The following is a 441,260-nucleotide window of genomic DNA, read 5'->3' as shown; positions in this document are numbered from 1 at the left end:
GTGATGGAAACACGCACGCCAAACCGCTTGCCTTTCCATCGCTGGGCGGTTTTTCCGGTACTGTTGGCTCAATGTGTCGTGTTTCTGCTGGCAACTTTGGCGTTGTGGCAGTGGCACGGGGCGGTCAGTGGATATTCAGCACTCTGCGGAGGACTGATTGCCTGGCTGCCAAATGTGTATTTCGCCTGGAAGGCTTTTCGTTACACGGGAGCCAGGGCAGCGCAGGCTATCGTCAAGTCGTTTTACGCTGGCGAAGCAGGCAAATTGATTTTGACGGCAGTGCTGTTCGCACTGACGTTTGCAGGAGTGAAGCCATTGGCGCCGTTAGCAGTCTTCGGTGTCTTTCTGCTGACCCAGTTGGTCAGCTGGTTCGCGCCCCTGCTGATGAATATAAGACTTTCGAGACCTTAGGGCGTTTGAGGCAACCATGGCAGCAGAAACCGCTTCGGGCTATATCCAGCACCACTTGCAGAACCTGACCTTCGGTCAACTACCAGACGGCGGTTGGGGCTTTGCCCATTCCGCAGCAGAAGCCAAAGCAATGGGCTTCTGGGCTTTCCACCTGGATACCCTGGGTTGGTCGGTCGCACTGGGTCTGCTTTTCGTATTCCTGTTCCGCATGGCAGCCAAGAAGGCGACTTCCGGCCAGCCTGGCGGCCTGCAGAACTTCGTTGAAGTGATGGTTGAGTTCGTCGACGGCAGCGTCAAGGACAGCTTCCACGGTCGCAGCCCGGTGATCGCCCCACTGGCGCTGACCATTTTCGTCTGGGTCTTCCTGATGAACGCCATCGACCTGATCCCGGTCGACTGGATTCCTCAGTTGGCCATGCTGATCTCCGGTGATCCGCACATTCCGTTCCGCGCGGTCTCGACCACCGACCCGAACGCGACCCTGGCCATGGCCTTCAGCGTGTTCGCTCTGATCATTTTCTACAGCATCAAGGTCAAGGGTATCGGCGGTTTCCTCGGCGAACTGACCCTGCACCCGTTCGGCAGCAAGAACATCTTCGTTCAGATCCTGCTGATTCCGGTCAACTTCCTGCTTGAATTCGTTACCCTGATCGCCAAGCCGATCTCGCTGGCACTGCGTCTGTTCGGCAACATGTATGCCGGCGAGCTGGTGTTCATCCTGATCGCAGTAATGTTCGGCAGCGGCCTGCTGTGGCTGAGCGGCCTGGGTGTGGTGCTGCAATGGGCGTGGGCTGTGTTCCACATCCTGATCATCACCCTGCAAGCGTTCATCTTCATGATGCTTACCATCGTCTACCTGTCGATGGCTCACGAAGATAACCATTAAGACCGCCTGGCGTGTCTGATGACCCTTCCGCGAGTACCGGGGAGGGTCGAAAAAGTCCGCAAGGGCAGCTGTACCAATCGATTTTGTTTTACCGCTTCAAACTAAAAAACCTAACCAATACGACGTAAAAGTCGGGAGGAAAGATGGAAACTGTAGTTGGTCTTACCGCTATCGCTGTTGCTCTGCTGATCGGCCTGGGTGCCCTGGGTACCGCCATTGGTTTCGGCCTGCTGGGCGGCAAGTTCCTGGAAGGCGCTGCTCGCCAGCCAGAGATGGTTCCAATGCTGCAAGTTAAAATGTTCATCGTTGCCGGTCTGCTCGACGCCGTAACCATGATCGGTGTTGGTATCGCTCTGTTCTTCACCTTCGCTAATCCCTTCGTTGGTCAAATCGCCGGCTAATCACTCGAATTCTCGAGTGGTTTGGTGTGATGGACAAAGAACGAGCGAGGTGTTGGCGTGAACATTAATGCAACCCTGATTGGTCAGTCCGTTGCGTTCTTCATTTTTGTGCTGTTCTGCATGAAGTTCGTGTGGCCTCCGGTCATCGCGGCATTGCAAGAACGTCAGAAGAAGATCGCGGATGGACTGGACGCTGCCAACCGAGCAGCTCGCGACCTGGAGTTGGCCCAAGATAAAGTGGGTCAGCAACTGCGCGAAGCGAAGGCTCAGGCAGCTGAAATCATTGAGCAAGCCAAGAAGCGCGGTGCTCAGATCGTCGAGGAAGCCCGTGATCAGGCCCGCGTCGAAGCTGACCGTGTGAAGGCTCAGGCTCAGGCCGAGATCGAACAGGAAATTAACGGCGTCAAAGACGCGCTGCGCGCCCAAGTGGGTAGCCTGGCCGTTGACGGTGCTGAAAAAATCCTTGGCGCCACAATCGATCAAAACGCGCATGCGGAGCTGGTTAACAAACTGGCCGCTGAAATTTAAGCGAGGGCGATCATGGCAGAACTGACCACGTTGGCCCGACCTTACGCTAAGGCTGCCTTTGAGCATGCCCAGGCCCATCAGCAACTGGCCAATTGGTCAGCCATGCTCGGCCTGGCTGCTGCGGTGTCGCAAGACGACACCATGCAGCGCCTGCTCAAGGCCCCGCGACTGACGAGCGCAGAAAAGGCCGCCACTTTTGTTGAAGTGTGCGGTGACAAGTTTGATGCACAGGCAAAGAGTTTCATCCAAGTTGCCGCGGAAAACGAACGTCTCCTGCTTTTGCCGGAGATTTCGGCGTTGTTCGAGCTGTACAAGGCCGAACAAGAGAAATCCGTGGACGTGGAAGTCACCAGTGCTTTTGCGTTGAACCAAGAACAGCAAGACAAACTCGCCAAGGTTCTCAGTGCACGGCTCGACCGGGAAGTGCGCCTGCAAGTGTCGGAGGATGCCAGCCTGATCGGTGGCGTCGTAATCCGCGCCGGCGACCTGGTTATCGATGGCTCAGTCCGCGGCAAAATCGCGAAACTGGCCGAAGCATTGAAATCTTGAGTTTGAAGGGGCAGCAGAGCAATGCAGCAACTCAATCCTTCCGAAATTAGTGAAATCATCAAGGGCCGCATCGAGAATCTCGATGTAGCCTCTCAAGCTCGCAACGAAGGTACTGTCGTCAGCGTTTCTGACGGCATCGTGCGGATTTACGGTCTGGCCGACGTCATGTACGGCGAAATGATCGAATTTCCAGGCGGCGTCTACGGTATGGCCCTCAACCTGGAGCAAGACTCCGTTGGTGCGGTAGTACTGGGCGCTTACGACACCCTCGCCGAAGGCATGAGCGCCAAGTGCACTGGCCGCATCCTCGAAGTTCCTGTTGGTAAGGAACTGCTGGGTCGCGTTGTCGACGCACTGGGCAACCCAATTGACGGCAAAGGCCCACTGGGCAACACCGAGACCGACGCGGTCGAGAAAGTTGCTCCGGGCGTGATCTGGCGTAAGTCGGTAGACCAGCCTGTACAGACTGGCTACAAATCCGTCGACGCCATGATCCCTGTCGGCCGTGGCCAGCGTGAGCTGATCATCGGTGACCGTCAGATCGGTAAGACCGCCATGGCGATCGACGCCATCATCAACCAGAAAGACTCCGGTATTTTCTGTGTTTATGTTGCTGTCGGCCAAAAGCGTTCCACCGTTGCCAACATCGTTCGCAAGCTGGAAGAAAACGGCGCCCTGGCCAACACCATCGTGGTGGTTGCCAGTGCTTCGGAATCCGCCGCACTGCAATTCCTGGCGCCATACGCCGGTTGCACCATGGGCGAGTTCTTCCGTGACCGCGGTGAAGACGCGCTGATCGTATACGATGACCTGTCCAAGCAGGCCGTTGCCTACCGTCAGATCTCCCTGCTGCTGCGCCGTCCACCAGGACGTGAAGCGTACCCAGGTGACGTGTTCTATCTCCACTCCCGTCTGCTGGAGCGTGCATCGCGCGTTTCCGAAGAGTACGTCGAGAAGTTCACCAACGGTGCTGTAACTGGCAAGACCGGTTCCCTGACCGCACTGCCGATCATCGAAACCCAGGCTGGCGACGTTTCCGCGTTCGTTCCGACCAACGTGATTTCCATCACCGACGGTCAGATCTTCCTGGAATCGGCCATGTTCAACTCGGGCATCCGCCCTGCAGTTAACGCCGGTGTTTCGGTATCCCGTGTGGGTGGTGCCGCTCAGACCAAGATCATCAAGAAGCTCTCCGGTGGTATCCGTACCGCTCTGGCTCAGTACCGTGAACTGGCGGCATTCGCCCAGTTCGCTTCTGACCTGGACGAAGCCACCCGTAAGCAACTCGAGCACGGTCAACGTGTTACCGAGCTGATGAAGCAGAAGCAATACGCTCCAATGTCCATCGCGGACATGGCGCTGTCGCTGTATGCCGCTGAGCGTGGGTTCCTGACCGACGTTGAAATCGCCAAAGTCGGCAGCTTTGAACAAGCGCTGATTTCCTACTTCAACCGTGATCACGCCGAACTGATGGCGAAGATCAACGTGAAGGGTGACTTCAACGACGAAATCGACGCTGGCATCAAAGCCGGTATCGAGAAGTTCAAGGCCACCCAAACCTGGTAAGCCGCAGCGGGGGCTTTGCAGCCCCCGCTTGCTAACCTGATAGGTGTTACATGGCAGGCGCAAAAGAGATTCGCAGTAAGATTGCGAGCATCAAAAGCACGCAAAAAATTACCAGCGCCATGGAAAAAGTGGCGGTCAGCAAAATGCGCAAGGCTCAAATGCGCATGGCTGCTAGCCGTCCTTATGCGGAGCGTATCCGCCAGGTTATTGGTCATCTGGCCAACGCCAACCCGGAATACCGCCACCCGTTCATGATCGACCGCCCTGTAAAGCGCGCCGGTTATGTTGTGGTGAGCAGTGACCGTGGTCTGTGTGGTGGCTTGAACACCAACCTGTTCAAGGCCCTGGTCAAGGACATGGCGGCCAACCGCGAGCAAGGGATCGAGATCGATCTCTGCGTAGTTGGTAGCAAGGGTGCGGCGTTTTTCCGCAGCTTCGGCGGCAACGTCGTTGCAGCAATCAGCCACCTGGGCGAAGAGCCGTCGATCAATGATCTGATCGGCAGCGTCAAGGTCATGCTGGATGCTTACCTGGACGGTCGTATCGATCGTCTGTCCGTGGTATCGAACAAGTTCATCAATACCATGACTCAAACTCCAACGGTCGAGCAGTTGATTCCGTTGGTGGCAACCCCGGATCAAGAACTCAAGCACCACTGGGACTACCTCTACGAACCTGACGCCAAAGAGCTGCTGGACGGCCTGATGGTGCGTTACGTGGAGTCGCAGGTCTACCAGGCGGTGGTCGAGAACAACGCAGCTGAACAAGCTGCCCGGATGATCGCGATGAAGAACGCCACCGACAACGCCGGTGATTTGATCAGCGAATTGCAGCTGATCTACAACAAGGCGCGTCAGGCTGCGATCACCCAAGAGATCTCGGAAATCGTCGGCGGCGCTGCCGCGGTTTAACGGTTCAAATATTCAGAGGATCCAGCTATGAGTAGCGGACGTATCGTTCAAATCATCGGCGCCGTCATCGACGTGGAATTTCCACGTGACAGCGTACCGAGTGTCTATAACGCGCTGAAAGTAGTTGGCGCGGAAACCACCCTGGAAGTTCAGCAGCAGCTGGGCGACGGCGTGGTTCGTACCATTGCGATGGGTTCCACCGAAGGCCTGAAACGTGGCCTGGACGTAAACGACACTGGCGCAGCGATCTCGGTACCGGTCGGTAAAGCGACCCTGGGCCGTATCATGGACGTCCTGGGTAACCCAATCGACGAAGCCGGTCCAATCGGTGAAGAAGAGCGTTGGGGCATCCACCGTGATGCACCGTCGTTCGCTGACCAGGCAGGCGGCAACGACCTGCTGGAAACCGGCATCAAGGTTATCGACCTGGTTTGCCCGTTCGCCAAGGGTGGTAAGGTTGGTCTGTTCGGTGGTGCCGGTGTAGGCAAAACCGTAAACATGATGGAACTGATCCGTAACATCGCCATCGAGCACAGCGGTTATTCCGTGTTCGCCGGTGTGGGTGAGCGTACTCGTGAGGGTAACGACTTCTACCACGAGATGAAGGATTCCAACGTACTGGACAAGGTTGCTCTGGTATACGGCCAAATGAACGAGCCACCAGGAAACCGTCTGCGCGTAGCGCTGACCGGCCTGACCATGGCTGAGAAGTTCCGTGACGAAGGTAACGACGTTCTGCTGTTCGTCGACAACATCTATCGTTACACCCTGGCCGGTACCGAAGTATCCGCACTGCTGGGCCGTATGCCTTCGGCAGTAGGTTACCAGCCGACCCTGGCTGAAGAGATGGGCGTTCTGCAAGAGCGTATCACTTCGACCAAGGAAGGTTCGATCACCTCGATCCAGGCCGTATACGTACCTGCGGACGACCTGACCGACCCGTCGCCAGCGACCACCTTCGCCCACTTGGACGCCACCGTCGTACTGTCCCGTGACATCGCCTCCCTGGGTATCTACCCAGCGGTCGATCCACTGGACTCGACTTCGCGCCAGCTGGACCCGAACGTCATTGGCAACGAGCACTACGACACCGCTCGCGGCGTCCAGTACGTGCTGCAGCGCTACAAAGAGCTGAAGGACATCATTGCGATCCTGGGTATGGACGAACTGTCCGAATCCGACAAGCAACTGGTATCCCGTGCTCGTAAGATCCAGCGCTTCCTGTCCCAGCCGTTCTTCGTGGCAGAAGTCTTCACTGGTTCTCCAGGCAAATACGTTTCCCTGAAAGACACCATTGCTGGCTTCAGCGGCATCCTCAAAGGTGACTACGACCACTTGCCAGAACAAGCGTTCTACATGGTCGGCAGCATCGAAGAAGCGGTCGAGAAAGCCAAGAAACTGTAATCCCGGCGCCCCGCAAGGGGCGCTAATCAGGTTGAGGCAAGCAGATGGCTATGACAGTCCATTGCGATATCGTCAGCGCGGAAGGAGAAATTTTCTCCGGCCTGGTCGAGATGGTGGTTGCGCACGGTAACCTGGGTGATCTTGGTATCGCTCCAGGCCACGCGCCGCTGATCACTAATCTGAAGCCAGGTCCGATCACGCTGACCAAGCAGGGTGGCGCCCAAGAGGTGTTCTACATCTCTGGTGGTTTCCTCGAGGTCCAGCCGAACATGGTCAAGGTGCTTGCCGATACCGTGCAACGTGCTGCCGACCTGGACGAAGCTCAGGCTCAGGAAGCCCTCAAGGCTGCTGAGAACGCCCTGCATGTAAAAAGCGCGGATTTCGACTACGGTGCCGCCGCTGCACGTCTGGCCGAGGCCGCAGCCCAGCTGCGTACCGTCCAGCAAATGCGCAAAGGCAAGTAATCGGCCCAGGTCGATCACTGCTGCTGCGATTGAGTTAAAGGGTAGCCTCGGCTACCCTTTTTCTTTTTCTGCGTTTTATATTCTGGTCATCTCGCTGACCCTCCAGGATTGGTAACCCGTCAATGTCTCTCGATATCGTTATCCTCGCCGCAGGCCAAGGTACCCGGATGCGCTCTGCGCTGCCCAAGGTACTGCATCCGGTCGCCGGCGACTCCATGCTTGGCCATGTTATCCACAGCGCCCGTCAGTTGCAGCCGCAGGGCATTCATGTGGTGATCGGGCACGGTGCCGAGCTGGTGCGTGAGCGTCTGGCGGCTGATGACCTGAATTTTGTTCTGCAAGACAAACAGCTGGGTACCGGCCATGCGGTAGCGCAAGCCTTGCCGGCCCTTACGGCTGATACGGTGCTGATCCTCTACGGCGATGTGCCGTTGATCGAAGTCGATACCCTCAAGCGCTTGCTGACCAAGGTCACCCCTGAGCAGCTGGGCCTGTTGACGGTCAATCTTGTTGACCCAACGGGTTACGGGCGCATTGTCCGTGATGCCCAGGGCCAAGTGGCAGCGATCGTTGAGCACAAGGATGCCAGCGACGCGCAAAAAGCCATCAAGGAAGGCAACACCGGCATTCTGGCGGTACCGGGTGCACGCCTGGCCGAGTGGCTGGGGCGCCTGTCGAACAACAACGCCCAAGGTGAGTACTACCTGACCGACGTGATTGCCATGGCCGTTGCCGATGGCCTGGTGGTCGCCACCGAGCAGCCGTTGGACCCAATGGAAGTGCAGGGCGCCAATGACCGTCGCCAACTGGCCGAACTGGAGCGTCACTACCAGCTGCGTGAGGCGCGTCGTTTGATGGCTCAAGGGGTAACCCTGCGCGACCCGGCGCGTTTTGACGTGCGTGGCGAAGTGACCGTTGGTCGCGATGTACTCATAGACATCAACGTCATTCTCGAAGGCCGTGTGGTCATTGAAGACGACGTGGTGATCGGTCCGAACTGCGTGATCAAGAACAGCACCCTGCGTAAGGGGGTCGTGGTCAAGGCCAACAGCCATATCGAAGGCGCGATCATGGGTGAAGGCAGCGATGCCGGCCCGTTTGCCCGCCTGCGTCCAGGCAGCGTGCTGGACGCCCGGGCCCATGTGGGTAACTTTGTCGAACTGAAGAACGCCCACCTCGGTGAAGGCGCCAAGGCCGGTCACCTGACCTACCTGGGCGATGCCGAGGTAGGTGCGCGGACCAACATTGGTGCCGGTACCATCACCTGCAATTACGATGGCGCAAACAAGTTCAAGACCATCCTCGGTGAGGACGTGTTCATCGGCTCCAACAACTCCCTGGTTGCGCCTGTGGATATCCTCGACGGTGCCACCACTGCTGCCGGTTCGACCATCACCCAGAATGTCGAGGCTGCCCAGCTAGCCGTTGGCCGTGCACGCCAGCGCAACATCGATGGCTGGAAACGGCCGGAGAAGATCAAGAAGAGCTGAAGTTATACACAGCGATGGATAAGAGCCGACTGGATTGTGCATAAGTCGGCTCTTTTTTGTTTGTGGATAAAAAATCGGATGAATGAAGTTATTCACAGGTGATTTTTTCATCTCTCTGCTTGACGCTTTTTGCCCTTTAGGTTTTGATTGGCATCACTAACTTTCGAAACGAAACTTAAAGACGCCATGTCGAAACGTAACACTCCACAGCGCCGTCACAATATCCTCGCCTTGCTCAACGAGCAGGGGGAGGTGAGCGTTGATGCGCTAGCCAAACGTTTCGAAACCTCGGAAGTCACCATCCGCAAGGATCTTGCTGCACTGGAAGCCAACGGCTTGCTGCTGCGTCGCTACGGTGGTGCGGTGACCATGCCTCAGGAACTGATCACAGATCAGGGCCAGCCGGTTTCGCTGTATAAGCAGGCGATTGCCCGGGCGGCGGTCGGACGTATCCGTGAACATGCACGCATCATCATCGACAGTGGCAGCACCACCGCAGCGATGATCCCCGAGCTGGGCCACCAGCCGGGCCTGGTGGTGATGACCAACTCGCTGAATGTCGCCCGTGCCCTGAGCGAGCTGGAACACGAGCCTGTGCTGTTGATGACCGGCGGCACCTGGGACCCGCATTCCGAGTCTTTCCAGGGGCAGGTCGCCGAGCAGGTACTACGCTCTTACGATTTCGACCAGCTGTTCATTGGCGCCGATGGCATCGACCTGGTGCGCGGAACCACCACTTTCAATGAGCTGCTCGGCCTGAGCCGGGTGATGGCCGAAGTGGCCCGGGAAGTGATCGTGATGGTCGAGTCCGACAAGGTCGGGCGCAAGATTCCCAACCTCGAGCTGCCCTGGGGCAGCGTCAACACCCTGATTACCGATGAGCGCCTGCCCGCTGAGGCGCGCGAACAAATTGAAGCCCGCGGCGTCCATGTGATTTGTGCCGCACTCTCCAAGGAGCATATCTAATGTGTGGAATCGTTGGCGCCGTCGCCGAGCGTAATATCACCACCATCCTCATCGAAGGCCTCAAGCGTCTGGAGTACCGCGGTTATGACAGCGCAGGTCTGGCGGTCTTCACCCAGCAGGGAACCCTGGAGCGTCGTCGTCGCATCGGCAAGGTCAGCGAACTGGAAGCCGCTGTAGCCGCCGATCCGCTGGCAGGCCAGCTGGGTATTGCCCATACCCGCTGGGCGACCCACGGCGCGCCCACCGAGCATAATGCACACCCGCATTTCTCTGGCCAGGAACTGGCGGTGGTGCACAACGGTATCATCGAGAATCACGAAGAACTGCGTGAAAAGCTCAAGGGCCTGGGCTACGTATTCAGCTCTGAGACCGACACCGAAGTCATCGTCCACCTGCTGCACCACACCCTGAAAACCGTCCCGGACCTGGCCGACGCCCTGAAAGCTGCAGTCAAGCAACTGCACGGTGCCTATGGCCTGGCAGTGATCAGTACGCGTCAGCCGGACCGCCTGCTGGCTGCGCGCAGCGGCAGTCCGCTGGTTATCGGTCTGGGCCACGGGGAGAACTTCCTGGCTTCCGACCAGTTGGCCCTGCGCCAGGTGACCGACCGCTTCATGTACCTGGAAGAAGGCGATATCGCCGAGATCCGCCGCGACCAGGTAACCATCTGGGATCTGGCCGGTCACCCGGTTCAGCGCGAAACCGTGCAATACCACGAAGGCGCCGAAGCCGCCGACAAGGGCACCTATCGCCACTTCATGCTCAAGGAAATCCACGAGCAACCAACCGTAGTACAGCGCACCCTGGAAGGGCGTCTGGGCAAGGACCACGTCATGGTTCAGGCCTTTGGCCCGCAAGCTGCCGAGCTGTTCGCCAAAGTCCGCAATGTGCAGATCGTCGCCTGTGGTACCAGCTATCACGCTGGCATGGTTGCGCGTTACTGGCTCGAAGAGCTGGCCGGGATTCCGTGCCAGGTAGAAGTGGCTAGCGAGTTCCGCTACCGCAAGGTAGTGGTGCAGCCCGACACCCTGTTCGTTTCGATCTCCCAGTCTGGCGAAACCGCCGATACCCTGGCCGCCTTGCGCAATGCCAAGGAACTCGGATTCCTCGGCAGCCTGGCGATCTGTAACGTTGGCATCAGCTCACTGGTACGCGAGTCGGACCTGACCCTGCTGACCCAGGCCGGCCCGGAAATCGGCGTGGCTTCGACCAAAGCATTCACCACCCAGCTGGTCTCGCTGATGTTGCTGACCCTGTCCCTGGGCCAGGTGCGTGGCACGTTGCAAGCCGGTGTCGAAGCTGAACTGGTCGAAGAACTGCGCCGCCTGCCGACACGTCTGGGCGAAGCGCTGGCCATGGATACCATCGTCGAGAAAACCGCCGAATTGTTCGCCGACAAGCACCACACCCTGTTCCTTGGTCGTGGCGCGCAGTTCCCGGTGGCGATGGAAGGAGCGCTCAAGCTCAAGGAAATTTCTTACATCCACGCCGAAGCCTACCCGGCCGGCGAGCTCAAGCACGGCCCGCTGGCGCTGGTCGACAGCGACATGCCGGTGGTCACCGTGGCGCCAAACAACGAACTGCTGGAGAAGCTCAAGTCCAACCTGCAGGAAGTACGCGCGCGTGGCGGTGAACTGATTGTCTTTGCCGACGAACACGCCGGTATGAGCAACGGCGAAGGCACCCATGTGATTGCTGTGCCGCACATCATTGATGCTCTGGCGCCGATTCTCTATACCATTCCGCTGCAACTTCTTTCGTACTATGTGGCCGTACTCAAAGGCACCGACGTCGACCAGCCGCGCAATTTGGCAAAATCGGTAACTGTCGAGTAGCGATCGCTGCAATTAACAGCAGAATTGTGGCATGGAAGTAAAGTCTCACATTGCCTTCCGATGAAACGCCGAGAGGCGTCCAGAGAAAACTTTGCTTAGGCGCGGGTTACAAGAGTTTTTCCGCGCCTTTTTCCTGCGTTAAAAGTTAGACTTTGGAAGGGCGAAGTTTTCAGTTAAAATTGTCGGTTACGTGGCTCTTTGAGGATGTACTGTGGGTTTCCTGCGTGGTGAAGGACACATCTGGTCGAATGTACAGATTTCGATGGAGCGAGCACGGCTGGGGCTAAAGTCAGAGTCGACCAGAACGCGCCTGGGATTTGTTTGGTGGATACTAGAACCACTGATTCTGCTGGTCATTTATTATTCAGTTTTTGGACACCTGCTGCGTATTCAGGTGGAGAATTTTGCCGTCTTCCTGATCATTGGCGTAACGTTTTGGACCTGGTTCAATAAAAGTGTAATGAACTGCACCGATGCAATTTATGAGAAGAAACACGTTCTCGAGCATTGCAAGGTTGATCCGCTTATTTTTCCGCTGACCTCAATCTTCAAGGATCTGGCCAAAGAGACACTGGTCGTTATCTTGTTGTTGGCATTGCTGTGCGCGATCGGTTTCACACCGACCTGGCTGTGGTTGTATCTGCCGCTGATCGCGCTGGTGCAATTGATCATCACCGCAGGCGTTGGCGTGTTGGTCGCTGGGCTGATTCCGTTTATGCCCGACCTGCGCATCCTGATTTCTTCGGCATTGCAATTCATGATGTTCGCCTCCGGGGTGTTCTATGCCAAGGACAACATTCCTGCCGAGTTCCGCTTCCTGCTGGATATCAATCCACTCGCATCCCTGATTTCCATGTATCGCGACGTGCTGATGTACGGCCGCGCCCCAGCGATCCCTGATCTGCTGATCCTGTTGGGCGGGGCATCGGTGGTTTTCGTATTGGCCGTGCTGTTCCTCGCGCGCAACAAGAATTCCTATGCTATGGCACTCAGCAAATGAACGAACAGATCGCTTTGACAGCCGAGCGCTTGTCGCTTTCGTTCCGCAACGGCCTACGGCTGTTCTCTTCCGCCAGTACTACAGTGCTGGATGATGTGTCCTTTACGGTGGCACGTGGCGAGACCTTCGGTGTCGTCGGTGGTAACGGTGCAGGCAAGAGTACGCTGCTCAAAGTGCTTGCAGGCATTTACCAGCCAACTCGCGGACGCATGACCAAATCAGTCCCGAATGTCTCCCTGCTCAATCTGCAGTTGGGCTTCGACGAAAACCTCGACGCACGCGACAACATTGTCCTTAGCGGCATGCTGATGGGACTGAGCCGCAAGCGCATGCGAGAACTTACCGACGAAATTCTCGACTACGCGGAGCTCGACAGCGCTGCATCGATGCCGGTACGCAGTTATTCCACCGGCATGAAAGCGCGCCTAGGGTTCGCAATATCCAAGTATTCACGCCCCGACGTCATTCTTCTGGATGAAGTGTTGAGCGTCGGTGATGGTCACTTCCGTGAGAAGGCTGAAGCCACCATGCGGGAAATGATGATGGGTAACCAGACCGTAGTGTTCGTCTCGCACGACTCGGGTCGAATTAGAGAACTGTGCAGCCGTGTGTGCTGGCTTAAAGACGGTCGAGTACAGATGCTCGGTCAAGCCAGTGAAGTCATGAATGCATACGACGAATACATTCTGCGTAAATGAAGGAGAAGCAGATGCTCAATATTGTAGTTCCCATGGCGGGTGCCGGTAGCCGTTTTGCAGTGGCGGGATACAAGGATCCGAAGCCACTGATTCCGGTGCATTCGGTTCCGATGATCAAGGTTGTAATCGACAATCTGACGCCTGCCTGCGAGCACCGCTTCATCTTTATCTGTCAGGCCGCGCACGTCGAGGCTTACGGTTTGAAAGACAAGTTGGAGGCGTGGGCGCCTGGGTGTGCCATCGTCGAGCTGAACGGTCTCACTGAGGGGGCTGCCTGCACGGTTTATGCGGCCAAAGAGCTGATCGATTCTGATGATCCGGTGATGATCGCCAACAGCGACCAGTACGTTGATATCGACATCAACGACTACCTCAACACCATGCAGGAGCAGAACGCTGACGGTCTGATCATGTGCATGAAGGCGGACGACCCGAAGTGGTCCTTCGTTGGCTTTGCTGACGACGGCCGAATCAATCGTGTTGTCGAGAAGGAGGTGATCTCCGACGAGGCCACGGTGGGTATCTACAACTTCCGCAGCGGTCGCCAGTTGCTCGCCGCCATCGAGTCGATGTTTGCCAAAGACCTGCGCGTCAACGGTGAGTTCTACGTCGCGCCGGCCTACAACGAAATGTTCGAGGACGACGCCCGCGTCATCCACTTCAACATTGGTTCGGAAGGGGCTGGCATGTACGGCCTGGGCATACCGGCGGATCTCGATCTGTTCCTCAGCCTGCCGGTCAGCCTGGCCGCGACTGCTGAGCGCTAACACATCATGCAGATCATAAGTCATCGCGGGTACTGGCTGGAGAAGCCAGAACGTAACCAGAAAATTGCCTTCGAACGTTCTTTCGACCTGGGTTTCGGCACTGAGACCGATGTCCGCGACGTTGCCGGACGTTTGGTGATTTCCCATGACATGCCCGACGGCAGCGAGATGTCCTTGAGCGACCTGCTGAAGATCATGGCCGGCCGCAATTTGCCTCTGGCCATGAATATCAAAGCGGATGGTTTGCTCGCTTCGCTCCAAGCAGAATTCGAACACCATGGGCACAGCAACTGGTTCGCGTTCGACATGGCTGTGCCGGACATGCGCAGCTACCTGGCCAGCGACGTCTGCACCTACACCCGCCTGAGTGAGGTGGAGTCCGTACCTGCCTGGCTGAACGAGGCGGACGGTATCTGGCTAGATAGCTTCGGTGCCGAGTGGTACTCGTCGGACCAACTGGCTGAACTACTGCAGCAGGACAAGCAGGTCTGTGTGGTCTCCTCGGAGCTGCACAGCCGTGATCACCTGCCCCTATGGCGCTTGCTCGGCGACTTCCAGGGCGCCGCCAACCTGACCTTGTGCACCGATCTGCCCGAGGCTGCTCGATCTTTCTTCAAGGAATGACCTCATGATTAAAGCTGTAATTTTCGACATGGATGGCGTGTTGATCGAAGCGAAGGATTGGCACTACGAGGCGCTGAACAAGTCGCTGAGATTGTTCGGCCACACCATCAGCCGACACGATCACCTGACTACCTACGACGGTCTGCCCACGTCGCGCAAATTGGACATGCTCAGTGTCGAACGCGACCTGCCGTTCGAACTGCACAACTTCATCAATGAGATGAAGCAGGCGTACACGATGGAAATCGTCTACGCACAATGCAAGCCGACCTTCGTTCACCAGTACGCGCTGTCGTCGCTGAAAAACCTCGGTTACAAGCTCGCAGTGGCTTCAAACTCAATCCGTAATACCGTCGAAGTGATGATGGAAAAAGCTCGTCTGGATCAGTATCTGGACTTGAAGCTGTCCAACGAGGACGTTGAGCACGCTAAGCCGGCTCCGGACATTTACACCAAAGCCATCCGTTCTTTCGGCCTGTCGCCTGATGAGTGCCTGGTCGTTGAAGACAACGAGAACGGCATTCGCGCGGCTCGCGCTTCCGGCGCCCATGTACTGGTAGTGGAGAGCGTCGAGGACGTGAACCTGGAAAACATCACCCGCCGTATCCAAGAAATTAACGCCCAGCGTCAGCAACGGCAGGAGGCCTGAACATGCGCAAATTGAATATCGTACTGCTTGCTGGTGGCGACAGTGCTTCGGTCAAAGCCGAGAGCCAGTATCCAGACTACCTGTCTGAACGCGACGGCATTCCACTGATCCAGCACCTGGTGGAAAAATGCCTGGAGTTGGACCCGGCGCGCATCGTCTGCATGCTGTCCAAAGCCGATGTCACCAAGTACCACCTGCGCAATATGCTGCAGCAGATGAGCCCGGTGGCCAGCGTTCACGCTGTGCCAGCGCTGACCATGGGCGCTGCATGTACTGCACTGTTGGCCGCCGAGAGCATCGATAACGATGACGAGTTGCTGATCCTCAACTGCAATGAGCTGCTGGATGTTTCCCTGCGCGATGTGGTTGGCGGCTTCCGCAACGACCAGTGCGATGCCGGTGTGGTGATTTTCAAATCGTTGCATCCGCGCTACTCCTTTGCGCGCCTGAACACGGAAGGTTACGTGGTAGAGGCAGCGGAGAAGAACCCGATCAGCAACCACGCTGTGGCCGGTCTGTACTGGTTCGACAAGGGCGCTATGTTTGTCGAGGCGGTCAAGGAGATGATCCGCAAGGACGCCAGGGTCAACGATGCGTTTTACATCGCCCCAGCACTCAACGAAATGGTGTTGCTGCACAGGAAGATCGGTACGCACCGGGTGGAACTGAACCAGTACCATCCGTTGAAGAACCCACATCAGCTCATGGCCTTTGAAAGCGTAGGTGCTCAATGAACACCGCCAACCTGAAAGACATGGTCAAGGGCTGGTTCGTCGGGGGGTTCACACCTACCGCGTTCAGCACGCAAGCTTGTGAAGTTGCCGTCAAGCCGTATCAGGCGGGCGACGCCGAAGCTGCGCACTATCACAAGATCGCCACTGAGGTGACGCTGGTGTTGTCCGGTGAAGTCGAAATGTGCGGGAAAACATGGGGCGCAGGGGAAATCATCGTGCTGGAACCAGGCGATATCACCTCCTTCAAGGCGCTTTCTGATGCAGTGACCGTTGTGGTCAAGGTTCCCGGCGCTCTGAACGACAAGTACCTCGTAGAAGCATGACGGGTCGATTTTGAGTTCAACGGCTCTGCATTAAGCATGAGGCGTACGCTCACCGCTGAGGCTGGCCATTTCGATTGCCAGCCTCAGCGGGTTCGTTTGCACCACCGTGCGGCGCGTGCTCCGGATTGAAGAAGTGCGCGATCTACGTAAATGGGTATTCGTACTGCCTCCTGCAGTATGCAAGAGCTCGAAGCTGAGATTGATAGCGACATGCTGATTCAACTTAAATATCTGAAACACCTTGGGTATCCAGCAGCTAAGCACCTGCCGGAGTTACCGGCTCAGGCAGTTGCCCGTTCCACGTCCGACAACGTGATGACATTTCGCGAGAATGAATCACGGGACGCTGATTGCGTCATCAAGAAGGTTAGCGGCTTGTCCCGACTGGAATGGCCGAAGGGAAACTCCCTGGTGCTGTGGGGTATCCAGACGGACTCCGCGCTCGCACCCTTGATACTGTGGGACCTGGCCCATGCGGCTCCCGTGGGGGCTGTCATCGAGCTCGTCGAGTCCATTGGGATCGACTGTTATTTCATGCGGGAGTATTTCCAGGGGGCGATGGTCCTGGAAGATACCGCCGATGGCTATCGTCGTTACCGGAAAGCGAGCTTGCTGGATGCGGAGCATGGCAGCCTAGATGAGTGGACGTTCGGCATTCCTGCAGGTCCCGATGATGCAACTCTGCTCAATGCATGCGTGGCTCGTATCCTTGAGCTTCCAATTCCCAAGAAAGAAATTCTGCTGTGCGGAAGACCAGCCAAGGACTTCCTGTACTGGGAGCACGTACGCATTGTCGGTGAGGATATTACTGCTCCTCCACTCAAGATCTGTTCGAAGAAGAACCGCCTAGCTCAGGAAGCACAGTATGAAAATCTTTGCATCGTGCATGACAGGGTTTTCCTGCCGGATGACTTTTACGACTCGATTCAACGTTTCGGCAATGCTTATCCGCTGACCGCATTCCAGTCCTTGTATTTTGACGATCGCACGAATTTCTGTATACGCCGTTATTCAGACTTCTTTATCTCCCAAGGATTGGCCTCGCACCGTACGGAAGCGCCGCGTCGCGACGATACCTCCAAGACCTCGCGATTTGCCCCCGCCATCTTTGAGCGGGTTGAGGATACGGCGTTCGCTTATGCAAACGGACATCGGTATTCAGCCAACACGTATCCCAGTGGCAGCCTGTATCTCGTAAAACGGCGCGTTTGGTCACGAATCCCTCAGGATGAATCGCTGTACTGGACTGAGTTCGAGGATGTCGAGCAGGGCGAACGGGCAGGGCGGCTTGGTATTCCGTCCCGTGTGAACCCTTATTCGTTCACGCAGTCGATGCTTTCGCGCAGTATGCTGAACTGGCTGGGCACCACGCTTTGCGAAACCCAGGGCGGCAACCTGAAACCCCATCGCACGCTGTTCGAACTGCTGTCGTTCCTGCCTCGAAAACCCGTCAATCGCAAGACTCAGGACCAGGCCGCGCGCGACCATGTGACCTTCATGAAGCGTTGGGGCATCGAGGCTGATGCTTCCTTGGAGTCTCCCGCAGCAGCAGCCAGCCAAACGAAGCGGCGATTGCGCTGGCTTGTGCAGGTCATTCATGCGGCGCGTGTGCCATTGCGTCCGACAGTGGTCAGAAATTTTATCAATGACCTTGAGAAGCTGGTCGTCAGCGAGCAGATTTCCTATCAAAGCAAGGAAAAAATTGCGCGGGACTTTGTTGCTGGATCGAGCAAGGCAAGAGAGTCGGTCATATTGAACTGTAGCGAAATCATCAATCAGTCTGCCCAGCGGCCAAATGGAAAAGTCTACGCTAACAGCCTTTCTGACTATTTGCCTAAACGGACACTACTGGCCCGCCTTGGCTCATTTTCCAGTGCCTGGTTCCTGTGGCGTAACCGAAAAGCAATGGTTGCAACGGATATGGGGTTCTATGCCCTGTACAAGGCTATCGTCGGATCCACTCCGTGGTCGAGTTATAAGGATAAACAGCTGTGAGCGATGTCCCATTAGTGGCGATTATTTCCGCTATGGCGGTTACATCACCAGAGCAGTTCCAACAGGTCAAAACGTGGCTTTCTGAGCAAAGAGCAGGTGCGAATCCTCCAGCGTCGCTGGTTGTCGACCATTGTGTATTGCCGATGCCTTCTGGTAATCATGCTACTGCACCCATCGAATGGGTCGACACGGTTGCAGACGACTTTCTACGTAAAAGTACCGAAAACTATAAGCCCGATGTACAAGCCATTCAGGAGATACTTTCGCGCGTAGAGGGGAAAGGCCTCTTGGTACGGCACGCGCTTGGTAGTGTCGCCAATCTGGTTCAGTTGCACGATGCCATGCGTGAGCTGCTTTACGCCTGCGCCAATCCGCCAGCCATTATCGCTTTTGAAGTTGCTCCGAAGGATATGACGGCGATGAGTATCAGCGCAGAGGCGATGGTTCAGGTTAATCCCAATCGTTTGACGTCATATCAGACGACTGTATGGGTAAAGACCATTCGATCTCGCGTATTCTTCGCTGTCCTGAAAACGCTGACTCCGGGGCCGGTGCATCTCCTATACAGGAGCGTGAAGCGAGTGGTTGAGCGGCTGACTACGACACTCAGCCATTGATCCAGCAGTTGGTGGTTTTCGGAGGCTATCTCCAGTTTTTAGCGCGCGCGGGTTCCGGATTTGCTGCGTGGGAAGTCTGATCGGGTGGGGTTTAGAGTGGTTATGTGTAAGGAAATGACTTGGCTTAATGTTACCGGTTGCCCGCGAAGTGGCACTACCGCGCTGGGTTCGGCCTTGAACAAGAGCAAAAGTATCGCGGTTCTGCACGAGCATTATCCCAAGGACTTCTTTGATACGCTCGAGTTGCTCTTCAAAAATCAGGACTTTCATACCTCTTTGGGTGGATACCCCATGTTTGCGGACTCGATCATTGTCCGGGAGCGTGACCTTCTCCCCATAGTCAACGCGATCTTCTCAATAGTCTTCGGGAAAGCCCCGGCGGTGATTGGTTCCAAATTTCCGGGGCTGCAAATGTGGGAGAAAACCACTTACCCACCAGGTGTGGCACTCCGTGAGATCAATATCATCCGTAATCCCGTCGACGTCGTTAATTCCTATGTCGCAAAAACCGACGGCACATTGTCGGGGGATGCTGAAAATGCGTTCTGCGATTGGTTGAATTCTTTCAACTACGCTATCAGCCAGCGGGATAATGGGGATTTTCTTTGGCTGCTTTATGAGGAGTTTCGCCTGAACGAAAACCAGGCTATCGCGAAGCGGGTGGCCGACTTCCTGAAGGTCGAGCAAGACTTCGACCTGGCGGAAATGGCTTCTAGCGGAAAGAAAGCTGAGCCAAATTTCCTGGAGAATAACTCGGGTCAGGTTGTTCTGGATGTCATCACCGAGCTATTCGACGTAGAGAATTGGGTTGACGATGCCGCGGAGAAAATCGCTGCGGGATGTCTTGTGGGATACCCCCTTCCCAGCAGTGGGAAAATTGATATGACGGCGACAGGAAATTCCTGGAAGTATGTCTTCAAGGGATTTTACCCGGCAGAAGATGATGGCTCTTGGACCAAGGGAGAGGTCGGTACGATCTGCTTTACGCCGGAGAAAAATATCTCTGGACGGTTATATACAACGCTCGATATCTCTTGGAGTCTCGGCATTCATGATGCAGGAACGACATTCAGTATCTATTTGGACGATGTTCTGATCGGCAAGACCACTCTGACACTCGGTGCATCCAATGGTGGATCGAATCTGGTTATCTTCGATTCGCCCGAGTTCGTGCAGCGTTCCAAATCCGTAACCTTGAGAGTTGTCGTGGGCAATCCGAGAAATCCTGCTGCCCTAGGTATTTCAGATGACAATCGGGATCTCGGTATCATGATCAGATCCATTTCTTTCGCCCATTGATCTGAGCGCGAGTTTACTTCTGGCAATGCAATTACTGTGGGTTTCGACTAGGCAACGGGTGGAGTTTCGGTTGCCCGAGGAATGGAGAAGTAAGTATGTCAACAGGATTAAGTAGTCAGGTGCGCTGGCACGAACAGCAAGTAACCACGCAGATGCGATCCGAACTCATGCGGCAGAAAGGTGCCTGTATTTGGTTTACAGGCCTGTCGGGTTCCGGAAAGTCGACACTTGCCAACGCGCTGGACTACGAACTTCATCGTGCTGGAAAAAGAACCTATCTGTTAGATGGCGACAACTTTCGTCATGGTCTGTGCCGGGATCTGGGCATGAATGAATCTGACAGGGTGGAAAATATTCGTCGTGCCGGTGAGGTTGCTAAACTCATGGTTGATGCAGGCCTGGTAGTGATATGCGCCTTCATCTCTCCATACCAACGAGATCGAGATCGAGTGCGGGCACTGTTTGGGCCTTCGCAATTTCTCGAGGTCTATGTTTCGACACCCCTGGCGCAATGTGAGCACCGCGATCCGAAAGGGCTTTACAACAAAGCTCGGCGTGGGCTGATCAATGGCTTCACGGGCATTGACTCCCCTTATGAAATCCCAACTACGGCAGAGTTCATAGTCGATACCAGTGTTGAGCCCCTGCAGGACTCCGTGCGTCGCCTGTTGGGCCACTCTGAACAGTTGGTTTCATGACTAACGCCTTCAGCTCGCGGGACATCTCGGTCATCATTCAGGGGCCGATATTCGATGGGCAATCGAATATCGCGCAGAGGGCAATCGACTCTGTTCTGCGATTCCTGCCCGATGCGCAGGTCATCCTCTGCAGCCATGATGATCAGCTGGAGATCAACGCTGAGGAAATCCTCATTGTCAGAGCTGAGCCTTCGTACCACATCGTGGACATTAATGGTAACAAGAACAACGTCAACAAACTGATCGCCTCAATGACCAGCGGACTCGAGTTGGCGACCCGCGAGTACTGTATAAAGCTCAGAACCGACCATGTGCTGGTCGATGGGTCGTTGCTTTGCTGTATCGCCGCAATGGCTAGCAATGCCGAGACGGCGGAGTTGTTTCATCGCAAGATTGGCGTGTCCAACCTGTTCCTGCGCGATCCTTTAAAGGTGCCTTATCTGTTCCACCTGACCGATACGCTCCAGTACGGCCGTACCGAGGATCTTCGCAAACTGTGGAGCATCGGACAGTTGCCCGAGAAGTTCCTGTACTTGCAGAACGGCCCGCGTACTAATCCAATCGGTACTTTTCAGGGCTTCACCTCGTTCCGTCTGTTGCCCGAACAGGCGATCTTCCTGCGATTTGTGCAGAAGAACGGTCTGGCACTTGATCTTGAACATATTTCCCACACAAGCTTCGAGTTGTTTAACGCTTGGGAAGATTTGCTGCTGAACAACTTTGAGGTCCACGACTGGCAGAGCCTTGGGGTGGCGCCACCTGCACGCTTCCTCAGTCGTCCTTACGCCTCCGAGTCCGTTATCGCAGAGCTCGATGTGGGCAAGAGGCGGGCACGCCGTTTGCCGCGACACAGGGCGCTGCGTTATGCCCATCTGCTTCTGAACAAATACGTACTGTGCTGGTTCAACTGTCGGTGGCTGGTTTCTGTGGCATCACTGCTGTTGTTTTCCTTCTCCCCGAAGATTGCTATTGCCTCACGCAATCTCTATCGCCGTTTTACCGGTGCAGGACGCACTTAAGTCCAAATGGACGATCCAGTAAAATAACTATTTGAAAATACCCTTAGGAGTATTGTTGCATGAACAGGCTGTTCGTCGTTGGTACTGTACTGTTAGCCCTTGCTGGTTGTGATAATCAAGCCACCTCCACCACTACGGCAGGCGCCAAGTCGCAACCGGCAACCGTGCCACAAGAGAACGGTCAGTACTTGCGTTTCACCCAGATGCCCGGTGGTGAAACTCGTCTGGAAGCCCACCGCATCAGTGGCGGGGAGCACAAGATGATCAGCGGTTATCCGGGCTTTAGCGCAGAACCTGGCAAGTTTCCGGAGGTAAGCCCGTTGGTAGTACGGGTCAAGGACTGTGGCCTGCTCACCTTCACCAAGGCAAATGACACCCCTGGAAGTATGTCGGCTGCACGTACCGACACCAGTGGCTTCAACGACCAGTGCCCGATCCAGAAACTCGACGGGCTGTGGTTCAAACTAGCGGTCAACAACTGAGCCACATCTGGATGCTCCAGGTCATCGTGCGCTAAAAGGTGCCGCTACAGATCTGGCGCACACTGAAATAGGCTTTTCTCGGACGGCTCGTAATCATTCTACGAGCCGTCCGAACTGCCTGGAACGGGTCAGAAGAACCCTCGTTTTCGCACAGATAGTTTTTACTTCATCGGTCAAGTACGTCCAAAGACTGGCCTGGGTCAATAGGCGCCGTGTCTGCTTCGCATAGTGTGAAAAGCCAAATTCCCTTTTCACGGATGAAAGGCGCTATGCAAACACTGGATCGAAAACTCGACATCCAGCCCCTGTCGCGGGCTGACATGACCATCCATCTCAACGGCCAGCCGGTCGAAGTCGCCGCCGGCGAGACGGTGCTCACCGTGCTCAACGCTGTGGGCCTGCGCCAGGTGGCGCGCAACGATCACGCACAGCTGACCGGTGCTTTTTGCGGCATGGGCGTATGCCATTGCTGCCTGGTTTCAATCAATGGCCGGCCCAAGCGCCGTGCCTGCCAGACCGTGGTCCAGCCCGGTATGCAGGTGGAAACCCTGAGCAACCGCTTTGCCGGGCAGGAGGCGCCATGAGTCTGCGTCCAGTGATTGTCGGTGGTGGTTCGGCAGGTATGGCGGCAGCCATTGAGTTGGCGCATCACGGTGTACCCAGTGTGTTGTTCGATGAGGCGTCGCGGCCGGGTGGGGTGGTGTATCGCGGACCGCTGCGCGCAGGCGTTGACCTGGGTTATCTGGGGGCGCGCTACAGCAAGGCCCTGAACACACTGCACAAGGAATTCGCTGCCTGCGCCGGGCACATCGACCTGCGCCTCAACAGCCGCGTGGTAGGCGGTGACGAACAGTGTTTGATGGTGCTCGATGGCGAAGAGCGTCTGCATCAGATTGACTACTCGCACCTGGTGCTGTCGGCCGGTTGCCATGAGCGCAACGTGCCGTTTCCTGGCTGGACGCTGCCCGGTGTGCTGTTGCTCGGTGGCTTGCAGTTGCAGATCAAGAGCGGCGTGGTCAAACCGCTGGGCAGCACGGTGATTGCCGGCACTGGTCCCTTGCTGCCTCTGGTGGCCTGCCAACTGCATGCAGCCGGGGCGAAAGTGGCCGGTGTCTATGAAGCTTGCGCTTTCGGCAAGATCGCCAAGGAAAGCCTGGCGCTGCTGAACAAGCCGCAGCTGTTTCTCGATGGCTTGAGCATGCTCGGTTACATGAAGCTCAACGGCATTCCGATGTATTACGGTTGGGGCGTGGTCGAGGCCAGGGGTGAGGGCGAACTCGCAGAAGTCGTCGTGGCGCCTTACGACAACAACTGGCAGCCCGACCACAGCCGTGCCCAGCGCGAACCCGCGCAAACCCTGGCGGTGGGCTACGGCTTCATACCGCGTACCCAGCTCAGCCAGCAGTTGGGGTTGGAGCACGGCTTTAGTGAAGATGGCTACCTGCGCGCCAAGAGCAATGTCTGGCAGCAGAGCAGCCAGCAGCACATTCATCTGGCCGGCGACATGGGCGGTATCCGTGGTGGTGAAGCGGCAATGCTGACCGGGCGGATTGCAGCGGTGTCGATCCTGCTGCAGCGCGAAGTGCTCAATGCCGAGCAGGCCATCGAACTGCGCGAGCAGTACCTGGGACAGTTGGCGGCAATCAAGCGCTTTCGCGCCGGGGTAGAGCGCTATACCCAACGTGGCACCCGGCAGATCGAATTACCGCAGGCCGATACGGTGATCTGCCGCTGTGAGCATGTGACCCGTGCGGATATCGACCTGGCCCTGGAGCAGGGCGTGGAAGACATGGCCGGACTGAAGATGCGTACGCGGGTGAGCATGGGCGACTGTCAGGGACGTATGTGCGTGGGCTACTGCAGCGACCGTCTGCGCGAAGCGACAGGTCGTGTTGACGTCGGTTGGCTGCGCCCGCGTTTTCCGGTCGACCCGATACCGTTCTCTGCATTCCAGCAACCTGGCACGGAAGCCTGAACCATGAACAGAACCTACGACGTAGTCATTGCTGGCGGTGGCGTCATTGGCGCCTCCTGCGCTTATCAGCTGTCCAAACGCAAGAACCTGAAGATCGCCCTGATTGATGCCAAGCGCCCCGGTAATGCCACCCGCGCTTCGGCCGGTGGCCTGTGGGCGATTGGCGAGTCGGTCGGCCTGGGCTGCGGGGTGATTTTCTTTCGCATGATGTCGGCCCAGCACAAGCGCCAGGCGCAAGGGGCTGCGGTGGTGGTGGATGCCAGCACGCCGCATATCCTGCCGCAGTCGTTCTTCGACTTTGCCCTGCAGTCCAACGCACTTTATCCACAGCTGCACCGTGAACTGATCGAGCGTCACGGCATGGACTTCAAGTTCGAGCGCACCGGCCTCAAGTATGTGATCTACGACGATGAAGACCAGCTGTACGCCGAGCATATCGTCGCGCAGATCCCGCACCTGGCCGAGCAGGTGCGCTGGCTCGACCGCGAGGCCCTGCGTCAGGCGGAACCGGCGGTCAGCCATCAGGCGCGTGGTGCCCTGGAGTTTCTTTGCGATCACCAGGTCAGTCCGTTCCGTCTGGCCGACGCCTATATGGAAGCGGCGCGACAGAACGGTGTCGATTTGTTCCACAACACCAACGTCACCGGTGTATTGCATCAGGGCTCACGGGTCAGCGGAGTGCAGACCGCCGAGGAAGGTACCTTCCATTGCCAGACCCTGATCAATGCCGCAGGTGCCTGGGCGGCCGACCTCAGCGAACAGGCCACCGGCCTGCGGATCCCGGTGAGCCCGGTGAAGGGCCAGATCATCCTCACCGAACGCATGCCCAAGCTGCTGAACGGCTGCATTACCACCAGTGATTGCTACATGGCGCAGAAGGACAACGGCGAGATCCTGATCGGCAGCACCACCGAAGACAAAGGTTTCGACGTCAGCAATACCTTCCCGGAAATCAACGGCCTGGTGCAGGGCGCAATTCGTTGTATTCCGGAGCTGGCGCAAATCAACCTCAAGCGTACCTGGGCCGGTTTACGTCCAGGGTCTCCGGATGAATTGCCGATCCTCGGGCCAGTACCGGAAGTCTCCGGTTACCTGAATGCCTGTGGACACTTTCGCACCGGCATCCTCACCTCGGCGATCACCGGGGTGATGATCGACAAGGTCCTGCATGAGGAACCTTCGCCTGTGGATATCACCCCGTTCCTCGCCGAGCGCTTTCATTCCGGGGCTGTGGATAAAACTCAGGCCAGCTTGGCCTGAGCGATGCGTGACCGGCCCTAGTGGCCGGTCATGCGTTCAATCAGACTCAGGCAATGCCGGACCTGTGGCGAGTTATCCCCAACCCGGCGACTGAGAATGATCGGTGAAACCGCCGCTGCCTCGCTCAGCGGTGCGTAAACGATATCGTCGCGGTGCTGGCGCTGCACCGAGGCGGGCACCAAAGTTATCCCCAGGCCGGCAGCCACCAGCCCGAGGGCGGTCTGCAGTTCGTTGGTCCACTGAATCACCTGCACGCTCAGGCCCTGACTGGAGAACAACGCCATGATGTGGTCGGCGTAGCTCGGGCGCGGGGTGGCGGGGTAAAGCACGAAGGGTTCAAAGGCCAGGCGCACCAGGTCGATGGGCTGGCCGATCAACGGATGGCCGCAGGGCAGGGCGACTACCAGCGGGTCTTCGCGCAGTACCTGCTGGTCAATGGCCGGGTCTTTGATGTGGATGCGGCCGAAGCCGATATCGATGCGTCCGGCTTTCAAGGCTTCGACCTGCTGTAGAGTAATCATTTCCTGCAGGCCAAGCTCCAGCTCCTGATTACTGCGCAGTTGGCGAATCAACTCGGGTAACAGGTCGTAAAGGGTCGAAGGCGCGAAGCCGATGCGCAGCCATTGGCGTTCGCTGTTGGCAATACGCCGGGTGCCTTCGGAAATTTGCTCGAGCTGGTCGAGCAACATTGCACTCTGTTCATAAAAGTAGCGCCCGGCCTCGGTCAGGCGCAGCGGACGGCTACGCTCAAGCAGATCGACTCCGAGGGTTTCCTCCAGCTGGCGGATTTGCCGGCTCAAAGGCGGCTGGGCAATGTGCAGCTGCTCGGCGGCGCGGGTGAAGTTCAGGGTCTGAGCGAGCACCCGGAAGTAACGCAGATGGCGCAGTTCCATGATACCTCCAGGGTATTGTTGCCTACCCAACAGATATTGGACTGCCTGCGGGTGCTGACGCAAGCTGGTGCCCTGTGGATAACCAGACCCTGTGGATATCGTCCAGCAAGAACAAGAAGAGGGCAGCCCATGAGCAGCCACCTGTTGAGCGAGCGCAGCTGTGTGTTTCAGCGCGCCGACCCTTATGCCGTGTCCGAATACGTTAACCAGCATGTCGGTGGCCATAGCCTGCGCCTGCCCAGAACCGGCGACCTGAAGGCGAGCATCAACCACCGCAAGTTCGCCAGCCTCGACCTGTGCCGCTTGAGCTATGGCGGCAAGGCGCGGATTACCTCGCCCGCCCTGGGTTCGCTGTATCACCTGCAGATTCTGCTCAAGGGCCATTGCCAGTCCAGTTTTCGTGGCAATGAACATCACTACGTGCCCGGCGAGCTGCTGTTGATCAACCCGGACGATCCGGTCGACCTGACCTATTCGGCCGACTGCGAGAAGTTCATCCTCAAGTTGCCGGTCAGCCTGCTCGAGCAAGCTTGCCTGGAACAGCGCTGGCAGTTGCCCGAGGGTGGCATTCGTTTCAACAGCGCGCGTCATGTCACCGGTGAGCTGGAAGGTTTTATCGGCTTGCTCGGGTTGATCTGCGAAGAGGCGGAGTCCACCGACTCGTTGCTGCAGGTCCAGGAACATTACGGGCGCATCGTTGCCAGCAAGTTGCTCAGCTTGCTCGGCAACAACGTTCAGCGTGCCGAGCCGGTGCAGCAGACCCACTCGTTCGAGCAGTTGGCAGCCTACATCGACGCCCATCTGGAGCAGGACATCAGTGTCGGCCAGTTGATGACTGTCGCGCGGGTCAGCGAACGCACCTTGTACTCACTGTTCGAGCGCCATGCCGGTTTGTCGCCCAAGGGCTATGTGCGCCAGCGCAAGCTTGAGCGCATTCATGCCGCCCTGCAGGACCCGGCAAGCGCGGTGCGCAACGTTACCGAGATCGCCCTGGACTACGGCTTCCTGCACCTTGGGCGCTTTGCCGAAAGCTATCGCCAGCGTTTTGGCGAACTGCCCTCGGCCACCTTCAAACGGCATCGCTGACTCCTGGTCAGCCGTTGCGCAAACTGGATAGCGATTCGCAGGAAACGGCTATTGGCCCTTTTGTACTGCTCCTAACCTGAGATCGCGAACACTGCACGGCAGGTTCGCCTTCGGGTTTCGATAACAACAACAAAAGAGACACGCCACATGCGAGCTATCGATATCAATGGCCTGATCGATCAGGCGAAGTTCAATACCTTCCACTGGCGTGTGCTGTTCTGGTGCGCGCTGATCATCATCTTCGACGGATACGACCTGGTCATTTACGGCGTGGTGTTGCCGGCCTTGATGCAGGAATGGGGGATGACCCCTTTGCAGGCCGGGGCCCTGGGCAGCTACGCGCTGTTCGGCATGATGTTCGGCGCGCTGGTGTTCGGGCCGTTGTCGGACCGTATCGGCCGCAAGAAGGCGATCATGATCTGCGTGATCCTCTTCAGTGGCTTCACCGTGCTCAACGGCTTCGCCCGCAACCCGACGGAATTCGGTATCTGCCGCTTCCTGGCGGGCTTGGGAATCGGTGGGGTAATGCCCAACGTCGTGGCGCTGATGAACGAATACGCTCCCAAGCGGATGCGCAGCACCCTGGTAGCGATCATGTTCAGCGGTTACTCGGTGGGCGGCATGCTCTCGGCCGGCCTGGGTATCGTGTTGTTGCCGGCGTTCGGTTGGCAGTCGGTGTTCTACGTCGCAGTCATCCCCTTGCTGCTGTTGCCGTTAATTCTGCGTTTTCTGCCGGAGTCCCTGGGTTTTCTGGTGCGTCAGGGACGCACCGAACAGGCCAGCCAGTTGCTGCAACGGGTCGAACCCAGCTACCAGCCACAGGCCGGCGACCGTCTGGAAGTGGTCACTGGTGTTGAGGCCGGTGGGTCGGTTCCGCAGCTGTTTCGTGAAGGCCGGGCGCTGAGTACGTTGATGCTCTGGGTCGCGTTCTTCTGCTGCCTGTTGATGGTCTACGCCCTCAACTCGTGGCTGCCAAAACTGATGAACAACGCCGGTTACGGCCTGGGATCGAGCCTGGCTTTCCTGCTGGTGCTCAACTTCGGGGCGATTTTCGGGGCTGTCGGTGGTGGTTGGATTGGCGATCGTTTCAAGCTCGACCGCGTGCTGGTGGTGTTCTTTGCGCTGGCGGCGTTGTCGATCAGCCTGCTGGGCTTCAAGAGCCCGACACCGGTGCTGTACCTGCTGATCGCGATTGCCGGGGCGACCACGATCGGTACGCAGATCCTGGCGTATGCCTGTGTTGCCCAGTTCTATCCGATGGGCATCCGTTCCACCGGCCTTGGCTGGGCCTCGGGAATCGGTCGTAGCGGGGCAATCGTCGGCCCGATCCTCGGCGGCCTGTTGCTGGGGATCCAGTTGCCGCTGGCGCTGAACTTCATGGCCTTTGCGGTGCCGGGTGCGGTGGCAGCGGTGGCGATGATGGTGTTTGCCAGCCGCAGCTCGGCGCGGGCCGGGGCAAGGCTGCCGTCGGCGGCTTAGCCTCATCGCGGGGCAAGCCCGCTCCCACAGGATTGTGTTGAACCGGTGGGAGCGGGCTTGCCCCGCGATACAAACGCCACACCTCTCAAGTTCAAAAACAACAATAAAAAGAGCACGTCATCATGAACAACCTCCGTCCAATCGGGTTGCTGTCTTTGTTCGCCCTGAGTTTCACCACCCAGGCCGCCGAACCTGACTTTTTCAAGGACGCCACGGCCACCCTGCAAGCGCGCAACTACTACTTCAGCCGTGATTTTTCCGGCATCGTTGGCGCCAATAAGCAGTCCAAGGCCGAGGAGTGGGGGCAGGGCTTCATCCTCAACTTCAAATCAGGCTACACCCCGGGACCAATTGGCGTTGGCGTCGATGCCATCGGCCTGCTCGGTCTCAAGCTCGACAGCAGCCCGGACCGCACCGGCACCGGCCTGCTGCCGGTTCAGGATGACGGCCGCGCGGCTGATGAATACAGCCGCGCCGGAGCGACCTTGAAGTTGCGTTATTCAAAGACCGAACTGAAAGTCGGTGAACTGCAAACCAACTTGCCGATCCTTCAGTACAACGACTCGCGTTTGCTGCCGCCGACCTATCAGGGCGCCAGCATCAGCTCGGCGGAAATCAGCGGCCTGACCCTGCAGGCGGGGCACCTGAGCTCTACCAGCCTGCGCAACGAGGCAGGCGATGAAAAACTGATCGCCATGCTCGGCCACCTGCCGCAGCGCCAGGCCGACAGCGATGCCTTCAACTTTGCCGGTGGCGACTACAGCTTCAACGCCAACCGCAGCACTTTCAGCCTCTGGTATGGCCGTCTGGAGGACATCTATCAACAGGGCTTTGTCGGCCTCAAACACAGCCAGCCGGTGGGTGATTGGGTGCTGGGTGCCAACCTTGGCTACTTCAGCGCCAAGGAGCAGGGCGAAAGCCGCATTGGCGATATCGACAACCAGGCGTTCTACTCACTGTTGTCGGCCAAGCGCGGCGGGCATACGTTCAGCGTCGGCTACCAGGGTATTTATGGTGAAGATGCCTTTCCCCGTGTATTTCCGAATATTTCGCCGCTGGGCAACGAAGTACCGACCTATGAGTTCTCTTTTGCCGATGAGCGCTCCTGGCAGGTGCGTTATGACTACGACTTTGTGGCCATGGGGGTTCCGGGGCTGACGGCAACGGTGCGCTATCTGAAGGGTAACAATGTCGATACCGGGAAAGGCTTCGAGGGCAAGGAACATGAACGCGATCTGGATATTGGTTACGCGGTGCAGAGCGGGGTGCTGAAGGGGCTGGGGGTGCGGCTGCGCAATGCCATGGCGCGGTCCAACTACCGTTCGGATATTGATGAGAACCGGGTGATCCTGACATACACCTGGACGTTGTTGTAAGGCTGACGAACTATCGCGGGGCAAGCCCGCTCCCACCGGCTTGTGCTGATCCTGTGGAAGCGGGCTTGCCCCGCGATGCTTTTGGAAACACACCGTCCATCCACGGATTGGTCGAAAACCCGTGCTATCGCTTAGACTCGCAGGATAACTACAACGAGTGTCCTGGTATGGAGAGTCCCCTGCTCAGTGAGCGCAGCCGGGTTTTCGATCGTGCCGATCCTTATGCCGTGTCGACCTACGTCAATCAGCATGTGGGGGTGCATAACATCCGCCTGCCGCGTTACGGGCATCCGGAGGCGTGCCTCGATCATCGCAAGTTCGCCAGCCTTGATCTGTGCCGGATCAGCTACGGTGGCGAAGTGCGGGTGATGTCGCCGGCCCTGGAAAACGTCTTTCACCTGCAGATCCTGCTGCGTGGCCACTGCCTGTGGCGGCGCGGTCGTGCCGAGCGTTTGCTCGGGCCCGGCGAGTTGCTGTTGATCAACCCGGACGAGCCGGTCGACCTTGCCTATTCGGCCGACTGCGAAAAATTCATTCTCAAGCTGCCCAACCGCTTGCTGGAAAGTGTCTGCGATGAACAACGCTGGCAGCGTCCCGGCGAAGGCGTGCGCTTCCTCCAGAGCCATTACCAGCTGCTGGCGCTGGAAGGTTTCTCCGGCTTGCTGGCCATGGTCTGTCATGAAGCCGAAGCCAGCGAGCCGCTGTTGCGGGTGCAGGAGCACTACAGTCAGATCGTCGCCAGCAAGATGCTGACCTTGATGCCGACCAACGTCAGTCGCGAGGCACTGACCAGCCAGGCGGTGACCTTCGACCGGATTGCCGGCTACATCGAGGGCAACCTCAAGCTGGATATCTGCAGTGAACAACTGGCGCGTCAGGCCAGCATGAGCCTGCGTTCGTTGTATGCGCTGTTCGAGCGCAACGCCGGCACCACGCCAAAAATCTACATCCGCCAGAAGAAGCTCGAACGCATCCACGCCAGCCTTGCCGACCCCAACTGCCCGGTGCGCAGCATCACCGAACTGGCCATGGACTATGGCTTCGTGCACTTGGGCCGCTTCTCGGAAAACTACAAGTCGCTGTTCGGCGAACTCCCCTCCGATACCCTCAAGCGTCGTTCCTGACACTTTGCAGAAAACGGATAAAGGTCTGCACAAAGCGGATATTTGCCGTGCCCCTCGCTCCCTAACCTGACATGGCCTGACCACAATAACAACGGAGGCCCCGGCCATGTCCCTGGGATTCGATTACCTTAATTCCCTGCTTGAAGAAGATCAGGAGAAGGGCGTCTTTCGCTGCAAGCGCGAGATGTTCACCGACCCCCGTCTGTTCGATCTTGAGATGAAACACATTTTCGAAGGCAACTGGCTGTACCTTGCCCACGAAAGCCAGATTCCTGAAAAGAACGACTTCCTCACCACCACCATGGGGCGCCAGCCGATTTTCATCGCGCGCAACAAGGACGGGGTGCTCAATGCTTTCCTCAATGCCTGCAGCCACCGCGGTGCGATGCTCTGCCGGCACAAGAGCGGTAACCGCTCGTCTTACACCTGCCCGTTTCACGGCTGGACCTTCAACAACTCCGGCAAGCTGCTCAAGGTCAAGGATCCGGTCGATGCCGGCTACCCGGCGAGCTTCAACTGTGAAGGCTCCCATGACCTGACCAAGGTTGCCCGTTTCGAGTCCTATCGCGGTTTCCTGTTTGGCAGCCTGAACCCGGACGTGGTCCCGCTGGTCGAGCATCTGGGCGAGTCGGCGAAGATCATCGACATGATCGTCGATCAGTCGCCAGAAGGCCTGGAAGTGCTGCGCGGTTCGTCCTCCTACATCTACGAAGGCAACTGGAAGCTGACCGCCGAGAACGGTGCCGACGGCTACCACGTCAGTGCCGTGCACTGGAACTACGCCGCTACCCAGAACCAGCGCAAGCAGCGCGAGGCGGGCAGCGAAGTGAAAACCATGAGCGCTGGCGGCTGGGCCAAGAGCGGTGGTGGTTTCTACTCCTTCGACAAAGGTCACCTGCTGCTCTGGACCCGTTGGGCCAACCCTGAGGACCGTCCGCTGTTCGAGCGCCGTGACGAGCTGGCCGCCGACTTCGGCCAGGCCCGCGCCAACTGGATGATCGAGAACTCGCGCAACCTGTGCCTGTACCCGAACGTGTACCTGATGGACCAGTTCAGCTCGCAGATCCGTATTGCCCGGCCGATCGCCGTGGACAAGACCGAGATCACCATCTACTGCATCGCGCCCAAGGGCGAGAGCGCCGAGGCCCGGTCCCAGCGCATCCGTCAGTACGAGGACTTCTTCAACGTCAGTGGCATGGCCACTCCGGACGACCTCGAAGAATTCCGTTCGTGCCAGATGGGTTACCAGGGCGGGCGTGGCTGGAACGACATGTCCCGCGGGGCAACCCACTGGGTCGACGGCGCCGATGCCGCTGCCCAGGAAATCGACCTGCATCCGCAAATGAGCGGTGTGCGTACCGAAGACGAAGGCCTGTTCGTGCTGCAACACAAGTACTGGCAGGAAACCATGCTCAAGGCCCTCGCCGACGAGCAACAGCTGATCCCGGTGGAGGCCGTGCAATGAGCATTTCCTTCGAGCAAGTGCGCGATTTCCTCTACGAAGAAGCGCGTTATCTGGACGACAGCCAGTGGGACAACTGGCTGGAGTGCTACGCCGCCGACGCCACCTTCTGGATGCCGGCCTGGGACGACAACGACCAGCTCACCGAAGATCCGCAACGGGAAATCTCGCTGATCTGGTACGGCAACCGTGGCGGTCTGGAAGACCGGGTGTTCCGGATCAAGACCGAACGCTCCAGTGCGACCATGCCCGACACCCGGACCTCGCACAACATCAGCAACATCGAACTGCTGGAACAGAACGATGGCGTCTGCAAGGTGCGCTTCAACTGGCACACCCTGAGCTTTCGCTACAAGACAGTGGACAGTCACTTCGGCACCAGTTTCTACACCCTTGATGTGCGCGGCGAACGGCCGCTGATCAAGGCCAAGAAGGTAGTGCTCAAGAACGACTACGTGCGTCAGGTCATCGACGTTTACCACATCTGAATCCAGCTTTTCTGCGAGGTGTGCCATGCACAAGATCGCCTTGAATTTCGAAGACGGGGTTACCCGTTTCATTGACGCCACTGCTGACGAAACCGTGGCTGACGCCGCCTACCGCCAGGGCATCAACATCCCGCTGGACTGCCGTGATGGCGCCTGCGGTACCTGCAAGTGTTTTGCCGAAGCCGGTCGTTACGACCTGGGCCAGGAATACATCGAAGACGCCTTGAGCGAGGAAGAAGCCGCCCAGGGTTATGTACTGACCTGCCAGATGCGCGCTGAAAGCGATTGCGTGGTACGCATTCCAGCCTCATCGCAAGTGTGCAAGACCGAGCAGTCCAGCTACCAGGCCAGCATCAGCGCGGTGCGCCAGCTGTCCGATAGCACCATTGCCCTGTCGATCAAGGGCGATGCCTTGAGCCGCCTGGCCTTCCTGCCCGGGCAGTACGTCAACCTCGGCGTGCCTGGCAGCGAACAGACCCGTGCTTACTCCTTCAGCTCGCTGCAAAAGGATGGCGAGGTCAGCTTCCTGATCCGCAACGTGCCGGGCGGCCTGATGAGCAGCTTCCTCACAGGTCTGGCCAAGGCTGGCGACAGCATGACCCTGGCTGGCCCGTTGGGCAGTTTCTACCTGCGTGAAATCCGCCGGCCATTGCTGCTGCTGGCAGGTGGCACCGGGCTCGCACCGTTCACCGCGATGCTGGAAAAGATCGCCGAGGAGGGCAGTGAGCATCCGCTGCACCTGATCTACGGCGTGACCAACGACTTTGACCTGGTTGAGCTTGACCGCCTGCAGGCGCTGGCTGCACGCATCCCCAACTTCAGTTACAGCGCCTGCGTGGCCAACCCCGAGAGCCAGCACCCGCTCAAGGGTTACGTCACCCAGCACATCGAGCCGCGCCACCTCAACGAAGGCGATGTCGATGTGTACCTGTGTGGCCCGCCGCCGATGGTCGAAGCGGTCAGCCAGTACATCCGCGAACAGGGCATTACTCCGGCGAACTTCTACTACGAAAAATTCGCCGCCGCCGCTGCCTGAAGCCGTTTTTATGGGGCCGGGCGCATCGTGCGGGTACGGTCGGTCCCTTTTTTATTCGAGGTTGTCATGAACAACAGATTCGACAACAAGGTCGCGCTGGTTACCGGCGCGGCGCAGGGCATCGGCCGCCGGCTGTGCGAGCGTTTGCTCGAAGAAGGCGCGACCCTGGTGGCGGTGGATCGCTCGGAACTGGTCCACGAGCTGCAAGGCGAAGGCGTACTGACCCTGACCGCAGACCTGGAGCAGTACGGCGATTGCAACCGGGTGATGGCGGCAGCGGTGGAGCGCTTTGGCCGCCTCGACGTGCTGGTCAACAACGTTGGCGGCACCATCTGGGCCAAACCTTTCGAGCACTACGAAGCAGCACAGATCGAAGCGGAAGTGCGTCGCTCGTTGTTCCCCACCCTGTGGTGCTGCCATGCGGCGCTGCCCTACATGCTTGAGCAAGGCAGCGGCGCCATCGTCAACGTTTCCTCGATCGCCACGCGCAGCGTCAACCGCGTGCCCTATGGCGCCGCCAAAGGAGGGGTGAATGCACTGACCGCCTGCCTGGCCTTCGAAACCGCCGGCCGCGGCGTGCGGGTCAATGCCACGGCACCCGGTGGCACCGAAGCACCGCCACGTCGGGTGCCGCGCAACAGCGCCGAGCAGAGCAGCGACGAGAAGGTCTGGTACCAGCAGATCGTTGACCAGACCCTCGACAGCAGCCTGATGAAACGCTACGGCAACCTCGATGAGCAGGTTGGCGCGATTCTCTTTCTGGCCTCCGACGAGGCTTCCTACATCACCGGCACGGTGTTGCCGGTTGGCGGCGGCGACCTCGGCTGAGCGCCCCTGGAGATCTCGATGAGTCATCCTTTGATTGAACGCATCTCGACGCTGATCGTCGACCTGCCCACCATTCGCCCGCACAAGCTGGCGATGCACACCATGCAAAAGCAGACCCTGGTGATCATCCGCCTGCAGTGCTCGGATGGCATCGAAGGCCTCGGTGAGTCCACCACTATCGGTGGTCTGGCCTACGGCAACGAAAGCCCGGAAAGCATCAAGCAGAACATCGACAGCTACTTTGCTCCGCTGTTGATCGGCCAGGATGCCAGCAACATCAATGCGGCAATGCAGCGTCTGGACAAGGTCATCAAGGGCAACACCTTCGCCCGCTCCGGGATCGAAAGCGCCTTGCTCGATGCCCAGAGCAAGCGCCAGGGCCTGGCCGTCAGCGAACTGCTTGGCGGGCGAGTACGCGACAGCCTGGAAGTGGCCTGGACCCTGGCCAGTGGCGACACCGCGCGCGACATCGCCGAGGCCGAGCAGATGCTCGACCTGCGTCGTCACCGTATCTTCAAGCTGAAGATCGGTTCCAACGAAGTCAGCCACGACCTCAACCATGTGATCGCGATCAAACGCGCACTGGGCGACCGCGCCAGCGTGCGGGTCGACGTCAATCAGTACTGGGACGAGTCCCAGGCGATTCGCGCCTGCCAGGTGCTGGGCGACAACGGTATCGACCTGGTCGAGCAGCCGATCTCGCGCATCAACCGCGCCGGCCAGGTACGCCTGAACCAGCGCAGCCCGGCACCGATCATGGCCGATGAATCGATCGAAAGCGTCGAGGACGCCTTCAGCCTGGCAGCCGACGGCGCCGCCAGCATCTTCGCTTTGAAGATCGCCAAGAACGGTGGACCGCGTGCCGTGTTGCGTACCGCGCAGATCGCAGAGGCCGCCGGCATCGCTCTGTACGGCGGGACCATGCTCGAAGGTTCGATCGGCACCCTGGCCGCTGCCCATGCCTTTGTCACCCTGAACAAACTGACCTGGCACACCGAACTGTTCGGCCCGCTGCTGCTGACCGAAGAGATCGTCAACGAAGCGCCGGTGTATCGCGACTTCGCCCTGCATGTACCACGCACCCCGGGCCTGGGCCTGACCCTGGACGAAGAGCGCCTGGCGTTCTTCAGCCGCAAGTAAGGAGAGATGCCATGTTGTTCCACGTGAAAATGACCGTGAACCTGCCCCTGGACATGGACCCGGCCAAAGCCGCAACGCTCAAGGCCGACGAAAAGGAACTGGCCCAGCGGCTGCAACGCGAAGGCAGCTGGCGTCACCTGTGGCGCATTGCCGGGCACTACGCCAACTACAGCGTGTTCGACCTGCCCAGCGTCGAGGCGCTGCACGACACCCTGATGCAGCTGCCGCTGTTCCCCTACATGGACATCGAAATCGATGGCCTGTGCCGCCACCCGTCGTCGATCCACAGCGACGACCGTTGAACGCGTAACGCCGATAACAACAATTCGAGGTACATATCATGACCGTGAAGATTGCTCACACTGCCGATGTCCAGAAATTCTTCGAAGAAGTCAGTGGCCTGAACAACGACCTGGGTAGCCCGCGCATGAAGCTGGTGACCAACCGGATCGTCAACGACGTGGCCCGCATCATCGAAGACCTGCAAGTCACCCCCGATGAATTCTGGAAGGCGGTGGACTACCTCAACCGCCTGGGTTCGCGCCAGGAAGCCGGCCTGCTGGTGGCCGGGCTGGGCGTCGAACACTATCTGGACCTGCAACTGGATGCCCAGGATGCCGAAGCCGGCATCAGCGGCGGTACTCCGCGTACCATCGAAGGGCCGCTGTATGTAGCCGGCGCACCGATGGCCGAAGGCGAAGTACGCATGGACGACGGCCTGGATCCGGGCACGGTGATGTTCCTCCAGGGTCGTGTCCTGGACGAGCAGGGCCAGCCGGTGGCTGGCGCCGTGGTGGACCTGTGGCATGCCAACACTCAGGGTACCTATTCGTACTTCGACAGCACCCAGTCGGACTACAACCTGCGCCGACGCATCGTCACCGATGCCGAAGGCCGCTACCGCGCGCGCAGCATCGTGCCGTCGGGTTATGGCTGCCCTGCGGACGGACCGACCCAGGAGCTGCTCGACCAGCTGGGTCGCCATGGCAATCGTCCGGCGCATATCCACTTCTTCATTTCCGCACCGGGTTATCGTCACCTGACTACCCAGATCAACCTGGCCGGTGATCAGTACCTGTGGGACGACTTTGCCTATGCCACCCGTGACGGCCTGATCGGCGAGCTGCGCTTTGTCGAGGATGCGGCCGCCGCCGATGCCCGTGGTGTAGAAGGGCGTTTTGCCGAAATGGACTTCGACTTCCAGTTGCTCAATGCACCCAAGCCTGCGAGTGAAGCACGCAGCAAGCGGCCGCGGGCGTTGCAAGACGTCTGAGGACCGGGTTGAATCCATCGCGGGGCAAGCCCGCTCCCACAGGTAATAAGACTGTGGGAGCGGGCTTGCCCCGCGCTGCTTTTCAGAAGCCACTCACTGGACAATCCAATGAAAACAATACTCCAGGACTTCTCCCTCTCTGCCTTGGTTGCCGGCTTCATCGCCACCCTGATTTCCTACGCAGGCCCCTTGGTGATCATCTTCCAGGCCGCCCACAGCGCACAGCTGTCGGCGGCTGAACTGTCTTCGTGGGTCTGGGCCATTTCCATCGGCAGCGGTGTGCTCGGCGTGGTGCTCAGCCTGCGCTTCAAGGTGCCGTTGGTGATTGCCTGGTCGGCACCGGGCTCGGCCCTGCTGGTGGCGCTGTTGCCGGACATCGCTTTTGCCGAGGCGGTCGGTGCCTACATTGTCGCCAACCTGGTGATCCTGCTCGTCGGCCTGTCGGGCGCCTTTGACCGCATTGTCGGCAAGCTGCCGCCAGCCATCTCCGCGGCGATGCTGGCGGGTATCCTGTTCAGTTTCGGTACCGGCTTGTTCACTTCATTGAAATCGCAACCGCTGCTGGTGCTGGCGATGTTCGTCAGTTACCTGGTGTTCAAGCGCATCGCCCCGCGCTATGCGGTGTTGGCGGTGCTGGTATGCGGGGTAAGCATTGCCGTGTTCAGCGGCGAAATGAACAGCTCGGCGCTGGTGGTGGGCCTGGCCACGCCGGTGTGGACCACGCCGGCATTCAGCTGGAATGCCTTGCTGAGCATCAGTCTGCCGCTGGTGATGGTGGCGTTGACCGGGCAGTTCGTGCCGGGTATCGCCGTGTTGCGTAACGATGGCTATCAAACCCCGGCCAGCCCGATCATTGCCAGTAACGCGCTGACCAGTCTGATGCTGGCGCCGTTCGGTTGCCATGGCCTGAACCTGGCAGCAATTACGGCGGCCATCTGCACTGGCCGCGAAGCACATGACGATCCGCGCAAACGCTATTGGGCGGGTGTCTGTGGTGGCGTGCTGTATTTGCTGCTGGGGGTGTTCGGGGCGACGCTGGTGTCACTGTTCACTGCGTTTCCCGCGGCCTTGATCGCGGCGCTGGCCGGGCTGGCCTTGTTTGGTGCGATTGGTGGAGCGCTGGCCGGGGCGATGAGTGTGCCGAGTGACCGCGAGGCGGCGTTGATCACCTTCCTGGTGACGGCTTCGGGGATGTCATTCCTCGGTTTGTCGGCGGCTTTCTGGGGGCTGATCTTCGGCTTGTTCGCGCACCTGCTGCTGCACCTGCGGCGACCAGCGCCACAGGTGAGCAGGGCAGGGGTGCAGGCTGACTGAAGTCAGATCTGCATGGCCATGCCTTCGACGTTCATCGCCGCCTGGCGCAAGGCTTCGGAACGGGTCGGGTGCGGGTGGCAGGTGAGGGCGATGTCTTCGGCCGAAGCCGAGAACTCCATGGCCACGCAGAACTCGCCGATCATCTCGCTGACGCTCGGGCCAACCAGGTGCACACCGAGCACCTCGTCGGTGTTGGCGTCGGCCAGGACCTTGGCGAAGCCTTCGGTCTCGTGGTTGATCTTCGCCCGGCTGTTGGCGGTGAAGGGAAACTTGCCGACCTTGTAGGCACGTCCTTCGGCCTTGAGCTGCTCTTCGGTCTTGCCGACGCTGGCCAGTTCCGGACGGGTGTAGATCACCCCGGGGATGAGGTTGTAGTTGACCTCATGGGCCTTGCCGGCGATCCGCTCGATGCAGGCCACCGCTTCGTCTTCGGCCTTGTGCGCGAGCATCGGGCCGGAGGTGACGTCACCGATAACCCAGATTCCCGGCACCGCTGAGCGGTGGTGCTCATTGGCAAGCATGCCGCGCTTGTCGGTTTCCAGGCCAACGTTTTCCAGGCCCAGGCCCTTGGTATATGGACGACGACCGATAGCGACCAGTACATAGTCCGCTTGCAGGTTTTCACTGGCACCACCTGCGGCAGGCTCCAGGCTCAGGCTGACACCCTCCGCCGAGGCGGTGGCCTGAGTGACCTTGCTGCCCAGCTTGAAACTGATGCCTTGCTTGGCCAGCGCGCGTTGCAGGGTTTTGGCGGTCTCTTCGTCGGTGCCCGGACAGATGCGGTCAAGGTATTCGATCACGGTGACCTGACTCCCCAGGCGCCGCCATACCGAACCCAGCTCCAGGCCGATCACGCCAGCACCGATCACCACCAGGTGCTTGGGCACGCTGGGCAGCGACAGGGCGCCAGTTGAGTCGATGATGCGTTGGTTGTCGATGGTCACACCCGGTAGTGGGGTTGGCTCGGAGCCGGTGGCGATGATGATGTCCTTGGCCTGCAGCTCAGTGATGCTGCCGTCCTCGGCACTGACATTGACCCGGCCTGTGCCTGCGATCTGGCCCCAGCCCTTGATCCAGTCGACCTTGTTCTTGCGGAACAGGAACTCGATGCCCTTGGTCAGGCCGGTCACGCTTTCGTCTTTCTGCTTCATCATCTGGGCGAGGTTCAAGGTCGGTTTGACCTCGATACCCAGGTTGGCGAACTCGCTGCCCACCGCCGCTTCATACAGCTCCGAGGCATGCAGCAGTGCCTTGGACGGCATGCAACCGACATTCAGGCAGGTACCGCCCAGGGTCGAGCGGCCTTCCACACAGGCCACGCTCATGCCCAGCTGACCGGCGCGGATTGCGGCGTTGTAGCCGCCCGGGCCGCCGCCGATGATCACCACATCATAGGTTTTCATTGTTGTACTCCAGGATGAAGAATCGACAATGGCGCCAAGATTAGTCTGCCAGGCAAGTGATTGTATACAATCAATCGTGCGCTTCGATTTCCCAAAAAGGGTCTGGAATGGGGGCGACAGCTTCAGACTATGGTCGCGATAGGCTGAAACTTCCGACAGATGAACTACCCTTTGGCGGTGACGTCCGATGAAAAAGGGAGGCTCATTTCATGCTTGCGCAACTTCCGCCCGTTCTGCAAAGCCTGCGATTACCCCTGCGCCTGAAGCTGTGGGATGGCCATGAGTTCGATCTGGGTCCTAAGCCCCAGGTCACTATCGTGGTAAAGGATCCGCAGCTGATCAGCCAATTTACCCATCCGAGCCTGGAAGAACTGGGTGCGGCCTTCGTCGAAGGCAAGCTGGAACTGGAGGGCACCATCGGTGAGGTGATCCGGGTTTGCGATGAGCTCAGCGAAGCCTTGCTCAAGCATGAAGTCGATGACCAGCCAGTACGCAGCGAGCATGACAAGGAAACTGACGCGGCGGCGATTTCCTATCACTACGACCTGTCCAACGATTTCTACCAGCTGTGGCTGGACCGCGACATGGCCTATTCCTGCGCCTACTTCAAAACCGAGCAGGACACCCTTGAGCAGGCCCAGCAGAACAAGTTCGAGCACCTGTGCCGCAAGCTGCGCTTGCAGAAGGGGGACTACCTGCTCGATGTCGGCTGTGGTTGGGGTGGGTTGTCGCGTTTTGCCGCCCGGGAGTTTGGCGCCAAGGTGTTAGGTATCACCCTGAGCAAAGAGCAGCTCAAGCTCGGCCGCCAACGGGTCAAGGACGAAGGTCTGCAAAACCAGGTGAAGCTGCAGATTCTCGACTACCGCGACATTCCTCAGGATGGCCGCTTCGACAAGGTGGTCAGTGTCGGCATGTTCGAGCATGTCGGCCATGCCAACCTGGCGCTGTACTCTGAGCGTCTGTTCGGTGCCGTGCGCGAAGGTGGTCTGGTGATGAACCACGGCATCACCGCCAAGCATGTGGACGGGCGTCCGGTAGGGCGGGGTGCCGGGAGTTTCATCGGACGCTATGTGTTCCCTCACGGCGAGCTGCCGCACTTGTCGATGATCGCTGCCAGCATCAGCCATGCCGGTCTTGAGATTGTCGATGTCGAGAGCCTGCGCCTGCACTACGCGCGCACGCTCAAGCACTGGAGCGACCGCCTGGAAAGCCAGTTACAAGCAGCCTCGACGCTGGTGCCGGAAAGGGCCCTGCGGATCTGGCGCCTGTACCTGGCTGGCTGTTCCTACGCCTTCGCCAAGGGCTGGATCAACCTGCACCAGATCCTCGCGGTCAAACCTTATGCCGACGGCCATCATGACCTGCCGCTGACCCGCGAGGACCTCTATCGCTGAGGTGATTAGAGAATCGGTGAAATCAGCCGGGCGATACGCATGCCCAATAGTTGTAGGCGGTGGGTGTCCTGGCTGTCCTCGGCACTGATCTCCCTGGCCTGGTCGAAGTCATGGATGAGCATGGCTTCGACCTGATCGGCGAAGTCGCGGTCGACCGTCAGCAGCATCACTTCGAAGTTCAGGCGGAACGAACGGTTGTCGAGGTTGGCGCTGCCGATGGCGCTGATCTCGTTGTCGATCAGCACCACCTTCTGGTGCAGGAAACCCGGACCATAGCGGAACATCCTTACCCCGGCGCGCACCGCTTCGAAGGCATAGAGGCTGGATGCCGCATAGACGATGCGATGGTCCGCACGCGACGGCAAAAGGATACGTACATCCACTCCGCGAAATACGGCCAGGCGTAGTGCGGCGGCCACCGCCTCATCAGGAATGAAGTAGGGGCTGGTAATCCACAGCCGCTCCCTTGCCGAATGGATGGCTTCGACGAAGAACAGCGAGCAGGTTTCCTGAGGGTCGGCCGGACCACTGGCCAGTACCTGACAGAGCACGCCATCTTCGGGGTAGGTGTCCGGCAGGATCAGCGGCGGCAGTTTGCGTGCGGCCCAGAACCAGTCCTCGGCAAAAGATTCCTGCAGGCAGGCCAGCACCGGGCCGCTGACTTGCACATGGGTATCGCGCCAGGGTGAGAGCCTGGGCTTTTCGCCCAGGTACTCGTCGCCGACGTTGTGCCCGCCGAGAAAACCCTGCACGCCATCGACCACGACGATCTTGCGGTGGTTGCGGAAGTTGACCTGAAAGCGGTTGAACCAACCACGGCGCGTGGCGAAGGCGCGGATGTTCACACCACCGTCGCGCAGTTTTTGACTGTAGCTGGCGGGCAGGGCGTGGCTGCCGACCCGGTCGTACAGCACATAGATGTTTACCCCTTCGGCGGCTTTCTTCAGCAGCAGGGCTTGCAAGGCGCGCCCCAGCTTGTCGTCATGGATGATGAAGAACTGCACCAGCACCGTGTCACGTGCTTGCTCGATGGCGGCGAAGATCGCGTCGAAAGTTGCCTTGCCGTCGATCAGCAGGCGCACCTGGTTGTTCGCCAGATACGGCATCCGCCCCAACCTGGGCATGGCCCGAAGTGCGCCATAGGATTCGGAGTTGCGTGCTGCCAGCGCTTCATCGACCCATGGTCGCCAGTTGAGGTCGGCCATGGCCACATGCATTTCGCGGTTGGCCTGGCGTCGCGCCTGGATGTAGGCGTCGAAGGTACGACTGCCAAATACCAGGTAAGGGATCAAGGTGAAGTAGGGGATAAACAGCAGCGACAAGGCCCAGGCAATTGCACCCTGGGCAGTGCGCACGGTGAGCACCGCATGCATGGCGGCGATGGCACCAAGCAAGTGCAGGGCACCGATCAGGTAACCGAAGAAGTAGGGGCTGTGGTAATCCATATGCATCCTGCTGTCCAAAGGCACTGCCTCTAACAGAGCATGTTCCACACGCTACTTGCAACCGAAAGGGCAAATTGACGTCTAAGCTGTGTTCCAGCTTGGGGCTGGAGTTTCGAGGAGTCATTACATGAAAAGTCGTCTGCCAATGCTGGCATTGGTCCTGGGTGTATCGAGCCCGTTGGTGCATGCGCAGATGTTGCAACCGGGGTTGTGGGAGCTGACCACCAGCAACATGCAGGTCGATGGCAAGGCGCTGCCGGACATGGGCTTCATGCTCGGCCAGTTGAAGAACCTGCCGCCCGAGCAGCGGGCGATGATTGAAGGCGGCCTGGCCAAGCAGGGGATCAGTGTCGCCGGTCAGGGCGTGCGCTCGTGCCTGACGCCTGAGCAGGTCAAGACCAACGATATCCCGCTGCAAGACCCGAAGTCCGGTTGTGCCCAGAAGATTACCGAGCGCACGGGCAATGTCTGGAAGTTCACTTTCAGCTGCCCGAAAGCGCAGGGTAATGGGGTAGCAACATTCCAGAGTGATAAAGAGTTCACCACCACGGTGAACGGCACCTTCAATGCTTCGGGTGTCCAGCAACAAGGCAGCATGAACACGCGTGCCGTTTGGCTGGGCGACGACTGCGGTAGCGTCAAGCCGCGAACCTAAAACACCTTGAACCGCGTTACCAGTGCCACTGGCTGTGAGCAACCGCATCGTGGGCATGCAGACTCTCTGCATGTTCCACGCGCAGGCTGAAGCCGCTCAGCCAGGTCAGGTGTTGCAGGGCCAGGTGCAGACGGCGAGCGGCGTCTTCACAGAACATCAGGTTCTGACCGTTGGCCAAGGCAAAGGCTTGTTCGTCTGCGCGCTTCACCGCAGTTTGCACGGCGGTGCCGAGTGCCGTCTCCGCCTGATCGATCAGTGCCTTGATCGGCAGCTCGCTGACCCCTTGCTTCAAGCGTATCTGCAATTGCGCCACACTGCGTTGGCTGTGAGGCGTTGCCACCACACCCTGGGCGCTGCCCAACCAGTCAAGTACAGCCTCATGGCTGAGGCTACGGTTGCCGAAATCGGTGAGGAATTGCTGTTGAATCAATTGCCTGGCCAGGGCAGCAGAGCAAGGGCAGGTGGAGGAGTAATCCAGCTGCACTTTTAGTTCCACGTGGAACACTTCGTCTTTTAGCTGTGCAGAAAGGCTGACTGGATAGGCTTTCCACCCCGCCAACGGGCTGATCAATGCCGGACGTTTGAGCATGAGTTCGAAGTGCAAATTCAAGTAAGCGCCTGCGGATATTCCTGCGTGGCTTTCCAGAAAAGTATCCAGCACCTGGTGAATGAGCAGAGGTGTTAAAGGCTGCTGTTCGAACACCTCCAGTGCCAGATACAAGCGTGACATGTGGATACCGCGTGAGCTGCCATCGTCCAGGCTGACGCCCGCGTCGGCACTTGCTCGCAAGGTGCTGCCATCAAACAACACCGGCAAAGCAATGTTGCACATGCCAACCCAGTCCAGGGGCAAGGAGGTGTGAATGGCTTGCGCGGCAATATCAGGAAGCGTCAGGGCAGTCATGGGCAGCTCGTATTCTGTTTGGCGAGAGTGATTACTGGCAGCCGCTCAGGCGATTGCAGTGCAGGTTGAAGCGCTGACCGCTGGAGCTGGACACCCGATTGAAAGTGGTCCAGCCGACTTTGCGGCTGTAACCCACCCAGGTTTCACCGTCACTGGCCAGGCCGGTGTAGAACGTCAGCTGCCCGTAACGGCTGTTGGTTTGTGTCCATAGCCGCCGTCCCTGCACTTCATAACCACGCAGATAAGTCGTGCTGCCCTCGCTGCGCACGCTGTAGTAATTGCCTTGCGCATCACCACACGCCAGCAAGGTGGCGCTACGGGTGCACAGCGCCAAGCCTTTGCTCAGTGGAACAGCCACGGCTGCAACAGGCAGGCACAGCAGCAATAGGGCAGTGGCAGACAGGCACAACAGTTTCATTTTTGGCGTCCTTCGAGGGGCCTTCGGTCGAGTTCAGGCAAAGCAGCTTGGCGAGATTGTATTGTTATAATATAACATTGTGCAATGCATCGTTCGAATGCGCCTGCCCCGATGAGGATCTGATCATGCCCAACCGCCTTCCCGTCACCGTGCTTTCCGGCTTTCTGGGTGCCGGCAAAAGCACCCTGCTCAACCATGTCCTGCGCAACCGCGAGAACCTGCGGGTGGCAGTGATCGTCAACGACATGAGTGAAATCAACATCGATGCCAGCGAGGTGCAACGCAATGTCAGCCTCAACCGCGCTGAAGAAAAACTGGTGGAGATGAGCAACGGCTGCATCTGCTGCACCCTGCGTGAGGACTTGCTTGAAGAGGTTGGCCGGCTGGCGCGCGAGGGCCGCTTTGACTACCTGCTGATCGAGTCCACCGGCATCTCCGAACCGTTACCGGTTGCCGAGACATTTACCTTCCGTGATGAGCAAGGCCGCAGCCTGGCCGATCAGGCGCGGCTGGACACCATGGTCACGGTTGTCGACGGGTTGAACTTCCTGCGTGATTACCAGGCGGCAGAAAGCCTGGCCAGTCATGGCGAAACCCTGGGCGAGGACGACCAGCGTTCGATCAGCGACCTGCTGATCGAACAAGTGGAGTTTGCCGATGTGATCCTGCTCAGCAAGATCGACCTGATCAGCAGCCATGAGCGCAAAGAACTCTGCGCCATCCTGCGCAGCCTCAATGCCCATGCGCGGATCGTACCGATGCTCATGGGCCAGGTGCCTTTGACGTCGATCCTCAATACCGGCCTGTTCGATTTCGAGCGTGCCGCCGAGGCCCCGGGATGGCTGCAGGAACTGCGCGGAGAGCATGTGCCGGAAACCGAGGAGTACGGTATCGCCGCCAGCACCTGGCAAGCCCGTCGTCCGCTGCATCCACAGCGCTTCTTCGACTTTATCCACAACGCGTGGAGTAATGGCCGCTTGCTGCGCTCGAAAGGGTTCTTCTGGCTGGCCAGCAAGCATCAGGAGGCCGGCAGCTGGTCGCAGGCCGGGGGCATGATGCGTTACGGTTTTGCCGGACGCTGGTGGCGCTTTGTGCCGCGTCAGCACTGGCCGCAAGATGAACAGAGTACGGCAGCAATCCTCAACAACTGGACGGCCGAATGCGGTGATTGCCGTCAGGAACTGGTGTTCATCGGTCAGAACATTGACTTCACCCAGCTGAAGACCGATCTGGACGCTTGCCTGCTGAGCGACGCGGAAATGGCTGAAGGCGCCGAAAGCTGGTGCCAACTGGCAGATCCTTTCGGCCCTTGGCATGACGAAGAGGCGGCTTGACGCAATGGACTGATTTCAAGGCATAGTGATGAAAATCCAGGACCGCTAACGTCATATGCTGCAGAACATCCCTACCCACGTTATTGCCGGACCTTTGGGGGCCGGCAAAACCAGCCTTATCCGTCAGCTAATGGCCCAGCGACCGGTAAACGAGCGCTGGGCCATTCTGATCAACGAGTTCGGTCAGATCGGCCTGGATGCGGCGTTGCTGAGTACCGATGATCAGGGTATCGCCATGGGCGAGGTGGCGGGTGGCTGTCTGTGTTGCGTCAACGGTGCGCCTTTTCAGGTCGGACTGGGGCGTTTACTGCGCAAAGCTAAACCGCACCGGTTGTTTATCGAACCTTCGGGGTTGGGGCATCCACTGCAATTGCTGGAGCAACTTCGGCAGCCGCCATGGCGTGGGGTATTGGCTGTACAACCAGCGGTCATGGTGCTGGATGCCGAGCAACTTGCAGCGGGCAGTGCTTTACCTGAGGCGCAGCAGGACGCGTTGGCCGACGCAGGCCTGCTGGTGCTGAATAAATCCCAAGGGCTTGATGATGAAAAGCGCTTGTGGATAACTTCACAGCTGCCCCGTCAGCCGCTGTACTGGACCGAACAGGGGCGATTGCCGTTATCGGAGTTGCCCACCCAGGTGTTTGCACCGGGTGAAACCGCGTCTGTGGATAAGCTGGTTTTGCCCAATACAACCGGGCCTACGGCGGCCCTGTGGATAAATCCACAGGAGCCAATCTGCAGCATTCAGGACGCTGCCGAGGGCTGGAGTATCGGCTGGCGCTGGCATCCGCAGCAGAGGTTCGAACGTTCGCGTCTCGAACAGTTGCTGCGTGACTTCGACTGGCGCCGGGCCAAACTGGTTATCCACAGCCCGCAAGGTTGGCAGTCGATCAACGCGGTAGGCGGGCAGGGCGATCTGCACTGGCAACCCAGCGAATGGCGTCGTGACTCGCGCATCGAGCTGATTTTCACCAGCGCACAGGATCAAAAGCTGCTGCAGCAAGCCATGCAGGCTTGCCGGCTCTAGTTACGCCAGCGGTTATGGTCCTGGCGCCACTGATTCATTTCGATGACGTTGTCAGCATGCTGTGCCGGTTTGATTTCGAACGGGTAGGGCGCCAGTTCGATCTGCATGCTATGGGCGCCAAACTGGGTGACAGTGCCCGGGTGGCGCTGCTCACCGGTGACGGTGAACTCGAAGTTATACACACGGGCCAGGCGCTTGCGACCCTGGGCGTCGCGGACAAAACCGATGCGCTTGAGCGCCACGTTGCCATCGAGCAGTTCCAGATCGAGTTTTGCACAGTGCTGCTTGACCCGTTCCAGGGCCTTTTCACGCAATCCGTGGTTGTGCCACAGCCAGGCGCCAGCTGTAGCCAGCAGCATCAGCACGGAGAGATTACCCAGGGTCAGCATTTACATTTACTCCAACGAAGTACGCTCAGCTTAACTGCCTCCCCGCTCTGTCGTACAGGTGGCATTTGACGCCATACTGCGCGTCTTGTCTTTCAATTCACTGCTTCGGAAGTCTTGCATGAAACGTACGCCGCATCTGCTCGCCATCCAGTCCCATGTAGTTTTCGGCCATGCCGGTAATGGCGCGGCAGTGTTCCCGATGCAGCGGGTCGGTGTGAATGTCTGGGCACTCAATACCGTGCAGTTCTCCAATCACACTCAGTATGGCCAGTGGACGGGAGAAGTGCTTGCGCCTGCTCAAATTCCCGCACTGGTCGAGGGCATTGCCGCGATCGGCGAGTTGGGTAATTGCGATGCGGTGTTGTCCGGCTATATGGGCAGCGCCGAGCAGGGACGCGCGATCCTCAGTGGCGTAGCGCGGATCAAGGCGGCCAACCCCAAGGCCTTGTACCTGTGTGACCCGGTCATGGGGCATCCGGAAAAGGGCTGCATCGTACCGGCCGAAGTCAGCCGCTTTCTGCTTGAAGAAGCGTTGGCCGCCGCTGATGTGTTATGCCCGAATCAGCTGGAACTGGACAGTTTCTGTGATCGCCGGCCGGAGTCCCTGGAAGATTGTGTGACCATGGCTCGCAGCCTGCTGGAACGTGGGCCGAAAGCGGTACTGGTCAAGCACCTGGCTTATCCAGGCCGCGGGGCGGATGATTTCGAGATGCTGTTGGTCACTGCCGAAGGCAGCTGGCACCTACGCCGGCCGCTGCTGGCCTTCCCGCGTCAACCCGTGGGCGTGGGCGACCTGACGTCAGGGCTGTTCCTGGCGCGCCTGCTGCTGGGCGATAGCTGCCTGGCAGCGTTCGAATTCACCGCCGCCGCCGTCCATGAAGTACTGCTCGAAACCCAGGCCTGCGCCAGCTACGAACTCGAGCTGGTGCGGGCCCAGGACCGCATCGTGCATCCACGGGTGCGCTTCGAGGCTCGGCGCCTGAGCTGTTAAAGCGTGTCGCCCTTGAGCTCCTGGTAGCGTTTTTCCAGCTCCTGGCGAATCTGCCGGCGCTGCTTGCCTTGCAGGAAGCGGCGCTTTTCTTCGCTGCTTTCCGGCTGGCGCGGCGGTACCGCTACAGGCTTGCGGTCGTCATCGACGGCGACCATGGTGAAAAAACAGCTGTTGCTGTGGCGTACCGAACGCTCGCGAATGTTTTCGGTGACCACCTTGATGCCGACTTCCATCGAGGTGTTGCCGGTGTAGTTGACCGAGGCAAGAAAGGTCACCAGCTCGCCGACATGTACCGGCTCGCGAAAGACCACCTGGTCTACCGACAGGGTCACCACGTAACGCCCGGCATAGCGGCTGGCGCAGGCATAGGCGACTTCATCGAGGTATTTCAGCAGTGTGCCGCCATGAACGTTGCCAGAAAAGTTGGCCATGTCCGGGGTCATCAGGACGGTCATCGACAGCTGGGCGTTTCCAGGTTCCATAGTGTGCTCACGGTTAGGTTGCGCTGAGGCGGGGTGGCGACTGGTATTCACGCTTCTTTCCCCTATTACGATTCCCATCTAAAGACGGGACGCTGACAGCGGCCTTGCCGTCACGCTGTTTGTGCCATTTACGGCGTTGATTTGGTCGATCTGTTTCCACTTATTGCACCGGCTTTTCGCGAAAGGCGGCAGTGTTAACCTGAGGAGGCCCATGCAAGGTGGGTTTTCTACATTAAAAACACTATGTACCCGCAACTCAATCAGTCTATTCCTGGGATGAGTAGCGGTTTGTCCTTCGTCTCAAGGTAAGGAGTACCACGCCGTGCATGCCATCAGCTTTATCCAGGATTTGGCAGTGATCATGCTGGTTGCGGGTGTGGTCACCATCCTCTTTCACCGTTTCAAACAGCCGGTGGTGCTGGGTTACATCGTCGCCGGCTTTATCATCGGCCCGCACACCCCACCGTTTGGCCTGATCCACGACGAAGATACGATCAAGACCCTCGCCGAGCTCGGGGTAATCTTCCTGATGTTCTGCCTGGGCCTGGAGTTCAGCCTGCGAAAGCTGTTCAAGGTCGGCGCCACGGCGTTTATCGCGGCGTTCCTGGAGATCGTGCTGATGATCTGGATCGGCTTCGAGATCGGCCGCTGGTTCGGTTGGAGCACCATGGATTCGCTGTTCCTGGGAGCGATTCTGGCGATTTCCTCGACCACCATCATCGTCAAGGCGCTCAACGACCTGAAGATGAAGAACGAGCGCTTTGCCCAACTGATCTTCGGCGTACTGATCGTCGAGGATATTCTCGGTATCGGTATCATCGCCTTGCTTTCGGGGATCGCCGTCAGTGGCTCGGTCAGTTCCGGCGAAGTGTTTTCCACTGTCGGCAAGCTGTCGCTGTTCATGATTGTGGCGCTGGTCATCGGCATTCTGCTGGTGCCGCGGCTGCTGGCCTACGTCGCACGTTTCGAAAGCAACGAGATGCTGCTGATCACCGTGCTGGGCCTGTGTTTCGGCTTCTGCCTGCTGGTGGTCAAACTCGAGTACAGCATGGTGCTGGGGGCTTTCCTGATCGGTGCAATCATGGCCGAATCGCGACAGTTGCTGAAAATCGAGCGGCTGATCGAACCGGTTCGCGACCTGTTCAGTGCGATTTTCTTTGTCGCCATCGGCATGATGATCGACCCGCTGGTGCTGGTCGAATATGCCTGGCCGATCGTGGTCATCACCGTGGCCGTGGTGCTGGGCAAGATGCTGTCATGTGGCATGGGGGCATTTATCGCCGGCAATGACGGACGCACCTCGCTACGGGTAGGGATGGGGCTGTCTCAAATTGGCGAGTTCTCCTTCATCATCGCGGCGCTGGGCATGACCCTGCAGGTCACCAGCGACTTCCTTTATCCGGTCGCGGTAGCCGTATCGGCCATCACCACGCTGCTCACGCCTTATCTGATCCGTGGTGCCGACCCTTTGTCGCTGAAGCTTGCCAAGGTCGTCCCGCGCCGCCTGGCACGGGTGTTATCGCTGTACGGCGAGTGGCTGCGCAGTATCCAGCCCCACGGCGAGGGCGCGTTACTGGCTTCGATGATCCGGCGCATCCTGCTGCAGGTGGGGGTGAACCTGGCACTGGTGGTGGCGATCTTTTTCAGTGGCGGCTATTTCGCTGCGCGCATCGGTGAATACCTGGGGGCATGGATCAGCGACGTAGGTCAGCAGAAGGCACTGATCTGGGGTGCAGCATTACTGCTGTCGCTGCCGTTCCTGATTGCCGCCTATCGCAAGCTCAAGGCACTGTCGATGCTGTTGGCCGAGATGGGCGTCAAGCCGGAAATGGCCGGGCGCCATACCCAACGGGTGCGCCGGGTGATTGCCGAGGTCATTCCGCTGTTGTCGCTGCTGGTGATCTTTCTGCTGTTGTCGGCACTTTCGGCGAGCATTCTGCCGACCAGCGAATTGCTGGTGCTGATTGTGGTGGTGGCGGCGGGTGTGGCGGCGTTGCTCTGGCGCTGGCTCATCCGCGTGCACACGCGCATGCAGATCGCGTTGCTGGAGACGCTGGACAATCATCAGGAGAATCACCCCTAGGGTGACGGGGAAAGACGCTTCCTGCACGAGACGATTCGAATGTCCGAGGGGATGGAGCGGTAGCAAATCGCCACGCACAGGAAGGCATGGCGATTCTACGAACATTAATGGCTAAGGGCCATTAATTTATGAGGATATTTCTCATTCAGCTTTCCAGCCAGACATCCCGTGCCCAGTGCCAGACCGACTCCCAGCTTTCTTCGGTGACAATCTCTTCTTCGCCGGACCACAGCACGACAGTGCCGTCTTCTTCGACGCAGTAGTAATCGTCGCCATCCTGGCAAATCGGAATCAGGTCTCGCGGCACACCCGCATCCCAGGCGTTGGCCGCCACCTCCGGCAGGTAGGTGTGCGACTGCGGATCGGTGACAGTGACGGGCTCAAGGCTACCGTAGACCACGTCGCTGACCGTCAGCAGGAACTCCTTGAAGACGAATGGAATATTGATGAACAACTCTTCTTCGATTTCGACCAGCTGGTCTTCGTCCGGCAACTCAAGCGGCACCGGTACCGGTTCATTGGCTTCTCGGAGCTGTTCGATGACTTCTTCCACGGTTCTATCCTCTAACCTTTACGACACGCTGCGCGTTATACCCTAGTAGCCCGCTGCGCTAAAAGCAAAACCCCGGGACAAGCCCGGGGTTTTTTTGTGCAATGCCTCAAGATCAGCCGTTCTGGCGGATCCCGGCGACCAGCCAAGGCTGGTTTTCGCCCTGGGCGCGTTCCATGTTCCAGCTTTCGCTGAACACTTCACCCTGGTCGAAGCGCGAGGTTTTCGACACACCGCTGAAGGTCAGGGTGGCGATGGTCTTGTCGGCGCGATCATCGACACCTTCAAGCTGCACATCCAGGTTGTCGATGTAGGTGGACTGGAAGCCATCACCCAGCTCAGCACGCTCCTGCTTGAGGAACTGCAGCATTTGCGGGGTAACGAATTCGGCGATCTTGTCCATTTCGTTGGCGTCCCAGTGCTGCTGCAGCGTCTGGAAGTGGTTACGGGCAGCGGCCAGGAAGCTTTGCTCGTTGAACCAGGCCGGTGCGTTGATGACCGGACGGGCGGCAGCGGCTGGCGCAGCGGAACCACCGAAGATCGACGGCTGAGCCGTTGGCTGATGGGCTTCACGCTGGAATGGCGCGTGACCGGCGGCGGCCATTTGTGGCTGCTGCTTGCGGCGACGGGCGGCGATGAAGCGGAACACCAGGAAGGCGATCAGCGCCATGATCAGGATGTCGAAGATCTGCATGCCATCGAAGCCATCGCCCATGAACATCGAGGCCAGCAGGCCACCGGCGGCGATACCGGCCAGAGGGCCGAGCCATTTCGATGCGCCGCTGGCGGCTGCAGGTGCGCGACCTGGCGCGGTTGGCGAGGCACCCGGGGTGGTCGGGGCTGCCTGGCGGGTCTGGTGCATTGGCGCGGCGCCTGAGCTTTTACCGCCGCCCATGCGTTTGGCGTTGGCGTCGAGGCTCATCGTCAGGCCGATGCACAACGCCAGGGCGATGCTAAGAAAACGTTGCATAGAAGGGTATTCCCGTTTTGTGGATTGCACGCGCGTCATGGTGCACAGGTTGTAGGACACATGACCAGCGCCAAGATGTTTCCATCTTTTGCCTGCAGTCAGGGCCGCTGTTCTGTGGGAGCGGGCTTGCCCCGCGATTGCAATATCGCGGGGCAAGCCCGCTCCCACCATTCCTACCTACAGCGCTTCGAGCTTGGCGTAGCCGAGCATCAGCCACTTGCTGCCTTCGGCGAAGTTGACCTGCACCCGGGCCTGGGCACCGGAGCCTTCGAAATTGAGGATCACGCCCTCGCCGAACACAGCGTGTTGCACGCGCTGGCCAAGATTGAAGGCAGTTTGCGGAATGTTCGCGTTGGCGAACAGGCTGCTGGTGTTCTGCTTTTGACCTGAGCCGAAAGGGCGGCTGACGCTGTTGGACAAGCGTACTTCCTGAATCAGCCCCGCCGGTATCTCGCGTACGAAACGGGAAACCTTGTTGTAGGTTTCACTGCCATACAGGCGTCGGGTTTCAGCGTAGGTCATCACCAGCTGCTGCATCGCCCGGGTGATGCCGACGTAGGCCAGCCGGCGTTCTTCCGCCAGACGGCCAGGCTCTTCCAGGCTCATCTTGTGCGGGAACAGGCCTTCTTCCATGCCGACCAGAAACACATGCGGGAATTCCAGGCCTTTGGCGCTGTGCAGGGTCATCAGCTGGATGCTGTCTTCGTGTTCGTCGGCCTGGGCATCGCCAGCTTCCAGCGAAGCATGACCGAGGAACGCGGCCAGGGGCGAGAGTTCGGCATCTTCTTCGCTGGTTTCGAAGTTGCGCGCGGCGCTGACCAGTTCCTCAAGGTTTTCTACCCGTGCCTGACCCTTTTCACCTTTTTCTTCCTGGTGATAGATGATCAGCCCGGACTGCTCGATGACTGTCTGGGTCATCAGGTGCAGCGGCATCTCCATGACCTTGGCGGCAAGGTTTTCGATCAGCTCGATGAACGCGGCCAGGGCACTGGCCGCGCGGCCCTTGAGCGCCTTGTTGGCGATCAGCAGGTTCATCGATTCCCACATCGACACCTCGCTGTGCCGGGCGTGGTCGCGAATCGCTTCGACGGTTTTTTCGCCGATGCCCCGCGGCGGTACGTTGATCACCCGCTCCAGTGCCGCGTCGTTACCGCGACCTTCTAGCAGGCGCAGGTAAGCCATGGCGTTCTTGATCTCGGCGCGTTCGAAGAAGCGCTGACCACCGTAGATGCGGTAGGGGATGCGTTCACGCAACAAGGCTTCTTCAAGCACCCGCGACTGGGCGTTGGAGCGATACAGGATGGCAATGTCGCTACGGGCCAGGCCGGTCTTGAGCACGCTCTCGATGGTTTCGACCACGTAGCGCGCTTCATCGTGTTCGTTGAAGGCTGCGTACAGGCTCAAGGGCTCGCCATCGCCGCCGTCGGTCCACAGTTCCTTGCCCAGGCGATCGCTGTTGTTGGCGATCAGGGCGTTGGCGGCCTTGAGGATGCCGGCCGTGGAGCGGTAGTTCTGCTCCAGACGGATCATCTCGGCGTCGGGGAAGTCGGCGCTGTACTGGTGGATGTTCTCGATCTTGGCGCCGCGCCAGCCATAAATCGACTGGTCGTCGTCGCCAACCACCATCAGGCTGTCGCCACCTTTGCACAGCAGACGCAACCAGGCGTACTGCACGGCGTTGGTATCCTGGAATTCGTCCACCAGCACATGGCGGAAGCGCCGCTGGTAATGTTCGAGCAGGCCCGGGTGGTCGCGCCACAGGTCCAGGGCGCGCAACAGCAGCTCGGAGAAGTCGATGACCCCGGCGCGCTGGCAAGCGGACTCGTAGGCTTCATAGATGCTGCGCATGGTGCCCAGGTACAGGTCGCCACTGGCCTGGATGTGTTGCGGGCGCAAGCCTTCGTCTTTCTGCCCGTTGATGAACCATTGGGCCTGGCGCGCTGGCCAGCGCTGCTCATCGAGGCCCAGCTCGCGGATCACGCGCTTGACCAGGCGTTGCTGGTCATCGCTGTCGAGGATCTGGAAGTTCTGGTTCAGCCCGGCTTCCTGCCAGTGTGCCCGCAACAAGCGATGGGCCAGGCCGTGGAAGGTGCCTACCCACATACCGGCCGGGTTGATACCCATCAACTGCTCGATACGCTGGCGCATCTCGGCAGCGGCCTTGTTGGTGAAGGTCACCGACAGGATCGAGTGCGGCGAGGCCTGCTCGACCTGGATCAACCAGGCGATGCGGTGCACCAGCACACGGGTCTTGCCGGAGCCGGCACCGGCCAGGACCAACTGACGACCAACGGGGGCCGCTACGGCCTGGCGTTGGGCGTCGTTGAGGGAGTTCAACAGGAGAGAGAGATCATCGCGCATCCGACCATTTTAGGGGCGCGGGCAACCCTTGGGCAAATATACAGTAGAAAAACTTCGTCCTCCCGACTGGCCGGTCATCGGGCTCCAGCCCAAGGCCTGCGCGCTTGAGCGCTTTTCGTCGGAAAACCGCAGAGCAGAATAATGATCCAGAGCAGTTTGGCGCAGGCGTTTGCTTGTGTATGCTCCGTGCACGTTTAGGGCTAACCATTACAAGAACACTGCCTATGACATCTGGTTCCGGCTCCGTCGGCGTACCTCTGGGGACGCGCGGGAGTATTCGTAAGCAATTCGCTACGCAACTGGCCGTAGAGCGCACCCGCCTGCTCTATCAAGGCTCGTTGCTGCCCACCCTGTTCATGCTGCTCAACGGTTTGGTCTGTGCCTGGTTGCTCTGGAGCCCGGCGCGCTACCTGCAGGTCAGCGTCTGGGTGGTCTGGTTAATGGCGCTGGTGGCCCTGCGGGTTATCCAGGTGGCCGCGTTTGATTCGGCCATGCCCGATCGCCAGGCTCAGCCGACCTGGTGGCGCATGTTTTTGCTGGGCTCGGCGTTCAGTGGCCTGACCCTGGCCAGCGCCGCGATTGCCCTGGTCCCTGTGGATAACTTTGTGCAGCAGGCCTGGGTGTTTGGCCTGCTGGGGGCGGCGACGCTGTCTGCCAGTATTGCCTATGCCGTCAGCCTGCCGGCTTTCCTCAGCTTCACCTTGCCTTGTCTGCTGCCGCCGATCGCCTTCTTGTTCTGGAGTGGTGACGAACAGCATCGAGGCTGGGGCTGGCTTGGCCTGATTTTGTTGGGGGCCTTGCTGGTGGTGGCCTGGCAGGTCAATCGACTGATCGAAGTTGGGCTACTCAAACGTTTTCAGAACCAGGCCTTGATTGAACACCTGCAGACCGCCCAGCGTCACAGCGAGCAGCTCAATCAGGCGCTGGCCGGCGAAGTTGAGCAGCGGCGCCTGATCGAGGAGCAATTGCGTGAGGCTCAGGTCGGCCTGGAATCCCGAGTTGATCAAGCCAACCATGCGCTAAGCAAAAGCGAACAGCGCCTGGCCCTGGCTCTGGAGGCCAGTGAGTTGGGTTTGTGGGACTGGAACCTGGAGACCGATGAGGTCCACCATACCCAGCTACGCGAATTGTTCGGCCTGGAACCGGCCCAGGTACGCAGCGTGCGCAATGACCTCAAGCCACGCCTGCATCCAGACGATTTACCGCTGTTGCGCCGGACACTGGTCGAGCACCTCAAAGGGCGCAGCGAGGATTACCGGGTCGAGTACCGGGTGCGCCACAGCCAGGGGCATTGGTGCTGGATCGAAGACCGCGGCCGGGCGGTCGAGCACGGCGCCAATGGCAAGGTCGTGCGCATGCTTGGCACGCGCCGCGATGTTTCTGCGCAGAAGGCTCAGGAGGAACAGCAACGTCTGGCAGCCACGGTATTCGAGGCGGCCAGCGAAGGCATTGCCATTCTTGACCCGGATTTCGTGCTGCTGGCGGTCAATCAGGCGTACTGCGAAGTCACCGGCTATTCCCGTGAAGAACTGCTCTCACGCAACGCCCTGGAGCTGCCCAGCAGCCGTGATGCGCGACGGCACAGCCTGGCCATTGAACAGGCTCTGGATCAGCAGGGGCGCTGGCAGGGGGAGTTGGTTGAAGCACGCAAGAATGGCGATTTGTATCCGCAATGGCTGCAACTGAACGGGGTCCGTGATGCCCGTGGCACTATCAGCAATATTGTCGGCTTCTATACCGACCTGTCGGCCCGCCGTGAGTCGGAGGAGCGCCTGCGCTACCTGGCGCATTACGACGAGCTGACCGGGTTGGCCAACCGCGCGCTGTTCCGCTTGCGCCTGCACGATGCCGGGCAGCGGGTAAGGCTTAACGGCCGCAGCCTGGCATTGCTGCACATCGACCTGGACCGCTTCAAGTTGCTCAATGAAAGCCTCGGGCATGAGCTGGCTGACCAACTGTTGAAAAAGATGGCCCAACGCATCGCCAACGCCGTGCCGGAGGCCGATACCGTGGCGCGTTTGTCCGGCGATGAGTTTGCCGTGCTGTTCGATGGCTACAACAACCTGTCCAGCCTGGTACGGGTGACCACGCGCCTGCTGGACAAACTGCGGGTACCGCAGCGTCTGGATGGCCATGAAGTGGTGATCAGTGCTTCGGTAGGCATCAGCTTGTTGTCCGATGCCACCTTTGACCTGGGCGCGCTGGTCAGCCAGGCCGACATGGCCAAGCAGCATGCCAAGCATCTGGGCGGCGACAGCTTTCAGTTCTACACCGAGAACCTGCGTGCCAGCACCCTTGAGCGTCTGCAACTGGAGAACCACTTGCGCAAGGCCATCGAGGAGCGGCAGTTGCTGGTCTACTACCAGCCCAAGCTGTGCCTGCGTCAGGGGCGCTTGCTGGCGGCCGAAGCGTTGGTGCGCTGGCAGCATCCGCAATGGGGCATGGTCCCACCCAGTGAATTCATCGGCCTGGCCGAAGAGACCGGAATGATCGCGCCCATTGGTGAGTTCGTTCTGCGCCAGGCCTGCTGGCAGGCTTGCGAATGGCAGCGCCAGGGGCTGGCGCCGATCCGTGTTTCGGTGAATCTGTCGGTGTATCAATTGCGTCAGGGCAAGCTGGTCAGCCTGGTGCGCCAGGTCCTGGAGGAGAGCGGCCTGGCCCCGCACCTGCTGGAGCTGGAGCTGACCGAGAGCCAGTTACTCGACAGCGTCGAGCACATCATCACCACCTTTCAGCAGCTGCATGAACTCGGGGTCAAGCTGGCGATCGACGATTTCGGCACGGGCTATTCATCGCTCAGCTACCTCAAGCGTTTCCCGGTGGACTACGTCAAGATCGACCAGGCTTTTATTCGTGGCCTACACGAAGGCAGCGAAGACGCCGCGATCACCCGGGCGATCATTGCCATGGCCAAGAGCCTGGATCTGAAAGTGGTTGCCGAGGGCGTGGAAACCCCGGAGCAGTTGGCGTTGCTGCGCGAGCAGGGGTGTGACGAAGTGCAGGGTTACCTGATCAGCAAGCCGGTGGATGCCAGTGCATTCGGTGCGCTGCTGGAGCGTAGCATGACTCGCCTTATCAGCTAGCAGGCCGTGCTTGAACACAGGCCTGCTGCTGGACACGTCAGTTGGTGGTGATGATCTCGTCGACGATGGCCAGAATCTCACCCTCATGTAGCACCCTCACGCAAGGGATGTAGCTGTGATCGCCAGACATCTCGAAGCAGACTTCTTTGTCGGTCTGTACCTGGGTAAAGATGCCTTCTTCCTGTACCAGCTCCAGCTTCAGGTTCAACGCTAAGGATCGGTCCTGAAGATCGGGCTTTACCAATACGGGGGTGATGCCAGGGTGGGCGACCGTGACGGTGCCGCGCACGCGGAAACTTCCCCCGCCGATGCCTGGCATCAGGTCGTTTTGAATGGTCCAGTCCTTGGTTGCGATGGTCATGCCTTGATTCCTCGATGATGGGTTGCAACACATGTTGCAAGCCCATCTTCTGGTTATCGAGGTGCTCAATGGAGCAGGAAGGTTTTCAGTCGTGCCAGGCGCTACCTTGGCGCGCCAGCAGGCTATGGGCTTGCTCCGGGCCGTTGGAACCGGCCGGGTAGGGCCTGGGCGCCTGGAAGTGTTCCTGCCAGCCGTTAAGGATCGGATCGATCCAGGCCCAGGCCGCTTCGACCTCGTCACGGCGCATGAACAGCGTCGAGTCGCCTTCGAGTACATCCAGCAGCAGGCGCTCATAGGCGTCCCAGCGCCGGGTCTGGCCGAATACCTGAGCAAGGTTCAGGTTCAGCTCGACGGGCTCCAGGCGCATCCCCTTGCCGGGCGTCTTGGTCATCATCTGCAGGCTGATGCGCTCGTCTGGCTGCAGCTGGATCAGCAGCTGGTTGGCCTGATCGCCCTCGAACAGGCGATGGGGTACGGGCTTGAACTGGATGACGATCTGCGACGAGCGTTTGGCCAGGCGCTTGCCGGTGCGCAGATAGAAGGGCACACCCGCCCAGCGCCAATTGTCGATATGCGCTTCAACGGCGACGAAGGTCTCGGTATCGCTGTCGTTGTCGACATCTTTCTCGAAATAGTAGGCAGGGACTTCCTGGCCGCCGATCTTGCCGGCGCTGTACTGACCGCGCACGGTTTTGTCCTGCACGTCCTGGCCGTCGATGGGTTTGAGGGCCTTGAGGATTTTCACCTTCTCGTCGCGCACCGCTTCCGCCTCGAATTGCGCGGGCGGCTCCATCGCCACCAGACAGAGCAGTTGCAGCAGGTGGTTCTGCAGCATGTCGCGGGTCGCCCCGGCGCGGTCGTAGTAAGCGCCGCGGTTCTCTACGCCGAGGCTTTCACAGACGCTGATCTGTACATGATCGATCTGGTTGTTGCGCCACACCGGTTCCAGCAGGGCATTGGCAAAGCGCAAGGCCATGAGATTCTGCACGGTTTCCTTACCCAGGTAGTGGTCGATGCGAAACACCTGCGACTCGTCGAACACTGCGCCGATGGCCTGGTTGATCGCAGTAGCCGATTCCAGTGAATGACCGATGGGTTTTTCCAGGACAATGCGTGCTTCGCTTTCGGCCAGGCCGGCAACTTTCAGGTGGTTGGCGATGGGCACGAACAGATTCGGTGCGGTCGCCAGGTAGTAGACGCGGGTCAGCCCGCCCGGTTCGCCGAGAAAGCGCGCCAGGCGACCGAAGTCGGCACTTTGCGCGGCATCCATGGCGAAGTAGTCCAGACGTGCGCAGAAACGCGCCCAGACATCCTCGTCGAAGTCGTTGCGGGCAATCTGCGCCCGGCAGCGGCGTTCGGCGAGCTTGAGATACTCACTGCGCGGCAGGTTGCGCCGGGCCAGGGCAATGATGCGCACGGCGATGTGCAGGCGGCCCTCGCGATACAGGTGATAGAGCGCCGGAAGCAGTTTATGCAGGGCCAGATCACCGGTGCCGCCGAACACCATAATGTCGCAAGGGATAGTCAATACCACCACTCTCCTGGTTCGTTTAGCTGGGCGGGTCGCCGGTCATGTAGTATAACTACAAGAAAGCTACAACCCGGTCAGTCGATCATAACCGAGTCCTGCCCTTGAATCTGTTGCAACACATCGCCCAGTCGCGCCATCTGTTACGCAAATCGGAACTCAAAGTTGCCGATCACGTACTGCTGGATCCCGCAGCCGTCATGCACAGCTCCATGGCCGATCTTGCCCACAGCGTTGGTATCAGCGAGCCGACCATCGTGCGCTTTTGCCGAGCCATCGGTTGTTCCGGGTTCCAGGACCTCAAGCTCAAGCTGGCCCAGAGCTTGGCGGCCGGTGCCAGCTTTGGCCAGTTCGCCATTCATGAAGACGACTCGGTCGCCGATTACAGCCTGAAGATTTTCGACACCACCCTGCATACCCTGATGGAAGTGCGCGAGCACCTCGACCCTCAGGCCCTGCAGCGTGCGGTTTCGGCCATGGCCCAGGCCCAGCGCGTCGAGTTCTATGGTTTTGGCGCGTCCGGCGCAGTGGCGGCTGACGCCCAGCACAAGTTCTTCCGTCTGCTGCTCACGGCGGCGGCGTATTCCGACCCGCATATGCAGGCAATGTCGGCGGTGACCCTGAAGCCGGGTGATGTGGCCATCTGCATTTCCCAGTCAGGGCGTTCCAAGGACCTGCTGATCACCGCCAACCTGGTGCGTGAAAGCGGTGCCACCCTGATTACCCTGTGCCCGAGCCAGACCCCATTGGCCGAGCTGTCGACCGTGAATCTGGCGATCGACGTACACGAAGACACGGAAATCTACACCCCGCTGACCTCGCGTATTGCCCACCTGGTGGTGATCGATGTGCTCGCCATGGGCGTGGCCATGGCGCGTGGTCCGAGCCTGGTCAATCACCTCAAGAGCGTCAAACGCAGCTTGCGCAGCCTGCGCCTGTCGCCCAAGTCGATCAAGGCGATGGACGACTGATACAGCCCTGGCTGCACCTATGTATGGCTGTGGGAGCGGGCTTGCCCCGCGATTGCGGTCTTTCAGCCACATCGCATCGCGGGGCAAGCCCGCTCCCACAGGGATGTCTGTCCTTTCATCGATTTGTCATTGGCACGCCGCCAAATCGTAACGCCGCGTAGTCAGGCTGAAACTCCCGCACTCGATCAGGGAGATATGCAATGGCTCGTGAACTCGATGGCTCGTATCAACCCAACGCCAAGTCCCGCAAGCAGCAGGAGAAAGATCAGCGCCGCATGGAGTACCGCCGCGCGATCGAAAGCTACTCCGAACAACGCCGCCTGCTCCAGGAAATCGCCGATTACCCCGAGTTGCAAGCCATCAGCGTATGGCAGGTATCGGCGGCAAACTCCCCGAAAAACGCTCAACAAGCCCGCTGATTTGCGTTCGTTCGCTACGGATGAATGCAAGAAAGGCCAAAGCCACCGGCGACTGCCGCTTGGCCTTGGCCTGTACCACGCACCAGCTGCGGTACAGCGGCAGTTCTTCGACCGGTAGCTCGCGCAGCATCCCGGTAGCCAGTTCCAGGTTCAGCGCATGCCGGGTCAGCAGGGCAATGCCCAGGCCGGCAATCACACATTCGCGCTGGGCATCGGCCGAGGCGACCTCAAGGGTCTGGGTGAAGTGCACGCGCTTGTCCTTGAAGTACTCCTCGCAGGCCTTGCGGGTACCCGAACCTTGTTCGCGAACCAGCAGGGTGTGCGGTTCAAGATCTTGCAAGCGCAGCTTTTCCAGCTTGCACAAGGGATGATCCGGCGGTGCCACGGCGACAATCGGATTGTTGAGAAACGGCAGGAATTCCAGGCCCATGTCCTGGGGCACCATGGACATGATGATCAGGTCGTCACGGTTGTCCGAGAGGCGACGGATGGCCTGGGCCCGGTTGACCACGGTAAGGGTAAGATTGACTTCAGGGTGCAGGCGCTTGAAGGCGGCAAACAGATGCGGGACGAAGTATTTGGCACTGGATTCCACTGCCAGCTTCAGCTGCCCTTGCAACGAGCCCTGCATGTCGGAGAGCTGCATGTCGAGGCTTTCCAGGCGGCCGAAGATGTCCCGGCTGGCGCGCTGCAGGGCTTCGGCAGCCTCGGTCAGGTAGAGTTTTTTGCCGACGTACTCGAACAGCGGCTGACCCACCAGTTCTTCGAGCTGGCGGATCTGTAGACTAACGGCGGGTTGCGTGAGGTTCATCTCCTCGGCCGCGCGGCTGTAGGAACGCAAATCACAGACCTCATTGAAGATCTGCAACTGACGCAATGTCATACGCATCAATGACTTACGCATTTTTTCCACATCCCGGCAAAACCTTGTAACAGCACTATAAGCTTTTGCTAATGCACGCCCTAATAAATATTGATTTTTGTTTATCCAGAGACAGCGCTAGGGTAAAGATGCGACTGGCCAGCGACGATTGGTCACGCGCCGACCGGCGGTGCCGGCTCGTTTGTTCTAGCGGCCTTGGGAATACTCCAGTGATAAAAAAAATCCTGATCGCCAACAGGGGTGAAATCGCAGTTCGGATCGTGCGTGCCTGCGCCGAGATGGGCATTCGCTCCGTGGCGATCTACTCCGACGCCGACCGCCATGCCTTGCACGTCAAGCGTGCAGACGAGGCCCACAGCATTGGTGCCGAGCCCCTGGCCGGCTACCTGAACCCGCGCAAGCTGGTGAACCTGGCCGTGGAAACCGGTTGTGATGCGCTGCATCCCGGTTATGGTTTTCTGTCGGAGAACGCTGAACTTGCGGACATCTGCGCTGAACGTGGGATCAAGTTCATTGGTCCGGCAGCTGAAGTCATTCGCCGCATGGGCGACAAGACCGAAGCCCGGCGCAGCATGATCAAAGCCGGTGTGCCGGTGACTCCGGGCACCGAAGGCAATGTTGCCGACATTCACGAGGCGCTTGAGGACGGTGACCGCATCGGTTACCCGGTGATGCTCAAGGCCACCTCCGGTGGTGGCGGCCGCGGTATTCGTCGCTGCAACAGCCGCGAGGAGCTGGAACAGGCATTCCCGCGAGTCATTTCCGAAGCGACCAAGGCCTTTGGTTCGGCGGAAGTGTTCCTGGAAAAATGCATCGTCAACCCGAAACACATCGAGGCGCAGATCCTCGGTGACAGCTTCGGCAACGTTGTGCACCTGTTCGAGCGCGATTGCTCGATCCAGCGCCGCAACCAGAAACTGATCGAAATCGCCCCAAGCCCGCAACTGACCCCTGAACAGCGCGCCTATATCGGCGACCTGTCGGTGCGTGCAGCCAAAGCGGTGGGCTACGAGAACGCCGGTACCGTGGAGTTCCTGCTCGCCGATGGCGAGGTGTACTTCATGGAGATGAACACCCGGGTGCAGGTGGAACACACCATCACCGAAGAAATCACCGGTATCGACATCGTTCGCGAGCAGATCCGTATTGCTTCCGGCCTGCCGCTGTCGGTGAAGCAGGAAGACATCCAGCACCGCGGCTTTGCCCTGCAGTTCCGGATCAATGCTGAAGATCCGAAGAACAACTTCCTGCCCAGCTTCGGCAAGATCACCCGTTACTACGCACCCGGCGGCCCTGGCGTGCGGACCGACACGGCGATCTATACCGGTTACACCATCCCACCGTTCTACGACTCGATGTGTCTGAAACTGGTGGTCTGGGCGCTGACCTGGGAAGAAGCCATGGACCGCGGCCTGCGGGCTCTGGACGACATGCGCGTGCAAGGGGTGAAGACCACTGCCGCCTACTACCAGGAAATCCTGCGCAATCCGGAATTCCGCAGCGGTCAGTTCAATACCAGCTTCGTTGAAAGCCATCCGGAACTGACCAACTACTCGATCAAGCGCAAACCCGAAGAGCTGGCCCTGGCCATCGCTGCCGCCATTGCCGCCCACGCAGGCCTGTGAGGAATCCCATAATGTCCAAGAAAATCTTTGTAACCGACACAATCCTGCGCGACGCCCACCAGTCCCTGCTGGCCACCCGCATGCGTACCGAAGACATGCTGCCGATCTGCGACAAGCTCGACAAAGTCGGCTACTGGTCGCTGGAAGTCTGGGGCGGCGCGACCTTCGACGCCTGCGTGCGCTTCCTCAAGGAAGACCCGTGGGAGCGTCTGCGCAAACTGCGCGCAGCGCTGCCTAACACCCGCCTGCAGATGCTCCTGCGCGGCCAGAACCTGCTCGGCTACCGCCACTACAGCGACGATGTGGTCAAAGCCTTCGTGGCCAAGGCCGCGGTCAACGGTATCGACGTGTTCCGCATCTTCGATGCCATGAACGACGTGCGTAACCTGCGCGTGGCCATTGAAGCGGTCAAGGCTGCCGGCAAGCACGCCCAGGGCACCATTGCCTACACCACCAGCCCGGTGCACACCATCGACGCTTTCGTGGCTCAGGCCAAACAGATGGAAGCCATGGGTTGCGACTCGGTGGCGATCAAGGACATGGCCGGCCTGCTGACCCCATTCGCCACCGGCGAGCTGGTCAAGGCGCTGAAGGCTGAGCAATCGCTGCCGGTGTTTGTGCACTCCCACGACACCGCCGGCCTGGCCGCCATGTGCCAGCTCAAGGCCATCGAGAACGGCGCTGATCACATCGACACCGCGATCTCCAGCTTTGCCTGGGGTACCAGCCATCCGGGTACCGAGTCGATGGTTGCAGCGCTCAAGGGCAGCGAGTTCGACACCGGCCTGGACCTGGAACTGCTGCAGGAAATCGGCCTGTACTTCTACGCCGTGCGCAAGAAGTACCACCAGTTCGAAAGCGAGTTCACTTCCGTGGATACCCGCGTGCAAGTGAACCAGGTACCGGGCGGGATGATTTCCAACCTGGCCAACCAGCTCAAGGAGCAAGGCGCGCTCAACCGCATGAACGAAGTGCTGGCCGAGATCCCGCGCGTGCGTGAAGACCTCGGCTTCCCGCCGCTGGTGACCCCGACCTCGCAGATCGTCGGCACTCAGGCGTTCTTCAACGTCCTCGCCGGCGAGCGCTACAAAACCATCACCAACGAGGTGAAGCTGTACCTGCAAGGCGGTTACGGCAAGGCGCCGGGCGTGGTCGACGAGAACCTGCGTCGTCAGGCCATCGGTAGCGAAGAAGTCATCGACGTGCGCCCGGCCGACCTGCTCAAGCCGGAAATGACCAAGCTGCGTGCCGATATCGGCAACCTGGCCAAGTCCGAAGAAGACGTACTGACCTTCGCCATGTTCCCGGATATCGGGCGCAAGTTCCTCGAAGAGCGCGAAGCCGGCACCCTGACCCCTGAAGTGCTGCTGCCGATTCCGGAAGCTGGCAAGGTGGCCTCGGCTGGCGGCGAAGGCGTGCCGACCGAGTTCGTCATCGACGTCCACGGCGAAACCTACCGCGTCGACATCACCGGTGTCGGCGTCAAGTCCGAAGGCAAGCGTCACTTCTACCTGTCTATCGACGGCATGCCGGAAGAAGTGGTGTTCGAACCGCTCAACGAATTCGTCGGCGGTGGCAGCAGCAAGCGCAAGCAGGCCAGTGCACCGGGCCACGTCAGCACCACCATGCCGGGCAACATCGTCGATGTGCTGGTCAAGGAAGGTGACATGGTCAAGGCCGGCCAGCCGGTGCTGATCACCGAAGCCATGAAAATGGAAACCGAAGTCCAGGCGGACATCGCCGGCAAGGTCACCGCCATTCATGTAGCCAAGGGCGACCGGGTCAACCCGGGCGAGATCCTGATCGAGATCGAGGGCTGACTTTCAGGCCTTCATCTACAAGCGGTTAACCTCTGGGGAGCAAATGCTCCCCTTTTTTTGCGCTCTGTAGGAGCGGATTCATCCGCGAAGGACTGCATAGCAGTCCCGGGTTTGGGGCCGCGCTGCGCCCCTTCGCGGATAAATCCGCTCCTACCGGCACGCTTCGAGGGTTTGCACCTGGCCGCCAGGCATTTGGTTATCGCTGCTCAGCCAGCGCTCAAACCCCGCCGCAATCGCCGGCCATTCATCATCGATAATCGAGAACCAGGCGGTATCGCGATTTCTGTCCTTGATCACCATATGCTTGCGAAACACCCCTTCGAAGTGGAAGCCGAAGCGTTCGGCTGCACGTTTGGAGCGGGCGTTGTCGTTGTTGCACTTCCACTCCAGGCGGCGGTTGCCCAGTTCGAACGCCAACTTGCCCAGCAAGTAGACCGCCTCGGTGCCTTTGGGCGTACGCTGCATAGCGGCGCCAAAGGCAATATGGCCGATCTCGATACGGCCCTGCTCGGGCACGATCGACATCAGGCTGAGGATGCCCTGGGTCTGGCCGCTGGCGCTGTCGATGACGCTGTAGAACAACGGATCGCTGCTGGCCGCGTTGCTGTCGAGCCAGTGGTCGAAGTCTTCACGCTCGGTGAACGGCCCGTAGGCCAGGTAATCCCAGAGTTTCGGGTCGGCGTCGGGGCCCTGGAACACCTGCCAGAGGTCTTCGCGGTCACGACGCGGATCGAGCTTTTCCAGGCGAATGAAGCGCCCGACCAGGGTTTTCGGTTGCGGGCGTTTTGCCGGGTGCCAGTTCAACGATGCATTCATGTAAAGGCTCCAGGGCTTACAGCGGTTTGCGAAACTGGATGAAGCCGGGCCGCTCGGCGACCTGCTCGTACAGGCTGATGGCGGTGGCGTTGGTTTCATGAGTCAACCAGTGAACCTTGGCGCAACCTGCTTCCTTCGCCGTAGCGTAGACGTATTCGATCAACTGGCGGCCGACACCCAGGCCACGTTGCTCACTCTGAACATAGAGATCCTGCAGGTAGCAAGAGTTCTCAATGCTCCAGTTCGAGCGATGGTAGATCCAGTGGACCATGCCTACCGCTTTGCCGTCGACCCAGGCCAGCGCGGCATTGGTCGGCTCATTCGGGTCGAGCATGCGCTGCCAGGCCACGGCGGTCACCTCGTCGCCAATACGGGTCTCGTAGAAGCGTTGGTAGGCCTGCCACAGGGGCAGCCAGGCGCTGTGGTCATCGGCAGTAACCGGGCGGATCGTAACGATAGGCATGAGAGAGTCCTTCAAGAGTGGCGCATCACTGCGGCCAGTTGGTTGTCCAGGGGATCGCTGCTGTTGGCCAGACTCGTACGCACACCTTCGATATCGATGGCCGAACGGTTCTGGCTGAGTTTGCGGGTGCCTTGCAGGCGCTCGATGGGCAGGGCAAAGCCGACAATCGCCTTGAGCATTCCAGTCATGTAGTCGGCGGGCGCTTCATCCACCGACCACGGCTTGGCTTGAGTCTGCTCATGGTGGTCGCTCAGGCGCCGGACGATGTCCAGTAGATGCTCGGCATCGTGGTAAACCTCGGCTTTACCCCAGGCGTGTACGGCCAGGTAGTTCCAGGTTGGTACGGTGCGCGGATCCTCGGCCTTGCTCGGATAGTAGCCGGCACTGACATAGGCGTCGGGCCCAGAAAACACCACCAGGGCTTCGGCACCGTTTTCCAGCGCTTGCCATTGCCGGTTGGCGCGGGCGAAGTGGCCGTAGAGGGTGCCGTTGCTGCCTTGGCTGCGATCCAGCAGCAGCGGCAGGTGGCTGGCCTGCAGGCCTTGTTCGCCCTGGGTAACCAGCACGGCCAGGCGGGTCTGCTCAATCTGCCGGTGCAGCTGGCTGAGGTCGGTTTCCTTGTAGCTCGAAGGTGTGAACATGAGGATTGTCCTTGGCGAATGGTTCAATCCTAGGCAGGCTATTGGTCTATGGTAAGAGCCATTTCCAGCTAATTTGATAGGTCCATTGTCATGAGCGTGCGTCCTTTCGCGTTGCCGTTCGACCCTACGGGTATCGTCCTTGACCGGCGCCAGGGGTTGAGCCGACAGCTTTACCAGGCGCTGCGCCTGCGCGTGCTGGATGGCCGTTTGAGCAGCGGCACGCGCTTGCCGGCCAGCCGTGACATGGCCGCAGCATTGGCACTGTCGCGCAACAGCGTGGTGCGTGCCTACGACCAGCTGTATGCCGAAGGCTTTATCGAGAGCCGGGTTGGCGACGGCACCTATGTGAGTCAGCTGCCAAAACTATCCACAAAAGTATCCACAGGGTTATCCCTGGGTTTTTCCACAGAGTTATCCACAAAAACGCCGGAAGATACTGAGATTATATCCAGTAATGTTATCCACAATGGCCCCTTGGAACGGCTGGAAAAGCACCATTTACCCGCGCCGAAAAGCGGTCCGCCGCGGGCGTTTCGTGTCGGATTACCGGCGCTCGATCTGTTTCCGTTCGACGTCTGGGCCAAGCTGCAGGCCGGATTCTGGCGCAATCCGGATCCTGCCGCTTTGGGCTACGGCGATCCGGCGGGGGAGACCGAGCTGCGTGAGCTGATTGCCACCTATTTGCGTCGATCACGCGGGCTTTCCTGCACGGCTGAACAAATTGTGATCACCAGTGGTGCGCAGCAGGCGATAAGCCTTTGTGCACAGTTGCTGCTGGAGTCGGGTGACGTGGTGGCTGTGGAAAACCCCGGCTATCGTGCCGCCGGTAATGCCTTCGCCCTGACCGGTGCGCAAGTGCGCGGTATTGCTGTCGACAACGAAGGGCTGGACTGCGCTGCACTCTATGACGTGGCGTATTGCCGCCTGAGTTATGTGACCCCCTCGCACCAGTATCCCACCGGGGTCACCATGAGCCTGGCCCGGCGCCTGGAACTGCTGGACTGGGCGCAGCGCAAGGACGCCTGGATCATCGAGGACGATTACGACGGCGAGTACCGCTACAGCGGGGCGCCGTTGGCCCCGCTGGCGGCGCTGGATCGTAGCGGGCGGGTGTTGTATGTCGGCACGTTCGGCAAGATAGCCTTTCCCGCGTTGCGCCTGGGTTATCTGGTGCTGCCGCAACAGCTGGTGCAAGCCTTCTCCTGGTGCCGGGCGCTGGCGGTCAGGCATTCGGAGGTCGGCACGCAGGCGGTGATGGCGCAGTTCATGGCCCAGGGGCATTTTCAGCGGCACATTCGCCGGGTGCGGCGCGCTGCGCTGAGCCGGCGCAATGCATTGCAAGCAGGCTGGCCTGTGGATATCTCCGGCCTCGGGGTGATGCCCGAGGTGGCGGCGGGATTACACGTGAAGATTGATGTCGAAAGTCATGCCCGCGAGCAGCAGCTGATCGCCCAGGCCGAAGCCGTCGGCGTCGAACTCAATGCCCTGAGCGATTACTGGTTGCCTGATTCGCTTACCCCTGTGGATAACCGCGCAGGGCTGGTGCTGGGCTTCGCCGCGGTGGACGAAGCGAAGATTGCCGACGCCCTGGCACGCTTGCGGCGTGCCTGGCGTGGTTGACGATCATCGAACCGCTTCGAAACCTTCAAGTACGTTTACGGCATTGATGCCGATCTCTTCGACCGCATAACCGCCTTCCATGACGAACAGGGTCGGTTTGCCGAGGCGGGCAATACGCTCGCCCATCTTCAGGTAATCAGGGCAGTCCAGTTTGAACTGGGAGATCGGATCGTCCTTGAAGGTATCGACGCCGAGCGACACCACCACCACGTCCGGTGCATAGGCGGCGATACGCTCGCAAGCCTGATCCAGGGCGTTGCTCCAGGTTGCCCAGTCACTGCCTGCGGGCAGCGGGTAGTTGACGTTGTAGCCCAGGCCTTCGCCTTCGCCCTGTTCGTCGGCATAGCCGAGGAAGAACGGGAACTCGGCTTGTGGATCGCCATGAATCGAGGCGAAGAACACGTCGCTGCGCTGGTAGAAAATTTCCTGGGTGCCGTTGCCATGGTGGTAATCCACATCAAGGATCGCGACTTTACGCTGGCCCTGGTCGAGGAATGCCTGGGCTGCAATAGCGGCATTGTTCAGGTAGCAGTAGCCGCCCATGACATCGCTGGCGGCGTGGTGTCCCGGTGGACGGCACAGGGCAAAGGCACTGCGGGCACCGGCTTGCACGGCGGCCTGGGCGGTGAGTGCGACCTGCGCTGCGCTGTAGGCAGCCTGCCAGGTCCCGGCGGTGATAGGCGCGCCGGCGTCGAAGCTGTAATAGCCCAGTTCTCCATGCAGGCCTTTGGGTTTGATGCTGCGCAAGGTGCGCGCAGGCCAGGTGAAGGGCAGCAGGTCGCCATCGTGGCCGAGGCTGGCCCAGCGCTGCCAGGCGCCCTCGAAGAAGTTCAGGTAATCGGCGCTGTGCACGCGCAACAGCGGTGCCCGGCCAAAATCTGCAGGGCCTTGTACCGGGCCCAGTTCACGGGTCTTGACCCGTTCCAGCACATGGTCGGCACGTGAAGGCATTTCGAAGCAGGGCATCAGCTGTCCGTCGATCAACTCGCAGCGGCCGTGATGAAGGTGATGGTCATCGGAATAGATTGTCAGCATTTGTTGTTCTCCGGGGTCACTGGCATGGGTCCATTGTTGATGGATCGGCCCCGGTGCAGAACGGCGGAAACGGCCAAAAGGGGATCGATATGGCCAGCCTGGCTGTCCGGATATCGCCCCCACGCGGCGAGCTGAGCGCCTGTCAGGCGCGGAAATGGCTTGGCGCTACGCCGCTCCAGCGTAGAAATGCATGGCGGAAACTGGCGGTTTCGCTGAAGCCCAGCGCTTCGGCAATTTGATAGATCGGCAGCTGGTCTTCGGCCAGCAGCTGTTTGGCTCGCTCGAATCGTAGCTCGTCGAGCAACTGCTGGTAGCTGCTGCCCAGCTCCTGCAGATGCCGGCGCAGGGTGCGTGATGAGCAGTTCATCTGTTTTGCCAGGCCTTCCAGTCCGGGTGCGGCATCCAGCTGATCGAGCAACAACTGACGGATGCGCCCCAGCCACGCCTGGCGACCGGTGAACTCCAGGTTCTGCCGGCGGCAGCGTTCGCTCATGGCCCGGTGAGTGATCTGGTCGGCCAATGGCAAGGGCATATCCAGCCAGCGGCGCTCGAAGGCAAAGGCGTTGTCGCTGGCCTCGAAGTGCAGTGGGCAGTTGAAGGTTTCAGCGTACAGCGCCTGGTAATCGGGAGCGGCGTGGACAAAGCGCGACGCCAGCAGCGGCAGCGATTGCCCGAGCAGGTCATCACAGATGACTTTCAACGAGGTCAGGCAGAACTCGGCGTTGAACGCCGCCAGGTGAGGGTCTTCGCGATAATTGCTGGCGCTGAACCAGATACGCTCGCCGTCGTCGATCAGGCGCAGCTGGAAAAGTGTTCCCAGCAGCGCCGGATATTGCATGGCCAGGCGCAAAGCGTCACCTAAGGTGGCACTGGAGAGCAGGGCGTAACCGAGCATGCCGTAGCAGGAAACATGCATGCGCCGACCCAGTTCCAGGCCCACTTCACGGCGCCGCGCCACGGCGTTGGCGCACACCAGCAACTCCTGGCGGGTGGTGATGCGCGAATCGGCGCGGCCCAGGTCGGCCGGGCTGATGCCGCTACCGTCGAGCAGCGCCGCAGCGTCTACGTCGTCATCCTTGAAGGCCTGTAGCACCAGCGACACGGCGTTGAGGGTGGTGAGGTGTGAGTGGAGCATGTCTGGCTTCCTGCTGAAGGGCTACCTGCAAGCGAGCAATATGCGTGCCTTGCCGGGGTCAGCGCAGTTCGCCACACAGGTCGAGCTCGATCAGGCGGCGTACATCTGCCATCGGCAAGCCGGCGCCGAGCAGCAGTTGCAACTTGCCGAACGCCGCTTCGCGGGTCATCCCGCCCCCCGACAACACCCCGGTCTGACGCAGGCGGCTGCCGGCTTCGTACACATTCAGCTCGACCCCGCCTTCATGGCACTGGGTGATTGCCAGCACCACGACCCCGCGCGCTTGCGCTTGCGCCAGGGCATCGAGAAAGTCCGTATTGTCAGCCGGTCCGGTACCGCTGCCGAAGCATTCCAGGATCAAGCCCTGCGCACCGCTGTCGAGCGCCGCGTGCAACAGCGCGGCGCCGAAGCCTGGTACCAGCGGCAGGACGGCGACCGTGGCGGTTTGTTTGGGCTGCCGATAGTCGAGTTCAGTTGGCAAAGGCTGCACTGTGGCGGCACCACCGAAGCGCTTGAGCGTGACGAACGGGTGCCGGCCAAAGCTGCGCACCTTGGCGGTGCGGTTGGGTTCGAGCAGTTCGCCATGAAAATACAGCTGCACACCTGCAGCGACCCCTTGGGCCAGCGCCAGCAGGGCGCCGACCAGGTTTTCCCAGGCATCGCTGTCGGCAACCCCGGCCGGCAGCATGGAGCCGGTGAACAGCACAGGTGCTTGCAGGCCGAGGAGCTGAAAGCTCATGGCGGCGGCGCTGTAGGCGAGGGTATCGGTACCGTGCAGGATCAGTACGGCATCGCAGCCTTGCGCATCGACGGCCTCGATCACCGCCGCGCGCAGGCGCTGCCAGTACTCGGGCGTCATGTTGGCGCTGTCGATCAGTGGCTGCATTTCGCGGAACTGCCAGTGCGGGATATCGGCACGTCCGGCCAGTTGCTCACGCATCCGCTGCTCGAAACCCGGAGCCGGGGCCAGGCCGTTGGCGCTGGCCTGCATGCCGATGGTGCCACCGGTATACAGCACCATGATGTTGCGAGCGGGGTGTGCGGTTGTCATGGGCCTGTCTCCGTGGTCGGCTTGTCTTTAGCTGCCCACAGTACGCCATGCCATCAATGATGTGCCACCTGTTGTAGGAGCGGGCTTGCCCCGCGATGCGATGTGGCTGACAGCCCGCAATCGCGGGGCAAGCCCGCTCTCACATCAGGCATAAAAAAAGGGCCCGGGGAATGATCCCTGGGCCCTCAAAAGGTGAGAGGTGTCTAGTCCCTCGACCTGGTGAGCGGTGTTACAGCATCGGTTACGCCTTCAGCGGCACCAGACGCGGAGCAATCATGTTTTCCGGACGCAGGATGTCGTTGAGCATCTCTTCGTCCAGCAGGCCTTCCTCGCGGACCAGTTCCAGCACACCACGGCCGCTTTCCAGGGCGATGGCAGCGATACGGGTGGCGTTTTCGTAGCCGATGTACGGGTTCAGGGCGGTGACCAGGCCGATCGAGTGTTCGACCAGTTCACGGCAGCGCTGTTCGTTGGCGGTGATGCCGACGATGCAGTGCTCGCGCAGCATGTCCATGGCGCGTTGCAGCAGGCGGATCGAATCGAAGATCTTGTAGGCGATCAGCGGTTCCATCACGTTCAGTTGCAGCTGGCCGCCTTCGGCAGCGACAGTCAGGGCCAGGTCGTTGCCCATGATGGCGAAGGCCACCTGGTTAACGGCTTCCGGGATTACCGGGTTGACCTTGCCTGGCATGATCGAGCTGCCTGGCTGACGCGCTGGCAGGTTGATCTCGTTGATACCGGTACGCGGGCCGCTGGACAGCAGGCGCAGGTCGTTGCAGATCTTCGACAGCTTGACCGCGGTACGCTTGAGCATGCCCGAGAACAGGACGAAGGCGCCCATGTCCGAGGTGGCTTCGATCAGGTCGGCAGCCGGTACCAGCGGCTGGCCGCTGATGGTTGCCAGGCGCTGGACGGCCAGCATCTGGTAGCCCGGGTCGGCGTTGATGCCGGTACCGATGGCGGTACCGCCCAGGTTGATTTCGGTCAGCAGCTCTGGCGCCAGGGAACGCAGACGGTTGAGGTCTTCGGTCATGGTGGTGGCGAAGGCACGGAATTCCTGGCCCAGGGTCATCGGCACGGCGTCCTGCAGCTGGGTGCGGCCCATCTTCAGTACGTGGTCGAATTCCTTGCCTTTGGCGGCGAAGGCCTGAATCAGGCTGTCGAGGCTGGCCAGCAGCGCATCGTGACCGAGCAGCAGACCCAGACGGATCGCAGTCGGGTAGGCGTCGTTGGTCGACTGCGCCATGTTCACGTCGTTGTTCGGGTGCAGGTACTTGTACTCGCCCTTCTGGTGACCCATGGCCTCCAGCGCAATGTTGGCGATGACTTCGTTGGCGTTCATGTTGGTAGAAGTACCAGCACCGCCTTGAATCATGTCGACCACGAACTGCTCGTGGTAGTCACCGCGGATCAGACGGGCGCAAGCCTCGCTGATGGCGGCGTGCTTGGCATCGCTCAGGTGACCCAGCTCACGGTTGGCGTCGGCAGCCGCCTGCTTGACCATCGCCAGGGCGACAACCAGCTTGGGGTAGTGCGACAGCGGAACACCGGAGAGGTGGAAGTTGTTGGCAGCGCGCAGGGTCTGGATGCCGTAGTAGGCATCAGCTGGGACTTCAAGGGTGCCAAGCAGGTCTTTTTCGACGCGGAACGATGCAGCAGCGGACATGATAAATATCATCTCGTGTTAGGCCCGGCACATGCCGGAATGGCGCCAATCCTAGGCCTGCGCCGATTTTGCGGCCAATGCTGTTGCACGCTAACCTATGCACAAACGGCATAATGGTTGATGTGACGCCAACCGACATTCGAGCGTGTGCCATTTTGGTGCATGCCTGGAGAGACAGATGAACCTCGAAAGCAAATGGCTGGAAGACTTCAGTGCCCTGGCGGCGACCCGTAGCTTTTCCCAGGCGGCCGAGCGCCGCTTTGTGACCCAGCCGGCCTTCAGCCGCCGTATTCGCAGCCTTGAGGCCGCGCTGGGGCTGACCCTGGTCAACCGCTCGCGCACGCCGATCGAACTGACGGCGGCCGGCCAATTGTTCCTGGTGACGGCGCGCACCGTGGTCGATCAGTTGGGCGAAGTGTTGCGCCATCTGCATCATCTGGAAGGCGGGCAGGGCGAGGTGATTCAGGTGTCGGCCGCTCACTCCCTGGCGCTGGGGTTCTTCCCGCGCTGGATCGCCCAGTTGCGCAACGATGGCCTGAACATCGCCACGCGGCTGGTGGCCACCAACGTTGGCGACGCGGTGCACGCCCTGCGTGAAGGCGGTTGCGACTTGATGCTGGCGTTCTACGACCCGGATGCCGCGCTGCAGATGGACGCGGAAATCTTCCCGTCGCTGCATATGGGCAACACCGAAATGCTCCCGGTGTGCGCCGCCGACGCTGAAGGCAAGCCGTTGTTCGATCTCGAAGGTGACGGCAGTGTGCCGTTGCTGGCCTATAGCGCCGGGGCGTTTCTCGGCCGCTCGGTCAATCTGCTGCTGCGCCAGCGCAATCTGCGTTTTACCACGGTGTACGAGACGGCCATGGCCGACAGCCTCAAGAGCATGGCGCTGGAAGGCCTGGGCATCGCCTGGGTGCCGCGGCTGTCGGCGCGCGCCGAGCTTGAGCGGGGTGAGCTGGTGATCTGTGGCGGCAGCCAGTGGCACGTGCCGCTGGAAATTCGTCTGTACCGCTGTGCGCTGGTGCGCAAAGCCAACGTACGCTTGCTCTGGCGCAAGCTGGAGGGCGGGCCGGCGACAGCTTGACTCAAAAGTCAGCCAAAGCCCCGAAAAATAAGGCCGACAGTTGGTCGTCAGGGTGCATTAAACGCACTGCTTTGCGGTATACTGCGCGGCCTTCGGTCGGCTTCCCCCGACCCTAATTCGTATAACAAGCCACGCCGGTTGTCCCGCGTGGCTTGTTGTTTTTTGACGCGCCTGCGGGCGCCCAAGAGAAGAGGCTCGACGATGAGTGCACTGGTTGGCGTGATCATGGGCTCCAAGTCCGATTGGTCCACCCTTAGCCACACCGCCGATATGCTGGAAAAACTCGGCATTCCCTACGAGGTCAAGGTGGTTTCCGCCCACCGCACCCCGGACTTGCTGTTCCAGTATGCCGAAGAGGCTGAAGGCCGTGGCATTGAGGTGATCATCGCCGGAGCCGGTGGCGCTGCCCACTTGCCAGGCATGTGTGCGGCCAAGACCCACCTGCCTGTTCTGGGCGTACCGGTGCAGTCGTCGATGCTCTCCGGTGTCGATTCGCTGCTGTCGATCGTACAGATGCCAGCCGGTATTCCGGTTGCCACCCTGGCCATCGGCAAGGCCGGTGCGATCAACGCCGCGCTGCTCTCGGCGAGCATCCTCGGGGCCAAGCACCCGCAGTTCCACACGGTGCTGAAGCAGTTCCGCGCTGAGCAGACAGACAACGTTCTGGACAATCCAGATCCGCGCCAGGCCTGAGGTCAAAAGCATGAAAATCGGTGTAATCGGTGGCGGCCAGTTGGGTCGCATGTTGGCCCTGGCAGGAACGCCGCTGGGCATGAACTTCGCCTTCCTCGACCCGGCTCCGGACGCTTGCGCCGCGCCACTGGGCGAGCACCTGCGTGCCGATTACGGCGACCAGGATCACCTGCGCCAGTTGGCCGACGAAGTCGATCTGGTCACCTTCGAGTTCGAAAGCGTCCCGGCTGAAACCGTGGCCTTCCTGTCGCAGTTCGTTCCGGTCTACCCGAGTGCCGAATCGCTGCGCATCGCCCGCGATCGCTGGTTCGAAAAGAGCATGTTCAAGGACCTGGGCATTCCGACCCCGTCGTTCGCCGACATCCAGTCGCAAGCCGACCTGGATGCTGCGGTGGCCAGCATCGGCCTGCCGGCTGTGCTCAAGACCCGCACCCTGGGTTATGACGGTAAAGGCCAGAAAGTGCTGCGAACTGCCGAGGATGTTGTAGGCACCTTCGCCGAACTCGGCAGCGTGCCATGCCTGCTGGAAGGCTTCGTGCCGTTCACCGGTGAAGTCTCGTTGATCGCCGTGCGTGCCCGTGATGGCGAAACCCGTTTCTACCCGTTGGTGCACAACACCCACGAGAACGGCATCCTGCGCCTGTCGGTCGCCAGTGAAGACCACATGCTGCAGAACCTGGCCGAGGACTACGCCGGTCGCGTGCTCAAGCAGCTCGACTATGTCGGCGTGCTGGCCTTCGAGTTCTTTGAAGTCGACGGTGGCCTGAAGGCCAACGAGATCGCCCCACGGGTGCACAACTCCGGGCATTGGACCATCGAAGGCGCCGAGTGCAGCCAGTTCGAAAACCACCTGCGCGCCGTGGCCGGCCTGCCGCTGGGTTCGACCGCCAAGGTCGGCGAAAGCGCCATGCTCAACTTCATCGGCGAAGTGCCGGCGGTCGACAAGGTGGTTGCCATCGACGAATGCCACCTGCATCACTACGGCAAGGCCTTCAAGGTCGGGCGCAAGGTTGGTCATGCCACCCTGCGTTGTGACGACATGGCCACCCTGGAACAGAAGATCCAGCAGGTCGAAGCCCTGATCCAGGGCTGAAGGGAACCTTCCTTCTTCGCGATCCCTCTGATGGCGGGATGCCAAAGCGCTGACTAGGCTTTGGCATGCGCCATTTCACTCAGAGGGATTGCCATGGGTATCATCGGAACCATCTTCATCGGCCTGATCGTCGGCCTGCTGGCACGCTTCATCAAGCCCGGCGACGACAGCATGGGCTGGATCATGACCATTCTCCTCGGCATTGCCGGTTCGCTCGCAGCGACCTACGGCGGCCAGGCGCTGGGCATCTACCGGGCCGGCGAGGGCACAGGTTTTCTCGGTGCGCTGGTGGGCGCGGTCGTCCTTCTGGTGATCTACGGTATGGTCAAAAAGAACTGACAGCAGGCTAGAATGCTCGGCAATTTCCGTTGCCGAGCATTCTCATGCGCCGTGTATTACTGCTTTCACTGTTGCTCATCAGCAGCCTGGCCCGCGCTGAACTGGCGGAAACAGACTGGCTGGAGCTGATGCCCAAGTCGGACCAGAAAGCCCTTGAGCTGATGCCCGAGATCGACCACAACACCCCGGAAGCCACGGGTACCTTCACCGAGAAGGGTGGCATGAAGCAGGCCAAAGGCTTGCCGGCGGTGATGTATTCGAACAAAACCGTCGCTGCCATGAACGGCAAGCAGATCCGTTTGGGTGGCTATCCGGTGCCGCTGGAAACCGATGCCAAGGGCAACAGCACGCTGTTTTTCCTCGTGCCCTATCCGGGTGCCTGCATCCACGTACCGCCACCGCCACCCAATCAGTTGGTGCTGGTGCGTTATCCCAAAGGTTTGAAGCTCGACGATATCTATACGCCGTTGTGGGTCAACGGCACGTTGAAGATCGAGAAAGTCAGCAATGATCTGGCCGACGCCGCCTATGCCATGGATGCGGCCAAGGTGCGGGTAGTGGAAGACGCCGATCTTTGAATGATCGCGGGGCAAGCCCGCTCCCACTGGCCTCTGAACTGATCCCTAAGGTTGAATGGTGCAGTTCTCCCTGTGGGAGCGGGCTTGCCCCGCGATAGCGGCCTAGAGCGGTTCGCTGCCGATAGTCAGGCTCAGCGAATGCGTTGCCCCAGGTGCCAGCGTCACCACATCGTCCCAGACGTTCGCAGTCTCGATACACAGCATGCGCTGCCAGCCATCATCGGCCATGTCCGGCAGTTCGGCCGCGCGCGCGATCCACGGGTTCCAGATCACCGCCGAGCGTGAACCGCTGCTGTTCAGGCAAATGCGCCGGTTCCAGTTCGGGTCGACAATGCTCAACTGCTCAGGCGTCTGCAGGTAGATGCGATCAGTCTCACCGGCAAAACCAAGATCGCCTTGTTGCGTGCGTTGTTCCCAGTCAGCCAGGGTTTCGATGTAGCTCAGGCCATCAACGCCTTCTACCACCACCTCACGCACATCGCTGACTGCAAAGTAGCTGTGCAGTGCCTGGCTGATGGTGACCGGGACGTTGTCGAGGTTGTAGCTGGAGAGCGTGATAGTCAGCTGTTTGCCCATGACGATGCTCAGCTTGAGCTCGACATTATGCGGCCAGTCGGGGAGTTCGCTCTGGGTTTCGGGCAAGGTGAATTCAACCCGGACACTGTCGCCGCTGCCTTCGATGCCCAGCAGTTGCCAGTCGCGACCACGCACCAGGCCATGGGCCGGTGCGTCTTCACCGCGGTACATGGCCTGCACAGCTGCGGGATTGCGCTTGAGGTTGCCAAACCAGGGCCAGCACACCGGGACCCCGGCGCGCACGGATTTGCCCTGCTTGAAGATGGCCTGCTCGCTGAGCCACAGCAAAGGCGGCTCGCCGATCCGCTGATAACTCAGGACCTGCGCGCCCTGCTGGGCTACCAGCAGTTCGGCAGAGTCGCTGGTGATGCGCCAGCAATTGAGCTCGCCGTGCTGTTCGGATTCGACCTTGGGTGTGGACATGCGCTTGATCTCGTTGGTTTGCCGTACGGTTTTCGACCGCTTGCATACCTTCGAGTTTACCGCGCAGGCGTGTCAGCGACGAGGAGGAACCGAACGGGTGCGGCCGCTGCCATCAATGGCAACGAACACGAACACAGCCTCGGTGACCTTGCGCCATTCGCTGGACAGCGGATCGTCGCTCCACACCTCGACCATCATCTGGATCGAGCTGCGGCCGATTTCCAGGGTCTGGGTATAAAAGGACAACTGCGCGCCAACGGCCACAGGGACCAGGAAGGCCATACGGTCGATGGCCACGGTTGCCACCCGGCCACCGGCGACACGACTGGCCATGGCGGTGCCGGCCAGGTCCATCTGCGCGACTAGCCAGCCGCCGAAAATGTCGCCGAAACCGTTGGTTTCACGCGGTAATGCAGTGATCTGCAAGGCCAGGTCGCCTTGCGGGATAGGATCTTCTTGTTCGAGTTCAATCATGCCGGGGGTGCCTCTGACCCGTGACGCTTCGTTGGTTGGCGCTATGACAGACGCCTCGAAAAACGATTCAGCACAACTATTCTACGCTGCTTTCGCTTTGCCAGGCGGCGAAGGGAAACTCTGCGAAACCGACTAAGCATATCTAGCGGCGTTTTCGCACAACATCCTTCAGAAGACGCAACCTTTCCTACAGGCGGCCAGTATATAGAGCGAAAAGCGCAGCGACGACCATGCAGTCATGAATAGTTGTATTGAATATGTACTGCTATGTGCTTTTTTCGGCAATTTGCTATGGTTTGGGGCTTCCCAGGCCGTAACCCGCGTCACAGGCGGCCTGCAGTATCAATAAAGCAATACCAATAAGAGATACCTATGACCTCCGTGCCCGGCAGTATCGCGCAGCCTTCGCGGCCGCTCACCCGCAGTGACTACAAAACTCTGTCGCTTTCCGCCCTGGGCGGTGCGCTGGAGTTCTACGATTTCATCATTTTCGTGTTCTTCGCCACCGTGGTCGGCAAGCTGTTCTTTCCCGCCGACATGCCGGAATGGCTACGGTTGATGCAAACGTTTGGTATTTTCGCCGCCGGCTACCTGGCGCGGCCGCTGGGCGGGATCGTCATGGCCCACTTTGGCGACCTGCTGGGACGCAAGAAGATGTTCACCCTGAGCATCTTCATGATGGCCGTGCCGACCCTGATCATGGGCCTGCTGCCGACCTACGCCCAGATCGGCATGTGGGCACCGATCCTGCTGTTGCTGATGCGGGTGATCCAGGGCGCGGCGATTGGCGGAGAGGTGCCGGGCGCCTGGGTGTTTGTTTCCGAGCATGTGCCGGCACGCAACACCGGCTACGCCTGTGGCACCCTGACGGCCGGGCTGACCTCCGGGATCTTGCTCGGCTCGCTGGTGGCAACCTTGATCAACAGCATCTACAGCCCGCAGGAAGTTGCCGACTACGCCTGGCGTATTCCTTTCCTGCTGGGTGGGGTGTTCGGCTTCTTCGCTGTGTACTTGCGCCGCTGGCTGCACGAAACCCCGGTGTTTGCCGAGATGCAGGCGCGCAAGGCGCTGGCTGAAGAAGTCCCCCTGCGCGCGGTGTTGCGTGACCACCGTGGCGCCATCGTCATCTCGATGTTGCTGACCTGGCTGCTGTCGGCCGGCATCGTGGTGGTGATCCTGATGACTCCGGCCCTGCTGCAGAGCCTGTATCAGGTCAGCCCGACCGATTCGCTGAAGGCCAACAGCCTGGCCATCGTCCTGCTCAGCTTTGGTTGCATCGCCACGGGCGCGCTGGCTGATCGCCTTGGAGCAGGTCGGGTGTTCATCGTCGGCAGCCTGTTGTTGCTGGCGTCGTCCTGGACCTTCTACCACAGCCTGCCAACCCACCCTGAATGGATGTTCCCGCTGTATGCCCTGACTGGCCTGTGCGTGGGTATTGTCGGTGCGGTGCCGTATGTCATGGTCAAGGCGTTCCCGCCGGTGGTGCGTTTCAGCGGTTTGTCCTTTTCCTACAACCTGGCCTACGCAATCTTCGGTGGTCTGACGCCGATGGTGGTCACCGCACTGCTCAAGTTCAGCCCGATGGCACCGGCCTACTACGTCGCTGGCATCTGCACCATTGGTCTGCTGGTGGGTATCTATCTGCTGGCGAAAAAACGCTGAAACCGCTCTAAGCCAACCCTCGCAACATTTTGAAAAGGCCATCCCCGGATTTCGGTGATGGCCTTTCATCTAATTGTCACATTCGGTTCATAGAGTAGTCATGCGGCCTGCAGATACTTGGGCCCGATCCATCTCAACCCAAATTCTGCTAGGAGCAAGGCATGAAACTGAAGCGTTTGATGGCGGCCCTGACTTTCGTCGCCGCTGGCGTTGCCACCGCCAATGCGGTGGCCGCTGTTGACCCTGCTATTCCGACCTACACCAAGACCACCGGTGTGTCGGGCAACCTCTCCAGCGTCGGTTCCGATACCCTGGCGAACCTTATGACTCTGTGGGCTGAGGCCTACAAGAAGGAATACCCGAACGTAAACATCCAGATTCAGGCTGCCGGTTCCTCCACCGCGCCACCGGCGCTGACCGAAGGCACCGCCAACCTCGGCCCGATGAGCCGCAAGATGAAGGACGTCGAGCTGCAGGCGTTCGAACAGAAGTACGGCTACAAGCCAACCGCCATCCCGGTTGCCGTCGACGCCCTGGCCGTATTCGTGCACAAGGACAACCCGATCAAAGGCCTGACCATGGCCCAGGTCGATGCGATCTTCTCCTCGACCCGTCTGTGCGGCGCCAAAGCCGATGTGAAAACCTGGGGTGATCTGGGTGTGACCGGCGACCTGGCCAACAAGCCGGTGCAACTGTTCGGTCGTAACTCGGTATCCGGCACCTACGGCTACTTCAAGGAAGAAGCCCTGTGCAAAGGTGACTTCAAGCCTAACGTCAACGAACAACCTGGCTCGGCTTCGGTCGTGCAGTCGATCAGCAGCTCGCTGAACGGCATCGGTTACTCGGGCATCGGCTACAAGACCGCCAGCGTCAAGACCGTACCTCTGGCCAAGAAGGAAGGTGGCGCATTCGTTGAAGACAACGAAGCCAACGCCCTGAACGGCACCTACCCGCTGTCGCGTTTCCTCTACGTCTACGTCAACAAGGCGCCGAACAAGCCTCTGGCCCCGCTGGAAGCCGAGTTCGTCAAACTGGTTCTGTCGCAAGCAGGCCAGCAGGTTGTCGTGAAGGACGGTTACATCCCGCTGCCTGCCAAAGTGGCTGAAAAAGCCCTGGCAGACCTGGGTCTGAACCACAACGGCAACGTTGCAAAGAAGTAACTGAAGGTTCGGCGGAGCCCGGTCAATGACCCGGTTTCGCCACTAATTGCGAGTCCGCTGCCAGGACCACTGAGCGGCGGGCTTTTTTGCGTCACTGCATTGTCATGTTTTTGTCATACGGGACCGCTAGGGTGTGCGCATGAATGATCTGGCCAACTCCACAATGACCCAAAATTCTCCCCCCGTGCGGATTGACTTCAATACGCCCGAACTGCAACGCAAGCGCCGCATGCGTGCGCTCAAGGATCGCCTGACCCGCTGGTATGTACTGGTGGGCGGGCTTGCCGTGCTGGCAGCGATCACCTTGATCTTCTTCTACCTGGCCTATGTGGTCGTGCCGCTGTTCCAGGGCGCCACGCTGACCAGCAAGAAAGCGCTGGAGCCGACCTGGCTGAGTCAGGATGCCGGTAAACCGCTGATGATTGCCCTGGAAGAGCAGAACCTGGTGGGGATGCGGGTTTCCGACAAGGGTCAAGCACTGTTCTTCGACACCAAGAGCGGTGCCGAGCTCAAACGCGTTGACCTGCCAGTACCGGCAGGTACCCAGGTGACCTCTATTGGCGCCGATCAGCCGGGTAACCCGCTGGTGGTGCTGGGCTTGTCCAACGGTCAGGCGCTGGCGTTCAGCCACAGCTACAAGATCACCTACCCGGACAACAAGAAAACCATCACCCCAGCCATCGACTTCCCTTATGGCCAGGAGCCGTTCGTGCTCGATGAGCAGGGCCGCGCGCTGGAGCATGTCAGCCTCAATGTGAATGGCGAGACCCTGGTGGTTGCCGGTTCCACTGGCGCGCACCTGCAGGTGGTATCGCTGAGCCGCGAAGAAAACATGATGACCGGTGAGGTCACCAGCGAGCAGAACCGCATTGACCTGCCGCAGATGACTGAACCGGTCAAAGCGATCTTCATCGATCCGCGTCAGCAGTGGCTGTATGTGATCAACGGTCGGGCTCAGGCGGATGTCTTCAGCCTGCGTGAAAAGAGCCTCAATGGCCGTTACAAACTGCTCGACGACGGCAATGCCGAAGTCACCGCCAGCACCCAGCTGGTCGGCGGTATCTCGCTGATCATTGGCGACTCCAAAGGCGGCCTGGCCCAGTGGTTCATGGCCCGCGATCCGGACGGCGAGCAGCGCTTCAAGCGCATTCGCGAGTTCCAGATGGGCACAGCGCCGATCGTGCAGATCGATGCCGAAGAGCGCCGCAAGGGCTTCGTTGCCCTGGATGCTGCCGGCAAGCTTGGCGTGTTCCACAGTACTGCGCACCGTACCCTGCTGGTCGAGCCGGTAGCCGAAGGCGCAGGCATTCTGGCACTGTCGCCGCGGGCCAACCGCATCATCGTCGAAGAGGGCGGCAAGCTGCTGCCACTAACGCTGAAGAACCCGCACCCGGAAGTGTCCTGGAGCGCGTTGTGGAGCAAGGTCTGGTACGAGAACTATGACGAGCCGAAGTACGTCTGGCAGTCCACCGCCTCGAACACCGACTTCGAACCCAAGCTGAGCCTCTCGCCGCTGACCTTCGGTACCCTGAAAGCTGCGTTCTACGCGATGATTCTGGCGGCTCCGCTGGCCATTGCCGCAGCCATCTACACCGCTTACTTCATGGCCCCGGGCATGCGCCGCAAGGTCAAGCCGGTGATCGAGCTGATGGAGGCGATGCCGACAGTAATCCTCGGTTTCTTCGCCGGCCTGTTCCTGGCGCCGTACCTGGAAGGCCACCTGCCGGGTGTATTCAGCCTGTTCCTGCTGATGCCGATCGGCATCCTGGTCGCCGGCTTCGCCTGGAGCCGCCTGCCTGAGTCGATTCGCCTGCGGGTTCCGGATGGCTGGGAATCGGCGATCCTGATCCCGGTCATCCTGCTGACCGGCTGGTTCGCCTTGTACATGAGCCCACTTCTGGAGACCTGGTTCTTCGGTGGTGACATGCGCCTGTGGATCACCAATGACCTGGGCATCACCTACGATCAGCGCAACGCCCTGGTCGTCGGTATCGCCATGGGCTTCGCGGTGATTCCGAACATCTATTCGATTGCCGAAGACGCCGTGTTCAGCGTGCCGCGCAGCCTGACCCTGGGCTCCCTGGCACTCGGTGCAACGCCATGGCAGACCCTGACCCGCGTGGTCATCCTGACCGCCAGCCCGGGTATTTTCTCGGCGCTGATGATCGGTATGGGCCGTGCGGTGGGTGAAACCATGATTGTGCTGATGGCCACCGGCAACACCCCTGTCATGGAAATGAACCTGTTCGAAGGTATGCGCACCCTGGCCGCCAACGTTGCGGTGGAGATGCCGGAATCGGAAGTCGGTGGCAGCCATTACCGCGTGCTGTTCCTCGCCGCGCTGGTGCTGTTGATGTTCACCTTCGTGATGAACACCTTGGCCGAGCTGATTCGCCAGCGTCTGCGCAAGAAATACTCGTCGCTTTGATAGAAAGGTAGAGATCCGTGAAAAAGGATTCCCTCAAAAGCTGGTTCAAGAGCGGCGCCCCCGGCGTCTGGATCAGCGGTGGCGCCGTCGCCATCGCGGTGATCATGACCATCGGTCTGCTCTCTGTGATCGCTGTGCGCGGCCTCGGCCACTTCTGGCCAGCCGACCTGGTCCAGGCCACCTACAAGGTGCCTGGCCAGGCCGACCACGTCGTTATCGGCGAAGTGGTGCAGAAAGAAGAAGTGCCGCTGGCACGTCTGAAAGGGGCCGGCCTGCCGGTCCCGGAGAACGGCCCGGAGTTTATGACCCGTGAGCTGATCAAGGTCGGCAACCGTGACCTCAACGGCAGCGACTTCACCTGGGTGGTCGGCGATTGGCTGACCGACCTGCAGACGCCGGTCGAGCTGATTGCCCTGGAACGTCGTGAGTGGGGCAACTTCTACGGCTACCTGGTCAGCGTCAAGGAAAACGGCAAGGTCGTCGCCGAAGGCCAGGCGGCCTGGTCCGAGCTGCAAGCGCGCCTCAAGCGTGCCGACAAGCTGGCTGGCGAGCTGCAGAAGCTTGAGAAGAAGGACATCGGTGCCATCAACTACGGCCTTGAGCGTCTGCGTCTGCACGCTCGCAAGCTGGAACTCGACGGCAAACTGGATGCCGCCGCCCAGGCTGACATGGACGCCGAACGCGCCGAGCTGAACAACCGCTACAAGGCCATCGAAGAGCGTCTGAGCAACCTGCATCAGGATTTTGGTCGCGACAGCCTGGTTGCAAAGGATGGCAACGGTCGTGAAGTCGAGATCAACCTGAGCAAGGTGGTTCACGCTTACCAGCCGAACGGCATGGGCTTCTTCACCAAGATGGGCGTGTATTTCGCCAAGGTCTGGGAGTTTCTTAGCGACGACCCGCGTGAAGCCAACACCGAAGGCGGGATCTTTCCTGCAATCTTCGGTACCGTGATGATGACCCTGATCATGGCCGTGATCGTCACCCCGTTCGGCGTGCTGGCGGCGGTGTACCTGCGTGAATATGCGCGTCAGGGGCCGGTGACCCGCCTGATCCGTATCGCCGTGAACAACCTCGCCGGTGTTCCGGCCATCGTCTACGGTGTGTTCGGTCTGGGCTTCTTCGTCTATGTACTGGGTGGCTCGCTCGACCGCCTGTTCTTTCCTGAAGCACTGCCAGCGCCAACCCTGGGTACGCCGGGTCTGCTCTGGGCCTCGCTGACCCTGGCACTGCTGGCGGTACCGGTGGTGATCGTGGCCACTGAAGAAGGCCTGGCGCGTATCCCGCGTACGGTTCGCGAAGGTTCGCTGGCGCTCGGTGCAACCAAGGCCGAGACCCTGTGGAAGATCGTCCTGCCGATGGCCAGCCCGGCGATGATGACCGGGATGATCCTCGCCGTTGCCCGCGCCGCGGGTGAAGTGGCACCGCTGATGCTGGTGGGTGTGGTGAAGCTGGCGCCATCGCTGCCGGTGGACGGCAACTACCCGTACCTGCACCTGGACCAGAAGATCATGCACCTGGGCTTCCATATTTATGACGTCGGCTTCCAGAGCCCGAACGTCGAGGCCGCGCGGCCACTGGTATACGCCACTGCATTGCTGCTGGTGCTGGTGATCGCCACGCTCAACCTGTCGGCCGTATGGATTCGTAACCACCTGCGCGAGAAGTACAAGGCGCTGGACAGCTGATCGAAACACCCTTTTTGCAAGTGCCGCCCGTGTGTTGTGCCGGGCGGTTCGATGAAACGAAATTGATAGCGTATGGAGTCTGACCATGCAGCAAGAATCCCACGCCCACGGCATCGATATGTCGGCCCTGGGTCGTACCAAGCAGAGCCTGCAACTGGCTGATGAAACCGTGGCCATCGAAGTGCCTGGCCTGAGCCTGTACTACGGCGAGAAACAAGCCCTGTTCGACGTCAGCATGAACATCCCGAAACAGCGCGTGACCGCCTTCATCGGCCCGTCCGGCTGCGGTAAGTCGACCTTGCTGCGCACCTTCAACCGCATGAACGACCTGGTTGACGGTTGCCGCGTCGAGGGTGCGATCAACCTGTACGGCAACAACATCTACCGCAAGGGCGAGGACGTGGCCGAACTGCGTCGCCGAGTCGGCATGGTGTTCCAGAAACCCAACCCGTTCCCCAAGACCATCTACGAAAACGTGGTCTACGGCCTGCGCATCCAGGGCATCAACAAGAAGCGCGTGCTCGATGAGGCCGTGGAATGGGCACTCAAGGGCGCGGCCCTGTGGGAGGAGGTCAAGGACCGCCTGCACGAGTCGGCCCTGGGCCTGTCCGGTGGTCAACAGCAGCGTCTGGTGATTGCCCGCACCATCGCCGTGGAACCAGAAGTGCTGCTACTCGACGAACCATGCTCGGCTCTGGACCCGATCTCGACGCTGAAGGTCGAAGAGCTGATTTACGAACTGAAGTCCAAGTACACCATCGTCATCGTTACCCACAACATGCAGCAGGCGGCGCGGGTTTCCGATTACACCGCCTTCATGTACATGGGCAAGCTGATCGAGTTCGGTGACACTGACACGCTGTTCACCAATCCGGCGAAGAAGCAGACCGAAGACTACATCACCGGTCGGTATGGCTAGGATTCAACGACTGAACGCCGCCTGACAGCACTTACCGGACGCTCCAAGGATTTCTCATGATCAACAAAGACAGCCTTACCCACCACATCTCCCAGCAGTTCAACGCCGAACTCGAGGAGGTCCGCAGTCACCTCCTGGCGATGGGCGGTCTGGTCGAGAAACAGGTCAATGACGCGGTTACCGCGCTGATCGAGGCCGACTCGGGCCTGGCCCAGCAAGTGCGCGAAGTCGACGAGCAGATCAACCAGATGGAGCGCAACATCGACGAGGAATGCGTGCGCATTCTCGCCCGTCGTCAGCCGGCCGCTTCCGACCTGCGTCTGATCATCAGCATTTCCAAGTCGGTGATCGACCTGGAGCGCATCGGTGACGAATCGACCAAGATCGCCCGCCGCGCCATTCAGTTGTGCGAAGAAGGTGAGTCGCCGCGTGGCTACGTCGAAGTCCGGCACATCGGCGACCAGGTGCGCAACATGGTCCGCGATGCGCTGGATGCCTTTGCCCGTTTCGATGCCGACCTGGCACTGTCGGTGGCCCAGTATGACAAGACCATCGACCGCGAGTACAAGACCGCACTGCGCGAGCTGGTGACCTACATGATGGAAGATCCGCGTTCGATCTCGCGGGTACTCAGCGTGATCTGGGCCTTGCGTTCACTGGAGCGGATCGGCGACCACGCGCGCAACATCTCCGAGCTGGTGATCTACCTGGTGCGCGGTACCGATGTGCGTCACCTGGGCCTCAAGCGCATGAAAGAAGAGGTCGAGGGCGGCAGCGAAAAGGCTAATGTTCCGGCTGAAACTGACGATAAGTAAGACTGCCCCGAGAACGAACGCCCGGCCCTGGCCGGGCGTTTTCGTTTGCGGTCGAGCACCTCAAGGCAGCCGCGAACGAAACCACGAGTCCCGGCGTGAGCCAATGTTTGGCAAATGGCCATTAGTCAGCGTTATGCTAGTCGGGATTCAATAGGAGTGGCGATGAGTAAAGTCAGTGTGTTGGTTGTGGATGATGCGCCGTTCATTCGCGACCTGGTGAAGAAGTGTCTGCGCAACTATTTCCCGGGGATTGTCATCGAAGACGCGGTCAACGGTCGCAAGGCCCAGACATTGCTGGCGCGTGAAGCTTTCGACCTGGTCCTGTGCGACTGGGAAATGCCGGAAATGTCCGGGTTGGAGCTGCTGACCTGGTGCCGTCAGCAGGAGTCGATGAAGACGTTGCCGTTCATCATGGTGACCAGCCGCGGCGACAAGGAAAACGTGGTCCAGGCGATCCAGGCCGGTGTTTCTGACTTCGTCGGCAAGCCGTTCACCAATGAGCAATTGCTGACCAAGGTGAAGAAGGCCCTGACCAAGGTTGGCAAGCTCGATACCTTGCTGGCCAGCGCCCCGACGCGTGCCAATTCAGCTTTTGCCAATGACTCGCTGAGCGCCCTCACCGGTGGCCGTGCCGAAACGGTAAAACCGACAGCACCGGCTGCTCCGGTGGCGGCGGCCAAGCCCCTGATCAACGCGCCCAAGCCCACTGCTGCCGCTGCCGCACCTGCGGGGCGTGGCCAAGGGCAACTGCGTCTGCCAAGCGGTGTGCAGCCGTGCGTGATCAAGGCCCTGAGCCTCAAGGAGGCGCTGCTGGTGGTCCGCCGTGGCGAGACCCTGCCACAGGTGCTCGAAGGTGCTGTGCTCGATCTGGAGCAGGGTGAGAACGCCGAAGTCGCCCGCCTCAATGGTTACCTGCATGCGGTGGCGGCGCTGGAGCCCAAGCCGGACAGCGACTGGTTGCAACTGACCTTCAAGTTCGTCGATCAGGATGCCCAGAAGCTGGACTACCTGTCGCGGCTGATTGCCCGTGGTACGGCGCAGAAGCATTTCGTGCCGGGAGCTTGATAAAACCTATCGCGGGGCAAGCCCGCTCCCACAGGGGGAGTTGAATCCCCTGTGGGAGCGGGCTTGCCCCGCGATGAATACACCGCTCGTCCACTGGCACACCCCTGAAACACTCCCATCCTCTCTCCGGCAAAATCCCCTGCTAGTCTTCGACAGACTTCAACTGTCAAAAAGCCACTAACCATGCAGGCACATTCGCTGCTGTTCTGCGCCTTGCTCGTGGCTTGCAGCCCGACCCTGGCCTCGACTTTCTACAAAAGCACCGATACCAACGGTGTGGTCTCGTATTCCGACCGGCCACTGCCTGGCGCAAAGGCCTTTGTCTTTCGCGACCAGATGGTCGAGCAGCTGGAAGGTCAGGTGAAACTGCACGCTATCAAGTTCGCCAGCGGCGTGAGCTTCAGCGCCCGCAACGACACCCATGCGCCGGTGGAGGTGGAGCTGCGCCTGGAGCGTCTGGGTAACGCCAAGGGCGCAGGTACGCGGCTTGTCCGGCGTGTGGTGCCTGCGCGTGCGGCAGTGCTGCTGACCGTGGTCAACGCACTGCAAGCGGACCTGCCGGTGAGTTATCAGGAGAAGTTCACCTATGCCCTGGGCAACCCGGCACAGCGCCAGCAGGCCTTTAAATATCCGCTGCCATGGCGCGGCGGGCCTTTTCGCGTGACCCAGGGGGCCAACGGCAGTTACAGCCATTTCGGCCCCAAAAGCCGCTACGCCATGGATATCGCCATGCCTGAAGGTACGCCGATCATTGCTTCACGGGCGGGCACTGTGATCAAGACCGAGAACAACCAGAGCGGGCGCGGCACGCACCCGGCCGGCAATTTCGTGCGGATTCTGCATGACGACGGCACCATGGGTGTCTATCTGCACCTGATGCGTGGTTCTGTGGTGGTTCGCGAGGGACAGCGGGTGGTGTACGGGAGCGCGCTGGCAAAATCCGGCAACACCGGCAACAGCACTGGCCCGCACCTGCATTTTGTCGTGCAGCGCAACGTCGGGCTGGCGCTGGAGTCGATTCCTTACCAGTTCAACCAGCCTGTCGGCGGGTTGCCGGACTTTACCGCCGGCAATCCTTGATCGCGGGGCAAGCCCGCTCCCACAGGCTGGAATGACCTGTGGGAGCGGGCTTGCCCCGCGATGCGGTGTTGCAGCTCAATCGAGCTTGAGCACCTTGGCCAGAACAATCTTCGGGCCTTTCATCTTCTTGATGATGATGCGCAGGCCTTCGACTTCCAGCTGCTCCTCTTCTTCCGGTACCCGCTTGAGGGTCTCGTAGACCAGACCGGCGAGGGTTTCCGCCTCGATATGGTCCAGGTCCACGCCGAGCAGGCGCTCGACCTTGAACAGCGGCGTGTCGCCACGTACCAGCAGCTTGCCTGGCTGGTAGGCAAGGATGCCGCGCTCGGCCTTGCGGTGTTCGTCCTGGATGTCACCGACCAGCACTTCCAGCACGTCTTCCATGGTCAGGTAGCCAATGACCTTGCCATCGGCTTCCTCGACCAGGGCGAAGTGCGCGCCGCCTTTGCGGAACTCTTCGAGCAGGTGGGCCAGAGGCATGTGGCGGGACACGCGCTCCAGCGGCCGGGTCAATTCGGCAAGGTTGAAGGATTCGGGGATGTGCTCCAGATCGGCCAGTTCCAGCAGCAGATCCTTGATATGCAGCAGGCCGATGAACTCACCACGCTTGGCATCGAACACCGGGTAACGGCTGAATTTGTGCCGGCGGAACATCGCCAGGATTTCCTTGAGCGGCGCATGGGCGTCGAGGCAGACCATGTCTTCACGGGAGTTGGCCCAGTCGACCACCTCCAGTTCACCCATTTCCACTGCCGACGCCAGTACGCGCATGCCCTGGTCGCTGGGGTCCTGGCCACGGCTGGAGTGCAGGATCAGCTTCAGTTCGTCGCGGCTGTAATGGTGCTCATGATGCGGGCCGGGTTCACCCTGGCCGGCGATACGCAAAATGGCGTTGGCACTGGCGTTGAGCAGGTAGATGGCCGGGTACATCAGCCAGTAGAACAGGTACAGCGGTACCGCAGTCCACAGCGACAGCAGTTCGGGTTTGCGGATCGCCCAGGACTTGGGCGCCAGTTCACCGACCACGATGTGCAGGTAGGAAATCACGAAGAAGGCGCTGAAGAACGACACCGCTTTGATCACCTCCGGCGACTCTACGCCGACAGCGGCCAGCAGCGGTTCGAGCAGATGCGCAAAGGCCGGTTCACCGACCCAGCCCAGGCCCAGCGAGGCGAGGGTAATGCCCAGCTGGCAGGCCGAAAGGTAGGCGTCCAGCTGGTTGTGCACGGTGCGCAGGATTTGCCCGCGCCAGCCATGCTGCACGGCAATCGACTCGACCTTGGTCGAGCGCAATTTGACCATGGCGAACTCGGCGGCAACGAAAAAGCCGTTGAGCAGCACCAGCAGCAGAGCAAAAAGAATCATGCCGAAATCGGCGAAAAGTGAGGCGAAGCTGATACCAGGGGAAGGGTCCATGATGGGGTTTTACGGGGTCCGTCATCTGAAAAAAGAAAGAAATGCCGTGCCAGCATTCGCTGGCACAAGTCCGCCAATGTAGCGGGTGAGGGCGCGGTTGCCTAGGGGAAGGCCCTCAGGAGGCCTGGCGCTGGGCAATCTGCACGGGAGCGAAATGGCAGGTAAAGGTGCTGCCGTGGCCGGGTACGCTGCTGATTTCCAGGCGTGCGCGATGACGCAACAGTACGTGCTTGACGATTGCCAGGCCAAGGCCGGTGCCGCCGGTATTGGAGGCGCGGCTGGAGTCGACCCGGTAGAAACGCTCGGTCAGGCGTGGCAGGTGTTTGGCGTCAATGCCGATACCCGAGTCCTGAACGCTGAGGTGCGCGCCCTGTTCGTCGGCCCACCAGCGAATGCGGATCTGTCCTTCGTCCTGGGTGTATTTGACCGCGTTGAAAATCAGATTGGAGAACGCGCTGCGCAGCTCGGCCTCACTGCCCTTGAGGAAAATACCGGGTGTGGTTTCCAGGCTGATGCGCTGGTTACGCTGGCCTGACAGCGCCTGGGCATCGCCCTTGATCGATTGCAGCAAGGCTTCAACCGCCACCGGCTGGTTGTCCGAGGGGTAATCGGTGGCTTCCAGCTTGGCCAGCAACAGCAGGTCATTGAGCAGGGTCTGCATGCGCCCGCCTTGTTGCTGCATTTGCTGCAGGGCGCGGACCCAGCGCGGATTCACGTCCTCGACGTTGTCGAGCAGGGTTTCCAGGTAGCCGGCGATCACCGTCAGCGGCGTGCGCAGTTCATGCGAGACGTTGGCAACGAAATCCTTGCGCATCTGTTCGAGCTGGTGGATACGGGTGACGTCGCGTACCAGCATCAGGTGCTCGTTGTTGCCATAGCGGGTGATATGCAGCTGTACGCGCAGGCGGTCGTTGATCGGCGAAGGGATCTCCAGCGGTTCGAGGTAGTTCTCCTGTTCGAAGTACTCCTTGAAGCGCGGGTGGCGCACCAGATTGGTGACTGGTTGGCCGCTGTCCTGTGGGGTTTTCAGGCCCAGCAGGGTTTCGGCGGCGCGGTTCCACCACTCCAGGTTGCCGTCGCTGTCGAGCATGATCACCGCGTCCTTGAGCGCGGCGGTGGACTCCTGCACGCGGTCGATCACCGCCTGCAGACGGCCACGCACGCGCTGGTCGCGGCGTTGCAGGTGATAGATGCTGTCGAACACCTCGCCCCACAGGCCATAGCCATCAGGCGGTGCTTCGTCGGGTTTGTGCAGGCGCAACCACTCATGCAGGCGCAGCAATTGCTTGAGGGTCCAGCCCAGGTAGAGCGCCAGGCCCAGGGCCAGGCTCCAGCCGTAATAGCCGCTGATCAGGCCGACCAGCAGGCAGGCGCTGATCAATAGCAGCATGTGGCGAATCAGGGTGCCATGCCAGTTCTGGTTCAATTAACGACGCGTCCTTTCCAATACCTTGGGCCTGATATAGCGGTTCAGCTCTTGGTGGAGAAGCGATAACCGGTACCGCGTACGGTTTGTACCAGATTCTCGTAGGCATCACCCAGCGCCTTGCGCAGGCGGCGGATGTGCACGTCGACGGTGCGTTCTTCAACATAGACGTTGCCGCCCCAGACCTGATCGAGCAGTTGGCCGCGGGTGTAGGCGCGCTCCTGGTGGGTCATGAAGAACTGCAGCAGGCGGTATTCGGTCGGGCCCATTTCGGCTGGCTTGCCATCAATGGTCACACGGTGGCTGATCGGATCGAGCAGCAGCCCACCGACTTCTATGGGCGCTTCGCCATCGCTTGGGCCGGCGCGGCGCAGCACGGCCTTGAGCCGGGCGACCAGCTCGCGGGGCGAGAAGGGTTTGGTGATGTAGTCGTCGGCACCGACTTCAAGACCCTGGATCTTGTTGTCTTCCTCACCTTTGGCGGTCAGCATGATGATCGGGATATCGCCGGTCAGCTCGTCGCGCTTCAGGCGTCGGGCCAGTTCGATACCCGAAGTGCCCGGGAGCATCCAGTCGAGCAGGATCAGGTCCGGCTTGCGGTCGACGATCATGGCGTGGGCCTGCTGCGAGTTTTCTGCTTCCAGGCAGTCATAGCCGGCCATTTCCAATGCAACGGCGATCATCTCGCGGATTGGCGCTTCGTCGTCAACGATCAGAATGTTTCTGCCAACCATGTTCAAACCTCTTCCCGTTCAGGTGTCTTGGCCCGCATTAGATAACGGAATTATTGCAGTCGTGTGACAAGTCGTGGGCGTTTCAGCAACATTCGGTTACTGGGCTAGGCTTAAATTCCCTCTCCCGAGAAACACGGTGGATCCAATGACACGACATACGCTGAACTGGATGGCGCTTTTCACTGCGGTGGCACTGGCGTTGCCAGGAATGGCGTCGGCGCATCATGCCATGATGAAAGACGGTGTGATGGTCGACCATGCTGGCATGACGCTCTACACCTTTGACAAGGATTCGGGCGGCAAGTCCATGTGCAACGATGAGTGTGCCAAGAACTGGCCGCCGCTGATGGTCAAAGACGGCGACATGGCCGAGGAGGGCTGGACACAGATCAAGCGTGACGATGGCTCGATGCAATGGGCCTACAAAGGCAAGCCGGTGTACACCTTCATCAAGGACAAGAAAGCCGGTGACATGACCGGTGACGGCATGAAGGATGTCTGGCATGTGATCAAGTAGTCGTGCCGTAATCGCGGGGCAAGCCCGCTCCCACTGCTCTGTGGGAGCGGGCTTGCCCCGCGACGAATCAGAAGCTGTAATCCAGCACGATCCCGACAAATACCAGCAACCCGGCCCAGTGGTTATGCAGGAAGGCCTTGAAACACGACTCGCGGTCCAGCTTGCGGGTGGTCCAGAATTCCCAGACGAAGCACGCCAGGGCGGCTATCAGCCCAAGGTGGAACCAGCCCCCCAGTTCGAAGCGATTACCGGCCATCAACAAGCAGCCCAGCGACAGCACTTGCAGGGTCAGGATAATCATCCGGTCGGCTTCACCGAACAGGATCGCGGTAGATTTGACCCCGATCTTCAGATCATCGTCGCGATCGACCATGGCGTAGTAGGTGTCATAGCCCACCGTCCACAGCAGGTTGGCGATGTACAGCAGCCAGGCGATGGCCGGCAGCTCGCCGTTGGCTGCGGTGAAGGCCATGGGAATGCCCCAGGAATAGGCCGCTCCAAGCACCACCTGCGGGTAGTAGGTGTAGCGCTTCATGAAGGGATAGCAGGCCGCCAACGCCACCGCGCCGAACGATAACCATACCGTCTGGGTATTGGTGCACAGCACCAGCAGGAAGCTCACGCCCACCAGCACGGCAAACAGCACCAGTGCTTCGCGGGCATTGATCCGGCCGGCTGCCAACGGGCGGTCGGCGGTGCGTTTGACGTGGCCATCGACCTTGCGGTCGGCGAAGTCGTTGATGGCGCAACCGGCCGCACGCATCAGCACCACGCCGAGGGTGAAAATCAGCACGTTGGCCAAGGTCGGCGTACCCTTGGCGGCGATCCACACCGCTGACAGCGTCGGCCACAACAGCAGGTAGATACCGATCGGCCGGTCCATGCGGCTCAACTGGATGAAGTCCCAGGCGCGCGGATGCAGACGATTGAGCGACTTGAGCAGCTGCAGGTACATCAGCGGATCTCCCCGGAAATCTCGGTGGCCTGCCACAGCGACGGCAGGAAGACTTCGGCAACCAGCACGCTCAGTGTGGCCCGATCAAAGCGCGAGCGACGCCCCCAGAGCTTGTCGCTGGCGTCGATCGCCGGCAGCCAGGCCTTGGGGTAATGACAGACCTCAATGGCGCGGCGCGTAAAGGCCTGGTCGCAGAACAACAGTTCGCCCAGCGAGCGGCTGCCCAGTGCTTCCATGTCCAGCCCGCCACTTTCGAGGGCACTGCGTGAGGCGACACTGCGGGCGAACACCCAGGCCTGGCCGTGGCCGCGCAAGTACACTTCGCGGACCCAGCCTTCGCTGCCAGGCGCCAGATCCAGTGCCTGGCACTCGTCATCACGCAGGGGCTGCCAACCCTCGTAAAGGGGTGTAACAGAAAAGTGATCGGCGGATAATCGAGTCAGGCGACGGGTCAGTGATCCTTGATCGAACAACCAGTCAAGGAGCGCAGGCGTTGCGCTGTCTGCTACCTGAGAGTACTGCAACCATTCTGCAGCGGGCGCTTGCGATGTTTCGTACGGCACGATGGTATGGGTTAACAGGCCAAAGAGACCGCGAGCTTAGCATGATTGCCCGATCCGGCTTGCATGCTGGCACCTGGCTCCAGTACAAAGCCCCTCCTTGAGAAGGTCGCCACTGTAATGTTCCCGAGAGCGACCACTCCAATGCCTGGGTTTGTTGAGGAAGTAAGTAATGAAAAAGTGGCAGTGTATTGTTTGTGGCCTGATCTACGACGAGGCCGAGGGTTGGCCGGATGATGGCATCGCCCCGGGTACTCGTTGGGAAGATGTCCCGGCAGACTGGCTGTGCCCGGACTGCGGTGTGGGCAAGATGGATTTCGAAATGATCGCCATCGGCTGATCACAATTTAATCAGGAAGCAAGGAAACAGGGCATGACGGCACCGGTGGTAATTGTGGGTACTGGCTTGGCGGGTTACAACCTGGCCCGCGAATTTCGCAAGCTCGACGGCGAGACGCCGTTGCTGTTGATTACCGCCGACGACGGCCGTTCCTATTCCAAGCCAATGTTGTCCACCGGCTTTGCCAAGCACAAGGATGCCGACGGCCTGAGCATGGCCGAGCCGGGGGCCATGGCTGAGCAGCTCAAGGCCGAAGTGCGTACCCATACCCGCATCAGCGGCATCGATCCGGGCCATAAGCGCCTGTGGATCGGCGAAGAGCAGGTGGCCTACCGCGACCTGATCCTGGCCTGGGGCGCGCAAACCGTGCAGGTGCCGGTCGAAGGCGATGCCGGTGAGGCGATCTTCCCGATCAACGATCTGGAGGATTACGCCCGCTTCCGTGCGGCGGCGGCGGGCAAGCAGCGGGTGTTGATCCTCGGGGCCGGCCTGATCGGCTGTGAATTCGCCAACGACATGAGCCTGGGCGGTTTCCAGGTCGAGCTGGTGGCGCCGTGCGAGCAGGTCATGCCGACCTTGCTGCACCCGGCGGCTGCCGCTGCCGTGCAGACTGGCCTGGAGGCGCTTGGCGTGCGCTTTCATCTCGGGCCGGTGCTGACGCGTCTGCAACGGGTTGCCGAAGGGCTGGAGGCGCACCTCTCGGACGGTACGGTGATCGCGTGTGACCTGGTGGTTTCGGCGGTTGGCCTGCGTCCACGCATCGACCTGGCTTCTGCGGCCGGCTTGCAGGTTAACCGTGGTGTGGTGGTCGACCGGCACCTGCGTACTTCGCATGCCAATATCTACGCTTTGGGTGATTGCGCCGAAGTCGATGGCCTCAACCTGCTCTATGTCATGCCGTTGATGAGCTGCGCGCGCGCGCTGGCACAAACCCTGGCTGGCAACCCGACAGCAGTTGCCTACGGCCCTATGCCGGTTACGGTGAAGACACCGGCTTGTCCGCTGGTGGTCTCGCCGCCACCTCATGGCCGCGAAGGTACATGGCAGGTCGAAGGTCAGGGCCTTGACCTCAAGGTGCTCTGTCATGACGTCGATGGCAACCTGTTGGGCTACGCCCTGACGGGCTCGGCAGTGATGGAGAAACTGGCTCTAAATCGGCAGCTTCCGGCGCTCATGGCGTAAATAGCGGGCGTTCTGTCGGATTTCCCCTGTTATTGCCGCAACAATGGCCGTCCAGAGACTGGCGCGGCCCCTGACAGCATGCCATCCTCACTCCCGTCTGCCGCAGTTTAGAGCCTGCGGTGCCTTGGGCGCTGTTCTTGAAGAGCAGCACGGCATAACAACAAAAAACCGTCTAAGAGGCTTCACTATGCGCAAACCAGAACTCGCCGCAGCTATTGCTGAAAAGGCCGACCTCACCAAAGAGCAAGCCAATCGCGTGCTCAACGCCGTGCTCGAAGAAATCACTGGCGCCCTGCACCGCAAGGACAGCGTGACGCTGGTCGGATTCGGTACATTCCTGCAGCGTCATCGTGGCGCTCGCACTGGCAAGAACCCGCAAACCGGTGAGCCAGTCAAAATCAAAGCCAGCAACACGGTTGCCTTCAAACCAGGTAAATCCCTGAAGGACAGCGTCAATCCGTGATGCCTCGCACAGATTGATTGCGTTGAAAAACGGGCACCCGACACGGTGCCCGTTTTTTATTGCCCCGCCCGGAGCTTGTGACTAGCATACGGCGCCCCTGCCGCGATGGCAGCGGGACACGTCCAGGGAGGGGCGCAGGATGCACTGCAAAGGTATGTCATTGACCGCCGTGGCGGTCGCTCGCGATTCAGGTGCCGCATGATCCGGCGCCGTCTTCTGCTCAATTTCGCCTTGCATGCATTGGCCTGCGTGCTCTTCGTGCTGCTCAACGATTACGCCGTGAGCTACTACAAACAGCAGTTCGGTGGCTTCACTGCCCGGGGCGTGGCAGCCGGCATGGTTGCCTGGGGGGCCTGGTACCTGCTGATGATATTCAGCGTGCCGATTGCGTTGTTCCTGCGCCTCAGGGTTCGTTTGCTGCTGACCCTGGTGCAAGCCTTGCTCATCCTCTATTGGCTGTTGCCGGAGCACCCGGTACGCGCCCTGTTCTATAGCAGCCTCAATGCTGGCCTGACACTGCTGGCGGTGCTTTTGAGTGACGGGATGGGGCGTCGCTTGAAGCCGGCCGCCAGCTCGCAGGTGCATGCATGAGGCGCCTGCTGGCAGTGATCTGTGGCCTGGGTGTTGCGCAGGCCTTGGCCGACACTCGCACCTTCACGTTGACGCCGGACTTTAGTGGCGCCTCGCAAGTGCAGTTGACGCTGCAGGACAATCGTTGGCAGGCGCAGCTGACGGGAGGCGATGGGCAGTCTCAGTCGCTGGCCGATGTCTGCCAGCCCGAGCAGGGCCAGGTGCAGGTGCGTGACGTCTTCACGGTGCGCGGCGACAAGGATTACCTCGTGGTGCAATGCGCGGCGGTGGTCGCTCATCCGGGCTTTGAGTACTACGCGCTCAACGGCCTGGTATTTCAGGCCGGCGTGTACTTCTGGGACAACGGCGCACTGCTCCGTGACGCCCGCGCCTCGCTGGCGTTGTCCGGTTACGAAGGGAGCATGACGGAAAACTGGAGCCAGCATCACTGGTACCACACGCAGTCGCTGGCCAGGCAGAAGTTGCTGGAGCAGGTGCGAGGGCATGGGCGGGATTCGTTGAAACTGGCGCGGGAAATCGTCCTTGCTCGGCTTGCAATCGAGGACCGCGATGCGGTGTATACCTACCTCGATATCGAGCTGCCACGGCTGCTGCGAGAGGAGCCGCTGAGCGCGCAGACCGCGGCACTGTACAACGACCTCGGTTACGCCCTGCAGCAGGGCGAGTGGCACAGCGCGGCCTATGAGCTGTTTGCCAAAGTCGAAGGGGTCGTGCCGCAGCGGGTCGTACTCAAGCTCAACATCGCCGACAGCCTCTGGGCGTTGTACAAGCGCAAACAGGCTGCCGAGTACTACCGCAGCTATGTCCAGGCCATGAACAGCGCCGGTAAGCCGGGGATCATCCCGGAGCGGGCACGGTCGCGCAGCCAGGAGCCACAATCGTGATCAGGGTTTTATTGTGTCTGCTGCTATTGAGCGTGCTGGTCCCTCCAGCCATGGCCGAGACTTCATGCGTGGCTGAGTTCGACAGCTTCCTGCACGAGTTTGCCAACGATCCTCAGGTGCAACGCCAAGCCGGCAGCGGACGAGTCCTCTACAGCCAGTTACAGGGGCTGCAGGATAACGTCTATCCATTGGTCCGGGCGATGCAGGGCGCGCAGCTTGCATTGCCATTGATCGCACCCTTGACGGCGGGTCTCAAGGGCCTGGAGGTGCAGCACTTGACTGATGGCCATGTTCGGGTGCTGGACAAACGCGGCGGTCTCGATCGGCTCAGGGGCTATCAGTTCGAACGCAAGGCGTGCTGGGCGTTGGTCTCCGTCGATGACTGGTCGGTGGATGAGTCACGCCTGCTGCTGACAGGGCTGCCAAAGATGAACCCGGCCGAAGAAGTCTGCTACCGCAAAGCCAACATCTTCCTGGCCCTGGGCGGGGTGGAGAAGTATCCAGCTACTGCAGAGTTTTTCGACGTAGGCATGCAGTTTCTGCTGTGCGCTGCGGCTTCGGGCAACCCGGACGCCAGCCTGGCCGCTGCGAGCCTGGGTTATTCCGGAATGGCGCCTGCTTTGAGCGCCGCGGTGACCGAGAAGCTGTTCCTCGCCGCTGCGCAGAGCTTGCCTGCGGGTGCGGCTGCCTTGTACGGGTTTTATTGCTCAGGTACTGACCAGAGCTACGATGGCCCGTGCATGGACCCTGAACGTGCCCGTTCATGGCTGATCAAGTCGATCGACATGGGCAACTGGGAGTCGCTGACAACCTTGGCGTCTGATTGGGAGAGTGGCCGTTTGGGCGGCGCCATCGACCTGTCTCGTGCGCTGGCCTGCTATGAGCTGGCGCGACAAAAAGGGGTTGTGGAGTACGTGGACAGCGTAAAACGCTTGCAACAAGCAGGGGCGCAGCCCGGGGGACATTGCTACTAAGCCTAAGCCGCGAATTACCCGGTTACAGAGCAAATTACCCTGATCTTCGCGAAATGTGCAGCAAAGTATGGTGTTTTTATAGCGAGACTATAAACTGCTTCGCCAGTCACTTTTTAGCCGAGGCGTGCACATGAAGTTTCGCTTTATCCTTTGGGCCATGGGGTTGTTGATGGCCAAGGCCAGTCGCAAGAACCCGGCTTTCCAGCAACAACTGGCCGACAAAGATCTGGTGTTCCAGTTGCAGACCCTCGACGGCAAGGTCGCGCGCCATTTCATCGTCAAGGATCTGCGTATCAGCAGCCAGTCCGGCACCCATCCACAACCGGCGTTTGCCATTGCCTTCAAGGATGCAGCCTTCGGCTTTGCCACCTTGCAAGCGAAGAACAAGCAATTGGCATTCATGCAGGGGATTCAGGACAAGAGCATCCAGATCAAGGGCAATCCGGCGCTGGTGATCTGGTTCCAGGGCCTGATGAAGTACCTGAAACCGAAGAAAAAGGCCTGACCCCATAAGGGCAGGCCATCTGCTTAGTGCTGCTGATTGAACTGCGAGGCCAACTCGCGCAGCAGCACTTCTGCCTCCAGCACCTTGTTGACCACATCGGCTGCTTTTTCGCGGCTGATGTTCAAGCGCTCCAGCAATTCATCCGGGATCGACTCGTCGGGCCCCGAACCGATGCCGCGGGCACGCAGCAGGCGTATTGCCAGGCACACAAGGTTCGGGAAGGCCGCATGGTCACCTTCGTACAGCGGGTCGTGCTGGAAACGCAGAGCGGTGGACAGTTCTTCCGGCATATCCCAGTAGCGCATCAACCAGGCACCGATCTGCTCGCGGCTGATGCCCAGCAGATGCTGCTCGACATAGCTGTGGCACAGGTGCGGGTTGACCTCCAGATGGCGGCAGATCAGCGAAAAGTGCGGCGGGAAGACGTGCGCCAGCAGCAGGTAGCCGAAGTTGTGCAGCAGTCCGGCCAGGTAGGTCAAGCCGGCCTCTGGGCGTTCTGCACGCGGCATGGCGCGGGTCAGGCCTTCGATCACGGCGGCGGTATAGATCGACTGCTGCCAGTACGGCGTGGTGTGTTGTGGATGGTCTTTGGGCAGGCTCAAGGTTTTGCCCAGTGCCAGGCCAAGGGCCAGGTTGATCACCAGATCGAAGCCCAGTACGCGGACGATGGCATCTTCTACCGAACGAATTTTGCCGGGTGAGGCGTAATAGGGCGAGGCGGCCCAACTGACTACTTGAGCAGCCAGCGCAGGATCGGTCTCGACTACGCCGGTGATGTCGTCGATGGTCGCGTTGGGGTCGACGCGCAGCTTGATGATCTTTTGCGCAGTTTCAGCCAACGGTGGAATTTCGATGGTGCTTTCCAGGCGCTGCTGGATGCGCCGGGCGGTGAAGGCCTGAACTGCCTGGGTAATTTCTTCGCGGTCGTCGGTCGGGCGGTCGAGGTTCGGCCGGATGCTGCTCAGCGGCTCGCCAAAATTACCGGCGCTGGCCTTGCTCAGCATCTTCTTGAAGTCGTCGCGTTCGATTTCCAGCAGCAGGCCTGCCTCACCGGAGTGAATCAGCAGCCTTTCAGGCTTGAGCAGGCTCTCATCATAAAGGCAAGGCGAGCTGGTCAGTGCCGGAAGGCCGGGGAGGATTTTCAGACCATGCTTGTCGAGCATGGTTTTCAGGCGATCCAGGGGCACTGCGGCCAGCTTGCGACCGGTCAGCTCGGTCAAGCGGTTGAGGTCGAGCAATTGGTTTTGCGGGAACAGCACCATCAGCGCGCCGACTTCGTCATCGAGCAACACCGCCTGGATCTTGCGCTCGGGCAACAGCTGCGGACGATCCTGCACTTCACGATAGGCAATGCCAAGCTTTTCCAGCAGCAACCGGATAACAGACGGAGCGTGGGGGGTTGCGGTATCCAGGGCAACTTCAGTCATGGTCTGTATCCAGAAATTTTACGATCGCAAGAGTATAACCAGCTTGGACCTTCAGCTGGATCCATTCTGAGACGGACGTCACACCTGTCCATATTGCTGGCCATGACGCAGCCAGCGCTCCAGCAGCGGGCTGACATGCTCGGGCCAGCGCGCCAGCAGGGCTTGGGCGGCATCACGCACGGCGGGGAGCAGGTCGGCATCGCGCATCAGGTCGGCGACCTTGAACTGCAACAGGCCGGTCTGGCGGGTGCCAAGCATTTCACCGGGGCCGCGCAGCTCCAGGTCTTTCTCGGCAATGATGAAGCCATCATTGGTTTCACGCATGATCCCCAGTCGTTCGCGACCGATCTGCGACAGCGGCGGGTGATAGAGCAGTACGCAATGGCTCACCGCGCTGCCCCGGCCGACTCGCCCGCGCAACTGGTGCAGCTGGGCCAGGCCCAGGCGTTCGGGGTTCTCGATGATCATCAGGCTGGCGTTGGGGACATCGACGCCGACCTCGATCACCGTGGTCGCCACCAGTAGCTGCAGGTGGCCTTGCTTGAACTCGGCCATGACGGCGGCCTTTTCGGCAGGCTTCATGCGCCCGTGGATCAAGCCGACACGCAGCTCACCCAGGGCGCTGCCCAGCTCCTCGAAGGTGGTTTCGGCGGCCTGGCAGGTCAGCTCTTCGGATTCTTCGATCAGCGTACAGACCCAGTAGGCTTGGCGGCCTTCGGCGCAGGCGGCGCGGACCCGCTCGACCACTTCGAAGCGGCGGCTGTCGGCGACCAATACCGTGTTGACGGGTGTGCGCCCGGGCGGCAGCTCGTCGAGGATCGAGGTGTCGAGATCGGCGTAGGCACTCATCGCCAAGGTCCGCGGGATAGGTGTTGCGGTCATGATCAGCTGATGCGGGCAGAGCTGGCCGCCCACGCCTTTCTGGCGTAGCGCCAAGCGCTGCTGTACGCCGAAACGGTGCTGTTCGTCGATTATCGCCAGGGCCAGGTTCTTGAACTTCACCTCGTCCTGGAACAGGGCATGGGTGCCGACCACCATCGGTGCACCAGCGGCGATCTGTTCCAGGGCGCTGACGCGAGCCTTGCCCTTGAGCTTGCCGGCCAACCAGGCCACTTCGATGCCCAGCGGCTCCAGCCAGCGTTTGAAGGTCACGAAGTGCTGTTCGGCGAGAATCTCGGTCGGGGCCATCAGCGCGACCTGATAGCCAGCCTCCAGAGCCTGCAGGGCGGCAAGGGCGGCAACCACGGTCTTGCCGGCGCCGACGTCGCCTTGGACCAGGCGCAGCATTGGCTCGGGCTGGCTGAGGTCGTAGGCAATCTCGTTGCCGACCCGTTGCTGGGCACCAGTCGGCGCAAAGCCGAGGTTGGCCAGGTACTGCTGTGGCAAACGCGTAGCCTTGGGTAGCACCGGTGCCCGTTGCGCCCGCAGGCTTTCGCGCAGGCGCTGCTGGGACAGCTGGTGGGTCAGCAGCTCTTCAAAGGCCAGGCGGTGCTGGGCCCAGTGCTGGCCTTCGGCAAGTTCGTCGACGTCGGCATCGGCCGGCGGGTGATGCAGGTAACGGATGGCATCGTCCAGCGGCGCGAGCTGGTAGTCCCGGGCCAGCTCCACTGGCAGCCAGTCCGGCAGGCTGCGCGGGCCTAGCATGGCCAGGCTTTGCTGGCACAGCTGGCGCAAGCGCTGTTGGGTCAGGCCTTCGGTGGTCGGGTAGATTGGCGTCAGGGTCTGTTCCACCGGCGCCGGTTCGTCGCCAGTCAGGGCGCGGTATTCCGGGTGGTAGATCTCCAGCCCCGAGGCGCCGGGACGGGCTTCGCCGTAGCAACGCAGGTGGGTGCCGCGCTTGAGGCCTTCCTTCTGCGCATTGCTGAAGTGGTAGAAACGCAGGCTCAGCACACCAGTGCCGTCACCCAGGCGCACCAACAGGCTGCGACGCTTGCCCATGACCACATCGGTGCCGCTGACCACCCCTTCGATCACCGCATCCTGGCCAGGGCGCAGCGCGCCGATCGGAACCACACGGGTGCGGTCCTGATAGCGCAGGGGCAGGTGGAAAAGCACATCCTGAAGGTTCTCCAGGCCGACCTTGGCGAGTTTCTCGGCCATGGCCTCGCCAACGCCCTTCAATGCAGTTACCGATACCTGGGACAACTCCGGCATGGCGACTTCCTACGCGCTCGCAGGTGGCTTGGCCACCGAGCACAGGCGGATGGAGTCGGCGAGGATCTCGATTGCCTTGGGCCGCGGGAAGCTCGCGCGCCAGGCGATCGCCACCGTGCGAAACGGTGCCGGCGGGCTCAACGGACGCACTTCGATAACCCCGGGAGCGTAGTGATGGCTGTGTACCGCCGACAACGGCAGGATCGACACGCCAAGACCCGACGCAACCATGTGGCGAATGGTTTCCAGCGAGCTGGACTCGACCGTGGTGTGCTTGGTGCCGTCGCTGCCCTTGGTCAGGGTCGGGCAGGCTTCGAGTACCTGGTCGCGGAAGCAATGGCCCTCGCCGAGCAGCAGCAGGCTCTTGTCGTTGAGCAGGCTGGCGTCGATGGTTTGCTTCTTGGTCCAGGGGTGCTCGCTGGGCATCAGCACATAGAAAGGTTCATCGTACAGCGGCAGGGTCAGGACATCGGCCTCGTTGAACGGCAGGGCAATGATCACCGCGTCCAGCTCACCGTTGCGCAGCTTGTCGCGCAGGATGTGGGTGAAGTTTTCTTCGATGTACAACGGCATCTGCGGGGCAACCCGATGCAGTTGTGGAATCAGGTGCGGGAACAGGTAAGGGCCAACTGTGTAGATCGCCCCGACTTTCAGCGGTGCGGTCAGCTGGTTCTTGCCGGCCTGGGCCAGTTCGCGGATGCCTTGGGCCTGCTCGAGGACTTTCTGCGCCTGGGCGACAATGCCTTCGCCAACCGGGGTCAGGCGTACAGCGCTTTTGCTGCGCTCGAAGATCAGTACACCCAGCTCGTCCTCAAGCTTTTTCACGCCGACCGACAGAGTCGGCTGGCTGACATGGCAACGCTCGGCGGCATGGCCGAAGTGCTGTTCCTGGGCGAGGGTGACGATGTAGCGCAATTCTGTGAGGGTCATAACGTGCGTCCATGAAGTTGCGGCCCCAGCATAGCGGCTGCAATCGATAGACGCACGTTATCAGAGTTGCTTGTTTGTGACAGAAACAATGCGTCAGCGCTTGTCCAGCGAGTAGACGAATGGCGCGATCACTTCGATGCTGCCGTTATTCAGCAATTCCTTGGGTGGTGGTGGCACCGGCTGGGCGCGACGGATCATCTCCAGGGTTGCCCGATCCAGTGCCGCACTGCCCGAGCCACCGGCCAGGGTGTAAGACAGAATCTTGCCCTCGCCATCGACTACAAAGCGCAACCGGTTGATGCCTTCCATGCGCATGCGCCGGGCGTTTTCCGGGTAGCGCTTGTACTTGGCCAGGTGGCGTAACAGATCGCTCTGCCAGGTTGGCAGGGCATTGCTGTTGGTGGCGATGCTCGGTGTCGGCGCTGCGGATTTCTGCGCAGGCGCGTTGCTCGGCGGCGTATCGACCACTTGCTCGTCGGTAGGCTTGTCTTGCGGCGGCTCAGGCTTTTTCTCAGGCTTGGGCGGCTGCGGTTTAGCCTTCGGCTTGACCTGCTTGGCGATGGCGATTTTCGGTTTCGGTGCCTCGGCCAGTTTCGGCAGCGGCAGTTCTTCAACCGGCGCTGGCGGCTGTGGCGGGGTCACTACCTTGGGCGGCGGTGGAGGCGCCGGTACCGGCATCGGGGCCATCTCGATCATCATTGCCGCAGGCGGCAACTCGATCGCTTGGGGTACCGACCAATTGAGCGTCAGCAGCACGGCGACAGCATGGATACCCAACACAATCGCCAGACTAGTGCCGTAACGCGCGAACTTATGCCGCGTCTTGATCATTTCTTGGCTGCCGTCTCAAGCCCGACCAGACCGACTTTCAGGTAACCGGCCGCGCGCAGCGAATTCATGACTTCCATCAGATCGCCGTAATCCACGCCTTTGTCGGCCTGGAAGAAGATCGTGGTGTCCTTGTCGCCCTTGGTCTTGGCGTCGAGTACCGCGCCGAGCTGGTCGCGCTGAACCTGCTCTTCGCCGACATAGACGTTCTGGTCTGCCTTGACGCTGAGGAAGATCGGCTTCTCCGGCCTCGGTGCCGGTTTGGCAGTCGAGGCGGGCAAGTCAACCTTGATATCGACGGTGGCCAGAGGCGCTGCCACCATGAAGATGATCAGCAGGACCAACATCACGTCGATGAACGGCGTGACGTTGATTTCGTGGTTCTCGGCGAGGTCGTCGCCACCTTCGTTAAGATGCAGGCCCATGGATTACCCCACTTTCACCATGTGAGGTGCAGTGACGCGATCACCTGGCTGGTGGTCCAGGTCGCGGCTGACCAGCAGCAGGACTTCTGCCGAGGCGTCGGCAACCTGAGCCTTGTAACCGGCGATGGAGCGGGCGAAGACGTTGTAGATGACCACTGCCGGGATTGCGGCAACCAGACCCAGTGCAGTGGCCAGCAAGGCCTCGGCGATGCCGGGGGCGACCACAGCCAGGTTGGTGGTCTGGGTTTTGGCGATGCCGATGAAGCTGTTCATGATGCCCCACACGGTACCGAACAGACCGACGAACGGTGCAGTGGAGCCGATGGTGGCCAATACGCCGGTGCCGCTGCTCATGTTGCGGCCGCTGGCGGCTACCAGGCGCTCAAGGCGGAAGCTGACGCGTTCCTTGATGCCTTCTTTCTCGCGGGCGTTGGCCGACAGGCGCATTTCATCCAGGGCATCGTGAACCAGCAGGTGGGCCAGGGTGCCTTCCTTGTTGGCGCCATCGCTGGCTTCCTTGAGGGTGGTGGATTTTTTCAGCAGGGCAATTTCACCGCGCAGACGACGCTTGGCGCCCATCAGCTCGAAGCCCTTGGCGATCCAGATGGTCCAGGTGATGATCGAGGCAATGGCCAGGCCGATCATGACGATCTTGACCACGATGTCGGCGTTTTTGTACATGCCCCATGGGGACAGGTCATGGGCCATGCCCAGGCTGGTGTCTTCAACCAGCGCTTCGACTTCTTCGGCTTCGGTAACAGCCTGGCCATCAACCGGCGCTGCGGCAGCGGCGGCCGGCGCAGCAGCTGGCTCGGTGCCTGGCGCGGCAGGCGCTGCAGCCGGGGCTACGGCAGCGGCGGGGGCGGCAGCGGGAGTGGTCGGCTCATCGGCCAGTGCAGCTGGGGCCACTGCCAGGCTGAACATCAGCGCGGCAATGGCGCGCCATACGCGCGGCGTGGTTGGCGAAGCGGAAGGTTGGATACGTGTCATGCTGGCCGGACCTGATGAAGAAGAAAGAGGTGGTTGTCCTTCTAGGCCTCGAGACAGGCCGAGAACAAAAAATCGGCGGCCATTATTGCAAGTAATTCTTGTTAGCAGAAGCAATAAAGTTACTTTTTTTCCATCATCGCTAGCCGCCTATCGATTTATTTGGATAGGCTGGGCCTTTGATTTGCGGAGTTTCGGGATGTCTGCGTGTTCTGTTCTGATCGTCGGTTGTGGGGATGTCGGTAGCCGTCTGGCCAAGCAAATGCTGGCGTGCAACTGGCAGGTGAGCGGCCTGCGTCGCAGCGTCGAGCAGTTGCCGGCCGGGGTCACGGGCGTGGCAGCGGACCTGTTCGACGCGCAATGTCCGGCCACCTGGCCATCAGCGGCGCCGGACTATCTGGTCTACTGCGCAGCGGCCAGTCAGCATGACGAGGCCGGTTATCGAGCCGCGTATGTCGATGGCTTGAAGCATGTCCTGAGCTGGTTGGCTGAGCGTGGACAGGCGCCGAAGCGCTTGCTGTTCGTTTCCAGCAGCGGCGTCTATGCCCAGCAGGGCGGTGAATGGATCGACGAGACATCGGTGGCCGAGCCGCAGAACTACAGCGGTACGGTGATGCTGGAGGCGGAAAAGCTGGCGCTGGCCAGCGGCATACCGGCTTCCATCGTGCGTCTGACCGGTATCTATGGCCCGGGACGGGAATGGCTGCTCAGCCAGGTGCGTCAGGGTTACCGGGTCACAGAGGAGCCGCCGCTGTATGCCAACCGCATCCATGCCGAGGATGCCGCCGGCTTGCTGGCTTTTCTGCTCAAGGCCGACGCTGGTGGGCAGGTGCTGGAGGATTGTTACATCGGCGTGGATGACGCCCCGGCACCGCTGGCCGAAGTGGTGGCCTGGCTGCGCCAGTACATGGGCGTTACCGAGTGGTCGGAACAGGATCGGGTACGTCGTACCGGCAGCAAGCGTTGCAGCAACGCCCGTGCCCGGGCACTGGGCTGGGCGCCGCAGTACCCAAGCTACAAGGAAGGCTATGCAGCCATCCTTGAAGGGCGCGCTTAGTTCACCAGCGGATCAGTCGCGCTCGAGCAACCACTGGCGAGCGCCAGGTTGCAGTTGCGGCTTTTCGTCAGGCTGCGCGCTGTTGAGGGCGCGCAGAATTTCCAGCTGATCGCCGTTGCGCTTGAAGATCCACGGCGCGCCTTTTTGGTTGCGCTCCAGCCAGAGGCTGTCGTTGTTGCCGCTCATGTCGGCACAGTCGCCGGCCAGGCACAGCGCGTAGCGGTCCAGGTTGGGTAAACCCTCGACGCTGCCGTTGTCGCGAAAATGCACCAGGGCGCCCTGGCCCGGGCCTTCGACGATCTTCCACTCGCCACCGAGGTAGGCGTTGTACAGGGCCTGTTCAAACGTGGTGCCGGTGCGAGCGCCCATAGGTGCTGGCGTACGGGCTTTCTCGAAACTCTGTTGCGGTGCCCAGTCGCTGGTGTTCTGCACCAGCTCGTCACCGTCCAGGACCAGGGTTGCGACCTGGTTGCCGGAGAATTCCACCTGGTATTGCTTGTCGCCAGCCTTGAGCTGGCCTTCGGCAATTTCAAAGCCGTTGTCGAAACTGGCCTGCGCAGCGGCGACATTGACCTTCCATTCGAAGTTCGGGCCGTTGTCGTGCAGGGCCTGGCGCAGGCTGACGCCTTTGGCGGCAGTATCGATGGCTTTCTGGTTGATCCAGATGCCGTTGTAGTCTTCAGGTTTGTGGCTGGCGCATCCGCTCAGCAGTGCGGCAGCCAGGGTCAGGGCAAGCGCGTGGCGCATGGCGGGATCCTTCCGGGGCAGAGCGAGGGCGAGCCGGGCGGCTCGCCGCGCGGGGTATTACTCGAGGACCAGAATCGCGTCCATTTCAACTTGCGAGCCACGTGGCAGGGCGGCAACACCGATGGCGGCGCGCGCTGGGTACGGCTGTTCGAAGTACTTGCCCATGATCTCGTTGACCTTGGCGAAGTGGCTCAGGTCGGTCAGGAAGATGTTCAGCTTGACGATGTCCTTGAACGAACCGCCGGCAGCCTCAGCAACCGCCTTGAGGTTTTCGAAGACCTGAACGGTCTGGGCTTCGAAGCCTTCGACCAGTTCCATGGTTTTCGGGTCCAGTGGGATCTGGCCGGACATGTACACCGTGTTACCGGCCTTGATCGCCTGGGAGTAGGTGCCGATGGCGGCGGGGGCCTTGTCACTGGTGATGACGGTCTTGGTCATGATGACTCCTTGCTGTTATTGGGCTACGTGCGCATGCGGGTGATGCGGATCACCCCGGTCAGGGCACGCAGTTTCTTGATCACGCGGGCCAGATGCACGCGGTCGTGCACGCTGACCACCAGTTGGACCACGCTGATGCGACCATCGCGCTCATCCATGCTGATTTTTTCGATGTTGCCGTCGGCGGCGTTGACGCTGCTGGCCAGCAGCGCGATCAGGCCGCGTTGGTGCTCCAGCTCGACGCGCAGTTCGACGTTGAACTCACCGGTGACATCCTTGGCCCAGGACAGCTGCACGCACTTTTCCGGGTTGTGGCGGATTTCACTGATGTTTCGGCAATTTTCCAGGTGCACGACCATGCCTTTGCCGGCCGACAGGTGGCCGACGATCGGATCGCCCGGGATCGGTGTGCAGCATTTCGCATAGCTGAGCACCAGGCCTTCGGTACCGCGGATCGCCAACGGACCTTCGGGGGTCGGCAACTGCTCGCCTTCGCTGGACAGCAAGCGGCGGGCGACCACATAGGCCATGCGGTTGCCCAGACCGATGTCTTCGAGCATGTCCTCGAGCTGCTCCAAGCGGTACTCGCTGAGCATGGCCTGGACGCGCTCCTGGGGAATCTTGTCCAGGGCGCTGTCGAAACCATTGAGCACTTTGTTCAGCAGGCGTTCGCCGAGGCTGATGGACTCGGAACGGCGCTGCAGCTTGAGGGCGTGGCGGATGTGCGTGCGGGCTTTACCGGTGACGACGAAATTCAGCCAGGCTGGGTTCGGTCGCGCGCCCGGAGCGCTGACGATCTCGACCGTCGAGCCGCTCTGCAGCGGTTCGGACAGTGGCGCCAGGCGCCGGTTGATCCGGCAGGCGATACAGCTGTTGCCGACGTCGGTGTGCACCGCGTAAGCGAAATCGACCGCCGTGGAGCCTTTGGGCAGCTCCATGATGCGGCCTTTGGGCGTGAACACGTAGACCTCGTCCGGGAACAGGTCGATCTTCACGCTTTCAATGAATTCCAGGGAGTTGCCTGCGCGTTGCTGCATCTCCAGCACGCCTTTGACCCACTGACGGGCGCGGGCGTGGGTGCCTTTGGGCTGTTCGTCGTCGCTGGACTTGTACAGCCAGTGGGCGGCAATGCCGTTGTTGGCCATCTCCTCCATTTCGCGGGTGCGAATCTGGATCTCGATAGGCACTCCGTGCATGCCGAACAGCGTGGTATGCAGCGACTGGTAGCCGTTGGCCTTGGGAATTGCGATGTAGTCCTTGAAGCGTCCGGGCAGCGGCTTGTACAGGTTGTGCACGGCGCCGAGCACGCGGTAGCAGGTGTCTACCTTGTCGACGATGATGCGAAACGCATAGACATCCATGATCTCGTTGAAGGCGCGGCGCTTGCCGCGCATCTTCTTGTAGATGCCGTACAGGTGCTTCTGGCGGCCGCTGACTTCGCCTTCGATGCCGTCGACGGCCAGGCAGTGGGCCAGCGACTCTTCGATCTTGTTGACGATTTCCTTGCGGTTGCCGCGGGCGCGCTTGACTGCCTGGTAGATGCGCGCGGAGCGCATCGGGTGCATGGCCTTGAAACCCAGGTCTTCGAATTCCACGCGCACACTGTGCATCCCCAGACGGTTGGCGATGGGGGCGTAGATTTCCAGGGTTTCTTTGGCGATGCGCCGGCGTTTTTCGCCTGATAGCACTTCAAGCGTGCGCATGTTGTGCAGGCGGTCGGCCAGTTTGACCAGGATCACGCGGATATCCCGGGCCATGGCCATGGCCATTTTCTGGAAGTTTTCCGCCTGGGCTTCGGCTTTGGTCTCGAAGTTCATCTGGGTCAGTTTGCTGACCCCATCGACCAGTTCGGCCACGGTCTCGCCAAATTGCGAGCTGAGGGCTTCCTTGGCGATGCCGGTGTCTTCGATCACGTCATGGAGCATGGCCGCCATCAGGCTCTGATGGTCCATGTGCATGTCGGCGAGGATGCTTGCCACCGCCAGCGGATGCGTGACGTAGGCTTCACCGCTACGACGGCGTTGGCCATCGTGGGCTTGTTCGGCGTAGAAGTACGCTCGGCGCACCAGGTTGACCTGGTCAGCGCCGAGGTAGGTCGACAGACGATCGGCGAGGGCGTCTATGCTCGGCACAGGATTACCTCCTGTCGAGGAAAGGGGACCTGCGCCGTACTACGTCGACCAGGCATAGGCTTAGACCGCCTCGTTGGCCTCTTCCTCGCTACCAAATGCAAAGGCAGGCTCGACTTCGACAATGGATTCGGCAGCGATGAATTCAGGGGTGCAGATGCCTTCAGCGATTTCACGCAGGGCAACGACGGTAGGCTTGTCGTTTTCCCATGCCACTTTCGGCTCTTTGCCGCCGGTGGCCAGCTGACGGGCACGCTTGGTAGAGAGCATGACCAGCTCAAAACGGTTATCCACGTGTTCTAGGCAGTCTTCAACGGTTACGCGGGCCATGGTCTTCCTCAAGTAGCAAATGCGGTGTTCAGCCCGAATGGGCGAGCGGACTCGATAGTTTAAAAAATCACCAGCCTTTAGGGAAGCTTTGATTTTGTTTCGGGTCCTTGATAGCGCTGACGATAACCACTTCAGGGGCTCTGGCACAACTGTTTGTCGTGTTGTCGGAATTAAAGCATCGCGGGGCAAGCCCGCTCCCACAGGCCGCCCTGTGGGAGCGGGCTTGCCCCGCGATAGCGATTTTATTGGCGCCCCAAGGCATCGCGCAGCCGCGGCGTCAGCTCATCGAACAAGGTCTGTACCGAGCGCAACGCCCGGCAATCCGGGCGGGTCAGCAGCCAGAGTTCGGTGTCGCAGCCGGGCAGGGCGTCGCTCAACGGCTCGACGCCCGGCAGCGTGTGGGCCATGTAATCGGGCAGGGCCGCTACGCCAAGCCCGGCAGTCACCAGCTGAGCAATCGCCGAGATACTGCTGCAGCGATAACGCGGCATGACGCCGGGCAGGTGCTCGCTGCGCCAGACCACGGTGGGGTGGTCTTGCATGGTGTCGTCGGGGGCGATCCACGGCAGGCTGGTCGGGGCTTGCTTGAGCTTTTCGCGATACTCCTCGCGGCCGCAGACCACATAAGAAGCCGAGCCCAGGCAGCGGCCAACCAGGTGCTCCGGTGGCGCGTTGGTCAGGCGCAGGGCGAGGTCGGCATCGCGGCGGCTCAGGTTGGCGAAGGTGTTGGAGGTCGCCAGTTCAAGCGACAGGGCCGGATAGGCCGGCATGAACTCGGCCAGTGCCGGCAGCAACAGGCTGTGCAGCACCGCATCGGTACACGTCAGACGAACGGTACCGCTGACTACCTGCTCACCGTGCTCCAGCGCCACCCGCGCGGCATCCAGGGCCTGTTCGGCGCGCTCGGCCTGCTCGGCCAGGGCCTGGGCGGTGCCGGTGGGGATGTAGCCTTTGCGGCTCTTTACGAACAACGCGGTACCGAGGGCAGCTTCCATGCGCCGAATCGAGCGGAACACCGTCGAAACATCAACCCGCAGCAGCTCTGCGGCCTTTGCCAGTGAGCGTCCGCGTACCAGGGCGAGTACCAGTGAGAGGTCGGCGTGACTGATCTGATATTGCATGGGTGCACTCTTTGCTTGCCTAAATGCCAATGTCTGTTGCGCTAGGGCCATTCTATAGTGCGGCAGCAGTCGTGAATCAACTCGCGACGTTGTCAGCATGTGGAACGAAAGTCCTATATGACAACGTTCTGCAGTTCCCCACGATGGGACTACTTAAAAGAACAAATGAAACCATCGCCGCTCCCGTTAGCGCCGCAGTACCTCCTCCACAGTCGTTCGATAAAAAATCAAAGGATGCCTAGCCATGACGTCGGTCTCTCCGCGCGCCATCCCTCTCGACGAGATGGGTGAATTTCTCCAGGCCCACCCTGAGGTGCAGTTTGTCGATCTGTTGATTGCCGACATGAACGGCGTGGTACGTGGCAAGCGCATCGAGCGTGCGAGCCTGGTCAAGGTCTACGAAAAAGGCATCAACCTGCCGGCCTCGCTGTTCGCCCTGGATATCAACGGTTCCACCGTGGAAAGCACCGGCCTGGGCCTGGATATCGGTGACGCCGACCGCATCTGTTTCCCGATCCCTGGCACCCTGAGCTACGAACCCTGGCAGAAGCGCCCGACTGCGCAGTTGCTGATGACCATGCACGAGCTGGACGGCGCGCCGTTCTTCGCCGACCCGCGTGAGGTTTTGCGTGGCGTCGTGGAGAAATTCGACGCATTGGGCCTGGATATCTGCGCGGCGTTTGAGCTGGAGTTCTACCTGATCGACCAGGACAACCTAAACGGCCGTCCACAACCGCCGCGCTCGCCGATCTCCGGCAAGCGCCCGCAGTCGACCCAGGTGTACCTGATCGACGATCTTGACGAGTACGTCGACTGCCTGCAGGACATGCTCGAAGCGGCGAAAGAGCAGGGCATTCCTGCCGATGCCATCGTCAAGGAAAGCGCGCCTGCGCAGTTCGAGGTCAACCTGCATCACGTCGCCGACGCGATCAAGGCCTGCGACTATGCGGTACTGCTCAAGCGCCTGATCAAGAACATCGCCTACGACCATGAGATGGATTCCACCTTCATGGCCAAGCCTTACCCGGGCCAGGCGGGCAACGGTCTGCATGTGCATATCTCGTTGCTGGACAAGAAAACCGGCAAGAACATTTTCACCAGCGATGACCCCGAGCAGAGCGAGACCCTGCGTCACGCCATCGGTGGCGTCCTGGAAACCATGCCGGCATCGATGGCCTTCCTCTGCCCGAACATCAACTCCTACCGCCGTTTCGGTGCCCAGTTCTATGTGCCCAATGCGCCAAGCTGGGGCCTGGACAACCGCACCGTGGCGGTCCGCGTACCGACCGGCAGCAGCGATGCGGTGCGCATCGAACACCGCGTAGCCGGTGCCGATGCCAACCCGTACCTGATGATGGCGGCGATTCTGGCCGGTATTCACCACGGCCTGACCAACCAGATCGAGCCGGGCGCGCCGATTGAAGGCAACTCCTACGAGCAGTTGGAGCAGAGCCTGCCGAACAACCTGCGCGATGCGTTGCGTGAACTCGATGACAGCGAAGTGCTGAACAAGTACATCAGCCCGGATTACATCGACATTTTTGTCGCCTGCAAGGAAAGCGAAATGGCCGAATTCGAGGTGTCGATTTCCGACCTCGAATACAACTGGTACCTGCATACCGTGTGATGCCCGGAGAAAACAACAATGACAATTGCACCACGTGAACACTGGGAACAGCTGTTCCAGACCCTGAAGATCGAAGGCCGTGCCTTTGTCGACGGGCAGTACTGCGCCAGTGTTGCTGGTGACATTTTCGATTGTTCCAGCCCGGTCGATGGCCGCCAGCTGGCGCAGGTTGCCAGCTGTGACAGCGCCGACGCCGAGCGCGCCGTGGCCGCCGCCCGCCGCAGCTTTGACAGTGGCGTCTGGGCACAGCAGGCGCCGGCACAGCGCAAACGGGTGCTGATTGCCTTCGCCGATCTGCTGCTGGCCAACGCCGAGGAACTGGCGTTGCTGGAAACCCTGGACATGGGCAAGCCGATTGCCGATTCCCTGAGCATTGATATTCCGGCTGCGGCCAATGCCATTCGCTGGCATGCCGAAGCCATCGACAAGATTTATGACGAAGTTGCTGCAACCGCGTCCGACCAGTTGGGTCTGGTCACCCGCGAGCCGGTCGGCGTGGTTGCGGCCATTGTTCCGTGGAACTTTCCACTGATGATGGCCTGTTGGAAGCTCGGCCCGGCCCTGGCCACCGGTAACTCGGTGATCCTCAAGCCGTCCGAAAAATCACCGCTGACGGCGATCCGTATCGCCCAGTTGGCACTCGACGCCGGTATTCCGGCCGGTGTACTGAACGTGCTGCCTGGGTACGGTCACACGGTCGGCAAGGCCCTGGCCCTGCACATGGATGTCGACACCCTGGTGTTCACCGGCTCCACGCGCATTGCCAAGCAGCTGATGGTCTATGCCGGTGAGTCGAACATGAAGCGGGTCTGGCTGGAAGCCGGCGGCAAGAGCCCGAACATCGTCTTTGCCGACGCCCCTGACCTGCAAGCGGCTGCCGATGCGGCCGCGGCGGCCATCGCCTTCAACCAGGGCGAAGTGTGCATTGCCGGCTCGCGCCTGCTGGTCGAGCGCAGCATCAAGGAGCGCTTCCTGCCGATGGTGGTCGAGGCGCTCAAGACCTGGAAGCCGGGGCACGCCCTGGATCCCGAGACCCGCGTCGGCGCGCTGGTGGACAGCACCCAGCTGGATACCGTGCTCGGCTACATCGAAGCCGGCAAAGCCGATGGCGCTACGTTGCTGACTGGCGGCGAGCGTGTGCTGGAAGACACCTGTGGCGTGTACCTGCAACCGGCGATCTTCGATGGCGTGACCAACGCCATGCGCATTGCCCGCGAGGAAATCTTCGGGCCGGTGCTATCGGTGATCACCTTCGACAGCGCCGAAGAGGCCGTTGCTATCGCCAACGATTCACCGTTCGGCCTGGCCGCGGCGGTCTGGACCAACGACATTTCCCGCGCCCACAAGACTGCCCGTGCCCTGCGTGCTGGCAGCGTCTGGGTCAACCAGTACGACGGCGGCGACATGACCGCGCCGTTTGGCGGCTTCAAGCAGTCGGGTAATGGCCGCGACAAGTCGCTGCACGCTTTTGACAAATACACCGAACTCAAGGCGACCTGGATCAAGCTGTAAGGGAGGGTGAACCCATGCAAACTACCAATGACCTGCCGCCTTTGATTGGCATTTCCGCCTGTCGTCAGCAGTTGGGCAATAATTCGTCGCACACCGTTGGCGACAAGTATGTCGAAGCGGCAGGTTTCGCCGGGATCCCGCTGATCCTGCCGGCGCGTGCCGAGCCGGTTGACCCGCAACGCGTGCTAGAGCGCCTCGATGGCATTCTTTTTACCGGTTCGCCTTCAAATGTCGAGCCGCATCATTACAATGGCGCCCCCAGCGTGGAAGGTACGAAGCACGATGTGTTTCGCGACCGGCTGACCCTGCCGTTACTGCAGGCCGCCATTGCCACCGGTGTGCCGGTGTTCTGCATCTGCCGTGGATTCCAGGAATTGAACGTTGCCTTGGGCGGCACCCTGCACCAGCGGGTGCAGGAGCTGCCAGGTTTCCTTGATCACCGCGAGCCGCAGGATGCGCCGCTGGAAGAGCAATACAGCCCACGTCATAGCGTTACCGTACAGCCTGGCGGGCTGTTCGAACGGCTGGGGCTGGAACAGAGCTTCATGGTCAATTCGCTTCACAGCCAAGGCATCGATCGCCTGGCTGACAGCCTGCGGGCCGAGGCCCTGGCGCCGGACGGATTGATTGAAGCAGTGTCCATGGAGGACGCCCCGGGCTTTGTGGTCGGTGTGCAATGGCACCCGGAGTACCGCTTGGCCGAAAACCCGGTTTCGTTGCGTCTGTTCCAGGCGTTTCGTGAGGCATGCCTGGCCCGTGCAAGGGGCGAGCGTCACCGGGAGAAGACCCTATGAGGTCATCCGGATAATCCGGAATTCACGCAACAGCAACAAGTTTCATTGAGTGCAAGCGGACGCGCTGCGGGGCGTCCTGAAAAACAATAGTAAAAGCGGCGGCAACTACTCATGAGCGAATACGAAGCAGGCCTGTCCCCGGGTATGGGACAGGCTCGCACCCAGGAAAAAAGTGTATCGAAAGCATCCAAAGGGCTGGCCTCGGGCCGGCTTGGACTGCTGGCGAGCATTGTCCTGGGTATCTCCACCATTGCACCGGTCTACACCCTCACTGGCGCCCTCGGCCCAACCGTGCGTGAAGTCGGTGCTCACCTGCCGGCGGTGTTCATCGTCGGTTTCCTGCCAATGTTGCTGGTTGCGCTGGGCTATCGCGAGCTGAACTCGGCCGAACCTGACAGCGGCACATCCTTTACCTGGTCGGCGCGGGCGTTCGGCCCGATGATCGGCTGGATCGGCGGTTGGGGGTTGGTTACGGCCACCACCATTGTGCTGTCCAACCTTGCGGGGGTGGCGGTCGACTTCTTCTATCTGTTCCTCGGGCAGATAACCGGCAACCACGAGGTGGCGGCGCTGGCCGATAACCTGTTGATCAACGTCGTCACCTGTTGCGTGTTCATCGCCATGGCAGTGTGGATCTGCTGCCGCGGGATTACCACCACGATGACCGTGCAGTACGGCCTGGTGGCACTGCAGCTGGTGGTACTGATCGGTTTCGCCATGGCGGCATTTGGCGAGTCGTCGGCGATGCCGCCTCTGGAGTTTGATTTCGACTGGTTCAACCCCTTTGGCGTTGAGTCGTTCTCGGCGTTTACGGCCGGCCTGTCGCTGTCGATCTTCATCTTCTGGGGCTGGGATGTCTGCCTGAGCATCAGCGAAGAGTCGGTGGGCAGCGGTGACACCCCTGGCCGTGCGGCAACCCTGACGGTCCTGCTGATTCTGGGGCTGTACCTGGTGACGGCAATCGCCACGCTGCAGTTTGCCGGTATCAGTGATGTTGGCCTGGGCCTGAACAACCCGCGCATCCAGGAAAACGTCTTCGCCCACCTGGCGGGCCCGGTCATGGGGCCGCTGGCGATCCTGATGTCGATCGCGGTGCTGGCCAGTACGGCAGCGTCGCTGCAGTCGACCTTCGTTTCGCCCGCGCGGACCTTGTTGGCCATGGGTTACTACGGTGCGGTGCCGGAGCGCTTCGCCAACATCTGTCCGCGTTCGAAAACCCCGCGCTACGCGACGATCTGTGCCGGTGTGGCGGCAGGTGTGTTCTACGTCACCATGCGCACCCTGAGCGAGAACGTACTGGCCGACACCATCACCGCCCTGGGCATGATGATCTGTTTCTACTATTCGCTGACTGCCTTTGCCTGTGTCTGGTACTTCCGCCACAGTCTGTTCGACAGCGTGCGCCACTTCCTGATGCGTGGCCTTTGCCCGCTGCTCGGCGGCGGCATTCTCTCGGTGATCTTCCTGCAGACAGCCTACGACAGCGCTTCGCCGTCGTTTGGCAGCGGTTCGCATGTAGGTGGCTTGGGCTTGGTGTTCGTGATCGCAATGATCATCACACTGCTGGGGCTGGGGCTGATGATCCTGTCACGCCTGCGGGCGCCGGCGTTCTTCCTGGGCATGACCCTGCAACGTCACGCCACTGTCTCCAGCCGCCGCTAAGCGGCTGGAGTGTCCGGTTGCTCAGGCAAGCAATTGCTTGAGCAACTGGCCATGACGCTGCTGCTGGTTAGCCTGCAGCAAGCGGTTGGCGCGGAACACCGCCTTGAGGTCTTCCAGCGCAGTGGCGAAGTCATCGTTGATGATGACGAAGTCATACTCGTCGTAGTGACTCATCTCGCTGACCGCTTCACGCATACGTCCCTCGATGATCTCATCGCTGTCCTGGCCACGGTTGGTCAGGCGCTGGCGCAGGGCTTCCTGGGTCGGCGGCAGGATGAAGATCGAACGCGCCTCAGGCATCAGCTTGCGCACCTGCTGGGCACCTTGCCAGTCGATTTCCAGGATCAGGTCGTGGCCCTGGTCGAGCGTCTGCTGCAGCGCGCTGCGCGATGTCCCGTAGAAGTTACCGAACACTTCGGCCTGTTCGAGGAAGTCGCCTTGCTCGATCATCAGCTTGAACTCGGCGTGCTCGACGAAGTGGTAGTTCACGCTGTGCACTTCGCCCGGGCGCATGGCCCGGGTGGTGTGCGAGACCGACACCTGGATGCTGTTGTCGGCGTCGATCAGGGCCTTGACCAGGCTGGTCTTGCCGGCGCCGGACGGGGCGGAAACGATATAAAGGGTGCCGCTGCTGTGATTCATGGTCGGGGTGGCCTTACTCAATGTTCTGTACTTGTTCACGCATCTGCTCGATCAGTACCTTGAGGTTGACCGCGGACTGGGTGCTGCGTGGGTCGAAGGCTTTGGAGCCCAGGGTGTTGGCTTCGCGATTGAGCTCCTGCATCAGGAAGTCCAGGCGTCGGCCAGCGGCGCCGCCGGACTTGAGCACCCGGCGTACTTCGTTGATGTGGGTGCTCAGGCGGTCGAGCTCTTCAGCGACGTCGCTCTTTTGCGCCAGCAGGACCATTTCCTGCTCCAGGCGCTGCGGGTCGAGTTCGGCCTGCATGTCGGTGAAACGGTCGAGAATCTTCTGCCGCTGGGCTGCCAGCATCTGCGGCACCAGGGCGCGCAGGGTGGTGACTTCGCTGGCCATGCCGTCGAGGCGCTCGTGGATCAGGCGGGCCAGTTCGGTACCCTCGCGGTTGCGGCCGTTCTTGAGCTCCTTGAGAGCCTCTTCGAACAGCTCCAGCGCTTCGTGGTTCAGCGCCTGTGGATCGCTGGCATCAGCGACCAGCACGCCTGGCCAGGCCAGCACTTCCAGCGGGTTCAGCGGTGCCGGCTGCTTGATCAGGCTGGCCACGGTCTCGGCGGCGGCGACCAGTTGCGCAGCGCGCTCGCGGTCGACCTGCAAGGGCTTGCCGGCGTTCTCTTCGTTGAAGCGCAAGGTGCATTCGACCTTGCCCCGCGACAGACCCTGGCGCAGCGCTTCACGCACTGCACCTTCGAGGTCGCGCAGCGCTTCGGGCAAACGCAGGTGCGGCTCCAGGTAGCGATGGTTGACCGAGCGTAGTTCCCAGATCAGGGTGCCCTGGCTACCGGCGCGCTCGACACGAGCAAAAGCGGTCATGCTGTGCACCATGGGAAGTACCTCGCAAAAAAGGGTCAAGGAAAAGCCAACCGGCTGCAAAGGCGCAAGATTGTAGCGCAGTGCGGCGCTGGCTCCCAATGCACTGATGTTACAAACAGTCAGGCAACGCCCGGAAAAAACCGACCAGCGCCTCTGGGCCCATTGTTTTCGGGGCTGCGACAATAGACGTGTCCTCCGGGCTCGGTGCGCTCTATAATGCTGGGCAGATTCAAACCCAGTACAGGTATCCCAAATGAAACGTCCAAGTGGTCGCGCTGCCGATCAGCTCCGCTCGATCCGCATCACCCGCAACTACACCAAACACGCCGAGGGATCAGTACTGGTCGAGTTCGGTGACACCAAAGTCGTCTGCACTGTCAGCGTCGAGAACAGTGTGCCGCGCTTCCTCAAAGGTCAGGGCCAAGGCTGGCTGACCGCCGAGTACGGCATGCTGCCGCGCTCCACCGGCGAGCGTAACCAGCGTGAAGCCGCTCGCGGCAAGCAGGGTGGCCGTACCCTCGAAATCCAGCGCCTGATCGGCCGTTCGCTGCGCGCCGCGCTGGACATGAAAAAACTCGGCGACATCACCCTGTATGTCGACTGTGACGTGATCCAGGCCGATGGCGGTACCCGCACTGCCTCGATCACCGGTGCCATGGTTGCCCTGGTCGATGCCCTGCGCGTGGTCAAGAAACGTGGCGGCCTGAAAGGCGGCGACCCGCTCAAGCACATGATCGCTGCCGTTTCGGTTGGTATGTACCAGGGCGAAGCAGTGCTCGACCTGGACTACCTGGAAGACTCGGCTGCCGAGACTGACCTGAACGTGGTCATGACCAGCCAGGGTGGCTTCATCGAAGTCCAGGGCACTGCCGAAGGCGCGCCGTTCCAGCCGGAAGAGCTCAACGCCATGCTGGCGCTGGCGCAGAAAGGCATGGTTGATCTGTTCGAACTGCAGCAAGCCTCGCTGGCTGACTGATTTCGACACGGCAAGGAGCAGAACATGACCGAGCAACCGTTACAGTTGCCCACCCCCAATGCCGAGATTCGACAGTGGGCGATGTTCTGTCACCTGGCCGCCCTGCTGGGGCTGGTGGTGCCGTTTGGCAACCTGCTGGGTCCGCTGGTGATGTGGATCTGGAAAAAGGACCTGGACCCGTTCATCGATGCCCAGGGCAAGGAAGCGCTGAATTTTCAGCTCACCGTGTTCCTGGCCTCGATCATCTGCTTTGCGCTGATGTTCGTGCTGGTGGGGATCGTGTTGTTCGGCATGTTGATGGTTGCCGTGCTGGTTCTCACGATCGTTGCCGGGGTCAAGGCCAATGACGGGCAGCCCTATCGCTACCCCTTAACTTGGCGGCCGATCAAATAGGCCCGGTAGGAGCGGGCTTGTCCCGCGATTGCGGTTTGTCAGCCCCATCGCATCGCGGGGCAAGCCCGCTCCCACTGGGGTCACTCAGCCGTCAGGCACAAAAAAACCGACGTGATGTCGGTTTTTTTGTGCCTGAACGAATCAGATCGTCAGCGTCCAGTCGTAGTCCACGATCAGTGGCGCGTGCTGGGAGAAGCGCGGTTGACGCGGCAGGCGTGCGCTTCGTACGAAGCGGCGCAGGCCCGGGGTCAGCAGCTGGTAGTCGAAACGCCAGCCCAGGTTGAGCATCTCGGCCTGTTCGTTGTCCGGCCACCAGCTGTACTGGTCGCCTTCACGGCTGACTTCGCGCAGGGCGTCGACATAACCCATGTCACCGACGACGGTGTCCATCCAGGCCCGCTCCGGCGCCAGGAAGCCCGGCGACTGCTGGCCATCGCGCCAGTTCTTGACGTCGAGCTTCTGCTGCGCCACGTACAACGAGCCGCAATAGATGTACTCGCGACGTTTGCGTCGCTGCTTGTCCAGGTACTTGGCGAAGTCGTCCATCAACTTGAACTTCTGGTTCAAGTCTTCGTCGCCGTTCATTCCCGAAGGCAGCAGCAGCGTTGCGATGCTTACCTTGTCGAAATCGGCCTGCAGGTAACGTCCGTAGCGGTCGGCTGTCTCGAAGCCCAGGCCGCTGATGACTGCCTTGGGCTGCAACCGCGAATAAAGCGCCACGCCGCCTTGGGCGGGAACTTCTGCGTCGCAGGCATAAAGGAAGTAGCCATCAAGCTGGAAAGCTGGGTCGTCGAGTTCAAAGGCCGAGGCGCGGGTATCCTGAAGGCAGATGACGTCAGCATTCTGGGCTTGTAGCCAGCTGAGCAAACCACGCTCAACGGCAGCCTGAATGCCATTAACGTTCACACTGATGATCCGCATAAATGGCCCCAAAAATCTCGTGCGTGTATGATACCCGAGCTGTACTCATTTAGCTAAATCCGTGGTATCCGGGACTCTTCATGCAGCCGTATCAGCGCGACTTCATTCGTTTTGCCATCGACCGCGGGGTTCTGCGCTTCGGTGAATTCACCCTCAAATCCGGGCGCACCAGCCCGTATTTCTTCAATGCCGGCCTGTTCAACAGTGGTTCGGCCCTGGCTCAGCTCGGGCGTTTCTATGCAGCGGCGATCGTCGACAGCAAGATTCCGTTCGATGTGCTGTTCGGCCCGGCCTACAAGGGTATCCCCCTGGCGGCAGCCACTGCCGTGGCGCTGGCCGAGCATCATGACCTCGACCTGCCATGGTGCTTCAACCGTAAAGAAGCCAAGGCACACGGCGAAGGTGGCAGCCTGGTCGGCGCACCGCTGACCGGCGACGTGCTGATCATCGACGACGTGATCACCGCTGGCACCGCGATCCGCGAAGTCATGCAGATCATCCAGGGTCAGCAGGCCAAGGCTGCTGGTGTCCTGATCGCGTTGAACCGCCAGGAACGCGGTAACGGCGAGCTGTCGGCGATCCAGGAAGTGGAGCGCGACTTCGGTATTCCGGTGGTCAGCATCGTTTCGCTGACCCAGGTGCTGGAGTTCCTCGCTGATGACCCGGCGCTCAAGCAGCATTTGCCGGCCGTTGAGGCGTATCGGGCCCAGTACGGGATCTGAAGCAAATAAAAAGGCGACCCTGAGGTCGCCTTTTTTGTGCCCTATCGCGGGGCAAGCCCGCTCCCACAAGTCCGGTAGGAGCGGGCTTGCCCCGCGATTGCTGCCTTAACGAGGCTTATGATTGGTGATCAAAGTACCAACACCACTGTCAGTAAAGATCTCCAGCAGCACCGCATTCGGCACCCGGCCGTCGATGATGTGCGAGCTGTTGACGCCGCCCTGTACTGCTTCCAGTGCGCAGCGGATCTTCGGCAGCATGCCGCCGTAGATGGTGCCGTCAGCGATCAGCTCGTTGACCTGCTCGGTGGTCAGGCCGGTGAGCACGGTGCCTTGCTTGTCCATCAGGCCGGCGATGTTGGTCAGCAGCATCAGCTTTTCAGCCTTCAGCGCTTCGGCCACCTTGCCTGCGACCAGATCGGCGTTGATGTTGTACGACTCGCCGTTGGCACCGACGCCGATCGGCGCGATGACCGGGATGAAGTCACCTTTGACCAGCATGTTCAGCAGGTCGGTGTTGACGCTGGTGACTTCGCCGACATGACCGATATCGATGATTTCCGGGGTGGTCATCTCTGGCGTCTGGCGGGTAACGGTCAGTTTTTTCGCACGGATCAGCTGGGCGTCTTTACCGGTCAGGCCAATGGCGCTGCCGCCATGGCTGTTGATCAGGTTGACGATGTCCTTGTTCACCTGGCCGCCGAGGACCATCTCGACCACGTCCATGGTCTGTGCGTCGGTGACGCGCATGCCATCGATGAAGTGGCTTTCGATTGACAGACGCTTGAGCAGATCACCGATCTGCGGGCCGCCGCCATGCACGACCACCGGGTTGATGCCGACGGCTTTCATCAGCACCACATCGCGGGCAAAACCGGTTTTGAGCTCTTCGCTCTCCATCGCGTTGCCGCCGTATTTGATCACCAGGGTCTTGCCGACAAAACGGCGGATGTAAGGCAGCGCTTCGGACAAAACCTGGGCGACATGGGTGGCGGCATCGCGATCGAGGGTCATGCAGGGCTCCAGTTGGAACAGATAGTCAGTCAGAACTTGGGTTGCAGATCAGGAGCAACGCGCTTCAACTGGGCGCGGAAGACTTCCTGGATACGCTGCAGTTCGGCGTCATTGTCGGCCTCGAAGCGCAGTACCAGCACCGGTGTGGTGTTGGAGGCGCGAACCAGACCCCAGCCATGGGGATAGTCGACCCGCACACCGTCAATGGTGGTCAGGTTGGCGTCTTGGCCCCAGTCGGCTTCGCGTTGCAGTGCATCAATGATGCTGAATTTACCCTCGTCGGTCACATCAATATTGATTTCCGGGGTGGAAATATCATTCGGGAACGCGGCGAACAGCTGCTCGGCATCGGTTTTGGCCTTGCTGAGGATCTCCAGCAGGCGCGCGGCACTGTAGATGCCGTCGTCGAAACCGTACCAGCGTTCCTTGATGAAAATGTGTCCGCTCATCTCGCCGGCCAGCAAGGCGCCGGTTTGCTTCATCTTCTTCTTGATCAACGAATGACCAGTCTTCCACATTAGCGCGCGGCCACCGTATTGCTCGATCAGCGGGGTCAGGCGGCGCGTGCATTTGACGTCGAAGATAATCTCGGCGCCCGGGTTGCGCTCAAGCACGTCCTGGGCAAACAGCATCAGCAGGCGATCGGGGTAGACGATGCTGCCGGTGTTGGTCACCACGCCGACACGGTCGCCATCGCCATCGAAGGCCAGGCCGAGGTCGGCACCGCTTTCCCTGACCTTGGCAATCAGGTCGACCAGGTTCTCGGGTTTGCCCGGATCCGGGTGATGATTGGGGAAGTTGCCGTCAACTTCGCAGAACAACGGGATCATTTCGCAGCCCAGGGCTTCGATCAGTTGCGGGGCAATCACGCCGGCCGCACCGTTGCCGCAGTCGACGACGACTTTGAGTTTTTTCGCCAGCTTGATGTCGCCAGTGATCTGCTGGAAATAGCGATCAAGGATTTCGACTTTCTCGACGCTGCCTTCGCCGCGGCTCAGGTCGTTGGTCTTCAGGCGGGTCAACAGGGCCTGGATCTGTTCGTTGGCCAGGGTGTCGCCAGCAATGACGATCTTGAAACCGTTGTAGTTCGACGGGTTGTGGCTGCCGGTGAGCATCACACCGGACTTGCCAGCCAGGACGTTGGCGGCGTAGTACAGGGCAGGGGTTGGCACCAGGCCGACATCGCTGACCTGGCAGCCGGCTTCGACCAGGCCTTTGATCAGTTGCTCGACCAGCACCGGGCCGGACAGGCGGCCGTCACGGCCTACCGAAATGTTCGGTTCACCCTGGGCCAGGGTTTGTGCACCGATGGCACGGCCGATCCAGTAGGCGGTTTCGGCGGACAGGGTGTCACCAACCACGCCACGGATGTCGTAGGCGCGGAAGATGCTTTCTGGAAGTGCGGGTACCGGGTGTGCCATGTCGTTCATCTCTGGGGAGCTCCAATATCGAGGGCGTGCAGGGCAGGCTAAAACTGAACGCTTTGACGGTGTTTTCGCCAGAGAGTTCGCCATCCTTGACGCGCAGAGGGCTGCGTGTGGATCAATTGCTGCCGGAATGACCGAAGCCACCAGTGCCACGCTGGCTCTCGTCGAAAGCTTCGACGATGTCGAAATGAGCCTGCACCACAGGTACCAGGACCAGTTGTGCAATGCGCTCGCCGATGGCGATGGTGAACGGGGTCTGGCCGCGGTTCCAGCAGGAAACCATCAGTTCGCCCTGGTAGTCGGAGTCGATCAGGCCGACCAGGTTACCCAGTACGATGCCGTGCTTGTGGCCCAGGCCCGAGCGCGGCAGGATCAGTGCGGCAAGGCCCGGGTCGCCGATGTAGACCGAAAGGCCGGTAGGGATCAGTACCGTCTGCCCCGGCTCCAGCACGGTGTCTTCTTTGAGCATGGCGCGCAGGTCAAGACCGGCGGAGCCTGGAGTAGCGTACTGCGGCAGCGGGAATTCGCCGCCGATGCGTGGATCGAGAATCTTGGCTTGTAGAGCGTGCATGCAGAATTAAACCTGGTTGAGACGTTCGGCGATGAAAGCGACCAGCTGACGGGCGATCTTGCCCTTGCTGGTCTGTGCGAAGAGTGTTTCGTGAAGCTGGCGATCGATCACGCTGCAGGCGTTTTCCTCGCTGTTGAAGCCGATGCTGGGGTTGGCCACATCGTTGGCGACAATCAGGTCGAGGTTCTTGTCTTTGAGTTTGCGCGCAGCGTAGTCGAGCAGGTGTTCGGTCTCGGCAGCGAAGCCGACGCTGAACGGGCGATCGGGGCGGGTGGCGATGCTGGCGAGAATGTCCGGGTTGCGGACCATCTGCAGCAGCAGGCCGTCACCTGTCGTAGGGTCTTTCTTGAGTTTCTGCGGTGCAACCACCTCTGGGCGGTAGTCTGCGACTGCGGCCGAGGCGATGAAAATGTCGCAGGGCATCGCCGCTTCGCAGGCCGCGAGCATGTCGCGGGCGCTGACCACGTCGATACGGGTAACCCGGTCGGGCGTTGGCAGGTGCACCGGGCCACTGATCAGGGTCACCTTGGCGCCGGCTTCCACAGCCGCTTCGGCCAGGGCAAAGCCCATTTTCCCGGAACTGTGGTTGGTGATGTAGCGCACCGGATCGATGTTTTCCTGGGTCGGTCCGGCAGTGATCACGATGTGTTTGCCGGTCAGCGATTCGCGCTTGAAGCTTTCGGCAGCGCACCAGGCCAGGTCGGTGGCCTCGAGCATGCGGCCGAGGCCAACATCGCCACAGGCCTGACTGCCGGAGGCCGGGCCGAACACCTTGATGTCGCGGCTTTGCAGCAGTTCGAGGTTGGCCTGGGTGGCCGGGTCGCGCCACATGGCCTGGTTCATCGCCGGCGCGACGGCCACGGTAGCGTCGGTGGCCAGCACCAGGGTGGTCAGCAGGTCGTCGGCGACGCCCTGGGCCATACGCGCCAGCAGGTCGGCGGTGGCCGGGGCAATCAGTACCAGATCGGCCCACTTGGCCAGTTCGATATGGCCCATCGCCGCTTCGGCAGCAGGGTCCAATAGATCCATGTGCACCGGGTGACCGGAGAGTGCTTGCAGGGTGAGCGGGGTGATGAACTCCGCGCCGCCGCGGGTCATGACGACACGCACCTGCGCACCGTGTTCCAGGAGTCGGCGGACCAGTTCGGCACTCTTGTAGGCGGCGATGCCGCCGCCGACGCCGAGAACGATGCGCTTACGATACAGCCGCTGCATAGGCTTGCCTTTTGCTCAATGATTACACGCGGCGACGACGCCTCCCCAGGCCGAATCGTCGCGTAAAAAAGAGCGGGTAATGTAGCACAGGGCTGAAACACAGGAGCAGTAACCGATGGACAGGGAGGTGAGGATGAGTATCAGGGATTGGCCTGCGGCGGAACGGCCGCGGGAAAAGTTGCTGGAGCGTGGGGCCGCAAGCCTTTCAGACGCAGAATTGCTGGCGGTTTTCTTGCGCACCGGGGTTGCGGGTAAAAGCGCTGTCGATCTTGCCCGTCATCTATTGGAAAAATTTGGTGGATTGAGGCAGTTGCTCGAAGCGGACATGCCGATTTTTCTTGCCGAAATGGGACTGGGGCCCGCCAAGTACACACAGTTACAGGCTGTTATGGAGATCGGGCGAAGGCACTTGGCTGAAACCATAGCGCGAGACTCCGTCATACAAAGTCCGAGAGCCGTACGACGGTATTTGAAGTCGATGCTGCGTCATGAGCAAAGTGAGGCTTTTGGTTGCCTGTTTCTTGATACCAAGCACCGTCCGTTGGGGTTTGAGGTGCTGTTTAGAGGAACAATCGATAGTGCCAGCGTTTATCCGCGAGAGGTCGTCAGGCGATCTTTGGCCAAAAATGCGGCAGCCCTGATCTTGTGTCACAACCATCCTTCCGGCATACCAGAGCCCAGCCAGGCAGACCTGCACATGACGCTGCGGCTCAAAGATGCCCTGAGTCTGGTTGAAGTGCGTGTGCTTGACCACATCATCGTCGGCGATGGCGAGCCCCTGTCGATGGTCGAGCAGGGGTGGTTCGCGGCGTGATGCGCTAGATCGCGGGGCAAGCCCGCTCCCACCGGTGTGGTGCAGAGCCGGTGGGAGCGGGCTTGCCCCGCGATTGGCGTCAGCGCGAAACATCCACCTTGGTAAAGTCCTGGCGCCCGAACGGGCTCACCTGGTAGCCCTCAACGTTCTGGCGCACCAACGCTGCAGCAGTAGGATGCGCCAGCGGCAGCCACAGCGCCTGCTGCTGGATCTGCGTCTGGGCCTGTTGGTACAAACGGCTACGCACGCTCTGGTCGCTGGTGGTCTTGCCAGCACTGATCAACTGGTCAAGGCGCTGGTCGCAATAGCGGGCAAAGTTGGTCCCGGACTTCACCGCCGCGCAGGCGAACTGCGGGCTGAGGAAGTTATCCGGGTCGCCGTTGTCACCGGCCCAACCCATGAACAGCAGGTCATGCTCGCCAGCCTTGGCGCGGCGGATCAGCTCGCCCCATTCGATCACCCGGATCTCGGCCTTGATGCCGATCTTGGCCAGGTCTGCCTGGAGCAACTGCGCGCCGAGGCTCGGGTTGGGGTTGAGCAGGCTGCCCTGCGGACGGGTCCAGATGGTGGTGCTGAAGCCGTCTTTAAGGCCAGCCTTGCCCAGTAGCGCACGGGCTTTGTCCAGGTCGGTGGGGTAGCCCGGCAGGTCCTTGGCATAACTCCAGGTATTGGGCGGGTAGGGGCCATTGGCGGCAACCGCAGTGTCTTCGAACACCGCTTTGAGGTAGCTGGCCTTGTCGAACGCCAGGTTGATGGCCTGGCGCACCTCGGGCTTGTCCAGCGGTGCATGCTGGCTATTGATAGCGACGAAAGCCGTCATGAAGGCTTCGGTCTTTTCTACCTTCAGTGCCGGATCTTCGCTGGCGGCGGCGATATCCAGCGGTTTGGGCGACAAGGCGATCTGGCACTCGTTGCGCTTGAGCTTCTGCAGGCGCACGTTGGCGTCCGGGGTAATGGCGAAGATCAGCGGATCGACTGCAGGCTTGCCGGCAAAGTAGTCCGGGTTGGCCCGGTAGCGGATCACCGCATCCTTCTGGAAGCGGTTGAACACGAACGGGCCGGTGCCGATCGGTTGGCTGTTGAGCTTCTCCGGCGTACCGGCCTTGAGCAGCTGGTCGGCATATTCGGCGGAATAGATCGAGGCGAAGCCCATGCTCAGGGTGGCCAGGAAGGTCGCGTCCGCGTGGTCAAGGGTGAAGCGCACGGTCAGCGGGTCGACAGCGTCGATCTGCTTGATCAGGCTCGGTAGCTGCAGCGATTGGGCGTGCGGGTAGCCGCTCTGAGCAATCTTGTGCCAGGAGTGCGCGGGGTAGAGCATGCGCTGGAAGCTGAACAGGACGTCGTCGGCGTCCAGGGTGCGGCTGGGCTTGAAGTAGCCGGTGCTGTGGAACTTCACCTCGGGGCGCAGCTTGAACTCGTAGATCAGGCCATCGGGCGAAACTGTCCAGCGCTCGGCCAGGCTTGGCACCACCTGGCCTTTGGCGGCATCGAACTCGACCAGGCGGTTCATCAGCACATCGGCCGAGGCATTGGTGGTGGTCAGCGAGTTGTACTGAACCACATCGAAGCCTTCAGGGCTGGCTTCGGTACACACACTCAACGCGGCCGCCTGGGCGAGTGCCGGGCCGAGCAGGGTAGCGAACAACAGGGGTAGAGCGGCAGCACGCATGAGGAATCCTTGGCTGATCGATGGCCCATCTGCCAGTGCAGTCTGGAAAAGTCTTACCCTAGTGTGCCAAGCCGGAAATGACCATAGCCTTTTTTGCCAATCGTGCGACGAGTGGTCGACACCTTGCCGGGCCAGTCGTTATGCTGCTCCGGCGTGTCGCCCAGCAAGGCAAAACACATCTTCTGTTGTTGTGCTTTGGTCTTTCTGGTATAAAGCAGCGCTCTTTTCTAGGGGCTCGGCTTGTCGCATCTGTTGATTGAGTCGATAAGACCCTGAAGAAACACGGCGCCTGGCGCCAAAGACTGAGAGATTAAGCGGCCAACCCATGCCGGGTTGGGCATGTGGTTTTAGAGGGCTGAGGCATGTCGAGAGTCTGTCAAGTTACCGGTAAGGGTCCGGTAACCGGGAATAACATTTCCCACGCAAACAACAAAACCCGTCGTCGTTTCCTGCCGAACCTGCAGCATCATCGCTTCTGGGTCGAGTCCGAGAAGCGTTTCGTGCGTCTGCGCGTATCTGCCAAAGGCATGCGCATCATCGACAAGCGCGGCATCGATGCCGTTCTGGTCGACATTCGCCGTAACGGCGCTAAGGTCTAAGGGAGAGAATCATGCGTGAATTGATCCGTCTGGTGTCGACCGCTAATACCGGCCACTTCTACACCACCGACAAGAACAAGCGCACCACTCCGGACAAAATCGAAATCAAAAAATTCGATCCGGTTGTTCGCAAGCACGTGATCTACAAGGAAGCCAAGATCAAGTAATTGATCCGGCTGACGAAAAAAGGGCCCGTATCTCACGATACGGGCCCTTTTTTTATGGGCTGTGGGGCATACCACTGTGGGAGCGGGCCTTGCCCCGCGATCTGCCGCAAAGCGGCAGCAAAACCGGTGAATGCGGTGTATCAGCAGCATTGTGGTCTTGAGTTTTACGACCGCTTCGCGGTCGATCGCAGGCTATCGCCAGCTCCCACAGTGGTTTCCCACACGCCTGCGATGCCGTTATTTCTGTTCGAACATCACATAGATCTTGCGGCACGGCTCCAGCACTTCCCAGGTACCCTTGAAGCCTGCCGGGATCACAAAGCGATCGCCAGCGCGCAAGGTTTTCGCGCCGCCGTCTGCATCGCGCAGTACCGAAACGCCCTGAACGATCTCGCAGTACTCGTGTTCAGTGTAATTGACGGTCCATTGGCCTACGGCGCCTTCCCAGACCCCGGCTGCAAACTGGCCGCAGGGGCTGGAGTAGTGGTTGTAGACCGCTTGCTCAGGATCGCCCTTGAGGATTTTTTCTGCTGCCGGGCGATAACGTTCGGCCTCGGTGAGCACCTGGGCGAAGTCGATGATCTGGTCTATGCGCATGGCTATGTCTCTTGTTTGTTTAATAAAATGAACATCAGTAGGCGTTTGGTGCAATTATGTCAAATATATTGATAATTGGGTCGCCAGTGGTTTAGGGTGGCAGGTGCCTGTGCGCGTAGCTCGCCCAAGCCAGAATTTTTGACAGTGCCGGTGATCCCTCGTGCGGCACTGCACCTTAACAAGAGGAGGAGTTTCGTATGACCACCCTGACTCGTGCGGATTGGGAACAGCGTGCCCAACAACTGAAAATCGAAGGCCGCGCTTTCATCAATGGTGAATACACCGCCGCCGTTTCCGGCGCGACGTTCGAATGCCTCAGCCCGGTCGACGGCCGCCTGCTGGCGCAGGTCGCCAGCTGTGATGAAGCCGATGCCCAGCGTGCCGTAGAAAACGCCCGCGCTACTTTCGCTTCCGGCGTCTGGTCGCGTCTGGCCCCGGCCAAGCGCAAAGCCACCATGATCCGTTTCGCTGCCCTGCTCAACGCGAACGTCGAAGAGCTGGCGCTGCTGGAAACCCTGGACATGGGTAAGCCAATCAACGATTCGCTGACCATCGACGTACCGGGTGCCGCCCAGGCCCTGAGCTGGAACGGTGAAGCGATCGACAAGATCTACGACGAAGTCGCAGCTACCCCGCACGATCAGCTGGGTCTGGTGACCCGCGAGCCTGTGGGTGTGGTTGCCGCTATCGTGCCGTGGAACTTCCCGCTGCTGATGGCCTGCTGGAAACTCGGCCCGGCCCTGGCCACCGGTAACTCGGTGGTGCTCAAACCTTCGGAAAAGTCGCCGCTGACCGCCATTCGTATCGCCCAGCTGGCGATCGAAGCCGGTATTCCGGCTGGCGTGCTCAACGTACTGCCAGGCTACGGCCACACCGTCGGCAAGGCCCTGGCCTTGCACATGGACGTCGACACCCTGGTGTTCACCGGTTCGACCAAGATCGCCAAGCAATTGATGATCTACGCCGGTGAGTCGAACATGAAGCGCGTCTGGCTGGAAGCCGGTGGCAAGAGCCCTAACATCGTCTTCGCTGACGCCCCGGACCTCAACGCCGCTGCCGAAGCTGCCGCCAGCGCCATCGCCTTCAACCAGGGCGAAGTCTGCACCGCCGGTTCCCGTCTGCTGGTCGAGCGCTCGATCAAGGACAAGTTCCTGCCGCTGGTACTCGAGGCCCTCAAGGCCTGGAAACCGGGCAACCCGCTGGACCCTGCCACCACCGTCGGCGCGCTGGTCGATAGCCAGCAGATGAACACCGTGCTGTCGTACATCGAAGCCGGTCACAGTGACGGCGCCAAACTGCTGGTCGGTGGTAAGCGTATCCTCGAAGAAACCGGTGGCACCTACGTCGAGCCGACCATTTTCGACGGCGTCAGCAACGCCATGCGCATTGCCAAGGAAGAAATCTTCGGCCCAGTACTGTCGGTCATTACCTTCGACAGCGTTGAAGAAGCGATCAACATCGCCAACGACACCCCGTACGGCCTGGCTGCCGGTGTGTGGACTGCCGATATCTCCAAGGCTCACCTGACCGCCAAGGCACTGCGTGCAGGTAGCGTCTGGGTCAACCAGTACGACGGCGGCGACATGACCGCACCGTTCGGTGGCTTCAAGCAGTCGGGCAACGGCCGTGACAAGTCCTTGCACGCACTGGACAAGTACACCGAGCTGAAGGCGACCTGGATCAAGCTGTAACCGCAACCGCGCGATCCCGTTCACAGCCGGACCTTGCTCCAAGCAGGTCCGGCTGTGTTGTTTCTGCAGAACCACGACAGCCTGGGAGGCTGCAATGCGTTGGGGAACCTATTTCGCCGTGCTGACGGCGGTGCTCAGTGTCGGCCTGGCGCTGGGCGTGAGCATGCCGCTGGTGTCCTTGCGTCTGGAAAGCTGGGGCTACGGCAGCTTTGCCATTGGCGTGATGGCGGCGATGCCGGCGATCGGCGTTTTGCTCGGTGCCAGCCTGTCCAGCCGGCTCGCTGCCCGCTTTGGCACGCCGGGGTTGATGCGTCTGTGCCTGTGGGCTGGGGCATTGTCGATCGGCCTGCTGGCGCTGTTGCCCAGCTACCCGTTGTGGCTGGTGCTGCGCCTGCTGATCGGCATGATCCTGACCATCGTGTTCATCCTCGGCGAAAGCTGGATCAACCAGTTGGTGGTCGAGCAGTGGCGTGGGCGCTTGGTGGCCTTGTACGGCAGTAGTTATGCCTTGAGCCAGCTGGCCGGGCCGTTGCTGCTGGGGGTAATGGGTTCGGAGGATGACCTCGGTTTCTGGATCGGTGCCGGCTTGCTGCTGTTGGCACCGTTGGTGCTGTTGGGGCGTGACGGCGCGCCGAGTGCAGAAGCGTGCAGCGTGACCTTGCTGGACCTGATCGGTTTCTGCCGGCGTTTGCCGGTCATTGCCTGGGCAATTGCCCTGTTCGCTGCGTTCGAGGCGATGATCCTGACCCTGTTGCCGGTGTATTGCCTGCAGCAAGGGTTCAGCACCGAGGTTGCCCTGTTCATGGTCAGCACGGTAGTGGTCGGTGATGCGCTGCTGCAGCTGCCGATTGGCGCGCTGGCCGATCGCATGTCGCGGCGCACGCTGTTCAGCGGTTGCGCGTTGATGCTGCTGTTGTCGAGCCTTGCGATCCCGCTGATGTTGCAAACCTGGGCGATCTGGCCGTTGTGGGTGTTGTTCGGCGCCAGTGCCGGTGGTTTGTTTACTTTGTCGCTGGTGCTTATTGGCGAGCGTTACCGCGATGATGCGCTGGTGCGCGCCAACGCTCATGTGGCGCAGCTTTGGGGCATCGGTTGCCTGATCGGGCCACTGGTTGCCGGTGCCGGCAGCCAGTGGGTCAGTGGTCATGCCTTGCCGCTGCTGATGGCTGCCGGTGCTGCCGGCCTGGTGCTGCTCGCGCGGCGCCCAAATGCCTTCGAGCCGGCGCCGGTCTAGAGCATCCGCTCCAGGCCTACAGCCTTGCTGATCCAGGCGTTGAAGCGGCGCCACAGGCCTCCGGGCTCAGTGGTCAGGGTGTGCAGCTGGTGATTGTCTTCGGTCACCCAGACCAGTTCGCCGTTGACCAGCTGCGGCTGGTAACTCAGCGCTGCGGCCATGCCCTGGACCGCCAGGTCGCGGGTGTACTCGGCGAGTTCGGGGCTGTCGACCAGCACGCCGACCTCGGTGTTCCACAGCACCGAGCGGGGGTCGAAGTTGAACGAGCCGATGAAGGTCTTGCGCCGGTCGAAGATGATCGCCTTGCTGTGCAGGCTTGAGTCGGAGCTGCCGTAGATGTGCAGGGCGCGCTTGGAGCCGGGGTCGCCCGGTTGCCGACGCAGTTCATACAGATGCACGCCATGTTCCAGCAATGCCCTGCGATAAGGCGCGTAACCACCATGTACCGCCGGCACATCGGTGGCCTCCAGGGAGTTGGTCAGCAGCTTGACCGAGACGCCGGCATCGGCGCGGCTGGTCAGGTACAGCAGGCCGGGCTCGCCAGGCACGAAGTAGGCCGAGATCAGGATCAGTTCGTGCTGGACGCCGTTCATGTCAGGTGCCAGCTGGTGGGTCATCAGTAGTTGCTGGTCCGGCTCATCGCGGGCCAGGACCTTGCTCGGTGCATCCCACAGCGCCTGGTTGTGGGCCCAGATCAATTCATTGCGCCAGACGCCCAAGCGCGGGTTGGTTTTGTACGACATCAGGCGGTCATACAGCGCCTTGCGCTCGACTTCGGCTTCGGCCAGCGACGCTTCCAGGCGCTGGCGGCTGGCGCGCAGGTCATTGGCGTCAGGCTGGGTCATGAGGAAGTCGCCGATCGGCCGGCTCAGGGCGCTGTTCCAGTATTGATCGAAGCTGTGCCCGAGTTGCTCGGCAACCGGCCCCACCCCTAACAGGTCGATATCGGTGAAATTCAGGTTGGGCTCGGCGTCGAAGTACTCATCGCCAATATTTCGGCCGCCGACGATGGCCATGCTGTTGTCCACCAGCCACAGCTTGTTGTGCATGCGCCGGTGTTGCAGGTTGAGGTTGAACAGACGGCCCACCGCCCGGGTCACGCCAGTGCTGCGCCCCAGGTGCAGCGGGTTGAACACGCGGATGTGGATGTTCGGGTGCGCGGCGAGGGTGGCCATCTTGTCGTCGATGCCGTCGCTGGTGGTGTCATCGAGCAGGATGCGAACCCGCACGCCGCGGTCGGCAGCCTGCAGCAGCTCGTGGACCAGGGCGCGGGTACTGAGACCGTCGTGGACGATGTAGTACTGCAGGTCGATACTCGACTGGGCGTTGCGGATCAGCTCGGCCCGCGCTCGAAATGCTTCATTGCTGTTGGGCAGCAGGCGAAAACCCGAGCGTCCTTCGTAGGCGGAGGCCTGACGCTGCACGGAGCGCCCGAATGCCGAGTCACTGGCCGGCAGCGCCTGAGTGACTTGCCGAGGCTGGCTGACACTGGCGCATCCGCTCAGGCCGAGCATCAGCGACAGCAGCAAGGGCAGCGCACGCGAGCTTATCAAGGCAATGAATCCTTCACGACAGGGGCTTATGGATATCGACCGCGAACGGCGGCGGAAAGTTACCCGTCGCTTGCGGCTTCGGCCAGTAGACGAATGGCGGTCTCGCCAACCTTGCGCACTGCCGCTTCGATTTCGGTGGTAGGGCGGGCGGCGAAATTCATTCGCAGGCAGTTACGGTACTTGCCCGAGGCGGAAAAAATACTGCCCACGGCAATCTGTACGCCTTGCCCCAGTAAAGCCCGGTTCAGGCGCAGGGTGTCGAAACTTTCCGGCAATTCTATCCACAGCATGAAACCACCCTGCGGCCGGCTGGCACGGGTGCCGGGGGGAAAGTAGCGAGTGACCCAGTCGCTCATCTGGTCGCGGCTGCGCTGATACTGACTGCGCATGCGCCGCAGATGCGGCTGGTAGTGCCCGGCTTCGATGAAATCGGCGATGGCCAGCTGCGGTTGCGTCGCGGTGCAGCCGGTGCTGATGTACTTCATGTGCAGCACTCGCTCCAGGTAGCGCCCGGGGGCGACCCAGCCGATGCGCAGGCCCGGTGCCAGGGTCTTGGAAAACGAACTGCAGAGCAGCACCCGGCCGTCTTCGTCGAACGATTTGATCGTGCGCGGGCGTGGGTAGGTGTAGGCCAGGTCGCCGTATACGTCGTCTTCAAGGATTGCCACGTCAAAGCGCTGGGCGAGGGTCAGCAAGGCCTTCTTGCGTGCCTCGGGCATGATGTAACCCAGCGGATTGTTGCAGCTCGGGGTGATCTGGATGAGCTTGATCGGCCATTGTTCCAGGGCCAGCTCCAGGGCTTCGAGGCTGATGCCGGTGAGCGGGTCGGTGGGGATTTCCAGGGCTTTCATGCCCAGGCCCTTGAGGGTCTGCATGGCGCCGTGAAAGCTCGGTGAGTCCACTGCGACGATATCGCCGGGCTGGCACACCGCGCGGATGCTGGTCGACAGCGCTTCGTGGCAACCGGTGGTGACCACCAGGTCGGCCGGGCCGAGGCTGCAGCCGGAGTCGAGCATCAGCCGGGCGATCTGTTCGCGCAGGGCCAGGGTGCCGGAAATGGTGTCGTAGTACAGGCCGGGCATGTCCTGGCGGCGGCTGAGCTGGGCCAGGCTGCGCAGCAGGGGTTTGAGCGTCGGGCTGTCGACATCGGGCATGCCGCGGCCCAGTTGCACCACATCCTTGCTCGGTACGCTGCGGATCAGCTCGATGACCTGTTCCCACTGGGATATTTCCACCGGCCGTTGTGCCGGCCGGCTTACCGCGGGCAGGGCTGGCAGGCTACGGTCTGTGGGTACGAAGTAGCCGGACTTGGGGCGTGGCGCGGCCAGGCCATTGTCTTCCAGCAGGCGATAGGCCTGCTGCACCGTGCTCAGGCTGACGCCATGTTCCACGCTCAGGGCGCGTACCGACGGCAAGCGGTCGCCAGGGCGGTACAGGCCTTGTTCGATGCGGGCGCTGAGCAGCTCGGCAAGGTTGACATAGAGGGTCACGGCATACTCCCGTAGAAGGCTACAGCTAATCACCAATACAGATGGCAAAAAAATACAGCATTCAGTAGGAAAACTGCCAATTCTGTATGGAAATAATAACCAGGTTTTGAATCTGTAATGCTTTTGCTCAGGCGCGCAAGCTTTTCCTACGGTTATCCAAACCCGGAGGAGTCAAGCAATGAGCGGTATGAGCGATGTGCGCCTGAAATTACACGCGGAGGAACTGAGCCGGGAACAGCGACTGCAGCTGTTTGATGTACCGGCCGGGCTCGGGCGGTGGGGGCTGATGGCACACCGTTGGCACAGCCGCCGCGCCTTGCTGGAACTGACGCCCGAGCAACTGCGTGATGTTGGCCTGACGCCGGAACAGGCGCGCGAGGAAGGGCTCAAGCCGTTCTGGCGTGGCTGAAAGGGAGCGGCCTTAACCTGGTGGGAGCGGGCTTGCCCCGCGATTGCGAGCTATCAGGCACATCGCATCGCGGGGCAAGCCCGCTCCCACCGGAGGCGTCATCCTCCGAGGGTTTCTATCTCAGACCAGCTCTTTCAACCGGTGCCAGAGCATGCCCAGGGCCAGCAACGGCGAGCGCAGATGTTTGCCACCCGGGAAGGTGATGTGCGGCACCTTGGCGAACAGGTCGAAGCGCCCGCTGTGCTGGCCGCTGATGGCTTCACCGAGCAATTTGCCCGCCAGGTGAGTGGCGTTGAGGCCGTGGCCGGAGTAGGCCTGGGCAAAGTACACGTTCGGCTGACCTGGCAGGCGGCCGATCTGCGGCAGGCGATTGGCGCCGATGCCGATCATGCCGCCCCACTGGTAGTCGATGCGTACGTCGGCCAGTTGCGGGAATACTTTGAGCATCTTCGGCCGCATGTACGCGGCGATATCCTGGGGATCGCGTCCGGAATAATGGCAGGCACCGCCGAACAGCAGGCGCCGGTCGGCGGAAAGGCGGTAGTAGTCCAGGGCCACGCGCTGATCGCAGACCGCCATGTTCTGTGGCAGCAGGTCGTGCGCCTGCGCTTCGCTCAAGGGTTCGGTGGCGATGATGTAGCTACCGGCGGGCAGTACCTTGCCGCCCAGTTCGGCATTCAGGTCATTGAGGTAGGCGTTGCAGCCCAGCACCAGCGTGCTGGCTTGCACCGAACCTTGTGCGGTATGCACCCGTACCTGCGAGCCATAGTCGATGCGGGTAACCGCCGATTGCTCGAACAGGCGAACCCCCAGCTTGTTGGCTACCGCCGCTTCGCCCAAGGCCAGGTTCAGCGGGTGCAAATGTCCCGAGCCCATGTCGATCAGGCCGCCAACATAGCGGTCCGAGCCAACCACCGTGTGCATCTGATCAGGTGGCACCAGACGCAGCTCATGGCGGTAGCCCAGGCTGCGCAATTCCTCGGCGTCTTCGGCGAAGCCCTGCAGGTCTTTCGGTTTGTTGGCCAGGTCGCAATAGCCCCAGGTCAGATCGCAGCTGATGGCGTGGCGTTCGATGCGCTGGCGGACGATATCCACCGCTTCCAGGCCCATCAGTTTCAGCTCACGCACGCCATCGCTGCCCAGCACTGGACTGAACTGATCAAGGCCGTGGCCAACGCCACGAATCAGTTGCCCGCCATTACGCCCGCTGGCGCCCCAGCCGATCTTACGGGCTTCAAGGAGGATCACGTTGAGGCCGCGTTCGGCCAGCTCGATCGCGGTGTTCAACCCGGAAAAACCGCCACCGACCACACAGACGTCGCAGCTCAATTCGCCCTGCAGCGGCGGGTACTCCGGTTGTGGCAGGCTGCTGGCGGCGTAGTAGGAAGCGACGTGAGAAGCGGGTGATTGAACAGGGGCGCTCATGGATGAGTCCTGGTTTTAAGTGTTTGGAAAAATTGACGCAGGATAAGCTGCACTTTCGGCACCGGGCAACCATGGGGCAAAATAGCGCCTTTCCCGTTCTTCGCCGCAGGCCGCCATGAGTTGCAACAGCCACAAGATCCGTTTCCTGCGCGATCAGATCCCGTCGTTCGAGTGCGTCCCCGGTTGCCATGACTGCTGTGGGCCGGTTACTACGTCCTCGGAAGAAATGGCCCGGCTGCCACGCAAAAGCGCCGCCGAACAGGAGGCCGCCCTGGCCGAGCTCAACTGTGTGCACCTGGGGCCCAATGGCTGCACGGTGTACGAAGAGCGGCCGCTGATCTGCCGGCTGTTCGGTACCACCCCGCGCCTGCCATGCCCCAACGGTCGCGGCCCGGCCGAAATGATCGATCCCCAGGCCGAAAAGCTGGTGCACCAGTACATTGCCAGCACCCGCCAGGTGCTGGTCTGAACCTCAGTCCGGAATCGGCAGGCTGAGGCTCTCTTTGACCTCTTCCATGACAATGTAACTCTTCGATTCGCGCACGTGCGGCAACTTCAGCAGGATGTCGCCGAGCAGCTTGCGGTACGAGGCCATCTCCGAGATCCGCGCCTTGACCAGGTAATCGAAGTCGCCCGAAACCAGGTGGCATTCCAGTACGTGAGGCAGTTTCAGCACCGCGCGGCGGAACTCTTCGAAGGTGTCGCCCGACTTGTAGTCCAGGCTGATTTCGACGAATACCAGCAGGCTACCCTTGAGGTGCTGCGGGTTGAGCCGGGCGTTGTAGCCCATGATGATGCCTTCGCGCTCTAGACGCCGGACCCGTTCGGTGCAGGGTGTCGTCGACAAGCCGACTTTTTCGCCCAGTTCAGTAAACGAGATCCGTCCATCTGCCTGCAGGATCCGCAGGATGTTGCGGTCGATCTTATCCAGTTCACGTTTGCTTTGGTGCTGGGTTCTCATAGTGGATGCCCCTCCGTGAAAGCGTACATTGCCGAGAATTCTCGCCAAATATAGGCTTTTATATAGTGAAATGCACTGGTCATACCTTCCTATACTGCGCGCATCTATGCCATTAACAACAAATGTCAGCGGTACGCTGCGTCGAGGGTAATCAACATGCGAGTTCTGGTACTTGGTAGCGGTGTGATCGGAACCGCCAGTGCCTACTATCTGGCACGGCAGGGTTTTGAAGTCGTCGTGGTCGACCGCCAACCGGCCGTCGCCATGGAAACCAGCTTTGCCAACGCCGGCCAGGTCTCGCCAGGCTACGCCTCGCCCTGGGCTGCGCCGGGCGTGCCGCTCAAGGCCATCAAATGGCTGCTCGAGCGCCATGCGCCTCTGGCGATCAAGGCCACTGCTGACATCGACCAATACCTGTGGATGGCGCAGATGCTGCGCAACTGCACTGCCAACCGCTATGCCGTGAACAAAGAGCGCATGGTCCGCCTGTCCGAGTACAGCCGCGACTGCCTCGACGAGCTGCGCGCCGAAACCGGCATTGCCTACGAAGGCCGCACCCTGGGTACCACCCAGCTGTTCCGCACCCAGGCGCAACTGGACAACGCCGCCAAGGACATCGCCGTCCTCGAGCAGTCCGGTGTGCCGTATGAGGTCCTCGACCGCGCAGGCATCGCCCGCGTCGAGCCGGCCCTGGCCAACGTTACCGACATTCTCGCCGGCGCCCTGCGCCTGCCTAACGACCAGACCGGCGACTGCCAGCTGTTCACCACCCGCCTGGCGGAAATGGCCATCAAGCTCGGTGTCGAATTCCGCTTCGGTCAGGACATTCAGCGCCTGGACTACGCCGGTGACCGTATCAACGGCGTGTGGATCGACGGCAAGCTGGAAACCGCCGACCGCTACGTGCTGGCGCTGGGCAGCTACTCGCCGCAATTGCTCAAGCCGCTGGGCATCAAGGCCCCGGTCTATCCGCTCAAGGGCTACTCGCTGACCGTGCCGATCACCGACCCGGCCATGGCCCCGACCTCGACCATTCTCGACGAGACCTACAAGGTCGCGATCACCCGTTTCGACAACCGCATCCGCGTTGGCGGCATGGCTGAAATCGCCGGTTTTGACCTGTCGCTGAACCCGCGTCGACGCGAAACCCTGGAGATGATCGTCAACGATCTTTATCCTCGTGGCGGCGACCTCAGCCAGGCCAGTTTCTGGACCGGCCTGCGTCCGACCACTCCGGACGGCACGCCGATCGTCGGTGCCACGCCGTTCCGCAACCTGTTCCTCAACACCGGTCACGGTACACTGGGCTGGACCATGGCCTGCGGTTCCGGCCGCTTGCTGGCCGATTTGATCGCGCGCAAAAAGCCGCAGATCAGTGCCGAAGGTCTCGATATCTCTCGTTACGGAAAACATCAGGAGCCTGCAAAACATGGCAATCCAGCGCCAGCTCACCAATGAACGCATGAGTCAGATCGTTACCCACAACGGCACCGTCTACCTGGCGGGCCAGGTGGGCGACGACATGAATGCCGGGATTGAGCAGCAGACCCGTGAAACCCTGGCCAATATCGAGCGTCTGCTGGATCTGGCGGGCACCGACAAGAGCCGTTTGCTCTCGGTGACCATCTATCTGAAGGACATCGATGCGCATTTCCAGGGCATGAACAGTGTCTGGGACAGCTGGCTGCCGAAAGGCGTCGCACCTGCCCGCGCCACCGTTGAAGCCAAGCTGTGCGAGCCGGAAATCCTCGTAGAGCTGTCGGTGGTCGCCGCACTGCCGTAACCGCAATCCCTCACCCGGTGCCGCTGGCGGCCGATCAGCTGCGATTGAGCACCGGGCTTTTTACTTCTAACCAGACTGCCCAGAAGGCTGCCGTCATGCGTCCTGCCCGTGCCCTTATCGATCTACAAGCCCTGCGTCACAACTATCAACTTGCCCGCGAACTGACCGGTGCCAAAGCCCTGGCCGTGATCAAGGCCGATGCCTATGGTCATGGCGCCGTGCGTTGCGCCCTGGCGCTTGAGCAGCAAGCCGATGGTTTTGCCGTGGCTTGCATCGAAGAGGCACTGGAGTTGCGCGCGGCCGGAATCAAGGCGCCGGTGTTGCTGCTCGAAGGCTTTTTCGAAGCCAGCGAACTGCCGCTGATCGTCCAGCATGATCTGTGGTGCGTGGTGCATTCGTTGTGGCAGCTCGAGGCCATCGAGCAGGCGCAGCTGAGTAAACCGATCACCGTGTGGCTCAAGCTCGACTCGGGCATGCACCGGGTTGGCCTGCACGCCAAGGATTATCAGGCGGCCTACCAGCGTCTGCTGGCCAGCGGCAAGGTCGCGCGCATCGTGCTGATGAGCCACTTCGCCCGTGCCGACGAACTCGACAGTGCAGCCAGCAACGAGCAACTCGCGGTATTCCAGAGCGCCCGCCAGGGCCTGAGCGCCGAGGTCAGTCTGCGCAACTCGCCGGCGGTGCTCGGTTGGCCGAACATGCCCAGCGACTGGGTGCGTCCAGGTCTGATGTTGTACGGCGCCACGCCGTTCGAAGTGCCACAGGCAGAGGCCGCCCGGCTGCAGCCGGTGATGACCGTGCAATCGCGGGTAATCAGCGTGCGTGAGCTGCCGGCCGGCGAGCCGGTGGGCTATGGCGCCAAGTTCATCAGTCCGCGGCCGACCCGGGTCGGTGTAGTGGCCATGGGTTATGCCGATGGCTATCCACGTCAGGCACCCAACGGCACCCCGGTGCTGGTGGCCGGCAAGCGCACCCAGCTGATCGGCCGGGTGTCGATGGACATGCTCTGCATCGACCTCACCGACGTGCCGGAAGCCGGCCTGGGCAGCCCGGTCGAACTGTGGGGCAAAAACGTGCTGGCCAGCGAAGTGGCCATGCATGCCGGCAACATCCCCTACCAGATTTTCTGCAACCTCAAACGCGTGCCGCTGGACTATATCGGCGATTGAGACGCGAAAGCGGACAGGCTGCGGGTCGAAGTGTTGTAAATACTGAACGCTGTTGCGATGATAACGTTCAATTTCGACCCCACTCGTTCGTTTAGGAGGGCTCCAGCATTGGACGTCGGTGAACGACTGCAAGCCATTCGCAAGCTCAAGGGCCTGTCCCAGCGTGAACTCGCCAAACGTGCGGGCGTCACCAACAGCACGATCTCGATGATCGAGAAGAACAGCGTCAGCCCTTCAATCAGCTCGTTGCGTAAAGTGCTGGGCGGTATTCCTATGTCCATGGTCGAGTTCTTCTCTGAAGAACTGCAGCCGGAAAACCCCACGCAGATCGTCTACAAGGCCCACGAGCTGATCGATATTTCCGACGGCGCGGTGACCATGAAGCTGGTCGGCAAGGCGCACCCGAGCCGGGCGATTGCGTTTCTCAACGAGGTCTATCCGCCGGGCGCCGATACTGGCGAAGAAATGCTCACCCATGACGGTGAAGAGACCGGCATTCTTCTCGAAGGTCGCCTGGAACTGGTGGTCGGCCTGGAAACTTTTATCCTCGAAGCGGGCGACAGCTACTATTTTGAAAGTACCAAGCCGCACCGTTTCCGTAATCCGTACGATGAGCCGGCCCGGCTGATCAGTGCGGCGACCCCGGCCAACTTCTAAGGCGTACAGCGCGGCGGATTGTCGCGGCTAAGACCCTTTGGACATTAGGGTTGTTTCGGTATGGCAGGGTTCCCGTTATACTTGCGCCGCCTGCGAATCCGTGGCCGCGGGCGTGACTAGCCACCATGAGGGTGTACGTGTGAATCTAATCAAGAAAATGCTGGCCGTACCAGCTGCCGTATTGGCCCTTTGGGCAGTCAGCGCAACAGCTGCGACCAACGACGACATCGCCAAGCGACTGGAACCGGTCGGCCAGGTGTGTGTACAAGGGCAGGAATGCAAGGGAATGGAAGTGGCTGCCTCCGCAGGTGGTGGCGGTGCCAAGACCCCGGACGAAATCATCGCCAAGCACTGCAATGCTTGCCACGGCAGTGGACTGCTCGGCGCGCCGAAGATCGGCGACACTGCAGCCTGGAAAGAGCGTTCCGACCACCAGGGTGGTCTGGACGGTATCCTGGCCAAGGCCATCACTGGTATCAACGCCATGCCGCCTAAAGGCACCTGCGCCGACTGCTCGGATGACGACCTGAAGGCCGCCATCAAGAAGATGTCCGGCCTGTAAGCCTGCGCTTCGCCAACAAAGCCCGCCACGTGCGGGCTTTGTCGTTTTTGGCCCTCTGTGGGAGCGGGCTTGCCCCGCGATTGCGAGCTGTCAGTCACATCGCATCGCGGGGCAAGCCCGCTCCCACACGGTTGGTGTGGACTGTGGAGCATTCTCGGGCCATGCTCGGTCGAACCTGCAAGGATGACCGGGAGGCGCAGATGGCGCAAAGCTGCTCGATCGAAAAGGCCGTAGACGAAGTGCTGGCGCGCTTGCCAGCGCATATCCACATGGGCTTGCCATTGGGCCTGGGCAAACCCAACGCCTTCGTCAATGCACTGTACGTGCGCATCCGCCAGTTGCCGGAGCGGCGCCTGACAATCTATACCGCCCTGAGCCTGGGTAGGCCCGATCTGGGCGACGGCCTGCAGCGGCGCTTTCTCGAACCCTTTATCGAGCGCGTGTTCGCCGACTATGAAGAGCTCGAATACCTGAATGACCTGCGCAAGGACCGATTGCCGGCGAACATTCGCGTCGAGCAGTTCTTCATGCAGCCCGGCAGTCTGCTGCACAGTGCTACGGCCCAGCAGGATTACGTCAGCAGCAACTACAGCCACGCCGCGCGGGACATCAACGCCAAAGGCCTGAACCTGGTGGCCCAGCTGGTGGCTGAAGATCCGCAACACTCGGATCACCTGAGCTTGAGTTGCAATCCGGACATCACCCTCGACCTGTTGCCGATGATCGAGCGTCGCCGGGCCGCCGGGGAGACCATCCTCCTGCTCGGCCAGGTGCATGCCGAATTGCCCTATATGCCGGGCGCCTCCGAGTTGCCTCGGCAGGCTTTCGATGTGCTGATTGATGTGGTCGAGCAGCGACGCCTGTTCTCGACGCCGAACATGCCGGTCACCACCCAGGATCACTTCATTGGTTTACACGCCAGCACCCTCGTGCGCGATGGCGGTACTTTGCAGATCGGCATTGGCGCCATGGGCGATGCGCTGACCGCTGCGCTCCTGGCCCGACAGACTGAAAGCGAAGCCTACCAGGCACTACTCGCGGATATGGATCTTCAGCCATGGCAGCAGATGATCGACCGTGAAGGCGGCACCCAGCCCTTTGTCCACGGTCTGTATGGTTGCAGCGAAATGTTCGTCAACGGCCTGTTGGCACTGCTTGAGGCCGGGATAATCCGGCGCCCGGTCGATGGCGGGGTGTTGGTGCATGGTGGCTTCTTCCTCGGCCCCCAGGCGTTTTACCAGCGCTTGCGCGACATGCCATTGGAAGCCCGCCAATGCATTGATATGCGTGCAATCAGCTACATCAACGAACTGTACGGTCAGGAGTCGCTCAAGCGCTCGCAACGCCGCGATGCACGCTTTATCAACACGGTGTTCACCATGACCCTGATGGGCGCCGGGGTTGCTGATCAGCTGGAAGATGGGCGGGTGCTCAGCGGTGTCGGCGGGCAATACAACTTTGTTGCCCAAGGGCATGCCCTGGAGGGCGCGCGCTCGATTCTGCTGCTGCGCAGCTGGCGCGAAGCGGGCGGTGAGGTCAGCTCCAACCTGGTCTGGAGTTATGGCCATTGCACCATTCCCCGGCACCTGCGTGATGTGGTTGTCACCGAGTACGGCATTGCCGATTTGCGTGGGCAAACCGACGCCGAAACCATTCAACGATTACTGGCGATCTGTGATTCGCGTTTTCAGCCCGGGCTGATCGAGCAAGCGCAGAAAGCTGGAAAACTGCCGTCCGGATTCCAGCTGGAGGCGCGTTTTACCAACAACACGCCGCAACGGCTGCAGCAGTTGCGCAACGCCCATGCACGGCTGTTTCCCGAGTATCCGCTGGGCAGCGATTTCACCGATGAAGAGCGCGATTTGTTGCGGGCGTTGAACTGGCTCAAGAGCAAGTTCAAGTTGAGCGAGGTGCTGGAGCTGGGCAGGGCGGCGCTGGACGCACCGGCGCCCGAGGCTTATCCACAACAGCTGGCGCGGATGAGGCTGGCGCAGCCGCAGGGGCTCAAGGAGGAGTTGTATCAGCGGCTGTTGCTGGCGGGGTTGCAGGCTACAGCGTCGTTTTGAGGTGACGCTATCGCGGGGTAAGTCGGGTCGCCGCACCGCCGCTCCCACAGGGGCAGCACAATACCTGTGGGAGCGGGCTTGCCCCGCGATCAAATGTTACTCGATGAAAGTAACCACGCCATCCTTCAGCGACTTGACCCGAGCCAGCGATTCAACGCGGTAGCCCTGGCTGTCCAGCTCGGCACGGCCACCCTGGAACGACTTCTCGATGACGATACCCAGGCCGGCAACGGTGGCGCCCGCTTGCTTGATGATCGAGATCAGCGCCTGGGAGGCTTTGCCGTTGGCCAGGAAGTCGTCGATCACCAGCACGCGGTCGCTGCTGTTCAGGTGGCGCGGGGAGATCGCCACGGTGTTTTCGGTCTGCTTGGTGAAGGAGTACACCGAGGCGGTCAGCAGGTTCTCGGTCAGGGTCAGCGACTGGTGCTTGCGCGCGAAAATCACCGGGACACCCAGCTTCAGGCCGGTCATCACTGCCGGGGCGATACCCGAGGCTTCGATGGTGACGATCTTGGTGACGCCGGAGTCGGCGTACAGCCGGGCGAACTCGTCGCCAATCAGTTGCATCAGCGCAGGGTCGATCTGATGGTTGAGAAACGCATCGACTTTGAGAACCTGATCGGAAAGCACGATGCCTTCTTCGCGAATCTTCTGGTGCAGTGCTTCCACTGTGGTATTTCCTCGATGTAGCAAGAGTGGCTACGGCAGTGCGCCGCAGCAAAGGTTGATTATCTAACGTTTCAGCATGGCGCGGATATCGGCCAGTGCATTATTGCCGCGCGCCGCCTTCACTTCGGTGGGCGCATCGTCCAGGCCTTCCCAGGCCAGGTCATCGTCGGGCAGCTCGTCAAGGAAGCGGCTCGGCGCGCAATCGATGATCTCGCCGTACTGCTTGCGCTTGGCCGCAAAGGTGAAGGCCAGGGTCTGGCGTGCGCGGGTAATGCCCACGTAGGCCAGACGCCGTTCTTCTTCGATGGTGTCGGCTTCGATGCTGGAACGGTGCGGAAGAATCTCTTCCTCCATGCCCATGATGAACACGTAGGGGAATTCCAGGCCCTTGGAGGCATGCAGGGTCATCATCTGCACGCCCTCGGCACCGTCTTCTTCCTCCTGCTGACGTTCGAGCATGTCACGCAGGACCAGCTTGCCGATGGCTTCCTCGATGGTCATCTCACCGTCTTCGTCCTTCTCCAGGGTGTTTTTCAACGCCTCGATCAGGAACCAGACGTTACCCATGCGAAAGTCCGCGGCCTTGTCGCTGGAACTGTTGGTGCGAATCCAGTTTTCGTAGTCGATGTCGGTGACCATGCCACGCAGGGCGGCAATCGGATCTTCCAGGGCAACCTGCTCGCGGACCTTGTCCATCCAGCGCTTGAAGCGCTGCAGACGGTCGGTGAAGCGGCTGTCCAGATGCTCGCCCAGGCCCAGCTCCTCGCTGGCGGCGTACATCGAGATCTTGCGTTCGGTGGCGTAGTTGCCGAGCTTTTCCAGGGTGGTCGAGCCGATTTCCCGGCGCGGTACGTTGATCACCCGCAGGTAAGCGTTATCGTCGTCCGGGTTCACCAGCAAGCGGAAGTAGGCCATCAGGTCTTTTACTTCCTGGCGTCCGAAGAAGCTGTTGCCGCCGGACAGACGGTACGGCACCTGATGGTGCTGCAGCTTCAGTTCGATCAGCTTGGCCTGGTAGTTGCCGCGGTAGAGGATGGCGAAATCGCTGTAAGGGCGGTCGGTGCGCAGGTGCAGGCTGAGGATTTCCATGGCCACCCGTTCGGCCTCGGACTCCTCGTTCTTGCAGCGGATCACACGGATCTCGTCACCGTGGCCCATCTCGCTCCACAGCTGCTTCTCGAACGCATGCGGGTTGTTCGAGATCAGCACGTTGGCGCAGCGCAGGATGCGGCTGGTGGAGCGGTAGTTCTGCTCGAGCATCACCACCTTCAGCGACGGGTAATCCTCTTTGAGCAACATCAGGTTTTCCGGGCGCGCGCCACGCCAGGCGTAGATCGACTGGTCGTCGTCACCGACCACGGTGAACTGGTTGCGCGTGCCGATCAGCATTTTCACCAGCAAATACTGGCTGGCGTTGGTGTCCTGGTATTCGTCCACCAGCAGGTAGCGCACCTTGTTCTGCCATTTTTCCAGGATGTCGGCGTGTTCCTCGAACAGCTTCACCGGCAGCAGGATCAGGTCGTCGAAGTCCACCGCGTTGAACGCCTTGAGCGTGCGCTGGTAGTGGGCGTAAACGATGGCAGCGGTCTGCTCCTTGGGATTGCGCGCCTTTTCCAGGGCCTCGGGCGGCAGGATCAGGTCGTTTTTCCAGGCGCCGATCATGTTCTTGATCTCGTCGACACCGTCGTCGCCCGAGTATTCCTTTTGCATGATGTCGGTCATCAGCGCTTTGACGTCGGTCTCGTCGAAGATCGAGAAACCCGGCTTGTAGCCCAGTCGCTGATGTTCCTTGCGGATGATGTTCAGGCCCAGGTTGTGAAAGGTCGACACGGTCAGGCCGCGCCCCTCGCCTTTGCGCAACAGGGTGCCGACCCGCTCTTTCATCTCCCGTGCGGCCTTGTTGGTGAAGGTCATGGCCACGATGTACTGCGCACGGATGCCGCAATTCTGGATCAGGTGCGCGATTTTGCGGGTGATCACGCTGGTCTTGCCGGAACCGGCACCGGCGAGCACCAAAAGAGGGCCGCCGACGTAGTTCACGGCTTCTTGTTGCCGGGGATTGAGTCGGGACATGACGAAAACCGGGGTCGCTAGAAAAATAGCCGCGCATTTTAGCAGGGGTGGAGAGATTCTGCCGCGACCGTCTGACAGTGTGACGTACCACGCGATCTAAATTTGCCGCTTTTGTTACTTTCCCGCAGGATGCGTGGCGAAACCTGCGGGATGTCGGCAATGGAATGGCTCGATGTTAAGTGAAAATCATTTTCACTAATGGTTTAGGATGAGCCTCTCGCTGCCCATTGTCATTTGACTGTGTCCACGTCCTAAGGAGCCAGCTTGTCTACGCCTGTCGAACCCTTGCGTTTGCTCTTGCTGGCTGACGAGCCCGAATGGGCCGCCGCCTTGCGTGATTGCCTGACGCCGTTGGCGGGCAGTGCGGTGCTGTTGACCGCACCGAACTGGGACGCAGTCGACAGCCTGTTTGCCAATGACCGCAATGCCCTGGTGCTGGCCACCCCGCAACTGCAGCCAGCGCCTGGCCGCTGCATCTTGCCGATGGTGTTGCTGCTTGAGCATGAACCGCAGGTGCCACCGCCGGGTGTCAGCGACTGGCTGGTACTTGACCAGCTCGGCCCCGATACCTTGCGCCGCAGCCTGCGCCATGTGCGCGAGCGCGGAGTGCTGGAGGCCACCCTGATGCGCCTGGCCGAACAGGATCCGCTGACCGGTATCGCCAACCGCCAGGGCTTTCAGACCCTGCTGGCCGCACGCCTGGCCGACAATGACGGGCGTGGGGTGGCCCTCGGTCACCTGGACCTGGATAACTTTCGCCGGGCCAACGATGCGCTTGGCCATCAGGCCGGTGACCGGTTGATCCTGCAGGTGGTCGGGCGCCTGAAAAGCCAGCTTGAGGCCGGCGACCAGGTGGCCCGTCTGGGTAGCGATGAATTCGCTCTGCTGATCGACACGCGCCGCGAGCCACAACGCGCTGAATGGATGGCTGAACGTATTACCGAGGCCCTGGCCGAACCCTACTGGGTCGATGGCGAGAGCCTGTTGATCGGCTGCAGCCTGGGTGTCGCCCATGCCCGTGCCCAAGGCGGTGCGGACCCGCTGATGTGGCACGCGCACATTGCCATGCAACAGGCCAAGGGTACTCAGGGCTGCACCTTCCATGTCTTCAACGAACGCATCAACCGCAACGCGCGCAGCCTCGCCGATCTGGAAAGCGAGTTACGCCGCGCCTTGCGTCGCGACGAACTGGAGTTGCACTACCAGCCACGCCTGGACATGGCCGACGGACGTATTGTCGGCCTGGAGGCACTGGTGCGCTGGCGTCACGCCGAGCGCGGTTTGCTGCCGCCCAGCGAGTTTGTCCCGCTGGCCGAGCAGAGCGGGTTGATCGTGCCGTTGGGCTACTGGGTGATTTCCCGCGCCTTGCGCGACATGCAGGCACTGCGTGAACAGGGCCTGGAGCCGCTGCACATGGCGGTGAACCTGTCGTTCCGCCAGTTTCAGGACAGTCAACTGCTGGCCACCTTGAGCCGCTTGATCATCGAGCATGGCGTCGATGCCCGCTGGCTGGAGTTCGAGCTCACCGAAACCGCGGTGATGCGCCGCAACGATCTGGTCGAGAAGACCATGGACGCCCTGGGTCGCCTGGGGGTGCGGTTTTCTCTCGATGACTTCGGTACCGGTTTTTCCTCCTTCGTCCACCTCAACAGCCTGCCGATCACCTTGCTCAAGGTCGATCGCAGCTTTGTCGGTGGCATGGAAAAGCGTGAAGAGAACCGCAAGCTGGTCCACGCCATGATCAACCTGGCGCACAACCTCAACCTGGAGGTGGTGGCTGAAGGGGTGGAAACGCCGGAGCAGATGGACCTGCTGCGCAGCTTCAACTGTGATCAGGTACAGGGTTTCCTGATCAGTCGGCCGCTGCCGGTTGATGAGTTGATAGTGTTTTTGCAGAGCGGGTCGGCGCAGCGGTCGGTGGCTTTGTAGAAAGTCATCGCGGGGCAAGCCCGCTCCCACAGAGATAAGCTGCCCTGTGGGAGCGGGCTTGCCCCGCGAAAAGTCCTTCAAATCACCGAAATAGTGGCCTTGTTCACACCACCTGAGTTACCCAGCAAGCGCTTCATCCGCCACTCGAACGCCAGCGTCAGGGTCACCGCCGCACACGCCAGGCCCAGTGCCAGACCCCACCAGACGCCAACTGCGCCCATGCCCAAGGTGAAGGCCAGCAGCCAGGCCGCCGGGGCGCCGATCACCCAGTAGCAGAACAGCCCGACCAGGAAAGTGGTCTTGGCATCCTTGAGCCCGCGAATCGAGCCCATGGCGATGGTCTGCACGCCGTCAAACAGCTCGAACCACGCCGCGACCATCAACAGGCTCACCGCCAACTGGATGATGTCGGCAAAGGCCGGGTCATCGTGGTCGAGGAACAGCCCTACCAGCGGGTCCGGCAGCAGCCAGAACAGGATGGCGAACATCAGCATCATCGCCGCGCCAAAACCGATCCCGACGCGGCCGGCGTGCCGTGCGCCAAGCAGGTTGCCGGCACCGTAATACAGCCCCACACGCATGGTCACGGCATACGACAGGCCCGCCGGAATCATGAACGCCGTGGAGACGATCTGCAGGGCGATCTGGTGCGCCGCAAGCTCGGTGCTACCGAGCACACCCATGCACAGCGCGGCGAAGGCGAACAGGCCGACTTCGACGGTGTAGGTGCCGCCGATCGGCAGACCCAGGCGCCACAGTTCGCGCAAGGCTGGCCAGGACGGACGGCTCAGGCCCTTGGCAATCGGGTAGGGCGCATAAGCCGGGTGCCAGCGGATATACAGGGCCATGGCCACGGCCATGCAGTTGGCCACGATGGCGGTGACCAGACCGATACCCACCAGTCCCAGTTTCGGCAGGCCGAACATGCCCTCGATCAGCGCATAGTTGAGCAGGAAGTTGGCCACGGTGCCGACCAGGCTGATGACCATCACCGGTGTTGAGCGGCCGATGGCGCTGGTAAAGCCGCGCAGGGCCATGAAGCTCAGGTAGCCGGGCAAGGCGAAGGGCAGCAACAGCAGGAACTGGGCGGCCGCTTCGACGTTGTCAGGGCTTTGGCCGAGCAGCAACAGCACCGGCTCCAGGTTCCACAGCGCCAGCGTCGCCACCAGGGCCATGGCCCAGGCCAGCCACAACCCGGCCTGGGTCAGGCGGGTGGCACCGACGGTGTCACCGGCACCCTTGCGAATCGCCACCAGGGTACCGACGGCCGCGATAACACCCAGACAGAAAATCGACACGAACGAATAGCTCGCCGCGCCCAGACCACCGCCAGCCAGGGCCTGCGGGCTGATGCGGGCCATCATCAGGGTGTCGGTCAGCACCATCAGCATGTGCGCCAGTTGCGAGGCGATCAGAGGACCGGCCAGGCGCAACAGGGCCTTGAGTTCATGAGTGGGTGCGGCCTGCATTGAATCGTCCTTTTCTAGCATTGCTGTGGGAAAGCGGGAAATTCTCATCCTTTATACGGTTATTCGCAAAAGGATAAAAACGATCAGTGGCATGATTAAAACTCATGCAAGTATGATCCTGTGGATTACCCAGGGCTCATGCGGAGGATTCGTCCATGCCCCGTCGTTTACCGCCGTTGTATGCCTTGCGGGCCTTTGAGGCGGCTGCCCGGCACAGCTCCTTCACCCGCGCCGGGGATGAGTTATCGATCACCCAAAGCGCAGTCAGCCGTCATATCCGCACGCTGGAAGAGCATTTCGCCTGCCGTTTGTTCGTGCGCAATGGCCGCAGCCTGCAACTGAGCGAAGCGGCGCGGCTGTTGCTGCCAGGCGTACGTGAAGGCTTCGCGGCACTGGAGCGTGCCTGTAATACGCTGCGCAGCGAGGACGACATCCTGCGCATGAAAGCGCCCTCGACGCTGACCATGCGCTGGTTGCTGGCGCGCCTCAGTCGCTTTCGTCATCTACAGCCGGGCAATGAGGTGCAACTGACCAGCGCCTGGATGGATGTCGATCATGTCGATTTCAACCATGAGCCCTTTGATTGTGCGGTATTGCTTGGCGATGGGCACTTTCCGCCGGACTGGGAAGTGGTGCGGCTGTTTTCCGAGCTGCTGATTCCGGTGGGGGCCCCCGAGCTGCTGACTGAAGGGCCTTGGGACGCCAGGCGCCTGGCCGCTATCGAGCTGCTGCACCCGACACCTGACAAGCGTGACTGGCGCAGTTGGCTGGCGCGCATGGGGTTGACGGACAAGGTCTCGCTCAAGGGCGGTCAGGTGTTCGATACCCTGGAGCTTGGGATGATCGCTGCCGCGCGGGGTTACGGGGTGTCCATGGGCGATTTGCTGATGGTGGCCGAGGATGTGGCCCAGGGGCGTTTGAGCCTGCCCTGGCCGACAGCGGTGGCCAGTGGCCTGGACTATTACCTGGTGTGGCCGAAAACCCGCCCGGGGGGTGAACGGTTGCGTCGCTTGAGTGATTTTCTGCAGGGCGAGGCCGATGCGATGGACCTGCCGAAGGTGGAGGTCCTCAGGTAGCTATCGCGGGGCAAGCCCGCTCCCACCGGGATCATTGCAACCTCGGTGGGAGCGGGCTTGCCCCGCGAAGAGGCCCTTACAGCCCCGGCAAATCCAGCGCCTTGGCACAGGCCTGCAACGACCGCTGCTGACTCTGCGCATACAGCGCGAGCTCATCCTGCACCGGCTTGCCCAGCGCCTGTTCAAAGGCATCGCGGTTGGCATTGCTGCCGTACTCGCTCTGCGCCTCATCCCCCAGGTTGGACTGGAAGATCCCCGCAGCACTGACCGGCAAAAAGTCCTCATACACCAACGCTTCGAAATGCACGTGGCCGGCATCGATAAGGCCGTCCAGTGACGTCGGACGCCCCGCGTCGCCCCGTGCAGCCAGGCCGCGCTCGGTGGGGAAATAACGGAAGTACGCCAGGCCCTGCTCACGCATCTGCGCGAGGTCATCCGGGAACGCCTGGAAGCTGTCTTTGAGCAACTGCATGTAGCGCTCGGCGTTGGCTTCTGCCGGTACGCCGCCCAATGCATCGCGGGCGGCGTCGAGCAGTTGGTCATACAGCTGGCGCCCTTTGGGCGTCAGCGCCGCACCACGCTGCTCGATCTCGCCAAAGCGTGCGGTGTGACTGCCGCCCGCAGCACCTTGCTGATCACTGAACGCGACCTTTTCCTGCAGGGCTTTGAAGCTGGTTTGACGCAGCAGGATCGGGCAGCGCCGTGGTGGCGGGCCTTCGATCACCGCCTTGGGTGGAATGCCTTTGGCCGGCATGCCCAGCTGGATCGCATCGATGTCCAGGGTGCGCGGCGTCAGATGGTTGATGTGCGGGCCTTTGAAGGCCACCACATCGGCGATCAGACGGTGTTGATCATGCAGCTGTTGATACTGCTCGGCAGTCACCGTGGCATCGTGGTGCCAACGGAAGGTGTGCAGGGCTTCGTCAACAAAAGTGCGGGCATCATCAGCATTCAGGCCGCCATCACGCTCGAACTGCTGGGTCAGCTCCAGAGCGCGCGGAGTGAAGATCTGCCGCTTGGCGAGGATCTGCCGGGCTAGCTCGCGCAAAGCCGGGTTGTCGATCAGCTCCAGGCGCAACAGCGAAGTGAAAACCCGGAACGGGCTGATATGCAGCGATTGTTCGTGAACGGCGCGAAAAGCGGTGGAATGCACCGGTACGCCGGCCGAGCTGAGGTCGTAATAACCCACCGGTTGCATGCCCATCACCGCAAACAGGCGGGCGATGGTCGCCAGCTCTTCGGCAGTACCGACACGGATGGCGCCATGACGCTCCTGGTCCAGGCGTTCGATTTCGCCGGTCCAGCGCAGGGCCTGGGCCACCTCTGGCTGCTCGGCCATGACCTGCTGGTTGATTTCGCTCACCAGCGACAGCAGGGTGCCGTACAGCGGCACTTCCTGTTTGTACATGAGCGACATGGCGGCGGAGAACTGCGCGCGAATGCTGTCCGGGCTGACGAAATCTTGAGCGGGCATCGAAAGCTTCCTGGTGAGGTGGGCACCCCTACATGAAAGCGAGGAATGCAGTACTCCCGCAAGCGAAAAAAAGTCGATCTGTCATTCCGTGGATTCTTGATCTTCTGACGCCAGCTCGGCAGCGATCCAGTCGACCAGCGCTCGTACCTTGGGCACTTCTGCTGCATGCTCGGCAAACGCCAGAAAATGCGCGCCATTGCTGCGCATGCTGTGTTGCCAGGGCACGATCAGTTTGCCTTCGGCCAGCTCCTGCGCCACCAGGTAACGTGGCACCAGGGCCACGCCACAACCGGACTGCGCGGCACTGAGGCTCATATAGAAGGTGTCGAAGCGCGGCCCGTGGTAGCTGTGGGCCGAATGCAGGCCTTGTTCGAGGAACCACTCATGCCAGGCTTCCGGGCGCGAAGTGCTTTGCAGCAGCACCAGCTCGGCCAGTTCGCTGGCGTCGTTCAAGGTTCGGCCCTGCAACAATTCCGCTGCGCAGACCGGCACCACCTCTTCACCGAACAGTTCTATACAGGTCGCACCGGGCCAGGTGCCCTGGCCGTAGAAGAACACCACGTCGGCCTTGCCCTGCAGCAAGGCGAAAGGCTCCATCTCATTGCGGATATCCAGGTGGATGTTGGGGTGGCGCTTACCGAAGCCTTTAAGGTGCGGAATCAACCAGCGCACACCAAAGCTCGGTTGAGTGGCTACCTTCAATACTTCGGTTTGCTCGCCATAAGAGAGGATGTAGCGGCTGGACATGTCGACCTGGGTGAGGATCTTGTTGACCTCAGCCAGGTAAAGCGCGCCGGCGGGTGTCAGCTGCAGGCGGCGGCGGATGCGCAGGAACAGGTGATGGCGGAGCATCTCCTCAAGCTGCGCGACCTGTTTGCTCACCGCGCTCTGGGTCAGGTGCAGTTCTTCGGCGGCGCGGGTGAAGCTCAGGTGCCGGGCAGCAGCCTCGAAACACTGCAGGGCGGCCATCGATGGCACCAGACGTTTGGACATAGCGGCCTCAGTAGCGGGTAGATCATTACCTGGCGGAATGATATGCAGAATAAAGGTCGTTTGTTGCGCCAGAGTGATCGGATTAATACTGATCCCGATCACTAATTCAACCACTCATCGCATGCAGGAGAAGAAAATGGTTGATGGACTGCTTGACCGCCTCGGTGTCCCGGCCAGTGCCTACACCCACGGCAACCATCCCGTTCACACCCCTATCGATGGCAGCGCGATTGCCTCGGTGCACCTGGAAAGCAAAGCCCAGGTCGTGGCCAAGATCGACAAGGCCGAGCAGGCCTTCCAGGCCTGGCGCAACGTGCCGGCGCCGCGTCGCGGTGAGTTGATTCGCCTGTTTGGCGAAGTCCTGCGGGAAAACAAGGCGGCGCTGGGCGAACTGGTTTCCGTCGAAGCCGGCAAGATCACCCAGGAAGGCCTGGGTGAAGTGCAGGAAATGATCGACATCTGCGACTTCGCCGTTGGCCTGTCGCGTCAGCTGTACGGTCTGACCATCGCCTCCGAGCGTCCTGGCCACCACATGCGTGAAACCTGGCACCCGCTGGGTGTGGTCGGGGTCATCAGCGCCTTCAACTTCCCGGTTGCGGTCTGGGCCTGGAACACCTCGCTGGCGCTGGTCTGCGGCAACGCTGTGGTCTGGAAACCTTCGGAGAAGACTCCGCTCACCGCGCTGGCCTGCCAGGCGCTGTTCGAGAAAGCCCTGAAAGCCTTTGGTGATGCACCAGAAGGCCTGAGCCAGCTGATCATCGGTGATCGTGAAGCTGGTGAAGCGCTGGTCGATGACCCGCGCGTGCCGCTGGTCAGTGCCACCGGTAGCACCCGCATGGGCCGTGAAGTCGGTCCGCGGGTTGCCGCACGCTTTGGTCGCAGCATCCTCGAACTGGGTGGCAACAATGCCATGATCCTGGCGCCGAGCGCCGATCTGGACCTGGCCGTGCGCGGCATCCTGTTCAGCGCCGTCGGTACTGCCGGCCAGCGTTGCACCACCCTGCGCCGCCTGATCGTCCATCGTTCGATCAAGGACGAAGTGGTGGCGCGGGTCAAAGCCGCTTACGCCAAGGTGCGTATCGGCGATCCACGCAAAGACAACCTGGTCGGTCCGCTGATCGACAAACAGGCCTTCAGCGCCATGCAGGACGCCCTGGCCCGTGCCCGCGACGAAGGCGGCCAGGTGTTCGGTGGCGAGCGCCAGTTGCAGGAGCAATATCCGAACGCTTACTACGTGTCGCCAGCCATTGCCGAGATGCCGGCGCAAAGCGCCGTAGTGCGTCACGAGACCTTCGCGCCGATCCTTTACGTGCTGGCCTATGACGACTTCGACGAGGCCCTGCGCCTGAACAACGAAGTGCCACAAGGCCTGTCCTCGTGCATCTTCACCACTGACCTGCGTGAAGCTGAGCGCTTCCAGAGTGCGGCGGGCAGCGACTGTGGTATCGCCAACGTCAACATCGGTACCAGCGGTGCAGAAATTGGCGGTGCCTTTGGTGGCGAGAAAGAAACCGGTGGCGGCCGTGAGTCGGGCTCCGATTCGTGGAAAGCCTACATGCGTCGGCAGACCAACACGGTGAACTATTCGCGTGAGCTGCCGTTGGCTCAGGGGATTGTGTTCGACTGAACACGGTAATCGCGGGGCAAGCCCGCTCCCACAGGGGGATCATCCGAACCTGTGGGAGCGGGCTTGCCCCGCGATCGCTTCACCACCGAACAAGAACAATCAAGGAAGCCGGCCATGCCAGAGCTGCGCCAACAATGTCTGTGGGAACACGTAACCAGGCTCGCGACGCCGGTCGATAAACTGGCCAGCGAACTCAAGGCCGACGTCTGCGTCATTGGCGGTGGTATCACCGGCCTTAGCGCCGCGCTGCACCTGCTGGAGGCGGGCAAGTCGGTTGTTCTGCTGGAGGCCTGGAAAATCGGCCACGGCGGCTCCGGGCGCAACGTCGGTCTGGTCAACGCCGGTACCTGGATTCGTCCCGACGATGTCGAAGCCACCCTTGGCCATGAGCAAGGCAGCCGCCTGAACAAGGTGCTGGGTGAAGCGCCTGCTGAAGTCTTCGCCACCATCAAACGCCTGGGCATCGATTGCCAGGCACACAACAGCGGCACCCTGCACATGGCGCATAACGCCAGCGGCGTTGCCGACCTCGAAGCGCGTCATCAGCAGTGGAGCCGTCGCGGTGCCGACGTCGAGCTGCTCACCGGTGCACGCTGCGAGGAGTACTGCGGTACCGACAAGATTTCCGCCGCGCTGCTCGATCGCCGCGCCGGCACCATCAACCCCATGGCTTACACCCAAGGCCTGGCTGCGGCTGTCACCCGTCTGGGCGGGCAGATATTTCAGCAGTCGGCAGTCGAGGGGCTGGAGCGCGAAGGTCGTGGCTGGCGGGTTAAGACCGGCCAGGGCTCGGTCAGTGCCGACAAGGTGGTGATCTCGACCGGCGCCTACACCGAAGGCGACTGGACGACCCTGCAGAAGCACTTCTTCCGTGGTTACTACTACCAGGTCGCCTCTGTGCCGCTGCAAGGCGAAGCCGCCGATAACGTGCTCAAGCACGGCCAGGGTTCCTGGGATACCCGCACGGTGCTGAGCAGCATTCGTCGCGACGATGAAGGCCGCCTGCTGCTCGGTAGCCTGGGACGGGTCGACAACAAGCCGAGCTGGTTCATCCGCAGCTGGGCCGACCGTATCCAGAATCACTACTTCCCGCAGTTGGGCAAGGTCGAGTGGCAAATGCACTGGACCGGCTGCATCGACTTCACCCCTGACCACCTGATGCGCCTGTTCGAACCGGCCCCGGGCCTGGTTGCGGTGACTGGCTACAATGGCCGAGGCAACACCACCGGCACGGTGATCGGTAAAGCCTTCGCCCGGTTCCTGCTGCAGGACAACCCGGATGCCTTGCCGATTCCGTTCTCGCCGATGAAACCGGTATCGGCCCCGGCGCTGCGCACCGGCTTCTACGAAACCGGGTTCTCGCTGTATCACGCCGGGCAGTGCTTGCGCGTGGTGCTGTAACCGCTACTTGTGCAGCCAGCTGAGAAAGCCGCCTTTCTTGATGGCTGCCGGTTTCTGCTCCAACAGCGACTGGCGGGTTTGCTGGCGAATGCGTTGCAGCTTGATCAACGCCGTCTTGACCTCACCGCGTTGCTCCAGGCAACTGCGCACTTCAGCCTTGTCGATACGGTAGAGGATGCAGCTGGTCAGGGTGCGGAATTCGGCGGTGGAATCGTCCGTCTCCAGCAAGCCTTCCAGGCCCAGCACCTCACCTGGCCCCATGCGTCCGGCCTCGATCAGCTTGTCGCCATCGCGGATGCCCGCAGACACCACGCCTGTGCCGATCACCAACAGGTAATCCGAGCTATCGCCAACCCCGAGGATCACCTGATCGGCCAGGTATTCCACCGCAGTCATACGCTGGCTGAGACTGTCTTTTTCCTCGCTGCTCAGTGAGCGGAAGATCCGCACATCCTCAAGCAATGCACGTTGCCGATTCCAGGTTTGCGGCGTCAAGGTGTCGCTGTTCCAGACCACACCTGCCGCTTCAAGGTGGCGGTGGGCGAGGTCGAACATATGGTTGCGCACTTCGACTTTCTGGCTCATGGCGCTGACGAAACCACTCGCTTCGTACTCCACCGACTCCAGGGTCGAGTTCTTGATCGTCGCTTTGGGCGGCGGTGTGGCGAGCAGCGTGCGCGTGCCCTGCAGGGTTTTTTCCAGGGCATCAAGCACTCGCCGCGGGCGCACCTTGGCAGGTACCACGACGCTGATGGAGACACCGTGTACATCGTTGGGCTGGCTGAAATTGAGCAGCTTGGCTTTGGCTGCGACCGAGTTGGGGATCACCGCCATGCTGCCGTTGCTTGTGAGCAGGCGGGTGGCGCGCCAGTCGATGTCGATTACTTTGCCTTCGGTGCCGTCGATGCTGATCGAGTCACCGACCTGATAGGGGCGGGTAGTGTTGAGAACGATGCCGGAGAACACATCGCTGAGTGTGCTCTGCAGCGCCAGACCGATAACGATTGCCATCACCCCGGACGTCGCCAGCAGGCCTTTGACTGGCAGCTGCAGTACATACGCGGCGGCGGCAACAACCGCGACCAGGAAGATCACGGCACCCAGTACATCCTGCAACAGTCGCCCGGTATGGCCGCTGCGTGAGCCCAGAATGACCCCGATCACCACCGTAACGGTGCGCGCCGCGAACAGCCACCAACCGATCCCCAGCACTGTCGCGAGCAAATTGCGCGGTACATCCTCGACCCAGGGCGCGGCTTGCAGGGGGCTGACCCCGGCGCTGATCAGCACCCAGGTGAACAGCAGGAACACCCCCAGCCGCAGACCGATGCGCAAGGGGCGCCGGCTGACCGGGATCACCTGCCAGAGCAGAAGATCAAGTGCGATCAAGGTGATGCCGATCAGCAGGGGGTAACTCTGGGCAAAAGCGAACATACCTGTCTCACGACGCGGGGATGTTGCTAGTAAAGAGCAGGTTGGCGGCAATTACTACTGGCGCGTGGGCTCAGAACATCACGTAGGCGCTGGCGCTGGTCTGGTCCAGGTCGATATTGCCAACCTTCAGCACTTCCTGTTCCAGGCGCACGCCGATGTTACGGAACACGTCCACTTCGACACCGAGGCCGTAGGTCATGTCCAGGTCGCTGCTGTCGCCGGCGATATCGTTGTCAGCGTCCCAGGCATGCACGCCGGCGCTGGCGAACAGGCGCACGCGCTTACCGACCGGGATACCGAAGTGGGCGGCGGCCTGTAGCGAGTGGCCTTCGAAGTCGCCGTCCTTGCCGCTGAAGTTGCCCAGGTCTACCCAGGCGCCTTCCACTGCCAGATACGGATTCAGCCGGTAGCCGACAAAGGCCTTGTAGGCGTTGTCGTCGTCACTGAGCTGGTGCTCGTCGGTTTCCACCTTGGTCAGGCCGCCGCCCAGATAGAGGCCACGGTCATCTGCCACGGCGTTCACAGAGCTGAGTACAAGGAGGGCGGCTGCAAGCTGTTTTGCGAAGTTCATCGTTCGTCCAATGGAGTTTGGTTAATGGGAGAAAGGGCCGATCAAGCCGGTTTCTTGGGCAGGAACTCTCTGTCCAGGCGTTCACGGATCATCTGCGCGGCGGAATCCATGGCCGGGTAGATGTCCTCGATCACAGGTGCCTTGTCCTGGCCAATGTTCCGGCCACTGGCCCGGTCTACGGCGCGGGCCAGGGTTTCACCGCTCAGGCTGTCGCTGACTTCGCTCTGGAAGAACAGATAAAGGGTTTCATCGCGTACACCGGTGGCGTGTAGGGAAAGGCCGACCAGCATGCCGATGGGAATGTATTCGGTGACATTAGGATCACGCGGTTTGCGTTCAATATCGGCAACCGATACTTGTAGTGACAGCGCACCCTTGGTGGGTTTGTCGACCAGGCGATAACCGCCAGCGGTGAGTTGTTTTACCAACTGGGTTCGGAAGTGTTGGCGCAGTTTGTCTGCATCGCCATTAAACTTGGCAAGGCGCGGATCAGTACTGTCGAAAGAAATACTTCTCGGCAGGTTGAGGAAAATTGCTTTGTCATGGTTTTTCGACAAAGGCGCATCAGATTTCTTCCACGCAAGAGTGCCGTCATCGTGTTCGATAACGTGCAGAGGTGCGTTGGTTTTTTGTTGTTCCGGGGTGATCGCAGTGTCGATGCTTGGCGCCATCGAACAACCAAACAGGCTCATCGAGAGCAACAGCAGCGAAAGGGTTTTAACGTGCATGGGAATTCCTGTTGACGTCACGTTGAGGTGACAGAGCTATCCCCACTCTAGGGTCGCGAGTGAGGAAAACAGGAATCAAAAATTGTTATTTATGGCCTTCGCGCCGGTTCACACGCCGTGCGCCGCGGCCTGGCGTCAGTTGTCCATGCAGCGCATCCGGTCAAGCTCAAGGAAGTAGTAGCACAGCGCATCGCTGTCGGTAGGGATGATGACCAGGCTGAGGATGGAGCCGAGCCTGAAGTACTGGCGGGCAAACAACAGATCGGAATGACGGCTGACGTCGAACAGTTCTGTCTGGCTACTGGCCTGGATATCTTCAACCTTTATCTTTACTCGCCAGCGCGAGGTATCAACGAGCGAGGCGCCGACGGCAACATGCCGCTCTTTATCGCCCAGGCGTTCAAGTACACTGATGACCGCGCTGGGTTCACTGATAGTCAACGCTTCCTTGGACTCCATGACTTCGTGTTCTATGAAGTTTCGGCCCTCTGTACGATAAGGCTGACTATTAATGTAGGGGCGCGGCAGTGTAATCAATAGCATCACCAAGCCTGCCAGAAAAATAGCGGCGATAACCAACCAGTGGCGCCAAGCAACTCGATTGTTTTTCATTATTCGCCCACGCATTTTTTTAACATAGTGATGAGTTGCTCATTCTGGAGCTGGAACTCAAGATTGTAAGTGCGTCCTGTTGTGCGGATGCAGGACATGTTCATGCGTGATCCTTTACGGCTGATAAAGACCTGGCCTTTAATGTTCTCTGTGGGCAAGTTTAAAGCGGATAGTTCAGTTTTGAACGTATTTACTTCTTGCTCGTTCTTGCCGACTGCTGAAATTGAAAGTTCACCTTGCTTGATAACTGCAACATGCAATTCTCGGGTCGGCTCATACCAGGCAACCAGACGCCAAATGGACAAGACAGCAAATACCGTCGCCGCCAGGTAGCCGAGAATCACCGCCGTGCCAATGCCTTGCCTGCTGTCAGGCGAGGTGGCGGGCGCAATCGTATTGGCCTGTTGAGGCTCCTCTGCAGGCGCCTCAACAGCCTCGGAATGGTCGACCATATGGTCGCTGTTGAAGCGATAGCCGCGCCGTGGCACGGTGATCACTATTTCGTGATCCTTGCCGTCGCCGAGGACGTTTCTGAGCATGAAAATGGATTGGTTGAGGCTGCCTGCCGAGACGACGCGGTCGTCCCAGGCGAACTCGAGAATCGCTTCACGCGAACAGATCGCGCCGGGTTCCATCAGCAGAAGTTCGAGAATTCGCGACTCTGCGCGCGCCAGTGTTAATTCCTCTGGCGCACCTTGGTTTTTGCTGATAATAATCTTGCAGTGCTCGGAATTAAACTCCACAAGGTCGCTGTTCTTAAGTCGAAAATTGTAGATCATCAAGCATTACGCGCGTTGTGAAATTCCTTACTATTATAATGGTCGTTATCAGCGAAGCAAGTCGATGAAGGGCGCTTGCTATTGTGTGAGTGCATTAATAAAATACCGGGGACTGTATATTTCAATGTTGAAATAATTGCTCATGCTGTAGTTGTCGGCCGGTACTGCAATGCTTCGGCAAGATGGGGGCGGTCAATGTCCCTGGCTTGCTCAAGATCCGCCAGGGTACGGGCCACCTTCAACAAACGATGTGCCGCACGCAGGGACAGGCTGAGGCGTTCACAGGCGCTTTCCAGCCAGTGCTGGTCGGCTGTGGATAACGTGCAGTGCTGGCGCAGGCCCGGCAGGTCGAGAAAAGCATTGGCGCAGCCCTGACGCTGTTGCTGAAGCTCCCGGGCGCTGGCGACGTGCGCCGCGATGCTGGCGCTGCTTTCGCCATTGCCGGCAACCGGGGACAGGGCCGTGGCCTCGCGGGCAACGGTCAGGTGCAGGTCGATGCGGTCGAGCAAGGGGCCGGAGAGCTTGTTGCGGTAGCGCTGGATCTGATCGCTGCCACAACGGCAGCGTCCGCTGGGGTCGCCGAGATATCCACAGGGGCAGGGGTTCATCGCTGCGACCAGCTGGAAGCGTGCCGGAAAGCGGATCTTGTCCTTGGCCCGGGCGATGACGATTTCACCGGACTCCAATGGCTCGCGCAGCACTTCCAGTACCCGCCGTTCAAATTCCGGCAATTCATCGAGAAACAGTACACCGTGATGGGCGAGGGTGATCTCGCCGGGCTGCGGGCGGCTGCCGCCACCTACCAAGGCAGCCCCGGACGCCGAGTGATGAGGATGCCTGAACGGTCGCTGCGGCCAGCTGCTCAGCGGCACATGGCTGGCTACCGATTGAATCGCCGCCACCTCCAGGGCCTCGCGTTCATCCAGCGGCGGCAAGAGGCCGGGTAGACGGCTGGCGAGCAGGGTTTTGCCGGTGCCCGGTGGGCCGCTGAACAGCAGATTGTGCGCCCCGGCGGCGGCGACCAGCAGCGCGCGCTTGGCCGCTTGCTGGCCCTGGACTTCATTCAGATCGGGATACGGACGGACCTGCAAAAGCAAACCATTGGCGGCGTAGGGGTTGAGTGGTGTCTGCCCGTTGAGGTGGGCTACCAGCTCCAGCAGATGCCCGACCGCAAAGACCACCAGACCTGATGCCAGGCAGGCTTCCTCGGCATTCTCTTGAGGGACTACCAGGGCCCGGCCGGCCGCTCTGGCTGCCAGGGCTGCCGGTAGCACACCTTGTACCGGGCGTATGGCGCCGGACAGTGCCAGTTCTCCCAGGCATTCCAGTTCGCCCAGGGCAGTGACCGGGAACTGGCCATTGGCGGCAAGAATCCCCAAGGCAATCGCCAGATCGAAGCGTCCGCCATCTTTGGGCAAGTCTGCCGGGGCGAGGTTGAGGGTGATGCGCCGGGCGGGGAACTCCAGGCCGGAATTGAGGATCGCGCTGCGCACGCGGTCTTTGCTCTCCTTGACGGTCGCTTCAGGCAAACCGACCAGGGTTAGCGCCGGCAGGCCGTTGGCCAGATGGGCTTCGACACTGACCGCCGGGGCTGATACACCGACCTGGGCGCGGCTGTGGACAAGGGCGAGGGACATGAACACTCCATGATCAATACGGGACCGCGTCCTGCGGCTTTGCAAGGATAGTGGGGTGGGGAGGGTGAGGGCGGGGAAGAGTGAGTCTGGTTTTTACAGGCTTGGCCTGAAGAATCCGATGCCAGAGGACTGGCACCGGATTCTCGTTTTGTCAGCGCAACTGGGGCTCAGGAAAAACTGATGTTCGCGCGCTGCTGCCCGCTGATCACTTTCGCGGCAGAAATCAGCTGGTACGGAATTTCCACGAACGGGATGTCGGAGTTGGTCAGCGCCATATCGACGAGCTGCACCATGACCGAGTTCTTGCGCACCAGGATGACATCGGACCAATCGGTGTTGGTCATGGCGAGCGGAATGAAGTCGCTGCGCTTGAGGAAGCTGCTCAATGCTTCGAGCACGCCAAGGTTCTGCTTGGTGCCGTTCAGGCTGTGGCAGCAGTCGTTGAGCAGGATGAAACCGTCGTCGGCTACCAGGTCCTGGTAGTACATCAAGTCACGCAGGATGTATTCGTACTGGTGGTTGGCATCGATGTAGACCAGGTCGAACTTGTCGATGCCGGTTTTCGGCTTGATCTGTTCAATGGCGCTGATGGTGTCGGCGCGGATCGTGGTGACATTATCCTTGTCGACAAACCTGCTCAGGCATTCATGGTAGAGGCGATCCCAGGTCGCTGGATCGTACATCGAGCCGCCGTAGTAGTAAGCATAGGTGTCGATCGGCTCAACCCATGCCGGCAACGGATCGAACGGGCTGTACTGGTCGTTTGCCACTGGGCTCCAGCTGTCGATCAGCACCATCTTTTCCGGCGTTAGCGCGTTGTACAGCTTGAGCGCGTTTTCTCCCCGCAGAACGCCGAGTTCGGCGATCACTGGCTGCTTGTCGCACGCCTGAAAGACGGCGTTAAGAACGTGATAGAAAATCTCTCGGTGGGTGATGCAGACTTTCATGGGGTACCTGCTTTCTTGAAGGGAGAGGCCGCAGCGCTCGAGTCCTCGGTTATCGGCAGCGAGGGGATTTTCCTTAAGGTACAGGGGGGGGGCTGATCAGGTTGTAGCTGTTTTCTGTCAGACCATTCTGAATCATACTCCCGGCGCCGCTGCTCTGTTGCGCCTGCCCAGGTGCATGTCTACCCTGCGTCTGTCGTTGCTTAGCAGCCCAGGTGCGTGTGCTTAATGGTTTATGTTCATGAATTTAGAAAATGTCCGCTATTATATTGCTTTAATTTGTGTCGTTTTCGGTCCTTCTATTTTATACACGGGGCTGATTACATGGCCAATAAGGGTCGTGTATGATTTTGAAGGTAGGCAGCTACAAGTTCTTTATGCGGTAACATATATAGTAATTGTTGTGTTGGGGTTTATTTTTTATAGAAAAAGGCTGCGCGGCGTAATTTGATCGGAATTTTGCGTTGTATATTATTTTTGCGATTCTACTTGCGTCATTGATTTTATGGAGTAGTAATCGATCAGTGCCTCGAAAGCTAGGGTTATTTTGCCAGCTTGCTGATAAGATCTTTTGTAGTTAATTGGATCTTTTAAAAATATTTCAAATGACTCGGGTGTGCGTACTTTTTTTGTCATGCCTAGAACCGATAAAAACAAGTCTGCTGAGTAGTACGCCATATCCCCGTCAGAAGTGTCGCTGAAGACATGTCGATAAGCATGCCTTGTTGGGCCAATCACCCCCGGCGCATCGGGGCCATTATATATATTGCCCACGCCTTCATATATATTATTTGTTCCATGTGCGACTAGCAGGCCGCCGATTGGCGCGCCGGCTGCGGTCGCGGTCATGGCAGCTCCCGCTTCAATCTGCAAGGCGCCCCCCAGAATGCCTACCGCATTCTGGGCATAAAAAGACGCTTTTCAGACAGTTCGAAGTATTCCTGTGTTATTTCCTGTATTCCTTGCCATGCACTTATTACACCGTCTTCAACTGCCCTGACAATGTCATCTGCGTAAGAGGCGACAAGGGAATTGAACTGGAGCTGGATCATGCCGTCATTAAAGTGCATGGCCCCGAGCGTGCAACTGAATGATATTAAGTCACTGGCGGATTTGGCTACATCATGAATGTCACATGATTCTTCATCCATTTTGATTTTCTCCATGTGTTAAATCCGGTTTTGTTTGCATGATGATGCATTCAAGTGCGGTTCTGTTCAATGTTACAGTGGTGGGTGATTGAATAATCAGAAGCTTCCTACAACTTCAACTTGTAGCTGGTGTTGGTATTAAACGTTCAGTTTGTCGGTTTTTTCTTTCGGACTTTGTCGTTGAACGTGGCGGACTTTAACGCTGACTGCGAGTGCAGGCACTCTTACTTGGGTGCGGAGGGTGACGGAGGAGCAGGCATACTTCGCGATTGCGCTCATTCAGGCACATCGTATCGCGGGGCAAGTCGGGTCGCCGCACCGCCGCTCCTACCGGTTGTAGTGGTTTTCTGTCAGACCATTCTGAATCATACTCCCGGCGCCACTGCTCTGTTGCGCCTGCCCAGGTGCATGCCTACCCTGTGAGGGTCGTTGCCAATTCAACGACCGGATTTAGCAGTCCAGGGCATAAGCAGAGCTCCATTTCCCTGATACAGGTTTTCCCCAGCCTGTATTTCTGGTCAATGGTGGCTGTGCGTGGGGCACCTTCGGGTGCGCCGGTTCCTATGCCCGGTCTGCTAACCCGCGTACAGCTGCCACCCTATTCGTTTAGCAGCGAACGGTGGTTGCTCCATCTGCATAGGAGTTACCAATGAAAAAGCCCGTTCCTGATCCACCCGATCTGCCCTTTGTGCGCACCATCGAAAGGCCTGTTGCCAGTTGTCCCGAGCATCCGCCGTTGTTCAACGTGTGCGCGGGAGTCAGTGCCGAGGACGCGTTGGTGCACGCTTCTCTCTATCTCAAGTGCGCCAGCGTCAATATCGAAGAGGCGGTGCGATACACCGCTGAGCCCGGGAAAAGCTATGTCTGGTCGACCCAGCATTCACTGGAGTTTGCGCGGGCGTTGATTGATGCGTTGATCGACGGGATCGAGTTGCAACGCTTTCCCGACTGAAATATTGCCCCCCCGGTGGGAGCGGGCTTGCCCCGCGATGCGATGTGACTGACACACCGCTATCGCGGGGCAAGCCCGCTCCCACCGGTTAATTGCATTTGCAGGGGAATTAGCTGGCTACGCCGAGAATGATATGCGAGGCCTTGATCACCACGGTCGCCGACACGCCGGGCTTCAGGCCCAGCTCGTCGACCGCCTCGCGGGTAACGATGGAGAACACCTCGGTGCCACCGGCCAGTTGCACCACCACCTCGGAATTCACCGCGCCTTCGCTCACCCGCACAACTTTGCCTTCGAGGCAGTTGCGGGCCGAGAACCTGTAACCGCCGCTGTCGGTCATCAGCACCACCCACGGTGCCTTGACCAGCGCGACGGCATCCTTGCCCACGGCAATGCCGAGGCTCTGCAGGCTGGCCATGGTCACGACGGCCACCAACTGCTCACCGCCAGACAGCTTCAGGGTGACTTCGGCATTGACCGCGCCGGCCTGGACATTGCTGACGGTACCTTTGAACACGTTACGTGCACTGACTTTCATCGGGGAACCTCTGCTGGCTGTGATGTGTGATGGCGGCGCTGACTTATTCCGCCGCAGGCGGGTTCAGGCGTGCTTCCATTTCGGCGACCTTGGCCTCCAGCGCTTCAAGACGGGCGCGGGTGCGGGCCAGGACGACCATCTGGCTGTCGAATTCTTCCCGGCTGACCAATTCCAGTTTGCTGAAGCCGCTTTGCAGCAGGGCTTTGAACTGGCTTTCGAGTTCGGCGCGAGGTTGCGAGGTGTCGCCGCTGAACAGGCGCGAGGCTTGGTCGCTCAGGGCATCGAGAAAGGCTTTGGGCGCGAGCATGTTCGGCTATCCGCTGTATCCAAGTGGGGCGCCAGTGTAGCACGCAGTATTACTGGCCTTGAGCTGCACGCTTTTTGCGCATCGCGGTCAATCGTCACGCACCGTAATTGTGCAGCGAAACGCTGATGGCGACTGGCCAAGCAACAGCGGCCAACGCAAGTGTCTGTAATTGGACGATTTAGCGGATATGGCAAGGTTTCTGCTAAGACCTTGGTGACCCATGCACTGATGCAGTCACCGTGACGAAACGGGGTGCAGGCGGAGCATCAAGCGGTTTCGGTCGACGACGCGTTACAAAGCCAGGCGCTGCGCTTAGACTTGAGTCGGGTTTGTTTTCCTGGGGCAAGTCCACCAATTCGGGAGAGAGTTTCATGAAGCTAGTCACTGCCATCATCAAGCCGTTCAAGTTGGACGACGTGCGCGAGTCGCTGTCTGAAATCGGCGTGCAGGGTATTACTGTTACTGAAGTCAAAGGCTTCGGTCGGCAGAAGGGCCACACCGAGCTGTATCGCGGTGCTGAGTATGTGGTTGATTTCCTGCCCAAGGTGAAGATCGACGTCGCCATCGACGACAAGGATCTGGACCGGGTCATCGAAGCGATCACCAAGGCGGCCAACACCGGCAAGATCGGTGACGGGAAAATTTTCGTGGTCAATCTGGAGCAGGCGATTCGCATCCGTACCGGCGAAACCGATACCGACGCGATCTAAAAAAGCCTCACCAAACCCCAACGCCCCAGGAGAAAACAACATGACTCTGCGTCAATTCGCAGGGCTAGGAGCCCTTTTGCCTCTCGTAATGCCCGGCCTGGCCCTGGCAGAGGAGGCAGCCCCCGTACTCAACTCCGGCGACACCGCCTGGATGTTGACCGCCACAGCCCTGGTGCTGTTCATGACCATCCCGGGCCTTGCCCTGTTCTACGGCGGTATGGTGCGTTCCAAGAACGTGCTCTCGGTGATGATGCAGTGCTTTGCGATCACCGGCCTGATCAGCGTTCTGTGGGTGGTTTACGGTTATAGCCTGGCGTTCGATACCACCGGTATGGAGCAGGGTGTAGTCAACTTCAATTCCTTCGTCGGCGGCCTGTCCAAAGCCTTCCTGGCTGGCGTGACGCCTGCGAGCCTGACCTCTTCGGCGGCGTTGTTCCCCGAGGCGGTGTTCATTACCTTCCAGATGACCTTCGCGATCATCACCCCGGCGCTGATCGTCGGTGCCTTTGCCGAGCGTATGAAGTTCTCGGCGATGCTGATCTTCATGGCCATCTGGTTCACCCTGGTCTACGCACCGATTGCCCACATGGTCTGGAGCGGCAACGGCGGCCTGATGTGGGACTGGGGCGTGCTCGACTTTGCGGGCGGCACCGTGGTGCACATCAACGCCGGTATTGCAGGTCTGGTCGCCTGCCTGGTGCTGGGCAAGCGCAAGGGCTTCCCGACCACGCCGATGGCCCCGCACAACCTCGGTTACACCCTGATGGGCGCGGCCATGCTGTGGATCGGCTGGTTCGGTTTCAACGCCGGCTCCGCCGCGGCCGCCAACGGCACTGCGGGCATGGCCATGCTGGTGACCCAGATCGCCACCGCCGCTGCGGCGCTGGGCTGGATGTTCGCCGAATGGCTGACCCACGGTAAACCAAGTGCTCTGGGTATTGCCTCGGGTGTGGTCGCCGGCCTGGTCGCCATCACCCCGGCTGCCGGTACCGTCGGCCCGATGGGCGCCCTGGTGATCGGCCTGGTTGCCGGTGTGATCTGCTACTTCTGCGCCACCAGCCTCAAGCGCAAGCTCGGCTACGACGACTCGCTGGACGCCTTCGGGGTGCACGGTATCGGCGGTATCGTCGGCGCGATCCTCACGGGTGTGTTCGCTGCCCCGGCACTGGGTGGCTTCGGCACCGTCGAAGACATCGGCGCGCAAGTCTGGATTCAGGCCAAAGGCGTCGGCTTTACCGTGATTTACACCGCGATCGTCACCTACGTGATTCTCAAGGTGCTGGATCTGGTCATGGGCCTGCGGGTTAACGAAGAAGAAGAGTCGGTCGGTCTCGACCTGGCGCAACACAACGAGCGCGGCTACAACCTGTAACCGTCTCGAAAAATCTTGCCCGGCTTGCCGGGCATTTTTTTTGCCTGCAGTTTGTCGCTTTCAGGCAACGCAAACGGTTTCTTTCGGCGCTTTTGCCGCCACTTTTTCGGCTGGCTGCAGATAGGCAGAAAACTTACAGACCAGAGTGATAGTTAGGCACTTTGCTTTTTCTCTGAGCACGCTAGAATGCGCGCCGAAGGGAGCTGACAAGCTGTCCGCAAACTTCGCTACCCTTTGCTAGGCTTGCCAATGAGCAGGCTGATCACGCCAGGGTAGGCCGACGGTTCACTATCGGCAGCTCTTTAATTTTGTCAGGCCCTGCCAAGAGCGGGACCTGCACGGTGTTCGCCAGGCTCTTTGGCGCACACCCGAGGTGGCGGCAAACCCGCGACCCTTTGAATTTTTCCGGCGGCTGTCGATTTACGGCGCTGCTGGACTATAACTAATGTGCTTTTCGCAAGTCATGAGGTAGAACATGAGCGACGACGATCTGGAAAATGACGACCTCGAAGTAGGCGACGAAGACGAAGGTGATGAAGGCCTCGAAGCGGCAGCCGATGATGTGGCTGACGACAGCGGCGACGACAGCCCGGTACCTGTTGCCAAGGGCAAGTCCAAGTCGGCAGCTGTCTCGGTAGACGAGATGCCGAGCATGGAAGCCAAGCAGAAGGAGCGTGATGCCCTGGCCAAAGCTATGGAAGAGTTCCTCTCCCGTGGTGGCAAGGTGCAGGAAGTGGAGGCCAACGTGGTCGCCGATCCGCCCAAGAAGCCGGACAACAAGTACGGTAGCCGCCCTATCTGAGTGGTTCCGTCAGCAAGAAAGCCCGCCGTCGCTGCGGGCTTTTTTGTGCCTGTTGTCCTGTTTACACCTCCGGTGGGAGCGGGCTTGACCCGCGATTGCGGTGTATCAGTCGCATCGCATCGCGGGGCAAGCCCGCTCCCACCGGGAGGGATCAGCGCCAGCTGTTGAGCAGCTCGGGCAGCTGCGAAAGGCGCTGGATTTCGGCGTCGGGCTGGTTGTCAGCCTCCCAGGTCTTGCCCTGCGGGTTGAACCAGATGGCCCGCAGGCCCGCGCGCTGGGCGCCGGCAATATCATCGCCGGGATGGTCGCCGATATGCACCGCCGCATGGGCTTCGACCTGGCCCTGGCGCAGCGCTTCAAGGAAGGGCTGAGGGTCGGGCTTGCCAATCCCCAGATCCTCTGCGCACAGGGCGAACTTGAAGTAGTCGGCCAGACCCAGGCGGCGCACATCGGCATTGCCGTTGGTGACCACGCCGAGGGTGTAGCTGTGGCGGAGGATCTCCAGCACAGGCTGGACCTCGGGAAAAATATCGATCTGGTGACGCGCGTGGAGGAACACCTCGAAGCCTTCGTTGGCAAGCTCGCGGGCTTTGTTCTCGCTGTAACCGACGTCCTCGAGGGCGCGGAACAGTACCTTGCGGCGCAGGGCACTGATGCGGTGCTTGAGCCCGGGCTCAGCCTGCACCAGGCGCTCACGGATGGCGTACAGGTGCTCCACGGGTACTGCGCCAAGGTCCGGCGCATTGGCGGCCAGCCAGTCGCGCAGGATGGCTTCGGCGCTAACGATCACGGGGGCGGTGTCCCACAGGGTGTCGTCGAGGTCAAAGGTGATCAGCTTGATGCTCATGAATCGCTGCCCTTACTGCGTTTAGCCCGAGGATGGGCGCTGTCATAGACGGCGGCCAGGTGCTGGAAATCAAGGTGAGTGTAGATCTGCGTGGTGGCGATGTCGGCATGGCCGAGCATCTCTTGCACGGCGCGCAGGTCCTGGGACGATTCGAGCAGGTGGCTGGCAAAAGAGTGCCGCAACATGTGCGGGTGCAGGTTCTGGCCCAGCTCACGTTCGCCGGCAGCCTGTACGCGTAGCTGGATAGCGCGTGGGCCGAGGCGACGGCCCTGGCGACTGACGAACACGGCGTTGTCCTGTGGTGCGCTGATACCGCGCAACGCGAGCCATTGTTCGAGGGCTTCGCGCGCCTTGCGGCCGACCGGCAATACCCGCGTCTTGCTGCCCTTGCCGTGTACCTGCACCAGGCCTGCGGGCAGGTCGAGCTGGTCGGTATTGAGGCTGGTCAGCTCCGACAGGCGCAAGCCGGAGGAATAAAACAGCTCAAGCATGGCCTGGTCACGACGGGCGAGGAAGTCGTCTTCCACGGCGCCTTCGAGCAACTGCAAGGCACGATCGGTATCGAGGGTTTTCGGCAGGCGCCGTTCACCCTTGGGCGCCGACAGGCCGTTGGCCGGATCATGGCTGCACAGGCCTTCGCGGTTGAGGTAGCGGTAGAACCCGCGCACTGCCGAAAGCAGCCGGGCCAGGCTACGGGACGACTGGCCGTGATGATGCTGGCGGGCGATAAACTGGCGCAGGTGCTGGATCTGCAGGGCATTCCAGCTGTCGATACCGGACTTGGCACAGAAGGCCAGGACGCTGTCGAGGTCGCGGCGGTAAGCCAGCTGGGTGTGCCCGGACACCTGGCGCTCATTGCGCAGGTGCGCGCAGAAGGCCTGTAGCTGGCGTTCCATCAGCGCACCGGGCGCAGGGTCTGGGTAAAGCGCGGCACTACGCGGCCGAGCACTTCAGCGATGTAGCTGAGGAACAGGGTGCCGACCGTGCTTTTGTAGTGTTGCGGGTCACGGCTGGCGATGGCCAGTACGCCGTGCAGGCCCTGGTGGTTCAGGGTGGCTACGGCGGTGGAGCCGACTTCCTTGCGCTGGTCTTCACCGAACAGGAAGTCCAGCTCATGGTCGCGCAGATTGCCGCTGACCGTCTTGCCGCTGCACAACAGGCCACCGATGGCTTGCTGAGCGTCGGCGCTATTGACCCAGCGCCCGACTGGCGCGACGGTTTCACCGAACAGGATCAGGCTGACAAAGGGCACCTTGAACTCCTGGCGCAGGCTGTCTTCGACGGCCATGACCACGGCTTCCAGGCTGTCGGCATCGAGCAGGTCGAGAATCAGCCGGCGGGTCTTGTCGAACAGCCGGTCGTTGTCTCGGGCCACGTCCATCAACTGCGAGAGACGGTGGCGCATCTCGATGTTGCGGTCGCGCAGCAGCTTGAGCTGACGCTCCACCAGCGAAACGCTGTCGCCGCGCTGATGGGGAATGTGCAGCTCGCTGAGCAACTCGTCGTGTTCGGCGAAGAACGTTGGGTTGTCACGTAGAAAGGCAACCACGGCCTCAGCCCCGAAGGCGGGCGTCGAGCCCTCGGCGCTAAGGTCGGTGGGCTGTTCGGCAGGAGCCTGGGGCTGATCGGTCATGGTTGGCACTCACTCATAGACGAACCTGTCCTTCAAAGACGCGTACGGCAGGGCCGGTCATCAACACCGGCTGGCCAGGGCCGGCCCATTCGATGGACAGGCGTCCACCAGGAAGGTCGATCAGCAAAGGCGAGTCCATCCAGCCCTGGCTGATCGCGGCCACGGCAGCGGCGCAGGCACCGGTACCGCAGGCCTGGGTTTCCCCGGCGCCGCGTTCCCAGACACGCAATTGCGCGCGATGGCGGTCAATGACCTGGATGAAGCCGACGTTGACCCGCTGCGGGAAGCGCGGATGGTGCTCGATCTGTGGACCCAGTTCGTGCACCGGGGCACTGTTGATGTCGTTGACGCGCAGCACGGCATGGGGGTTGCCCATCGACACCGCGGCCAGTTCGACCTGTTGCCCGGCGACCTCCAGCGGGTAGCTCAGGGCCTGGGCCGGGGCATCGAACGGAATCTCGGCCGGCACCAGGCGTGGCGGGCCCATGTCGACGCAGATCTGCCCGTCGTTGCGCACGTCCAGCTCGATGATGCCGCCCTTGGTTTCAACGCGGATGCGCTTTTTCGCGGTCAGGCGCTTGTCCAGCACGAAGCGGGCGAAGCAGCGCGCACCGTTGCCGCACTGCTCGACCTCGGAGCCGTCGGAGTTGAAGATCCGGTAGCGGAAATCCACCTCCGGATTGCTCGGCGCTTCGACGATCAGCAGCTGGTCGAAGCCGATACCGGTGTGGCGATCGCCCCATTGCTTGGCGTGCTTGGGCAGGATGTGCGCATGCTGGCTGACCAGGTCGAGGACCATGAAGTCGTTGCCCAGCCCATGCATTTTGGTAAAACGCAGCAGCATGGGTTTACTCCGGCAGCAGGCTTTCGCCGGCGAACAACTCGGCTACGGTTTCCCGGCGGCGTACTTCGAACGCCTGGTCGCCATCGACCAGGACCTCGGCGCAGCGCCCACGGGTGTTGTAGTTCGAACTCATGACAAAACCATAGGCGCCCGCCGAATGCACCGCCAGCAGATCGCCTTCGGCCAGATTGAGCGTACGCTCCTTGGCCAGGAAATCGCCGGTTTCGCAGATCGGTCCGACCACGTCGTAGGTGCGCCCTTCGCCTGCGCGCGGCTGCACCGCGGTGACGTTCATCCAGGCCTGGTACAGGGCTGGGCGAATCAGGTCGTTCATGGCCGCATCAACGATGGCGAAGTCTTTGTGTTCGGTGTGCTTGAGGTATTCGACGCGGGTCAGCAGGACGCCAGCGTTGGCCACGATGTAGCGGCCCGGTTCGAACACCAGGGCCAGGTCGCGCTCGCCGAGGCGTTCGCGGATGGCTTTGATGTAGTCGCCGGCCAACGGCGGCTCTTCGTCACGGTAACGCACGCCAACACCGCCACCCAGATCCAGGTGACGCAGGTGGATACCGCAGTCGCTGAGGCGGTCGATCAGCGCCAGCAGGCGGTCGAGGGCGTCGAGGAAGGGTTCCAGCGTGGTCAGTTGCGAGCCGATGTGGCAGTCGACACCGACCACTTCCAGGTTAGGCAACTGGGCGGCGCGAATGTACACCTCTTCGGCATCGGCGATGGCGATACCGAACTTGTTTTCTTTCAGACCCGTGGAGATGTACGGGTGGGTGCCAGCATCGACGTCCGGGTTGACCCGCAGCGAAATCGGCGCGCGCAGGCCCATCTCGGCGGCAACCACTTGCAGGCGTTCCAGCTCGTCGGTGGACTCGACGTTGAAGCAGTGCACGCCGACTTCCAGGGCGCGACGCATGTCTTCACGGGTCTTGCCGACACCGGAGAAAACCACGCGATCGGCGCGGCCACCGGCGGCCAGGACACGCTCCAGCTCACCGCCGGAAACGATGTCGAAACCTGCACCCAGACGGGCCAGCAGGTTCAGCACACCGAGGTTGGAGTTGGCTTTGACGGCAAAGCACACCAGGTGCGAAACACCCTGCAAAGCGTCGGCATAGCTACGGTACTGGGCCTCGATGTGGGCACGCGAGTAGACGTAGGTTGGTGTGCCGAAACGTTCGGCGATGGCCGACAGGGCCACGCCTTCCGCGAACAGTTGACCGTCGCGGTAGTTGAAAGCGTCCATGGGTTACCCTTACTGGTGCTTGTGCGATTGCGACTTTTGACCGTCTTTGCCGTCTTCTGGCAGGTACAGCGGGCCCTTCTGGCCGCAGGCGGAAACGAGGCAGGCAACCGCGACGAGCGCCGCGAGGGTGGAGATCAGGCGCTTCATGGCGTAATCCTTTGTAATAAGCAGTATTGCGCCCGAGTATACCGAGCACCTGCCGCCTTGCCTATGCGGGCGGCCCGCCGTCGGGCGGGGGCTGCCGGGGGAGGCGGCGGGCGTTATCCTTTGCATTCGGCGCGCCGCGCTCGTATCTTGCCCGGCTTGCGTGTGTGCAGACATTTTTGAGGTTCTTGCAATGAGTTTGACCGAAGCGCGTTTTCACGACCTGGTCGACGCGACCCAACAGGCCCTGGAAGACCTGTTCGACGAAGCTGATCTGGATCTGGACATGGAGAACTCGGCAGGGATCCTGACCATCAAGTTCGAAGACGGCGCCCAGCTGATCTTCAGCCGCCAGGAGCCGCTGCGTCAGCTGTGGCTGGCCGACAAGTCCGGTGGTTTCCACTTCGACTATGACGAGCAGAGCGGCAAGTGGACCTGCGAAAAAACCGAAGAGTTGCTGGGCGAGATGCTTGAGCGCATCGTCTGGGAGCGGGTCGGCGAAAAGCTCGACTTCGAAGAGATCTGAGATGAGCAACGCGCCAAAGCCGGCCAAGCCGCTCTACAGCAATGTCAGCCCGGCGGTGCCGTCGCCTTGCATCAGCACCTGCCGGCTGGATGAGCACAAGGTCTGCATTGGCTGCTTTCGCCATGTCGAAGATATTCGTCAGTGGCGATCCGCCGATGACCAGCGTCGCCGGCAGATCTGCGAGGAAGCCTGGGCGCGTCGGCAACTGACAGGATCGGCCTAAACCCTGCGGGTATTGTGTATTTACTTGGCTGTGGTAGTGTCGAGCTTGTTTCGGCTGTGCCGAATTCCTGCAAACCCCGCCCTTGGGCGGGGTTTTGCTTTATATCGTTCAAAAAAAGGAGTCTGACTGGATCATGAGCACCAAGCCTTCCATTATCGTCACCCGATTGGACGTTCAGCGTCTCGAGCGTCTGATCGACAGCCTCGATGAGAAGATGCAGGACTCTCCGGGTGTGCTCGCCTTGCAGGACGAGCTGGACCGCGCCGAGCAGGTCGGTCACGAGGAAGTTCCGGCCGGTGTCGTGACCATGAACTCCCGGGTTCATTGCCGCGAAGAAGCCAGCGGCAAGGACTACCACCTGACTCTGGTCTATCCGAAGGATGCCAATGCCGACGAGGGCAAGATCTCTATCCTCGCGCCGGTTGGCAGCGCGCTGCTGGGCCTTTCGGTGGGCGCCAAAATTGATTGGTCACTCCCGGGCGGCAAGACTCTGAAGCTTGAGCTGCTGGCGGTCGAGTATCAGCCAGAAGCCGCGGGCGACTTCGACCTCTGAGCCTTATGCCTGCGCCAGGGCTTCGTTGAGCGCCCGCTCCAGCTCGCCTTTGTAGCGCAGGTAGAGAATGCTCGAACCCAGACCGTCGGCGAGCAAGCCGGATAGGTCCAGGTCGGTGATGTAGCAACGGTAGCGCTCGGTCTCGCGGCGCTGCCCGATGATTTCGCGGGCGACCACGGCATACAGCTGGTCGCCATGTTCAAGCTCGGAAAACTCCCGCTGATTGCAGTACAAGGTGACCTGCACGTCATCGCTGGCGCCTGCCTGCAGAATCGCCTGCACTTCGTAATAGGGCGTGTCGATGGCGGTGATCGTAACCTGCCGCGTTTCCACCTGACGGACCTTGCCAGTGCCTGATGGCAACAACTGGTAATAAAGAATATCCAGCGAGCCCTGGGCCTGCAGGCTGTCCAGCGGCAGGCGGGCTTCGCGGCGAAACACGATCGACTGCAGGAAGCGCTGCAGCGGCAGCAACAGGCTGTTTTCATCATGAAACGGCAGGCGTTGTTGCCATAGCGCGTTGTGCTCATCCAGTACATAGACATCCGCCCAGGCATCTTGCACCCGGTAGAACAGCTGGATGCACTGCGGCTGGCCCAAGGGCAGGATCTGGGCCAGGTCCAGCTCCTGCAGGGCGTTGGCGTCCAGGTGCAGCGGGCTGTAGTCGCTGCGCTCTTCGCTGAGGTAACGCAGCACGGCGTGCTGATCGTCAAGCGTGACCAGGTTCACCGCCCCGGCCTGCAACTCCAGTACATGAGTGTGCTGCTGGACTTGCAGCAGATAGCGATGGTTGAGGTTCTGCGCCAGCAGCGTCTGAGCGCTGGTGAATACTTCCTCTACCCGCTGGGCTATAGCCTGGGCGCGGTTATGGCAGAAGCAACGTACGCGCAATCTGGGCAGGTGGGTGGTGCCGAGATTGCCGAGGTAATCTCGCAGGCAGCGTAGCAAGGCATGTTCGCCGTCGTAGCGGTGTACCTGGACCTCGTTCCAGCTGTTGAGGGTGACCTGGTCCAGGGTCAGCACCAGGTTCTCGCGCACCCCGGCATAGCTCAGCGAGTCGGTGCGCTCGGTGGTCATCAGGATGTTCAGGTCGCGATGGTGACGCAGCGGATCGACGCCGACGTTGACCAGCAAGAGAATTTCGTCAGCCTCGCTTGGCTGCAGCAGGCGTTGTTCGCTGACCGCCGGCAAGGGCAGGGCGACGCTCTGTTGCAGGCTGCCGAGCAGGTTGAACAGCTCGTACTCGCTCAGGTCGCTGCTACCCGGGTGCAAGGCCAGGCGCGTGCTGCTGTCGATCACGCCGTTGCGGTGGGCCCAGGTCAGCAGCTCAAGCAATTCGCGGCAGCGTTTGATCGGGGCGAAATGCTCCCACTCGTGCACGCCAAGATTGCCGTTGTACAGGCCCCAGTGGAGTTGCCCGGGCTCTTTGCGGTTGGGCGACTGGACCAGGGTCAGGGTGTCTTCGGCGAGGTCCGGGGCGATTCCCGGGTTGATGAATTCGACTTTGCCGGCGCGGCGTTCGAAGGCTGCATACAGGCGTCGGCCAAGGACGCTGAGGTCGCGTTGGTCGATGCGGCTGCTGGCGTTCTGGCCACGGGCGAACTGGCACAGGAAGCGGTAGCTGTAGTTGAGCTCGGCCACCAGCTCGCGGCGCTCGACCTCGACCTGGCGCACCTTCCACTGGCTGCGGCTGTCGAGCAGGGACAGCTGGCGTTCGTCCCAGCCCCATTCCTGGCTCAGCCGTTGCAGCAGGTCGCGTTGCCAGCTGGCGCTGCGTTGGCGGGCCAGGCCACTGAGTTTCTTGTTCACTTTCAGGTACAGGCTGCGGCGCACCAGCTCCAGGCGCTGGCGTTCGCCGCGCCCTAGCAGATACTGCTCGATGCGCCGGTAAACCATCATGTACGGGTCGAGCTCGTCGAGGTCGAGGCGATTGGCGAACACTGCCTGTTTGAACTGCAGGCTCAGGCACTGCACCTGCGGGTGTTCGCTGGCATAGACCTCGGTCAGCAGCAGCTTGAGCACCGACTTGTATGGCGACTCGATGCCCTTGAACAGTTGCCAGAGCCCGGCGCCGACGAACTCGCCGGGCGGGATATGCGCCAGATGGCCGAGGTCGAGGTGCTCCTCGGCGCGCACGAAGCGCTTGGACAGCAGGGTTTCGATGTAGCGGTGGTAGCGCGGTTCTTCGTAGACCGGCACCAGCCACCACAAAGGAGTACGTCCGGCGAGCCAGATGGCGGTGCGGTAAAACTCGTCGAGCAGCAGGTAGTGTTGGGTGGTACCGCAGTCATCGGAGCTCAGTTTGCCGTCGCGTTCGCCTTTGGCGAAGCTCTCCGGCTCGATCAGGAACAGGTGGGCTTCGGCACCCTGACTGGCGGCCCAGCTCTCCAGGAGCTGGCACTTTTTGCGCAGCTCCTCCCGTTCGCTGTCATTGAGGTCGGCGGCGTGGCAGACCCAGACGTCCATGTCGCTCTGCTCGGCCTGGGCCAGGGTGCCCAGGCTGCCCATCAGGAACAGGCCGTGGATCGGCTGGGGCGGGTTGCCGCGGCGCGCCTTGTAGGCGAACGAACGGGTCAGGCGCTGGGCTTCGGCCAACAGCTGGGCATCGGGTTCGAAATTGGCGACCCCCGCCGGTGTAGCGCCGGACACATAGCCGGGCAACAGCGGATGATTGACGTGGAAGAACAGCGGCAGCAGGGTCATGACCTGCTGTTGACGGCTCGACAGTCCGTCCATGGCACGCTCCAGGCGCCCCCGATTGAGCGTCAGGAAGCGTTGGCGCAGCTGGCTGAGCACCTTGCGGTCAATGCCCTGATCAAGGTCGGGGCGGATTTCGTGGGGGTGGTTCATCGCGGGCTACAACCGGCCGTCTGGGGGAAGCTGTGGCGAGTTTAAGTGTTAATTTAATTTTGACGCCATTTTATTAGCGCTCAATGCATCGCGGGGCAAGCCCGCTCCCACAGGTGGTGATTAACCCTGTAGGAGCGGGCTTGCCCCGCGATGATCATTGTTCTCAGGCAGGCTGGGCGACGTTCAGGATGGTCAGCAGCTGCTGCGCGTGCTCGGCAGCGTCATGCCCCAGACTGGTCAGATAACCGCCATCAGGCTGGTCGGTCAGTTGCTTGTCGTACAGGCGTTGAGCTGCAGCGATGAGTTCTTTGGAGGCAGTGTTATGGACCTTGATGCCTTCCTGGCTGCTATCCAGGTTGAACAGGGCAAGGACTTCCAGCTCGGCGATCAGTTCGGGGGTAAACGACATAGAGACTCCGACTTCCAGACAAGGAGGGCAGCACCGTCGCCGGTGCCTAGTTTTGCAGTGTAGTCAGGGAAATCCTGCTTTGCTTCAGTCCTTTTCCGGCGGCAGCTCGGGCAGGGCGCGCAAAGCGGTTTCATACCATTCGGTGTTGAACGCACGGTCTTCTTCGAGCATCGCGTCAATCTCGTGGGCCAGCACATGGGCCATGAGGTTGAGGATGTCTTCGCGCTCGTAACCCACCAGGGTCAGCTTGTTGAACGTGGCTTTGGCCGCTGGCGGGTTGTCGCTTTCAATCTGGTTCTCGATCGCTTCGATCAGGGTCGACTCGGCGAACTCTTCTTCGTCGCTGTCGATGTCGGTTGGCTCGCTCATGGGCGATCTCCTCTGAAGGGGCACCCAGTTTGCCATGAGCCAAGCGTCAATGCCCGGCTATCGACAATCTCCATGATGCTGGTCAGTACCCGGTCATGGGTCTATAACAATCCGGCCAACCCCTTTACGGCCTGGAGGCTGTTTTCATGCTTAAGCTTTATGGATTTGCCGTCAGCAACTACTACAACATGGTCAAGCTGGCGCTGCTGGAAAAGGGTGTACCGTTTGAAGAAGTGCCGTTTTTCGGCGGCCAGAGCCCCGAAGCACTGCAGAAAAGCCCGCGCGGCAAGGTGCCGACGCTGGAGACCGAGCACGGTTTTCTCAGTGAAACCAACCTGATCCTCGATTACATCGAGCGGACCCAGGCGGGTAAGGCGCTGTTGCCTGAAGGGGTTTTCGCTCAGGCCAAGGTGCACGAACTGGCCAAGGAGATCGAGCTGTACATCGAGTTGCCTGCCCGCGCCTGCTACCCCGAAGCCTTCTTCGGCGCCCAGGTCGACCCGGCCATCAAGGACAAGGCCAAAGCCGAGCTGCTGGCAGGTATTGCCACCCTCAAGCGCAACGGCAAATTCAGCCCGTATGTCGCTGGCGACAGCCTGACCATCGCCGACGTGATGTTCTGCTTCAGCGTCGATCTGGCTTATGCGGTGGGCAAAAAGATCTTCGGTATCGATGTGCTGGAAGACTTCCCGCAAGCACGCGAGCTGCTTGAACGTTTCAAGAACAATCCGAATGTGCAGAAAATCGCGGCTGACAAGGAGGCGCAGATGCCTGCGTTCCTTGAAATGGTGCGCGGCGGCAAGCGCTGACAGTGGATGCAGCAGGCTCGCGGCAGGATGCCGGCGAGCCTGTGCGCAGGGCTTAGCGGCTGGCCAGCAACGCCTTGCCGCGGGCTGCGGCGGCGCGTACTTGAGCCGGGGCGGTACCGCCGATGTGGTCACGGGCGTTGACCGAACCTTCGAGGGTCAGCACGGCGAATACATCCTGTTCGATCTGGTCGCTGAACTGGCGCAGCTCCTCCAGACTCATCTCGGCCAGGTCCTTGCCGGTATCGACACCGTACTTGACTGCGTGGCCGACGATTTCGTGGCAATCACGGAACGGCAGGCCACGACGTACCAGGTAGTCAGCCAGGTCGGTCGCGGTGGAGAAACCACGCAGGGCGGCTTCGCGCATGATCGCGTGGCGCGGCTTGATCGCCGGGATCATGTCGGCAAAGGCACGTAGCGAATCGCGCAGGGTGTCGGCGGCGTCGAACAGCGGCTCTTTGTCTTCCTGGTTGTCCTTGTTGTAGGCCAGCGGTTGGCCTTTCATCAGGGTCAGCAGGCCGGTCAGGGCGCCGAACACACGGCCGGTCTTGCCGCGAACCAGCTCGGGAACGTCCGGGTTCTTTTTCTGCGGCATGATCGAGCTGCCGGTGCAGAAGCGGTCAGGCAGGTCGATGAACTGGAACTGCGCGCTGGTCCACAGCACCAGCTCTTCGGAGAAGCGCGACAGGTGCATCATCGCCACGCTGGCCGCGGCGCAGAATTCAATCGCGAAGTCGCGGTCGGAGACGCCGTCCAGCGAGTTGCCGCCTACGGCTTCGAAGCCCAGCAACTGGCAGGTCAGTTCGCGATCGATCGGGTAGGTGGTGCCCGCCAGCGCGGCGCTGCCCAGGGGCATGCGGTTGGTGCGCTTGCGGCAGTCGACCAGACGCTCGTAGTCGCGGCTGAGCATCTCGAACCAGGCCAGCAGGTGGTGGCCGAAGGTCACTGGCTGGGCGGTCTGCAGGTGGGTGAAGCCGGGCATGATGGTTTCGGCTTCGCGCTCGGCCTGCTCCAGCAGGCCCTGCTGCAGGCGGGTGATCTCGGCCAGGATCAGGTCGATTTCGTCACGCAGCCACAGGCGGATGTCGGTGGCGACCTGGTCGTTGCGGCTGCGGCCGGTGTGCAGCTTTTTACCGGTGATGCCGATGCGGTCGGTCAGGCGTGCTTCGATGTTCATGTGCACGTCTTCAAGGTCGACGCGCCAGTCGAAGTTGCCGGCCTCGATTTCAGCCTGGATGGTTTTCAGGCCATCGATGATGGTGTCGCGCTCGGCGTCTGTGAGCACGCCGACCTTCGCCAGCATGGTGGCGTGGGCGATCGAACCCATGATGTCGTGGCGGTACAGGCGCTGGTCAAAATTGACGGAGGCGGTGAAACGGGCGACGAAGGCGTCGACGGGCTCACTGAAGCGGCCGCCCCAGGACTGATTGGTCTTGTCGGTGCTCATGGATTCACTCGTTGAAGGCGTGAACGGAAAAGTGGCGTCGATGATAACAGGGTTGAGGCGCGTGCCGCAGGACGGCGGTCGGGGCAAATGCGTGATTATGTCGCGGTAAAGGCAGGCGACAGGGCGTTCGCAACAGGATATTTATCGAATGAACGGCAGCGTTCCGGCAACCGTCTACAGTTGGACAGAGGCTCGGCATGTTTCATGCTGAACCAGTGAATCTTTAGCCATCGTGCGAGTCTGAGCGTGGATCGCCGTGACGGTCGTCACCTCACCCGTCTACGCTACCCTTGTGCGAGACTCACGCAGGAATCCAGCGCAATATGAATGTCCTGATCGTTGATGACGAACCCCAAGCCCGGGAACGCCTGAGCCGACTGCTTGGCGAACTGGGGGGCTATACAGTGCTGGAGCCCAGCGCCACCAATGGCGAAGAGGCTCTGGCCCTTATTGACAGCCTCAAACCCGAGGTGGTCCTGCTCGACATCCGCATGCCGGGTCTGGATGGTCTCCAGGTCGCTGCCCGCTTGTGTGAGCGCGAAGCTCCGCCTGCCGTGGTGTTCTGTGCGGCGGATGGCGAATTCACCGTAGAATCCTTCAAGGAGAGCACGCTTGGTTATGTGCTCAAGCCGGTGACCGCCGATGCCTTGCGTGAGGCGTTGCGCAAGGCCGAGCGCCCCAGCCGGGTGCAGCTGGCGGCGCTGACGCGTCCGGCAGCCGAGAGCGGCAGTGGCCCGCGCAGCCATATCAGCGCGCGGACCCGCAAAGGCATCGAGCTGATTCCCCTGGACCAGGTGATTTATTTTATCGCCGACCACAAGTACGTGACCTTGCGCCATGAATCCGGCGAAGTGCTCCTGGATGAGCCACTCAAGGCACTGGAAGACGAGTTTGGTGATCGTTTTGTACGTATTCACCGCAATGCCCTGGTGGCCCGCAACCGCATCGAGCGTTTGCAGCGCACGCCGCTGGGGCATTTTCAGCTGTTTCTCAAAGGCCTCAATGGCGATGCGCTGATTGTCAGCCGCCGGCATGTGGCGGGCGTGCGCAAGATGATGCAGCACCTCTAGGCCGGGATTGGAGAATATTCCTACCAGGGATGGTTAATTTCTCCTGTGACATAGATCTGCAAGCGGGTCTGAATGAACTGGTATCATCCGTTACATCTATCTTTGTACGGATCGATCCATGTCCACTCGCGAAATCCGCATTGCCACGCGTAAAAGTGCCCTTGCCCTGTGGCAGGCCGAATACGTCAAAGCCCGTCTGGAGCAGGCCCACCCTGGTCTGCTGGTAACCTTGGTGCCTATGGTCAGTCGCGGCGACAAGCTGCTCGACTCGCCGTTGTCGAAGATCGGTGGCAAGGGCCTGTTCGTCAAGGAACTGGAAACCGCGTTGCTGGAAAACCAGGCCGACATCGCCGTGCACTCGATGAAAGACGTGCCGATGGACTTCCCCGAGGGGCTGGGCCTGTATTGCATCTGTGAGCGCGAAGACCCGCGTGACGCCTTTGTTTCCAATACCTTCAAGAGCCTCGATGAGCTGCCTGCCGGCAGTATCGTCGGCACCTCCAGCCTGCGTCGTCAGGCCCAGCTGCTGAGCCGTCGCCCAGACCTCGAGATCCGTTTTCTGCGCGGCAACGTCAACACCCGTCTGGCCAAGCTCGACGCCGGCGAGTACGACGCGATTATCCTCGCTGCCGCCGGCCTGATTCGTCTCGGCTTTGAAGATCGCATCACCTCCGGCATCAGTGTCGATGACAGCCTGCCTGCCGGTGGCCAGGGCGCGGTGGGTATCGAATGCCGTAGCGCCGACCGCGAAATCCATGCGCTGCTGGCGCCTTTGCACCATCAGGACACGGCTGACCGCGTGACTGCCGAGCGAGCGCTGAACAAGCACCTCAATGGCGGCTGCCAGGTGCCGATCGCCTGTTACGCCGTGCTGGAGGGCGACCAGCTGTGGCTGCGAGGCCTGGTCGGCGAACCGAGCGGTGGCAAGCTGCTGACCGCTCAGGCCCGTGCGCCGCGTGGCGATGCTGAGGCCCTGGGCGTCCAGGTTGCCGAAGACCTGCTCAAGCAAGGCGCCGAAGACATCCTCAAAGCCGTGTATGGCGAGGCCGGTCACCCGTGAGCGGCTGGCGCCTGCTCCTGACCCGGCCGGCGGAAGAATGCAGCGCGCTGGCACAGGTGCTGGCTGAGCAAGGGGTTGCCAGCAGCAGTCTGCCGCTGCTGGAGATCGAGGCGGTGAGCCTGGATGGGTCCCAGCTCGGCCTGCTGCGCGCGTTTGATCGTTACGCTGCGATCATCGTGGTCAGCAAGCCGGCTGCGCGCCTGGGGCTGGCGGAACTGTCCCGCTATTGGCCGCAGCTGCCTCCGTCAGCCTGGTTTACCGTGGGGGCTGCGTCTGCGCAGATTCTTCAGGACCAGGGCTGTCAGGTCAGCTTCCCGCCGGCCGGCGATGACAGCGAAGCACTCCTGCAACTGCCCGCGTTGCACCAGGCGATTGCCGGCCCGGCACCGCGGGTGCTGATCATGCGAGGTGAAGGCGGGCGCGAATTGCTCGCCGAGCGTCTCACCGAGCAAGGTGCTAGTGTCGATTATCTGCAACTCTACCGCCGCTACCTGCCGGCCTACCCGGACGGCGCGTTATCCGCGCGAGTTGCCGAGGAACGCCTGAACGGCCTGGTGGTCAGCAGTGGGCAGGGTTTTGAACACTTGCGGCAACTGGCCGGGGAGAAGTGGCCGCAGCTGGCGCAGTTGCCGCTGTTCGTGCCCAGCCCGCGTGTTGCCGCGCAAGCCCGGGAAGCCGGGGCACAGAATGTAGTGGACTGTCGCGGTGCCAGCGCCGCGGCGTTGTTGGCAGCCCTGCAGCAATTGCCTGCACCTGCCCTCTGAAGCGCTAAGCTGATTGGCGACGAGCCCAATGCAAAGGATGGATACGTGAGCGAAACTGTCTTGCCCAACGATGACTTGCAATCGACGCCTGACGCGTCCGAACCCTCCACCACCCCGCCGGCCAAACGTTCGGGCAACGGCCTGGCAATCCTGGCCTTGCTGCTCGGTGCTGCGGGCGTTGCCGTTGGCGGTTGGGGGGTATGGCAGGTGCGCCAGCTCCAGGGCGCCGAACAAGGCCAGGGCCAGTACCTGCAAGCCTTGAGCGAAAAGACCCAGGCGCTGCAATTGCGTGAGCAGCAGATGTCGGCGCAACTGGCGGGTTTGCCTGCGGCGACCGAACTTGAAGATCGCCGTCGTCTGGTGGCGCAACTGCAGGGTGATCAGCAACGCCTCAGCCAGCGCCTGGAAAGTATTCTCGGTGCCAGCCGCAAAGACTGGCGCCTGGCCGAAGCCGAGCACTTGCTGCGTCTGGCCAGTCTGCGCTTGTCGGCCCTGCAGGACATCGTCAGTGCCCGCGCCCTGGTCCAGGGTGCCGATGACATTCTGCGCGAGCAGAGCGACCCGGGTGCCTTTGCCGCCCGTGAGCAGCTGGCGAAAAGCCTGGCCACCCTCAGCAGCGTCCAGCAACCGGACCGTACCGGCTTGTTCCTGAAGCTGGCGGCCCAGCGTGAACTGGTACAGCAGCTCAGTGCGGTGTCGCCGGAATTCAACAGCGATGCCAATGCCCTGGGCGCCTTGACCGCCGATGGCGATGGCGCCAGTCGCTGGTCGCAGTGGTGGGCGGAGCTGTCCAAGTACTTCCAGATTGATTTCAACGCTGACGAAAATGTTCGCCCATTGCTTGCCGGGCAGTCGCTCAATCAACTGCGTCTGGCGCTCAGCCTGACCATCGAGCAGGCCCAGTGGGCTGCGCTGAACGGTGAAGCCAAGGTGTATACCCAGGCCCTGGATGATGCGCGCAGCGTTCTGCTGGCCAACTTCAACCCGGACAACCCGCAAAGCAAGGCAATGCTCGACAGCCTCAATGCCCTGGCCGAAGAGCCGGTGTCGGTTGTGGTCCCGGACCTTGCCGACAGCCTTAGCGCGGTTCAAGCCTACCTCGAGCGCCGGCACTTGCCGGCCGAGGAGGGCAAACCATGAAGCGCGTCTACCTGTTGGCGGTGGTGGCCATTGCGGCGGCTGCCGCACTCGGGATCGCGATCGCCAAGCACAGCGGTTATGTGCTGATTTCCTACGGCAGCTTTCGCTATCAATCCGGGCTCTGGGCGGCACTGGCGGTGTTGGCCGGCATCATTCTCGCCGTGCTGCTGGTGCGCTATCTGGTCGGCCTGGTGCTGACCTCCAGCGGTGTGGTCAATCCCTGGTCGCGCCGCAACCGCAGTCGTCGTACCCGTCTGGCCATCGAGCAGGGCCAGCTGGACCTTGCCGAGGGTCGCTGGGCCAGCGCTCAGCGCCACCTGCAACGCGCCGCCGAAGCGGAGCGTCAACCGCTGCTGTACTACCTGGGCGCTGCACGCGCCGCGAACGAACTGGGGCGTACCGAGGACCGTGACAACCTGCTCGAACGCGCCCTGGAGCGCCAGCCGCAAGCGGAGCTGGCGATTGCCTTGAGCCACGCCCAGCTGCAGATGGATCACGGTGAGAGCGATGCCGCTCTGGTCACCCTGCAGGCCATGCAAGAGCGTCATCCGCATAACGCCCAGGTGCTGCGCTTGTTGCAGCGGCTGTACCGTGAGCGCGGTGACTGGTCGGCGCTGATCCGGTTGTTGCCTGAGTTGCGCAAGGACAAGGTCCTGCCCGCCACTGAACTGGCGGAGCTGGAGCGACGCGCCTGGGGCGAGAACCTCAGCCTGGCCGCCAGCCGTGAAGGTGAGGAGCAAAGTGCCCGTCAGTCCCTGGAGCGGGCCTGGCAGCAGCTGACTACCGCCCAGCGTCAGGAGCCGCAACTGGTGTTGGCCTATGCCGAGCAGTTGCGTCAGCTGGGGGCGGAGAGCGACGCGGAAGAGGTGCTGCGCACAGCGCTCAAGCGCCAGTATGAGAGCCACCTGGCGCGGCTCTACGGCCTGGTGCGCGGCACTGATCTGGCGCGCCAGCTGCAGACCGCCGAAGGCTGGTTGAAGCAGCACGGCGATGACCCTGGCCTGTTGCTCACCCTGGGGCGGTTGAGCCTGCAGAATCGCTTGTGGGGCAAGGCGCGTGACTACCTGGAAAGCAGCTTGCGCCTGCAACGCAATCCCGAGGCCTGCGCCGAACTGGCACGCCTGCTGGCCGGGCTGGGTGATACCGAGCGCAGCAACCAGCTGTTCCAGGAGGGGCTGGGCCTGCTGGACGAACGCCTGCTGGCGCTGCCCTTGCCAGAAGCTGTTCGAGCTTGAGCTACCCTTGGGCTTGCGCTAAACCGCAAGCCCAAGCCTTAGACGAAAACGCCTACAAATCCCTACGCCCTCGTCCGACAATAGCTGAATATATTTCTAGCTTGTTTCGCGACCATTCCCTTTGTAGTCAACGACTTATCCTATTTGTCGCGCCTTGAAACAAGATGCGGCAATCCTCTACCGTTGAAGTCTGCCCATCTCGATTGCGGAACTACCATGCCGTTGGCTCGCTTGCGTTCAATGTTCCTTCCGGCCTTGCTGGCCTCGGTACTGATGCTGGCTGCTGCGTTCTATCTTGAATGGGGCATGGCGCTGGAACCGTGTCCGCTGTGCTACAGCCAGCGGCTGTTTCTGGGGGGCTTTGCACTGGTCTGCCTGTGTGCGGTGGTGCACGCTCCCGGGCGCCTTGGGGCGCGCCTTTATGCGGCGCTGGCGCTGTTCTTCGCCACGGGTGGAGCGCTGCTCGCAGCCAGGCATGTGTGGTTGCAAGGCACGCCGCTGGCGAACATGGGGTGCCAGCCATCGATGAGCTATTTCTTCGAAAGCCTGCCCCTGAGCCAGTCGCTCAAAATCATGGTGCTCGGCAGCCCTGAATGCACGCCCATCAACTGGAGTTTTCTCGACTTGACGGTCCCCGAGTGGAGCTTGCTGTCGTTTGTACTGTTGGCCGCACTGCTGCTTTTGCGCCTGTGTGCGCACAAGCGTTCGCTCATCAGCCATCCGGCAAAAAACTGAAGCAATCGATTGCAGATGCAAACGACCGGCGGCAGCTTCAGAAAGTATTAAACACTTGTATGAACTTTGTCGTCTGCGTACCTTGAAGCCAAGGGCGCACGGGAATAATCTCCCTGCACGCATACCGAAAACACAGCTGCTCGATGCCGTCTGCTGATTTCACCATTGCTGCGCACACTTGCGAGCGGGGGCAGGCGCATTACCCAGAAGGGAAGAGATCGCCATGCTAGATAGTTGTCAGAATGCTCAGGAACGCTGGGGTGGGGTTCACAAGCTCATTGACCGCTGGTTGGATGAGCGTGCAGAGCTGGTAACGGCCTTTCGTGAGTTGCGCGATGCCAAGCCGGCATTCGCCGACAAGGACAAGAGCCGGGACTTCTGTGCGGTGCTGATCGATTATGTGTCAGCCTGGCATTTCGAAGTGAGCGAGCAACTGGTCAGCGAAGCCAAGGCTTTTGGCGATACGCGAGGCCTGGAGCTGGCGAAGCAGATCAGCCCCCGAATCGATGCGACCACCGAAATTGCCTCGGCTTTCAACGATCATTGCGACAAGGGTGACTGCAACGACCCTGAGCGCTTTGCGAAGAAATTGACCGAACTCGGCAGCCTGCTGCATGAGCGCTTCGAACTCGAAGACTGCCTGATCGAAGTACTGCACAACGCGCACAGCGAAGAGGGCGCGGTACAGGCCTGATGGGTGTGCCGACTTCAGTCGGCGACCCCAAGCAGCTCGATCTCGAACACCAGTGGCGTATAGGGCGCAATAAGGTCGCCCGCGCCTTCGGCGCCATATGCCTGGGCTGAAGGAATCACCAGACGCCACTTGGACCCTGTCGCCATCTCCGGCAATGCTACTTGCCACCCCTCGATCACACTGTCCAGATTGAACCATTGCGCTTGCTGGTTCTGATCGAAGATAGTGCCGTCTGGCAACTTGCCGACATAGCGAACCTGGACTTTGCCCTTGGCGCCGGGTTTGGCTCCGCTGCCTTTGATCAGTTCTGTCACCAGAATGCCTGCGGCTAATTCGCGCACACCTGCGCGGGCCCGCTCATTGGCCATGAAGCGTTTTTCTGCGCCCAGTAACTGTTCACTTTGCGCATGTAGCGCTGCTTCGTTGGCGCGGGTTTCATGTTCGCCGAGTATTGCCGCCATGCGCTCTTTGCTCAGGGCCAGCGGCTTGTTCTGATAGGCCTGGCGTAACCCCTCAAGCAAGGCATCCAGTTGCAGGTCAGGAACTTCTGTACGCAGCCGTTCACCAAGGCTTGCGCCCAGGCTGTAGGCCAGGTCGTGATCATTTGTCGTGGTTTCGGCGGGCGCTGCCAAGAGCGCTGCCGGTAATAGAAAAACAGCTAACACTAGATAGCGCGACACTGGCGTACTCCTGCTTCAGCGGAAGTAAAGTATGCCAGCCTTGCTCTGCGACTTCGTGCAAATATCAGCAACACGTTGCGAAGCATCTACACTTGTTCCCAGCTGCAGCGATAACAACTTTGCCCAGGCATGCAACGCGGCGCCTTCGATACTGTCAACATGCCCTAGCGGCGGTAGCAGCAGAAGCATAGTATGAGCCGCACTCTCGTCAGCCAGGAGGTAAACCATGTCGGCCAATAAGAAGCCAGTAAGTACGCCGTTGCACCTGCTCCAGCAACTCTCGGGCAGCCTGCTCGATCATTTGGAAAATGCCTGCTCGCAAGCGCTGGCTGATGCTGAAAAACTGCTCGCCAAGTTGGAAAAACAACGCGGCAAGGCACAAGAAAAACTGCACAAATCTCGTCTCAAATTGCAAGACGCAGCCAAGTCCGGAAAAGCCAAGGCACAGGCCAAAGCCAAGTCGGCAGCGGCTGAACTGGAAGAGCTGCTCGACTCGCTGAAAGAGCGCCAGTCGCAGACTCGCACCTACATTCTGCAGCTCAAGCGCGATGCCCAGGAAAGCCTGAAACTGGCCCAGGGTGTTGGCAAGGTCAAGGAAGCGGCTGCCAAGGCGCTGACTCAGCGCGAGGCAAAACCTGCTGCTGCCGCGGCCAAGCCGGCCGCCAAGGCACCGGTAAAAGCTGCGAGCAAGCCTGCCGCCAAACCTGCGGTCAAAGCCGCTGCCAAGCTAGCAGTAAAAGCACCTGCACGTACCGCTGCTGCCAAACCAGCCGCCAAGCCTGCTGCAGTAAAAGCACCCGCTAAACCTGCGGCCAAAACTGCCGCAGCTAAACCCGCTGCGGCGAAAGCGCCTGCCAAACCTGCAGCGGCAAAACCGGCAGCCAGGCCTGCAACCAGAGCGGCGGCAAAACCCGCCACCAGAACCGCTGCTGCAAAACCTGCCGCCAAGCCAGCGGCTAAACCTGCAGTTGCCAAACCCGCAGTGAAAGCAGCGGCCAAACCAGCAGCCAAGCCTGTTGCGGCGAAAGCACCTGCCAGGCCTGCGGCCAAACCGGCAGCGGCGAAAGCACCCGCCAAGCCAGCAGCGGCCAAGCCTGTTGCCGCGAAAACAGCGGCCAAACCTGCGGCCCGTCCTGCTGCAAAAGCACCTGCCAAACCGGCCGCACAGCCTGTTGCCGCCAAGCCTGCCAGCGCACCTGCGCCAGCAGCTTCCGCACCCGCTCCTGCGGTCAGTGCACCGGCGAGCAGCGCACCGACTGCACCTGCATCCTCGGTAACGCCAACTCAGACGCCATCTTCGGCATCCTGAGTCGACTGCATCACGGCGCGCAGCGTATGCAGTGCGTCGTGATGCACACCACCGTCCAATGACGTCAGGCATTGCAGCCAATCGATGTCAGCTTCGGGTGTTGCTGCCCAGCCCTCACAGGCCTCCTGCAAGCGCTCCAGCACAATGCGCTCCGCCTTCAGTTCCAGTCCCTTCACGTGCTCGCGCAAATTCGCCAGCTGCGGATCCTGCATCGCCGCATTGCGCCATTGCTGACGCAAACTGCGTAGCGGTTTGACCACGTTGCTCTGCCAGGTCTCGGCCACTTCCCGTAATGCTTGCAGACGTTGCTCGTTCGGCATCACGCCACGCGTGTCGAGCCAGGCCGCGCACAGCAGCAGGCAGACATCGCCGCCTTGATCCTGCCACTGCAGGCAGGCCGCCTCGGCACCTGGGCGGGCGTAAAGATTCAGGGCAAAATTCCACAGGTCGGTGTGCATGGTCCCACTCGCGCCAGTTGCCGACGAAGCTGGTAGACTCCGCGGCCATTATGATCAGACTATCGAACCTCACTTTACAGCGTGGTCCCCAGCGCCTGCTAGAAGGCGCTGAGTTGACCCTGCACGCCGGTCACAAAGCCGGCCTGATCGGCGCCAATGGCGCCGGTAAATCCAGCCTGTTCGCCTTGTTGCGCGGTGAGCTGACGCCCGACTCCGGCGACTGTCAGCTGCCGGCCGACTGGCGTATCGCACACATGCGCCAGGAGGTCGATACCCTCGACCGCCTGGCAGTCGACTATGTGCTCGATGGCGACATCCGCCTGCGCAAGGTCCAGGCCGATCTGGCTGCCGCCGAAGCCGCCCATGACGGTACGGCGCTGGCGCGTCTGCATATCGAGCTCGACAGCGCCGACGGCTACACCGCCGATGCCCGTGCCCGCAAGCTGCTGGCCGGTCTGGGTTTCACCAACGAGCAGATGGACCGCCGCGTCGGCGACTTCTCCGGTGGCTGGCGAATGCGCCTGAACCTGGCCCAGGCGCTGATGTGCCCCTCCGACCTGCTGTTGCTCGACGAACCGACCAACCACCTCGATCTCGATGCGATCCTCTGGCTGGAAGATTGGCTCAAGGGCTACCCGGGCACGCTGTTGCTGATTTCCCACGACCGCGATTTTCTCGATGCGGTGGTCGATCATGTCGCCCATGTCGAGCAGTGCAAGCTGACGCTCTACCGTGGTGGCTACACCGCGTTCGAGCGTACCCGTGCCGAGCGTCTGGCCCAGCAGCAACAGGCCTACGAGAAGCAGCAGGCGCAGCGCGCGCACATGGAAAAGTACATCGCCCGGTTCAAGGCCCAGGCCACCAAGGCACGTCAGGCGCAGAGCCGGATCAAGGCCCTGGAACGCATGGAAGAGCTTTCGGCCGCGCATGTGGACTCGCCGTTTGACTTCGTCTTCCGTGAATCGGAAAAGATTTCCAGCCCTTTGCTCGACCTGTCCGAAGGTCGCCTGGGTTACGGCGACAAGACCATCCTTGAGAAGGTCAAGCTGCAGCTCACTCCTGGTGCGCGTATCGGCTTGCTCGGCCCCAACGGGGCGGGCAAGTCGACCCTGATCAAGAACCTGGCCGGCGAGCTGGAGCCATTGAGCGGTCGTCTGGTGCGCGGTGAGAACCTGTCGGTGGGCTACTTCGCCCAGCATCAGCTCGACTCGCTGGACAACAAGGCCAGCCCGTTGCTGCACCTGCAGCGTCTGGCGCCGACCGAGCGCGAGCAAACGCTGCGTGACTTCCTCGGTGGCTTTGACTTCCGCGGCGGCCGGATCGACGAGCCGGTGCTGAATTTCTCCGGTGGTGAAAAGGCCCGCCTGGCCTTGGCGTTGATCGCCTGGGAACGACCGAACCTGCTGCTGCTCGATGAACCGACCAACCACCTGGACCTGGAAATGCGCCTGGCACTGACCATGGCACTGCAGGAGTTCAGCGGTGCGGTGCTGGTGGTTTCCCACGATCGCCATCTGCTCAAAAGCACCACCGACGACTTCCTGTTGGTGGCCGATGGCAAGGTTGAAACCTTCGACGGCGACCTCGACGACTACAGCCGCTGGCTGGTCGAGTATCGCCAGCGCAATGCGCCGGTCAGTACCGCGCCAGTCAATGCCGACAAGACTGACAAGAAAGCCCAGCGTCAGGCTGCGGCAGCGCTGCGTCAGCAGCTGGCCCCGCACAAGCGTGAGGCCGACAAGCTGGAGCGCGAACTGGGCACCCTGCATGAGCAACTGGCAAAGATCGATGCCAGCCTCGGTGACAGTGCTATCTACGAAGCTGCACGCAAGGATGAGCTGCGCGACTTACTGGCCCAACAGGCCAAGCTCAAAGTCCGCGAGGCAGAACTGGAAGAAGCCTGGATGGCCGCCCTTGAGCAGCTGGAGACCATGCAGGCGGAGTTGGAGGCGTTGTCTTGATCGCGTCGTTGCAGTTGCCCGTGCCGCCGGAGTGGATCGCACCGTTCTGGCTGGGCTTGCAGATTCTCCTGATCCTCTGCGCTGCATTTGTCCTGCAGCGTCTGGTCGGGCGCTGCCTGAAGCGCTTGGGCGAACGTTATCCGTTGCCCCCGGAGCTGATGATGCCGGTACGCGGTGGCCTGCGCTGGCTGATCATGGGCAGCGCGCTGGTGTTCGTACTCGAGCGCCTGGGCGTTTCCGCCACGGTGTTGTGGACGGCCTTGTCCGGCTTTGTCGCCGTCGCGGCGGTGGCGTTCTTCGCCATGTGGAGTGTGTTGTCGAACCTGCTGTGTGCGGTGCTGATCTTCACCGTCGGGCCGTTTCGCATCGGCGACGTGGTGGAGCTGGTCGAGACCATCGACAAGCCTGGAGTGAAAGGGCGGGTGGTGGCCATCAACCTGCTGTTCACGACCCTGATCGAAATGCCGGAGGCCGGTGGCGCGACTGTCCAGGTGCCCAACAGCCAGTTTTTCCAGAAGTCGGTCAGGCGCTGGCGTGGCGCTGAGATTGTGCCGCTGGTGGGTGAAGACAAAATCGTCGGCAAATGATCGGCCGCTGAAAAAAACCGTGGTTATTTTTTCGCCAGCGCACTAGTTTAGAGCTTTGTAACAAGCTATGGCCGAGGTGCGTGATGTCGTTGGAAACGTGGTTGGCATTTTTTGCCGCATGCTGGGTGATCAGTCTCTCACCGGGCGCCGGGGCGATTGCCTCGATGTCCTGTGGTCTGCAGTACGGCTTCTGGCGCGGCTACTGGAACGCCCTGGGCCTGCAGCTGGGCCTGGTGCTGCAGATTGCGATCATTGCCGCCGGCGTTGGCGCCATCCTCGCCGCCTCGGCTACAGCGTTCCAGGTGATCAAATGGTTCGGCGTTGCCTACCTGGTCTACCTGGCCGTCAAACAGTGGCGCGCCTTGCCGGCCGACCTCAGCGACGAGTCTGCCGTGCGACCGATCGGCAAGCCGCTGGGGCTGGTGTTCCGTGGCTTTCTGGTCAACGTCAGCAACCCCAAGGCGCTGATCTTCATGCTGGCGGTACTGCCGCAGTTCATCAATCCGCATGCGCCGTTGCTGCCCCAGTACCTGATCATCACGGCGACCATGGTGACTGTGGATCTGCTGGTCATGGCCGGATACACCGGCCTGGCGGCACGGGTACTGCGCTTGCTGCGCACGCCCAAGCAGCAGCGGCGGATGAACCGCACGTTTGCCGGGTTGTTCCTCGGGGCTGCGACCTTACTGGCGACGATTCGCCGGGCGCCAGTCTGAGTTTTAGGCTGTTCTCGGTGGGAGCGGGCTTGCCCCGCGAAGCGATGTGACTGACCGATCGCTATCGCGGGGCAAGTCGAGTCGTCGCACCGCCGCTCCCACAGTGAGAAAAAGGCGACCTCAGGGTCGCCTTTTTTGTGCACGAGATGAAATTGTCACTAAATTTTACCGAGATTGCCGCGCAAACCTTGAGCGATCGCCATTGGAAGTGAACAATGCAATACCTCGCATTGTTATTTGAGATTGGCTCATGATTCCCCGTTCCCGCTTGCTTGCCTGGTTGCTTTGGCCGCTGCTGGCACTGAGCAGTACCGCCCTGCTGGCCGACCCTGTCGAAAACGCCGCCAAGGCTTTGCACCTGCTCGACTACATCGGTGCCGACTACCCGGCGACGGTCGAGGCGGGCAAGGTGGTGGACGACGGCGAATACCGCGAGCAGCTGGAATTCACTGACGTGCTGCAAGGCCTGATCAGTGGCTTGCCGGCCCGTGCCGAGCGGCAAGCGCTGGAGCAAGGCGTGGTCAGCCTGCGCCAGGCAATCAATCAGCGCCAGGACGGTGCCAGCGTCGCGCGTCAGGCCCGTCAGCTCGGCGCGCAGCTGGCGGTTGCCTATGAAGTCAGCCAGGCCCCTGTCATCACCCCAGACCCCTCTCGCGGGGCGCCGCTATATGCCCAGCACTGCTCGGTCTGCCATGGCGACAGCGGTGCCGGTGACGGCCCGGCGGGGGTCGGCCTGGAACCACCGCCGGCCAACTTGCGCAGCAGCGAGCGCCTGGCCCGGCTGAGCCTGTATGACCTCTACAACACCTTGGGGCAAGGCATCGAAGGCACCGACATGCCGTCCTTTGCCGATCAGCTCGACGAGCGTCAGCGCTGGGACCTGGCCACCTACATCGCCAGCTTCACCGCAGATCCGGTCAAGGCCAAGGGCGCAACGACCTACAACCTCGCTGATCTGGCGCGCCAGACGCCGCTGGAGGTTGAAGCATCGCAAGGGCTGGAAGCGGCGGCAGTGTTCCGCGCCCAGCGCGCCCAACCTCCGCAGGTACAACGTGGCCCGGCGCAGCTGCTGGACTACACCGCCAACACCCTGGACAAGAGCCTGGCGGCCTACCAGAACGGTGACCATGAACAGGCTTACGACCTGTCGGTGGCGGCCTACCTGGAAGGCTTCGAGCTGATCGAAAGCTCCCTCGACAACGTCGATGCCAACGTGCGCAAGGACACTGAAAAGTCGCTCATGGCCTACCGCCAGTCGCTCCAGGACGGTCTGCCGCTTGAGCAGGTCAGCCAGCGTCTGCAGGCTGCCAAGGCGAAACTCAAGGAAGCCGCCGACTTGCTCGGCGGTGATGGCCTGAGCTGGTCGCTGAGCTACATTTCCGGCCTGCTGATCCTGCTGCGCGAAGGCCTGGAAGCCATTCTGGTGCTGGCGGCAATTCTCGCTTTCCTGCGCAACACCGGCCAGCAGTCGGCGGTACATAGCGTCAACATCGGTTGGTGCCTGGCGTTGCTGGCCGGTTTCGGCACCTGGGCATTGGCGGCCTATGTCATCGATGTCGGTGGCGCTCAGCGCGAACTGCTGGAAGGCTGCACGGCGCTGTTCGCCAGTGTCATGGTGCTCTGGCTGGGCGTGTGGATGCATGATCGCCGGCACGCGGCGGCCTGGCAGAACTACATCAAGAGCAGCCTGGTCAGCGGTGGCGGACGCTTCGGCTTTGCCTTGCTGGCGTTCTTCTCGGTTTACCGCGAGCTGTTCGAAGTGATTCTGTTCTACGAAACGCTGTGGTTGCAGGCCGGGCCTGCCGGGCATCAGGCAGTACTGGCCGGTGGCGCCACGGCGCTGGTGCTGCTGGTAGGGCTGGCCTGGGTGATCCTGCGCGGTTCGGCGAAGCTGCCGCTGGCGCTGTTCTTCAGCATCAACGCCGCACTGCTGTGTGCATTGTCGGTGGTGTTTGCCGGTCACGGGGTCAAGGCATTGCAGGAAGCCGGAGTGTTCGGTACCCGCCCGGTGGCCTTCTTTGACTTCGACTGGCTGGGCATCCACGCCGATGCCTACTCGCTGGCGGCGCAAGTGGTGGCCTTGCTGGCCATTGCGATTCTGTACGGACGCAGCCGTCTGGCCGAGAAGCGCCGGGTGTCAGCGAGCTGATTTGAAGCCGAGCGGGCGAGCAGGGATACTGTTCGCCCGTATTTGTTGGAATCTGTTGTCATGCGTATCTGGATCGATGCCGACGCCTGCCCCAAGGCGGCCAAGGATCAGGTCGTCAAATTTGCCCTGAAGCGTCAGCTGGAAGTGGTGCTGGTGGCCGGGCAAAGCCAGATCAAACCGGCGTTCACCTGCGTCAGGTTGATCGTCGTACCCAGCGGGCCGGATGCTGCCGACGATTACCTGGTCGAGCATGCCGTGCCGGGTGAGCTGGTGATCTGCAGTGATGTGCCGTTGGCCGACAGGCTGGTCAAGAAAGGCGTGGCCTGTCTCGATCCGCGTGGGCGAGAGTTCGACGAGCGCAACATGGGCGAACGTCTGGCGGTGCGTAACTTGTTCACCGACCTGCGCGAGCAGGGGCAGGTCGGTGGTGGGCAGGCGCCTTATGGCGATCGTGAGAAGCAGGCCTTCGCCAATTCCCTGGACCGCATCCTCACGCGGCTGGCGCGTGATTTTCCCGACTGATCGCGGGGCAAGCCCGCTCCCACCGGGGAACTCTGACTAATTATTAGGGGCAGCCCACCCTGTGGGAGCGGGCTTGCCCCGCGATGGCGGGCTCAATCGTTCTCGTGAGTCAGTTCCAGCACGCGGTCTACCAGCTTGTAGATGCCGCCAGCAGCTTCGCTGATCGACTGCGCGAGCATGTAGGCCGGGGTGCTGACCAGCTTGCGCTGGGTATCTTCGACGATGTCATGCACATCGCACTCTTCGTGGGTGCCGCCCATCTTGACGATGGCTGCACTGGCGTCGGCATCGTTGCCGATGGTGCAGACCACGCCAGGGCCATAGATTTTCGCCGCCAGGGCAGGGGAGATGCAGATCAGGCCGACCGGTTTGCCGGCCTCGGCAAAGGCTTCTGCCAGGGCGAGAACATCCGGGTGGACGCTGCAGCCTGAGCCTTCAACGGCAAAATTCGAGAGGTTCTTGGCCGCACCGAAACCGCCGGGCACGATCAGGGCATCGAATTCCTTGGCATCGGCCTCACGCAGATCCTTGATGTTGCCGCGGGCGATGCGCGCCGATTCCACCAGCACGTTGCGCGATTCGGGCATTTCTTCGCCGGTCAGGTGGTTGAGCACATGCATCTGCGCAATGTTTGGCGCAAAGCACTGCACCTCGGCGCCGCGCTGGTCGAGGCGCAGGAGGGTGATCACGCTCTCGTGGATTTCGGCGCCGTCAAAGACACCACAGCCGGAAAGGATCACTGCAACTTTTTTTTTGGTCATGCTCACTACTCCCGAGTCGAGGCGTTAGATCGCCTCTAAATTGGCAGATGTCCAATCACCGCGTCCATCTTCTCAAAATCCTTTGTAGTTGGATTCTGCAAATGGCGCAGTGTTCATTGTTCAGGGTGAGGACGACAACGGGGATTGCCTGGCTCAGGGCCGGTCGCTGTCCTGGTCCGCGGTACGCTGTTCGGCCTGCATGGCCGCAGCTTCCTTGCGCGCGACACGCGCCGCCTTGAAGCGCCGGCGCAACCACAGCAAGCCGCCGAAGGCCAGCAGGCCACCGAGCACCCATAGCTCGTACTTCTTCACGTTGCCCAGCAGGCCTTCGAGAATGGCGCCGAAGTGATAGGCGGCAGCGCCCAGGGCCAGGGCCCAGACCGCCGCACCGATGCCGTTGAGCAGCAGGTAGCGGCGTGGCGGGTAGCCGGACAGGCCAATGGCCACCGGCATGACCGTGCGCAAGCCGTAGACGAAACGGAAACTCAGGACCCAGATATCCGGGTGGCGGCGGATGTGCTCCAGCGCCCGGTCGCCCATCAGCTGCCAGCGCGGTTTGCGCGCCAGTAGTTTGCGCCCGTGCTTGCGCCCCATGAAGTACCACAGCTGGTCACCGGCATAGCTGCCGAAGAAGGCCACCAGGCACACCATGTTGATATCCATGTATCCGCGGAACGCAAGGAAGCCTGCGAGAACCAGGATGGTCTCACCTTCGAAAAACGTGCCGAGAAAAAGGGCAAAGTAACCAAAATCCTGCAGGAATTGTTGGAGCATTTTCTGGGTGCTGGCGAAATGAACGCGAAGCCTAACCCTTCGTGGCCGTTGGGGAAAGTATCCAAATGTGTCTCGACGTTAACATTTCCTACAAGGACAATGACTGCGTCCTCAAGTCGCAGGGTTGTCCCTGGCTGTCATTCAAGCGTCATAATGGCCGCTTATAACTGTCGCGCTCGCCCGCCTGCGCGGGCTCAGGAGTCTGCCGTGAGCTTTACCCCCGCTAACCGTTTGTTTCCTGCCACCCGTCTGCGTCGCAACCGTCGTGACGATTTCTCCCGTCGTCTGGTGCGCGAAAACGTGCTGACCGTCGATGACCTGATCTACCCGGTGTTTGTCCTCGATGGCGAAAACCGCCGTGAGGAAGTTGCCTCGATGCCGGGTGTCGAGCGTCTGAGCATCGACCTGTTGCTGGAAGCGGCGCAAGAGTGGGTGAAGCTGGGGATTCCAGCCCTGGCCCTGTTCCCGGTGACGCCAACCGAGAAAAAATCCCTCGACGGTGCCGAAGCCTGGAACCCGGACGGTATTGCCCAGCGCGCCACCCGCGCCCTGCGTGAGCGTTTCCCGGAGCTGGGCGTGATCACCGACGTCGCCCTGGACCCGTTCACCACCCATGGTCAGGACGGCATTCTCGACGAAGAAGGCTACGTACAGAACGACATTACCGTCGATGCCCTGGTGCGACAGGCCTTGTCCCATGCCGAAGCCGGTGCCCAGGTGGTAGCCCCTTCGGACATGATGGACGGCCGCATCCAGGCCATTCGTGAAGCCCTGGAGCTGGCGGGCCACGTCAACGTGCGTATCATGGCTTACTCGGCCAAGTACGCCAGCGCTTATTACGGCCCGTTCCGCGATGCGGTCGGCTCGGCCCTGAACCTGGGCAAGGCCAACAAGGCCTCCTACCAGATGGACCCGGCCAACAGCCACGAAGCCCTGCATGAAGTGGCTGCGGACCTGGCCGAAGGCGCCGACATGGTCATGGTCAAGCCGGGTATGCCGTATCTGGATATCCTTTTTCGGGTCAAGGATGAATTCAAGGTCCCGACCTTTGTCTATCAAGTCAGTGGCGAGTACGCCATGCACATGGCCGCGATCCAGAACGGCTGGCTCAGTGAAGGAGTGATCCTGGAATCCCTCACGGCCTTCAAACGGGCAGGAGCTGATGGCATCCTGACCTATTTCGCTGTTCGCGCTGCTCAATTGATGAGAGGGCAGTAACGCCCTTCAGGAACGCCAGATGAATAACGAAGTACTCAGTGATATCGAGATGAAGCAAGCCCAGCCGGTACCGGAGCAACTGCTCGAAACGCCGCCGGAGCCTGCTGCGCTGCCTGAGCCTGTGGTCGAGGTCGAGGCGCCTGTGCCTGCGCCCGCCCCGGTGGCGGCGGCACCGGCCATCGCGATCCCCGGTCTGGATGACAGCAGTCTGTACATTCACCGCGAGTTGTCCCAGCTGCAGTTCAATATCCGCGTGCTGGAACAGGCGCTGGATGAGAACTATCCGCTGCTGGAGCGGCTGAAGTTCCTGCTGATCTTTTCCAGCAACCTGGATGAGTTCTTCGAAATTCGTGTGGCGGGCCTGAAGAAACAGATCACCTTTGCCCGTGAACAGGCCGGCGCTGACGGCCTGCAGCCGCACCAGGCGCTGGCGCGGATCAGTGAAGTGGTGCACAGCGAGGTCCATCGTCAGTACGCGATCCTCAACGATGTGCTGCTGCCGGAGCTGGAGAAACACCAGATCCGCTTTATCCGCCGCCGTCACTGGAACACCAAGCTCAAGACCTGGGTGCGGCGCTTCTTCCGCGACGAGATCGCCCCGATCATCACCCCGATCGGCCTCGATCCGACGCACCCGTTCCCGTTGCTGGTGAACAAGAGCCTTAACTTCATCGTCGAGCTGGAAGGCGTCGATGCCTTTGGCCGTGATTCCGGTCTGGCGATCATTCCGGCGCCACGCCTGTTGCCACGGGTGATCAAGGTGCCGGAGGAGGTGGGCGGTCCGGGAGACAACTACGTCTTCCTGTCCTCGATGATCCATGCCCACGCCGATGACCTGTTCCAGGGTATGAAGGTCAAGGGTTGCTACCAGTTCCGCCTGACCCGTAACGCCGACCTGGCGCTGGACTCCGAAGACGTCGAAGACCTGGCCCGGGCCCTGCGTGGCGAGTTGTTCTCGCGCCGTTATGGCGATGCCGTGCGCCTGGAAGTGGCCGACACCTGCCCCAAACACCTCTCGGACTACCTGCTCAAGCAGTTCAGCCTGAGTGAAAGCGAGCTGTACCAGGTCAACGGTCCGGTCAACCTGACCCGGCTGTTCAGCATTACCAGCCTGGACAGTCACCCGGAATTGCAATACACGCCGTTCACACCAGCGATTCCCAAGCTGTTGCAGAACGCCGAGAACATTTTCAGCGTGGTCGGCAAGCAGGACATCCTGCTCATGCACCCCTTCGAGTCGTTCACGCCGGTAGTCGATCTGCTGCGCCAGGCCGCCAAGGACCCGCATGTCCTGGCCGTGCGCCAAACCCTGTACCGCAGTGGCGCCAACTCGGAGATTGTCGACGCGCTGGTCGATGCCGCGCGTAACGGTAAGGAGGTCACCGCGGTGATCGAATTGCGTGCGCGCTTCGACGAAGAGTCCAACCTGCAGCTGGCCAGCCGTCTGCAGGCCGCTGGTGCGGTGGTGATCTACGGTGTGGTCGGTTTCAAGACCCACGCCAAGATGATGCTGATCCTGCGTCGCGAAGCCGGCGAGATCGTTCGCTATGCGCACCTGGGTACCGGTAACTACCACGCCGGCAACGCCCGCCTGTACACCGACTACAGCCTGCTGACCTCGGACGACGCCTTGTGTGAAGACGTCGGCAAGCTGTTCAGTCAGTTGATCGGCATGGGCAAGACCCTGCGCATGAAGAAGCTGCTGCACGCGCCGTTCACCCTGAAGAAGGGCATGCTCGACATGATCGCGCGGGAAACCCAGTTCGCCCTTGAGGGCAAGCCTGCGCACATCATCGCCAAATTCAACTCGCTGACCGATCCGAAGATCATCCGCGCCTTGTACAAGGCCAGTCAGTCAGGGGTGCGTATCGATCTGGTGGTGCGCGGCATGTGCTGCCTGCGTCCGGGGATTGCCGGGGTGTCGCACAACATTCAGGTGCGTTCGATCATTGGCCGCTTCCTCGAGCACACGCGGGTGTTCTACTTCCTCAACGGCGGCGAGGAGCAGATGTTCCTGTCCAGTGCCGACTGGATGGAGCGCAACCTCGACAAGCGGGTCGAGACCTGCTTCCCGGTCGAGGGCAAGAAGCTGATCCTGCGGGTCAAGAAGGAACTGGAAGGGTACCTGACCGACAACACCCACGCCTGGATCCTGCAGCCGGACGGCCGCTATGTGCGCAGCACGCCTACCGGCAACCAGAACGCGCGCAGTGCCCAGGCGGCTCTGCTCGAGCGCCTGAGCAACCCGGTCCTCATCGTACGCTGAGGACGAAGCCGACCCGGGTCAGCCACTCAGCCTCCAGGCCGAAGTCGGCCTGGGTCAGCTGATTCTCTTCCAGCCAGCCGGCCGGGAACTCGACATCCAGGCTATCGCCCTTGGCATGCAGGGTCACCGTCGGCATCTGCTGGGTGCCGCGGATGTGATGGAACAGAATCGCAAAGCGCAGCAGCACGCACAGGCGAATCAGCTTGACGCCTTCGTCGCCGAATTCGGCGAACTTGTCCTTGGGAATGTTGCGGCGATGGCCGCGCACCAGCAGGGCGAGCATCTGCTGGTCTTCGCGGGAGAAGCCGGCCAGGTCGGAGTGTTCGATCAGGTAGGCGCCGTGCTTGTGGTAGTGGTAGTGGGCGATATCCAGGCCCACTTCATGCACTTTGGCCGCCCAGCCGAGCAGCTCACGCCAGATACCGTCTTCCAGGTCCCAGGCCTTGGCCACCTGGTCGAAGGCGTGCAGGGCTTTGCGCTCGACCCGGGCCGCCTGGCCCTGATCGACGTGATAACGCTCCATCAGCGACGACAGGGTGCGCTCGCGCACGTCTTCATGGTGATGGCGGCCGAGCAGGTCGTAGAGCACGCCTTCGCGCAGGGCACCATCGCAGTGGTCCATGCGCTGCAGTTCCAGCGCATCGAAAATTGCTTCCATGATCGCCAGGCCGGCCGGGAAGATCGCCCGGCGGTCCGGTTTGACGCCGTCGAAGTCGATCTTGTCGGTTTCGCCCAGTTTGAACAGCTTGCGCTTGAGCCAGGCCAGGCCCTCGGCATTGACCTCGCCGCTGCCCATGCCGCCTGATTTGAGGGCCAGGCCGATGGCGCGGATGGTCCCGGAGGAGCCGATGGCTTCGTCCCAGGTCAGGCGGTGCAGGGCGTTTTCGATGCTCATCAGCTCCAGGCGCGCCGCTGTATAGGCCTGGGCGTAGCGTGCCGGGGTGATTTTGCCGTCACGGAAGTAGCGTTGGGTGTAGCTGACGCAGCCCATTTGCAGGCTTTCGCGCAGCAGCGGCTCGAATCGCTGGCCGATGATGAACTCGGTACTGCCACCGCCGATGTCGGCGACCAGGCGTTTACCGGGGGTGTCGGCCAGGGTGTGGGAAACGCCGAGGTAGATCAGGCGGGCTTCTTCACGGCCGGAAATCACTTCGACCGGATGCCCGAGGATTTCTTCGGCGCGGCGGATGAACTCGCCGCGGTTGCGCGCCTCGCGCAGGGCGTTGGTGCCGACGATACGCACGGCGCCGTCCGGCATGCCGCTGATCAGCTGGGCGAAGCGCTTGAGGCAGTCCAGACCGCGCTGCATCGATTCTTCGTTGAGCTGGCGCTCTTCGTTGATCCCGGCGGCCAGCTGAACCTTCTCCCCGAGTCGCTCAAGAATACGGATCTCGGTATGGTGGGCCTTGGCCACTACCATATGGAAACTGTTGGAGCCCAAGTCAATGGCAGCGATCAAGGACAGATTCTTGGCTGTGGTTTGCGGCATGGTCATGGTTTCTCGGTCGATAACCCGGCAATCCTGCCACGATCCAGGGCTGACGCCAACGCGCAGCTTATCAAGGCTTGATGTGGGGCAGGTTGATGGAGGAAATATGACTTTCCTGTGACCGCACCGATATGCGCGGTCATGCACAACTATAGTTACACTCAATCGTCCGTGACTTCCTGTAAGTCGCCGGTGCGGCTATGATGGGCCACGTTTTTTTGCTTACGACCTTGGAGACTTCCATGAGCAGCGATCTTATCAAACACGTCACTGACGCCACCTTCGAAGCCGAAGTCCTGAAAGCTGAAGGCCCGGTGCTGGTCGACTACTGGGCTGAATGGTGCGGCCCTTGCAAAATGATCGCTCCGGTTCTGGACGAAATCGCCGCTACCTACCAGGGCAAACTGACCGTCGCCAAGCTGAACATCGACGAGAACCAGGAAACCCCGGCCAAGCACGGCGTGCGTGGCATCCCGACGCTGATGCTGTTCAAGAACGGCAACGTCGAGGCCACCAAGGTCGGCGCGCTGTCCAAGTCTCAGCTGGCAGCCTTCCTGGACGCCAATATCTGAGTGAAAAAAGCCCCGCATTCGCCGGGGCTTTTCTTTGTCTGGTGACTAGACGCCAGAAAAAGCAGGTGTTACATTCGGCCTCGCACTGTTTCTCCGGTGCCCTCTGCACGCCGTCGCCGACGCATCCCTAATTCGAATCAGTACGCGATCCTGTCGCCTTCTCTGCGGCGCGGCTTCATTAAGCCAGAAGCTTAATTTCCCCTTCTTACATGATTACGTCACTCCCCTTATGAACCTGACTGAACTCAAGCAAAAGCCGATTACCGATCTGCTCGAAATGGCCGAACAGATGGGCATAGAAAATATGGCCCGTTCGCGCAAGCAAGATGTGATTTTCTCTCTGTTGAAAAAGCATGCGAAAAGCGGCGAGGAAATCTCCGGTGACGGCGTGCTGGAGATTCTCCAGGACGGCTTCGGCTTCTTGCGCTCGGCGGATGCCTCCTATCTGGCAGGCCCGGACGACATCTACGTCTCGCCAAGCCAGATCCGTCGCTTCAACCTGCGCACCGGCGACACCATCGTCGGCAAGATCCGCCCGCCAAAAGAAGGCGAGCGTTACTTCGCCCTGCTGAAAGTCGACACCATCAACTTCGACCGGCCGGAAAACGCGAAGAACAAGATTCTGTTCGAAAACCTGACGCCGCTGTTCCCTAACAAGCGCCTGAAGATGGAAGCCGGTAACGGTTCCACCGAAGACCTCACCGGCCGGGTTATCGACCTCTGTGCCCCGATCGGTAAAGGTCAGCGTGGTTTGATCGTTGCTCCGCCAAAAGCGGGCAAGACCATCATGCTGCAGAACATCGCGGCCAACATTACCCGTAACAATCCCGAGTGCCACCTGATCGTCCTGCTGATCGACGAGCGCCCGGAAGAAGTAACCGAAATGCAGCGCACCGTGCGCGGCGAAGTGGTTGCCTCGACCTTCGACGAACCACCAACCCGCCACGTGCAGGTTGCCGAAATGGTCATCGAGAAGGCCAAGCGCCTGGTTGAACACAAGAAAGACGTGGTCATCCTGCTCGACTCGATCACCCGTCTGGCACGTGCCTACAACACCGTGATCCCGAGCTCAGGCAAGGTCCTGACCGGTGGTGTCGATGCTCACGCCCTGGAGAAGCCAAAGCGTTTCTTCGGTGCTGCGCGTAACATCGAAGAAGGCGGCTCGCTGACCATCATCGCCACCGCACTGGTTGAAACCGGTTCGAAGATGGACGAAGTGATCTACGAAGAGTTCAAGGGCACCGGCAACATGGAGCTGCCGCTGGACCGCAAGATCGCCGAGAAGCGTGTATTCCCGGCCATCAACATCAACCGTTCGGGTACCCGTCGTGAAGAGCTGCTGACCGCCGACGACGAGCTGCAGCGCATGTGGATCCTGCGCAAGCTGCTGCACCCGATGGATGAAGTAGCGGCCATCGAGTTCCTGATCGACAAGCTCAAGCAGACCAAGACCAACGACGAGTTCTTCTTGTCGATGAAACGCAAGTAAGGTTTCTGCGAGACCGACTGGGGCTGCTGCGCAGCCCATCGCGGCTAAAGCCGCTCCCACTGTGGGAGCGGCTTTAGCCGCGATGGGTCGCGCAGCGGCCCCAAATCATTTTTGCCATCTGTGATTTGGCTATTCCGGCCCGTTAGGCGATACACTTTGCACCCCGACCGGTACGGCGAATACGAGGCTTTTGCATGCAGTATCGCGATTTGCGCGACTTTATCCGTGGCCTGGAACAGCGCGGCGAACTCAAGCGCATCCAGGTTCCGATCTCTCCAGTCCTGGAAATGACCGAAGTCTGCGACCGCACTCTGCGCGCCAAAGGCCCGGCGCTATTGTTCGAAAAGCCCACGGGCTTCGACATTCCGGTACTCGGCAACCTGTTTGGCACTCCGGAGCGGGTAGCCATGGGCATGGGCGCCGAGTCGGTCAGCGAGCTGCGCGAAATCGGCAAGCTGCTGGCCTTCCTCAAGGAACCTGAGCCGCCCAAGGGCCTCAAGGATGCCTGGTCGAAGCTGCCGATCTTCAAAAAGGTCGTGTCGATGGCGCCGAAAGTGGTCAAGGATGCTGCCTGCCACGAAGTGGTCATCGAAGGCGATGACGTCGACCTCGGCATGCTGCCGGTGCAGCACTGCTGGCCGGGCGATGTCGCGCCGCTGATTACCTGGGGTCTGACCGTGACCCGCGGGCCGAACAAAGAGCGTCAGAACCTGGGGATCTATCGCCAGCAGGTGATTGGCCGTAACAAGGTGATCATGCGCTGGCTCAGCCATCGCGGCGGCGCCCTGGATTACCGCGAGTGGTGCGAGAAGCACCCGGGCCAGCCGTTCCCGGTCTCCGTGGCCCTCGGCGCGGATCCGGCGACCATCCTTGGCGCAGTGACCCCGGTACCCGACACCTTGTCCGAATACGCCTTCGCCGGCCTGTTGCGCGGCAACCGCACCGAGCTGGTCAAGTGCCGTGGCAACGACCTGCAGGTGCCGGCCACCGCCGAGATCATCCTCGAGGGTGTGATTCATCCGGGCGAGATGGCGCCGGAAGGTCCGTACGGCGATCACACCGGCTACTACAACGAAGTCGACAGCTTCCCGGTGTTCACCGTCGAGCGCATCACGCACCGCAAGAATCCGATTTATCACAGCACCTACACGGGCCGTCCGCCTGATGAGCCGGCGATCCTCGGTGTGGCGCTCAACGAAGTCTTCGTGCCGATCCTGCAAAAGCAGTTCCCGGAAATCACCGACTTCTACCTGCCGCCTGAAGGCTGTTCCTACCGCATGGCGGTGGTGACCATGAAGAAGCAGTATCCGGGGCACGCCAAGCGCGTCATGCTCGGGGTCTGGTCGTTTTTGCGACAGTTCATGTACACCAAGTTCGTTATTGTCACCGATGACGACATCAATGCCCGGGACTGGAATGATGTGATCTGGGCGATTACCACGCGCATGGACCCCAAGCGCGATACGGTGATGATCGACAACACCCCGATCGACTATCTGGACTTCGCTTCGCCGATTTCCGGTCTGGGTTCGAAGATGGGCCTGGATGCGACGAACAAGTGGCCGGGAGAAACCAGCCGTGAATGGGGACGGGTCATCGTCAAGGATGAAGCGGTCACCCGGCGGATCGATGAGCTGTGGAACCAGTTGGGAATAGACTAAATGCAGGTAACCTTGCAGCCGTCCGGGGCGGTGTTGGCGCTCAACCCCGGAGAACGGATTCTGGATGGGGCGCGGCGTCTTGGCTACGACTGCCCGCAGAGCTGCCGCAATGGCAACTGCCATGTCTGCGCTGCGTTGCTGGTGGAAGGCCGCGTGCGTCAGGACGGGCAAGAGCGTGACCATGGCGAGCTGTTCACCTGTATCGCCGAACCGCTGGAGGACTGCGTCTTGTTATGGGATGGCGTGCTCGCGTTAGGCGAGTTGCCGGTACGGACACTGGCCTGTCAGTTGAGTGAGTGCGTTGAGGTCGGTGGCGACGTCTGGCGGGTGCGCCTGCGGGCGCCGGCGGGCAAACCGCCGCGTTACCACGCCGGGCAGTACCTGATGATCGAGCGCGAAGCGGGCGACAAGGCTGCCTTCTCCCTGGCCTCGGCCCCTCATAGCGGACGCGAGCTTGAGCTGCATGTGCTGGCCCGCGAGAACAGTGCGGTGGCATTGATTGCGCAGTTGCAGCGCAACGGTATGGCGCGGCTCGAAATGCCGTTTGGCGATGCTCACCTGGCTGAGCTGCCCGATGGTCCGCTGGTACTGATCGCCGCAGGCACCGGCATGGCGCAAATGCACAGCCTGATCGAGCATTGCCGGGCCCAGGGCTTCAAGCATCCGGTTCATCTGTACTGGGGTGTGCGCCTGCCAGAGGACTTCTACCAGATCGAGCATTGGGCCGAATGGGAACAGTTGCCGAACCTGTTCCTGCACAAGGTGGTGAGCGATCTGTGTGGCTGGGAAGGGCGTTGTGGCCTGCTGCACGAGGCCATTTGTGAAGACATGCAGGATCTGGCCGGTATCCATGTTTACGCCAGCGGCTCGCCGAACATGGTCTATGCCACCCTCGATGCGCTGGTCGAAGCGGGTATGGATGCTCATCAGATGCGTGCTGATGTATTCGCTTATGCCCCTCGCGGTTGAATGACCAAACAAGGCACGCTGCAATAGCGTGCCGGTTTAATAACCACCGTTGTTTGTAGCGGGCATAAGGCAATTATTATTGCCAGCAGCGTAAATAACTTTCGCTACACTTGGAATAACACCCGGTGGGTTGCTCAAAGCCTTGCTACAGGGCACTTCCGGGGCGAGGTGAGGCTTGTGTTCAATACACAATCTGCCGTACGGTAAGTACGCGGATAACGTATTCGTTTACAGTGACTCACTTCAGTAGTTCACGGGGAATTCTGGCGGCAGCTATGTCGGCGATTGAAACTGCATCTTTGCCTGTGGCTTATCCTCCGTTGCTCGACTTCGGACAACAACTGTCCCATGAGCAACTTAAACTTTCGGTTCAGCACACCATGTCCCGCCATCAGGGTGGTCCGGTCTGGCTGTTTGCCTACGGTTCGCTGATCTGGCGCCCGGAATGCAACGCCGCCGAGCGTCGGCGCGCCAGGGTGCATGGTTACCATCGCGGGCTATACCTGTGGTCGCACGAGCACCGGGGGACTCCAGAGTGCCCGGGGCTGGTCTTCGGCCTTGACCGTGGCGGCTCCTGCAGCGGCTTTGCCTACCGCCTGCCAGACGAATGCCTGGAAGACTCCCTGCTGGCCCTGTGGCAGCGCGAGATGCCTTACCCGGCTTACCGGCCGCACTGGCTGACCTGCCGCCTGGACGATGGCAGCAAGGTCCAGGCCCTGGGTTTTGTGCTGGAGCGGCACTTGCCGTGCTACGCCGGTAACCTGCCCGACGATCTGCTCAGTCAGATTTTCGCCAACGCCAAGGGGCGTTATGGCAGTACCCGTGACTACGTCGAGCAGACCCTCAACGCCTTGCGCATTCATGCCATGCCGGACCGTAACCTGGAGGCCCGGTTCCGGCGTTGCCACCTGCCGCTGTAACAATAATGAGAATTGTTATTTTGTCCGCAGGGCTCTGGCACGCTACTATCGCGCCCTTATATTCATTGGACAGGCAGGATCAAGGATGAAGTGGTTGGCAGCATTGCTGTTAATGGGGGCAACTGGATTCGCCCATGCCGATATCAAAGTGGAGTTTGTCGAGAAAACCATTCCGACCTATCCGGCCGAGCTGCGCAAGGCGGCTATCACCGGCTCCGTCAAAATCGGCTTTGAGGTTCGGGCCGACGGCTCGGTTGCGGATGTGAAGGTGATTCAGAGCAGTGAGCCGGCGTTCGCCGACGCTGCACTTGAGGCGGCCAGGCAATGGCGCTTCAAGCCCTGGGCGGTGACCAAAGAAAATCCCGCAAAGCTCGATGTGCGTACAGACCTGCATTTTCGTCTTAACGACAAAAAGGAATGGTGGGATATCTACGAGCGGGCCGGGTTGATCCTGATGACCTGCAAGAAGTTCAACGAAGAAGTGGCGCAGTTCCGCAAAGATGACTCGGCCAGACCACTCGACGACATGAACACCACACTGTTGTCGATCCGCATGATTTCGCGCTTTGAAGAAGACGGCGTCACCAGCTACAAGCAATCGATGGCCACCTCCAAGTCCTTCAAGAAGGCGCTGCCAGGGATAATCAAAAAGTGCCAGACCTACCCGGGCATCGACTTCGTCGATGTCTGGCCTGCATATTTGCGTGAGCGCCTGGTCCCGCAGAGCTGATGCGCTGCGGGCAGGATTGGCTCAGCGCAGGGTCACCACCAGCTTGCCCAGCGCTTTACGCTGACCGAGCAGGTTGATGGCAGCTCCAGCCTCGGCCAGCGGGAAGGTTTGCGACACCAGTGGCTTGAGCTTGCCCTCGGCGTACCAGGCAAACAGTTGCTTGAAGTTCGCCGCGTTGTCAGCTGGCTGACGCTGGGCGAAGGCGCCCCAGAATACGCCAAGCACTGCCGCCCCCTTGAGCAGCGCCAGGTTTACCGGTAGCTGCGGGATGCGCCCGCTGGCAAAGCCTACCACCAGCAGCCGGCCGTTCCAGGCGATGCCGCGCACGGCCTGGTCGAACAGATCGCCGCCGACCGGGTCGTAGATCACATCGACACCGTTGCCGGCGGTCAGGCGTTTGATCTCGTCCTTGAGGCTGTGCTCGCTGTAGTTGATCAGTTCATCGGCACCGGCGGCCTTGGCCACGGCGAGCTTCTCGGCGCTGCTGGCCGCGGCGATGACCCGTGCGCCCATGGCCTTGCCGATTTCCACCGCCGCCAGCCCGACACCGCCCGAGGCGCCGAGCACCAACAGGGTCTCGCCGGCCTTGAGCTGACCGCGTTGCTGCAGGGCATGCATCGAGGTGCCGTAGGTCATGCCAAAGGCGGCGGCGTGGGTGAAGTCCATTTGCTCAGGGATCGGCAGTACGTTATAGCCTGGCACTGCCACCTGCTCGGCAAAGCTGCCCCAGCCGGTCAGGGCCATGACCCGGTCGCCGACCTTGAGATCAGTGACTTTCTCGCCCACCGCGCTGATGACCCCCGCCGCCTCGCCACCGGGAGAGAAGGGCAGGGGCGGCTGGAACTGGTACTTGCCCTCGATGATCAGGGTGTCGGGAAAGTTGACCCCGGCCGCATGCACATCCAGGAGGATTTCGTTCTTCTTCGGTACGGGGTTTGCGACCTCTTCCAGGACCAGACCCTGAGCCGGGCCCAGGGTTTTGCACAACACTGCTTTCATCGGGACTATTCCTTTGCGCGTAGTGGCCGATAAGTGTAGGTGGGGCACGTTGAGGGTCAACGAGCATGCCCCACCCTGATAGGCCAACATAAGCCGCTATGCGGCTGCCGGTGGGAGCGGGCTTGCCCCGCGATCGCGGTGTGTCAGTAACATTGCATCGGGGGACAAGCCCCCTCCCACTGGTATGCTGGCGCCAACTGTTTGAGGAGCGAATTCGTGAAAGCGTGGATCTTGATGGTAATGGCGCTGATGCTGCCGATGGCGGCCATGGCCGAAGAAGCCAAGGAAGGGGAACCGAAGGTCTCGTACATCTCCCTGAGCCCACCCTTCGTGGGCAATTACGCCCTGGATGGCGGTCCTAAGCTGCGTGTGTACAAAGCCGACGTCGCCCTGCGGGTCAACAGTGACGCTGCTGCGACGGCGGTGAAGCATCACGAGCCATTGATCCGCAATCAGCTGGTGGCGCTCTTCACTCAGCAGAACCTGGAAAGCATGAGCAATGTCGAGGCCAAGGAAAAGCTGCGCCAGGAAGCCCTGAAGCAGGTCCAGCAGGTGCTGGAGAATGAAGAAGGCAAGCCGCTGGTTGATGATCTGCTGTTCAACAACCTGATCGTGCAGTAACCCGCCCGGCCCTCAGGACGTCAGGCTGCGGCGAAAACGTCCCAGGGCAACGGCGAAAAACGCCAGGCCGATGGCAGCCAGGGCCAGCAGGTCGGGCCAGACCACCGCCAGCCCGGCGTCACGGAACAGGATGGCGGCGCTGAGGCTGACGAAGTGGGTCGAGGGCGAAAGCTGCATGACCCACTGCAGCCACTGCGGCATGCTGTCCAGCGGCGTACTGCCCCCGGACAGCAAGAGCATGGGGATGATCACCGGAATCGCCAGCAAGCCGAATTGCGGGGTCGAGCGGGCCAGGGTGGCGAGGAAGATCCCCAGCGCGGTACTGGCAAACAGATACAGCGCGGTCACCGCCAGGAACAAGCCCAGCGACCCGGCCAACGGCACGCCCAGTGCCCCTTTGACCACCACTTCCAGCGACACCCAGGTGCACAGCACCACCACCAGGGCGTTGCTGCCGATCTTCGCCAGCATGATTTCCAGCGCCGTCAGCGGCAGCACCAGCAGGTGATCGAGGGTGCCGTGTTCGCGTTCGCGCAGCAGTGCGGTGCCAGTCAGGACAATTGCCAGAATGGTGATGTTGTTGACGATCTGGATCACCGCCAGAAACCAGCCACCTTCCAGGTTCGGATTGAACAGCGCCCTGGGGCTGATCAGCGCCGGGCTGCTGGTTGTCGCCGAGCCCTGGTTGGCGTAGTCCAGCAGTTCGCGTTCGAAGATCCGCCCGATGTAGCCGGCGCCCATGAACGCCTGGCTCATGGCCGTGGCATCGACATTGACCTGCAGCTCCGGCGAGCGCCCGGCGAGCAGGTCTGTCTGGAAATTGACCGGTACGTTGATGACGAAGGTGTACAGGCCACTGTCCATGGCCTGGTCAAGCCGGTCGTAGGCCAGCGGCACGGCGGTCTGGAATTCGGGTGGTTGCAGGGCCTCGGCCAGCTTGCGTGAAAGCAGGCTGTGGTCTTCGTCGATCACCGCCACGCTGGCGTTGTGCACGCCGATGATCGATCCCGCGGCCGGCATGTAGATCGCCACGCTGAAGGCATACAGCAGGAACAGCAGCAGTACGCTGTCGTGGCGCAGGCTGGTCAGCTCTTTGAGGCCCAGGCGCAGGGTGTGTGCCAAGCGATGCATCAGACCTCCTGCTTCTTCAGCATGGCCAGGCTCAGGCCGGTGAAACCGAGGAAGAAGCCCAGCAACGCCAGGCACTGTGGCCACAGCTCGCGCAGGCTCAGGGCCTTGGTGAACGTGCCGACGGCGATGTCGAGAAAGTAGCCGGCCGGGAACAGTTGGCCCATCAGCGCCGCCGAGCCGTCGAGCGAGGAGCGCGGCACGATCAGCCCGGAGAACTGGATGGTCGGCAGGCTGGTGATGATCATGGTGCCGAGGATCGCGGCAATCTGGGTGCGGGTGAAGGCCGAGATCAGCAGGCCCAGGCTGGTGGTTGCCAGCAGGTACAGCAGACCGCCACAGGCCAGGGCCAGGGCGCTGCCTTTGAACGGCACATTGAACAGCCAGCGGTTCATGGCCACTAGCAGCGCCAGGTTGATCAGGCTGATTGCCAGGTACGGCGCCTGTTTGCCGAGGAGGAATTCCAGGCGGGTCAGCGGCGTGGCGTAGAAGTTGGTGATCGAGCCCAGCTCTTTCTCGCGGACAATCCCCAGCGCCGTGAGCATGGCCGGAATGAAGGCCAGGATCAGCGCCATCACCCCGGGGCCGATGGCATTCACGCTGACCACATCCTGGTTGTAGCGAAAGCGGGTTTCCAGGCGCACCGGCGATTGTCCGGGCTGCGCCTTGCTGCTCAGCGCTGCCAGTTGTTCAAGGTTGGCCTGGTGCACCGCTTCGACGTAGTTGCGGCTGGTCTCGGCGCGAAACGGCATGCCACCGTCGAGCCAGGCGGCCACCACCGGTTGGCGCCCGGCGTGCAGGTCGCGACCGAATCCGGGTGGGATCTCCAGAGCCAGTTTGATTTCCGAGCGCTGCAGGCGTTGGTGCAACTGTTTCGAGTCGCGAATCGGTGCTTGCTCGGCGAAGTAGCGCGAGCCGCGGAAGGCTTCGAGGTAGGCGCGGCTTTGCGGGCTCTGGTCCTGGTCATAGACGGCGAAGGCCAGGTTCTCCACGTCCAGCGAGATGCCGTAGCCGAAAATCACCATCATGAACACGGCGCCGAGCAGGGCGAATGCCAGGCGTACCTTGTCGCGCAGCAGTTCTTTGCCTTCGCGTGTGGCCACGGCAAACAGGCGGCGGATGCTGAAACCTTGCGACATGACCATTGGCGTTGTCGAGGCGGGCGCATCCAGCTGGGCGGTGGCCGCAGGCGTTTCGCTCGGCTCCTGGGCCTGTTCCAGGCAAGTGACGAAAGCGTCTTCGAGGGTTTCACCGGCGAACTGTTGTTGCAGCGCCGCCGGCGTATCGCAGGCCAGTACCTTGCCGGCGTGCATCAGGGAAATGCGGTCGCAGCGCAGCGCTTCGTTCATGAAGTGGGTGGACAGGAAGATGGTCACGCCCTGATCGCGCGACAGTTCGATCAGCAAGCGCCAGAAGTCATCGCGGGCGGCCGGGTCGACCCCTGAAGTGGGTTCGTCGAGGATCAGTACCTCGGGGCGATGCAGTACCGCGACCGCCAATGACAGGCGCTGGCGCAGGCCCAGGGGCAGGGCGCCGGATTGCTGGTCGGCGATGGCGCCGAGGTCGAAACGCTCGATCAGCTCGACGATGCGCGGCGCGCTTTCGGCTTTGGGCAGGTCGAAAAGCCGCGCGTGCAGATCGAGGTTCTGCCGCACGCTAAGCTCGCCATACAGCGAGAAGCTCTGGGACATGAAGCCAACCCGCTTGCGCGTGGCCAGGTCCTTGGCGTCCACCGGGCGGCCCAACAGCATGGCGCTGCCTTCACTGGCCGGCATCAAGCCGGTGAGCACTTTCATGGTGGTGGTCTTGCCGCAGCCGTTGGAGCCGAGAAAACCGAAAATCTCACCACGGCCAATGGCGAAGCTGACCTTGTTCACCGCAGTGAAGTCACCGAAGCGCAGAGTCAGCTCATGGGCTTCGATGGCAATCGTCGTGTCGCCGTCAGCGCGCGGTGGAATCTGCAGCGGCTGTGCGTTGTGTGCGCTGTCGCCTTGATAGTGGGTGAAGGCATCATCCAGCTTGCCGCTGGCGGTGACATTGGCCAGCTCGTGGCTGAGCCCCGCGGCAATCAATCTGCCGCGATCGAGCATCAGGCAATGTTCGAACTGTTCGGCCTCTTCCATGTAGGCGGTGGCCACCAGCAGGGTCAGTTGCGGCCGCTCCTGGCGCACCTGTTCGACCAGTTCCCAGAAGCGCCTGCGCGACAGCGGATCGACGCCGGTGGTCGGCTCGTCGAGGATCAACAGGTCCGGTTCGTGGATCAACGCACAACATAAACCGAGCTTTTGCTTCATGCCGCCGGACAGCTTGCCCGCCGGCCGTTCGGCAAAGCGGGCGAGGTCGGTGGCCAGCAGCAGGTTGTGCATGCGCTGCTCGCACTCGGCGGCGCTGAGGCCGAACAGGGTGGCGAAGAAGCGGATGTTTTCGCTGATCGACAGTTCCGGGTAGAGGTTATTGCCCAGGCCCTGCGGCATGAAAGCGATGCGCGGGTACAGGCTGTTGCGGTGACGGCGCTTGCGGATCGAACCGCCGAGTACCGACAGCTCACCGTGTTGCAGCTTTTTCACCCCGGCAATCAGCCCGAGCAGGCTGGACTTGCCGGCACCGTCCGGGCCGATCAGGCCGCAGCGGGTGCCGGCCGGCAGGTTGAAGGTGATGTCCTGCAGGGCATCCAGCTTGCCGTAGCGGTGGCGGATGCCCTCGGCCTGCAGCGCCAGTGCGTTCATTGCAGGTTGGCCGGCCAGTCCACTTCAGCGGTGCGCACATAGCCCGCACCGGGCATGCCGGGTTTGGCCTGTGGCACGGCACTGGGCTCGGTCAGGCGCAGCTTGACCCGGAACACCAGCTTCTGGCGTTCGTCGCGGGTTTCCACCTGCTTCGGGGTGAACTGGGCCTTGGCGGCGACAAAGGCAATTTTCGCCGGCAGGGCCTTTTCCGGCAGGGCGTCGAGTACCACCCGGGCCTGATCGCCGACGGTCAGGCGACCGGTAGTCGAAGCCGGCAGGTAGAGGTTCATGTACTGGTCGTTAGGGTCGATCAGCAGCAATACCCGGCCACCGGCACCGAGCACTTCGCCAGGCTCGGCCAGGCGTAACTGGATGACGCCGTCGATGGGCGCACGCAGGCTGCTGTCGTCGATCTCGCTGGTGAGTTGCGCAACCTGGGCCTGGGCGGCGCCGATCGCGGCCTTGATCGCGGCCAATTGAGCACGCGCCGCGACCACTGCGGAACAGGCGGTGTCGTAGCGCGCCTGCTGTTGGTCGAGCAACTGCTGGCTGGCGTATTTGCGCTGGAAAATTTCCCGTACCCGCTTGAGCTCCTGGCTGGCCAGCAGCTGCTCGCTCTGGCGCAATTGCACATTGGCCTGGGCCGCCGCGTAGTTTTCCTGGGCCCGCAGCACTTCGGCTTCAGCCTGATTGCGTTGGGCCTCGAGGGTGCGGGTGTCGATACGCGCCAGCAGCTGGCCTTGGCGAACTTTGTCGCCTTCGTCGACCAGCACTTCGGCCAGGCGCCCTGGGATCTTGCTGGCGATCTGCACTTCAGTGGCTTCGAGGCGGCCGTTACCCATGCTCAGACCATCGGGCAGACGATCGTGCAGGGATTTCCAGTAACCCAGGCCACCTGCGGCCACAAGCAGGGCGATCAAGGCGCCGGCGAAAAATTTCGGGGTATGTTGGCTCATCAGTCTGCATCCTGCTGCATTCACGTCAGAGTGTGACGCGGCACCGATCCTGGTGCGTTGATGTTGGTCAAATAGATAGCATCCTACCCGGTTTAGCGCAGAGCGAGTACTGCGGCCCATTGTTCAGGGGTCACCGGCATGACCGACAGGCGGCTGCCTTTCTGCACCAGTGGCAATTCGGCGAGGGCGGTCTGTTGTTTGAGGTAGCCCAGGCCCAGCACCTTGCTGAAGGTTTCGACGTGGGCAACGTCGACAGCGCTCCAGGGGTTTTTCTCGGCATTGGCCTTGGCGTCGAAGTAATGGCTTTGCGGATCGAGGGCGGTCGGGTCGGGGTAGGCGGCGGCACTGATCCGGGCGATACCGGCGATGCCCGGCTCAGGGCAGCTGGAGTGGTAGAAAAAAAACTGATCGCCCACTGCCATGCTGCGCAGGAAATTGCGTGCCTGATAGTTGCGAACGCCGTCCCAGCGCGCTTGCTGCAAGCGTGCCAGATCCTTGATCGAGAGTTCATCGGGCTCGGATTTCATCAGCCAATAGGCCATGGGGCTGCTCCTGGTAAAAATTTGAAATAACCTGTTGCATGAAACCGACAGTCGGTTGGCGTCAAGGTTTGCGTGTCGTCTCAGGTTGTCGGAGAATGCGCCACTTTCAAGCTTGACGCTGCCGCAACCATTAAAAAACGTTGCTGACAACGTGATCAGTTTGCCTGAGGGGGGCAATCAATGAATCGCAAACCGGACTTGCTCTGGATTCTGGTGTTTCTGTTCGGTTTGGGTGTGGTCACTACCGGTTATGCGCAAAGCCTGTGGGAGCGCAAACTCGACGCTCCGTACGAGATGCCGGTCAATCCGCAACAGCGTTAATCGCCTGCTGGCGCCTTTTCAGACGGGCGCCAGGTACCAGCCACGGTCCGAGACCGTTCCTTGCAGTGGTACATCCCAACTGGCCTGGGCCAGTCGCTCGACTTTTTGACACTCATGGGCCAAGCCTAACAACAAGGGCTTTTTCCATGCCTTGCGCCGTGCCTGATAGGCCAGGCTTCGATCATAGAAGCCACCGCCCATGCCCAGCCGGCCACCGACTTCATCAAACCCCACCAGTGGCAGCAGGATGAGGTCCAGCGCCCAGATCGGCCGTTGCCGTGCCAGATTGATGTGCGGCTCGGCGATGCGAAAACGGTTGGGCCGCAGCTTTTCGCCGTGCTCGATACGCTGAAAGACCATTTTGCTTCTCGGCCAGGCGTGCAGCACCGGAAGATAGGTGCGCTTGCCGCGCCGCTGGGCTTCGCGCAGCAGCAGACGTGGATCGATCTCGCAATCATTGGGCAGGTACAGGGCGATGTGGCGGGCGCGGCGGAACAGCGGATGCTGGGCCAGTTGCCGGTACAGTCCAAGCGCGGCCTGACGTTGCTCGGCCGGGCTCAAGGCGCGGCGGGCATCACGTAACAGGCGGCGAAGTTGGGGGCGGGTGAGCGGCGCGGTGTCGGTCATGGCACGGGCGTTCCCAGAGAGGGCTGCCTGGCGCAGGGCGGCAGCTCGATTTGCCCGCGCAACAACGCGAGCAAAGGTAATTCAGGCTCCCCGACGAACCGCTGTCGGTGTAGCCCTTGAACCCGAAAGTTCAAGGTGGAGATTGCAGGAGGCGTTAAGGCTTTCCGTCAAGCGGACATGCACACCGGCCCCACGTGCAACCCCCGTGGTTGTGCGTATCGGCTCAGGGACATGACCGACTGGCAAGCACTCCAGGGAGTGGCGCCAGTATACCGATACTCAGCCCTTATTTGAATCTTGATCGTCGGCCAGTGCCTGATCGACCCGTTCGAGCAGGTCACGCACCTGTTCACGGCTGGCGCCGCCTGCTGGCGCTTCAGGGCGTTCCTGGTTGTGCAGCAGGTCGTGGGTGATGTTCAGCGCGGCCATCACGGCGATCCGGTCGGCACCGATGACTTTGCCGCTGCTGCGGATTTCGCGCATCTTGCCGTCCAGGTAGCGTGCGGCGCTGACCAGGTTGCTGCGCTCTTCGGGCGGACAGATGATCGAATATTCTTTGTCGAGGATCTGAACGGTGACGCTATTGCTTGAACTCATGAGTCTTGCTCCAGGGCCTTGAGTCGCAAAATCATCGATTCGACCTTACGCCGGGCGATTTCGTTTTTTTCGATGAGGTGGGCGCGCTCCTCGCGCCAGGACTTTTCCTGAGCTAATAGGAGTGCGTTTTGCCGTTTTAGTTGCTCGACTCGCTCAATCAGCAGTTCGAATCGGCCCATCAGCGCTTGCAGATCGTTCTCTTGCATTGGTTGCCCACTCGATTCGCTCTGGGGGTGGTTGCCCGGTTTATGCCCCGGCCTGCCCCGAGTTGGCCACGTCGATGGTCTTGGCGCGCCTGCCGGTGCTAGGATACAAGGTCTTCATTCTAGTCATTGCGCCGTCTGGCGCCTAGTTGCCCATGCCCAATACCAATTCGCCGTACACCGCTTTCGCCACCTTGCTCAGCAGCAACGGGCATCCTGTTTCCCCTGCCGAACTGCACGGGCTGTTGCTCGGCCGCAGCTGCGCCGGTGCCGGCTTCGATGCCGAGGCCTGGCTGGCCGACGCCGCCCACCTGCTGGAAAACGATCCGGCAGACAACGTTCGTAACGCTTTGATCGGCCTGCAGGAGATGGTCAAAGGCGAACTCACCGGCGACGATATCACTGTTGTCTTGCTGCTGCCGGGCGATGACGCCACGCTGACCGACCGGGCTGCGGCCCTGGGTGAGTGGTGCAAAGGTTTCCTTTATGGCTTTGGCTTGAACTCGGGTGGCTTGACCCTGAGCGTCGAGGCCAACGAAATCTTGCAGGATCTGGACGCGATTTCCCAGGTCCAGGACGCCCTGGAAGAATCCGAAGACGGAGAAAGCGACTACATGGAAGTGATGGAATACCTGCGCGTCGCGCCGCTGCTGCTGTACACGGAGCTGGCCAAGCCGGTCGAGCCTGCCGCCAAACCTTCGCTGCACTGATTGCTGAGGGACTCCACTGCCCATGAGCCATATCCCCAAGTCGGAATACGCCCGTCGACGCAAGGCGCTGATGGCGCAGATGGAACCCAACAGTATTGCCATCCTGCCCGCCGCCGCAGTTGCCATCCGCAACCGCGACGTCGAGCATGTGTACCGCCAGGACAGCGATTTCCAGTACCTCAGCGGCTTCCCCGAGCCTGAAGCGGTCATCGCCCTGATTCCCGGCCGTGAGCACGGCGAATACGTGCTGTTCTGCCGTGAACGCAACCCCGAGCGCGAGCTATGGGATGGCTTGCGCGCCGGCCAGGAAGGCGCGATCCGCGACTTTGGCGCCGATGACGCCTTCCCCATCACCGATATCGACGACATCCTGCCCGGCCTGATCGAAGGCCGCGACCGGGTTTACTCGGCCATGGGCAGCAATCCGGAATTCGACCGCCACCTGATGGAATGGATCAACGTGATCCGCTCCAAGGCGCGTCTTGGCGCCCAGCCGCCGAACGAGTTCGTTGCCCTGGATCATCTGCTGCATGACATGCGCCTGTATAAATCGGCGGCAGAAGTGAAAGTCATGCGCGAGGCCGCGGCAATTTCCGCGCGGGCTCACGTGCGGGCCATGCAGGCCTGCCGTGCGGGCTTGCGCGAGTACAGCCTGGAAGCCGAGCTGGATTACGAGTTCCGCAAAGGCGGGGCGAAGATGCCGGCTTACGGCTCGATCGTCGCCGCCGGACGCAACAGTTGCATCCTGCATTACCAGGAGAACGATGCACTGCTCAAGGACGGTGATCTGGTATTGATCGACGCCGGTTGCGAGATCGACTGCTACGCCAGCGACATCACCCGAACCTTCCCGGTCAGCGGGCAGTTCTCGCCGGAGCAGAAGGCGATCTACGAGCTGGTGCTCAAGGCCCAGGAAGCGGCGTTTGCCGCCATCGCGCCGGGCAAGCACTGGAACCACGCCCATGAGGCGACGGTTCAGGTGATCACTGAAGGGCTGGTGGCGCTGGGGCTGCTCAAGGGCAAGGTCCAGGAGCTGATCGAAAGCGAAGCCTACCGGGCCTTCTACATGCACCGCGCCGGACACTGGCTGGGCATGGATGTGCACGATGTCGGCGAGTACAAGGTCGGTGGCCAGTGGCGCGTACTTGAGCCCGGCATGGCGCTGACGGTGGAACCTGGCATCTATATCGGTGCCGACAACCAGAGTGTCGCGAAAAAGTGGCGCGGCATTGGTGTACGTATCGAGGATGACGTAGTGGTAACTAAGCAGGGCTGTGAAATCCTGACCTCAGGTGTGCCGAAGACGGTCGCTGAAATCGAAGCCTTGATGGCTGCTGCGCGCAGTGCCGCGGCATGAACCGGGTGAACCTGGCAATCATTGGCGGTGGCCTGGTCGGCGCCAGTCTGGCGCTTGCTTTGCAAGCGGGCGCCAAGGCGCGCGGCTGGAAGATCCTGCTGATCGAACCCTTCGCACCGGGCGACAGTTATCAGCCGAGCTATGACGCACGCTCCTCGGCGTTGTCCTTCGGTACCCGGCAGATTTATGAGCGCCTGGGCCTGTGGCAGCAGATCAGCCGCCGGGCCGAACCGATTCGCCAGATCCAGGTTTCCGACCGTGGCCGCTTTGGCGCCACGCGCCTGGATGCGCTGGAGGAAGGGGTTCCCGCTCTGGGTTATGTAGTGGAAAACGCCTGGCTGGGGCAGTGCCTGTGGAAAGGCCTGGATGCCGAGGTGGTGAGCTGGCGTTGCCCGGCTGAAGTGACCGCCATGCAGGCGCTGGAAGACGGTTATCGCCTGTCGCTCAATGACGATACCCAGGTTGAGTGCGACCTGGCAGTGCTCGCCGACGGCGGCCGCTCCGGCCTGCGCGAGCAACTGGGCATCCATGTCAGCCAGCGCCCGTACAACCAGAGCGCGCTGATTGCCAACATCACTCCGAGCGAAGCTCACTGTGGTCAGGCGTTCGAGCGCTTCACCGACGAAGGCCCGATGGCCTTGCTGCCCCTGCCGGAAAACCGTTGTGCGCTGGTCTGGACCCGCGCCGGGATGGACGCCAAACGCCTGGCCGAGCTGGATGAACGCAGCTTCCTGAGCGAGTTGCAGGAGGTGTTCGGCTACCGTCTGGGCCTGTTGCGCCAGGTCGGCGCACGGCATCTGTACCCCTTGTCGCTGATTGAAGCCCAGGAGCAGGTACGTCCGCACCTGGTGGTGCTGGGCAATGCCGCCCACAGCCTGCACCCGATTGCCGGGCAGGGCTTCAACCTGTCGCTGCGCGATGTGCAGTCGCTGGCCGAAGACCTGCTGGCAGGCCCTGCCGTGCCGGGCGACTTTGCCACGCTGCAGGCCTATCGCGAGCGTCAGCGCCTCGACCAGGACCTGACCGTCGGCTTCTCCGACCGGGTCACCCGCCTGTTCGGCAGTGCGCAACCGCTGGTTGCCACCGGACGTAACCTGGGGTTGCTCGGGCTCGACCTGTTGCCGCCGGCCAAGCGTTGGTTTGCCCGCCAGGCCATGGGCCTGGGAACCCGTCCGGACCCACGGAGCTGAGCATGGACGATCCGCGCAAACTGGCACGGCGTGCGCGCAGGCTGCGCTGGCGGCTGAACTTTTATCCGCCCTATATCGGTGCCGGCATTCACGTGCAAAGCATCAGTCCGGACTTGCGCCAGATAAAGGTGCGCCTGGGCCTGGGCTGGTTCAATCGCAACTACGTCGGCACCCAGTTCGGCGGCAGCCTGTATTCGATGGTCGATCCGTTCTACATGCTGATGCTGATGGAACTGCTCGGCCGCGATTACATTGTCTGGGACAAGGCCGCCAGTATCGATTTCATCACTCCGGGCAAAGGCCCGGTGTTCGCTGAACTGCGCATCGACGATCAGCTGCTGGCGGATATCCGCGAGCACACGGCGGGCGGCAAGAAATACCTGCCACGACTTCAGGTCGATATCCGTGACGCTGCCGGCGAGCTGGTGGCGCAGGTCGACAAAACCCTTTACGTGCGGCTCAAGCCGCAAGCGAGACAGGCTTAAGGCATGGAAATGCGCGCAGATCTGTTGATTGTCGGTGCCGGTATGGTCGGCAGCGCCCTGGCCCTGGCATTGCAGCACAGTGGCCTGGAGATTCTCCTGCTCGACGGCAGTCCGCTGTCGATCAAACCCTTCGATGAGCAGGCCGCCTTCGAACCGCGGGTCAGTGCCCTGTCGATGGCCAGCCAGCGCATCCTCGAACGCCTGGGTGCCTGGCAGGGGATTGAGCAGCGGCGTGTCAGTCCCTATTCGGACATGCGTGTCTGGGACGGCAGCGGCACCGGTCAGATCCATTTCTCGGCGGCCAGCGTGCATGCCGAGGTGCTGGGGCATATCGTCGAGAACCGGGTGATACAGGATGGCCTGCTGGAACGTCTGCATGACAGTGAAGTCGGTCTGCTGGCCAACGCACGCCTGGAGCAGATGCGTCGTTCCGGTGACGAGTGGCTGCTGACCCTCGCCGATGGCCGCACGTTGCGTGCGCCGCTGGTCATCGCCGCTGACGGCGCGAATTCGGCGGTGCGGCGCCTGACCGGCTGCGAGACCCGCGAGTGGGACTACCTGCACCACGCCATTGTCACCAGCGTGCGCTGCGCCGAGCCGCATCAGGCGACCGCCTGGCAACGCTTTACCGACGACGGACCGCTGGCCTTCCTGCCGCTGATCCGCGATGGCCAGCAGGATTGGTGCTCGATTGTCTGGTCGACCACCCCGGAACAGGCCGAGCGCTTGATGAAGCTCGACGATGCTGATTTCTGCGCGCAACTCGAACGCGCCTTCGAAGGGCGCCTGGGCGCTGTGTTGCAGGCCGATCCACGGCTTTGCGTGCCGCTACGCCAGCGTCATGCCAAACGCTATGTGGCCGAAGGCCTGGCCTTGATCGGTGACGCCGCGCACACCATTCACCCGTTGGCCGGGCAGGGGGTCAACCTGGGCTTTCTCGATGCCGCGGTATTGGCCGAAGAACTGCTGCATGCCTATGAGCGTGGTGAGCGACTGGCGGATGAGCGCGTATTGAGCCGCTTCGAGCGTCGTCGCATGCCGCACAACCTGGCGCTGATGGCGGCCATGGAAGGCTTCGAGCGCCTGTTCCAGGCCGACCCGCTGCCACTGCGCTGGTTGCGCAACAGTGGCCTGAAATGGGTTGAGCAACTGCCTGAAGCCAAGGCGCTGTTCGTTCGTCAGGCCTTGGGGCTCAGTGGTGATTTGCCAGAACTGGCGAAGGCCTGAAGCCGGTTCTTCGGTTGCCGTAACATCTGGTAACTCCTCCCCGGTGAGTTCGGTTGAGAAGGCAAATGGGATTAACTACCATTTGCGCCTCTATTTGAACTCCGAGGACTGCACCATGTTGCCACGCAAGCACGTATTGGCCGCCCTGGCTCTGACCCTGTTGGGCGGTACCGCCCAGGCGGCGGACGAGGTGGTGGTGTATTCCTCGCGCATCGACGAGCTGATCAAGCCGGTGTTCGACGCCTATACCGCCAAGACCGGGGTCAAGGTCAAGTTCATCACCGACAAGGAAGCGCCGCTGATGCAGCGGATCAAGGCCGAGGGGCAGAACGCCACCGCCGACCTGCTGCTGACCGTCGATGCCGGTAACCTCTGGCAAGCCGAGCAGATGGGCATCCTGCAGCCGATCAAATCGGAAGTCATCGATGCCAACATTCCCAAGCAGTATCGCGCCTCGTCCCACGACTGGACCGGCCTGAGCCTGCGCGCGCGGACCATCGCCTACTCCACCGAGCGGGTCAAGCCCGAAGAGCTGAGCACCTACGAAGCCCTGGCCGACAAGAACTGGGAAGGGCGCCTGTGCTTGCGTACGGCGAAGAAGGTCTACAACCAGTCGCTGACCGCGACCCTGATCGAAACCCACGGCGAGAAGAAAACCGAGGAAATCATCAAGGGCTGGGTCAACAACCTGTCCACCGACGTGTTCTCCGATGACACCGCCCTGCTGCAAGCCATCAACGCCGGTCAGTGCGACGTCGGTATCGTCAACACCTACTACTACGGTCGCCTGCACAAGGAAAACCCGAACCTGGCGGTCAAGCTGTTCTGGCCGAACCAGGCCGACCGTGGCGTGCACGTCAACCTGTCGGGCATCGGCCTGACCAAGTACGCGCCGCATCCTGAAGCCGCGACAAAACTGGTCGAGTGGATGACCGGTGAAGAAGCGCAGAAGATTTTCGCTGGCGTGAACCAGGAATTCCCGGCCAACCCGAAAGTCGCACCGTCGGAAGAAGTGGCGGCCTGGGGTACGTTCAAGGCTGACACCATCCCGGTTGAAATCGCAGGCAAGCGTCAGGCTGAGGCAATTCGCTTGATGGATCGGGCTGGCTGGAACTAAGTCGGGGCCCTGATGGGCCCCTGTGGGAGCGGGCTTGCCCCGAGATTGCACTATGACTGACATAATGCAATCGCGGGGCAAGCCCGCTCCCACCCACATAGAGATTTCTTCTTTTGGCTCACCCCGCCCAACGCCGTTGGTATCCCCTGGTTTTCGCCATTGCCGCCCTGGTGCTGCTGCCGCTGAGCGTGCTGCTGTTGTCCTGGCAGTCGGTCGACATGCAGATCTGGTCGCACCTGCTCGATACCCAGATGAGCCGCCTGTTGGGCAACACCCTGACCCTGATTGCCGGCGTCGGCATCGGCGTCACTTTGCTCGGCGTGAGCCTGGCCTGGCTCACCAGCCTGTGCGAATTCCCCGGACGGCGCTGGCTGGACTGGGCGTTGATGCTGCCGTTCGCCATTCCGGCCTATGTGCTGGCATTCGTCTTCGTCGGCCTGCTGGACTTTGCCGGGCCGGTGCAAACCCTGCTGCGTGAATGGTTCGGGCCGATGCGCCTGCCGCGGGTACGCTCCACCGGCGGGGTGATCATCGTTCTGGTGCTGGTGTTCTACCCCTACGTTTACCTGCTTGCACGCACCGCCTTCCTGGCCCAGGGCAAAGGCCTGATGGAAGCGGCGCGGGTGCTTGGGCATTCGCCGTTGCAAGCGTTCTGGCGGGTGGCGTTGCCGATGGCCCGTCCGGCTATCGGCGCCGGTGTCGCCCTGGCCTTGATGGAAACCCTGGCCGATTTCGGTGCGGTGTCGGTGTTCAACTTCGACACCTTCACCACGGCGATCTACAAGACCTGGTATGGCTTCTTCAGCCTGTCGAGTGCGGCGCAGCTGGCCAGTTTGCTGCTGCTGGCGGTGATGCTGGTGCTCTACGGCGAGCGCCGTGCCCGTGGCGCCGTGCGTGGCAGCAATGAGCGTCCGCGCGGCAAGGCGCTGTACCACCTGCGCGGGATCAAGGCGCTGGCGGCCAGTGGCTGGTGCCTGCTGGTGTTTGCCTGTGCCTTCGTCATCCCGCTGCTGCAATTGCTGGTGTGGTTCTGGCAACGCGGACGTTTCGACCTGGATGAGCGTTACACCAGCCTGATCCTGCACACCCTTTATCTGGGGGCCATGGCCGCGCTGATCACTGTCTGTGTCGCCCTGGTGCTGGCGTTCGCCCGCCGGCAATCGTCCGCGCCGGGCATCCGCGCCGGGGTCGGGCTGGCCAACCTGGGGTATGCCTTGCCTGGCTCGGTGCTGGCGGTGTCGATCATGCTGGCGTTCAGTTACCTGGACAACCAGGTGGTGGTGCCGCTGTCCAACTGGCTCGGCGGTGCCGGCAGGCCACTGTTGCTGGGTAGCCTGTATGCCCTGCTGCTGGCCTACCTGGTGCGTTTCATTGCCGTGGCGTACGGACCGCTGGAGAACAGCCTGGGACGGATTCGCCCCTCGCTGCCGGAAGCTTCGCGCAGTCTTGGTGTCAGTGGCCCGAGATTGTTTTTCAAGGTGTATCTGCCGCTGTTGGTGCCGGGTGCCTTGAGTGCGGCCTTGCTGGTGTTTGTCGATGTGCTCAAGGAAATGCCGGCGACCTTGCTGATGCGTCCGTTCGGCTGGGACACCCTGGCTGTGCGCGTGTTTGAAATGACCAGCGAAGGCGAGTGGGCACGGGCCTCGTTGCCGGCCCTGACGCTGATCCTGGTCGGTCTGTTGCCGGTCATCGGCCTGATTCGACGTTCAGCCCGACACGTCGGTCAAACGCGCTGAGGATGTCAGCCATCAAGCTTGCAGCTACAATGCGCGGCATTCGCTGCGGCCGGTCCTACAGACCGGGTAGCTGAAATGCTGCCAACAGCCGTAGCTTCGCCACGCCCGGAAGGAGAAACCCATGGGACTGCGCACGCCTCTGTATGACCTGCACCTGGCGCTAGGCGCCAAGATGGTCGATTTTGGCGGTTGGGACATGCCCTTGCATTATGGCTCGCAGGTCGAGGAGCACCATCAGGTGCGCCGTGACTGCGGGGTGTTTGATGTTTCCCATATGACCGTGATCGATGTCCATGGCGCGCAGGCAACTGTCTGGCTGCAGCGCCTGTTGGCCAATGATGTTGCTCGTCTGACTGAAACCGGCAAGGCCCTGTACAGCACCATGCTCGACGAGCAGGGCAAGGTCATCGACGACATGATCGCCTACCGCTGCGAAGACGGTTACCGCCTGGTGGTCAACGCTTCGACCCGCGACAAGGACCTGGCCTGGTTAAACGCCTGCAAGGGCGATTTTGACGTCAAGATCCATGAGCGTCCGGAGCTTGCGATACTCGCCATCCAGGGGCCTGAAGCCCGCACCAAGGTCGCCGAACTGCTATCGGCGCCGCGCGCCGCACTGATCCGCGAGCTCAAGCCGTTCGAAGGCCACGCCGAGGGCGACTGGTTTATCGCCCGCACCGGGTATACCGGCGAAGACGGCCTGGAGATCATCTTCCCGGCTGTACAGGCCCCCGCATTCTTCAACGATCTGGTCGGTGCAGGTATTGCCCCGAGCGGTCTCGGCGCGCGTGACACCCTGCGCCTTGAGGCCGGCATGAACCTGTATGGCCAGGACATCGACGAAGCGCATACCCCGCTGACCTCCAACCTGGGCTGGAGCGTGGCCTGGGAGCCGGCCGGGCGTGACTTCATCGGCCGTAGCGGTCTGCTGGCGGAAATCGAACACGGCGTTGAGCAGAAACTGGTCGGCCTGGTGCTGGAAGAGCGCGGTGTTCTGCGCGCCCACCAGGTGGTTCGCGTCGCCGGGATTGGCGAAGGAGAGATCACCAGTGGTAGTTTCTCTCCTACGCTGAGCAAGTCGATTGCGCTGGCGCGGGTGCCGATGGCAACCGCCGATCGTGCCGAGGTGGAGATTCGCGGCAAGTGGTACCCGGTGCGGGTGGTCAAGCCGACCTTCGTGCGCCATGGCAAGATTCTGATCTGAACCAATTCTGGCGGGCCTACCGCTGACCCTATCGAGGACAACAAGATGAGCAATATCCCCGCCGACCTGCGTTTTGCCGAGAGTCACGAGTGGGCCAAACTGGAAGCTGACGGCACGGTGACCGTCGGTATTAGCGACCACGCTCAGGAAGCCCTGGGTGACGTGGTGTTTGTCGAACTGGCGGAAGTCGGCAAGGTCTTCGCCGCAGGCGATGCTGCCGGCGTGGTCGAGTCGGTCAAGGCCGCTTCGGACATCTACGCACCGGTCAGCGGTGAAGTGATCGCGGTCAACGAAGCGTTGGCCGACAGCCCTGAGTCGCTGAACAGCGATCCGTACGGCAGCTGGATCTTCAAGCTCAAGCCAAGCGACAAGGCCGAGCTGGACAAACTGCTCGACGCCGCCGGTTACCAAGCCGCCATCGGCGAATAGTTTTCACACAAAGCGGCAATCTCTTCCTAGACTCAATATGCCTCGACTGGTCGAGGCTTGGTCTAGGAAGAGAGAGCCGCTATGTCCCAGTCGCCGTCCCTGAGCCAACTGCACGACCCCAATCCGTTCCTGCGTCGCCACCTGGGCCCAGATGCCCCGGAGCAGCAGGTGATGCTTCAGGCCCTTAGCCTGGGTAGTCGCCGTGAGCTGATCGAGCAGACCGTGCCGCCGGGCATTCGTCTGAACCGTCCGTTGGACCTGCCCCCCGCCCTGGATGAACAGGCCGCCCTGAACAAGCTCAGGGGCTATGCCGAGCAGAACCAGGTGTGGACCAGCCTGATCGGCATGGGTTATCACGGTACCGTCACGCCGAACGTCATCCTGCGTAACGTCCTGGAAAACCCGGGTTGGTACACCGCCTACACGCCTTATCAGCCGGAAATTGCCCAGGGCCGCCTGGAAGCCTTGCTGAATTTCCAGCAGATGATCATCGACCTCACCGGCCTGGACCTGGCTAACGCCTCCTTGCTTGATGAAGCCACTGCGGCCGCTGAAGCCATGGCCCTGGCCAAACGCATGGCCAAGTCGAAAAGCAACGTGTTCTTTGCCGATCAGCACTGCCATCCACAGACCCTCTCGGTGCTAAAGACCCGCGCCGAAGGTTTCGGCTTCGAACTGGTCGTCGATGCTGTGGATAACCTCGGCAATTACCAGGTATTCGGGGCTTTGCTGCAGTACCCCGACACCCACGGCGAGATCCGCGACCTGCGGCCGTTGATCGCACAGCTGCATAACCAGCACGCCTTGGCCTGCGTAGCCGCCGACTTGCTCAGCCTGTTGATGTTGACCCCACCGGGTGAGCAGGGCGCCGACGTTGTTTTGGGCACGACCCAACGCTTTGGCGTGCCGATGGGCTATGGCGGTCCGCATGCCGCCTACTTTGCCTGTCGTGACGCTTTCAAGCGGGCCATGCCCGGGCGCATCATCGGTGTGTCCAAGGATGCCCGCGGCAACGTCGCGTTGCGCATGGCCCTGCAGACCCGCGAGCAGCATATCCGCCGCGAGAAGGCCAACTCCAACATCTGCACGGCGCAGGTGCTGCTGGCCAACATCGCTGCTTTTTACGCGGTGTACCACGGTCCGGAAGGCCTGCAGCGCATCGCCCAGCGCGTGCACGCGCTGACTTTTGTGCTTGCTGCGGGGCTGGAGAGCAAGGGCATCAAGCGCCTCAACGAGCACTTCTTCGACACCTTGACCCTGGAGGTCGGCGGCAGTCAGACGGCGATCATCGAAAGCGCCGAAGCGGCGCAGATCAACCTGCGCATTCTTGGTCGCGGTCAGTTGGGCGTGAGTCTCGACGAGACCTGTGACGAATCCACGGTACTGCGTCTGTTCGATATCTTCCTCGGCGTCGACCACGGCCTGGATATCGCCAGCCTCGATGCCCTGGCCTTGCCGGAAGGTATTCCGGCGGCCCTGGTGCGGCACTCGACCTTCCTTACGCATCCGGTGTTCAACCTGCACCACAGCGAAACCGAGATGCTGCGTTACCTCAAGCAGCTGGAGAACAAGGACCTGGCGCTGAACCAGTCGATGATCCCGCTGGGATCCTGCACCATGAAACTCAATGCCAGCAGCGAGATGATCCCGATTACCTGGCCAGGCTTCGCCTTGTTGCATCCGTTTGCCCCGGCGGCGCAGGTGCAGGGTTACAAGGCGATGATCGATGAGCTGGAAGCCTGGCTGTGTGCGATCACCGGCTTCGACGCCATCTGCATGCAGCCCAACTCCGGCGCCCAGGGCGAGTACGCCGGGCTGATGGCCATTGCCAAGTATCACCGTAGTCGCCATCAGCCTCAGCGCGACATCTGCCTGATTCCCTCGTCAGCCCACGGCACCAACCCGGCGTCGGCGCAGATGGCGGGGATGCAGGTGGTAATCGTCGAGTGTGACGAGGCCGGTAACGTCGATCTGGCCGACCTCAAGGCCAAGGCGCAGGCGGCAGGTGAGCGCCTGTCGTGCCTGATGGCGACCTATCCGTCGACCCATGGTGTGTACGAAGAAGGCATCAGCGAAATCTGCGAGGTTATCCACAACCAGGGTGGCCAGGTGTACATGGACGGCGCCAACCTCAATGCCCAGGTCGGCCTGACCCGACCAGCCGATATCGGTGCCGATGTCTCGCACATGAACCTGCACAAGACCTTCTGCATTCCCCACGGCGGTGGCGGCCCGGGCATGGGCCCGATTGGCGTGCGCGCCCATCTGGCGCCGTTCGTTGCCAGCCACCCGGTGATCCCCATCCCCGGGCCGGACCCGCAGAACACGGCGGTGAGTGCCGCGCCCTGGGGCAGCGCAAGCATTCTGCCGATCAGCTGGATGTACATCGCCATGATGGGCCCGCAACTGGCCGACGCCAGCGAGGTGGCGATCCTCTCGGCCAACTACCTGGCCGAACGGCTGGGTGGCGCATTCCCGGTGCTGTACCGGGGGCGCAACGGGCGCGTGGCGCATGAATGCATCCTCGACCTGCGGCCGTTGAAAGCCTTGACCGGGATCAGTGAGGAGGATGTGGCCAAGCGTCTGATGGATTACGGCTTTCATGCCCCGACCATGTCGTTCCCGGTGCCGGGTACCCTGATGGTCGAGCCGACCGAGAGTGAGCCGAAGGCCGAACTGGATCGCTTTATCGAGGCGATGCTGAGCATTCGCGCGGAAATCCGTGAGGTGCAGGACGGCAACTGGCCGGCGGAAGACAACCCGCTCAAGCATGCGCCGCATACCTTGGCGGATGTACTAGGGGTGTGGGAGCGGCCTTACAGCATTGCCCAGGGCATTGCGCCCAGTGAGCATGTACGCCTGCACAAGTACTGGCCGGCGGTTAATCGGGTGGACAACGTGTTTGGTGACCGGAATCTGTTCTGTGCCTGTGTGCCGGTGGAGGATTACCGGACCTGATCGCGGGGCAAGCCCGCTCCCACAGGCAAGGCCGGTGGGAGCGGGCTTGCCCCGCGATGAATTACTGCGCTACCGCATTCTTGGCCAGGATCGCCTGCGCCAGGTCCATATCGCTGACCTCAAGCCCAGGATTGTCAGCCCGGACTTTCTGCATGGCCGATTCCAGGTACGGACCACGAATTGCGCCTTCGCTGGCAACGAAGCTGCCCGCATCATCCTGAGCTGCAACCACCAGTTTGTGATCCTTGGACGTCAGGTAGGAAGACGCGGTGGTCGCGCCGGAGGAAATGACATTGCGCCAGAACGTATCGGCCATGGCTGAACCGACTGGCAGGGAGAGCAGGGCAAGGGTCGCGACTGCAAATTTGAGACGCATCTACGGGTGACTCCAACTGAGGTTAACTGGCAGCTTGGATCGGTTCCCCCGCATCTAGTTCCCTGGGGCGACACGCAGTACTTCCGCCGCCGTGGTCAGGCCATTCACTACCTTCTGCGCGCCGCGCTGTTGCAGGCTTTTCAGGCCTTCGTCGCGGGCTTGACGACGCAGGATTGCCAGGTCGGTATCGCTACGGATCTGGCTGATCAGCGTTTCGCTCAGGTACAGCAGTTCGTGGATACCGGTGCGCCCGTGATAGCCCGTCTGCCGGCACTCATTGCAGCCTCTGGCTTGATAGCCGGCTTCACCTGCGGGCGCTGGCGCTTTACAGGCCCGGCACAGCGTACGTACCAGGCGCTGGGCCATGACCCCGATCAATCCGGCCTTGATCAAGTGCGGCGCAACACCTAGCTCAAGCAGGCGGTTAATGGCGCTGCAGGCGTCGTTGGTGTGCAGGGTGGATAGCACCAGGTGGCCGGTCAGCGCGGCCTGGAAGGCCACCTGGGCAGTCTCCAGGTCGCGGATCTCACCGATCATGATGATGTCCGGGTCCTGGCGCAGCAGGGCGCGGGCGCCTTCGGCAAAGCCCAGGTCTATGGCCGGATGGACCTGCAGCTGGTTGAACCCGGGTTCGACCATTTCGATCGGGTCTTCGACGGTACACAGGTTGACCTGAGGTGTGGCCAGGTACTTGAGGGTCGCGTACAGGGTGCTGGTCTTGCCCGACCCGGTCGGACCTGTGACCAGGATCAGGCCGTGGCGTTGCCCGATCAGCGCTTGCCAGCGCAGCAGGTCGTCATCCTCCAGCCCTAACTGGCGCAAGTCCTGCTGCAGCAGGGCGGGGTCGAAGATGCGCAACACCAGCTTTTCGCCGAAGGTGGTGGGCAGCGTCGACAGGCGCAGCTCGACTTCGTTGCCAGCCGCCAGGCGGGTCTTGATCCGGCCATCCTGGGGGCGGCGCTTTTCAGCGACGTTCATGCGCCCGAGGGTTTTCAGGCGGCTGATGATCGCCAGGGTGACCTCGGCGGGGAACTGATAGACCGGGTGCAGCAAACCGTCGATGCGAAAGCGCAAATGGCCCTGGTCGCGTCGTGGCTCCAGATGAATATCGCTGGCGCGTTGATCGAAGGCGTACTGCAGCAGCCAGTCGACGATGGTGACGATATGGGCATCATCCCCTTCATGTTGCTGGCCGTTTGTACCCAGTTCGAGCAATTGTTCAAGATTGGCCGGTGCAGGCGCGGGGACTGGCTGGCGGCTGGCGCCGTTGACCGAGCGGGCGAGGTGGAAGAACGCCTGGCTGAACTGGCGGATCTGCACCGGGCTGGCCAGCACGTGTTTGATCGGGCGCCGCAGCACCTGGGCCAGATCGGCTTCCCAGGACCTGACATAGGGCTCGGCACTGGCCACGGTAACGCCAAGGTTATCCACAGCAATCGCCAGAATGCCGTGACGCCGGGCAAAGGCCGCGGACATCAGGCCGGTGGTTGCGTTGAGGTCGAGCTGCAGCGGGTCGATGTACAGATAGGGCAATCCGGCCTGCTTGGCCAGCCACTGGCACAGGGTTTCCAGATTCAGGCGCTGGCCGGGTTGGCGTGGGTCAGGCAGAGCCTGGCGGGCGATGTGTTCGAGGGGGTGGACGTCGCTGGCCAGGTGCTGGGTTCGCAGTAGCTGAGCGGCGTCCGGATTGATGAGTCGAGCGTCGAGCAGGTCGGTCAGGAGGCCGTCCAGGCTCAGCCTGCGATCCTCGTCGCTGACAGTCATGTGGCGTCCTTGCCTTGCTGCCTGAAGGGGTGGCAATCACAAGCGTAGTTGACTCTGGGCAATAGCAAGGACGATCTGCGTTTCCAGGCATTTCCACACTCAGCCCGGACGCTGGGCAGGCCGCAGGCGAACGTCATCGACGCAGATCAGGTTGCGCATTTTTTGTGCAATGAGTTCGGCCCGGTGCCAGCTCAAACCGGCAATCTCGATCTCGATTTCCAGCAGATCGTCCTCTTGTTTCATCAGCACTTTATGCGGCGTGAGGAACTGCAGGGCGAACAGATTCAAAACACGACACAGGCTGTCCGGCTCGGCTTCGACCTGCAGCTGATAGTGCACGCAGCTGTGTGTGTTGCCGACGGCCCAGACGTCGTCACGCAGTGGGGTTAGCGGGCTGTCGAAGCGTTCAAGTGCGCTCATGGGATTCTCCGGTTCAATGCGAGAAATTTTCACATGCGCAAGCCGGTATTTTTTCTCTATGATCGGTGAATATGGCGAGTTGAAGACTTGTTCAATTCGCACAAGCGCACAATTGGAGAGAAATTATGCAAAGCGAGCTGGACGCTTACGATCGCCGCATTCTGGCCTTGCTACAGGAGGATGCTTCGCTGTCCAGCGCGCAGATTGCCGAGCGCGTCGGTCTTTCCCAGTCGCCCTGCTGGCGACGGATTCAGCGCTTGAAAGAGGAGGGGGTGATTCGCGGCCAGGTGACCTTGCTCGATCGCAAGAAGATTGGCCTCAACACGCAGATTTTCGCCGAGGTCAAACTCAACGCCCACGGACGCTCCAACTTCACCGAGTTCACCGAGGCGATTCGCGGTTTCCCGGAAGTGCTGGAATGCTATGTGCTGATGGGCGCAGTGGATTTTCTGCTGCGCATTGTCACCCCGGACATCGAAGCCTACGAACGGTTTTTCTTCGAGAAGCTGTCGATGGTGCCGGGGATCCAGGAGGTCAACTCGATCGTGGCCTTGTCCGAAATCAAGTCCACGACCAGTCTACCGGTGCTGCGCTAAGGCTTACTTGCGCAGCAGGTGCTTCCAGCCGCGGCTCTGGAACACGGCCATGGCCTGATCGGCACGGGCTTGCAGAACTTCGCTGCGAACGTCGGTTTCCACTTCGTCGCTGATCGACTGGTTGGCCAGCTCGTGCAGCTTGTTCAGTTCACCGAACAGGCGGTCCAGGTCCGGGCTCTCCAGCACCTGACGGGCATGGTGCAGCCAGGCCAGCAGGCGCTCGATACGCGGCAGCTGTTCGGCCAGGTCTTCCGGCTGACGATGGTACAGCGGCAGGTTCAGGGCCTTGGCCTCGTCGGCCAGCAGCACGTTGAGCCAGTTGGCCAGTTGGGCGGCACCCTGACGGTCGCCGCGCTTGTTACGCTCGACGGTCCAGCCGCGGGCCAGCAGCCAGCGCGAGGTTTCCAGGGAGAACTGACCCCAGCGGGTGTCCAGCAGTTCTTCGGCGAACTGCTCAGGGGCCGCACGGCGCACGTCTTCGTCGTCGTTGCCGGCCAGTACCAGTGGGCGCCAGTCTTCCAGCAGGGCATCGAGGCTGCTGCGCAAAGCCGCAGTGGTCGTACGCGGCGCGGCCTGACCCAGGCTGCTGGCCAGGGCGCGCAGTTCGGCCAGGGCCTGCACCCAGTCCTGCAGCAGGCGCCAGTGGCCATTGAAACGGTACTGTTCGGCCAGGCGCTGGCTGGCACCAAGCAGTTGCCAGGCGAGGGCGGCGAAGGCGTCGTCGAGGGACATTTCGGCACTCAGTTCGGCAGCCGGCAGGCTCAGCGCGTAGCTGGTCGGGTCGAGCAGGCGATATCCGCGTTCAGCCTTGCTGATGTCGCACGGGAACAGCGGCAGGGCGGCGGACAGCTCGGCAGCCAATTCCAGCAGCGCTTCTGGCTCGCCTTCACGCAGCTCCAGTTCCAGCTCGCAGATTTCTTCTTTCTGCTTGCCCGCAACCACGGTACCCAGGTCCAAAGCGGCTTCGATAACCACCTTGGCTTTACCACGGCCCCAGGCGATTTCCGCGTATTCACGGGTGAAATCGGTGGTGAACAGCGCTTTGATAGACTTTTTGTCGACCTCGGCGAGTTCTGCCGGCCAGCATTCGTCGTCGAGCTTCTTCAGGTCCAGCTTGGCCTTGGGCAGTTGCCACTCGTGTTCATTGCGCTGCGACAGACCGGCGACGCTCTGGCCGCGGGTCTTGAGGGTCTGGATGACCACGTCGCCGTCGCGGCGCAGGCGCAGCGCTACCTTGGCGGCGGCCAGGTCACGCTCAGGGGTGTCGAAGTACTGATTCAGCAGCTCGCGCTGCTGCCAGCCAGACTTGTTACGCTTCTTCAGCAATGGGTGTTCGCGCAGGGCGGCGAGGGTCTCGCGGCTGACCCGCAGTTTGATTTCGGTTTCTTTGTGCATTGCTGAGTAATCCAGGCTCGGATGACAGGGAGCGTCTTGGCCGTGCAGTGTACAGGACTCGGCCGCTGACGGTTTATTCCAGGTGCCCGAAGGCCCTATGATGGGATTCGCCTCAAGGAGAAAGCGCATGCCACTGCCATCGCTCAAAGACCAGTTCGCCGCGTTGATTGCCGCGCCTTCGGTCAGCTGTACCCAACCTGCGCTGGACCAGTCCAACCGTGCCGTAATCGACTTGCTGGCGGGCTGGCTGGGTGATCTGGGGTTTGCCTGCGATATCCAGCAGGTGACACCGGGCAAGTTCAATCTGCTCGCCAGTTACGGCAGTGGCCCGGGCGGGCTGGTGCTGGCCGGGCATAGCGATACTGTGCCCTATGATCCCGGGCTGTGGCAGACCGATCCGCTGAAGCTGACCGAAGTCGACGGTCGCTGGGTCGGTCTTGGCAGTTGCGACATGAAAGGCTTCTTCGCCTTGATCATCGAGGCGGTGCAGCCATTGCTGGCCCATGATTTCAAGCAGCCGCTACTGATTCTCGCCACCTGCGACGAAGAAAGCTCCATGTCCGGCGCTCGCGCCCTGGCCGAAGCCGGTCGCCCGCTGGGCCGCGCGGCAGTAATCGGCGAGCCGACCGGACTGAAGCCGATCCGCCTGCACAAGGGGGTGATGATGGAGCGCATCGACATCCTTGGCCGCAGCGGCCATTCGTCGGATCCGAGCCTGGGCCGTAGTGCGCTGGAGGCGATGCATCAGGTGATGGCTGAACTGATGGGCTTGCGCCGGCAATGGCAGAAAGAATTCAACAACGCCCAGTTCAGTGTGCCGCATCCGACCCTGAACTTCGGCTGCATCCATGGCGGTGACAACCCCAACCGGATCTGCGGCCAGTGCGCCCTGGAGTTCGATCTGCGGCCGTTGCCGGGCATGGACCCAGAGGCGCTGCGTGCGGCCATCCGGCAGAAACTGGCGCCGTTGGCCGAGCAGCACCAGGTGAAAATCGACTATGCCCCGTTGTTCCCCGAAGTGCCGCCGTTCGAGCAGGCCGCCGATACGGAACTGGTGCGCCTGGCCGAACGTCTTACCGGACATCGCGCCGAAGCGGTAGCCTTTGGCACCGAAGCGCCTTATCTTCAGCGCCTGGGCTGCGAAACCTTGGTACTGGGCCCGGGCGATATCGCGTGCGCCCATCAACCGGGCGAATACCTTGAAATGTCACGCTTGCAGCCTACCGTGCGTCTATTGCGTGAATTGATCGAACATTATTGCCTGAGCCCGGTAATTGCCCGCTGAGTTCAGCCGTTTTCCCAAAGGAGATTGCGCGTGACGCCAAGCCTGTTCCGACGATAACCCTTCGAGCGCTGTGTGCTTTCCCGTTCTTGTCCCTTTTTCTACAGGCTCTGTGGTTATGCCCGATTACGTCAACTGGCTGCGTCATGCTTCGCCTTACATCAACGCCCACCGGGAATGCACCTTCGTGGTCATGCTGCCCGGTGACGGGGTCGAACACCCCAACTTCGGCAATATCGTCCACGACCTGGTGCTGCTGCACAGCCTCGGGGTACGCCTGGTGCTGGTGCATGGTTCGCGCCCGCAGATCGAAACCCGCCTGGCCAGTCGCGGCCTGACCCCGCACTACCATCGCGGCATGCGCATCACCGATGCGGCCACCCTGGAGTGCGTGATCGATGCCGTAGGGCACCTGCGTATTGCGATCGAAGCGCGCCTGTCGATGGACATGGCCGCGTCGCCGATGCAGGGTTCGCGCTTGCGCGTGGCCTCCGGCAACCTGGTGACCGCGCGTCCTATCGGCGTGCTTGAAGGCGTGGATTATCACCACACCGGTGAAGTGCGCCGGGTCGATCGCAAAGGCATCAACCGCCTGCTCGATGAGCGTTCGATCGTCTTGTTGTCGCCGCTGGGGTACTCACCGACGGGCGAAATCTTCAACCTGGCCTGCGAAGACGTCGCGACCCGTGCCGCCATCGAGCTTGAGGCCGACAAGTTGCTGCTGTTCGGTGCCGAGCGCGGTCTGATCGACGAGCAAGGGCGGCTGGTGCGGGAACTGCGTCCGCAACAGGTGCCTGCGCATCTGCAGCGTCTTGGCAGTGATTATCAGGGCGAGTTGCTCGATGCCGCCGCCGAGGCCTGCCGTGGCGGCGTGGCGCGTAGCCATATCGTCAGCTATGCCGAAGACGGCGCCTTGCTGACCGAGCTGTTCACCCGTGACGGTGGCGGAACCCTGGTGGCCCAGGAGCAGTTCGAGAAGGTCCGTGAGGCGGCGATCGAGGATGTCGGTGGTTTGCTGGATCTGATCAGCCCGCTGGAAGAGCAGGGCATTCTGGTGCGGCGTTCGCGTGAGGTGCTGGAGCGCGAGATCGAGCAGTTCAGCGTGGTCGAGCGCGAAGGCATGATCATCGCCTGTGCGGCGTTGTATCCGATTGCCGATTCCGAGGCCGGGGAGTTGGCGTGTCTGGCGGTCAATCCCGAGTATCGCCATGGCGGTCGCGGTGATGAGCTGCTTGAGCGCATCGAAACGCGGGCGCGGGAAATGGGGCTCAATACCCTGTTTGTGCTGACGACGCGGACTGCGCACTGGTTCAGAGAGCGGGGCTTTGTGCCCAGTGAGGTCGAGCGGCTGCCGGCGGCGCGGGCTTCACTGTACAACTACCAGCGTAATTCGAAGATTTTCGAGAAGGCTTTGTAAGGCATCGCGGGGCAAGCCCGCTCCCACCGGGTTGTAATAAACCTGTGGGAGCGGGCTTGCCCCGCGATAAGTCCATCAAACGGTATGCAGGTACCAGTTGTACTCAAGATCGGAGATGGAGTGTTCGAACTCCTCCAGCTCGCTCTCTTTACAGGCCACGAAGATATCGATGTATTTCGGATCGATGTACTTGGCCAGGATCTCGCTGTCGTCCAGCTCGCGCAGGGCATCACGCAGGTTGTTCGGCAGGCTTTGCTCGTTCTGCTCGTAGGAGTTGCCTTCGGTTGGCTCGCCCGGTTCGACCTTGTTGGTCAAGCCATGGTGAACACCGGCCAGGACAGCAGCCATCAGCAGGTACGGGTTGGCGTCGGCACCGGCGACACGGTGTTCGATGCGTACTGCATCGGGTGAACCGGTCGGCACGCGCAAGGCCACGGTACGGTTGTCCAGGCCCCAACTTGGCGAGTTCGGCACGTAGAACTGGGCACCGAAACGGCGGTACGAGTTGACGTTCGGGCAGAGGAACGCCATCGACGCCGGTAGGGTCTCGAGCACACCGCCGATCGCGTGACGCAGTGCGGCGTTCTGCTCGGGATCCTCGCTGGTGAAGATGTTCTTGCCATCTTTGTCCAGCACCGAGATATGGACGTGCAGACCATTACCCGCCTGACCCGGATAGGGCTTGGCCATGAAGGTGGTATCCATCTCATGGTCGTAGGCGATGTTCTTGATCAGGCGCTTGAGCAGTACCGCGTAGTCGCAGGCCTTCATCGGGTCGGCAACGTGGTGCAGGTTGACTTCGAACTGCGCCGGGGCGCTTTCCTTGACGATCGCGTCGGCAGGGATGCCCTGCTCTTTGGCGCCTTCGAGGATGTCCTGCAGGCAGTCGACGTACTCGTCGAGGTCATCGATCAGGTAAACCTGGGTCGACATCGGACGTTTGCCGGAAATCGGCGAGCGTGGCGGCTGTGGACGGCCGTTCACGTTTTCCTGGTCGATCAGGTAGAACTCCAGCTCGAACGCGGCGCAGATGGTCAGGCCCATCTCGTCGAACTTGCTCACTACCTGGCGCAGGACTTCCCGCGGGTCGGCAAAGAACGGCTCGCCTTCAAGTTCGTGCATGGTCATCAGCAGTTGCGCGGTAGGGCGCTTCTGCCAAGGCTCGTTGGACAGGGTGTCGGGGATTGGATAGCAGATGCGGTCGGCATCGCCGATGTCCAGGCCCAGGCCGGTGCTTTCGACCGTGGAGCCGTTGATATCCAATGCGAAGAGGGAGGCCGGCAGGTTGATGCCTTTCTCGTAAACCTTGTGGAGGCTGGTGCGCTCGATGCGCTTGCCACGCACCACACCATTCATATCTGCAATCAGAAGGTCAACGTAGAGAACCTCAGGATGTTCCTTAAGGAACGCGTTCGCTTCGTTAAGCTGAACGGCACGCGGGGGTACCGACATGATGCAACACCTTTGTTGTTAAAAATATCAATCAATGGGGGCTTGCAGCTCCAGTCAATCGGAAAGCCCTACTGAAGTCAAGCCAAGCCCATGATGCCCTAAAACGGCCCTTGAGCGGCATTTTTGCTGCAATAGAGGGCGCGGACAATCGCTGCTTTCGTACGATATGAGCGATCTTGAGCGGGCCGTGTTCTATTTTTTACGGGGGTGTTGTGTAAAAAAATGAACAAGGCTAAGCTCGGTGGCAACCCATAACATCAATAATACCGGGGGTTACATGTCACGCCTGCCGACAACCGGCATCACCCTCTGCCGCGCGCAGATCGGTTTGCACGCATTTTACGCGAGCGGCTATTGCTACGCGTCAGCACGCAGTACCCCGGCTGAAATAATTGACGGCACGGGCGGCCTGCCTGTTGTCGATGCCTCTTCGAATATCCTCTGCCTTCACTATAGCGGCCCTCGTCGCGGTGTGCCCCTGCGCGGCTTTTGCTTTACCCGGGCGCGGCATCCAGAATGTCTGGGACGGCCCACTCCGGGTGTCCTGACGACTGTCCAGACATTTACCTCCTGAGGTATTTATGAGTAGCAACCTCGACCAGCTCACCGATTGGTTGAAAGAACACAAGATCACCGAAGTCGAGTGCTTGATCAGCGACCTCACCGGTATCACCCGTGGCAAGATTTCTCCAACCAACAAGTTCATTGCCGAAAAAGGCATGCGCCTGCCCGAGAGTGTCCTGCTGCAGACCGTTACCGGCGACTACGTCGATGACGACATCTATTACGAACTGCTGGACCCGGCCGACATCGACATGATCTGCCGGCCCGACGAGAACGCGGTGTTTCTCGTGCCTTGGGCCATCGAGCCGACGGCTCAGGTGATCCACGATACTTATGACAAGCAGGGCAACCCGGTTGAGCTGTCGCCGCGTAACGTGCTCAAGAAGGTACTGAAACTCTATGCCGACAAGGGCTGGCAGCCGATCGTGGCGCCAGAGATGGAGTTCTACCTGACCAAACGCTGCGAAGACCCGGACTTCCCGCTGCAGCCGCCGATTGGCCGCTCCGGCCGTCCGGAAACCGGCCGTCAGTCGTTCTCCATTGAAGCTGCCAACGAATTCGATCCGCTGTTCGAGGACGTCTACGACTGGTGCGAGCTGCAGAACCTGGACCTGGACACGCTGATCCACGAAGACGGCACCGCGCAGATGGAAATCAACTTCCGTCACGGTAACGCCCTGGCCCTGGCCGACCAGATCCTGGTGTTCAAGCGGACCATGCGTGAAGCGGCGCTCAAGCACAACGTCGCCGCCACCTTCATGGCCAAGCCGATGACCGGTGAGCCGGGCAGCGCCATGCACCTGCACCAGAGCATCATCGACGTGCATACCGGCAAGAACATCTTCTCTGATGCCGATGGACAAATGAGCGAGCTGTTCCTCAACCATGTCGGCGGTCTGCAGAAGTTCATCCCGGTGGTGCTGCCGCTGTTTGCTCCTAACGTCAACTCGTTCCGCCGCTTCCTGCCCGATACCTCGGCGCCGGTGAACGTCGAATGGGGCGAAGAGAACCGTACCGTCGGTCTGCGTGTACCGGATGCCGGACCGCAGAACCGCCGGGTCGAGAACCGTCTGCCAGGCGCCGACGCCAACCCGTACCTGGCGATCGCCGCCAGTCTGCTGTGTGGCTATATCGGCATGGTCGAAGGCCTCAAGCCAAGCGCGCCGGTACAGGGCCGTGGTTACGAGCGGCGCAACCTGCGCCTGCCGCTGACCATCGAGGACGCTCTGGAGCGCATGGAGAACTGCCAGGCGCTGGAACCGTACCTGGGCAAGAAATTCATTGCCGGTTACGTCGCCACCAAGCGCGCCGAACATGAAAACTTCAAACGCGTAATCAGCTCCTGGGAACGTGAGTTCCTGCTGTTTGCGGTCTGATCAACCCGGAGCCGCAGGACCGCGGCCGTCAGAAAACGGAGAAGCACATGAGCGTCAACAACCCGCAAACCCGTGAGTGGCAAACCCTTAGCAGTGAGCATCACCTGGCGCCTTTCAGTGACTATAAACAGCTGAAAGAGAAGGGCCCGCGGATCATCACCAAAGCTGAAGGCGTGCACTTGTGGGACAGCGAGGGCAACAAGATCCTCGACGGTATGGCTGGTCTGTGGTGTGTGGCGGTCGGCTACGGTCGTGAAGAGCTGGTGGAAAAGGCTGCCGCGCAGATGCGTGAACTGCCGTACTACAACCTGTTCTTCCAGACTGCGCACCCACCGGCACTGGAACTGGCCAAGGCGGTGACTGACGTCGCGCCAGAAGGCATGACCCATGTGTTCTTCACCGGTTCCGGCTCCGAAGGCAACGACACCAACCTGCGTATGGTCCGCCACTACTGGGCGGTCAAGGGCAAGCCGCAGAAGCAGGTGATCATCGGCCGCATCAACGGCTATCACGGCTCCACCGTGGCTGGCGCCGCGCTGGGTGGCATGAGCGGCATGCATGCGCAGAGCGGCACGCTGCCGGGCATCGTGCACATTCCGCAGCCGTATTGGTTCGGCGAAGGCGGTGACATGACCCCGGACGAGTTCGGCATCTGGGCTGCTGAACAGCTGGAAAAGAAAATCCTCGAAGTCGGCGAAGACAATGTCGCCGCCTTTATCGCCGAGCCGATCCAGGGCGCTGGCGGCGTGATCATTCCGCCAGACACCTACTGGCCGAAGATCAAGGAGATCCTCGCCAAGTACGAGATTCTGTTCATCGCCGACGAGGTGATCTGCGGTTTCGGGCGTACCGGTGAGTGGTTCGGCTCCGATTACTACGGCCTCAAGCCCGACCTGATGACCATCGCCAAAGGCCTGACCTCCGGTTACATCCCCATGGGCGGTGTGATCGTGCGTGACGAAGTGGCCAAGGTGGTCAGCGAAGGCGGTGACTTCAACCACGGCTTCACCTACTCCGGTCACCCGGTGGCCGCCGCTGTGGGCCTGGAAAACCTGCGAATCCTGCGCGACGAGAAAATTATCGAGCGGGTTAAAGAGGAAACGGCACCGTATTTGCAGAAACGTCTGCGTGAGCTCAACGATCACCCGTTGGTGGGTGAAGTGCGTGGCCTGGGCATGCTCGGTGCCATCGAGCTGGTCAAGGACAAGGCGACCCGCGCCCGTTACGAAGGTCAGGGCGCAGGCATGATCTGCCGCCAGCACTGCTTCGACAATGGCCTGATCATGCGTGCCGTGGGCGACACCATGATCATTGCCCCACCGCTGGTGATCAGCCGTGAAGAGATCGACGAGCTGGTGGAAAAGGCGCGCAAATGCCTGGACTTGACACTTGAGGCGCTGAAATAGCCAAGTGCTAGGCTAGCGTAATGGCATCATCGTTTTTCAAGGCGCGCTTTCCTTGAAAGTGCGCCTTGGAACTTGCCAGACTAGCGACTGTTTCAGTCGCCCGAAGCTTGCGCCGTAAAGAGCCGGCCACTGAACAGATGGCTAAATAAAAAATTCTGGAGCATTACGCATGAAGAAATTGGGCAAGACGTTGTTGGCTATGTCCCTGATGGGCGCCATGGCCAGTGCTGTTCAGGCGGATGACAAAGTGCTGCACGTCTACAACTGGTCCGATTACATCGCACCGGACACCGTCGCCAACTTCGAGAAGCAGACCGGCATCAAGGTCGTCTACGACGTCTTCGACAGTAACGAAACCCTCGAAGCCAAGTTGCTGGCGGGCAAGTCCGGTTACGACATCGTCGTACCGTCGAACAACTTCCTGGCCAAACAGATCAAGGCGGGTGTCTATCAGGAGCTGGATCGTTCCAAGCTTGCGAACTGGAAGAACCTCGACGAAGACCTGCTCAAGGCTGTTGGCGATGCCAGCGACCCGGGTAACAAATATGCGTTCCCCTACATGTGGGGCTCCATCGGTATCGGTTACAACCCAGAGAAGGTCAAGGCTGCGCTGGGCGTCGACAAGATCGATTCCTGGGACGTGGTGTTCAAGCCCGAGAACATCGAAAAGCTCAAGAGCTGCGGCGTAAGCTTCCTCGATGCTCCGACCGAGATGATCCCGGCGGCCCTGCATTACCTGGGCAAGCCGACCAACAGCACGGACAAAGCTGACCTGAAGGCAGCCGAAGACCTGTTCCTGAAGATCCGTCCGTCGATCGGCTACTTCCACTCCTCCAAGTACATCTCGGACCTGGCCAACGGCAACATTTGCGTCGCCGTGGGTTATTCGGGTGACCTGGAGCAGTCCAAGGCCCGTGCTCACGAGGCCGGTGACAAGGTCAAGCTGGACTACGTGATTCCGAAAGAAGGCGCCGGTACCTTCTACGACATGGTTGCCATCCCTAAAGATGCCGTCAATGTCGACGCCGCCTACAAGTTCATGGACTTCCTGATGCAGCCGGAAGTCATGGCCGGTATCACCAACGCCGTACGTTTCCCGAACGGCAACAAGGCGGCCACCCCGCTGGTGGACAAGGACATCTCGGGCGATCCGAGCATCTATCCACCGGCTGACGTGAAGAAGCAGCTGTACGCAATTGCTGACCCAGGTGCGAAAGCTCAACGCGAGATCACTCGTAGCTGGACCAAGATCAAATCGGGCAAATAAGCCTGATTGACCCTGGGCGTGGTGCAAATCACGCCCAGGATCGCAAAAAGTGGCAAATTGTTTTTGCGACATGCGTGTATCGAAGGTAAGTTGCGCGCCGGTTTGCTTGTCCGGCAGGGATTTCTGCCGTATGACTCGGGCACTTTTGTAGAGGACCTCCCACTTGTCTATTTCTGTATTTCGCAAGGCCATGTTGGCTGGAGCGGGTCTGACGCTGGCGATCAGCGTCCAAGCGGCGCCCACGGTGCACATTTACAACTGGTCGGACTACATCGGCCAGACGACACTCGCGGATTTTGAAAAAGCCACCGGGATCAAACCGGTGCAGGATGTCTTTGACTCCAATGAAACCCTGGAAGGCAAACTGCTGGCCGGTCGTACCGGTTATGACGTAGTGGTGCCGTCCAACCATTTCCTCGGCAAGCAGATCAAGGCGGGCGCCTTCCAGAAGCTCGACAAGTCGCTGCTGCCGAACTATTCGAACCTCGACCCGGCGCTGATGAAGCGCCTGGAGAAGAACGATCCGGGTAACCAGTACGCCGTCCCCTACCTGTGGGGCACCAATGGCATCGGCTACAACGTCGAGAAGGTCAAGGCGGCGCTGGGCACCGACAAGATCGATTCCTGGGCCATGCTGTTCGAGCCGGAAAACATCAAGAAGCTCTCCAAGTGCGGCGTCGCCTTCCTCGACTCGGCCGACGAGATGCTCCCGGCAGTGCTGAACTACATGCGGCGCGACCCCAACAGCACCAACCCCAAGGACTACGCCGACGCCGAGAAGAAGCTGCTGGCGGTGCGTCCTTATGTGACTTATTTCCACTCGTCCAAGTACATCTCGGATCTGGCCAATGGTGATATCTGCGTAGCCGCAGGATTCTCCGGTGATGTGTTCCAGGCCAAGACCCGTGCCGAAGAAGCCGGCAAGGGTGTGGACGTGGCTTATGTGATTCCAAAGGAAGGCGGCAACCTCTGGTTCGACATGCTGGCAATCCCCAAGGATTCGACCAATGTCAAAGAGGCCCATGCTTTCATCAACTATTTGCTGCAGCCTGAGGTCATTGCCCAGGTCAGCGATTACGTCGGTTATGCCAACCCGAACCCCAAGGCTGGCGATCTGATGGATCAGAGCGTGCGAACCGACGCAGCGGTTTATCCACCGCAAGAAGTGCTGGACAAGTTGTACGTCAACTCGGAGCTACCTCCCAAGGTGCAACGTTTGATGACCCGTAGCTGGACCAAGATCAAGTCGGGCAAGTAAAAATCCAGAGTCCGTCACGGCAGGGGCGGACGCAAAAAATCTTGTTGGGAGTTTCACAAATGGCTGTTGCCTCCGGTGCCTATAAGAAAGCCCTCGAGGGCGACCAGCAACCTAAACAGGTGCTGGTCAAAATCGACCGGGTCACGAAAAAGTTCGACGAAACCATCGCCGTGGACGATGTGTCCCTGGAAATCAAGAAGGGTGAGATCTTCGCCCTGCTCGGTGGCTCCGGTTCGGGCAAGTCCACCTTGCTGCGCATGCTGGCCGGTTTCGAGCGGCCGACCGAGGGGCGCATCTTCCTCGATGGCGTAGACATCACCGACATGCCGCCCTACGAGCGGCCGATCAACATGATGTTCCAGTCCTATGCGCTGTTCCCGCACATGACCGTGGCGCAGAACATCGCCTTCGGCCTGCAGCAAGACCGCATGCCCAAGGCCGAGATCGACGCACGTGTCGGCGAGATGCTCAAGCTGGTGCACATGACCCAGTACGCCAAGCGCAAGCCGCACCAGCTTTCCGGTGGTCAGCGTCAGCGTGTGGCGCTGGCCCGCTCCCTGGCCAAACGCCCGAAGCTGTTGCTGCTCGATGAGCCGATGGGCGCGCTGGACAAGAAACTGCGTTCGCAGATGCAGCTTGAGCTGGTTGAGATCATCGAGCGGGTCGGTGTTACCTGCGTCATGGTGACCCACGACCAGGAAGAGGCCATGACCATGGCCCAGCGCATCGCCATCATGCACCTGGGCTGGATCGCCCAGATCGGCAGCCCGATCGACATCTACGAGACCCCGACCAGCCGCCTGGTCTGCGAGTTCATCGGCAACGTCAACCTGTTCGAGGGTGAAGTGGTCGAAGATGCCGAAGGCCACGCGGTCATTGCCAGCTCGGAACTCGAGCGCAAGATCTACGTCGGCCACGGTGTTACCACCTCGGTGGAAGACAAGCGCATCACCTATGCATTGCGTCCGGAAAAACTGCTGGTCACCACCCAGCAGCCGACCTGTGAACACAACTGGTCGCGCGGCAAGGTCCACGACATCGCCTACCTCGGTGGCCACTCGGTGTTCTACGTCGAGCTGCCTGGCGGCAAGATCGTCCAGTCGTTCGTTGCCAACGCTGAACGCCAGGGCACCCGACCGACCTGGGACGACCAGGTTTACGTCTGGTGGGAAGACGACAGCGGCGTGGTACTGCGGTCATGAACATGCGCAAGCTCAAGCGAGCCTTCAACCGAATAAAGCCTGAAGGGCGCCATCTGGTGATCGGCGTGCCGTTCATCTGGCTGTTCCTGTTCTTCATGCTGCCGTTCTTCATCGTCCTGAAGATCAGCTTCGCTGAAGCGGACGTGGCGATCCCGCCGTACACCGAAATCTACAGCTACGTCGAAGACAAAGTGCAGCTGGTGCTGAACATGGCCAACTACGGCCTGTTGACCGAGGATGAGCTGTACATCTCGGCGTACCTGGGCTCGTTGAAGATGGCCTTCTTCAGCACACTGCTGTGCCTGCTGATCGGCTATCCGATGGCCTATGCCATCGCCAACGCACGCAAGGAGACCCAGACGGTCCTGTTGCTGCTGATCATGATGCCGACCTGGACGGCGATCCTGATCCGCGTTTATGCCTGGATGGGCATTCTCAGCAACAATGGCCTGCTCAACAGTTTCCTGATGTGGCTGGGCCTGATCGATCAACCGCTGCAGATCCTCAACACCAACATGGCGGTCTACATCGGTGTGGTCTATTCGTACCTGCCGTTCATGATCCTGCCGCTCTACGCCAACCTGGTCAAACACGACCAGAGCCTGCTTGAGGCCGCGTCGGACCTGGGGTCGAGCACCTTCAACAGCTTCTGGAAGATCACCGTGCCGTTGTCGAAGAACGGCATCATCGCCGGCTGCATGCTGGTGTTCATTCCGGTGGTCGGTGAGTTCGTTATCCCGGAACTGCTTGGCGGTCCGGAAACCTTGATGATCGGTAAAGTGCTCTGGCAAGAGTTCTTCAACAACCGTGACTGGCCGGTGGCTTCTGCCCTGGCGGTGGTGATGCTGGCGATCCTGATCGTGCCGATTCTGCTCTTCAACCGTAGTCAGGCCAAAGAGATGGAGGGCAGGGCATGAAGCGTTTCAGTTTCTCCAAGCTGATGTTGATTGTGGGCTTGCTGTTCATCTACCTGCCCATGCTGATCCTGGTGATCTACTCGTTCAACGCTTCCAAGCTGGTGACGGTTTGGGGCGGCTGGTCGGTCAAGTGGTACGTCGGCTTGCTCGACAACAGCCAGTTGATGGGCTCGGTGATGCGCTCGCTGGAGATCGCCTGCTACACCGCGATCGCCGCGGTGGCGTTGGGTACCCTGGCGGCCTTCGTGCTGACCCGGGTGACGCGCTTCAAGGGTCGTACCCTGTTCGGTGGCCTGGTCACCGCGCCGCTGGTAATGCCTGAGGTGATTACCGGTCTGTCGCTGTTGCTGCTGTTCGTGGCCATGGCACAGATGATCGGCTGGCCGCAGGAACGCGGTATCGTGACCATCTGGATCGCGCATACCACCTTCTGTGCCGCCTATGTGGCGGTGGTGGTGTCGGCACGTCTGCGCGAGCTGGACCTGTCGATCGAGGAAGCGGCGATGGACCTGGGTGCCAAGCCGTGGAAGGTGTTCTTCCTGATCACCATCCCGATGATCGCGCCCTCGCTGGCGGCAGGTGGCATGATGTCCTTCGCGCTGTCGCTGGACGACCTGGTACTGGCCAGCTTCGTGTCGGGTCCGGGTTCGACCACCTTGCCGATGGAAGTCTTCTCGGCAGTACGTCTGGGCGTGAAACCGGAAATCAACGCCGTCGCCAGCCTGATCCTGCTGTCGGTATCGTTGGTGACCTTCATGGTCTGGTACGTCAGCCGTCGCGGCGAAGAGCGTCGTCGTCGGGCGATCCAGCAGGCCATCGAAGAAAGCGCTGCCGACTCCTGGAAGCAGCCGGACGTGGGTCGCACCGCGGCGCCTGTTTCGGCCTGACCTGAAAAACATCGCGGGGCAAGCCCGCTCCCACAGAGGCAGCACCAAACCTCTGTGGGAGCGGGCTTGCCCCGCGATTGCATCCCCTATCGCGAGGCAAGCTCGCTCCAGCCGGCCAACTGATCGAACTCAAAGGAATTGCATTAGTTACAGCGCCCGCCCATTCCCTGATCTACGCTAACACTCGCATCTCTGTATCGATCTGACACATGCAAGGAGCCTGCATGACGGTGTTGCGTACTGTATTGGTCGTCAGCCTGGGCTCGGCGCTCGTGTTAACGGGCTGTGGCGAGAAGAGCACTTCCGAAATCGAGTTGCCCAGAGTGGGCGTACAACGTGTTCAACCCAGCGATTTTGCTGCTTCCGTGACCCTCACCGGTGATGTCCAGGCGCGGGTGCAGGCGGATCAGTCGTTTCGCGTGGGCGGCAAGATCATCTCCCGCAGTGTCGATGTCGGCGACCATGTGAAGGCCAATCAGGTCCTGGCCCGGCTCGACCCCAAAGACCTGCAGGCCACTGTCGATTCGGCCAAGGCCGAAGTGTTCGCCGAACAGGCGCGGGTGACCCAGAGTGCCGCCGCATTTGTCCGTCAGCAAAAACTGTTGCCCAAGAGTTATACCAGCCAGAGTGAGTACGACTCCGCCCAGGCGGCCCTGCGCAGTAGCCAGAGCGCGTTAAAGGCCGCCCAGGCGCAACTGGCCAATGCCCGTGATCAGCTGAGCTACACCGCACTGGTGGCCGATGCGGCCGGGATCATCACCAATCGCCAGGCTGAAGTCGGCCAGGTGGTGCAGGCCACGGCACCGATATTCACCCTGGCCCACGATGGCGACCGTGATGCGGTGTTCAATGTCTATGAATCCTTGCTGGTCGCGTCGCCGAGCAGCGATACGATCATGGTCAGTCTGGTGGACGACCCGAAAGTCCAGGCCCCGGGCCATGTACGTGAGATCACCCCAACTGTTTCGACGCAGAGTGGCACGGTGCAGGTCAAGGTTGCGTTGCGCGATGTGCCGCCTGGTATGGAGCTGGGTTCGGCAGTCACCGCCACTGGCCATGCCCAGGGCAAGCCTAGTATCGAACTGCCCTGGTCGGCGTTGACCAAGGCCCTGCACGATCCGGCCGTGTGGCTGGTGGGTGAGGACAACAAGGTCAGACTGCAGCAGGTCAAAGTCGCTCGCTATCTCACCGGCAAGGTGGTGATAAGCGAAGGTCTCAAGGGTGGAGAGACCGTGGTGGTGACAGGTGGGCAGTTGCTCAACCCGGGCATGCAGGTGGAGATCGCGCCGCTCAAGGACAGTGGGGTGGCAGAATGAAAGCAATCGCACTGAGCCTGTGCAGCATTCTCTTTCTTGCCGGTTGCGAAAAGGATTCCGCGGAGTCCGAGCCGATCCGTCCGGTGCTGTCGGTGATTGTTCAGCCGCAGGTGCAAGCCAGTCTCGGGAGGTTCGCCGGCACTATCCAGGCGCGTTACGAGAGCACCCTGGGCTTTCGCGTGGCTGGTCGTATTGCGCGGCGCTGGGTCGATGTCGGTCGCGAGGTGAAACCGGGCGATACACTGGCCAGCCTTGATCCGGCCGATCAGCGCAACCAATTGCGTGCTGCCGAGGGCGACCTGGCCAAGGTCCAGGCGCAGTGGATCAATGCCCAGGCCGAAGCACGTCGCCAGCAACAGTTGTTCGATAGCGGCGTGGGCGCCCAGGCGCAACTGGACATCGCCCAGACCAATCTGAAAACCACCGGCGCTTCCCTGGAGCAGGCACGGGCCGCTGTCGTCCAGGCGCGTGATCAGCTTGGCTACAGCGAACTCAAGACCGATCACGCTGCCGTGGTCACCAACTGGCAGGCGGAAGCGGGGCAGACCGTCAGTGCCGGCCAGCCGGTGGTCACCCTGGCCCGTCCGGATATCAAGGAAGCGGTGATCGACTTGCCGACCTACCTGGCTGAACAGTTGTCCACAGACCTGAAGTTCGTCGTGGCTTCGCAACTCGATGCAACCATCAACACCTCCGCGACCTTGCGCGTGCTTGAGCCGCAGGCCGATGCCGCCACGCGAACCCGCCGTGCGCGCCTGACCCTGGCCAGTACCCCCGAGGCGTTCTATCTGGGAACAGCGATCAGCGTCACCCTGACCTCGGCGGTGTCGCCGCGCAGCGAATTACCCGCTACGGCGTTGCTGGAAAGTGAGGGCCAGCCCCAGGTTTGGGTGGTCGATCCGCAACAGAACACCGTTGCCACCCGCGAGGTGAAAGTGCTTGAGCGCACGCCCTATAGCGTGGTGCTGAGCGCCGGCGTACAGGCCGGGGAACGCGTGGTAACAGCCGGTGTGAACAGCCTGAAACCAGGCCAGAAAGTCAAAGTCGATGAGGAAGACCCACGATGAAAGGAAGCTTCAACCTGTCGGAGTGGGCTCTGAAGCACCAATCCTTTGTCTGGTACCTGATGTTCGTCGGCTTGCTGATGGGCGTTTTCTCCTACATGAACCTGGGGCGTGAGGAAGACCCTTCATTCACCATCAAGACCATGGTCATCCAGACGCGCTGGCCGGGAGCAACCCAGGACGAGATGCTCAACCAGGTCACCGACCGCATCGAGAAAAAACTCGAGGAGCTCGATTCGCTCGACTATGTGAAGAGCTACACCCGTCCGGGTGAGTCGACGGTCTATGTCAACCTGCTGGATACCACCCCGGCCAAGGACATCCCCGAGATCTGGTATCAGGTACGCAAGAAGATCCAGGACATTCGTGGCCAGTTTCCCCAGGGAATCCAGGGGCCGGGGTTCAACGACGAGTTCGGTGACGTCTACGGTTCGATCTATGCTTTTACCGCCGATGGGCTGACCATGCGCCAGCTGCGCGACTACGTCGAGCAGGTACGTGCCGAGATCCGCGAAGTGCCCGGGTTGGGCAAGGTGGAGATGATCGGCACCCAGGACGAAGTGCTGTACCTCAACTTCTCCACACGCAAGCTGGCCTCGTTCGGTATCGATCAGCGCCAGGTGCTGCAGGCCTTGCAAGCGCAGAACGCGGTGACCCCGGCCGGGGTGATCGAAGCCGGACCTGAGCGTGTGTCGGTACGTACTTCCGGCCAGTTCGCTTCGGAGAAAGACCTGGAGGCGGTCAACCTGCGCATCAATGACCGCTTCTTCCGCCTGGCCGATATCGCCGAGATCCAGCGCGGCTATGTCGACCCGCCTGCGCCGCAGTTTCGCTACAACGGACAGCCTGCCATTGGCTTGGGTATCGGCATGAAGGCGGGTGGCAACATCCAGGTGTTTGGTGCTGATCTGCACAAGATGATGGACCGTGTCATCTCTGAACTACCGGTTGGCGTCGGCGTGCATACGGTGTCCGACCAGGCTGTGGTGGTGGAAGAAGCCGTCGGTGGCTTTACCAGCGCATTGTTCGAGGCGGTGATCATCGTACTGGTGGTGAGTTTCGTCAGCCTCGGTATTCGCGCCGGCCTGGTGGTGGCCTGTTCGATTCCGCTGGTACTGGCCATGGTGTTCATCTTCATGGAGTACAGCGGCATCACCATGCAGCGGATCTCCCTGGGGGCGTTGATCATTGCCCTGGGCCTGTTGGTGGACGATGCGATGATTACCGTGGAGGTGATGGTCACGCGCCTGGAAATGGGCGAGACCAAGGAGCAAGCAGCGACCTTCGCTTACACCTCGACGGCCTTCCCGATGCTCACCGGTACCCTGGTGACCGTGGCCGGCTTCATGCCAATCGGTCTGAACGCCAGTTCGGCGGGGGAATACACCTATACCTTGTTTGCGGTGATCGCTGCGGCGTTGCTGGTGTCCTGGGTGGTGGCGGTGGTGTTTGCACCGGTGCTCGGTGTGCATATCCTCAACGCCAAGGTCAAAGCTCATGACGAGGAAACCGGCCGGGTCGGCAAGGCCTTCGAACACAGCCTGCTGTGGTGCATGCGCCATCGCTGGCTGACCATCATCGGCACCATTTTGCTGTTCGTGCTGGCGTTGTTCTGCATGCGTTTCGTGCAGAACCAATTCTTCCCCTCTTCGGACCGCCCGGAGATTCTCGTTGACCTCAATCTGCCGCAGAACTCCTCGATCGAGGAAACCCGCAAGGCGGTGGACCGGCTTGAGGCAACGCTCAAGGGTGACCCGGACATCGAGCGCTGGAGCACCTATATCGGCCAGGGCGCCATTCGTTTCTACCTGCCACTGGACCAGCAACTGCAGAACCCGTACTACGCCCAGCTGGTGATCGTCAGTAAAGGTTTCGAGGAGCGCGAAGGGTTGATCAAACGCTTGAAGCAGCGTTTGCGCGAAGACTTTGTCGGTATCGGCAGCAACGTCCAGTCGCTGGAAATGGGTCCGCCGGTAGGCTTGCCGATCCAGTACCGGGTGATGGGCAAGGATATCGATGAGGTGCGCAAATACGCGGTTGCCCTGGCGACCTTGCTCGACAGCAACGACCACATCGGCCAGATGATTTACGACTGGAACGAACCGGGCAAAGTCCTGCGCGTCGAAATCGCCCAGGACAAGGCGCGCCAGCTTGGCCTGTCGTCCGAGGACGTGGCCAATGTCATGAACAGCATTGTCAGCGGCACGCAGATCACCCAGGTGAACGACAGTATCTACCTGATCAACGTCGTCGCCCGTGCCGTGGACAGTGAGCGCAGTTCGCCGCAGACCTTGCAGAACCTGCAGATCGTCACCCCCAACGGCACCTCGATTCCGCTGCTGGCCTTCGCCACCGTGCGCTACGAGCTGGAGCAGCCGCTGGTCTGGCGTCGCGACCGCAAACCGACCATCACCATCAAGGCTGCGGTGCGTGGTGATATCCAGCCGACTGACCTGGTGCGTGAACTCAAACCGCAGATCGACGATTTCGTCAGCAAACTGCCGGTGGGCTACACGGTCGAAACCGGCGGTACGGTAGAAGCAAGTGGCAAGGCCCAGGGGCCGATTGCCAAAGTGTTGCCGCTGATGCTGTTCCTGATGGGCACCTTTCTGATGATCCAGCTGCACAGCGTGCAGAAACTGTTCCTGGTGGCCAGCGTGGCGCCGCTGGGCTTGATCGGTGTGGTCCTGGCGCTGGTGCCAACGGGTACACCGATGGGCTTCGTGGCCATCCTCGGGATTCTCGCGCTGATCGGTATCATCATCCGCAACTCGGTGATTCTGGTGACCCAGATCGATGAGTACGAGGGGCAGGGATTGTCGCCGTGGGCAGCGGTGCTGGAAGCGACCAACCACCGCCGACGGCCGATTCTATTGACGGCGGCAGCGGCCAGCCTGGGCATGATCCCCATCGCCCGTGAGGTGTTCTGGGGGCCAATGGCCTACGCAATGATCGGCGGGATTATCATCGCAACCCTGCTGACCTTGTTGTTCCTGCCGGCCTTGTATGTGGCCTGGTACAAGATCAGGGAGCCGCTGGGGAGCGAGCGCGTATAAAAATAGATATCAATTGCGAATATGTCTCATCTTCTGCTAGCGTGCGCTCACCTTGAGATTCACTGCCAGGAAGTGCCGTGTCTTCGTGGAATTCGCAGATTGCCCGGTTGTTCGCCGAGCACAAAAAAGCCCTGGAGGCCTTTGTTGCTCGGCGCACCGGCAATACTCAGGTCGCAGCCGATCTGACCCAGGAGTCGTTCTTGCGCCTGGCGCGGCTGCCTGCCGACAAAAAAATCGATAATCTGCCAGCCTTTCTGTTCACGATCGCCAGCAACCTGATTCGCGACCATCAGCGCCAGATGATTCGCCGCGAGCATCGGGAAGTGGGTGAGCCCAGCGATGAATTGCCCTGCGATTCGCCGGGGGCCGAAGAGCAGCTGGCGGCCATGCAGGAGCAAGCGCTGATGCATGACGCCATTCAGGCCTTGCCCGAGGCGACTCGACACATCTTCCTGCTTTACCATGTCGACGAATGTTCCTACCGGGAGATTGGCGAGCGGTTAAAGGTCTCCCCGCGTAGTGTCGAATACCAATTGCGTCGTGCGCTGATCGATTGCCGGGCCTTCATCAAGGCACGACTGCTCAGTGACACGCAGGGGCCGCATTTGTGAACCGGCCCTTTGCAGCTACGGATGCCCCGATGATCGAGCCGAATGTCACCGATGCTGACGACGACCTGTTCGCCGAAGCCAGTGGCTGGTACTACCGCCTGCAGGCCGAGGACCTCACCCCGACTGAGCGGGAAGCCTTTGCGGCCTGGCTGGCGCAGGGGCCGAGCGAGGTTCAGGCCTGGAATGAAGTGCTCGACCTGCTCGGTGCCTTGCGCGAGCCTGCCCAACAGCTTCGCCAGGCTCAGCGTGCCCGTTGGCACAAGCCGCGGGCGCGGGTCTGGGCCAGTGCTGCTGCGGTTCTGTTGATGATCGGTCTGCTGATCGCCAGCCCCTGGCCCGACCGCTGGCGTGCTGACTACGCGACGGTTACGGGCGAGTCGCGCACGCTGGCCCTGGCCGATGGTTCACAGCTGCAACTCAATACCGACACCGCTGTGCAGGTCGAGTTGGGTGACGGGGAGCGGCGGGTGCGCCTGCTGCGTGGCGAGGCGTGGTTCGATGTCAGCCATGATCCGTCGCGGCCCTTTCTGATTCGCTCCGGTGACGGCTGGGTGAAGGTCGTCGGCACGCGCTTCAGCGTCGCACAGCAGGGTAACCAGACCCTTGTGCGGGTTGCCCAGGGCAGGGTTCAGGTCAGTGTCGACGAGGGGCAATCGGTGCTGCTCGATCCAGGGCGCGGCGTCGAGTACAGCGGTTTGCAGCTGGGTAGCGAACACGGCTTTGATATTGCCGCCGAGTTCGCCTGGCGCCAGCGTCAGCTGGTGTTCCGCCAACAGCCTCTGGCCGAGGTGGTCGAAGCGTTGAACCGCTACTGGCCAGGGCAGACCCTGGTGCTCGGCGATACCCTGCGCCAGCGCAAGGTCTCCGGGGTGTTTGAAATCGACAAGCCCGACGCCGTACTCAAAGCGTTGACGCACACCTTGGGTCTGCGTGCTGAGCAGTACACGCCCTACCTGCGTGTGCTGCGCGAAGGTTAGCGAAAAAATTTTAAAAAATTTCAGGGTTTCCCCGAAGCCTGACGTCCTTGAACTCGTAAGCGCAAATAATAAGCACTCTCAGAAAGTGCGGCGCGATTAAACGACTTCGACGATTTGGGGGAGCTTCACTGATGGATAACACCACCGCCACCCGGCGCCTGCCGACCCTGCTGAGCCTGGCCATTGCCCTGGGCTGCGGCACGCTGACCATGCCGGTCCTCGCCGCACCCGCTGTGCAGGCCCAGGCCTATCAGTTCCAGATTCCGGCGCAATCGCTGGACGGGGCGTTGGCGGCCTTCAGTGCGGTGACCCGGGTGCAGGTGCTGGTTGGCGCCGAGGTGACCCAAGGTTTGCGTTCCCCTGGCCTCAGCGGCAGTTACCCACAGAATCAGGCGCTGGCCCGGCTGCTGGCCGGCACCGGCCTGAGCGCAACCTACATCGACAGTGACAGCGTCACGCTCGAACGGCGCCAGGCGGATGAACAGGCCCTGCAGCTGGGCGCGACCATGGTCGGTGGCAAGGTGCTGGGCGCCACCACCGAGGGCAGTCAGTCCTACACCACCGGTGCGCTGACCATTGGCAAAGGCGAGCAGAAACTCAAGGACATCCCGCAATCGGTGTCGGTCGTCACGCGCCAGCGAATGGACGACCAGAACATGAACAGCCTGCAGGACGCGATGCGCCAGGTCACCGGTGCGACCATCAAGAGTTACAACGCTGGCTCAAGCCTGAACGATGTCTACATGCGCGGATTCCTTGTCGACCAGGTGCAGGTTGACGGGGTTTCGCAGATGACTGGCCAGGGCGACCTGATGACCAGCTTTGACCTGGCAATGTTCGACCGGGTCGAGGTGTTGCGCGGACCTTCCGGCCTGTACCAGAGCTCGGGTGAACCGGGTGGCACCATTAACCTGGTACGCAAGCGTGCCTTGGGCCAGTTTGCCCTCAGCGGCGAGCTGTCTGCCGGTTCCTATGACCACTATCACTCGACCGTGGACATCACCGGTCCGCTGAACAGCGACGGTAGTCTGCGCGGACGCTTTGTCACCGCCTATGAAGACAACAAATCCTTTGTCGACTATGCCCAGAACGAACGGCCGATGGTTTACGGGCGCCTGGAGTACGACGTGACCCCGGACACCACGCTGTCCCTGGGTGGCGCCTACCAGAACAACCATTCCACCCCGGCCTTTGGCCTGCCGGCGTATGCCAATGGCAAGTTGCTGGATGTCAGCCGCTCGACCTTCGTCGATGCCAAGTGGAACGGACTGGACGAGCACGTCTGGGAAAGCTTCTTTGAAGTCGACCACGCCCTGGAGAATGGCGGTCAGTTCAAGACCTCGTTGACCTACCGCGATGCTGAAACCCCGACCCGCAACTTCACCTGGAGCGATGGCGCGGTAGACCCGGCGACCGGCGCCAGTTCGGCCGTGGCCTATTCCTACTACACCCACATCAAAACTCTGGGCCTGGACAGCTTTGTCACCCTGCCGGTGGAGGCTTTTGGCCGCACCCACGAATTTACCGCAGGGGTCGAGTACCAGCACCTGGACAAGGACTTCACCTACGGTGGTGGCGAGTACTTCGACACCAATGTGTTCGATCCGGGCAGCATCAACATACCCAAGCGAAAGTACGAAATGGATAACGGCAACTGGTCGAAATCTCACCAGTACGGCCTTTATGCCCGCAGCAAAATCAGCGCCACCGACTGGCTGGACGTCATCCTCGGCAGCCGGGTGACCTGGTTCGAGAGTGAGGCGCACAATGCCAACGCCTTCTTCAACAACTTCAGCAACACCGAAACCAACATCGACCGCAAAGTCATTCCCTACGGTGCGCTGGTGGCCAAGCTGACGCCCGAACTGTCTGCTTACGCCAGCTACACCAGCGTGTTCAAACCGCAGACCGAGGTCGATGCCGATAACCAGACCATCGCCCCGCGCAAGGGCAAACAGTACGAACTGGGCCTCAAGCGTGAGTTCTTCGACGGTCGTCTGAACGGCAGTGTCGCGGTGTTCCGTATCTACGACGAAAACCGTGCGGAACTGGTAGCCAACAATCAGTACTACGAGCCACAGGGCAAGATCCGCAGCCAGGGCTGGGAAACCGAACTGAGCGGTAACCTGACCGACAACTGGAGCATCAGCACCGGTTACGCGTTCACCATGCTCAAGTCGCTGAGCGGCGCAGACACCAACCAGGGCACCACCATCACGCCGAAACACAACTACAACCTGTGGACCAACTACGAGTTTACCGATGGGCCACTGAAGGACTTCAACGTTGGCGGTGGGGTGCGTGCGGTAAGTGCCACCTACTACAAGCGTGACGTCGACTTTGTTCAGGGCGGCTATGCGATTACCACGGCTCAGGTCGGCTACAAGTTCAACGAGCACCTGTCGGCGAAGCTGACGGCCAACAACCTGTTTGACCGCACTTACTATGAGCGGGTGGACAGCTCCTGGGGTTCGAACTTCTATGGCGAGCCGCGTAACCTGACGTTGACCTTGCGCGCCAAGTATTGAGCCGGACGGCTTTGTAGCCATCGCGGGGCAAGCCCGCTCCCACAAGGGGTTTCTGTGGGAGCGGGCTTGCCCCGCGATTATTGCGTTACAGCCCGTCGAGCATCGCCTTGTTGCGTACCGCACCCTTGTCGGCACTAGTGGCCAGCAGGGCGTAGGCTTTCAGTGCGGTGGTCACTTTACGTGGACGCACTTCCACCGGCTTCCAGCCTTTCTTGTCCTGTTCGACGCGACGTGCCGCCAACTCTTCATCGCTGACCAGCAGGTTGATCGAGCGGTTAGGAATGTCGATCAGCACCTTGTCGCCATCCTGCACCAGGCCGATGGCGCCGCCGGCAGCCGCTTCAGGCGAAGCGTGGCCGATGGACAGGCCCGAGGTACCGCCGGAGAAGCGGCCGTCGGTGAGCAGGGCGCAGGCTTTGCCCAGGCCTTTGGACTTCAGGTAGGAGGTCGGGTAGAGCATTTCCTGCATGCCCGGGCCGCCTTTCGGACCTTCGTAGCGAATGATGACGATATCGCCCTCTTTCACTTCGTCGGCAAGGATGCCGCGTACGGCGCTGTCCTGGCTTTCGAAGATTTTCGCGTTGCCTTCGAACACATGGATGGATTCGTCGACACCTGCGGTCTTCACCACGCAACCGTCCAGGGCGATGTTGCCGTACAGCACGGCCAGGCCGCCTTCTTGCGAATAGGCGTGCTCGACACTGCGGATGCAGCCGTTTTCACGGTCGTCGTCCAGGGTGTCCCAACGGGTCGACTGGCTGAACGCGGTCTGGGTCGGAATACCGGCAGGGCCGGCCTTGAAGAAGTGGTGCACCGCTGCGTCGTCGGTCTGGGTGATGTCCCACTTGGCGATGGCTTCTTCCATGCTCGGGCTGTGCACGGTCGGCAGGTCGGTGTGCAGCAGACCGCCACGGGCCAGCGAACCGAGGATGCTGAAGATGCCGCCAGCGCGGTGGACGTCTTCCATGTGGTACTTCTGGATGTTCGGCGCAACCTTGCACAGCTGCGGCACTTTGCGCGACAGACGATCGATATCGCGCAGGTCGAAATTGATCTCGGCTTCCTGGGCGGCGGCCAGCAGGTGGAGGATGGTGTTGGTCGAACCGCCCATGGCGATGTCGAGCATCATGGCGTTCTCGAACGCCTTGAAGTTGGCAATGTTACGCGGCAGGACGCTCTGGTCGTTGTCGCCGTAGTAACGCTTGCACAGCTCGACGATGGTCCGTCCGGCCTGCAGGAACAGCTGTTCGCGGTCGCTGTGGGTGGCCAGGGTCGAACCGTTGCCCGGCAGGGCCAGGCCCAGTGCTTCGGTCAGGCAGTTCATCGAGTTGGCGGTGAACATGCCGGAGCAGGAACCGCAGGTCGGGCAGGCGCTGCGCTCGTATTCGGCGACCTTTTCATCGGAAGCGGTCGAGTCGGCGGCGATGACCATGGCATCGACCAGGTCCAGGCCATGGCTGGCCAGCTTGGTCTTGCCGGCTTCCATCGGCCCGCCGGAAACGAAGATCACCGGAATGTTCAGGCGCAGGGCAGCCATGAGCATGCCGGGGGTGATCTTGTCGCAGTTGGAGATGCACACGATGGCGTCGGCGCAGTGGGCGTTGACCATGTACTCCACCGAGTCGGCGATGATCTCGCGGCTCGGCAGCGAATAGAGCATGCCGTCGTGGCCCATGGCGATGCCATCGTCGACCGCGATGGTGTTGAATTCCTTGGCCACGCCACCGGCGCGTTCGATCTCGCGGGCGACCAGTTGACCCAGGTCCTTCAGGTGCACGTGCCCCGGGACAAACTGGGTGAACGAGTTGGCGATGGCGATGATCGGTTTTTTGAAGTCTTCGTCTTTCATCCCGGTGGCGCGCCACAAAGCGCGTGCGCCGGCCATATTGCGGCCGTGGGTGGACGTTTTCGAGCGGTAATCAGGCATGAAGCACTCCTGGCGGCTAATCAGGTAACAAAAAGGGGAGTGAGCTTCTCTTGTCCTTTGCACCGAAGGCAGGTGGCCGCTGGTACGGATGAAGCCGAGATCGCCGCGGGATCGCCGTGCGCTCGGCCAGAGCTCATAAACCCGCCGGGGATGACTGGCGATGAATAGCCCGATTCTACACCGCTGGCGCCGCGAAGGAATGGCGTTGTAGATGGTTGGTGGCGATCGGCGGCGCTGTTGCTCTGCGAATGGTCTGTCAGACCGCTTGTAAGTCCGCCTGTAGGATCATTCTGAAATGCCGCAAAAGCCCGGAAAAGCGGCTGTTCCCGCCTGCCGGACTGGCTATTATCCCCGCGCCGCATGTGCGGCTTATGAGACGACACCCTTAATGGACCTTCCCAGTTTCAGTTCATCGCGAACCTACATTCTGGCACTGAACGCAGTGGCGTCAGGGCTGCCCGTTAGCTGACCGACAGCCTTGCCGGTCGGCCTCCAGGTAGCTGCGCTGCTGCCTGGAGATCGATATGACCACAATCCACGAAGCAAACCCGGGCGGACTGGCCCTGCCCCGTGAGCAAGCCCAGGCTCGCCGCGACGACCTGCTGCAGGCCGGCCGCTACCCTGCCGGTACCGCAGGGGCGCTGATGAGCAGCCATTACTCCTGCATCTGCAGCGGCCTGAGCGCGAGCCAGGCCATCGACATGCTGCGCCGCGAAGCCGCTGATGCCGAAACCATCTACCAGTCCTACGTGCTCGACGAGCAGGGCAACCTGCTCGGCACGCTGTCCCTGCGCGAGCTGATTCTTGCCACACCCGAATTGCCGGTAGAGCAACTGATGGTGCGCCCGGTGCTCAGTGTCAGCACTGCCACCTCCCAGGAAGAAGTGGCCAGACTGATCAGCGAGCACGATCTGCTGGCCTTGCCGGTGCTGGACAGCGGCGGGCGTCTGGTGGGCATCGTCACCTGTGACGATGCCATGGATGTGGTGGTCGAGGAGGCCACCGAGGACTTTCATAAAGGCGCGCTGATCGGTACCCACCTGGGCAACTTGAAGACTGCCACCGTGGGTTTGCTCTATCGCAAACGCGTGCTCTGGCTGGTGCTGCTGGTGTTCGGCAACCTGTTTTCCGGAGCGGGTATTGCCGCTTTCGAAGACACCATCGCTGCGCATATTGCCCTGGTGTTCTTCCTGCCGCTGCTGGTCGATAGCGGCGGCAATGCCGGTGCCCAGTCGGCAACGCTGATGGTCCGCGCCCTGGCCACGGGTGAAGTGGTCATGCGTGACTGGTTGAGCTTGCTCGGGCGGGAGTGTGGGGTGGCCCTGGCCCTGGGTGGCACCATGGCTGTCGCGGTGGCGTCGTTGGGGGTATTGCGTGGCGGTCCTGATATTGCCCTGATCGTCGCCAGCAGCATGCTGGTGATTGTCCTGCTGGGCAGCTTGATCGGCATGAGCCTGCCGTTCCTGCTCAGCCGCATGAAGCTCGACCCGGCCACCGCCAGCGGGCCCTTGGTGACGTCGATTGCCGATGCTGCCGGGGTACTGGTGTACTTCGGAATTGCTTCGCAGGTACTGGATATCTGAGAGCCGATCGCGGGGCAAGCCCGCTCCCACAGAGGACACGGTGGGAGCGGGCTTGCCCCGCGATGTACCTTAGCTGTTAGGCAGCAACCGGCAGGTAATGCTCTTGATGTAACGGGTTTCCGGGATCGCCGGGTGCACCGGATGATCCGGGCCCTGGCCGCCGCGTTCGAGCAGCTGGATGTTGCGGTCCAGATGGCGGGCGCTGGTCAGCAGGATGTTCTGCAGGTCGTCCTCGGGCAGGTGCATCGAGCACGAAGCGCTGACCAGAATGCCGTCCTTGGTCAGCAGGCGCATGGCCTGTTCGTTCAGGCGACGGTAGGCGCCTTCGCCGTTTTTCAGATCTTTCTTGCGCTTGATGAAGGCGGGCGGGTCGGCAACGATCACGTCGAAACGTTCTTCGGAGGCCTTGAGCTCCTTCAGTGCTTCGAACACATCGCCTTCAATGCAGGTGAGCTTCTCGGCAATGCCGTTGAGCGCGGCGTTGCGCTCAACGCCATCGAGGGCAAAGCCCGAGGCGTCGACACAGAATACTTCGCTGGCGCCGAAAGCACCGGCCTGCACACCCCAGCCACCGATGTAGCTGAACAGGTCGAGCACACGCTTGCCCTGTACGTACGGCGCCAGGCGCGCGCGGTTCATGCGGTGGTCGTAGAACCAGCCGGTCTTCTGGCCTTCCATCACCGGGGCCTCGAACTTCACCCCGTTCTCTTCCAGGGCAACCCACTCCGGCACCAGGCCGAATACGGTTTCGACGTAGCGGTTCAGACCTTCGGCGTCGCGGGCGGCCGAGTCGTTCTTGAACAGGATGCCGCTTGGCTTGAGGACCTGGACCAGGGCGGCGATGACGTCGTCCTTGTGCTGTTCCATGGTGGCCGAAGCCAGCTGAACGACCAGAATATCGCCAAAGCGATCGACTACCAGACCCGGCAGCAGGTCGGAATCGCCGTACACCAGACGGTAGAACGGCTTGTCGAACAGGCGCTCACGCAGCGACAGGGCAACATTGATGCGGTGCACCAGCAGCGACTTGTCCAGCGCAAGCTTGGCATCACGCGACAGCAGGCGGGCGCAGATCAGGTTGTTCGGGCTCATGGCAACGACGCCCAGGGCCTTGCCACCGGCGGTTTCCAGAATCGCCTGGTCACCGGCCTTGAAGCCATGCAGCGGGGTCGCGGCGACGTCGATTTCGTTGCTGTAAACCCACAGGTGGCCGGCGCGCAGGCGGCGGTCGGCATTGGCTTTGAGACGAAGGCTGGGCAGGGACATGACGTCGCTCCGGGAAAAAAGAGCGGGAGTATAACCTGATGCCTGTGGCGCTGATGTGAATAGCGACAAATTGCAACAGAGCAGTGGCCTTTCGCTTCACCCCGGGCCGGTACGATCGGGTTAGAATCGCCGCTCAGCCCCGAGTGTGTACTTATGTCCCAGGAACTCTCCGCCGAACAGATCCAGCACGCCTTGCAAGGCATCAGCGTGCCGCCACAGCCGCAGATCATGGTCGATCTTCAATTCGAGCAATACATGCCTGATCCCGACCTTGAGGTGATCGCCAAACTGATCGCCCAGGACCCGGGCCTGTCTGGCGCCTTGCTCAAGCTGGTCAACTCGCCGTATTACGGCCTGACCAACAAGATTGCTTCGATCCAGCGCGCGGTGAGCCTGCTCGGCAGTCGTTCGATCATCAACCTGATCAACGCCCAGTCGATCAAGGGCGAGATGAGCGACGACACCATCGTCACCCTCAACCGTTTCTGGGACACCGCCCAGGACGTGGCCGTGACCTGCCTGACCCTGGCCAAGCGCATCGGCTCGCAGGCGGTTGACGAGGCCTATGCCCTGGGCCTGTTCCACGACTGCGGCGTGCCGCTGATGCTCAAACGCTTCCCCGAGTACATGGGCGTGCTTGAAGACGCCTACGCCAATGCGGGTGCCGACAAGCGAGTGGTCGACACCGAGAACCAGGCGTTCAACACCAACCACGCGGTGGTCGGTTACTACACCGCCAAGTCCTGGCGCCTGCCCGAGCACCTGAGCAATGCCATCGCCAACCACCACAACGCCCTGGCGGTGTTCAGCGATGATTCGGCGCGTAACAGCCAACTGAAGAACCTGCTGGCAATCCTCAAGATGGCCGAGCACATCTGCTCGTCGTACCGGGTGCTGGGCAATCAGAGTGTCGATCACGAGTGGAATGCCGTTGGGCACCTGGTGCTCGACTATGTGGGGCTTTCCGAGTACGACTTTGAGAACCTCAAGCAGACCATTCGCGAATTGGGCAGTCACTGATCCATGCCGGAACTACCAGAAGTCGAGACCACCCGGCGCGGTATTGCGCCTTACCTGGAAGGCCAGCGCGTCAATCGGGTGATCGTGCGCGACCGGCGCCTGCGCTGGCCGATCCCCGAGGACCTCGATATCCGCCTGTCCGGGCAGCGTTTCGTCAAGATCGAGCGCCGTGCCAAATACCTGCTGCTCAATGCCGAGGTCGGGACGCTGATCAGTCACTTGGGGATGTCCGGCAACCTGCGTCTGGTCGAGATCGGCTTGCCGGCTGCCAAGCATGAGCATGTGGATATCGAACTGGAGTCGGGCCTGGCCTTGCGCTATACCGACCCGCGCCGCTTTGGCGCGATGCTCTGGAGCCTCGATCCGCTCAATCATGAGCTGCTGATCAAGCTTGGCCCTGAGCCGTTGACCGACCTGTTCGACGGCGAGCGCCTGTTCCAGCTGTCGCGTGGCAAGGCCATGGCGGTCAAACCATTCATCATGGATAACGCGGTGGTGGTCGGGGTCGGCAACATTTATGCGACCGAGGCCCTGTTCGCTGCCGGTATCGATCCGCGCCGCGAAGCCGGGAGCATCTCGCGGGCGCGTTACCTGAAGCTGGCGATCGAGATCAAACGCATCCTCGCCTGCGCGATCGAGCGCGGCGGCACCACCTTGCGCGACTTTGTCGGCGGTGATGGCCAACCGGGCTATTTCCAGCAGGAGCTTTTTGTCTACGGACGCCGGGAAGAGCCCTGCAAGGTCTGCGGCAGTATCCTGCGCGAGGTCAAGCTCGGCCAGCGCGCCAGCGTGTTCTGCCCGCGCTGTCAGAAGTGAGGGTGCTCAGCGTGGGCTGAGCACTTCAGCGGCACCCACGCCACGCGGGTCGCTGGCGGCTTCCAGGGTCTGCCTGGATTTATCCCAGTACAACACTTGCTGGTTACCGTAAGTGCGACCCAGATCCTTGAGCTGGTAGCCGCGTGCATTTAGCGCGCGCTGCTGTTCGGCGCTGAACGCGCCCGGTTCGTGCTCGACCACATCCGGCAGGTACTGGTGGTGATAACGCGGCACTGCGGGCCAGTTGGCGACCGGCTTGCCTTCGAGAAACCCCAGCATCGACAACAGCACCATGCTCGGAATCCGGCTGCCGCCCGGTGTGCCGAAGGCGGCGAACTGCGTAGGGCTCTCGATGAAACTCGGGCTCATGCTCGACAGTGGCCGCTTGCCTGCTGCCACGGCATTGGCCTGGCTGCCGGCCAGGCCATAGCTGTTGCTGCCGCGCGGGTCGGCGGCGAAGTCGTCCATCTCGTTGTTCAACACCACGCCGGTACCGGGCGCGCTGAAGGCTGCGCCGAAGGGCAGGTTGACCGACAGCGTCGCGGCTACGGCGTTGCCTTCGGCGTCGATCACCGCGAAGTGGGTGGTGTGGTCGCCTTCGCGCCAGGCCGGGGCGGGCGGCAGGCTGCTGCTGGGCGTGGCCTGGTGCACGTCGATGCTGTCGGCAAGGCTGGTCAGGTAATTGCGCGCCAGCAGTTGCGGCAGCGGGTTGGCGACGTAATCCGGATCGCCGAGCAGACCGCGGTCGCGGTAGGCACGGCGCAGTACTTCCAGTACGTAATGGCTACGTTGCACCGGATCGGCACTCTGCCAGGGCAGGCGCTGCAGCATCGCCAGGCTCTGGGCCAGGGCTACGCCGCCGGCTGACGGCGGCGGGGCGCTGATCAGTTCGCGCTGGTCGGCCAACTGGTAGCGCAACGGCTCGCGCTTGGCGGTGCGGTAGTTGGCCAGGTCATCCAGGCTCCAGATTCCGCCTGCGGCCTGAACGCCCTGGACCATGGCCTGGGCGGTCGGGCCGCGGTAGAAACCCTCGCGGCCCTGGTTGGCCAGGCGCTCAAGGGTGACGGCCAGTTCTGGTTGGCGGATCTGTGCGCCAAGGGCCGGTACTTCACCGTTCTTGAGGAACAGCCGGGCGCTTTCCGGATCGTCGCGCAGGGCGCTCAAGCGCATCTTGGCCCGATCGCGGTAAATGCGGTCGACGGCAAAACCCTGGTTGGCCAGGCGAATGGCCGGGGCCAGGGTGTTTTTCAGGGGCAGTTTGCCGTAGTGCGCAGCAAGGTCTGCCAGTGCCGCCGGCAAGCCGGGAATCGCGGCTGCCAATGGGCCGTTGATGGACAGGCCAGGCTGAACCTTGCCGTCCTTCAGGTACATGGCCTCGCTGGCTTTGCCTGGCGCGCGTTCGCGGGCGTCGATAAACGCGTAGCGTGCCGGCGTGTCGCCTTCGCGCAAGAGGAAGAACCCACCGCCACCGAGGCCGGAGCCATAAGGCTCGACGACCGCCAGCGCTGCGCTGACCGCAATCGCCGCATCGAAGGCGTTACCGCCTTGGTCGAGGACTTCCCGTGCAGCGGCAGTGGCTTCGGCATGCGGGCTGGCAATCGCGGCACGCCCCGGGCCCTGTGCCTGGGCACCGGCAACCCCCAGCGCCAGGGTGGCGCCAAGAATGAACGGAGCGAGCCTGGCGACGAACGGCATCAGGCCTTGCCGGTGATTTTGCGGTACTTGGCCATCAGTTCTTCTTCGGTCTCCGGATGGGCTTCATCCAGCGGGATGCAGTCAACCGGGCAGACCTGTTGGCACTGTGGCTCGTCATAGTGGCCGACGCACTGGGTGCACAGGTTCGGGTCGATCACGTAGATCTCTTCGCCCTGGGAGATAGCGGCGTTCGGGCACTCGGGTTCGCAGACGTCGCAGTTGATGCAATCGTCGGTGATGATCAGGGACATGGGGACTCCGGCCCGGGCTCAGAACCCGGGCATTTGAAAACCAATGGACACAATTGTGCCGCATTAGCGCCCGCAGTGCACGCGGGCGCCGTGGTCAAATCGCCGATGTCACTTCTTGAAGCGTTCGGTCAGGGCGTCGGCCACGATCGGATGGACGAATTTGCTGATGTCGCCACCCAGTGCCGCAATTTCCCGGACCAGGGTCGAGGAAATGAACGAATAACGCTCGGAAGGGGTCAGGAACAGGCTTTCGACGTCCGGTGCCAGCTGGCGGTTCATGTTCGCCAGCTGGAACTCGTACTCGAAGTCCGAGACAGCACGCAGGCCGCGCAGGAACACATTGGCCTGCTGTTCCTTGGCAAAGTGCGCGAGCAAGGAGGAGAAGCCGATGACTTCGACATTGGGCAGGTGCTTGGTGACCTCACGAGCCAGTTCCACCCGTTGTTCCAGCGGGAACAGCGGGTTTTTCTTGGGGCTGGCGGCGACCGCAATGATCACCTGATCGAACAGCCGCGAGGCTCGCTCGACCAGATCGCCATGGCCCTTGGTAATAGGGTCGAAAGTACCTGGGTACAACACTCGGTTCATCGCGTCGTCCTGGCAGGAGTGCGTTGGGGAGTCGGATGGTATCGCAGCAGTGGCAGTCGGCCAAGTCGCCTGCGCACGCTGAAGGCACTATAGACAGGCTGCCTATTTGTTGTCATCTCCCGGCAACCAGGCGTTCAATCAGGCCATCGGTGAGTCGCGCACTGAGGCCGTACACCGATAGCTGCGGGTTGGCGCCGATGCTGGTGGGGAACAATGAGCCGTCGTGGATCGACAGGTTGGCCAGCTGATGATGCCGTCCGAGACTGTCGCAGACAGCCTGGCGCGGGTCTTCGCCCATGGCGCAACCGCCCATGACGTGGGCGCTGCCAAGGCGCGTGCGAAACAGCTCAAGACTCAGGCCGTCGATCATCTGCCGGGCCTCGCCCAGGGTTTTCACGTAGCGACCATCGCTGTGCAGCGGCAACACCGCCTCGGCACCTGCGGCGAACTGGATCTCGGCCATGCTGTGGAAGGCGCGGCGCACGCCGTCCCAGGCGTAGGGCGAAACCTGATAATCAAGTACCGGCGAGCCGTCGCCGCGCAGCTGGACTTCACCGCCACTACTGTCCGGGTGGAAGCCGTCACGCAGCAGGGCAAGCATCACGTGGGTATTGGGCAGTTGTTCCATGCGCATGGCATTTTCACTGCCGAAGCTGCCCAGCAGGGTGCTGGCCAGCGCCGGGTGCAGCGGCGGCACTTCGAGTTTGTAACCGATCGGCCCGCTGACGCCGTCGCGCCACTGAAAGTGGTCGGAGTAGATCGATTGCGGCGCGCCGTAGAACGGATTGACCTTGTCCTTGAACAGCCCGGCACTGAAGTTGACCAGGTGCAGGAACGTGCGCTTGCCCAGGCGCTCATGCGGGTCTGGGGCATCCGAACGCAGCAGCAGGGCCGGGCTGTTGATCCCGCCACCGGCGAGGATGTAGTGGCGCGCCTTGACCTGAATCTTGCGCCCGGTCGGGTTCACACAGCGGTCATCCATAGCCAGGCATTGCAGGCCGCTGATGCGCTCGCCGTCGTGGATCAAGCGTTCGGCGCGGGCCAGGTAGAGTAACTCGCCGCCTTTTTCCAGGGTGGCGGGAATGCTGGTGACTAACATCGATTGTTTGGCATTGACCGGGCAGCCCATGCCGCAGTAACCCAGGTTCCAGCAGCCGCGCACGTTGCGTGGAATGACCTTCCAGCTGTAATCGAGGGCTGCGCAGCCGCGCTTGAGCACCTCGTTGTTGGCATTCGGTGGCATGAGCCAGGGGGCGATGCCCAGGCGCTGTTCCATGCGTTCGAACCAGGGGGCCAGTTCGCCGCTGCTCAGGCCTTTGACGCCGTGTTCGCTGGCCCAGTGTTGCAGGGTCGGCTCGGGGGTGCGAAAGCTCGAGGTCCAGTTGATCAAGGTGGTGCCACCCACCGCGCGGCCTTGAAGGATGGTGATGGCGCCATCCTTGCTCATCCGGCCGATGCCTTCTTGATAGAGGTTGGCGTAGGCCTGGTCTTCAAGCAGATGGAAGTCGCTGCTGGTCTTGAGCGGGCCTTCTTCGATCAGCAGCACCTTGAAACCGGCAGCGCTGAGCAGTTCGGCGCTGGTGGCACCGCCGGCGCCGCTGCCGATGATGACGATATCGGTTTCCAGGCTCAGGTCGTGGTCCAGGCGCGAGGCGTCACGGGCTTTCCAGCCGCGGCCAAGGCCTTCGCGAAACAGGTCGGGTACGGGCATCTTCAGCCTCTTGTCGTTATCGGGTGATTCAGATCTTGGGCGGACCCGGGTAGCCGCAACGGGCCCAGGACTCTGGCATCTCGTACCAGGCCATCTGCAACAGCTGCAGCAGCGAGGCGTGGCCCATGCGCAACAGATTCAGCGAACTGTTCTCCCAGCGCTGCAAAAAGGCCTGGATCTGCTCGATGCTTGCGTTCTCCCAGCGGCCCCAGATGCCGGTCAGCGGCCCTCGGGTCACCGGCAGGGCGAGAACGTCGAACAGTTGCAGGGTCAGCTTGAGCATGGCCGGGGACAAGCTGGCGAGTTTGTTGTCCAGGCGCTGCAGCAGGGTTTCAAGGTTTTCGGCGGCTGACGTACCGGCAAGGATTACCGGGATCAGTGTCCGCAGAATCGGCAGATCGCTCTGGCGCAGGCTGATGAAGCCGCTGGCCGGGGTCTGTGCCGAGCACCCTGTAAGGCTGGCGCCCAACCCGGCGGTGGCCAGGAAGGCGCTGGCGCCGAGGCCGAACTTGAGTAACCCGCGGCGGCTCAAGGCGGGTGTTGCAGGCAGACTTGTGGTCATTGTTGTTGTGCCTGGTCGTGGTGTTAGCGGATGAAGAGTTTGTACACCAGCTTGATCAAGGACTTGCCGTAGGGCGGGTAGATCAAGCGGGCGGCGTTGAAGCGCTGCTTGGCGAACACCGCCTTGGCCTTGCTGAAGGTCAGGAAGCCCTCGTGGCCGTGGTAGTGGCCCATGCCCGAGGGGCCGACACCACCAAATGGCAGATCGTCCTGGGCCACATGCAGCAAGGTGTCGTTGAGGCAGACGCCACCGGAGTGGGTCTGTTCCAGAACCCTCTGCTGCTCGGCCCGGTCGTAGCCAAAGTAGTAGAGCGCCAGGGGACGGGGGCGCTGATTGATGTATGAAAGTGCCTGATCGAGGCTGTCGTAGGGCACCAGCGGCAACAGCGGACCGAAGATCTCGTCTTGCATCACGCGCATCTGGTCATTGACCTGCAGCAGCAAGTGAGGCGGCAAACGCCGGCCTTGTCGTGCTTCTTGCGGGTACAGGTCAACGATCTTCGCGCCCTTGTCGCGGGCATCGCTCAGGTAACTTTCCAGGCGTGCCAGGTGACGCGGGTTGATGATCGCGCTGTAGTCCGGGTTGTCAGCCACGCGCGGGTAAAAGCGATGAACAACGTTGCGGTAGGCCGTGGCGAAGTCGTCCAGGCGTTCGCGCGGCACCAGCACGTAGTCCGGTGCTACGCAGGTCTGTCCGGCATTCAGGGTTTTGCCGAAGGCAATGCGCTCTGCGGCGTCGGCCAGGGGCACACTGGCCGAGACAATGGCTGGCGATTTACCGCCCAGTTCCAGGGTTACCGGGGTCAGGTTCTGTGCTGCCGCCAGCATCACATGGCGGCCGACACTGGTGGCACCGGTGAATAGCAGGTGATCGAAGGGCAGGCGCGAGAAGGCTTCGCCGACATCCGCTTCGCCCAGCGCCACACTGACCAGGTCTTCGGGGAATACCGTTTGCAGCAATTGCTTGAGCAGCAGGCCGGTGGCCGGCGTGGCTTCGCTGAGCTTGAGCATGACCCGGTTGCCAGCGGCCAGGGCGCAGGTCAAAGGGCCGATGGCCAGAAACAGCGGGTAGTTCCACGGCACGATGATCCCGACCACGCCCAGCGGCTGGTACAGCACCTTGGCGCTGGCCGGCTGAAAGGCCAGGCCGACCTTGCGCGGTGAGGCCTTCATCCACTGCTTTAGATGACCCTCGGCATGATGCAGGCCCTGGACGCTGGGCATCAGCTCGGCCAGGCGGGTTTCGTCGGCACTGCGGCCGCTGAAGTCTTCGCTGATGGCTGCAACCAGTGCGTCCTGATGGGCGAGCAGTAGTTGGCGCAGGCTTTTCAGCCATTGCCGGCGTTGCGCCAGCGGCGGCATCGGGTTGCCAGCAAACGCCTGGCGCTGGGCGTTGAACTGGTTGGCAAGGTCTTCAACGGCAGTCGCAGGCAAAAGACGAGCAGCATCGGCAGTCATGCGAAACTCCACGGCATTGTTTTTCTAGAGCTTATACTCTAACTGGAGCGTTTTGCGATCCTTTTTTCACGACAGGCAGGTACATCCACATTCGGATAAACCGTAAGATGGACCTATTCAATCAAAGCTCGGCCTCTGGAGCTGATCATGGCCCCGCGTATCAAGACCCGCGAACGCATCGTGCAGAACAGCCTGGAGCTGTTCAACCAGCAGGGCGAGCGCAGTGTCAGCACCAACCACATCGCCGCCCATATGGAGATTTCCCCGGGCAATCTGTACTACCACTTCGCCAACAAGCAGGAAATCATCGCTGTACTCTTCACCCAGTATGAAGAGCAGGTCGAAAGCTTTCTGCGCCCGCCGCAAGGGCGCCCCTCGACTGTCGAAGACAAACGCTTCTACCTCAAGGAGCTGCTGGCGGCGATGTGGGACTACCGCTTTTTGCATCGCGACCTTGAACACCTGCTCGACAGTGACAAGGAACTGGCGGCGCGTTACCGGCGTTTTTCCCAGCGCTGCCTGATCCAGGGTCAGTCCATTTACCGCGGATTCGTCGAAGCCGGGATCGTGCAGATGGACGCCGTGCAGATCGAGTCGCTGACCCTCAACGCCTGGATCGTGCTGACCTCCTGGGTACGCTTTCTGTGCACCACCCGGGAGAATTCGGCGCACCTGAGTGAAGATGCCTTCAAGCGCGGTATCTATCAGGTGTTGGTCCTTGAGCTCGGCTTTGTTACTGCCCAGGCCCGCCCGGCGGTGGATGCCCTGTGCCAGGAATTCTACGTTTCGCTCAACCAGGCACTGGAGCAATAAGCGCCCAGGCCCTATCCGTTCAATCGTTCAGGAGACTGTCATGCCCCTCGCGCAACTGATCACCGCCCAGCAATTGGCCGAACGCCTGGAGGCGCCGGCGCTGGTGATACTGGATTGCCGCTTTGCCCTGGAAGATATCGACTATGGCCAGCGCAGCTATGCCGAGGGGCATATTGCCGGTGCGCATTTCGCCGACCTTGAACGCGACCTGAGCGGTCCGGTCATCAAGGGCGTGACCGGGCGTCACCCTTTGCCGGATCCGCAGCACCTGATCGAGCGTCTGCGTGCCTGGGGGATCAACAACGACAGCGAGATCGTGCTCTATGACGATGGCCCTGGTGCTTTCGCCGCCCGCGCCTGGTGGCTGCTGGCCTGGCTTGGCAAGCGTAGCGGTGTGTCGATTCTCGATGGTGGCCTGAAGGCCTGGCATGCGGCAAAGTTACCGTTGAGTCTCGACGCCCCGGAAAAACGTGTAGGTACCTTCAAGGGCGAGCCTGATACTGCGCTGGTGCTTGACGCCAAACAGCTGTGCGACCGACTTGGCCAGCCCGACCTGACCCTGATCGATGCCCGCGGCCTGCCACGTTTTCGCGGTGAGGTAGAGCCCATCGACCCGGTGGCCGGACATATTCCGGGGGCGCAATGTGCAGCGTTCACCGACAACCTGGGGGCTGACGGGCGATTTCTGCCGGCGGCTCAACTGAAGAAACGCTTTGCCGAGAAGCTGGGCAAGCGTTCGCCAGAGCAACTCGTGGCGTATTGCGGCTCTGGGGTGACGGCGTGCCATAACCTGTTTGCCTTGTCGCTGGCGGGATATCCGCTGGGCAAGCTGTATGCAGGGTCGTGGAGCGAGTGGATTACCGATCCACAGCGCCAGGTTGCCAAGGGCGACTGAAAGCATCGCGGGGCAAGCCCGCTCCCACAGAGGTATAGGCTTCCTGTGGGAGCGGGCTTGCCCCGCGATGAGGCCTCAACCTTCACCCAGCCACTGCGGGATCCGCCGTTCCAGGTAATACCCCGGCTCCCGCACACTGCCGTCGACAAAACCGACATGGCCACCGCGTGAATGCAGCTCGAAGGTGGTCTGGCTCGCCAGTTCATTGGCTTCAGGCAGGCTATGGCTGAACACGAACGGGTCATCGCTGGAATGGATGATCAGCGTCGGTGTGCGGTTTTCCCCGAGGAAGTACCGGCTCGATGCCCGGCGGTAATAGTCCTTGGCATCGGCAAAGCCATTGAGCGGAGCGGTCACTCGACCATCAAAATCCCAGAACGTACGCAGGTTCTCCAGGGGCCCAAGACGCTCCAGTGCGGCGAGGCCTTCATGGTGGCCGTGATGCTGGAAGTGGCGCTGTTTCTCTTTCACATAGGCGAGCATGGCGCGCATGAAATGCGCCTGATAGACCCGTGAAAACCCCAGGCCGATACGATCAGCGCACTGGTCCAGACGAAACGGCACCGATACCGCCACCGCAGCCTGCAACTGACTTGCCGAGCCCGCCTCACCAAGGTGCTTGAGCAGCACATTGCCGCCCAGCGAGTAGCCGACGGCATACAGCGGCGCTTGTGGGCGTTGCGCACGCAGGTGGTCGATGGCTTCGGCGAGGTCCTCGCTGGCGCCGGAGTGGTAGCTGCGCGGCAGCAGGTTTGGTTCGCCCGAGCAACCGCGCCAGTTCAGTGCGACGCTGGCCCAGCCGCGGTCAGCCAAGGCCTGTTGCATACCAATGACGTAGGGCGAGCTGGACGAACCTGTCAGCCCGTGCAGCACCAGCACCAGCGGGGTGTTGGCCTGGTGCGGACCGTGCCAGTCGAGGTCGAGGAAATCACCATCGGCCAGCCACAGGCGCTCGCGTTGGCGGTGCAGGGCTGCCGACTTGCGCCAGAGCGGCCCCCAAAGCGTCTGCAGATGCGGATTGCCCAGCCCCAGGGCGGGTTTGAAGGGGCTGGGGGGGATGGGATACATCGTGGTGTGCTCGCAGATTGCTTTCAGGCAAGTGTAAATCCGGTTACCGACACTTGCCCGGGTCGATCATCCGTTAGCGGGAGCGAATGCGGGCAAGTCGTGCTGTTCGACCGACGGGCCGACACTGATCTGCACCAGCTTGTCGAGCTTCAGGTGATTTTTCAACACGACCTTCAGCTGATCCAGGGTCAATGCCTGCACTTGATCGAGAAAGCTCTGGCGGTTGTCCAGCGGTAACTGGTTGAAGCCGATGGTGCTCAGAATGCCGCTGATCTGCTGGTTGCTCACCGATCCCAGCAGGTAGCTGCCGCGTAACTTCTGTTTCGCGTCATCGAATTCCTTCTGGCTTGGTCCTTGTTCGGCATAGTCCTCGAGCAGTTGCTCCAGCAATGTCATTGCGGCGTCGCGGTATTTGCCCTGGACCTGGGTGGTGAACGTCCAGAGGCCGTTGACAGGGTGCTGCCTCAGCTTTGATCCGGCGCCATAGGTCAAACCGCGGCGAGTGCGCAGCTCATCGAACAGCCGCGAGGTGCCACCGGGGCCGCCCAGTATCAGGTTGGCCAGGGTCAAGGCAGGTGCATCGGGATGTTGAACGCTGATGCCGGGGATGGCGAACAACAGCAGCGCCTGGCTGCCAGGATGATCCAGATGGTAGATCTCGGGTTCGAAGCTGGCGGCTACCGGTAGCGGCGGAAGTGCCGGGCCTGCGGGCAACGCCGCTGACACCTGCGCGGCAATGGCCCGGGCCTGCTCCAGCGACAGATCACCGACCAGGGTAATCACCGCATTGCCTGCGCTGAAGGCTCGTTGGTGAAAGGCACGAAGATCAGTGACGGTCAGGGCATTGATGGTCTGCTCTGTGCCATAACTGTTGGTGGCGTAGGGATGATTGGCGAACACATGCTCGTAGAGCCGGTCGCTGGCCTTGTAGGTTGCGTAGTGTTGCCGCTGCGCTACCAGGCCGTTGAGCTGGTCCTTGATCTGCTGCAGTTTGTCTTCGGCAAACTGTGGTTGACCCAGTACTTCACTCAGCAACCCCACCGCTTTGGTCCGTTGCTGTTCATCACTCAGGCTGCGTAGCTTCACCGTAGCGCTGTCATGCACTACCGCTTTGCTGAACTGCGCACCGATTTCGTCGAAGCCTTCGGCGATCTGCATGGCATCGCGCTGCTGGGTGCCCTCATCGAGCATACCCAGGGTGAGCTGTGCCAGGCCGGCGGCGCCGTCATCCCTGGCACTGCCAGCGGCAAAATCAACCTGAAGATCAAACATCGGCAATTGCCTGCGTTGTACAAACAGGACCTTACTGCCTTGTGGCGTCTGCCATGACTCGATCGCTAACTGCAGCCGGGCGGGAACGGGTACTGTGACTTTCAGCGACTCCAGCTCAAGCGGCTGGGGTTGCGCCTGGGCCTGCGAAGCAGCGCCTGCCAGTAGCAGCAAGAGAGGGAGGAATGTTTGGGTGAGTTTATTCATCGTCGGCCTCCTTGGCCTGCAGGTAGGCGACCGCCAGGCGCTCAGCGGTGAAGTAGTCGCTGGCGGCCTGCTGTACTTGTTCGGGTGTTACGCCCTCAAGGTTGCTTCGGTCGTTGTCCAGTTGAGACGCTGGCAGGCCACTGCCCAGCATGGCCGCAATATCACTGGCCTGGCCGCTTAGAGAGTCCTGAAAAAAGGTGTTTTCGGCCAGCAGCAGGGCACGCGCACGCGCTAGCTCGGCAGTGCTTGGCGGCGTGCTTTTGATCGCTTGCAGTTGTGCCCAGATAGCCGCCTGCAGGTCGGCCAATGGTTTGGGTTGGGCAGTATTGATCGATGCCGAAATTTCGAACAACGTATCGCCCCTGGCCAGCGCCCCATAGCTGACCTTGGGGCTGAACAGCAGCGCTTGCTGGCGCTCCAGCCGGGTACTGAGCCGGGCACTCAAGCCTTTGCCCAGCAGTGCGTCGAGCAGACGCAAGGCATGTACGTCGGTCGCCGACTCCGCTGTGGCGTAGGTCGGTACGTTGAACGCCATGACCAGCCTTGGCCTGTTGACCGCATCGTAGACTGTCACCCGTCGTGGCCCTGTCGCAGCCGATTGCAGGGGGAGCTTGGTGCGCGGGAGGATTTGCCGGGTGAAACCGGCGAAGTACTGCTCAACCTCACGTCTTACCGCATCGAGCTGAACGTCGCCGACAATGATCAACGTGGCATTGTTGGGCGCGTACCAGGTGCGATACCAGGCTTGCAGCTCATCGTTGTGCATGCGCTCAAGGTCGCTCATCCAGCCAATCACCGGGGTGCGATAGCTGCTTTGTGGATAGGCGATGGCTTGCAGCTGCTCGTCGAGCCTGGCCGCCGGATATTCATCGACTCTTTCGCGGCGCTCGGACCTCACGGCCTCGATTTCACGAACGAATTCGCTATCACTGAGGTGGGCGCCCTTCAGCAGGTCGGCACTCAGCTCCAGGGCTACCGCCAGTCGTTCACTGGGCAGGGTCTGGTGATGAACGGTGAAATCGCGATTGGTGTAAGCATTGTCAGTGCCGCCCAGGCGTTCGATGACTTTCGAAAACTCCCCGGGTGCGGTCTTGGCGCTACCCCGGTAGAGCAGGTGTTCGAGGGCATGGGACAACCCGGATTGCCCAGGGTACTCATGGCTTGAGCCCACCTTGATCAACAGGTGGGTGGTGACTACCGGTGCCCGGCGGTCCTCGCTGACGACCACATGCAGGCCGTTTTCCAGGGTGAATTCATGGCGATCAGGGGGATCGGCCAGGGCCTGGCCAGATACCAGCAACAGGCCGAGCAGGCCGCTGGTGAAGGAAATACGTCGATCCATGACAGTGCTCCTTGTGGTTGATGACCAGAAGCACGATCAGGCAAAAAGGCGAGCGAAAGGGGATAGATATCTATTGCACCGTGTGACGACCCTGCCGTAGCAGGGTCGTCGTTGCAACTCAGCTGCGCTGCCAGAGGGCGTAGTACACCTGGCCAGCCTTCTTCTCGCGGTGCAGGCGCCAGTTGCCGGGTAGCTGCAAGGTCGAAGGCGGGGTTTCGCTCTCGGTGTAGATCCAGGCGTTTTCGGCCAGCCACTGGCGCTCTTCAAGCAGGGCGCAGGTGGTGGCCAGCAGGTTCTGGTGGAACGGCGGATCAAGGAACACCAGGTCGAAAGTCTGCTTCGGTTCACCCTGCAGGTAGCGCTGGGCATCGCTCTGGATGACCTGGCCGCGAGGGCAGCGCAGGGTTTCCAGGTTCTGCCGCAGGCTGGCAATGGCCGCCGGGTTGCTGTCCAGCGCCACGGCCTCGGCGGCACCGCGCGAGAGTGCTTCCAGGTACAAGGCGCCACTTCCGGTATAGGCATCGAGTACCTTGGCCCCTTCGATATGCGGCGCCAGCCAGTTGAACAGGGTTTCGCGTACCCGGTCTGGCGTCGGGCGCAGGCCGGGGGCGTCAGGGAAGCTCAGGCGACGGCTGCGCCATTCGCCGGCAATGATGCGCAGCTGGCCCTGGCCGTTGTGTGGCTTGGCCGATTTGGCGGATGGACTGGCCATTAATGCTCCGGTACACCAAGCGGCTGCTCGGCGGGTTTGTCAGTGGGTGGCGGCAGAGGTTTCTGCGGCACGCTCGGGCCTGCAGTGACGATGACCATCTTGTCGGCGGCGAGGTGCTTGTTCAGGGCGGTCTTGACCTGTTCGGTGGTCAGCGCCTGGGATTGTTGCATGTAATCTTCCAGCCAGGTCAGCGGCAGGCCGTAGAAGCCGATGGCGCCCAACTGGCCGACGATGCTGGCGTTGCTGGCATTGGACAGTGGGAAGCTGCCGGCCAGCTCGCGCTTGGCATCATCCAGTTCCTGCTGGCTCGGGCCGCTCTTGAGGTAGTCGGTGAGGATGTCCTGAACCAGTTTCAGGGTGCCTTCGCTGAGTTCGGCACGGGTCTGCAGGTTGATCATGAACGGCCCGCGCACCTGCATCGGGCTGAACACCGAGTAGACGCCGTAGGTCAGGCCGCGCTTTTCGCGTACTTCGCTCATCAGGCGGGTACCGAAGGTGCCGCCACCGAGGATCTGGTTGCCCAGCGACAGTGCTGCGTAGTCCGGGTCGTTGCGGTCGATGCCCAGCTGGGCCAGCATCAGGTGGGTCTGCTTGGACGGGAAGTCGATATGCGTGGTGCCAGGCTTGGGCTCGGCAGGCTGAGGCAGCTTGGCCAGCGCCGGGCCTTTGGGCAGGGCGGCCGAGACCTGGGCAGCAATGGCTTCGGCGTCGCCGCGGCTCAGGTCGCCGACCAGGGCGATGACGGTATTGCCCGCGGCATAGGCCTTGGCGTGGAAGGCCCGCAATTGCTCGAGGGTGATCGGTGGAATGCTCTTGGCATCGCCATCACTTGGATGGGCATACGGGTGGCTGCCATACAGTTTCTCGAACAGCGCGATGCTGGCCAGCTTGCCCGGGTTCTGCTTCTGGTACTCGAAACCGGCCTGCATCTGGTTCTTGATGCGTGTCAGGGCATCCTGCGGGAAGGTCGGCTTGCCGACTACCTCGGCGAACAGCTTCAGCGCCGGCTCACGCTTGTCCGCTGCACTCAGGCTGCGCAGGGTGGCCACGGCCATGTCGCGGTAGGCACCGTTGCCAAAGTCGGCACCGAGGCCTTCGAAGCCTTCGGCAATCGCGGTAACGTCCTTGCCGGCCACGCCTTCGTTGAGCATGGCGTTGGTCAGGGTGGCCAGGCCCGGGGCATCACCGTCCTGGCTGCTGCCGGCGGCGAAGGTCAGGCGCAGGTCGAACATCGGCAGCTCGCGCGCTTCGACGAACAGCACCTTGGCGCCTTCAGTGGTGTTCCAGGTCTGAATGTTCAGTTGCCGGCGGCTCGGCGCCTTGCCGTCCAGCTCCGCCAGCGTCTGCAGGGTGTTGGCCGGTTTGGCTGCGGTGCTATTGACCGGTTGAGCGGTGTTGTCCGACTGGGCCGGCTTGGCCAGGACAAACGCCAGCACGCCAACCAGCGACAGGATGCCGAGACCGATCAGGGTGTAGCGGGGTGCGCTGCGTTCACTCATGAGCGTTCTCCTCGGGCAGTACATGGGCAACGCTCAGGCGTTCGCGGGTGAAATAGGTGCGCGCAGCGTTCTGGATGTCGGCCGGGGTTACGCTTTTCAGTTCGTCGAGCTCGCTGTCGATCAGCTTCCACGACAGACCGACGGTCTCGAGCATGCCGATGGCAGTGGCCTGGCTGCTGATCGAGTCGCGGTCGTAGACCAGCCCGGCGATGACCTGGGCGCGCACGCGCTCAAGCTCTTCAGCCGAAGGCGGGGTGGTCTTGAGTTCGTCGAGCAGCTTCCAGATACCGCTTTCAACATCGGCCAGAGTCTTGTTCTTCTGCTGGTTCGGCGTGGCCGAGATCAGGAACAGGCTGTCGCCGCGGGTGAACGGGTTGTAGTTGGACGAGGCGCTGGAGACCAGCTCCTGGCCGCGCTCAAGCCGGCTCGGCAGACGGGCGCTATAGCCGCCGTCCAGCAGTGCCGAGATCAGGCGCAGGGCGTTTACGGTACGCGGGTCTTTGGCGGTGGCCAGGCCCGGCACGTTGAAGCCGTAGATCAGGCTTGGCAGCTGGGTGCGTACATGCAGGGTGGTTTCGCGCAGGCCGGGCTCGGCCAGCTCCAGTGGCAGCTTGGCCGGTGGAATCGCACGTTTGGGGATGGCGCCGAAGAAACGCTGGGCCAGGCCTTTGACCTCGTCGACCGTCACGTCACCGACCACCACCAGGGTGGCGTTGTTCGGCGTGTACCAGGATTCGTACCAGTGGCGCAGTTCCTCGACCTTCATGCGATCGAGGTCAGCCATCCAGCCGATGGTCGGGGTACGGTAGCTGCTGGCCGGGAAGGCCATGGCGCTGAACAGCTCGAAGGCCTTGGCATTGGGTTGATCGTCGGTGCGCAGGCGGCGCTCTTCCTTAATTACCTCGATTTCGCGGCTGAACTCGTCGGCGGGCAGGCGCAGGCTGTTCATGCGGTCAGCCTCCAGCTCCAGGGCCACCGGCAGGCGGTCGCGGGCCAGCACCTGGTAATAAGCGGTGTAGTCGTCGCTGGTGAAGGCGTTCTCTTCGGCCCCCAGGTCGCGCAGGATGCGCGAAGCTTCGCCGGGGCCGAGTTTTTCGCTGCCCTTGAACATCATGTGTTCCAGCGCGTGGGACAGACCGGTCTGGCCCGGGGACTCATACGTGGAGCCGACCTTGTACCAGATTTGCGAGACCACCACTGGCGCGCGGTGGTCTTCGCGCACGACCACTTTCAGGCCGTTGTCGAGAATGAACTCGTGGGTGGGCTGCGGATCGGCGGCAAAGGCGGCGAACGGCAGACAAACTGTGCTGAGCAACAGGCCAGCGGCGCGGCGGGCTAGAGCATTCATACGTTGTTTAACCTGTAGGACTGCCCGCGTGGTCTTAGCGTCAGCGGGCTAGGAGGTGCTAGGATACTGATCCGGTTGCCTGACGACCATGCCTGTTGCGGATCTGACCCGCGGGCTTGATGACAAAATGCTGCGCATGAACGAGCCGGAATAAAAGTAGTCTGTTCTGCGTTAAAAGAATTTTCGAGGCGCCGCAGTGGCGCATCGCTACCCTGAGATAGCCGTCTTCCATGTTTGGTTCCAACGACGACAAAAAGACGCCGGCCGCGGCTGGTGAAAAGAAAGGCCTGTTCGGCTGGCTGCGCAAAAAGCCCCAGCCACCCGTTGCCGAACAGCCACAAGCCCCTGCACCGGTTGAGCCTGAGCAGCCTGCAGCGCTGACCAGCGAAGCGCCGGTCGCCCCGGCGCCAATCGACGGTGCCCACACGCCTGTACCCGCACCTGCCGTTGCGCCGGAGCCTGCTGTCGTCGCGCCAGCGGTGGTTGCAGTCGAGACGCCACCCGCGCCGTCCGTCGGTTTGGTCCTGCCGGTACCTGAAGAGCCGGTTGCCCTGGTGGCAGACCTTGAGCCGCACACCCCGCCACCGATCCCGGAGCGTCCGGCACCTGTCGCGGCACCTGTGGTAGAGCCTGCGCCGGTGGTTGTCCAGCCTGAACCGGTTGCAGCACCAGTCGTTGAGCCCGAGCCTGCTCCAGTGGCTCCAGTGGCTCCAGTGGCTCCAGTGGCTCCAGTGGCTCCAGTGGCTCCAGTGGCCGCCGTTGCGCCTGTAGCCCCTGTTGTAGAGCCCGCGCCTGTCGAGGCGCCTGCCCCGGCCCGTAGCGAAGAGAACAAGGCAGGCTTCTTCGCCCGCCTCAAACAGGGCTTGTCGAAGACCAGCGCCAGCATCGGCGAGGGCATGGCCAGCCTGTTCCTGGGCAAGAAAGCCATCGACGACGACTTGCTCGACGAGATCGAGACCCGCCTGCTGACCGCCGACGTTGGCGTTGAAGCCACCTCGGTGATCGTCCAGAGCCTGACCCAGAAGGTTGCGCGCAAGCAGCTGGCCGACAGCGATGCCCTGTACAAATCCCTGCAAGGCGAGCTGGCCGACCTGCTCAAACCGGTCGAACAGCCACTGCGCATCCAGTCTCAAACCAAGCCTTTCGTGATTCTGGTGGTTGGCGTCAACGGCGCCGGTAAAACCACGACCATCGGCAAACTGGCGAAAAAGCTGCAGTTGGAAGGCAAGAAAGTCATGCTGGCTGCTGGCGACACCTTCCGTGCCGCAGCCGTCGAGCAGTTGCAGGTCTGGGGCGAGCGCAACCAGATTCCGGTCATTGCCCAGCACACCGGCGCCGACTCCGCTTCGGTGATCTTCGATGCCGTCCAGGCCGCCAAGGCGCGCGGCGTCGATGTGCTGATCGCCGATACCGCCGGTCGCCTGCACACCAAAGACAACCTGATGGAAGAGTTGAAAAAGGTCCGTCGGGTGATCGGCAAACTCGATGCCGACGCGCCGCATGAAGTCCTGCTGGTGCTGGACGCCGGCACCGGACAGAACGCGATCAACCAGGCCAAACACTTCAACCAGAGCGTTGAACTCACCGGCCTGGCCCTGACCAAGCTCGACGGCACCGCCAAGGGTGGGGTGATCTTCGCCCTGGCCAAGCAGTTCGGTCTGCCGATCCGCTATATTGGCGTAGGCGAAGGCATCGACGATCTGCGCACTTTCGAAGCCGAACCCTTCGTGAAAGCACTGTTTGCCGAGCGGGAGCATCCATGATTCGATTCGAACAGGTCGCCAAGCGCTACCCCAATGGCCACGTAGGCCTGCATGAGTTGAGTTTTCGGGTGCGTCGGGGCGAATTCCTGTTCGTCACCGGCCATTCCGGCGCCGGCAAAAGCACCTTGCTGCGCCTGCTGCTGGCCATGGAGCGACCGACCAGCGGCAAGCTGCTGCTGGCCGGGCAGGACCTGGGGCAAATCAGCAACGCGCAGATTCCGTTCCTGCGTCGGCAGATCGGCGTGGTGTTCCAGAATCACCAACTGCTGTTCGACCGTACCGTGTTCAACAACGTTGCCTTGCCGCTGCAGATCCTTGGCCTGTCCAAGGCCGAAGTGGCCAAGCGCGTCGACTCGGCGCTCGAGCGGGTAGCCCTGTCGGACAAGGCCGAGCTGTTTCCCGGCGACCTGTCCACCGGCCAGCAACAACGGGTCGGTATTGCCCGCGCCATCGTGCACCGTCCGGCCTTGCTGCTGGCGGATGAGCCCACCGGTAACCTCGACCCGCGCCTGGCTGCGGAGATCATGGGGGTATTCGAAGACATCAACCGCCTCGGTACCAGCGTGCTGATCGCCAGTCACGACCTGGCACTGATCGCGCGTATGCGCCATCGCATGCTGACCCTGCAGCGCGGCCGCTTGATCGGCGACGGGGAGGCCGGGCAATGAGTGCGACACGCAGTCCAAAGGTTTCCGAACGGGTCGCGCCGAAAGCCGCCGATCCGGCACCGGAAAAGAACAAACGCAACAGCCATGACGACGATGGTCCGGATTTTCGCACCTTGTTGCATGCCTGGCTGGAAAGCCACCGCTCCAGCCTGCTCGACAGCTTGCGGCGCCTGGCCAAGCAGCCGATCGGCAGCTTTTTCACCTGCCTGGTGATGGCTGTGGCCCTGAGCCTGCCCATGGGCCTGTCGTTGCTGCTCAGCAACGTCGAGCGACTGGGTGGTTCGTGGCAGCGCGCGGCGCAGATTTCCCTGTACCTCAAGCTCGACGCCAGCAGCCGTGACGGCGAAGCCCTGCGTGAGCAGATCAAGGGTTTGCCGGGTGTCGCCGAGGCGGAGTACGTCAGCCGCGAGAAGGCGCTGGAAGAGTTCCAGCAGCAGTCCGGGCTCGGTGATGCGCTGCGCGAACTGCCGGAAAACCCGCTACCCGGCGTGGTCGTGGTGACCCCGGCGGAAGTCGACAAACCAGCCCTTGAAGCCTTGCGCCAGCGCCTTGCGGAACTGCCCAAGGTGGATGCGGCGCAGCTGGACCTGGTCTGGGTCGAGCGCCTGGCCGCGATCCTCAAGCTGGGTGACCGTTTTGTCTTCGGTCTGACGGTTTTGCTGGTTTCGGCGCTGCTTTTGGTAATTGGTAACACAATTCGCCTGCACATCGAGAACCGCCGTACCGAAATCGAAGTGATCAAGCTGGTAGGCGGCACCGACAGCTATGTGCGCCGGCCTTTCCTGTACATGGGCGCCTTGTACGGCCTGGGGGCCGGGGTGTTGGCCTGGGGCGTGCTGGCATTCGGCCTGAACTGGCTGAATGACGCGGTAATCGGGCTTTCCGGGCTATATGGCAGTGATTTTGCCCTGGCCGGGGTTCCGCCTGCCGATGGTCTGTCGCTCTTGCTTGGTGCGGTACTGTTAGGGTATATCGGTGCTTGGATTGCGGTCGCCCGTCACCTGAGCGAGCTTGCACCGCGATAGTGTCTTTTTGCTGCTATTGACTCTTTTTATTTTTAGGGAACTTGTTTCGCGGTTCCCGGTCAATGTTGGCAGTGCCTGCGGGCACGAGTTTAGTGAGTCGGAGGTTTTTTCGTATGACCACTTCGTTGCAACCTGCCTATGCCCTGGTTCCCGGCGCAAACCTGGAAGCCTATGTGCACACGGTCAACAGCATTCCATTGCTGACGCCGGAGCAGGAGCGTGAACTGGCCGAGAGTCTCTACTATGAGCAGAATCTTGAGGCGGCTCGGCAAATGGTGCTCGCCCACCTGCGGTTTGTCGTACATATCGCTCGCAGCTATTCCGGCTACGGGCTGGCCCAGGCTGACCTGATTCAGGAAGGCAATGTTGGCCTGATGAAAGCGGTCAAGCGTTTCAACCCGGAAATGGGTGTGCGCCTGGTGTCCTTTGCCGTGCACTGGATCAAGGCCGAGATTCACGAGTTCATCCTGCGCAACTGGCGCATCGTCAAAGTCGCGACCACCAAGGCCCAGCGCAAGCTGTTCTTCAACCTGCGTAGCCAGAAGAAGCGTCTGGCCTGGCTGAACAACGATGAAGTGCATCGTGTAGCCGAAAGCCTGGGGGTCGAGCCACGTGAAGTGCGCGAGATGGAGAGCCGCCTGACCGGTCAGGACATGGCCTTCGATCCAGCGTCCGAAGCTGACGACGACAGTGCCTTCCAGTCGCCGGCCAACTACCTGGAAGACCATCGCTACGACCCGGCGCTTCAGCTTGAAGATGCCGACTGGAGCGACAACTCCACCAGCAACCTGCACGAAGCCTTGCAGGGTCTGGACGACCGTAGCCGCGACATCCTCTACCAGCGCTGGCTGGCCGAGGAAAAGGCCACGCTTCACGACCTGGCCGAGAAATACAGCGTATCCGCCGAGCGGATTCGTCAGCTGGAGAAGAATGCGATGAACAAGGTGAAAGCCCTTATCGCGATCTGAGGCTGAAACTATCGCGGGGCAAGCCCGCTCCCACCGCAGGTCTCGGTGGGAGCGGGCTTGCCCCGCGATTTTTTATGGTGCCAGGTCTTTCAGGCGGCAGCGTAAGTCTATAATCGCGCCACGCTGGCCCCGTCACTTTTTCCGCCACCCCTGTCGAGACTGCTATGACCATTTCCTTGTATGCCGCTTCTGTTCCTGTTTTCAAGCAAATGCTCAACGCCTTGAGTGATGTTCTGAACAAGGCCGAAGCTCACGCCACGGCGAAAAACATTGATCCGAGCGTGTTCCTGCAGGCTCGCCTGTACCCGGATATGTTCCCACTGGTTCGTCAGGTGCAAATTGCTGTTGATTTCGCCAAAGGTGTATCGGCGCGCCTGGCTGAGGTCGAGCTGCCGAAATACGATGACAACGAAACCACCTTTGCTGAACTGCAAGCGCTGATCAGTAAGGTTCTGGCTTTCCTGGACGGCGTTGCGCCGGCGCAGATCGATGGCAAGGAAGGCATCGAAATCGTGACCCGTCCGGGCACGCCGAAAGAGAAGCGCTTCAGTGGCCAGGCCTATTTGCTGACCTACGGCCTGCCGCAGTTCTTCTTCCACGTCACCACCACTTACGCAATCTTGCGTCACAATGGTGTGGAAGTCGGCAAGCGTGACTACATGGGCGCGTTCTAAGGCGTTTACCGCGTAATCGGCAAGCAGTAAAAACCCGGCAAGGCGTGCGCTTTGCCGGGTTTTTTATTGGTTCCAGGGCGCCTTGCGCGGGCTGTCCAGCTGCGCAAGGTAGCCGCTGCCACCCAACTGGCGCATCTGCTGACGGATCCAGCCGGCACGCCGTGCCACGTAACTGCTGGGGCGGCTGGCGCTCCAGTTCAGCGGGCTGGGCAGCACGGCGGCCAACAGGCTGGCCTGCTGACGGCTCAGGCGGCTGGCATCGACACCGAAATGATGCTGCGCGGCGGCTTGGGCGCCGAACACGCCTTCGCCCCATTCGGCACTGTTGAGGTACACCTCAAGTATCCGCTCCTTGGACCACAGCAGCTCGATCAGGGCGGTGAACCAGGCCTCCAGGCCCTTGCGCAGCCAGCTACGCCCCGACCAGAGAAACTGGTTCTTGGCCACCTGCTGGCTCAGGGTGCTGGCACCGCGGATGCTGCCACCGCGTTCGTTATGGGCCAGGGCGGCCTGGATGGCGATGAAGTCGAAGCCCCAGTGATTGGCGAATTTCTGGTCTTCACCGGCGATCACCGCCACCTTGAGCTCATCGGAAATGCGCTCCCAGGGCTCCCAGTCACGCTGCAGGTCAATCGGCTGGCCGTTGAACCAGGACTCGACCTTGCGCTCGACCATCAGCGCCGTACCCGGCGGCGGAACCCAGCGCAACACCAGCACCAGCAAAGCGCTGCCAGCGGCGAACCAGAGCAGGGCGCGGACAAGACGGCGGATAATGGACGACAACATAGAGATGGCTTGGCCGAACCGAATGAGCGGGCCATTATACAGACCCTGTGATGACTAGGAGTCGCCTCATGTTGCGTAGTTTTCTCTTGCTCGCTGCCTTTTTCGGGTTCACCGGGGTCGCCCTGGGCGCCTTTGCCGCGCATGGCCTGAAGGGCAAACTGACACCTGAATACCTGGCGATCTTCCATACCGGGGTGACCTATCAGTTGGTCCATGCCTTGGCCTTGTTCGGCGTTGCCGTGCTGGCAACGCAATTGCCCGGTCGCCTGGTCGGTTGGGCCGGTGGCTTGTTCGCTCTGGGGATCGTGCTGTTCTCCGGCAGCCTGTACCTGTTGACCCTCAGCGGCATCGGCAAACTGGGCATGATCACCCCAATCGGCGGCCTGGCCTTCCTTGGCGGCTGGCTGTGTCTGGGGCTCGCCGCCTGGCGCCTGGGTTGACTCGGCGGTCCGAATCGAGACGAATGGCGATGCTTGGCCTTGGTCGCAGCACCTGATCAGGGCTAGAATGCGGGCCCCTAAAAATAATGGTGGCCGTGCGCATGCGCATTCAATTGAACGGTGAACCCTTCGAGTTGCCCGATGGCGAAAGCGTCGAGGCCCTGCTGACCCGCCTGGACCTTGTCGGGCGCCGTGTCGCGGTAGAGCTCAACCTGGATATCGTGCCACGTAGTCAGCACGCAGCCACAGCGCTGTGTGAAGGCGATCAGGTCGAAGTCGTGCATGCCATCGGCGGCGGCTAGGGCCCCAGGAACACCTTGCAAGTCCCTCAACCATTCAGAGGATTTCCGATGAGCAACCTTCGCAGCGACAAGCCCTTCACCCTGGCCGGCCGTACCTTCCAGTCGCGCCTGCTGGTCGGCACCGGCAAATACCGTGACCTTGAAGAAACCCGCTTGGCCATCGAAGCCTCGGGTGCCGAGATCGTCACCGTAGCCGTGCGCCGTACCAACATCGGCCAGAACCCGGGCGAACCGAACCTGCTCGATGTGCTGCCGCCGGATCGCTACACCATCCTGCCGAACACCGCAGGCTGCTACGACGCGGTCGAAGCCGTGCGTACCTGCCGCCTGGCCCGTGAGCTGCTCGATGGCCACAACCTGGTCAAGCTGGAAGTTCTGGCCGACCAGAAAACCCTGTTCCCCAACGTGATCGAAACCCTCAAGGCCGCCGAAGTGCTGGTCAAGGACGGTTTCGACGTGATGGTCTACACCAGCGACGACCCGATCATCGCCCGCCAGCTGGCCGAAGCCGGCTGCATCGCGGTGATGCCGCTGGCAGGCCTGATCGGCACCGGCCTGGGCATCTGCAATCCGTACAACCTGCAGATCATCCTCGAAGAATCGAAAGTGCCTGTGCTGGTCGACGCCGGTGTCGGTACCGCGTCCGACGCCACCATCGCCATGGAAATGGGCTGTGAGGCGGTGCTGATGAACTCGGCAATCGCCAATGCCCAGCAGCCGATCATGATGGCCGAAGCCATGAAACACGCCATTGTCGCCGGTCGTCTGGCGTACCTCGCCGGGCGTATGCCGAAAAAACTCTATGCCAGCGCCTCGTCGCCGCTGGATGGTCTGATCAAGTAAGAGCCCCTGATGACTGAATCGCAAGAAACGCCGATCTCCGCCGAAGGCGAAGAGCGCCAACACCGCCGCATCAAGAGTTTCGTGATGCGTGCCGGGCGCATGACCGAAGGCCAGCAACGTGGTCTGGAGCAGGGTGGGCCACTGTTCATCCTGCCACTGGCCGACAGCCCGGTGGATTATGACCAGGTGTTCGGCCGTTCGGCGCCGCGCACCCTGGAGATCGGTTTCGGCATGGGCCATTCCCTGCTGGAAATGGCCGCTGCCGCGCCGGATCAGGACTTCATCGGTGTCGAAGTGCACCGTCCGGGTGTTGGTGCGCTGCTCAACGGCGTACTGACCCAGGGCCTGAAGAACCTGCGGGTGTACGACTGCGACGCGATCGAAGTGCTGAACAAGTGCGTGGCTGACAACAGCCTCGATCGCCTGATGTTGTTCTTCCCCGATCCGTGGCACAAGAGCCGTCACCACAAGCGTCGTATCGTTCAGCCCGAATTCGCTGAGCTGGTGCGCAGCAAGCTGAAGGTCGGCGGGGTGTTCCATATGGCTACCGACTGGGAGCCCTATGCCGAGTACATGCTGGAAGTGATGAATGTCGCCCCGGGTTACCGCAACTTGGCAGCCGACGGCAAGTGCGTAGAGCGTCCGGCCGAACGCCCGATCACCAAGTTCGAACGCCGTGGCGAGCGACTTGGGCATGGGGTGTGGGATCTGAAGTTCGAAAAACTGGCTTAAGACCTATCGCGGGGCAAGCCCGCTCCCACAGAGGACTCAACATCCCTGTGGGAGCGGCGGTGCGGCGACCCGACTTGCCCCGCGATGCTTTCAGCGCCGATCAGCAACTACGCCAATCAATACCAGCACAATCAGCAGCACCGGCGCCAACGCATAGTTGTTGAACTGCGCCAGGCCCTTCACCACCCACGGCGTGGCATAGATCAGCGCCGCACCGCTGCCGATCATCACCAACAAGGCCATGAACGGTACGCGCAAGGCACCTGCCAGGCCGCCCAGGCGTTGTTCCACCCAGCCTTTGATGTCGGTGCCGAACAGCACCAGCAAACAGCCCACAAGCGCCAGTGAGATCTCCGACAAATTACTGCGACTCCAGCGGGAAACAGTCGAGAGCAGGTCGAGTACCAAGTCCATTCGTAATCCTTAGGTCAAGAAATACTGCAGCAGGTCGTTGAGGAACAACTGGCCTCGCGGGGTAGCGACCAGTCGCGTCGATTCGACCTGCAAAAGGCCCTTTTGTTCGGCCTCGCGGCGGGCTGCAGTCAGTTGTTCCAGCGGCAGTCCGGTGCGCTGGCTGAACAGCTCGGCGTCGACGCCCTGGGTCAGGCGCAAGGCGTTCATCAGGAACTCGAACGGCAGCTCGTCCACCGGCAGCAGCTTTTCGCCAGCCTTGAAGGCTTTGGCCGGGTTCAGGTAGTCCTTGGGCAGGCGGGTCTTCCAGGTGCGCAGGATGCGCCCGTCTGGATGGCTGAGCTTGCCGTGGGCACCGGCACCGATGCCGATGAAGTCACCAAAGCTCCAGTAATTGAGGTTGTGACGCGCCGCGCGACCCGGCTGGGCGTAGGCCGAGACTTCATACTGGGTGTAACCGTGGCTGGCCAGCAGGGCCTGGCCGGCTTCCTGGATGTCCCAGAGGATGTCGTCCTCGGGCAGCAGCGGTGGCTGGTTCCAGAACACCGTGTTCGGTTCCAGGGTCAGCTGATACCAGGACAGGTGCGTAGGGTTCAGCGCGATAGCCTGGCGCAGGTCACCCAGGGCGTCGTCCAGCGACTGGTCGGGCAGGCCGTGCATCAGGTCGAGGTTGAAGTTGTCGAACCCGGCATTGCGCGCCATGTCGGCGGCGCGGATCGCTTCGTCACCGTTGTGAATGCGCCCCAGGGCCTCAAGCTTGGCCTGCTGGAAGCTCTGGATGCCGATCGACAGGCGATTGATGCCCAGTTGCCGGTAGGCCTTGAACTTCTCCTGCTCGAACGTCCCGGGGTTGGCTTCCAGAGTGATTTCGATATCGCTGGCAAACGGGATGCGTTGCTCCACACCCTGTAACAGCCGGCCCAAAGCGCGGGCGCTGAACAGGCTGGGGGTGCCGCCACCAAAGAAGATCGAGCTGATCGGCCGGCCATAGACTGCGCCCAGTTCCTGGTCGAGGTCGGCCAGCAGGGCATCGACGTACGCCTCTTCCGGCAGCTCAGGCGTAGCCGCGTGGGAGTTGAAGTCGCAGTACGGGCATTTACGCACGCACCAGGGAATATGGATGTACAGCGCCAGGGGCGGCAGCTGTGGCAGGGCCGCCCGCGGTGCTTGGGAAGTAAAGCCAGCCTCGCCCAGGTGCAGTGGCTGTGCCGGCGAATGATCGGTCATGCCAGGCCCAGACGTTGACGCAACAGGCTCATGGCGCGGGCACGGTGGCTGATCTGGTTCTTGTCGGCGGGGCTCAGCTCGGCGCTCGAGCAGTTACGCTCCGGCACCCAGAACAGCGGGTCGTAGCCAAAGCCATGCTCGCCGCTGGCTTCGCTCAGGATGCGGCCATGCCACAGGCCTTCGCAGAGGATCGGCAGCGGATCGTCGGCATGCCGGACCAGCGCCAGGACGCAGACGAATTGGGCTCCACGTTGCTCCTGCGGGACGTCCTTGAGTACATCGAGCAACTTGGCGTTGTTGGCCGCGTCACCCTTGCCATCGGCGTAGCGCGCCGAGTAGATGCCGGGTGCGCCACCGAGGAAATCCACGGCCAGCCCCGAGTCGTCGGCCAGCGCCGGCATGCCGGAAATGCGTGCGGCGTTGCGCGCCTTGAGGATGGCGTTCTCGACGAACGACAGGCCGGTTTCTTCCGGCTCGACGCTGCTGAATTCGCCAATCGAGCGCAACTGCACGGTATCACCGAGCATCGCTTGCAGTTCTTTGAGTTTGCCGGCGTTGTGGCTGGCCAATACGATTTGCTGAAAAGTCATCATTCGCCTGGGAAAAGCTCTTGGTTGAAACTGATGGTTTCGGTCTTGCCACCAATGCTAACGTCGATGGTGAAGGTCCGGGTTTCCTGTTGTTCCACAGGGAACTGGGCAATGTAATAGATCGCGCCTTGCTCGGTGATCTGCTTGAACTTCAACGGGACCGAGGCGCTGGTAAGGTCTTTGACGGTGCCGCTGACCTGGGTGACTACCGGCTGCCCGGCCTTGATCACCGACACGTTGATCACGCCCTGGTTCTTGCTGCGTACCAGCTCTGCGGCCTTGGCAATATCCGGCTGCAGGAAGGTCGAGATGAAGGTGCTGTAGTGCACGGTGGTATCACCGAAGACTTCCTGACGTTCGCCCTTGATGGCGTCGGCGGCGACTGCGCTCATGCTCAGGCAGGCAGTCAGTAAAAAGCTCAACAAGCGACCCATGATCGTTCTCCTCCAGTGTGCGGGTTATACCGCGACCTTGTGTTCGGCAAGGCCGGGGCTGCTGACACGGTAAATGCCGATCTCCCCTAGAAGATTAGGCCATAGCTTGCTCGCCCACCCGTGGCGGTGCAAATGGTCGACCGCCAGACGGTCGAGGACCTGGGCGCGACGTTCGCTGCACAGCGCCTCGAAGTCTTCAAAGGTGCAGAAGTGGATGTTCGGCGTGTTGTACCAGGTATACGGCATGAAGTCCGAGACCGGCATGCGACCTTTGGTCGCCAGGTACCAGCGGCAACGCCAGTGGCCGAAGTTGGGGAAGGTGATGATGCACTGGCGGCCCACACGCAGCATTTCGTCGAGGATCCGGTCCGGGTACTCCACGGCCTGCAGGGCCTGGGTCATGACCACCACGTCGAAGCTGTTGCTGGCGAAATTGCCCAGGCCTTTGTCGAGGTCCTGCTCAATGACGTTGACGCCCTTGGCCACGCACTGGGCGATGTTGTCGGGGTCGATTTCCAGGCCGTAGCCGGCGACCTGCTTGTGGTCGCGCAGCGACGCCAGCAGTTCACCGGTACCGCAACCGAGGTCGAGTACCCGGCTGCCGGCGGGGATCCAGTCTTGGATGATTTCCAGGTCGGCTCTCATAGCTTCCTCAGCAGACGATGCGGTTCATGTAGTTCGTGAATCCCGTGATGTAACGCGGGGTCGGGATCAGGAAGGCATCGTGGCCATAGGGCGAGTCGATATCCAGGTAGCAGACGTTCTTGCGCGCGGCGATCAGGGCGTCGACGATCTCCCGCGAGCGCGCTGGCGAGAAGCGCCAGTCGGTGGTGAAGGACATCACGCAGTAGTCCGCGGTGACATTGGCCAGGGTCGCCGCCAGGTCGCCACCGTGGGCCGCGGCCGGGTCGAAGTAGTCCAGGGCCTTGGTCATCAGCAGGTAGGTGTTGGCATCGAAGCGGCCGGAGAACTCCTCGCCCTGATAGCGCAGGTAGCTTTCGACCTGGAACTCGACACTGTGGAAGTCGTAGTTGAGCTTGTCGCTTTTCAGCTCGCGGCCGAATTTCTCGCCCATGGAGTCATCGGACAGGTAGGTGATGTGCCCGACCATGCGCGCCAGCATCAGGCCGCGCTTGGGGATCACGCCCTGGTCCTGGAACGAGCCGCCGTGGAACTCGGGGTCGGTGAGGATCGCTTGGCGGGCTACTTCGTTGAAAGCGATGTTCTGTGCCGAGAGCTTGGGTGCCGAGGCAATGTCCAGGCAGTGACGCACGCGATCAGGGTAGGTGATGGTCCACTGCAGCGCCTGCATGCCGCCGAGGCTGCCACCGACGACGGCGGCCCACTGCTGGATGCCGAGACGGTCGGCCAGGCGGGCCTGGCTGTGTACCCAGTCTTGCACGGTGAGCACCGGGAAGTCGGCGCCATAAGGCTTGCCGGTCAGCGGATTGATACTGCTGGGGCCGGTGCTGCCGTTGCAGCCGCCGAGGTTGTTCAGGCTGACCACGAAGAAGCGATTGGTGTCGATCGGCTTGCCCGGGCCGATGCAGCTGTCCCACCAGCCCGGTTTGCGGTCGTCGGGGCTGTGATAGCCCGCGGCATGGTGGTGGCCGGACAACGCATGGCAGATCAGCACCGCGTTGCTGGCCGCGCTGTTGAGGGTGCCGTAGGTTTCGTAGATCAGTTCATAGGTGGCCAGCGAGCGACCGCAGGCCAGCGCCAGAGGCTCGCTGAACTGTGCCAGTTGCGGTGTTACCAGACCGACCGAATCTTCGGGAAAGACAGTGGACATCGACCCTGCTCACGCTTAAATGAGGCGTAAGTCTAAAGACCACCGGGGTAGGGGGCAAGGAGCGTATCGCGGGGCAAGCCCGCTCCCACAGTGCTCCTGTGGGGGCAGCTGTTGCCACCCGGTGGGAGCGGGCTTGCCCCGCGATCGGGCGCGTAGCGGCCGTAGATCCTGAGCTTGCGATACTCCAGTTACGCCGCGTGGTTTGGGTTTACTGCCGCTTTGCGGCAGATCGCAGGGCAAGCCTGCTCCCACCGGGAGGGGGCAGTCACCTTCAAACCTGGTGTTATCACCGGAGAACTCCCAGGCTTGCCCCGCGAGATATCAGACCAGCAAGCGCAGCATTTCCGGCATCCCGGTCATCGCCGCCAGGTTGTTGATCACCAGCATATCGATCAGTTTCAGCGCCATGAACGCCAGGATCGGCGAGATATCCAGGCCACCGAGGTTCGGCAGCAGGCGGCGGAACGGCGCCAGGAACGGGTCGCAGATCTGGTTGATCAGCTCGGCACCCGGATTGTGGCTGCCCGGAGCAACCCAGGAGAGGATCACGCTGATGATCAGGGCGAAGAAGAAAATCTTCAGGAACAGCGCGGTCACGCCAATCATCGACCAGACCAGCAACTGCAGCGGATTACCGGTGGTGCCATAGGCCAGCAGCAGGGTCAGGCCCATGATCAGCAACTGGACGATGATCGCCAGCAGCAGCGACGACATATCCAGGCCGAACAGGCTCGGGATGACCCGGCGCATTGGCTTGAGCAGCGGCTGGGTGGCGCGCACGGCGAACTGGCTGAGCGGGTTGTAGAAGTCGGCGCGAACCAGCTGCAGGATGAAGCGCAGCATGATGATCAGCAGGTAAAGGCTGCCCAGGGTTTGCAGGATATAGATGGCAGCGGTGTTCAATCCGATCATGTTCGGCTCCTTAGTTGCCCAGTTGTTCGGCCATTTCGGCCGAGCGATGCGCGGCGGCGCTCAGCGCTTTTTCCACCAGCGCTTCGAATCCATCGGCCTGGAACGACTTGATCGCCGCTTCAGTGGTGCCGGCAGGGGAGGTAACGCGGCGGCGCAGTTCGGCGGCGTCGACATCACTGCTGACGGCCATGTGCGCAGCGCCCAGGGCGGTTTGCAGGGTCAGTTTGGCGGCGGTTTCGCGTGGCAGCCCAAGTTTTTCGCCAGCGGCGGTCATGGCTTCGATCAACAGGAAGAAGTACGCCGGGCCGCTGCCGGAAACGGCGGTGACGGCATCCAGTTGCTGTTCGTTGTCCAGCCACAGGGCGATGCCCACCGCCGACAGCAGTTGCTCAGCCTGCTGGCGCTGCGCTGCGGAGACTTCGGCAGTAGCGTATAGGCCACTCACGCCCTGGCGCAGCAGCGCCGGGGTGTTGGGCATGCAGCGTACGATCGGTTGTGCACCGAGCCAGTTGTTCATGCTGGCGCATGTGATCCCGGCGGCAATCGAAACCACCAGCTGCTCGGGCTTGAGGCTGGGTTTGAGCGCTTGGCACACGGCTTTCATGGCCTGGGGCTTGACCGCCAGGACGACAACGTCGGCGCCCTCGACGGCGTCGGCGTTGTCGGCGAACAGTTCAATGCCGTGCTCGGCGTGGATTCTCGCCCGCTGCTCGGCACCCGGATCACTGGCGCGGATCTGCGAGGCATCCAGGCCCTGGGCGCGCAGGCCGCCGATCAGGCTGGCGGCCATGTTGCCGGCGCCGATAAAGGCAATACGAGTCTTGCTCATGTCAGGTCCTTTAGGAAAAAGTTGAAAAAGGCATAGGTCTAAGGCTGGCCATAGTCGCGGGCGCCGAACAGCGCGGTGCCGATACGCACCCAGGTCGCGCCCTGGGCAATGGCTGCTTCCAGGTCGTGGCTCATGCCCATGGAAAGGGTGTCCAGGCTCAGGCCGAGACTGTCTTGCAGTTGGCGAACCCGGGCAAAAGCGGCTTCCTGAGCGGCGCGATCGTCGGTCGGCTCGGGAATCGCCATCAGTCCGCGCAGCCGCAGTCGCGGCAATGCAGCGATGGTGCTGGCCAGCGCCGGTAATTCTTCAGGCGTGCAGCCGGATTTGCTGGCCTCGCCACTGACATTCACCTGCAGGCAGATGTTCAGCGGCTCAAGGCCCTCGGGGCGTTGCTCGGACAGACGTTGGGCGATTTTCAGGCGGTCCACGGAATGTACCCAGTCAAAATGCTCGGCAATCGCACGAGTCTTGTTCGACTGAATGGGGCCGATGAAGTGCCAGGTCAAGGGCAGGTCGGTCAATTCGCCCTGTTTGTTCAAGGCTTCCTGCAGGTAGTTCTCACCGACATCGCGAACCCCGGCGGCAAAGGCCTCACGCACGGCGGCGGCGGGTTTGGTCTTGCTCACCGCCAGCAGGCGGATGTCGGACGGCGCGCGTCCAGCGGCCTCGGCGGCAGCGCTGATGCGGGCGGCGAGCGTGGAAAGGTTGTCTGCTATGGTGGACATTGATCGATGCCGGCGGCTCTTTGGGTCTGCGGCATTCTACCTGCTTGGCAGCCTTTGGGGAGTCTCATGGATGTGACTGAACTGCTGGCCCTGGCAACAAGGGCCGGGGCCTCGGACCTGCACCTGGCGGCAGCAGAGGCGCCGGCCATACGCCTGGATGGACGGCTTTGCCGTCTGGATCAGCCGATCCTGAGCGCTGAACAGGTGCTTGAGTTGCTAGGGCAACTGATGACGGAGGCGCAGAAAAAGGATTTCGAAACGCTTCTGGAAACCGATTTCTCCGTCGCCTTGCCTGGTCTGGCGCGGTTTCGGGTCAATGCGTTCACCCAGTGCCGAGGGCCGGCGGCGGTACTGCGGGTGATTCCGAGTCGGGTGTGCAGCCTTGCCGAGCTGGGCCTGGGCAGCATGTTCCGGCAGATTGCCGAGTTGCCTGCGGGGCTGGTGCTGGTCACCGGCCCTACCGGTTCCGGCAAGTCCACCACCTTGGCTGCTTTGCTTGATCACCTGAACCGGGAGCGGCAACTGCATATCCTCACCTTGGAAGACCCCATCGAGTTTATCCACACGCCACAATGCAGCCTGATCAGCCAGCGTGAAATCGGCCGGCATAGCCATGGCTTTGCCCAAGCCTTGCGCGCGGGGCTGCGTCAGGACCCGGATGTGATCATGCTCGGCGAGCTGCGTGACGCGCAGACGATCCGGCTGGCGCTGACCGCCGCGGAAACCGGGCATCTGGTGCTGGCGACGGTACACGCCGGGTCAGCGGCAAAAACCATCGACCGGCTGGTGGATGTCTTTGCCGCCGAGGAAAAACAGCTGGTTCGCGCCATGCTCGCCGAAGCCCTGCAGGCGGTGGTGTCACAGGTGCTGGTGGAGAAAGTCGACGGTGGGCGCGTGGCGGCGCACGAGATCCTGCTGGCTACACCAGCGGTGCGCAACCTGGTGCGCGAGGGCAAGGTGGCGCAGCTGTATTCGACGATACAAACGGGCGGGGCGTCAGGTATGCAGACCCTGGACAGTTGCCTGCAGGGCCTGGTGACACGTGGCGTGATCAACCTTGAAAGCGCCCGCGTGCGGACGCATGAATGGCGTTAACGCTTGGCCAGGGCCAATTGCTGGCTTTTCGGCAGGACGCGCTTGGCAACTACATAGCGGCTGCGCCAGTAGGGCTTGTTCAGCGTGTCGATGCTGACGCGCTTGCCGGTACGTGGAGCGTGGATGAAGCGGTCGTTGCCCAGATAAATGGCAACATGGTTGACCCGGCGGCTCTTGATGTTGAAGAAGATCAGATCGCCAGGCTTGAGGTCATTGCGATCGACCTTCACACCGTGACCCTGGGCCATGGCATTGGAGGTGCGAGGCAGGTCGATTTCTTCGATGTCGTTGAAGGCGTACTTGACCAGGCCACTGCAGTCGAAGCCCTTGCTCGGGCTGCTGCCGCCCCAGCGGTACGGGGTGCCCAGCACATTGACGGCACGGCTGAGCACGTCGCTGCTTTGTTGCGGCGACATCGACGCGACCGGCAGGCTTGGCTTGCTGGAGCGGGTGCGCAGCTGGGCCTTGGTGCTGACGTTCTTGTTCGAACGCGCAGCCGCAGAATAAGTGGACGGGGTGGAGAAGCCGTTGGGTAAACGTTGCTCACGGTTGGTGGCGTGGGCGGCCAGTGGCAATAATAGGCAAAGGGTCAGCCATGTCTTGAAAAGATGACGCATGGGCAGGGCTCTTGTTGGTTAGCGCGCAACTTTATAACAGCTTTCTGATCACTTTTTGATCCACTGGTCGATTGGTTCCCTCCGTACGTCGCCCTAACACAAAAAAGTCACATTTTTTCTTAGAAAATTTACCGATAACCCTCAGAGGCTATGAATGAACAGTTATCAACAGGATGGACAGCTGCACGACACGCACAGCAAGGTGATCGGTTACCTGCTGTGGATTTTCGGTTTCACCGGGGCACACCGCTTCTATTACGGCAAGCCGGTCACCGGCACGATCTGGTTTTTCACCCTGGGCCTGCTGGGCATCGGCTGGCTGATCGACCTGTTCCTGATTCCGGCCATGGACCGTGAGGCTGACCTGCGCTTTCACGCCGGCCCTCTGGACTACAGCCTGAGCTGGATCCTGCTGACCTTCCTCGGCATTTTCGGCGTACACCGCATGTACCAGGGCAAATGGATCACCGGGATCATCTACCTGTGCACGGGTGGTTTGTTCCTGGTGGGGGTCTTGTATGACTTCTGGACGTTGAACACCCAGGTGTCGCTGGCCAACGCCCAGCGGCGTTGAAAGTGGCGGCCTTGTCGTGATCGACAAGGCCGCCGGCGGGATTACTGGCGGGTCTGGCGCTGCTGCAGCAACAGGTTGCTGAAGCCGCTGCCGGCCAGTTGTTTCTGGGCTACGGTCAGCTGTTCGCGATTGCTGAACGGGCCGACCAGGACCCGGTACCAGGTTTCTTCTTTGACGGTGCCGGACTCCACCTTGACCGCCTGGCCGAGCAGGATGATTTGTGCACGGACCTTGTCGGCATCGGCCTGCTTGCGGAACGAACCGGCCTGCAGGAAGAACTGGGTGGTTGCCGCTGGCTTGATCACCGGTGGTGCCGGTGGTGGCGTCTGCCCCATCAGCGCCGCCTGAGCCCGTGCGGTATCGATCTTCGCCGCTTCCGCTGGGGTAACCGGCGGTTGCGCCGGTACCGGCGGGGTCTTCTCCGGTACCGCTTCAGGCGGCACGATCACTTCCGACTCGGGCAGCAAGGTATAGAAGTCGTACTTGGGCTTGACCGGCTGTTGCGGGCTTGGTGCGGTCTTGTTGGCTTCGGCGGCCTTCTCGGCTTTCTGCTGCTCCGGCTTGCTGCGCTTGACCTCTTCGTTACCCGGCTCGAGCTTCATCAGAAAAACGACGAAGGCGCCGACGGTCAAGCCAATAGCCAGCCACAACCAGCCCGGAATCGGTTGCTTTGCCGGGGCCTGGTTGCGGCTGGCGCCGCGCTTGGGTGCGGGTTTTTTCTTGGCAGCCAACTTACATACGCTCCAGGGTTTCCAGGCCGAGCAGCTCCAGACCTTGCTTGAGGGTACGGCCAGTCAGGGCTGCCAGGCGCAGGCGGCTCTGCTGTTGTTCAGGGGATTCAGCACCCAGGATCGGGCAGTTCTCGTAGAAGCTGGAGAACAGGCCGGCGACGTCGTACAGGTAGGCGCAGAGGACGTGCGGGGTGCCTTTTTCGGCGACGTTGTTCAGGATTTCGCCGAACTGTGCCAGGCGCGCGGCCAGGTCTTGTTCCTGAGCGGCCTGCAGGACGATCTGCCCATCCACTTCATCGAAGCTTTTGCCCAGCTTGCGGAATACACCGGCAACGCGGGTGTAGGCGTAAAGCAGGTACGGCGCAGTGTTGCCTTCAAAGTTGAGCATCAGCTCGAAGTTGAAGCTGTAGTCGCTGGTACGGTGCTTGGACAGGTCGGCGTATTTCACCGCATCGATGCCGACCACCTGGCCGATAGCGCGCAGTTCGTCTTCCGGCAGCTCCGGGTTTTTCTCTTTGACCAGGGCGTAGGCGCGCTCCTTGGCTTCGGTGAGCAGGTCGATCAGTTTCACCGTGCCGCCGTCGCGGGTCTTGAACGGGCGGCCATCGGCGCCGTTCATGGTGCCGAAGCCCATGTGTTCCATCTGCATCGGATGGCCGACGAAGCCGGCCAGGCGGGCCACTTCGAACACCTGGTTGAAGTGCAGGGCCTGGCGTTGGTCGACGAAGTACAGGGCGCGATCAGCGTTGAGTACGTTGCTGCGGTAGCGGATGGCAGCCAGGTCGGTGGTGGCATACAGATAGCCGCCGTCGGCTTTCTGCACGATCACTGGCAAAGGTTCGCCTTCAGCGGTCTTGAACTCTTCGAGGAACACGCACTGGGCGCCCTTGCTCTCAACCAGCAGGCCCTTGGCCTTGAGGTCGGAGATCACGTTGGCCAGGTCGTCGTTATAGGCGCTTTCACCCATCACGTCGGCCATGGTCAGTTTGACGTTGAGCAGGTCGTAGGTTTTCTGGCAGTGCGACAGCGAAATGTCCTTGAAGCGGGTCCACAGCTTCAGGCATTCCTCGTCACCGGCTTGCAGCTTGACCACCAGGCCGCGGGCACGGTCGGCGAACTCTTGCGACTCGTCGAAGCGCTTTTTCGCCGCGCGGTAGAAGTTTTCCAGGTCCGACAGCTCGTCGCTGGTGATCGGGTTTTCCTGCAGGTAGGCCATCAGCATGCCGAACTGGGTGCCCCAGTCGCCGACGTGGTTCTGACGAATCACGGTGTCGCCGAGGAACTCCAGGACGCGCGACACGGCGTCGCCGATGATGGTCGAGCGCAGGTGGCCGACGTGCATCTCTTTGGCCAGGTTAGGCGCCGACAGGTCGACCACCACCTTCTGCTGCGGGCCGGCCTTGCTGACGCCGAGCTTGGCGTCGGCCAGCGCGGCATCCAGGCGGGCGGCCAGGGCCTGGGTATTCTGGAAGAAGTTGAGAAAGCCGGGACCGGCGATCTCGACCTTGCTGACCTGCTCGTCGGCAGGCAGCGCGGCGATGATTTTTTCCGCCAGATCACGCGGCTTCATGCCGGCCGGCTTGGCCAGCATCATCGCGATATTGCTGGCGAAGTCGCCGTGGGTTTTGTCCCGGGCGTTTTCCACCTGGATCGCCGGCGTCAGCCCTTCAGGCAACACACCGTCGGTGACGAGTTGGGTGAGGGCTTGCTGGATAAGCTGGCGAATGGTGTCTTTCATGGGCTTCTCTTTCGACCGCAAGCGCGGCGGCGCTTCGATGCGCAGGTGGAAAAACTGGACATTATCCGTTGCCGGGGCGAGGTTGCCAACCTTTGGGGGATTTGTGGTGACTTTAATCGCGGGGCAAGCCCGCTCCCACAGACCCTCTGTGGGAGCGGGCTTGCCCCGCGATCAGTACAGATCCACCGGATCTACATCCAAAGACCAACGTACCTGGCGCCCGGACGGCATTTGTTCCAACAGTAGCAACCAGGCACTGATCAGTCGATGCAAAGGCGCCCGCGCATTGGCCTGGAGCAATAGTTGTGCACGAAAACGCCCCGCACGTCGTTCCATCGGTGCCGGTACCGGGCCCAACAGCTCGATGCCCTGCAGCTTGTGTTCCGCGAGCAGTTGTTCGGCTGCGCTGCAGGCTTCGTCGAGGAAACTCTCGGCCTGCCCCGGCTTGTGCGCTTCGGCGCGCAGCAGGGCGAGGTGGGCAAAGGGTGGCAGTCCCGCCGCGCGGCGCTCGCTCAGGGCCTGCTCGGCAAAGGCGAAGTAACCCTGTTCGGTCAATTGCACCAGCAGCGGGTGGTCGGCCAGGTGGGTCTGGATAATCACCTTGCCTGGCTCCTCGGCGCGTCCCGCCCGACCGGCAACCTGCACGATCAGCTGGGCCATGCGCTCGCTGGCGCGGAAATCGCCGGAGAACAGGCCGCCATCGGCATCGAGAATCGCCACCAGGGTCACCCGCGGGAAGTGGTGCCCTTTGGCGAGCATCTGGGTGCCGACCAGGATGCACGGCTGGCCGCGCTGGATGGTGTTGAACAATTGGTTCATGGCGTCTTTGCGCGAGGTGCTGTCACGGTCCACGCGTAGCACCGGGAAGTCGGGGAACAGAATGCTCAGGCGTTCTTCGGCCCGCTCAGTGCCGGCGCCCACCGGGCGCAGGTCGACTTTGTTGCATTGCGGGCACTGGCGCGGCACACGTTCGTCGTAGCCGCAGTGGTGGCAGCGCAGTTCGTTGGAGCGTTGGTGGACGGTCATGCGTGCGTCGCAACGCGGGCACTCGGACATCCAGCCGCAATCGTGGCACAGCAGGGTCGGGGCAAAGCCGCGGCGATTGAGGAACACCAGCACTTGCTGGCCGGCGGCCAGGGTCTGGCCGATGGCCTGCTGCATGGGGCCGCTGATACCGCTGTCCAGCGGCCGGCTTTTGACGTCCAGGCGCAGAAAACGTGGCTGCTGGGCGCCGCCGGCGCGCTGATTGAGGCGCAGCAGGCCATAGCGGCCGCTGTGGGCGTTGTGCAGGCTTTCCAGTGACGGCGTCGCCGAGCCGAGCAGGATCGGGATGTTTTCCTGGCGCGCCCGCACCAGGGCCAGATCGCGGGCATGGTAGCGCAAGCCTTCTTGCTGCTTATATGAGCCGTCGTGCTCCTCGTCGATGATGATCAGGCCGGGGTGCTTCATCGGCGTGAACAGTGCCGAGCGGGTGCCGATGATGATATCGGCCTCGCCGTCGCGGGCCGCCAGCCAGGCGTCCAGGCGCTCGCGGTCGTTGACTGCCGAGTGCAGCAGGGCGATACGGGCATTGAAACGCTGTTCGAAGCGCGCCAGGGTCTGCGGCCCGAGGTTGATTTCCGGAATCAGGATCAGCGCCTGCTTGCCGGCTTCAAGGGTTTCGCGGATCAGCTGTAGGTAGACCTCGGTCTTGCCGCTGCCGGTGACGCCGGCAAGCAGGAAGGCATGAAAGCTGTCAAAGCCCGAACGCACGGCATTGAAGGCTGCGCGTTGTTCGTCGTTGAGTGGCAGCTCGGGTTGCGCCAGCCAGTGCTCATGGCGTTCCTGGGGCAGGTGGCGGCGCACTTCGACCTGAACCAGCTCTTTGGCCAGCAACAGGTCGAGGCTGTCCTTGCTCAGCATCAGTTTGCTTAACAAGGTATGTGCGACCCCGTGAGGGTGTTGCGCCAGTGTCGCCAGGGCTTCGCGTTGGCGAGGTGCACGGGCGATGCGCGGATCGTCCTGGCGGGCGCCCGGCGCGACTTGCCAGAAACGTTCCTGGCGGGCTTCGGCCGGTTCGCCCTGGCGCAATAGCACCGGCAGGGCCCAGCTCAACGTGTCGCCAAGGCTGTGTTGATAGTACTGGGCTGTCCACAGGCAGAGTTTGAACAGTGCCGGGGGCAGCGGCGAAACCGGGTCGAGCAGGGCGATCGCAGGCTTGAGTTTGTCTGCCGGGACCTCGCTCTTGTCGGTGATTTCGATCAGGATGCCGATCATTTCCCGTCGCCCGAACGGCACGCGAATACGCATGCCGGGGCTCAGCGCCTGGCGCGCCATGCTCGCCGGGGCCCTGTAGTCGAACAGCCGCCGCAGGGGCGAGGGCAGGGCGAGGCGCAGAATGACGTCGGACACGCGATGAGTTCTCTGAAGGGGATTTCCAAGACCCGGCGAGCCTAGCAGACGACAGCCGGTGCAAGCGACAACTTGCGTTGCCTGGATGCTCTGGTATTATTCGCCGCCTAATTACGTGCGGTATTCAACAATGGTGTTGGGTGGCGGCACGCAGTCGAGGAAGTGACCATGAAGCCAGAAATTCACCCGAATTATGAAGTAATCGCAGTCACCTGCAGCTGCGGTAACAAGTTCGAAACTCGTTCGACCCTGTGCTCCCCGCTGGGTACCGACGTATGCAACGAGTGCCACCCGTTCTACACCGGTAAGCAGAAGACTCTGGATACCGGCGGCCGTGTCAAGCGCTTCGAAGATCGCTTCGCAGCGTTCGGCAAGAAGTAAGATTGCGCGTAGCCGGCCCGATGGGTCTGGCAATGCTGCTGAAAAAGGCGTCCCTTGTGGGCGCCTTTTTTGTGGGCGCAATCTGGCAGTTGCCGGCACTGGCCTTTTGCCCGCTGCCGGTCGATCCCCAGCAGGTTGCCGTGCGCCAAGTGGTCGATGGCGATACCTTGCGTCTGAATGATGGCCGCAGCGTTCGCCTGATTGGCATCAATACCCCGGAAATCGGCCGCAAGGGCCGAACCAGCGAGCCCTTCGCCGAGGCTGCTCGCCAGCGTTTGCAGGCCCTGGTCAAGGCCAATGGGAGTGAGGTCGGGCTGGTGCCGGGCGTCGAGTCCAAGGACAAGTACGGGCGCACCCTGGCGCACATCTATGGCAGCTCTGGCGACAATTTCGAAGCACAACTGCTCAGCGAGGGCTTTGGCTATCGGGTTGCCGTAGCGCCGAACGTGTCGCTGAGCGACTGTCAGCAGCAGGCCGAGCGTGCCGCCCGTCAGCTGAAGGCTGGGGTATGGCGGCAATCCCCGGTGATCCCTGCGACCCAGATACGGCAATCCGGTTTTGCCTTGATCGGCGGTCAAGTCACGGCTATCGAGCGCAATCGCGGTGGTATCTGGATCGAAATCGACGATGCGCTGGTGCTTCAGGTCCCGGCGCGCCTGCAGCGTAATTTTCCTCCAGCCATCGTTGATGGGCTCAAAGGCCGGAGCGTCGAAGCGCGAGGTTGGGTGCTGGATCGTTCCCGCAAAGGCGGCCTGAAAGCCGGGCAGAAGCGTTGGTTGCTGCCTTTGACTGATCCTTCAATGCTGGAACGGGTCGAAAGATAAAAAATTGTGGACATTTTTTTCTTCGATTGTACACATTGAAACCCTTGCGGGCTGCGGCTCTTGGCGGAAAGTCGTAGGTTAAAGGCCTTGACACAAGTGACCGACCAGTCTTGTCGGCCCTTTGCTCTTTGCGTATCCTCGGCGGTCCGTCAGAACAGTAAATAGCGGAATGCCCACCATGTCAGATTTGAAAACCGCCGCTCTCGAATATCATGCTCAGCCTCGTCCGGGGAAACTGAGCGTCGAGCTCACCAAACCTACCGCGACTGCTCGCGACCTGGCGCTGGCCTACAGCCCTGGCGTGGCCGAGCCGGTACGCGAAATTGCTCGCGACGCAGAGCTGGCGTACCAGTACACCGGCAAGGGCAATCTGGTAGCAGTCATTTCCGACGGCACCGCCATCCTTGGCCTGGGTAACCTCGGCCCACTGGCGTCCAAGCCAGTCATGGAAGGCAAGGGTGTTCTGTTCAAGCGTTTCGCCGGCATCGACGTTTTCGACATCGAAGTCGAGTCGGAGAGCCCGCAGGCTTTCATCGACACCGTCCGCCGCATCTCCATCACCTTCGGTGGCATCAACCTGGAAGACATCAAGGCGCCAGAGTGCTTTGAGATCGAGCGCACCCTGATCGAACAGTGCGACATCCCGGTATTCCACGATGACCAGCACGGCACCGCGATCGTTACCGCCGCCGGCATGATCAACGCCCTGGAAATCGCTGGCAAAACCCTGGCTGATGCCAAGATCGTCTGCCTGGGCGCCGGCGCTGCCGCCATCTCCTGCATGAAGTTGCTGGTGAGCATGGGTGCGCAGATCGAGAACATTTTCATGGTTGACCGTACTGGCGTGATCCACGCTGGCCGTGACGACCTGAACCAGTACAAGGCGGTGTTCGCCCACGCGACCGACAAGCGCACGCTGGCTGATGCCCTGGACGGCGCTGACGTGTTCGTGGGGCTGTCCGGCCCGAACCTGCTGAGCGCTGAAGGTCTGAAGTCGATGGCGCCAAACCCGATCGTCTTCGCCTGCTCCAACCCGGATCCGGAAATCGCTCCAGAGCTGGCGCACGCCACCCGTAGCGACGTGATCATGGCCACCGGTCGTTCCGACTATCCGAACCAGGTCAACAACGTGCTGGGCTTCCCGTTCATCTTCCGTGGTGCTCTGGACGTTCGCGCCAAGCGCATCAACGAAGAGATGAAGATCGCTGCCGCCAACGCCCTGAAGGATCTGGCCAAGCTGCCAGTGCCGAAGGAAGTCTGCGCAGCCTACGGCGTCGACGCGCTGGAGTTCGGTCGTGAGTACATCATTCCGAAGCCAATGGATGCCCGTCTGATCACCGTCGTTTCCGACGCCGTGGCCAAGGCTGCGATCGAAACCGGCGTGGCAACCCTGCCGTATCCGAAGAACTACCCGCTGAAAAGCGTGGATGACGTGTTCAACGGCTAATGTGGGGGCGGGCTTGACCCGCGATTAGCTGCAACCCGCATAAAAAAGCCGCCCGTGAGAGTCGGGCTTTTTGTTTCTGATGTCGCGTTTACACCTCGGGTGGGAGCGGGCTTGACCCGCGATTGCGGTGTATCAGTCGCATCGCATCGCGGGGCAAGCCCGCTCCCACCGATGGCCGGTCAGAACAGGTCGATTGGCGCCGCTTCGTCCGCTGGCAGCGGGCTGCCCGGCGCCGAGCCATTCAGCTCGTTGACCGATGGCGGTGTGTCCTCGGCTTTGAACAGCTCGAAGTAGGCGTTCGGCGTGCTCGGCGTTGCTGCCCGGCCACTGACCGGATCAACCCGCAGGCTGAGGATGCCTTCCGGTTCGGCCGGAGCGTGGTTAGGTTTGTCTTTGAGCGCCGGGCCCATGAAGTTCATCCAGATTGGCAACGCCACGGTGCCACCGTACTCACGGCGGCCCAGGGTTTCAGGCTGGTCGAAACCGCTCCAGACGGTGGTCACCAGATCGGCGTTGTAGCCGGAGAACCAGGCATCCTTGGATTCGTTGGTGGTGCCGGTCTTGCCCGCAAGGTCAGTGCGGCCCAGGGCCAGGGCGCGCCGCCCGGTACCGCGCTTGATCACGTCCTGGAGCATGCTGGTGAGGATGTAGGTGGTGCGACCGTCGATGATGCGTTCGGCCACTGCTGGCGCCTGCGGGAAGGCAGGCTGGTTGCTGGCAGGCGTGGCCGCCGCTTCGCCGGGGAGCTGGGTGCTGATCGGCGCTTCTGGCGCGGCGATACCGGATTCGACCTGTTCCGCTTGCGGCACCCGTGGCGGGTTGGCGGTAAACAGGGTTTCACCGTTACGGCTTTCGATGCGTTCGATCAGGTATGGCGTGATCTTGTAACCGCCGTTGGCAAAGGTGCTCCAGCCGGTGGCGATTTCCATCGGGGTCAGGGTGGCGGTGCCCAGAGCCAGGGACAGGTTGGGTGGCAGGTCCTGCTTGTTGAAGCCGAACTTGCTGATGTAGTCGATGGTCGGACCGACACCCATGGCCTGCAGCAAGCGGATCGACACCAGGTTGCGCGACTTGTACAGCGCTTCACGCATGCGGATCGGGCCGAGGAAGGTGTTGGTGTCGTTCTTCGGACGCCAGACCTTGTCCAGGTATTCGTCGACGAACACGATCGGCGCGTCGTTGACCAGGCTGGCGGCGGTGTAGCCGTTGTCCAGCGCTGCGCTGTAGACGAAAGGCTTGAAGCTCGAGCCCGGCTGACGCTTGGCCTGCATGGCGCGGTTGTAGTTGCTCTGTTCGAAGGAGAAACCGCCAACCAGGGCGCGGATGGCGCCGCTGTTGGGATCGAGCGAGACCAGCGCACTTTGCGCGCCCGGCACCTGGCTGAACTTTAGGTTGCCGTTGTCCAGACGCTGGACGCGGATCAGGTCGCCGACCTGGGCAACGTCAGAAGGCTGTTGCGGCGCACGCCCCTGGCTGTTGGTGTTGAGGAACGGGCGGGCCCATTTCATGGTGTCCCAGGCCACATGCTCCAGGCTGTCGGCACGGGTCAGTACCTGCAGGCCGGTCTTGTCGACCTGAGTGACAATCACTGGCTCCAGGCCGCCCAGCGGGCGCTGTTTGCCGAGTTCCTGCAGCCAGGCGGCGCGGGTCTTGCCCGGGAAGCGGGCTTCAGGGCCGCGATAGCCATGACGCTCATCGTAGGCGCTGAGGCCATCGAGGACGGCTTTGTTGGCGATTTCCTGTAGGTCGCTCGGTACCGTGGTGGTAACCCGGAAACCTTCGGTGTAGGCGTCGCTGCCGTACCGGCCAACCATTTCGGCGCGGGCCATCTCGGCGATGTAAGGGGCGCGGACTTCTGGCGTCGGCACGTGGTAGCTGGCGTTGATCGGCTCGGCCAGGGCGGCCTGGTAGCTCGCCTCATCAATTTTGCCCAGCTTGTACATGCGCCCGAGGATCCAGTCGCGGCGCTCTTTAGCACGCACCGGGTTGGCCAGCGGGTTGAAGCGCGACGGCGCCTTGGGCAGGCCGGCGATCATGGCCATCTGCGCCAGGCTGATGTCGCGGATCGACTTGCCGTAGTACACCTGTGCCGCAGCTTCGATGCCGTAGGCGCGGTTGCCCAGGTAGATCTTGTTGACGTACAGCTCGAGGATCTCGTCCTTGGTCAGCTCGCGTTCGATCTGCAAGGCCAGGAGGATTTCGTTGGTTTTGCGCGAGAAGCTGCGCTCACTGCTGAGGAAGAAGTTCTTCGCCACCTGCATGGTGATGGTGCTGCCGCCGGTTTGAATGTGCCCGGACTTGAGCAATTGTGTTGCAGCACGCATCAAGCTACTGGGGTCGACCCCATAGTGATTGGCGAAATTGTCGTCTTCGGCCGAGAGCAAAGCCTGGATGAAATGGGGTGGAATGTCGGCGAAACGGATGGGAGAACGGCGCATCTCGCCAAACTCGGCGATCAATTTTCCGTCGCTGCTGTAGACCCGCAAAGGGATCTGCAACTGGATGCTTCTGAGGGCCTCTACCGAGGGCAAGCTGGGGCTAAGATACAGAAACGCGCCGCTCAGACCGAGCACGATTGCGCAAATGACTGCGACGAAAGACCACCAGAAGAACTTCAGCAGGCGTATCAAGGCTTTTGGGCGTCCAGATAAAAGAGTGGGTTGCGCGCAGGGCCAGCGGACAAGGAAAGTCGGGTGGGAGCCAGCCATTCCTGGCTGACTCCCCCCTAAGAACCGTACGTGCGCCTTTCAGCGCATACGGCTCAAGCCTTCGCTAAGCTTCCGATGGAAGCCGGTTTGTTCACGTGCAGGCCACGAGTATGCAGTTGGTTGTGGCAGTTAGGGTGTAAGAGTACCCGATTGGCCAGTTCGTCTCCACCGCCGAGGGAGCGGTGTACGACGTGGTGGTCATGCCACCCTGTCTCTCTGGTAATCGGTTGCTTACACAGCAGACACAGTCCATTTTGACTGGCAAAGAGGCTGCCGATTTGTTTCCGGTATTTGAGCTTGCTCAGCATCCGGTCCATCCGCAGTTTCTCGCCTTGAGCCTCCATGGCGGGATCGTAGGGGTTGTAATCCCCACTCACCTTTTTGTGTCGCTCGATCGGAGTACTCGCGAGCGAGTACAGCTCGACCTCCCTTTTACCTCCGTCTGCATCTACCACTGTGGTGGCAAACACCCAGCTCCTGTCTCCTGAGGTCCGGAAATACTTCTTCCTTACCCAGTCGAGGGACTTGTTAGGGTGTCGCCTCTTCGCCCAACGCCAGAGTTTGATAAACACTCTGTGGTCCATTCGGCTGTAAGCCTGTTTCGCGACGACTGGTTGATGGTACAGCGCCCAGCCCCTCAGTTTCGGGTTGAGCAGTCGGATCAGATCCTCCTGCTTGACCGTCTTGTGAGAGTCGATTGCCTCTCTGATCTTGCTGTAGAACGCCTTGACGTTCTTCTTGTTCGGCTTGATCAGTAACGTTCCGTCGTACTTCCGGAAATTCCAGCCAAGGAAGTCAAAGCCTTCGTCGATGTGGACGATGCGCGTTTTCTTGAGTGACAACCGTAGCCCGCGCGTTGCGAGGAACTGCTCTACCCAAGGTTTTACTTCATTCTCCAGCACCTCCGGAGAGGCCCCTGTGATCACGAAGTCGTCGGCGTATCGCACCACGTTCACCTTCAGCTTTTTCGCCCTTGTCACTCCCAGGTATTCCTTGAGGAGCGTTTCCAGACCATCCAGTGCCAGATTTGCCAGCGTCGGGGAGATAATCCCCCCTTGCGGCGTACCTGCATCCGTTGCGTGTAGCTGCCCCTTGTGGATGACCCCGGCCTTTAACCATTGCCGCAGCACCCGTGTTTCCGTTGGGGCATTTCTTAACAGCCAGTCGTGGTTGATGTTGTCGAAGAACCCTTCGATGTCTGCGTCCAATACCCAGCAGGCCGAAGCCCGTTTGGATAGACACAAGAACAACTGCGCCATCGCATCCGCCGTGGAACGTTCGATCCTGAAGCCGTAGCTATTCGGGTCGCCTCGGGTTTCAGCGATGGGGGACAGAGCCAGCATATACAGCGCTTGCATGGCTCTGTCCGTCATGGTCGGTATACCCAGTGGGCGTTCCCGTCCATCCGACTTCGGGATGTAGACTCGCCGTAGTGGCCGAGCCTTGTATCCCCGCGTCTTCAACTGACCAACCGCATTCCATTTTGCGTTGGGTGTATCCCAGAGTTGCTTATCGACTCCCGCCGTGCGGCTCCCCTGATTTTCCGTGACTCTCCGTACAGCCAAGTATCTGGCCGACTTCGAGCGGGTGAGCATCCGTTGCAGAGATTTGACTCTGCGCCATTTGCCTTCCCGACAAGCCTTCGCAATTCGCATCTGCATTCCCCGGACATTCCGCTGGGCTCGGCGCCAATCGACGTCGTGCCACTGTTGCGGAGTGCCGGAAAGCGCAGACTCACCTTGCTGGCTGAGCTCTATCATGCTGCTTTCCTCTCAAAGTGAAACCACCCGAGCGGAAGGCGCACGTACCCCCTGAGGGGTGCATGCACCCCGTCAGGGTAGGGTTATCAAGGGCCAATTGGAGCTAGGCCCTGAAGTTAATGAGACGGTCTCAGTCAGAGTTATTGCGATGGAAGACCACGCAGAAGTCTGCCCGGTTTTCCCGTGGGGTGATGTTCCAACCCCTATCCAGGCCATTACAGCCTGGCATTCGCTTTCTCTGCGATCCCATACCCGCACCGCTAACAGTGTCCCTTACGGTTCACCTGCCCAAGGGCAGCGATACGGGCTTACCACGTTCCCTATCTGTCACACGACTGGGTTAGGACCTGCCTTTTCACCGGCGATCATATGAGGCGACGTATCCCCAAGCGCCACGGAGATAACCGACCGCGTACCTTTTGGTTCAAGCCTAACAGCAGTTTTGGCTTGGTAATGCTTACGGTGTTTATTAGCAGTTCACGTATGTTGTCCATACCAGTCAGCCTAGCGCCTCAACCCGGTACTGCTCCGAGTATCTACCGCCTCCCTCGCAGGAGAGCGGCACCCCTTGAAGGGGGGCTACATTGTCGGACGGGCTTCGAACACCACCATTACTAGTGATGCACGCCGTCGTAGGCTACCGTTGGTCGCACAACGAGTCCGCTGCCATCCTGTATTAGCGATGGTTGGACAATGACAGACAGAGCTTTCGCTCATGTCTCCGTTTGGAAGAAGTGGGGACCGCTGTGGCGGCTCACTTAGGTTGGGTTACTCCTGTTTTGAGGCAGGAGAAACCCCAGCGGGGATTTCTCCCGCGAGGGTTGAAGCCGCAAGGGCTTGAGTTAGTGTCGTGGAGGTGACCGTTTGAAAAGTTTCTTGACCTCTGACCAGTTGGCCCACGTTGCCAGCCCTAAGCAAAAGATTAGGAGGCTAGTGAGGCAAATGATGCCAAATGTGTCATGACTCATTTCGTACATATCACTTTCCGACGAATGGCACTCCAAGACCGATGAAATCGGTCCGCAGTCGCGCTTCCGAGTGCTCAGCGACCTAGGGGTTTTGCCACCGCCGCTGCGGCAAGTCCTTTAAGGCGAGGGACCTCTGGGCGGGTTTTGGTTCAAGGGGATGGATACCCAAGTATTTGATTCCTTTGGGAATCTCTCAAGCTGACCCTACAGCTTGGGACGGGAGACACGTTACACGTGTCGCACAACGCTGGGCATTATAAGCATTTTTCGCACGGGCGCGTTATTGCCGCGCCCGTCAGGGAATCAGCCAGGTTTGACGGGGCATAGCCCCTGTTGACCTGCAGCGATCAAAGGAAAACCGATGCTTGGACGCCTTGGCAAGGATGCCGGTTCACTTCTGGGGATAGAAATTACCCCTCCGTTCATCAGGCTGGTGCGTCTGCGCCGCCACCGTGGCCGCTACAGCGTACAGGCCTGGGCGCTCGAGCCCTTGCCGGCGACGGCCATGCACAATGGCTGGATTGCAGATCCCGAGCAGGTCGGGGCAGCCCTGCTTCAGGCTGTTCGGCGTAGCGCTGGATCGGTGCGCAGAGCGGCCGTTGCGCTGCCAGCCGGGCTGGTGATCGAAAAGCTGCTGTCGATGTCGGCTGATCTGGACGACGAAGCGATTATCGAGCGTCTGCCAGCCGATGCCGGTCAGTTCGTTCCGTTTGCACTTGAGGATGCGGCAATCGACTTTCAGGTCATGGGTCTCGATCCTGACGCGTCGCAGCGCCAGCGGGTTGTCGTTGCCGCTTGTCATCTGGCGTTGCTGGATGTTCTCCAGGCCAGTCTTGAAACCGCGGGTGTGCGGGCCTGTGTGGTTGAGCCCGACAGTCACGCCTTGCAGCGTGCGTTACAGGTCGATGGCCTGTTACTGCAGGCCGAAACCGATGTTCTGGCCATTCACGAGCGGGGCGAAGGGCCTGTGTCGATGCGTCGCGAAGTTCGTATGCCTGCTCCGGGGGACTTTGTGCAGTGCTTGGCAACGGCTGTGGATAACTACCTGTTGTCCAGTCCGGGGAGGGCATTACCAGATCAGTTGCTGCTCGCGGGGGCCGCTACGGTGGATCCGGGCTTGCCTCGGCAACTGCAGCAGCGCCTCGGCCTTAAGGTGCGTCATGCCGATCCATTCAAGCATCTGCTGCTGGCGTCGGGTCTGCAATCCTCTGCTTTGACGGCGCAGGCCTCGTGTCTTGCAGTCGCTTGCGGGTTGGCAATGCGCGAGGGCGATCGATGCCTGGCTTGAATCTGCTGCCCTGGCGGGAGCAACAGCTTCAGGCCGGTATCCGGCGCATGCAGCTGGCGCTGTTCGGCGTAGGGCTGATGGCGGTACTTGTTACCGTGCTGACGGATTATCTGGGGCGCCAGGTGCAGCAGCGCCACGTCGTTGAACACGCCGCGATCCGGCTGATTATCGACGGCCTCGATAGCCAGCTGGCACAGGTGGCGCAGCACAAAATTGAGCAGGAGCAGATCCAGGACAGGCTGCAGGCGCTGGAGTCTCTGCAGGGCAAGCGCGTATTCCTGGTGGATCTTCTTGAGCAGCTTGAGCGCGTTGTGCCCCCTGGGGTGCAGCTCACGGCGCTGACGCGGCAAGGTGCGCGCCTGCATGTCCATGGGCTGGCGCACTCCGGTTCATTGGTCGCGCAACTGCTGCGCAACCTTTCTTGTGCGCTCGTTAAGGCCGAGCTGCAGCACATGAAGGCAGTGGATGAGGGGGAGATGTTCGAGCTGAGCGTGACCTTGAGGGGCGAGCCTTGAACTTCCCGGCCATCGCTCGATGGCAGCAGTGGGCGTCGGGCTCAACGATCAGGCAAGCGCTATTGCTGGCGGGGTGTCTGGCGCTGTTGCTGGGGCTTGCTTACAGCGTTCATCTGCGGGCGCTTTTCATCGAGATAGAGCAGGGCGCCGAACAGTCGCAGTTCTTGCGGATCGAGCAGGCAGAGAAGGCCGCAGGTGCGCAGGCGCTTGCCGCCCATGAGGCACAACTGGCTGTGGCATACCAGCGCCTTGATGAGGCGCGCTGGAGGTTGGCCGCAGGTGGTGAGTTGGCTGATTTGCTGGAAAGCATTGCCTATCAGGGGCAATCGAGTGGAGTGTTCGTCGAGCAGGTGGAGCTGTTGGCGGAAATCCACCATGACCAACACATCGAACAGCCCATGCAGCTTCAGTTGCAGGGTACATACCCGGCCTTGCTTGCCTTTGTCCATGGCCTTGCGTACCTGCCTCGACTCATTACTTTGCAGGATTTCTCTTTGCTGCCGACGCAGACTGGCCTGCGTTTAAAGGTGCAGCTCAGCGCCTACCGCAGCCAGCTGGCGAGTGCGGTCTCTGGCCTTTCCGGGCTGGAGTCAGGGCCTGTACCTGCGGCGCCGGACGTTTCGCGAAGTCCGTTCGAGCCTTCCTCCCAGATGCAGCACCGCCAGTACCTGGAAGCCTTGCCACTCGACCAGTTCGAGATGATTGGCAGTCTTGCCCGTGGTTCGGTGCGGTTTGCCTTGTTGCAAGTCGCTGGCGTCGTCCATCGCCTGCAGCTGGGTGATCGCCTGGGGCGGGATCAGGGGCAGGTCGTGGGCATTGAGGAACAGCAGATCGAAGTAGCCGAGCAGGTATTTGAGGTGGGCAAGGGCTGGGTCGAGCGGCGTCGAACGCTGCGCCTGAAGCAGCCTGCAGGCGCGGGATAAAGCAGTGGACCAGGGAGGTCGCAGATGAAGGCAGGATGGAGTATGGCGCTGTTCGCCGGGTTGTTTACCCTGCAGGCTGCTTGCGCGGTGTCGGCCAGTAGCGCGCCGCCGGGCGAGCCTCTGTCGTTGAACTTCCAGGATGTCGAGGTGCGTTCGGTGTTGCAGGTGCTGGCTGATTTTTCCAGGATCAACCTGGTCGCCAGCGATGCGGTGCAGGGCCGGGTCACCCTGCGCCTGCAGGATGTGCCCTGGGAGCAGGCACTGGACCTGGTGTTGCGCAGCAAGGGGCTGGAGCGGCGTACCGAAGGCAATGTCCTGCTGGTGGCGCCCATTGGCGAGCTTGGCGGTCAGGAGCGGCAGCTGCTGGAAGGTCGTCAGCAGGTGGCCGGCCTGGTGCCGACGCGCCGGGAGCTGCTGCCGATTCACTATGCCCAGGCGGCAGACATCGCGGCAGTGTTCCAGTCGCTGACGGATAACGATCCATTCGACGCCGCTGCGGGGGCGCTGGGTGTCGATGAGCGAACCAACACCCTGATCGCGCGCCAGACCCCGGAGCGGCTGGAGGAATTACGCCAGTTGATCGCTCGCCTGGATATACCGGTGCGCCAGGTGATGATCGAAGCGCGGATCGTTGAAGCGAATGTCGACTACGAAAGGAGCCTGGGCGTGCGCTGGGGCGGGGAGCTGGATTTGGGCAGTGGTCTGGTCCTGGGTGGCGCCGACACCTTTGTCGACCTGGGGGCGGAGCGGGCTGGCTCGGCCATCGGCCTGGGACTGGTGCGCGACAACATCCTGCTCGACCTGGAACTCAGTGCCATGGAGAAATCCGGCAATGGTGAAATCATCTCCCAGCCCAAAGTGGTCACCGCCGACAAGGAAACCGCGCGAATCCTCAAGGGCACCGAAGTACCGTATCAGGAAACCAGTGGCAGTGGCGCTACCTCTGTGACCTTCCGCGAGGCGTCGCTGTCGTTGGAGGTGACGCCGCAGATCACCCCGGACAACCGGGTGATCATGGCCGTGAAGGTGACCAAGGATGAGCCGGACTACCTCAATGCCCTGGCCCAGGTGCCGCCGATCCGCAAGAACGAGGTCAATGCCAAGGTCCGCGTGAAGGACGGCGAGACCATCGTGATCGGTGGCGTGTACTCGACGGTGCAAAGTAAAGTTGTCGACAAGGTGCCATTTTTCGGCGATGTGCCGTATGTTGGGCGGCTGTTTCGTCGCGATGTTCTACAAGAGAAAAAATCCGAGCTGCTGGTCTTCCTGACTCCGCGTATCATGAGTGACCAGGCGATTGCTGTGAGTCGTTGATTCTGTGCGAAATTTGATACTTGTGGGGCCCATGGGTGCTGGTAAAAGCACCATCGGTCGCCTGTTAGCCAAAGAGCTGCGCCTGCCGTTCAAGGATTCCGACAAGGAAATTGAACTGCGTACCGGCGCCAATATCCCGTGGATCTTCGACAAGGAAGGCGAACCGGGCTTTCGTGACCGTGAGCAGGCGATGATCGCCGAGCTCTGCGCGTTCGATGGCGTGGTCCTGGCCACCGGTGGAGGCGCGGTGATGCGCGATGCCAATCGTCAGGCCCTGCATGCCGGAGGGCGGGTGGTGTACCTGCACGCCTCGGTCGAGCAGCAGGTCGGGCGCACCTCGCGTGACCGCAATCGGCCATTGCTGCGCACCGCCAACCCAGAGGCGACCTTGCGTGCCCTGCTGGAGATCCGTGATCCGCTCTACCGCGAGATCGCAGACCTGGTAGTGGAAACCGACGAACGGCCGCCGCGAATGGTTGTGCAGGATATTCTCGAGCGCTTGCAGAAGTTGCCGCCCCGTTAAGCCAGGACTATCCTCGGCGGCCAGTCATGCCATGACAGGGCACACCGTTATCGCGCGGGTCGAGCCATCGATGCCGCGCCTCGTTCATTGTGGGGACACATGCAGACACTAAAGGTCGAATTGGGCGAACGTAGCTACCCGATCTACATTGGCGAAGGCCTGCTGGATCAACCTGAACTGCTGGTGCCGCATATTGCCGGCCGGCAGGTCGCCATTATCTCCAATGAGACTGTCGCGCCCCTTTATCTTGAACGTCTGAGCAAGACCCTGGGTGCCTATTCGGTACTGCCGGTGGTGTTGCCTGATGGCGAGGCGTTCAAGAACTGGGAAACCCTGCAGCTGATTTTCGATGCCTTGCTCACTGCCCGCCACGACCGTCGCACCACGGTGGTCGCTCTGGGCGGCGGGGTGATCGGCGACATGGCCGGGTTTGCCGCTGCTTGCTACCAGCGTGGCGTGGACTTCATTCAGGTGCCGACGACCTTGCTGTCCCAGGTCGACTCTTCGGTGGGCGGCAAGACCGGCATCAACCATCCGCTGGGCAAGAACATGGTCGGCGCCTTCTATCAGCCCAATGCGGTGCTGATCGACACCCGCAGCCTCAATACCCTGCCGCCACGCGAGTTGTCGGCCGGTCTTGCTGAAGTGATCAAGTACGGCCTGATTTGTGACGAACCGTTCCTGGGCTGGCTCGAAGCGAACATGGAAGCCTTGCGCGGCCTGGATCAGGTTGCCCTGACCGAGGCGATTGCGCGCTCCTGCGCAGCCAAGGCCGCCGTTGTCGGTGCTGATGAGTGCGAGTCGGGCGTGCGCGCCACCCTCAACCTCGGCCATACCTTCGGCCACGCCATCGAAACCCACATGGGCTATGGTGTCTGGTTGCATGGCGAGGCCGTGGCAGCGGGTACCGTGATGGCCCTGGAAATGTCCATGCGCCTGGGCTGGATCAGCCAGCAGGAGCGTGATCGTGGCATCCGTCTGTTCCAGCAGGCAGGCTTGCCGGTGGTGCCGCCGGAGGAAATGACCCCGGCGCAGTTCATGGAACACATGGCAGTAGATAAAAAGGTACTCGACGGTCGTCTGCGTCTGGTCCTGCTGAGCCGTATGGGCGAAGCGGTGGTCACCGACGACTATCCGAAAGAGATTCTTCAGGCCACGCTGGCCGCGGATTACCGCGCGATCGTGGCCCAGCTTTGAGGTTGATGAGCGTCCGATGACTAGTTTGCATGCCGACGAGGCCTTTCTCGGCCATTACCAGTTGAACCACGACCCTTTCGCTGCACGGGTACCGGGTTTCAAATTCTTCCCGGCCCAGCGCAAGCCGGTGCTTGGCCAACTGCACCACCTGGCCCGCTACAGCCAGCTGCTGCTGGTGGTAACCGGCCCTCAGGGCAGCGGCAAGACCCTGCTGCGCCAGGCACTGGTTGCCAGCACCAACAAACAGTCGGTGCAAAGCGTGGTGGTTTCCGCACGTGGTGCCAGCGATGCCGCCAGCGTGCTCGGCCAGGTCGCCCAGGCGCTGGGTGTTGCCCAGCCTGAGGTCCCCGAGCTGCTTGCCCAGGTGGTGCAACTGGCGTTGACCGGCCAGGAAGTCTACTTGTTGGTGGACGATGCGGAACAACTCGACGAGTCGGCACTCCAAGCCTTGCTGGAGCTGGCGGCGGGCACTCCGGAAGGGCGTCCGCATGTATTTCTGTTCGGCGAGCCGTCACTGATCGCCGGGCTGGAAGAGCTCAGTGCTGATCTGGAGCGTTTCCATGTCATCGAGCTTGCGCCGTACAGCGAAGAAGAGACCCGGGAATACCTCGAGCAGCGCCTGGAAGGTGCCGGGCGAGGGATCGAGGTGTTCACCAGTGAACAGATTGTCGATATTCACCAAAACTCGGATGGCTGGCCTGGGGCAATCAACCAGGTCGCCCGCGATACCTTGATCGAAGCCATGATCGCCAGCCGGACCACGGCCAAGCGACCATCAATGGGGTTCAATATGCCTAAGAAACACGTGCTGGCACTGTCTGCTGTCGTTGTGGTCGCCGTTGCCGCGGCGGTGCTGATGCCGAAGAAAGGCGATCAGGCGCCAACCGCGCCTGCAGAGCAAGCGCAATTGCCACTGGGCCAGGGCCAGCCAGGTAATGCACAGTCGAACAATGGCGGCCCGGCGATCGAGTTCGCCGGTAACTCGCAACCCATGCCACTGCCGTTGGTAGGTCAGTCGCAGCCGGTGATGCGCGGCCCGCTGGCCGAGTCCACCGGTATGGGTGATGGCGAAGAGGGAGGCCCGGCCGGTGATACCGCGCTGCAGCCGCCGACCGTCACCACCATTGCCCCGCCAGCTGGCGTTGCTGCCGGCCCTGCACCTGCTCCAGCTCAACCAGTGGCCCAGGCCCAGGCTGTCGCTCCGGCGCCGCAACCGGTTGCACCGGTCGCCAGCAAGCCGGTTGCGCCTGCTGCCAAGCCTGCGCCTACCCAGGTTGCGACGGCCAAGCCTGCGGCAAAACCTGCCGAGAAGCCTGCAGCCAAGCCGGCCGCAGGTGGCAGCTGGTACGCCGGGCAGAAGCCGGGCAATTATGTCGTGCAAATCCTCGGCACCAGCTCCGAGGCTTCCGCCCAGGCCTACGTGAAAGCCCAGGGTGGCGACTATCGCTACTTCAAGAAAAACCTGCAGGGCAAGCCGCTGTACGTGATCACTTACGGCAACTTCGCCAGCCGTGATGCCGCCCTGGCTGCAATCAAAGCCTTGCCAGCCAAGGTCCAGGCTGGTAAACCTTGGCCACGTACCGTCGCCAGCGTCCAACAAGAACTGGCCGCGACCCGCTGATATAGCCTGGTGGCACTACCCCGCCACCTGCTGAGCGACTCCTGAATTACGGTCAAGCCTGCTGCGTACTGCGCGGCAGGCTTTTCTGTCCCAGACTGCCGGCCACAAGCCCATCTTGCAGTCCAGGCTGAAACGCTTCAGACTCAAGCCATGCCGTTACCACGGCGCATGCTTAAAAACATTCAAAAATGCGACATGGACTTACGACTATTCGTCGTAAATTTGTGGGCTTCCCTGTCGCTGTGCAACAATGGCTCCCCTATTGCCCCCGCAAAGCTGGCATTCGTTCGGCGTGGATGGTAAGTGGTTGTACTAAAAAGAGATTTGCCTTGGTGAGAGGCGAACCTGGTGAGAAAGTGTCTATGAAAACAGGTCTGTACCATCCCGAAGAATTCAAGGATAACTGTGGTTTCGGCCTGATCGCCCATATGACGGGCGAACCCAGCCACCACCTTCTGCAAACAGCCATGCAGGCATTGACCTGCATGACCCACCGCGGTGGTATCAACGCTGACGGCAAGACCGGCGACGGTTGCGGTCTGTTGATGCAAAAACCTGATCAGTTCCTGCGCGCAGTGGCCCTGGAACAGTTCGGCACCGAGCTGCCCAAGCAATACGCGGTGGGCATGGTGTTCTTCAATCAGGACACCACCAAAGCAGAAGCCGCCCGCGAAAACATGAACCGCGAGATCCTCGCCGCCGGCCTGCAGCTGGTCGGTTGGCGCAAGGTGCCGATCGACACCAGCGTCCTCGGCCGCCTGGCCCTGGAGCGCCTGCCGCAGATCGAGCAGGTGTTCGTCGGTGGTGAAGGCCTGAGCGATCAGGAATTCGCCATCAAGCTGTTCAGCGCCCGTCGTCGCTCGTCCGTGGCCAACGCCGCCGATACCGACCACTACATCTGCAGCTTTTCGCACAAGACCATTATCTATAAAGGCCTGATGATGCCGGCGGACCTCGCCGCTTTCTATCCGGACCTGGATGACGAGCGCCTGCAGACCGCCATTTGCGTGTTCCACCAGCGCTTCTCCACCAACACCCTGCCGAAATGGCCGCTGGCGCAGCCGTTCCGCTTCCTCGCCCACAACGGCGAGATCAACACCATCACCGGCAACCGCAACTGGGCCCAGGCCCGTCGCACCAAGTTCGCCAACGACCTGATCCCGGACCTGGAAGAACTCGGTCCGCTGGTCAACCGTGTCGGCTCCGACTCATCGAGCATGGACAACATGCTCGAGCTGATGGTGACTGGCGGCATCGACCTGTTCCGTGGCGTGCGCATGCTGGTTCCGCCGGCGTGGCAGAACGTCGAGACTATGGACGCCGACCTGCGTGCCTTCTACGAATACAACTCCATGCACATGGAAGCGTGGGACGGCCCTGCGGGCATCGTGCTGACCGAAGGTCGCCACGCGGTCTGCCTGCTCGACCGCAACGGCCTGCGCCCGGCGCGCTGGGTCACCACCAAGAACGGCTACATCACCCTGGCGTCGGAAATCGGCGTGTGGGACTACAAGCCTGAAGACGTGATCGCCAAAGGCCGTGTGGGCCCGGGCCAGATCTTCGCCGTGGACACCGAGACCGGCCAGATCCTCGACACCGACGCCATCGACAACCGTCTGAAGTCACGCCACCCGTACAAGCGCTGGCTGCGCCAGAATGCCCTGCGCATCCAGGCCGACCTCAGCGATGACCAGGGCGTGGCCAGCTACGACGCTGACCAGCTCAAGCAGTACATGAAGATGTTCCAGGTCACCTTCGAAGAGCGTGACCAGGTCCTGCGTCCGCTCGGCGAGCAAGGCCAGGAAGCGGTCGGTTCGATGGGCGACGATACGCCGATGGCGATCCTCTCCCAGCGCGTGCGCTCGACCTATGACTACTTCCGCCAGCAGTTCGCCCAGGTCACCAACCCGCCGATCGACCCGCTGCGTGAAGCGATCGTCATGTCGCTGGAGATCTGCCTGGGTGCCGAACGCAACATCTTCCAGGAATCCCCCGAGCACGCCTCGCGGGTAATCCTCAGCTCGCCGGTGATTTCGCCCGCCAAGTGGCGTTCACTGATGAACCTCGACCGTCCGGGTTTCGAGCGTCAGCTGATTGATCTCAACTACGAAGAAGGCGTTGGTCTGGAAGCTGCGGTGCGCAATATCGCCGACCAGGCCGAAGAGGCCGTGCGCAGCGGCAAGACCCAGCTGGTGCTGAGCGACCGCCATATCGCCCCGGGCAAACTGCCGGTGCATGCGTCGCTGGCGGTGGGCGCCGTGCATCACCGCCTGACCGAACTGGGCCTGCGTTGCGACAGCAACATCCTGGTTGAAACTGCCACCGCCCGCGACCCGCATCACTTCGCTGTGCTGATCGGTTTCGGTGCTTCGGCGGTGTACCCGTACCTGGCCTACGAAGTGCTGGCTGACCTGATCCGCACCGGTGAAGTGCTCGGTGACCTGGACGAAGTCTTCAAGTACTACCGCAAGGGCATCTCCAAGGGCCTGCTGAAGATCCTCTCGAAGATGGGTATCTCGACCATCGGTTCCTACCGTGGTGCGCAGCTGTTCGAGGCGGTCGGCCTGTCCGAGGAAGTCGTCGAGCTGAGCTTCCGTGGCGTTGCCAGCCGCCTCAAAGGCGCACGTTTCGTCGACATCGAGAACGAGCAGAAACTGCTCGCCGCCGAAGCCTGGAGTGCGCGCAAGCCGATCCAGCAGGGCGGTTTGCTGAAGTTCGTCCACGGTGGCGAATACCATGCTTACAACCCGGATGTGGTCAACACCCTGCAGGCCGCTGTGCAGCAGGGCGACTACGCCAAGTTCAAGGAATACACCACGCTGGTTGACCAGCGTCCGGTATCGATGATCCGTGACCTGCTCAAGGTCAAGGTCGCCGAGCAGCCGCTGGCGCTGGAGGAAGTCGAGCCACTGGATGCCATCCTCAAGCGCTTCGACTCTGCCGGTATCTCCCTCGGCGCGCTGTCGCCGGAGGCGCATGAAGCCCTGGCCGAAGCGATGAACCGCCTGGGCGCGCGTTCCAACTCCGGTGAGGGCGGCGAAGACCCGGCGCGCTACGGCACCATCAAGAGCTCCAAGATCAAGCAGGTGGCCACCGGTCGTTTCGGTGTAACCCCCGAGTACCTGGTCAACGCCGAAGTGCTGCAGATCAAGGTGGCCCAGGGCGCCAAGCCCGGTGAAGGCGGGCAACTGCCTGGCGGCAAGGTCAACGGCCTGATCGCCAAGCTGCGTTATGCCGTGCCTGGCGTAACCCTGATCTCGCCACCGCCGCACCATGACATCTACTCGATCGAAGACCTGTCGCAGCTGATTTTCGACCTCAAGCAGGTCAACCCGCAGGCGCTGGTCTCGGTCAAGCTGGTGGCGGAAGCGGGCGTCGGCACCATCGCCGCCGGTGTGGCCAAGGCCTATGCCGACCTGATCACCATCTCCGGTTACGACGGTGGTACCGGTGCTTCGCCGCTGACCTCGATCAAGTACGCCGGTGCCCCGTGGGAACTGGGCCTGGCTGAAACCCACCAGACCCTGCGCGGCAACGATTTGCGCGGCAAGGTCCGGGTGCAGACCGACGGCGGCCTGAAAACCGGCCTGGATGTGATCAAGGCGGCCATCCTCGGCGCCGAAAGCTTTGGCTTCGGTACCGCGCCAATGATCGCCCTGGGCTGCAAATACCTGCGTATCTGTCACCTGAACAACTGCGCCACCGGCGTAGCAACGCAGAACGACAAGCTGCGCAAGGACCACTACATCGGTACCGTCGACATGGTGGTGAACTTCTTCACCTACGTCGCCGAAGAAACCCGTGAGTGGCTGGCCAAGCTCGGCGTGCGCAGCCTCGGCGAGCTGATCGGGCGTACCGACCTGCTGGAAATGCTCCCCGGCGAAACCGAGAAGCAGAAACACCTGGACCTCAGCCCGTTGCTGGGCAGCCCGCACGTGCCGGCCGACAAGCCGCAGTTCTGCGAAGTCGACCGCAACCCGCCGTTCGACAAGGGTGTGCTGGCCGAGAAGATGGTCGACATGGCCCTGCCGGCCATTCGCGACCTGTCCGGTGCCGAGTTCGAACTGGATATCTGCAACTGCGACCGTTCCATCGGTGCACGGATTTCCGGCGAGATCGCGCGTCTGCACGGCAACCAGGGCATGGCCAAGGCACCGATCACCTTCCGCTTCAAGGGCACTGCCGGGCAGAGCTTCGGGGTGTGGAACGCCGGTGGCCTGAACATGTACCTCGAAGGTGATGCCAACGACTACGTCGGTAAAGGCATGACCGGTGGCAAGCTGGTGATCGTGCCGCCTGCGGGCAGCCCGTTCGCCACCCAGCACAGTGCCATTGTCGGCAACACCTGCCTGTACGGCGCCACCGGCGGCAAGCTGTTCGCCGCCGGCACCGCGGGCGAGCGTTTTGCCGTGCGTAACTCCGGTGCCCATGCGATTGTCGAGGGCACAGGCGATCACTGCTGTGAATACATGACCGGTGGTTTTGTCTGCGTACTGGGCAAGACCGGCTACAACTTCGGCTCTGGCATGACCGGCGGTTTCGCCTACGTGCTGGACATGGACAACAGCTTCGTCGACAAGCTCAACCATGAGCTGGTGGAAATCCAGCGCATCAGCGGCGAAGCGATGGAGGCTTACCGTAGCCACCTGTCGCGCGTGCTCGGTGAGTACGTCGAAGAAACCGGCAGCGAATGGGGGCGTGAGCTCTGGGAAAACCTGGACGACTACGTGCGGCGCTTCTGGCTGGTCAAGCCGAAGGCGGCGAACCTGAAGAACCTGCTGTCCAGCACCCGTGCCAACCCGCAGTGATATGCGCCTGAAGAGTTTGATGAGGTTTTGAACATGGCTGAACGTCTGAGTAATGACTTCCAGTTCATCGAGGTCGGGCGCAAGGATCCGAAGAAGAAACTGTTGCGTCAACGCAAGAAAGAGTTCGTGGAAATCTACGAGCCCTTCAAACCCCAGCAGTCGGCCGAGCAGGCCCACCGCTGCCTGGGCTGTGGCAACCCGTACTGCGAGTGGAAGTGCCCGGTGCACAACTTCATCCCCAACTGGTTGAAGCTGGTCTCCGAAGGCAACATCCTCGCGGCCGCGGAGCTGTCGCACCAGACCAACACCCTGCCGGAAGTCTGCGGCCGGGTGTGCCCGCAGGATCGCCTGTGCGAGGGTGCCTGCACCCTTAACGACGGTTTTGGCGCGGTGACCATCGGTTCGGTGGAGAAGTACATCACCGACACCGCCTTTGCCATGGGCTGGCGCCCGGACATGTCCAAGGTCAAGCCGACCGGCAAGCGTGTCGCCATCATCGGCGCCGGTCCGGCCGGCCTGGGCTGCGCCGACGTGCTGGTGCGCGGCGGGGTGACCCCGGTGGTGTTCGACCGCAACCCGGAAATCGGTGGCTTGCTGACCTTTGGCATCCCCGAGTTCAAGCTGGAAAAGACCGTGTTGAGCAATCGCCGCGAAGTCTTCACCGGCATGGGTATCGAGTTCCGCCTCAATACCGAGGTGGGCAAGGACATCAGCATGGAACAACTGCTCGAAGAGTTCGATGCAGTGTTCATGGGCATGGGCACTTACACCTACATGAAAGGCGGCTTCCCGGGTGAAGACCTGCCTGGCGTGCACGATGCCCTGGATTTCCTGGTGGCCAACGTCAACCGCAACCTGGGCTTTGAAAAGTCGCCGGAAGATTTCGTCGACATGAAGGGCAAGAAGGTCGTGGTACTCGGTGGTGGCGACACGGCGATGGACTGCAACCGCACCTCGATCCGCCAGGGCGCGAAGGCTGTGACCTGTGCCTACCGTCGTGACGAAGCGAACATGCCGGGCTCGCGCAAAGAGGTGAAGAACGCCAAGGAAGAAGGCGTGAAGTTCCTCTACAACCGCCAGCCGATCGCGATTGTCGGTGAAGACAAGGTGGAAGGCGTGAAGGTGGTCGAGACCCGTCTCGGCGAGCCGGATGCCCGTGGCCGTCGCAGCCCCGAGCCGATTCCGGGCTCCGAAGAGATCATCCCGGCTGATGCCGTGGTCATCGCCTTCGGTTTCCGTCCGAGCCCGGCACCGTGGTTCGAGCAGTTCGGCATCCAGACTGACAGCCAGGGTCGCGTTGTGGCACCGGAGAAGAACACCTTCAAGCACCAGACCAGCAATCCGAAGATCTTCGCCGGTGGCGATATGGTTCGCGGTTCTGACCTGGTGGTGACGGCGATCTTTGAAGGGCGTAATGCTGCCGAGGGGATCCTGGATTACCTGGAAGTCTGAATCGCGGGGCAAGCTCGCTCCCACAGAGATTACCGGTGGGAGCGGGCTTGCCCCGCGATGAATTCAACAAATCTATTGATCTGTCACAAGTCGATAGACAAAAGGCACGGTACTTACCGTGCCTTTTCCGTTGGTGTCTGAGAAAATGCCCGCACTTTTTTTCCGGATGCCGACATGACTGCCTTGAAGAACGATCGTTTTCTGCGCGCCCTGCTCAAGCAACCTGTAGACGTTACCCCAGTGTGGATGATGCGCCAGGCCGGCCGCTACCTGCCGGAGTACCGCGCCAGCCGCGCCAAGGCCGGTGACTTCATGAGCCTGTGCATGAACCCGCAGTTCGCCTGCGAGGTCACCCTGCAGCCGCTGGACCGCTACCCGCTGGACGCCGCGATCCTGTTCTCCGATATCCTCACCATCCCCGACGCCATGGGCCAGGGCCTGTACTTTGAAACCGGCGAAGGCCCGCGTTTCAAGAAGGTCATCAGCACCCTGGCCGACATCGAAGCACTGCCGATCCCTGATCCGCAGAAAGACCTCGGCTACGTGATGGACGCGGTCAGCACCATCCGCCGCGAGCTCAACGGCCGTGTGCCGCTGATCGGCTTCTCCGGCAGCCCGTGGACCCTGGCCACCTACATGGTCGAAGGCGGCTCGTCGAAAGACTTCCGCAAGACCAAGGCCATGCTCTACGACAACCCGCAGGCCATGCACCTGCTGCTCGACAAGCTGGCGCAGTCGGTCATCAGCTATCTCAACGGTCAGATCCTCGCCGGTGCGCAAGCCGTGCAGATCTTCGACACCTGGGGTGGCAACCTGTCGGCAGCGGCCTACCAGGAGTTCTCCCTGGCCTATATGCGCAAGATCGTCAGCGGCCTGATTCGCGAGCATGAAGGACGCAAGGTACCGGTCATCCTGTTCACCAAGAATGGTGGCCTGTGGCTGGAAAGCATCGCCGACGCCGGCGCCGACGCGCTGGGCCTGGACTGGACCTGCGACATCGGCGAAGCCCGCCAGCGTGTCGGCAACAAGGTCGCCCTGCAGGGCAACATGGACCCGACCGTGCTCTACGCCAAGCCTGAAGCCATCCGTGGCGAAGTCGGGCGCATCCTGGCCAGCTATGGCCATGGCACCGGTCATGTCTTCAACCTCGGCCACGGCATTACTCCGGAAGTCGATCCGGAGCACGCAGGCGCGTTCATCAACGCCGTGCACGAGCTGTCGGCGCAGTATCACGTCTGAGAGTGAGTGATGTAAGAAAACGCCCGACTTTGTGTCGGGCGTTTTTGTTTGTGCGCCGTAAAGGCAAGCGCTTTGGGGATTTGCAGGGCTTGGGGGAAATCGCTCCGGCTGGGCCAGTTTGACGATTCCCATACCCTCTTGTTCATCCGCCGGTGGCGGCTCAGGAGCGAGAGGACGAGTCATTCATGCAATATGATTTTCAGGCGTGTACACAGCGGTATCCGGGGATGCAGGTGCTGCTGCACTGGCTGTCGGCCGGGGTCATCCTATGGACCCTGCTTAGCGCTGGCTATGTACTGCTGTTTGCAATGCATACCCCGTTGAGCCAGGCGATTGCCGACTTCAATGTGGCGCTGACCACGTTGTTCATTCCGCTGTTCGTGATGCGCTGCTGGTTGCGTTGGACGGCCCCACCAAGGGTAGGGGAGCCCGCTGGACTGGCGCGTATCGTCCATCTTCTGCTGTATGGCGTAACCGCGTTGGTGCTGCTGACCGGCGTGCTGATGATGACGCGGCCCATCGATCTGTTCGGTTGGGTACAGATTCCGCAACTCCTGCACGCGCCTGAATGGTTGGAAGGGTTCAACCTGCTGCACCGGCTTTCCTCGCTTGTGCTGGCGTTGTTGGTTGCGGGGCATATCCTGGCGGTCATCTGGCATGAGTGTTGCGGTCGCCGGGTGCTGCGGCGTATGCAGATCAACATCAAGGGCTGGGGCGATTAAGTTTGAATTCAGTTGCGATGGTTATGCTGGGCCCATCAAAACTTGAAATGGACAAGACTCATGAAAACCCGCTACCTCGCTCTGCTGCTTGCCCCTTTGTTCAGTACCGCTGCTCTGGCAGCCGGTTATACCGGTCCAGGTGCTCAGCCGGTGACCACCGTATCCGCAGCCAACGATGCTGCCGACGACACCCCGGTGGTGCTGCAAGGCTTCGTGGTGAAGAAGCTGAACAACGATGACAAGTACGAATTCAAGGACAGCACCGGCACCATCAAAGTCGAAATCGACAATGAAGACATGCCGCCAGTGGCCTTCAGCGAGAAGACCAAGGTCAAGCTGACCGGTGAAGTCGAGAAGCACTTGATGAGCCGTGAAGTGGATGTTGATCTGGTTGAGGTAGTTAACTAATAGAGCATCGCGGGGCAAGCCCGCTCCCACCGGTGGGAGCGGGCTTGCCCCGCGATGGCATTCAGGCTTTGACCGGCAACCGGCTCAAGTGCAGTGCCACCAGCAACGCCACCACCAGCAAGCTGCCAATGAACAGCCCGATCCCGTTCCACCCACCCAGGTGCCAGAACACCCCACCGGCCGTCCCGGCCACACTCGATCCCGCGTAGTAACTGAACAGGTACAACGATGACGCCTGGCCTTTGGCTTTGGTCGCGCGCCGGCCAATCCAGCTACTGGCCACCGAGTGCGCGCCGAAGAAGCCGAAGGTGAACACCAGCATGCCGACGATCACCAGCAGCAAGGGGCTGAACAAGGTCAGCAGCAGGCCGCTGAACATCAGCAGGATGGTGCCCCAGAACACTTTGCGCCGCCCCAGTTTGTCGGCCAGGGCACCGATCTGCGCCGAGCTGTAGATGCCCGACAGGTAGACCACCGACAGCAAGCCGACCAACACCTGGCTCATGTGATAAGGCTCGGCCAGCAGGCGATAGCCGATGTAGTTGAACAGGGTGACGAAGGCGCCCATCAGCAGGAAGGCTTCGAGGAACAGCCAGGGCAGTCCGGCATCGCGAAAGTGCAGGGTAAAACCCTCCAGCAGGCTGCGCGGGTGCAGTGAGCGCGGGCGAAAGTTTCGCGACTCGGGCAGCACTTTCCAGAACACTACTGCCGCGATCAGGGCCAGGCTGCCAATCACCAGCAGTGCCGTGTGCCAGCTGACGAAATCGATCAGAACCCCGGTGATCAGGCGACCGCTCATGCCGCCAATGGCGTTGCCACCGATATACAGGCCCATGGCCAGGCCAATGTGCTGTGGATGGATCTCTTCGCTCAGATACGTCATCGCCACGGCCGCCAGGCCGCTCAGCGACAGCCCCAGCAGCGCACGGCTCAGCAGCACGCCGTGCCAGCTGGGCATCAGCGCGCTGACGAGGGTGCACAGGGCCGCGCAGAACAGGGCAAACACCATCACCGGCTTGCGCCCGATGCGATCCGAGATGGGCCCGGTGATCAGCAGGCCGACCGCCAGCATGCCGGTCGAGACCGAGAGAATCAGGCTGCTTTGCGCAGCGCTGATGGAGAATTCCTGGGACAGCAGCGGCATCATCGGCTGCACGCAGTAGAGCAGGGCAAAGGTGGCAAAGCCGCCGCAGAACAGCGCCAGTACGGTACGCAAAAAGGCCGGGGTGCCCTTTTCGATCCAGCGTTCGTTCAGGCTTGCGACGCTCTCGTCGAGCGGGGCGGGGGGCAGTTCGTGGACGTGTGGAGCAACAGCAGTTTTCACGGATGACCTCGGGGGCGCTACGGCCTGTCAGGCAGTGAAAAAAGCATATAGCTGGCTAATGATCATTTCCAATATATTGTTCGACATGTTTAAGAGGTTTTACGACCTATTGGAGTTGCCATGGAATTGCGCCACCTGCGTTACTTCATTGCTGTCGCCGAAGAGCTGCATTTTGGCCGGGCGGCGCAGAACCTGGGGATTTCTCAACCGCCCTTGAGCCAGCAAATCCAGGCCCTGGAGCAGGAGCTTGGGGCGCGTCTGTTCGAGCGGACCAATCGTCGTGTCGAACTCAGTGAGGCGGGGCGCCTGTTTCTCGAAGAGGCACGCCTGGTGCTGGCCCAGGTCGACAAGGCCGCCGATGTCGCCCGCCGTGCGCAGCTGGGTGAGCTGGGCGAGATGAAGATTGGCTTCACCTCATCGGCGCCTTTCAACTCCACGATCCCTAAAGCGATCTACGCCTTTCGCCAACGGTTTCCGGCCGTGCACCTGAATCTCAAGGAGATGAGCAGTCAGGCGGTGGCCGACGCGGTGCTCGATGAAAGTATTGAAGTCGGCCTGATACGGCCCTTGGCTCTGCCGGAAAGCCTGGTGGCCACGGAGTTGTTCCGTGAGCCCTTGGTCGCGGTAATCAACGCTGCGCATCCGCTGGCCCAGGGTAGTGAAGGCGGGTTGTACATGGCGGCGCTGGCCGAGCAGCCGTTCGTGTTCTTTCCGCGCAGTTACGGCAGCGGCCTGTACGCGCAGTTGTTGAGCCTGGCCCGGCAGGCGGGCTTCAGTCCGCACTTTGCCCAGGAGGCTGGCGAGGCGATGACCATCATCGGTTTGGTGTCAGCGGGCCTGGGGGTGTCGGTATTGCCGGCCTCGTTCCAGCGCATGCGCATCGATGGCGTGGTGTACCGCGAACTGCTCGACGAGGGCGCGGACACGGCGGTATGGCTGGTGCAGCGGCGTGAATCGTCGTCGGTGATGGCCGACACCTTTGCAGCATTGTTGTGCGGTAAGCCGATTCATTGATTTGAGGGGCTGGATGGTGCTGGCTAAACCGGCGCTGCGCCGACATACTCGGTCATTCCCAGATACACGGAGGTCTTTCCATGCGGCGCGTGGTGTTCAATCAGAAAGGTGGTGTGGGCAAATCGAGCATTGCCTGCAACCTGGCGGCAGTGAGTGCCAATGAAGGCTATCGAACCTTGCTGATCGACCTGGATGCCCAGGCCAACTCGACCCAGTACCTCACCGGGCTGACCGGCGAGGACATTCCCATGGGCATTGCCGATTTCTTCAAGCAGACCCTGTCATCCGGGCCGTTTGCCAAGAAGAACAAGGTCGATATCTACGAAACCCCCTTCGACAACCTGCATGTGGTGACCGCCACCGCCGAGCTGGCCGACCTGCAGCCCAAGCTTGAGGCCAAGCACAAGATCAACAAGCTGCGCAAACTGCTCGACGAGCTGGAAGAGGACTACGACCGGATCTATCTGGATACCCCGCCAGCCCTGAATTTTTACGCGGTTTCTGCGCTGATCGCTGCTGATCGCGTGTTGATTCCCTTCGATTGCGACAGCTTTTCCCGCCAGGCGCTGTACGGCCTGCTGGCCGAAATCGAAGAGCTCAAGGAAGACCACAATGAAGACCTGCAAGTCGAAGGCATTGTCGTCAACCAGTTCCAGGCCCGGGCCAGCCTGCCGCAGCAGATGCTCGACGAGCTGCTGGCTGAAGGTCTGCCGGTGCTACCGGTGTACCTCAACAGTTCGGTGAAGATGCGCGAGTCGCACCAGGCCAACCTGCCGTTGATCCACCTGGAGCCCCGGCACAAGCTGACCCAGCAGTTTGTCGAGTTGCACGCACTGCTGGAAGAAAACGCCTAGATCCCCTGGCTGCGTAACCACTCCAGTAGCTGCTGGAGTGGAAATGCACCGCTCTGGCGCGCCACTTCCCTACCGTTCTTGAACAGGATCAGGCTGGGAATCGAACGAATTGCCAGTTGCCCCGCCAGTTGCTGATTGGCCTCGCTGTCCAGCTTGGCCAGGCGGCAGCGCCCGCTCAACTGGCTGGCAGCCTGTTCGAAGATTGGCGCGAAGGATTTGCATGGCCCGCACCAGTCGGCCCAGACGTCGATCAACAACGGCAGGTCGCCTTTGATCTGGCTGGCATAGTCGCCTTGCTTGAGGTCGAAGGGCTTGCTCAGTAGCACCGGGTTCTTGCAGCGGCCGCATTTTGGCGTATCGCCGAGGCGCTCAGCGGGGATGCGGTTCAGGCCGTTGCAGTGCGGGCAGGGTATTAGCAGTGGATCGGTCATCGGTACTCCAGGATTTGGCTGTGGGGCGGCTGTCTGTGGGAGCGGGCTTGCCCCGCGATTGCGGTTTGTCAGTTACAGAGCATCGCGGGGCAAGCCCGCTCCCACAACAAGCCCGCTCCTACCGGGTCAGGACGAGCAACTGATCTCCAGATGCTTGCCCCACTCCGGCGGTCGTTCGGCATAGGCCTGCATTCCCGGCTGCTCCTCGAACGGCTTGCACAGCACCTGATGCAGGCGCCGCACTTCTTCGTAGTCACCGCCTTCAGCGGCCTCGATGGCGCGCTGGGCCAGATAATTGCGCAGGATGTACAGCGGATTGACCGCGTGCATACGCTCGCGACGGCCTTCGGCGTTGTCGGGTTCACGAGCGATGCGGGCCAGGTAATCCACGGCCCAGCGGTCGAAACCGGCCAGGTCGACAAAGTCATCGCGTACCACCTGCAGCGCCTGTTCGGCGGGCTGGTCGCCCAGCTTGCGGAAGAACAGGGTGTAATCCACCGCGCCGGGCTGCATCAGTTGCAGCAGGCGCTCGATCAGTGCCTTGTCGTCCTCCTCTGCGCGCAGCAAGCCCAGGCGTCGGCGCATCAGGTGCAGGTAATGGGCTTCGTACAATGGCAGGAACAGCGCCAGGGTTTCCTGCAGCGCCGGGACACTGATGAACGGCGTCAGCGCCTGCGCCAGGGCGCTGAGGTTCCAGTGGGCGATGGGTACCTGGTTGCTGTAGCTGTAGCGGCCTTGGTCATCGGAATGATTGCAGATGAAGTTGGCGTCGAAGTCGTCGAGGAAGGCGAACGGGCCGAAGTCGAAGGTGATGCCGAGGATCGACATGTTGTCGGTGTTCATCACCCCGTGGCAGAAGCCATAGGCCTGCCACAGGGCGATCAGTTCGGCGTTGCGCTCGACGATGCTGCGAAACATCGCCAGGTACGGTTCGGGTTCGGTCTGGCACTCGGGAAAATGCAGGCTCAGCACATGCTCGGCGAGGATCCGCTGCTGTTCAGGCTGGCGGGTGTAATAGAAATACTCGAAATGCCCGAAGCGCACATGGCTCGGCGCCAGGCGCAGGAGCATCGCCGCGCGCTCCTGGGTTTCACGCCAGACCGGTGTGCTTGAGCCGATCACGCACAAGGCGCGGCTGCTGGGGATGCCCAGGGCGTGCAGAGCTTCGCTGGCGAGGAACTCGCGGATCGACGAGCGCAGTACCGCACGGCCGTCGCCCATGCGCGAGTAGGGCGTTTCTCCCGCGCCCTTGAGGTGCAGGTCCCAATGCTCGCCAGCGTCGTTGTAGACCTCGCCCAGCAGCAGGCCGCGGCCATCGCCCAGGCGCGGGTTATAGCCGCCGAACTGGTGTCCGGAATAAACCATCGCCCGCGGCTCGGCCTCGCTCCACAGCTTGTGGCCGCCAAACAGCTCGGCGAACATCGGCGAGTGCGCCTCGGTCGGCTCCAGGTCCAGCAAGGCCATGGCGGCCTCGCTGGCCACCACCAGGCGTGGCTCGGCAATCGGGTCAGGTAGCACCGAGGTAGAAAAGGCGTCGCCGAGGCGAGCAAAACGGTTGTCGAAGGTCAGTTCGTCGAGGGCTTTCAACGGCCATCTCCAGCAGAATATCCGATCATTCTGCAAGGGTATGGCCGTCGGCGTCCAGTCAGGTGGTTTTACCGGATGCCGCGTCGTTCGGTTTGTCGCCGTCAACCAGCGGTTTGGTCACGCTCACGGTCTTGTCCATGCTCTCCACCGGGACCATTTTGTACTCCTGGCCTTGCATGTTCTTCAGGTAGATCTCCATCTGCCGGAACGAGATGTTGATCTTCTGCTTCTTGAATTCCTTGTTGATGAAGCGGTTGATCTCATCGAGTACCGGGTTGCGGTCACCGAGGTCGCGCACGTGCATGCGCAGTTCATGGTCCAGGGTGCTTTCACCGAAGTTCAGGAAGTAGACAATCGGTTCCGGTTCCTTGAGCACCCGCGGGTTGTCGTTGGCGGCCTTGAGCAGCAGGGTGCGCACCAGGTCCAGGTCCGAGCCATAGTCGACACCGAGCTTGAGGGTGACGCGGGTGATGGTGTCGGTCAGCGACCAGTTGATCAGTTGCCCGGTGATGAAGGTCTTGTTCGGGACAATGATGTCCTTGCGGTCGAAGTCGGTAATGGTCGTGGCACGGATACGGATCTTGCTTACCGTGCCGGACAGGTTGCCGATGGTGATGGTGTCGCCGATCCGTACCGGACGTTCGAACAGGATCATGATGCCGGAGATGAAGTTGGCGAAGATCTCCTGCATGCCGAAGCCCAGGCCCACCGACAGCGCAGCCACCAGCCACTGCAGTTTGTCCCAGCTGACGCCGAGGGCCGAGAGCGTGGAGACGAAGCCGACCCCGGCAATCACATAGGACAGCAGGGTGGTGGTGGCGTAGGCGCTGCCCTGGGCCAGGTTCAGGCGCGACAGCACCAGTACTTCGAGCAGGCCCGGCAAGTTGCGCGCCAGCGCGAAGGTAATGCCGATGATCACCAAGGCGCCGAGCATATCGCTGAGGCTGATCGGCACCATGCTCATGGCTGCGCCGGTGCCGCTGGTGTACTCGTACAGGGTGATGTTGTCGAGGTAGGCCACCACGCTGATCAGGTCGGACCAGACCCAGTACAGCGCACCGATGAAGCCGCCGAGCAGCGCCAGGCGGATCAGGCGCAGGGACTGCTGGTTGACCTGTTCGATGTCCAGGGTCGGCTCTTCGACAATCACTTCGCCATCGAGGCCTTCCTTGGTGGTTGCCTGACGCTTGCTCAGCGCCCGCTGGTAAGCCAGGCGTCGGGCGGCAACGGCCAGACCACGAACGAACGCGGCCTCGATCACCAGCCAGAACATCAGCAGGTAGAGGGTATCGATCAGGCGGTCGGTGAGCTTCAGCGCGGTGTAGTAGTAGCCGAAGCACACGGCGATGAACAAGGCGACCGGCAGGGCGGTGAAGGCCACGCCCACAGCCTGGCGGAACAGCGAGGTATTGCGATGTGCCGGGCTGCTGAGCAGCAGGCGGCTGAGCAGCCAGGTCATCAGGGCATAGCAGGTCAGCACCACGCCAATGCCGAGCACGTCGTCGGCCAGCGCCGAGGGTTGATGCTCTGCCACCGCGACAACGCCGACCAGCGCCAGTACTACCGCACCCAGGCGGCGAATCCAGCGGCGCAGGAACTCGACTTGCGGCTTGTCCCAGCGGAAATGCAGTTCAGCCACGCCGCCTGGCGCCAGTATCCGGTACGCGGTGTAGAACACCAGCCAGGCCTGGGCGATCTGAAACAGCGCGGCACCGAGGTTGGCGTTCTGCCCGCGGGCATCGATCTGCAGGGCCAGGCCGCAGAGGGCCAGGCCCAGGCTCAGGGGCATGGCCAGGAGAATGTTGATTAGAATGGCCTGAGGCGTGTGCCACTGGCTGTCACGCTTGAAGTGGCCGACGTCCTGGTGAACCTTGTTCAATCGGCCATACAGGTACTTGCGCCGCCACAGCAGAGCGCCGATCAACAGCAGCAAGGGCAGGAACAGCAGCGGGCGCTGGGTCAGGCCGTCGCCGAGCTCCTTGATTCCGGAACCCCAGGGCAGGCTGATCAGTTGCTTTTTCAGGCGCTCAGGCACCGTACCCAGCCATTCCAGGTCCAGTGGCTTGTTGCTCGGGATCCAGAACATCTGCTCGTCGAGGGTGGTGCGCAAGCTCTGCGAGGTGCTCAGCAACTGTTTCTGGTTCAGTTGCAGGGTGATGGATTCGTTGAGCAGGGCGCTCAGTTCGCGATTCAGCCGCTCCAGCAGGTCACTGCGGGTGATCGCCACTTCCAGCAAGGCTTTGCGCAGCTGCGGAGTGACGTTTTCCTCAGGCTGATTGGCCAGCAGTTTGTCGACGTAGCTGCTCGGGCTGGTGATCTGTTCGCGCTGCTGGTTGATCTCGAACTGGTACAGGCGGATATCGGCGATCTGGTCGGCGAGGTTGCGGTCGACTTTCAGGTGCGGTAGTGCCTGTTTCTGCTTGTAGAGGATCTTTGACAGCAACAGGCTGCCCTTGAGCACGCTGATCTGCTCATCCAGGGCCTGGTCGGCCTGGGTCAGGCTGTCCAGTTGTTGTTTGGTCTTGAGGTTCTGCTGGGTCAGCTCGTTGAGGCGGTCGGTGCTGCGCAGCAGGTAATCGGAGAGCTTCAGGTTGGCGGCGCTTTCGGTGGCCAGCAAGGTGCTGCCGCCGGCCTTCTGCGCTTCGATGGACTGCTCGGTAACGGTCTGTTGCGACTGGGCCAGGCGTTTCTGGTTGATCAGCGTCTGCATGTCCTGGATTTCTTGTTCCAGGCGCGTGGCGCGTTCGATCAGCAGGTCGTGCTGACTGTTGCCCAGGTCTTGCAGCAGGCTGTTGCCGGCCAGTTCCTGGCGGCGCAGCAGGGTTACGGCATTGATCGCCGCCAGTTCGGCATTGAGCTGGTTGCGCAGGTCGGCGGTCAGCGGTTTACCTCCATCCTTGCCGAGCTTGAGGCTGGTGTTGATTTGCTGGGCGCGGGTCTGGTTGGCGCTGATTTCAGCCTGGGCCCGCTCCGGGCGGGTCTGCGAGGTGATGGTCAGGCTGTTGGCTTCAGACAGGGCTTTTTGCAGTTCGCCTTGCTCGGTGGTGCGCTCGGCCAGCAACTGTTCCAGTTGCGGTACGCTCAGCGCGGCATAGCGCTGGGCGACGGCGACCACCTTGCTTTCATTGAGCTTGACCAGCTCGCGCTGATTTTCGCTGGTCTGGCGCGGCGCATCGCTGAGCTGCTGCTTGAGGGCGACGAGCTTTTTCTCGCTGTCTTCCTTGGTGCTGAGGAAGGTCAAGGTCTGTTCGAGGACCTGCTGCAGGGCCTTTTGCTCGGCCTCCGGCAGTTTGCGCTCGGCGATCTTGTCCAGGCTGTGTTGGATGGACGCACGGGTTGGCGGTTCTGCCGCCCAGGCGTAGGAGAGTGACAGACACAGCCCGAGCAGGGCTGCGCATATGGAGGTGCGCAGAGACATAGGCAGAAAATTCTTGCAACCAGGGGCGAAGTTTTGAGTTTAAAGGAACAAGCCGGGGCCCGGTCGAGTTCCTTCGGGGAATTTGACGCCCACTTTGCTGATCTTGTTCCCCTCCATCACAGCCACCGTCCACAGGGTGTTGTTCCAATCGATCTGGTCACCGACCACCGGCGCACCGCCAACCTTCTGGGCGATGAAGCGGCTGAGCGGCATATGCGGGTCCTGGCCGTCGAGCTGCAAACCGTACAACGCCGCTACAGCCCCCAGTTCTGCGTCACCTTCGAGCACGAAGTCACCAAAGAAGCGCAAATCCAGACCGCGTTGCGGGGCCTGGCTGAACAGCTTGCCGAGGGCCGGCAGGTTGTGTTCGTGGCCGATCACGCACAGCAGATCGTCGACTTCCAGGGTGGTACTTCCCGACGGATGGAGCAGTTGCTGGCCACGAAACAGGGCGGCGATACGCGTGCCTTCGGGCATTTTCAGCTCACGCAGGGCGGCGCCGATGCACCATTTTTCCGCACCGAGGCGGTAGACGAACAGTTCCCACTCGCTGGTGATGTGCACTTCCAGGGCCGAGCGCGAGATCGGCGCCGGGTCGGGTGGCACCGTGACCTTGAGCAGCTTGGCCATCCACGGCAGGCTGGTGCCTTGCACCAACAGCGAGACCAGGACGATAAAGAACGCCAGGTTGAAGAACAGCTGGGCATCGGGCAGGCCGGCCATCAACGGGAACACCGCGAGAATGATCGGTACCGCGCCGCGCAGGCCGACCCAGGAGATAAAGGCTTTCTCACGACCGTGGAAGGCCTTGAACGGCAGCAGGCTGGCAATCACCGACAGCGGCCGGGCAAAGATGATCATCCACAGCGCCAGGCCCAGGGCGGGCAGGGCGATGGGCAGCAGGTCATGCGGGGTGACCAGCAGGCCGAGGACCAGGAACATGCCGATCTGTGCCAGCCAGGCCATGCCGTCGAGCATGTGCAGAATGCCGTGGCGGCTGCGGATCGGCCGGTTGCCCAGCACCAGGCCGCACAGGTACACGGCGAGGAAGCCGCTGCCGTGCAAGGCGTTGGTCAGGGAGAACACTACCAGGCCACCGGCAATCACCAGGATCGGATAGAGGCCGCCCGCCAGGTTGATGCGGTTGACCAACTGCAGCATCAGCCAGCCGCCACCGAGGCCCATCAGGCCGCCGATACCGAACTCGCGCAGCAGGTGGGTGAGCAGGCTCCAGTGCAGGCCGGTCTGGCCGCTGGCGATCATGTCGATGAGGGTGACGGTAAGGAACACCGCCATCGGGTCGTTGCTGCCCGATTCGATCTCCAGGGTCGCGGTTACCCGTTCGTTCAGCCCTTTGCCGCCGAGCAGCGAGAACACCGCGGCGGCGTCGGTGGAGCCGACAATGGCACCGATCAGCAGGCCCTGGATCAGGCTCAGGTCGAACAGCCAGGCGGCGACCATGCCGGTCAACCCGGTGGTAATAAGCACGCCGACCGTGGCCAGCGATAGCGCCGGCCACAGGGCCACGCGGAAACTCGCCACGCGCGTGCGCAAGCCGCCGTCGAGGAGGATCACCGCCAGCGCCAGGTTGCCCACCAGATAGGCGGTCGGGTAATTGTTGAAGATGATGCCGCCGCCATCCACGCCGGCGAGCATGCCGACGGCGAGGATGATGACCAGGATCGGGATGCCCAGCCGTGATGACAGTGAGCTGACCAGAATACTTGCACCTACCAGCAATGCGCCGATCAAGAACAGGCTATTGATGGTGGACGCATCCAAAGGCAGTACTCCGGGGAAAAGCAGGAAGGGGGCGGTTTGCTGTGGATAAGCAGGTCGCGTGCCAAGGATTCTAACCTGAGGAGTTGGCGGGCTGTAAAGGGTTAATCGCAGGCACAAAAAAGGCACCCATCGGGTGCCTGATTTGTGTTGCTTTGGCGGGCCTTATCGCGGGGCAAGCCCGCTCCCACAGGTTAAACACAACCATGGTGGGAGCGGGCTTGCCCCGCGATGCATCAGGCCTGCTTCACTTCACGCATCGCTTTGCCTTTGACCGGTGCGTCATTGGCAACGTAGTACTTGGCAGTGCTACGCGGCAGCGGCTGGCGGCCACGGATCTTGTCGGAGATTTTCTCGGCGATCATGATCGTGGTGGCGTTGAGGTTGCCGGTGATGATGATCGGCATGATCGAGGCATCGACCACACGCAGACCCTGCATGCCATGCACGCGACCCTGGCCATCGACCACCGCCATGTCGTCGGTACCCATCTTGCACGAGCAGGACGGGTGGAACGCGGTTTCGGCGTGCTCGCGGATGAACGTGTCCAGTTCTTCGTCGGTCTGCACGTCGGCACCCGGGCTGATCTCGCGACCACGGTAAGGGTCCAGCGCCGGCTGGGCCATGATTTCGCGGGTCAGGCGGATGCCGTCACGGAATTCCTGCCAGTCCTGCTCGGTAGCCATGTAGTTGAACAGGATGCTCGGGTGCTGGCGCGGGTCTTTCGACTTGGCCTGGATACGACCGCGGCTAGGCGAACGCATCGAACCCATGTGCGCCTGGAAGCCGTGTTCCTGTACGCCGTTGCTGCCGTTGTAGTTAATCGCAACCGGCAGGAAGTGGTACTGGATGTTCGGCCATTTGAATTCTGGACGGGTACGGATGAAACCACCGGCCTCGAACTGGTTGCTGGCGCCGATGCCAGTACCGTTGAACAGCCACTCGGCACCGATGGCCGGCTGGTTGTACCAGAGCAGCGACGGGTACAGAGACACCGGCTGGGTGCAAGCGTACTGCAGGTACAGTTCCAGGTGGTCCTGGAGGTTTTCGCCGACGCCCGGCAGGTCGTGGACCACCGGAATGTCCAGGCTTTTCAGCAGTTCGGCCGGGCCGACGCCGGAGCGTTGCAGCAGTTGCGGCGAGGCAATGGCGCCGCTGCAGACGATGACTTCTTTACGCGCACGGGCTTCCACGCGCTCTTCGCTGGCACCGACCAGGTAGGTCACGCCAATCGCTCGCTTGCCGTCGAACACGACGCGATCGGTCAGGGCGTGGGTGACGATGGTCAGGGTCGAGCGCTTCTTGGCGGTGTCCAGGTAGCCGCGGGCGGTGCTGGAGCGACGGCCTTTAGGCGTCACGGTACGGTCCATCGGACCGAAGCCTTCTTGCTGGTAGCCGTTGAGGTCTTCGGTGCGCGGGTAACCGGCCTGCACGCCGGCTTCGACCATGGCGTGGAACAGCGGGTTGTTGCCGGCTTTGGGCGTGGTCACGCTGACCGGGCCTTCGCCACCGTGGTAGTCGTTGGCGCCGATGTCGCGGGTTTCCGCTTTGCGGAAGTACGGCAGGCAGTCCAGGTAGGTCCAGTCCTGCAGGCCTGGCAGTTCTGCCCAGCCGTCGAAGTCCATGGCGTTGCCACGGATGTAGCACATACCGTTGATCAGCGACGAGCCACCCAGGCCCTTGCCGCGACCGCATTCCATCCGGCGGCCGTCCATGTGCGGCTCGGGATCGGTCTCGTAGGCCCAGTTGTAGCGGCGACCCTGCAGTGGGAAGGCCAGGGCAGCCGGCATCTGGGTGCGGAAGTCGGCGCGGTAGTCCGGGCCACCGGCTTCGAGCAGCAGGACGGTAACGCCTTCGTCTTCGGTCAGGCGGGTCGCCAGTGTGTTACCGGCAGAGCCAGCACCGACGATGATGTAATCGAATTCATGGGACATTTCTGTTCCCTCATTTTGGCGGTAGACAGGAAAGCGGGAGCGCCCGGGCCTTGCGGACCGGGCGCGGCTACAGGGGTGCTTAGAACACCGAGTTGTAGTTGCCCAGCTCGACCTGTACCGACTTGATGCGAGTGTACTGAGCCAGCGAGCTCACGCCGTTTTCACGGCCGACACCGGACTGCTTGTAGCCGCCAACCGGCATTTCAGCAGGCGACTCGCCCCAGGCGTTGATCCAGCAGATACCGGCTTCCAGCTGGTGGATGATGCGGTGGGCGCGGCTGATGTCGTTGGTGCAGACACCGGCGGCCAGGCCGTACTCGGTATCGTTGGCGCGACGGATGACTTCTTCTTCGCTCTCGTAGGAGAGGATGCTCATTACTGGGCCGAAGATTTCTTCCTTGACGATAGTCATGTCGTCACGGCAATCGGTGAACACGGTCGGAGCCACGAACGCGCCCTTGGCGAATTCACCGTCGGTCAGACGCTCGCCGCCGCACAGTACGCGTGCGCCTTCTTCCTTGCCCTTGGCGATGTAGCCCAGCACGCTTTCCATGTGGGCGAAGCTGACCAGCGGGCCGAAGTTGGTGTTTTCGTCTTCAGGGTTACCAACGCGGATACGGGCAACACGCTCGGCGATCTTGGCTTCGAAGGCCGCTTTCATCGAGGCAGGGATGAAGACGCGGGTGCCGTTGGTGCAGACCTGACCCGAGCTGTAGAAGTTGGCCATCATGGCGATGTCGGCGGCGCGATCGAGGTCGGCGTCGTCGCAGATGATCAGTGGCGACTTGCCGCCCAGTTCCATGGTGACTTCCTTGAGCGTCGAGCTCGAGGCGCTGGCCATGACCTTCTTGCCGGTGGTGGTGCCGCCGGTGAAGGAGATTTTTTCGATGCGTGGGTGCTCGGTCAGCCAGGTGCCGACTTCACGGCCGCTGCCGGTCAGAACGTTGAACACGCCGTCTGGCAGGCCGGCTTCGGTGTAGATTTCGGCCAGTTTCAGGGTGGTCAGCGAGGTGACTTCCGACGGTTTGAAGATCATCGCGTTACCGGCCGCCAGGGCGGGTGCGGATTTCCACAGGGCGATCTGGATCGGGTAGTTCCAGGCGCCGATACCGACGGTCACGCCCAGCGGCTCGCGGCGGGTGTAGACGAACGAGCTGTCGCGCAGCGGGATCTGCTCGCCTTCGATGGCGGGCACCAGGCCTGCGTAGTATTCCAGTACGTCAGCACCGGTGACGATGTCGACGTAGCGGGTTTCCGAGTAGGACTTACCGGTGTCCAGGGTTTCCAGGGCGGCCAGCTCATCGTTGCGCTCGCGCAGGATGTCGACGGCGCGGCGCAGGATGCGCGAACGCTGCATGGCAGTCATCGCCGCCCAGACTTTCTGGCCACGCTCGGCGCTTTCTACTGCGCGCTCGACGTCTGCTTGAGTGGCACGTTGCACCTGAGCGAGGACTTCGCCGTTGGCCGGGTTGATGGCGTCGAAGGTAGCGTCGCTGGAAGCGTCGACATAACCACCATCAATGTAGAGTTTTTGCAGTTCGAAACGGGCCATAGTGTCCTCGCAAGTGCATTGTGTTTTTGGCTATCCGAGCGACGCTCCTGCCTGTTTGGCAATTGCGGCGCGTAGTGGTTCAGAGGCCTGGGTGTATGTGTCCAGGCTCGTCTGCTTCGCCAGTTGTAGATCCATGTATTCGTAAGCGATTTGTTTCGCCTGGTCGGTGTCGAAGGCGTCTCCGGACAACGCACCGCGCAGCCACAGACCGTCGATCAACGCTGCCAGCCCGCGGGCCGCGCTGCGTGCTTCAGGCAACGGCAGGGCGCGGCGGAACTGGCAGCACAGGTTGGAATACAAGCGGTGATCGTTGATCCGCTGCAACCTGTGCAAAGACGGCTGGTGCATGCTGGAGGCCCAGAAGGCCAACCAGGTTTTCATTGCCGGGCCGTTGACCTGGCTGGCGTCGAAGTTGCCTTCGATGATCACCTGCAGGTGGGCACGCGGGGTGTTGTCCTTGAGCGCCTGCCGGTTGGCGACGACGTTCTCGTTCAGCACGCTCATCAAATACCGCATGGTCGCTGCGATCAGGCCGTTCTTGTCCTGAAAGTAGTGACTGATGATGCCATTCGACACACCGGCCAAACGGGCGATCAGCGCAATGCTGGCGTCACCCATGCCGACCTGGTCGATGGCCAGCAAAGTGGCTTCGATCAACTGCTGGCGGCGGATGGGTTGCATACCGACCTTGGGCATCTTGCAAATCTCCTCAGGCCTGCGAGCAGTCGACGAGCGGCTGCCTCGGCGAAGGCCAGTCTATTTTGTTTTGATTGAACGTTCAATCAACAAAGAATAAGCTCTGCGACAATCTGTGCCATTGACAGGTTTTTCCTGCCGTCAGCTGGCCCAAATTGGCACCCCAAAAAGGCGTGGAACCCCCGAAATACAAGGTGTTGACGGGTGTAAGCGGCGCGTTGAACAGATCTGCCGAGCGGTCGAGGACTGCACGGTCAACCCTCGGAGCGGGGTTTTCGTTCTGTTTTTTTTCAACGCAATCGATTCGGGATCACGGTTTTCCAAGGTGCTTTTATAACACCTGACGCAGTGGGGCTATTGCACCATTTGCTCAGGCAAAGGTCGTTTCGTTTCTCTCGCACTGCCCGGAGCCTACGTGCAATGAGTTCTGCCTCCCTTACCAAGACCCCTACTGAGAGGGTCCGGGTCAACCGCGTGGTGTTCATCACCTCCGCGTTGCTGATCCTCGTGTTGACTGCCTTGCTTATCGCGGTACCGGAAAAAGCCGGCGAAGTGCTCAACGTTGCCCAGACCTGGCTGACACGCAGCTTCGGCTGGTATTACATGCTGGTGATCGGCGGCTACCTGGTATTCGTGGTCGTCCTGGCCTTCTCCAGCTTCGGCAAGCTCAAGCTTGGCGGCAAGGACGACAAACCCGACTTCAGCTACGGCGCTTGGGCCGGCATGCTGTTCTCCTCGGGTATCGGCATCTCGCTGTTGTACTTCGGCGCTTCTGAGCCGCTGGACCACTACTTCAACCCGCCAGAAGGCACCTCGGCCAGCGCCGAGGCTGCGCGCCAGGGCCTGCAGCTGACCTTCCTGCACTGGGGCCTGCACGGCTGGGCGATCTACGCCCTGGTCGGTCTGGCCGTGGGTTACTTCGCCTACCGTCACAACCAGCCGCTGGCACTGCGCTCGGCGCTGTATCCGCTGATGGGTGAGCGCTGGGTCAAGGGTGGCGCCGGTCACGCGGTGGACATCTTCGGCATGTTCGTGACGCTGCTGGGGCTGGTGACCAACCTCGGTATCGGTTCGATGCAGGTGGCCTCGGGCCTGGAATACCTGTTCGGCATGGACCACAGCAAGACCAACCTGCTGATCGTGATCCTGGTCATGGCCACCGTGGCCACTGTGGCCGCAGTGTCCGGCGTGGAGAACGGCATTCGCCGCCTGTCGAACCTGAACATCATCCTGTTCAGCGGTCTGCTTATCTTCGTCCTGCTGGCCGGTGACACCCTGCACCTGCTCAACGGTTTCGTGCAGAACATCGGCGACTACCTCAACGGCATCGTGCTGAAGACTTTCGATCTCTATGTCTACGAAAGCGAGGCGGGCAAGTCCGAGCGCTGGCTGGGGCTGTGGACCGTCTTCTACTGGGCCTGGTGGATTTCCTGGGGCCCGTTCGTCGGCATGTTCATCGCCCGTATCTCCAAGGGCCGCACCGTGCGTGAACTGGTGGCCGGGGTCCTGCTGATCCCGCTGGGCTTCACCCTGGCCTGGCTGTCGATCTTCGGCAACACCGCGCTGGACCTGGTGATGAACCATGGCGCCGTGGAGCTGGGCAAGACCGCCCTCGAGCAGCCGTCGATGTCGATCTACCAACTGCTGGAATTCTTCCCGGCGGCCAAGATTGTCATTGGTGTAGCGGTATTCGTCGGCTTCGTGCTGTTCCTCACCCCGGCCGACTCTGGCGCGGTGATGATGGCCAACCTGTCGTGCAAAGGCGGCCAGGTCGACGAGGACGCGCCGCACTGGATGGTGGTGTTCTGGTCGGTGGTGATCACCCTGGTGACCATCGGTCTGCTGTTCGCCGGCAACTTCGCTGCCATGCAGACCATGGTGGTACTGGCTGGCTTGCCGTTCTCGGTGGTGCTGGTGCTGTTCATGTTCGGCCTGTACAAGGCCATGAAGCAGGACAGCCAGATCGAGCAGGAACAAGCCGAGCTTGCAGCCCGCGGTCGCCGCGGCTTCAGCGAGCGCCTGAGCCAGCTCGACCTGCAGCCGACCCAGGCGATGGTTCAGCGCTTCATGGACAAGCAGGTCAGCCCGGCACTGAAGGAAGCTGCCGTGCAGCTGCGCAACCTGGGCGTTGAGGTGGAGACCCGCGTCGGTCAGTCGCGCTCGACCATGGGCCTGCGGGTGATGATGGAAGAGGGTAACCCTTTCGTCTACGAAGTGAGCCTGGACGGCTACCTGGCCGCGCCAAGCGAGGCACCGGTCGAAGGTGAAAGCGAAGTGCGCCAGCGCTTCTACCGTGCCGAGGTGTACTTGCACAACGGCAGCCAGGAATACGACCTGATGGGCTTCACGCCCGACCAGATCACCCGTGATGTACTCGACCAGTTCGAGAGCCATCGCCAATTGCTGGGCCGTGTGTACAGCTGATAACAGCTGATTCACCGCAAGGGGTCCTGCTCGTGAGAGCAGGGCCCCTTTTTCGTTTCGGTACCGCTCATCGCTGACGCGGACCGGAGCAATATATAACACCGGTGCACATGGACGGCTGGGTAGCGTGGGCTCCTGTCAATTTGCCAGGAGTCATATGTTCATGAGCAGCCAAGCAACACAAAACCCTACCCTGGATTTCAAGCACGCCGTGGCACTGCAGTTCGCCAGCCGTCCTACCCTGCGCCAGGTCGCCGGGCAAAAGCTCCTGCAGCTTTTACTCGAATACTATCCCAGGCTCGCCAATGTCCGGCCGCAACTAATCGATGCAACACCACTTCGCCTGTTGGTTCCCCAGCCCGGGCCAGGACACTACCAGTCGTCAGAGCCGTTGCTGGAGGTCCTGCTGCAGGCCGTACTGGACGGAAAGGCGCTGGATCTGGAGGAGGCCTATGGCCGGCAGCACGGGCTGACCTTCCCTGAACCCTACCGCTTCGAGGGTAGTGATGGTCATGAGTACATTGCGTTGAAAGGCGTCACTGAGGCCATCAACGATCTGGTGCTCGAATTGCCATACCATTTCCAGCAAGCTCAGGTCGAACACTGGCAAGCAGAGTCAGGCTCGGGAGTCAGTCGCGATCGTTGGCTGCAGCAGACACTGAAGTCGGCATTGCTGCGCAATCTGCCCTGGCAAAAGCTCGATGCTCAGCAGGAAGCCTGCATCCGTGGGCTGCTTGAGGGGGGCTCGCACGGTCCGAGTGTATTCACTGTAGAGGTAGAGCTCGAAGTAGACGGTGAGCGTTTCTTGCAAACACTGCCGAACCTGCTGGTGAGTGGTGAATGGGATGAGCGCACAGTGGTGTTGTGGTGCTCACCTTCAAGTGTGGTGAGGTCATTTGCCTCGCTCGATGATTTTGCCTTGGCACTGCGAGACGAGCTGGCTGAGCAGTACCGCTTCGATGCAATGAGCTGGAACCGCTATGAGCTGGAAGGTGACGTTTACGCTCAGCAGGCTGCATTGCTGCTGGAAGTCATGCTCGATTCAGTGCAGCGCTTGCGCTACTCGCGGATGGCAGACGTTGCACAGATGGAGCAGGTCTTTGCAGCCCTGAGCGACCCGTCGCAATGGTTCATCGCAGGTTACACCGTCCAAAGTGCTGCGAGCATCACACTGCCGCCAGGCATATTGCGGGCTTCGCCAGGGGACAGCTTCGCCTACCAGTGCGCATTGTTCGAACTTGCCTTGGCCCAGGCCAAATCGCAGGGCGCTGCGGCGCTCGACGGTGTGTTGGACCTACACAGCTATGCCAGCCAGCGCTTGCGAACGCAGCTGCTCGCCGATCATCCGGTTGATGCCAACTACTTTCCTGATGACTTGAACCTGACGCTCACGGTTGCCAGGGGTATACCGGGTGGCGCGGGAGCGGGGGTCGGAGGCGGTGTGGTGGAAACCAGGACCATGACCCTGACGGAATTTGCCGTCGGTAATCTCAGCGCCCTGCAGGGGGCGACATTGACCGCCATCGAGCACCGTGAAGGGCAACTGATCATGCCCTGGATGACCCTCGACTATGTCCAATCCCTGGTCGAGCAGGTCGACATTGGCGGCCACTATCCGAACTACGTAGCACAAAAACTCGACGACCCAGCGACCCGTGAACAGCGGGTGACCTGTTTCGCCCGGGAGTGGCGCTGCTCACTGCTGTTCAGTGCGCTCAAGGCAAAGCTGGGAGGGACCTTGAGTGAGGCGGGCCTGCAGTGTGTCGCTGACTACTGTCGCGGCGATGTCGACCGGGATCTGCCCGCCACCACCCTGATGCCCCTGGCGTTCAAGCGTGAACCGGGCGCCAGCGAGTCCGATCTGGTCAGCGGTATGTATGTGCTGTTCTCGGCGCAGCCTGCGTTAGTGCTGTTGTACCGGCCTTTATATGCATCTTTGTCTATCAAGGAATTCGCCAGCCTTGAGGCGATGATGGTCGCGATTCGTCAGGAAGGAGCACTGCAGGACAGCATCCTCGACTGGTTGATGCCGCAAGTGCGAAGTGTCTATGACCACGGCGGGTTCAGCGAGCCGCATCTGGGGCGACCGATCCTCGATACTTCGTTGCTGCCGGAATCAGTACAGCCGGCAAGTCTTGCCACGCAATTCTGGCGGATCGACGTCGATGCGAAGCTCTACAAGGCAAACCGCGATCTATTGGTCGAACTGGCCGACCGTCAGTCAGTATCAAATGCCGAGAGCCGTTGGGCAATCCTTGCCGAAGGTGCCTGGTTGCTGTTCGACGTGGTCACCTTGTTGCTGCGTGGACCCGCAGCTACCGTGGCCTGGCTGGTGCAGGGCATCCACGGGTTGAAAAGCGATCTGTCGGCACTTACTCAGGGCAGTGCGTTCGAGCGCTCGGCCGCGGTGGTCGATCTGCTCCTGAATCTGGGCATGGTCCTGTTCCATAGCCGATTGCCTCAGGGGGAAGTGTCTGTGATCGGTCGCTTGCCCGATGTTTCCGGACTTGAAGGGCCTCTGGCCCAAAAACGGGAGTTCGGGGAAATAGAGCTGGTGCCGGTGCTGGAGAAACAAGGCTTGCCCGGTTCGCTCGGAGAACGCCTGGGCATGCAGCTGGACTTTACCTGGCGTGGAAGGCATGGGGTCAATGTTCTCCCGGGCGAGCAGCGCAAGACGCTACTCACTATGCGCTCAGATGTTTCTCTGAACGGCCTGCAGCCGCTCGAATCCGGGGCTACCCACGGTTTGTACAGCATTGGCGGGCATTACTATGCAGCGTTGGCTGCTGATGTTTATCGGGTCGATGTGTCAGAGCAAGGTGTGCGAGTGGTCAGCGCTAAGGGAACCTTGGGGCCCTGGTTGTTTTTAGAGCATGGACAATGGCGTGTCGACTCCGGGTTGCGTCTGCTGGCTGGCGGGCCGAGACGGCGAGTTGACCTGGTCAGGGAGGAGAACCAGAAGGCGTTTGATGGATTTAACACTCAGCAGGAGGCCGTCCTCGTCGAGCGAAACCGCGTCGCTGAAGGTTTCAACCTGAGTAATGCAGCATTGGGCGATCGAGAGAGCCATATTGAAAAGCTGCAGGCCCAGAGGGCTAAAGTGCCTGCAAATATGGACGGTCTCACCTTGACTCTAGCGTTCGACAGGAAGATCGCGTTAGCCAAAGCCGATGCCCTGGCAGCCAAGTATCAGGTGTTTGAGGATCTGAAAGAACTGATCAAAGTGGACCTGAAGTTAGACAAAGTCCTGTCGAACATGGTCCAGCCAAAGTTTGCCCGACAAGAGTTGATGCCATCTGTAAAGCGCCAGCGAGGCGCGATCCGTCAGGAGCTGATCGATCACTGCGTGGTTATCTACAACGATTTAGCGGCCACAATCAACCATCTCAATGTGCAAACGCTCATCAATGAAATGGTAGCGCAACCTATCAGCGACACTGAGCTTGAGCACTATGACTTCGTGCGATCTTTAGTTGATAAAGCTGTGACGCTGCGTTTTGACCTTCTCTGGGCATCGGAACGTCTGGACTGGCTGCTGACTGACACGTTGAAGGATGATGAAATCGTTTTCCTGGACGAGAGCGAGGCACGCCAGAGCAAGCAGGTCCAGTTAGAGGGAATGATCGAGCAGCGTCGGCTTACCTACAACGATCTACTCATGGGCTTGCTCGAAGACCTGGCGGAATTGTGTCTTGATCGCAAGGCGGAGATTGATGAAGAGATACTCATCCAGTTTCACCAGAAACTGTGGAATGAGGAGTTGAAAAGCGCAGGAAGCGCCCATGGTGAGTTGGCGGCGCTTGACCTGTCAGTGACGGACAGGATCAGTGTATTGACGGGGGCGTTGAAGAGTTACCGCGCCGCCCAGTGGAACGCGGCGTATCTTGCCGAAACCGGTGGTGTTGCGATCAAGAGTGACTCACTCCGGCAGTATCAGGGCGTCCTCGACACCCTGATTGGTTCAGCGGAGGACGAATTGGCTCAGATGATCCGTGAGTCAGAGCTTTCCGAACCTGTTCTACCCAAGCCTCGTTTGTACCAGCGCCGAAACGGCAAGCATCGTGTAGTTCAGACACACAGTGGGCGCAGCGTTATTGGTGAAGAAGTGGAGGTCAATGGCGTTAACGTCGTGCAGCAACGGGACTCCTCTGGGGCCAAGGTGTTGAAGACGTTCAACAGGCAAGATAATCATTGGGTGGAGCAAGTCGAAGAGCCGGCGAGCGAAGTCCAGCCATTACCCAGCTCCAGGGATGTTGGAGCCGCCAGGTCGAATGCGCGCGCAGCGCTTGGACAGCTTGAGTCGATCATCAGACTGGCCAGGCAATATATCGGGAAAGATGAGCCGATTGGCATGCAATCGGTGATTGAAGGGCATGTCGAGAAACTTAATGAAGCCTCAAAAGCCCTGGAAAGCACAGGCGTCGCTAGCGATCTTGAGACGCAGCTGAAGGATGCTATCGCGCGTCTGGAGGACACGCAGCAGGATCTGTTGACCAGTTACTACCTGACGACTAGCCATCCGACGGCTGCCAGTCTTCGATTCCTGTTCAATGAGAAACAGATTTCCATTAGGCGTACCGTCAGGCGAAAAGTGCTTTCGCCTAACGATTATCTGGATATCTATGAAATCCAGCGTTTGCCATCTCGGGGCAATGAAAGAGGCGCAGGCCTTTGGGAGGCACATTTCCATTATCGAGATGCCATGACTCCGGCGCATCAGTTTTCTAAAGGACACTTGAAAATCTGGTCGCAGCGCACGATGGGCTGGAAAACGCAGATGGAGGCTGTGCGTGGCAGCTCGCACGAGTTGCTGGCGGTCTATCGAGGTAATCTGACGTTAAGTGACGTCATTGGGGTAATACCTTTCGAGTGAGCCGCTTTAGCGATTGCGATACACGCCATGGCTGCCATGGGCAGGCATGGCCTGGTTACCCCGTTCGGCAATCATCTGCCGAAGGTTGATCAATTCGATGCCCTGGCTCCTGAGCCGGGGCATTTCACGTTCCAGTACTTCGAGGGTTTGCGGGTAAGGGTGACCGATCAGTACGGCTGATCCCTGTTTACGCGCCAGCTCGACGCCAAGCCGCAATTGCCCGGCAATCGCCTCGGCTGTACGTACATCATCGAGGAACACATCGCGCGAAACATGCGCCAGGTCAACTGACTGAGCCTTGGCGGCGGCGACGGTGGCGGCGCTGGTGCGGCTGTCGACAAAGAACAGGTGGCGGCGCTGCAGTTCGCCCATCAGCCAGGCCATTGGCTCGGCTTGCGAGGTCATGCGGCTGCCCATGTGATTGTTGATCCCGGCGGCGTAGGGCACCTTGGCCAAGGCCGCATCCAGACGTTGCGCCAGTTCCGCTATCGGCGTGCCGGGGTGCCAGGCATAGGGGCCGGTGGCCGGGTCCATGGGCATGTGCAGGATCACCGTTTTGCCCGCCTTGTGGGCCTGGCGGGCAAATTCAGTGGCGTGAGGGGTGTCGGGCATGATCGCCATGGTCACCGGGCCGGGTAGCGCCAGGGTGCGGCTATCGCGGGCGCTGCTCTGGCCAAGATCGTCGATGATCAGGCTCATATAGGCCTTGCCCTGTTGGGCAGGCGCCGCGAACACGGCCCCGCTCAACAGGTACAGCAGAAGACACAACAGGTAACGCATGCAGGGGATCACTTGCTGTGAGTAATGCTCAAGCCCTTGAGCAGGCTGAGGGCCTGGCTCAGCTGGAAGTCATTGTCCTGCGGACGATCCTTGCGTTTGGCACTGCTCGATGGTCGGTCGGCGCCGCCGTTGCCGTTGCCCAGGTGGCCCTGCAGGTCGGCTTCCTTGAAGTTGTCGTTGTCCACCTCGGCGGTCAGTTTGGCCTGACGCACTTCGATGTCCGGGACAATGCCCTGGGCCTGGATCGAGCGGCCGTTCGGGGTGTAGTACAAGGCGGTGGTGAGTTTGAGGGCGCGGTCGTTGTTCAGCGGCAGTACGGTTTGTACCGAACCTTTGCCGAAACTGTCGGTGCCCATCAGCACGCCACGTTTATAGTCCTGCAGGGCGCCGGCGACAATTTCCGAGGCCGAAGCACTGCCACCGTTGATCAGTACCACCAATGGCACGCCTTCGCTGGCGTCGGCCGGGTCGGCAGAGAAGCGCAGCTCGGAGTTGGCAATGCGGCCCTTGGTGTAGACGATCAGGCCTTTGGTCAGGAAGTGGTCAGCCACTTCCACCGCCGACTGCAGCACGCCACCGGGGTTGTTGCGCAGGTCGAGGACCAGGCCGCGCAGCTTCTTGCCGTTATCCTTACGCAGCTTGGCCAGGGCCTTGCCGACTTCTTCACCGGTCTTGACCTGGAACTGGGTGATGCGGATATAGCCGTAGCCGTCTTCAAGCAGCTGGCTCTTGACGCTCTTGACCTGAATCACCGCACGGGCAAGGGTCACGTCGAAAGGCGTGCCGCCGTCGCGCACCAGAGTCAGGGTGATTTTCTCGCCGATCTTGCCGCGCATCTTGTCGACTGCTTCGGTCATGGTCTGGCCGCGGGTCGGCTGGCCGTTGATCTTGACGATCAGGTCACCGGCCTCGATGCCGGCGCGCGAGGCCGGGGTGTCATCGATCGGCGATACCACTTTGACGAAGCCGTCTTCCATGCCGACTTCGATGCCCAGGCCGCCGAACTCGCCGCTGGTGCTTTCCTGCAGCTCCTGGAAGTCTTCCGGGCCGAGGTAGGCGGAATGCGGGTCGAGGTTGCTGAGCATGCCCTTGATGGCGTTCTCCAGCAGGGTTTTGTCGTCCACCGGCTCCACATAGGCCGCCTTGATCCGGTCCATGACTTCGGCGAAGGTGCGCAGCTCGTCCAGCGGCAGTGGCGCCTTGGCAGGGGCCGATACCGTCGTGGCCGGCACCGAGGTCGGCTTGACGGGCTCGGCCGCACGGGCCAGGGGCGCGCCGAGGACCAGGGCGATGGTCAGGGCCAGCGAGGTGAGGCGAGGCGAATGCAGCATGTCGAACGAACTCCTGATCCTGGTAGCGCTCCGGCTGGAGCCTCGGCGTAGCCCGATATCGCGCTACGCCGTCAAATACGGGTGGTGGTACCTATCCCTGGGCACGGCACCATTGTGCGGGATCGCTTGGGCGACCTTGCTGGCGGATGGCGAAGTACAGCCCCGAGCTGTCCTGGCCGCCGCTGTTGCCGACGGTGGAAATGGCCTCGCCGGCCTTGACGACGTCTCCGGCGCTCTTGAGCAGGCTCTGGTTATGGCCGTAGAGGCTCAGGTAACCATTACCATGGTCGAGAATGACCAGAAGTCCAGCGCCGCGCAACCAGTCGGCGAACACCACCCGGCCACCGTGCACGGCACGCACCTGGCTGCCTGGGGAGGCGCTGATCATCACGCCGTCCCATTTGGTCCGCGAATCACCGCCGCGGGTTTCGCCAAAGCGTGCCAGCAATCGACCATTGACTGGCCATGGAAGTTTGCCCCGGGCTGAAGAAAAAGCGCCGCCGAAGGTTTCGCCGCTGCTGGAAACCAGCGGGCCGGGGATGCTCTTGGGCTTGCTCGGCGCATCTTCCTTGGCTGCCAGGGCTTCGCGCTGGCGCTGCTTTTCCGCCTCCTGAGCCGCTAGCAGCGCCTTTTGCCGCGCTTCTTCGGCTTCACGGGCCTGACGGGCGAGGGTTTCCTCGATGGTCTTGAGGACCTTGCTCAGGTCGGCCTGGTCTTGCTCACGAGCTTGCAGCTTCTGGTCACGGGCCTTGACGTCGTTGTTCAGCTTGGCCAGCACCTGCTGGCGTTCGGTGCGGACTTTTTCCAGTTCCTGGCGCTGGGCATCGAGGTTACCTTGCTGGGCCAGCAACTGGGCCTGCTGCAGGCTGATGTCCTGCTCGACGTTGGCCAGCTGGCGCAAGGTTTCATTGAAGCTGCGCAACTGCTCCAGGCGCGCCTGGCTCAGGTAATCGTAATAGGTCAGGGTGCGCGCGAATTTCTCCGGGTTCTGCTGGTTGAGCAGCAGCTTGAGGTATTCCTCGCGACCGTTCTGGTAAGCCGAACGGGCCTGGATGGCAATCAGGCGTTGTTGTTCAACGCGGGCGCTCTGGAGTTTTTTTTTCTCGTGATCAAGGCGCTCCAGCTCGCCCTGAGTCTTTTTTAGTTCCTGTTGCAGGGCCTCCACCTGCTTTTCCAGCTTGCCGATGTCGGTTTCTGTGCTGCGCAGGTCTTTCTGCACACCGGATTTTTCCTGCTGCAACTGGCCGAGCATTTTCTTCAGCTCGGCAATGTCCTGACGCGTGGCGTCGAGTTGCTGCTGGGTTTGCGCGCGCTCGTCGGCAAACGCCGGGCTGAGCAGGCAAGACAGGGCTAGAACAATCAGGGCGCGAAACATGGAGTGGGCGACACCAGGGATAGAGACTGGCCTAGTATGCCCGCCGCGGCTTGCAAAAAAAACGCCTCAAGGCAACTGCATTGAGGCGTTTGTCCGGAAAACCGACCGTTGCGGCCGGTTTAGCGGCTTCAGGCGTCGATCAGAATCGACGTACCGGTCATTTCTGTCGGCTTTTCCAGGCCCAGCAGCTTGAGCATGGTCGGCGCCACGTCAGCCAGCACGCCGCCTTCGCGGACCTGCAGGTTGCGCTTGCCAACATAGATGAACGGCACCGGCTCGGTGGTATGCGCGGTGTGCGCTTGACCTGTGCAGGCGTCTTCCATCTGCTCGACGTTACCGTGGTCGGCAGTGATCAGGGCTTCGCCACCGACCTTGTCCAGCGCCTCGACGATACGGCCGACACACAAGTCCAGGGCTTCGACAGCCTTGACTGCGGCTTCGAACACGCCGCTGTGGCCGACCATGTCGCCGTTGGCGTAGTTGACCACGATCACGTCGTAGCGCTGCTGCTCGATGGCTTCGACAATGCGGTCGGTGACTTCCGGAGCGCTCATCTCCGGCTGCAGGTCATAGGTGGCGACCTTCGGCGACGGGATCAGGATGCGCTCTTCGCCTTCGAACGGCTCTTCACGGCCGCCGGAGAAGAAGAAAGTGACGTGGGCGTACTTCTCGGTTTCGGCAATACGCAGCTGGGTCTTGCCGTTTTTCGCCAGGTATTCGCCGAGCACGTTGTCCAGGCTGCCCGGTGCGAACGCGGCAGGCGCCGGGATCTTGGCCGAGTACTGGGTCAGGCCGATATAGGCGGCCAGTTTCGGCAGGCGCGCGCGTGGGAACTCGTTGAAGTCGGCTTCGACGAACACCCGCGACAGTTCGCGGGCGCGGTCGGCGCGGAAGTTCATGAAGATCACCGCATCGCCGTCTTCGACCGTGACCGCTTCGCCAACGCGCGTGGCTTTGACGAACTCATCGCTTTCGCCACGGGCATAGGCCGCTTCCAGGCCGGCCAGGGCGCTGTCGGCGGTGTATTCGGCGGCGCTGTCGACGATCAGGTTGTAGGCAGCCGATACGCGGTCCCAGCGGTTGTCGCGGTCCATGGCGAAGTAGCGGCCGATCAGGCTGGCGATGCGGCCCTTGCCGAGCTTGGCGAAGGTGGCGTCGAGCAGCTCGATGGACGATTGCGCGCTTTTCGGCGGCGTGTCGCGACCGTCGAGGAAGGCGTGCAGGTAGATTTTCTCGGCACCACGCTGAGCAGCCAGTTCGGCCATGGCGATCAGGTGATCCTGGTGACTGTGCACGCCGCCATCGGACAGCAGGCCGAGGATGTGCACGGCCTTGCCGGCAGCCACGGCCTTGTCGACTGCGCCGCAGAGTACGGCGTTGTCGAAGAACTCGCCGTCCTTGATGGCCTTGGTGACCCGGGTAAAGTCCTGGTACACCACGCGACCGGCACCGAGGTTCATGTGGCCGACCTCGGAGTTGCCCATCTGTCCGTCAGGCAAACCGACGTCCATGCCGGAGCCGGAGATCAAGCCGTGCGGCTGGGTAGCGCGCAGGCGATCGTAGACCGGCGTGTTGGCCGAATAGATGGCGTTGTATTCGTGGCTTTCGCTGTGACCGAAACCATCCAGGATGATCAGGACCAAAGGTTTTGGCGTGCTCGTCATCAATCCCACTCACGGTTGTTCAGATGATAAAGACACGCATTTTAGGGCAAATTGGCCATGAATGACGAATTAACCTTGTTCGCCACCGGCTGCTGGCCGACGGACTGCAGGGGTTAGCTGAGAATTACTGCCGACAAGCCGGTCGGGCGGGCTTTGGCCGACCTTGGGGGCTGTGTATACTGGCCAACATTTTTAATGGCCTGGAACACCCTCCGATGGTTGCTCACCTGATTGAATTCGCAACAAATCACTATCTGCTGGTTGGTATCTTCGTCGTTCTGCTGGTGCTGCTGATCATCACCGAAGCGCGCAAAGGCGGACGCAGCCTGAGCACTGGCGAGCTGACCGCGCTGGTCAACAGCGATAAAGGCCTGGTGATCGACATTCGTTCGACCAAGGATTACGCCGCTGGCCATATCGTCGGTGCCCTGAACATTCCGCAGGACAAGTTCGCCGCGCGTATCGGCGAGCTGGAAAAGCACAAGGCCAACAAGACCCTGATCGTCGTCGACGCCATGGGCCAGCACGCTGGCACCACCGCCCGCGAACTGCTCAAAGCCGGTTTCACCGCTGCCAAGCTGTCTGGCGGTGTGTCGAGCTGGAAAGCCGACAACCTGCCATTGGTGAAGTGAAATGAGCGACGTCATCGTCTATTCCAGCGATTACTGCCCTTATTGCTCGCAGGCCAAGCGCCTGCTGCAGAGCAAAGGTGTGGCCTTCGAAGAGATCAAGGTCGATGGCAAGCCGCAGGTGCGCGCCGAAATGAGCCAGAAGGCCGGCCGTACCTCGGTGCCGCAGATCTGGATCGGCAGTACCCACGTCGGCGGTTGCGACGACCTGTATGCCCTTGAGCGCGCCGGTAAACTCGACGGCTTGCTCAAGGCCTGAACCAGAACCCCTATTAAAGACCCTGGAAAGAAGGATCTGTCATGACTGATCAACAGAACAACGACGCAGCAGCAGCCGACGAAAGCACCCCGCAATTCTCCCTGCAGCGCATCTATGTGCGTGACCTGTCGTTCGAAGCGCCGAAAAGCCCGGCGATCTTCCGTCAGCAGTGGGAGCCGAGTGTTGCCCTGGACCTGAACACCAAGCAGAAAGGTCTGGAAGGCGATTTCCACGAAGTCGTACTGACCCTGTCGGTAACCGTCAAGAACGCTGACGAAGTGGCCTTCATCGCTGAAGTCCAGCAGGCCGGTATCTTCCTGATCAAGAATCTCGATGCGGCTTCGATGAGCCACACTCTGGGTGCGTTCTGCCCGAACATCCTGTTCCCGTACGCGCGCGAAGCACTGGACAGCCTGGTGACCCGTGGTTCGTTCCCGGCGCTGATGCTGTCGCCAGTCAACTTCGACGCCCTGTACGCCCAGGAAATGCAACGCATGCAGGAAGCTGGCGAAGCCCCTTCGCTGCAATAAGCCTGTTGCGATGTAGCGAAAAAGCGCCCTGATGGGCGCTTTTTTCTTGGGCTCTTTCGCGGGGCAAGCCCGCTCCCACAGTGTTCAGTTAACCTCTGTGGGAGCGGGCTTGCCCCGCGATAGCATTCAGGCAAAACCTTGCTGGCGCCAGGCCTCATACACCGTCACTGCCACGGTATTGGACAGGTTCAGGCTTCGGCATCCCGGCCGCATCGGCAGGCGCAGGCGCTGCTCGGCGGGCAGGCTGTCCAGCACCTCGGCAGGCAGGCCACGGCTTTCCGGACCGAACAGGAAGGCGTCGCCAGGCTGGAATGCCGTCTCGTGGTAGGGGTGCGAGGCCTTGGTGGTGAAGGCGAACAGGCGCGGCTGGCCGAGGCTTTCCAGGCAGCTGGGCAGGTCGGCGTGGCGCTTGAGGGTGGCATACTCGTGGTAGTCCAGCCCGGCGCGGCGCAGACGCTTGTCGTCCAGCTCGAAGCCGATCGGCTCGATCAGGTGCAAGTGACAGCCGCTGTTGGCGCACAGCCTTATAATATTGCCAGTATTCGGCGGAATCTCTGGTTGAAAGAGGATGACGTGAAACATGCACGGCTCCGAGCATAAAGATGGCGAGCATTCTACTCCTGAACCGGACCCGCGTTCGCAGCAATGGCCGCGCGTGCTGTTTTCCCTGGCGATTTTCGGCATGTTGGTGGGCTTGATGATCGGCCGGTTGACCGCGCCCGAGCCGCGGGTGCTGGAGCAGGTGCAGGTGGTCGAGGGTGGGCTGGACCTGTGGTTCAACGAAGAACCCAAGCTGCACGGCGAAGAAGTCGATGGCACCCTGGCCTTACTGTTCGAGGCTGAAGGCAAGGTTGCCCGGGGTCAGTTGCGCCAGCAGGGCAAACCGGTCAGTTGGCGGGTGCAGAAAAGTGATGGCGGGTTGCTGGTGACCCTGGTCGCGGCCCGTCCTCTGCACGGCAACTGGGCCGGTGCAGAGGATGAGGGGCGCTGGCGTGTGCAGGTGAGACTGCACGAATAAAAGAGGGGAATCCCCGGCCTGCCTGTACCAAGGCCCCCAAAACTGGAAGTACTGATACTAATGCAGGGTGTGTGCCAGTTTTATTGCAGCCCGCAGATTAGTGGGTTTAGCGGGCTGGGACGGGGGTTTTACCGGGGGTTTGTGCCTTGCTGCGGTGCGTCGGGCACAGGTTCGGTGCATGTGGGGGCGGTGGGAGCGGGCTTGCCCCGCGATACGATGGGGCTGACAAACCGCTATCGCGGGGCAAGCCCGCTCCCACCAGTCGCCCGGATCACGCCTCGTCGTCGCCGTCCTCTTCGCCACCGGCGACCTTCATCCCCAACTCCTTGATCTTGCGCGTCAGGGTATTGCGCCCCCAGCCGAGCAATACCGCGGCATCGCGACGGCGGCCAGCGGTGTGCTTGAGGGCGATTTCGATCATGATCCGTTCGAAGCTCGGCACGGCGCTGTCGAGCAGGCTGGTTTGACCACGGGCCAAGGCCTGGTCGGCCCATTGGCGCAGCGCCTGCTCCCAGTTGGTCACCGGCGTGCTGTCCTGCGGCAGATTGAGCAGCTCTGGCGGCAGGTCGCCGATATGCACTTCGCGGCCCGAAGCCATTACCGTGATCCAGCGGCAGGTGTTCTCCAGCTGGCGCACGTTACCGGGCCATGGCAGGTTGCGCATGAACTCTTCGGTCTCGGGTTTGAGCAGCTTGGGTTCAACCGCCAGCTCTTGAGCGGCGCGGCCGAGGAAGTGCCGGGCCAGGGTCGGGATGTCCTCGCGACGGTCGGCCAGGCGCGGGATATGGATGCGGATCACGTTGAGGCGATGGAACAGGTCTTCACGGAACTTGCCGGCCTGCACCAGGGTTTCCAGGTTCTGGTGGGTCGCGGCGATGATACGCACGTCGACTTTCACCGGCACATGACCACCGACCCGGTAGAACTCGCCATCGGCCAGTACCCGCAGCAGACGGGTCTGGGTATCGGCCGGCATATCGCCGATTTCGTCGAGGAACAGGGTGCCGCCATCGGCCTGTTCGAAACGCCCGCGACGCAGATTGGCGGCACCGGTAAACGCGCCTTTTTCATGACCGAACAGCTCGGACTCCATCAGGTCCTTGGGAATTGCCGCCATGTTCAGGGCGATGAACGGTGAGGCCGCCCGTGGGCTGTGGCGGTGCAGAGCGTGAGCCACCAGTTCTTTACCGGTACCTGACTCGCCGTTGATCAGCACGGTGATGTTGGAGTGGCTCAGGCGACCGATGGCGCGGAACACCTCCTGCATCGCCGGCGCCTCGCCGATGATTTCCGGGGTACGGGTCAGGCTTGGGGCGATATCCAGGCCCTGTTGCTCCTGGGCGTGCTGGTTGGCGCGCTTGACCAGCGACACCGCCTCATCGACGTCGAACGGTTTGGGCAGGTATTCGAATGCGCCGCCCTGATAGGACGCCACCGCGCTGTCCAGGTCCGAGTGGGCGGTCATGATGATCACCGGCAGGCGCGGGTGCTGCTCGCGAATCTGCGCCAGCAGGTCCAGGCCGCTGGCCCCGGGCATGCGGATATCGGAGATGATCACGTCCGGCTGCTGCCGGGCCAGGCGGCTCATGACGCCGTCGGCACTGTCGAAACTCTGGGTGGTCATGCCTTCCTGTTGCAGGGCTTTTTCCAGGACCCAGCGGATGGAGCGATCATCGTCGACGATCCAGACGGTTTCACTTCGGCTCATGAGGCGGTGGCTCCTTGTTCCAGCGGCAGAAAGATCGAGAAGGTGGTGTGGCCTGGATGGCTGTCACATTCGATCAGGCCCTGGTGCTGGCTGATGATGTTCTGGGTAATGGCCAGGCCCAGCCCGGTACCGTCCGGACGGCCGCTGACCATGGGGTAGAAGATGGTTTCCTGTAGCTCGCCAGGGATACCCGGGCCGTTGTCGATGATCTCGACCTTGGCCACCAGGCGATGGCGGGTGTGGCCGATGGTGAACTGTCGCATGGCCCGGGTGCGCAGGCTGATGCGGCCCAGGCGCAGTTCGTTCTGGCCGCTGATGGCCTGCATGGCGTTGCGCACGATATTGAGCACGGCCTGGATCATCTGCTCGCGGTCGATCAGTACGTCCGGCAGGCTCGGGTCGTAATCACGCACCAGGGTGATGCCGCCCTGGCTTTCGGCTTCGACCAGGCTGCAGACCCGTTCGAGTACTTCGTGGATGTTGGTCATGGCCAGCGACGGCAGCTTGTTCGAGCCGAGCATCCGATCGACCAGGTTGCGCAGGCGGTCCGCCTCTTCAATGATCACGTTGGTGTAATCCTTGAGACTTTCCTCGGGCAATTCCCGCGAGAGCAGCTGTGCGGCGCCGCGAATCCCGCCCAGCGGGTTCTTGATCTCGTGGGCCAGGCCGCGCACCAGCAGCTTGGTGGTTTCCTGCTTGGACAGCTGGGCCTCTTCCTTGGTGATGCGCAGCAGCCGGTCGCGGGGGTGGACCTCAAGCAGCAACAAGGTCCGGCCACTGCTGAGGATCGGCGTTACCGCATAGTCGACGGTCTGGGTCTGCCCGGTCAGCGAGGTCAGCTGTGCTTCGCGCTTGGTGAATGGGTGCGCGTGTTCCACCGCCTGGCGCAGGGAATTGAGCGCTTCAGGGGATTCGGTGAACAACTCGCTGATGAATTGCCCATGGCTGCGCTGGCCGCTGATGGCCAGGAGCATTTCCGCTGCCGGGTTCATGTACTCAAGGCGCAATTCGGCATTGAGCAGAATGGTGGCAGTGGTCAGGTTGTCCAGTAGCAGTCGGTGCAGGGCATCGCTGATGGTCATGGGGCGTCGGTGACCTCTTTTGGCTCATGACGACCCCGGCTGGGCCAGGGTCGCGGGCGCTGGTTGTCTGCTGGTGAGAAGAAAATGCAAAAAACAAACCAAGGCTCCGAAAAGAAGCGGATTTGCCGGATAAAGACCTGTATTTGCGCTAAATATGGCTACAAAGCCCTGATCTGGCGGTTTTCTTGAACCAAAATGGGCTGATTCGCTTAGGTGCAGGCTATTGCGTGCACCAATATAGAGCATAGAGGAGTTCTGCAGTGGGAGCGGGCTTGCCCCGCGATTGCGGTGTGTTAGGCAAATCGCTTCGCGGGGCAAGCCCGCTCCCACCGGGGGAGTGAAAAAAAAGGCCTCCCGAAGGAGGCCTCTCTTTGATGGCGTTACACCGTCACGGAATCAGCAGCTGTAGTACAGCTCGTATTCCAGTGGGTGTACGAAGGTGCGGACCTTGATCTCTTCTTCGCTCTTCAGCTCGATGAAGGCATCGATGAAGTCGTCGGAGAACACGCCGCCTTTGGTCAGGAACGCACGGCCCTTGTCCAGCTCTTCCAGGGCTTCCTTCAGGCTACCGCAAACCTGCGGAATGTCCTTGGCCTCTTCAGGCGGCAGGTCGTACAGGTTCTTGTCGGCGGCATCGCCTGGGTGGATCTTGTTCTGGATACCGTCCAGACCGGCCATCAGCAGTGCGGCGAAGGCCAGGTACGGGTTGGCCGACGGGTCCGGGAAGCGCGCTTCGATACGGCGGGCTTTCGGGCTGGAAACGTAAGGGATACGGATCGAAGCGGAACGGTTGCGAGCCGAGTAGGCCAGCATTACCGGAGCTTCGAAGCCTGGCACCAGACGCTTGTAGGAGTTGGTCGACGGGTTGGTGAAGCCGTTCAGGGCCTTACCGTGCTTGATGATACCGCCGATGAAGTACAGGGCAGTGTCGGACAGACCGGCATAGCCTTCGCCTGCGAAGGTGTTCTTGCCTTCTTTCCAGATCGACATGTGAACGTGCATGCCCGAGCCGTTGTCGCCGTACAGTGGCTTCGGCATGAAGGTGGCAGTGCGGCCATAAGCGTCGGCAACGTTGTGCACGACGTATTTCAAGGCCATGACTTCGTCAGCTTTCTTCACCAGGGTGTTGAACTTGACGCCGATTTCGTTCTGGCCGGCAGTCGCCACTTCGTGGTGGTGAACTTCGACGGTCTGACCCATTTCTTCCAGTGCGTTGCACATGGCAGTACGGATTTCGTGGTCGTGGTCGAACGGCGGAACCGGGAAGTAGCCACCTTTGACGCCTGGACGGTGGCCTTTGTTGCCGCCTTCAACGTCCTGGTCGGACATCCACGAGCCTTGCTCGGAGAAGATCTTGAACATCGAGCCGGAAATGTCCGACTTGAACTTCACTTCGTCGAAGATGAAGAACTCAGGCTCTGGACCGGCGAACACGGTGTCACCGATGCCGGTGCTCTTGAGGTACTCTTCGGCACGCTTGGCGATCGCGCGCGGGTCACGGTCGTAACCCTGCATGCTCGAAGGGTCGACGATGTCGCAGGTCAGGATCAGGGTCGGCTCTTCGGTGAACGGGTCCAGCACGGCGGTCTCGTCGACCGGCATCAGGATCATGTCCGAGGCTTCGATGCCTTTCCAGCCAGCGATGGAGGAACCGTCGAACATCTTGCCGACTTCGAAGAAGTCTTCCTCCAGCGCATCACGGGCCGGCATGGTCACGTGGTGCTGTACGCCCTTGGTGTCAGTGAAGCGCAGATCAATCCATTTAACGTCATGATCTTTGATGAGTTGAACCGACTTCGACATAGTGTCCTCCGGGTGGGGTAGAGCTAGCCTGTGCAGCCCTGGAATTTGGGTGATGCCGGGCGCGAATAGTCGGCCAAGGCAACCTGCATCACAAGGGAGCAAATTGCATGCCAGTGCCCCGGTTTGGATTTTTTGCCCGATTGCCAAGCATTTCAGGGGTGCCGGGCTGAAATTCGGGCAGTTTTCTGCACTCTTAAGAGGCGTAAATGAAGTGGCACGCCTCATTTTGGTGCGCGGAAAACCTTCTGTAGATTAATTGGTTAAACCTTGAGCAATTTCCGCTATAATCCGCGCCCCACTTTTTTAGTCGGCAGCTCGCGCACAGTTTTTCATGAAACTAATCGTAAAAGTCTTCCCAGAGATCACCATCAAGAGCCGCCCGGTTCGCAAGCGCTTCATCCGTCAACTGGGCCGCAACATCCGTACCGTGCTCAAGGACCTCGATCCTGCGCTCGCGGTCAACGGTGTCTGGGACAACCTCGAGGTGGTCACCCACATCGAGGACGAGAAAGTCCTGCGCGAGATGACCGAGCGTCTGACCTGCATGCCGGGCATTGCCCACTTCCTGCAGGTCGATGAGTACCCGCTGGGTGACTTCGACGATATCGTTGCCAAGTGCAAGGCGCACTTCGGTCACCTGCTGGCCGGCAAGCGCTTCGCCGTACGCTGCAAGCGTGGCGGCCACCACGACTTCACTTCGATGGACGTCGACCGTTATGTCGGCAGCCAGCTGCGTCAGCAGTGCGGTGCCGCCGGTATCGACCTGCGCAACCCCGAGGTCGAAGTGCGCATCGAAGTGCGTGACAAGCGTCTGTACGTGATCCACAACCAGCACAAGGGCATCGGCGGCTACCCGCTGGGCGCGCTGGAGCAGACCCTGGTGCTGATGTCCGGTGGTTTCGACTCCACCGTGGCGGCCTACCAGATGATGCGCCGCGGCCTGATGACCCACTTCTGCTTCTTCAACCTTGGCGGCCGTGCCCACGAGCTGGGGGTGATGGAAGTCGCCCACTTCCTGTGGAAGAAATACGGCAGCAGCCAGCGCGTGCTGTTCGTCAGCGTGCCGTTCGAAGAAGTGGTCGGCGAGATTCTCGGCAAGGTCGACAACAGCTACATGGGGGTGACCCTCAAGCGCATGATGCTGCGCGCGGCGACCAATATTGCCGACCGTCTCGAGATCGATGCGCTGGTCACCGGCGAAGCGATCTCCCAGGTGTCGAGCCAGACCCTGCCGAACCTGGCAGTGATCGACTCGGCCACCGAGAAGCTGGTGCTGCGCCCGCTGCTGGCCAGCCACAAGCAGGACATCATCGACCAGGCCAACCAGATCGGCACTGCCGAGTTCGCCAAGCACATGCCCGAGTACTGCGGCGTGATTTCGGTGAACCCGACTACCTGTGCCAAGCGTCACCGCGTTGACCATGAAGAGAAGCAGTTCGACATGGCCGTGCTCGAGCGCGCCCTGGAGCGCGCTCGCCTGATCTCCATCGACCACGTGATCGATGAACTCAGCCAGGATATTCAGATCGAAGAAGTCAGCCAGGCGCTGGCCGGGCAGGTGGTGATCGACATTCGTCACCCCGACGCCCAGGAAGACCAGCCCCTGGAACTGGACGGCATCGAGGTCAAGGCCTTGCCGTTCTACGCCCTGAACAGTCGCTTCAAGGAGCTGGACGCTACGCGCCAGTACCTGCTGTATTGCGACAAGGGTGTGATGAGTCGCCTGCATGCCCATCATTTGCTCAGTGAGGGACATGCCAATGTGCGCGTTTATCGTCCGACATAAAACGCCGGGGCTATATGGCGGGAGCATCCGCCATCGCCCCCCCGACCTGCGGGCCCGTTGAGCGCCATTCATTCATATTCGCCGCCTAGACTGGGCGGCAACCCGAATCCTCTGATCGAGATACACACGTGATCGAAAATCTGCGTAACATCGCCATCATCGCCCACGTTGACCATGGTAAAACCACCCTGGTCGACAAACTCCTGCGTCAGTCCGGCACTCTGGAGCGTAACGAGCTCAACGACGAGCGCGTCATGGACTCCAACGACCAGGAAAAAGAGCGCGGTATTACCATTCTGGCGAAAAACACCGCCATCAACTGGAACGGCTACCACATCAACATCGTCGACACCCCCGGCCACGCCGACTTCGGTGGCGAGGTTGAGCGTGTAATGTCGATGGTTGACTCGGTGCTGCTGCTGGTCGACGCCCAAGACGGCCCTATGCCGCAAACCCGTTTCGTGACCAAGAAGGCTTTCGAAGCCGGCCTGCGTCCAATCGTGGTAATCAACAAGGTTGACCGTCCGGGCGCGCGTCCTGACTGGGTTCTGGACCAGATCTTCGACCTGTTCGACAACCTCGGTGCCACCGAAGAACAGCTGGACTTCAAAGTCGTCTACGCCTCGGCCCTGAACGGCATTGCCGGTCTGGACCACACCGAAATGGCCGAAGACATGACCCCGCTGTACCAGTCGATCATCGACAACGTACCAGCGCCTGCCGTTGACCGTGACGGTCCGTTCCAGATGCAAATCTCGGCACTGGACTACAACAGCTTCCTCGGTGTTATCGGCGTTGGCCGTATCGCCCGTGGTCGCGTCAAGCCGAACACCCCGGTTGTCGCTATCGACGTCGACGGCAAGAAGCGCAACGGCCGTATCCTCAAGCTGATGGGTCACCACGGTCTGCACCGCGTTGACGTCGAAGAAGCCCAGGCTGGCGACATCGTCTGCATCAGCGGTTTCGACGAGCTGTTCATCTCCGACACCCTGTGCTCCCCGGACGCAGTCGAAGCGATGAAGCCGCTGACCGTTGACGAGCCAACCGTTTCGATGACCTTCCAGGTCAACGACTCGCCGTTCTGCGGTAAAGAAGGCAAGTTCGTGACTTCCCGTAACATCAAGGAACGTCTGGACAAAGAGCTGCTGTACAACGTTGCACTGCGCGTTGAAGAAGGCGACTCGGCTGACAAGTTCAAGGTTTCCGGTCGTGGTGAGCTGCACCTGTCGGTTCTGATCGAAACCATGCGTCGCGAAGGCTTCGAAATGGGCGTTGGTCGTCCAGAAGTGATCATCCGCGAAATCGACGGCGTCAAGCACGAGCCGTTCGAAAACGTCACCATCGACATCCCTGAAGATTCGCAGGGCAAGGTCATGGAAGAAATGGGTCTGCGTAAAGGCGACCTGACCAACATGGTTCCGGATGGCAAGGGCCGTGTACGTCTGGAATACAACATTCCAGCCCGTGGTCTGATCGGTTTCCGTAACCAGTTCCTGACCCTGACCAACGGTGCAGGCATCCTGACCTCGATCTTCGATCGCTACGCGCCGATGAAGTCCGGTCACATGTCCGGCCGTCAGAACGGTGTACTGGTATCGGTAGAAACCGGTAAGGCACTGACCTACTCGCTGGAAACCCTGCAGGCTCGCGGCAAGCTGTTCGTTGAGCACGGTCAGGAGATCTACAACGGTCAGATCGTTGGTCTGAACAGCCGTGACAACGACCTGGGCGTCAACCCTACCAAGGGCAAGAAGCTCGACAACATGCGTGCTTCGGGTAAAGACGAAACCATCGCTCTGGTTCCACCTGTTCGCTTCACCCTGGAACAGGCTCTGGAATTCATCCAGGACGACGAGCTGTGCGAAGTGACTCCTAAGTCGATCCGTCTGCGTAAGAAGATCCTCGACGAAGGCGAGCGTACCCGCGCTGCCAAGAAAGCCAAGGCTAACTAAGCCCGGCTGAAACGAAAACGCCCCCGGTCGCAAGGCCGGGGGCGTTTTTGTTTGTCTGCAGTAAATGTGGGAGGCAACCAGTGGGAGCGGGCTTGCCCCGCGAAGCGATGTTGCTGAAAGAACGCCATCGCGGGGCAAGCCCGCTCCCACAGCAAAGCCTTTCCGTGGCCTGCAGTGTTTAGCGGCGTGCTGCAGGTTTTGGAATGTACGCGCAGTAGCCCGGACGCGGTCCGATCCGCGGGTGGTTGCGGCAGGTGTCCGGGCGCTTGTCATAAATGGTGCACATGCGGCTTTTACGATCCAGATAGAGGCAATCGTCATTGCTCATCTGCGCCAGGGTGAAGATCCCCGACTTCTGGTTGAAGCGCTGGATGATCCCGTCCTTCTGCAAACGCTTGGCAATGTTCTTCGGCGGCTCGCCCACCTCGAACTCATCCACCACGCCCATGCGGATCAGGTCTTTGATTTTCACTTCCGTCGGCAAGGTGCAGCAGGTCGAGTTGCAGCCTCCGCACATATGGCTTTGGTACTTCTGCCAGGTTTCCAGGCGGTCGACTTCGGCGGCGGCAATCAGGGTCGGTTTCATCAGGTTCAGGTTTTAGATGTTCGGGTGGGCGCGCGATCATACCGGAGTTGGTCAAAATGTGAACAACCATTTGCCGGTTCCGCCAGCCATGGCCGCTGTTTTTACGCAGAAACTCCCGAACCTGCGCTTTCGCTCTGTGTCGAACGGTCTAGGCTGAGAAATCTCCATCCGCATTCGTCAACCTGGTCGAGGACGTCGCATGTCTCAGGAACCACTCGCTCGTGACGCAGAGGTGGCCGCTTTTCGCACCGCTGTACTGGACAAATTGACCTACGCGGTCGGCAAAGACCCGGAACACGCCTTCGACCATGACTGGTTCGAAGCCATTGCCCTGGCAGCCCGTGATCACATGGTCGATCACTGGATGGACCACACCCGGCAGATTTATCGCAAGAGCCAGAAGCGGGTGTACTACCTGTCGCTGGAATTTCTCATCGGCCGCTTGCTGTACGACAGCTTGAGCAATCTGGGCTTGCTGGACATCGCCCGCGAGGCGCTCAGTGGCCTGGATGTCGATCTGGAGCGCATTCGCCTGCTGGAGCCCGATGCGGCCCTGGGTAATGGGGGGCTGGGGCGCCTGGCCGCCTGTTTCATGGAGAGCATGTCGACGCTGGGGATCGCCGCCCACGGTTACGGCATTCGCTACGAGCACGGCCTGTTCCGCCAGGCGGTGGTCGATGGCTGGCAGCAGGAGCAGACCGAGAACTGGCTGGATTTCGGCAACCCCTGGGAATTCGAACGGGCCGAGGTGATCTATCCGATCAGTTTCGGTGGCAGCGTCGAAACCGTGCATGACGCCAATGGCCAGCAACGCCAGGTGTGGTCGCCGGCCGAGACCGTACGGGCGGTCGCTTATGACACGCCGGTGGTCGGCTGGCGTGGCGCCAGCGTCAACACCTTGCGCCTGTGGCGGGCACGGGCGCTGGAAGAACTGCATCTGGAGCGCTTCAACGCCGGTGACCACCTGGGCGCGGTAGCCGAGGTGGCCCGCGCCGAAAGTATCTCGCGGGTGCTGTACCCGGCCGACAGCACCGAGGCCGGCCAGGAACTGCGTCTGCGTCAGGAGTATTTCTTCGTCTGCGCCTCGCTGCAGGATCTGCTGCGTCGCCACCTGAACATGCACGACAGTCTGCTCAACCTGCATGAGTCTGCGGCGATCCAGCTCAATGACACCCATCCCTCGATTGCCGTGGCCGAGTTGATGCGTCTGCTGGTCGATCAGCACGAAGTGCCCTGGGACACCGCCTGGCAACTGACCGTCGATACCCTGGCATACACCAATCACACCCTGCTGCCCGAGGCCCTGGAAACCTGGCCGGTCAGCCTGATGGAGCGCATGCTGCCGCGGCACATGCAGATCATCTACCTGATCAACGCGTTTCACATTGACGCTCTGCGGGCCAAGGGCATCCATGATTTTGACGTGCTGCGCGCAGTGTCGCTGATCGAGGAAGACAACGGCCGGCGCGTGCGCATGGGCAATCTGGCGTTTCTCGGCTCGCACAGCGTCAATGGCGTGTCGGCGTTGCACAGCAAGCTGATGCGCAGCACGGTATTCGCTGAACTGCACAAGCTCTATCCGGAGCGGATCAACAACAAGACCAACGGCATCACCTTCCGCCGCTGGCTGTATCAGGCCAACCCGCAGCTGACCGGCATGCTGGTCGAGGCCCTGGGTAAAGACGTGCTCGACAACCCGCAAGGGCGTCTGCGCGATCTCGACCCGTTTGCCGACAAGGCAGCGTTCCGCAAACAGTTTGCCGAACAACGGCTGCACAGCAAGAAAGCCCTGGCCAGCCTGATCCAGGAGCGCCTGGGTATTACCGTCAACCCGGAAGCGATGTTCGATGTGCAGGTCAAACGCATCCACGAGTACAAGCGCCAGTTGCTCAACCTGCTGCACACCGTGGCCTTGTACCAGGCGATACGTGCCGAGCCCGGCACCAACTGGGCGCCGCGGGTGAAGATTTTCGCCGGCAAGGCGGCGGCCAGCTACCACCAGGCCAAGTTGATCATCAAACTGAGCAACGACATCGCCCGGGTGGTGAACAACGACCCGACCGTGCGCGGCCTGCTCAAGGTGGTGTTTCTGCCCAACTACAACGTCAGCCTGGCGGAGAGCATCATCCCGGCGGCCGATCTTTCCGAACAGATCTCCACCGCCGGTTACGAAGCCTCTGGCACCAGCAATATGAAATTCGGTCTCAATGGCGCGCTGACCATCGGCACCCTGGACGGTGCCAACGTCGAGATGTGCGAGCAGGTTGGGGCCGAGAACATGTTCATCTTCGGCCTCACCGCGCAGCAGGTGGAGGCGCGCAAGCGCAGTGGCGACTTTGGTGCCCATACCGCGATCAGCGCCTCGTACCGGCTCAACGACGTGCTCCAGGCCATTCGCAGCGGCGTGTTCTCCCCGGATGACCCTGCCCGTTACGTAGGGCTGGTGGACTCGCTGGTGGCCCATGACCGCTTCCTGGTCTGCGCCGACTTCGATGCCTACTGGGACGCTCAGTTGCGCGTCGAAGCGCTCTGGCACGATCCCAAGCAGTGGTGGCGCATCGCAGTGCTCAACACTGCGCGCATGGGCTGGTTTTCCTCGGACCGGACCATTCGCGAGTACGCCACGCAGATCTGGAAAGCCCTCGACTAAGCTGTGCATGACGGCCCGGGAGCGGTGAACTCTCGGGCCAAACTGCCGTCTGATCGGGCAAGCGTGTCGGATAGCTCGCTAGCGCTGCACTCTCCCTGTAAACTGCGGGGGTTTTTACTACCCCCCATCCTTCGGAGCCATACATGTCCCGCGTTACCCTGAGTCGCTATTTGATTGAGCAGACCCGCAGCAACAGTACCCCTGCCGATCTGCGCTTCCTGATCGAAGTGGTGGCGCGTGCGTGCAAGGAGATCAGCCATAACGTTTCCAAGGGCGCCCTGGGCGGTGTTCTGGGCAGCATGGGCACTGAAAACGTGCAGGGCGAAGTCCAGAAGAAACTGGACGTGATTTCCAACGACATCCTGCTCGAAGCCAACGAGTGGGGCGGTCACCTGGCCGGTATGGCGTCCGAAGAAATGGACAACGCCTACCAGATCCCGGGCAAATACCCGAAAGGCGCCTACCTGCTGGTATTCGACCCGCTGGACGGTTCGTCGAACATCGACGTCAACGTGTCGGTCGGCACCATCTTCTCGGTACTGCGTTGCCCTAACGAGTACCTGAGCCAGAACGAAAGCCTCAACGAACAGGCCTTCCTGCAGCCAGGCACCAAGCAGGTTGCCGCCGGTTACGCGATCTATGGTCCGCAGACCATGCTGATCCTGACCCTGGGCAACGGCGTCAAGGGCTTCACCCTGGACCGCGAACTGGGCAGCTTCGTCCTGACCCACGAGAACATCCAGGTACCGGAGGCGACCGCCGAGTTCGCCATCAACATGTCCAACCAGCGTCACTGGGAAGAGCCGGTAACCCGCTATGTGGGCGAGCTGCTGGCCGGTGAGACCGGTCCGCTGAAAAAGAACTACAACATGCGCTGGATCGCCTCGATGGTTGCCGACGTGCATCGCATCCTGACCCGTGGCGGCCTGTTCATGTACCCGCGTGACGCGCGCGAGCCGTCCAAGCCGGGCAAACTGCGTCTGATGTACGAAGCCAACCCGATGTCGTTCATCATCGAACAGGCTGGCGGTGCTTCCACCGACGGCAAACAGCGCATCCTCGACATCCAGCCCGAGAGCCTGCACCAGCGCGTGGCAGTGTTCCTCGGCTCCAAGCAGGAAGTCGAGCGCGTTACCGGTTATCACCAGGAGTAAGTCATGCTCGCACCTTGGCAGCCGTTACTGGAGTGGTGGTTCGGATGGGGCACCAGCCCTCAGGACGTCGCTGACGAGAAGAGCACGCTGTGGTTCGGCAAGCACCACGACGTCGAGGCGCAAGAGCGCTTCGGTGATCTGGTTGCCCAGGCACTGGCGGGCGGTCTGGACGAGTGGCTGCAAAGCCCGCAGGGCTGGTTGGGCCTGGTCCTGCTGCTCGACCAGTTGCCACGCATGATCCACCGCGACACGCCGCATGCCTTCGATGGCGACCGGCGTGCCCAGGTCCTGGTGATGCAAGGCCTGGACAAGAAGTGGGATTACCAGTTGCTGCCGATCCAGCGGGTGTTCATCCTGTTGGTGCTCGAGCATGCCGAAGTGCTCGACTGGCAGAACATCAGTGTCGAACGCTATCAGCTGTTGCTCGATGCGCAGCCGGACAGCGACCGGCGTCTGTTCGAAGGCTTCCTCGACTATGCCGAGCAGCATCAGCGGGTGATTGCCCGTTTTGGCCGTTTTCCGCATCGCAATCTGCTTCTGAATCGGCCGAGTACCGATGAAGAGATGGATTTTCTGCTGGAACCCGGCTCGCGGTTTTGAGTTGAATTCAATCGCGGGGCAAGCCCGCTCCCACCGATCCTGTGGGAGCGGGCTTGCCCCGCGATAAATTTCAGATCAGATCCTGAAACTCCCCACCAATTGCTTCAAGCGACTGGCCTGATTCTCCAGGTCATTGCAGGCCCGCAAGGTCGCTTGCAGGTTCTCCACGCCTTCCTGATTCAGCGTATTGATCTCGGTGATGTCGACATTGATCGACTCGACCACGGCCGTCTGCTCTTCGGTAGCGGTGGCCACCGACTGGTTCATGCCGTCGATCTCACCGATACGCTGGGTCACGCTGCCCAGGCGTTCACCGGCCTGGTTGGCAATGCCAACGCTGTGCTGGCTGTGGCTCTGGCTTTCGGTCATGGTGCTGACCGCGACGCGGGCGCCGGCCTGGAGCTCTTCGATGATGCGCTGCACCTGTTGCGCCGAGTCCTGGGTGCGGTGGGCCAGGTTGCGCACCTCATCGGCCACCACTGCGAAGCCGCGCCCGGCCTCACCGGCACGCGCCGCTTCGATGGCGGCGTTGAGCGCCAGCAGGTTGGTCTGTTGGGAAATGCCGCTGATCACTTCGAGGATCTGACCAATGTTCACCGTGTTGGCATTCAGTGTCTCGATGTTGTCGCACGAGTCGCTGATCCTGGTCGACAGCTGGTTCATCACCTCGATGGTCTGCTCGACCACCTGCTGACCTTCTGCAGCCAGATTGCGCGCGTCGCTGGAGTGCTGCGAGGCGAGGGCGGCGTTCTGGGCGATTTCCTGGGCGGCGGCACCGAGCTGGTTGATGGCTGCGGCAACACTGCTGGTGCGGCTCGACTGCTGGTCGGCGTTATGGATCGAGGCATTCGAGGCGCTGATCACGCGCAAGGCCACTTCGTTGACCTGGCCGGTGGCCGAGGACACCTCACGGATCGACTCGTGAATGCGTTCGACGAAGCGGTTGAACGACTGGCCAAGGCTGCCGAATTCGTCCTGGGCGTGAATGCGCAGGCGCCGGGTCAGGTCGCCTTCACCTTCGGCGATGTCATGCATCGCCCGGCCCATGACGTGCAGCGGTTCCATCAGCACGCGGATCAGCAGGCCCAGCAAGGCGATGATGATCAGTACCGCAATCACCGTGGCGACAATCGCCGAGGTGCGCAGTTCGCTGAGCATGGCGAAGGCAAAATCCTGGTCGAGCACCAGCGCCACATACCAGTCGGCCGAGGGCACGCCGTTGACCTTGGTGAAGGTGATGAACTGCTGCTGCCCCCCCTGTTCAGCCTCCTTGAGGCCGCTGCCGATCTGCGGGGTGTTGCTGGGGTAGGCTTCGCTGAGGTTTTTCAGTACCAGCTTGCTGTCGGGGTGGACCAGGATCTTGCCGTCGCCGTTGACGATGAAGGCCTGGCCGTGACCGTCGAAGTTCAGCGCATTGATGATTGCGCTGATGCTGTCCAGGTCGGTGTCGGCACCGTTGACGCCGATCAGTCGGCCTTGATGCTGCACTGGCGTGGCCAGGGTGATCACCAGCTTGTTGGCGGAAGTCGAAATGTACGGTTCGGTGACGATGGTCTGGCCGGCGCTGCTGGCAGCCTTGTACCAGCCGCGCACGCGTGGATCGTAATCGGCAGGGCGGCTGCCCAGGGGGACAGACTGCATGTAGCCATCCTGGCCGCCGAAATAGGTCAGGAGGAAATTGTTGCCGTACACCGGCAGGTTGAGGCTGCGGGTCAGGCTGTCCTTGCCGGCGCCATCGACGGCCACTTGCTGGGACAGCGACTGCAGGATCTGGATGCGGCTTTGCAGCCAGGTCTGGATGTTGCTGCTGGTCAGGTTGCCGAGCTCCTGCATGGAGGCCTCGGTATTGCTGCGCAGGGTCTGGCGCTGGCGGTAATCGTTGAACAGGACAAAGCAGGTAAAGGCGACAGCGACCACCAGGGCGGCGGCGAGCAGAATCTTGTGGCTGAACTTCAGGTTTTTTGTCATTGCGGGGTCTGTCTGCACAAGGCGGGTAAACGGGGAGGGCGCGGCAATACGTCGCAGCGCGCCCCTGTGTCGTCCGCTTTGGGCAAAAGATTAATGCGCAAGTGGCGTAATACGACCAAAGGCAGTGATTTGACGTCAGGAAAGCGCTGAAGCCGGGGAACCAGACGCGGTTTTCTCCTTCTAAGCTGTCGGTAGGCCATCGCGCCTGCCCCCCCTTGTCCAGGAGTGATCTTTCATGTCGTTGCGTTCCCTCGCCTTGTTGTCCTTGTGCGTTTTTCTGACTGCGTGCAACAAAATCAACCAGGAAAACTATTCACAGCTCAAGGCTGGCATGGCCAAGGCCGAGGTCGAAAAACTGCTCGGCACGCCCAAGGAGTGCTCCGGCGCACTGGGCATGTCCAGTTGCACCTGGGGTGACGAGAAGAGCTTTATCAGCGTGCAATACGCCGCCGACAAGGTGCTGATGTACTCAGGGCAGGGGCTCAAATGAAACCGCTACACCTGCTGCTGGCCCTGTGTATCGGCCTGATCCTGGGCGGCTGCGCCAGCTCGGGCACCGGGCCGATCCCGCCGAAGACGGTCGATAGCGTCGACTTCAAGCGTTACCAGGGCAAGTGGTTTGAACTGGCGCGCCTGCCGATGTTTTTCCAGCGCGACTGCGCCCAGTCCGAAGCCCATTACAACCTCAAGCCTGATGGTTCAGTCGGCGTACTGAACCGCTGCCAGACCCTTGAAGGTGAGTGGCAGGAAGCCAGCGGCAACGCCTCGCCACAGGTGCCCGGCAAGACCGACAAGCTCTGGGTGGAGTTCGACAACTGGTTCTCGACAGTGCTGCCGGGGGTAGCCAAGGGCGAATACTGGGTGCTGTATGTCGGCGACGACTACCAGACCGCGCTGGTTGGCAACCCGGATCGCAAATACCTGTGGATACTTTCGCGCAAGCCGACGGTGCCGGCCTGGCAGCGCGAGAGCCTGCTGGCCAAAGCGCGTCAGCAGGGCTATGACACCAATCGCCTGATCTGGCGGGTGGCGGACAAGGATATGCTTGCGCATAAGCCTTGAGGGCTTTTTCGCGGGGCAAGCCCGCTCCCACAGGATATGTGTGTGCCTGTGGGAGCGGGCTTGCCCCGCGATAGCTCAGCCCAGCAAGGCCCGCAGTACCCCGGCAAATTCCCGCGCGCTGTCTTCTTCCTGGGCATGGCGCCCCTGACGTACCACCCACTGGCCGTTGACCATCACATCCCGTACCTGACGATCGCCTCCCGCAAACAACCAGCGGTTGAGAATGCCGTCCTCGCTGGCGGTCGCCAGATACGGATCGTTGCCATCGAGCACCAGCCAATCCGCCCGTTTGCCTACCGCCAGCTCGCCAATCGGCTGCCCCAGTGCCTGTGCGCCGCCGCTTAACGCCGCGTCATACAAGGTCCGCCCAACCATCGGCTGGTCACCGCGATACAGACGATTACGCCGCTGGTCACGCAGGCGCTGGCCGTATTCCAGCCAGCGCAGCTCCTCGACCACGCTCAACGACACATGGCTGTCGGAGCCAATCCCCAGGCGACCGCCCTGGGCCAAATAGTCCACCGCCGGGAAGATACCGTCGCCGAGGTTGGCTTCGGTGGTCAGGCACAGGCCGGCGATTGCGCCACTACGGGCCATCAGCTCGACTTCATCGGGCTCGGCATGGGTGGCGTGGACCAGGCACCAGCGTTGGTCTACTTCGGTGTTTTCGTACAGCCATTGCAGCGGACGGCGTCCGCTCCAGGCCAGGCAGTCGTCGACTTCCTTCTGTTGCTCGGCGATGTGGATATGCACCGGGCAGGCCTTGTCGCTGGCGGCCATCACCTCGGCGATCTGCTCCGGGGTCACCGCGCGCAGGGAGTGGAAGCACAGGCCCAGTGCTTGCGCCGGCTGCCTGGCCAGTTGCGGCGCCAAGCGCGACTGCAGATTCAGGTACTGTTCGGTGCTGTTGATAAAGCGGCGCTGGCCTTCATTGGGCGTCTGGCCACCAAAGCCGGAGTGGCTGTACAGCACCGGCAACAAGGTCAGGCCGATACCACTGGCACTGGCGGCCTGGCTGATACGTAATGACAACTCGGCCGGATCGGCATAGGCCTGGCCCTCGGTGTCATGATGCACATAGTGGAATTCGGCCACCGAGGTGTAACCGGCCTTGAGCATTTCGATGTACAGCTGACGGGCGATGACCTGCAACTGCTCGGGGCTGATCTTGCCGACCAGGCGGTACATCAGCTCGCGCCAGGTCCAGAAGCTGTCATTGGGATTGCCAGCCACTTCGGCCAGCCCGGCCATGGCGCGCTGGAACGCATGCGAGTGCAGGTTGGGCATGCCTGGCAGCAGCGGACCGGCCAGACGCTCGGCGCCTTCGGCCGAGCCACCGGCCTGGATACTGGCCAGCAGGCCATCGGCGCCGACCTCGATTCGGACGTTTTCGGCCCAGCCCGTAGGCAGCAGAGCGCGCTCGGCAAAGAAGACGGACATCGACGCAACACCTCATTGTGATTATTTGTATATACATATACAGACGTTTGCCTGCTGGGTAAACTCCGGCAAGCTACCGTTCATTCAACCGAACAAGGACATTTTCCGTGCCGACACCTCCTGTCTCCGCGCTGGTTGCCCAGATGGGCGAGGGGCCGGCGCCGCTGTATGCCCGGGTCAAGCAGATGATTGCCCAGCAGATCCAGAATGGCAGCTGGCCGCCGCACCATCGGGTGCCGTCGGAAAGCGAGCTGGTCAGCCAGCTGGGCTTCAGCCGCATGACCATCAACCGCGCCTTGCGCGAACTGACCGCCGAGGGGCTGTTGGTGCGCATGCAGGGCGTCGGTACCTTCGTTGCCGAGCCCAAGACCCGCTCGGCGCTGTTCGAAGTCAACAACATTGCCGATGAGATCGCCGCCCGCGGCCATCAACACACGTGCAAGGTGATCACCCTCGCCGAGGAAACTGCCGGCTCCGAGCGCGCCCTGGCCCTGGACATGCGCGAAGGCCAGCGGGTGTTCCATTCGCTGATCGTGCATTACGAAAACGGTATTGCCGTGCAGATCGAAGACCGCTTCGTCAACGCGCAGATCGCCCCGGACTACCTTAAGCAGGACTTCACCCAACAGACGCCATACGCCTATCTGTCCCAGGTGGCGCCACTGACCGAAGGCGAGCATGTGGTCGAGGCGATCCTCGCCGAGCCTGAAGAGTGCCGTCTGTTGCAAATCGAACAAGGCGAGCCCTGCCTGCTGATCCGTCGCCGCACCTGGTCGGGACGCCAGCCAGTGACTGCCGCTCGTCTGATTCATCCCGGTTCCCGTCATCGTCTGGAAGGACGCTTCAGCAAATGAGCCAGTTGCAGGTTTTACGCGCCAAAGACTACCCCCGCATGCCGTGGAAGAACGGCGGCGGCAGTACCGAAGAAATCACCCGCGATGCCGGTGAAGGCCTGGACGGCTTCGGCTGGCGGCTGTCGATTGCCGATATCGCCGAGTCGGGCGGATTTTCCAGTTTCGCCGGGTATCAGCGGATCATCACCGTGCTTGAAGGCGAGGGCATGCGTTTGCAGGTCGATGGCCAGGCCACCCGGCCGCTGTTGCCTTACGATGCCTTTGCCTTCAATGGCGAAAGCCAGGTCAGCTGCACCTTGCTCGGTGGTTCGATTCGCGATTTCAACCTGATCTATGCTCCCGAACGTTACCGTGCGCGCCTGCAGTGGCTGGATGGCAGCCAGCGGGTGTTCAGCTCGGCCTCGACGTTGTTGCTGTTCGCTGCCGCCTCCCAGGTGGAGGTAACGCTGGCCGGGCAGGGCGAGCATCACCTCAGCCGCTACGACTGCTTGCAGTTGCAAGGCAACGACAGCCTGCAGACCTTGAATGTGCAGGGCCGTTGCTGCCTGATCGAGCTGACGCCGAACTGAAATCGTTACGCCTCGGCCGGGCACTTCGGCCGAGGCTGTTACCGATTGTCCCAAAGTGGTGCAACGCCACTGGTCGGCTTCACTTCACCGTTTATCCCCTGAGAAATATTTTCTGCTGATCAAAGCCAGGCGCTGCGGGGCTCTGGCGCCTGCGTTTCAGCTTGGGTGGTGGCTGCTTCGGCGAGTTGGCATTTCAATTGCCTATGCTTGTACATACAAGTAAATATGTGTTTGTATAAGCACCATCACACACCCAATGCCTGGGTTGGTTTGGACTGATCGCTTAGGAGCCATTTCCGTGACTGACAACAACTTCAAAAAATTCCGTGACGTCGAAATCCGCGCTGCACGCGGCAACAAGCTCACTGCCAAGAGCTGGCTGACTGAAGCGCCGCTGCGCATGCTGATGAACAATCTCGACCCGGAAGTCGCAGAAAACCCGAAAGAACTGGTGGTTTACGGCGGTATCGGCCGTGCCGCGCGTAACTGGGAGTGCTACGACAAGATCGTCGAGAGCCTGACCAACCTCAACGAAGACGAAACCCTGCTGGTGCAGTCGGGCAAGCCGGTCGGCGTGTTCAAGACCCACAGCAACGCCCCGCGCGTGCTGATCGCCAACTCCAACCTGGTGCCACACTGGGCCAACTGGGAACACTTCAACGAACTGGATGCCAAGGGCCTGGCCATGTACGGCCAGATGACCGCCGGCAGCTGGATCTACATCGGCAGCCAGGGCATCGTTCAGGGCACCTACGAAACCTTCGTCGAAGCCGGCCGCCAGCACTACAACGGCAGCCTCAAGGGTAAGTGGGTGCTGACCGCCGGCCTCGGGGGCATGGGCGGCGCCCAGCCACTGGCCGCGACCCTGGCCGGTGCCTGCTCGCTGAACATCGAATGCCAGCAGAGCCGCATCGACTTCCGCCTGAGCAGCCGTTATGTCGACGAGCAAGCCAAGGACCTGGATGACGCCCTGGCCCGTATCGCCAAGTACACCGCCGAAGGCAAAGCCATCTCCATCGCCCTGCTGGGCAACGCCGCAGAAATCCTGCCTGAGCTGATCAAGCGTGGCGTGCGTCCTGACATGGTCACCGACCAGACCAGCGCCCACGACCCGCTCAACGGTTACCTGCCAGCCGGCTGGACCTGGGAGCAGTACCGCGATCGTGCGCAGACCGAGCCGGCTGCAGTGGTCAAAGCCGCCAAGCAATCGATGGCCGTACACGTCAAAGCCATGCTCGAGTTCCAGAAGCAGGGCGTGCCGACTTTCGACTACGGCAACAACATCCGTCAGATGGCCAAGGAAGAGGGCGTAAGCAATGCCTTCGACTTCCCGGGCTTCGTACCGGCCTACATCCGTCCGCTGTTCTGCCGCGGTATCGGTCCGTTCCGCTGGGCGGCGCTGTCGGGCAATGCCGAAGACATCTACAAAACTGACGCCAAGGTCAAGGAACTGATCCCGGACGACGCGCACCTGCACAACTGGCTGGACATGGCCCGCGAGCGCATCAGCTTCCAGGGTCTGCCGGCTCGTATCTGCTGGGTAGGCCTGGGCTTGCGCGCCAAGCTCGGCCTGGCGTTCAACGAAATGGTCCGCAGCGGCGAGCTGTCGGCGCCGATCGTGATCGGCCGCGACCACCTCGATTCGGGCTCGGTCTCCAGCCCTAACCGCGAAACCGAGTCGATGCAGGATGGCTCCGACGCCGTCTCCGACTGGCCGCTGCTCAACGCCCTGCTCAACACCGCCAGCGGCGCGACCTGGGTCTCGCTGCACCACGGTGGTGGCGTTGGCATGGGCTTCTCGCAGCACTCGGGCATGGTCATCGTCTGCGACGGTACCGACGAGGCTGCCGAGCGTATCGCCCGCGTCCTGCACAACGACCCGGCCACCGGTGTCATGCGTCACGCCGATGCCGGTTACCAGATCGCCATCGACTGCGCCAAAGAACAAGGCTTGAACCTGCCGATGATCACAGGCTGATCTGCGGTAAATGGTTGATACTGATATCTATGCAGGCGCATACGCCTCACGAGTACGGAGCATTAACGTGACTGAATTGACCCTGAAGCCCGGCACCCTGACCCTGGCTCAGCTGCGTGCGATCTACCAGCAGCCGGTAAAACTCAAGCTGGATGCCAGCGCCGATCAGCAGATCGACGACAGCGTCGCTTGTGTCGAGCAGATCCTGGCGGAAAACCGCACCGCTTACGGCATCAACACCGGTTTTGGCCTGCTGGCGTCGACCCGCATCGCCAGCCATGACCTGGAAAACCTGCAGCGTTCGCTGGTGCTGTCGCACGCCGCCGGCGTTGGCCAGCCTATCGACGACGCCCTGGTACGGCTGATCATGGTGCTCAAGGTCAACAGCCTGAGCCGTGGCTTCTCCGGCATCCGCCGCAAGGTGATCGACGCGCTGATCGCGTTGATCAACGCCGAGGTCTACCCGCACATCCCGCTCAAAGGGTCGGTGGGCGCATCCGGCGACCTGGCACCGCTGGCGCATATGTCGCTGGTACTGCTCGGTGAAGGCAAGGCGCGTCACAACGGCCAATGGCTGTCGGCCACCGAAGCCCTGGCGGTCGCCGGTCTTGAGCCGCTGACCCTGGCGGCCAAGGAAGGTCTGGCGCTGCTCAACGGCACCCAGGCATCCACCGCCTATGCCCTGCGCGGCCTGTTCGAAGGCGAGGATCTGTTCGCTGCAGCGACCTCGATCGGTGCCCTGACGGTCGAAGCGGTGCTGGGTTCGCGTTCGCCGTTCGATGCGCGTATCCATGCCGCCCGTGGTCAGCGCGGCCAGATCGATGCCGCCGCCTGCTACCGCGATCTGCTCGGTGATGGCAGCGAAGTCTCGGCCTCCCACGAAAACTGCGGCAAGGTCCAGGACCCGTACTCGCTGCGCTGCCAGCCACAGGTCATGGGCGCCTGCCTGACCCAGTTCCGTCAAGCTGCCGAAGTACTGGTGATCGAAGCCAACGCCGTGTCCGATAACCCGCTGGTATTCGCCAGCGAAGGTGACGTGATCTCCGGTGGTAACTTCCACGCTGAGCCGGTGGCCATGGCCGCTGACAACATGGCCCTGGCGATTGCCGAGATCGGCTCGCTGAGCGAACGCCGTATCTCGCTGATGATGGACAAACACATGTCCCAGCTGCCGCCGTTCCTGGTGGCCAATGGTGGGGTCAACTCCGGCTTCATGATCGCCCAGGTGACTGCGGCCGCGCTGGCCAGCGAGAACAAGGCGCTGGCGCATCCGCACAGTGTCGACAGCCTGCCGACCTCGGCCAACCAGGAAGACCATGTGTCGATGGCCCCGGCTGCCGGCAAGCGTCTGTGGGAAATGGCTGAAAACACCCGCGGTGTGCTTGCCGTGGAGTGGCTGGCTGCCGCCCAGGGCCTGGACCTGCGCGAAGGCCTGAAAACCTCGCCGAAGCTGGAGCAGGCGCGTAAGGCCCTGCGTGGCAAGGTCGCCTTCTACGAGAAGGACCGTTTCTTCGCGCCAGACATCGAGGCGGCCATCGCCCTGCTGGCCGAAGGTTCCCTGACTGGTCTGTTGCCAGCCAAGGTCCTGCCTAGCCTGTAATGCCTCTGGGGCCGTTGCCTGATCCAATCGCGGGGCAAGCCCGCTCCCACAGTGTGGGAGCGGGCTTGCCCCGCGATGCTCGACGAAACGCCCCGACCATTCTCACGACCAGAACAAAAATAAGGACGTGACATGCAAGAAGCTCAAGGTCTCAAGCGCGGGCTGACCGCGCGACACATTCGTTTTATGGCACTAGGCTCGGCAATCGGTACCGGGTTGTTTTATGGCTCTGCCGCAGCGATCCAGATGGCCGGCCCGGCCGTGTTGCTGGCCTACCTGATCGGCGGTGCCGCGGTGTTCATGGTCATGCGCGCCCTGGGCGAGATGGCTGTGCACAACCCGGTCTCCGGCTCGTTCGGCAGCTATGCCACCACCTATCTGGGACCGATGTCGGGTTTCATCCTGGGCTGGACCTATGCCTTTGAAATGATCATCGTCTGTATTGCCGACGTGACCGCTTTCGGCATCTATATGGGCTTCTGGTTTCCCGAAGTTGCCCGCTGGATCTGGGTGCTGGGCATCGTCTTCCTCATTGGCGGCCTGAACCTGTGTAACGTCAAAGTCTTCGGCGAGATGGAGTTCTGGCTGTCGCTGCTCAAGGTCGGTGCCATCGTCGCGATGATCCTGGCCGGCTTCGGCATCATGATTTTCGGCCTGAACAACGCCAGTGCCGACAACGCCGTGGGCATCAGCAACCTGTTCGAGCATGGCGGCTTCATGCCCAATGGCATTGGTGGCCTGATCGCGTCCTTCGCCGTGGTGATGTTTGCCTTTGGTGGCATCGAAATCATCGGTATCACCGCTGGTGAGGCCAAGGACCCGCAGCGCGTGCTGCCCAAGGCGATCAACGCCGTGCCGATGCGCATCCTGCTGTTCTATGTACTGACCCTGTTCGTGCTGATGTGCCTGTACCCATGGCCGCAGATCGGCAGCCAGGGCAGCCCGTTCGTGCAGATCTTCAGTAACCTCGGGATCGGCTCGGCGGCGACTGTGCTGAACATCGTGGTGATCTCGGCAGCCGTGTCGGCCATCAACAGCGATATCTTTGGTGCCGGTCGCATGATGTACGGCCTGGCCCAGCAGGGGCATGCGCCCAAGGGCTTCGCGAAAATCTCCCGTCACGGCGTGCCGTGGATGACCGTGCTGGTCATGGGTGCAGCGTTGCTCGGTGGTGTGGTACTCAACTACCTGATCCCGGAAAACGTGTTCCTGCTGATCGCCTCGATCGCCACCTTTGCGACCGTCTGGGTGTGGCTGATGATCCTGGTGACCCAGGTTGCCATGCGTCGCAGCATGAGCCGCGAAGAAGTTGCCGAGCTGAAGTTCCCGGTACCGTTCTGGCCTTATGGTCCGGCGGCGGCGATTGCCTTCATGCTGTTCGTGTTCGGCGTGCTCGGTTACTTCCCTGATACTCAGGCAGCGCTGCTGGTCGGCGTGGTCTGGGTGCTGTTCCTGGTCGCCTCCTACCTGCTGTGGTGCAAGCCGCGGGCAGCGAAAGGCGAGGCGCCGCTGGCCCAGGATCCGTCCCAACTTCACCGCTAGAAACGGAGACATTGCATGAGAACCCTCTGGCAGCACTGCCATGTGGCGAGCATGGCCCAAGGCACGTACTCGATCATCGAGGACGCGGCGATCATCACCAGCGCCGGCCACATCGAGTGGATCGGCCCGCGCCAGTCGCTGCCGACCCTGAGCGCTGACAGAACCGTGGACCTGGGCGGCGCCTGGGTCACTCCGGGGCTGGTCGACTGCCACACTCACGCGGTGTTCGGTGGCAATCGCAGCGGCGAATTCGAGCAGCGCCTGCAAGGGGTCAGCTATGCCGAGATCGCCGCCCAGGGTGGTGGCATTGCCAGCACCGTGCGGGCGACCCGCGCGGCCAGCGAAGATGAGCTGTTCAGCAGTGCCCGCCAGCGGGTCCAGGCGTTGATGCGTGATGGCGTCACCACCCTGGAGATCAAGTCCGGCTACGGCCTGGACCTGGCCAGCGAACGCAAGCTGCTCAAGGTCATCCGCCGCCTCGGTGAAGAGTTGCCGCTGACCGTGCGCAGTACCTGCCTGGCTGCCCATGCCTTGCCGCCGGAGTACAAGGATCGGGCTGACGATTACATCAGCCATATCTGCGAGGTGATGCTTCCGGCACTGGCGGCCGAAGGGCTGGTCGATGCCGTGGATGCATTCTGTGAATACCTGGCGTTCTCCCCGGCTCAGGTCGAGCGGGTGTTCATCAAGGCCCGCGAGCTGGGCCTGCCGGTCAAGCTGCATGCCGAGCAACTATCGTCTCTGGCCGGCTCCAGCCTGGCGGCGCGCTACCAGGCGCTGTCGGCCGATCACCTGGAGTTCATGACCGAGGACGATGCCATCGCCATGGCCGCGGCCGGCACCGTGGCGGTGCTGTTGCCTGGCGCGTTCTACTTTTTGCGCGAGACCCAACTGCCGCCGATGGATGCCTTGCGCAAACACGCGGTGAAGATTGCCATCGCCACCGACCTCAACCCTGGCACCTCGCCGGCGCTGTCGCTACGGCTGATGCTGAACATGGCCTGCACCCTGTTCCGCATGACCCCGGAAGAGGCTCTGGCCGGCGTCACCACCCATGCCGCAACGGCATTGGGACTGGGCGACAGCCATGGCACGCTGGAGGTGGGTAAAGTGGCGGACTTTATTGCCTGGCAGATCGAGCGTCCGGCGGACCTGTGCTATTGGCTGGGCGGCGACCTGTCCAAGCGGGTGGTACGTCTGGGCCGCGAAGTTTTCAATTGAAGGAGGGCCTATGGACAAGGTACTGAGTTTTCACCAAGGCGACCTGCCGCTGCTGATCAGCATGCCGCACGCCGGCCTGCGTTTGACGCCGGTGGTCAAGGCCGGGCTGGTGGCGCAGGCGCAGAGCTTGCCCGATACCGACTGGCATATACCGCAGCTTTACGATTTTGCCCGTGAGCTGGGGGCCAGCGTGGTGGCCGCCGAGTACTCACGCTTTGTCATCGACCTGAACCGTCCAGATGACGACAAACCGTTGTATGCCGGTGCTACCACGGGCCTGTACCCGGCTACCCTGTTCGAGGGCGAGCCGTTGTTCCAGGCTGGCAAGGAGCCGTCGGCAGAAGAGCGGGCGGAGTACCTGGAGGGCATCTGGCGCCCTTATCACGACACGATTCGTCGTGAGCTGGCGCGCCTGCGCGAGCAATTTGGCTACGCCCTGTTGTGGGATGCGCACTCGATCCGCTCGCACATTCCGCACCTGTTCGAAGGCAAGCTGCCGGACTTCAACCTCGGCACCTTCAATGGCGCCAGTTGCGATCCACAGCTGGCTGAGCGCCTGCAGGGTGTCTGTGCTGAGGCCGGGCAGTACAGCCATGTGCTCAACGGCCGCTTCAAGGGCGGGCATATCACCCGTCACTATGGCGATCCGGCCAACAACATCCATGCAGTGCAGCTGGAGCTGGCGCAAAGTACCTATATGGAAGAGGTCGAGCCGTTCAGGTATCGCGAGGATCTGGCGCAGCCGACCCAGGTGGTGTTGAAGAAATTGCTGGAGACAGTGTTGGCGTGGGGGCAGGAGCGCTACTCGCGTTGAAGCTATCGCGGGGCAAGCCCGCTCCCACAGACGTCATCACCACCTCTGTGGGAGCGGGCTTGCCCCGCGATGAGGCCCGCAAGACCAACACAGGTACATGCTCAAAGCGCAATTCAGGTTTATGATGCCCAACGGCAGAATAATTCCCACACGGAGTGCGTAATGCAGACCTTGTACCCGCAGATCAAACCCTACGCCCGGCACGATCTGGCCGTGGAAGCACCGCATGTGCTGTACGTCGACGAGAGCGGTTCGCCGGAAGGTCTGCCGGTGCTGTTCATCCATGGTGGCCCGGGCGCTGGCTGCGATGCCCAGAGCCGTTGCTACTTTGATCCCAACCTGTACCGGATCATCACCTTCGATCAGCGCGGCTGCGGTCGCTCGATTCCGCATGCCAGCCTGGAAAACAACACCACCTGGCACCTGATCGAAGACATGGAGCGTATCCGCAAGCACCTGGGGATCGAAAAGTGGCTGCTGTTCGGCGGCTCCTGGGGCTCGACCCTGGCCCTGGCCTACGCCCAGACCCACCCCGAGCGCGTCCATGGCCTGATCCTGCGCGGTATTTTCCTGTGCCGTCCGCAAGAGATCGAGTGGTTCTACCAGGCCGGCGCCAGTCGCCTGTTCCCGGACTACTGGCAGGACTACATCGCGCCGATTCCGGCTGAAGAGCGCGGTGACCTGGTCAAGGCCTTCCACAAACGCCTGACCGGCAACGACCAGATCGCCCAGATGCATGCGGCCAAGGCCTGGTCGACCTGGGAAGGGCGCACTGCAACCCTGCGCCCCAACCCGCTGGTGGTCGATCGCTTCTCCGAGCCGCAGCGCGCGCTGTCGATCGCCCGCATCGAATGCCACTACTTCACCAACAATGCTTTCCTTGAGCCGGACCAGCTGATCCGCGACATGCCGAAGATCGCCCACCTGCCGGCGGTCATCGTGCATGGCCGCTACGACGTGATCTGCCCGCTGGACAATGCCTGGGAACTGCATCAGGCCTGGCCGAACAGTGAGCTGAAGGTGATTCGCGACGCCGGTCACGCCGCCTCGGAGCCTGGTATCACCGACGCCCTGGTGCGTGCCGCCGACCAGATGGCCCGGCGCTTGCTCGACCTGCCTCTGGAAGAAGCATGAAGGGGCTGCTGCAACGTGTGCGTGGCGCACGGGTGGATGTCGAGGGCAAAACGGTAGGGGCAATCGACCAGGGCCTGTTGGTGCTGGTCGCGGTGGAACCCGGTGATACCCGGGCGCACGCCGACAAATTGCTGCACAAGCTGCTCAACTACCGGGTGTTCAGCGATCCCCAGGGCAAGATGAACCTGTCGCTCAAGGATATTGGCGGCGGTCTGCTGCTGGTGTCGCAGTTCACCCTGGCCGCCGATACCCAGAGCGGCCTGCGCCCGAGCTTTTCCACTGCGGCGCCGCCAGCCCTCGGCGCGGAGCTCTTCGACTATTTACTGGCCCAGGCCCAGACGCTACATGGCACGGTTGCCAGTGGTCAGTTCGGGGCTGACATGCAGGTGCACCTGGTCAATGATGGCCCCGTAACATTTATGTTACAAATCTGATGGCAAAAAACCCCTGTTTGCAGGAAAACAAGGGGTTTTGTAGCATAAATAGTTTGTTTGGCCTGATGCGTTGTAACGCGGCCTGCTGGATAATCGCGCGCTATTGTGAACCTGCGTTCGTGGGTTCGTTTTACTCTGACTTGAGACTGTCCGGAACCGTTTGGGGAATCATTGCGCCCTTTCGGAGTCCGAACAGTGCTCGCCAACCTGGCATATGTCGCTGGCCGTTGGTTTATTGATCTGTTTTCGGCGAGGGTTGCTCGTGATTGTTAGTCCCTGTAATGCACCAAGAACCCCTGGCAATCGGCTGCGCAAGGCCTTTTTGGCAGGCGCAACGCTGGTAGGCCTGTTCAGCGCAGGTCAGCTCTGGGCGTTCAACCTTGACGATGTTGCGGCCAAGGCGAAGGATCTTGCCGGACAGAAGTACGAAGCGCCGAAAAGCAATCTGCCAGCTGTGTTCCGTGACATGAAGTACGCTGACTACCAGCAGATTCGTTTCTTGCCGGAGAAGGCCGAGTGGGCCAAGGACAAGACCCCGTTCAAGCTGTCCTTCTATCACCAGGGCATGCATTTCGACACGCCGGTGAAAATCAACGAAGTCACCTCGACCAAGGTCGAGGAGATCAAGTACGACCCGAGCCGCTTCGATTTCGGCAGCGTGCAGTTTGATCCAAAAGCCACCGAGAACCTCGGCTACGCCGGTTTCCGTGTGCTGTACCCGATCAACAAGGCCGACAAGCAGGATGAAATCATGACCCTGCTTGGCGCCAGCTATTTCCGCGTGGTCGGCAAGGGCCATGTCTATGGCCTGTCCGCCCGTGGCCTGGCCATCGACACCGCGCTGCCGTCCGGCGAAGAATTCCCGCGGTTCACCGAGTTCTGGATTGAAAAGCCGAAGGCCACCGACAAACACCTGGTGATCTACGCGCTGCTCGACTCGCCGCGCTCCACCGGTGCCTACAAACTGACCCTGCGTCCGGGCAGCGACACCATTGTCGACGTCAAATCCAAGGTGTTCCTGCGTGACCACGTCAGCCGTCTGGGCATTGCCCCGCTGACCAGCATGTTCCTGTTCGGCGGCAACCAGCCTTCGAAAGTGCTCAACTACCGTCCGGCCCTGCACGATTCCGAGGGTCTGTCGATCCATGCCGGTAACGGCGAGTGGCTGTGGCGTCCGCTGAACAACCCGAAACACCTGGCCGTGAGCAACTTCAGCGTCGAGAACCCGCGTGGTTTCGGCTTGCTGCAGCGCCAGCGCGAGTTCAGCCAGTTCGAAGACCTCGATGACAACTACCAGAAGCGTCCAAGCGCCTGGATCGAGCCGGTCGGCGACTGGGGCAAAGGTACTGTCGACCTGGTCGAGATTCCGACCGCCGATGAAACCAACGACAACATCGTTGCCTTCTGGAGCCCGGAAAAGCTGCCGGAGCCGGGTACGCCGTTCGAGTACGCCTACCGCCTGCACTGGACCATCGACGAGTCCGAGTTCCACTCGCCGAACCTCGGCTGGGTCAAGCAGACCCTGCGCTCGACCGGTGACGTCAAGCAGTCCAACCTGATCCGTCAGCCGGACGGCAGCGTGGCCTTCCTGGTCGACTTCGAAGGCCCGGTGCTGGCTAAACTGCCAGAAGACACCGCTGTGCGTAGTCAGGTCAGTGTTGGTGACAACGCCGAGCTGGTCGAGAACAACCTGCGTTACAACCCGGAAATCAAAGGCTGGCGCTTGACCTTGCGGATGAAGGTCAAAGACCCGAGCAAGTCCGTGGAAATGCGTGCAGCGCTGCTGCGTGACGTCCCGGTCGAGCCTGCCAAGCCAGCCAAACCGGCTAAACAGGACAAGGCAGCTGCCAAGGCTGCCAAGGCCGAGAAGCCTGCCGAGCAACCCGCCGCCGACGCGGCATCCACCACCGGGGCACCGGCCACCACCGAACAGGTGCTGACCGAGACCTGGAGCTATCAGTTGCCTGCCGATGAGTAACTCTCAAGCACGGCCAGAATCGCTTGGCGAATACCTGGCCCATTTACCACTGAGCGATGAGCAGCGGGCAGAACTTGCCAGCTGCACCTCGTTCAGCGAGCTGCATCAACGTCTGTCGGCTCAGCCGGGCACTCGCGATGCCGAAGCCGTGCAGGCTTCGGTGGGTGAGCGGCTGACCCTGAACAGCGCCCAGGACATGCACGACGCCGAGATGCTTGCGGTGGATGGCAGTGGCCGGGTCTGTCTCAAGGCGACGCCGCCGATCCGCCGTACCCGGGTGATTCCCGAGCCATGGCGCACCAACATCCTGATCCGTGGCTGGCGCCGCCTGACCGGGCGCCGCAATGCCCCGGCACCGGAAAAGCGCGAGCTGCCCAAGGCGCGCTGGCGCTGGGTCGGCTCCATGCGTCGCTACATCCTGCTGACGCTGATGCTCGGTCAGACCATCGTTGCCGGCTGGTACATGAAAGGCATCCTGCCGTACCAGGGCTGGTCGTTCGTCGATCTCGACGAAATCACCCACCAGTCGCTGCTGCAGACCGCCACTCAGGTCTGGCCTTACGCATTGCAGACCAGCATCCTGATCCTGTTCGGTATTCTGTTCTGCTGGGTGTCGGCCGGTTTCTGGACCGCGTTGATGGGCTTTCTCGAGCTGCTGACCGGTCGCGACAAGTACCGCATCTCCGGCAGCAGTGCCGGTAACGAGCCGATCGAGGCTGGCGCGCGTACCGCTATCGTCATGCCGATCTGCAACGAAGATGTGCCGCGGGTGTTTGCCGGCCTGCGCGCGACTTTCGAGTCGGTCGCTGCCACCGGCGATCTGGACCGCTTCGACTTCTTCGTGCTCAGTGACACCAACGACAGCGATATCGCCGTGGCCGAACAACAGGCGTGGCTGGAAGTCTGTCGCGAGGCCAAGGGCTTCGGGCGGATCTTTTACCGCCGCCGTCGCCGTCGGGTGAAGCGCAAAAGCGGTAACCTCGACGACTTCTGCCGTCGCTGGGGCGGTGACTACCGTTATATGGTGGTCCTCGACGCCGACAGCGTGATGAGCGGTGAATGCCTGACCAGCCTGGTGCGCTTGATGGAAGCCAACCCGGATGCCGGGATCATCCAGACCGCGCCGAAAGCCTCGGGCATGGACACCCTGTATGCGCGCATGCAGCAGTTCGCGACCCGCGTCTACGGCCCGCTGTTCACCGCCGGTCTGCACTTCTGGCAGCTCGGTGAGTCGCACTACTGGGGCCACAACGCGATCATCCGCATGAAGCCGTTCATCGAGCACTGCGCCCTGGCGCCGTTGCCGGGCAAAGGTGCGTTCGCCGGTGCGATCCTCTCCCACGACTTCGTCGAAGCCGCGCTGATGCGCCGTGCCGGCTGGGGCGTGTGGATTGCCTACGATCTGCCGGGCAGCTATGAAGAATTGCCGCCGAACCTGCTCGACGAGCTCAAGCGCGACCGGCGCTGGTGCCACGGCAACCTGATGAACTTCCGCCTGTTCCTGGTCAAGGGCATGCACCCGGTGCACCGTGCGGTGTTCCTCACCGGGGTGATGTCGTACCTGTCGGCGCCGTTGTGGTTCTTCTTCCTGGTGCTGTCGACGGCGTTGCTGGCGACCAACACCCTGATGGAGCCGCAGTACTTCCTCGAGCCGCGTCAGCTCTATCCGTTGTGGCCACAGTGGCACCCGGAGAAGGCCATTGCGCTGTTCTCGACCACCATCGTGCTGCTGTTCCTGCCCAAGCTCCTCAGCATCATCCTGATCTGGGCCAAGGGCGCGAAAGAGTTCGGCGGGCGCTTCAAGGTGACCCTGTCGATGCTGCTGGAGATGCTGTTCTCCATGCTGCTGGCACCGGTGCGGATGATTTTCCACACCCGTTTCGTTCTGGCTGCGTTCCTTGGCTGGGCGGCAACCTGGAACTCGCCGCAGCGTGACGATGACTCGACGCCGTGGAGCGAAGCGGTGCGCCGTCATGGTCCGCAGACCTTGCTGGGCGTGGCCTGGGCCTTGCTGGTGGCGTGGCTGAACCCGAGCTTCCTGTGGTGGCTGGTGCCCATTGTCGGTTCGCTGATGCTGTCGATCCCGGTGTCGGTGATCTCCAGTCGGGTGCACCTGGGCCTGCGTGCCAAGGACGAGAGCCTGTTCCTGATCCCTGAGGAATACGCTACGCCGCACGAGTTGCTGGCAACCGACCAGTACACCCACGAAAATCGCTGGCATGCCATGCACGACGGTTTCGTCCGGGCTGTGGTCGACCCGCAGCAGAACGCTCTGGCCTGTGCCTTGGCCACGGCGCGTCATGGTGTCGCGGCACCGATCGAGTCGCTGCGTGCCGAGCGTATCGACAAGGCGCTGGACCTTGGACCAAGCGGCCTGGACGGCAATACCCGCCTGGCGTTGCTCAGCGATCCGGTCGCTCTGGCGCGCTTGCACACGCGGGTCTGGGCCGAGCATAACGAAGCCTGGTTGGGCGTCTGGCGTCAGTCGATCGCCAATGACCCGCACTCGCCGTTGTTGCCGTTGCATCCGGAGCCTGTGGCGCAGCCTTCGCTGGCCAGCGCCTGACTTATCGCGGGGCAAGCCTGCTTCCACAATCCCTGTGGCAGCGGGCTTGCCCCGCGATTTGTTTCATCCCTTTTTCTGATACCCACAACGCCGCCCATGCGTTAGCATCCCCCCCGAATATCTCGCACCCGTCTGTAGGACGGTTCGCGCCAAAAATAAAATTCGAGCTTTCTTGCTGGGGGATCTGGTGATGTTTAAAAAATATCTGTCGATGCTGCTGGTCGGCGTTACCGCGCTGATGGCAGTCAGTGCTGCCCAGGCAGCCGGCGCCATTGACGAGGCGGTCAAGCGCGGCACGCTGCGTGCCGGCATGGACCCTACCTACATGCCGTTCCAGATGACCAACAAGCGTGGCGAAATCGTCGGCTTCGAAGTCGATATCCTCAAGGCCATGGCCAAGTCCATGGGCGTCAAGCTGGAGATGGTCTCCACCTCCTACGATGGCATCATCCCGGCCCTGATGACCGACAAGTTCGACATCATCAGCAGCGGCATGACCCTGACCCAGGAACGCAACCTGAAGCTGAACTTCAGCGAACCCTTCATCGTTGTTGGCCAGACCCTGCTGATCCGCAAGGAGCTGGCGGGCGAGATCAAGTCCTACAAGGATCTGAACAACGAGAAGTACCGCCTGACCTCCAAGCTCGGCACCACCGGCGAAATGGTTGCCAAGAAGCTGATCGGCAAGGCCAAGTACCACGGCTACGACAACGAGCAGGAAGCGGTGATGGACGTGGTCAACGGCAAGGCTGACGCCTTCGTCTATGACGCCCCCTACAACGTGGTTGCGGTGAACAAGGCCGGTGCCGGCAAGCTGCTGTTCCTCGACAAGCCGTTCACCTTCGAGCCGCTGGCTTTCGGCCTGAAGAAAGGTGACTACGACAGCCTGAACTTCATCAACAACTTCCTGCACCAGATCAAGCACGACGGTACCTACGATCGAATCCACGACAAGTGGTTCAAGGACACCGCCTGGCTCAAGGACATGGAATAAGGCCGCGGCACCACGCCCGGCTTGAAACCCGACGCGCAGGCTGGTCCTGCGCGTTCGCTTTTACGGAAGTACCCTCAAGTGATCAAACACAAGAAAGCCCAGTGGCCCTGGCACGGGCTGACCGCGCTGGTCCTGGTGGGCCTGGCGCTGAGCCTGTATTACGCGACCTCGATGATTTCCTACGAGTGGAGCTGGAACCGGGTACCGCAGTACTTCGCCTACCAGTCCGAAGTCGCCCAGCGCGCCAGTGACAATGGCACCATCGAATCGATTACCCCAAAAGGTGACATGGCAAGTGTCATCCTGCGTGACGAGAGCGGCGCCGAGCAGGTGTTCGACGTCGAACTGGCCAGTGTGCTGCTGTCCCGTGGCGACGATGTCGCCGAAGGCGACCTGATCGGCGTCACCCACCACTGGGCTGCCGGCCCGTTGGCCTGGGGCCTGTGGACCACTGTCTGGATCTCGGTGGCCTCTGGCGTGCTGGGCCTGGTGATCGGTCTGTTTGCCGGCCTCTGCCGCTTGTCGAACAACCCGACCCTACGTGACCTGTCCACGGTCTACGTCGAGTTGGTGCGCGGCACGCCACTGCTGGTACAGATCTTCATTTTCTACTTCTTCATCGGCACCGTGCTCAACCTGTCCCGCGAGTTCGCCGGGGTGGCTGCACTGGCACTGTTTACCGGCGCGTACGTGGCCGAAATCGTCCGCGCCGGTGTGCAGTCGATTGCCAAAGGGCAGGGCGAAGCCGCTCGCTCGCTGGGCTTGAGCGCTGGCCAGTCGATGCGTCACGTGGTGCTGCCGCAAGCGTTCAAGCGCGTGCTGCCGCCGCTGGCCGGGCAGTTCATCAGCCTGGTCAAGGACACCTCGCTGGTGTCGGTGATCGCCATTACCGAACTGACCAAGAGCGGGCGCGAAGCGATCACTACCTCGTTCTCGACCTTCGAGATCTGGTTCTGCGTCGCCGGTCTGTACCTGTTGATCAACCTGCCGCTGTCGCACATGGCCAGCCGGCTTGAGCGGAGGCTTGCGCAAAGTGATTGAAGTCCGTGATCTGGTAAAAGTCTTCGATACCCGTGGCCAGGTGGTGCGCGCGGTCGATCACGTCAGCACCAACGTGGCCAAGGGTGAAGTGCTGGTTGTACTCGGGCCGTCGGGGTCGGGAAAATCGACCTTCCTGCGCTGCCTCAACGGTCTGGAGTCGTTCGATGAAGGCACCGTGGCCATCGACGGCCTGCAACTGGCCGACCCGAAGACCGACGTCAACGCCTACCGCCGTGAAGTCGGCATGGTGTTCCAGCACTTCAACCTGTTCCCGCACATGACCGTGCTGGAGAACCTGTGCCTGGCGCAGAAGGTGGTGCGCAAGCGCGGCAAGGCCGAGCGTGAGGCCAAAGCCCGGGCGTTGCTGGAGAAGGTTGGCATTGGCCAGAAAGCCAATGAATACCCTTCGCGGCTTTCCGGTGGCCAGCAGCAGCGGGTCGCCATTGCCCGGGCCCTGGCCATGGACCCGAAGGTGATGTTGTTCGACGAGCCGACCTCGGCGCTCGACCCGGAAATGGTCGGTGAAGTGCTCGATGTCATGAAAACCCTGGCGCTGGAAGGCATGACCATGGTTTGCGTGACCCACGAAATGGGCTTTGCCCGCGAAGTGGCGGACCGGGTGCTGTTCTTCGACCATGGCAAGCTGCTGGAGGATTCGCCGCCTGAGGCGTTCTTCACCTCGCCGAAAGACCTGCGCGCCCAGGCGTTCCTGCGCCAGGTGCTGTAGTACCGGTGGGAGCGGGCTTGCCCCGCGATTGCGGTGTGTCAGTAACATCGCATCGCGGGGCAAGCCCGCTCCCACCGCTGCTTTCAAAGCAACCGGTCAAGACAGTTGCTCCCTTCAGGGGTTACAGGGTGAAGCGGCCGGCCAGCGTCTGTAGCTGACGCCCCAGCCGCGCCAGCTCGACACTCGACGCTGCCGTCTCTTCACTGGCCGCACTGGTCTGGTCCGACACTTCGCGCACATTGATCACACTGCGGTTGATCTCCTCGGCCACCGCGCTTTGTTCTTCGCTGGCGGTAGCGATCTGCTGGTTCATGCCCTGAATATTCGACACCGTGCGGGTGATCTGTCCCAGCGCATCACCAGCCCTGCGGCTCAGCTCGACACTGTCGCGGGTCAGGACCTTGCTGCTGTCGAGCAGGCGGGTGACCTGATCGGTGCCGTCATGCAGGTTGCCAATCAGTTGTTCGATCTCCTCGGTTGACTGTTGAGTACGCTGGGCCAGGCCGCGGACTTCATCGGCGACCACGGCAAAACCACGACCGGCCTCGCCGGCTCGCGCCGCTTCGATGGCGGCGTTCAGGGCCAGCAGGTTGGTTTGCTCGGAGACCGACTTGATCACATCAAGAATGCTGCCGATGCGCTGACTCTCGCCGGCCAGTTGATGCATGGCATCGATCGAATGGTCCATTTGCCGGGCCAGCTGTTCGATCTGTTCCACGGCCTCACCGACCACCTGATCGCCCAGTTGCGCCTGCTGGTCGGCGGCGGTCGCCGCCTGCGAGGCAAGTTCGGCGTTCTGCGCCACTTCGTGGACCGTTGCGCTCATCTGGTTCATGGCTGTGGCGACCTGATCGGTTTCGTCTTTTTGCTGGGCGATCCGGACCTTGGTCTGCTCGCTGACAGCAGCCAGTTGCTCGACTGCCGAGGACAGCTGGGTGATGCCCCCGCCGATCCCGCCAATCAGCTCGCGCAGGCTCAGGGTCATGGCCTGCATGCTGTTTTGCAATTGACCCATCTCGTCGCGGCGCTGCACGGTGTCGGTCAGTTGTAGATCGCCTTTCGCAATGCGTGCGGCCAGGGCCAGGGTCTGTTTCAGCGGTAGGGTGATCTGCAGGGTGATCAACCAGGCCGCCAGGCTGCCAAGCAGCAAGGCCAGAACCGCCTCGCCGGTCAGTACACTCTGGGCCTGAATGGCCTCTGCGTCGCGCTGCTCAATCTGGTGGTCGCTCAGTTTGCGGCTGGCATCGCGAAGCTCAATGCCTAGCTGTTCCAGCGTGCCTTGCACGCTCTCCACAGTGATAGCGGCCCGGCGATACTGATCGAGGCTGTCCTGGTAGCGGCTCAGCGCTGCGCGCAGGTTTTCCCGGGTGCTGGCGGCCAGACCATGGGTTTGCATCAGTTGCGCCAGTTGCTCGAAGGTCTGCCGACTGGCGTCGAGCGCTGCCTGACCAACGTTGGCGAACTGCTCCAGGGGTTCGAAAGTATAGGCCGGCACCAGGCTCTGTTGATTGGCAACTTCGACATGCCTGCCGAGGGCTTCGGCCAGGTTCAGGACCCGGTTCTGGCTGGCCTGCTGGCTCTCGCTACGCATGTTTTCCAGTGCCTGGTCTGCGACCTCATCGACCAGCTCGGCCAGGCGCTGTTCAGCACTTTGCATGGCCTGCTGGCGTGTCTGGCGCAAGGCCACGGCCTGTTGTAGCTGTACAAAGTCCTGGGTAAAGCGCTGCACCGTTTGCAACTTGCCGGCGATCATCTGCCGGTCTTCGGGCGCTGCATAACGCTCCGGCATTGCCGTGAGCAGTTCCTGCAGGGCCTTCAGCGACAGCTCGATCTGAGCCTTGCTGTGCGCATCATTGAGTACCCGAAAGGTGATGCGCTCGGCCCTGAGGTCTTTGCCGATGTCATTGAGGCGGGCGATTTCCTGGAGCTTTTCCGAGCGCAGGATGGCGTCGTCCAATGCACGCCAGCCGCTGAGGGTGATCAATAGGGTCAGTAACAGCACCAAGGCAAAGGCCAGGGTCAGCTTCAGTCTGACGCTCATGTTGCCTAGCATCCGATTCACAGGTCCGAACATGGGGGTCTCCAGCAATTGAGGAATGACCGGCGCCAGGACGAAGGTCAGGGCGCCGCCCCTTGCTCATCGGCGGGCTACGGGCGAGCTGGACCTGCAAACGATGTAGGAAAGTTCGGCGGTTAACCTAGGGAAATTGGGTGAAGCGGCGGAGGGTGTAGGACGCTTGCTCAAGGGAAGGCAGCAGAAGATTGGCAGTATCCCAACCTGCGCTGCCCGAGCGAGCAGCACAGGTTGTTTAACCTCAGAGCTGGAATTTGCCGACCAGGCCCTGCAGGTGGGTGCCCAGGCGGGCCAGTTCGACACTGGAGGCGGCAGTTTCTTCGCTGGCGGCGGAGGTCTGATCTGACACATCGCGCACATTCATCACGCTGCGGTTGATCTCTTCCGCTACTGCGCTTTGTTGCTCGGCCGCTGCGGCGATCTGCTGGTTCATCGCCTGGATCGAGGAAACGGTATGGGTGATGGTCTCCAGTGAGGTGCCGGCGCGACGGGTCAGCTCGACGCTGCTGGCAGTCAGCTCGCGGCTGGCATCCATGCTGCTGGCGACTTGTTGGGTGCCGCTTTGCAAGCCGGCGATCAACGCTTCGATCTCTTCGGTCGATTGCTGGGTGCGCTGGGCCAGGCTGCGTACTTCATCGGCGACCACGGCAAAGCCACGCCCGGCTTCCCCGGCGCGGGCGGCTTCGATCGCTGCGTTGAGGGCCAGCAGGTTGGTTTGCTGGGCCACCGACTTGATCACATCGAGCACGCTGCCGATCTTGTCGCTTTCGCTCTTGAGCTGGCCCATGGCTTGGCTGGAATGATTCATTTCAGTCGCCAGACGCTCGATCTGGGCAATCGACTCAGCGACTACCCGATCACCCTCGCGGGCCTGCTGATCGGCCACCAGCGCGGCCTCCGAGGCCTCTTCGGCATTGCGCGCGACTTCCTGCACGGTGGCGGCCATTTCGTTCATGGCGGTGGCCACTTGATCGGTCTCGACCTTTTGGTTGTTGACCCCGGCGCTGGTCTGCTCGGTCACCGCCGACAGCTCTTCAGCGGCACTGGCGATCTGTGTGACACCATCGCCAATGCCGCCAATCAGCTCGCGCAGGCTGACAGTCATGCGCTGCATGCTGCGTTGCAGCTGGCCCAGCTCGTCACGGCGCTCGACGTTGAAGTCATGGCGCAGGTCGCCGCTGGCGACCCGGTCGGCGGCGTTGAGGGTCTGGCGCAGGGGGATGACGATCTGGCGGGTGATGGTCCAGGCGGCGAGCAGGCCGAACACCAGGGCCAGGACGGTGGCCAGGGCGAGCATCGACCTGGCGTGCTGCGATTCGTCATCGCGCAGTTGGGTCAGGGTCAGGGTCAGTTGCTGGCTTTGATCAAGCAGGATCTGGCCCTGCGCCATCATTTGTTGGGCGGCTTGTTCCGAGGCCGTCTGCGCCGTGCCGAAATCGATCACCGCCGCCCGGTAGTTGCCGAGGGCGCGTGCTGCCTGGTTGAGGTTGCCGGTGTAGTTCGCCGGCAGCACTTCGGCCAGGGTCTTGAGCTGCGAGATGGCCTGGTCGATGGCTGCCAGGGCGGTCTGCTGGAATTCGGCCTTGCCGCTGTAGGTGTAGCCGCGGACCTGGAAGCGCGCCTGCTGCAGCAGTTTGCTGGCACCAACGACACTGTTGAACAGGTTTATATCACTGCCGCCGAGCAGTTGCTGTTCGACCTCGGCGGTGAGGTTTGCGGCCTCGTCGGCGCTGCTGCCGAGTACCGCACGGCTGGCTTCGCGCTGGCGGGCGGCTTTGTCGGCACCGTCCAGTGCCTGGCGGTACTGGCGTGCAGCCTCTTTTTGCTGCTCGATGCGGCGTTTGTTTTCCGGCAAGACAATGCGCAGCTCGACCTGCTGCAGCTGGCGATCAAGGTTGGCCAGGGCATTGTTGAGGGTCTGCGCGGCGCTCTCATCACCCTTGATCTGGAAGTTCTGCCGGGCGATGCGCAGCTCCAGGGTGGCCTCCAGCACCTGGGAGACGCCTCCCAGGGTATCGCCACGCTCGGTGACGCCGTTGATGCCCTGCCAGCCGGTCAGGGTAATGCTCAAGGTCAGCAGCAGGACCAGGCCGAAGCCGATACCGAGTTTACGATTGACGCTAACGTTACCCAGGTGCTGGGCTAACCAACGGTACATGGCGGGACTCCATTGCGATCGGCAGAGGCGATTTGTTGTTCTGGTGCCCATGCATCGGCGCCAGATCGCAAAACTGAAGTCAGAACAGACGAGCGAGCAGGGCGGTAACCGCCGTCTCCACGCGCAGGATGCGTTCGCCAAGCTGCACCGGGGCCAGCCCGGCCTTACCCAGCAGGTCGATTTCGTAGGGGATCCAGCCGCCCTCGGGGCCGATGGCCAGGGTTACCGGCTGGTCCAGGCCGCGCGGGCAGGGCGGGAATGGCCCGGGGTGACCGACCAGACCGAGGGTGCCTTGGGCAATGGCTGGCAGGCGGTCTTCGACAAAGGGCTTGAAGCGCTTCTCGATGATGACCTCGGGCAGGATCGTGTCGCGGGTCTGTTCCAGGCCCAGGACCAGTTGCTCACGGATGGCCTCGGGTTCGAGGAAGGGGGTCTGCCAGAAGCTTTTCTCGACCCGGTAGCTGTTGACCAGAATCAGCTTCGGCACGCCCATGGTGGCGACGGTCTGGAACACCCGGCGCAGCATCTTCGGGCGCGGCAGGGCCAGTACCAGGGTCAGCGGCAGCTTGGCCGGTGGTTCACGGTCGAAGCTGACCGACAGCTCGGCCTCGTGGCCTTCCAGGCGCAGCACCCGGGCTTCACCCATCAGCCCGCCAAGGCGGCCGACGCGCAGGCTGTCGCCCACCGCCACGCGGTGGATTTCCTGCATGTGGGTAAAGCGCCGGTCAGCCAGAACGACGCGATCGGCCGCGATGAAGTCGGCTTCTTCAAGTAACAGCAGGTTCACGGTTGGGTCGCTGGCGGCTGGTCGTTGTGGTCGTCGGCGGCGTCATCATGGTGTTCGCTGCGCTTGCGGATCAGCCCGCCAAACAGCACGCCGATCTCGAACAGCAGCCACATCGGCACGGCCAGCAGGGTTTGCGAGAAGATGTCCGGCGGCGTGAGGATCATGCCGACGACAAAGCAGCCGATGATCACGTAAGGGCGGATTTTCTTCAGGTACTTCACATCGACCACGCCGATCCAGACTAGCAGGACCACGGCCACCGGGATCTCGAAGGCCACGCCGAAGGCGAAGAACAGGGTCATGACGAAATCGAGGTAGCTGGCAATATCGGTCATCATCGACACCCCTTCCGGAGTGGCGCTGGCGAAGAAACCGAAAATCAGCGGGAACACCAGGAAGTAGGCAAAGGCCATCCCGGCGTAGAACAGGATGATACTGGAGATCAGCAGCGGGATCGCGATGCGCTTTTCATGGCGGTACAGGCCGGGAGCGATAAAGCCCCAGATCTGCTGGAGGATCAGCGGGATGGCCAGGAACAGCGAGACGATCATAGTCAGCTTGAACGGCGTCAGGAACGGCGAGGCCACGTCAGTGGCGATCATCGTCGCGTTGGCCGGCAGGTGCTCACGCAGGGGCGCCGATACCAGGGTGTAGATCTGCTGCGCGAAGGAAAACAGCCCGGCGAAGATCAGGAAGATGGCCGCGACGCAACGCAGCAGGCGTGTACGCAGCTCGGTGAGGTGCGAAACCAGCGGCATTGGCTGGTCGTTTTCCGGAATATCGCTCATGGGGCTCGCGGGGGCTGTGTCGGTTCGGTGGTTGCGCTGGCGACCGGCTTGGCCTCGGCAGGGGCTGTGCTCGGTGTCGCAACGGTTTCGCTGCTGGCAACCGCGGGCGCAGGTGGCTCGGGCGTCACGCTCTGCGGGTTGAGGATCTTGCGCGCTTCCTGCTCCATGGAGAGGATGTGCTCGTTGTGCAACTGACGGCGGATGTCATCGGCGCCGATCTCGCGCTCGACTTCCTGCTTGATCGCGTTGAAGCTGCGCTTGAGGCGGCCGATCCACAACCCGGCCGTACGCGCGGCGCCCGGCAAACGCTCGGGGCCGAGCACCAGCAGGGCCACCAGGCCCACGAGCAGCAGTTCGCTGAAGCTGATCCCGAACATTGATCAATCTTTCCTGATCGGCTCTTCGACCTTGTGCGCCTGGCCGTCGATGGTCTGTGGCTGGTTCAGTGGCGAAGCGGCCTGTGGCTGTACGGGTTGCACCGGAGGTGGAGTCTGCTCTTCAGGCTTGGACTCTTCCTCGTTCATGGCTTTCTTGAAGCCCTTGATCGATTCGCCCAGGTCGCTGCCGAAGTTCTTCAGCTTCTTGGTACCGAATACCAGTACCACGACCACCAGCAGAACGATCCAGTGTTTCCAGTCAAAAATACCCATGGTGCAATCCCTCGAAATAATTCAGTTAGGCCGACGGCTGACGCGCTGCTTCCTCGGCGTGCCCGGACAGGCCGAAACGGCGGTCCAGCTCATCCAGCACCGCCTGTGGGTGCTGGCCCAGTTGGGCGAGCATGACCAGGCTATGGAACCACAGATCGGCGGTCTCGTAGATGACATCGCTGTAATCTCCGCTGTGGGCGGCATCCTTGGCAGCAATGATGGTCTCGATCGACTCTTCGCCGAGCTTTTCCAGAATCTTGTTCAGGCCTTTGTGGTACAGGCTGGCCACGTAGGAACTGTCAGGTTCGGCGCCTTTGCGCGCTTCCAGCACTTCGGCCAGGCGGGTCAGGGTGTCGCTCATGTCAGTGTCCTGCGTTGTAGATGGCGTGGGGGTCTTTGAGGACCGGATCGACGGTCTTCCACTCGGCGTTTTCGTACACACGGTAGAAGCAGCTTTCGCGACCGGTATGGCAAGCGATATGCCCCAGTTGCTCGACCATCAGGATGATCACGTCGGCGTCGCAGTCCAGGCGCATTTCATGCAGTTTTTGCACGTGCCCGGATTCTTCGCCCTTGCGCCACAGTTTGCCACGCGAACGCGACCAGTAGATGGCCCGCTGCTCGGCGGCGGTCAGGGTCAGCGACTCGCGGTTCATCCAGGCCATCATCAGCACGCGCCCGGTTTTGTGGTCCTGGGCGATAGCCGGTACCAGGCCATCGCTGTTCCAGTTGATCTCGTCCAGCCAGTCTTTCATGTACGACTCCAAAACAAGAGGCCCGATCCTCTGCCGACCCCTTGCGCTAGTGTGCCAGTCAGCGGCGCGGCTGGCTATCGACGCACGATCAGGTAAAGACCGGCCGCGAGCATCAGCCAGGCCGGCCAGGCCGCCGGAGCGCTGAGACTGACGGCCCCTGCGGCGAGGGTCGCGCCACCGCCGAGCAGGCCGGCGCCGAGCAGGCGCAAGGCCCAGCCATCGCCTTTCTGTTGCCAGGCGCCGGGCGGCTCGGCCTGGTGCGGCTGCGACATGCGCTCAAGCAGGTCGCGGGTCATGCCGGCCAGGTGCGGGATCTGTTCGACCTGGCCGTGCAGGTTCTGCAGCAGGTTCTTCGGGCTGACCCGCTCGCGCATCCAGCGTTCCAGGAACGGCTGGGCGGTGCTCCACAGGTCCAGCTCGGGGTACAACTGACGGCCCAGGCCTTCGATGTTCAGCAGGGTTTTTTGCAGCAGTACCAGCTGCGGCTGGACTTCCATGTTGAAGCGTCGCGCGGTCTGGAACAGACGCATCAGCACCTGACCGAAGGAAATATCTTTTAATGGTTTTTCGAAGATCGGCTCGCAAACGGTACGGATCGCCGCTTCGAATTCATTGAGTTTGGTATGCGCCGGTACCCAGCCGGAATCGATATGCAACTGGGCGACGCGACGGTAGTCGCGCTTGAAGAAGGCAAACAGGTTGCGCGCCAGGTAGTCCTGGTCTTCCGGCGTCAGGCTGCCGACGATGCCGCAGTCGATGGCAATGTACTGCGGGCTCCAAGGTTTGACGGTGCTGACGAAAATGTTGCCCGGGTGCATGTCGGCATGGAAGAAGCTGTCGCGGAACACCTGGGTGAAGAAGATCTCCACGCCACGCTCGGCGAGCATCTTCATGTCGGTGCGCTGGTCGGCCAGGGTCGCCAGGTCGGTGACCTGGATGCCGTAGATGCGCTCCATCACCAGCACCTTGGGGCGGCACCAGTCCCAGTACACCTGGGGCACGTACATCATCTCCGAGCCTTCGAAGTTGCGCTTGAGCTGGCTGGCGTTGGCCGCCTCGCGGAGCAAATCGAGCTCGTCGTAGATGGTTTTTTCGTAATCGTTGACCACTTCCACCGGGTGCAGCAGGCGGGCATCGGCCGACACCCGCTCGGCGCCACGGGCGATCAGGAACAGCCAGGCCAGGTCCTGGGCGATGACCGGCTTGAGGCCCGGGCGCACGACCTTGACCACCACCTCTTCACCGCTCTTGAGCTTGGCCGCATGGACTTGGGCCACCGAGGCCGAAGCCAGTGGTTCGACATCAAAGCGGCTGAACACTTCGCTGATCTTCGCACCGAGCTGTTCTTCGATCAGCGCCACCGCATGTTGCGGATCGAACGGCGGTACCCGGTCCTGCAGCAGCATCAGCTCGTCGGCGATGTCTTCGGGGAGCAGGTCGCGACGGGTTGAAAGCAGTTGGCCGAACTTGATGAAGATCGGCCCCAGGTCTTGCAGGGCCAGGCGCAGGCGCGCGCCGCGGCTGAGATCGAGGGTCTTGCGTGGCAGCCAGCGCCAGGGCATCAGATGCCGCAGGGCCATCAGCCACCAGGGCAGCGGCAGTTCGAACAGCAGGTCATCGAGGCGGTAGCGGATAACCACACGCTGGATGCGAAACAGACGGCGGACGGCAAGCAGCTTCATGCGTTATCGCTGGTATCAAGGGATCGGGCAAGGCGCTCAATGCGCGCCTCGAGGCGTTCGATGTCGACTTTTAGCGTGTCGAGTTCGCTGAAGCGGGCTTCGGCTTCGCGTTGGCCAACCAGGGTCCGGGCCTCTTCGGCGAGGTATTCGGAGAGGTTCTGGTTGAGCGCCGCCAGGCCGTGGCGCGTCCAGCTGGCACGGCTGCGCAGATGGCCGCTGAGCAGTTGCGTGGCGATCGGCCCGAGCCAGCGCGAAACTTCGTACTCCCAGTCCAGTTCCAGGTCCTGGAGCACCGCGACCAGATCCAGCAGTACAGCGCTGTCGCCTTCAAGCTCGACCTGCGGGCTGTGCAGTACGGCGCTCTTGTCCTGGCTCAAGGCCAGGCGCATCAGGCTGCTGGCCGGGGCGCGCAGGGTGCAGTCGGCCTCATTGGCCCAGTGCGCGGCAAGCATCAGGCCGTCGTCGCTGGGCAGAATGAACAGTTGCAGTGCGGGCTGGCGGCAGTCGATGGCAATCACTTTGCCATCGAGCGGGCGCAAGCGCGGCAGCGCTGTGCTGTCCAGGCGCAGGACACGGTTCAGACCGTGTTCGACGCTGGCAAGAAGGCCGGCCAGAAGCATCAGGGTTTGATACCCCGGTGCAGGGCAACGATGCCGCTGGTCATGTTGTGGTAGGTGACGCGGTCGAAACCAGCCTCGACCATCATCGCCTTGAGGGTTTCCTGGTCAGGGTGCATGCGGATCGATTCGGCCAGGTAGCGGTAGCTTTCCGAGTCATTGGTGATCAGCTTGCCGGCCAGCGGCATGAAGGCGAACGAATAGGCATCGTAGACCTTGGACATGAATGTGTTGGTCGGCTTGGAGAACTCCAGCACCAGCAAACGGCCACCGGGTTTGAGTACCCGCAGCATTGAGCGGATGGCATCTTCTTTATGCGTCACGTTACGCAGACCGAAGGCGATGGTCACGCAATCGAAGTGGTTGTCCGGGAACGGCAGCTTTTCCGCATCGGCCTGGACGAATTCGATGTTGCCGGCCACGCCACGGTCGAGCAGGCGGTCGCGACCGACCTTGAGCATCGATTCGTTGATATCGGCCAGCACGACCTGACCGGTCGGGCCGACCAGTTGCGAGAACTTGGCGGCCAGGTCGCCGGTGCCACCGGCAATGTCCAGGACCCGGTTGCCGCTGCGCACGCCGGACAGTTCGATGGTGAAGCGTTTCCACAGGCGGTGCATGCCGCCGGAAAGCACATCGTTCATCAAGTCGTACTTGGCGGCTACCGAGTGGAAAACCTCAGCGACTTTCTCTGCTTTCTGGCTTTCCGGCACGTTCTGGTAGCCGAAATGGGTGGTGGGTTCGGCGTGGTCGCCTTTGCGCTGATCGTTCATATCGCTTCACCGGAAAAAATTACTGGCCATTCTAGGGCGTACGGTCGGATTTGTCTTGGCGGGGTGTGTCGCAGGTCGGGGCGCGGGCATAATAGAAGTATGCCTTTGAACCCAGGATTGAATGAATGACCCAGATCAGCGTTGAGCGCAAACACAGCCTGGGCCGCGAAGCGGCTCGGGAAAAGGCCCAGGCTCTGGTCGACAAGCTGGCCCGCGAGTACGACCTCAGCGCCCGCTGGAATGGCGACCGGGTCGAGGTCAAACGCAGCGGCGCCAGTGGCAGCGTGCAGATCGGTGAAGACACCATCAGGGTCGAGCTGAAGCTGGGCATGATGCTGTCGATGATGAGCACGACCATCAAGAGCGAGATCGAGCGGGCGTTGGACAAAGCCCTGGTGTGAAACCCTATCGCGGGGCAAGCCCGCTCCTACCGGCATTCACAATCCCGGTGGGAGCGGGCTTGCCCCGCGATGTTTTTTTCCTGCCTTAGGGTGAGGATTCTAATTTTTCTCCCTACCGTATGCTCAAGCCCAACATCCATGGGCAGTTCCTCCATATCTATTCGAGCGTGAGGTGCAGAGCATGGCCAAAGTGATTCTGAAGAAAAAAGACGACACCCAGCGCGCGCTGGGTGAGGTGCGCGGCTACGCGCGCAAGATCTGGCTGGCAGGCCTGGGCGCTTATGCCCGGGTCGGTCAGGAAGGTGCCGACTACCTGAAAGAGCTGGTCAAGGCCGGTGAAACCGTCGAGAAACGTGGCAAGAAACGCATCGATCATGAGCTTGATGCAGCCAACACTCAGATCGATTCGGTCAAAGGCGAAATCAGCAGCGTCAAGGGCAAGGTCGAAGTCCAGCTCGATAAAATCGAAAAGGCTTTCGACACACGGGTTGCCAGCGCCTTGAATCGCATCGGCATTCCGTCTAAACATGACGTGGAGGCACTCTCTGCCAAGCTCGATGAGCTGACGGCATTGCTTGAACGTGTCGCACGTAAACAATAAGGAGAGCGGGATGGCTGGCAAGAAGAATAGCGAAAAAGAGAGCAGCTCCTGGGTCGGGGGGATCGAGAAGTATTCCCGCAAGATCTGGCTGGCTGGACTGGGTATCTACTCCAAGATCGACCAGGACGGCAACAAGCTGTTCGAGTCCCTGGTCAAGGATGGTGAGAAGGCTGAAAAACAGGCCAAGAGTTCCGTAGACGCGGCCAAGGCTTCGGCCAAGTCGGCCACCTCGCGGGTGGGCGATGTCAAAGACCGTGCACTGGGCAAATGGAGCGAGCTCGAAGAGGCTTTCGACAAGCGTCTGAACAGTGCCATTTCGCGTCTGGGCGTTCCGAGCCGCAATGAAGTCAAGGCGCTGCATCAGCAGGTCGACACCTTGACCAAGCAGATCGAGAAACTGACTGGTGCTTCGGTCAAGCCGGCCTCCAGCAAGCCGGCAGCGGCCAAGGCTGCCGCCAAGCCACTGGCCAAGGCGGCGCCGAAAGCGGCTGCCAAACCTGCAGCGAAACCGGCGGCAGCGAAAACCGCAGCGGCCAAACCTGCGGCCAAAGCAGCAGCCAAACCGGCAGCAGCCAAGCCTGCAGCGGCGAAGAAACCTGCGGTGAAAAAAGCAGCGGCCAAGCCTGCTGCCAAACCAGCAGCCCCGGCGGCCAGTGCGGCACCGGCACCCAGCGTTGCACCTGTGGTAACTGCAGCACCGATCGCGCCAGCACCATCGGCGTCGGTCAGCCCGATCAGCCAGTCCTGATTCAGGCTTTATCGCGGGGCAAGCCCGCTCCCACAGGTAGGTTACTGTGGGAGCGGGCTTGCCCCGCGATGCATTTCAGCCATCCAGATACCGCAAGGCGATCTGCTCGGCCGCATGCCGCGACCCGGCCTCCAGATGCGGCGCTACCAGCATCATCACCTGATACACCACCACCCCGACCTCACCCTCACGCGCTAGCACACGCTGATAGTCGAGTGAGAACAACAGTGTCAGGGTGATCTGTTCCACCAGTTGCCCCAACGCCCGCGTGTCGCTGACCACCTGGCCCTGAGCCTTGAGGCTGGCGAGCAGGGCGGCCAGGGTGCGTTTGAGGGCGTTGAGCAGGTTGCGCATGCCACGGGCCAGCTTGGGCAGACGTCCGGTCAGGTTCGACAGGTCCTGGAACAGGAAGCGGTACTGGGCCATGCGCTCGACGATCAGGTGCAGGAACAGCCAGTAGTCTTCGGCATCCAGGCGCACCTCCAGAGGTGGGTCGAGCAACGGTGTCAGTTCGTCTTCGAAGCGCTCGAACAAACCCAGGACCAGCGGCTCCTTGCCGTGGAAGTGGTAGTACAGGTTGCCCGGGCTGATCCCCATTTCATTGGCGATTTCCAGGGTCGAGACATTCGGTTCGCCCTGCTGGTTGAACAGCTGCAGGGCACACTCGAGAATTCGGTCGCGGGTTTTCATCCGTTCTACTTGTTCAACGCGCCTGCACGTAAGTGCCGGGCGCGGGGTCCATGGGAGGGTAGTTCTGGTTACCCAGAGCCATCAGGGTTTCGCGTTGCGCGCCGGAGCGCGCCTGAATCCATTCCAGCCATTGCGGCCACCAACTGCCCTCGACCTGCCTGGCATCGTAGAGCCAGGCCCGTGGGTCACTGCTCAGGCGCGGATTGTCGACATAATTGGCCTTGGGATTGCCGGGTGGGTTGAGGATGCTTTGCACATGGCCGCTGTTGGCCAGGATGAAGCGTTTGTCGCCGCCCAGCAGCAGGGTCGAGCGGTAGACCGCATCCCAGGGGGTGATGTGGTCGTTGTTGCCGGCCACGCTGAAGCTGTCGACGTTGACTTTCTGCAGGTCGATCGCTGTACCGCAGACCTCAAGGCCGGCGGCATGCGCCAGCGGGTTGTGCTTGAAGAAGTCCAGCAGATCGCCATGCAGGGCCGCCGGCAGGCGGGTGTTGTCGTTGTTCCAGTAGAGAATGTCGAAGGCCGGGGGCGCCTTGCCGAGCAGGTAGTTGTTGACGAAGTAGTTCCAGATCAGGTCGTTGGGGCGCATCCAGGCGAATACCTTGGCGATCTCCCGGCCATCGAGCACACCCTGCTGGTAGGAGCGACGCTTGGCCGCTTCCAGGGTCTGCTCGTCGGCGAACAGGCTGGCGGGGCTGTCGATCTGGCTGTCGAGCAGGCTGACCAGGTAGGTGGCACTGCTGACCCTGCGCAATTGCCGCTTGGCCTGCAGGTGGCCTTGCAGGGCAGCCATGGTCAGGCCCCCGGCGCAGGCGCCCATCAGGTTGACCTCGCGGCTGCCGGTGATGGCCCGGCAGACATTCATGGCTTCTTCCAGGGCTTCGACGTAGCTCGACAGGCCCCATTCACGATGGCGCGGGTCGGGGTTGCGCCAGCTGATCATGAAGGTCTGCAGGCCATTCTTGAGCATGTACTGCACGAAGCTGTTGGCCGGGCTCAAATCAAAGATGTAGAACTTGTTGATCTGTGGCGGTACCACCAGCACCGGCCGGGCGTACTGTTTCTCGCTCATCGGCTTGTACTGGATCAGCTCCAGCAGCTCGCTGCGAAACACTACTGCGCCTGGCGTGGTGGCCAGGTTGCGACCGACCTCGAAGGCATGGGGATTGACCTGGCGCGGCAAGCCATCGTTGTGGCGCAGATCATCGACCAGGTGGTTCAGACCGCGCACCAGGCTCAGGCCGCCTGAGTTGAACAGCTCCTTGACCGCGGCGGGGTTGAGCAGGGAGTTGCTCGGCGACATCGCATCGTTGAGCAAGGCAAACAGAAAGTGCGCGCGGGCGCGGTCATCGGGTTCCAGCTGGCTTTCATCGATCCATTGCCGGGTCTGTTTCTGCCAGGCGAGATACGCCTGCAGACCACGGCTGTAAAAGGGATTGAGATTCCACGCCGGGTCCTTGAAACGGTTGTCGCGCGGGTTGGGCTGGTGCGGGGTGTCGCCGAGCAGCACGCGCCCCAGCTGGTTGCCCAGGGCGAGCATGTGCTTGGCCGTGTGCAGTGGATGGCGCAGGCTGTGGCGGCTGACATTGCGCAATGTGGACAGCAGGTCGCGCCCGCGCAGGCCGGTGATTGCATTCTGCACGTTCATATACGAAGCGGGGACCGGTACCGACCCCTTTGCGGGCTTGTCTTTCATCAGGCAACACTCCGTCGTCAGGCCATCTACAAACAGATCAATGCAAGAGCGACACCAACCGCATGTCAGCGTCTTAACCGGGGGCTGGGCGTGGGTGCATGACGGCGCGTTGGCGCTCTTGCTCGAGAAACTTCATGATGATCGGGGCCACCGCTTCAGCCCGGGTAATCAGGAACAAGTGACCGTCGTCGATTATGTGTAGCTGGGCATTGGGAATACGCCAGGCCAGCAGACGCATATTTATCAGTGGAATCAACGGGTCATCGTCACCGGCCAGCACCAGGGTCGGCTGCTGGATCTTGTGCAGCCAGTGGATGCTGGTCCAGCCAAGCCCGGCGAACAGCTGCCAGTAGTAGCCGAGCTTGCCTGAGGAACGCACCTTGGCGGCATGCGCCGTGGCCAGGTCCGGGTCGCGGCGAAAGGCACCGCCATAGATCTGCGGGGCGATGCGGATGACATGCGACGGTTGTATGTAGCGCCTGGGACTTGCCATCAACCACAGTACTTTCGGCTTGCCCGGCACCATGACTGCGCCCGCCGCGGTAGCCGCCAGCACCAGTTTCTTGCAGCGCTCGGGATAGTCATGGGCAAACTGCTGCGCCAGTGCACCACCCCAGGACACGCCAATGGCATTGACCTGCCCATAGTCGAGGTAATCGAGCATGCGCGCGGTGAGCTTGGCCAGCCCGGGAAAACGGTAGGGATGCCTGGGCGTCGAAGAGCCACCGACACCCGGTACGTCGAAGGCGATGACCTCCAGGTCCGGGTCCAGGGCCTGGATGAACGGGAACACCAGCTCCAGGTTGGCGCCGATGCCATTGAAGATCAGCAAGGGCGTCAAGTGCGGCTTGCCGGGGCGAACCGCGGTGCGGATGGTCTGGCCACCCAGGTCGACGGTTCTGAATATGTACGGTTGCGGCATGCGCGAAGCCCTGTGGTGGAGAGTTCGCCGCGCCCAGCAACTGGCCGCGGCGGCCGCTGCAATCAACGCTCGTGAACGTAGGTCCCCGGCGATGCTTCGCCAGCGGGGTAGGCCCTGTTACCCAGCCGCGCCGGCGCTTTTTTCAGTTCCCCGGAGCGTGCCGCCATCCAGGCCTGCCAGTGCAGCCACCAGGAATCGGTGTGCTTGTGGGCATTCTCTTGCCAGTCGCTCGCCAGGTTCGGCAGCTCGCTACCGGTCATGTAGCGTGCCTTGGGGTTGCCCGGCGGGTTGAGGATGCTCTGGATATGCCCGCTGTTGGACAGCACGAACTCGACATTGCCGCCAAACAGCTGCGCCGAACGGTAGCAGGACTGCCACGGAGTGATGTGATCGGTGGTGCCGGCCAGGCTGTAGATGTCGGCGGTGACTTTCTTCAGGTCGATCGGCGTACCGCACACTTCCAGTGCATCGGCACGGGTCAGTGGATTACTTTTGAACATTTCGATCAGGTCGCCATGGAAGGCGGCCGGCAGGCGCGTGGTGTCGTTGTTCCAGAACAGGATGTCGAACACCGGCGGCTCGTTGCCGAGCAGGTAGTTGTTGACCCAGTAGTTCCAGATCAGGTCGTTAGGGCGCATCCAGGCAAACACCTTGGCCATGTCGCGGCCTTCAAGCACCCCGGCCTGATAGGAGTGGCGCTTGGCGGTTTCCAGGGTCTGTTCGTCGACGAACAGTGCGACCTGGTTGTCGAGGGTGGTGTCGAGGACGCTGACCAGCAGGGTCAGGGCATTGACCTTGGTTTCGCCCAGCGCTGCGTAGTGACCGAGCAGGGCGGTGCAGGTGATGCCGCCGGAGCAGGCGCCGAGCATGTTCAGGTCTTTGCTGCCGGTGATCGCCAGGATCACGTCGACGGCTTCCTTGAGCGCATCGATGTAGGTCGACAGGCCCCATTCGCGCTGGGCCTTGGTCGGGTTGCGCCAGCTGACGATGAAGGTCTGTACATTGGAGCGCAGGCAGAAGCGCGCCAGGCTCTTCTCCGGGCTCAGGTCGAAGACATAGAACTTGTTGATCTGTGGCGGCACCACCAGCAGCGGGCGGGCATGCACCTGTTCGGTGATCGGCCGGTACTGGATCAGTTCCAGCACGTCGTTGCGAAACACCACTGCGCCTTCGCTGGTGCCCAGGTTCTTGCCGACCTCGAAGGCCTCCATGTTCACCTGGCTGGGCATGCCGCCATTGTGGACCATGTCCTTGGCCAGGTTCGACAGGCCGTCGAGCAGGCTTTTGCCGCCGGTTTCAAAGAAACGTTTGACCGCCGCCGGGTTGGCCGCGCTGTTGGTCGGGGCCATGGCTTCGGTCATCAGGTTGATGACGAAGTGACCGCGACTGATGTCCTGGTCCGACAGGTTGCTGGTATCGATCCAGTCGTGCAGTTCTTTACGCCAGGCAAGGTAGGTCTGCAGGTAGCGGCGATAAAGCGGGTTCTGGCTCCAGGCCGGGTCGTTGAAGCGACGGTCGTCGCTCTCCGGTTGCAGGGCCGACTTGCCGAAGATCACGTTCTTGAGTTCCAAGCCGAAATGCGCGACATGCTTGGCACTGTGCAGCGGTTGGCGAACGGCCTGGCCCAGCACCATTCGCGCAGATGTCAGCAAATCCTTACGGCGCAAGCCGATCACCGGGTTCAGGCCCAGTGTGTTTTCCGAGGCTTGGCGCTGCAGGTCATCGTTGTTCTTGTTACTCATCTACGACGCTCCGTTGTCCTGAGACGAGTACCGGCCTGCTGTGCGCGTTACACAGACGAGTGCCCGGTACTGCTGCTCGGGTGACCAGTAATAACGAACTGCGGTCCTGCGGCCGGATGCAAACGACGATGAGCCCTGCGGGTATTTTCTGCTGGAGAAGACTGCCTGCTTTCGCTCGCGACCTCTGCATACCGGCTCGACCCTGCTTAAAATCAATGCAGGGAACTTGCCAGATCCATTGGTTACCCGACTTTCGAGTGTTTCGCAAGACGGCCATTCATTGGCCGCTGAGCAGGCATTCAAGCAAATAGAATTAGAAAATGCGCTCTAAACCCTGAAAGGCTTGAACTAGAGCATCAGCTTGACGATGGACTCGTTGGGGTCGCGCGATTTTCCGGCCTTGGCCAGCTCGGCGAGATAGTCGTCCCAGAGTTCCTGCTGGCGCAGGCATAGTTGCTCCAGGTACTCCCAGGTGAACAGACCGCTGTCGTGGCCGTCGTCGAAGGTCAGCTTCAGTGCGTACTGACCGGCAGGTTCCAGGCCGCTCAGGCCGACGCCAAGCTTGCCGTACTGGAGGATCGGGTTGCCGTGGCCCTGGACCTCGGCGGAAGGCGAGTGCACGCGCAGGAATTCGGCGGGCAGGTGGTACACCTCATCGGGCCCGTAGGTCAGGGTGAGGGTCTTGGAGGCTTTGTGCAGGTTGATGCCGCTGGGGAGTCTGGCCATGTGGTTCAGGGCCGCAAGCGGCCCTGCCTGTAAGAGAGTGAGGCTTACAGAATATAACGAGAAAGGTCTTCGTTCTGCGCCAATTCGCCGAGGTGGCTGTTGACGTACTCGGCGTCGATACGGATCGGCGCTTCGTTGTGGGTGCTGGCCAGGTCACCGGCACTGAACGACACCTCTTCAAGCAGGCGCTCGAGCAGGGTGTGCAGGCGACGGGCACCGATGTTCTCGGTTTTCTCGTTGACCTGCCAGGCGATCTCGGCCAGGCGCTTGATACCTTCGGCGGCGAACTCGATATGCAGGCCTTCGGTTTTCAGCAGCTCGCGGTATTGCTCGGTCAGCGAGGCGTGCGGTTCGCTGAGGATGCGCTCGAAGTCTTCCGGGCTCAGGGCCTTGAGTTCGACGCGGATCGGCAGACGGCCTTGCAGCTCAGGCACCAGGTCGCTCGGCTTGCTCAGGTGGAAGGCACCGGAGGCGATGAACAGGATGTGGTCGGTCTTGACCATGCCCAGTTTGGTGTTCACCGTGCAGCCTTCGATCAGCGGCAGCAGGTCGCGCTGTACGCCTTCGCGCGAGACATCGGCGCCGCCGACGTTGCCACGCTTGGCAACCTTGTCGATTTCGTCGATGAACACGATGCCGTGCTGCTCGACCGCTTCCAGGGCCTTGGCCTTGAGCTCGTCTTCGTTGACCAGGCGGCTGGCTTCTTCATCGCGCACCAGCTTGAGCGCTTCCTTGACCTTGAGCTTGCGGCTCTTGCGCTTGCCCTTGCCCATGTTGGCGAACAGGTTCTGCAGCTGGTTGGTCATCTCTTCCATGCCCGGTGGCGCGGAAATGTCGACGCCCATGGCTTCGGCCACTTCGATCTCGATCTCCTTGTCATCCAGCTGGCCTTCGCGCAGGCGCTTGCGGAACAGCTGGCGGGTGTTGGAGTCCTGGGTGTTGACCTGGTCTTCGTTGAAGCCGGTGCGTGCCGGTGGCAGCAGGGCATCAAGGATGCGCTCTTCGGCGGCGTCTTCGGCACGGTGGCCGACACGGACGATTTCCTGCTCGCGGAGCATCTTGATCGCGGCATCGGCCAGATCACGAATGATCGACTCGACGTCACGGCCAACGTAGCCGACTTCGGTGAACTTGGTCGCTTCGACCTTGATGAACGGGGCATTGGCCAGTTTGGCCAGGCGCCGGGCGATTTCGGTCTTGCCGACACCGGTCGGGCCGATCATCAGGATGTTCTTTGGCGTGACTTCAACGCGCAGCTCAGCCGGGAGCTGCATACGCCGCCAGCGGTTGCGCAGGGCAATGGCGACGGCGCGCTTGGCGTCGTCCTGGCCGATGATGTGGCGGTTGAGTTCGTGGACGATCTCGCGGGGGGTCATGGACATGGTTGTGATGGTCCTTGGGCTCGATAAGTCAGCGTGGAAAAGCCCGGCCACCGGGGCCGGGCGCCAGAACAGCTGAATTACTCGGCCAGGTCCTGCTCCTCGATAGTCAGGTGGTGGTTGGTGAACACACAGATGTCACCGGCGATGTTCAGGGCGGTCTCGGCGATTTCACGGGCCGAGAGGTCGGTCTTTTGCAGCAGGGCGCGGGCGGCGGCCTGGGCGTAGGCACCACCGGAACCCATGGCGATCAGGCCGTCTTCGGGTTCGACCACGTCACCGTTGCCGGTGATGATCAGCGAAGCATCCTTGTTGGCGACCGCCAGCATGGCTTCCAGACGGCTCAGGGAACGGTCGGTACGCCATTCCTTGGCCAGCTCGACGGCGGCGCGGATCAGATGGCCCTGGTGTTTTTCCAGCTGGCCTTCAAAACGTTCGAACAGGGTGAATGCGTCGGCGGTGGCACCGGCGAAGCCGGCGATGACCTGACCGTGGTACAGGCGGCGGACTTTCTTGGCGTTGCCTTTCATCACGGTATTGCCGAGAGAAACCTGGCCGTCGCCGCCCATGACGACTTTGCCGTGGCGGCGAACTGAAACGATGGTGGTCAAGGGAGAGTCTCCACGCAGCGGGGCGAAAATGCCTGATGCAGACTCATATGGGGGTGGTGGGAAGGATTTCAACCTTGAAGGATGAGTGGTCAATCTTTATCGCGGGGCAAGCCCGCTCCCACAGGACTATCACCATCCTGGTGGGAGCGGGCTTGCCCCGCGATGATCAGGCTTCGTGGCTGATGTGCCCATCGACCAAGGTATAACGCACCGCACCCGGCAGGCAGTGGCCGATGAACGGGCAGTTGTCGCCTTTGGAGCGCCACTGTTCACCCGCCACGGTCGAGGCCTTGGCATCGAACAGCACCAGATCGGCGGCACCGCCGACTTTCAGTTGCCCGGCCGGCAGGCGCAGGGCCTCGGCAGGGCCGCTGGACAAACGTTGCAACAAAGTTGGCAGGTCGAGCAAGCCATCTTCCACCAGGGTCATCGCCAGTGGCAGCAGCAGTTCGACGCTGCTGATACCCGGCTCGGTGGCCCCGAACGGAGCCAGCTTGGCATCGCGCTCGTGCGGCTGGTGATGGCTGGAGATCGCCTGGATCACCCCGGACTTCACTGCCTCGCGCAGCCCGTCGCGGTCGGCGCGGGTGCGTAGCGGCGGCTGTACGTGGTACAGGCTGGAGAAGTCGCGCAGCGCTTCGTCGGTGAGAATCAGCTGGTACAGCGCCACGTCGGCGGTGACCGGCAGGCCCAATTCCTGGGCCTGGGCGATCAGGCGCGCGCCACGGGCGCTGGTCAGCTGGCTGAAGTGCGCGCGTACGCCAGTCTGTTCGACCAGCAGCAGGTTGCGCGCCAGGGCCACGGTTTCGGCGGTTTCCGGGATGCCCGGCAGGCCGAGGAAGCTGGCCATGGCACCTTCGTGGGCGAGGCCGCCCTCGGCCAGGTCGCGGTCCTGGGAGTGGAAGATCACCGTCAGGTCGAAGGTTGCCGCGTACTCCAGGGCGCGTGCCAGGGTACGGTTGTTGCCAAAGGCTTTCAGGCCGTTGCCGAACGCCACGCAGCCGGCGTCGCGCAGGGCGATCAGCTCTGCCAGCTGTTCGCCTTCCAGGCCTTTGCTCAGGGCGCCGATCGGGAACACTTTGCTGTGCCCGGCTTCGCGGGCGCGGTCGAGGATCAGCTCAGCGACGGCCGAGGTGTCCAGTACCGGCTTGGTCTGCGGTGGGCAGCACAGGCTGGTGATGCCGCCAGCGGCCGCAGCGCGGGTTTCGCTGGCGATGCTGCCTTTGCGGCTGTAACCCGGCTCGCGCAGGGCGACGTTGAGGTCGACCAGGCCGGGGGCGGCGATCAGGCCTGTTGCATCGATGCTGCGTGCCGGACTGAAGCCGGCAGGCGCTGCGCCCATGGCGACAATCTTGCCGGCATCGATATGCAGGTCAGTGGTCTGGTCCAGGCCGCTCTGTGGATCAATGACCCGGGCGCCGAGAATACTGAGGGTCACTGGGCGTTCTCCTGCTCGAATTGACGTTGCGCGGTCTGCCCGCTCATGGCCATCGACAGTACGGCCATGCGCACTGCGATACCGTAGGTGACCTGGTTGAGGATCACCGAGTGGGCACCGTCGGCCACCGCCGATTCGATCTCCACGCCGCGGTTGATCGGCCCCGGGTGCATGACGATGGCATCGGGCTTGGCCCCGGCCAGGCGTGCGGTGGTCAGGCCGAACAGGCGGTAGAACTCGCCTTCGCTGGGCAGCAGGCCGCCGGCCATGCGCTCACGCTGCAGGCGCAGCATGATCACCACGTCGACGTCCTTGAGGCCCTGTTCGAGGTCGGTGTAGACCTTCACGCCGTACTGCTCGATACCGATCGGCAGCAGGGTTTTCGGTCCGATCACGCGGATGTCCGGGCAACCCAGGGTTTTTAGCGCGAGCATGTTCGAACGCGCTACCCGCGAGTGCAGGATGTCGCCGACGATGGCCACCGAGAGATTCTCGAAGCCGCCTTTGTGCCGACGAATGGTCAGCATGTCGAGCATGCCCTGAGTCGGGTGGGCGTGACGGCCGTCGCCACCGTTGATGATCGCCACTTCCGGGCAGACGTGTTCGGCGATGAAGTGCGCGGCGCCGGAGTCGGCATGCCGCACGACAAACATGTCGGCGGCCATGGCTTCAAGGTTGCGCAGGGTGTCGAACAGGGTTTCGCCCTTGCTGGTCGAGGAGGTCGACACATTCAGGGTGATGACGTCGGCCGACAGCCGCTGGGCGGCCAGTTCGAAGGTGGTACGGGTACGGGTGGAGTTCTCGAAGAACACGTTGCAGACGGTCTTGCCGCGCAGCAACGGGACCTTTTTAACGGCCCGGGCGCCGACTTCCAGGAAGGAGTCGGCGGTGTCGAGGATCTCGGTCAGCAGTTCGCGGGGCAAACCGTCGAGCGAGAGAAAGTGGCGCAGCTGGCCCTGATCATTGAGCTGCAGCGGGCGCTTGGCGTCGATTGGCGTCATCGCGAGGGACTCTTAAAGGGCGGAAGCGGAAGCGAGGTCCTGGCGCTCGAGGGCGAGCGGTGCGGGTCCGGTCAATTTTACCCGTTCATGGGCGGCCAGCGACAGCGTCGCGCCGACCACATTCGGGCGGATCGGCAATTCGCCGGCATCCAGGTCGAGCAGACACACCAGCGTCACGCTGGCCGGACGGCCATAGTCGAACAATTCGTTGAGGGCGGCGCGGATGGTGCGACCGCTCATCAGCACGTCGTCGACCAGGATCAGATGCTGGCCTTCGATCTCGAATGGCAGCTCCGATGGGCGCACTTGTGGGTGCAGGCCGTTCTGGCTGAAGTCATCGCGATAGAACGAAACGTCGAGGGTGCCGAGGGCGGCATCGCTGCCCAGTTCTTCGAGCAGGGCCTGGGCAACCCAGATGCCCCCGGTGCGGATGCCGATGAAGCGTGGCTCGCTAATGTTGCGCCGGGCCAGATGGGCACGAAGGTCGACAGCCATCTGCCGGATCAGTTCGGCGGGATTGGGTAGGCTCATGCTTGCTCCTCAAGAGGCCGGGGGCGCAGCGCTGGCCCGGCTTGAATCCGATGATCAGGATTGCCCGGTATTGGCCTCCAGCCAGCCCTGCAGCAGCAGGGCGGCGGCAATGGCGTCGACCGGGTTGTCGCGGTAACTGCCACGCTGGCCGCCGCGGGCCATGCGCTCGCCCTTGGCTTCGAAGGTGGTCAGGCGTTCGTCGTGGGTATGCACGGGCAGGTTGAAACGGCCGTTCAGGCGCCGGGCGAATTTCTCGGCGCGGGCACTCATTTCGCTGGGGGTGCCGTCCATGTTCAGTGGCAGGCCAACGACGATGGCGTCGGGCTTCCACTCCTGGATGAGTTTTTCCACCTGGGTCCAGTCCGGTACACCGTTCTGGGCCTTGAGGGTACACAGCTCGCGGGCTTGGCCGGTGATGACCTGGCCGACGGCGACACCGATTTGTTTGGTGCCGTAGTCAAAGCCCAGCAGCAGACGCAGTTCGGCCATCAGGCGTGCCCCGCCTGGCTGGTCAGCAGGCTCAGGTTGATGCCCAGGCTTGCCGCTGCGGCTGCCAGACGCTGCTCGCAGGCCATGCCGAAGATGATCTCGGGGTCGAACGGGCAGTTAAGCCAGGCGTTGTCGGCCAGTTCCGCTTCCAGCTGGCCGGCTTCCCAGCCCGCATAGCCGAGGGTGATCAGGCTCTGTTTCGGCCCGCCACCATCGGCGATGGCGAACAGCACATCCTGGGAAGTGGTCAGCGACAGGCCGTCCAGCTCGACGGTGGCCTGGAAACGCTTGTCACTGGTGTGCAGGACAAAGCCGCGATCGCTCTGTACCGGGCCGCCCATGTAGATCGGTATGTGCATGCAACTGGCCGGCGGTTCGACGTTCGGGCGCAGTTGTTCGAGGATATCGGCCAGGTTTAGCTCCTGGGGCCGATTGACCACCAGCCCCATCGCGCCATTGGCGTTGTGCTCGACGATGTAGGTCAAGGTATGCGCGAAGTTCGGGTCGGCCATGTGCGGCATGGCAATCAGGAACTGATGCTTGAGGTAACTCGGGCTGAGGTTTTTCATGGCTATTAGTGTGGCGTCGGTACGGCAGACTGACAAGCCTGAAGTGTGGGAGCGGGCATGCTGTGGGAGCGGGCTTGCCCCGCGATTGCAATCTGCCAGTCACATCGTATCGCGGGGCAAGCCCGCTCCCACCGTTAATTGCTGGACAGACGGTCGCCGCGGGCGAAGCGCCAGGTACGAATGATCTCCAGCCGGTCGATGTCGGCCAGATCGCCGGTAAACGGTGCAAATGGCGCCGCCAGGCGAACAATGCGCTGGGCGGCCTGGTCGAGCAGCGGTTGCCCGGAAGACTCCAGCACCAGCACTTCATAAAGCGAGCCGTCGTGGTTGATCGAGACCATTAGTCGCAGGCTACCGTAGATCTGCTGGCGACGGGCTTCGTCAGGGTAATTAAGGTTGCCGATGCGCTCGACTTTCTTGCGCCATTCATCCTTGTACCAGGCGCCCTTGTCGCGCATGGTCGAGGCGGCATTCAGGCGATGGATACGCGGGCGCTTGGCGTACAGCTGTTGCTCGTTGGAGAGCTCGGCTTCGAGGCTGGCGATCTGGCTGGACAGCTGCGAGCTGTCAAAATCCGGGGTTGCAGCCTTGGGTTTGGGCTGCGGCTTGGCTTCTTTGGGCCGGGTTTCGACCTTTTGCGGCTTTGGCGCCTGGGTGGCGACTACGGCTTTGGGCGGCGCCGGTTGCGGCTGCACTTCGGGCTTGGCCGCGGGGGGCGGTGTCACCTTGTTGATCTTGCTGTCCTGGAACGGTGCGACTTCGGTGGTTTTCGGCACCGCTTTCTTGTCCAGGGTGCCGCTGCCCTGCTGGTTATCCTGGGCCAGGAAGTCAGCCTTCTGCGGGGCTTTCTCGCTCTTGAAGGTCGCCAGGGTGATTTCCATGGTGCGGCGGATTTCTTCCGGCTTGGCAATGGAAAAACCCACGCCGAGGATCAGCGCCAAGTGCACCAGGGCTGCCAGGAACAAGGTAAAGCCGAGCCGATCCGCCGGGCGAACGCGGGGCGGAGTGAAGTCGGCGGGGATGTCAGCAGGCAGCGTCATCAGGTATCCAGCAGCCGCGCGGCCGGGGGAAAACCGGCAGAACGGGTGCACAGGTCAAAAAAACGACCGGCATGATACCCCACTCTGCGCGGTTGCTCCGCGTCGGCGGTCAGCGCGCTTTGAGCTTGCGATCAATGGCATCCATCAACTGCACACCAATGCGGGTGCCAAAGGCGTTGTCGATTTCGCGGATGCAGGTCGGGCTGGTGACGTTGATTTCAGTCAGGTGCTCACCAATGACGTCCAGGCCTACGAACAACAGGCCTTTCTCGCGCAGGGTCGGGCCGACCTGTTCGGCGATCCAGCGATCGCGGTCAGTCAGCGGGCGGGCTTCGCCACGGCCGCCAGCGGCCAGGTTGCCACGGGTTTCGCCGCTGGCCGGAATGCGTGCCAGGCAGTAAGGCACCGGTTCGCCGTCGATCATCAGGATACGCTTGTCGCCATCGACGATCGCCGGCAGGTAGGCCTGGACCATGATCTGCGAGGCGCCATGCAGGGTCAGGGTCTCGAGAATTACCGAGAGGTTCGGGTCGCCCGCGCGATGGCGGAAGATCCCGGTGCCGCCCATGCCATCCAGCGGCTTGAGGATCACGTCGCCATGTTCGGCGGCGAATTCGCGAATGATGTCCGGGCGACGGCTGACCAGGGTCGGCGGCGTGCACTGCGGGAAGAGGGTGGCGAACAGTTTTTCGTTGCAGTCGCGCAGGCTCTGCGGGCGGTTTACCACCAGCACGCCAGCGGCTTCGGCCTGTTCCAACAGGTAGGTGCTGTAAACGAATTCCATGTCGAACGGCGGATCCTTGCGCATCAGGATCACGTCCAGATCGCTCAGGGCGTTGTCTTGCTCGGCTTCCAGCTCGAACCAGTGCTGCGGATCGGCGAACACCTTCAGCGGGCGCATCCGCGCGCGGGCCTGGCCCTTGCCCTGGTAGAGGTCCTGCTGTTCCATGTAGAACAGCGACCAGCCGCGTTCCTGGGCTGCCAGCAACATGGCCAGCGAGCTGTCCTTTTTGTAGGAGATGGACGCGATGGGGTCCATGACAATCCCGAGGCGAACGCTCATGGGGTAGTTCCTCTCGGCGGCGCTATGCCGCAGTAGCTCGAATGAAAAGTGGCGTCAGGGTGGCGCTCGCAGCGCTGGCGGTCAAGGGAAAAACGCATCCAGGATGGCGCTGCGGCGGGCCGTGGCGCAGGCCGATGGAATGCACCCCCAGAGTGTGCTAAAAAGGCCTGGCACGTGGCCTGCACGGCCTTTCCAGGCGACGCTTGAGCAGCGATGGTAGAGCAATTATGGAACAGCCCGGCGCGGCACTGAAGGTGATGGTGATCGATGACTCGAAAACGATCCGTCGCACCGCACAAATGTTGCTCAATGAAGCAGGCTGCGAGGTCATCACCGCCACCGACGGCTTTGATGCGCTGGCCAAGATCGTCGACCAGCATCCGCAGATCATTTTCGTCGACGTGCTGATGCCGCGTCTGGACGGTTACCAGACCTGCGCCCTGATCAAGCACAACAGTGCTTTCAAGGACACGCCGGTGATTCTCCTGTCGTCCCGTGACGGCCTGTTCGACAAGGCCAGGGGCCGCGTGGTCGGCTCCGATCAATTTTTGACCAAACCTTTCAGCAAGGAAGAACTGCTGGACGCAATCAGGGCCCATGTGCCCGGGTTCGCCGCAGAAGAACAACACGCACCCTGACGCCGCGCCCCGGCAGCGGCGTCCAGTCCTTTGATGGGGAACAGCATGGCCCGAGTTCTGATCGTCGACGATTCGCCGACCGAAATGTACAAACTGACCGGAATGCTCGAAAAACACGGGCATCAGGTGCTCAAGGCCGAGAATGGCGCCGATGGCGTGGCGCTGGCGCGTCACGAAAAGCCGGATGCGGTGCTGATGGATATCGTCATGCCCGGTGTCAACGGTTTCCAGGCGACCCGTCAGCTCAGCAAAGACCCGGAAACAGCCGCCATCCCGGTGATCATCGTTACCACCAAGGATCAGGAAACTGACAAGGTCTGGGGCAAGCGTCAAGGCGCCAGCGACTACCTGACCAAGCCGGTGGATGAAGAGACCCTGATCAAGGTGCTCAACGGCGTGCTCAAAGGTTGACCACCCAACCCATGGGCGAGTCGCTGACGGCCTTCGAACTGCTGCTGGACATTGACCGGCGCTGCCGGCTGCTGGCGGCCGATCTGCCGTTGCAGGAAACCCGCCTGCAGAGCTGGAGCGGTATTGGCTTTCGCATCGGCGAGCAATGGTTCGTCGCGCCCATGGGCGAGGTCGCCGAAGTCCTGCATGAGCCGCGCCTGAGCCGGATTCCCGGGGTAAAACCCTGGGTCAGCGGGGTGGCCAACCTGCGTGGGCGGTTGTTGCCGGTCATGGACCTGTGCGGCTTTTTTGGCCTCGGGCTGTCGGCACCGCGCAAGCAGCGACGGGTGCTGGTGCTCGATCATGAAGAGCTGTTTGCCGGGCTGTTGGTCGACGAGGTGCTGGGGTTGCAGCATTTTCCCCTGCACAGCCTCGAATTGTCGCCGCCCACCCCGTTGCTCAACGGTGCGGAACCCTTTGTCCAGGGCCATTTCCAGCAGCAACGCTGCTGGGCCATTTTCAGCCCGCTGGCCCTGGCCCAGGCGCCGGGCTTTCTCGACGTGGCGTTGTAAAGGAATGCCGGATTCGTGACCAAGACCACCACCGCTTCTTCAACCCCAGGCTCGCGCAGCAGCGCCCGGATCGCGGCGTTGTTCGTCGTGTTGATCCTGTCGATCATCCTGTTGTTCGCCAACTTCGCCTACCTCAACACCCAGGCCAATTACGACAAGCAGTACATCGGCCACGCCGGTGAGTTGCGGGTGTTGTCCCAGCGCATTGCCAAGAACGCCACCGAAGCGGCAGCGGGCAAGGCGCGGGCGTTTCGCCTGCTCAGCGAGGCGCGTAACGATTTCGAACAGCGCTGGGGTTACCTGAACAAAGGTGACGCGGCCACCGGCCTGCCTGCCGCACCACCGGCGGTGCGCAACGAAATGGATGCGGTGCTGCGCGACTGGGAAGGTTTGCGCAAGAACACCGATACCATTCTGGCCAGTGAGCAGACCGTGTTGTCGCTGCATCAGGTTGCCGCAACCCTGGCCGAGACCGTGCCGCAACTGCAGGTTGAGTACGAAAAAGTCGTCGAAATCCTGCTGCAGAGCGGCGCTCCGGCCAATCAGGTGGCGGTGGCCCAGCGCCAGTCGCTGCTGGCCGAGCGCATCCTTGGTTCGGTCAATACCGTGCTGGCCGGTGACGAGACTTCAGTGCAGGCCGCCGACGCCTTTGGTCGCGATGCCAGCCGTTTCGGCCAGGTGCTCGAAGGCATGCTCGGCGGCAACCCGACCCTGAATATCACCCGTGTTCAAGACCTCGATGCCCGGGCGCGGCTGGCGGATATCGCCGAGCTGTTCCAGTTCGTTGCCGGTTCCGTGGATGAGATTCTCGAAACCTCGCCAGAACTGTTCCGCGTGCGTGAGGCGGCCGGGAACATCTTCAACCAGTCGCAGACCCTGCTCGATGAAGCCTCGCGCCTGGCCAACGGCTTCGAGAACCTTGCCGGCGGGCGCACCCTGGATACCGTCGGTGGCTATGTGCTGGGGCTGCTGGCACTGGCGTCGATCATCCTCATCGGCCTGGTGATGGTCCGTGAAACCCATCGCCAGCTGCGTGAAACCGCGCAGATGAATGAGCGCAACCAGCAAGCGATCATGCGCTTGCTCGACGAAATTGAAGACCTGGCCGATGGCGACCTGACGGTGATGGTGTCGGTGACCGAAGACTTCACCGGTGCGATTGCCGACTCGATCAATTACTCCATCGACCAGTTGCGTGACCTGGTGGCCACCATCAACCTCAGTGCCGAGGAAGTGGCCAGCGCCGTGCAGGACACCCAGAACACCGCCCACCAGCTGGCCAAGGCCTCGGAGCACCAGGCCGAGCAGATCACCGAAGCCTCGGTGGCAGTCGGCGACATGGCCGAATCCATCGACCGGGTTTCCACCCATGCCTACGAGTCGGCGAAGGTTGCCGAGCGCTCGGTGGCCATTGCCAACAAGGGCAATGAAGTGGTGCACAACACCATCCGCGGCATGGACAACATTCGCGAACAGATCCAGGACACCGCCAAACGGATCAAGCGCCTGGGCGAGTCGTCCCAGGAGATCGGCGACATCGTCAGCCTGATCGATGACATTGCCGACCAGACCAACATCCTCGCCCTCAATGCGGCGATCCAGGCATCGCTGGCGGGCGAGGCGGGGCGCGGCTTCGCCGTGGTCGCCGACGAGGTGCAGCGTCTGGCTGAACGCTCGTCCTCGGCCACCCGGCAGATCGAGGCATTGGTCCGCACCATTCAGACCGACACCAACGAGGCGGTGATTTCCATGGAGCAGACCACTGCTGAAGTGGTGCGCGGTGCGCGCCTGGCCCAGGATGCCGGCGTCGCCCTGGAGGAGATCGAAGGGGTGTCGCAAACCCTCGCCGAACTCATCCACAGCATCTCCGACGCCGCCCAGCTCCAGACCTCATCGGCCGGGCAGATCTCGCATACCATGGCGATAATCCAGCAAATCACCTCACAGACCTCGGCAGGATCCAGCGCGACCGCCGAAAGCATTGGCAACCTGGCCCGTATGGCCAGTGAAATGCGCCGCTCGGTGTCCGGTTTCACCCTGCCACCGAACCCACCACGTTGAGCGCCCGCACGTGAGCATGGCAACGGGAGCAGATATGGCTGAGCGCCACGACACGGTAGCCCTGACTTGGGTCAAGAGTGCCATCGCCGACTGCCTGGCCCAGGCACGCCTGGCGCTGGAGCACTTTTGCGCGGAACCTGGCGATGAAGATGACCTGCTCGGGTTTATCGACAACCTGCACCAGGTGCGCGGCTGCCTGGTGATGCTCGAACTCAGTGGCGCCGCATTGCTCGCCGAAGAGCTGGAGCAACTGGGCATAGCCCTGAAGGAAAAGCGTGTCAGCCAGCGCGGCGAAGCCCTGGGCGCCTTGTTTCGCGGCCTTGAACAGCTGCCGCTGTATCTGGAACGGCTGCGTAGCGCCCGGCGCGACCTGCCGCTGGTGGTGCTGCCGGTGCTCAACCAGCTGCGGGCCGAGCGTGGTGTCGAGCCTTTGGCTGTCGGCAGCCTGTCCGGCACGGCGCCGGGGGCGGCCGAGGAACTGGCCAATCTTGATTTATCCCTGGGTTCCCTGCGCGAGCGTCTGCAGGCGGGTTCCGACCGCGATGCCCTGCGATCGGTGGTGGCAGCGCTGTGTGAGGACCTGATGCGGGTCAAGGAACGTCTAGACCTGTTTGTCCGCAGTGACCGTCAGCGTATCGATGACCTGCAGCCCTTGCTTTCGCCCCTGCGGCAGATTGCCGATACCCTGGCGGTGCTCGGCTTCAGCCAGCCCCGGCGGGTGATCATCGACCAGGTGCTGGTGCTGCAGAGTCTGGCCCAGGGCCAGCGCGCGCCAGACGATGCGGTGTTGATGGATATCGCCGGCGCGCTGCTGTATGTCGAAGCAACCCTGGCGGGCATGGTCGGCCCGCTGGAGCAGCACCCGAACCAGAGTTCGCTGCCTGGCACCGACCTGGCCGAAATCCGTCAGCTTGTGCTGGAAGAGGCCCATTCGGTGTTGCAGCAGGTCAAGGATCAGCTCGGTGATTGTCTTGATGCCGGCTGGCAGCCCCAGCGCCTACTGGTACTGCCGAACTTGCTGCAGCAGATCCGCGGCGCCCTGGCCATGCTGATGCTGCCCCGCGCGGCTGCTCTGATTGGTCAGTGTGCCGACTATGCCCAGCGTCACCTGCTCGGCGCGGCGCCACCGGATGCCACAGCACTGGCGCACCTGGCCGATTCCTTGAGCGCCGGTGAGTGCTATCTGCAATGGTTGCTCGCTGATCCACAAGCCAATCCCCGGCAGTTTCTCGACGCTGCCCAGGCCAGCCTGGCGGCGCTGGGTTATATGCCTGAGCCGGAGCCCGAACCCGAACCTGAAGTGGTGGAGGTCGAGGCGGCGGTTATCGAGCAGCCGGTGGTTGATGACGAGCTGCGCGAGGTGTTCCTCGAAGAGGCCGATGAGCTCCTGCCTCAGCTCAATCAACAATGGGCGCGCTGGCAGGCCAACACTGGCGACCGCGACGCCCTGGTAGAACTGCGTCGGGGCCTGCACACCCTCAAGGGCAGCGGGCGGATGGTCGCCGCGCAAGGTCTGGCGGAGCTGGCCTGGGCGGCCGAGCACCTGCTCAATCGGGTCCTTGAGGGCCGCGTCGAAGTGGGGGCTGCGCCGCTGGCCAGTCTGCAGCAGGCATTGACGTTGATCCCCGGCTTGCTGGTGGCCTTTGCCAACGGTCAGGTGCAGGCGGGCAAAGAGGTCGAGCAGCTGGCCTTGCAACTGCACGCCCTGGCAATGAATGACGCGCCCCATGAGGCCGACGCCAGCGAGGCCATCGACCCGCAGTTGCTGGAGATTTTTCGCAACGAGGCCGAGGGGCATCTGGCCAGTCTCGACAGCTTCCTGGCAGCCGCCGATCAGCAGTTGCCGCAACCGGTCAGTGACAGTTTGCAGCGCGCGTTTCACACCCTCAAAGGCAGCGCCGCCATGGCCGGGGTGCTACCGATTGCCGAACTTGCCGCCGCGCTCGACCTGCTGGCCCGGGAGTTCAAGGCCCATCAGCTGGCCTTCGACCTTGAAGAAATCTACCTGCTGGAGAGCGCCGAACCGCTGTTGCGCCGCGGCCTGGCACAGTTGTCCAGTGCGCCGCTGGCGGTGATCAGCGGTGCTTCGACCCTGATCGAGGAAATCCATCAGGTGGTTGAAGCACGTCTGCAGGCCCTGCTTCAGGCGCCGAGCCAGGGCCTGCGGATCAAGCGCGATCCGCAGTTGATTGCCAGCTTCCTCGCCCAGGGCATGGATATCCTGCTCGATGCCGAATCGCTGTTGTTGCGCTGGCAAGAGCACCCGAGCGAGCGTCAGGAACTCACGGCGCTGCTCGATGAATTGACCACCCTGGGCCAGAGCGCCCACCTGGCTGACCTGTGGCAAGTGGATGAACTCTGCGAAGCCTTGCTGGACCTGTATGGTGCAGTCGAGGAAAGCAGCCTGGCCGTCAGTGCACGCTTTTTCGAACAGGCGCAGCACGCCCATGAGGCGCTGATCGACATGCTCGACCAGCTTGCTGCCGGTCAGGAGGTGGATGCCCATCCTGAACGCCTTGAAGCCTTGCGTGAACTGCTCGACGAAGCGTTGGCACCCGAGGCTACGGGGCTGATCAGCCATCGTCAGGGGCAGGCGCAGATCGCCGATCTGAGCGCTGCAACGGCAGCGCTGGCGATGGACCCTGCCGTGATCGAGCTGTTTCTCGAAGAGGCCAGCGATGTGCTGCAAAGCGCCAACCAGGCGCTGGAGCGCTGGTTGGCCGATGCCGACAATGCCTCGGCGTTGTCGTCGTTGCACCGTGACCTGCAGACCCTCAAGGGTGGTGCGCAGATGGCCGCCATTGGTGCGGTCGAGGTGCTAGCCCAGGAACTTGAGCTGTTGTACGAAGGCCTGGTGGATCGACGTTTCGCTCCGAGCGCTGAGCTGTTCAGCTTGCTCCGTAGCAGCCATGCCCAATTGGCCGAGGTGCTTGAACAGCTACAGGCAGGCCGGGAGCCCTCGTCGGCGGTGACGTTGCTGGCGGCGCTGCGTGAGTATCGTCACAGCGCGCCTCCTGTTGCGGCAGCGGACAAGCCTGCCGACCCGGTGCAGGAAGCCGGCGACAAGGAGCTGCTGGAAATTTTCCTCGAAGAGAGCTTCGATATTGTCGAAAGCTCCGGCGCCGCCTTGCTGCGCTGGCAAGCCGAATCGCGTAATGCGGTCGAGGTGGAGAACCTGCTGCGCGATCTGCATACCCTCAAGGGTGGTGCGCGCATGGTCGAGATCGCGCCGATCGGCGATCTGGCCCACGAACTGGAGTTTCTCTATGAACTGCTGGCTGCCGGGCAATTGCAGCCCAGTGCGGCGCTGTTCAGCCTGTTGCAGAACTGCCATGACCGCCTGGCGCACATGCTCGACGCGGTGCGCCTGCAACAGCCGTTGCACGCGGCGACAGCGCTGATCGACTACATTCGCAACTTCAGCAGTGCGGCGCTGGCCGATACCGCAGCCCAGCAGTCGCATCCTGAAGCGGCCACAGCGGTGGAAGCACCGGTGGCAGCCCCCGAGCGCGGGCCGGTGGACATGGTCAAGGTGGCCTCTGACCTGCTGGATGACCTCGGCAACCTGGCGGGCGAACATTCGATCATCCGCGGGCGCATCGAACAGCAGGTCAATGATGCCCAGGTCGCGCTGAACGAGATGGAAACCACCCTGGAGCGCATGCGCGATCAGTTGCGCCGTCTGGATACTGAAACCCAGGGCCGAATCCTCAGTCGTCAGCAGGGGGAGGGCGATGGCCAGGTCTATGACGACTTCGACCCGCTGGAAATGGACCGCCACTCCCAGTTGCAACAGCTGTCGCGGGCCTTGTTCGAGTCGGCCTCCGACCTGCTCGATCTCAAGGAAACCCTGACCCTGCGTGCCCAGGAAGCGCAAAGCCTGCTGCAGCAGCAGGGGCGGGTCAGCAGCGAGCTGCAAGAGGGCCTGATGCGCACGCGCATGGTGCCGTTCGAACGTCTGGTGCCACGGCTGCAGCGGGTGGTGCGGCAGGTGGCCAGCGAGCTCGGCAAACAGGTCGAGCTGGTGGTCGGCAATGCCGAAGGCGAGATGGACCGTAGCGTGCTGGAACGCATGGTGGCACCGCTGGAACACATGCTGCGCAACGCCGTCGACCATGGCCTGGAGTCCCGTGAAATCCGCCTGGCCGCCGGCAAGCCGGAGCAGGGGCTGATTTCGCTGACCCTGTTGCACGAAGGCGCTGATATCGTCATTGAAATGACCGACGACGGTGCCGGTGTGCCACTGGACGCGGTACGGAGCAAGGCGATCAAGCGAGGCTTGCTCGACCCCGCGGCGGTCCTCAGCGACCATGAGGTGATGCAGTTCATTCTCCAGCCGGGGTTCTCCACCGCCGAGAAAATTACCCAGATCTCCGGGCGGGGCCTGGGCATGGACGTGGTCCATGAAGAGGTCAAGCAACTCGGTGGCTCGATGGTGATCGAATCCAGTCCAGGCAAGGGCGCGCGCTTTCTGATTCGCTTGCCGTTTACCGTGTCGGTCAACCGCGCGCTGATGGTGCAGTACGGCGAAGAGCAGTACGCGGTGCCGCTCAACACCATCGAAGGCATTGTGCGCGTGCCGCCGGCCGAGCTGGAAGCCTGCTATCAGCTGGATCCGCCGCACTATGAGTACGCCGGGCGTCGCTACGAACTGCGTTACCTCGGTGAGCTGCTGCAAGGTGCCGTGCAACCGCGTCTGCTGGGCCAGAGCCTGCCGCTGCCGGTGTTGCTGGTGCATTCTCATGAACAACAGTTCGCAATCCAGGTCGACAGCCTGGCGGCCAGCCGCGAGATCGTGGTGAAGAGCCTCGGGCCGCAGTTTGCCAGCGTCCAGGGGCTGTCCGGAGCGACCTTGCTGGGCGATGGCCGGGTGGTGCTGATTGTTGATTTGCCAGGCCAGCTGCGCGGCTTGCAGCAGCATCACGCCCAGCAAGCGGGTAGCTCTGCTCGTTTGCCTGCGCAGCAGGTCGACCAGGCGCCGAAGCGGCCATTGCTGGTGATGGTGGTCGATGATTCGGTGACCGTGCGCAAGGTTACCGGCCGCCTGCTTGAACGTCATGGCATGAACGTGCTGACCGCCAAGGACGGCGTCGATGCGATGACGCTGCTGCAGGAGCATCGTCCGGATGTGTTGCTGCTGGACATCGAAATGCCGCGTATGGATGGTTTTGAGGTGGCCACGCAGATCCGTCACGACCCGGCCCTGAAGGACCTGCCCATCATCATGATCACCTCGCGGACCGGGCAGAAACACCGTGACCGGGCGATGTCCATCGGGGTCAACGACTACCTGGGCAAACCCTATCAGGAGTCGGTGTTGCTGCAGAGTATTGCGCTTTGGAGTAACCCTCATGCTTGAACAGTCCGCCCGCAATGGCCGTCGTAGTAGCTTGACCGGCTTGCTGCTGGCGTTGGCCGATCGTTGCCTGGTACTGCCCAACGTCGCGGTGGCTGAACTGATCGGCTATCAAGCCGGCACCCCGGCGCCTGAACAGCCCGAGTGGATGCTCGGCTGGATCGATTGGCGTAACCAGCGTCTGCCGCTGCTCAGCTTCGAGGCGGCTTGTGGTGGACAGGTGCGGGTAGGGGAGCGGGCGCGCATCGTCGTGCTCAACGCCTTGGGGGGCAGCCGTTTGCGCTTCATTGCCGTGCTGGTGCAGGGCATTCCGCGCTCATGCAAGCTCGACAGCCAGCTCAACTACGTCGATGTGCCCCTGGCTGCGCTGGAACTGGCGGCAGTGCAGGTCGGCGATCAGGTAGCCAGGGTGCCCGACCTGCCAGCGCTTGAACAGTTGCTGGAGGATGCAGGGCTGGTTTGAAACATCTGCCTGGGTAGGATAGGAAGCCTGGCCGTCGTTCGGAGGACCCTGTTGCATGTATCACGGTGAACGTTTCAATGCCTGGACGCACCTGGTCGGCGCGGTGCTGGCCTGTATCGGCGCAGTCTGGCTGCTGGTGGTGGCCAGTCTGCAGGGCGATCCCTGGAAGATCGTCAGCCTGGCGATCTACGGCTTTACCCTGCTGTTGCTCTACAGCATTTCAACGATCTATCACAGCGTGCGCGGCAAGGCCAAAGTGGTGATGCGCAAGCTCGATCATCTGTCGATCTATCTGTTGATTGCCGGCAGTTACACGCCGTTTTGTCTGGTCAGCCTGCGCGGGCCGTGGGGCTGGAGCCTGTTCGGGGTGGTCTGGGGGCTGGCGGTGATCGGCATGCTTCAGGAGATCAAGCCGCGCTCCGAAGCGCGGGTGCTATCGATCATCATCTATGCGCTGATGGGCTGGATCGTGCTGGTCGCAGTCAAGCCGCTGCTGGCCAGTCTCGGGGCTGCCGGTTTTGCCTGGCTGGCGGCCGGTGGTGCGTTCTACACCATCGGCATCATCTTCTTTGCCTATGACAGTCGCTTTCGCCACTGGCATGGCATCTGGCACCTGTTTGTCATTGCCGGCAGCCTGTTGCACTTCATCGCGGTATTTTTCTACGTGCTCTAGAAGTCGCCCCACAGCTGCTGGGCAACCGCCAAGGCCACCACCGGAGCGGTTTCGGTACGCAGGACCCGTGGGCCGAGGCGCGCGGCATGAAAACCGGCGGCTTTGGCCTGCTCGACTTCGGCCTCGCTCAAACCGCCTTCCGGGCCGATCAGGAATGCCAGGCTTTGCGGCTTCTGGTGGCTGACCAGCGGCTCGGCCACCGGGTGCAGGACCAGCTTGAGCTGTTCATCACAGGCCTTGAACCAGTCGGCCAGCAGTACCGGTGGGTTGATCTGCGGCACGCTTGAACGGCCGCACTGCTCACAGGCACTGATTGCCACCTGGCGCCAGTGGGCCAGGCGTTTGTCGGCGCGTTCGTCCTTGAGGCGTACTTCACAGCGCTCGCTGACGATCGGGGTGATGACGTTGGCCCCCAGTTCGGTGGCTTTCTGGATCGCCCAGTCCATCCGCTCGCCGCGCGACAGGCCCTGGCCGAGGTGGACCTTGAGGCTGGAGTCTGCTTGCCCGGCGAAGGACTCGTTCAGTTGCACCCGTACGGTTTTCTTGCCGACTTCGAGCAATTGGCCGAGGAATTCCTGGCCGCTGCCGTCGAACAGCTGTACGGCATCGCCAGCGGTCATGCGCAGTACGCGGCCAATGTAGTGGGCCTGGGCTTCGGGCAAGTCGTGCTCGCCGAGGCTCAAGGGGGCGTCGATGAAGAAGCGGGACAGTCTCATTTGAAAACTCGGAATATGTGTTGGTCTATCGCGGGGCAAGCTCGCTCCCACAGGGGATGTGTGACGCCTGTGGGAGCGGGCTTGCCCCGCGATGCTTGCTAGCCCGGATCGCGAAAATCAGGATGGAAATTACCCGGAACCGCCACACTGACGCTGTCGCGCGTAGCGATATCGATACCCTCACTGGCCACTTCGGCAAGGAAATCGATCTGTTCCGGGGTAATCACATACGGCGGCAGGAAGTACACCACGCTGCCCAGCGGGCGTAGCAGGGCGCCGCGTGTCAGGGCGTGTTCGAAGACTTTCAGACCGCGCCGTTCCTGCCACGGATAAGCGCTCTTGCTGGCCTTGTCCTGGACCATCTCGATCGCCAGGGCCATACCGGTCTGGCGCACTTCGGCGACGTGCGGATGATCGATCAGATGCGCCGTGGCGCTGGCCATCCGCGAGGCCAGGGCCTTGTTGTTCTCGATCACGTTGTCCTGTTCGAAAATATCCAGGGTCGCCAGTGCCGCCGCACAGGCCAGCGGGTTGCCGGTGTAACTGTGCGAGTGGAGGAAGGCGCGCAGGGTCGAGTAGTCGTCGTAGAAAGCGTTGTACACCTCGTCGGTGGTCAGGCACGCCGCCAGTGGCAGGTAGCCGCCGGTCAGGGCCTTGGACAGGCACAGGAAGTCGGGGCGAATGCCGGCCTGCTCACAGGCGAACATCGTCCCGGTACGGCCGAAACCAACGGCGATCTCGTCGTGGATCAGGTGCACGCCATAGCGGTCGCAGGCCTCGCGCAGTAGCTTGAGGTAAACCGGGTGGTACATGCGCATACCGCCCGCGCCCTGGATCAGCGGCTCGACGATCACTGCGGCGAGCGTGTCGTGGTGCTCGGCCAGGGTCTGCTCCATGGCGGCGAACATCGTGCGCGAGTGCTCCTCCCAGCTCACGCCCTCAGGGCGCAGGTAGCAATCGGGGCTTGGCACCTTGATGGTGTCGAGCAGCAGCGCCTTATAGGTTTCGGTGAACAGCGGTACATCGCCCACCGACATCGCCGCGATGGTCTCGCCGTGGTAGCTGTTGCTCAGGGTGACGAAGCGCTTCTTCTCTGGCAGGCCTTTGTTGAGCCAGTAGTGAAAGCTCATTTTCAGCGCCACTTCGATGCAGGACGAACCATTATCGGCGTAGAAGCACCGGGTCAGCCCCTCGGGCGTAATCTGCACCAGGCGTTCGGACAGCTCGATCACCGGTTGGTGGCTGAAGCCTGCGAGGATCACGTGCTCAAGCTGATCGACCTGGTCTTTGATGCGCTGGTTGATCCGCGGGTTGGCATGCCCGAAGACGTTGACCCACCAGGAGCTGACCGCGTCGAGGTAGCGTTTGCCTTCGAAGTCTTCCAGCCACACGCCTTCGCCGCGCTTGATCGGGATCAGCGGCAGTTGTTCATGGTCTTTCATCTGGGTGCAGGGGTGCCACAGGACCTTCAGGTCACGTTGCATCCACTGTTGGTTGAGGCCCATTTCTCTTCTCCTGGCGACGACAGCGCGGACATGCGGCGCAAGCCTATGCAATGCGTCGGTCGAGGACAACCCGTGACATGCAATCAGCCGCTGGCGTCGCTAGCCGGGGGACTTGGCCTCGCGTATTCTTCGGCTACTCTTTCCAGGGGGAATCCCCCCATCTTTCTGCTTTGATCCGGAGTTCGCCAACATGTCTGCTGGGTGGCTGCGCGCCTGTGCGCTGGTAATGATAGGACTGTTCAGCGGCACTGCGCTGGCCAAGGACAAAACCCCGACGGCAATCGTCGTCGGCGGTGGTCTGGCTGGCCTGACTGCCGCTTATGAATTGCAGGGCAAGGGCTGGCAGGTAACCCTGCTCGAAGCCAAATCGGGGATGGGCGGGCGTTCCGGGCTGGCCACCAGCGAATGGATCGGTAACAGCAAGGCCCAGCCGATCCTCAACCAGTACCTCGATACCTTCAAGATCAGCACCCTGCCGGCACCGGAGTTCGTCCGTACACCGGGTTACCTGATCGATGGCGAGTATTTCAGCTCGTCCGACCTTGCGACCAAGCAACCGGCGACCGCCGAGGCGCTCAAGCGCTATGAAAAGACCCTCGACGATCTGGCGCGCTCGATTGACGACCCGCAGAACCCGGCGGCCAACAGCACCTTGTTCGCCCTCGACCAGCTGAACGTGTCCAGTTGGCTGGACAAGCTGCAGCTGCCGACCACCGCGCGTCAGTTGGTCAACCAGCAGATCCGCACCCGCTACGACGAGCCATCGCGCCTGTCGCTGCTGTATTTCGCCCAGCAGACCCGCGTCTATCGCGGCGTCAGCGACCGTGACCTGCGCGCCGCGCGCCTGCCAGGTGGCAGCCCGGTGCTTGCCCAGGCGTTCGTCAAGCAGCTGAAGACCATCAAGACCAGCTCGCCGGTCAGTGCCATTACCCAGGACAAGGACGGCGTGACTGTCAAAGTCGGCAGCGTCGGTTATCAGGCCGATTACGTGGTCCTGGCCGTGCCACTGCGCGCGCTGGCCAAGATTCAGATGACCCCGGGCCTGGACACCAAACACCTGGCCGCCTTGAAGGGCACCAACTATGGCTGGCGTGACCAGCTGTTGCTGAAGTTCAAGCACCCTGTGTGGGAGAGCCGTGCGCGCATGTCTGGCGAAATCTACAGCAACACCGGTCTTGGCATGCTGTGGGTCGAGCCTGCGCTCAAAGGTGGCGCCAACGTTGTCATCAACCTGTCCGGCGACAACGCGCGCCTGCTGCAGGCTTTCGGCGACAAGCAGATGGTCGACCAGGTGTTGATCCGCATGCATGCGTTCTACCCACAGGCTCGCGGAGCCTTCACCGGTTACGAAGTCCGCCGTTACAGCACCGACGCCAACATGGGCGGTGCCTACCTGGCCTATGGTCCGGGCCAGATCAGCAAATTCTGGCGCTTGTGGGAGCGTCCGGTGCAGCGTATCGCCTTTGCCGGTGAGCACACTGATGCGCTCTACCCTGGCACGCTCGAAGGCGCGTTGCGCAGTGGTCAGCGTGCAGCCAGCCAGGTCCAGGACCTGTCGACGGGCAAGTCCTTCGACCCTGTCAGCGCGGCGCCAGCCGCAGCAGCAGCCGCTACTGCGGTGGCGGCCAGCAAGGGCAACTTCTTCTCCAACCTGTTTGGTGGGTCGTCCGACAAGTCTGCCAAGGCAGCGGATCCGGTGAAGAAGGAAGCGAGCAAGCCAGGCTTCTTCTCGCGGATGTTCGGCAGTGACGACAAGCCGGTTGAAAAACCTGCGGCCAAGCCGGCGGAAGCTGCTCAGGCACCGGTTGCAGCTCCTGCGCCAGTAGTGCCTCCGGTTGCCAAGGAAGAGCCGGTCAAGGCTGCACCGGTCAAGGCTGCGCCCGCCAAGGCGGCAGTCAAGCCAGCACCGGTGAAAAAGCCGGTGGCCAAGGCCGAGCAGGCGAAGAAGACCGCCGCGAAACCTGCGCCGGTCAAGAAGCCAGTGGCCAACGTGCAGGCTAAAGCGCAGTAATTGAGTTGGATTTATCGCGGGGCAAGCCCGCTCCCACAGGATCAGAGTCAATCCTGTGGGAGCGGGCTTGCCCCGCGATGTCGCTACACCTTCCCCTACAGTTAATGTTTCCTTAATAACGCTGTTACACACTATTCATCGTTTTTTTCGATATTTCGAAGCAAATTTTTCCGCTTTAATTCGATAAATAAGTTGTTAGTCTGAGCACAGTTCTTACAGGGAAACACGGCAATGCAACTGCGCAATTCATCTTCTCGCTACGGCCTGGTCAGCATCGTCATGCACTGGGGCGTGGCACTGGCAGTGTTCGGTTTGTTCGGGCTGGGTCTGTGGATGATGGGCCTGGACTACTACAGTCCTTGGCGCAAAGAAGCCCCCGACCTGCACAAGAGCATCGGCCTGGTCTTGCTGGCAGTGATGTTGGCGCGCGTGGCCTGGCGCTTCATCAGCCCGCCACCAGCGGCGCTGCCGAACCACGGCAAGCTGACACGCATAGCCTCCAAGGCCGGGCACGGTCTGCTTTATCTTGGCCTGTTCGCGGTGATGATCGCCGGTTACCTGATATCCACCTCCGATGGCGTGGGTATCCCGGTGTTCGGCCTTTTTGAAGTGCCAGCGCTGGTCAGCGACTTGCCCGATCAGGCGGATATTGCCGGTGTAATCCATTTCTACCTGGCCTGGGGCCTGGTGATTTTTGCCGGTCTGCACGGACTGGCTGCCCTGAAGCACCACTTTATCGACCGTGACGCGACCCTCAAACGCATGCTGGGCCGCAAAGCTTGATGTTCAACCTCCACTCCAAAGGGATATAGACGCATGTTGAAAAAGACTTTTGCCGCTCTGGCGCTCGGTACCGCACTGCTTTCGGCTGGCCAGGCCATGGCTGCAGACTACAAGATCGACAAGGAAGGCCAGCATGCCTTCGTAGACTGGAAAATCAGCCACCTGGGTTACAGCTTCATCCACGGTACCTTCAAGGACTTCGACGGTTCCTTCAGCTGGGATGCGGCCAAGCCTGAAGCCAGCAAGATCGCTGTCGACCTGAAAACCGCCAGCCTGTGGTCCAACCACGCCGAGCGTGACAAGCACATCGCCAGCAAAGATTTCCTCGATGTGAAGAAGTACCCAGAGGCCAAGTTCGTCTCCACCAGCGTCAAGCCGACTGGCGAGAAAACCGCTGACGTGACTGGCGACCTGACCATGCACGGCGTAACCAAGCCGGTAACCTTCAAGGCTACCTTCAACGGTGAAGGCAAGGATCCATGGGGCGGCGAGCGTGCAGGTTTCAACGCTACCACCACCTTGAACCTGAACGATTTCGGCATCAAAGGCCCAGGCGCTACTTCGCAGACCCTGGATCTGGATATCTCGATCGAAGGCATCAAGCAGAAGTAATTGTTGCCGCACCAACAAAAACGCCGCCCCTAGGGGCGGCGTTTTTGTATCTGCATGACGGAATCAGCGATTACGCGTCAGCAGTGCAGGTTTCTCGCCACGTGGACGGCTTGGCAGTTGCTCAAGCTGTTCGGCAGTCGGGAAACGGTCGATCTTCGACTCTTTGTGCATGATCTTCGGTTGTGGCTGGCCTTCACGCGGATTGCGCACGGCTGGCTCGCCCGATTGATTGTCGCTGTTCGGACGACGATTGCGGGCGCCGCCGCCGTCACGGCGCGGCTGACCACCGCCGCCATTACGCGAACCACCGCGTTTCTCGCCGCTGGCCGAACCACCTGTACCGGTACGCGGGCCATTGTTGTTGCGGCCTTGGCCACCACCGCTACGCGGCTGGCCACTGGCGCCGGCACCTGCCTGGGCGGGTGCGCCAGGGCGACGGTTGCGACCCTGGTTGCCCTTGTTCTGGTAAGGGCTGACGTAGTCGGCGCGGTTACCAAAGTTGTCCACTTCGTCATCCAGAAACTCTTCTGGGTCACGATTAGCGGGTACCGATGGCGCGCCGGCTTGTGCGGACTGTTGCGGGCGAGGCTTTTTGTTGTCGCGTGGTTTGCGTTCCTGGCGGCCACCGGCAGACTTCTCTGCGGTTTTTTCCTTGTCTTTGTCGCGACCTTTTTCCTTGCCCTGATCCTTGCCCTTGTCTTTGCGTCCGCCGTTGCCGGTGTTGGTGCCGTCAGCACGCTGACCACGGCCACCACGCGGGTTGTTTTGTGGACGCTCGCGGACTTCAGGTTTCTCGGCTTCAACCTTGGAGGCATCAAAGCCCATCAGGTCGCCATCCGGGATCTTCTGGCGCGTGACGCGCTCGATGCTCTTGAGCAGCTTTTCTTCATCCGGAGCGACCAGCGAGATCGCTTCACCCGAGCGACCGGCACGGCCGGTACGACCGATCCGGTGCACATAATCTTCTTCGACGTTGGGCAGCTCGAAGTTGACCACATGCGGCAGTTGGTCGATGTCCAGGCCACGGGCAGCGATATCGGTGGCAACCATGATGCGCACGGTGCCGGCCTTGAAGTCGGCCAGGGCTTTGGTGCGGGCATTCTGGCTCTTGTTGCCGTGGATCGCGGCGGCGGTCAGGCCGTGCTTTTCCAGGTATTCAGCCAGGCGGTTGGCGCCGTGCTTGGTGCGGGTGAAAACCAGTACCTGTTCCCACGCGCCGGTGGTGATCAGGTGGGCCAGCAGGGCACGCTTATGGCTGGCCGGCAGGCGGTAGACACGCTGTTCGATCCGCTCGACCGTGGTGTTCGGCGGGGTAACCTCGATGCGCTCGGGGTTGTGCAGCAGCTTGTCGGCAAGGTCGGTGATGTCCTTGGAGAAGGTCGCCGAGAACAGCAGGTTCTGACGCTTGGCCGGCAGGCGTGCGAGGACTTTCTTCACGTCGTGGATGAAGCCCATGTCGAGCATGCGGTCGGCTTCGTCCAGTACCAGGGTTTCGACGTGGGAGAGGTCGACACTGCCTTGGCCGGCGAGGTCGAGCAAACGGCCCGGGCAGGCCACCAGCACATCAACGCCACGGGCCATGGCCTGAACCTGTGGGTTCATGCCGACGCCACCGAAGATGCAGGCGCTGACGAATTTGAGGTCACGGGCATAAACCTTGAAGCTGTCATGCACCTGGGCGGCCAGTTCGCGCGTCGGGGTCAGCACCAGAACCCGCGGCTGGCGAGGGCCATGACGCTGGGATTTGTCTGGGTGACCACCTGGAAACAGGCGTTCGAGGATCGGCAGGGCGAAACCACCGGTTTTACCAGTACCTGTCTGGGCGGCAACCATCAGGTCGCGACCTTGCAACACGGCGGGAATGGCCCGCTGTTGCACCGGAGTGGGCTGGGTATAGCCAGCAGCCTCGATGGCACTGACTAGAGCCTCGGAGAGACCGAGGGAAGCAAAGGACATGAGCAATCCTGTTCTTAGTGGGGGCTAAGCCCGATGGGATAATCTTGCCTGGCGCGACGGGCATCGGGTGATGCTATCGCGTCCGGTCCAGCAGGGTCTTCAATGCGCATCCGGAGTATGGCGGGCGGGCTCTTGGCCGCGCTGTCCTGCCGTCGGGATGCCTTTTGCAAGGCCGAGCGTCCGGGCGTAAGCCTGGCGGGAAGGCCCGAGTATAACAGAGCATTCAGGGCGTGCTGCGTTCCTGCTGCTCAACGGTGGTTCGAAAGTTTTCTTCGGCACCGGCATAGCGGGCATTCAGGGCCGCATAGGCCGGCTCTTGCTTGAAGCGGTTCAGCTCGGCGTTAAAGCGTTGAATCAAGTTGTCCATGCCGGCATCGCGGCGTACCGCCAGGTACTGGCTCTGGCGGCTGACCACCAATGGCAGCTCGCTGATCTGCTGATCCAGGCCAAGATATTTACTGAGGTAGCGACCGACGCGGCGGTCGGTGATCAGCAAGTCGATGCGCCCGCGCTGCAATTTGCCGAAGTTGGCTTCATGGGTTGGCGCTGGCTCGCGGGTAAAAAATGGCGAATCGCTGAACGCTGGCGCATAGGAATAGCCTGGGGAGGTGCCAACGGTCAGGCCGCGCAGGTCTTGCAGGCTGTTGACCGGATGGGGCCGGGTATTGGCATAGAACAGCACGAATTCCACATCGGACAACGGTTCGTTGGGGTAGAGGAGTTGATTGGCGCGCTGTTCGGTGTAGAAAATATCCAGGATGCCGTCTGCCAGGCCTTGATCAATCATCGCCAGACAACGCTTCCAAGGCAGGAACTGCCAGTCCACTTCCACACCCAGGCGCTTGAACACTTCGACAGTGACGTCGTAGTCGATGCCTTTGGCCTGACCGCTTTCCACATAGACATAGGGTGCCCAGGGTTCGGTGACGATACGCAGCTTCTCGCCGTGGGCAAATGCACTCAGGCAAGTGAGCAGCAGGGCGGTCAATAAGCGGGAGAAATCAGGCATGGCTGGAGAGTACGACGTGCGCACGGCGATGGCTAGTCGTCGTGCGCATCAGGTTTGTCAGGTATTCAGCGTTGTGATCGTTTTATCAGCATGTCACGAACCCTGCTGTGTTTGTTACCCAGGCTCAGGCGCATGCCTGGGCGCTCGAACCACTGGTGCAGTTGTTCGTGGCACAACGGGCGTGAATGACGCGCATTGGCGTTTTCCAGTGCTTTGGCCCACCAGACAGGGGCACAGGCACGGTCGAATTCGTTGGGGTACTCATAGCAGCCGTACATCAGTTCACGCAGGAACTGACGCTGATCGCTGGGCAGGGTCAGGCTCAGCGCCTTGTAGCCAAGGCGGTGCAGGGCTGGTGGCTTTGGCAGCTGGGCGTTGACCAGGGCCACATCCTGCAGCGCCTGGCAGCTCAGCGGCGCATGCTGGTGCTTGGCCAGCCAGGCCTGGACCTTGGCCCTGAACAGCTGTTTGCGGCTCCAGTAGTGATGCAGCAGGTCGGTGCACTGGTTGAGCTGCATGCGCCGATAGGCCGCCACGGCCAGGCAGAACTCTTCCAGGGTGTACGCGCCGTTGGCATGCGGGTAGTACTCGTCCATCAGGGCGATGGAGTGGTCGAGCAGTGAAGCATCTTCCTGCATCAGGCCGATGACGCCGGAGTTGAGCTGCGGCATCTGGCGGTCAGCCAGCCCGCGCGACTCAAGTAGCGCTGCCAGGCTCTGGTACAGCCTGCACTTCGGGTTGCTGCCAAAATTGGCACCGATGGCATTGCACAGCAGGGTGCCGGGCTTGATGCGCCGGAACAGCTCAATCGGTGATTGGTGGAAGAACGTGTCGGTATCGATCAGCGCGGCCACGGGCGCGTCGGCCAGTACCTGGCGCAAGACCATGTGCTTGCTGCGAAAGTGATACCCATAAGGCTGGTTCCAGGCTTCGCGGGTGGCGGCATCCAGTGTGTGGACGCTCACCGGAAGGTTCTGGTAGGGCTCGGGATTGTCGCTGTAGACCTGAATGTCCAGCGCTTCGCCGGGGGTCTTGCGCAGGTTGGCCAGGGCGCTGACGATGCTGAATTGGGCTTCCTGATGATAAGTCGGGGCACCGAATACCAGGTAAACCAGTTGTGGGCGAGACAGAGTATGTCCGTGTGGCATGAAGCACGATCATCCGTTGACTGTGGAATGCAAAAAGGCCTTAGCGTAAACCAAGGCCTTTGAGTATCCCACAGTAATGGTTACTGGCGATGTAGTACTACGATCAACGCGGCAACTTGAGATTGTTCCAGATCGCCAGGCTCGGATCGGCCTGATTCAGGGTGTAGAAGTGCAGCCCCGGTGCGCCGCCTTGCAGCAGTTGTTCGCACATGCGGGTGATGACCTCTTCACCGAACGCCTGGATGCTGTTGACGTCATCGCCATAGGCTTCCAGTTGTTTGCGGATCCAGCGTGGGATCTCGGCGCCGCAAGCGTCGGAGAAGCGCGCCAGTTTGCTGTAGTTGGTGATCGGCATGATCCCCGGAACCACAGGAATATCCACACCCATCTGCTGCACGCGCTCGACGAAGTAGAAGTAGCTGTCGGCGTTGAAGAAGTATTGGGTAATGGCGCTGTTGGCGCCGGCGTTGGCCTTGCGCACAAAGTTCTTCAGGTCATCTTCGAAGTTGCGCGCCTGGGGATGCATTTCCGGGTAGGCGGCGATTTCGATATGGAAGTGATCGCCGCTTTCCTGGCGGATGAACTCGACCAGTTCGTTGGCGTAGCGCAGCTCGCCGCTGGCCATGCCCATGCCCGAGGGCAGGTCACCGCGCAGGGCAACGATGCGCTGGATGCCGGCGGCCTTGTACTGGCTCAGCAGGCTGCGCAGGTCTTCCTTGCTGTCACCGACGCAGGACAGGTGCGGTGCGGCAGGAACCTTCACTTCGCTTTCCAGCTGCAGCACGGTGTTCAGCGTGCGGTCGCGGGTCGAACCACCGGCACCGTAGGTGCAGGAGAAGAAATCCGGGTTGTAGCTGGCCAGCTGGCGGGCAGTGGCGAGCAGTTTTTCATGTCCAGCATCGGTCTTGGTCGGGAAGAACTCGAAGCTGTAACGGCGTTCCTGAGACATGGCGAAATCCTGGTAAACCGATCAAGCAGGCCAGCCCTGCGGCTGGCGTACAGAAAAAAGCCGGTGACGCTTGGCAGCGACACCGGCTTTGGCCCATCAGTAGCGGTAGGCGTGTGGCTTGAACGGCCCTTCAACAGTAACGCCGATGTACTCGGCTTGCTGAGGCGTCAGTTGGGTGACCACACCGCCGAAACCGCGGACCATTTCCAGGGCCACTTCTTCGTCGAGTTTCTTCGGCAGCACTTCGACAGTCAGGCGCTCGGCTTTCTGAGCGGCTGGCAGGTCGGCGTATTTCTGGCCGAACAGGAAGATCTGTGCCAGCACCTGGTTGGCGAACGAACCGTCCATGATGCGGCTTGGGTGGCCGGTGGCGTTACCCAGGTTCACCAGACGGCCTTCAGCCAGCAGGATCAGGTAGTCGTCGTTCTGCGGGTCGAAATCGCCAGCGCCGGTACGGTGGATCTTGTGTACCTGCGGCTTGACCTCTTCCCAGGCCCAGTTCTTGCGCATGAAAGCGGTGTCGATTTCATTGTCGAAGTGACCGATGTTGCAGACCACAGCGCGCTTTTTCAGGGCTTTGAGCATGTTGGCATCGCAGACATTGACGTTGCCGGTGGTGGTCACGATCAGGTCGATCTTGCCCAGCAGTGCTTTGTCGATGCTTGCTTCGGTACCGTTGTTGATACCGTCGATGAACGGCGAAACCAGCTCGAAGCCGTCCATGCAGGCTTGCATGGCGCAGATCGGGTCGACTTCAGTGACCTTGACGATCATGCCTTCCTGACGCAGGGACTGGGCCGAGCCCTTGCCCACGTCACCGTAGCCGATGACCAGCGCTTGCTTGCCCGACAGCAGGTGGTCGGTACCGCGCTTGATCGCATCGTTCAGGCTGTGACGGCAGCCGTACTTGTTGTCGTTCTTGCTCTTGGTGACCGAGTCGTTGACGTTGATGGCCGGGATTTTCAGCTCGCCCTTGGCCAGCATGTCCAGCAGGCGGTGAACGCCAGTGGTGGTTTCTTCGGTCACGCCGTGAACGCGCTCGAGAACGGCCGGGTATTTCTTGTGCAGCAGTTCGGT

400 protein-coding genes, 1 other RNA gene and 9 pseudogenes (1 of these 410 running past the window's edge) are annotated in these 441,260 nt (G+C 61.4%); 229 read left to right on the top strand and 181 right to left on the bottom strand.

The features are described from left to right. Nucleotides 1–3 precede the first annotated feature (3 nt). The 28 genes from PSAKL28_RS26410 (at nucleotide 4) to hcnC (ending at nucleotide 25,551) form a co-directional block, all read left to right on the top strand. Nucleotides 4–411 (top strand): F0F1 ATP synthase subunit I, encoded by a 408-nt coding sequence (locus PSAKL28_RS26410; RefSeq protein ID WP_010222722.1) that lies wholly within the window; start codon nucleotides 4–6, stop codon nucleotides 409–411. Between the two features lie 16 nt (nucleotides 412–427). Continuing rightward, nucleotides 428–1,297: a F0F1 ATP synthase subunit A gene (gene atpB / locus PSAKL28_RS26405; RefSeq protein ID WP_038616144.1), complete on the top strand. Its 870-nt coding sequence runs from the start codon at nucleotides 428–430 to the stop codon at nucleotides 1,295–1,297. Between the two features lie 143 nt (nucleotides 1,298–1,440). Continuing rightward, entirely contained in the window at nucleotides 1,441–1,698 is a 258-nt protein-coding gene (gene atpE / locus PSAKL28_RS26400) for a F0F1 ATP synthase subunit C (protein WP_003097235.1), read from the top strand. 57 nt (nucleotides 1,699–1,755) lie between these two features. Continuing rightward, nucleotides 1,756–2,226 (top strand): F0F1 ATP synthase subunit B, encoded by a 471-nt coding sequence (locus PSAKL28_RS26395; protein ID WP_038616140.1) that lies wholly within the window; start codon nucleotides 1,756–1,758, stop codon nucleotides 2,224–2,226. 12 nt (nucleotides 2,227–2,238) lie between these two features. Continuing rightward, nucleotides 2,239–2,775 carry a F0F1 ATP synthase subunit delta gene (locus tag PSAKL28_RS26390; RefSeq protein WP_038616138.1) on the top strand — a complete coding sequence of 179 codons (537 nt, stop codon included), beginning with the start codon at nucleotides 2,239–2,241 and terminating at the stop codon, nucleotides 2,773–2,775. A 21-nt stretch (nucleotides 2,776–2,796) separates the two neighbouring features. Next, nucleotides 2,797–4,341 (top strand): F0F1 ATP synthase subunit alpha, encoded by a 1,545-nt coding sequence (gene atpA / locus PSAKL28_RS26385; RefSeq protein WP_038616135.1) that lies wholly within the window; start codon nucleotides 2,797–2,799, stop codon nucleotides 4,339–4,341. Between the two features lie 50 nt (nucleotides 4,342–4,391). Beyond that, a complete protein-coding gene (atpG, locus tag PSAKL28_RS26380) occupies nucleotides 4,392–5,252 on the top strand; it encodes a F0F1 ATP synthase subunit gamma (protein WP_038616133.1) in 861 nt (286 codons plus the stop codon). Between the two features lie 27 nt (nucleotides 5,253–5,279). Further along, the gene (gene atpD, locus PSAKL28_RS26375; RefSeq protein WP_038616130.1) at nucleotides 5,280–6,656 is read left to right on the top strand and encodes a F0F1 ATP synthase subunit beta; all 1,377 of its coding nucleotides are present in this window, start codon (nucleotides 5,280–5,282) and stop codon (nucleotides 6,654–6,656) included. Between the two features lie 44 nt (nucleotides 6,657–6,700). After that, nucleotides 6,701–7,120: a F0F1 ATP synthase subunit epsilon gene (locus PSAKL28_RS26370; protein ID WP_038616128.1), complete on the top strand. Its 420-nt coding sequence runs from the start codon at nucleotides 6,701–6,703 to the stop codon at nucleotides 7,118–7,120. Nucleotides 7,121–7,242: 122 nt separating this feature from the next. After that, complete coding sequence (gene glmU / locus PSAKL28_RS26365) at nucleotides 7,243–8,610, top strand: bifunctional UDP-N-acetylglucosamine diphosphorylase/glucosamine-1-phosphate N-acetyltransferase GlmU (protein ID WP_038616126.1); 1,368 nt, start codon at nucleotides 7,243–7,245, stop codon at nucleotides 8,608–8,610. A 186-nt stretch (nucleotides 8,611–8,796) separates the two neighbouring features. Then, a complete protein-coding gene (locus tag PSAKL28_RS26360; RefSeq protein WP_038616123.1) occupies nucleotides 8,797–9,576 on the top strand; it encodes a DeoR/GlpR family DNA-binding transcription regulator in 780 nt (259 codons plus the stop codon). Continuing rightward, nucleotides 9,576–11,411 (top strand): glutamine--fructose-6-phosphate transaminase (isomerizing), encoded by a 1,836-nt coding sequence (glmS, locus tag PSAKL28_RS26355; RefSeq protein ID WP_038616121.1) that lies wholly within the window; start codon nucleotides 9,576–9,578, stop codon nucleotides 11,409–11,411. The genes PSAKL28_RS26360 and glmS overlap by 1 nt, the downstream gene beginning before the upstream one ends. 211 nt (nucleotides 11,412–11,622) lie before the next feature. Continuing rightward, nucleotides 11,623–12,411, top strand: a complete 789-nt coding sequence (locus tag PSAKL28_RS26350; protein ID WP_038616119.1) for an ABC transporter permease — start codon at nucleotides 11,623–11,625, stop codon at nucleotides 12,409–12,411. Continuing rightward, nucleotides 12,408–13,109, top strand: a complete 702-nt coding sequence (locus PSAKL28_RS26345; RefSeq protein ID WP_038616117.1) for an ABC transporter ATP-binding protein — start codon at nucleotides 12,408–12,410, stop codon at nucleotides 13,107–13,109. Before PSAKL28_RS26350 ends, PSAKL28_RS26345 begins: the two co-directional genes overlap by 4 nt. An 11-nt stretch (nucleotides 13,110–13,120) precedes the next feature. After that, a complete protein-coding gene (locus tag PSAKL28_RS26340; RefSeq protein WP_038616114.1) occupies nucleotides 13,121–13,876 on the top strand; it encodes a glycosyltransferase family 2 protein in 756 nt (251 codons plus the stop codon). Nucleotides 13,877–13,882: 6 nt separating this feature from the next. Beyond that, on the top strand, nucleotides 13,883–14,500 hold the full coding sequence (locus tag PSAKL28_RS26335) for a PI-PLC domain-containing protein (protein ID WP_038616111.1): 618 nt from the start codon (nucleotides 13,883–13,885) through the stop codon (nucleotides 14,498–14,500). Between the two features lie 4 nt (nucleotides 14,501–14,504). Then, entirely contained in the window at nucleotides 14,505–15,149 is a 645-nt protein-coding gene (locus PSAKL28_RS26330; RefSeq protein ID WP_038616108.1) for an HAD family hydrolase, read from the top strand. A gap of 2 nt (nucleotides 15,150–15,151) precedes the next feature. Further along, nucleotides 15,152–15,883, top strand: coding sequence for a glycosyltransferase family 2 protein (locus PSAKL28_RS26325; RefSeq protein WP_038616106.1), 732 nt, complete (start codon nucleotides 15,152–15,154; stop codon nucleotides 15,881–15,883). After that, nucleotides 15,880–16,206, top strand: coding sequence for a cupin domain-containing protein (locus PSAKL28_RS26320; protein WP_038616105.1), 327 nt, complete (start codon nucleotides 15,880–15,882; stop codon nucleotides 16,204–16,206). Before PSAKL28_RS26325 ends, PSAKL28_RS26320 begins: the two co-directional genes overlap by 4 nt. Nucleotides 16,207–16,356: 150 nt before the next feature. After that, nucleotides 16,357–18,201, top strand: coding sequence for a hypothetical protein (locus PSAKL28_RS26580; RefSeq protein ID WP_051939579.1), 1,845 nt, complete (start codon nucleotides 16,357–16,359; stop codon nucleotides 18,199–18,201). Beyond that, nucleotides 18,198–18,818: a hypothetical protein gene (locus tag PSAKL28_RS26310; RefSeq protein ID WP_038616103.1), complete on the top strand. Its 621-nt coding sequence runs from the start codon at nucleotides 18,198–18,200 to the stop codon at nucleotides 18,816–18,818. The genes PSAKL28_RS26580 and PSAKL28_RS26310 overlap by 4 nt, the downstream gene beginning before the upstream one ends. 174 nt (nucleotides 18,819–18,992) lie before the next feature. Beyond that, the gene (locus PSAKL28_RS26305; RefSeq protein ID WP_157687073.1) at nucleotides 18,993–20,117 is read left to right on the top strand and encodes a hypothetical protein; all 1,125 of its coding nucleotides are present in this window, start codon (nucleotides 18,993–18,995) and stop codon (nucleotides 20,115–20,117) included. Nucleotides 20,118–20,212: 95 nt separating this feature from the next. Beyond that, a complete protein-coding gene (gene cysC, locus PSAKL28_RS27270; protein WP_075226614.1) occupies nucleotides 20,213–20,815 on the top strand; it encodes an adenylyl-sulfate kinase in 603 nt (200 codons plus the stop codon). After that, nucleotides 20,812–21,834, top strand: a complete 1,023-nt coding sequence (locus PSAKL28_RS26295) for a WavE lipopolysaccharide synthesis family protein (RefSeq protein ID WP_038616095.1) — start codon at nucleotides 20,812–20,814, stop codon at nucleotides 21,832–21,834. Before cysC ends, PSAKL28_RS26295 begins: the two co-directional genes overlap by 4 nt. A gap of 59 nt (nucleotides 21,835–21,893) precedes the next feature. Beyond that, a complete protein-coding gene (locus PSAKL28_RS26290; RefSeq protein WP_038616093.1) occupies nucleotides 21,894–22,316 on the top strand; it encodes a hypothetical protein in 423 nt (140 codons plus the stop codon). 269 nt (nucleotides 22,317–22,585) lie between these two features. After that, on the top strand, nucleotides 22,586–22,900 hold the full coding sequence (gene hcnA, locus PSAKL28_RS26285) for a cyanide-forming glycine dehydrogenase subunit HcnA (RefSeq protein WP_038616090.1): 315 nt from the start codon (nucleotides 22,586–22,588) through the stop codon (nucleotides 22,898–22,900). Continuing rightward, nucleotides 22,897–24,291 (top strand): cyanide-forming glycine dehydrogenase subunit HcnB, encoded by a 1,395-nt coding sequence (gene hcnB / locus PSAKL28_RS26280; RefSeq protein ID WP_038616088.1) that lies wholly within the window; start codon nucleotides 22,897–22,899, stop codon nucleotides 24,289–24,291. Before hcnA ends, hcnB begins: the two co-directional genes overlap by 4 nt. Nucleotides 24,292–24,294: 3 nt before the next feature. Continuing rightward, nucleotides 24,295–25,551: a cyanide-forming glycine dehydrogenase subunit HcnC gene (gene hcnC / locus PSAKL28_RS26275; protein ID WP_038616085.1), complete on the top strand. Its 1,257-nt coding sequence runs from the start codon at nucleotides 24,295–24,297 to the stop codon at nucleotides 25,549–25,551. A gap of 17 nt (nucleotides 25,552–25,568) precedes the next feature. On the opposite strand, the gene PSAKL28_RS26270 is transcribed toward hcnC, so the two are convergent. Beyond that, nucleotides 25,569–26,444 carry a LysR family transcriptional regulator gene (locus PSAKL28_RS26270; RefSeq protein WP_038616082.1) on the bottom strand — a complete coding sequence of 292 codons (876 nt, stop codon included), beginning with the start codon at nucleotides 26,442–26,444 and terminating at the stop codon, nucleotides 25,569–25,571. A gap of 129 nt (nucleotides 26,445–26,573) precedes the next feature. Here PSAKL28_RS26270 and PSAKL28_RS26265 point away from each other — a divergent pair, with 129 nt between their 5' ends. The 12 genes from PSAKL28_RS26265 (at nucleotide 26,574) to PSAKL28_RS26210 (ending at nucleotide 39,050) form a co-directional block, all read left to right on the top strand. Beyond that, nucleotides 26,574–27,530, top strand: a complete 957-nt coding sequence (locus tag PSAKL28_RS26265; protein ID WP_038616080.1) for an AraC family transcriptional regulator — start codon at nucleotides 26,574–26,576, stop codon at nucleotides 27,528–27,530. A gap of 147 nt (nucleotides 27,531–27,677) precedes the next feature. Beyond that, complete coding sequence (locus tag PSAKL28_RS26260; protein WP_038616078.1) at nucleotides 27,678–29,009, top strand: aromatic acid/H+ symport family MFS transporter; 1,332 nt, start codon at nucleotides 27,678–27,680, stop codon at nucleotides 29,007–29,009. 122 nt (nucleotides 29,010–29,131) lie between these two features. Further along, entirely contained in the window at nucleotides 29,132–30,385 is a 1,254-nt protein-coding gene (locus tag PSAKL28_RS26255; RefSeq protein ID WP_038616076.1) for an OprD family porin, read from the top strand. A 167-nt stretch (nucleotides 30,386–30,552) separates the two neighbouring features. Beyond that, nucleotides 30,553–31,509, top strand: coding sequence for an AraC family transcriptional regulator (locus tag PSAKL28_RS26250; RefSeq protein WP_038616074.1), 957 nt, complete (start codon nucleotides 30,553–30,555; stop codon nucleotides 31,507–31,509). 106 nt (nucleotides 31,510–31,615) lie between these two features. After that, nucleotides 31,616–32,974, top strand: coding sequence for a benzoate 1,2-dioxygenase large subunit (gene benA / locus PSAKL28_RS26245; protein WP_038616071.1), 1,359 nt, complete (start codon nucleotides 31,616–31,618; stop codon nucleotides 32,972–32,974). Continuing rightward, the gene (benB, locus tag PSAKL28_RS26240) at nucleotides 32,971–33,459 is read left to right on the top strand and encodes a benzoate 1,2-dioxygenase small subunit (RefSeq protein ID WP_038616069.1); all 489 of its coding nucleotides are present in this window, start codon (nucleotides 32,971–32,973) and stop codon (nucleotides 33,457–33,459) included. The genes benA and benB overlap by 4 nt, the downstream gene beginning before the upstream one ends. 25 nt (nucleotides 33,460–33,484) lie before the next feature. Continuing rightward, nucleotides 33,485–34,495 (top strand): benzoate 1,2-dioxygenase electron transfer component BenC, encoded by a 1,011-nt coding sequence (gene benC, locus PSAKL28_RS26235; protein WP_038616066.1) that lies wholly within the window; start codon nucleotides 33,485–33,487, stop codon nucleotides 34,493–34,495. A gap of 66 nt (nucleotides 34,496–34,561) precedes the next feature. Further along, nucleotides 34,562–35,323 (top strand): 1,6-dihydroxycyclohexa-2,4-diene-1-carboxylate dehydrogenase, encoded by a 762-nt coding sequence (locus PSAKL28_RS26230; RefSeq protein ID WP_038616063.1) that lies wholly within the window; start codon nucleotides 34,562–34,564, stop codon nucleotides 35,321–35,323. 18 nt (nucleotides 35,324–35,341) lie between these two features. Beyond that, nucleotides 35,342–36,463, top strand: coding sequence for a muconate cycloisomerase family protein (locus tag PSAKL28_RS26225; RefSeq protein WP_038616061.1), 1,122 nt, complete (start codon nucleotides 35,342–35,344; stop codon nucleotides 36,461–36,463). Between the two features lie 11 nt (nucleotides 36,464–36,474). Beyond that, nucleotides 36,475–36,765, top strand: coding sequence for a muconolactone Delta-isomerase (catC, locus tag PSAKL28_RS26220; RefSeq protein ID WP_038616059.1), 291 nt, complete (start codon nucleotides 36,475–36,477; stop codon nucleotides 36,763–36,765). Nucleotides 36,766–36,803: 38 nt separating this feature from the next. Beyond that, on the top strand, nucleotides 36,804–37,736 hold the full coding sequence (catA, locus tag PSAKL28_RS26215) for a catechol 1,2-dioxygenase (RefSeq protein ID WP_038616056.1): 933 nt from the start codon (nucleotides 36,804–36,806) through the stop codon (nucleotides 37,734–37,736). A 108-nt stretch (nucleotides 37,737–37,844) separates the two neighbouring features. Then, nucleotides 37,845–39,050 carry a benzoate/H(+) symporter BenE family transporter gene (locus PSAKL28_RS26210; RefSeq protein ID WP_038616053.1) on the top strand — a complete coding sequence of 402 codons (1,206 nt, stop codon included), beginning with the start codon at nucleotides 37,845–37,847 and terminating at the stop codon, nucleotides 39,048–39,050. Nucleotides 39,051–39,052: 2 nt separating this feature from the next. Here the strand turns inward: PSAKL28_RS26210 and lpdA are convergent, their stop codons facing one another. Then, entirely contained in the window at nucleotides 39,053–40,453 is a 1,401-nt protein-coding gene (gene lpdA / locus PSAKL28_RS26205) for a dihydrolipoyl dehydrogenase (RefSeq protein WP_038616051.1), read from the bottom strand. Between the two features lie 209 nt (nucleotides 40,454–40,662). Between lpdA and cfaB the strand changes: the two genes are divergently transcribed. Then, nucleotides 40,663–41,847 carry a C17 cyclopropane fatty acid synthase CfaB gene (cfaB, locus tag PSAKL28_RS26200; RefSeq protein WP_038616049.1) on the top strand — a complete coding sequence of 395 codons (1,185 nt, stop codon included), beginning with the start codon at nucleotides 40,663–40,665 and terminating at the stop codon, nucleotides 41,845–41,847. Between the two features lie 5 nt (nucleotides 41,848–41,852). Here the strand turns inward: cfaB and cls are convergent, their stop codons facing one another. Then, nucleotides 41,853–43,292, bottom strand: a complete 1,440-nt coding sequence (gene cls, locus PSAKL28_RS26195) for a cardiolipin synthase (protein ID WP_038616047.1) — start codon at nucleotides 43,290–43,292, stop codon at nucleotides 41,853–41,855. Nucleotides 43,293–43,419: 127 nt separating this feature from the next. On the opposite strand from cls, the gene PSAKL28_RS26190 reads away from it, so the two are divergent. After that, nucleotides 43,420–43,947, top strand: coding sequence for a DUF3617 domain-containing protein (locus PSAKL28_RS26190; protein WP_038616044.1), 528 nt, complete (start codon nucleotides 43,420–43,422; stop codon nucleotides 43,945–43,947). A 16-nt stretch (nucleotides 43,948–43,963) separates the two neighbouring features. Here the strand turns inward: PSAKL28_RS26190 and folE2 are convergent, their stop codons facing one another. Both folE2 and PSAKL28_RS26180 read right to left on the bottom strand, forming a co-directional pair. Further along, entirely contained in the window at nucleotides 43,964–44,851 is an 888-nt protein-coding gene (gene folE2 / locus PSAKL28_RS26185) for a GTP cyclohydrolase FolE2 (RefSeq protein ID WP_038616042.1), read from the bottom strand. A 31-nt stretch (nucleotides 44,852–44,882) separates the two neighbouring features. Further along, nucleotides 44,883–45,269: a hypothetical protein gene (locus tag PSAKL28_RS26180; RefSeq protein WP_038616041.1), complete on the bottom strand. Its 387-nt coding sequence runs from the start codon at nucleotides 45,267–45,269 to the stop codon at nucleotides 44,883–44,885. 125 nt (nucleotides 45,270–45,394) lie between these two features. Between PSAKL28_RS26180 and zigA the strand changes: the two genes are divergently transcribed. Both zigA and PSAKL28_RS26170 read left to right on the top strand, forming a co-directional pair. Beyond that, on the top strand, nucleotides 45,395–46,603 hold the full coding sequence (zigA, locus tag PSAKL28_RS26175) for a zinc metallochaperone GTPase ZigA (protein WP_038616040.1): 1,209 nt from the start codon (nucleotides 45,395–45,397) through the stop codon (nucleotides 46,601–46,603). A 55-nt stretch (nucleotides 46,604–46,658) separates the two neighbouring features. After that, entirely contained in the window at nucleotides 46,659–47,630 is a 972-nt protein-coding gene (locus PSAKL28_RS26170) for a CobW family GTP-binding protein (protein ID WP_038616039.1), read from the top strand. Here PSAKL28_RS26170 and PSAKL28_RS26165 read toward each other — a convergent pair. Further along, nucleotides 47,627–48,019 (bottom strand): DUF3301 domain-containing protein, encoded by a 393-nt coding sequence (locus PSAKL28_RS26165; RefSeq protein WP_038616037.1) that lies wholly within the window; start codon nucleotides 48,017–48,019, stop codon nucleotides 47,627–47,629. The genes PSAKL28_RS26170 and PSAKL28_RS26165 overlap by 4 nt on opposite strands. 118 nt (nucleotides 48,020–48,137) lie before the next feature. Between PSAKL28_RS26165 and pdxY the strand changes: the two genes are divergently transcribed. Then, entirely contained in the window at nucleotides 48,138–49,010 is an 873-nt protein-coding gene (gene pdxY, locus PSAKL28_RS26160; RefSeq protein ID WP_038616036.1) for a pyridoxal kinase PdxY, read from the top strand. Here the strand turns inward: pdxY and PSAKL28_RS26155 are convergent. Next, complete coding sequence (locus tag PSAKL28_RS26155; protein WP_038616034.1) at nucleotides 49,007–49,492, bottom strand: acyl-CoA thioesterase; 486 nt, start codon at nucleotides 49,490–49,492, stop codon at nucleotides 49,007–49,009. The two genes, pdxY and PSAKL28_RS26155, sit on opposite strands and share 4 nt — an antisense overlap. A 322-nt stretch (nucleotides 49,493–49,814) precedes the next feature. Here PSAKL28_RS26155 and PSAKL28_RS26150 point away from each other — a divergent pair, with 322 nt between their 5' ends. Then, nucleotides 49,815–51,575: a cation:proton antiporter gene (locus tag PSAKL28_RS26150; protein WP_038616031.1), complete on the top strand. Its 1,761-nt coding sequence runs from the start codon at nucleotides 49,815–49,817 to the stop codon at nucleotides 51,573–51,575. 145 nt (nucleotides 51,576–51,720) lie between these two features. Here PSAKL28_RS26150 and PSAKL28_RS26145 read toward each other — a convergent pair whose 3' ends face one another. The 3 genes from PSAKL28_RS26145 to uvrD form a co-directional block, all read right to left on the bottom strand. Continuing rightward, entirely contained in the window at nucleotides 51,721–52,128 is a 408-nt protein-coding gene (locus PSAKL28_RS26145; RefSeq protein ID WP_038616029.1) for an SMI1/KNR4 family protein, read from the bottom strand. Between the two features lie 112 nt (nucleotides 52,129–52,240). Beyond that, on the bottom strand, nucleotides 52,241–53,095 hold the full coding sequence (locus PSAKL28_RS26140) for a Tim44 domain-containing protein (protein ID WP_038616027.1): 855 nt from the start codon (nucleotides 53,093–53,095) through the stop codon (nucleotides 52,241–52,243). 177 nt (nucleotides 53,096–53,272) lie between these two features. Further along, nucleotides 53,273–55,456 (bottom strand): DNA helicase II, encoded by a 2,184-nt coding sequence (gene uvrD, locus PSAKL28_RS26135; protein WP_038616025.1) that lies wholly within the window; start codon nucleotides 55,454–55,456, stop codon nucleotides 53,273–53,275. Between the two features lie 224 nt (nucleotides 55,457–55,680). On the opposite strand from uvrD, the gene PSAKL28_RS26130 reads away from it, so the two are divergent. After that, a complete protein-coding gene (locus tag PSAKL28_RS26130) occupies nucleotides 55,681–58,539 on the top strand; it encodes a putative bifunctional diguanylate cyclase/phosphodiesterase (RefSeq protein ID WP_038616023.1) in 2,859 nt (952 codons plus the stop codon). Between the two features lie 37 nt (nucleotides 58,540–58,576). On the opposite strand, the gene PSAKL28_RS26125 is transcribed toward PSAKL28_RS26130, so the two are convergent. Both PSAKL28_RS26125 and zwf read right to left on the bottom strand, forming a co-directional pair. Then, on the bottom strand, nucleotides 58,577–58,900 hold the full coding sequence (locus PSAKL28_RS26125) for a hypothetical protein (RefSeq protein ID WP_038616021.1): 324 nt from the start codon (nucleotides 58,898–58,900) through the stop codon (nucleotides 58,577–58,579). An 85-nt stretch (nucleotides 58,901–58,985) separates the two neighbouring features. Then, nucleotides 58,986–60,428, bottom strand: coding sequence for a glucose-6-phosphate dehydrogenase (gene zwf / locus PSAKL28_RS26120; RefSeq protein ID WP_038617030.1), 1,443 nt, complete (start codon nucleotides 60,426–60,428; stop codon nucleotides 58,986–58,988). A 104-nt stretch (nucleotides 60,429–60,532) separates the two neighbouring features. Here zwf and hexR point away from each other — a divergent pair, with 104 nt between their 5' ends. Together hexR and PSAKL28_RS27265 are read left to right on the top strand one after the other, a co-directional pair. Continuing rightward, the gene (hexR, locus tag PSAKL28_RS26115) at nucleotides 60,533–61,399 is read left to right on the top strand and encodes a transcriptional regulator HexR (protein ID WP_038616018.1); all 867 of its coding nucleotides are present in this window, start codon (nucleotides 60,533–60,535) and stop codon (nucleotides 61,397–61,399) included. A gap of 200 nt (nucleotides 61,400–61,599) precedes the next feature. After that, on the top strand, nucleotides 61,600–61,818 hold the full coding sequence (locus PSAKL28_RS27265; RefSeq protein WP_075226612.1) for a PA3496 family putative envelope integrity protein: 219 nt from the start codon (nucleotides 61,600–61,602) through the stop codon (nucleotides 61,816–61,818). Here PSAKL28_RS27265 and PSAKL28_RS26110 read toward each other — a convergent pair. Further along, entirely contained in the window at nucleotides 61,760–62,707 is a 948-nt protein-coding gene (locus PSAKL28_RS26110) for a LysR family transcriptional regulator (protein WP_167335160.1), read from the bottom strand. The genes PSAKL28_RS27265 and PSAKL28_RS26110 overlap by 59 nt on opposite strands. A 203-nt stretch (nucleotides 62,708–62,910) precedes the next feature. Here PSAKL28_RS26110 and PSAKL28_RS26105 point away from each other — a divergent pair, with 203 nt between their 5' ends. Both PSAKL28_RS26105 and oadA read left to right on the top strand, forming a co-directional pair. Continuing rightward, nucleotides 62,911–64,326 (top strand): acetyl-CoA carboxylase biotin carboxylase subunit, encoded by a 1,416-nt coding sequence (locus tag PSAKL28_RS26105; RefSeq protein WP_038616013.1) that lies wholly within the window; start codon nucleotides 62,911–62,913, stop codon nucleotides 64,324–64,326. Nucleotides 64,327–64,337: 11 nt separating this feature from the next. Then, a complete protein-coding gene (oadA, locus tag PSAKL28_RS26100) occupies nucleotides 64,338–66,146 on the top strand; it encodes a sodium-extruding oxaloacetate decarboxylase subunit alpha (RefSeq protein ID WP_038616011.1) in 1,809 nt (602 codons plus the stop codon). A 150-nt stretch (nucleotides 66,147–66,296) separates the two neighbouring features. Here oadA and PSAKL28_RS26095 read toward each other — a convergent pair whose 3' ends face one another. From PSAKL28_RS26095 to PSAKL28_RS26085, 3 genes are read right to left on the bottom strand one after another with little or no spacing between them, the layout of a single operon-like run. Then, nucleotides 66,297–66,962 (bottom strand): GNAT family N-acetyltransferase, encoded by a 666-nt coding sequence (locus tag PSAKL28_RS26095; protein ID WP_038616009.1) that lies wholly within the window; start codon nucleotides 66,960–66,962, stop codon nucleotides 66,297–66,299. Nucleotides 66,963–66,978: 16 nt separating this feature from the next. Continuing rightward, complete coding sequence (locus tag PSAKL28_RS26090) at nucleotides 66,979–67,425, bottom strand: GNAT family N-acetyltransferase (protein ID WP_038616006.1); 447 nt, start codon at nucleotides 67,423–67,425, stop codon at nucleotides 66,979–66,981. Nucleotides 67,426–67,436: 11 nt separating this feature from the next. After that, nucleotides 67,437–68,066 (bottom strand): FMN-binding negative transcriptional regulator, encoded by a 630-nt coding sequence (locus tag PSAKL28_RS26085; protein ID WP_038616003.1) that lies wholly within the window; start codon nucleotides 68,064–68,066, stop codon nucleotides 67,437–67,439. Nucleotides 68,067–68,156: 90 nt separating this feature from the next. Here PSAKL28_RS26085 and pdxR point away from each other — a divergent pair, with 90 nt between their 5' ends. Then, a complete protein-coding gene (gene pdxR, locus PSAKL28_RS26080; RefSeq protein WP_038616002.1) occupies nucleotides 68,157–69,686 on the top strand; it encodes a MocR-like pyridoxine biosynthesis transcription factor PdxR in 1,530 nt (509 codons plus the stop codon). A gap of 3 nt (nucleotides 69,687–69,689) precedes the next feature. On the opposite strand, the gene PSAKL28_RS26075 is transcribed toward pdxR, so the two are convergent. The 4 genes from PSAKL28_RS26075 to aspA all read right to left on the bottom strand — a co-directional run bounded on the left by PSAKL28_RS26075 (nucleotide 69,690) and on the right by aspA (nucleotide 74,573). Further along, nucleotides 69,690–70,721, bottom strand: a complete 1,032-nt coding sequence (locus tag PSAKL28_RS26075) for a histone deacetylase family protein (protein WP_038616001.1) — start codon at nucleotides 70,719–70,721, stop codon at nucleotides 69,690–69,692. Between the two features lie 142 nt (nucleotides 70,722–70,863). Continuing rightward, entirely contained in the window at nucleotides 70,864–71,856 is a 993-nt protein-coding gene (locus PSAKL28_RS26070) for an AraC family transcriptional regulator (RefSeq protein ID WP_038616000.1), read from the bottom strand. Between the two features lie 58 nt (nucleotides 71,857–71,914). Continuing rightward, nucleotides 71,915–72,907, bottom strand: coding sequence for an asparaginase (locus PSAKL28_RS26065; protein ID WP_038615999.1), 993 nt, complete (start codon nucleotides 72,905–72,907; stop codon nucleotides 71,915–71,917). A gap of 241 nt (nucleotides 72,908–73,148) precedes the next feature. Continuing rightward, nucleotides 73,149–74,573 (bottom strand): aspartate ammonia-lyase, encoded by a 1,425-nt coding sequence (gene aspA / locus PSAKL28_RS26060; protein WP_038615998.1) that lies wholly within the window; start codon nucleotides 74,571–74,573, stop codon nucleotides 73,149–73,151. 178 nt (nucleotides 74,574–74,751) lie between these two features. Here aspA and PSAKL28_RS26055 point away from each other — a divergent pair, with 178 nt between their 5' ends. The 5 genes from PSAKL28_RS26055 (at nucleotide 74,752) to PSAKL28_RS26035 (ending at nucleotide 78,360) form a co-directional block, all read left to right on the top strand. Then, nucleotides 74,752–75,657 (top strand): LysR substrate-binding domain-containing protein, encoded by a 906-nt coding sequence (locus PSAKL28_RS26055; protein ID WP_038615997.1) that lies wholly within the window; start codon nucleotides 74,752–74,754, stop codon nucleotides 75,655–75,657. 201 nt (nucleotides 75,658–75,858) lie between these two features. Beyond that, nucleotides 75,859–76,350, top strand: a complete 492-nt coding sequence (gene purE / locus PSAKL28_RS26050) for a 5-(carboxyamino)imidazole ribonucleotide mutase (RefSeq protein ID WP_038615995.1) — start codon at nucleotides 75,859–75,861, stop codon at nucleotides 76,348–76,350. Nucleotides 76,351–76,360: 10 nt separating this feature from the next. Continuing rightward, nucleotides 76,361–77,443, top strand: a complete 1,083-nt coding sequence (locus PSAKL28_RS26045; protein ID WP_038615994.1) for a 5-(carboxyamino)imidazole ribonucleotide synthase — start codon at nucleotides 76,361–76,363, stop codon at nucleotides 77,441–77,443. Nucleotides 77,444–77,536: 93 nt separating this feature from the next. Next, the gene (locus PSAKL28_RS26040; protein WP_038615993.1) at nucleotides 77,537–77,782 is read left to right on the top strand and encodes a GlsB/YeaQ/YmgE family stress response membrane protein; all 246 of its coding nucleotides are present in this window, start codon (nucleotides 77,537–77,539) and stop codon (nucleotides 77,780–77,782) included. A 44-nt stretch (nucleotides 77,783–77,826) separates the two neighbouring features. Then, complete coding sequence (locus PSAKL28_RS26035) at nucleotides 77,827–78,360, top strand: DUF3299 domain-containing protein (protein WP_038615991.1); 534 nt, start codon at nucleotides 77,827–77,829, stop codon at nucleotides 78,358–78,360. 102 nt (nucleotides 78,361–78,462) lie between these two features. On the opposite strand, the gene PSAKL28_RS26030 is transcribed toward PSAKL28_RS26035, so the two are convergent. Then, a complete protein-coding gene (locus PSAKL28_RS26030) occupies nucleotides 78,463–79,359 on the bottom strand; it encodes a D-hexose-6-phosphate mutarotase (RefSeq protein WP_038615988.1) in 897 nt (298 codons plus the stop codon). Nucleotides 79,360–79,431: 72 nt separating this feature from the next. After that, entirely contained in the window at nucleotides 79,432–79,833 is a 402-nt protein-coding gene (locus PSAKL28_RS26025; protein ID WP_009402429.1) for an acyl-CoA thioesterase, read from the bottom strand. Between the two features lie 372 nt (nucleotides 79,834–80,205). Between PSAKL28_RS26025 and PSAKL28_RS26020 the strand changes: the two genes are divergently transcribed. The 8 genes from PSAKL28_RS26020 (at nucleotide 80,206) to PSAKL28_RS25985 (ending at nucleotide 90,650) form a co-directional block, all read left to right on the top strand. Next, nucleotides 80,206–81,495 (top strand): MFS transporter, encoded by a 1,290-nt coding sequence (locus PSAKL28_RS26020; protein ID WP_038615985.1) that lies wholly within the window; start codon nucleotides 80,206–80,208, stop codon nucleotides 81,493–81,495. A 161-nt stretch (nucleotides 81,496–81,656) separates the two neighbouring features. Next, on the top strand, nucleotides 81,657–82,655 hold the full coding sequence (locus PSAKL28_RS26015; RefSeq protein WP_038615983.1) for a phosphate ABC transporter substrate-binding protein PstS: 999 nt from the start codon (nucleotides 81,657–81,659) through the stop codon (nucleotides 82,653–82,655). Nucleotides 82,656–82,794: 139 nt separating this feature from the next. Beyond that, nucleotides 82,795–85,083 (top strand): ABC transporter permease subunit, encoded by a 2,289-nt coding sequence (locus PSAKL28_RS26010; protein ID WP_038615981.1) that lies wholly within the window; start codon nucleotides 82,795–82,797, stop codon nucleotides 85,081–85,083. Between the two features lie 17 nt (nucleotides 85,084–85,100). Next, nucleotides 85,101–86,771, top strand: coding sequence for a phosphate ABC transporter permease PstA (pstA, locus tag PSAKL28_RS26005; protein WP_038615980.1), 1,671 nt, complete (start codon nucleotides 85,101–85,103; stop codon nucleotides 86,769–86,771). A gap of 85 nt (nucleotides 86,772–86,856) precedes the next feature. Next, complete coding sequence (gene pstB, locus PSAKL28_RS26000) at nucleotides 86,857–87,690, top strand: phosphate ABC transporter ATP-binding protein PstB (protein WP_038615978.1); 834 nt, start codon at nucleotides 86,857–86,859, stop codon at nucleotides 87,688–87,690. Between the two features lie 56 nt (nucleotides 87,691–87,746). After that, nucleotides 87,747–88,505 carry a phosphate signaling complex protein PhoU gene (gene phoU / locus PSAKL28_RS25995; RefSeq protein WP_038615977.1) on the top strand — a complete coding sequence of 253 codons (759 nt, stop codon included), beginning with the start codon at nucleotides 87,747–87,749 and terminating at the stop codon, nucleotides 88,503–88,505. 162 nt (nucleotides 88,506–88,667) lie between these two features. Further along, on the top strand, nucleotides 88,668–89,570 hold the full coding sequence (locus tag PSAKL28_RS25990) for a response regulator (RefSeq protein ID WP_038615974.1): 903 nt from the start codon (nucleotides 88,668–88,670) through the stop codon (nucleotides 89,568–89,570). Between the two features lie 183 nt (nucleotides 89,571–89,753). Next, the gene (locus PSAKL28_RS25985) at nucleotides 89,754–90,650 is read left to right on the top strand and encodes a peptidoglycan DD-metalloendopeptidase family protein (RefSeq protein WP_038615972.1); all 897 of its coding nucleotides are present in this window, start codon (nucleotides 89,754–89,756) and stop codon (nucleotides 90,648–90,650) included. A gap of 75 nt (nucleotides 90,651–90,725) precedes the next feature. Here PSAKL28_RS25985 and PSAKL28_RS25980 read toward each other — a convergent pair whose 3' ends face one another. The 3 genes from PSAKL28_RS25980 to phoB all read right to left on the bottom strand — a co-directional run bounded on the left by PSAKL28_RS25980 (nucleotide 90,726) and on the right by phoB (nucleotide 94,226). Continuing rightward, nucleotides 90,726–92,066 carry a hemolysin family protein gene (locus PSAKL28_RS25980; protein ID WP_038615969.1) on the bottom strand — a complete coding sequence of 447 codons (1,341 nt, stop codon included), beginning with the start codon at nucleotides 92,064–92,066 and terminating at the stop codon, nucleotides 90,726–90,728. Between the two features lie 115 nt (nucleotides 92,067–92,181). Continuing rightward, nucleotides 92,182–93,456 carry a phosphate regulon sensor histidine kinase PhoR gene (phoR, locus tag PSAKL28_RS25975; RefSeq protein WP_257011918.1) on the bottom strand — a complete coding sequence of 425 codons (1,275 nt, stop codon included), beginning with the start codon at nucleotides 93,454–93,456 and terminating at the stop codon, nucleotides 92,182–92,184. 80 nt (nucleotides 93,457–93,536) lie between these two features. Then, on the bottom strand, nucleotides 93,537–94,226 hold the full coding sequence (phoB, locus tag PSAKL28_RS25970) for a phosphate regulon transcriptional regulator PhoB (protein ID WP_038615964.1): 690 nt from the start codon (nucleotides 94,224–94,226) through the stop codon (nucleotides 93,537–93,539). Between the two features lie 145 nt (nucleotides 94,227–94,371). On the opposite strand from phoB, the gene PSAKL28_RS25965 reads away from it, so the two are divergent. Continuing rightward, nucleotides 94,372–94,743 (top strand): COG4315 family predicted lipoprotein, encoded by a 372-nt coding sequence (locus PSAKL28_RS25965; RefSeq protein WP_038615961.1) that lies wholly within the window; start codon nucleotides 94,372–94,374, stop codon nucleotides 94,741–94,743. A gap of 67 nt (nucleotides 94,744–94,810) precedes the next feature. On the opposite strand, the gene ubiA is transcribed toward PSAKL28_RS25965, so the two are convergent. Together ubiA and PSAKL28_RS25955 are read right to left on the bottom strand one after the other, a co-directional pair. Beyond that, nucleotides 94,811–95,698 (bottom strand): 4-hydroxybenzoate octaprenyltransferase, encoded by an 888-nt coding sequence (gene ubiA / locus PSAKL28_RS25960; protein WP_038615958.1) that lies wholly within the window; start codon nucleotides 95,696–95,698, stop codon nucleotides 94,811–94,813. Beyond that, nucleotides 95,698–96,261: a chorismate--pyruvate lyase family protein gene (locus tag PSAKL28_RS25955; RefSeq protein WP_038615955.1), complete on the bottom strand. Its 564-nt coding sequence runs from the start codon at nucleotides 96,259–96,261 to the stop codon at nucleotides 95,698–95,700. Before PSAKL28_RS25955 ends, ubiA begins: the two co-directional genes overlap by 1 nt. 169 nt (nucleotides 96,262–96,430) lie before the next feature. On the opposite strand from PSAKL28_RS25955, the gene PSAKL28_RS25950 reads away from it, so the two are divergent. From PSAKL28_RS25950 to PSAKL28_RS25920, 7 genes are all read left to right on the top strand, one after another. After that, on the top strand, nucleotides 96,431–96,598 hold the full coding sequence (locus tag PSAKL28_RS25950; protein WP_028942479.1) for a rubredoxin: 168 nt from the start codon (nucleotides 96,431–96,433) through the stop codon (nucleotides 96,596–96,598). Between the two features lie 33 nt (nucleotides 96,599–96,631). Further along, nucleotides 96,632–97,780, top strand: a complete 1,149-nt coding sequence (locus tag PSAKL28_RS25945; RefSeq protein ID WP_038615952.1) for an NAD(P)/FAD-dependent oxidoreductase — start codon at nucleotides 96,632–96,634, stop codon at nucleotides 97,778–97,780. Between the two features lie 187 nt (nucleotides 97,781–97,967). After that, nucleotides 97,968–98,243: an HU family DNA-binding protein gene (locus PSAKL28_RS25940; RefSeq protein WP_003213368.1), complete on the top strand. Its 276-nt coding sequence runs from the start codon at nucleotides 97,968–97,970 to the stop codon at nucleotides 98,241–98,243. A gap of 198 nt (nucleotides 98,244–98,441) precedes the next feature. Then, entirely contained in the window at nucleotides 98,442–98,834 is a 393-nt protein-coding gene (locus PSAKL28_RS25935; RefSeq protein ID WP_051939577.1) for a hypothetical protein, read from the top strand. Then, nucleotides 98,831–99,718 carry a hypothetical protein gene (locus tag PSAKL28_RS25930; protein WP_038615949.1) on the top strand — a complete coding sequence of 296 codons (888 nt, stop codon included), beginning with the start codon at nucleotides 98,831–98,833 and terminating at the stop codon, nucleotides 99,716–99,718. Before PSAKL28_RS25935 ends, PSAKL28_RS25930 begins: the two co-directional genes overlap by 4 nt. Continuing rightward, nucleotides 99,715–100,692, top strand: a complete 978-nt coding sequence (locus PSAKL28_RS25925; RefSeq protein WP_157687072.1) for an SEL1-like repeat protein — start codon at nucleotides 99,715–99,717, stop codon at nucleotides 100,690–100,692. The genes PSAKL28_RS25930 and PSAKL28_RS25925 overlap by 4 nt, the downstream gene beginning before the upstream one ends. Nucleotides 100,693–100,822: 130 nt before the next feature. After that, a complete protein-coding gene (locus tag PSAKL28_RS25920; protein WP_038615947.1) occupies nucleotides 100,823–101,197 on the top strand; it encodes a helicase in 375 nt (124 codons plus the stop codon). Nucleotides 101,198–101,220: 23 nt separating this feature from the next. Here PSAKL28_RS25920 and PSAKL28_RS25915 read toward each other — a convergent pair whose 3' ends face one another. From PSAKL28_RS25915 to exbB, 6 genes are all read right to left on the bottom strand, one after another. After that, nucleotides 101,221–102,624 carry an aminoacyl-tRNA deacylase and HDOD domain-containing protein gene (locus PSAKL28_RS25915; protein ID WP_038615945.1) on the bottom strand — a complete coding sequence of 468 codons (1,404 nt, stop codon included), beginning with the start codon at nucleotides 102,622–102,624 and terminating at the stop codon, nucleotides 101,221–101,223. Nucleotides 102,625–102,702: 78 nt separating this feature from the next. Beyond that, complete coding sequence (recG, locus tag PSAKL28_RS25910; protein ID WP_038615942.1) at nucleotides 102,703–104,778, bottom strand: ATP-dependent DNA helicase RecG; 2,076 nt, start codon at nucleotides 104,776–104,778, stop codon at nucleotides 102,703–102,705. A gap of 9 nt (nucleotides 104,779–104,787) precedes the next feature. Then, complete coding sequence (locus PSAKL28_RS25905) at nucleotides 104,788–105,708, bottom strand: hydrogen peroxide-inducible genes activator (RefSeq protein ID WP_038615940.1); 921 nt, start codon at nucleotides 105,706–105,708, stop codon at nucleotides 104,788–104,790. 93 nt (nucleotides 105,709–105,801) lie between these two features. Further along, the gene (locus tag PSAKL28_RS25900) at nucleotides 105,802–106,539 is read right to left on the bottom strand and encodes an energy transducer TonB (protein WP_038615937.1); all 738 of its coding nucleotides are present in this window, start codon (nucleotides 106,537–106,539) and stop codon (nucleotides 105,802–105,804) included. Next, nucleotides 106,536–106,961, bottom strand: coding sequence for a TonB system transport protein ExbD (gene exbD, locus PSAKL28_RS25895; protein WP_038615935.1), 426 nt, complete (start codon nucleotides 106,959–106,961; stop codon nucleotides 106,536–106,538). Before exbD ends, PSAKL28_RS25900 begins: the two co-directional genes overlap by 4 nt. A gap of 3 nt (nucleotides 106,962–106,964) precedes the next feature. After that, nucleotides 106,965–107,951, bottom strand: a complete 987-nt coding sequence (exbB, locus tag PSAKL28_RS25890; RefSeq protein WP_038615932.1) for a tonB-system energizer ExbB — start codon at nucleotides 107,949–107,951, stop codon at nucleotides 106,965–106,967. Nucleotides 107,952–108,147: 196 nt separating this feature from the next. On the opposite strand from exbB, the gene PSAKL28_RS25885 reads away from it, so the two are divergent. Next, entirely contained in the window at nucleotides 108,148–109,005 is an 858-nt protein-coding gene (locus PSAKL28_RS25885; RefSeq protein ID WP_038615930.1) for an SDR family oxidoreductase, read from the top strand. 12 nt (nucleotides 109,006–109,017) lie between these two features. Here PSAKL28_RS25885 and PSAKL28_RS25880 read toward each other — a convergent pair whose 3' ends face one another. The 5 genes from PSAKL28_RS25880 to PSAKL28_RS25860 form a co-directional block, all read right to left on the bottom strand. Then, complete coding sequence (locus PSAKL28_RS25880) at nucleotides 109,018–109,752, bottom strand: hypothetical protein (RefSeq protein ID WP_038615928.1); 735 nt, start codon at nucleotides 109,750–109,752, stop codon at nucleotides 109,018–109,020. Between the two features lie 57 nt (nucleotides 109,753–109,809). Continuing rightward, entirely contained in the window at nucleotides 109,810–110,190 is a 381-nt protein-coding gene (ridA, locus tag PSAKL28_RS25875; protein WP_038615925.1) for a deaminase RidA, read from the bottom strand. A gap of 23 nt (nucleotides 110,191–110,213) precedes the next feature. Continuing rightward, a complete protein-coding gene (gene spoT / locus PSAKL28_RS25870) occupies nucleotides 110,214–112,322 on the bottom strand; it encodes a bifunctional GTP diphosphokinase/guanosine-3',5'-bis pyrophosphate 3'-pyrophosphohydrolase (protein ID WP_038615922.1) in 2,109 nt (702 codons plus the stop codon). A 60-nt stretch (nucleotides 112,323–112,382) separates the two neighbouring features. Then, nucleotides 112,383–112,649 carry a DNA-directed RNA polymerase subunit omega gene (gene rpoZ / locus PSAKL28_RS25865; RefSeq protein ID WP_028942466.1) on the bottom strand — a complete coding sequence of 89 codons (267 nt, stop codon included), beginning with the start codon at nucleotides 112,647–112,649 and terminating at the stop codon, nucleotides 112,383–112,385. A gap of 242 nt (nucleotides 112,650–112,891) precedes the next feature. Further along, nucleotides 112,892–113,770: a LysR family transcriptional regulator gene (locus tag PSAKL28_RS25860; protein WP_038615920.1), complete on the bottom strand. Its 879-nt coding sequence runs from the start codon at nucleotides 113,768–113,770 to the stop codon at nucleotides 112,892–112,894. 244 nt (nucleotides 113,771–114,014) lie between these two features. On the opposite strand from PSAKL28_RS25860, the gene PSAKL28_RS25855 reads away from it, so the two are divergent. The 4 genes from PSAKL28_RS25855 (at nucleotide 114,015) to PSAKL28_RS25840 (ending at nucleotide 119,365) form a co-directional block, all read left to right on the top strand. Next, entirely contained in the window at nucleotides 114,015–115,397 is a 1,383-nt protein-coding gene (locus tag PSAKL28_RS25855) for a glutamine synthetase family protein (RefSeq protein ID WP_038615917.1), read from the top strand. Nucleotides 115,398–115,415: 18 nt separating this feature from the next. Continuing rightward, nucleotides 115,416–116,909, top strand: coding sequence for an aldehyde dehydrogenase (locus PSAKL28_RS25850; RefSeq protein ID WP_038615915.1), 1,494 nt, complete (start codon nucleotides 115,416–115,418; stop codon nucleotides 116,907–116,909). A gap of 14 nt (nucleotides 116,910–116,923) precedes the next feature. Further along, nucleotides 116,924–117,703 (top strand): gamma-glutamyl-gamma-aminobutyrate hydrolase family protein, encoded by a 780-nt coding sequence (locus tag PSAKL28_RS25845; protein WP_038615913.1) that lies wholly within the window; start codon nucleotides 116,924–116,926, stop codon nucleotides 117,701–117,703. A 111-nt stretch (nucleotides 117,704–117,814) separates the two neighbouring features. Next, complete coding sequence (locus PSAKL28_RS25840; protein WP_038615911.1) at nucleotides 117,815–119,365, top strand: APC family permease; 1,551 nt, start codon at nucleotides 117,815–117,817, stop codon at nucleotides 119,363–119,365. 21 nt (nucleotides 119,366–119,386) lie between these two features. Here the strand turns inward: PSAKL28_RS25840 and gmk are convergent, their stop codons facing one another. Both gmk and PSAKL28_RS25830 read right to left on the bottom strand, forming a co-directional pair. Next, complete coding sequence (gene gmk, locus PSAKL28_RS25835) at nucleotides 119,387–120,007, bottom strand: guanylate kinase (protein WP_038615909.1); 621 nt, start codon at nucleotides 120,005–120,007, stop codon at nucleotides 119,387–119,389. A 13-nt stretch (nucleotides 120,008–120,020) separates the two neighbouring features. Further along, nucleotides 120,021–120,884, bottom strand: coding sequence for a YicC/YloC family endoribonuclease (locus tag PSAKL28_RS25830; protein ID WP_038615907.1), 864 nt, complete (start codon nucleotides 120,882–120,884; stop codon nucleotides 120,021–120,023). A 241-nt stretch (nucleotides 120,885–121,125) separates the two neighbouring features. Between PSAKL28_RS25830 and rph the strand changes: the two genes are divergently transcribed. Further along, nucleotides 121,126–121,848: a ribonuclease PH gene (rph, locus tag PSAKL28_RS25825; RefSeq protein ID WP_038615903.1), complete on the top strand. Its 723-nt coding sequence runs from the start codon at nucleotides 121,126–121,128 to the stop codon at nucleotides 121,846–121,848. Nucleotides 121,849–121,872: 24 nt separating this feature from the next. Continuing rightward, on the top strand, nucleotides 121,873–122,241 hold the full coding sequence (locus tag PSAKL28_RS25820) for a DUF4870 domain-containing protein (protein ID WP_038615900.1): 369 nt from the start codon (nucleotides 121,873–121,875) through the stop codon (nucleotides 122,239–122,241). Nucleotides 122,242–122,382: 141 nt separating this feature from the next. On the opposite strand, the gene crc is transcribed toward PSAKL28_RS25820, so the two are convergent. Beyond that, nucleotides 122,383–123,162 (bottom strand): catabolite repression control protein Crc, encoded by a 780-nt coding sequence (gene crc / locus PSAKL28_RS25815; protein ID WP_028942456.1) that lies wholly within the window; start codon nucleotides 123,160–123,162, stop codon nucleotides 122,383–122,385. Nucleotides 123,163–123,242: 80 nt separating this feature from the next. On the opposite strand from crc, the gene pyrE reads away from it, so the two are divergent. Continuing rightward, a complete protein-coding gene (gene pyrE, locus PSAKL28_RS25810; RefSeq protein WP_010225878.1) occupies nucleotides 123,243–123,884 on the top strand; it encodes an orotate phosphoribosyltransferase in 642 nt (213 codons plus the stop codon). 105 nt (nucleotides 123,885–123,989) lie between these two features. Here pyrE and argB read toward each other — a convergent pair whose 3' ends face one another. The 4 genes and pseudogenes from argB to coaBC all read right to left on the bottom strand — a co-directional run bounded on the left by argB (nucleotide 123,990) and on the right by coaBC (nucleotide 128,108). Continuing rightward, nucleotides 123,990–124,895 (bottom strand): acetylglutamate kinase, encoded by a 906-nt coding sequence (gene argB / locus PSAKL28_RS25805; RefSeq protein WP_038615898.1) that lies wholly within the window; start codon nucleotides 124,893–124,895, stop codon nucleotides 123,990–123,992. Nucleotides 124,896–124,924: 29 nt separating this feature from the next. Further along, nucleotides 124,925–126,301 (bottom strand): annotated as a pseudogene (locus tag PSAKL28_RS25800) (phosphomannomutase/phosphoglucomutase); the annotation flags it as partial. A 136-nt stretch (nucleotides 126,302–126,437) separates the two neighbouring features. Further along, on the bottom strand, nucleotides 126,438–126,893 hold the full coding sequence (gene dut / locus PSAKL28_RS25795; protein WP_038615893.1) for a dUTP diphosphatase: 456 nt from the start codon (nucleotides 126,891–126,893) through the stop codon (nucleotides 126,438–126,440). A 6-nt stretch (nucleotides 126,894–126,899) separates the two neighbouring features. After that, a complete protein-coding gene (gene coaBC, locus PSAKL28_RS25790) occupies nucleotides 126,900–128,108 on the bottom strand; it encodes a bifunctional phosphopantothenoylcysteine decarboxylase/phosphopantothenate--cysteine ligase CoaBC (RefSeq protein ID WP_038615891.1) in 1,209 nt (402 codons plus the stop codon). A gap of 133 nt (nucleotides 128,109–128,241) precedes the next feature. Between coaBC and radC the strand changes: the two genes are divergently transcribed. Then, a complete protein-coding gene (gene radC, locus PSAKL28_RS25785; protein WP_038617024.1) occupies nucleotides 128,242–128,922 on the top strand; it encodes a RadC family protein in 681 nt (226 codons plus the stop codon). Nucleotides 128,923–129,001: 79 nt separating this feature from the next. On the opposite strand, the gene PSAKL28_RS25780 is transcribed toward radC, so the two are convergent. Further along, a complete protein-coding gene (locus PSAKL28_RS25780; protein ID WP_038615889.1) occupies nucleotides 129,002–130,591 on the bottom strand; it encodes an ABC transporter substrate-binding protein in 1,590 nt (529 codons plus the stop codon). Between the two features lie 362 nt (nucleotides 130,592–130,953). On the opposite strand from PSAKL28_RS25780, the gene rpmB reads away from it, so the two are divergent. Together rpmB and rpmG are read left to right on the top strand one after the other, a co-directional pair. After that, nucleotides 130,954–131,190, top strand: a complete 237-nt coding sequence (gene rpmB / locus PSAKL28_RS25775; protein WP_010225868.1) for a 50S ribosomal protein L28 — start codon at nucleotides 130,954–130,956, stop codon at nucleotides 131,188–131,190. Between the two features lie 11 nt (nucleotides 131,191–131,201). Then, nucleotides 131,202–131,357, top strand: coding sequence for a 50S ribosomal protein L33 (gene rpmG / locus PSAKL28_RS25770; RefSeq protein WP_010225867.1), 156 nt, complete (start codon nucleotides 131,202–131,204; stop codon nucleotides 131,355–131,357). Nucleotides 131,358–131,594: 237 nt separating this feature from the next. Here rpmG and PSAKL28_RS25765 read toward each other — a convergent pair whose 3' ends face one another. Continuing rightward, nucleotides 131,595–131,954, bottom strand: coding sequence for a cupin domain-containing protein (locus PSAKL28_RS25765; protein ID WP_038615887.1), 360 nt, complete (start codon nucleotides 131,952–131,954; stop codon nucleotides 131,595–131,597). A 197-nt stretch (nucleotides 131,955–132,151) separates the two neighbouring features. On the opposite strand from PSAKL28_RS25765, the gene PSAKL28_RS25760 reads away from it, so the two are divergent. Further along, on the top strand, nucleotides 132,152–133,645 hold the full coding sequence (locus PSAKL28_RS25760; RefSeq protein WP_038615883.1) for an aldehyde dehydrogenase: 1,494 nt from the start codon (nucleotides 132,152–132,154) through the stop codon (nucleotides 133,643–133,645). Nucleotides 133,646–133,739: 94 nt separating this feature from the next. Then, a complete protein-coding gene (locus PSAKL28_RS25755) occupies nucleotides 133,740–134,879 on the top strand; it encodes an MFS transporter (protein ID WP_038615881.1) in 1,140 nt (379 codons plus the stop codon). On the opposite strand, the gene PSAKL28_RS25750 is transcribed toward PSAKL28_RS25755, so the two are convergent. Beyond that, complete coding sequence (locus tag PSAKL28_RS25750) at nucleotides 134,876–136,393, bottom strand: phospholipase D family protein (protein ID WP_051939660.1); 1,518 nt, start codon at nucleotides 136,391–136,393, stop codon at nucleotides 134,876–134,878. The genes PSAKL28_RS25755 and PSAKL28_RS25750 overlap by 4 nt on opposite strands. A gap of 98 nt (nucleotides 136,394–136,491) precedes the next feature. Beyond that, complete coding sequence (locus tag PSAKL28_RS25745) at nucleotides 136,492–137,922, bottom strand: aminotransferase-like domain-containing protein (RefSeq protein ID WP_051939572.1); 1,431 nt, start codon at nucleotides 137,920–137,922, stop codon at nucleotides 136,492–136,494. 178 nt (nucleotides 137,923–138,100) lie between these two features. Between PSAKL28_RS25745 and PSAKL28_RS25740 the strand changes: the two genes are divergently transcribed. After that, nucleotides 138,101–138,331, top strand: coding sequence for a DUF1127 domain-containing protein (locus PSAKL28_RS25740; RefSeq protein ID WP_038615880.1), 231 nt, complete (start codon nucleotides 138,101–138,103; stop codon nucleotides 138,329–138,331). Between the two features lie 120 nt (nucleotides 138,332–138,451). Here PSAKL28_RS25740 and PSAKL28_RS25735 read toward each other — a convergent pair whose 3' ends face one another. Further along, nucleotides 138,452–139,756 (bottom strand): NAD(P)/FAD-dependent oxidoreductase, encoded by a 1,305-nt coding sequence (locus PSAKL28_RS25735; protein WP_038615878.1) that lies wholly within the window; start codon nucleotides 139,754–139,756, stop codon nucleotides 138,452–138,454. 115 nt (nucleotides 139,757–139,871) lie between these two features. Here PSAKL28_RS25735 and PSAKL28_RS25730 point away from each other — a divergent pair, with 115 nt between their 5' ends. Next, entirely contained in the window at nucleotides 139,872–140,225 is a 354-nt protein-coding gene (locus tag PSAKL28_RS25730) for a YkgJ family cysteine cluster protein (protein ID WP_038615877.1), read from the top strand. Between the two features lie 3 nt (nucleotides 140,226–140,228). On the opposite strand, the gene dadR is transcribed toward PSAKL28_RS25730, so the two are convergent. Then, nucleotides 140,229–140,717 carry a transcriptional regulator DadR gene (gene dadR / locus PSAKL28_RS25725; RefSeq protein WP_027980766.1) on the bottom strand — a complete coding sequence of 163 codons (489 nt, stop codon included), beginning with the start codon at nucleotides 140,715–140,717 and terminating at the stop codon, nucleotides 140,229–140,231. Between the two features lie 156 nt (nucleotides 140,718–140,873). Between dadR and dadA the strand changes: the two genes are divergently transcribed. The 6 genes from dadA (at nucleotide 140,874) to PSAKL28_RS25695 (ending at nucleotide 146,954) form a co-directional block, all read left to right on the top strand. Further along, nucleotides 140,874–142,175: a D-amino acid dehydrogenase gene (dadA, locus tag PSAKL28_RS25720; protein WP_038615875.1), complete on the top strand. Its 1,302-nt coding sequence runs from the start codon at nucleotides 140,874–140,876 to the stop codon at nucleotides 142,173–142,175. Further along, nucleotides 142,147–142,500, top strand: coding sequence for a RidA family protein (locus PSAKL28_RS25715; RefSeq protein WP_038615873.1), 354 nt, complete (start codon nucleotides 142,147–142,149; stop codon nucleotides 142,498–142,500). Before dadA ends, PSAKL28_RS25715 begins: the two co-directional genes overlap by 29 nt. 95 nt (nucleotides 142,501–142,595) lie before the next feature. Then, nucleotides 142,596–143,669: an alanine racemase gene (gene alr / locus PSAKL28_RS25710; protein WP_038615869.1), complete on the top strand. Its 1,074-nt coding sequence runs from the start codon at nucleotides 142,596–142,598 to the stop codon at nucleotides 143,667–143,669. Between the two features lie 108 nt (nucleotides 143,670–143,777). Then, complete coding sequence (locus PSAKL28_RS25705) at nucleotides 143,778–144,326, top strand: cupin domain-containing protein (RefSeq protein WP_028942437.1); 549 nt, start codon at nucleotides 143,778–143,780, stop codon at nucleotides 144,324–144,326. A gap of 139 nt (nucleotides 144,327–144,465) precedes the next feature. After that, the gene (locus PSAKL28_RS25700; protein ID WP_174446951.1) at nucleotides 144,466–144,888 is read left to right on the top strand and encodes a c-type cytochrome; all 423 of its coding nucleotides are present in this window, start codon (nucleotides 144,466–144,468) and stop codon (nucleotides 144,886–144,888) included. A gap of 200 nt (nucleotides 144,889–145,088) precedes the next feature. Continuing rightward, nucleotides 145,089–146,954, top strand: a complete 1,866-nt coding sequence (locus PSAKL28_RS25695) for an acetyl-CoA hydrolase/transferase C-terminal domain-containing protein (protein ID WP_038617019.1) — start codon at nucleotides 145,089–145,091, stop codon at nucleotides 146,952–146,954. A 96-nt stretch (nucleotides 146,955–147,050) separates the two neighbouring features. Here PSAKL28_RS25695 and PSAKL28_RS25690 read toward each other — a convergent pair whose 3' ends face one another. Then, the gene (locus PSAKL28_RS25690; protein ID WP_038615864.1) at nucleotides 147,051–147,623 is read right to left on the bottom strand and encodes a xanthine phosphoribosyltransferase; all 573 of its coding nucleotides are present in this window, start codon (nucleotides 147,621–147,623) and stop codon (nucleotides 147,051–147,053) included. Between the two features lie 63 nt (nucleotides 147,624–147,686). Then, nucleotides 147,687–149,696 (bottom strand): DNA helicase Rep, encoded by a 2,010-nt coding sequence (rep, locus tag PSAKL28_RS25685; protein ID WP_038615862.1) that lies wholly within the window; start codon nucleotides 149,694–149,696, stop codon nucleotides 147,687–147,689. A 264-nt stretch (nucleotides 149,697–149,960) separates the two neighbouring features. On the opposite strand from rep, the gene PSAKL28_RS25680 reads away from it, so the two are divergent. Next, nucleotides 149,961–151,625 (top strand): putative bifunctional diguanylate cyclase/phosphodiesterase, encoded by a 1,665-nt coding sequence (locus tag PSAKL28_RS25680; RefSeq protein WP_038615859.1) that lies wholly within the window; start codon nucleotides 149,961–149,963, stop codon nucleotides 151,623–151,625. 77 nt (nucleotides 151,626–151,702) lie between these two features. Here the strand turns inward: PSAKL28_RS25680 and PSAKL28_RS25675 are convergent, their stop codons facing one another. Then, nucleotides 151,703–153,094: a NorM family multidrug efflux MATE transporter gene (locus PSAKL28_RS25675; protein ID WP_038615857.1), complete on the bottom strand. Its 1,392-nt coding sequence runs from the start codon at nucleotides 153,092–153,094 to the stop codon at nucleotides 151,703–151,705. A gap of 155 nt (nucleotides 153,095–153,249) precedes the next feature. Here PSAKL28_RS25675 and PSAKL28_RS25670 point away from each other — a divergent pair, with 155 nt between their 5' ends. After that, on the top strand, nucleotides 153,250–154,170 hold the full coding sequence (locus PSAKL28_RS25670; protein WP_038615854.1) for a LysR substrate-binding domain-containing protein: 921 nt from the start codon (nucleotides 153,250–153,252) through the stop codon (nucleotides 154,168–154,170). A 76-nt stretch (nucleotides 154,171–154,246) separates the two neighbouring features. Here PSAKL28_RS25670 and hglS read toward each other — a convergent pair whose 3' ends face one another. Then, nucleotides 154,247–155,644: a 2-oxoadipate dioxygenase/decarboxylase HglS gene (gene hglS, locus PSAKL28_RS25665; RefSeq protein WP_038615852.1), complete on the bottom strand. Its 1,398-nt coding sequence runs from the start codon at nucleotides 155,642–155,644 to the stop codon at nucleotides 154,247–154,249. Between the two features lie 81 nt (nucleotides 155,645–155,725). Then, nucleotides 155,726–156,637, bottom strand: coding sequence for a LysR family transcriptional regulator (locus PSAKL28_RS25660; protein WP_038615849.1), 912 nt, complete (start codon nucleotides 156,635–156,637; stop codon nucleotides 155,726–155,728). Nucleotides 156,638–156,773: 136 nt separating this feature from the next. Between PSAKL28_RS25660 and amaB the strand changes: the two genes are divergently transcribed. Both amaB and amaA read left to right on the top strand, forming a co-directional pair. Beyond that, nucleotides 156,774–158,264, top strand: coding sequence for an L-piperidine-6-carboxylate dehydrogenase (gene amaB, locus PSAKL28_RS25655; RefSeq protein WP_038615847.1), 1,491 nt, complete (start codon nucleotides 156,774–156,776; stop codon nucleotides 158,262–158,264). A 114-nt stretch (nucleotides 158,265–158,378) separates the two neighbouring features. Next, on the top strand, nucleotides 158,379–159,665 hold the full coding sequence (gene amaA, locus PSAKL28_RS25650) for an L-pipecolate oxidase (protein WP_038615844.1): 1,287 nt from the start codon (nucleotides 158,379–158,381) through the stop codon (nucleotides 159,663–159,665). A 3-nt stretch (nucleotides 159,666–159,668) separates the two neighbouring features. Here the strand turns inward: amaA and PSAKL28_RS25645 are convergent, their stop codons facing one another. The 9 genes from PSAKL28_RS25645 to PSAKL28_RS28360 all read right to left on the bottom strand — a co-directional run bounded on the left by PSAKL28_RS25645 (nucleotide 159,669) and on the right by PSAKL28_RS28360 (nucleotide 167,536). Next, nucleotides 159,669–161,099: a mechanosensitive ion channel family protein gene (locus PSAKL28_RS25645; protein WP_038615841.1), complete on the bottom strand. Its 1,431-nt coding sequence runs from the start codon at nucleotides 161,097–161,099 to the stop codon at nucleotides 159,669–159,671. 70 nt (nucleotides 161,100–161,169) lie between these two features. Continuing rightward, on the bottom strand, nucleotides 161,170–161,670 hold the full coding sequence (locus PSAKL28_RS25640; protein ID WP_038615839.1) for an outer membrane beta-barrel protein: 501 nt from the start codon (nucleotides 161,668–161,670) through the stop codon (nucleotides 161,170–161,172). A gap of 41 nt (nucleotides 161,671–161,711) precedes the next feature. Further along, nucleotides 161,712–162,398 carry a DUF3313 domain-containing protein gene (locus PSAKL28_RS25635; RefSeq protein WP_038615836.1) on the bottom strand — a complete coding sequence of 229 codons (687 nt, stop codon included), beginning with the start codon at nucleotides 162,396–162,398 and terminating at the stop codon, nucleotides 161,712–161,714. 135 nt (nucleotides 162,399–162,533) lie between these two features. Further along, on the bottom strand, nucleotides 162,534–163,010 hold the full coding sequence (locus PSAKL28_RS25630; protein ID WP_038615834.1) for a hypothetical protein: 477 nt from the start codon (nucleotides 163,008–163,010) through the stop codon (nucleotides 162,534–162,536). Next, complete coding sequence (locus tag PSAKL28_RS25625) at nucleotides 163,010–163,789, bottom strand: winged helix-turn-helix domain-containing protein (protein WP_038615831.1); 780 nt, start codon at nucleotides 163,787–163,789, stop codon at nucleotides 163,010–163,012. The genes PSAKL28_RS25630 and PSAKL28_RS25625 overlap by 1 nt, the downstream gene beginning before the upstream one ends. Nucleotides 163,790–163,929: 140 nt before the next feature. Then, the gene (locus PSAKL28_RS25620; RefSeq protein WP_038615828.1) at nucleotides 163,930–165,426 is read right to left on the bottom strand and encodes a YifB family Mg chelatase-like AAA ATPase; all 1,497 of its coding nucleotides are present in this window, start codon (nucleotides 165,424–165,426) and stop codon (nucleotides 163,930–163,932) included. 167 nt (nucleotides 165,427–165,593) lie between these two features. Further along, complete coding sequence (locus PSAKL28_RS25615; protein ID WP_038615826.1) at nucleotides 165,594–166,373, bottom strand: class I SAM-dependent methyltransferase; 780 nt, start codon at nucleotides 166,371–166,373, stop codon at nucleotides 165,594–165,596. A gap of 468 nt (nucleotides 166,374–166,841) precedes the next feature. Further along, nucleotides 166,842–167,219: a DUF4225 domain-containing protein gene (locus tag PSAKL28_RS28365; protein ID WP_257011841.1), complete on the bottom strand. Its 378-nt coding sequence runs from the start codon at nucleotides 167,217–167,219 to the stop codon at nucleotides 166,842–166,844. A 41-nt stretch (nucleotides 167,220–167,260) separates the two neighbouring features. After that, nucleotides 167,261–167,536, bottom strand: coding sequence for a hypothetical protein (locus tag PSAKL28_RS28360; protein ID WP_257011840.1), 276 nt, complete (start codon nucleotides 167,534–167,536; stop codon nucleotides 167,261–167,263). Nucleotides 167,537–168,170: 634 nt separating this feature from the next. On the opposite strand from PSAKL28_RS28360, the gene PSAKL28_RS25605 reads away from it, so the two are divergent. Next, nucleotides 168,171–168,473: a DUF3077 domain-containing protein gene (locus tag PSAKL28_RS25605; protein WP_038615824.1), complete on the top strand. Its 303-nt coding sequence runs from the start codon at nucleotides 168,171–168,173 to the stop codon at nucleotides 168,471–168,473. Nucleotides 168,474–168,582: 109 nt separating this feature from the next. On the opposite strand, the gene PSAKL28_RS25600 is transcribed toward PSAKL28_RS25605, so the two are convergent. Together PSAKL28_RS25600 and PSAKL28_RS25595 are read right to left on the bottom strand one after the other, a co-directional pair. After that, a complete protein-coding gene (locus tag PSAKL28_RS25600) occupies nucleotides 168,583–169,011 on the bottom strand; it encodes a TOBE domain-containing protein (protein ID WP_038615821.1) in 429 nt (142 codons plus the stop codon). Nucleotides 169,012–169,054: 43 nt separating this feature from the next. Beyond that, a complete protein-coding gene (locus tag PSAKL28_RS25595; RefSeq protein ID WP_038615819.1) occupies nucleotides 169,055–169,318 on the bottom strand; it encodes an accessory factor UbiK family protein in 264 nt (87 codons plus the stop codon). A 371-nt stretch (nucleotides 169,319–169,689) separates the two neighbouring features. Here PSAKL28_RS25595 and glnK point away from each other — a divergent pair, with 371 nt between their 5' ends. From glnK to sutA, 3 genes are all read left to right on the top strand, one after another. Beyond that, nucleotides 169,690–170,028, top strand: coding sequence for a P-II family nitrogen regulator (gene glnK / locus PSAKL28_RS25590; protein WP_002555808.1), 339 nt, complete (start codon nucleotides 169,690–169,692; stop codon nucleotides 170,026–170,028). A gap of 40 nt (nucleotides 170,029–170,068) precedes the next feature. Beyond that, the gene (locus tag PSAKL28_RS25585; protein WP_038615817.1) at nucleotides 170,069–171,400 is read left to right on the top strand and encodes an ammonium transporter; all 1,332 of its coding nucleotides are present in this window, start codon (nucleotides 170,069–170,071) and stop codon (nucleotides 171,398–171,400) included. Nucleotides 171,401–171,875: 475 nt separating this feature from the next. Then, nucleotides 171,876–172,202, top strand: coding sequence for a dormancy-specific transcriptional regulator SutA (sutA, locus tag PSAKL28_RS25580; protein WP_038615813.1), 327 nt, complete (start codon nucleotides 171,876–171,878; stop codon nucleotides 172,200–172,202). Nucleotides 172,203–172,353: 151 nt separating this feature from the next. Here sutA and PSAKL28_RS25575 read toward each other — a convergent pair whose 3' ends face one another. Genes PSAKL28_RS25575 through lptM form a run of 6 tightly spaced genes read right to left on the bottom strand, consistent with a single transcriptional unit; the run spans nucleotide 172,354 to nucleotide 176,925 of the window. Beyond that, a complete protein-coding gene (locus PSAKL28_RS25575; RefSeq protein ID WP_038615811.1) occupies nucleotides 172,354–173,049 on the bottom strand; it encodes an HAD family hydrolase in 696 nt (231 codons plus the stop codon). Further along, nucleotides 173,046–173,945: a tyrosine recombinase XerC gene (gene xerC, locus PSAKL28_RS25570; RefSeq protein WP_038615809.1), complete on the bottom strand. Its 900-nt coding sequence runs from the start codon at nucleotides 173,943–173,945 to the stop codon at nucleotides 173,046–173,048. The genes PSAKL28_RS25575 and xerC overlap by 4 nt, the downstream gene beginning before the upstream one ends. Beyond that, nucleotides 173,945–174,682 (bottom strand): DUF484 family protein, encoded by a 738-nt coding sequence (locus PSAKL28_RS25565; protein WP_038615806.1) that lies wholly within the window; start codon nucleotides 174,680–174,682, stop codon nucleotides 173,945–173,947. Before PSAKL28_RS25565 ends, xerC begins: the two co-directional genes overlap by 1 nt. Nucleotides 174,683–174,695: 13 nt before the next feature. Next, nucleotides 174,696–175,526 carry a diaminopimelate epimerase gene (dapF, locus tag PSAKL28_RS25560; RefSeq protein WP_038615803.1) on the bottom strand — a complete coding sequence of 277 codons (831 nt, stop codon included), beginning with the start codon at nucleotides 175,524–175,526 and terminating at the stop codon, nucleotides 174,696–174,698. A 4-nt stretch (nucleotides 175,527–175,530) separates the two neighbouring features. Continuing rightward, a complete protein-coding gene (gene lysA / locus PSAKL28_RS25555) occupies nucleotides 175,531–176,778 on the bottom strand; it encodes a diaminopimelate decarboxylase (protein ID WP_038615801.1) in 1,248 nt (415 codons plus the stop codon). A 9-nt stretch (nucleotides 176,779–176,787) separates the two neighbouring features. Beyond that, complete coding sequence (gene lptM, locus PSAKL28_RS27255) at nucleotides 176,788–176,925, bottom strand: LPS translocon maturation chaperone LptM (protein WP_038615799.1); 138 nt, start codon at nucleotides 176,923–176,925, stop codon at nucleotides 176,788–176,790. A 190-nt stretch (nucleotides 176,926–177,115) separates the two neighbouring features. Between lptM and cyaY the strand changes: the two genes are divergently transcribed. The 3 genes from cyaY to rnk all read left to right on the top strand — a co-directional run bounded on the left by cyaY (nucleotide 177,116) and on the right by rnk (nucleotide 178,224). Continuing rightward, nucleotides 177,116–177,448: an iron donor protein CyaY gene (cyaY, locus tag PSAKL28_RS25545; protein WP_038615797.1), complete on the top strand. Its 333-nt coding sequence runs from the start codon at nucleotides 177,116–177,118 to the stop codon at nucleotides 177,446–177,448. Nucleotide 177,449: 1 nt separating this feature from the next. Beyond that, the gene (locus tag PSAKL28_RS25540) at nucleotides 177,450–177,671 is read left to right on the top strand and encodes a DUF1289 domain-containing protein (RefSeq protein ID WP_038615794.1); all 222 of its coding nucleotides are present in this window, start codon (nucleotides 177,450–177,452) and stop codon (nucleotides 177,669–177,671) included. Between the two features lie 133 nt (nucleotides 177,672–177,804). After that, nucleotides 177,805–178,224, top strand: coding sequence for a nucleoside diphosphate kinase regulator (gene rnk / locus PSAKL28_RS25535; protein WP_038615792.1), 420 nt, complete (start codon nucleotides 177,805–177,807; stop codon nucleotides 178,222–178,224). A 3-nt stretch (nucleotides 178,225–178,227) separates the two neighbouring features. Here rnk and PSAKL28_RS25530 read toward each other — a convergent pair whose 3' ends face one another. The 3 genes from PSAKL28_RS25530 to PSAKL28_RS25520 form a co-directional block, all read right to left on the bottom strand. Further along, nucleotides 178,228–181,074: a class I adenylate cyclase gene (locus PSAKL28_RS25530; protein WP_038615789.1), complete on the bottom strand. Its 2,847-nt coding sequence runs from the start codon at nucleotides 181,072–181,074 to the stop codon at nucleotides 178,228–178,230. A gap of 163 nt (nucleotides 181,075–181,237) precedes the next feature. Then, the gene (locus PSAKL28_RS25525) at nucleotides 181,238–181,483 is read right to left on the bottom strand and encodes a TIGR02647 family protein (protein ID WP_038615787.1); all 246 of its coding nucleotides are present in this window, start codon (nucleotides 181,481–181,483) and stop codon (nucleotides 181,238–181,240) included. Between the two features lie 84 nt (nucleotides 181,484–181,567). After that, entirely contained in the window at nucleotides 181,568–181,852 is a 285-nt protein-coding gene (locus tag PSAKL28_RS25520) for a hypothetical protein (RefSeq protein WP_038615784.1), read from the bottom strand. A gap of 146 nt (nucleotides 181,853–181,998) precedes the next feature. Between PSAKL28_RS25520 and PSAKL28_RS25515 the strand changes: the two genes are divergently transcribed. Further along, nucleotides 181,999–182,661, top strand: a complete 663-nt coding sequence (locus PSAKL28_RS25515) for a glutathione S-transferase family protein (protein ID WP_038615782.1) — start codon at nucleotides 181,999–182,001, stop codon at nucleotides 182,659–182,661. Between the two features lie 52 nt (nucleotides 182,662–182,713). On the opposite strand, the gene argH is transcribed toward PSAKL28_RS25515, so the two are convergent. Next, the gene (gene argH, locus PSAKL28_RS25510; protein ID WP_038615780.1) at nucleotides 182,714–184,108 is read right to left on the bottom strand and encodes an argininosuccinate lyase; all 1,395 of its coding nucleotides are present in this window, start codon (nucleotides 184,106–184,108) and stop codon (nucleotides 182,714–182,716) included. Between the two features lie 219 nt (nucleotides 184,109–184,327). On the opposite strand from argH, the pseudogene PSAKL28_RS28045 reads away from it, so the two are divergent. From PSAKL28_RS28045 to PSAKL28_RS25475, 8 genes and pseudogenes are all read left to right on the top strand, one after another. Then, nucleotides 184,328–184,435: pseudogene (locus PSAKL28_RS28045) on the top strand (sensor histidine kinase); the annotation flags it as partial. After that, entirely contained in the window at nucleotides 184,432–185,178 is a 747-nt protein-coding gene (locus PSAKL28_RS25505; RefSeq protein ID WP_038615778.1) for a LytR/AlgR family response regulator transcription factor, read from the top strand. The pseudogene PSAKL28_RS28045 and the gene PSAKL28_RS25505, both read left to right, overlap by 4 nt. A gap of 118 nt (nucleotides 185,179–185,296) precedes the next feature. Beyond that, nucleotides 185,297–186,238, top strand: coding sequence for a hydroxymethylbilane synthase (hemC, locus tag PSAKL28_RS25500; RefSeq protein WP_038615777.1), 942 nt, complete (start codon nucleotides 185,297–185,299; stop codon nucleotides 186,236–186,238). Then, on the top strand, nucleotides 186,235–187,002 hold the full coding sequence (locus PSAKL28_RS28355) for a uroporphyrinogen-III synthase (RefSeq protein ID WP_038615775.1): 768 nt from the start codon (nucleotides 186,235–186,237) through the stop codon (nucleotides 187,000–187,002). The genes hemC and PSAKL28_RS28355 overlap by 4 nt, the downstream gene beginning before the upstream one ends. Before the next feature lie 45 nt (nucleotides 187,003–187,047). Beyond that, entirely contained in the window at nucleotides 187,048–188,142 is a 1,095-nt protein-coding gene (locus PSAKL28_RS28350; protein ID WP_038615772.1) for a uroporphyrinogen-III C-methyltransferase, read from the top strand. Next, entirely contained in the window at nucleotides 188,139–189,377 is a 1,239-nt protein-coding gene (locus PSAKL28_RS25485; RefSeq protein ID WP_038615770.1) for a heme biosynthesis protein HemY, read from the top strand. The genes PSAKL28_RS28350 and PSAKL28_RS25485 overlap by 4 nt, the downstream gene beginning before the upstream one ends. Nucleotides 189,378–189,593: 216 nt before the next feature. Then, nucleotides 189,594–190,112 (top strand): disulfide bond formation protein B, encoded by a 519-nt coding sequence (locus tag PSAKL28_RS25480; RefSeq protein WP_038615768.1) that lies wholly within the window; start codon nucleotides 189,594–189,596, stop codon nucleotides 190,110–190,112. A 223-nt stretch (nucleotides 190,113–190,335) separates the two neighbouring features. Next, entirely contained in the window at nucleotides 190,336–190,806 is a 471-nt protein-coding gene (locus PSAKL28_RS25475) for an Rsd/AlgQ family anti-sigma factor (RefSeq protein WP_038615765.1), read from the top strand. A 14-nt stretch (nucleotides 190,807–190,820) separates the two neighbouring features. On the opposite strand, the gene PSAKL28_RS25470 is transcribed toward PSAKL28_RS25475, so the two are convergent. Next, the gene (locus PSAKL28_RS25470) at nucleotides 190,821–191,486 is read right to left on the bottom strand and encodes an FKBP-type peptidyl-prolyl cis-trans isomerase (protein WP_038615763.1); all 666 of its coding nucleotides are present in this window, start codon (nucleotides 191,484–191,486) and stop codon (nucleotides 190,821–190,823) included. 226 nt (nucleotides 191,487–191,712) lie between these two features. On the opposite strand from PSAKL28_RS25470, the gene PSAKL28_RS25460 reads away from it, so the two are divergent. Further along, complete coding sequence (locus tag PSAKL28_RS25460) at nucleotides 191,713–192,795, top strand: AlgP family protein (RefSeq protein ID WP_038615758.1); 1,083 nt, start codon at nucleotides 191,713–191,715, stop codon at nucleotides 192,793–192,795. On the opposite strand, the gene PSAKL28_RS25455 is transcribed toward PSAKL28_RS25460, so the two are convergent. Beyond that, nucleotides 192,771–193,253 (bottom strand): TIGR02444 family protein, encoded by a 483-nt coding sequence (locus PSAKL28_RS25455; protein ID WP_038615756.1) that lies wholly within the window; start codon nucleotides 193,251–193,253, stop codon nucleotides 192,771–192,773. The genes PSAKL28_RS25460 and PSAKL28_RS25455 overlap by 25 nt on opposite strands. Nucleotides 193,254–193,303: 50 nt before the next feature. Between PSAKL28_RS25455 and PSAKL28_RS25450 the strand changes: the two genes are divergently transcribed. The 5 genes from PSAKL28_RS25450 to PSAKL28_RS25430 all read left to right on the top strand — a co-directional run bounded on the left by PSAKL28_RS25450 (nucleotide 193,304) and on the right by PSAKL28_RS25430 (nucleotide 199,188). Further along, nucleotides 193,304–195,214 (top strand): ATP-binding cassette domain-containing protein, encoded by a 1,911-nt coding sequence (locus tag PSAKL28_RS25450; RefSeq protein WP_038615753.1) that lies wholly within the window; start codon nucleotides 193,304–193,306, stop codon nucleotides 195,212–195,214. An 8-nt stretch (nucleotides 195,215–195,222) separates the two neighbouring features. Continuing rightward, nucleotides 195,223–195,801 carry a mechanosensitive ion channel domain-containing protein gene (locus PSAKL28_RS25445; protein WP_371262016.1) on the top strand — a complete coding sequence of 193 codons (579 nt, stop codon included), beginning with the start codon at nucleotides 195,223–195,225 and terminating at the stop codon, nucleotides 195,799–195,801. An 83-nt stretch (nucleotides 195,802–195,884) separates the two neighbouring features. Beyond that, on the top strand, nucleotides 195,885–196,517 hold the full coding sequence (locus PSAKL28_RS25440) for a LysE family transporter (protein ID WP_038615750.1): 633 nt from the start codon (nucleotides 195,885–195,887) through the stop codon (nucleotides 196,515–196,517). A gap of 250 nt (nucleotides 196,518–196,767) precedes the next feature. Next, on the top strand, nucleotides 196,768–198,666 hold the full coding sequence (locus PSAKL28_RS25435; protein WP_038615748.1) for a cytochrome c/FTR1 family iron permease: 1,899 nt from the start codon (nucleotides 196,768–196,770) through the stop codon (nucleotides 198,664–198,666). 60 nt (nucleotides 198,667–198,726) lie between these two features. Further along, the gene (locus PSAKL28_RS25430) at nucleotides 198,727–199,188 is read left to right on the top strand and encodes a YaiI/YqxD family protein (RefSeq protein WP_038615746.1); all 462 of its coding nucleotides are present in this window, start codon (nucleotides 198,727–198,729) and stop codon (nucleotides 199,186–199,188) included. A gap of 92 nt (nucleotides 199,189–199,280) precedes the next feature. On the opposite strand, the gene elbB is transcribed toward PSAKL28_RS25430, so the two are convergent. Together elbB and PSAKL28_RS25420 are read right to left on the bottom strand one after the other, a co-directional pair. Beyond that, entirely contained in the window at nucleotides 199,281–199,949 is a 669-nt protein-coding gene (elbB, locus tag PSAKL28_RS25425) for an isoprenoid biosynthesis glyoxalase ElbB (protein WP_038615744.1), read from the bottom strand. A 153-nt stretch (nucleotides 199,950–200,102) separates the two neighbouring features. Further along, nucleotides 200,103–200,723: a DedA family protein gene (locus PSAKL28_RS25420; RefSeq protein ID WP_038615741.1), complete on the bottom strand. Its 621-nt coding sequence runs from the start codon at nucleotides 200,721–200,723 to the stop codon at nucleotides 200,103–200,105. 207 nt (nucleotides 200,724–200,930) lie between these two features. On the opposite strand from PSAKL28_RS25420, the gene hemB reads away from it, so the two are divergent. Further along, on the top strand, nucleotides 200,931–201,941 hold the full coding sequence (hemB, locus tag PSAKL28_RS25415; RefSeq protein ID WP_038615739.1) for a porphobilinogen synthase: 1,011 nt from the start codon (nucleotides 200,931–200,933) through the stop codon (nucleotides 201,939–201,941). Nucleotides 201,942–201,960: 19 nt separating this feature from the next. Beyond that, nucleotides 201,961–204,207: a polyphosphate kinase 1 gene (gene ppk1 / locus PSAKL28_RS25410; protein ID WP_038615737.1), complete on the top strand. Its 2,247-nt coding sequence runs from the start codon at nucleotides 201,961–201,963 to the stop codon at nucleotides 204,205–204,207. Here the strand turns inward: ppk1 and ppx are convergent. Next, nucleotides 204,194–205,696: an exopolyphosphatase gene (gene ppx / locus PSAKL28_RS25405; protein ID WP_038617015.1), complete on the bottom strand. Its 1,503-nt coding sequence runs from the start codon at nucleotides 205,694–205,696 to the stop codon at nucleotides 204,194–204,196. The two genes, ppk1 and ppx, sit on opposite strands and share 14 nt — an antisense overlap. A gap of 242 nt (nucleotides 205,697–205,938) precedes the next feature. On the opposite strand from ppx, the gene trxA reads away from it, so the two are divergent. From trxA to PSAKL28_RS25375, 6 genes are all read left to right on the top strand, one after another. Beyond that, entirely contained in the window at nucleotides 205,939–206,268 is a 330-nt protein-coding gene (gene trxA, locus PSAKL28_RS25400) for a thioredoxin TrxA (protein ID WP_038615735.1), read from the top strand. Nucleotides 206,269–206,497: 229 nt separating this feature from the next. Continuing rightward, the gene (gene rho / locus PSAKL28_RS25395; protein WP_038615733.1) at nucleotides 206,498–207,757 is read left to right on the top strand and encodes a transcription termination factor Rho; all 1,260 of its coding nucleotides are present in this window, start codon (nucleotides 206,498–206,500) and stop codon (nucleotides 207,755–207,757) included. Between the two features lie 194 nt (nucleotides 207,758–207,951). Then, a complete protein-coding gene (ubiD, locus tag PSAKL28_RS25390; protein ID WP_038615731.1) occupies nucleotides 207,952–209,418 on the top strand; it encodes a 4-hydroxy-3-polyprenylbenzoate decarboxylase in 1,467 nt (488 codons plus the stop codon). Further along, the gene (locus PSAKL28_RS25385) at nucleotides 209,419–210,387 is read left to right on the top strand and encodes a CDP-6-deoxy-delta-3,4-glucoseen reductase (protein ID WP_038615728.1); all 969 of its coding nucleotides are present in this window, start codon (nucleotides 209,419–209,421) and stop codon (nucleotides 210,385–210,387) included. Nucleotides 210,388–210,662: 275 nt separating this feature from the next. Then, nucleotides 210,663–211,307: a gamma-glutamylcyclotransferase gene (locus PSAKL28_RS25380; protein WP_038615725.1), complete on the top strand. Its 645-nt coding sequence runs from the start codon at nucleotides 210,663–210,665 to the stop codon at nucleotides 211,305–211,307. Between the two features lie 94 nt (nucleotides 211,308–211,401). Then, nucleotides 211,402–212,037 (top strand): energy transducer TonB, encoded by a 636-nt coding sequence (locus tag PSAKL28_RS25375; RefSeq protein WP_157687071.1) that lies wholly within the window; start codon nucleotides 211,402–211,404, stop codon nucleotides 212,035–212,037. Between the two features lie 21 nt (nucleotides 212,038–212,058). Here PSAKL28_RS25375 and PSAKL28_RS25370 read toward each other — a convergent pair whose 3' ends face one another. Beyond that, nucleotides 212,059–213,036, bottom strand: a complete 978-nt coding sequence (locus PSAKL28_RS25370) for an NADPH:quinone oxidoreductase family protein (RefSeq protein WP_038615720.1) — start codon at nucleotides 213,034–213,036, stop codon at nucleotides 212,059–212,061. 216 nt (nucleotides 213,037–213,252) lie between these two features. Here PSAKL28_RS25370 and PSAKL28_RS25365 point away from each other — a divergent pair, with 216 nt between their 5' ends. Further along, the gene (locus PSAKL28_RS25365) at nucleotides 213,253–213,657 is read left to right on the top strand and encodes a flagellar basal body-associated protein FliL (protein ID WP_038615718.1); all 405 of its coding nucleotides are present in this window, start codon (nucleotides 213,253–213,255) and stop codon (nucleotides 213,655–213,657) included. Between the two features lie 12 nt (nucleotides 213,658–213,669). Here the strand turns inward: PSAKL28_RS25365 and PSAKL28_RS25360 are convergent, their stop codons facing one another. The 4 genes from PSAKL28_RS25360 to PSAKL28_RS25345 form a co-directional block, all read right to left on the bottom strand. Then, on the bottom strand, nucleotides 213,670–214,788 hold the full coding sequence (locus PSAKL28_RS25360; RefSeq protein ID WP_038615716.1) for an ABC transporter permease: 1,119 nt from the start codon (nucleotides 214,786–214,788) through the stop codon (nucleotides 213,670–213,672). Then, nucleotides 214,788–217,511 carry a ribosome-associated ATPase/putative transporter RbbA gene (gene rbbA / locus PSAKL28_RS25355; protein ID WP_038615714.1) on the bottom strand — a complete coding sequence of 908 codons (2,724 nt, stop codon included), beginning with the start codon at nucleotides 217,509–217,511 and terminating at the stop codon, nucleotides 214,788–214,790. The genes PSAKL28_RS25360 and rbbA overlap by 1 nt, the downstream gene beginning before the upstream one ends. Further along, nucleotides 217,508–218,467 (bottom strand): HlyD family secretion protein, encoded by a 960-nt coding sequence (locus PSAKL28_RS25350; RefSeq protein ID WP_038615712.1) that lies wholly within the window; start codon nucleotides 218,465–218,467, stop codon nucleotides 217,508–217,510. Before PSAKL28_RS25350 ends, rbbA begins: the two co-directional genes overlap by 4 nt. Nucleotides 218,468–218,559: 92 nt before the next feature. Further along, on the bottom strand, nucleotides 218,560–219,009 hold the full coding sequence (locus PSAKL28_RS25345) for an EVE domain-containing protein (RefSeq protein ID WP_038615710.1): 450 nt from the start codon (nucleotides 219,007–219,009) through the stop codon (nucleotides 218,560–218,562). 180 nt (nucleotides 219,010–219,189) lie between these two features. Between PSAKL28_RS25345 and PSAKL28_RS27950 the strand changes: the two genes are divergently transcribed. Further along, a complete protein-coding gene (locus tag PSAKL28_RS27950; RefSeq protein WP_165392175.1) occupies nucleotides 219,190–219,330 on the top strand; it encodes a hypothetical protein in 141 nt (46 codons plus the stop codon). A gap of 18 nt (nucleotides 219,331–219,348) precedes the next feature. Here the strand turns inward: PSAKL28_RS27950 and PSAKL28_RS25340 are convergent, their stop codons facing one another. From PSAKL28_RS25340 to PSAKL28_RS25330, 4 genes are all read right to left on the bottom strand, one after another. Beyond that, entirely contained in the window at nucleotides 219,349–219,957 is a 609-nt protein-coding gene (locus PSAKL28_RS25340; RefSeq protein WP_038615707.1) for a 5-formyltetrahydrofolate cyclo-ligase, read from the bottom strand. Between the two features lie 83 nt (nucleotides 219,958–220,040). Further along, nucleotides 220,041–220,218, bottom strand: a non-coding RNA gene (gene ssrS / locus PSAKL28_RS27245) — 6S RNA. Between the two features lie 18 nt (nucleotides 220,219–220,236). Then, the gene (locus PSAKL28_RS25335) at nucleotides 220,237–220,554 is read right to left on the bottom strand and encodes a cell division protein ZapA (RefSeq protein ID WP_038615705.1); all 318 of its coding nucleotides are present in this window, start codon (nucleotides 220,552–220,554) and stop codon (nucleotides 220,237–220,239) included. Continuing rightward, entirely contained in the window at nucleotides 220,551–220,760 is a 210-nt protein-coding gene (locus PSAKL28_RS25330; RefSeq protein WP_010221172.1) for a TIGR02449 family protein, read from the bottom strand. Before PSAKL28_RS25330 ends, PSAKL28_RS25335 begins: the two co-directional genes overlap by 4 nt. Before the next feature lie 152 nt (nucleotides 220,761–220,912). Here PSAKL28_RS25330 and PSAKL28_RS25325 point away from each other — a divergent pair, with 152 nt between their 5' ends. The 10 genes from PSAKL28_RS25325 to gcvP all read left to right on the top strand — a co-directional run bounded on the left by PSAKL28_RS25325 (nucleotide 220,913) and on the right by gcvP (nucleotide 233,170). Continuing rightward, complete coding sequence (locus PSAKL28_RS25325; RefSeq protein ID WP_038615703.1) at nucleotides 220,913–221,467, top strand: YecA/YgfB family protein; 555 nt, start codon at nucleotides 220,913–220,915, stop codon at nucleotides 221,465–221,467. 22 nt (nucleotides 221,468–221,489) lie between these two features. After that, the gene (gene pepP / locus PSAKL28_RS25320; RefSeq protein WP_038615701.1) at nucleotides 221,490–222,824 is read left to right on the top strand and encodes a Xaa-Pro aminopeptidase; all 1,335 of its coding nucleotides are present in this window, start codon (nucleotides 221,490–221,492) and stop codon (nucleotides 222,822–222,824) included. Next, on the top strand, nucleotides 222,821–224,014 hold the full coding sequence (ubiH, locus tag PSAKL28_RS25315; RefSeq protein WP_038615698.1) for a 2-octaprenyl-6-methoxyphenyl hydroxylase: 1,194 nt from the start codon (nucleotides 222,821–222,823) through the stop codon (nucleotides 224,012–224,014). Before pepP ends, ubiH begins: the two co-directional genes overlap by 4 nt. Before the next feature lie 2 nt (nucleotides 224,015–224,016). Continuing rightward, nucleotides 224,017–224,499, top strand: coding sequence for a DUF4442 domain-containing protein (locus PSAKL28_RS25310; protein WP_038615696.1), 483 nt, complete (start codon nucleotides 224,017–224,019; stop codon nucleotides 224,497–224,499). 9 nt (nucleotides 224,500–224,508) lie between these two features. Next, a complete protein-coding gene (locus tag PSAKL28_RS25305) occupies nucleotides 224,509–225,726 on the top strand; it encodes a 2-octaprenyl-3-methyl-6-methoxy-1,4-benzoquinol hydroxylase (RefSeq protein ID WP_167335158.1) in 1,218 nt (405 codons plus the stop codon). 115 nt (nucleotides 225,727–225,841) lie between these two features. Beyond that, entirely contained in the window at nucleotides 225,842–226,843 is a 1,002-nt protein-coding gene (locus PSAKL28_RS25300; protein WP_038615691.1) for an extracellular solute-binding protein, read from the top strand. Between the two features lie 113 nt (nucleotides 226,844–226,956). Continuing rightward, the gene (locus PSAKL28_RS25295) at nucleotides 226,957–228,579 is read left to right on the top strand and encodes an ABC transporter permease (protein ID WP_038615688.1); all 1,623 of its coding nucleotides are present in this window, start codon (nucleotides 226,957–226,959) and stop codon (nucleotides 228,577–228,579) included. Between the two features lie 121 nt (nucleotides 228,580–228,700). Next, nucleotides 228,701–229,783: a glycine cleavage system aminomethyltransferase GcvT gene (gcvT, locus tag PSAKL28_RS25290; protein ID WP_038615686.1), complete on the top strand. Its 1,083-nt coding sequence runs from the start codon at nucleotides 228,701–228,703 to the stop codon at nucleotides 229,781–229,783. Nucleotides 229,784–229,828: 45 nt separating this feature from the next. Beyond that, entirely contained in the window at nucleotides 229,829–230,212 is a 384-nt protein-coding gene (gene gcvH / locus PSAKL28_RS25285; protein ID WP_038615684.1) for a glycine cleavage system protein GcvH, read from the top strand. Between the two features lie 81 nt (nucleotides 230,213–230,293). Then, on the top strand, nucleotides 230,294–233,170 hold the full coding sequence (gcvP, locus tag PSAKL28_RS25280; protein WP_038615681.1) for an aminomethyl-transferring glycine dehydrogenase: 2,877 nt from the start codon (nucleotides 230,294–230,296) through the stop codon (nucleotides 233,168–233,170). A gap of 61 nt (nucleotides 233,171–233,231) precedes the next feature. Here the strand turns inward: gcvP and PSAKL28_RS25275 are convergent, their stop codons facing one another. The 3 genes from PSAKL28_RS25275 to PSAKL28_RS25265 form a co-directional block, all read right to left on the bottom strand. Further along, nucleotides 233,232–233,546 carry a DUF2388 domain-containing protein gene (locus tag PSAKL28_RS25275; protein ID WP_038615678.1) on the bottom strand — a complete coding sequence of 105 codons (315 nt, stop codon included), beginning with the start codon at nucleotides 233,544–233,546 and terminating at the stop codon, nucleotides 233,232–233,234. 54 nt (nucleotides 233,547–233,600) lie between these two features. After that, nucleotides 233,601–235,310 (bottom strand): GspE/PulE family protein, encoded by a 1,710-nt coding sequence (locus PSAKL28_RS25270; RefSeq protein WP_038615676.1) that lies wholly within the window; start codon nucleotides 235,308–235,310, stop codon nucleotides 233,601–233,603. A 99-nt stretch (nucleotides 235,311–235,409) separates the two neighbouring features. After that, nucleotides 235,410–235,730: an ACT-like domain-containing protein gene (locus PSAKL28_RS25265; protein ID WP_051939570.1), complete on the bottom strand. Its 321-nt coding sequence runs from the start codon at nucleotides 235,728–235,730 to the stop codon at nucleotides 235,410–235,412. Nucleotides 235,731–235,855: 125 nt separating this feature from the next. Between PSAKL28_RS25265 and PSAKL28_RS25260 the strand changes: the two genes are divergently transcribed. Beyond that, nucleotides 235,856–236,326 (top strand): Lrp/AsnC family transcriptional regulator, encoded by a 471-nt coding sequence (locus PSAKL28_RS25260; RefSeq protein WP_038615673.1) that lies wholly within the window; start codon nucleotides 235,856–235,858, stop codon nucleotides 236,324–236,326. 3 nt (nucleotides 236,327–236,329) lie between these two features. Here PSAKL28_RS25260 and PSAKL28_RS25255 read toward each other — a convergent pair whose 3' ends face one another. Continuing rightward, nucleotides 236,330–237,721 (bottom strand): CYTH domain-containing protein, encoded by a 1,392-nt coding sequence (locus tag PSAKL28_RS25255; protein WP_038615670.1) that lies wholly within the window; start codon nucleotides 237,719–237,721, stop codon nucleotides 236,330–236,332. A 127-nt stretch (nucleotides 237,722–237,848) separates the two neighbouring features. Here PSAKL28_RS25255 and argE point away from each other — a divergent pair, with 127 nt between their 5' ends. Further along, a complete protein-coding gene (argE, locus tag PSAKL28_RS25250) occupies nucleotides 237,849–239,006 on the top strand; it encodes an acetylornithine deacetylase (protein WP_038615668.1) in 1,158 nt (385 codons plus the stop codon). Nucleotides 239,007–239,121: 115 nt separating this feature from the next. Next, on the top strand, nucleotides 239,122–240,420 hold the full coding sequence (argA, locus tag PSAKL28_RS25245; RefSeq protein ID WP_038615655.1) for an amino-acid N-acetyltransferase: 1,299 nt from the start codon (nucleotides 239,122–239,124) through the stop codon (nucleotides 240,418–240,420). Between the two features lie 75 nt (nucleotides 240,421–240,495). Here the strand turns inward: argA and PSAKL28_RS25240 are convergent, their stop codons facing one another. Continuing rightward, the gene (locus PSAKL28_RS25240; RefSeq protein ID WP_038615652.1) at nucleotides 240,496–241,872 is read right to left on the bottom strand and encodes a glutamine synthetase family protein; all 1,377 of its coding nucleotides are present in this window, start codon (nucleotides 241,870–241,872) and stop codon (nucleotides 240,496–240,498) included. A 581-nt stretch (nucleotides 241,873–242,453) separates the two neighbouring features. On the opposite strand from PSAKL28_RS25240, the gene PSAKL28_RS25235 reads away from it, so the two are divergent. From PSAKL28_RS25235 to PSAKL28_RS25175, 13 genes are all read left to right on the top strand, one after another. After that, nucleotides 242,454–243,812, top strand: coding sequence for a glutamine synthetase family protein (locus PSAKL28_RS25235; protein WP_038615650.1), 1,359 nt, complete (start codon nucleotides 242,454–242,456; stop codon nucleotides 243,810–243,812). Nucleotides 243,813–243,859: 47 nt separating this feature from the next. Beyond that, a complete protein-coding gene (locus PSAKL28_RS25230; RefSeq protein WP_038615648.1) occupies nucleotides 243,860–245,218 on the top strand; it encodes an aspartate aminotransferase family protein in 1,359 nt (452 codons plus the stop codon). Nucleotides 245,219–245,387: 169 nt separating this feature from the next. Beyond that, a complete protein-coding gene (locus PSAKL28_RS25225) occupies nucleotides 245,388–246,485 on the top strand; it encodes an extracellular solute-binding protein (protein ID WP_038615646.1) in 1,098 nt (365 codons plus the stop codon). A gap of 163 nt (nucleotides 246,486–246,648) precedes the next feature. Continuing rightward, nucleotides 246,649–247,743 carry a polyamine ABC transporter substrate-binding protein gene (locus PSAKL28_RS25220; RefSeq protein ID WP_038615644.1) on the top strand — a complete coding sequence of 365 codons (1,095 nt, stop codon included), beginning with the start codon at nucleotides 246,649–246,651 and terminating at the stop codon, nucleotides 247,741–247,743. A 59-nt stretch (nucleotides 247,744–247,802) separates the two neighbouring features. Next, nucleotides 247,803–248,945 (top strand): polyamine ABC transporter ATP-binding protein, encoded by a 1,143-nt coding sequence (potA, locus tag PSAKL28_RS25215; RefSeq protein ID WP_038615642.1) that lies wholly within the window; start codon nucleotides 247,803–247,805, stop codon nucleotides 248,943–248,945. Continuing rightward, nucleotides 248,942–249,862, top strand: coding sequence for an ABC transporter permease subunit (locus PSAKL28_RS25210; RefSeq protein WP_038615639.1), 921 nt, complete (start codon nucleotides 248,942–248,944; stop codon nucleotides 249,860–249,862). The genes potA and PSAKL28_RS25210 overlap by 4 nt, the downstream gene beginning before the upstream one ends. Beyond that, nucleotides 249,859–250,749 carry an ABC transporter permease subunit gene (locus PSAKL28_RS25205; protein ID WP_038615636.1) on the top strand — a complete coding sequence of 297 codons (891 nt, stop codon included), beginning with the start codon at nucleotides 249,859–249,861 and terminating at the stop codon, nucleotides 250,747–250,749. The genes PSAKL28_RS25210 and PSAKL28_RS25205 overlap by 4 nt, the downstream gene beginning before the upstream one ends. A 224-nt stretch (nucleotides 250,750–250,973) precedes the next feature. Then, nucleotides 250,974–252,065, top strand: a complete 1,092-nt coding sequence (locus PSAKL28_RS25200; protein WP_038615635.1) for an efflux RND transporter periplasmic adaptor subunit — start codon at nucleotides 250,974–250,976, stop codon at nucleotides 252,063–252,065. Beyond that, complete coding sequence (locus PSAKL28_RS25195; protein ID WP_038615634.1) at nucleotides 252,062–253,132, top strand: efflux RND transporter periplasmic adaptor subunit; 1,071 nt, start codon at nucleotides 252,062–252,064, stop codon at nucleotides 253,130–253,132. The genes PSAKL28_RS25200 and PSAKL28_RS25195 overlap by 4 nt, the downstream gene beginning before the upstream one ends. After that, nucleotides 253,129–256,185, top strand: coding sequence for an efflux RND transporter permease subunit (locus PSAKL28_RS25190; protein ID WP_038615632.1), 3,057 nt, complete (start codon nucleotides 253,129–253,131; stop codon nucleotides 256,183–256,185). The genes PSAKL28_RS25195 and PSAKL28_RS25190 overlap by 4 nt, the downstream gene beginning before the upstream one ends. A gap of 77 nt (nucleotides 256,186–256,262) precedes the next feature. Further along, nucleotides 256,263–256,796 carry an RNA polymerase sigma factor gene (locus tag PSAKL28_RS25185; protein ID WP_038615630.1) on the top strand — a complete coding sequence of 178 codons (534 nt, stop codon included), beginning with the start codon at nucleotides 256,263–256,265 and terminating at the stop codon, nucleotides 256,794–256,796. Between the two features lie 29 nt (nucleotides 256,797–256,825). Continuing rightward, nucleotides 256,826–257,773: a FecR family protein gene (locus tag PSAKL28_RS25180; RefSeq protein ID WP_038615629.1), complete on the top strand. Its 948-nt coding sequence runs from the start codon at nucleotides 256,826–256,828 to the stop codon at nucleotides 257,771–257,773. Between the two features lie 131 nt (nucleotides 257,774–257,904). Then, nucleotides 257,905–260,301: a TonB-dependent siderophore receptor gene (locus PSAKL28_RS25175; protein ID WP_038615628.1), complete on the top strand. Its 2,397-nt coding sequence runs from the start codon at nucleotides 257,905–257,907 to the stop codon at nucleotides 260,299–260,301. Nucleotides 260,302–260,386: 85 nt separating this feature from the next. Here PSAKL28_RS25175 and ilvD read toward each other — a convergent pair whose 3' ends face one another. Further along, complete coding sequence (gene ilvD, locus PSAKL28_RS25170) at nucleotides 260,387–262,228, bottom strand: dihydroxy-acid dehydratase (protein WP_038615627.1); 1,842 nt, start codon at nucleotides 262,226–262,228, stop codon at nucleotides 260,387–260,389. A gap of 524 nt (nucleotides 262,229–262,752) precedes the next feature. On the opposite strand from ilvD, the gene mgtE reads away from it, so the two are divergent. Beyond that, nucleotides 262,753–263,811, top strand: a complete 1,059-nt coding sequence (mgtE, locus tag PSAKL28_RS25165; protein WP_038615625.1) for a magnesium transporter — start codon at nucleotides 262,753–262,755, stop codon at nucleotides 263,809–263,811. A 69-nt stretch (nucleotides 263,812–263,880) separates the two neighbouring features. Here mgtE and PSAKL28_RS25160 read toward each other — a convergent pair whose 3' ends face one another. After that, a complete protein-coding gene (locus tag PSAKL28_RS25160; RefSeq protein WP_038615623.1) occupies nucleotides 263,881–265,077 on the bottom strand; it encodes a class I SAM-dependent rRNA methyltransferase in 1,197 nt (398 codons plus the stop codon). Nucleotides 265,078–265,284: 207 nt separating this feature from the next. Here PSAKL28_RS25160 and PSAKL28_RS25155 point away from each other — a divergent pair, with 207 nt between their 5' ends. Continuing rightward, nucleotides 265,285–266,097, top strand: coding sequence for an HDOD domain-containing protein (locus tag PSAKL28_RS25155; RefSeq protein WP_174446971.1), 813 nt, complete (start codon nucleotides 265,285–265,287; stop codon nucleotides 266,095–266,097). 3 nt (nucleotides 266,098–266,100) lie between these two features. After that, nucleotides 266,101–266,913 (top strand): bifunctional DNA-formamidopyrimidine glycosylase/DNA-(apurinic or apyrimidinic site) lyase, encoded by an 813-nt coding sequence (mutM, locus tag PSAKL28_RS25150; protein WP_038615620.1) that lies wholly within the window; start codon nucleotides 266,101–266,103, stop codon nucleotides 266,911–266,913. 6 nt (nucleotides 266,914–266,919) lie between these two features. Here the strand turns inward: mutM and ggt are convergent, their stop codons facing one another. The 6 genes from ggt to PSAKL28_RS25120 all read right to left on the bottom strand — a co-directional run bounded on the left by ggt (nucleotide 266,920) and on the right by PSAKL28_RS25120 (nucleotide 273,177). After that, a complete protein-coding gene (gene ggt / locus PSAKL28_RS25145) occupies nucleotides 266,920–268,608 on the bottom strand; it encodes a gamma-glutamyltransferase (RefSeq protein ID WP_038615618.1) in 1,689 nt (562 codons plus the stop codon). Further along, nucleotides 268,608–268,859, bottom strand: coding sequence for a YfhL family 4Fe-4S dicluster ferredoxin (locus PSAKL28_RS25140; RefSeq protein WP_007921257.1), 252 nt, complete (start codon nucleotides 268,857–268,859; stop codon nucleotides 268,608–268,610). The genes ggt and PSAKL28_RS25140 overlap by 1 nt, the downstream gene beginning before the upstream one ends. A 108-nt stretch (nucleotides 268,860–268,967) precedes the next feature. Next, complete coding sequence (coaD, locus tag PSAKL28_RS25135) at nucleotides 268,968–269,447, bottom strand: pantetheine-phosphate adenylyltransferase (protein ID WP_038615616.1); 480 nt, start codon at nucleotides 269,445–269,447, stop codon at nucleotides 268,968–268,970. Between the two features lie 112 nt (nucleotides 269,448–269,559). After that, a complete protein-coding gene (locus PSAKL28_RS25130) occupies nucleotides 269,560–271,158 on the bottom strand; it encodes a GMC family oxidoreductase (RefSeq protein WP_038615614.1) in 1,599 nt (532 codons plus the stop codon). A gap of 28 nt (nucleotides 271,159–271,186) precedes the next feature. Beyond that, nucleotides 271,187–271,720 carry a hypothetical protein gene (locus PSAKL28_RS25125; protein WP_038615612.1) on the bottom strand — a complete coding sequence of 178 codons (534 nt, stop codon included), beginning with the start codon at nucleotides 271,718–271,720 and terminating at the stop codon, nucleotides 271,187–271,189. Between the two features lie 23 nt (nucleotides 271,721–271,743). Next, nucleotides 271,744–273,177: a coniferyl aldehyde dehydrogenase gene (locus tag PSAKL28_RS25120; protein ID WP_038615610.1), complete on the bottom strand. Its 1,434-nt coding sequence runs from the start codon at nucleotides 273,175–273,177 to the stop codon at nucleotides 271,744–271,746. A gap of 147 nt (nucleotides 273,178–273,324) precedes the next feature. On the opposite strand from PSAKL28_RS25120, the gene PSAKL28_RS25115 reads away from it, so the two are divergent. Further along, nucleotides 273,325–273,990, top strand: a complete 666-nt coding sequence (locus PSAKL28_RS25115; protein ID WP_038615608.1) for a TetR/AcrR family transcriptional regulator — start codon at nucleotides 273,325–273,327, stop codon at nucleotides 273,988–273,990. A 40-nt stretch (nucleotides 273,991–274,030) separates the two neighbouring features. After that, nucleotides 274,031–274,885: a sulfurtransferase gene (locus PSAKL28_RS25110; protein WP_038615606.1), complete on the top strand. Its 855-nt coding sequence runs from the start codon at nucleotides 274,031–274,033 to the stop codon at nucleotides 274,883–274,885. Nucleotides 274,886–274,952: 67 nt separating this feature from the next. On the opposite strand, the pseudogene PSAKL28_RS25105 reads toward PSAKL28_RS25110, so the two are convergent. The 6 genes and pseudogenes from PSAKL28_RS25105 to PSAKL28_RS25080 form a co-directional block, all read right to left on the bottom strand. After that, nucleotides 274,953–275,944: pseudogene (locus PSAKL28_RS25105) on the bottom strand (hydrolase); the annotation flags it as partial. A 75-nt stretch (nucleotides 275,945–276,019) separates the two neighbouring features. Then, a complete protein-coding gene (locus PSAKL28_RS25100; RefSeq protein WP_038615603.1) occupies nucleotides 276,020–277,429 on the bottom strand; it encodes a M16 family metallopeptidase in 1,410 nt (469 codons plus the stop codon). Next, complete coding sequence (locus PSAKL28_RS25095; RefSeq protein ID WP_038615601.1) at nucleotides 277,422–278,771, bottom strand: M16 family metallopeptidase; 1,350 nt, start codon at nucleotides 278,769–278,771, stop codon at nucleotides 277,422–277,424. The genes PSAKL28_RS25100 and PSAKL28_RS25095 overlap by 8 nt, the downstream gene beginning before the upstream one ends. A gap of 118 nt (nucleotides 278,772–278,889) precedes the next feature. Next, the gene (gene rsmD / locus PSAKL28_RS25090) at nucleotides 278,890–279,483 is read right to left on the bottom strand and encodes a 16S rRNA (guanine(966)-N(2))-methyltransferase RsmD (protein ID WP_038615599.1); all 594 of its coding nucleotides are present in this window, start codon (nucleotides 279,481–279,483) and stop codon (nucleotides 278,890–278,892) included. Continuing rightward, complete coding sequence (locus PSAKL28_RS25085; RefSeq protein ID WP_038615597.1) at nucleotides 279,483–280,982, bottom strand: M16 family metallopeptidase; 1,500 nt, start codon at nucleotides 280,980–280,982, stop codon at nucleotides 279,483–279,485. Before PSAKL28_RS25085 ends, rsmD begins: the two co-directional genes overlap by 1 nt. Continuing rightward, nucleotides 280,975–282,330: a M16 family metallopeptidase gene (locus PSAKL28_RS25080; protein ID WP_038615595.1), complete on the bottom strand. Its 1,356-nt coding sequence runs from the start codon at nucleotides 282,328–282,330 to the stop codon at nucleotides 280,975–280,977. Before PSAKL28_RS25080 ends, PSAKL28_RS25085 begins: the two co-directional genes overlap by 8 nt. A gap of 230 nt (nucleotides 282,331–282,560) precedes the next feature. Here PSAKL28_RS25080 and ftsY point away from each other — a divergent pair, with 230 nt between their 5' ends. The 5 genes from ftsY (at nucleotide 282,561) to PSAKL28_RS25055 (ending at nucleotide 287,428) form a co-directional block, all read left to right on the top strand. Further along, a complete protein-coding gene (gene ftsY, locus PSAKL28_RS25075) occupies nucleotides 282,561–284,093 on the top strand; it encodes a signal recognition particle-docking protein FtsY (protein ID WP_038615593.1) in 1,533 nt (510 codons plus the stop codon). Beyond that, on the top strand, nucleotides 284,090–284,761 hold the full coding sequence (gene ftsE / locus PSAKL28_RS25070; RefSeq protein ID WP_038615591.1) for a cell division ATP-binding protein FtsE: 672 nt from the start codon (nucleotides 284,090–284,092) through the stop codon (nucleotides 284,759–284,761). The genes ftsY and ftsE overlap by 4 nt, the downstream gene beginning before the upstream one ends. Further along, nucleotides 284,758–285,786: a permease-like cell division protein FtsX gene (gene ftsX / locus PSAKL28_RS25065; protein WP_038615589.1), complete on the top strand. Its 1,029-nt coding sequence runs from the start codon at nucleotides 284,758–284,760 to the stop codon at nucleotides 285,784–285,786. The genes ftsE and ftsX overlap by 4 nt, the downstream gene beginning before the upstream one ends. Nucleotides 285,787–285,899: 113 nt before the next feature. Next, nucleotides 285,900–286,754: an RNA polymerase sigma factor RpoH gene (rpoH, locus tag PSAKL28_RS25060; RefSeq protein ID WP_038615587.1), complete on the top strand. Its 855-nt coding sequence runs from the start codon at nucleotides 285,900–285,902 to the stop codon at nucleotides 286,752–286,754. A gap of 164 nt (nucleotides 286,755–286,918) precedes the next feature. After that, a complete protein-coding gene (locus tag PSAKL28_RS25055; RefSeq protein WP_038615585.1) occupies nucleotides 286,919–287,428 on the top strand; it encodes a DUF1993 domain-containing protein in 510 nt (169 codons plus the stop codon). A 63-nt stretch (nucleotides 287,429–287,491) separates the two neighbouring features. Here the strand turns inward: PSAKL28_RS25055 and mtgA are convergent. Continuing rightward, a pseudogene (mtgA, locus tag PSAKL28_RS25050) lies at nucleotides 287,492–288,249 on the bottom strand (monofunctional biosynthetic peptidoglycan transglycosylase). Nucleotides 288,250–288,282: 33 nt separating this feature from the next. Between mtgA and PSAKL28_RS25045 the strand changes: the two are divergent. The 4 genes from PSAKL28_RS25045 (at nucleotide 288,283) to trmB (ending at nucleotide 290,531) form a co-directional block, all read left to right on the top strand. Beyond that, complete coding sequence (locus PSAKL28_RS25045; protein ID WP_038615581.1) at nucleotides 288,283–288,654, top strand: DUF423 domain-containing protein; 372 nt, start codon at nucleotides 288,283–288,285, stop codon at nucleotides 288,652–288,654. Between the two features lie 101 nt (nucleotides 288,655–288,755). Continuing rightward, complete coding sequence (thiS, locus tag PSAKL28_RS25040) at nucleotides 288,756–288,956, top strand: sulfur carrier protein ThiS (RefSeq protein ID WP_038617011.1); 201 nt, start codon at nucleotides 288,756–288,758, stop codon at nucleotides 288,954–288,956. Nucleotides 288,957–289,004: 48 nt separating this feature from the next. Further along, complete coding sequence (locus tag PSAKL28_RS25035) at nucleotides 289,005–289,799, top strand: thiazole synthase (protein WP_038615579.1); 795 nt, start codon at nucleotides 289,005–289,007, stop codon at nucleotides 289,797–289,799. A gap of 9 nt (nucleotides 289,800–289,808) precedes the next feature. Further along, nucleotides 289,809–290,531 carry a tRNA (guanosine(46)-N7)-methyltransferase TrmB gene (gene trmB, locus PSAKL28_RS25030; RefSeq protein WP_038615577.1) on the top strand — a complete coding sequence of 241 codons (723 nt, stop codon included), beginning with the start codon at nucleotides 289,809–289,811 and terminating at the stop codon, nucleotides 290,529–290,531. A 90-nt stretch (nucleotides 290,532–290,621) separates the two neighbouring features. Here the strand turns inward: trmB and PSAKL28_RS25025 are convergent, their stop codons facing one another. The 9 genes from PSAKL28_RS25025 to PSAKL28_RS24985 all read right to left on the bottom strand — a co-directional run bounded on the left by PSAKL28_RS25025 (nucleotide 290,622) and on the right by PSAKL28_RS24985 (nucleotide 297,451). Beyond that, nucleotides 290,622–290,945: a DUF3392 domain-containing protein gene (locus tag PSAKL28_RS25025; protein ID WP_010222202.1), complete on the bottom strand. Its 324-nt coding sequence runs from the start codon at nucleotides 290,943–290,945 to the stop codon at nucleotides 290,622–290,624. Between the two features lie 9 nt (nucleotides 290,946–290,954). Then, the gene (hemW, locus tag PSAKL28_RS25020; RefSeq protein ID WP_038615575.1) at nucleotides 290,955–292,169 is read right to left on the bottom strand and encodes a radical SAM family heme chaperone HemW; all 1,215 of its coding nucleotides are present in this window, start codon (nucleotides 292,167–292,169) and stop codon (nucleotides 290,955–290,957) included. Further along, nucleotides 292,166–292,762 (bottom strand): RdgB/HAM1 family non-canonical purine NTP pyrophosphatase, encoded by a 597-nt coding sequence (gene rdgB / locus PSAKL28_RS25015; protein WP_038615573.1) that lies wholly within the window; start codon nucleotides 292,760–292,762, stop codon nucleotides 292,166–292,168. The genes hemW and rdgB overlap by 4 nt, the downstream gene beginning before the upstream one ends. Beyond that, nucleotides 292,759–293,193, bottom strand: a complete 435-nt coding sequence (locus tag PSAKL28_RS25010) for a DUF4426 domain-containing protein (RefSeq protein ID WP_038615571.1) — start codon at nucleotides 293,191–293,193, stop codon at nucleotides 292,759–292,761. Before PSAKL28_RS25010 ends, rdgB begins: the two co-directional genes overlap by 4 nt. Before the next feature lie 24 nt (nucleotides 293,194–293,217). Then, nucleotides 293,218–293,838, bottom strand: a complete 621-nt coding sequence (gene metW / locus PSAKL28_RS25005; RefSeq protein WP_038615569.1) for a methionine biosynthesis protein MetW — start codon at nucleotides 293,836–293,838, stop codon at nucleotides 293,218–293,220. Nucleotides 293,839–293,845: 7 nt separating this feature from the next. Next, a complete protein-coding gene (metX, locus tag PSAKL28_RS25000; RefSeq protein WP_038615567.1) occupies nucleotides 293,846–294,985 on the bottom strand; it encodes a homoserine O-succinyltransferase MetX in 1,140 nt (379 codons plus the stop codon). 321 nt (nucleotides 294,986–295,306) lie between these two features. Further along, entirely contained in the window at nucleotides 295,307–295,897 is a 591-nt protein-coding gene (locus PSAKL28_RS24995; RefSeq protein WP_038615565.1) for a YggT family protein, read from the bottom strand. A gap of 10 nt (nucleotides 295,898–295,907) precedes the next feature. Further along, nucleotides 295,908–296,726 (bottom strand): pyrroline-5-carboxylate reductase, encoded by an 819-nt coding sequence (proC, locus tag PSAKL28_RS24990; RefSeq protein ID WP_038615563.1) that lies wholly within the window; start codon nucleotides 296,724–296,726, stop codon nucleotides 295,908–295,910. A 38-nt stretch (nucleotides 296,727–296,764) separates the two neighbouring features. After that, on the bottom strand, nucleotides 296,765–297,451 hold the full coding sequence (locus tag PSAKL28_RS24985; protein WP_038615561.1) for a YggS family pyridoxal phosphate-dependent enzyme: 687 nt from the start codon (nucleotides 297,449–297,451) through the stop codon (nucleotides 296,765–296,767). Nucleotides 297,452–297,517: 66 nt separating this feature from the next. Between PSAKL28_RS24985 and PSAKL28_RS24980 the strand changes: the two genes are divergently transcribed. After that, a complete protein-coding gene (locus PSAKL28_RS24980) occupies nucleotides 297,518–298,546 on the top strand; it encodes a type IV pilus twitching motility protein PilT (protein ID WP_038615559.1) in 1,029 nt (342 codons plus the stop codon). On the opposite strand, the pseudogene PSAKL28_RS24975 reads toward PSAKL28_RS24980, so the two are convergent. Next, a pseudogene (locus PSAKL28_RS24975) lies at nucleotides 298,543–298,971 on the bottom strand (C40 family peptidase); the annotation flags it as partial. The gene PSAKL28_RS24980 and the pseudogene PSAKL28_RS24975 sit on opposite strands and share 4 nt — an antisense overlap. An 89-nt stretch (nucleotides 298,972–299,060) precedes the next feature. Further along, a pseudogene (locus tag PSAKL28_RS28695) lies at nucleotides 299,061–299,163 on the bottom strand (peptidase P60); the annotation flags it as partial. A 154-nt stretch (nucleotides 299,164–299,317) separates the two neighbouring features. Between PSAKL28_RS28695 and PSAKL28_RS24970 the strand changes: the two are divergent. Further along, complete coding sequence (locus PSAKL28_RS24970) at nucleotides 299,318–299,737, top strand: NINE protein (protein WP_038615556.1); 420 nt, start codon at nucleotides 299,318–299,320, stop codon at nucleotides 299,735–299,737. Nucleotides 299,738–299,778: 41 nt separating this feature from the next. Here the strand turns inward: PSAKL28_RS24970 and PSAKL28_RS24965 are convergent, their stop codons facing one another. From PSAKL28_RS24965 to PSAKL28_RS24955, 3 genes are all read right to left on the bottom strand, one after another. Further along, nucleotides 299,779–300,468, bottom strand: a complete 690-nt coding sequence (locus PSAKL28_RS24965) for an SPOR domain-containing protein (protein WP_038615555.1) — start codon at nucleotides 300,466–300,468, stop codon at nucleotides 299,779–299,781. 1 nt (nucleotide 300,469) lies between these two features. Continuing rightward, the gene (argS, locus tag PSAKL28_RS24960; RefSeq protein ID WP_038615554.1) at nucleotides 300,470–302,206 is read right to left on the bottom strand and encodes an arginine--tRNA ligase; all 1,737 of its coding nucleotides are present in this window, start codon (nucleotides 302,204–302,206) and stop codon (nucleotides 300,470–300,472) included. Between the two features lie 171 nt (nucleotides 302,207–302,377). Next, a complete protein-coding gene (locus PSAKL28_RS24955; protein WP_038615553.1) occupies nucleotides 302,378–304,597 on the bottom strand; it encodes a primosomal protein N' in 2,220 nt (739 codons plus the stop codon). A gap of 168 nt (nucleotides 304,598–304,765) precedes the next feature. Between PSAKL28_RS24955 and rpmE the strand changes: the two genes are divergently transcribed. From rpmE to PSAKL28_RS24940, 3 genes are all read left to right on the top strand, one after another. Beyond that, nucleotides 304,766–304,978 carry a 50S ribosomal protein L31 gene (gene rpmE, locus PSAKL28_RS24950; protein WP_038615552.1) on the top strand — a complete coding sequence of 71 codons (213 nt, stop codon included), beginning with the start codon at nucleotides 304,766–304,768 and terminating at the stop codon, nucleotides 304,976–304,978. Between the two features lie 2 nt (nucleotides 304,979–304,980). Next, a complete protein-coding gene (locus tag PSAKL28_RS24945; RefSeq protein ID WP_038615551.1) occupies nucleotides 304,981–305,802 on the top strand; it encodes a thermonuclease family protein in 822 nt (273 codons plus the stop codon). Nucleotides 305,803–305,980: 178 nt separating this feature from the next. Further along, complete coding sequence (locus PSAKL28_RS24940) at nucleotides 305,981–307,249, top strand: malic enzyme-like NAD(P)-binding protein (protein ID WP_038615549.1); 1,269 nt, start codon at nucleotides 305,981–305,983, stop codon at nucleotides 307,247–307,249. A gap of 179 nt (nucleotides 307,250–307,428) precedes the next feature. On the opposite strand, the gene PSAKL28_RS24935 is transcribed toward PSAKL28_RS24940, so the two are convergent. Beyond that, the gene (locus PSAKL28_RS24935; RefSeq protein WP_167335156.1) at nucleotides 307,429–309,876 is read right to left on the bottom strand and encodes a penicillin-binding protein 1A; all 2,448 of its coding nucleotides are present in this window, start codon (nucleotides 309,874–309,876) and stop codon (nucleotides 307,429–307,431) included. 134 nt (nucleotides 309,877–310,010) lie between these two features. Continuing rightward, nucleotides 310,011–311,717 (bottom strand): group II intron reverse transcriptase/maturase, encoded by a 1,707-nt coding sequence (gene ltrA, locus PSAKL28_RS24930; RefSeq protein WP_033863259.1) that lies wholly within the window; start codon nucleotides 311,715–311,717, stop codon nucleotides 310,011–310,013. A gap of 1,329 nt (nucleotides 311,718–313,046) precedes the next feature. Between ltrA and pilM the strand changes: the two genes are divergently transcribed. From pilM to PSAKL28_RS24865, 12 genes are all read left to right on the top strand, one after another. Then, nucleotides 313,047–313,973, top strand: coding sequence for a type IV pilus biogenesis protein PilM (gene pilM / locus PSAKL28_RS24925; RefSeq protein ID WP_051939566.1), 927 nt, complete (start codon nucleotides 313,047–313,049; stop codon nucleotides 313,971–313,973). Beyond that, nucleotides 313,970–314,488 (top strand): PilN domain-containing protein, encoded by a 519-nt coding sequence (locus tag PSAKL28_RS24920; RefSeq protein ID WP_157687070.1) that lies wholly within the window; start codon nucleotides 313,970–313,972, stop codon nucleotides 314,486–314,488. Before pilM ends, PSAKL28_RS24920 begins: the two co-directional genes overlap by 4 nt. Then, entirely contained in the window at nucleotides 314,485–315,411 is a 927-nt protein-coding gene (locus tag PSAKL28_RS27240) for a pilus assembly protein PilP (protein WP_084589144.1), read from the top strand. Before PSAKL28_RS24920 ends, PSAKL28_RS27240 begins: the two co-directional genes overlap by 4 nt. 42 nt (nucleotides 315,412–315,453) lie before the next feature. Then, nucleotides 315,454–316,725: a type IV pilus secretin PilQ gene (locus tag PSAKL28_RS24905; protein ID WP_051939562.1), complete on the top strand. Its 1,272-nt coding sequence runs from the start codon at nucleotides 315,454–315,456 to the stop codon at nucleotides 316,723–316,725. Between the two features lie 4 nt (nucleotides 316,726–316,729). Continuing rightward, a complete protein-coding gene (gene aroK, locus PSAKL28_RS24900; protein ID WP_038615538.1) occupies nucleotides 316,730–317,248 on the top strand; it encodes a shikimate kinase AroK in 519 nt (172 codons plus the stop codon). 99 nt (nucleotides 317,249–317,347) lie between these two features. Then, nucleotides 317,348–318,445: a 3-dehydroquinate synthase gene (gene aroB, locus PSAKL28_RS24895; protein ID WP_038615536.1), complete on the top strand. Its 1,098-nt coding sequence runs from the start codon at nucleotides 317,348–317,350 to the stop codon at nucleotides 318,443–318,445. Nucleotides 318,446–318,461: 16 nt separating this feature from the next. After that, complete coding sequence (locus PSAKL28_RS24890; protein ID WP_038615534.1) at nucleotides 318,462–320,066, top strand: AAA family ATPase; 1,605 nt, start codon at nucleotides 318,462–318,464, stop codon at nucleotides 320,064–320,066. Nucleotides 320,067–320,428: 362 nt separating this feature from the next. Continuing rightward, nucleotides 320,429–324,874: a glutamate synthase large subunit gene (gene gltB, locus PSAKL28_RS24885; protein ID WP_038615532.1), complete on the top strand. Its 4,446-nt coding sequence runs from the start codon at nucleotides 320,429–320,431 to the stop codon at nucleotides 324,872–324,874. 33 nt (nucleotides 324,875–324,907) lie between these two features. Then, the gene (locus PSAKL28_RS24880; RefSeq protein ID WP_038615530.1) at nucleotides 324,908–326,326 is read left to right on the top strand and encodes a glutamate synthase small subunit GltD family protein; all 1,419 of its coding nucleotides are present in this window, start codon (nucleotides 324,908–324,910) and stop codon (nucleotides 326,324–326,326) included. 174 nt (nucleotides 326,327–326,500) lie between these two features. Beyond that, the gene (gene hemE, locus PSAKL28_RS24875) at nucleotides 326,501–327,565 is read left to right on the top strand and encodes a uroporphyrinogen decarboxylase (RefSeq protein WP_038615528.1); all 1,065 of its coding nucleotides are present in this window, start codon (nucleotides 326,501–326,503) and stop codon (nucleotides 327,563–327,565) included. A 185-nt stretch (nucleotides 327,566–327,750) separates the two neighbouring features. Next, nucleotides 327,751–328,287 carry a cytochrome b gene (locus PSAKL28_RS24870; protein ID WP_051939560.1) on the top strand — a complete coding sequence of 179 codons (537 nt, stop codon included), beginning with the start codon at nucleotides 327,751–327,753 and terminating at the stop codon, nucleotides 328,285–328,287. A 60-nt stretch (nucleotides 328,288–328,347) separates the two neighbouring features. Then, nucleotides 328,348–328,695, top strand: a complete 348-nt coding sequence (locus PSAKL28_RS24865; protein WP_038615523.1) for a YgiW/YdeI family stress tolerance OB fold protein — start codon at nucleotides 328,348–328,350, stop codon at nucleotides 328,693–328,695. Between the two features lie 61 nt (nucleotides 328,696–328,756). On the opposite strand, the gene PSAKL28_RS24860 is transcribed toward PSAKL28_RS24865, so the two are convergent. After that, nucleotides 328,757–329,986 carry an MFS transporter gene (locus tag PSAKL28_RS24860; RefSeq protein WP_257011915.1) on the bottom strand — a complete coding sequence of 410 codons (1,230 nt, stop codon included), beginning with the start codon at nucleotides 329,984–329,986 and terminating at the stop codon, nucleotides 328,757–328,759. 153 nt (nucleotides 329,987–330,139) lie between these two features. Between PSAKL28_RS24860 and PSAKL28_RS24855 the strand changes: the two genes are divergently transcribed. Both PSAKL28_RS24855 and PSAKL28_RS24850 read left to right on the top strand, forming a co-directional pair. Then, nucleotides 330,140–331,033: a LysR family transcriptional regulator gene (locus tag PSAKL28_RS24855; protein WP_038615519.1), complete on the top strand. Its 894-nt coding sequence runs from the start codon at nucleotides 330,140–330,142 to the stop codon at nucleotides 331,031–331,033. Between the two features lie 80 nt (nucleotides 331,034–331,113). Further along, nucleotides 331,114–331,887, top strand: a complete 774-nt coding sequence (locus PSAKL28_RS24850; RefSeq protein WP_038615517.1) for a ParA family protein — start codon at nucleotides 331,114–331,116, stop codon at nucleotides 331,885–331,887. Here PSAKL28_RS24850 and trxC read toward each other — a convergent pair. From trxC to betI, 7 genes are all read right to left on the bottom strand, one after another. After that, nucleotides 331,884–332,318: a thioredoxin TrxC gene (trxC, locus tag PSAKL28_RS24845; RefSeq protein WP_038615515.1), complete on the bottom strand. Its 435-nt coding sequence runs from the start codon at nucleotides 332,316–332,318 to the stop codon at nucleotides 331,884–331,886. The two genes, PSAKL28_RS24850 and trxC, sit on opposite strands and share 4 nt — an antisense overlap. A 126-nt stretch (nucleotides 332,319–332,444) precedes the next feature. Beyond that, a complete protein-coding gene (gene selO, locus PSAKL28_RS24840; protein WP_038615513.1) occupies nucleotides 332,445–333,905 on the bottom strand; it encodes a protein adenylyltransferase SelO in 1,461 nt (486 codons plus the stop codon). A gap of 58 nt (nucleotides 333,906–333,963) precedes the next feature. Continuing rightward, a complete protein-coding gene (gene mscK, locus PSAKL28_RS24835; RefSeq protein ID WP_038615511.1) occupies nucleotides 333,964–337,323 on the bottom strand; it encodes a mechanosensitive channel MscK in 3,360 nt (1,119 codons plus the stop codon). A 39-nt stretch (nucleotides 337,324–337,362) separates the two neighbouring features. Next, on the bottom strand, nucleotides 337,363–339,105 hold the full coding sequence (locus tag PSAKL28_RS24830; RefSeq protein WP_038615509.1) for a potassium/proton antiporter: 1,743 nt from the start codon (nucleotides 339,103–339,105) through the stop codon (nucleotides 337,363–337,365). Nucleotides 339,106–339,338: 233 nt separating this feature from the next. Continuing rightward, the gene (gene betA, locus PSAKL28_RS24825; RefSeq protein ID WP_038615507.1) at nucleotides 339,339–341,036 is read right to left on the bottom strand and encodes a choline dehydrogenase; all 1,698 of its coding nucleotides are present in this window, start codon (nucleotides 341,034–341,036) and stop codon (nucleotides 339,339–339,341) included. 79 nt (nucleotides 341,037–341,115) lie between these two features. After that, nucleotides 341,116–342,588 (bottom strand): betaine-aldehyde dehydrogenase, encoded by a 1,473-nt coding sequence (gene betB, locus PSAKL28_RS24820; protein WP_038615505.1) that lies wholly within the window; start codon nucleotides 342,586–342,588, stop codon nucleotides 341,116–341,118. A gap of 30 nt (nucleotides 342,589–342,618) precedes the next feature. After that, nucleotides 342,619–343,284, bottom strand: a complete 666-nt coding sequence (gene betI / locus PSAKL28_RS24815) for a transcriptional regulator BetI (protein ID WP_038615503.1) — start codon at nucleotides 343,282–343,284, stop codon at nucleotides 342,619–342,621. 420 nt (nucleotides 343,285–343,704) lie between these two features. On the opposite strand from betI, the gene PSAKL28_RS24810 reads away from it, so the two are divergent. Continuing rightward, on the top strand, nucleotides 343,705–345,708 hold the full coding sequence (locus PSAKL28_RS24810; protein WP_038615501.1) for a BCCT family transporter: 2,004 nt from the start codon (nucleotides 343,705–343,707) through the stop codon (nucleotides 345,706–345,708). Between the two features lie 163 nt (nucleotides 345,709–345,871). Continuing rightward, nucleotides 345,872–350,581, top strand: a complete 4,710-nt coding sequence (locus PSAKL28_RS24805; protein WP_038617004.1) for a dermonecrotic toxin domain-containing protein — start codon at nucleotides 345,872–345,874, stop codon at nucleotides 350,579–350,581. 6 nt (nucleotides 350,582–350,587) lie between these two features. Here PSAKL28_RS24805 and PSAKL28_RS24800 read toward each other — a convergent pair whose 3' ends face one another. The 4 genes from PSAKL28_RS24800 to gpmI form a co-directional block, all read right to left on the bottom strand. Further along, nucleotides 350,588–351,361: a divergent polysaccharide deacetylase family protein gene (locus PSAKL28_RS24800; RefSeq protein WP_038615500.1), complete on the bottom strand. Its 774-nt coding sequence runs from the start codon at nucleotides 351,359–351,361 to the stop codon at nucleotides 350,588–350,590. 8 nt (nucleotides 351,362–351,369) lie between these two features. After that, nucleotides 351,370–352,692 (bottom strand): S41 family peptidase, encoded by a 1,323-nt coding sequence (locus PSAKL28_RS24795; RefSeq protein ID WP_038615499.1) that lies wholly within the window; start codon nucleotides 352,690–352,692, stop codon nucleotides 351,370–351,372. Nucleotides 352,693–352,783: 91 nt separating this feature from the next. After that, nucleotides 352,784–354,067, bottom strand: coding sequence for a murein hydrolase activator EnvC family protein (locus PSAKL28_RS24790; protein WP_038615498.1), 1,284 nt, complete (start codon nucleotides 354,065–354,067; stop codon nucleotides 352,784–352,786). 128 nt (nucleotides 354,068–354,195) lie between these two features. Then, nucleotides 354,196–355,731 (bottom strand): 2,3-bisphosphoglycerate-independent phosphoglycerate mutase, encoded by a 1,536-nt coding sequence (gene gpmI, locus PSAKL28_RS24785; RefSeq protein WP_038615497.1) that lies wholly within the window; start codon nucleotides 355,729–355,731, stop codon nucleotides 354,196–354,198. A gap of 215 nt (nucleotides 355,732–355,946) precedes the next feature. Between gpmI and PSAKL28_RS24780 the strand changes: the two genes are divergently transcribed. Genes PSAKL28_RS24780 through secB form a run of 3 tightly spaced genes read left to right on the top strand, consistent with a single transcriptional unit; the run spans nucleotide 355,947 to nucleotide 357,149 of the window. Then, nucleotides 355,947–356,363: a rhodanese-like domain-containing protein gene (locus PSAKL28_RS24780; protein ID WP_038615496.1), complete on the top strand. Its 417-nt coding sequence runs from the start codon at nucleotides 355,947–355,949 to the stop codon at nucleotides 356,361–356,363. A gap of 1 nt (nucleotide 356,364) precedes the next feature. Further along, nucleotides 356,365–356,619 (top strand): glutaredoxin 3, encoded by a 255-nt coding sequence (gene grxC, locus PSAKL28_RS24775; protein WP_038615495.1) that lies wholly within the window; start codon nucleotides 356,365–356,367, stop codon nucleotides 356,617–356,619. Nucleotides 356,620–356,660: 41 nt separating this feature from the next. Further along, nucleotides 356,661–357,149: a protein-export chaperone SecB gene (gene secB / locus PSAKL28_RS24770; RefSeq protein WP_038615493.1), complete on the top strand. Its 489-nt coding sequence runs from the start codon at nucleotides 356,661–356,663 to the stop codon at nucleotides 357,147–357,149. 126 nt (nucleotides 357,150–357,275) lie between these two features. Here secB and PSAKL28_RS24765 read toward each other — a convergent pair whose 3' ends face one another. Beyond that, nucleotides 357,276–357,731 (bottom strand): tRNA (cytidine(34)-2'-O)-methyltransferase, encoded by a 456-nt coding sequence (locus tag PSAKL28_RS24765; RefSeq protein ID WP_010222290.1) that lies wholly within the window; start codon nucleotides 357,729–357,731, stop codon nucleotides 357,276–357,278. Here PSAKL28_RS24765 and PSAKL28_RS24760 point away from each other — a divergent pair. Beyond that, nucleotides 357,730–358,167, top strand: coding sequence for a hypothetical protein (locus tag PSAKL28_RS24760; protein WP_038615491.1), 438 nt, complete (start codon nucleotides 357,730–357,732; stop codon nucleotides 358,165–358,167). The genes PSAKL28_RS24765 and PSAKL28_RS24760 overlap by 2 nt on opposite strands. A 271-nt stretch (nucleotides 358,168–358,438) precedes the next feature. Here PSAKL28_RS24760 and ntrC read toward each other — a convergent pair whose 3' ends face one another. The 3 genes from ntrC to glnA form a co-directional block, all read right to left on the bottom strand. Then, a complete protein-coding gene (ntrC, locus tag PSAKL28_RS24755) occupies nucleotides 358,439–359,875 on the bottom strand; it encodes a nitrogen regulation protein NR(I) (protein WP_038615489.1) in 1,437 nt (478 codons plus the stop codon). Beyond that, nucleotides 359,872–360,957: a nitrogen regulation protein NR(II) gene (gene glnL / locus PSAKL28_RS24750; protein ID WP_038615487.1), complete on the bottom strand. Its 1,086-nt coding sequence runs from the start codon at nucleotides 360,955–360,957 to the stop codon at nucleotides 359,872–359,874. Before glnL ends, ntrC begins: the two co-directional genes overlap by 4 nt. Nucleotides 360,958–361,353: 396 nt before the next feature. Further along, nucleotides 361,354–362,760, bottom strand: coding sequence for a type I glutamate--ammonia ligase (glnA, locus tag PSAKL28_RS24745; protein ID WP_038615485.1), 1,407 nt, complete (start codon nucleotides 362,758–362,760; stop codon nucleotides 361,354–361,356). Between the two features lie 331 nt (nucleotides 362,761–363,091). Here glnA and thiI point away from each other — a divergent pair, with 331 nt between their 5' ends. Together thiI and typA are read left to right on the top strand one after the other, a co-directional pair. Then, nucleotides 363,092–364,546 carry a tRNA uracil 4-sulfurtransferase ThiI gene (thiI, locus tag PSAKL28_RS24740; RefSeq protein WP_038615483.1) on the top strand — a complete coding sequence of 485 codons (1,455 nt, stop codon included), beginning with the start codon at nucleotides 363,092–363,094 and terminating at the stop codon, nucleotides 364,544–364,546. 128 nt (nucleotides 364,547–364,674) lie between these two features. After that, on the top strand, nucleotides 364,675–366,498 hold the full coding sequence (gene typA / locus PSAKL28_RS24735; RefSeq protein WP_038615481.1) for a translational GTPase TypA: 1,824 nt from the start codon (nucleotides 364,675–364,677) through the stop codon (nucleotides 366,496–366,498). Between the two features lie 178 nt (nucleotides 366,499–366,676). Here the strand turns inward: typA and PSAKL28_RS24730 are convergent, their stop codons facing one another. Continuing rightward, nucleotides 366,677–367,084 (bottom strand): YkgJ family cysteine cluster protein, encoded by a 408-nt coding sequence (locus PSAKL28_RS24730; RefSeq protein WP_038615479.1) that lies wholly within the window; start codon nucleotides 367,082–367,084, stop codon nucleotides 366,677–366,679. Nucleotides 367,085–367,283: 199 nt separating this feature from the next. Here PSAKL28_RS24730 and PSAKL28_RS24725 point away from each other — a divergent pair, with 199 nt between their 5' ends. From PSAKL28_RS24725 to PSAKL28_RS24715, 3 genes are all read left to right on the top strand, one after another. Continuing rightward, nucleotides 367,284–369,734 (top strand): glycogen/starch/alpha-glucan phosphorylase, encoded by a 2,451-nt coding sequence (locus tag PSAKL28_RS24725; protein WP_038615477.1) that lies wholly within the window; start codon nucleotides 367,284–367,286, stop codon nucleotides 369,732–369,734. A gap of 143 nt (nucleotides 369,735–369,877) precedes the next feature. Then, nucleotides 369,878–370,888 carry a class 1 fructose-bisphosphatase gene (locus tag PSAKL28_RS24720; protein ID WP_038615475.1) on the top strand — a complete coding sequence of 337 codons (1,011 nt, stop codon included), beginning with the start codon at nucleotides 369,878–369,880 and terminating at the stop codon, nucleotides 370,886–370,888. 3 nt (nucleotides 370,889–370,891) lie between these two features. After that, nucleotides 370,892–371,488 (top strand): DUF924 family protein, encoded by a 597-nt coding sequence (locus PSAKL28_RS24715; protein WP_038615473.1) that lies wholly within the window; start codon nucleotides 370,892–370,894, stop codon nucleotides 371,486–371,488. 75 nt (nucleotides 371,489–371,563) lie between these two features. On the opposite strand, the gene PSAKL28_RS28690 is transcribed toward PSAKL28_RS24715, so the two are convergent. Beyond that, nucleotides 371,564–372,352 carry a methyl-accepting chemotaxis protein gene (locus PSAKL28_RS28690; protein WP_371262015.1) on the bottom strand — a complete coding sequence of 263 codons (789 nt, stop codon included), beginning with the start codon at nucleotides 372,350–372,352 and terminating at the stop codon, nucleotides 371,564–371,566. Nucleotides 372,353–372,418: 66 nt separating this feature from the next. Beyond that, nucleotides 372,419–373,456, bottom strand: a pseudogene (locus tag PSAKL28_RS28685) (HAMP domain-containing protein); the annotation flags it as partial. Between the two features lie 235 nt (nucleotides 373,457–373,691). Here PSAKL28_RS28685 and bamE point away from each other — a divergent pair. Next, entirely contained in the window at nucleotides 373,692–373,946 is a 255-nt protein-coding gene (gene bamE, locus PSAKL28_RS24705; RefSeq protein ID WP_038615469.1) for an outer membrane protein assembly factor BamE domain-containing protein, read from the top strand. Further along, the gene (locus tag PSAKL28_RS24700) at nucleotides 373,943–374,518 is read left to right on the top strand and encodes a lipocalin family protein (protein WP_038615467.1); all 576 of its coding nucleotides are present in this window, start codon (nucleotides 373,943–373,945) and stop codon (nucleotides 374,516–374,518) included. The genes bamE and PSAKL28_RS24700 overlap by 4 nt, the downstream gene beginning before the upstream one ends. Nucleotides 374,519–374,593: 75 nt before the next feature. Here the strand turns inward: PSAKL28_RS24700 and PSAKL28_RS24695 are convergent, their stop codons facing one another. Continuing rightward, complete coding sequence (locus PSAKL28_RS24695) at nucleotides 374,594–375,958, bottom strand: formimidoylglutamate deiminase (RefSeq protein ID WP_038615465.1); 1,365 nt, start codon at nucleotides 375,956–375,958, stop codon at nucleotides 374,594–374,596. Nucleotides 375,959–376,101: 143 nt separating this feature from the next. On the opposite strand from PSAKL28_RS24695, the gene hutC reads away from it, so the two are divergent. From hutC to PSAKL28_RS24625, 14 genes are all read left to right on the top strand, one after another. Continuing rightward, the gene (gene hutC / locus PSAKL28_RS24690; RefSeq protein ID WP_167335155.1) at nucleotides 376,102–376,812 is read left to right on the top strand and encodes a histidine utilization transcriptional repressor HutC; all 711 of its coding nucleotides are present in this window, start codon (nucleotides 376,102–376,104) and stop codon (nucleotides 376,810–376,812) included. Next, nucleotides 376,809–377,381, top strand: a complete 573-nt coding sequence (locus PSAKL28_RS24685; RefSeq protein ID WP_038615461.1) for a HutD/Ves family protein — start codon at nucleotides 376,809–376,811, stop codon at nucleotides 377,379–377,381. Before hutC ends, PSAKL28_RS24685 begins: the two co-directional genes overlap by 4 nt. 298 nt (nucleotides 377,382–377,679) lie before the next feature. Further along, nucleotides 377,680–379,359, top strand: a complete 1,680-nt coding sequence (gene hutU, locus PSAKL28_RS24680; protein ID WP_038615459.1) for a urocanate hydratase — start codon at nucleotides 377,680–377,682, stop codon at nucleotides 379,357–379,359. 67 nt (nucleotides 379,360–379,426) lie between these two features. Further along, on the top strand, nucleotides 379,427–380,959 hold the full coding sequence (gene hutH / locus PSAKL28_RS24675; protein ID WP_038615457.1) for a histidine ammonia-lyase: 1,533 nt from the start codon (nucleotides 379,427–379,429) through the stop codon (nucleotides 380,957–380,959). Nucleotides 380,960–381,091: 132 nt separating this feature from the next. Further along, nucleotides 381,092–382,501, top strand: a complete 1,410-nt coding sequence (locus tag PSAKL28_RS24670; protein WP_038615455.1) for an L-histidine transporter HutT — start codon at nucleotides 381,092–381,094, stop codon at nucleotides 382,499–382,501. A 15-nt stretch (nucleotides 382,502–382,516) separates the two neighbouring features. Continuing rightward, the gene (hutI, locus tag PSAKL28_RS24665; RefSeq protein WP_038615453.1) at nucleotides 382,517–383,722 is read left to right on the top strand and encodes an imidazolonepropionase; all 1,206 of its coding nucleotides are present in this window, start codon (nucleotides 382,517–382,519) and stop codon (nucleotides 383,720–383,722) included. 10 nt (nucleotides 383,723–383,732) lie between these two features. Beyond that, nucleotides 383,733–384,536: an N-formylglutamate deformylase gene (gene hutG, locus PSAKL28_RS24660; RefSeq protein WP_038615452.1), complete on the top strand. Its 804-nt coding sequence runs from the start codon at nucleotides 383,733–383,735 to the stop codon at nucleotides 384,534–384,536. Between the two features lie 162 nt (nucleotides 384,537–384,698). Next, nucleotides 384,699–385,670, top strand: a complete 972-nt coding sequence (gene pip / locus PSAKL28_RS24655; RefSeq protein ID WP_038615450.1) for a prolyl aminopeptidase — start codon at nucleotides 384,699–384,701, stop codon at nucleotides 385,668–385,670. Beyond that, on the top strand, nucleotides 385,667–386,104 hold the full coding sequence (gene dtd / locus PSAKL28_RS24650; protein WP_038615449.1) for a D-aminoacyl-tRNA deacylase: 438 nt from the start codon (nucleotides 385,667–385,669) through the stop codon (nucleotides 386,102–386,104). Before pip ends, dtd begins: the two co-directional genes overlap by 4 nt. 262 nt (nucleotides 386,105–386,366) lie before the next feature. Next, a complete protein-coding gene (locus tag PSAKL28_RS24645) occupies nucleotides 386,367–388,082 on the top strand; it encodes a glucan biosynthesis protein G (RefSeq protein WP_038617001.1) in 1,716 nt (571 codons plus the stop codon). Continuing rightward, entirely contained in the window at nucleotides 388,075–390,648 is a 2,574-nt protein-coding gene (mdoH, locus tag PSAKL28_RS24640) for a glucans biosynthesis glucosyltransferase MdoH (RefSeq protein WP_038615447.1), read from the top strand. Before PSAKL28_RS24645 ends, mdoH begins: the two co-directional genes overlap by 8 nt. A 190-nt stretch (nucleotides 390,649–390,838) precedes the next feature. Next, nucleotides 390,839–391,642 carry a transporter substrate-binding domain-containing protein gene (locus PSAKL28_RS24635; protein WP_038615443.1) on the top strand — a complete coding sequence of 268 codons (804 nt, stop codon included), beginning with the start codon at nucleotides 390,839–390,841 and terminating at the stop codon, nucleotides 391,640–391,642. A gap of 78 nt (nucleotides 391,643–391,720) precedes the next feature. Then, nucleotides 391,721–392,683 carry an amino acid ABC transporter permease gene (locus tag PSAKL28_RS24630; protein WP_038615441.1) on the top strand — a complete coding sequence of 321 codons (963 nt, stop codon included), beginning with the start codon at nucleotides 391,721–391,723 and terminating at the stop codon, nucleotides 392,681–392,683. Then, nucleotides 392,676–393,410, top strand: coding sequence for an amino acid ABC transporter ATP-binding protein (locus PSAKL28_RS24625; RefSeq protein WP_038616999.1), 735 nt, complete (start codon nucleotides 392,676–392,678; stop codon nucleotides 393,408–393,410). The genes PSAKL28_RS24630 and PSAKL28_RS24625 overlap by 8 nt, the downstream gene beginning before the upstream one ends. Before the next feature lie 121 nt (nucleotides 393,411–393,531). Here the strand turns inward: PSAKL28_RS24625 and PSAKL28_RS28680 are convergent, their stop codons facing one another. From PSAKL28_RS28680 to ubiE, 13 genes and pseudogenes are all read right to left on the bottom strand, one after another. Next, the gene (locus PSAKL28_RS28680; protein WP_371262014.1) at nucleotides 393,532–394,236 is read right to left on the bottom strand and encodes a methyl-accepting chemotaxis protein; all 705 of its coding nucleotides are present in this window, start codon (nucleotides 394,234–394,236) and stop codon (nucleotides 393,532–393,534) included. A gap of 198 nt (nucleotides 394,237–394,434) precedes the next feature. Further along, a pseudogene (locus tag PSAKL28_RS28675) lies at nucleotides 394,435–395,451 on the bottom strand (methyl-accepting chemotaxis protein); the annotation flags it as partial. Between the two features lie 274 nt (nucleotides 395,452–395,725). After that, complete coding sequence (locus PSAKL28_RS28670) at nucleotides 395,726–396,430, bottom strand: methyl-accepting chemotaxis protein (protein ID WP_371262013.1); 705 nt, start codon at nucleotides 396,428–396,430, stop codon at nucleotides 395,726–395,728. A gap of 198 nt (nucleotides 396,431–396,628) precedes the next feature. Further along, nucleotides 396,629–397,642: pseudogene (locus PSAKL28_RS28665) on the bottom strand (methyl-accepting chemotaxis protein); the annotation flags it as partial. Nucleotides 397,643–397,721: 79 nt separating this feature from the next. Beyond that, entirely contained in the window at nucleotides 397,722–398,429 is a 708-nt protein-coding gene (locus tag PSAKL28_RS24610; RefSeq protein WP_038615434.1) for a 16S rRNA (uracil(1498)-N(3))-methyltransferase, read from the bottom strand. Next, complete coding sequence (gene tatC, locus PSAKL28_RS24605) at nucleotides 398,426–399,217, bottom strand: twin-arginine translocase subunit TatC (RefSeq protein ID WP_038615432.1); 792 nt, start codon at nucleotides 399,215–399,217, stop codon at nucleotides 398,426–398,428. Before tatC ends, PSAKL28_RS24610 begins: the two co-directional genes overlap by 4 nt. Beyond that, nucleotides 399,214–399,594, bottom strand: a complete 381-nt coding sequence (tatB, locus tag PSAKL28_RS24600) for a Sec-independent protein translocase protein TatB (protein WP_038615430.1) — start codon at nucleotides 399,592–399,594, stop codon at nucleotides 399,214–399,216. Before tatB ends, tatC begins: the two co-directional genes overlap by 4 nt. A 3-nt stretch (nucleotides 399,595–399,597) precedes the next feature. Continuing rightward, the gene (locus PSAKL28_RS24595) at nucleotides 399,598–399,867 is read right to left on the bottom strand and encodes a twin-arginine translocase TatA/TatE family subunit (RefSeq protein WP_038615428.1); all 270 of its coding nucleotides are present in this window, start codon (nucleotides 399,865–399,867) and stop codon (nucleotides 399,598–399,600) included. A 25-nt stretch (nucleotides 399,868–399,892) separates the two neighbouring features. Next, on the bottom strand, nucleotides 399,893–400,228 hold the full coding sequence (locus PSAKL28_RS24590; RefSeq protein ID WP_038615426.1) for a phosphoribosyl-ATP diphosphatase: 336 nt from the start codon (nucleotides 400,226–400,228) through the stop codon (nucleotides 399,893–399,895). A gap of 1 nt (nucleotide 400,229) precedes the next feature. Next, nucleotides 400,230–400,622, bottom strand: a complete 393-nt coding sequence (gene hisI, locus PSAKL28_RS24585; protein ID WP_038615424.1) for a phosphoribosyl-AMP cyclohydrolase — start codon at nucleotides 400,620–400,622, stop codon at nucleotides 400,230–400,232. A gap of 74 nt (nucleotides 400,623–400,696) precedes the next feature. Continuing rightward, on the bottom strand, nucleotides 400,697–402,304 hold the full coding sequence (gene ubiB / locus PSAKL28_RS24580; protein WP_038615421.1) for a ubiquinone biosynthesis regulatory protein kinase UbiB: 1,608 nt from the start codon (nucleotides 402,302–402,304) through the stop codon (nucleotides 400,697–400,699). After that, nucleotides 402,301–402,924: a ubiquinone biosynthesis accessory factor UbiJ gene (locus tag PSAKL28_RS24575; protein ID WP_038615419.1), complete on the bottom strand. Its 624-nt coding sequence runs from the start codon at nucleotides 402,922–402,924 to the stop codon at nucleotides 402,301–402,303. The genes ubiB and PSAKL28_RS24575 overlap by 4 nt, the downstream gene beginning before the upstream one ends. After that, nucleotides 402,924–403,694 (bottom strand): bifunctional demethylmenaquinone methyltransferase/2-methoxy-6-polyprenyl-1,4-benzoquinol methylase UbiE, encoded by a 771-nt coding sequence (gene ubiE / locus PSAKL28_RS24570; RefSeq protein WP_038615416.1) that lies wholly within the window; start codon nucleotides 403,692–403,694, stop codon nucleotides 402,924–402,926. Before ubiE ends, PSAKL28_RS24575 begins: the two co-directional genes overlap by 1 nt. Nucleotides 403,695–403,819: 125 nt before the next feature. Here ubiE and PSAKL28_RS24565 point away from each other — a divergent pair, with 125 nt between their 5' ends. The 3 genes from PSAKL28_RS24565 (at nucleotide 403,820) to PSAKL28_RS24555 (ending at nucleotide 405,444) form a co-directional block, all read left to right on the top strand. Continuing rightward, nucleotides 403,820–404,095: a polyhydroxyalkanoic acid system family protein gene (locus PSAKL28_RS24565; RefSeq protein WP_038615414.1), complete on the top strand. Its 276-nt coding sequence runs from the start codon at nucleotides 403,820–403,822 to the stop codon at nucleotides 404,093–404,095. A gap of 181 nt (nucleotides 404,096–404,276) precedes the next feature. After that, the gene (locus PSAKL28_RS24560) at nucleotides 404,277–404,696 is read left to right on the top strand and encodes a phasin family protein (protein ID WP_038615412.1); all 420 of its coding nucleotides are present in this window, start codon (nucleotides 404,277–404,279) and stop codon (nucleotides 404,694–404,696) included. A 10-nt stretch (nucleotides 404,697–404,706) separates the two neighbouring features. Further along, nucleotides 404,707–405,444, top strand: coding sequence for a phasin family protein (locus tag PSAKL28_RS24555; RefSeq protein ID WP_038615410.1), 738 nt, complete (start codon nucleotides 404,707–404,709; stop codon nucleotides 405,442–405,444). A gap of 75 nt (nucleotides 405,445–405,519) precedes the next feature. On the opposite strand, the gene PSAKL28_RS24550 is transcribed toward PSAKL28_RS24555, so the two are convergent. The 14 genes from PSAKL28_RS24550 to gshB all read right to left on the bottom strand — a co-directional run bounded on the left by PSAKL28_RS24550 (nucleotide 405,520) and on the right by gshB (nucleotide 419,341). Further along, on the bottom strand, nucleotides 405,520–406,134 hold the full coding sequence (locus PSAKL28_RS24550; RefSeq protein ID WP_038615408.1) for a TetR/AcrR family transcriptional regulator: 615 nt from the start codon (nucleotides 406,132–406,134) through the stop codon (nucleotides 405,520–405,522). A gap of 13 nt (nucleotides 406,135–406,147) precedes the next feature. After that, entirely contained in the window at nucleotides 406,148–407,830 is a 1,683-nt protein-coding gene (phaC, locus tag PSAKL28_RS24545) for a class II poly(R)-hydroxyalkanoic acid synthase (protein ID WP_038615406.1), read from the bottom strand. Between the two features lie 73 nt (nucleotides 407,831–407,903). Then, entirely contained in the window at nucleotides 407,904–408,752 is an 849-nt protein-coding gene (gene phaZ / locus PSAKL28_RS24540) for a poly(3-hydroxyalkanoate) depolymerase (RefSeq protein WP_038615404.1), read from the bottom strand. A gap of 62 nt (nucleotides 408,753–408,814) precedes the next feature. After that, nucleotides 408,815–410,494: a class II poly(R)-hydroxyalkanoic acid synthase gene (phaC, locus tag PSAKL28_RS24535; protein WP_038615402.1), complete on the bottom strand. Its 1,680-nt coding sequence runs from the start codon at nucleotides 410,492–410,494 to the stop codon at nucleotides 408,815–408,817. 348 nt (nucleotides 410,495–410,842) lie between these two features. Next, nucleotides 410,843–411,220 (bottom strand): gamma-butyrobetaine hydroxylase family protein, encoded by a 378-nt coding sequence (locus PSAKL28_RS24530; RefSeq protein WP_038615400.1) that lies wholly within the window; start codon nucleotides 411,218–411,220, stop codon nucleotides 410,843–410,845. 44 nt (nucleotides 411,221–411,264) lie between these two features. Beyond that, the gene (hslU, locus tag PSAKL28_RS24525) at nucleotides 411,265–412,602 is read right to left on the bottom strand and encodes an ATP-dependent protease ATPase subunit HslU (RefSeq protein ID WP_038615398.1); all 1,338 of its coding nucleotides are present in this window, start codon (nucleotides 412,600–412,602) and stop codon (nucleotides 411,265–411,267) included. Nucleotides 412,603–412,679: 77 nt separating this feature from the next. Beyond that, nucleotides 412,680–413,210 carry an ATP-dependent protease subunit HslV gene (gene hslV, locus PSAKL28_RS24520; RefSeq protein ID WP_038615396.1) on the bottom strand — a complete coding sequence of 177 codons (531 nt, stop codon included), beginning with the start codon at nucleotides 413,208–413,210 and terminating at the stop codon, nucleotides 412,680–412,682. Between the two features lie 166 nt (nucleotides 413,211–413,376). Continuing rightward, nucleotides 413,377–414,648, bottom strand: a complete 1,272-nt coding sequence (locus PSAKL28_RS24515) for a dihydroorotase (RefSeq protein ID WP_038615394.1) — start codon at nucleotides 414,646–414,648, stop codon at nucleotides 413,377–413,379. Continuing rightward, nucleotides 414,645–415,649 carry an aspartate carbamoyltransferase catalytic subunit gene (locus tag PSAKL28_RS24510; RefSeq protein ID WP_010221491.1) on the bottom strand — a complete coding sequence of 335 codons (1,005 nt, stop codon included), beginning with the start codon at nucleotides 415,647–415,649 and terminating at the stop codon, nucleotides 414,645–414,647. The genes PSAKL28_RS24515 and PSAKL28_RS24510 overlap by 4 nt, the downstream gene beginning before the upstream one ends. 12 nt (nucleotides 415,650–415,661) lie before the next feature. Continuing rightward, on the bottom strand, nucleotides 415,662–416,180 hold the full coding sequence (pyrR, locus tag PSAKL28_RS24505) for a bifunctional pyr operon transcriptional regulator/uracil phosphoribosyltransferase PyrR (RefSeq protein WP_038615391.1): 519 nt from the start codon (nucleotides 416,178–416,180) through the stop codon (nucleotides 415,662–415,664). 54 nt (nucleotides 416,181–416,234) lie between these two features. Continuing rightward, entirely contained in the window at nucleotides 416,235–416,669 is a 435-nt protein-coding gene (gene ruvX, locus PSAKL28_RS24500; RefSeq protein ID WP_038615389.1) for a Holliday junction resolvase RuvX, read from the bottom strand. Further along, the gene (locus tag PSAKL28_RS24495; RefSeq protein WP_038615387.1) at nucleotides 416,669–417,238 is read right to left on the bottom strand and encodes a YqgE/AlgH family protein; all 570 of its coding nucleotides are present in this window, start codon (nucleotides 417,236–417,238) and stop codon (nucleotides 416,669–416,671) included. The genes ruvX and PSAKL28_RS24495 overlap by 1 nt, the downstream gene beginning before the upstream one ends. A gap of 134 nt (nucleotides 417,239–417,372) precedes the next feature. Continuing rightward, nucleotides 417,373–418,278: an energy transducer TonB gene (locus PSAKL28_RS24490; RefSeq protein ID WP_038615385.1), complete on the bottom strand. Its 906-nt coding sequence runs from the start codon at nucleotides 418,276–418,278 to the stop codon at nucleotides 417,373–417,375. A 109-nt stretch (nucleotides 418,279–418,387) separates the two neighbouring features. Continuing rightward, nucleotides 418,388–419,341, bottom strand: coding sequence for a glutathione synthase (gene gshB, locus PSAKL28_RS24485; protein ID WP_038615383.1), 954 nt, complete (start codon nucleotides 419,339–419,341; stop codon nucleotides 418,388–418,390). 227 nt (nucleotides 419,342–419,568) lie between these two features. Between gshB and pilG the strand changes: the two genes are divergently transcribed. Genes pilG through trhA form a run of 7 tightly spaced genes read left to right on the top strand, consistent with a single transcriptional unit; the run spans nucleotide 419,569 to nucleotide 429,494 of the window. Next, the gene (pilG, locus tag PSAKL28_RS24480; RefSeq protein WP_038615381.1) at nucleotides 419,569–419,979 is read left to right on the top strand and encodes a twitching motility response regulator PilG; all 411 of its coding nucleotides are present in this window, start codon (nucleotides 419,569–419,571) and stop codon (nucleotides 419,977–419,979) included. Between the two features lie 45 nt (nucleotides 419,980–420,024). Further along, nucleotides 420,025–420,390 (top strand): twitching motility response regulator PilH, encoded by a 366-nt coding sequence (pilH, locus tag PSAKL28_RS24475; protein ID WP_038615379.1) that lies wholly within the window; start codon nucleotides 420,025–420,027, stop codon nucleotides 420,388–420,390. Beyond that, on the top strand, nucleotides 420,387–420,941 hold the full coding sequence (locus tag PSAKL28_RS24470) for a chemotaxis protein CheW (RefSeq protein WP_084589142.1): 555 nt from the start codon (nucleotides 420,387–420,389) through the stop codon (nucleotides 420,939–420,941). Before pilH ends, PSAKL28_RS24470 begins: the two co-directional genes overlap by 4 nt. A gap of 15 nt (nucleotides 420,942–420,956) precedes the next feature. After that, entirely contained in the window at nucleotides 420,957–423,002 is a 2,046-nt protein-coding gene (locus PSAKL28_RS24465) for a methyl-accepting chemotaxis protein (RefSeq protein WP_038615375.1), read from the top strand. A gap of 34 nt (nucleotides 423,003–423,036) precedes the next feature. Further along, nucleotides 423,037–428,361, top strand: coding sequence for an Hpt domain-containing protein (locus tag PSAKL28_RS24460; RefSeq protein ID WP_038615372.1), 5,325 nt, complete (start codon nucleotides 423,037–423,039; stop codon nucleotides 428,359–428,361). Further along, nucleotides 428,354–428,821: a chemotaxis protein CheW gene (locus tag PSAKL28_RS24455; RefSeq protein ID WP_038615370.1), complete on the top strand. Its 468-nt coding sequence runs from the start codon at nucleotides 428,354–428,356 to the stop codon at nucleotides 428,819–428,821. Before PSAKL28_RS24460 ends, PSAKL28_RS24455 begins: the two co-directional genes overlap by 8 nt. A 55-nt stretch (nucleotides 428,822–428,876) precedes the next feature. Continuing rightward, nucleotides 428,877–429,494 (top strand): PAQR family membrane homeostasis protein TrhA, encoded by a 618-nt coding sequence (gene trhA, locus PSAKL28_RS24450; protein WP_038615368.1) that lies wholly within the window; start codon nucleotides 428,877–428,879, stop codon nucleotides 429,492–429,494. Here the strand turns inward: trhA and PSAKL28_RS24445 are convergent. Both PSAKL28_RS24445 and PSAKL28_RS24440 read right to left on the bottom strand, forming a co-directional pair. After that, nucleotides 429,491–430,210, bottom strand: a complete 720-nt coding sequence (locus PSAKL28_RS24445) for a 16S rRNA (uracil(1498)-N(3))-methyltransferase (RefSeq protein WP_038615366.1) — start codon at nucleotides 430,208–430,210, stop codon at nucleotides 429,491–429,493. The two genes, trhA and PSAKL28_RS24445, sit on opposite strands and share 4 nt — an antisense overlap. Before the next feature lie 98 nt (nucleotides 430,211–430,308). Further along, entirely contained in the window at nucleotides 430,309–431,715 is a 1,407-nt protein-coding gene (locus PSAKL28_RS24440; RefSeq protein WP_038615364.1) for an adenosylmethionine--8-amino-7-oxononanoate transaminase, read from the bottom strand. 190 nt (nucleotides 431,716–431,905) lie between these two features. Between PSAKL28_RS24440 and PSAKL28_RS24435 the strand changes: the two genes are divergently transcribed. The 3 genes from PSAKL28_RS24435 to PSAKL28_RS24425 all read left to right on the top strand — a co-directional run bounded on the left by PSAKL28_RS24435 (nucleotide 431,906) and on the right by PSAKL28_RS24425 (nucleotide 435,121). Next, nucleotides 431,906–433,726, top strand: a complete 1,821-nt coding sequence (locus tag PSAKL28_RS24435; RefSeq protein ID WP_038615362.1) for a flavin monoamine oxidase family protein — start codon at nucleotides 431,906–431,908, stop codon at nucleotides 433,724–433,726. 231 nt (nucleotides 433,727–433,957) lie between these two features. Further along, nucleotides 433,958–434,509 carry a cytochrome b gene (locus PSAKL28_RS24430; RefSeq protein ID WP_038615360.1) on the top strand — a complete coding sequence of 184 codons (552 nt, stop codon included), beginning with the start codon at nucleotides 433,958–433,960 and terminating at the stop codon, nucleotides 434,507–434,509. 33 nt (nucleotides 434,510–434,542) lie between these two features. Beyond that, nucleotides 434,543–435,121, top strand: a complete 579-nt coding sequence (locus tag PSAKL28_RS24425) for a YceI family protein (protein ID WP_038615358.1) — start codon at nucleotides 434,543–434,545, stop codon at nucleotides 435,119–435,121. Nucleotides 435,122–435,184: 63 nt separating this feature from the next. Here the strand turns inward: PSAKL28_RS24425 and rhlE2 are convergent, their stop codons facing one another. The 5 genes from rhlE2 to ahcY form a co-directional block, all read right to left on the bottom strand. Beyond that, nucleotides 435,185–437,077 carry an RNA helicase RhlE2 gene (rhlE2, locus tag PSAKL28_RS24420; RefSeq protein ID WP_038615356.1) on the bottom strand — a complete coding sequence of 631 codons (1,893 nt, stop codon included), beginning with the start codon at nucleotides 437,075–437,077 and terminating at the stop codon, nucleotides 435,185–435,187. Nucleotides 437,078–437,300: 223 nt separating this feature from the next. Then, entirely contained in the window at nucleotides 437,301–438,086 is a 786-nt protein-coding gene (locus PSAKL28_RS24415; protein WP_038615354.1) for a substrate-binding periplasmic protein, read from the bottom strand. A 65-nt stretch (nucleotides 438,087–438,151) separates the two neighbouring features. Further along, on the bottom strand, nucleotides 438,152–439,234 hold the full coding sequence (locus tag PSAKL28_RS24410; protein ID WP_038615352.1) for a hypothetical protein: 1,083 nt from the start codon (nucleotides 439,232–439,234) through the stop codon (nucleotides 438,152–438,154). Nucleotides 439,235–439,337: 103 nt separating this feature from the next. Beyond that, nucleotides 439,338–440,183: a methylenetetrahydrofolate reductase [NAD(P)H] gene (metF, locus tag PSAKL28_RS24405; protein WP_038615350.1), complete on the bottom strand. Its 846-nt coding sequence runs from the start codon at nucleotides 440,181–440,183 to the stop codon at nucleotides 439,338–439,340. Between the two features lie 96 nt (nucleotides 440,184–440,279). Next, nucleotides 440,280–441,260 carry the 3' portion of an adenosylhomocysteinase gene (gene ahcY / locus PSAKL28_RS24400; protein ID WP_038615348.1) on the bottom strand. Its footprint extends 429 nt past the window's final position, so only the last 981 of its 1,410 coding nucleotides appear in the window; the start codon falls outside the window, past its right edge — the gene reads right to left on this strand; it ends in the stop codon at nucleotides 440,280–440,282.

This window comes from Pseudomonas alkylphenolica (assembly GCF_000746525.1).
GTDB lineage: Bacteria > Pseudomonadota > Gammaproteobacteria > Pseudomonadales > Pseudomonadaceae > Aquipseudomonas > Aquipseudomonas alkylphenolica.
Note: the sequence above shows the minus strand (reverse complement) of the source record. Positions and strands in the feature narration are given on the sequence as shown.

Coding starts and splice junctions, on each gene's coding strand:
- PSAKL28_RS26410 (WP_010222722.1), top strand. CDS start 4: ATGGAAACACGCACGCCAAACCGCTTGCCTTTCCATCGCTGGGCGGTT.
- atpB (WP_038616144.1), top strand. CDS start 428: ATGGCAGCAGAAACCGCTTCGGGCTATATCCAGCACCACTTGCAGAAC.
- atpE (WP_003097235.1), top strand. CDS start 1,441: ATGGAAACTGTAGTTGGTCTTACCGCTATCGCTGTTGCTCTGCTGATC.
- PSAKL28_RS26390 (WP_038616138.1), top strand. CDS start 2,239: ATGGCAGAACTGACCACGTTGGCCCGACCTTACGCTAAGGCTGCCTTT.
- atpA (WP_038616135.1), top strand. CDS start 2,797: ATGCAGCAACTCAATCCTTCCGAAATTAGTGAAATCATCAAGGGCCGC.
- atpG (WP_038616133.1), top strand. CDS start 4,392: ATGGCAGGCGCAAAAGAGATTCGCAGTAAGATTGCGAGCATCAAAAGC.
- atpD (WP_038616130.1), top strand. CDS start 5,280: ATGAGTAGCGGACGTATCGTTCAAATCATCGGCGCCGTCATCGACGTG.
- PSAKL28_RS26370 (WP_038616128.1), top strand. CDS start 6,701: ATGGCTATGACAGTCCATTGCGATATCGTCAGCGCGGAAGGAGAAATT.
- glmU (WP_038616126.1), top strand. CDS start 7,243: ATGTCTCTCGATATCGTTATCCTCGCCGCAGGCCAAGGTACCCGGATG.
- PSAKL28_RS26360 (WP_038616123.1), top strand. CDS start 8,797: ATGTCGAAACGTAACACTCCACAGCGCCGTCACAATATCCTCGCCTTG.
- glmS (WP_038616121.1), top strand. CDS start 9,576: ATGTGTGGAATCGTTGGCGCCGTCGCCGAGCGTAATATCACCACCATC.
- PSAKL28_RS26345 (WP_038616117.1), top strand. CDS start 12,408: ATGAACGAACAGATCGCTTTGACAGCCGAGCGCTTGTCGCTTTCGTTC.
- PSAKL28_RS26340 (WP_038616114.1), top strand. CDS start 13,121: ATGCTCAATATTGTAGTTCCCATGGCGGGTGCCGGTAGCCGTTTTGCA.
- PSAKL28_RS26335 (WP_038616111.1), top strand. CDS start 13,883: ATGCAGATCATAAGTCATCGCGGGTACTGGCTGGAGAAGCCAGAACGT.
- PSAKL28_RS26330 (WP_038616108.1), top strand. CDS start 14,505: ATGATTAAAGCTGTAATTTTCGACATGGATGGCGTGTTGATCGAAGCG.
- PSAKL28_RS26325 (WP_038616106.1), top strand. CDS start 15,152: ATGCGCAAATTGAATATCGTACTGCTTGCTGGTGGCGACAGTGCTTCG.
- PSAKL28_RS26320 (WP_038616105.1), top strand. CDS start 15,880: ATGAACACCGCCAACCTGAAAGACATGGTCAAGGGCTGGTTCGTCGGG.
- PSAKL28_RS26580 (WP_051939579.1), top strand. CDS start 16,357: ATGGGTATTCGTACTGCCTCCTGCAGTATGCAAGAGCTCGAAGCTGAG.
- cysC (WP_075226614.1), top strand. CDS start 20,213: ATGTCAACAGGATTAAGTAGTCAGGTGCGCTGGCACGAACAGCAAGTA.
- PSAKL28_RS26295 (WP_038616095.1), top strand. CDS start 20,812: ATGACTAACGCCTTCAGCTCGCGGGACATCTCGGTCATCATTCAGGGG.
- PSAKL28_RS26290 (WP_038616093.1), top strand. CDS start 21,894: ATGAACAGGCTGTTCGTCGTTGGTACTGTACTGTTAGCCCTTGCTGGT.
- hcnA (WP_038616090.1), top strand. CDS start 22,586: ATGCAAACACTGGATCGAAAACTCGACATCCAGCCCCTGTCGCGGGCT.
- hcnB (WP_038616088.1), top strand. CDS start 22,897: ATGAGTCTGCGTCCAGTGATTGTCGGTGGTGGTTCGGCAGGTATGGCG.
- hcnC (WP_038616085.1), top strand. CDS start 24,295: ATGAACAGAACCTACGACGTAGTCATTGCTGGCGGTGGCGTCATTGGC.
- PSAKL28_RS26270 (WP_038616082.1), bottom strand. CDS start 26,444: ATGGAACTGCGCCATCTGCGTTACTTCCGGGTGCTCGCTCAGACCCTG.
- PSAKL28_RS26265 (WP_038616080.1), top strand. CDS start 26,574: ATGAGCAGCCACCTGTTGAGCGAGCGCAGCTGTGTGTTTCAGCGCGCC.
- PSAKL28_RS26260 (WP_038616078.1), top strand. CDS start 27,678: ATGCGAGCTATCGATATCAATGGCCTGATCGATCAGGCGAAGTTCAAT.
- PSAKL28_RS26255 (WP_038616076.1), top strand. CDS start 29,132: ATGAACAACCTCCGTCCAATCGGGTTGCTGTCTTTGTTCGCCCTGAGT.
- PSAKL28_RS26250 (WP_038616074.1), top strand. CDS start 30,553: ATGGAGAGTCCCCTGCTCAGTGAGCGCAGCCGGGTTTTCGATCGTGCC.
- benA (WP_038616071.1), top strand. CDS start 31,616: ATGTCCCTGGGATTCGATTACCTTAATTCCCTGCTTGAAGAAGATCAG.
- benB (WP_038616069.1), top strand. CDS start 32,971: ATGAGCATTTCCTTCGAGCAAGTGCGCGATTTCCTCTACGAAGAAGCG.
- benC (WP_038616066.1), top strand. CDS start 33,485: ATGCACAAGATCGCCTTGAATTTCGAAGACGGGGTTACCCGTTTCATT.
- PSAKL28_RS26230 (WP_038616063.1), top strand. CDS start 34,562: ATGAACAACAGATTCGACAACAAGGTCGCGCTGGTTACCGGCGCGGCG.
- PSAKL28_RS26225 (WP_038616061.1), top strand. CDS start 35,342: ATGAGTCATCCTTTGATTGAACGCATCTCGACGCTGATCGTCGACCTG.
- catC (WP_038616059.1), top strand. CDS start 36,475: ATGTTGTTCCACGTGAAAATGACCGTGAACCTGCCCCTGGACATGGAC.
- catA (WP_038616056.1), top strand. CDS start 36,804: ATGACCGTGAAGATTGCTCACACTGCCGATGTCCAGAAATTCTTCGAA.
- PSAKL28_RS26210 (WP_038616053.1), top strand. CDS start 37,845: ATGAAAACAATACTCCAGGACTTCTCCCTCTCTGCCTTGGTTGCCGGC.
- lpdA (WP_038616051.1), bottom strand. CDS start 40,453: ATGAAAACCTATGATGTGGTGATCATCGGCGGCGGCCCGGGCGGCTAC.
- cfaB (WP_038616049.1), top strand. CDS start 40,663: ATGCTTGCGCAACTTCCGCCCGTTCTGCAAAGCCTGCGATTACCCCTG.
- cls (WP_038616047.1), bottom strand. CDS start 43,292: ATGGATTACCACAGCCCCTACTTCTTCGGTTACCTGATCGGTGCCCTG.
- PSAKL28_RS26190 (WP_038616044.1), top strand. CDS start 43,420: ATGAAAAGTCGTCTGCCAATGCTGGCATTGGTCCTGGGTGTATCGAGC.
- folE2 (WP_038616042.1), bottom strand. CDS start 44,851: ATGACTGCCCTGACGCTTCCTGATATTGCCGCGCAAGCCATTCACACC.
- PSAKL28_RS26180 (WP_038616041.1), bottom strand. CDS start 45,269: ATGAAACTGTTGTGCCTGTCTGCCACTGCCCTATTGCTGCTGTGCCTG.
- zigA (WP_038616040.1), top strand. CDS start 45,395: ATGCCCAACCGCCTTCCCGTCACCGTGCTTTCCGGCTTTCTGGGTGCC.
- PSAKL28_RS26170 (WP_038616039.1), top strand. CDS start 46,659: ATGCTGCAGAACATCCCTACCCACGTTATTGCCGGACCTTTGGGGGCC.
- PSAKL28_RS26165 (WP_038616037.1), bottom strand. CDS start 48,019: ATGCTGACCCTGGGTAATCTCTCCGTGCTGATGCTGCTGGCTACAGCT.
- pdxY (WP_038616036.1), top strand. CDS start 48,138: ATGAAACGTACGCCGCATCTGCTCGCCATCCAGTCCCATGTAGTTTTC.
- PSAKL28_RS26155 (WP_038616034.1), bottom strand. CDS start 49,492: ATGGAACCTGGAAACGCCCAGCTGTCGATGACCGTCCTGATGACCCCG.
- PSAKL28_RS26140 (WP_038616027.1), bottom strand. CDS start 53,095: ATGCAACGTTTTCTTAGCATCGCCCTGGCGTTGTGCATCGGCCTGACG.
- uvrD (WP_038616025.1), bottom strand. CDS start 55,456: ATGCGCGATGATCTCTCTCTCCTGTTGAACTCCCTCAACGACGCCCAA.
- PSAKL28_RS26130 (WP_038616023.1), top strand. CDS start 55,681: ATGACATCTGGTTCCGGCTCCGTCGGCGTACCTCTGGGGACGCGCGGG.
- PSAKL28_RS26125 (WP_038616021.1), bottom strand. CDS start 58,900: ATGACCATCGCAACCAAGGACTGGACCATTCAAAACGACCTGATGCCA.
- PSAKL28_RS27265 (WP_075226612.1), top strand. CDS start 61,600: ATGGCTCGTGAACTCGATGGCTCGTATCAACCCAACGCCAAGTCCCGC.
- PSAKL28_RS26110 (WP_167335160.1), bottom strand. CDS start 62,707: ATGCGTATGACATTGCGTCAGTTGCAGATCTTCAATGAGGTCTGTGAT.
- oadA (WP_038616011.1), top strand. CDS start 64,338: ATGTCCAAGAAAATCTTTGTAACCGACACAATCCTGCGCGACGCCCAC.
- PSAKL28_RS26095 (WP_038616009.1), bottom strand. CDS start 66,962: ATGAATGCATCGTTGAACTGGCACCCGGCAAAACGCCCGCAACCGAAA.
- PSAKL28_RS26090 (WP_038616006.1), bottom strand. CDS start 67,425: ATGCCTATCGTTACGATCCGCCCGGTTACTGCCGATGACCACAGCGCC.
- PSAKL28_RS26085 (WP_038616003.1), bottom strand. CDS start 68,066: ATGTTCACACCTTCGAGCTACAAGGAAACCGACCTCAGCCAGCTGCAC.
- pdxR (WP_038616002.1), top strand. CDS start 68,157: ATGAGCGTGCGTCCTTTCGCGTTGCCGTTCGACCCTACGGGTATCGTC.
- PSAKL28_RS26075 (WP_038616001.1), bottom strand. CDS start 70,721: ATGCTGACAATCTATTCCGATGACCATCACCTTCATCACGGCCGCTGC.
- PSAKL28_RS26070 (WP_038616000.1), bottom strand. CDS start 71,856: ATGCTCCACTCACACCTCACCACCCTCAACGCCGTGTCGCTGGTGCTA.
- PSAKL28_RS26065 (WP_038615999.1), bottom strand. CDS start 72,907: ATGACAACCGCACACCCCGCTCGCAACATCATGGTGCTGTATACCGGT.
- aspA (WP_038615998.1), bottom strand. CDS start 74,573: ATGTCCGCTGCTGCATCGTTCCGCGTCGAAAAAGACCTGCTTGGCACC.
- PSAKL28_RS26055 (WP_038615997.1), top strand. CDS start 74,752: ATGAACCTCGAAAGCAAATGGCTGGAAGACTTCAGTGCCCTGGCGGCG.
- purE (WP_038615995.1), top strand. CDS start 75,859: ATGAGTGCACTGGTTGGCGTGATCATGGGCTCCAAGTCCGATTGGTCC.
- PSAKL28_RS26045 (WP_038615994.1), top strand. CDS start 76,361: ATGAAAATCGGTGTAATCGGTGGCGGCCAGTTGGGTCGCATGTTGGCC.
- PSAKL28_RS26040 (WP_038615993.1), top strand. CDS start 77,537: ATGGGTATCATCGGAACCATCTTCATCGGCCTGATCGTCGGCCTGCTG.
- PSAKL28_RS26035 (WP_038615991.1), top strand. CDS start 77,827: ATGCGCCGTGTATTACTGCTTTCACTGTTGCTCATCAGCAGCCTGGCC.
- PSAKL28_RS26030 (WP_038615988.1), bottom strand. CDS start 79,359: ATGTCCACACCCAAGGTCGAATCCGAACAGCACGGCGAGCTCAATTGC.
- PSAKL28_RS26025 (WP_009402429.1), bottom strand. CDS start 79,833: ATGATTGAACTCGAACAAGAAGATCCTATCCCGCAAGGCGACCTGGCC.
- PSAKL28_RS26020 (WP_038615985.1), top strand. CDS start 80,206: ATGACCTCCGTGCCCGGCAGTATCGCGCAGCCTTCGCGGCCGCTCACC.
- PSAKL28_RS26015 (WP_038615983.1), top strand. CDS start 81,657: ATGAAACTGAAGCGTTTGATGGCGGCCCTGACTTTCGTCGCCGCTGGC.
- PSAKL28_RS26010 (WP_038615981.1), top strand. CDS start 82,795: ATGAATGATCTGGCCAACTCCACAATGACCCAAAATTCTCCCCCCGTG.
- pstB (WP_038615978.1), top strand. CDS start 86,857: ATGCAGCAAGAATCCCACGCCCACGGCATCGATATGTCGGCCCTGGGT.
- phoU (WP_038615977.1), top strand. CDS start 87,747: ATGATCAACAAAGACAGCCTTACCCACCACATCTCCCAGCAGTTCAAC.
- PSAKL28_RS25990 (WP_038615974.1), top strand. CDS start 88,668: ATGAGTAAAGTCAGTGTGTTGGTTGTGGATGATGCGCCGTTCATTCGC.
- PSAKL28_RS25985 (WP_038615972.1), top strand. CDS start 89,754: ATGCAGGCACATTCGCTGCTGTTCTGCGCCTTGCTCGTGGCTTGCAGC.
- PSAKL28_RS25980 (WP_038615969.1), bottom strand. CDS start 92,066: ATGGACCCTTCCCCTGGTATCAGCTTCGCCTCACTTTTCGCCGATTTC.
- phoR (WP_257011918.1), bottom strand. CDS start 93,456: ATGCTGCTATTGATCAGCGCCTGCCTGCTGGTCGGCCTGATCAGCGGC.
- phoB (WP_038615964.1), bottom strand. CDS start 94,226: ATGGTTGGCAGAAACATTCTGATCGTTGACGACGAAGCGCCAATCCGC.
- PSAKL28_RS25965 (WP_038615961.1), top strand. CDS start 94,372: ATGACACGACATACGCTGAACTGGATGGCGCTTTTCACTGCGGTGGCA.
- ubiA (WP_038615958.1), bottom strand. CDS start 95,698: ATGTACCTGCAGCTGCTCAAGTCGCTCAATCGTCTGCATCCGCGCGCC.
- PSAKL28_RS25950 (WP_028942479.1), top strand. CDS start 96,431: ATGAAAAAGTGGCAGTGTATTGTTTGTGGCCTGATCTACGACGAGGCC.
- PSAKL28_RS25945 (WP_038615952.1), top strand. CDS start 96,632: ATGACGGCACCGGTGGTAATTGTGGGTACTGGCTTGGCGGGTTACAAC.
- PSAKL28_RS25940 (WP_003213368.1), top strand. CDS start 97,968: ATGCGCAAACCAGAACTCGCCGCAGCTATTGCTGAAAAGGCCGACCTC.
- PSAKL28_RS25935 (WP_051939577.1), top strand. CDS start 98,442: ATGATCCGGCGCCGTCTTCTGCTCAATTTCGCCTTGCATGCATTGGCC.
- PSAKL28_RS25930 (WP_038615949.1), top strand. CDS start 98,831: ATGAGGCGCCTGCTGGCAGTGATCTGTGGCCTGGGTGTTGCGCAGGCC.
- PSAKL28_RS25920 (WP_038615947.1), top strand. CDS start 100,823: ATGAAGTTTCGCTTTATCCTTTGGGCCATGGGGTTGTTGATGGCCAAG.
- PSAKL28_RS25915 (WP_038615945.1), bottom strand. CDS start 102,624: ATGACTGAAGTTGCCCTGGATACCGCAACCCCCCACGCTCCGTCTGTT.
- recG (WP_038615942.1), bottom strand. CDS start 104,778: ATGCCGGAGTTGTCCCAGGTATCGGTAACTGCATTGAAGGGCGTTGGC.
- PSAKL28_RS25905 (WP_038615940.1), bottom strand. CDS start 105,708: ATGACCCTCACAGAATTGCGCTACATCGTCACCCTCGCCCAGGAACAG.
- PSAKL28_RS25900 (WP_038615937.1), bottom strand. CDS start 106,539: ATGATCAAGACGCGGCATAAGTTCGCGCGTTACGGCACTAGTCTGGCG.
- exbD (WP_038615935.1), bottom strand. CDS start 106,961: ATGGGCCTGCATCTTAACGAAGGTGGCGACGACCTCGCCGAGAACCAC.
- exbB (WP_038615932.1), bottom strand. CDS start 107,951: ATGACACGTATCCAACCTTCCGCTTCGCCAACCACGCCGCGCGTATGG.
- PSAKL28_RS25885 (WP_038615930.1), top strand. CDS start 108,148: ATGTCTGCGTGTTCTGTTCTGATCGTCGGTTGTGGGGATGTCGGTAGC.
- PSAKL28_RS25880 (WP_038615928.1), bottom strand. CDS start 109,752: ATGCGCCACGCGCTTGCCCTGACCCTGGCTGCCGCACTGCTGAGCGGA.
- ridA (WP_038615925.1), bottom strand. CDS start 110,190: ATGACCAAGACCGTCATCACCAGTGACAAGGCCCCCGCCGCCATCGGC.
- rpoZ (WP_028942466.1), bottom strand. CDS start 112,649: ATGGCCCGCGTAACCGTTGAAGACTGCCTAGAACACGTGGATAACCGT.
- PSAKL28_RS25860 (WP_038615920.1), bottom strand. CDS start 113,770: ATGCAATATCAGATCAGTCACGCCGACCTCTCACTGGTACTCGCCCTG.
- PSAKL28_RS25855 (WP_038615917.1), top strand. CDS start 114,015: ATGACGTCGGTCTCTCCGCGCGCCATCCCTCTCGACGAGATGGGTGAA.
- PSAKL28_RS25850 (WP_038615915.1), top strand. CDS start 115,416: ATGACAATTGCACCACGTGAACACTGGGAACAGCTGTTCCAGACCCTG.
- PSAKL28_RS25845 (WP_038615913.1), top strand. CDS start 116,924: ATGCAAACTACCAATGACCTGCCGCCTTTGATTGGCATTTCCGCCTGT.
- PSAKL28_RS25840 (WP_038615911.1), top strand. CDS start 117,815: ATGAGCGAATACGAAGCAGGCCTGTCCCCGGGTATGGGACAGGCTCGC.
- gmk (WP_038615909.1), bottom strand. CDS start 120,007: ATGAATCACAGCAGCGGCACCCTTTATATCGTTTCCGCCCCGTCCGGC.
- PSAKL28_RS25830 (WP_038615907.1), bottom strand. CDS start 120,884: ATGGTGCACAGCATGACCGCTTTTGCTCGTGTCGAGCGCGCCGGTAGC.
- rph (WP_038615903.1), top strand. CDS start 121,126: ATGAAACGTCCAAGTGGTCGCGCTGCCGATCAGCTCCGCTCGATCCGC.
- PSAKL28_RS25820 (WP_038615900.1), top strand. CDS start 121,873: ATGACCGAGCAACCGTTACAGTTGCCCACCCCCAATGCCGAGATTCGA.
- crc (WP_028942456.1), bottom strand. CDS start 123,162: ATGCGGATCATCAGTGTGAACGTTAATGGCATTCAGGCTGCCGTTGAG.
- pyrE (WP_010225878.1), top strand. CDS start 123,243: ATGCAGCCGTATCAGCGCGACTTCATTCGTTTTGCCATCGACCGCGGG.
- argB (WP_038615898.1), bottom strand. CDS start 124,895: ATGACCCTCGATCGCGATGCCGCCACCCATGTCGCCCAGGTTTTGTCC.
- dut (WP_038615893.1), bottom strand. CDS start 126,893: ATGCACGCTCTACAAGCCAAGATTCTCGATCCACGCATCGGCGGCGAA.
- coaBC (WP_038615891.1), bottom strand. CDS start 128,108: ATGCAGCGGCTGTATCGTAAGCGCATCGTTCTCGGCGTCGGCGGCGGC.
- radC (WP_038617024.1), top strand. CDS start 128,242: ATGAGTATCAGGGATTGGCCTGCGGCGGAACGGCCGCGGGAAAAGTTG.
- PSAKL28_RS25780 (WP_038615889.1), bottom strand. CDS start 130,591: ATGCGTGCTGCCGCTCTACCCCTGTTGTTCGCTACCCTGCTCGGCCCG.
- rpmB (WP_010225868.1), top strand. CDS start 130,954: ATGTCGAGAGTCTGTCAAGTTACCGGTAAGGGTCCGGTAACCGGGAAT.
- rpmG (WP_010225867.1), top strand. CDS start 131,202: ATGCGTGAATTGATCCGTCTGGTGTCGACCGCTAATACCGGCCACTTC.
- PSAKL28_RS25765 (WP_038615887.1), bottom strand. CDS start 131,954: ATGCGCATAGACCAGATCATCGACTTCGCCCAGGTGCTCACCGAGGCC.
- PSAKL28_RS25760 (WP_038615883.1), top strand. CDS start 132,152: ATGACCACCCTGACTCGTGCGGATTGGGAACAGCGTGCCCAACAACTG.
- PSAKL28_RS25755 (WP_038615881.1), top strand. CDS start 133,740: ATGCGTTGGGGAACCTATTTCGCCGTGCTGACGGCGGTGCTCAGTGTC.
- PSAKL28_RS25750 (WP_051939660.1), bottom strand. CDS start 136,393: ATGCTCGGCCTGAGCGGATGCGCCAGTGTCAGCCAGCCTCGGCAAGTC.
- PSAKL28_RS25740 (WP_038615880.1), top strand. CDS start 138,101: ATGAGCGGTATGAGCGATGTGCGCCTGAAATTACACGCGGAGGAACTG.
- PSAKL28_RS25735 (WP_038615878.1), bottom strand. CDS start 139,756: ATGAGCGCCCCTGTTCAATCACCCGCTTCTCACGTCGCTTCCTACTAC.
- PSAKL28_RS25730 (WP_038615877.1), top strand. CDS start 139,872: ATGAGTTGCAACAGCCACAAGATCCGTTTCCTGCGCGATCAGATCCCG.
- dadR (WP_027980766.1), bottom strand. CDS start 140,717: ATGAGAACCCAGCACCAAAGCAAACGTGAACTGGATAAGATCGACCGC.
- dadA (WP_038615875.1), top strand. CDS start 140,874: ATGCGAGTTCTGGTACTTGGTAGCGGTGTGATCGGAACCGCCAGTGCC.
- PSAKL28_RS25715 (WP_038615873.1), top strand. CDS start 142,147: ATGGCAATCCAGCGCCAGCTCACCAATGAACGCATGAGTCAGATCGTT.
- alr (WP_038615869.1), top strand. CDS start 142,596: ATGCGTCCTGCCCGTGCCCTTATCGATCTACAAGCCCTGCGTCACAAC.
- PSAKL28_RS25695 (WP_038617019.1), top strand. CDS start 145,089: ATGGCGCAAAGCTGCTCGATCGAAAAGGCCGTAGACGAAGTGCTGGCG.
- rep (WP_038615862.1), bottom strand. CDS start 149,696: ATGTCCCGACTCAATCCCCGGCAACAAGAAGCCGTGAACTACGTCGGC.
- PSAKL28_RS25675 (WP_038615857.1), bottom strand. CDS start 153,094: ATGCAGGCCGCACCCACTCATGAACTCAAGGCCCTGTTGCGCCTGGCC.
- PSAKL28_RS25670 (WP_038615854.1), top strand. CDS start 153,250: ATGCCCCGTCGTTTACCGCCGTTGTATGCCTTGCGGGCCTTTGAGGCG.
- hglS (WP_038615852.1), bottom strand. CDS start 155,644: ATGCCCGCTCAAGATTTCGTCAGCCCGGACAGCATTCGCGCGCAGTTC.
- PSAKL28_RS25660 (WP_038615849.1), bottom strand. CDS start 156,637: ATGTCCAAACGTCTGGTGCCATCGATGGCCGCCCTGCAGTGTTTCGAG.
- amaB (WP_038615847.1), top strand. CDS start 156,774: ATGGTTGATGGACTGCTTGACCGCCTCGGTGTCCCGGCCAGTGCCTAC.
- amaA (WP_038615844.1), top strand. CDS start 158,379: ATGCCAGAGCTGCGCCAACAATGTCTGTGGGAACACGTAACCAGGCTC.
- PSAKL28_RS25645 (WP_038615841.1), bottom strand. CDS start 161,099: ATGTTCGCTTTTGCCCAGAGTTACCCCCTGCTGATCGGCATCACCTTG.
- PSAKL28_RS25640 (WP_038615839.1), bottom strand. CDS start 161,670: ATGAACTTCGCAAAACAGCTTGCAGCCGCCCTCCTTGTACTCAGCTCT.
- PSAKL28_RS25635 (WP_038615836.1), bottom strand. CDS start 162,398: ATGCACGTTAAAACCCTTTCGCTGCTGTTGCTCTCGATGAGCCTGTTT.
- PSAKL28_RS25630 (WP_038615834.1), bottom strand. CDS start 163,010: ATGAAAAACAATCGAGTTGCTTGGCGCCACTGGTTGGTTATCGCCGCT.
- PSAKL28_RS25625 (WP_038615831.1), bottom strand. CDS start 163,789: ATGATCTACAATTTTCGACTTAAGAACAGCGACCTTGTGGAGTTTAAT.
- PSAKL28_RS25620 (WP_038615828.1), bottom strand. CDS start 165,426: ATGTCCCTCGCCCTTGTCCACAGCCGCGCCCAGGTCGGTGTATCAGCC.
- PSAKL28_RS25615 (WP_038615826.1), bottom strand. CDS start 166,373: ATGAAAGTCTGCATCACCCACCGAGAGATTTTCTATCACGTTCTTAAC.
- PSAKL28_RS28365 (WP_257011841.1), bottom strand. CDS start 167,219: ATGACCGCGACCGCAGCCGGCGCGCCAATCGGCGGCCTGCTAGTCGCA.
- PSAKL28_RS28360 (WP_257011840.1), bottom strand. CDS start 167,536: ATGGAGAAAATCAAAATGGATGAAGAATCATGTGACATTCATGATGTA.
- PSAKL28_RS25605 (WP_038615824.1), top strand. CDS start 168,171: ATGAAAAAGCCCGTTCCTGATCCACCCGATCTGCCCTTTGTGCGCACC.
- PSAKL28_RS25600 (WP_038615821.1), bottom strand. CDS start 169,011: ATGAAAGTCAGTGCACGTAACGTGTTCAAAGGTACCGTCAGCAATGTC.
- PSAKL28_RS25595 (WP_038615819.1), bottom strand. CDS start 169,318: ATGCTCGCGCCCAAAGCCTTTCTCGATGCCCTGAGCGACCAAGCCTCG.
- glnK (WP_002555808.1), top strand. CDS start 169,690: ATGAAGCTAGTCACTGCCATCATCAAGCCGTTCAAGTTGGACGACGTG.
- PSAKL28_RS25585 (WP_038615817.1), top strand. CDS start 170,069: ATGACTCTGCGTCAATTCGCAGGGCTAGGAGCCCTTTTGCCTCTCGTA.
- sutA (WP_038615813.1), top strand. CDS start 171,876: ATGAGCGACGACGATCTGGAAAATGACGACCTCGAAGTAGGCGACGAA.
- PSAKL28_RS25575 (WP_038615811.1), bottom strand. CDS start 173,049: ATGAGCATCAAGCTGATCACCTTTGACCTCGACGACACCCTGTGGGAC.
- xerC (WP_038615809.1), bottom strand. CDS start 173,945: ATGGAACGCCAGCTACAGGCCTTCTGCGCGCACCTGCGCAATGAGCGC.
- PSAKL28_RS25565 (WP_038615806.1), bottom strand. CDS start 174,682: ATGACCGATCAGCCCCAGGCTCCTGCCGAACAGCCCACCGACCTTAGC.
- dapF (WP_038615803.1), bottom strand. CDS start 175,526: ATGCTGCTGCGTTTTACCAAAATGCATGGGCTGGGCAACGACTTCATG.
- lysA (WP_038615801.1), bottom strand. CDS start 176,778: ATGGACGCTTTCAACTACCGCGACGGTCAACTGTTCGCGGAAGGCGTG.
- lptM (WP_038615799.1), bottom strand. CDS start 176,925: ATGAAGCGCCTGATCTCCACCCTCGCGGCGCTCGTCGCGGTTGCCTGC.
- cyaY (WP_038615797.1), top strand. CDS start 177,116: ATGAGTTTGACCGAAGCGCGTTTTCACGACCTGGTCGACGCGACCCAA.
- PSAKL28_RS25540 (WP_038615794.1), top strand. CDS start 177,450: ATGAGCAACGCGCCAAAGCCGGCCAAGCCGCTCTACAGCAATGTCAGC.
- rnk (WP_038615792.1), top strand. CDS start 177,805: ATGAGCACCAAGCCTTCCATTATCGTCACCCGATTGGACGTTCAGCGT.
- PSAKL28_RS25530 (WP_038615789.1), bottom strand. CDS start 181,074: ATGAACCACCCCCACGAAATCCGCCCCGACCTTGATCAGGGCATTGAC.
- PSAKL28_RS25525 (WP_038615787.1), bottom strand. CDS start 181,483: ATGTCGTTTACCCCCGAACTGATCGCCGAGCTGGAAGTCCTTGCCCTG.
- PSAKL28_RS25520 (WP_038615784.1), bottom strand. CDS start 181,852: ATGAGCGAGCCAACCGACATCGACAGCGACGAAGAAGAGTTCGCCGAG.
- PSAKL28_RS25515 (WP_038615782.1), top strand. CDS start 181,999: ATGCTTAAGCTTTATGGATTTGCCGTCAGCAACTACTACAACATGGTC.
- argH (WP_038615780.1), bottom strand. CDS start 184,108: ATGAGCACCGACAAGACCAATCAGTCCTGGGGCGGCCGCTTCAGTGAG.
- PSAKL28_RS25505 (WP_038615778.1), top strand. CDS start 184,432: ATGAATGTCCTGATCGTTGATGACGAACCCCAAGCCCGGGAACGCCTG.
- hemC (WP_038615777.1), top strand. CDS start 185,297: ATGTCCACTCGCGAAATCCGCATTGCCACGCGTAAAAGTGCCCTTGCC.
- PSAKL28_RS25485 (WP_038615770.1), top strand. CDS start 188,139: ATGAAGCGCGTCTACCTGTTGGCGGTGGTGGCCATTGCGGCGGCTGCC.
- PSAKL28_RS25480 (WP_038615768.1), top strand. CDS start 189,594: ATGCCGTTGGCTCGCTTGCGTTCAATGTTCCTTCCGGCCTTGCTGGCC.
- PSAKL28_RS25475 (WP_038615765.1), top strand. CDS start 190,336: ATGCTAGATAGTTGTCAGAATGCTCAGGAACGCTGGGGTGGGGTTCAC.
- PSAKL28_RS25460 (WP_038615758.1), top strand. CDS start 191,713: ATGTCGGCCAATAAGAAGCCAGTAAGTACGCCGTTGCACCTGCTCCAG.
- PSAKL28_RS25455 (WP_038615756.1), bottom strand. CDS start 193,253: ATGCACACCGACCTGTGGAATTTTGCCCTGAATCTTTACGCCCGCCCA.
- PSAKL28_RS25450 (WP_038615753.1), top strand. CDS start 193,304: ATGATCAGACTATCGAACCTCACTTTACAGCGTGGTCCCCAGCGCCTG.
- PSAKL28_RS25440 (WP_038615750.1), top strand. CDS start 195,885: ATGTCGTTGGAAACGTGGTTGGCATTTTTTGCCGCATGCTGGGTGATC.
- PSAKL28_RS25435 (WP_038615748.1), top strand. CDS start 196,768: ATGATTCCCCGTTCCCGCTTGCTTGCCTGGTTGCTTTGGCCGCTGCTG.
- PSAKL28_RS25430 (WP_038615746.1), top strand. CDS start 198,727: ATGCGTATCTGGATCGATGCCGACGCCTGCCCCAAGGCGGCCAAGGAT.
- elbB (WP_038615744.1), bottom strand. CDS start 199,949: ATGACCAAAAAAAAAGTTGCAGTGATCCTTTCCGGCTGTGGTGTCTTT.
- PSAKL28_RS25420 (WP_038615741.1), bottom strand. CDS start 200,723: ATGCTCCAACAATTCCTGCAGGATTTTGGTTACTTTGCCCTTTTTCTC.
- ppk1 (WP_038615737.1), top strand. CDS start 201,961: ATGAATAACGAAGTACTCAGTGATATCGAGATGAAGCAAGCCCAGCCG.
- ppx (WP_038617015.1), bottom strand. CDS start 205,696: ATGCCGCAAACCACAGCCAAGAATCTGTCCTTGATCGCTGCCATTGAC.
- trxA (WP_038615735.1), top strand. CDS start 205,939: ATGAGCAGCGATCTTATCAAACACGTCACTGACGCCACCTTCGAAGCC.
- rho (WP_038615733.1), top strand. CDS start 206,498: ATGAACCTGACTGAACTCAAGCAAAAGCCGATTACCGATCTGCTCGAA.
- ubiD (WP_038615731.1), top strand. CDS start 207,952: ATGCAGTATCGCGATTTGCGCGACTTTATCCGTGGCCTGGAACAGCGC.
- PSAKL28_RS25385 (WP_038615728.1), top strand. CDS start 209,419: ATGCAGGTAACCTTGCAGCCGTCCGGGGCGGTGTTGGCGCTCAACCCC.
- PSAKL28_RS25380 (WP_038615725.1), top strand. CDS start 210,663: ATGTCGGCGATTGAAACTGCATCTTTGCCTGTGGCTTATCCTCCGTTG.
- PSAKL28_RS25370 (WP_038615720.1), bottom strand. CDS start 213,036: ATGAAAGCAGTGTTGTGCAAAACCCTGGGCCCGGCTCAGGGTCTGGTC.
- PSAKL28_RS25360 (WP_038615716.1), bottom strand. CDS start 214,788: ATGCATCGCTTGGCACACACCCTGCGCCTGGGCCTCAAAGAGCTGACC.
- rbbA (WP_038615714.1), bottom strand. CDS start 217,511: ATGAACGCACTGGCGCTGCAGGCCGAGGGCATCCGCCACCGCTACGGC.
- PSAKL28_RS25350 (WP_038615712.1), bottom strand. CDS start 218,467: ATGAGCCAACATACCCCGAAATTTTTCGCCGGCGCCTTGATCGCCCTG.
- PSAKL28_RS25345 (WP_038615710.1), bottom strand. CDS start 219,009: ATGGCCTATTGGCTGATGAAATCCGAGCCCGATGAACTCTCGATCAAG.
- PSAKL28_RS27950 (WP_165392175.1), top strand. CDS start 219,190: ATGAATCGCAAACCGGACTTGCTCTGGATTCTGGTGTTTCTGTTCGGT.
- PSAKL28_RS25340 (WP_038615707.1), bottom strand. CDS start 219,957: ATGACCGACACCGCGCCGCTCACCCGCCCCCAACTTCGCCGCCTGTTA.
- PSAKL28_RS25335 (WP_038615705.1), bottom strand. CDS start 220,554: ATGAGTTCAAGCAATAGCGTCACCGTTCAGATCCTCGACAAAGAATAT.
- PSAKL28_RS25330 (WP_010221172.1), bottom strand. CDS start 220,760: ATGCAAGAGAACGATCTGCAAGCGCTGATGGGCCGATTCGAACTGCTG.
- PSAKL28_RS25325 (WP_038615703.1), top strand. CDS start 220,913: ATGCCCAATACCAATTCGCCGTACACCGCTTTCGCCACCTTGCTCAGC.
- pepP (WP_038615701.1), top strand. CDS start 221,490: ATGAGCCATATCCCCAAGTCGGAATACGCCCGTCGACGCAAGGCGCTG.
- ubiH (WP_038615698.1), top strand. CDS start 222,821: ATGAACCGGGTGAACCTGGCAATCATTGGCGGTGGCCTGGTCGGCGCC.
- PSAKL28_RS25310 (WP_038615696.1), top strand. CDS start 224,017: ATGGACGATCCGCGCAAACTGGCACGGCGTGCGCGCAGGCTGCGCTGG.
- PSAKL28_RS25305 (WP_167335158.1), top strand. CDS start 224,509: ATGCGCGCAGATCTGTTGATTGTCGGTGCCGGTATGGTCGGCAGCGCC.
- PSAKL28_RS25300 (WP_038615691.1), top strand. CDS start 225,842: ATGTTGCCACGCAAGCACGTATTGGCCGCCCTGGCTCTGACCCTGTTG.
- gcvT (WP_038615686.1), top strand. CDS start 228,701: ATGGGACTGCGCACGCCTCTGTATGACCTGCACCTGGCGCTAGGCGCC.
- gcvH (WP_038615684.1), top strand. CDS start 229,829: ATGAGCAATATCCCCGCCGACCTGCGTTTTGCCGAGAGTCACGAGTGG.
- gcvP (WP_038615681.1), top strand. CDS start 230,294: ATGTCCCAGTCGCCGTCCCTGAGCCAACTGCACGACCCCAATCCGTTC.
- PSAKL28_RS25275 (WP_038615678.1), bottom strand. CDS start 233,546: ATGCGTCTCAAATTTGCAGTCGCGACCCTTGCCCTGCTCTCCCTGCCA.
- PSAKL28_RS25270 (WP_038615676.1), bottom strand. CDS start 235,310: ATGACTGTCAGCGACGAGGATCGCAGGCTGAGCCTGGACGGCCTCCTG.
- PSAKL28_RS25265 (WP_051939570.1), bottom strand. CDS start 235,730: ATGAGCGCACTTGAACGCTTCGACAGCCCGCTAACCCCACTGCGTGAC.
- PSAKL28_RS25260 (WP_038615673.1), top strand. CDS start 235,856: ATGCAAAGCGAGCTGGACGCTTACGATCGCCGCATTCTGGCCTTGCTA.
- PSAKL28_RS25255 (WP_038615670.1), bottom strand. CDS start 237,721: ATGCACAAAGAAACCGAAATCAAACTGCGGGTCAGCCGCGAGACCCTC.
- argE (WP_038615668.1), top strand. CDS start 237,849: ATGCCACTGCCATCGCTCAAAGACCAGTTCGCCGCGTTGATTGCCGCG.
- argA (WP_038615655.1), top strand. CDS start 239,122: ATGCCCGATTACGTCAACTGGCTGCGTCATGCTTCGCCTTACATCAAC.
- PSAKL28_RS25240 (WP_038615652.1), bottom strand. CDS start 241,872: ATGTCGGTACCCCCGCGTGCCGTTCAGCTTAACGAAGCGAACGCGTTC.
- PSAKL28_RS25235 (WP_038615650.1), top strand. CDS start 242,454: ATGAGTAGCAACCTCGACCAGCTCACCGATTGGTTGAAAGAACACAAG.
- PSAKL28_RS25230 (WP_038615648.1), top strand. CDS start 243,860: ATGAGCGTCAACAACCCGCAAACCCGTGAGTGGCAAACCCTTAGCAGT.
- PSAKL28_RS25225 (WP_038615646.1), top strand. CDS start 245,388: ATGAAGAAATTGGGCAAGACGTTGTTGGCTATGTCCCTGATGGGCGCC.
- potA (WP_038615642.1), top strand. CDS start 247,803: ATGGCTGTTGCCTCCGGTGCCTATAAGAAAGCCCTCGAGGGCGACCAG.
- PSAKL28_RS25210 (WP_038615639.1), top strand. CDS start 248,942: ATGAACATGCGCAAGCTCAAGCGAGCCTTCAACCGAATAAAGCCTGAA.
- PSAKL28_RS25205 (WP_038615636.1), top strand. CDS start 249,859: ATGAAGCGTTTCAGTTTCTCCAAGCTGATGTTGATTGTGGGCTTGCTG.
- PSAKL28_RS25200 (WP_038615635.1), top strand. CDS start 250,974: ATGACGGTGTTGCGTACTGTATTGGTCGTCAGCCTGGGCTCGGCGCTC.
- PSAKL28_RS25195 (WP_038615634.1), top strand. CDS start 252,062: ATGAAAGCAATCGCACTGAGCCTGTGCAGCATTCTCTTTCTTGCCGGT.
- PSAKL28_RS25190 (WP_038615632.1), top strand. CDS start 253,129: ATGAAAGGAAGCTTCAACCTGTCGGAGTGGGCTCTGAAGCACCAATCC.
- PSAKL28_RS25180 (WP_038615629.1), top strand. CDS start 256,826: ATGATCGAGCCGAATGTCACCGATGCTGACGACGACCTGTTCGCCGAA.
- PSAKL28_RS25175 (WP_038615628.1), top strand. CDS start 257,905: ATGGATAACACCACCGCCACCCGGCGCCTGCCGACCCTGCTGAGCCTG.
- ilvD (WP_038615627.1), bottom strand. CDS start 262,228: ATGCCTGATTACCGCTCGAAAACGTCCACCCACGGCCGCAATATGGCC.
- mgtE (WP_038615625.1), top strand. CDS start 262,753: ATGACCACAATCCACGAAGCAAACCCGGGCGGACTGGCCCTGCCCCGT.
- PSAKL28_RS25160 (WP_038615623.1), bottom strand. CDS start 265,077: ATGTCCCTGCCCAGCCTTCGTCTCAAAGCCAATGCCGACCGCCGCCTG.
- mutM (WP_038615620.1), top strand. CDS start 266,101: ATGCCGGAACTACCAGAAGTCGAGACCACCCGGCGCGGTATTGCGCCT.
- ggt (WP_038615618.1), bottom strand. CDS start 268,608: ATGCCGTTCGTCGCCAGGCTCGCTCCGTTCATTCTTGGCGCCACCCTG.
- PSAKL28_RS25140 (WP_007921257.1), bottom strand. CDS start 268,859: ATGTCCCTGATCATCACCGACGATTGCATCAACTGCGACGTCTGCGAA.
- coaD (WP_038615616.1), bottom strand. CDS start 269,447: ATGAACCGAGTGTTGTACCCAGGTACTTTCGACCCTATTACCAAGGGC.
- PSAKL28_RS25130 (WP_038615614.1), bottom strand. CDS start 271,158: ATGCCCGTACCCGACCTGTTTCGCGAAGGCCTTGGCCGCGGCTGGAAA.
- PSAKL28_RS25125 (WP_038615612.1), bottom strand. CDS start 271,720: ATGACCACAAGTCTGCCTGCAACACCCGCCTTGAGCCGCCGCGGGTTA.
- PSAKL28_RS25120 (WP_038615610.1), bottom strand. CDS start 273,177: ATGACTGCCGATGCTGCTCGTCTTTTGCCTGCGACTGCCGTTGAAGAC.
- PSAKL28_RS25115 (WP_038615608.1), top strand. CDS start 273,325: ATGGCCCCGCGTATCAAGACCCGCGAACGCATCGTGCAGAACAGCCTG.
- PSAKL28_RS25110 (WP_038615606.1), top strand. CDS start 274,031: ATGCCCCTCGCGCAACTGATCACCGCCCAGCAATTGGCCGAACGCCTG.
- PSAKL28_RS25100 (WP_038615603.1), bottom strand. CDS start 277,429: ATGAATAAACTCACCCAAACATTCCTCCCTCTCTTGCTGCTACTGGCA.
- PSAKL28_RS25095 (WP_038615601.1), bottom strand. CDS start 278,771: ATGGATCGACGTATTTCCTTCACCAGCGGCCTGCTCGGCCTGTTGCTG.
- rsmD (WP_038615599.1), bottom strand. CDS start 279,483: ATGGCCAGTCCATCCGCCAAATCGGCCAAGCCACACAACGGCCAGGGC.
- PSAKL28_RS25085 (WP_038615597.1), bottom strand. CDS start 280,982: ATGAGTGAACGCAGCGCACCCCGCTACACCCTGATCGGTCTCGGCATC.
- PSAKL28_RS25080 (WP_038615595.1), bottom strand. CDS start 282,330: ATGAATGCTCTAGCCCGCCGCGCCGCTGGCCTGTTGCTCAGCACAGTT.
- ftsY (WP_038615593.1), top strand. CDS start 282,561: ATGTTTGGTTCCAACGACGACAAAAAGACGCCGGCCGCGGCTGGTGAA.
- ftsE (WP_038615591.1), top strand. CDS start 284,090: ATGATTCGATTCGAACAGGTCGCCAAGCGCTACCCCAATGGCCACGTA.
- ftsX (WP_038615589.1), top strand. CDS start 284,758: ATGAGTGCGACACGCAGTCCAAAGGTTTCCGAACGGGTCGCGCCGAAA.
- rpoH (WP_038615587.1), top strand. CDS start 285,900: ATGACCACTTCGTTGCAACCTGCCTATGCCCTGGTTCCCGGCGCAAAC.
- PSAKL28_RS25055 (WP_038615585.1), top strand. CDS start 286,919: ATGACCATTTCCTTGTATGCCGCTTCTGTTCCTGTTTTCAAGCAAATG.
- PSAKL28_RS25045 (WP_038615581.1), top strand. CDS start 288,283: ATGTTGCGTAGTTTTCTCTTGCTCGCTGCCTTTTTCGGGTTCACCGGG.
- thiS (WP_038617011.1), top strand. CDS start 288,756: ATGCGCATTCAATTGAACGGTGAACCCTTCGAGTTGCCCGATGGCGAA.
- PSAKL28_RS25035 (WP_038615579.1), top strand. CDS start 289,005: ATGAGCAACCTTCGCAGCGACAAGCCCTTCACCCTGGCCGGCCGTACC.
- trmB (WP_038615577.1), top strand. CDS start 289,809: ATGACTGAATCGCAAGAAACGCCGATCTCCGCCGAAGGCGAAGAGCGC.
- PSAKL28_RS25025 (WP_010222202.1), bottom strand. CDS start 290,945: ATGGACTTGGTACTCGACCTGCTCTCGACTGTTTCCCGCTGGAGTCGC.
- hemW (WP_038615575.1), bottom strand. CDS start 292,169: ATGACCGATCATTCGCCGGCACAGCCACTGCACCTGGGCGAGGCTGGC.
- rdgB (WP_038615573.1), bottom strand. CDS start 292,762: ATGATGACTTTTCAGCAAATCGTATTGGCCAGCCACAACGCCGGCAAA.
- PSAKL28_RS25010 (WP_038615571.1), bottom strand. CDS start 293,193: ATGGGTCGCTTGTTGAGCTTTTTACTGACTGCCTGCCTGAGCATGAGC.
- metW (WP_038615569.1), bottom strand. CDS start 293,838: ATGAGAGCCGACCTGGAAATCATCCAAGACTGGATCCCCGCCGGCAGC.
- metX (WP_038615567.1), bottom strand. CDS start 294,985: ATGTCCACTGTCTTTCCCGAAGATTCGGTCGGTCTGGTAACACCGCAA.
- PSAKL28_RS24995 (WP_038615565.1), bottom strand. CDS start 295,897: ATGATCGGATTGAACACCGCTGCCATCTATATCCTGCAAACCCTGGGC.
- proC (WP_038615563.1), bottom strand. CDS start 296,726: ATGAGCAAGACTCGTATTGCCTTTATCGGCGCCGGCAACATGGCCGCC.
- PSAKL28_RS24985 (WP_038615561.1), bottom strand. CDS start 297,451: ATGTCCACCATAGCAGACAACCTTTCCACGCTCGCCGCCCGCATCAGC.
- PSAKL28_RS24980 (WP_038615559.1), top strand. CDS start 297,518: ATGGATGTGACTGAACTGCTGGCCCTGGCAACAAGGGCCGGGGCCTCG.
- PSAKL28_RS24970 (WP_038615556.1), top strand. CDS start 299,318: ATGAACAGTTATCAACAGGATGGACAGCTGCACGACACGCACAGCAAG.
- argS (WP_038615554.1), bottom strand. CDS start 302,206: ATGAAAGACACCATTCGCCAGCTTATCCAGCAAGCCCTCACCCAACTC.
- rpmE (WP_038615552.1), top strand. CDS start 304,766: ATGAAGCCAGAAATTCACCCGAATTATGAAGTAATCGCAGTCACCTGC.
- PSAKL28_RS24940 (WP_038615549.1), top strand. CDS start 305,981: ATGTCAGATTTGAAAACCGCCGCTCTCGAATATCATGCTCAGCCTCGT.
- ltrA (WP_033863259.1), bottom strand. CDS start 311,717: ATGATAGAGCTCAGCCAGCAAGGTGAGTCTGCGCTTTCCGGCACTCCG.
- pilM (WP_051939566.1), top strand. CDS start 313,047: ATGCTTGGACGCCTTGGCAAGGATGCCGGTTCACTTCTGGGGATAGAA.
- PSAKL28_RS24905 (WP_051939562.1), top strand. CDS start 315,454: ATGGCGCTGTTCGCCGGGTTGTTTACCCTGCAGGCTGCTTGCGCGGTG.
- aroB (WP_038615536.1), top strand. CDS start 317,348: ATGCAGACACTAAAGGTCGAATTGGGCGAACGTAGCTACCCGATCTAC.
- PSAKL28_RS24890 (WP_038615534.1), top strand. CDS start 318,462: ATGACTAGTTTGCATGCCGACGAGGCCTTTCTCGGCCATTACCAGTTG.
- gltB (WP_038615532.1), top strand. CDS start 320,429: ATGAAAACAGGTCTGTACCATCCCGAAGAATTCAAGGATAACTGTGGT.
- PSAKL28_RS24880 (WP_038615530.1), top strand. CDS start 324,908: ATGGCTGAACGTCTGAGTAATGACTTCCAGTTCATCGAGGTCGGGCGC.
- hemE (WP_038615528.1), top strand. CDS start 326,501: ATGACTGCCTTGAAGAACGATCGTTTTCTGCGCGCCCTGCTCAAGCAA.
- PSAKL28_RS24870 (WP_051939560.1), top strand. CDS start 327,751: ATGCAATATGATTTTCAGGCGTGTACACAGCGGTATCCGGGGATGCAG.
- PSAKL28_RS24865 (WP_038615523.1), top strand. CDS start 328,348: ATGAAAACCCGCTACCTCGCTCTGCTGCTTGCCCCTTTGTTCAGTACC.
- PSAKL28_RS24855 (WP_038615519.1), top strand. CDS start 330,140: ATGGAATTGCGCCACCTGCGTTACTTCATTGCTGTCGCCGAAGAGCTG.
- PSAKL28_RS24850 (WP_038615517.1), top strand. CDS start 331,114: ATGCGGCGCGTGGTGTTCAATCAGAAAGGTGGTGTGGGCAAATCGAGC.
- trxC (WP_038615515.1), bottom strand. CDS start 332,318: ATGACCGATCCACTGCTAATACCCTGCCCGCACTGCAACGGCCTGAAC.
- mscK (WP_038615511.1), bottom strand. CDS start 337,323: ATGTCTCTGCGCACCTCCATATGCGCAGCCCTGCTCGGGCTGTGTCTG.
- betA (WP_038615507.1), bottom strand. CDS start 341,036: ATGTCCCATGAATTCGATTACATCATCGTCGGTGCTGGCTCTGCCGGT.
- betB (WP_038615505.1), bottom strand. CDS start 342,588: ATGGCCCGTTTCGAACTGCAAAAACTCTACATTGATGGTGGTTATGTC.
- betI (WP_038615503.1), bottom strand. CDS start 343,284: ATGCCCAAGGTCGGTATGCAACCCATCCGCCGCCAGCAGTTGATCGAA.
- PSAKL28_RS24810 (WP_038615501.1), top strand. CDS start 343,705: ATGAGTTCTGCCTCCCTTACCAAGACCCCTACTGAGAGGGTCCGGGTC.
- PSAKL28_RS24805 (WP_038617004.1), top strand. CDS start 345,872: ATGAGCAGCCAAGCAACACAAAACCCTACCCTGGATTTCAAGCACGCC.
- PSAKL28_RS24800 (WP_038615500.1), bottom strand. CDS start 351,361: ATGCGTTACCTGTTGTGTCTTCTGCTGTACCTGTTGAGCGGGGCCGTG.
- PSAKL28_RS24795 (WP_038615499.1), bottom strand. CDS start 352,692: ATGCTGCATTCGCCTCGCCTCACCTCGCTGGCCCTGACCATCGCCCTG.
- PSAKL28_RS24790 (WP_038615498.1), bottom strand. CDS start 354,067: ATGTTTCGCGCCCTGATTGTTCTAGCCCTGTCTTGCCTGCTCAGCCCG.
- gpmI (WP_038615497.1), bottom strand. CDS start 355,731: ATGACGAGCACGCCAAAACCTTTGGTCCTGATCATCCTGGATGGTTTC.
- PSAKL28_RS24780 (WP_038615496.1), top strand. CDS start 355,947: ATGGTTGCTCACCTGATTGAATTCGCAACAAATCACTATCTGCTGGTT.
- grxC (WP_038615495.1), top strand. CDS start 356,365: ATGAGCGACGTCATCGTCTATTCCAGCGATTACTGCCCTTATTGCTCG.
- secB (WP_038615493.1), top strand. CDS start 356,661: ATGACTGATCAACAGAACAACGACGCAGCAGCAGCCGACGAAAGCACC.
- PSAKL28_RS24760 (WP_038615491.1), top strand. CDS start 357,730: ATGCACGGCTCCGAGCATAAAGATGGCGAGCATTCTACTCCTGAACCG.
- PSAKL28_RS24765 (WP_010222290.1), bottom strand. CDS start 357,731: ATGTTTCACGTCATCCTCTTTCAACCAGAGATTCCGCCGAATACTGGC.
- ntrC (WP_038615489.1), bottom strand. CDS start 359,875: ATGAGCCGAAGTGAAACCGTCTGGATCGTCGACGATGATCGCTCCATC.
- glnL (WP_038615487.1), bottom strand. CDS start 360,957: ATGACCATCAGCGATGCCCTGCACCGACTGCTACTGGACAACCTGACC.
- glnA (WP_038615485.1), bottom strand. CDS start 362,760: ATGTCGAAGTCGGTTCAACTCATCAAAGATCATGACGTTAAATGGATT.
- thiI (WP_038615483.1), top strand. CDS start 363,092: ATGAAACTAATCGTAAAAGTCTTCCCAGAGATCACCATCAAGAGCCGC.
- PSAKL28_RS24730 (WP_038615479.1), bottom strand. CDS start 367,084: ATGAAACCGACCCTGATTGCCGCCGCCGAAGTCGACCGCCTGGAAACC.
- PSAKL28_RS24725 (WP_038615477.1), top strand. CDS start 367,284: ATGTCTCAGGAACCACTCGCTCGTGACGCAGAGGTGGCCGCTTTTCGC.
- PSAKL28_RS24720 (WP_038615475.1), top strand. CDS start 369,878: ATGTCCCGCGTTACCCTGAGTCGCTATTTGATTGAGCAGACCCGCAGC.
- PSAKL28_RS24715 (WP_038615473.1), top strand. CDS start 370,892: ATGCTCGCACCTTGGCAGCCGTTACTGGAGTGGTGGTTCGGATGGGGC.
- bamE (WP_038615469.1), top strand. CDS start 373,692: ATGTCGTTGCGTTCCCTCGCCTTGTTGTCCTTGTGCGTTTTTCTGACT.
- PSAKL28_RS24700 (WP_038615467.1), top strand. CDS start 373,943: ATGAAACCGCTACACCTGCTGCTGGCCCTGTGTATCGGCCTGATCCTG.
- PSAKL28_RS24695 (WP_038615465.1), bottom strand. CDS start 375,958: ATGTCCGTCTTCTTTGCCGAGCGCGCTCTGCTGCCTACGGGCTGGGCC.
- hutC (WP_167335155.1), top strand. CDS start 376,102: ATGGGCGAGGGGCCGGCGCCGCTGTATGCCCGGGTCAAGCAGATGATT.
- PSAKL28_RS24685 (WP_038615461.1), top strand. CDS start 376,809: ATGAGCCAGTTGCAGGTTTTACGCGCCAAAGACTACCCCCGCATGCCG.
- PSAKL28_RS24670 (WP_038615455.1), top strand. CDS start 381,092: ATGCAAGAAGCTCAAGGTCTCAAGCGCGGGCTGACCGCGCGACACATT.
- hutI (WP_038615453.1), top strand. CDS start 382,517: ATGAGAACCCTCTGGCAGCACTGCCATGTGGCGAGCATGGCCCAAGGC.
- hutG (WP_038615452.1), top strand. CDS start 383,733: ATGGACAAGGTACTGAGTTTTCACCAAGGCGACCTGCCGCTGCTGATC.
- pip (WP_038615450.1), top strand. CDS start 384,699: ATGCAGACCTTGTACCCGCAGATCAAACCCTACGCCCGGCACGATCTG.
- dtd (WP_038615449.1), top strand. CDS start 385,667: ATGAAGGGGCTGCTGCAACGTGTGCGTGGCGCACGGGTGGATGTCGAG.
- mdoH (WP_038615447.1), top strand. CDS start 388,075: ATGAGTAACTCTCAAGCACGGCCAGAATCGCTTGGCGAATACCTGGCC.
- PSAKL28_RS24635 (WP_038615443.1), top strand. CDS start 390,839: ATGTTTAAAAAATATCTGTCGATGCTGCTGGTCGGCGTTACCGCGCTG.
- PSAKL28_RS28680 (WP_371262014.1), bottom strand. CDS start 394,236: ATGAGCGCAACGGTCCACGAAGTGGCGCAGAACGCCGAACTTGCCTCG.
- PSAKL28_RS28670 (WP_371262013.1), bottom strand. CDS start 396,430: ATGGCCGCCACCGTGCAGGAAGTCGCGCGCAATGCCGAAGAGGCCTCG.
- tatC (WP_038615432.1), bottom strand. CDS start 399,217: ATGAGCGATATTCCGGAAAACGACCAGCCAATGCCGCTGGTTTCGCAC.
- tatB (WP_038615430.1), bottom strand. CDS start 399,594: ATGTTCGGGATCAGCTTCAGCGAACTGCTGCTCGTGGGCCTGGTGGCC.
- PSAKL28_RS24595 (WP_038615428.1), bottom strand. CDS start 399,867: ATGGGTATTTTTGACTGGAAACACTGGATCGTTCTGCTGGTGGTCGTG.
- PSAKL28_RS24590 (WP_038615426.1), bottom strand. CDS start 400,228: ATGAGCGACACCCTGACCCGCCTGGCCGAAGTGCTGGAAGCGCGCAAA.
- hisI (WP_038615424.1), bottom strand. CDS start 400,622: ATGAAAGACTGGCTGGACGAGATCAACTGGAACAGCGATGGCCTGGTA.
- ubiB (WP_038615421.1), bottom strand. CDS start 402,304: ATGAAGCTGCTTGCCGTCCGCCGTCTGTTTCGCATCCAGCGTGTGGTT.
- PSAKL28_RS24575 (WP_038615419.1), bottom strand. CDS start 402,924: ATGCTTCTGGCCGGCCTTCTTGCCAGCGTCGAACACGGTCTGAACCGT.
- ubiE (WP_038615416.1), bottom strand. CDS start 403,694: ATGAACGATCAGCGCAAAGGCGACCACGCCGAACCCACCACCCATTTC.
- PSAKL28_RS24565 (WP_038615414.1), top strand. CDS start 403,820: ATGACCCAGATCAGCGTTGAGCGCAAACACAGCCTGGGCCGCGAAGCG.
- PSAKL28_RS24560 (WP_038615412.1), top strand. CDS start 404,277: ATGGCCAAAGTGATTCTGAAGAAAAAAGACGACACCCAGCGCGCGCTG.
- PSAKL28_RS24555 (WP_038615410.1), top strand. CDS start 404,707: ATGGCTGGCAAGAAGAATAGCGAAAAAGAGAGCAGCTCCTGGGTCGGG.
- PSAKL28_RS24550 (WP_038615408.1), bottom strand. CDS start 406,134: ATGAAAACCCGCGACCGAATTCTCGAGTGTGCCCTGCAGCTGTTCAAC.
- phaC (WP_038615406.1), bottom strand. CDS start 407,830: ATGAAAGACAAGCCCGCAAAGGGGTCGGTACCGGTCCCCGCTTCGTAT.
- phaZ (WP_038615404.1), bottom strand. CDS start 408,752: ATGCCGCAACCGTACATATTCAGAACCGTCGACCTGGGTGGCCAGACC.
- phaC (WP_038615402.1), bottom strand. CDS start 410,494: ATGAGTAACAAGAACAACGATGACCTGCAGCGCCAAGCCTCGGAAAAC.
- PSAKL28_RS24530 (WP_038615400.1), bottom strand. CDS start 411,220: ATGGCCAGACTCCCCAGCGGCATCAACCTGCACAAAGCCTCCAAGACC.
- hslU (WP_038615398.1), bottom strand. CDS start 412,602: ATGTCCATGACCCCCCGCGAGATCGTCCACGAACTCAACCGCCACATC.
- PSAKL28_RS24510 (WP_010221491.1), bottom strand. CDS start 415,649: ATGACGCCAATCGACGCCAAGCGCCCGCTGCAGCTCAATGATCAGGGC.
- pyrR (WP_038615391.1), bottom strand. CDS start 416,180: ATGAGCCTACCCAATCCCGCCGAACTGATCCGGCAGATGGCTGTCGAC.
- ruvX (WP_038615389.1), bottom strand. CDS start 416,669: ATGGCCGAACTGCGTCTGCTGCTGGGCTTTGACTACGGCACCAAACAA.
- PSAKL28_RS24495 (WP_038615387.1), bottom strand. CDS start 417,238: ATGAAAAACCTCAGCCCGAGTTACCTCAAGCATCAGTTCCTGATTGCC.
- PSAKL28_RS24490 (WP_038615385.1), bottom strand. CDS start 418,278: ATGACGCTGCCTGCTGACATCCCCGCCGACTTCACTCCGCCCCGCGTT.
- gshB (WP_038615383.1), bottom strand. CDS start 419,341: ATGAGCGTTCGCCTCGGGATTGTCATGGACCCCATCGCGTCCATCTCC.
- pilG (WP_038615381.1), top strand. CDS start 419,569: ATGGAACAGCCCGGCGCGGCACTGAAGGTGATGGTGATCGATGACTCG.
- pilH (WP_038615379.1), top strand. CDS start 420,025: ATGGCCCGAGTTCTGATCGTCGACGATTCGCCGACCGAAATGTACAAA.
- PSAKL28_RS24460 (WP_038615372.1), top strand. CDS start 423,037: ATGGCTGAGCGCCACGACACGGTAGCCCTGACTTGGGTCAAGAGTGCC.
- PSAKL28_RS24455 (WP_038615370.1), top strand. CDS start 428,354: ATGCTTGAACAGTCCGCCCGCAATGGCCGTCGTAGTAGCTTGACCGGC.
- trhA (WP_038615368.1), top strand. CDS start 428,877: ATGTATCACGGTGAACGTTTCAATGCCTGGACGCACCTGGTCGGCGCG.
- PSAKL28_RS24445 (WP_038615366.1), bottom strand. CDS start 430,210: ATGAGACTGTCCCGCTTCTTCATCGACGCCCCCTTGAGCCTCGGCGAG.
- PSAKL28_RS24440 (WP_038615364.1), bottom strand. CDS start 431,715: ATGGGCCTCAACCAACAGTGGATGCAACGTGACCTGAAGGTCCTGTGG.
- PSAKL28_RS24435 (WP_038615362.1), top strand. CDS start 431,906: ATGTCTGCTGGGTGGCTGCGCGCCTGTGCGCTGGTAATGATAGGACTG.
- PSAKL28_RS24430 (WP_038615360.1), top strand. CDS start 433,958: ATGCAACTGCGCAATTCATCTTCTCGCTACGGCCTGGTCAGCATCGTC.
- PSAKL28_RS24425 (WP_038615358.1), top strand. CDS start 434,543: ATGTTGAAAAAGACTTTTGCCGCTCTGGCGCTCGGTACCGCACTGCTT.
- rhlE2 (WP_038615356.1), bottom strand. CDS start 437,077: ATGTCCTTTGCTTCCCTCGGTCTCTCCGAGGCTCTAGTCAGTGCCATC.
- PSAKL28_RS24415 (WP_038615354.1), bottom strand. CDS start 438,086: ATGCCTGATTTCTCCCGCTTATTGACCGCCCTGCTGCTCACTTGCCTG.
- PSAKL28_RS24410 (WP_038615352.1), bottom strand. CDS start 439,234: ATGCCACACGGACATACTCTGTCTCGCCCACAACTGGTTTACCTGGTA.
- metF (WP_038615350.1), bottom strand. CDS start 440,183: ATGTCTCAGGAACGCCGTTACAGCTTCGAGTTCTTCCCGACCAAGACC.